Below are 330,290 nucleotides of genomic sequence, written 5' to 3' on the forward strand. Positions count from 1 at the left end.
CGCCCGCCCCGCTGCGCGAGATGAAAGCTCCGCGCGTCGGGCGATTGCTAACCCTGCGCCGAACGGCGTAAACAACAACCGGGCTCCGGTCGCGACTAGATGAAAGTCCCGTGGCAGGTCACACCGGCAGCGCCTCGCGGCGTTCGACGGCTGTCCGGATGTAGTCCAAATCATAACCTCGGGCGGCGAGCAAGACGCTCGGTGTTGGCAGGTTGTCGGCCATGACCAGATCGAAGCCGCGATAGTCCGAGGTCTGGCCCGGCGTGATTTCGGTTCTAATGGGCAGGCCGCTCGGCATCTTCCTCGGACCGATGGCGGACAATGCCTCGCCGTTGACGAGGAGATGGATTTTGCTGGTAAAACCACCCCGAGAGCGTCCGAAACCCTGTCGCGGAGTCCCCCTTTCGAGCCCGCTGCCTGATAGTGGCGCGGATCACGGTGCTGTCGATCATCGGGAACGTATCCGGTACGGCTCCGCTGCGGTTCAGCGTCTCCACGAGGTCCTCCCACAGCACGGCCAGTGTCCAGCGCAGGAACTGCCGTTAGACGCTCGAACATTTGCCGAGCTTCTAGGGGAGGTCTCGCCATGAGGCTCCGGTTCTGGAGATCCAGAAAACGCTACTCTGAACACGACGATGATTGACGGGTTTGCGCCTGTTCGAAGCGCTGACACCAGGATGAAAGGCGCGAAAAACGCCCACTCCTCGTCCGACATCAGATTTCGTGCCAAGCTGGTCTCCATCGAAGATACCAGCTTGAATCACGCTTTCCGTCGGCGAGGATACTTTTGTCAACAGGGCATAGCGGGAAGCCAATTTTTATTCGACTGGCCAAGGCAGTTCACAGAACCTGGGTATCCGCCGCCAAATCATCACAACGTTCCACCCCTTGCCGATTGGTCGTGCCGCGCTGTGCGAGGTCCCGCCCTGCGTCTGCCCACGCGGTACGGCGTTCGTCCATATCCAACCATGACGAGATTTACGATGGACCCGGCTGTCCCCGCAGGGAGTTTGTAAAGGCAGCTATGGGGGCCATTCCTAATCGTTCTCCGCGGGCGCCCGATCCTCACAGCGGCTTCAAAGAGGCACGGAGATTGGAAATCCGGCTCGGCGTGCGAAGGCATGGAATGCCCGCTCCTCAACTGGATGGGTTACCTGCGAAGAGCCCCCGGATTTCATTTGAGGCCCGGTATTGGTACTCCGAAGAAATCTGCCAGCAGCACGAAGTTCAGGCTCAGGACCGCGCAGGCCCCGATGGTCGCCAATGCGCGCAGTACAGGCCCGATCCGGAAATCTCCCATCACGTCCCGCCGGGACGAGAAATACAGCAGTGCCAGCATCGGCACCGGCAAGGCGATGGACAGGACCACCTGTGACATCACCAACGCGTCGGTTGCGTTCACGCCGGCGGCGATCACCGCGAATGCGGGCACCATGGTCACGAGACGGCGCAGCCAGATCGGCACGCGGAAGTGCAGGAATCCCTGCATGATCATCTGCCCGGCCATCGTCCCGACGACGGAGCTGGAGACCCCGGAGGCGATCAGCGAAGTCAGGAATATTCCCGCGGCTGCCGCGCCGAGCAGCGGTGTCAGGGTATGATAGGCGGTCTCGATCTCGGCGACATTGGCATGGCCCTGATGGAAGGCGCTCGCCGCCATCATCACCATCGCCATGTTGACCATTCCGGCCACGGCCAGCGCCACAACGACTTCGATGTTCGAATAGCGCAGCAGGGTGCGGCGGTCCGCGTCCCCCCGCACCACCGCGCGGGACTGCGTCAAGCCGGAATGGAGATAGATGGCGTGGGGCATCACGGTGGCGCCGATGATGCCGACGGCGATGGTCAGCGCCGCGTTATCAGGCAACGAAGGCGTCATCACGCCACTTCCTGCCGCAACCCAATCGACCGGGGCGATCAGTACCTCGGCGAGGTAGCAGAGCCCGATCACGCCGACCATCGCGCCGATAATCAGCTCCATGGGGCGGAATCCTCGGCCCTCGAAGATCAGGATGGCGTAGGTCGCGATCGCCGTGATCACCATGCCGGCCATCAGCGGCAGGCCAACCAGCAGCGAAAGGCCGATGGCACCACCAAGGAACTCGGCCAGATCGGTGGCCATGGCCGCGACCTCGGAGATTACCCACATCACCCATATCAGCGGGCAAGGTAGATGATCGCGCGAGACCTCGGCGAGGTTCCGTCCGGTCACGATGCCCAGCCGAGCCGAAAGTGCCTGGAAGAGCATGGCAATCAGGTTGGCCAGCAGCACCACCCAGAGCAGCCGGTAGCCATAACCCGCTCCCGCCTGGATGTTCGTCGCGTAATTGCCCGGGTCCATGTAAGCCACAGAGGCCACGATCGCGGGCCCGGCAAACAGCAGGCGGCTGCGCCAGCCGCGGGCCTCGCCGGACAGAACCGCGGAGAGGCGGGATTGGGTACGCTCGGTAAGGGTTTGCATTCCGGGGTCCTCGCGGGAACACGGCGCTATATAGCACTTGCTATACTTTCGACAACGCACCAGTAATCTTGGCTGAAGCTTGTCACGCGACAGACGCCCGTTTCCCATTGCACGTCACGACACAGCAGAACCGGAAAGAAGGACATGCGCGGATGCCCGATACGTTCCTCGACGAGAACAAGCCCGCCAACCGTTTCGCCCGGGCTCGCGAGGCACAGGCGGTGGCGCTGCTCGAGGATTACGTCGAGATGATCGGCGATTTGAGCGCCGAACTGGGTGAGGCGCGCGTGGCCGATATTGCGGAACGCATGCACGTCTCGCAGCCAACAGCGACCAAATCGATTGCACGGCTCAAACGCGAGGGCCTGGCCACGTCACGCCCCTATCGCGGTGTCTTCCTGACCGACGAGGGCGCGCGCCTTGCCGACCGTGTCCGCGACCGTCATCGCACCGTAGTCGCTTTCCTCATCAGAATGGGCGTACCCGAAGACATTGCGGAACTCGATGCGGAAGGCATCGAACACCACGTATCCCAAGTGACGCTTTCCGCTTTCGAAGCGGTTCTGAACTGCAAGACTTAAAGTCTCGATTGGCTGAAGCTGCTGTTTCTCATGGGCAATGCAGCAAGCCCATTAGGCCCGTGAGCGACAAGGCGCGAACGCGCTGCTGGGCGGCATGGCGTAGATGGTCTCGGCAGCGCCCTGAGAGGCGCGCCGCTTGAACCGCCGGGCCGCGAAATGGTGCAGGCTCTCCCCGCGCCATCCATGAATGACCGGTGCCGACCGTGGCGTACCTTGGTAGGCGCAAGACACATTTTCATAAAACCTCTTTCTGCGAAACGTTCGAGAGGATATTCGAGCGGCATGGACCGTATGCCGTTCCGCCGAGTCATTCTGCTCGCCGCCGCCCTGATGATGGCGATGGCCAGTGTCGTGTCGGCGTCCCGAATGGCGCCGGACCGGGACGAATCGGCCATGGCGGCGCACATGGCGATTGGCGGCACGCTCGACGATCTTTGCGGCGACGGCCCCTTCCATAACGACCATCACTGCCCGTTCTGCCGTCTTCTGAGCGATCCGCCGGAGATCCGCTTCGCCCCCTGCATCCGCCGCGCGACGCCGACGCTGGTCTGGCAGGACCTGGGGCATCTCGTTGCCCGGTCGTATGCCGGCAATCCCAACATCTCCGCACGGGCGCCGCCGGCGCCGGTCTGATGCCGTGCCGCCCCGGAGCGGCGTTCCCTTCAGATCGGACGACCGGTCCCGAATACCCGGATCGCGCCGTCTCGCGCCGGCAGCGGTACGTCCGCGCGCGCGACCCACAGGAGATGACCCATGTTCAGACCTTCGATCCCGGCCCTGGTGCTGGCCACACTTGCTTTCGCAGCGCAGGCGCAGACCGCAGAGACAAACACCGCGCCAATGCCCGCCGTCACGGAGATCGGCGCACTCGAGATCTCCGCACCCTTCGCGCGGGCGACCCTGCCGAACCAGCCCGTCGCGGGCGGCTTCATGACGATCACCAATACCGGCGATGCGGACGATACGCTCGTCGGCGTCAGCTCGGACGCGGCGGGCCGCAGCGAGGTCCACGAAATGGCCATGGAGGGCGATGTAATGCGGATGCGCGAACTTGCCGATGGGCTGCCGATCCCCGCTGGGCAGACCGTGACGCTCGCGCCCGGCGGCTACCACGTTATGTTCATGGATCTCGCCGGACCGCTTGAGGAAGGCGATGGCGTCGACCTCACGCTGAGCTTCGAGCACGCCGGGGAGGTGTCCATGACCATGCCGGTCCTCGGCCGGGCCGCCACGGCGGCGGCGAACGGAAGCTAGGAGGATGCGCCTTACGCCGAAAACCATCTCCGCAGCGATCGGGGGCGGGCTGACGATCGCGCTCGTCCTGGCGGCCGGTTGGGTCTGGGTGCTCGAGCCGCGCATGAACCGCTCCGTCGCTGATGCGCTCGGACGCGGCGATTACACCCTCGTAGCGACCGACGGCACGACCTTCACCGAGGACACGCTGAACGGCGCGCCCTCCGCCGTCTTCTTCGGTTTCACCCATTGCCCCGAAGTCTGCCCGACGACCCTCGGCGACGTGGCCGGCTGGCAGGACGCGCTCGCCGAGGACGGCGAGGAACTGCGGGTCTTCTTCGTCACCGTGGACCCGGAGCGCGACACGGAAAAGGTCCTCGGCGACTACGTCTCCTGGGTCCCCGGCGTGGTCGGGGTCACCGGGTCGCGTGACGAGATCGACAAGGCCATCCGGTCCTTCCGGGTCTACGCGCAGAAGGTGCCGATCGAAGGCGGGGGCTACACGATGGACCATTCGGCCTTCGTGTTGCTTTTCGACGCGGACGGCCGGCTCGACGAGCCGATCAGCTACGGCGAAGACCCTGCGCGCGCCATGGCCAAGATCCGCGATCTCTTTGGCTGAAACCCGGACGACCCGCGCGGCGTGACTATTGCCGGGCCGGACGCCCTGCGACCCGCGCGCCGCGGATCGACGCACGCACTCCTTCCGCGCCGTCCATCGGACGGCGAGGTCTACGCACCCTTCCTGATCGGAACACCGCAATGACCACTGCAACGATAAACCCACCGCGGACCTCCGCGCTCTACCGCGCGGTATGGCGCTGGCATTTCTTCGCCGGACTGATCGTCCTGCCCTTCGTGATCCTGATCGCCGTCACCGGCGCGATCTACCTCTTCAAGGACGAGATCAACAACGCCGCCTACGCCGAGCGCCGCTTCGTCGCGCCTGCCGAGACGCAGGCCCTCGCGCCCTCCGAGATCACGGGGGCGGCCCTCGATGCGCATCCGGGCTCCCTTGTCGCCTACTTCCCGGCCCCGGCGCCGGATCGCACCGCGGAGGTAAAGATCGCGGGCGAGGACGGGCTCACGGACACGATCTATGTGAACCCCTACGACGCCACGGTGGTCGCTTCCGACTGGGATGCCGGACCGTCCGGATCGACGCCGATGTGGCTCGTGCGCAAGCTGCATTCGCTCGAATATGTCGGCTGGTGGGGCAACAGGATCATCGAGGCAGTCGCGGGCTGGATGGTGCTTCTGGTCGCCACCGGCATCTACCTTTGGTGGCCGCGGGGGCGGAACGTCGGCGTCATGGCCCCGCGCCGGACGAGCGGCCGTCCCTGGTGGCGCGACATCCACGCGGTGACCGGCATCTATACCGCCGGGTTCATACTCTTTCTCGCGCTGACCGGGCTGCCGTGGTCGGGCGTCTGGGGCAAGTACTTCTACGATTTCTCCTATGCCGCCGGGCTTGGGATGACCGATGGCTACTGGTCGGACCTGCCGACCTCCGACGTTTCCTCGGGCGAGGCGATGCAGCAGACGCCCTGGATCATGGAGCATCACGGCATGCCGATGTCGGGCGGCACCGACGGCGTCCCCGCGGCGATCGACGACGTCGTGGCGACGGTCGAGGCGGCGGGCCTTCATCCGGGCTACGAGCTTTCCATGCCGTCGGGGCCAACGGGCGTTTTTACCGCTTCGGTCTATCCCCACGACATCTCTGAGGAGCGGGTGATCCATCTCGACCAGTATACCGGGGAGGTCTTGCTCGACCTAGGAGTCTCGGATCTCGGCACGCTCGGCTGGATGGCCGAATGGGGCGTCTCGATCCACATGGGCCAGCAATTCGGCCTGGCGAACCAGATCGTGCTGCTCTTGGCCTGCATCGCAATGCTGGTGATGGCGGTCTCGGCTATCGTCATGTGGTGGAAACGCCGCCCCGCGGGATCGCTCGGCGCCCCCGCCGTACCCTCGGACTGGCGCATCCCGCACGCGGTCCTGCTGATGGCGATCGCAGCCGGCCTCTTCTTCCCGCTCGTCGGCCTGTCGCTCCTCGCCGTGGCGGCAATCGAGATCGGGCTGCACCTCGTGGGGAACCGTCGGGCGGTGTGAAGGCCATCGCTCCGATCGGCGGAGGGAAGGCGTCGGTGATGGACCAACGACGCCTCCTTCTTTCATCGGCCCGGATTCACAAGGTCATGTTGCGGCTAATCGGCCTCGACTGGACGGTACCCGACTACAGCACGTTGTCCCGCCGTCAGAAGTCCCTGGCCGTCATATCCCCTACCGTGGGGCGAAGGGCCCGGTGCACCTGCTCATCGACAATGAGGTATTGACCGCCATCGGTCCGAGGACGATGCCGAATGGCATCGAGGGCAAAGGCGAATGGCACGCCTGCAAGCATGGCGGCCCCAAACGGCGTATTGGCGCAGGATCCATTTGGGGATCGGCGAGGAAACGCCTGAGATCCGAACTGTCGACAGTTCACTGGTTCTTACCACTGGTCTGAAAGAGCCAATGGACGGGAGCCATATAGGTGACGCACCGGTCTTGCCCGATCTGCTCGGCCAGATCCCGCAGAACCAGCAGATTGGCAGCTTCACATTCGACGGCGCCTACGACCCGCGCAAGTGCCACCATGCCATCATTCCACCCCGCAGGAACGCCAAGCCATGAAAGGCAATAACGGCCGGAGCCATGGCCCGAAACGAAGCCCCGCGCGCCGTGAAGTCTCTTGGTCGCGGAACCTGACGAATATGGAGCGGATACCTCCGCCGAAGCCGTGCCGAAACGAAGATGCACTGTATGTAAATGCTGGGGCAGCGCCTTATGGCGCGGGACTTTGACCGACAGGTCGCGCAGGTCCGGATCCGCATCACCGTCATGAACGGCCACACCGCGCTCGGCATCACTCTTAGAGAAACCGTGGGATGAGTCCGTCCGGGAAAGGGCAACCTCGGACATCAGAGGGTTTGAGCAAGGTAGTCTCTCTACCGTAGATCGTGCGCAGGATGACGCGGTGGCGTGACAAGCGCCGGTAGCAGGGCTGCGAGGGACGCCAGTCCCAGGAAGCCAGCAACTGCGAGAAGTTCCGCGCCCCCAAGTTCGGCAGACAGATCAAGTCCAGTCTGTCGCGAGACGATAGACGACAACAATCCAGCCGCGATCTGCCCGGACAGAAGCCCGAGAACGACGCCTGCGAACAGGTGCATCACCGAATGGAGCCACATTACCGACACGACGAACCGTGCCGGTGCGCCCAAGGCGGCGAGCAAGGCCAACTGACGCCGAAAGAGGCGCGCGACGATGGCGAGGCCGCACAGAACGCCGCCCACCACCAAGCCTTGGGAGACCAACGCCATGATGGACATCGCTCCCCGGACGTCGCCCATTACTCCATAAAGCTGAGCCAGCACCGTGCCGGGGAAGAATGCCATGGTCTCGCCGTCGCGGGTGAACGCGGCGCGCAGCGAGTAAGCGCCTCCGAGACTGTTGGCCGCAACGACGATCGCCGGCATTCCCGGAACCAGCTCCGGGACGAATGGCGGGCCCACTTGATCTGCCTCGCGGTGTCCATCAGCAAGTCCGTGGACCTGCCACACCGCTTCGATCGGTACGAGTATTGCCCGGTCCCAGGGTGTACCGCTCGGTTCCATACGTCCCACCACCGTGAACTCCGCCGCGTCATGTGCGTGGTCGTCGGCAGCTTCGCCGACACCATGGGCAGGCTCCAGATGAGCGCCCATCTCCACTGCAACATCCGAACCCACCACCGCCTCGAAGGCGGACGCCCATATGCGTCCCTCGAGAGCACCGCCGGTAAGGTGATACACCAGGTCTGCCGTTGTCCCCACGATAGGCGCGTCGCCCACACTGTCGCCGAAGCCGAGCGGCGCGGCCAGGGCGACGCGCTTATCCGATGACAGCTCTTCCAGCACGTCGCCTCCGATCAGGCCCATGTCGGATGCCCGCAGGAACACGGTCGCGAACAGCGCCGTCAATTCGCTACCCGGTGCCGTGACGACGAGGTCGAAGGGGTCGGCCGCCCGGGCCGTGGCGCTCCGGATCGCCCGCTCCTGCGCGAGGAGGCCAGTGCCGAGCGCGACGGACAGCGCAATAAGGATGACGAATATTGACGAGACCCCCCAGTGCCTGCGGATCAACGCATAAGCGAGGGGCCAGGGTCGGTGCCCCGGCAGCAAAACCAGCGCGATGAGGATGAGCGGCGCAAGCAACGCTAACCCGAGGAGCGTATCCTGCGCCCAGGCGGGCAATCCGTACCACAGGCTTGCCATCAGGCCGCGGCCCGCGCGCCGCCCGCGAGTTCGATAACCCGGTCCATGCGGTCGAGAAGCCGTTCATCGTGGCTCGCGACGATGAGCGTATGGTCGGCTTCGCGCGCATGGGCAACAAGATCGCCGATCACGAGATCCGCGGCTTCGCGGTGCAGGCTCGCCGTCGGCTCGTCGGCAAGAAGGATGTCCGGTTCATTTGCCAGGGCGCGCGCCACGGCCACCCTCTGCCGCTCTCCCCCCGACAGGGTCGCCGTACTGGACCGGTCGGACGAAAGTCCCATTCGAGCGAGAAGCCGTTCGGCTCGCGTGCGGACATGGTGCCGGGATCGTCGTGGCGAGAACAGTGCGAACACACCCGCGTTGGCGGCCGGTCCCAGCTCGTCGAACAGCAAGAAATCCTGAAAGACCATTCCGACGTGAGCGGCGCGGAATGCCCGGCGGCCCGCCTCGCCCAACGCCGTCAGGTCCGTCTCACCCCAGCTTATCCGTCCGCTCACATTCGGCAGAAGGCCCGCGAGAGCGAAGATCAGGGTCGTCTTCCCTGCCCCGGAGGGCCCACGAACGCCGAGAGTGGACCCACGCGGCAGCGATAGCCGGTCCAACGTCATGATCGGTCGCCGCTCGTCTCCCATGACGACCAGGTCCTCGACGACGAGCGACAGGGCGTCAGCCATAGGTCGCATCCGTCAATCTCAGCATGCTGACGAAGCCCGTCTCCTCATCTCGCTTCTCGCCGTATTCGAGCACACCGCGGACTTCGATACCGACATTGAATGGCACCACCCGAACCATGCGTTTCGTGAAAACGGCGACGATGTCGTCCGGCCATTCGGCGGATGTTTCGCAAAACGGACAGACCGCCATCGGCATCTTGGTCAGCACGAAGAAATCCGCCTCGGCCTTGAGTGGCGGGGCCATGAACCCGTCGACGAGGATGCGTTCGCCAAGGCTGGATTGCGCCAGTTCGGACAAGTCCCCGCTCTTCGCGTAGAGATCGCGAAGACGAATGGACCCGTCCTGTGCCCGCCCCATGCAAGGCAGCGCAGGTATCGACATCGCCGACAGGATAAAGTTGCGTCGATACATGTTCACCCCTTCGTAGATGGGCGGGGTTCAGCCATGGCAGAACCCCGCCCGATGGGAACCGGGACCGGCCCTAGAAGCCGATTCGCGGATACATGGCTCTAGTCACCGGCGTTCATGGCGTAGTTCATCACGTGGAAAATCACGTTCTGTTCGAGGGTGCCGTTGAAGAGATGCGCCCACGGGCCTTTCGCATACAGAGCAACGTCGGTGCCCGAATGGGTCTCGGACGGCATCGGGATCAGCGCCTGTTGCAGGTAGTCGATGTCGCTCGCCTCCTCCGGTGTCACATCCGGACGTGAACCCGAGTAGACCGGCTGCGTCTCTCCCTCGGCGGCGCCCACATCCGGCGTCGTTGTCTGTGACGTGTCAGCAGCGGCCGTTTCGTCCTCGATCTGCTCGATCAGGACGGAACCCGCTCCGTTCATGTATCCCGCCACCGTGTATGGCAGACCGTCCGACGCCACGTTCGGCGTCCCGGTATGCTCGATGCCTGCCGGATCGACCTCCATGCAGAGGCCCGTGATGTCGGAACCTCGGCCGCAATACCCGTTGAACTGCAATCCATGATCATGGTCCGCGGTTACCACGATCAGCGTGTCGGCATCATCGGTCATCTCGTCGGCCATGGCGATCGCCTCCGCGAAGGCGCGCCCGTCACGAACCGTCCTGGCAAGGTTGCCGGCGTGATTGGCGTGATCGACGCGTCCGGCCTCGATCATCAGGTAGAAGCCGTCCTCGTTCCGGGACAGCACCTCGATCGCCGCTGCCGCCATCTCGGCAAGACTTGGTTCGCCCGACCGGTCCGCCTCGTACTGCATGTGGCTCGACTCGAAGAGACCGATGACCGGGCCTTCGACGCTTGCGGTGTCGATCGCGTCGAACTCCTCCTGAGTCTGGACGTAGACCCCGGTCTCGCCGGTCATCTCCTCGGCGAGGTTGCGGCCGTCGCCGCGACTACCGCTCTCGCCCTCTGCGTCGGTCACGTCCGACGGGAGGAAGTGCTGACGGCCACCGCCCATCGCCAGGTCGATCACTCCCGCATCGACCTGCGCGGCCATCTGGGCCGCGAGGTCGGTCTGCCCGCAATCTTCCGGAACCAGCGTATCGTCCTCGAAATCGCGGTCGACCGTGCGTCCGTAGACCGCGGCCGGCGTGGCGTGGGTCAGGCGGGCGGTCGAGACGATACCGACCGACTTACCGGCCTCGGCGGCGATCTCGGAGAGCAGCGTCACCTCGTCTTCGGCTCCCGCCGCACAATCTCCCACGCTTATGGCGTCGGTCACGTTGATAACGTCGTTGCGGGCCTTGATCCCAGAATTGAATGTCGCCGCGGTCGGCGCGCTATCGGGCGTCTGGCCGTTGGTGGTGTAGGTCTTGATCAATGCGAGGTTCGGAAATGCCTCGTGCGGCTGTACGTAATCGTCGCCGAGGCCACCCTCCTGCTGGCCGCTGAAGATCCGGGTCGCGTAGTTCGACGCCACGCCGTTTCCATCGGCGACGAGCAGGATCACGTTCTTCGCGCGGTTGGTGTTCTCTTCCTGCGAAAGCAGAGCCTCCAGCGTGGTCTGCGCGTCGACGAACCATTGGTTCGACGCCTGGGGCAAATCCTGGGCCAGGGCCCCGCCCGCCGTGAGGGCCATGATGGAAAATGAAAGTCCGAGCTTCATCGCATTCCTCCTCTTGCCCCGTCGTGAACACGGTCCCTCACCGCTTCCGTGACGGTTGCACACCCACTCTATCCATCAATCGGCGCGTGGCAATTGATCCTGCGGAAGGCCCCCCGTTGCAAAAGTCGCTGGATGACCGAGGCCCCCATTCTCCCGACCGGGCGACTCAGACGGCGTCTTTGAAGGGTATGCGGAGTGCGGTACGTCCGTTCGGCACAGGGACAGGAACCTGAAACCGTGCGACCTGACGGTCGATATGACGAGTTGCGATGCGTCGACCCAAGACCAAGGCGCAGGGCGTCTTTGCTTCGGCACGCTTTCGGCGGCGATAACCCCTCCATCATAGCCAGACAGTCCGTACGAAGTTGCGTGCTGCGCGGAGGGTTTCGTTTCGTGCGATTGCACCGGCTTTATCGGGCACCCAAGGCTCGACGTTAACGAGAGGCGCAGTAGGCGATGTTTGGGTCGGGTGCCGGTAAGCTAAAAAGGCGGCTGCCAAGCGGCAATTGGAGGTACCTACGTCTTAAAGGCTGGCTAGTTCCTGATCGGTAGCGAGAGAGGTTGGTCTACTTACGGATCCCGACGACCATGCTCGATTTACGAAATGAATACCTTTCGGAATTCGTACGACAGGGCCATCCAACAATTAAAGTTCGTCGTTAAATTTAGGGAAACCATGATCCGGTACATCAACGCCTGTTCGAGGGTGAACTGATCAAGGATGGATCGATGAAGGTTGGAATTGGCAAGGGCCGCGGGAAAGCTGAAAAGGCACATGACGACGATGACCACGACCTGACGGACGGGCATGGATCGGGGCATGATCGTGATGGAAAGTCCGGGCTGGGTCTTGGACATGACCGGGAAGACAAGAACGGTCGGGCACTCGGTCACCGGGACCACGATGACGAGGCCGACCATTCCGACGACATCGATATCCAGGAGGACGTGACATCCAACATCGATGCCGGGGCCATGCTGGAGGAGCTTTGCAACGCCGATTCCATCCTGTTCGTCGGAGACTCCTCGGATGAGACGATCGCCGGTAAATGCAATAACGACGAGCTTTACGGCGGCCGCGGCAGCGACACGATCTCCGGTGGCAAAGGTAACGATTACCTTTCCGGAAACTGGGGCGACGACATCCTGATCGGAGGTGAAGGAGCCGATACGTTCTCGTTCGACGGAGATTTCGATCGCGATACGGTCACCGATTTTTCTCTCTCGGATGGTGATCGTCTCGACTTCATATTCTACGAGCAGCATCAATCGGATTGGACGGCGCAGATGCTGGTCGATCTTTTCGTTCAATCGGGCGATGACGCAATTCTTGAATTGCCTTCCTCGGACGATGTTGTGGTTCTCGCGAATACCGATGTCAGTTCGCTTTCAGTGGATATCGTTTCCGTAACCCACCTCTATGTCCAGGACGAATTCCTGACCTGAACGGTCATTGGATCGGTCGGGGATATTTCCCCGGCCGATCCACGATAAAATGCTACGAGAAACGTGCAAATAGCGACGATTGCTCCGGTGAAACCTCGGCAATTCGCCTTTGCAATTCCAGATGTCGGGAATGGATCGCGTCGAGATCGGTTTCCGACGGTGGGCGATCCGCGCAGGAACGCAGACGCTCCTCGATATCCCCACAAAGCTCGCTGATCCTGTGGAAACCGATGGATCCGCTGCTCCCCTTGAGCTTGTGCATCCTGCCGATGAGGTCGCGGTGCCCGTTGGCAAGATCGGGCCCTGCCCCGAGCATCGCTTCTTCGATCGCCGCCGCCTCGTTCTTCAGCGTCGTACAATGCCGGGTCACCAAGGCTAAAATCTTCTCGCGCATGAGAGCCTCGCGACGCATCTTTCGGGGAGATCATAAGTGAGAATGGCGAAGCGTGGGTTAACGGAAGTTTTCTGATTTTAGCGAATTTGGAAAGATGTTGTTAACCATGCTCAGCCATTCAGGAGCCGTAAGTCACGATGCCCGGACATTGTCATGGATACCACGAGCGGGGCAACTTTTGATCTGAAGCGGGTTCTCCTCGTCGAGGACAGTTCGGTGACCAAGGACCTGGTCGAGTTGGTCCTCTCCCATGCCGGACATACGGTTACGAGCGTGGAGACTGGACAGGCGGCGCTCGATGCACTGTTCGCCGAGCACTTCGACGTGGTCCTGACGGATTTCCACCTTCCCGACTTTACCGGGCTCGAGGTTGTGCGGCGGTTCCTCAGCGAGCGGGGAGAGCGCGAACGCCCCCTCTTCGTCGCCATAACGGGCGATACGCGAGGATTGCTGAGCGACGCCGAGAATTGCGAGCTTTTCGACCGGGTGGTGCCGAAACCACTGGACGTGGATCTGGTCTGCGATCTGGTCCTGGAGCCGGTTCTGCCCGTGTCCAAACGTGCGAGGCCGGGGACCAAACGGTCCGCCAGCACGACCGACGGGCTGGGTCTGGCGGTTCTCGAATGGCCCATAGGCATCGGGCCGGCACCGGTACCCGGCTTGCCGGGCATAGACGCGATCCTCATCCGGGAGGCGCGCGACCTGCAAATCCTGTGGGGGATCAACGGCGCCAACCTGCTCCCGGTCCTCGACGAGACCGGCACGCTCGGGGCATCCGCCGACGTCGACGTCTCGACTCTGTCCATCACGCGCACCGACGAGGTCCGCAAGGTCGTCGAACGGTTTCACGAGCGGCGCGCCGACCTGCATCCCGACCTCGCCCGGTCCGAGGATCCGGCAGATCGGCTGCTGGCGCGGATCGAGATCACGGGCGCTACGCTTTCGGCGCGGATGTCGCATCGCCACGACGGTCTCGTCGCCTGGAACACCATCTGCGATCCCGGCGGAATCCCCGCCCTGCTGACGAAGCTCGAGAAAGAAGGCCTCGTTCGGACGACGTTCTTCGAGCGGATTCACGTCTGCCCGTCATGCCGATCCGCCTGTCTCATCGTGCGGGAGGAATGTCCGACCTGCGCCTCCTCCCAATTGACCGACGAAAGCTATCTGCATCATTTCCGCTGCGCGACACAGGCGCCCGAAAGTGCGTTCGTGCAGGGCGACGATCTCGTCTGTCCCAAGTGCCGTCGGACTTTGCGACATTTCGGCAGGGACTACGATCGGCCCGGGATAATGACGCGCTGCGAGAGCTGCGAAGCGACCACGGTCGAACCGCAGGTGGCGTTCGTCTGCAGTCGCTGCACCACCCGGACGCCTGCGGAGGCGGTCCCGACCCACGATGTCATGTCGGCTTCCCTGACCGATACGGGACGTGCCTACCTACGCAGCGGGACGGCGTTCCTCGGGCCCGCGCGCCGGACGTTGCGTTTTGGAGATTTTCCGCTCGAACTCGTGATCGCGCTGAACCGGGCGGCTGCGGAATACAACGAGAGCCGCCAACCGTTCACGCTCGCGTCCATCCACTACGACGGTCTCGATGCGATACGTCAACAGCACGGAGCGCTCCGCGCGCGGGATTCGCGTCGGCTCTGGCTCGAGGCGTTGCAGCAGACGATGAGCGATCGGGTCGTCGTCGCGCGGGGAACGGCGTCGGATTTCGTCCTTCTGGCCGGCTCCCAACTGGAAGAAGCCCGCGGGCAGATCGATGCGGCGCGGTCGGAAGCCGACAGAACTGTCCGGGACGACCTTCAGGCGACCCTCCGCCTCTTCGGACCGGAAGACATCGCGCGATGATCGAAGCTTACGATTATATCCGGGCCCAGACCTTCGACAGCTTGCTCGCGCTCTTCTGGTTCGTCGCGGTGTTCGAGATCCCGCGTTACTTCCTGCTTTTCGCGCTGACCGCGTTCCTGCCCATGCGACGTCATATCTCGCAGCCCGATGGGCGTGAGAGGATGGTGAGCGCCGTCGTGGTCGGGCATTCCGAGGGCACGAAGGTGGAGAAATGCGTGCGTGCCCTCCACGAGCAGAGCCGGCGGCCCGACGAGATCGTCGTCCTGAGCGACGGCTCGACTGACGGGATGGCAAAGCGCGTGGGCGCGCTCTCGCGGCAAGGACTGATCGATGCAGCGCATGCAACCGAACTACGCTCGGGCAAGGCCGCGGGACTGAACCTCGGCGCTCGCATCGCCAAGGGCGAGATCATCATCTTCGTGGATTGCGATTGCACGTTCGACAGGCATGCCGTGCGCAATATCCTGTACCATTTTGCCGACCCCGATGTCGGCGCGGTTGCGGGCTCGGTGCTCGTGCGCAACGAGACTGCGAGCCTTCTGTCCGCGTTCCAGGCGATCGAGTACCTCATCACGATCTCGCTCGGAAAGCAGGCCATGGACCGGCTCGGTCTCGTATCCTGCATATCGGGTGCATTCGGGGCCTACAGGCGGACGGCTTACGAACAGATCGGCGGCTACGACGCGGAAGGCGGAGAGGATCTGGATCTGACGCTCAGCATGCGCTCCGCGGGCTGGTCGGTCAGGTTCGCGGATGACGCGGTCTGCTATACCGACGTTCCGGTAAAGCGCGCGGCGCTCGTTCGCCAGCGGGGCAGATGGGAACGTGATGCGATAAGGCTCAGATACCGCAAGCACGGGCATCTCATGAACCCGTTCTCGCCGCGCTTTTCGTGGCGGGAGTGGATCCACGAGATGGAGTTCCTTGTTTTTAACGTCCTCGCGGCGATCGCACTTCCGTTCTATGTGGCTTGGCTGCTGGCGATGTATGGCAGCTTCGGGATCTCGATCCTGGCCGGCGCGCAGCTGGTACTGATCTGCATGGACATGGCCGTCTTCCTGATGGCCGTCTCGGTCACACCGCTCGTCCGTCCACTTCCACTCGTCCCCTACGTCCCGGGTTTCAGCCTCTATTACGGGTTGTTCATGCGGTGGGTCCGTCTTGCCGCCTACGCGCAGGAATGGATCTTCCGCGCGTCCAGGAACGACGAGTTCGTCCCCAGGAAAGTTCAGCGCGCGAGGGCTGAGGTATCATGAAACGCCTGAAGAAACGGATCCGGTCCGATACGCATGTTTCGGAGGCGCGCCGGCCCCGTCCGAGAACCTGGGATCGCAACGTCTATCTCGCTCTCCTCGTCTTATTCTTCGCGGCTCTCGGAAACTACGTGGCCGGCGACCGGCTTTTCCTGCGTGCGGATGGGCTCGTGCTCCAGGATCGTACCGTGATCGGGGCGACGGCCCTGGTGCAGGTCACCAAGGTCGCCGTCCGGCCGGGGCAAGTGGTCGAGGAAGGCGACATGCTCTTGCGCGCGGAATCGCTGGAGACGCTCGGACGCCTTGCGGATCTGTCGATGCGGGAAGCCGAGCTGGCCGAGAGAGAAGCGCGATTGCAATCGGAGTTGACCGTCGCCCGCGAACTCGAACCGCGCGCCGAACAACGGCTCACGGAGCTTACGGAGCGCGAGGAGACCCTCGAACGTCTGGAAACGTCGCGGCTGGTCACCTCCGCCCGACGCGAGACGCTGTCGGACACGCGTTACGACGCCGACATTCGGTCGGCCACGCTGAGTGCGCAGATCGAGGGCCTGTCGGGCGAGATCACGGCGCTGACGGATCGCCGTCAACAGGCCCGGGAGGCGATACAGGAACTCAAGACCCGGTATCGCAACGGCCTCCATACCGCCGCGACGTCCGGAACAATCGGTGATACCGTTCCGGCCCCTGGCGAGGTCCTCAATCCCGGTGAACCCATCCTGACGCTCTACTGGGGGGAACCTTATGTCCTGGCCTACCTGCCGCAACACTACCTGTTCGACGTCGCGGCGGGCGAGGACGTGATCGTCACATCAGGAAATCTTACGCGAAACGGCCGGATCGATGCGATCCTGCCCATGTCGACTGCCATTCCGGACGAGTTCCGCAACGCGTTCCGGCTCCGCGAAACCCGCCAGCTGGCGCGTATCTCCCTCGCGCCGGGACCCAATCTGCCGACGATGGCAAGCGTGCGGATCACGCGGGAATGGAAGCTCCCGGAACGTCTCGCCAACGTGATGGAGAATGTCGGCGCAACGTTCCGGCTATCCCAGTCGCAATAGGGTTGGATCAGACGGCCCTCTGCGATTCGGGCCATGAGCATATGGTCGATTACACGTAGCATCGATCTCGGAACGCACAGCTAGTCGATGACGGTCGCATTGAGGGCGTTATCGGAGCGAAAAATCTTGGGGCGGCGGTTGAAGCTGGCCGCCATACGGCGCCACTTCTACAGCCCGTCGAACATGATCTCGATACGGTTCCGGCCTAAACAGCGACAGAGGTCATTGCTAATTTTATGCCGTGTCCATCTGTGGACCTGAGAATAGATTCCTCGATCCGCCGACGCCATCTGGAACCGGTTGGCGTCCTAATCGCGCCCCCCGAACAGCTAACCTACATCCTGCAGACTTCTGCGAAGTGCCCGACCGCCATTCCCCTCTTCTCGGCTCCCCGTTAGGCTTGGGAAAGAAGACCTGAGCTGCGACGTACATGCATACGTGCGCCGGGAGATCGAACATCTCGGCGCTCGACCTCGGTAGAGGTGAACCGTCATCCTCGGCCAAGTTCAAGAGAGCCTTGGCCAAGCAGCGATGGAGGGTCTGAGTGCTGGCTCCAGGGTGATCCGGGTCCGGCCAAGCATTCCCACCGATCTGACGACTTTTAAATCGCATCTTCCATGATAGCCAGAAGGGCGCCGGCATCGAGGGTCACGGGATTGCCCTTCATAGAAGAGGATTGCGGGGCCTCCCGCGATACCTGAGCCGCGATCTGGGACGTCACGCCCATCTCGGCGAGGCGAGGAAGCGACTGGCCGTCGATCCAGGCCTCGAAGGCGGCAAGCGGATCGCCGCGGCCGAACACGCCGCCGATCCATTCCTCGAGTTCGGCCCGGCGACCGGGATCGATCCGTTCGAAATTTGCGCGGAGGACCGGGACGAGCAGCCGGCCGCAGAGGGTGCCGTGCGGCGCGCCGGTGTGCCCGCCCAGCGGTCCGGCCAGCCCGTGGACCGCCCCGAGCCCGGCATTCGCGAGCGCGATGCCGCCCGTCAGGCTGACGAGCGCCATGTCGTCGAACGCGGCTTCGTCCGGCGTCTCGATCACCCGGCGCAGGGCGACCAGGCCGCGGGGGATTGCATCGCGGCAGAGCGCGTCCGTGAAAGGATTTGCGCGGGTGGACAGGAATGGCTCGATAACCTGAGTAACCGCGTCGAGACCGGACGCGAGGCGGATGCCCCGCGGTGCCGTTTCCGTCAGGGCGGGGTCCACGAGGGCGAGCCGCGCGAGCATCCGGTCGTCGCGGAGACTGACCTTCCGCTTGTGTTCGGGCACGCCGATGACCGCGTTCTTGGTGGCCTCCGATCCGGTTCCGGCAGTCGTGGGGATGGCGACGAATGGCAGTGGCGCGGTCTCCAGCGGTGCCCCGTCGCCGACGACCTCCAGATGTCGCATCGGGTCGCTCTTCGCCGGGATCAGTGCGGCCAGCGCCTTGCCCATGTCGATCACCGCTCCTCCGCCGAGGGCCACCACCATGTCCGGAGCTTCGTCTCGAGCGGTGGCGAGCGCGTCATTCAGCGATGCCAGATCGGGCTCGCCGGAAACCTCTAGCCTCGAGGGTCCGAGACCGACCGCCCGCTCGGCGGAGGACGCGCCGTGGACGATCAGCGGCTGGCGACCGATGGCGGAGATCCTCTCTGCGGCGCCTGCGAACAGGCCACGTCCGAAAGCGATATGGGCGGGCAGACGCAGATCGAATGTCATACTGGCCTCTCCAAAGACGACGGAAAGTAAAAGGCCGGGACGCGCGAACGCCCCGGCCCTGTCTACTCGATCACCGCGGCAGTATCACTGCCAGGACTGCACCAGCTCGTCGTAGGTGATCGTCTGCGGCTCCTCTTCCTCGTTCTCGAGTGCGGGCTTCGGCGCGCCCGGCTGCTCCAGCCAGTACTCCGCGCTTTCCTTCTCGTTAAGAGCCGGGCCCAGATCGCCCTGCACGCCGGCGCGTTCGAGGCGCTCCATCACGTTCTCCATGTCGGAGCAGAGCGTGTCGAGCGCGGCCTGCGCGGTCTTCGCGCCCGACATGGCGTCACCGATGTTCTGCCACCAAAGCTGTGCGAGCTTGGGGTAGTCCGGCACGTTCGTGCCCGTGGGCGACCAGCGAACACGGTCAGGCGAGCGGTAGAACTCGACAAGGCCGCCGAGCTTCGGGGCCCGCTCCGTGAAGTGTTCGGAGTTGATCGTGCTGTCGCGAATGAAGGTCAGGCCCACGTCGGACTTCTTCACGTCCACCGTCTTGGAGGTCACGAACTGGGCGTAGAGCCAGGCGGCCTTGGCGCGGTCCACGGGGGTGGAATCGAGGATGGTCCAAGATCCCACGTCCTGATAGCCGACCTTCATGCCCTCTTCCCAGTAGACACCGTGCGGCGAGGGAGCCAGGCGCCACTTCGGCGTGCCGTCCTCGTTCATCACCGCCGGGCTGTCGACGAGGGGAGCCACGAAGGTCGTGTACATGAACATCTGCTGCGCGATGTCGCCCTGCCCCGGAACCGGACCAGCCTCGGAGAAGGTCATGCCGGCGGCGGCGGGCGGCGAGTAGTTCTGCAGCCAGTCGATCGCCTTCTCGACCGCATAGACGGCCGCCGGGGAATTCGTGGCACCGCCCCGATCCATGCAGGCGCCGACGGGCTGGGATTGTTCGTTGACGCGGATGCCCCATTCGTCGACGGGCAGGCCGTTCGGCTCGCCCTTGTCGCCCATGCCGGCCATCGACATCCACGCATCGGTATAGCGCCAGCCGAGCGAGGGGTCCTTCTTGCCGTAATCCATGTTGCCCCAGACCGAGGTCGGCTCGCCCTCGATATAGCTCATGTCGCGGCCGGTGAAGAATTCGGCGATGTCCTCGTAGGCGGACCAGTTAACCGGAACGCCGAGTTCGTAGCCGTATTCATCCTGGAAATCGGACCGGGTCTGCTCGTCGTTGAACCAGTCGTAGCGGAACCAGTAGAGGTTCGCGAATTGCTGGTCGGGAAGCTGGTAGAGGTTGCCGTCGGGGCCGGTGGTGAACTGCGTGCCGATGAAATCCTCGAGGTCGAGCGTCGGCGAGGTCACGTCGGCGCCTTCACCCGCCATCCACTCGGTGAGGTTGCGCGCCTGGCCATAGCGCCAATGCGTGCCTATGAGATCGGAATCGTTGACATAGGCGTCGTAGACGTTGTTGCCCGATTGCATCTGCACCTGAAGCCGCTCGACCACGTCGCCCTCGCCGATCAGGTCGTGAGTGACGTTGATACCGGTGATCGCGGTGAAGGCCGGGGCGAGCACCTGGCTTTCGTATTCGTGCGTGGTGATCGTCTCAGAGACGACGTTGATCTCCATCCCCTGCATCTCGGCGGCGGCATCGACGAACCACTGCATCTCGGCTTCCTGCTCTTCTCGAGACAGGGTCGAGACGTCACCGATTTCGGCGTCGAGGAACTCCTGGGCCTCCTCCATGCCCGCGAATGCGGGGGCAGAGAAAAGCCCGAGCGCCACCGCCACTGCGGTAGTCGATCTAAGCGACAAGTTCATTGTTTCCTCCCTTGGATATTCGAACGGTCTTTATGCGTCACGCGAGGCGAAAGATCGCCGCGGCGACGATGACACTCACGATGAGTGCCAGGTATTGGGGGCCGAGCGCGAAGCCCAGCCAGGCGAGATTGATGAACCCGGCGGCCAGGAGCGAGATGAAGAGCCGATCGCCGCGTGTGGTCTCGATGCCGAGGACACCCTGTTTCGGCGTCTCGGGGTAGCGTATGGCGAGGATCGTGAAGACGACGAGCGTGCCCGCCACCAGCCAGAAGAAGAGCGCCGTCGGCAATACCCAGGCCATCCAGCCTCCGGGGTTCAGGCTCTCGGTCCAAGCGATGGCGCTCTCCTCCCCGCTCGCCCGCATTGCGGTCCAGAAAATGAAGAGCCCGATGGCGATCCAGACGGTCACCAGGGTCGCGAAGAGCGCGGTATGCCCGTGGCTGACGCCGCGGTCGTCGGTTTCGGTATGGGTCATCACACCCTCCCCAGGGCGAAGCCCTTGGCGATGTAGTTTCGGACGAAGTAGATCACGAGCGCGCCGGGGATGATCGTCAGCACCCCTGCTGCCGCGAGCACGCCCCAATCGATGCCGGCCGCCCCTTGGGTCCGGGTCATCGTGGCCGCGATGGGCTTGGCGTCGACGCTCGTCAGCGTGCGGGACAGCAACAGTTCCACCCACGAGAACATGAAGCAGAAGAACGCGGCGACGCCGATGCCCGACGAGATCAACGGCATGAAGATGCGCGTGAAGAAGCGCCCGAACGAGTATCCGTCGATATAGGCGGTCTCGTCGATCTCCTTCGGCACGCCACGCATGAAGCCCTCGAGGATCCACACGGCCAGCGGCACGTTGAAGAGGCAGTGCGCCAGCGCCACCGCGATATGGGTATCGAAGAGACCTACGGACGAATAGAGTTGGAAGAACGGCAGCGCGAAGACCGCGGGGGGCGCCATGCGGTTGGTCAGCAGCCAGAAGAACAGGTGCTTGTCGCCCATGAAATTGTAGCGGCTGAAGGCGTAGGCCGCGGGCAGCGCCACGGTAATCGAGATCACCGTGTTCATCATCACGTAGATCAGCGAATTGACGTAGCCCATGTACCAGGAGGCATCCGTCAGGATGATCTCGTAATTCCGGAAGGTCAGGTCCTGCGGGAAAAGCGAGAAGGAGCCCAGGATCTCGGAATTCGTCTTCAGGCTCATGTTGATGAGCCAGTAGATCGGGATGAACAGGAACAACAGGTACAGCGTCATCACCACGGCAGAGCCGTTGACACGGCTGCCGCGCTTCAGCCGCGTGTTGGCGTCTTCGGCGGTGACGTCGCCGGGCAGATGGCTGGCGCCGGGGGCGGCGGTTCTGTCGCTCACTGACCCTGCTCCTCTTTGTCGAGGTTCGTCATCACGATGTAGAAGACGTAGCTGATGACCATGATGACGAGGAAGTACATCAGGCTGAACGCCGCCGCGGGGCCGAGGTCGAATTGCCCCAGCGCCATCTGCACGAGGTCGATCGACAGGAACGTCGTGGCGTTGCCCGGCCCGCCGCCGGTGAGTACGAACGGCTCGGTATAGATTTTGAAGCTGTCCATGAAGCGCAGGAGGATCGCGATGGTCAGCACGCCGCGCATCTTCGGTAGCTCGATATAGCGGAACACGGCCCAGCGGCTCGCCTGGTCGATCTTGGCCGCCTGATAGTAGGCGTCGGGGATCGATCTGAGGCCCGCATAGGCGAGGAGCGCGACGAGCGAGGTCCAGTGCCATACGTCCATGATGATGACCGTGGTCCAGGCAGCGTAGAAGCCCTGGGTGTAGTTGTAATCGATCCCGAGGGCGTCGAGCGTATAGCCGAGAAGGCCGATATCGACCCGTCCGAAGATCTGCCAGATCGTGCCGACCACGTTCCAAGGAATGAGGAGCGGCAGCGACATCAGCACCAGACAGACCGACGCCCAGGCGCCCTTCTTGGGCATGTTGAGCGCGATGAAGATGCCCAGTGGCACCTCGATGGCGAGGATGATCGAGGAGAACACGATCTGCCGCCCGAGCGCGTTCCACATGCGCTCCGAATGGAGCATGTCGTCGAACCAGGCAAGCCCGGCCCAGAAGAACTGGTTGTTGCCGAACGTGTCCTGCACCGAGTAGTTGACGACCGTCATCAGCGGAACCACCGCCGAGAAGGCCACGAGCACCAACACCGGCAGGACGAGCAGCCACGCCTTCTGATTGTCCGTCTTCATCAGGCAGCCTCTCTCGCGGTGTGAAGCGGTCCGTCGCCGCCCTCGGGCGGAACGCGCCACTCGTTCTCGTAGACGTTCACGCCGCGCTCGGCGAACTGCACGTGGGTGCCGCCGTCGGGGACGCTTTCGCCCTCGCCGGCGATTGCCGCCACCTGATGCCCGTCCATGTCGAGCCGAATGATCTTGTGCCGTCCCACATCCTCGACCCGCGTGACGCGCGCGGGGATGCCGCTGGCGCCGAGGCAGATGTATTCCGGGCGCACGCCGATCTTCGTCGCGCCGCCCTTCGTGCGATACCCGGCCCCGAGATCGACCCGCGTGCCGGCGATCTCGGCCGTGGTACCCTCGATCCTGGCGTCGAAAAGGTTCATGCCCGGCGAGCCGATGAAATAGCCGACGAACGTATGCGCGGGCCGCTCGAACAGCTCGTCCGGCGTGCCGACCTGCACCACGCGGCCGTCATACATCACCACGACCTTGTCTGCGAAGGTTAGCGCCTCGGTCTGGTCATGGGTGACGTAGATCATCGTATGGCCGAAATCGTGATGGAGCTGCTTGAGCTGCGTGCGAAGCTCCCACTTCATATGCGGGTCGATCACCGTGAGCGGCTCGTCGAACAGCAGCGCGTTCACGTCGTCGCGCACCATGCCTCGCCCGAGACTGATCTTCTGCTTGGCATCCGCCGTCAGGCCCGCGGCGCGCCGGTCGAGCACGTCCTCCATGGCAATGGATTTGGCGACGCGCGCCACGCGATCGGAGATCTCCGATTGCGGCAACTTGCGGTTCTTCAGCGGGAAGGCGAGGTTCTCCCGCACCGTCATCGTGTCGTAGACCACGGGAAACTGGAACACCTGCGCGATGTTGCGATCCGCCGTCGGCAGGTGCGTCACGTCCTTGCCGTCGAAGAGCACCCGCCCGTGGCTGGGGATCAGGAGCCCGGAGATGATGTTCAGAAGCGTGGACTTCCCGCAGCCCGAGGGGCCGAGCAGGGCGTAGGCCTCACCGTCGGCCCAGTCGTGATTGAGCTCCTGCAGCGCGAAATCCTCGGGGGATTTCGGATCGGCAAGGTAGCTGTGCGCGAGCGTATCAAGGGTGATCTTGGCCATCACGCGGCCTCTGCATAGGCGGCGGGCTGCGCGAGGGCGCCGTCGGTTTTGAAAAGATAGACGTGTCGCGGGCGCAGATAGACCGTCACGGGCTGGCCGGGATCGAGATGGCGCACCCCGTGGACAAGTCCGACCCAGCGCATCCCGTCGTGATCGACATGCACGAAGGTTTCGGACCCGGTGATCTCCGTCACGCCGACACGCGCATCGAAGCTCAGCGCACCCTCGATCGGATCGAGCCGCAGATGGTTCGGCCGAAATCCGGCCGTGTAGGTTCCGTCGGCGACGTCCGCGCCGATCCGGGATGCGTCGATCTCCTCGCCGGATCCGAACCTGAAGTGGCCGCCGGACTTCCTGACCTCGATGAAGTTCATCGGCGGATCGGAGAAGACCCGGGCCGTCGTGGCATCGGCGGGCCTTCGATAGACCGTCGGCGTCGGTCCGAACTGCGTCACCCTGCCCTCCCAGAGCGTCGCGCAATTGCCCCCCAGGAGCAGCGCCTCCTCCGGCTCGGTCGTGGCGTAGACGAAGATCGAGCCGGACCGCTCGAAGATGCGCGGGATCTCGGCACGCAACTCCTCGCGCAGCTTGTAGTCGAGGTTCGCCAGCGGCTCGTCGAGCAGGACGAGGCCCGCGTTCTTGACGAGCGCCCGGGCCAGTGCGCAGCGCTGTTGCTGTCCGCCCGACAATTCGAGCGGCTTGCGATCGATCTGCGGCATGAGCTGCATCAACTCGGCCGCCTCCCGCACCCGGGCGTCGATCTCGTCCCTGCTCAAGCCCATCAGCCGCAGCGGCGAGGCGATGTTGTCGTAGACCGTCATCGAGGGGTAGTTGATGAACTGCTGGTAGACCATCGACACCTTGCGGTCCTGCACACGCTGGCCGGTCACGTCCGCTCCGTTCCAGATGACCCGGCCCGTGCTCGGTTTGTCGAGGCCCGCCATGAGGCGCATTAGGGTCGTCTTGCCCGCGAGCGTCGGCCCCAAAAGGACGTTCATCGTGCCCTTCTCGAGCGTCAGGTCCGTCGGATAGATATGGGATCGCCCGCCCACGACCATCGATACGTTGTCCAGCATCAGCGTCATGCGATGTCCCCTCCCGATACCTGCAATGGGCCGTGCAGCTCACGCTCGCGGTCAGGTTTTCGCCTTTCGCAAGGCACCACCTCTCCGCAGCACGTTCGAGCCTCCCGTCTCGATATCGCGCAAACGGTATGAGATTCGCATCACCTTGGGAAGCACAGTTTTCGTTTTCTTTCGCTTCGCTTCCAGACCGATTGAGGTTTCCCTTAGGAAAGGCGCGATATTTTTCTAGTAGGAGGTGAAGCTATCTCGCTCACTTGCCTCAACGCGGATATTCGAAAGAAACTTGACATAAACGAAAAACGATGCCGACCGTGCATCGGGGGGAGAACGGGATGTCGCAGACGATCAGGCACCCTGAGATCATCGACATCGTGCGACGTGACGGAAAGGTCACCGTGGAAGGGCTATCGGCCTATTTCGGGGTCACGTCGCAAACGATCCGACGCGATCTCGCGGACCTTGCGGAAGCGGGGCGGCTGGAACGAGTGCATGGCGGGGCGGTATTGCCGTCCGGAACGTCGAACATCGGCTACGAAGAGCGGCGCCACATCAATGCGGAAGCGAAGGCCGCCATCGCCGCAATCTGCGCGAAGGCGATCCCCGACGAGAGCTCGGTCTTTCTGAACATCGGCACGACGACGGAGGCGGTCGCGCGCCACATGTTGTCGCATCGCAACATGCTGGTCGTCACGAACAACATGAACGTGGCGCAGATCCTCGTCGACAATCCCGATTGCGAAGTCGTCGTGACCGGCGGCGCGCTGCGGAGGTCCGACGGCGGGCTTCTCGGCGATGTCACCACGACCTCGATCCGGCGCTTCAAGTTCGACATCGCGGTCATCGGATGTTCGGCACTCGACGAAGACGGCGATCTTCTGGATTTCGACATGCAGGAGGTCGGGGTAAGCCGGGCCCTGCTGCAGCACGGACGCCGCGTCTTCCTGGTGGCGGATGTCTCGAAATTCCGCCGCAAGGCCCCAGTCCGAATGGCGTCGATTTCCGATCTTCACGCGGTATTCACGGACCGCCGCCCGCCCGATCGCTTCGCCATGCGATGCAGGGACGAGAGCGTCGCGCTATTCTCTGCCAAGATGGACCCGGTTTCGGACTGATTGCAGCCGTCCCGGCGGGCCCACAAAAAAAGTTTCGTGCCGTTCAGATCGCCTCGAAGACATCGAGAATCCGCGGAACCAGATCGGTGAAATCGATCTGGCAGTGGAACGCGTGAAGGCGACGTAATCGCGCTGCGTGCCGGGGTTCATCGAGGCGGGCAGAGATATCCAATCCATTCGATCTCCGTGGGGCGGACCCGGGCAGCCGCGACAGGACCGGTTCGGCCGACGCGTGCTAGAGTTCGGTGTCCGTCGCATGTGAACGGCTCGCGACGCCGTCCGCGCGTCGGCGCGCCTCGCCCGCGGCGATCGCAGCGTCGATCTCGGTGCGCTCGGTCAGGCCCGAGAAGTTGTCGCTCGTCGCGAAGGCGGCCGCGACATGGACGTAGCGTTCGCGCGAAACGGCGAGCAGGCGTTCCAGTTCGGCAAGCGGATTGGTGTGGTCGTCCACGCGCAGATCGAGGATCGGATAGGCCTCGCCGCGGTGGATCTTCAGGCCTGCCGCCTGCCGCCCGCGGCGATCACCGCCCGCGGCCTCGCCTGCCTGCATCGCCCGGAGCAGGCGATCCGGCAGGGAGAGGTCGTGCGCCATCTCGTAGGCGCGGAACGTCGCCTCCACCACCTCGGGGCCGGTGAGCATGTTGCCGGCGACGGAGTGGACCTCCCCCGTGCGATGACCGCACCAGGCCACGCAATCCGACCCCGTATGCGCAGCGAAGGCGCCGCGAAGGCGCCGCTCGCGTCGAGCATGTGCGCCTGCCGTATCTGCTGGCCCCCGTCGCGGGAGACGACATCGGCCAATACCGCCTCGGCGCCCTCCCCGGCTTCGAGCCGCGCAAGGCCCTCGGTTCCCCAGAGCGGATTGACGAAGGCCTGGGTCGCGACGGCGGATCGGGCCCCGACATGGGGCACGAGCGCGCCGCAGGCGAAGAAGCGGGAGGCGACCGCGATCCCGATCTCGCCGGTCGCCGGATCGCGTGCGATGAGTGAATAGGTCATGCTCAGCGTCCCACGGCGTAGGCTTGCATCAGGCGGGGCGTGGCCGCCGCGCAGAGCCGCCCGTCCGGGGTGCGGAGCGCGGCCGTCAGCCGCCCGATGCTCCAGGGTTCGGCCACGGTCACGCGGTGGCCGCGTTCGCGCAGATCCGCGATGCAGGTCTCTCCGACATTCGGCTCGATCATCATCTCTCCGGGCGCCGCGGCGCGGGGGAAGAACGATCCCTGGAAATGCATCGTGTGAAAGAGCGGGGCATCGATCCCCGCCTGGAGGCCGTAGCCGTGATGGACAAAGCGGAGAAACCAGATCAGCTGCCACTGGTCCTGCTGGTCGCCCCCGGGCGTGCCGAAGACGAGGCGGGTGCCGTCCTCGTGCCGCGCGAGGCTCGGCGTCAGCGTCGTGCGCGGGCGGCGGCCGGGCGCGAGCGAGGTCGGCAACCCCTCTTCGAGCCAGAACATCTGGGCGCGGGCATTTAGCGGGAAACCGAGGCCCGGAACGACCGCGTTCGATTGCAGCCAGCCACCCGATGGCGTCGCGGCGATGCAATTGCCCCACCTGTCGATCACGTCGAGATGGACCGTATCGCCGCGTCGGTCGGTCAGGTGGGCCATGGTCGGCTCCTGGGCGGCGACGGGGCCGGCGCCGAAATCCCTCGCCGCGCGTTCGATATAGGCATCGGCGAGATGCTCGAACCCGGGCACGCGTCCGGGGCGCTGCTCGAGCGAGGCCTCGGGTCCAATGAGCGCCGCCCGCTCCGCGTTGTAGGTGTCCGACAGGAGGTGATCCATCGGCACGTCGCTGTACTTCGGATCGCCGTAATAGGCTTCCCGGTCGGCATAGGAGAGCTTCATTGCCTCGACGACGGTATGGACGAAGTCGGGCCCCGTCGGGTCCATCGCGGCGAGGTCGAGATGCTTCAGGATCGCGAGGGATTGCAGCAAGACAGGGCCCTGACCCCAGGGGCCAGTCTTGGACAGGGTCCAGCCATGATACGGGTAGGTCAGCGGCGGCTCGATCTCCGCCCGCCAGGCGGCCATGTCCCCGCGCGACAGCACGCCGCGATTGCGGCCTCCGGAGCCGTCGTGCAGTTCGGCTTCCGCGACGAAATCCGCGATCGCCTCGGCCACGAAGCCCTCCGCCCATTCGGTGCGGGCGGCGTCGATCTGGACGATGCGATCCGCGCCGGCGGCCTCACCGGCCTCGACGAGGCGTTCGTAGGTCCGCGCGAGGTCGGGATTGCAAAAGAGGGCATGTGCCTCTGGGGCTTGCCCGCCGGGGGTCCATGTGGCGGCCGAGGACGGCCATTCGCGGGCGAAGTACTCGGCCAGTCCGGCGATCGTATCGGCCACGCGCGGCATCATCGGGTGACCGTCGCGGGCGTAAAAGATCACAGGGGAGACCACGTCGCGCAGACTCATCGTGCCGTGATCGCGAAGAAGGAGCATCCAGCCGTCGAACGAGCCCGGAACGACCGTGGAAAGATGTCCCGATCCGGGGATCAGGGTGAGGCCCTGCGCGCGGTAATGCTCTATCGTGGCGGCTTTGGGCGCGGGGCCTTGGGCCGCGAGGACGCCGTCTCCCCTGGAGGCGTCGTGGAACACCGCCGGCAGCTCGCCCGCCGGGCCGTTCAGATGCGGCTCCACGACCTGCAGGACCAGTCCCGTCGCGACGGCGGCGTCGAAAGCGTTGCCGCCACGCTCGAGGATCGACATGCCCACGGCCGAGGCGATCCAGTGCGTCGAGGTGACGACGCCGAACGTTCCACGGATATCGGGTCGGGTCGTGAAATCGGTCATGCTTCCTCGGATCTACTGTTCACGGGGGTCCAGGGCATCGCGCAGGCCGTCGCCCAAGAGGTTGAAGCCGAGGACCACGAGGAAGATCGCGATGCCGGGCCAGAGCGCCATCCACGGTGCCTGGTTCAGGAAGTTCTTGGCGGTGTTCAGCATCGAGCCCCAGGAGGGCGCAGGCGGCTGCTGGCCGAGCCCGAGGAAGGAGAGCGAGGCTTCGGCGATGATCGCCGTCGCGATGGTGAGCGTGGCCTGTACCAGGATCGGCGGCAGCGTGTTGGGCAGGATGTAACGCAAGAGCACCTTGTGCGTGGGCAGGCCGATCGCACGGGCACTCTCGACGTAATCCTCCGCCGCGACGGACAAGACCTGCCCTCGGGTCAGGCGCACGAAGAGCGGGGTCGCGGAGATGCCGATGGCGATCATCGCGTTGGTGAGCGAGGGCCCGAGGAACGCCGCGAGCGCGATCGCGAGGATCAGGAACGGCGCGGCCAGGAGCGCCTCGGTGCAGCGCGAAATCACCGCGTCGATCCATCCGCGGAAATACCCCGCCGCGATGCCGAGAGGGACGCCGATCGCGACGGCGATCAGGACGGAGACGACCCCTGCGAGAAGCGAGGCGCGCGCACCCCAGACGAGGCGGGAAAGCACGTCGCGTCCGATCTCGTCCGTACCGAGCGGATGGACGGAAGAGGGTGCCTGTCGCACCGCGGCCCAGTCCGTCGCGGTCGGATCGGGGATCGGCAGGACCGGGGCGAGGATCGCCGCCGCGACGAAGAACGCGACGAGCGTTCCGCCGAACATGGCCGAGCGGTGCGCGCGGAACTTCTTCCACACCCGGTTCTCCGGCTTGCGGTCGAGAACCGGGTCGTTGAGGCTCTCGGCATCGACGGTCATGGGATCGGCGGCCTGGGGCATGGCGTCAGCTCCTCAGTCGCGGGTTCAGGAGGACATAGGCGATATCGGCGAGCAGGTTCATGACGATGAACCCGACCGCCGTGACGAGCACGATGCCCTGCACCACCGCGTAGTCGCGATTGAAGACCGCATCGACGACGAGCTTGCCGAAGCCCGGCACCGTGAAGATCTGCTCGGTCAGGACGGCACCGGCGATGAGTTCGCCGAAGAGGAGCGCTGAGAGCGTGACGATCGGCGTGAGCGCGTTGCGGAAGGCATGATGGAGGATCACCCGCCGCTCCGTCAGACCCTTGGCCCGTGCGGTACGGACGTAGTCGGAGGTGAGAACGGTCAGCATGGCCGAACGGGTATGGCGCATCAGCGTCGCGGCGAGCGCGGTGCCGAGCACAAAGGCGGGCATGATCATCACCTGGATCGACCGCAGGGGATCTTGGTCGAACGGCACGTAGCCCGAGGCCGGCAGCAGCTGCCATTTCACGCTCACCAGGAGGATCAGCATGATGCCGAGCCAGAAGTTCGGGATCGAAAGCCCTGACAGGGCGACGATATTCGCCACGTAATCGGTGATCGTTCCCTTGCGGATCGCCGAGAGGATCCCGGCCGGAATGCCGATCAGGAGCGCGAAGATCATCGACATCGTGGCGAGCTGGATCGTGACGGGGAGCTTCTGCCCGATGAGCTCCAGGACCGGCTGATTGGTCCGCAGCGAGATCCCGAGATCGCCGGTCAGCGCGTTGCCGACCCAGCTTAGGTACTGGACCGGGATCGGGTCGTTCAGATTGTACTTCTCGCGCAGAAACGCGATGGTTTCGGGATCACGCTCCTCCCCGGCCATGGCGAGAACGGGATCGCCCGGCAGGAACTTCTGCAGGGAAAAGACGAAGATCGAGATCAGGATGATCGTCGGGATCGCGATCAGCAGGCGGCGCAGGATGAACGACAGCATGGGGGCCCCCACGGGAATGCCGCGCGGGGTCGGGCCGCGGCCCCGGCCCCGCGCAACGGATCAGTTTTCGGCGAGGCTGACGCCTTCGAGGCGGATCATCCCGTCGGGATAGGGCACGAAGCCCTGCACGCGGTCGCTGAGCGCCCAGAGCCAAGTGTCGTGCCAAAGATAGACGATGGGAAGATCCTCGTTCAGGATCCCGCGCGCCTCCGCATAGAGCGCTTTCCTCTCCTCCGTTTCGTTGGTCTGCCGCGCCTCGTTGAGCAGTCGGTCGACCTCCTCGTTCGAATAGCCGGAATCGTTGATGCCGCCATTGGTGGTCATGAACTGGTGGATGTTTCCGTCGGGATCGACACGACCCGACCAGCCGACGAGCGAGGCCGTGTAATCGCCCGCGGTCTGATCCGCCAGCATCGTGGCGAATTCCTTCGATTGCAGCGAGATGCGGATGCCCGCCTCGCCCGCCATCGACTGGATGACCTGCATCACCTGCTGGTTGACCGGATCGTTCGGCACCTGCACTTCCAGGTCCACGCCGTCCTCGTATCCGGCCTCCGCCAGCAATTCGCGAGCGCGCTCCACATCGCGTCCGGGCACCGGGTAATCCGCAGCGTAGAACGGGCTCTCGGGGGAATATTGCTGGTTTCCGGGCGTGGTCACGCCATTGAAGACGACCTGGCTGATGGCGGCGCGATCGATCGCGGCGCTCAGCGCCTGACGAAGGAGCTTGCCGTCGGCGCCGAACGGATTGTCGGCCCGATCGCCGTTGCCGACATTGAAGGTCATGCCGTCGTAGCCGAGCGAGGTCGCGCGCTCCACCGTGATGCTGGAATCCCCCTCTGCCGCCGCGAGGTCGGTCGCGGCAAGCCGCTCGATCATGTCGAGATCGCCCGATTGCAGGTTGGCGAGCCGAACGGTCGTGTCGGGAATGGGCAGGTAGGTAACGCCCGCGAGCATGATCTCCTCGGCGTTCCAGTATTCCGGGAAGGCCTCCAGCACGATGCGATCCTGCGCGACGCGTTCGACGAAGCTGAACGGTCCCGAGCAGATCGGCTCCAGCCCGAAATCGGCCCCGGCTTCCTCGGCGGCCGTGGGCGAGATCATCATGCCCGCGCGGTCGGCGAGTTGCGCGAGGAGCGTCGCGTCCGGCGTGTCGAGGTCGAACCGGATCTCGTGATCGCCCAGCACCTCGACATTCGTGATCGACGTGAGTTCCGACTTCCGCCGGCTTTCCTCGAGATTCTGCGACCGGTCGATATTCGCGGCGACGGCCTCCGCATCGAACGGGGTGCCGTCATGGAAGGTCACGCCCTCCCGGAGTTGCATTGTCAACTGCGTGGCGTCGTCGTTCCAGGACCATTCGGTCGCGAGTTGCGGGATGAGTTCGAGTTCGGGCGTGATGTCCACGAGCTTGTCGCAGAGTGCGGTATAGACGATGCGGCCCACGAAGGTGCGGGACTGGTCGGGATCGAGGATGTCGGGATCCTCGTTGAGCCCGATACGCAGCTCCTGCGCGCCGGCGCCGAGCGCCGTGGCGCCCAGAAGCGCTGCTGCGAGGGAAAGTCGGATGGCTGTCATGTCTGGCTCCTGTCGATTGAAGATGGCCGCTTGGCGCGGCGCTTGGTCCTTGCGGTCTACCCGTCGCCCACCCGGACGATTTCCTGGTGGAGGAGTCCGTCGCGATAGGCGCGGACGCCGATGATTGCGGCGATTTCCTGAAAGGCGTCGTAGCTCTCCTCGCGAGTGGCCGGGCCCGCCGCCCCGCGTGGCGCTGTCAGCAGGCGATTGATCTCGTCCGCAACGTCGAGAAAGGCGGCCAACTGCATCACATAGGTCATGTCGCTTCCTTCGATCGTTCGGGCGTTCGCGGTTCGGGCCGTTTCGTCCGGATCGCCACGCCGGCGATCGCGTTGGCGTAAAGCCTGAAGCGCGCCTCGGCGCCGGGTGTTCGGCCGGGCCCGCTTTCCGGGATGGGGGAAGCTGCTTCGGCCGCGATCTCCTCGAAGAAATGGCAGGCCGCGCGGTGGCCGGGCTCGAGCCCGGTCTCCCGCAGGGCCGGTATCTCTTCGCGGCACGCGTCGCGGGCGAAGGGGCAGCGGGTGTTGAAACTGCATCCCGGCGGTGGATCGACCGGGCTCGGCATCTCTCCCGTCAGCGGGATTTGCTGTCGCGTCAGGCCGTGCTCGGCCACCGGGATCGCGGAGAGGAGCGCCATCGTGTAGGGATGGCGCGGTCGCGAGAAGATCTCGTCGGTCGTCCCCTCCTCCACGATTCGGCCGAGATACATGACGGCCACCCGATCGCTCATGTGCCGGATCACCGCGAGATCGTGCGCGATCACCACGAGCGTCAGGCCCAACCGGTCGCGCAGGTCGGCGAGAAGGTTGATCACCTGCGCCTGCACGGAGACGTCGAGCGCGGAGACCGGTTCGTCCCCGATGATCAGTTTCGGGCCGGAGGCGAGCGCCCGCGCGATACCGATCCGCTGTCTCTGGCCGCCGGAGAATTCGTGCGGATAGCGTTCCGCGTGTTCAGGACGCAGCCCCACCTGGCGTAGAAGCTCGGCCACGCGACCGCGCCGCTCGGCCGCGGAGAGTTCCGGCGCGTGGGTCTCGAGCGGCTCGCCGACGAGCCGGCCCACCGTGGCGCGCGGATTGAGCGAGGAGAACGGATCCTGGAAGATGAACTGCATGTCGCGCCGCAATTCCGTGAGCTCGCGCCCGGAGGCCCGGTCGATCTGGCGTCCCTCGAACTCCATCTCGCCGGATGTCGGCGCGATGAGGCGCATCAGCATCCGCGCCAGCGTCGACTTTCCGCAGCCCGATTCCCCCACGATGGCAAGCGTCTCCCCGCGCCGGACCGACAGCGACACGTCCTCGACCGCCCTGAGCGTGTCGGCCTTGCGGAAAAGCGATCCGCCGACCGCGAAGTGCCTCGTGAGATTGCGGGCGACGAGGATCGCGTCCTTCATCAGGCGAGTTCCAGATGCTCGTCGAGCGGCGCGAAGTGGCACAGCACGCGGTGCCCATCGCCGAAATCGCGCTCGGGCGGCGTCTCGGCGCAGATGTCTTGCGCGAAGGGGCAGCGCGTGGAGAAGCGGCAGCCGGGGGGCATCGTCTCCGCCGTCGGCACGGTGCCCGGAACCGTCGAGAGCCGCTCGCGCGGACCGGTGAGCTTCGGCACGGAGGACATGAGCCCGATCGTATAGGGATGCTGCGGATCGTCGAAGATCCGCGCCGCGGAGCCGCTCTCTACGATGGTGCCCGCATACATCACCGCCACCCGGTCGGCGATCTCGGCCACGACACCGAGGTCGTGCGTGATCATGATCGTGCCCATTCCCGTCTCCGACTGCAATTCGCGGATGAGATCGAGGATCTGGCTCTGAATTGTGACGTCGAGCGCAGTGGTGGGCTCGTCGGCGATGAGGAGGGCGGGGTCGTTGGCGAGCGCCATGGCGATCATCACGCGCTGCCGCATGCCGCCGGACAGCTGATGGGGATATTCGCGCATCCGGCTCTCGGGCGCCGGGATGCCCACGCGCCGCAGCATCTCGACCGCACGGGACCGCGCGTCGGCATCGGAGACGTCGCGATGGGCCTTCACCGCCTCGGCGATCTGGTCGCCGACGCGGAACGCCGGGTTCAGCGACGTCATCGGCTCCTGAAAGATCATCGCGATCTCGGAGCCCCGCCGACGCCGCAGTACCGCCTGGTCGCCCAGATCGTGCGGCTTGCCCTGAAACCGGATATCAGCCGCCTCGATCCGCGCCACACCGGCCGGGAGAAGGCCCATGATGGCGAGCGAGGAGACACTCTTGCCGCAGCCGGATTCGCCCACGATGCAGAGCGTTTCGCCAGCCGCAACTGAGTAGCGCACGCCCTGAAGCAGGTTCGTCCGGTCCTTCCCGAACGAGAGCGTGAGTTCGCGCACATCAAGAAGCGGCGCCGGTTCTGTGTCGGGGGCTTGATGCACCAATTTTCCAGCCATTCGCTGATTGGTCGATGCTACAGGTAAACGCCATGGGGTCAACGCGTGGTCTTGGGGCCATCGGCGTCATCCCACGACATCTGACTGGCAATCGACCTTGATGCCCGATCACCCGGCATTCGTCAGTCGAGGAGCGCCTTCTCGAGCATCATGTGGATGCCCTTGCACCCGTTGACGGTCTGCGTGACGCGCAGATGCCCCGCGAGGCTGCAAAGCATGTAGGCGTCCGCCCAGCTCAGCCCGCTTCGGCTCTCGATCAACGCGATCATGTCCCGCAGCGCCATCTCGGCACAGCGGTCGAGATCGGGGTCTATTCCCATCGTGATCCAGTGCGTCGGCGTCTCGGCCTGCGGGGACGCGAAGTCGAGGTCGTCGCGGACCGTCAGGCGGAACCGGCCCTGCAGGGCGGTCTCGATCGCCGTAACGCAGACCTCGCCGTCGCCCTGCGCCCCATGGCCGTCCCCGCAGGAAAAGAGCGCGCCCTCGACGAAGACCGGGAGATAGAGCGTCGATCCCGCGACGAGTTCGCGGTTGTCGATATTACCGCCGTGGTGGCGCGGCTGGATCGACGAGATCATCCCCCAGGACGCGGGCGGCGCGACGCCCATGACGCCGAAGAACGGCGCGAGCGGCAGATCGAGGCCCCACGGCATGCGTCCGGTCCCCGCCTCCCGGTCGAGCGGGATCGTCACCATCCGGGCCTCGGGCACGTCATAGGGCAGCGTCCCGGCAAGCGGGCGCATGGAATTGTAGCCCCAATCCTGCCGCAGGCGTACCTCCTCGATCGCGATCTCGAGGACCGAACCGGGCCGTGCCCCTTCGACGGCCACGGGGCCAGTCAGGATATGGCCCGGCAGCGGGCGTTCGGAGCGGGCATGGATATCGAGGAGTTCAGGGGGCACCTCGAACCCGTCGCCCGGGAGCGCCTCGGGCGGGCCGGACACGGTATCCACGATCACCGTATCGCCCGACGCGATCGTCACGACCGGCTCGCGCGCGGCATCGAAATAGCCCCAGGCACAGGTTTCCGGCGAGGCGGGAAGGTGGTGTTGCGGCATCTTGGTACTCTTCCATACGGGCGCGGATGCGCTTTCAGACCACGCCCGCCAGACGGGAACAAGTGGCGGCTCTCCGCGTCGTGCAGCGCTTCCGCGACCCAGTCGTGTCGCGGGCTTCGATAACGGAGGCCACGTGGGCGGGACTTCTCCGGCTCGGCGCGCAGATCAGAATGCCGTCCCATGACCTTTTTACCGCAGGCATCTCATCCTCCGGGCGTGGGGTTTCTCGTCCGCTAAGGGCGTCTGGGTGGCATCCCACGGATAACCAATCCCGAAAAAACGAAACGCCTCGCGACCCCGCGGAAAACTTTGCGTGGAAAGTCCCAGCGTCACGGTCTGCCCCAGCCCCGACTGTTTCATCAGCGCTCCGGTCGCGATCTGCCGATCGTTCGTCGCGAAGAACAGACTGGCAATGTGCCCCATGTGGTTCCAGAAGTCGCCGCGCAGACCCGCTACGGCCGACGACGACCGGTGTCGGGCGAGTCCTGCGCAACGATGGTGGTGGTACCGATTGTGACCGGGGAGATGGGATGAGCCGACCGACGATCCACGACGTGGCCCGCGTCGCAGGCGTGAGCTTGTCAACCGTGGACCGGGTCCTGAACGGCCGCCTGTCCGTGCGGCACGCGACCCGCACCAGGGTCGAGGAGGCGATCCGCGATCTTGGATACCTGCGCAACAGCGCGGCGGCGAACCTCTCCCGGCGGCGATCCTTTCGGTTCGAATTCATCCTGCCGAGCGGGGCGAACAGTTTCATGCGGATGCTCGAGGCCGAGGTGCGGAATTACGCCGCCGGATTGCGCGCGGACAATGTAACGGTGACCCTCACTCAGGTTCCCCCATTCGATGCACCGGCGCTGGTTGAATGCCTGAAAAGAGTCGGGGCCGAAGAACCCGATGGGGTGGCATTCGTGGCGGTCGACACGCCGGCGGTCCGCGACGTCGTCCGGGGCCTCGCGTCGAAAGGGTCGAAGATCGTCACCCTTGTCTCCGACCTGCCGTCGGACCTGCGCGATCATTTCGTCGGGATCGACAACATCTGGGCGGGACGGACCGCGGCCGGGCTCCTCGGGCGGTTCTGCGGCCGGAGCCGGGGCCGGGTCGCGGTCGTGGCGGGGTCGATGGTGGTACAGGACCATGCGGAGCGCTGGCTCGGATTTCAGCAGGTGATGGCCGCCGATTTTCCCCATCTCGAACTGCTGTCGATCCTCGAGGCATTCGACGATGCCACGATGGTCGAAACGCAGGTGTCGAAGCTGATCTCGGATTACGGGCGCGTCACGGGCATCTACAGCCTCGGGGCAGGCAATCGCGGGCTGATCGCCGCGATCGGGGATCCGCCCGCGCGGCCGCATGTGGTCGTCCACGAGCTGACCGAACATTCCCGCCGCTGGCTGCAGAATGACAGGATAGATGCCGTGATCCGTCAGGATCCGGCACGCGAGGCGCGGTCTGCGATCCGTACGTTGCTCGCGCTGGCAAACGGACGCTCCTTCGACATGGACGAGAACCGCGTCGGGATAGAGATCTTTCTCCGCGACAATCTGCCCTAAGCCTTGAAACGATCGCTCACCGGTTGCGGAGCCCCCTTTTCTTTGACGTGAAATGATGTACGATAGTCAGAGATGGCGGGGGGCTGTTCGGTGCGCCGCTCATGGGAGGGGAAACAATGAAATTGAGTGCGACGACTGCGGTCGCGATCGCCCTTGCGGCGACGGGCGCCTACGCGCAGCAGACCGAGGTGAATATCCTGCGGGTCCAGCCGGGCGACGAGGAGGAAGCGTTCTACGCGGAGGTCGAGGCGGCCTACGAGGCCGAGCATCCCGACGTGGACGTGGTCTTCGAATACATCGCCAACGAGGCCTACAAGTCGCGCCTCCCGACGCTCCTGCAATCGGACGCGCGGCCCGACATCTTCTATTCCTGGGGCGGCGAGACCCTGCGCGAGCAGGCCGAGGCAGGCTTCCTGCAGCCGATCGGCGACACGGTGCCGGAGGACGTGCTTTCGACGTTCCCCGAAGCGGCGCTGGAACTCTATACCGTCGACGACTCGCTCTACGGGTTGCCGCTCTACGCGACCGAGGTGATCTTCTGGGTCAACACCGACCTGACCGAAGAGGCCGGGGTGGACCACACCCAGATCAAGACCTGGGACGATTTCCTCTCAGCCGTGCAGACGCTGAAGGATGCCGGGGTGACGCCGATCATCGCCGGCGCGCAGGACAAGTGGCCGGTGCATTTCTACTGGAGCTACCTCGCCCTGCGTGAGGGAGGCCCCGATATCATCACCACCGCGATGAGCGGCGACGGCGATGGCTTCGAGAACGAGGCCTTCGTGGCCGCGGGCGAGGACATGGTGGAACTCGTCGACCTCGATCCGTTCCAGCCGGGCGTGATGGGCACCACCTACGAGACCGCATCCGGCATGTTCGCCGACGGGATGGGTGCGTTCCATCTCATGGGCGACTGGGACTACCTGCCGATGCGGGGTCGAGCCACCGACGGCGAGGGCCTGTCGGACGATCAACTCGCGATCATGCCGTTCCCGGTCATCGCCGACCCGGTTGCCGAAGGTGGCGCCGGCGCGACGCTCGGCGGGATCAACGGGTGGGCGGTCACCGCGGATGCCTCGCCCGAGGCCGTGGATTTCCTGACCTTTCTGCTGGACCGGGACAACCAGGAGACCATCGCCGAGCGCGGCATCTTCATCCCGATCGTGGAAGGGGCGGATCAGGCGCTGACCAACCCCTTCTTCAAGCAGGTGGCCCAGGACATCAACCAGTCGACCTATCATCAGGTGTTCCTCGACCAGTTCCTCGGCGCTTCGGTCGGCGCGACGGTGAACGACGTCTCCGCGGACCTCGTGGCACAGGCGACCACGCCGGAAGAGGCCGCGTCACGGGTCCAGGAAGCCTGGGACTTCCGCTGATCTCGAACGACGTGCGGCCTTCGGGCCGCACCGCCCTGTCCTGACGGGAAGCAGGTTCCATGTCCGAGTCCACCATGCCACCGCCGGATCGCCGGCCGGGGCCGGCCGAGCGCCTGCGCGAGGCGGTATCGAACGGCCGCCTGACCGCCGCGCTGATCCTGCTGCCGCCGGCGCTCGTCCTCTTCACCCTGTTCGTGATCCTGCCCCTGGGCGAGTCCGGCTGGTATGCCTTCTACGACTGGAACGGGTACGGCACGCCGGAAGACTTCGTCGGGCTGCAGAACTTCGAGCAGATGTTCGGGCATTCGGTCTTTTCCGTCGCGGTCGGCAACACCGTGAAGATCCTCGTGATCTCGCTTGTGGTGCAGATGCCGCTGGCGCTTCTCTTGGCGCTCCTCGTCTACAGGCAGACGCCGACGAACGCGGTCTTCCGGCTGATCTTCTTCGTGCCCTACATCATGGCCGAGGTCGCGGCGGGCCTCATCTGGAGCTTCGTCTTCGACGGCAATTACGGCGTCACCGCCTCCATCGCCACGACGCTCGGGATCGACAAGTTCTTTATCCTGGCCGACCGGGATCTCGCCTTCTACGCGATCATGGTGGTGATCGTTTGGAAGTATTTCGGCTTCCACATGATGATCTATATCGCCGCGCTCCAGGGCGTGCCCGACGACCAGATCGAGGCGGCACGGATCGAGGGCGCGAGCCGCACCCAGATCGTGCGCCATGTGCAGATCCCCTATATCCGCCCGGCCATCGCGGTCAGCGCCTTCTTCGCCATCATCGGTGCGCTGCAGGTCTTCGACATCATCATTCCGCTGACGAATGGCGGCCCGTCGAACCAGACCCATACGATCGTCACCTATCTCTACGAGTTCGGACTGACGCGGCTCAGGATCGGCTTCGGCAGCGCCGTGGGCGTCGTCCTCTTCATCGTCGCGGTGCTCGTCGCGGTCTTCTACCAGCGTCTCTTCATGCGGAAGGCGGCGTCATGATCGGGCCCGGTGTCTGGCGCAACGTGGCGCGGATCTCGTTTCTCCTGATCGTCTCGGCCTTCGTGCTGGCGCCGCTCTGGGCGACGGTGATGGGCGGCTTCAAGACCAACGCGGAGATCCGGACCGCCGCCTTTTCCGTCCCGGACGCGTGGAACCTCGAATTCTACCGCGCCATCGTCACCGACCCGTCCTTCTGGCGCTACATGGGGAACTCGCTCCTGATCTCGTCGGCGGCGGTCGCGCTGACGCTGATCGTGGGCTCCGCTGCGGCCTATGTCTTCGCCCAGATACGGTTCTTCGGGTCTGACTTCCTGTTCTCCTATCTGCTCCTCGGCCTCATGTTCCCCTTCGCCACGGCGATCCTGCCCCTTTTCATCAAGGTTCGGGACATCGGGCTTCTCGATACCTACTGGGCCGTCATCCTGCCGCAGACGGCGTTCGGGCTCAGCCTCGCGATCCTCTTGTTCCGCACGTTCTTCCAGCAGCTTCCGAAGGAGCTCTTCGAGGCCGCCTATATCGACGGGTGCGGCTATATCCGGTTCTTCGTGATGTTCACTCTGCCGCTGTCGACGCCGATCCTCGCCACCGTGGGCGTGTTCGTCTTCGTGCAGAGCTGGAACAACTTCCTCCTGCCTCTCGTGGTCCTGAACTCGCGGGAGGTGTTCACCTGGCCGCTCGGGATGATGCAGTACCGCGGCGAATACGTCACCCAGTGGAACCAGACACTCGCCTTCGTGACGCTGTCGCTCCTGCCCGCGATCGTCTTCTTCCTTGCCGCCCAGAAATACATCGTCGCCGGCCTGACGGGCGGTGCCGTGAAAGGCTGACCAAATGAAGATCGAGAACCCGATCCTGCCCGGCTTCAATCCCGACCCTTCCATCGTGCGGGTCGGAGGCGACTACTACATCGCGACCTCCACCTTCGAATGGTTCCCGGGGGTGCAGATCCATCACTCGCGCGATCTCAAGCATTGGCGGCTCGTCACCCGCCCCCTGGATCGTGCGGCGCAGCTCGACATGCGGGGAAACCCGGATTCGGGCGGCGTCTGGGCCCCGTGCCTCAGCCATGCCGACGGGCAATTCTGGCTGATCTACACCGACGTCAAGCGGCGCGACGGGGCGTGGAAGGACAGTCACAACTACCTGGTCACCGCGCCCGCCATCGAGGGGCCCTGGTCCGATCCCGTCTATCTCAACTCCTCGGGGTTCGATCCGTCGCTCTTCCACGACGCGGATGGGCGCAAGTGGCTCCTCAACATGATCTGGAACCACAATCGCACCGGCGGCGCGCGGTTCGGCGGGATCGTGATCCAGGAATATTCCGTGGCCGAGACGCGCCTCGTGGGCGAGATCCGCAACATCTATCGCGGCACCGACCACAAGCTGACGGAGGGGCCGCATCTCTACCGCCGCGACGGGTGGTACTACCTCCTGACGGCGGAGGGCGGCACGGGGTACGACCATGCCGCGACCATGGCCCGCTCCCGCGACCTCTTCGGGCCGTACGAGATCGATCCGGCGAAACACGTCCTGACCTCGAAGGACACCGATCCGGGGCATCTGCTGCAGCGCGCCGGCCATGCGGACATCGTCGAGACGGAAGCCGGAGAGCATTTCATGGTGCATCTCTGCTCCCGGCCCCTCGACGGCACGCGGAAAGCGGGGACCGGCGCGGGCATCCATTCCGACGACGTGCGCCGCTCCCCGCTCGGGCGGGAGACGTCGATCCAGCGCCTCGTCTGGGAGGAGGGGCAGTTCCCCCGCCTCGCCCATGACGGCCCCGCACCGGCAGCGGAGATCGAGGGGCCGCAGCTGCCCGAGCATCCCTTCGACCCAACCCCCTCGCGCCGGACCTTCGACGAAGCGCTGCCGCCCGAGTTCCAGTGGCTGAGGACGCCCGAACCCGCGCGCCTCTTCTCCCTGACCGACCGCCCTGGCGCGCTGCGCCTTTTCGGTCGAGAGAGTCCCGGCTCGGCCTTCGAACACGCGCTTGTGGCGCGGCGGCAGGAGCATCTGCGCTACATGGCGGAGACGGAGATCGACGTCGCGCCGGGCGATTACCAGCACTTCGCAGGTCTCGTCGCCTGGTACGGACGCAACAAGTTCCACTACCTCGCGGTCACCGCGGACGAGGACGGAAGGCGCGTCCTCACGGTCTATTCCTGTGCCGCCGATTGGCCGGACGCGCGGATCGATTATCCGGTCACGCCGCTCCCGCTGCCGGACGGGCCTCTGCGGCTCGGCCTCGATGTGGACGGCGCGGCGCTCACGTTCCGCTATACGACGGAGGGCGGCGAATGGGCCGATCTCGGCGTGACGCTCGACCAGTCCGCCATTTCCGACGAGGCGGGCAACGGCCCCGGCAACAATTTCACCGGAGCCTTCGTCGGCATGTGCGCGCACGATACATCGGGGCGGGGCCGGCCCGCCGATTTCCTGTCCTTCACCTACGAGGCGCACCATGGCTGAGGTCCGTCTCGAGAACGTCGCCAAGGCCTTCGGTTCGCTGACGGTCATTCCCGATCTCTCGCTCCACGTGCCCGACAAGTCCTTCACGGTTCTCGTGGGGCCCTCGGGGTGCGGCAAGTCCACCCTCCTGCGCCTGATCGCGGGGCTCGAGCGGCCGACGCGGGGCACCGTCCGCATCGGCGGCGAGGACGTCACCACGAAGGAGCCGTCGAAGCGCGGCATCTCGATGGTGTTCCAGTCCTATGCCCTCTACCCGCACATGTCGGTGGCGCGGAACATCGATTTCGGCCTGCGCATCACCGGCGTCTCGAAAGAGGAGCGCGAAGCCCGCGTCGCCGAGGCGGCGCGCATTTTGGCGCTCGAGGATCACCTCGATCGCAAGCCATCGGAGCTCTCCGGCGGACAGCGCCAGAGGGTGGCGATCGGGCGGTCCATCGTCCGGAACCCCAAGGTGTTCCTCTTCGACGAACCCCTGTCGAACCTCGACGCCGCGCTTCGCACGCAGATGCGGGTGGAACTGGCGGAGCTGCATCATTCCATCGATTCCACGATGATCTACGTGACCCATGACCAGGTGGAGGCGATGACGCTCGCCGATCAGATCGTCGTAATGAACAAGGGCCGCGTGGAACAGATCGGCAGCCCCATGGACCTCTACGACAGGCCGGCCTCGGTCTTCGTCGCTGGGTTCATCGGGTCGCCCAAGATGAACCTCATTTCCGGCAAACGCTTCGGCAATCCCGAGGCGGAGACGGTGGGCGTTCGCCCCGAGGACATGGAGCTGACGGAGGGCCAAGGGTACGAGGCGACCGCGCGGGTGGTCGAGACGCTCGGCTCCGACACGATCGCCCATGTCCGCGTGGACGAGCTCGGCGATCTGACCGTCCGTCTACCGGGGCATATGCGGCTCCGGGACGGCGAGAGGTTACGGGTGACGCCCAATCCCGACCGCCTGCATTACTTCGATGCCGACGACCGACGTATGGAGACCGCCCGGGCATGAGCGGCATGGGCATCGGCATGGGCATGGGCATCGGCATCGTCGGCTGCGGCACGATCAGCGGCATCTATCTGGAAAACATGCCGCGATTCAGGGGTCTTTCCCTCAAGGCCGTGGCCGATCTGCGGCCCGAGGCGGCAGAGGCCGCGGCGCGGGCGCATGGGGTCGCGGCGCTCTCGGTCACGGGCCTGCTCGCGCGGGACGACATCGACATCGTGGTGAACCTGACGATCCCCGCCGCCCATGCGGAAGTCGGGCGGCAGGTGCTCGAGGCGGGCAAGCATCTCTACCTGGAAAAGCCGCTGGCCGCGGATCTCGGGGCGGCCCGCGCAATGGTCGATCTCGCTGCCACGCGCGGATTGCGGATCGGCTGCGCCCCCGACACGTTCCTCGGCGGCGGTCACCAGGCGGCGCGAGCGGCCTTCGACGGAGGCGCTATCGGACGGCCCCTCGGCGGAACGGCGACGATGATGGTGGCCGGGCACGAACGCTGGCATCCCAATCCTGACTTCTACTATGCCGATCCCGGCGGCGGACCGCTGATGGATATGGGCCCCTACTATGTCACCGCCCTGGTGCAGCTTCTGGGACCGGTCGCGGAGGTCACGGCGCTGTCGTCCCGCCCCCGCGACATCCGCACGATTGGCCAGGGCGACCGCGCCGGTCAGAGCGTGCCCGTGGAAGTCGACACGCACCTCCTCGGCATCCTTAGGTTCGCCGACGGTGCGCTCGTTCAGATCGCCATGAGCTTCGACGTGGACGGTCACTGGCATTCTCCCCTCGAGATCTACGGCACCGAAGGCTCCATGCGCCTTCCCGACCCCAATCGCTTCGACGGCCAGGTGGAGCTTTCCGGGGGCTCCGTTCTTTCTGCCGGGGATCGCCCATACGGAGAGGGCAACTGGCGTGGCATCGGGCTTGCCGACATGGCCGCTGCCATCCACGAGGATCGGCCCCATCGCGCCAGCGCCACGCTCGCGTTCCATGTGCTCGACGTGATCGACGCGCTCCACCGTGCCGCGGAGGCCGGGCGGGCGGTACGGATCGACAGCACCTGCACCCGCCCTGCCCCGATGCCCGAGGAGGATATGAGATGAGCCCCACGAAGGCCCTGATCTTCTGGGGTGGATGGGAGGGTCACGAGCCCCGCGCCACCTCCACGATCGTCGCCGATATGCTGAGGTCCGAGGGCATGGCGGTCACGTCCACGGAAGGCACCGATGTTCTCGTATCGGATGACCTGAACGCCTACGACCTGATCGTCCCCATGGTCACGCAGGTGCCGAGCGATACCCACGGGATCGAACGGCTACGGCAGGCCATCGCGTCCGGCACCGGACTTGGCGGCTTTCACGGCGGCATGGGGGATGCTTTCCGCGATTCACCCGACTACCAGTTCATGGTCGGCGGCCAATGGGTCGCGCATCCGGGAAACATCATCGATTATCACGTGGACATCGTCCGGGCGGACCACCCGATCACCGAGGGGATGCACGGCTTCGACTACCGTTCGGAGCAGTATTTCATGCATGTCGATCCCGGCAATGAGGTGCTTGCCACGACCACCTTCACCGGCGAGCACGCGTCGGAGATCGCCGGAACACTCATGCCCGTCGTCTGGACGCGAACCTTCGGGGCGGGCCGCGTCTTCTATTCCAGTCTCGGCCATGTGGCCGAGGAGCTGGTACGGCCCGAGATGCGCGAGATCCTGCGGCGCGGCCTGATCTGGGCGGCCAAGTCGAAAACCTACAGAGGAACCAAATGAGCAGCTTTTTTTCCGGACTCGACCCCGTCCGCTACGATCCCGAGGCCACCGGCATCGCCTTTCGCCACTACGACGCCGACAAGGTGGTCATGGGCAAGCCCCTGAAGGACCACCTGCGCTTCGCGGTCGCCTACTGGCACAGCTTCGCCGCGGACGGCTCCGACCCCTTCGGCGCGGGTACGTTCGGCCGTCCCTGGTTCGGCGACAGCATGGAGGACGCCCGGCAAAAGGCCGATGCCGCCTTCGAGATGTTCCGCATCCTCGGCCAGCCCTTCTTCTGCTTCCACGATCATGACGTCCGCCCCGAGACGAATGACCTGCGCGAGAACCACAAACGCCTGAACGAGATCGCGGACATCTTCGAGACGAAGATGTCCGAGACGGGCACGGGGCTTCTCTGGGGCACGGCGAACCTCTTCACCCATCCGCGCTTCATGGCGGGCGGCGCCACCAACCCGGACCCGGAAGTCTTTGCCTGGTCGGCCTCCACCGTGCGGTCCTGCCTTGAAGTGACGCATCGCCTGAAAGGGGAGAATTACGTTCTCTGGGGAGGCCGCGAGGGCTACGAGTCGCTGCTCAACACCGACATGGCGCAGGATCTCGACCATTACGGCCGGTTCCTGTCGATGGTGGTGGAGCACAAGCACAAGATCGGCTTCACCGGCCAAATCCTCGTGGAGCCCAAGCCCCAGGAGCCGAGCAAGCACCAGTACGACCACGACGTCGCCACCGTCTATGGATTCCTGCGCCGCTACGGGCTCGAGGACGAGGTGAAGGTCAACGTCGAACAGGGCCACGCCATTCTCGCCGGGCATTCGTTCGAGCATGAGATCGCACTTGCCCGGGACCTCGGCATCCTCGGTTCCATCGACATGAACCGCAACGATTACCAGTCGGGATGGGACACGGACCAGTTCCCCAACAACGTGCCGGAAGTCGCCCTGGCCTATTACGAGATCCTCAAGGGCGGCGGCCTCGCGCCGGGCGGCACCAATTTCGACGCCAAGCTCCGGCGGCAATCCATCGATGCGGAGGATCTGATCGCCGCCCATGCCGGCGCCATGGACATCTGCGCCCGCGGCCTCATGGCGGCGGCGCGGATGTTCGAGGACGACGCCCTCGAAGCCCCCCGCCGCGACCGCTATGCCGGTTGGTCGGACGAACTCGGCCGTGCCATCATGGCGGAAGACGCCACTCTCTCGGGCATCGCCGACCGCGCGGAAGCCGACGGCCTCAGCCCGGCCCCGAAATCGGGCCGGCAGGAGATTCTCGAGAACATCGTCAGCCGCTACGTCTGACGGACAGGCGGCCCCGGTGAACGGGGCCGCCCATCTGCCGTAATGCCGGAAAGTTGGCCAGCCGACGCGAAGGCACGACACCCCGGCATCGGTCGGCGGCTAGACGTGAGAAAGCCGCTCTCGCCGCCGAAACGATGCAGCGCTATTGCTCTCGGCAAAGTGGCCGCAAAGGTGTCAGGCGGCCAGGTGCTGCGGTTTCTTGCCGGCGATGATCATGCCCAGAAGATCGTCGGTGGTCACGTCGTCGACCTTCACGAGGCCCACGAGTTCGCCGTTCTTCATCACCGCCGCGCGGTCGCAGAGACGCTTCACTTGGTGCACGTCGTGGTCGATGAGAAAGATGCCGAGACCGTCCTTCTTCAATTCCTGGATCAGCTCTGCGACCATCTGCGTCTCCTGCGGTCCGAGCGCGGCGGTCGGTTCGTCCATGATTAGGATCCGCGCCTGGAAATAAACCGCGCGAGCGATCGCCACCGATTGCCTCTGCCCGCCAGAAAGCGCCTTCACGGGAGCCGCGAACTTGCGGAAATTGGGATTGAGGCGGCCCATGATGCGGCGCGTCTCGGCCTCCATCGCGGAATCGTCCACGAAGCCGAGCGCGGTGACGAGCTCGCGCCCCAGAAAGAGGTTGGAGGCGGCGTCGAGATTGTCGGCGAGGGCGAGCGTCTGGTAGATCGTCTCGATGTTGTGGTCCCGCGCGTCGCGAGGATTGGCGATCTCGACCTTCTTGCCGTTGATGAGAATATCGCCCGAATCCTGCCGGTATGCGCCCGAGAGGCACTTGATGAGCGTCGACTTCCCGGCGCCGTTATGGCCCAGAAGCCCAACGACCTCGCCCGGGTAGAGATCTACGCTGACATGGTCGACGGCCTTGATGCCGCCGAAGGAGATCGAGATGTCGCGCATCTCGACCAAGGGGGTATCGCTGCGATCGGTCATCAGGTCGCTCCCGTCTTTCTGCGGTAGATTATGTCCACGAGAACGGCGAGGACGAGGACACCGCCGACGATGATGTTCTGGAACGGAGCGTCGACGCCGACCATGGCCATGCCCGATTGCAACGACTGCATGATGAGCGCCCCGAGGATCGCCCCGTAGATCGTGCCCACCCCGCCCGCGAGCGCCGTGCCGCCGATGACCGCCGCGGCGATGACGCGCAATTCGTCGAGCGTTCCGATATCGTTGGAGTGAAACGACAATCGCGCGGAGGCGACGAGGCCGGCGAGTGCGCAGAGCACGCCCATGATGGCGAAGACCTTCACCGTCAGGAGCCGGGTGTTGATGCCCGAAAGCTCGGCGGCGTCGGGATTGCCTCCCGTAGCGAAGATGTAGCGCCCAAGCCGCGTCTTGCGTGCCACGACCGTCATCACGACCGCGACGGCGATCAGGAGGAGGACGGAATAGGGCACCCCGTAGCCCTCGCTGTAGCCCTCCGGCATCGACTGCCCGGCAGCCTCGAACTGCCGATCGAGGACGCGCGACGGCACCTCGTAGGCGTTGAGCACGGCGACGAAGCCGAGGATCAGCACCGCGCCCACGGCCATCAGCGCGATCTCGGCCCAGACCGGTTTCACCGGAAATTCGTGCCGGATGCGGGCGCGTCGCGCCGACCAGACGGCGATGCAGGTAACGACCACGCCGATGACGGCGAGGATCCAGCTTCCCGTCGTACCGAGGGTGCCGCCGATGCCGCCGAAGAGCTGGTATGTCTCGTCGAGCGGTCCGATGGTCTGGCCGTTCGTCAGGTACCAGGCCACGTTGCGCCAGACGAGAAGGCCGCCGAGGGTTACGATGAAGGCCGGGATCGAGAGATAGCCCACGAGCCACCCCTGGAAGCCGCCGATGACGGCACCGGTCAGGAGGCCGACCAGGATCGCCACGGGGGCGATCAGGGGATTGCCGAAATCGAGGCCCATGGCCGGCAGGAAGGACGTCTGCGTCATCGCCATCATCGCCGAGCAGGTCGCAAGCAGCGAACCAACGCTGAGGTCGATGTGGCGGGTGACGATGACGAAGACCATGCCGGTCGCCATGATCGCGACGGAAACGGTCTGGATCGTCAGGTTGAAGATGTTGCGCGGGGTCAGGAAGCGCCCGTCCGTCATCACGTTGAACACGATGCAGACGACGACGAACGCGCCCACCATGCCCAGAAGCCGCGTGTCGATCTCGAGCGTCTTGATGAAGTTGCGGCTCCGCGAGGGTGCGGCGGCGGCGTTGGCATCGGTCATGGGATCACCTGCTCAACGGATGGGACGACCCGGCGCGGGGTCTGGTTCGCGCCGGGAGAAGCCGGAAAGAGGTCTCAGTTGCAGGGGGCCGGACCGTTGGACACACCCTGGCAGAGCTCGTCCTTGCTGATCCAGCCGGCATCGACGACGACGCCGAGATTGTCCTGCGTGATCGGGACGGGCTCGAGGAACTCCGCCCAGAGCGTGGTACCGGCGGGCGAGGTCCATTCGCCGGCGCCCTCGATCTCGGAGAGTTCCGTTCCATCGGCGAGCGAGATGGCGATCTCGCCGGCGCGCCGGCCTAGATCGCGGCTGTCCTTCCAGACGGAGACGGTCTGCGTGCCCTGCGCGATGCGGTTCAGCGCCGCGTAATCGGCATCTTGGCCGGAGACCGGGATACCGTCCATGCCCTGCGCCTGGAGCGCCGCCACCGCGCCGCCGGCGGTACCGTCGTTGGAGGCCACGACGGCGTCGACCGCGTTATCGTTGGCGGTGAGGATCTGCTCCATGTTGCGCTGCGCGTTGGCGGGCAACCAGCCATCGGTATAAGCTTCGCCGACGATCGTGATATCGCCCGCATCGATGGCGTCCTGCAGCACTTCCTGCTGTCCCTGGCGGAGGAAATCGGCGTTGGGATCTGTAGGCGACCCCTTGATCATCACGTAATTGCCCTCGGGCTGCACTTCGAAGACGGCGCGGGCCTGCATTCGGCCCACCTCGATATTGTCGAAGGTCAGGTAGAAGGCGCGCTCGTCCTCGATCAGGCGATCGTAGGCGATAACGGGAATGGCGTTGTCGTAGGCACGCTGCACGGCGGGAATGATCGCCTGGGTGTCCTGGGCTAGGATGATGAGCACGTCCGCGCCCTGGGAAATCAGCGACTCGATATCGGAAAGCTGCTTCGACGAGGAAGATTGGGCATCGGCGGAGACGTAGGTCGCGCCGGCCTCCTCGAGTGCGGAACGGATCGCGGCCTCGTCGGTCTTCCAGCGCTCCTCCTGGAAGTTCGACCAACTCACGCCGACGGTGGGCCCGTCCTGCGCGAGGGCGGCCAGTGGCGTGACGGCGGTAGCGGCAAGGGCCGCGGCGAACAGCGTGCGTCTAATCATGACTATCCTCCCTGAGACAGACCCGACCCTCCCGGTCAGGCCAGGACATCATGCTCGATTTTGTTTGCCAGTCAAACTTAACATTTGCCCACTGCCGAATTTTTGCCCATCATTTACGACGAACAGGCGGCGCAAGTGATGCCTGAGCGGCTGCATGGGGGCATCAGTCTCGAATAATGTTTTCCGAATGAACGAAATGAACGGCGGTCCGGTTTTCGCGAAGCGTAGGAGTTGCGGACCGTTGATCACGCGGGATCTCGGCGCCGGACGGCCGCTAAGAATGCGGGTCTTCGATTATATCCGCGCGTCGGGCCCGGTCTCGCGGGCTCGGGTGGCGCAATTGATGGGCATCTCGCCGGGCACCATCTCGACGATCACCGCCGAACTGATCGAGGCCGGGGTACTTGAGGAACTGCCGGATCGCCGCAAGGCTTCCGTCTCTCCCCGGGGGCGGCCGCCGGTTTCGCTCGCGGTCCGGGCCGACGCTTTCGTTGTCGCCGGTATCAAACTGTCGATCCGGGACCGCACCGCGGTGCTGCTGGATTGCGCGGGCAACAGGCTCGCCGCCGCGCAGGCGGATGCATTGTCCGGTAGCCTGACGCCAACCGAGCAGATCGACGCGATCGGAGAGATGGTAGAGGACCTGCTTTCGCAGAGCGGCCGCCTACGGAGCGATCTGGGCGCAATCGGGATCGGCCTTCCCGGCTTCGTCCAGCACGCCACCGGTCACGTCCATTGGTCGCCGGTTTTGAACGAGGAGCGGATCGATCTCGGCCGGCTCGCGACCGAGCGGCTCGGCGTACCGGTAACGGTGGACAACGACGCCAATCTCGTCGCCCTGGCCGAATTGTGGTTCGGCCTCGGGCGGGAAAAGGCGGATTTCGCGGTCGTCACGGTCGAGCAGGGCGTGGGGTTCGGCGTCGTGCTCAATCACGAACTGTTCCGGGGCTCGAACGGTTTCGGGGTGGAACTAGGCCATACCAAGGTCCAGATCGACGGGGCGCTCTGCCGCTGTGGGCAGCGCGGCTGCCTCGAGGCTTATCTCGCCGATTACGCGATCGCACGAGAGGCCGCGGTGACGCTCAAACTCACCGAGACGGCCCAACCGCCGATCCCCGAATTGATCGACCGGCTCCGAACCTCTGCCGATGCCGGCGATGCGAGGGCGGCCGAGGTGTTCCTCAGGGCACGGCGGCACCTTGCGGCGGGGCTCTCGACGGTGGTGAACCTTTTTAACCCGACGCTGCTGATCCTGTCGGGCGGACGCTTGCGCTACGACTGGCTCGATGCGGAGGACCTGCTGGCGGAGATGGCCGATTTCACCATCAAGGCGGGCGACCCGCCTGCCCTGCGTATCCACGAATGGGGCGACCAGCTCTGGGCGCAGGGCGCGGCGGCGCTCGCCCTTTCCCACGCCACGGATGTCGAGCTTGGTTTGGAGGCGGTGGCGTAACAGCGCTGGTTTCGCCAGGGGCGGGACCGCGCGGCGTCCCAGCGAATGAAAGCCATCACGGCGATGCCGCAGCATTGCGGTTCCGTTTGGCCCAGATGGTTATCAGGCAGGATCATGATCGCCGCCGAACACGGTTTCCGACACATAATCACCGTCGCGACTTCTGCGGATTGCGTATGATTGGAGATCCGGCCGAGCTCTGGCCGCCCGGTACAGGTTCGACCTGGTTCAACTGAGCCGGTCAATCTCCGCTCGTCGAACCACGGATGATCAATTCGCCCGGCAGCAGGACAAGCCGATCCTCGTCGATTTCCGCCGCCAAGGTCATCTCGATCGCCTTTTCGATCAGCTGGTCGACCGGTTGACGGTAGGTGGTGAGGTCATTGGTCGGCCAGCCGGCCATGACGATGTCGTCGAAGCCCGCCACCGCGATGTCCTCCGGGATCCGCACCCCCGCCGCGCGAAGGGCCCCGAGACCGCCGAGCGCGAGGATGTCGGAGGCGAAGAAGATCGCGTCCGGCCGCGCGGCCAACAAGTCGAGGGCGCCCTGCCAACCGGCCTCGAAGGTATAGGCCTCCGATCCCGCGCTGCCGACAAGACGCATGCCGAGCTCTGCAAGCCGCGTGGTGAAAGCGCCTTGCCGCGTCATTCCGACGGCGGTCTTTGCAAGTCCGGCGACATATCCGATGCGATGCCGATCGATGGCGTGGAAATGGTCGACCACAGCCCGCGCCCCGGCGACGTTGTCACAGCAGACGGTCGGCATGTCCTGGTGGCTCAACCGGTTAAGGAGGATCGCCCGCCGCCCCCCCGCCGCCCAGTTCAGCGTCCGGTCGTCGAGGATGGTCGCCGAGATAACGATCACGGTGTCCACGTTGTACGTTCGAATGGCGACGAGCTGCTCCTCGATGCGCGCGCCCGGAGAAATGTTGAAGAGCAGGCTCTGAAAGCCGACCCGCTGCAACGCTTGCGTCAGCCGCTCGATCAGCGCGGGATAGAATGGATTGCGCATGTCCGACACGACGATCCCGACGATCTTGGTGCGCTTGGTGGTCATCATCGAGGCGATCGCGTTGGGCTGATAACCGTATTCGTGCGCCGCACCGAGGATGCGCGCGCGCAGCTTCGAAGAAATGCTGCTTCCCGGCGTGAAGGCCCGTGACACCGCGGATTGGCTGACCCCGATCAACGCCGCGAGTTCGCGCGAGGTGAGAGGTCGGGCCGGACTTTCGTCAGACATCATGATGCCGCCATGAAGAGTTTGCCGTGAAGCCTTTAGACGTTCGGATGGCCGGGCGCCAAGTCTTTGACGAGGGAATCTTACCCTTCTCCACTTTTTGCAATCGGTTGCAAATCATCAAGACACCGTAGAGTTTGGGTTGCCTGAAGATTTCGCCGAATTGAATGCGCGATCCTTGATCGAAAAGTTTCCGTGGCTGACGTTCAAGCAGCAGCTCTGTGAAAGCCTCAAGAAAGTTTCGCTACGTCAGTGGTATACCAGTATCTTGACCATCCCTTTGCTCAACACGGATCAGACATATCGATGCCGTGCCGGACACTCCGTCAGGCCCTTGATCCGCCAAGAGACTAAGTCGATTATTCTTGAATACGGATGCGATACGTGTCTACAGTTCAAGCGTGGGACGGGGGGAGCCGGATATCCACGGGGGGATTACGACGTTGGAAGACACGATCGGAATGCAATCGTCTGCAGCAGCCGGGACGCATCGTATCGCGGGTGTGGAGGCATTCGCCGTGGCGTGGAGGCCCGGCGATCCGCCGGGACGCCGCACCGCGCTGGTCCGGGTCAGGACCGACAGCGGCCTCACGGGCTACGGCGAAGCTTCTCCGATGATGGGGGGCGATCACAGTCTGCTCGTGACGCGGGATTTCTCCGCATCGCTCACCGGCGCCGATCCGTTCGACCAGGCGGTGATCCAGGACCGTCTCCTGCACCGCTACATCAAGCTCGGGCCAGAGGGGGCGGTCACCGGAGCCCTGGCCGCGCTCGACATCGCGCTTTGGGACCTGAAGGGGAAGATCCTCGGGCTGCCAATCCACAAGCTCATGGGCGGGGCATGGCGAAACGAGCTGCCGTTCTACGCTTCCGTCGGCGGCAATGCGGAACGCGGGGTGGACGAGATGTTGCGCGTCGTCGAGGCGCGCTGGACGTCGGAGAAGCCGGCGGCGATCAAGATTCGCTGGGACGGTGACCGTACCCGGCAGGATTACGACATTCCCGGCGATATCGCCAAGGCACGCGCCGTGCGCGACCTCGTCGGACCAGACTACCCGCTCGCCTTCGACGCGAACAACCAGTACTCGGTCGGCGGCGCGATCCGGGTCGGGCGCGTGCTCGAGGAGCTGGGCTATCTCTGGTTTGAGGAGCCGGTCCAGCACTACGATGTCCGCGCCATGGGCGAAGTGGCACAACGGCTCGACATCACCGTCTCCGCCGCCGAGCAGACCTACACCACGCAGGCGCTGGTTGACATGATCTCGGCGGGCGTGCGGATGGTGCAGCCCGACATCGTGAAGATGGGCGGGATCACCGGCCTCATGCAGTGCGCGGCGATCTGCTTCGCGCACGGGGTCGAGCTGGTGCCGCATCAGACACAGCCGGGCATCGGCCACGTCGCGAACCTGCATCTGCTCTCGACGATCATGCACAACACCAAGCCGGCGGAGTTCGCCGATCCCGACGACCGGATGCTGCCGGGGATCCCGAACATGCCGCGCCCCTCGGGGGGCTGCTTCGCGCTGCCGCAGGGGCCGGGGCTCGGACTGGATTTCGACGACGCGGAGATCGACGCACGACGCATATGACGCGGCGGGAGGCCGCGGGAAGGCGATGCGGCGTCGCAAGGACGGCCCGATGCCGCGACCGGGAGGATGGCGCGGCCGACCAAGGGAGGAACAAGCAGATGATCACCAGACGCACTTTGCTGGGCACCGCCACGGCGGCGACGGGTACGATGCTCTTCGCACCGCGCCTCAGGGCCCAGGGCCAGGACGTGCTGCGCTTCGCCAGCTCGGCCGGCGGGCCCCGCGCCTTCGATCCGAACATGACGACGCAGGGCTCCGACAATTGGGCGATGATCCAGTGCTTCGAGTACCTCGTGGAGCCGCCGGATGGCGATTTCGGCAAGACGCCGGACGCGTTCGAGCCGGCACTGGCCACCGAATGGACCACCTCAGACGATTCAAGGACCTGGGTCTTCACCCTGCGCGACGGAGTGCAGTTCCACCACGGCTACGGCGAGATGACCGGCGAGGACGTGGCGCGGTCCTTCATGCGCGCCAAGCTCGACGGGGTCTCGACCTCGAGCTACGCCAACATCGCGCAGGCCGAGGCGACCGGGAAGTACGAGGTCACGGTGACGCTAACCGACCCCGATCCGCTGTTCCTGGCCTCCACGGTGTTCAGCCGCCGCGTACTGGTGATCTCGGCCAAGGCCGAAGCGGAGCGCGGCGAGGCCTTCGCGACCGAAGCGGTGGGAACCGGTCCCTACAAGCTCGACCGCTACGACCCGGAGGAGGGCATGTTCCTCAGCCGGCACGAGGATTACTGGGGCGAACCCGGCCACATCGCCAACATGGAGTTCCTCTACATCCAAGACACCACGGCGCGGACGCTGGCGCTGCTCTCGGGCGAGGTGGACATGATAGAGGGGGTGCGGGCGCCGGGATGGATCCCGCAGATGCAATCGCAGATGCCCGACCTGATCTTCGACCTGACCGTGCCGGGATCGTTCAACACGCTGTTCTTCAACCTCACCAAGGACCCGCTGCAGAACCTGCAGGTCCGCCAGGCGATCGCCCATGGTATCAACAAGCAGCAGATCGTCGACGCGCTGCAACCGCTCGCGAAGATGGTCTACACGCTGAACCCGCCGGATTATCCCACGGGCTTCACCGAGGAGGAACTGCCCGAGGATCTGCGCTACGAGCATGATCCCGACAAGGCCAAGGCGCTGCTCGCCGATGCCGGCTTCCCGAACGGGCTGACGATCCCGGTCAACACCTCGAAGCGCGAGGATTATTCCACGCAGCACCTGATCATCCAGGAGCAGCTCCGCGCGATCGACGTGAACATCGAACTCAACATCATGGACCATTCGGCCTACCACGCCTCGAACCGCGAGAACGCCAACACGCTCAACATCAACTCGTGGTCGCTGCCGCCGGTGCCGCTCTTTGTCTACTCCAATTATGCCGCCTCGTCGGCAAACATGACGCCGGACGGCACGGGCGGGGCAAATTACTCGCATTACGGCGTGGAGATGGAGGGCGTCGACGACCTGCTCGCCCAAATGCTGCAGGCCACAGACTTCGACGGCTACGTGGAAGTGGGCCGCGAGGTCGAGCTGAAGATCCAGCGCGACCTGCCGATGCTGGGCCTGCCGACCATGTCCTACGTGGTGGCGCGCAACCCGCGCCTCGATCTCGGCTACGAGGTGACGGGCGGCGACGCCTACTGGCGCTTCAACCACGCCACTTTCGTGAGCTGAGGCGGAACGCATGGCGCGATATCTCCTCTACCGGCTTCTCGACGCGATCCCGACGGTGTTTCTCGTCCTGAGCTTCGTGTTCGTCGCCATGCGCATTCTGCCGGGCGATCCCGCCCTGGCGGCGCTGGGTCCGCAGACCGACCCGGCGCAGCTCGCCCTCTTCCGCGAGCGGATGGGGCTCAACGATCCGCTCTGGCTGCAATACCTGAAATTCCTGTGGGACGCGGTGCGGTTCGATTTCGGCGTGTCGTTCCTGTCGAACCAACCGGTCTCCTCGCTGATCGCACGCAACCTGCCGCACACGATCTACCTCACGCTCACCTCCGTGGTGATCGGCCTGGCGCTCGGCATCCCATTCGGCGTCTACGCCGCGACCCGGCGCAACCGACCCGCGGACAGCGCCCTGCGGCTCTATTCGCTCCTGGGCTACGCCATCCCCGACTTCTATCTCGCGGCGATCCTGCTGATCGTCTTTGCGCTGAATCTCGGTTGGTTCCCGATCCTCGGCGCGGGTACAGGGTTCTGGGACGGGTTGCACCACATCATCCTACCGGCGCTGACGCTCGCGCTGCTGAAATCCGCCTTCCTCGGACGCTTGACGCGGACATCGGTGCTCGAGGTGCTCGGCCGCGACTACGTCCGGACCGCGCGGGCCAAGGGCGCGCGGGAGGGCCGGGTGATCTACCGCCACGCGCTGCGCAACGCGCTCCTGCCGCTCTCCACCGGGATCGGCATCTCGATCCTGGCGACGCTGTCGGGGTCGGTGGCGGTGGAGCTGGTGTTCAACCGCCCCGGTATCGGCCGGCTCCTGATCGACGCGATCAGCGAGCGCGACTACCCGGTGATCCAGGCCGGCGTGCTGATGTTCGCCTTCTTCGTGATCTTCGTGAACCTCGCGATGGAGGTCGTCTACGTCCTCATCGACCCGCGCATCAGGATGGCGTCATGACCGATACGAGCGGCCTCCTCGATCCCGAACTCGACGCGATGGCGGAGCGCGAGGCGATCGCGCCCGCCCCGACCATGTGGCAGACTGTTCGCCACGAGGTGTTCCACCGTCCCGCGACCCGGATCGCGCTGGCCGTGGTCGTGATCTTCGTGCTGGTGGCGGCCTTCGCGCCTTGGATCGCGCCTTACGATCCGCTGCAACAATCGTTCCTCGCGATCAACCAGACGCCCAATGCCGCGCACTGGCTCGGCACCGACCAGTTCGGCCGCGACGTGCTGAGCCGGCTGATCCACGGCTCGCGCAACTCGCTCATCTTCGGCCTGCTGTCGCCGGTCTTCGCGGCCGTCATCGGCACGACGCTCGGGGTGTCGGCGGGTTATTTCGGCGGCGTCGTGGACCGTGTCGTGAGCCGGGTGATCGACATGCTGATGGCCTTCCCGGAACTGCTCCTCGCGATCCTCGTGGCCGCGGCCCTGGGCGGCAGCTTCTGGAACATCGTCATCGTGCTGACCGTGGCGTTCACGCCGGGCTTCGCGCGGGTCGCCCGCGCCTCCACCCTCGCGGTCAAGCAGGAACCCTACGTGGAGGCGGCGATGGCGGCGGGGGTGCGTACTCCGGTGATCATCGCGCGACATGTGGTGCCCAACATCCTCGCACCGATCGTGGTGCTCATGACGCTGTGGTCGGCAAGCTCGATCCGGATCGAAGCGACGCTGTCCTTCCTCGGCATCGGCACGCAGCCGCCGAACCCGTCCTGGGGCAACATCATCCGCGACGGGCTCAACAACATGTTCGCGACCCAGTGGCCGATCCTGTCGGGCGGCCTCGCCATCACGGTCGTGGTGCTCTCGATCAGCCTGATCGGCGACGCCGTGCGCGACGTGCTCGACCCGGAGGCGGGGTGATGGGCGGGCCGCTTCTCGAGGTGCGCGACCTCACGGTCGCCTTCGGCCCGCGCGACATGCCGCTGCGCGTGGTCGACGGGGTCAGCTTCGCGCTCGACCGGGGCGAGACCGTGGGCCTCGTCGGCGAGAGTGGATCGGGCAAGTCGATGACGGCGCTGTCGGTGATGCGGCTGGTGCCCGAGCCGCCGGCGCGGATCGGCGGCGAGATCCGCCTCGACGGCCGCGACATCCTCGGCCTGCCACTACGCGAGATGCCAGCGATCCGCGGCCGCGATGTCGGCATGATCTTCCAGGAACCGATGTCGTCGTTGAACCCGGTGATGACCATCGGCGACCAGATCGGCGAGGCGATCTCGCTCCACGGACGGATGACTCCGGCGGCGCGGCGCGCCCGGGTGATCGAGCTTCTGACCCTTGTGGGCATGCCCGATCCGGAGGCGCGTATCCGCGCTTATCCCGACCAGTTCTCGGGCGGCATGCGGCAACGGGTGATGGCGGCCATCGCCATGGCCTGCAACCCGAGCCTCCTGATCGCCGACGAGCCGACCACGGCGCTCGACGTGACGATCCAGGCGCAGGTGCTTGAGTTGATGACCGACATCCGCGAACGCTTCAATTCGGCGATCCTGCTGATCACCCACGATCTCGGCGTGGTGGCCGAGATCTGCGACCGGGTGATCGTGATGTATTCGGGGCGCATCGTCGAGGAGGCCCCGGTCGAGGCGCTCTTCGACGCGCCGCGCCATCCCTATACCCGGGGCCTGCTGAAATCGGTGCCGAGCTTCTCGGAAACCCGCGAGCGGCTCTACCAGATCGCCGGCTCGGTCCCGCCGGCGGGGACGATCCGGGAGGGCTGCCCGTTCCGCGCGCGCTGTCCGCTGCGGATGCCGCGCTGCGCGGTGGAGATGCCGCCGATGGCGGCGCACGGACCCGGCCACCGCGCGGCGTGCTGGGCAACGGCAGAGGAGGCGGCGGCATGAGCGTGCTGATCGAGGTCGAGGGACTGGGCAAGACCTTTCACGACACCTCCGCCCGGCTCGGCCCGAGGCGGCCGCCGGTGCGCGCCGTGGATGGCGTGAGCTTCCAAGTGATGCGCGGGGAGGTGCTGGCGGTCGTGGGCGAATCCGGCTGCGGCAAGTCCACGCTGGGCCGGTTGCTCCTGCACCTGATCGAGCCGAGCGAGGGCCGCGTGGTGATCGACGGCCAGGACATGAGCACGATGGGGGCAGCCGCGCGGCGGCAGATGCGACGTCAGGTCCAGATGGTGTTCCAGGATCCGTTCGGCTCGCTCTCGCCCCGGCGCAGCATCGCCGACATCGTCGCCGAGCCGCTGGACGCCTTCGGCCTCTCCGGATCGCGCAGGGCCCGACGCGAGACGGTGGCCGATCTGCTGCGCATGGTCGGCCTTCCGGCGGCCTACATGGACCGCAAGCCGCGCCAGTTCTCCGGCGGGCAGCGCCAGCGGATCGGCATCGCCCGGGCGATCTCGGTCGATCCGAGCTTCATCGTCGCCGACGAGCCGGTCTCGGCGCTCGACGTGTCGATCCAGGCGCAGATCATCAACCTGATGCAGGATCTGCAGCGCGAGAAGGGTTTCGCCTATCTCTTCATCGCCCACGACCTCGCGGTGGTCAGACACATCGCCGACCGCGTGGCCGTGATGTATCTCGGCCGGATCGTCGAGATCGGCGGCAAGGACCAGGTCTACGGCGCGCCGCACCACCCCTATACCGAGGCGCTGCTCTCCGCGGCGCCGGAGGCTCGGCCGGGCCGGCGAAGCGGACGCATCGTCCTGCAGGGCGACGTGCCGAGCCCGTCGCGGGTACCGAGCGGATGCGCGTTCCGCACCCGCTGCCCGCTCGCCACCGAGCTCTGCGCGCGCGAGACGCCCCCCCTCGTCGAGGTTGAACCCGGCCGGCTCGCCGCCTGCCACTTCGCCTCGGCCTTTCCCATCACCAGACGGAGGAATGCGGCATGAGCGGCGCTCTCGACGGGCTGGTCGTGATCGACCGGTCCGGGACCATCGCCGGGCAGTACTGCGCCCGGCTGCTGTCGGATTTCGGCGCCGAGGTCTGGCTGGCGGAAGCGGCTCCTGGCAGGCCGGCGATCGCCGCCGCCCCGCCGCGGGGCAGCATCGGCGACATCCACCTGAACGCCGGCAAGCGCCGCGGCGCGCCCGAGGCCCGGCCCGACATCGTGCTCTGCGCGCCGGGCGAGGATCCGGACACCCTGCTCGGCGGCGCGGAGGCGCCGATCGCGGTGGTGATCGACGGTTTCGGGCCGGACGGGCCGCGTGCGGGATGGCGCGCGCCCGAAATCGTGCTGCAGGCGGCCTCGGGGATGATGATCTCCAACGGAGTGCGCGGTCGCGAGCCGCTCTACGGCACCGGGCAGCGCGCCTCCTACGCGGCGGGGCTCGCGGCCTATGTCCAGATTATGGCCTCACTCCGCGTGCGCGCGGAAGGCGACGCCGATACCTGGGCGGGCGACGCCATCCGCGTCGACGCGGCCGAGACCGCCTCGGCGATGTGCTTTCCCTACGCGCTGCAGGCGATCTACAACGGCACCGACCGGCGGCGCGGCGACCAGGACATCCCGGCCGGGCAGGTGCTCTGCCGCGGTTCCTGGGTCTGCCTCTGGGTCTATTCCAACCGCTTCGCCGCGCTCTGCGAGCGGCTCGGGCTGGAGGCTTGCCTCGACGATCCGCGGTTCCGGGAGGTGCCCGAGCGGCAAAAGCACTGGCCCGCCTTCTTCGCGCTGGTCGAGGAGAAGGTCGCAGACCGCGACCCCGAGGAATTCGTGGCCGAGTTGCAGGGGATGCGGATCATCGCCGCGCGCGCCTACCGCATCTCGGAATTGCGCGAGAGCCCGCATCTGGCCGCGCGCGGCTACTGGCGGAACGTCACGATCGACGGACGAGAGTATGTCCTGCCGGGGCCGGCCTTCAGGCTCGGCGCGACACCCGCGCGCGACATCGGGGGGGATGCCGATGCTGCCGCTTGAGGGCGTGCGGGTGGTCGAGCTGACCACCGCCTGGGCCGGTCCGATGGCGGGGCGCATCCTCGCATGGTACGGCGCGGAGGCGTTCCACATCGAGAGCCCGACGCGCACCAACACCTGGCGGTCGAACCGCGACAAGCCGAGCCCCCTCGCCTTTCCCGACCACGATCCGGGCGACAGGCCCTGGGACCGCGTCTTCACGTTCAACTCGCAGAACGTAAACAAGCGCAGCCTCGTCGTCGATCTCAAGCATCCCCACGGCGCCTCCGTGATGCGCCGTCTGGTCGATGCCTCGGACGTGCTGATCTGCAATTTCCGGCCCGGCTTGCTGGAGCGGCTGGGACTCGGTTACGCGCAACTCGCTAAGACGCATCCGGAACTGATCGTGGTGGAGATGCCGGCCTTCGGCCTCGACGGTCCGCATGCCGATTACGCCGCGCTCGGGCCGACGATGGAGATGGCGGCGGGGATGTCGGCGATGGTCGCCTATCCCGGCGGCCAGCCCACGGTGACGGGGCCGTCCTATCTCGACCCGATCGGCGGGTTCAACGCGGCCGCGGCGATCCTGACCGCGCTGCGCCACCGCGAGCGGACCGGGCGCGGCCAGCATATCGAGCTCGCCCAGGTCGAGGCGGCGATGCAGTTCATCGGTCCCGAGCTGATCGCCGGGACGGACGTGGCGCCAGAGGGCAACCACGTCGCGGACATGGCGCCGCACAACGCCTATCCCACCCGCGGCGAGGACGAATGGATCGCCATCGCCGCCGAGGACGACGCGGCCTGGTCGCGGCTGGCCGGGTTGATGGGGCAGGACGAACTGGCGCGCGATCCACGCTTTGCCACGCTTTCGGCACGTAAAGCCAACGAGGCCGCGCTCGACGCGCTGCTCGCGGAGTGGACCGCGGAGCAGGACAAGGCCGAGCTCGCCGCGCGGCTGCAGGAGGGCGGCGTCGCCGCCGCTGCGGTGGAGACCGCGCCCGAACAGGCGGCGTCGGAGTACCTCGCCGCGCGGGGCTTTTTCGACGAGCTGGTTCATGCCGAGGCCGGGCGACACCGCCATCCTGGCCTGCCCCTGCATTCCACGGTCGCGCAGGGATCGCAGCGAAGCGCCTCGCCCTGCTACGGCGAGGCCAACGGCTACGTGCTGCGCGAGGTTCTCGGCCTGCCGGAGGAAGAGGTCGAGGAGATCCTCGCGAGCGGCGCGATGGCCGACGTCCCGGCGCCGGGAACGTGAGCGCCGACCTGCCCGAGCGGCTCGAGGTCACCGCGATCCTCGATCCCAGGCCGCGCTACCGCGGCACCTCGCACGAGGACGCGACCGCGCGTGCCATGGGTTTTCCCGCCGCCCTGCTCCCCGGCGTCTTCGTCTACGGCCACGCGGTGCGGCTCGCGGTGATCGGCTGGGGCGCGGACTGGCTCGCGCGGGGTCGGGCGCAGGTCCGGTTCCGCCGCCCGGTCTATGCCGGCGACCGGCTCGTCGTGACGCGCGGTGCACTTGCGCGGGAGGCGGACGGCGTCGCCGCGCCGGTGACGGTCACGCGCGGTACGGAGGGCGAGGTCGTGCTCGACGGCCGCCTCGGCCTCGCCGATCGTCCGCCCGATCCACCCACGACGCTGCCGCTTCCGCCCACCTTCATGCCGAAGCGCGCCATCCGGCCAGGTGACTTCGCACCGCCGCTGCAACTCGGCAGCGGCGAGACGGTGCTGAGCCCCGATTTCGTGGCCGAATCCCGTGCCGACTTCCACGAAACCGAGGCGATCTTCGTCGAACGCGGCCTGGTACATCCGGGCTGCCTGCTGCGCCGGACGATGGAGGATGCGGTGGCCAACCTCGCTCTGCCGATGCCGTTGATCTTCGCCGGGGCGGAGGTGGAGAACCTCGCCCCAGCCCCGGTCGGCGCGCGCTACGCCACCTCGTCGCGGATCGTCTCGGTCTCGGAAGCGCGCGGCAAGCACTATTTCGAGACGGAAGAATGGCTCCTGGCCGATGGCCACCCCGTCGCGCGCCACGTCCGGCGCAACCTCTATGCCATGTCCCGGGCTTCCGTGTCGTGAGCCGGATCGCCCGCCTCGAGACGTTCTCGACCCCGGCGGTGGGCTTCGTCCGGGTGACGGCGGAGGACGGCACGGAGGGCTGGGGCCAGGTCTCCACCTACAACGCCGACATCACCTGCACCGTCTTCCACCGCCAGGTCGCGCCGCACGCACTCGGGGCCGAGACGACCGACATCGCGGGGCTGATCGAGCTCATCGGCGAGCGCGAGCACAAGTTTCCCGGCAGCTACCTGCGCCGCGCCCAAGCCGGGCTCGACACCGCGCTCTGGGATCTGCGGGGCAAGGTCGAGGGCAAGCCGGTCTGCACGCTCCTCGGTGGCAGCCCCGGCCCGCTGCGCATCTACGGCAGCTCGATGCGGCGCGACATCGCGCCCGACGAGGAGGCCGACCGGCTGGTCCGGCTGCGCGACACCTACGGCATCGACGCGTTCAAATGGCGTGTGGGCCGGGTCTGCGGCCGCGACGTCGACCAGTGGGATGGCCGCACCGAGGAGATCGTGCCCACGGTGGCGCGCGCGCTCGGCGACGAGGTGACAAAGCTCGTGGACGCCAATTCCGGCTTCACGCCGGCGCGCGCGATCGAGGTGGGGCGGATGCTCGAAGATCACGGCATCGTCCATTTCGAGGAGCCCTGCCCCTACTGGGAGTTCGACTGGACGAAAGAGGTGACGGACGCGCTGTCGCTCGACGTGACCGGCGGCGAGCAGGATTGCGAGATCTCCGCCTGGCGCACGATGATCGAGATGCGCGCGGTCGACTTGGTGCAGCCCGACGTGCTCTATCTCGGCGGCGTCGCCCGGACCTTAGAGGTCGCGGCGATGGCGGCCGGCGCCGGCCTGCCCTGCATCCCCCATTCCGCCAATCGCAGTCTCGTCACGGTGTGCGCGATGCATGTCCTTCGGGCGATCCCGAATGCCGGGCCTTACCTGGAATTCTCGATCGAGAATTACGGGTCGGAGGACTGGACCGATCCGCTCTTCGTCCATGCGCCGTTCGAGATACGCGATGGGTGCATCGAGATCGAGGATCGGCCCGGCTGGGGTGTCGAGATCAATCCGAACTTCCTCGCGAACGCCCGCCATGAGGAGACCCGCGCCTGATCCCTGGGTCGGCATCGCTTCGACCCGGCGTCTAGCGCAGAGCAGTCTGAGCACCAAGATATCTGGGGGAGCCGGTACGGCCTTTCATCGATGATCGACACAGGTCCGGACGATTGGGGAAAGGGATTGCGAAATCCACGAAAGTCGTTCGAATTTTACCGCGGGTGCCCGCAACCTGCGGCGGTCGGCGATGACATCTCGGGAGGCTCGCATAAGCCTTGGCGATACATAGAACGCTCCCCAAATCGGTCGCTATTCGAAATCTGAACCTGCAATGAGGGTCGCATCGTGGAGTCCTCTGCCAGTGACGCTGACGCTCAGTTTTCCATGATAGCTCCGAAGGGAGGTGGCATTCCCCTGATAGGATGACGTGAGTTTTGATCGCCTCGCCCACCGGGCATCGGGCCGGGCCAAATGCCCTGATCTTGCGTAATCACCCGCACCGGACGCCGAGGCTTCCTTCGCTGATACCCTATCGTTCTCGCGGCCACTGAAGGCCAGATCTCGCTCTTTGAGGTCCGATACGATGCGTCCCGCATGGCGTCATCCCGAACCGGAGCGCGTCCAGCGAACGTGGGCCGTTCGAGATCGTGAGACGCTCGATCGACGCCGGCGAAGGCGTCATGGCGGCGGCATAGCGTGTCGCGCGCGTTCCCGACCGCCGTTCCTTCACCGAATCTTCACCTTGATCCTGCAGTTTCGCCTGAGAATTCGGATGGAATGTCAGGGGTCTGCAGAATGCAGGGCATCGTATCGATGGTCGAGAGCGGATCGATCGTACTTCTTTCCGTCCTGATCGTGAGCGCGATCCATAGTCGGTTCGCAAACCGCTTCTGGGTCGGGAGTGCGCTGCTCGGATTGCTTTTCACGCTCGTCGGCGTCGTGGTGATGGAGAACGGGTTCGAGGTCGTCCCCGGGATCCTGACCGATCCCCGCGGTGCCGTCGTCGTGCTTTCCGCTGCGTTCGGCGGCCCGGTGAGCGTCGCCATCACCGCCTCGTCTCTCGCTTTCCTGAGATTGGCATACGGCGGGGTGGGAGCGGTCGCGGGCGCGACCTACATTCTCGGCACCGGTCTTGCCGCCGGGCTCCTGTGGTGCTGGTGGTTCCAGTACCTGAAGCAACGTCCGACCATCCTCTATGTGGTGAGCCAGGCCATCGTCGCGGGAACGGTCCCGTCCGTGATCCTCCTCACGATCAGCAATGCCCCGTGGGACGTGTTCCTCGTTTCGAACGCTCTCCTGATACCCACGAATTTCCTCGCGACCGTGCTCATGGGCTCGATGCTGGTCCGCGATTTCGAGCGGTCCCACGCCATCAGGGAACACGATGAAAAGCAGGCCCAGATCGACGCCATAGCGGAGCATGCCCCGGTCGCGTTGTTCCAGATCGTCCGCGACAGAGACGGCATGCCAAATTTCACCTACGTCTCCCGGGCCGTCGAACGTATCATCGAGGTTCGGCCCGACGACCTCCTCGCGGATTTCGAGAAGCTCGACACGATCTCGGATGGCGAGGTCACGGCGCTCATCAAGGACAAGCTCGAGGCATCCGTGGCCGAGTTCGGCGCATGGAGCCACGAGATGTCATGCAGAACCTCCGGCGGCCAGGAGAAGTGGATCTACATCCGCGCGGGCATCCGTAAGGACCGTGACGGCCGATGCGTCTGGGACGGTTCCATCGTCGATGTCACCGAGCGGAAGATCACGGAGAAGCTTCAGGACGAGTTCATCTCCACCGTCAGCCACGAGCTCAGGACCCCGCTCACGTCGATCCGGGGCTCGCTGGGCCTCGTTCTCGGCCTCGGCACCGAGCAGTTGCCCGACAAGCTCTTGGGGATGCTGAACATCGCCAATCGCAACGCGGAGCGCCTCGTCCTGCTCATCAACGATCTCCTCGACATGCAGAAGATCCGATCGGGCAAGATGCGGATGTCGATGAAGCGGCAGGAAATCCGGTTCCATGTCGACGATGCCATTACCTCGGCTGCGAACTACGCGCCGGATAAGAAAATCCGGCTCGTCGTCGAAGATCACGTGCCCGCGGGCGAAGCCATGATCGATCCCGCGCGGCTCGATCAGGTCCTCGCTAACCTCCTGTCGAACGCGATCAAGTTCTCGCCGAAAGAGGGGGTCGTCACGACCTCGATCCATCATGTCGACGACAAGATCCGCATCTCGGTGACCGACGAAGGTCCCGGCATTCCGGCGGCGTTCCGCGACCGCATCTTCAAGCCGTTCTGCCAGAACGAAATGTCGAACACGCGCAGCGTCGGCGGGACCGGCCTCGGATTGAATATCAGCAAGGCCCTCGTAGAGGCGATGGACGGAACGCTCTGGTTCGACTCGATCGAGGGGAGCGGGACGACCTTTCACGTCGATCTGCCCGCGGTCTCGGTGCAGGGGATGGGCGGTCTCATGCCGAACGTCCTGGCGACCGGCCGACGCGTGCTGATCTGCAGCAATGACGGGGACCTGACCCGGACGGCGACGGAAACCGCTGCACCCCTGTCGCTGGTTGCCGATATCGCCCAGGACGCCGATGCGGCCTATGGCCTCGCCTGCCGCAATCAGTACGCGGCACTGGTGCTCGATGCCGGCATCGGTTCCCCCGCCCCCCTGCTGAACCGCCTCGCGGCGGACGAGAGGACGCGGGACTTTCCGGTCATCGCCGTCGTGGAAAGCGGAGAGGATGATTGCGGGGCAGTGACGGAGACGTTGATCCGGCTCGCGAAGCCGCTCGAAAAGGTCGGTCTGAGACAGGCCCTGGATGCTGTACTCGCGATGCGCCCTGCCCGTTCGCATATTCTCTATGTCGAGGACGACACGTACCTGCACGAGATCTTCCGCCAGCATCTGGGAGAGGACGTGAACATGACATCGGCCAGGACGCTGACGGAGGCACGGTCGTGCCTCGCGACGGGCAAGTTCGATCTCATCCTCCTCGACCTCGAACTTCCGGACGGCGCCGGACAGCAGCTCGTGAAAGAAATTGCACCGAGCACGCCGATCATCGTGTTCTCGGCCTACGATGTCGATCCGGACGTCGCCCGGTACGTCAAGGGCGTCATGACGAAGTCGCGCGTGAAGGAAGCGGAGGTCGCACAGACCGTCCTGGCCACGCTTGCGGGAAAACCCCTCGACAGATCACATCTCTCGGCGTCGGCAGCATGAAAAAGACCGGAAGGACAGGCAGACCATGAAAATTCTTCATGTCGAGGACGAAGCCGATATCCGCGAGATTGCCGAACTGGCCCTGAAATTCGATCCGGACTTCGAAGTGACATCCGTCGCGAACGGAGCCGACGCACTGGAGAGGGCAGCGGAGATCGATCCGGAACTTCTCCTGCTCGACGTGATGATGCCGGACATGGACGGTCCCAGCCTCCTGAAGACCTTGCGCGGCCATGCGCGGACGGCCGGCACCCCGGTCATCTTCATGACCGCCGCGGCGCAGAAGCACATCGTCGATGACCTCATGCAACTCGGCGCGATCGGCGTGATCACGAAGCCGTTCGACCCGATGACGCTCGCCGAGGACGTCCGGGAAATAGTCGAAAGCCGCGGGATCGTCGCGGCCGGCTGATCTTTCTTCGAAAGTGCCGGAAAACGGTTTGCGTCCTCGATGGGTTTTGTGATCGATCGGCTCATCGATTTGCGGCTCCCTTCGCGTGGCCGCGATGACGAGAACCGGGCGCGTTCGCGAGGTCTCTCGACGCCCGACACGTACCGCGTGTACTTTCTGCCGTTCCGAAGCCGCCGCAGATCAGTCGCGATGAGCGGGATTGATCGGCTCGGAACCCGCGGGAGATTTCGGCGCGCCGGGCAGATCGTCGTCCTCCCGCGAAAGCCGGATCAGGGGAAGCGCGCGGCGGACGAGATCGCGCGCCGGCAGGTCGTCATCCGACGAGACCGCATCGACGAACTGGCGCCGCATTCTGGGATCCCAGAAATCGTTGATATGCGCGGCGAGGCCCTCCAGCGCCTCGTCCCGATCCGTCTTGCTCTCCATGAAGAGGCTGATCTGGTTGGCCATGCCAACGAGCTTCTCGGGTCGCACTGGACGTCGTCTCCCTGGGGCTATTCGGCCGCGTAGTCGATGCGCCGTGCGGCTTCGGCGTGGTCGGAATAGCGTTCCTGCCAGTCGGACGGTCCGTTGGAGGGCGCGACCTGCACCGCCGTCACCTTGTATTCCGGGCAGTTCGTGGCCCAATCCGAATTGTCGGTGGTCACGACGTTGGCCTGCGTGTCGGGGTGGTGGAACGTGGTGTAGACGACGCCCGCCGCCACTCTGTCGGTGATCTGCGCCCGGAGGGTCGTCTCCCCAGCGCGCGAGGCGATGCGGACCCAGTCGCCGTCCCTCACGCCACGGTTCTCCGCGTCATGAGGATTGATCTCTAGCCGGTCCTCGTCGTGCCAGATCGTGTTGGCCGTCCGCCGGGTCTGGGCGCCGACATTGTACTGCGACAGGATCCGCCCGGTCGTCAGGAGAAGCGGATAGCGCGGCCCGCTCCGCTCCTCAGTCGCGACGTAATCGGTCCGGATGAAGCGGCCCTTGCCGCGCACGAAACCCTCGACATGCATCATGGGCGTGCCCTCGGGATGTACCTCGTTGCAGGGCCACTGGACCGAGCCCTTCTCCTCCAGAAGCCCGTAGGTGACGCCCGCGAAGGACGGTGTCGTCGCCGCGATCTCGTCCATGATCTCCGACGGGTGGGTATATCCCCATTCCGTGCCCATCGCGGCGGCGAGCAGTTGCGTGACTTCCCAGTCGGCGTATCGCGCGCGCGGCGCCATGACCCGGCGCACCCGGTTGATCCGCCGCTCGGCATTGGTGAAGGTGCCGTCCTTTTCGAGGAAAGACGATCCGGGCAGGAAGACGTGGGCGTAGTTGGACGTCTCGTTTAGGAAGAGGTCGTGCACGATCACGCAATCCATCGCGGAGAGCGCCGCGACCACGTGGCTCGTATCGGGATCGGATTGAACGATGTCCTCGCCCTGGCAGTAGAGCCCGCCGAACGATCCGTCGAGCGCGGCGTCGAACATGTTGGGGATCCGCAGGCCCGGCTCGGGATCGATCTTCACCCCCCAGCGGCTCTCGAAGATCTCGCGCGCGTCGTCGTGCTTGACGTGGCGATAGCCCGGAAGCTCATGCGGGAAGGAGCCCATGTCGCAGGAGCCTTGGACGTTGTTCTGACCGCGGAGCGGGTTCACACCGGCCCCTTCGATCCCGACATTGCCGGTCAGCATGGCAAGATTGGCGATGCCGATGACCGTGGTGGAGCCCTGCGAATGCTCCGTCACACCGAGCCCGTAATAGATCGCCGCCCGTCCTCCGGTGGCGTAGAGGCGCGCGGCCTGCCTCAGCGTTTCCGCCGGGACGCCGGTGACCTCCTCCATCGCCTCGGGGGCATGGCGCGGATCGCTGACGAACTCGAGGTAATCGGCGAAGGCCTCGGCATCGCAGCGTTCGTCGATGAAGGCCTGGTCCTGCAGCCCCTCGGCGACGATGACGTGGGCCATGGCCGTCACCACGGCGACGTTCGTGCCGGGCCGGAGCGGCAGGTGGTGGGCCGCCTCGACATGGGGTGTCTTGACGAGGTCGATGCGGCGCGGATCCACGACGATCAGCTTCGCGCCCTGCCGCAGGCGTTTCTTGAGGCGGCTGGCGAAGACCGGATGGCCGTCGGTGGGATTGGCGCCGATCACCAGCACCACGTCGGCATGTTCCACGGAGTCGAAATCCTGCGTGCCCGCCGAGGTGCCGTAGGTCTGGCCGAGCCCGTAGCCGGTGGGCGAATGGCAGACCCTGGCGCAGGTGTCCGTGTTATTGTTGAGAAACACGCCGCGGGCAAGTTTCTGGACCAGATAGGTCTCCTCGTTGGTGCAGCGGCTCGACGTGATGACGCCGATCGAGCGGCGGCCCTTTTCGGCCTGGATGCCCTTGAGACGTTTCGCGGCGAAGCCGAGCGCCTCCTCCCAGGATACCTCGCGCCAGGGCTCGTCGATCCGGTCGCGGATCATCGGCGAGAGGATGCGGTCGGGATGCTCGGCATAGCCGTAGGCGAAGCGGCCCTTGACGCAGGAATGGCCGCGATTGGCCTTGCCGTCCTTGTAAGGCACCATGCGCACCAGCTCGTCGCCGCGCATCTGCGCCTCAAAGGAGCAGCCGACGCCGCAATAGGCGCAGGTCGTCACCACGCTGCGCTCGGGAGTGCCGATCTCAACGACGCTCTTTTCGACCAGCGTCGCGGTCGGGCAGGCCTGCACGCAGGCCCCGCAGGAGACGCAATCGGACGACAGCATGTCGTCGAGCGAGGTTCCCGCCGACACCCGACTGTCCCAGCCGCGCCCCGCGATGGTCAGCGCGAAGGTGCCCTGAACCTCCTCGCAGGCACGCACGCAGCGTGAGCAGACGATGCATTTCGACGGATCGTAGTCGAAATAAGGGTTCGACTGGTCCTTGGGCAGGTAGAACGGATTGTTCTCTCCGGCCGTGTTGCGGATCTGGAAATGCGTGCCCTTCTCGGCCACGCTGTCGTAGCGCACGTCGCGCAATCCCACGGCACCGGCCATGTCCTGCAACTCGCAATCGCCGTTCGCGGCGCAGGTCAGGCAGTCGAGCGGGTGGTCGGAAATGTAGAGCTCCATCACCCCCTTGCGGAGCTTCTTCAGCCGGTCGGTCTGCGTGTGGACCACCATGCCATCGGCCACCGGCGTGGTGCAGGAGGACGGCGTGCCGTTCCGCCCCTCGATCTCCACGAGACAGAGGCGGCAGGACCCGAACGCGTCGAGCATGTCGGTCGCGCAGAGCTTCGGCACCGCGATCTCTGCCTCCGACGCGGCGCGCATGATCGAGGTTCCGGCGGGCACCGTCACCTCGGTGCCGTCGACGGTCAGGGTGACCATGGTCTCGGAGGTGCCGCGCTTGGTGCCACGGTCGATCGTCCTGGACAGCGGTATGGTCATTCTGCGGCCTCCCTCTGGGATGCGGGCTGGAAATCCTCGGGGAAGTGACGCAGCGCGCTCATCACCGGATAGGGCGTGAAGCCGCCGAGGGCACAGAGCGAGCCGGCGGTCATCGTGTCGCAAAGATCGGTCAGAAGCTCTTTCGCGGCGGCGTCTCCGGCGCGGATGCGGTCGATCGTCTCGACGCCCCGGACGGCTCCGATGCGGCAGGGCGTGCACTTGCCGCAGCTTTCTATGGCGCAGAATTCCATCGCGAAGCGGGCCATCTCGCCCATGTCGACGCTGTCGTCGAAGACGACGATCCCGGCATGGCCGATGAGCCCGCTCTTCGACGAAAAATCCTCGTATCCGAAGGGCGTGTCGAACAGCGCGCGCGGGAAGTAGGCGCCGAGCGGTCCGCCCACCTGCACGGCCCGCACCGGCCGACCGGAGGCGGTGCCGCCGCCGATCTTGTCCACGATCTCGCCGAGCGTCATGCCGAAGGCGATCTCGAAGAGACCGCCGAACCGCACGTTGCCCGCGATCTGAAGCGGGATCGTGCCGAGCGACTTGCCGATCCCGTGGGCTGCGTAGGTCTTGCCGCCCTCGGCGAGGATGCAGGGCACGGTCGCGAGGCTGACGACGTTGTTGACCACGGTGGGCCGACCCATGAACCCTTCGAGCGCCGGAAGCGGCGGCTTGGCGCGGACCACCCCGCGCTTGCCTTCGAGGCTGTTGAGAAGCGACGTCTCCTCGCCGCAGACATAGGCCCCCGCGCCCACCCGGATCTCCATGTCGAAGGCCTCGCCAGAGCCGAGGATGTCAGGCCCGAGCACGCCGTTCTCGCGCGCGATGGCCACGGCCGCCTCCATCACCCGGATCGCGTCGGGATATTCACTTCGCAGGTAGACATAGCCCTGCGTGGCCCCGGTCGCGAGCCCGGCGATGGCCATCCCCTCGATGAGGGTGAAGGGATCGCCCTCCATGACGATGCGGTCGGCGAAGGTGCCGCTGTCGCCCTCGTCGGCATTTGCGACGATGTACTTCCACGGCGCCTCCGCCCTCGCAACCGTGGTCCACTTGATCCCCGTGGGAAATCCCGCGCCGCCCCGTCCGCGCAGGCCCGAAGCCGTGACCTCGTCGAGGATCGCCTGCCTGCCCGAGGCCAGGGCGTTCCGCAGCCCCTTCAGTCCCCCGTGCGCCTCGTATTCGGCGAAGTCGAGCGGATCGATGACACCGCACCGCGCGAAGGTCAGGCGAGTCTGCAGCCGCATCCAGTCGATCTCGTCCACCGGTCCGAGCGCCTTGGGATGACTTTCGGGATCGGCGAGGAGCGATGCGACCTCGTGCGGCTCGACGGGGCCGTAGGCGTGACGGATGCCGTCACGCTCCATCTCCACCAGGGGCTCGAGAAAGATCATCCCCCTCGTGCCGTTCCGCGTCAGCCGGATATCGGGTCCGATTTCGGCGGCGATGGCCTCGGCCACGGCATCGGCGCCGAGCGAGCGGGCGGCCATGTCGCCCGGCACGAAGATCCGGGTGACGCCATCGAGTCCCGCCATCAGCGCAACTCCGCCACGAGACCGGCGATCCGGTCGGCGTCGAGCCGTCCGGCCGGGCGGTCGTCTATCGTGGCGTTGGGACCGCTGGCGCAGAGGCCGAGGCAATAGACGGGCTCCAGCGTCACCCGGCCGTCCGCCGTGGTCTCGTTCCAATCGAGGCCCAGGGCCTCGCGCACCCCCTCCTCCACCGCGCGACCGCCGCGGGCCTGGCAGGCTTCCGACCGGCAGACCCTCACGACATGCCGCCCCCGGGGCTCGGTATGGAAGTCGTGATAGAAGCTGACAACGCCATGCACCTCGGCCCGACCGATGTTCAATGCCTCCGCGATGGGCTGCATGGAAGCCTCCGGAATGTGGCCGAACCGCGCCTGCACATCCTGCAGGATCGGCAGGAGCGGCCCTTCCCGGCCCGCGTGCATCGCGGCGATCTGAGCCACGGCCTCGGCGACCTCTGAGCCCGTCGGTGTCGTCATCTGACCTCCCTTACGCCACGCGGCCCGCCTCCTCGCGAACCAGTGCGTGCTTCCGCGCGTGCAGTAGCGATTTTCACTTGCCTACCTAATCTACCGTGGCCCTTCGATCACGTGAGAAGCGACTGTTCCGCGAACATTTCCGTCACGGTGTTCCACGCAAGCGGCATACCCTCGAAGGCCGGGTTGAGGGTGAAATTTACAGTTATTGGCGTCCCGAATTCACTGGTGGACTCCGTAACTTCCTCGAGTTGTTCGCGCGTCAATGGGCCGTGGTGCCTAGCTTGCGCAATCGACATTCCGGAGGCGCGCCGTCATCGTTTCATGCTGAATTGCACGGACAGGATCACTGCATCGCGCCGTTGCCATAATCCGCGACCCGCCAGATCGCGTAGGGCCGTCCCCGAAAATCGATCTCCTGGTGAAATGGCCAAGGGGGCATGTCGCGGTCTTTCCGACCGATGATCAGACCCTCCGGATGGTCCTCGATCCACTCCGACAGTACGGGCAACATCGAAACTTCGGTTATCGGTCGCGTGAGGCGTCCGGCAAAAGTGAACTCGGCCTGATATTCTTCGTCGTAGAGGGCAATGCCCTCCTCCTCCCGATCCGTCAGGATGTCCGCGATCCGATGGGCGTCGTATCTCGATCCGATCGCCGTCCCGCCTACGAGCACGTTCAGTCCGAGCACCAGCCCCAGCGTGGCGAACGCCGCGCCGATCGATCCGCCAAGGCGCGCCACGCCGAAAGCCACTCCGACGAGCGCTGTCGCGACTAGGACGACTGCCCATGATGGTTGAAGCATGGTGCCGATCCGCCCCATGGGGACCATTCCGACAAGCCCGGCGAAGAGGAGCAGGCCGACGGCACCGACAACGAGGGCCGGCAACATTGCAGACGGTCGGACCGCGCGGGACAGACGGCCCACGACAAGTGCGACGGCGGGAAGTTCCGGAACGAGATAGTGGAGTTGCTTCCCGCTGATGAGACTGAAACCGACGAATGCGGGCACGATCCATACGAGCGCGAGCCGGAGGCCGGGCTCCGACCAGCCGACGCTGCGGGCCTGATGCCAGAGCTTCGGCAGATAGGCCCAGGGGAAAAGGAGGATCGGCAGCAACGCGATGTAGAACCACCAGGGACGGGCATGGGCGAAGGATTCGGCCATGCGCCCCGCGCTTTGCCGCCAGAGGACGGCATCGAGCCAACCCGCGCCCGCCGCCAGCCCGGCCGGGACGACCCAGAGGGCGACGAGGGCTGCGCCCGTGGCAAGCGCGATCCCCGTACCTTCCAGTCCCGCGCGCCATCCGCGGGAATGCGCTGGCGCTGCCCACAGGGGCATGGCGAGCATCGCGGGCAGGACGTGGACGAGTATCACCGGCCCCTTCGTCAGCCCGCCCAATCCGAGTGCCAGTCCGGCCGCGACCCACCAGCGCCGTTGTCCGGTCCTCCCCGCGGTCAGGACGGCGAGCATGGTCAGCAACGTGCAGAGCGCGAGAAGCGCGTCGAACATCGTGAGCTGGCCCGAGATGACGAAGACCGCGCTGCCCGCAAGCGCCCATCCGGCCCGACCCGCCGCGCCGGGATCGTCGGGCCAGAGCCGCGCGGCAAGACGGCCCGTCACCAGGATCGCGGCCGTGGCGGCTAACGGGCCGGCCATGCGCGCAGCGATCTCCGACACCCCCGTCACCTGCCAGATCGCGTGTATAAGCCAGAAGAGGAGTGGTGGCTTGTGGGTGTAGAGGGCGAAGTTCTTCGTCGGGACCAGCAGATCACCTCGGAACCACATCTCCCAGGCGACGGAGAGATAGCGGGTCTCGTCGACCGGCAGGGCGGGACGCAGAAGGATGCCCGATACGGCGACGACGAGAAACGCCATCGCCGCGGGGAGCGCGCCCCATCGGGCGGTAGCGATCCCCCCGAACCCTTGTTGCATCGACAAATCCACACGCTCCCTTCCATCGGTCGCGGGCACGGATTGGGCATGAAGCTTGCGCTCGGCTGACGCCGAGGGCTCAGCTTGTCGGGGTGGCCGGGAAGCGGAGCGCCACCAGCACGCGGTCCTCCGCGACGGAGCGGTCCAGCACGAGGCCGAGCTGGGTCGCGATGGTCTCCACGATGGTCAGCCCGAGTCCAGTGCCTTGCGACGCATGGCCCTTGTCGAACCGCCCCGACCGGAGCGCCGCGCCCTCCGCCGCGCGGTTCTCCACGGCGAGATGCGCGGCCCCCACGCGCACACGGACATTGCCGGTGCCGTGTTCGAGCGCATTCGCAACAAGGTTGCGCAGCAGGATCGCCAGCAGGTCGGCATCGCTTCGGACGGTTCGCCGCGGGACATCGCCATCGTCCAAGGCGATGGAGGTCGGAAACTCGGCAAGGACGTGGCGCGCGAGGGCGACAAGGTCCACCGGCTCGGATCGCGCAACGTCGCCTGCCTCGGCACGCGCGAGTTGCAGCAGCCGGTCGACAATTCGCGTCAGACGCTCGAGCGCACGGTCCACCTGCGCAACGGTCCCGTGGCCGTCGCGCAGCGCCGTCGTCTCCGCCCGCGCCGTGGCGAGCGGGGTACGCAACTCGTGCGCGGCATTGGCCGCGAAGGCGCGCTCGGCCATGTGCAGCCGGGCGATCCGCGCGAGGTAATCGTTCATGGAAAGCGCGACAGGCCGGAGTTCGCCCGGCAGACCCTCGACGGAAAGCGGCGTGAGATCGACCGCGTCGCGCGTGGCAATGGACCTCGCGAGCCTGCGGGCAGGACCGAGTGCTGCGCGGACGGTCAGGATCACGGTCAGCGCGACGATTAGAACGAGAGGGACCATCAATACGAGAAAAGCCCCCGCGCTCTCCCAGAATTCCTCTCGCCGGAACGCGGAGGATTGGCCGATCTCCACGGCGAGGCCATCCCTTTCGGCGCGGTGGACATGCCAGGAAAGCGTCGAGTGTCGAGCCGCGGCGTCGGCGGGCCAGGGCGCCGGCGCGGACGCTTCGTCGACCCACAGAACATCGCCTTCGCCGAGGGGGATCTCTTCGGCCGGAACACCTGCCCCGAGCAGGTCGAGGGCGTAGCCGGCGCGGGCCTCGAGCCCCTGATCCAGCAACTCGTCGATCTCATGGGCGAGCGACCAGAGGCCGAGCGCCATGGCGAGCGACCAGCCGGTGACGACGATGGCGAGGATGCGCCGGACCAGTCGCCCCGCGAGTGTCCAGCTTCCGGTCATGAAAGCGCGTATCCGAGGCCCCGCCTCGTCTCGATCAACTCGCGGCCGATCTTCGATCTCAGACGGGAGATATAGACTTCGACCGCGTTGCCCGCGATGTCGTCGTCGAAGGCGAAGAGCCGTTCCTCCAACGCCGTGCGGCTGAGTATCCGGCCGCGGGCGGAGACGAGCGCATCGAGTACCGCCCATTCGCGCGATGTGAGACGGATCTCGACATCCCCGCGGCGCACCCGCGCCCGCGCCCTGTCGATCACCAGCGGCCCGATCGCGATTTCGGAAGCCGCGAGCCCATCGGCCCGCCGGGCCACGGCACGCAGCCGTGCCTCCACCTCGTCGGGGTCGTACGGCTTCACCACGTAGTCGTCGGCACCGGCGTCGAGCCCGGCGATGCGGTCGCTGATCTGGTCGTAGGCGGTTGCGATCACCACGGGCGTGCGGTCGCCCGACCGTCGGCGGGCACGCAGCAGATCCAGCCCGGATCCGTCGGGAAGGCCCAGGTCGAGCAGAACCGAGGCATAATCCGCGACGTCCCAGGCAGCCTCCGCCTCGTCGCGCGTCGTGACATGATCGACCGCATGGCCCGCGCGCCGGAGATGATCCGCAATCGCCGCGCCAAGATCGGCCGCATCCTCCACAAGAAGTATTCTCATGCCAGAGTTCTAGCGCAGCGCCGTCACCGGCCGCGAGAGAAATTGGTGCGGCGTAAGCGACGCGCAAGATTGGGGCGGGATACGGCCGTATCGCCATTGAGCTCGAGAGACCCCAGACCATGCGATCCGCCATCCTTGCCGTCCTTCTGACTGCCGCCGCCCTGCCCGCCCTGGCCGATGACATTTTCCATGTGGAAAAGGCGGATTGGCGTCCTGTCGAGGAACTTCAGACACAGCTTCAGGACCGCGGCTGGACCGTCTCCAACGTGAAGGAGGAGGACGGATGCTACGAGGTCTACGGACACGACGAGAGTGGAAAACGCGTCGAGATCTTCTTCGATCCCACCACTTTCGAGGAAATGGGCTCGGATGATTGAGCAGGCGGCCCAATCCACGGTCCGCGTCTGGGATCCGTTCGTACGGCTCTTCCACTGGGGCCAAGTCGCGCTGATCGGCGAGGCGTGGTTCACCGAGGACGGCCCGAAATGGCTGCACGAGGATGCGGGCTACGTGCTCGCCGCGCTGGTCGGTCTGCGGCTGGTCTGGGGATTCGTCGGCCCCCGGCGCGCCCGTTTCGCCAATTTCGTACGCGGGCCCGGGATGGTCCTGCGTCATGTCGCCGATCTCGCGCGGGGTCGGGAGCGGCGCTACCTCGGACACAATCCGGCTGGAGGCGCGATGATCGTCGCGCTCCTCGCAGCGATATCGGCCACGATCCTCACGGGCTGGCTGCAGACGACCGACATGTTCTGGGGCTCGAGCGCGATGGAGAGCATCCACGAGAGCGCGGCGATCTTCATCCTCGTTCTCGCCCTCTTCCACGTGGCCGGTGTCTTGCTCGGAAGCCTCCGCCACCGTGAGAACCTGGTCGGGGCGATGATCCACGGCTGCAAGCGCGTCGACGGAAGGAACGCATCGTGAGCCGCGCGGAAAACCTCGACCGGGTCGTCGTGACTGCCCTCGTCCCCGATCTGTCGATCGTGATCCCGGCCCGGAACGAGGCCGCGAATATCGGCCCGCTCATCGACGAGATTTCCGCGATCGACGGCTTGGGACTGATCGAGATCATTGTGGTCGACGATGGCGCGACCGACGGCACCGGGGATGTCGTCCGCGGCCGGATGTCCCTCGTGCCGGGACTGCGTCTCATCACCCACGAAGCCGTTCTGGGGCAATCCGCCGCGATCCGTACCGGCGTCGAAGCTGCCCGCGCGGCGATGGTCGCGACGCTCGACGGCGACGGGCAGAACCCTCCGGGAGACCTGCCACGCGTCGTCGGTCCGCTCACCGGCGGGAGCGTCGACCTCGTCGCCGGTCAGCGCACGGCGCGGCACGACACATGGAGCCGGCGACTGGCTTCACGTCTCGCCAACGGGCTTCGCGCCGCCTGTCTCGACGATGGCACGCGCGATACCGGTTGCGGGCTGAAGGCGTTCCGGCGCGACGCGTATCTGCGCCTTCCCTACTTCGATCACATGCATCGATTCCTGCCGGCATTGTTCGCCAGGGAGGGGCTCGTGATCGAGCATGTCGGGGTCGGCCATCGTCCGCGACGCGGTGGCCGCTCGCATTACTCCAATGCCGGACGCGCCATCGCGGGCGCCGCCGACCTCCTGGGCGTGATGTGGTTGATCCACCGCAGCAAGGGCAGTCGCCGCCCGCGCCGCGTCACCGAGATCTCCGTTTCGCACCACGAGGTTTGAGCATGGACGTCTCGTCGGTCGGCGCACAGGACTGGCCCGACCTCGCCTGGCTCGCCGTGGGCTTCCTCGGCCAGTTCCTGTTCGCCGGGCGATTCATCGTCCAGTGGATCGCATCTGAACGGGTGCAGCGTTCCGTACTGCCGACGCTGTTCTGGTATTTCTCGATCTCCGGCGGAATGGTCCTGCTCGTCTATGCCATTCACCGCCAGGATCCGGTCTTCATCGTCGGGCAATCCCTGGGTCTCGCCATCTACGCCCGGAACCTGTGGTTCGTGCACAAGAGCAAAGGCGATCGCTCCGCCGGGCTTTCCAGCGAGGGGTAGACTGACGATAATCCGTGGGGTCATTCCTCCGGCACGAACCGGACGTCGTGGAACACCTTACTACCCCATATACGCTTTCTGTATCGCGGGGTCGTCGACAAGCTCGGCCGCGGGCCAGGAACGCACGATGCGCCCGTGATCGAGGACATGAGCCTGATCGGAGGCGGCGAGGGCCTCGCCGACGTTCTGCTCGACGAGGATCACGGTGACATCTTTCGTGTCCCGCGGCGAGATTTCATCCGATCCTGAGAACGGTTGGGGCATCTCAGCAACCCTTCGGCGTTCAAACGCATCAGAGAGAGATCGCCCCGCCACGTTCCGCCGATTTCTGGGCCGCCAGCCCGATAGCGACCGCCTTTGCTCCGTCGGACATCGAAACCTCGACCTTGCCACGGCCGCGCACCACCTCGAGAAATTTCTGGTGCTGGTAGAACGTCGATCCATTGTGATCTCCGGCCTCTAGGAGATGCGGGTCGACCGGCACGTCGAGCACTTGCTCGCTTACCGGCGAGCGCGGGCTGACGACGATCCGCGGTACGGGTGCGGGGCCGCTGTTTACATTCCAGAACCGCGTCGGCCCGGGCACCAGCGCCTCGATCTTGCCCGAGGGGCCCATCGCGCTCAAATGCTCCTGATAACGAGACCCCTCGGCGAACATGCATAATTCGAGCATTGCCCGAGCACCGTTGTCGAAATCGACGATCGTGTAGGCGCTGTCCCAGACATCGGGGACGCGATCGTCGTAACGCTCGTCCAGAAAGTTTACCACCTGGCCGCCCGACGCCATGACCCGCACCGCCTCGGCCCCCGTGGCGACCCGCATCAGATCGAAGAAGTGGCAGCACTTCTCCACCAGGGTGCCGCCCGACGTGGCGTTGAACCGGTTCCAGCCGCCGACCTTGTCGAGAAACGGGAAACGGTGCTCACGCAGGGTCAACATCCGGATGCCACCGGTCTCGGCACCTGCGCGCTCGAGGAACAGGGCGATGGGCGGCATGTAGCGGTATTCCATCGCGACCCAGATCGGCGCCGGATAGGATCGCTCCAGCGCCGCCAGCCGCTCCGTATCCGCCTCGACCGTATAGAGCGGTTTCTCCACCAGAAGCGGAAGCGGACGCAGCCGTGCGATCTCTTCCAGCTGTGGGACATGGAGATGGTTGGGGCTGGCGATCAGGAGGCAATCCAGCTGACGTCTCGCGAGCATGTCCGGGATCGCGTCGACCACCGCCGCCTCGGGCGCGAGGTTCAGGGCACGGGCGCGCATATGCGCGTCCGGCTCCATGATCGCATCGATCCGTACGCCACCCAGAAGCCGAATGTTGCGGATATGCTCCTGGCCCATCATGCCGGCGCCGATGATGCCGTAATTGATCATGCCTCTCGCGATCCTTCCCTCTATCGCAGCCGCGCGACGTATCTCAGGCGCGCGCTGTCGAACCATGTGCGTGAATATTCCACCGTCTTGCCGGACGTTGATTGGCTCAGACGCTCGACGAAGCCCGCGGGCACGCCGGGCTCAAGGGTGACGGGTGGGGCGGCCCAGTCCGGTGCCGGGGCGACGCCCACACGATCCTCGATGGACCCGATCGAAAGGCCGAGCGCCTCGCGGTAGTAATAGTAGAGCGATTCCGAAAGCGCCCCGGGTTCGATCTGCGCCACGACATCCCCGTCCAGCCAGATCTCCTCGAGCGCCGCCGGCACGCCACCCACCCGGCGCAGCCGCCGGATGCAATGCGCATCCCTGGACTGCCCGAAATCGGGCATCCCCGGCGCCTTCGCCTGCCGCGCGACCGAGATCAGTTCGGCCGTCGGCAACCCCCCGCCCTCCAGTAGTTCGAGCCGGAAGAAGCGGTAGATCCCCAATTCACTGGGCGGTCGGCGAATATAATTGCCCGACCCCTGGACGCGTTCCAGCAGGCCCATCTCCTCCAGCCGCGTCAGCGCCTTTCTCAACGTGCCGACCGACGCATCGTGGGTAACAGCCAGTTCCCGCTCGGGCGGCAGCCGCGCGCCATCGGCCAACCGCCCCGCCGCGACGTCGCGGATCAGGGCTTCCGAGATCTGCAGGTATCGGGGGAGAGCTGTACCGGACACGGGCCTACGTAGCGCTACGAATTGATATACGATTGCTACACCTCCCTCGCAATGCTAGGCAAGGTCCAATCCGTCGCGGGAGATCCGATGCGCAAGGCCGCCTCATCCGCCAGCCTGACCCTGATGCTTCGGTACGCCGGCCCTGCGGCGCCTATCCGTTTTTTCGAGCCGAGCGGGACGAATGTAGCTTTGTCGGGTTCGAACGTGTTTTCTGACGGAAGGTCCGAACCGTCCTCACCATTCCGTCACGATGCAGGTCTCGGGATCGCCGCCAGTCTGCTGCCTCCACTCTCGATCCCGGTCGCACACGCAGCCTTCGACAGGTAGGACATGCCACGCCGCCATGCTCCGAACGTAACTGATGGGCATTCCGCAATTCACGGAGAGATACGCAAAGACTGGGGCAGTGCCGTCGGCAGTCACGCGGACCCGTCGCAGTTGGCCTTCGACACCGAGGCGTCGGCTTCCGTCGGATGGCCCTTCACCCGCTGGGCCAAGTAGATGCTAATGCCGAACGTCGAGACCCCTCGCCATACAGACCGGTACAACCTCGCGACCTTGCCGCGCGCGAGCACGATCCGCCCGGATATGGAGGTAAAGCCATGAATGCCACCCTCGCCGTCGACATCCGCTGCCAGTTGGGTGAATGCCCGGTATGGTCCGTGGCGGAACAGGCGCTTTGGTTCGTCGACATCACGGGCAAGCGACTACATCGCCATGACCCCGCCACCGGCGAGACACGCACGTACAGCGTGCCGGAGGAAATCGGTTGCTTCGCGCTCGCCCGAGGTGGCGGGTTCGTCGCGGGTCTGCGCTCCGGCGTCTGGCTTCTCGACGAGGAGGCCCGGGTGGACCGAATGCTGGCCCCGAACCCCGAACGGGCGGAGACCAACCGTTTTAATGACGGGCGCACCGATCCCGCGGGCCGGTTCCTCCTCGGCACGATCGACGAGCCAAAGGCGGGCGGCACGGCGGGTCTCTACCGCTATGACCGGCGCGGCCTCGAGGCACTCGATGGCGGGCTTATGACCTCGAACGGGCTCGCCTTCTCACCGGACGGGCGCATCCTCTACCACTCGGACACGCCGCGCTTCACGATCTTTGCGCAGGATTACGATCCCGCCACCGGTCGGACCGAGAACCGCCGTGTCTTTGCCCGGCTCGACGAGAATGCGCCCGACCGGGGCCGCCCCGATGGCGGCGCGGTGGATGTGGACGGCTGCTACTGGACCGCGCTCTTCGAAGGCGGACGGGTTCAGCGCTACGCGCCGGACGGACGACTTCTGTCCGAATACCCGGTGCCGGCTCGCTGCCCCACCATGATCGCCTTCGGGGGCGAGGATTTCCGCACCCTCTACATCACCTCCGCCCGCGCCGGGCGGAGCGACGACGAACTGGCTGCCCATCCGCTGGCGGGCGCCGTCTTCGCGCTTCGCACCGACGTGCCGGGCCTCCCCGAACCGCTCTTCGACCCGGAGGCCTGACGATGACGGCGCGCTATCCTTCGCTCGACGGACGATCCGTCCTCGTGACCGGCGGTGCCAGCGGCATCGGTGCGTCGATCGCGCGGGCCTTCGCGGGTCAAGGCGCCCGCCTCACCATCCTCGATATCGCGGCAGAGGAAGGCGCCGCCCTGGCCAACGAGACCGGTGCGCGGTTTATCGACTGCGACCTGACCGATATCGACGCGCTGCGCGCCGCCGTCGCGGAGGCGGAGGGCGGGGACGGCCTCGACGTGCTCGTCAACAATGCCGGCCGCGACGACCGGCAGCAAATGGAGAAGGTGGAGCCGGAGGATTGGCGCCGGATGCTGGCGCTGAATCTCGACCATCATTTCTTCGCCACGCAGGCCGCGGCCCCCGGCATGGCCAGGCGCGGCGGCGGGTCGGTGATCATGCTCGGCTCGATCTCGTGGATGCGGGGGCGGCCGGGCATGGTCGGCTACACCACCGCGAAAGCCGCGATCAACGGCCTGACCAAAACCATGGCGCGGGAACTGGGCGCGGACGGCATCCGGGTCAATTGCCTCGTGCCAGGGGCCATCCTGACCGAACGCCAGCAGACATTGTGGCTGTCGCCCGAGAAGGAACGGGAGTTCCTCGACCTCCAGGCACTGAAGCTTCGCCTGAAGCCCGACCACATCGCCCGGATGGCCTTGTTTCTCGGCTCCGACGAAAGCGCGGGGTGCACCGGGGCCAACTTCGTCTGCGACGCCGGCCTGACCCAGAACTGACGCCGCCGGTCCCACCGTAGGAGCAGCCCCCCGGCCGTCATTGACCGGGGGAGCCAGTTCACTCCATTTCGGCGGAAAGCTTGGCGTCGATCTGCTCCTCGGCCGTCGCGACGCTGTCGCGGAGGCTCTGGAGCACTTCCTCCCCGCCATCGACGTTCTGGGCGAACCAGTCGTAGACGGGATCGACCGCCGCGCGGAACGCCTCCATCTCGTCGGACGTGGGATTGTAGACCTCGCCGCCCGCATCCGCGAAGGCCGCATAGGCGTCGATCTGCTTGCGCTTCGGCGATGCGAAGGTCGCTTGCTGGAGGTTGTAGAACCCGTTCGCCACGACCCGCTTCAGATCCTCGGGCATGGACTGGAAGCGATCGTTGTTCATCACCCAGATCGCCGCCATGTATGCGTGCCCGTCCAGCGTCATATGGGTTAGCCCGGCATCGGTGAACTTCATCCCCATGATGTCGGTGATGCCGTTCTTGGTGCCGTCGACCACGCCGGTCTGCAGCGAGGTGAAAAGCTCAGGCCACGGGATCGGCGTGGGCGAGGCGCCCAGCGTCGACACGAGCTCCTGCGGCAGGTCGGCGACGACGGTGCGGATCTTCATGCCCTGCAGGTCCTCGGGCGTCGCGATCCGCTTCTGCGTGTTGGCGAAGTTGCGCCAGCCCCCGGTGTTGCCGATGGTCATGATCCGGATCATTCCCCCCGAATCCTCGAGCGCCTTGTCGCGCAGGAGCTTGGTGAAGCTGTCATCGGTCAGCACCGCCTCGGCCACGCGGTCGGACCGCATGAGATAGGGCAGGTCGAAAACCTGGATGTAGGGAAAGATCCCCGCCGCGCCCCCGCTCGTGGTGACGAAGATGTCGATGGAACCGTCCGCGACGCCCTGCAGGCACTCGGTCCCATTGGAGCAGAGCTGCGTGCCGATGAACAGCTCGACCTCGATCGCCCCGTTCGAGGCTTTCTCGACATAATCCTTGAAGACGACGAGGCCGTCGTAATCCTCGTCCGTCTCGTTCGAGTTGGCCGTGGCGCGAAGGGTGTAGTCCTGCGCCCCGGCCCATCCCGATCCGAGCGCCAACGCCAGCGCCGCGCCCGTCATCACATGTCTCAACATATCCGTCCTCCCTGTCGTTTCCTCGAAGCGGCTTCGAAGCTCAGTTCATCATGCCCGCCCATCGCGGGATCGTCAGCGAAAGCGCCGGCACGTAGGTGATCAGCAGGATCACCACCACCTCGATCGCGATGAAGGGCAGGATCGCCTTCGATATCGATTCCACCCTTTCGCCCGATACCGCCGAGGCCACGAAAAGCACCAGACCCATCGGCGGCGTCGCCAGTCCCACCGTCAGGTTCACGCTCATGATGATGGCGAAATGTATCGGGTCGACCCCCATCGAGACGAAGACCGGGCCGAGGATAGGGCCGAGGATGATGATCGCCGGTCCCGCATCCAGGAACATCCCCACGATGAACAGCAGGATGTTGATGAGAAGGAGCAGGATCAGCGGGTTCTCTGACAGCGACAGGATGAAGTCCGCCATCATCTCGGGTGCATGTGACAGGCTCACGACTGTCTTGAACGACACGGCCGCGCCAACGAGGAGCAGCACCGTGGCCGAGGCCACCGCCGAGCGCTTCAGCACCTCGCCCAGATCCGCCAGCGTCATCGTTCCCAGAACGCCGTAGGAGACGATCAGGGCATAAAGCACCGCGATCGCGGCAGCCTCCGTCGGGGTGAACACGCCGAGCAGGATGCCGCCCAGGATGATGATCGGCGTCTGCATCGGCGCGACGGCCTTCTTGCACACGATGCGGAAATCCCGACTGACCCGCTGCCGGTAGGCCACCAGCGCGAAATGCGCCGGCACCAGCATTCCGAGATAGACGGCAAACCCCCCCGTCATACCCGGCACGAGGCCCACGAGAAGGTAGAACACCCCGGCGACGTTCGCCCGCAGCAGGATCAGGCTAACCCAGTACTCGATCGTCCCGATGCTCGCGTTGCGCTCCACGATCCGCTCGGCGCGGGGCAGATCGTACCGGTCGGCCATGAGGCGCACCATGATCATCAGCCCGATGCCCACGAGCACCCCGGGCACGATGCCCGCCATGAACAGCGCCGCGACCGATTCACCCATGACATAGGCGTAGATGATCATGATCCCCGATGGCGGGATCACCGGCCCGATCACCGACGACGCGGCGGTGATGGCGGCGGCGAAGCGTCGGGTGTAGCCTTGTTTCTCCATCGCAGGGATCAAGGTCGAACCGAGCGCCGAGGTATCGGCCACGGCCGATCCGGAAAGCCCCGCGAAAAGGATCGAGGACAGGATGTTCACATGCGCCAACCCGCCGCGCAGATGTCCCATGAAGGCCTGCGCGAACTGCACCAGCCGCTCGGTGATGCCACCGCGGTTCATGATCTCGCCTGCGAGCAGGAAGAAAGGCAGCGCCATCAGCGGGAAGCTGTCCATGCCGTTGTAGAGGTTGCGATAGAGCAGCGAGAGATCCCGCTCCTGCCCGTTCAGCCACAAAAGCGCCCCCGGCGCGAAGAGCAGCGCAAAGAAGACCGGGAGGCCGACCATCAGCAGGAAAAGGAAGAGCGGCAGGAACCAGATCAGCATCATTCGGCCTCCGGCAGGTCGCTCGCATCGAGGGGCGTTAGCGATTGTTCCCCGCCGGCCAGCTTGACGATCTCGCGCAGGATGAGCTCCACCAGCACGAGCGTCATGAGCACCATGCCGATCCAGATCGACATGTACATCCAGGCGAGCTTCACCTTCACCGCCGAGCCCCCCACGAGGTCGAGGGGGAGGCGCAGGGACGACGATGCAAAGAGCCATCCGGAATTGACGTGCGCCCATCCCAGCGACAGACTCATCGACACCACCGTCAGGCCGAGGGCGAGGAACACGAGGTTCAGCGCACGCGCCCCCGCCGATGGCAGCGCCGCGGACAGCATCTCGATCGCGACGAAGCCGTGATGGCGCAGCCCCCAGGGGGCGGCGAGTCCGGTCATCCACAGCATCAGGAACCGCGCCGCCTCATCCGGCCATGGCAGCGCGTTGCCCAGCACGTAGCGGTACCAGACCTGCAGGATCACCACGGCCACCATCGCCGCCAGCGCCAGCAAGGCGAGCCATAGCCCGACCATTAGCAGGAACGTATTCAAGCCCTGCAACGGGATCAGAACGGCCTTCAGAATCCGCATCTCGTCGCTCCCCCCGGAGAGTGCCTGCGCCTCGCGAGACCTATCGCTGCGGATCGCGAGTTCCTCCACCCGCCGCCGCACCTAAGCATCTCTCCCCCGGCGCCTCGCGTTGACACGCCCTTTTCGTAGCGCTACGAATATCGCGGCGAAGGGGAGGATGCAAGATGCCGCAGACCGGCGCGCCGGGCAGGAAGGCCCTCGAGGACCTCAGGAGCCAGCGCTGGTTCGCCTCCGACGACATCCGCGGCTTCGCCCATCGCCAGAGGACCCAGCAGATGGGAATGCGGCGGGAAGAGTTCATGGGACGCCCGGTCATCGCGATCCTCAACACGTGGAGCGAGATCAGCCCCTGCCACGCCCATCTGCGCGACCGCGCCGAGGCAGTGAGGCGCGGGGTCTGGCAGGCCGGCGGCTACCCGATCGAGCTGCCGGCCCTTTCGGTGGGGGAGGTCATGGTCAAACCCACGACCATGCTCTACCGCAACTTCCTGGCGATGGAGACGGAAGAGCTGCTGCGCTCCCACCCGGTCGATGCCTGCGTGCTTCTGGGCGGATGCGACAAGTCCACGCCCGGATTGCTCATGGGCGCCTTCTCGATGAACCTGCCGACGATCTTCTGTCCCGCCGGTCCCATGCTGAACGGACGCTGGCGCGGACAGACGACGGGCGCGGGGACCCATACCAAGAGATACTGGGACAAGTTGCAGACCGGCGAGATCACGTCCGACGACTGGGTCGATCTCGAGAGCGCGATGACGAGGTCGAACGGCACCTGCAACACGATGGGCACGGCCTCCACCATGACCTCGATCGTCGACGCGATGGGGCTGACGAAGACCGGCGCCTCCTCGATCCCGGCGGCTGATTCGGGCCATCCGCGCCTTGCCTCCTGGTGCGGCGCCCGCGCGGTGGAGATGGCCTGGGAGGATCTCAAACCCTCCGACATACTCGATGCCGACAGCCTGTCGAACGGGCTCGCCGTCTACATGGCGCTCGGCGGCTCCACCAATGCCGCCGTGCACCTGCCGGCCATGGCCGGGCGGCTGGGGCTTTCGATCACCCTCGACGACATGGCCGACCGCGCGACCCGGATCCCCGTGCTGGCCAATCTCTTTCCCTCGGGCGACCGGCTGATGGAGGATTTCTACTTCGCGGGCGGCCTGCCCGCGCTGATGAAAAAACTCGGCGACCACATCTTGCCCCATGCCCGCACGGTGGAAGGCCGCAGCATCGGCGACGCGATCGCCGGGGCCGCGTGCTACGACGACGACGTGATCCGCGACATCGACAACCCCGTCGTACCGCTTTCGCGCGGACGCGCCCTGATTGTCTTGCGCGGCAACCTCGCGCCAGACGGGGCGGTGATGAAGACCTCCGCCGCCAATCCCGACAAGCTCTCCCATCGCGGTCCGGCGCTCGTCTTCGACGGGCCGGGCGACATGTTCGCGCGGATCAACGACCCCGACCTCGACGTGACGCCGGATACGGTCCTCGTCCTGCGCGGGGCGGGTCCGGTCGGCGGTCCGGGCATGCCCGAATGGGGCAACCTGCCGATCCCGCGCAAGCTCCTGAAGGCAGGGGTGCGCGACATGGTCCGGATCTGCGACGGCCGGATGAGCGGCACACATTACGGCACCTGCATCCTGCACGTCTCGCCCGAAGCGGCGGTGGGCGGGCCGCTCGCGCTCCTGCGCACCGGCGACGACGTCGTGCTCGACGCAGAGGCAGGTCGCATCGACATGGACGTGCCGGAGGAGGAGATCGCCGCCCGCCGTGCCGCCTGGACGCCAGCCCCCTCCCCTTACACCCGCAGCTTCACCGCCCTCTTCCAGCGCCACGTCGCCCAGGCGCATCTGGGTTGCGATTTCGATTTCCTGGGTGGCACCGATCCGGTTCCCGAGCCGCCGATCTACTGAAAGGACCGCCCATGGACATCACCAATCCGCTGAAGCACCGTATCCGCGCGCGGACCGACGTCCCGCTGGGCTCGTGGCTGATGTCGGGCGCGCCTTCGACGGCGGAGGCGATGGGGCATTGCGGCTTCGACTTCCTCGTCGTGGACATGGAGCACGTCCCCATCGACACGCCCCAGCTGGCCGAGATCCTGCGCGCGATCCAGACCACGCCGGCGCGCGCCGTCGTCCGATTGCCCTGGAACGACCGCGTCATGATCAAGCGCGCCCTGGATGCCGGGGCGATGACGATCATGATTCCCTTCGTCGAGACGGCGGAGGAGGCCGAGGCTGCGGTCGCGGCGGCGAAGTACCCGCCCCGGGGCGTGCGTGGCGTGGCCGCCGTTCACCGCGGATCGGCCTATGGCGCGGCCAGCGACTATCTCGCCCGCGCCAACGACGAGACCTGCGTCATCGTCCAGCTGGAGACGCCGGGCGCGCTCCACAGGATGGATGCGATCGCCGCGACCCCCGGCCTCGACGCGATCTTCGTCGGGCCCGGCGACATGGCCGCCTCCATGGGTCATATCGGCCAGATCGGCGCCGAAGAGGTGCAGGAAACGCTGGCCCGCGCCGCCGCCAAGGCGCGCGCGCTCGAGGTACCCGTCGGCATCGTCGGACCGACGCCGGACATGGTCCGTGCCTTCATCGACATGGGCTATTCCTTCGCCGCCATCGCCTCCGACATCGCGCTGATGACCGGCCGGGCCCATTCCTGCCTGTCGGAGCTTCGCGGAGAGGTCGCGCAGCCCCCCGCCCCGACGGCGGCCTATTGAGGGACGCGCGGGGTTTGCGCGCGGCCCCGCGGTCCGGCTAAGGGAGGGTCCGGGCGGCGCCTGCCGGCCCGCGACAAGAGGCGCTCGCCGATGACCGAACCCGACCGCTCCGATCACCCCGAACGCCGCCGTCGCAAGATGCAGAGCGTGACCATGAGCGACGTGGCGCGCGCGGCTCAAGTATCTCCCTCAACCGTTTCGCTTTACCTGCGGAAGCCCGAAGCCGTCTCCGAACGGGTGGGCGCCCGCGTCGCGGACGCGATCGAGACGCTCGGCTATGTGCCGAACTTCGTTGCCGGTGGGCTTGCCGCCGCTACCAGCCGGGTCGTCTCCGTCACCGTGCCGTCGCTTCGCAACGCCTTCTTCTCCGAAACGGTGACCGAGCTCGAACGCCTCCTGTCGGGCCGCAGCCTCCATACCCTTGTCGGCCATACCGAATACTCTCTCGAGCAGGAGGAAAGGCTGGTACGCGCGGCCCTGTCATGGTCGCCCGCGGCGGTCGTGCTGACCGGGCATACGCATACCGATACCACCCGCGACCTGCTGGCTCGTTCCGGGGCGAGCGTCGTGGAGATGTGGGATTTCGGCCCCGACCCGATCGGGCGAAGCGTGGGCTTCTCCCATCACGCCGTCGGACGGTGCATCGCGGATCATTTCGCATCCCAGGGGTATGGAAGCGGCGCGTTCGCCGGGGCGCGTTTGACGGAGGACGCCCGGGCCGCGCAGCGTGCGCAGGGCTTTCTCGACGGCATGCGCGACCGCGGTCTTTCCGCCCGGCTGGTGGAAGTGGCAGGCCCCGCCTCGACCGGCGCCGGCGCGGACCTGCTGTCGCGGGTCATGGAGGATCCGGTGCGCGCGGTGGCCTGCTCAAACGACACCGTCGCGCTCGGCGTGATGTTCGAAGCAGCGCGGCGCGGGCTGAGGGTGCCGCAGGACCTGGCCGTCGCGGGGTTCGGCGATCTCGAATTCGCCGCCCAGACGATCCCGCCGCTGACCACCGTACGCCCGCCCGCCAAACGGATCGCCGCCGCCGTGGCCGAGGCGGTACTCCTCGGTCCCGACGGCGACGCCCCGCGCCGGGTCGACGTGAAGTTCGCCTTCTGCCGCCGCGGCAGCGCCTGACCTCAGCCCAGGAGCGTCGCGCCCGTCAGTACGAAGGCCGCGATGAACAATGTCTCGCCGATGATGAGGGCGATGGCTTGCGGCGGGATCTCGACGATCCGCTTCAGTTCGGTTCGCACCCCCACTGCCGCGATGGCGGCCAGCATCGCCCATCGCGACACCGCCCAGGCGGCTTCCTGGACCGGCCCCGGCAGCAGCCCCAGCGAGTTGACCAGGGCGAGTGCGAGAAACACCAGAACGAATCCCGGTACCAGCGGCGGCGCCTTGCCCCCGCTTTTCGTCTCCTCCAGCCCCTGCCGGCGCAACGCCAGTGTCAGGCACAGTACGAACGGAGCAAGCAGCGACACCCGGATCAGCTTCACCGTGGTCGACGTCTCTCCGACCGGTTCGGAGACGGAGAAGCCCGCTCCCACGACCTGCGCCACGTCGTGAATCGTCCCGCCGAGGAAGATGCCCATCGAGCGCTCGTCGAGCCCCAGAAGCGTGGCCAGGATCGGGTAGATCACCATCGCAAGCGTCGACAGCAGCGTTACCCCGAACACCGTGAAGCTCAGGTTCCGCTCCGAAAACTCGTTGCGGGGCAGGACGGCGGCGATCGCCATCGCTGCCGACGCGCCGCAGATCGCCACCGATCCGCTGGTCAGGACCGCCAGACGCCAGCCACGCCCGAGTACGCGCGCGCCCAGAAACCCGAACCCCACTGTCGCAAGCAATGCCGCCACGACCAGCGCCAGGACCCCCCAGCCCAGATCGGCGAACACCGCGAAGCTGATCCGCGCACCCAGAAGCGCCACGCCCACCCGAAGGATCACCTTGGCAGAGAACTCGATTCCCGGCCGCGACCGCGTGCCGTCCTCCACGAGAAAATGCAGCGCCAGCCCGAGGAGCAGCGCCATCAGCATCGCCGGCGCACCGTAATGGTCCGACAGGAACTGGGCGGCCAGTGCGATCAGGCCACAGACGAGGAGGCCGGGCCAGAGGGTACTGGCCATCGAGGCGGCGGGGCGGATCGTGTCGGTGGGGCTCAAGTCGGATGGTCCTCCGGAACGGGGGGCTTTGGTTCGGCGGCACGCGCGATAACCGCTGGATTGCCGGTGTATCGAGCGGGGTCGCGGCGGAAACGCCTGGGTCGCAGATGGTCGAGCAAGCGCCGCCTCCGGCCTGATGATGCTCCACCGCCATCAAGGCAAGCGCCTTTCCCGTGTTGCCGACACGCGGCCGGCTCTCGAAAGCACGACCATGTCGCCAGGCGTAAGGTCTTGAGCCAGCAGTTTCCGAGGGGTTTCCCAGACATCGATTTCTTGGTTACTCGGAGCGACCTTTCACGGCGGGGCACGGCCAGGGGATCGAGAACCGGAACGACGCTCGCATCAGAGGTACAGGTCTGTCCGGTCGGGATCAGCCATTTCCTTCCTCCAACGCCTTGCGCACGTTCTCCACCGTCATCCGCGACACCCGGATATTCCCCTCTCCGGTGACGCCGGCGACATGCGGGGTCAGGATGACGTTTCTAAGGCCTTCGAAGACCGCTCCCGCCGCCGCATCCAAGGGTTCAGTCTCGAACACGTCGAGCGCGGCGCCGCCCAGCCGACCGTCACGCAGCGCCTCGGCCAGCGCCATCTCGTCCACGATACCGCCGCGCGCGGTATTGATGACGACCGCGCCCTTCGGCAGTCGTGCGATCGCGTCCCGATCCACGAGTCTTCGCGTCTCGGGCGTCAGCGGCACGTGCAGTGACAGAACGTCGGCCGTCTCGAAGAGAGCTTCGGCGTCCTCGCAGCGCTGCACGCCGCTCCAGCAAGGATCATCGGCGGGCAAATGCGGATCGAAGGCGGCGATCTCCATCCCGAGCGCGCGCGCGCGCTCCGCCACCATGCGCGCGATGCCGCCATAGCCCAGAAGCCCCATGTTCCGACCCGATACCTCACCGCCGACCAGATGCGTGCGCGGCCACTCGCCTGCCCGTACGGCTTCGGTGGAGAGATAGGCCCCCCGCACGAGGACGAGCGACGTCGCGATCACGTACTCGGCCACCGACAGTGCGTTGGCACCGGTGGCGGGGAACACCGCCACACCGCGTGCCGCGCAGGCCTCCATGTCGATATTGTCGAGCCCGACGCCCAGACGGCCCACGGCCCGGAGCTCGGGCGCCGCGTTGAGGAGGGAAGCGTCGACACGGGTGCGGTTGCGCACGATGATCGCGTCGGCCCCTGCCACGGTCGCCAGGCAGCGATCCCGATCCTCGACGAGGCTCGGGTCGTAAACCACCTCCCACGCAGGATCGAAGCCGCGAAGGGCCGCCTCGTCCATGAACTCGCTGACGACGATCCGCATCAGGCCGACCGGCCGAGCGTGCTCAACGCGAACTCGCGTTGCCACCTGCTCTCTGCTGCGGTGATGCAATCGTTCGCGATGCGGCAAAGGCATACGGTCCGCGCGTCGCCGGCTTCGTTCGTCGTCTGCGTGCGTATCATCATGTTGGAAACATCACTTCTCCATGGCTCCGCACTTGGTGCGGCGCAATCGATCAGGGGTAAAGCGCGTGGCACGTCCGTGGCATCGAGACTGCCAGCATCTTTCGATAGAAATCACGATCCGGGACGGCTTCATCTGGCTGCCTGGTCCCCGCTGGCATGCGCCACGATCACTTCGACCAGCAGGTCGAGCGTGTCGAGAAGGCGCGCCCCCGCGGCCCCCGGCGCGTCGAGGAGGGAGAATTCGGTGCAGGCGACGAGCTGTAGCGGGGCGCCGGCGGTTGCCAGCTCCGCCGAGGCGCCGCGGACCGCAGCGATGGCAGTCGGCGTCGGGCCGGCGGACTTGATCTCCCGGATCGCGGCCAGAAGCGCATCCTCGTCGGACGGGTAGACAGCGGAGAGACCGGCGGCGGCCAGCGCGGGCTCGAAAAGGGCGGTTCGCCGCACGGCCGGGGAAGCCAGGATGCCGATGCGGCCCGATGGAGGCGCGGCCTCGGCCGCGCGGCGCACCGAGAGGGCAACCATGTCGAGAAACGGGACGCTCGACGCCGACCGGATCGCCGGGGCGAAATGATGCGCCGTGTTGCAGGGCATCGCCAGCGCCGTCGCGCCCGCGGCCTCGAGCCGCCGGGCCATGTCGGCCAGCACCGGACCGGGATCCTCTCCTCTCCCCTCGATCAGCCGCGCGATCCGCGAAGGCACCTGCGGGTTCTGGTCGACGAGGAGCGGGACGTGATCGGCATCGTCGCGGGCGGGGACGGCATCGATCACGCGCCGCATCAGAAGCACCGTCGCCTCCGGCCCCATGCCACCGAGGATGCCCACGCACCTCATGGAGCCCCCGCGAGGTCGAGCCGCGCCTCGGCGGAGGCATTGCGCTTCGGGCTTGTGCCATGACGGGCGGGCCGCCCACCAACATCTGATCGAACCGAGAACCGGGCTAAGACGCCCGCGTCCTCGGTGATCGGCTTTTGTTGCGTGAAGCGCGGGCCGCGATGCCTCATTCGGCGGCCATGCGCTCGGACTGGCCGAACCAGCTCTGGTAACCGAAGAGCGCGGCCGAGCCGCCGGTATGAAGGAACACGATGCGCTCGTCCTTCGCGAATTTACCCTTCCGGACATAGTCGATGAGGCCCGCCGCGCCCTTGCCGGAATAGACCGGGTCGAGCAGCAACCCCTCGTATTCCGCGAACATGCGGATCGCCTCGAGCGTGTCCTCGCGGGGTATACCGTAACCTTCGCCGACATAGTCGCAATCGGCCACCACGTCCTCGCGGGCGACGATGCCGGGACATCCGAGCTTCTCCGCGGTGCGGCAGGCGAGGTCGTAGACGTTGGCCTCTTGCTTCTCGCGGGGCGCGCGGACGCCGAAGCCCATGAGCGGGATGCCGGCATTGATCGCCTTCAGCCCGACGATCAGCCCGGCCTGCGTACCGGCGCTGCCCGTCGCGGTGACGATCCGGTCGATGGCAAGCCCGCGATCGTTGGCCTGGCCCAGAAGCTCGAAGGCGCAATTGACGTAGCCGAGCGCGCCCGTCGGGTTCGAGCCGCCACCCGGGATGGAGTAGACGCGCCGCCCCTCGCCCCGCAGCTTTTCGGCCAGCCCTTCGAGTTCGGCCACCATGTCGGCGCCGCCCGGGCGGGTTTCCGTCGTGGCGCCGTGCAGATGGTCGATCAGCACGTTGCCGTTCCCGGTATAGTTCGGATCTGTCGAGCCGGTACGGTCCTCAAGAAGCAGGTGGCACGCCATCCCCATGCGGGCGGCGAACGCGGCGGTCTGGCGGCAATGGTTCGACTGCGTGGCGCCCTGGGTAATGAGCGTGTCGGCGCCCTGATCCAGCGCCTCGGCGATCAGGAATTCGAGCTTGCGGGTCTTGTTGCCGCCCGTCGACATGCCGGTGCAATCGTCGCGCTTGATCCAGATCTCCGGTCCCCCGAGCTCGGCGCTCAGCCGATCGAGCCGCTCCAGCGGGGTCGGCAGATGGGCGAGAAACTTTCGTGGAAAGCGCGCGAGATGCATGGGGCGTCCGTTCCTGATGTTTTCCTTTCGCGCATGAAATCGCCCTTCCCCTCCAAGCGCAAATGCGAAATCCTCCTGATGACATGCAGATCTTGCAAGTTCAGGGGGCGACATGCGGCTCGAGTGGCTCGAGGACATCCTGGCCGTGGCCGAGACCGGATCGTTCTCGGAGGCGGCCGAGCGGCGGCACCTGACGCAATCGGCCTTCTCCCGCCGCATCCGCCATATCGAGGAATATCTGGGCATCGAGCTCTTCGATCGCAGCCGCAAGCCGGTGCAGCTGCGCGACACGCTTCTCGAACAGCGCGAGCCCATCGCCGAGCTCGCCCGGCAGCTGCGCCAGCTCACCGAAGATCTGCGTCACGGGGACCGGGTGGCTGGCAACCGGATCGTGCTGGCGAGTCAGCATTCCCTGACGGCCTCGCTGACGCCGAAGCTGGTTCGCCGGCTCGAAGCGAGCCACGTCAACATCCATGTCCGCCTGCGTTCGGCCAATCTCGACGGGTGCTACGCCATGCTCCTCTCGCGTAGCGCCGATGTCGCCATCGTCTATTTCCTTGCCGACGAGGGGATCGAGGCGCAGCCCGACTACATCGAAACCGCCGAAATCGGTTACGACCGCCTGATCCCGGTCGCCGGTACGCAGATTGTCCGCCGACTGAACGATGCAACCGACGCGCCGCTGCCGCTCATCGCCTATCCCGGCGAGGTGTTCTTCGGTCGGGTGCTCGACCGGGCGATCCTGCCTGCGGTGCGTGCGTATCGCACGGTAGCCCCCAAGGTCGAGACGGCGCTGACCCATGCCGCGCTGGAGCTCGCCTCCGAAGGGATCGGGATCGCGTGGGTGCCGATGTCGTTGGCCGCGGCACGGCTCGACGAGGGCCGGATCGCCGACCTGTCGGACCGCCTGCCCGGCTGCCGGCTCGGCGTCGCCGCCCTGCGCATCCGCGGCACCCCTTCCCCCGCCGCCGCCTCGGTCTGGGCGCAGTTGATGGCGGAGCGATGCTCAATGCAGCCGTCGCACCCGGACGCGCCGGGGGAGGGCCGCGAGGCTCAGCGATAGGGCGCGACGATGCCTGCCAGATCGACCCGCGCGCGGAGCCGCGCGGCGAGGAGATACGTGCCCGCGACCTTGCGCTGGATCAGGAGCGTGTCGCTCGGGGGGACGTGGCGCACCTCCCGTTCGGTCCCGATTTCGAGCCCCATGTCGCGCAGGCGCTGCGCGAGATCGGTGGTCCCGAAATCGAAGGGGGCGTCGCTCCGCAGCGGGGCCATGCCGGTGTCGAACATCGCGAGGAGCCTGTCGGCGAGACGCGGCGGGGTCGCCTCCGTCATCAGGCCCACGGCGACGGCCGCGCGCCGTGCAGCCACGGCGTCGCGCGACAGGCCCGCGAGCATCAGATCGCGAAACCCGGCGACGAGATCGGGCGGGAAATGGCGGACCGCGCCGAAATCGAGAAGGACGATCCGTTCCGTCCCCGGCTCCACGAGGTAATTGGCGAAGTTCGGATCGGTCTGCATCGCGCCCCACTCGAAGAGTTCGCGCAGAACGAGGGCGATGAGCCGCCGCGCGATCCCGTCGCGCACGGCCTGCGGCGCCTCCGTCAACCGCTCGACGGGCTGGCCACCCACGTAATCCATCGCCAGAACATTCGGGGTACAGAAATCCGCATGGCGGCGCGGCACCACGAAATCCTCCTCGCCCGCGAGATGCGCGGCGAAGAGATCGAGGTTCTGCCCTTCGCGCTCGTAATCGGCCTCCTCGTGGAGCTGCCTGCGCGCATCCTCGAGAAGCGGGCGCAGATCGAGGCCGGACGGCGCGGCGCCGGACCAGCGGATCAGGCCGGAAATGTTGGCGATGTCGCTGTCGATGCTGTCGCGGATGCCGGGGTACTGAATCTTCAGCGCAAGCGCGCGGCCGTCCTTCGTCCGGGCCCGGTGGACCTGCCCGATGGAGGCGGCGGCGATGGGACGGACGTCGAAATGGTCGAACCGCTTCAGCCAGTCCCGCCCCCATTCCGCGCCGAGCACGTCGCGGAGCTGTCTGGGCGGCATCGGATCGGCATCGGAGCGCAGGCGGTCGAGGATCGCCGCGATCTCGGGCGGCATCACGTCGCCCGCATCCATCGACATGAGCTGGCCGACCTTCATCGCCGCGCCGCGCATCCGCGAAAGCTCCGTCGCGATGCGCTGCGCGTTGCCGGGGGTGAGGATCAGGTCCTCGAACCGGGGCCGACGCCCGCGCGCAGCCTCGCGCAGGCCACCGGCAAGCGTCGCACCAGCAACGCCGCCCGCGAGGTTTCCCATCCGGAAGAGCCGCGACAACCGGCGGGAGGGCACCGGAAATCCGGGTCGGTCGGTCTCGTCGGGCCCGCTCACCAATGCTCCGTTCCCCGCGCGCCCTTGATCCGTCCGGTCAGATTGCGCGTGACCCAGCCGCCGTAGAAATCGCCGTCCTGCGGGATGACCCGCTCCGATCCGACGAAGCACGCCTCCATGAGCCCCGCGTAGAAAGCCAGATATCCCGCGAGATCGGCAAAGCGGGCGGAGGGCGCGTCGTAGCTCCAGGCCGCGCGCGGCGCCCGCTGCCCGCCCGCGCTCACGTCGAAATAGCGCGCGCGGCCCTTCCACTCGCAAAAGCTCCCCCCCGCCACGGGATCGAGACGGGCCCGGACATCCTCGGGCGGAAGGTAGTAGCTCGGCGCATGATGCGTCTCGAGTACACGGAACGCGCCGGTCGTCTCCGCGATCGTCTCGCCGCCGAGGCGGACGACGACGAGATGCGGCACCGGTTCGATCCGGGGCGGGCGGGGGTATTGCTGGACGTTCTCTGGCGGCAGATCGGACATGCGCCAGAGCTAGCGCCAGGGGCCGGGCGGTGAAAGCGACGGATGCGCGCAGCCACTCGCGATCACTTGCCTCCCCAGGCGTCGAGGAGCGGGCCGGTTCCGCCATGGACGGGATCGGTCCGTGGCAGCGGGACGGCGGCGATCCGGTCGCGGACCGACGGATCCGGCGGCTCCTCCGCCTGGATCGTCCCGTAATCCTCCTGCCCCGGCGGATAGGCCCCGCAGACCCGGAAGTCCCCGCTCGCCTCGATCTGACAATGGCCTGTGCCCGCCGGGAGGACGAGGACGTCGCCCGCCGACACCTCGACCGTCCGACCCTCAGGACCGCCGAGCATCAGGAGCGCGTGACCCGAGGCCACGGCCAGCGCCTCGTGCGCGTTAGGGTGGTAGTGGTGATACTCGAAGACCCCCCAGACCCATGTCCCGCCCCATCCGCTTTTCTCGAGCCGTGCCGTTACCGCCTCGGGACCCGCGCCCGCATCGAGCGCGCCGCGCAGGACGAGAACCGGCAGGTCGGGATTGTTCGGGACGGCCTCGCCACCATCGAGGTGGCGCGTCTCCACCCTCACCTCCGTCTCCGGCATCACCCGCGCGACCAAGACGCCACCCTTTCGCGATCCGCTCATCTGCGTTCGACCTCCGCGCCCTCGCGCCCGAGGCGGCGCATCGCCCGCGCGGGACCGCGGCGCATCGGTGGCAGGCGGGCGGGATCGAAGGGGGAGAGGTCGACATGCCGCGACATGCCGCCCGAGATCACGTCCGCCACCGCTTCCCCGGTTGCGGGCGCGTTGAGGATACCCCAGACGCTGTGACCCGTCGCGACATGGACGCCCGGCCATCCTTCGACGAGACCGATGACCGGCAAACCGTCTGCCGCGATCGGACGGAAGCAGGCCTGCCGCGCGATCACGCGATCGGGCGTCAGACGCGCGGAGATCGCGAGGCACATCGCCTCGAGCCGCTCGATGGCGCCGGGGTCGGGTCCGGTGGCGGCGGGATCGTCCGGAAGCGCCGCTTCGCTCGAGATCGCGCAGGCGTAGACGGTGCCGTCGGCACGCGGGAAGATCTCGGGCGAGGCCGATCCGCCATCGCCCTCCCGATGCTCGAGAAAGAGGGCTTCCGCCGGCACGTCCTGCACGTCGTAGACGAGGCTGTGGCCCTTGACCGCGTGGATCGCGGGCAAATCGAGCCAGCCGCCCGCGCGGATCGACCACGGGCCCATCGCGAGGACGACGCGATCCGCCGCGATCTCCTCGCCATCGACGCGGACGCCGCTCACATGACCCGCCGCGTCTTGCGTCAGCCCCGTCACTTCGCCCTCGACGAGCCGGGCGCCGCCGTCGATCGCCGCGGCCATCAGCCCCTGCGTGAAGAGCGCGGGATGGACCTGTGCCGTCGTCGCCTCCGTGCCGAGCCGCCCCTGCAAGGCGACCGCCTCCGAGAGCCAGGGCAGATCCGCGCGGCCGCGCATCTTCATCCCGGAGACGCCCGCATAGGTGGTCATCCGGCGATAGCCCCAATCGCGTCCGGTCTCTCCGGGAAGGTCCGCATGCAGGGCGAAGCTGCGGCGGGCGAGCGGTTCGAGCGCGGATCCGTCGCACCAGTCGAGCGCGAGAAAGCCACCGGACTTGCCCGATGCGGCAGAGGCGACACCCGTCCGTTCGACGACCACGACCTCCGTCCCGCGGCGGGTGAGATAATAGGCACAGGCGGCGCCGATCGCACCGCCGCCGCAGATGACGACCCTCATGGAAATGACCTCGGCGTGTTTGAACCGCAAGACTGCGCGTCTCCGGCGCGAGGTGCAAGGGGACCGGCGACCGGAACCGTTCGGGCGGCGTCGCGCGCTTGTCGCAGAAACGACATCCAGGGGTTGCGCAGTTGTCACGTGGATCGGCTTTGCTCACTCGTCGTCGAACCACGAAAGCGATCCAATGACACGTCAACTCCTCGCCATTCTGCTCACCGCCGGGACCGCGGTCCCGGCCGCCGCGCAGCAGGAATTCCCCGCCACCCTGACCGCCTGGGCCGCCCTGCCCGCCGCGACCTTCACCGCACCGCCCGAAGACGCGCCCGCACACCATGCGCGCTCCGGACGGTTCACGGGTGAGGGCCGCACCGAGGAATTGGGGGCGATCCGGATCGAGGAGACGGGCGTCACCCTGCCCATGGAGGGCCAGCCGGTGCAGGGCTTCTCCGGCATCCGCTCGCTCGGCGAAGACCGCTTCCTGGTGCTGACCGACAACGGTTTCGGCACCAAGGCCAATTCCGCGGACGTGCTCCTGATGTTCCACGAGGTCGAGGTCGATTGGGAAAACGCGAAAGTGGGCCAGCCGGAGACGACCTTCCTCAGCGATCCCCTCCGCCGCGTACCGTTCCCGATCGTCAACGAGGCGACGGAGACGCGCTATCTGACCGGGGCGGATTTCGATCTCGAATCGATCCAGCCGATCGGGGATGGCTACTGGATCGGCGACGAGTTCGGCCCCTGGCTGATCGAGGTCGACGGGTCGGGCGTGGTGCAGCAGGTCGTGCCGACGGAGGTGGGCGGGCAGACGTATCTCTCGCCCGACAATCCTGCCGCTGCGACGCCCAATTCCGGAGAGCCGATGCCGGAGGAGCTCATGGCGATGCGCTCGGGCGGCTACGAGGGGATGGCCCTCGGGCCCGACGGCACGACGCTCTATCCCCTTCTCGAGAAGCCCGTCTGGGACGCGGCGGCCGGGGCGCCGATGCAGATCGGCGGAACACCGGTCCTGTCGCTCTTCGAGTTCGACACCACGGGCGGCGGCTTTGCGGAGGAGGTATGCTACTACCCGCTCGACGATGCGGGCCATGCGATCGGCGATTTTAACATGATCGACGAGACCCGCGCGCTCGTCATCGAACGCGACGGCGGACAGGGCACGGCGGACTTCTCCGACAACCCGGCGGAGTTCAAGCGCATCTATCTCGTCGATCTCGACCGGACGGACGAGGCGGGCGTGCTTGAGAAGATCGCCTATATCGACCTCATGGATATCCGCGATCCCGACGGGATCGGACGCGGCACGACCGACGGCGTCTTCACCTTCCCCTTCGTGACGATCGAGGACGTGGACCGCGTTGACGCGACCACGATCGTCGTCGCCAACGACAACAACTACCCCTTCTCCGTGGGGCGCGAGGCCGGCCGGGCCGACGACAACGAGTTCATCCTGCTCGACGTGGCCGATTTTCTCTCGGCTGAATGAGACCCCGGGGCGGTCGCCCCGGAACGGACGGTGCGGCGCAGGGCCCTTGCCCGGGGATCGGCGCCGCATTATTCCGGTGCGGAGCCTGCCGGCGATGGCGTCGCCGGGGAGCCTGCCGCTCCCGCTCTCCCATCCTGAACGCCGGGAGGTTCGATCGCGGGATCGAGGCCGGTCCCATTCCGCGATCAGATGGAGGTCATGTTGATGAAGTCCCCCACCGATCCCACAGGCATAACGCGCGCTGAATATTTCGCCTTCGAAAACGGCCCGAAGGCCCCCCTGCCCTTCAGCGAGGCCGAATATGCGCGGCGGATCGGCGGTCTGCGCACGATCCTCGCCGAGCACGACCTCGATGCCGCGATCCTCACCTCGATGCACGGCGTGGCCTATTATTCGGGGTTTCTCTACTGCGCCTTCGGGCGGCCCTATGCCTGCATCGTCACGGCGGAACGGCTCGTGACGATTTCGGCCAATATCGACGGTGGACAGCCCTGGCGGCGCTCCGTTGGCGAGAACATCGTTTATACCGACTGGAAACGCGACAATTTCTGGCGCGCCGTGCGTGAGGTGACCGGGCGCGGAAGGCGCTGCGGGATCGAGGCGGACCACCTCACGCTGCTGCAAATGGGCAAGCTGCGGGAATTCTTAGGCGGCGAGACGCTCGACATCGCCGGAGCCACGATGGCGCAGCGGATGGTCAAGTCTCCCGAGGAGATCGCTCTGATCCGCGACGGCGCGCGGATCGCCGATCTGGGCGGCGCGGCCATGCGCGAGGCGATCCGCCCCGGCATCCGCGAGATCGACGTGGCCATGGCCGGCCGCGACGCGATGGAGGCCGAGATCGCGCGCGCCCATCCCGACAGCGAGCTGCGCGACACCTGGGCATGGTTCCAGTCCGGCCCCAATACCGACGGCGCCCACAACCCCGTCACGACACGGCGGCTCGAGATGGGGGACATCCTCAGCCTCAACGCCTTCCCGATGATCTCGGGCTATTATACCGCGCTGGAGCGGACGCTTTTTCTGGGCGAGCCGGACGCGGCGTCCCTCGCCATCTGGGAGGCGAACGTAGCCGCGCACGAACTGGGCCTTTCAATCATCCGCGAGGGGGCGCGCTGTTGCGACATCTGCGCGGAGATCAACGCGTTCTTCGTCGGCCGCGACCTGCTGCGATACCGCAGCTTCGGCTACGGACATTCCTTCGGCCTCCTGTCGCATCATTACGGGCGCGAAGCGGGGCTCGAGTTGCGCGAAGACATCGACACGGTGCTCGTTCCGGGGATGGTGATCTCGATGGAGCCGATGCTGACGCTGCCCGAAGGCACACCCGGCGCGGGCGGCTACCGCGAGCACGACATCGTCGTCCTGGGCGCCGACGGGCCGGAGAACGTCACGGGCTTCCCCTTCGGCCCCGCGCACAACGTCATCGCCGCCTGACACCGTGCGCGCGACATGATGGCGGGCGGGCGGCCCGGTCCGGATGTTGCGATCACGTATGCGATCGCGGCGATTGCGACGGCGGTCCGGACGCCCTAAGGCCTCCCCATGACCCTGCGTTCCGCCCCGATCCTCCTCGCGATGCTTCCGCTCTGCGGGCCCGCCCTCGCGCATCCGCACGTGTTCATCGACACCGCCTTCGATCTGGTCTTCGACGCGGAGGGCCGGCTCGAGGGCGTGCGGATCGAATGGAGCTACGACGACTTCTACTCGCTGCTCCTCGTGGAGGAGAACGCGCTCGACGCCGATGGCGACGGGGTGCCGGAACCCCGTCGGCTCGACGCCTTCGCGGGCGGTGACGTCGATTGGGCGGCGGGCTTTCCGGGCGATTTCACAGTGACGCACGACGGCACACCGCTGCCGCTCCGCCCGCCGACGGAGCACGAGGCGAGCTGGCGCGACGACCGCTACGTGACGACGCATCTCATGACGCTGGCCGAGCCCGTTGCCGTGGACGGGCACACCATCGTCGCGCGTGCCTACGACCCGACGTACTTCGTGGCCTACGACGTCCCCACGGCCCCCGGCATCGTCGGACGGGACGATTGCACGCTTTCGCGCGAGGCCGCCGACCGGGATGCCGCGATGGCGGAATACGGCGAGGCACTGGCCGAGGTCGACATGCTCTCCGACCCGTTCGAGGCGGTCGACCTGCCCGATATCGGCATTCTCTTCTCCGACGCCTTCGAGCTCGCATGCGCCGCGCCGTCCTGATCCTGCCGATCCTCGTCGTCGGAGCGTTCCTCTGGGCGATGGTTTCGGGCCTCGACGGGTCGGTGGCGGCTTGGGCCGCGGGATGGCAGAGGGAGTTCCAGAACGCGCTCGCGGGCGCGTTGAGAGGTCTCCGCGCCGGCGAGCCCGGCGCGCTCTGGCTGATGACGGGGCTCTGCTTTGCCTACGGCGTCGCCCATGCGGCGGGTCCCGGACACGGCAAGATGCTCATCGGCGGCTACGGGCTCGGCCGCACCGTCCCGGTCCTGCGCCTCTCGGCCATCGCGATGGCGGCCGCCATCGGACAGGCGCTGACCGCCCTCGCCCTCGTTGGCGGTTGCATCTTCGTCCTAGGCTGGACGCGGGTGCAGACGACGGGTCTCGCCGAAGGCCTGATGGCCCGGGCGAGCGCGCTCGCTATCGGGTCGATCGGCGTCTGGCTCGTCCTGCGCGGGCTCTTGCGCCTTCACCGCGGCCGTGCCGCCAGACCGGTGCATCACGACCATGCGCATGACGACCATGCGGGCTGCGGACACCGCCACGGGCCCACGCCCGAAGAGGTTCGCGCGGCGACCGGGCCCGGAGAGATCCTGGCGCTCGTGGGGGCCATCGCAATCCGCCCCTGCTCCGGCGCGCTCATCCTCCTCGTGCTGAGCTGGCACATGGGGATCCTCGCGGCCGGGGTCGCGGGGACCTTCGCCATGTCGCTCGGCACGGGGGCGGTGACGGTCGGCGTCGCGGCGATGGCCGTCGTCGCGCGTGAAGGCACGGCGCTCTCTTTCGGCCAAGCGGGCCGCGCCACGGCGCTCATGCCGCTTTTAGAGATCGGCGCGGGAACGGGCATCGCGCTTCTCGCGCTGCGCGGTATCCAACTCGCCTGAGCGTCGGTGCGAGGCAAGGATGTGGGCTTGGGCACGTTATGTTCAGGATGTGATCTTGGACAAAGTTCATCGTTCGAACACGATCCTGACCGCCGCCGCTCCATCACTCCCGCGATAGCACTTACCGGGAAGTCGCCGCCGAATTGCCTCTTGCTGACAGTCGGCTAACCAAATGGTCGTTATGGGCAAAGACGAGCGGATCATGGCAATATTTTCTGCGGCGAGACGACCGGCGCGCCTGACGGACGCCGCGGGCCTCACGGCCGAAAGAAGCGCAGCGCGCTGATCGCGGCGTCGGTGAGGTCGGCGAAGCGGGCGAGGATATGTTCGGGCGCGATCCCCGCGGGGCGACCCTCCGTCGCCGAGATACGTGTCATCAAGGTCAGGAGGCGACGGCGATGGATGCCGAGCCTCGCCTGGACCGGATCCGCGATGATGCCTGCGAAGGTGGTCACGACCGAGGCGATCATCGCGAGCCCGAAACCCGTCGCGAGCACGAACCAGAGCGGCTGGCTGACCGGGAACGTGCCATACCAGACCCGTCCGAGCCGGACGCCGAGAGGGAAGTTCTCCACCGCCGAGGCATGAACGACGTATTCCGATACGGACGGCGCGAGCGACGCGATGCCCGGCGTCGCCGTGCCGAAGAGCGCGAGCCCCGCGGAGAGGACGATGAGCGATGTCGTGATCTCCGCCACCGCGGAACGCACGGCGGTGTAGTCGGCGATGATCCGGCGGCTTTCTTCGGAGAGGGGCGCGGCCTTCAAGAGCTCCGCCTCGATCCGCGACTGGACCGCCCGCGACACGGAAGTCGGCAGCAGGATGCGCCGCGCGGCGAGCCAATCGCCGAGCCGCCGGAGACGGACGAGCCGTGCGAGGAGCGCCGCGATCCCCGTCAGCAGATAGACGGGTGCGAGCGCCACGTTAAGCGGCGCGCGCAAGAGGTCCCAGCCGAGCGCCGCGCTGTGCAGACGCAAGGTCCCGGCAAGCCGAAAATGTCGCGCGACGAAGGCGTCGATATCCTCCCGAACGGCAATCGCGGCCGCCGCCTTCTTCTCGTCCACGGTCCTCACTCCGGCACGGGACGGATCAGGTCGGCTTCGTTCATCCGTCGGATCGTCGGCGCCACGAATCCCCTCCATGCGTCACCCACCGCGCGCAGGATGCGCGAGATTGCCCGGTCCGACCAGAGCCGCGCGGACGGAGAGGGTCATGCACGTGACCGACCCTGCGGGCAGAGATTGACAACGCCGACAGGGCATGAAACGCCTTCCGATGCGACAGGGGCATCCGGCGACCGCCGGGTTGAGACGCACCCTTTGAACCTGAACCGGATCATACCGGCGGAGGAAGGCGCGACACGGACCCGAGCCGCGGTCCATCGTCCCTCCCCGTCATTGGGAGGTGATAATGGACGATCCATCCCGCCATCTCGAGCGGGTGCGCCGCGATGCACCGCTCGTGCAATACATCACGAACTACGTGGCGATGAACGTCGCGGCCAACGTGCTTCTCGCCGCCGGGGCGTCTCCGGCGATGGTCCATGCGCGGGAGGAAGCGCCGGGCTTCGCCGCGATGGCCGATGCGCTCGCGATCAATATCGGGACGATCGATGGCCGGACGGCGGAGGCCATGCCGCTTGCCGCCGCCGCGGCGCGGGCGGCCGGCACGCCCTGGGTGTTCGACCCCGTGGCCGTCGGTGCGACGGCGTTCCGGCAGGAGACCGCCCGGGGACTGCTCGCGGAACGGCCCTGCGTGATCCGTGGCAACGCCTCCGAGATCCGCGCGCTCGCGGGATTGGAGAGCCAGGGCCGGGGCGCGGATGCGAGCGACGCGGTTGCCGCTGCCGAAGACGCGGCGCGCGCGCTTGCCGGGCGGACCGGCGCGGTCGTCGCCGTCACCGGTCCCGTCGATTTCGTGACCGATGGCGAACGGGCCGCGCGGGTCGCGAACGGTCATCCCCTGATGCCGCGGGTGACTGCGCTCGGCTGCGCACTCACCGGGCTCGTCGCGGCCTTCGTCGCGGGCGGCCCCCGCTTCGAGGCGACGCTCGCCGCCCTCGCCTGTTTCGGCGTCGCGGGCGAGATCGCGGCCGAAGGCGCGCGGGGTCCGGGCAGCCTGCAGGTCAACCTTCTCGACGCGCTCCACGCGATGGAGCCCGGCACGCTCGATGCCCGTGCCCGGATCGATCCGGCATGATCCCGGCGCTTTGCTATGTCACCGATGCCGACGCCCCCCTTTCCCTGCCCGATCAGGCGGAGGCCGCGGCGCGCGGGGGCGCAAGCTGGATCCAGCTGCGCCACAAGACGCTGCCCGACGATGCCTTTGCGGCCCTCGCCCGAGAGATCGCGGAGCGGATCGCTTCCCATGGCGCGAAGCTCGTCGTCAACGACCGCGTGGAGATTGCCCGCGCCCTTGGCGCCCCCGCGCTCCATGTCGGACAGGGGGATGGAAATATCGGCGCGATCCGCGACCGGATCGGCCGCGACATGATCCTCGGCCTTTCCGTGCAGGTGGTCGATCAGATCGGCGCGATCCCGCCCGGTACGGTCGATTACCTCGGCATCGGTCCCGTGCGCGCCACGGCCTCCAAACCCGACCACGCGGTCCCGATCGGGTTCGAAGGGCTGGCCCGGATCGTCTCCGCGACCCCCCTGCCCTGCCTCGCGATCGGCGGACTTGCCGCAAAGGATGCGGGGGCGGTGCGGCGAAGCGGTTGCGCGGGGATGGCCGTCGTCTCCGCCATCTCCCGCGCTCCGGACCCGGAACGCGCTGCACGGGCCATCTTCGCACAATGGAGGAAGACATGATCCCCAACATTCTCGCCATCGCCGGATCCGATCCCTCGGGCGGCGCCGGCATCCAGGCCGACATCAAGGCGATCTCGGCCAATGGCGGCTATGCCATGGCCGCGCTCACCGGACTCACGGCGCAGAACACGTGCGGCGTCATGCGAGTCCAGCCGGTCGACCCCGGAATGGTGACGGCGCAGATCGCGGCGATCCGGGACGACATCCGCATCGATGCCGTGAAGATCGGCATGCTCGGCGACGCGTCGGTGATCGTGGCCGTCGTCGCGGCGCTTGAGGGGCTCGACGCGCCCATCGTTCTCGACCCGGTCATGGTGGCCAAGGGGGGCGACCGGCTGCTCGAGGAAGAGGCCGTCGGGGCGCTGCGCGAGAAGCTTCTGCCCCGCGCGACGCTCCTGACGCCGAACCTGCCCGAAGCGGGCGATCTGCTGGGCGAGAGCCCCGCGCGCGATATCGAGGCGATGCGGTCGCAGGGCCACGCGCTCCGCGGCTTCGGGCCTGCCGCGATCCTGATGAAGGGCGGCCATCTCGACGGAGAGGACGCCATCGACCTCCTTCTGACGGAGACGGGAGAGATGGTCCTCTCTGCGCCCCGGACCGATACACGCAACACCCACGGGACAGGCTGCACGCTCTCTTCCGCGCTCGCGACCGAACTCGGGCACGGGCGCGAGTTGCCCGAGGCGGCGGAGCGCGCGAAAGCCTATGTCAGTGCCGCCATCGCCGCCGCGAGCGCGCTTTCGGTCGGGAGCGGGCATGGGCCCACCCATCATTTCCACGCGCTCTGGCGCGACGATCACGGAGGACCGAGATGACTTTCACCGATGAGGCCAAGGCCGCGACAGCCACGCTGCAGGAGACGATCCTGACGATGCCCTTCAACGCCGATCTCGCGAGCGGCGCGCTGCGGCCGGAGGTCTTTCGCGGCTACATCGTGCAGGACGCGCATTACCTCGAAGGGTTCGCGCGCGGCCTCGCCATGGCCGCCGCCCGCGCCTCCGATCCGCCCGCGATCGCGCAGCTCTCCGGGAGCGCCAACGGCGCGATCCTGGTCGAGCGGGGCCTGCACGGGCACTACATGGAACTCTACGGGGTGACGCCGGAGATGTACGAGGCGACGCCGCCCTCGCGTGCCTGCGACCATTACGTGAACTTCCTGCTGCGCACCGCCGCGATCGATCCGTTCCCGGTCGCGGTCGCGGCGCTCCTGCCGTGCTTCTCGATCTATTACGACGTGGGCCATGCGATCCAGGATACAGCCGTGAAGGATCATCCCTACCGCGCCTGGATCGACACCTATGCCGGAGAAGAGTTCGGCGAGGCGGTGCGGGCCATGCTCGCGCTCACCGATCGCCTCGCGGCCGCGGGCGACGCGCCTTTGCGCCGGGCGATGCAGGCGGCCTATGCCGCCTCCGTCTGGCACGAATGGATGTTCTGGCACAGCGCCTATCACGAGGAGGCATGGCCCGCGCCGTGAGGCCTGCCCGGCACGCGGATCGGGGCAAGGCTTTGACGGCAGGGTAAATTCGCTTACACCTCGGGGGCCGGCGGCCGTGTCGCGGGCCCGACCGAGGGGGAGCCGATGCCGAACGAGCCATTCTTCGAATTCGCGCCCTACCACCTCCTTCTCGTCCTGATCGGGGCGGTGGTCCTGATGGCCTACTGGCTGCCGCGCTTCGTGTCGAACCGGGAGCCTGCGGCGCCGCCGCTCCTGATCCTCTTCGGTATGCTCTGCCACTGGGCCGTTCCCGACATCGCCCTGCTGCCCGATCCGCGATCCCAGCCGCTGGTCTGGGAGCGTGCGAGCGAGATCACGGTGATCGTCGCCCTCTTCGCCACCGGCCTGCGGATCGATTCACCTCTGACCCGCTCCCTCTGGGGACCGACGGCCCGCATGCTCGTGCTCGCCATGCCGCTCTCCATCGCCGCCGTGGCGGTGATGGGCCATTCGCTCGTCGGCATGACGGTGGCCGGTTCGATCCTGCTCGGGGCGGTGCTGGCCCCGACCGACCCCGTCCTTGCCGCCGACGTGCAGGTCGGACCTCCGCATGAGGGGATCGAGCATCCGGTCCGCTTCACCCTGACGACGGAGGCAGCGCTGAACGACGGGCTGGCCTTTCCCTTCGTCTATCTGGGACTGCTCGTCGCCATCGAGGGCGTGGGAATCCGCGACTGGGGCGCGACCTGGATCGGGATCGACCTTCTCTACCGCACCGCGATGGGCACCGCGGCGGGCATCGTCGCGGGCTGGGCGCTCGGCAAGGTGCTCTTCGCGATCCCGCGGAGAGCGGTGCTCGCCGATACCGCTTCTGGCATCGTGGCGCTCGCGGGCGTGCTACTCTGCTACGGCGCGACGGAACTCGCAGAGGGTTACGGGTTCATCGCCGTCGCCGTGATGGGGCTGACGCTGCGCCGCGTGGAGAGCGAGCATGTCTTCCACCGCGCGCTGCACGATTTCTGCGAGACGGTGGAACACGCGCTGATGGCGCTGCTCCTCGTGGCCCTCGGGGGCGTCCTGCCGCTGCTCTTCGCCGACCTCAACTGGACCCACTTCCTCATCGCGCTGCTGCTCATTGTCGTGATCCGGCCCGGCGCCGCCTGGGTTTCGCTCATGGGCAGTCGGCTGCGCGGGCGCGACCGGCTCGTCGTCGCCGTCTACGGCGTCCGCGGCATCGGCTCGATCTACTACCTCTGCTACGCGGGTAGCCATATCGAGTTCGTGAACGAGGACCAGCTCTGGTCGCTGGTGGGGCTGACCATCCTGCTTTCGACCCTGCTCCACGGCTTCACCGTGGGACGCGCGATGGACAAGCTCGACGACTGAGCAGGCCCCCTCCCCTGCCCCGCCGCATCGCGGATCGGTTCAGCTCCAGGGTCCCTTCGGGTGGGACCGTTTGCCGGTGGACGGAACGCGGGAGGCGACCGTCTCGGCCCGTGCGCGGGCGCCCACGCCCGCCTCCGCCATCCGTCGCAATTCTGCCACCCGGTTCTCCGTCGCAGGGTGGGTGGAGAAGAGGTTGTCGTGCCCGTGCATGTGCAGCGGATTGATGATGAACATGTGTGCCGTCGCCGGATTGCGCTCCGCCGCGTGATTGTCGATCCGCGACGCGCCGACCTGTATCCGTTCGAGCGCGGAAGCGAGCCAGAGCGGATGGCCGCAGATCTCCGCGCCAGCCTTGTCGGCGGCGTATTCACGCGTCCGGCTGATCGCCATCTGGACGAGCGCCGCGGCGAGCGGGGCGAGGATCATCATCGCGAGCGTGCCCACGATCCCCATGCCGTTCTCGCGTCGCCCACCGAAGAGGAAGGCGAAGTTCGCAAGAAGCGAGATCGCACCGGCGAATGTCGCCGTCACGGTCATGATCGCCGTGTCGCGGTTGCGGATATGGGCGAGCTCGTGGGCGATGACGCCCGCGATCTCCTCCCGGCTCAACGAACGCATAAGGCCCGTCGTCACGGCGACGGCCGCATTCTCCGGGTTCCGCCCGGTGGCGAAGGCGTTGGGCTGCTCCGTTTCGAGGATGTAGACCGCAGGCGTGGGCAGCCCGGCGTTTTTCGCCAGATCGGCCACGAGATCGTAGATGCCGCTGCGATCGCCGCGCGCGACTGGCCGCGCGTTGTGCATCCGGAGCACCATCTTGTCCGACGACCACCACGAGAAGACGTTCATCCCGGCCGCAGCGATGAAGGCGATCACGATCCCCGTTGACCCGCCTAGGAGATAGCCGAGCCCCATGAAGAGCGCGGTCATCGCCGCCATCAATATGCCTGTCTTGACGTATCCCATCACCGATCCCTGTCCATCCGTCCGAACCGAACTCATATAGGGAGGGATCGGGGCCCCGCAAAGCGCTCTGCCCGGCGGTCAGCCGCTCAACAGATCGACGTCGTAGAGCGATATCTGCGCATCCGCCGAGGCCAGTCGAAGCCCTTCCAGCCGGGACTGCGCGATCAGCATTCGGTCGAACGGATCCGCGTGGTGCCGCGGCAACCTCCCGGCGGCTCTGGCATGCGCCCAGGTGATGGCAAGCGGAACGACCCCCTCCGCCCGGACGGTGTCGAAGAGGTCGTCCGGTACGGACAGCTTTCCGATCGAGCGCTTTATCGCCACCTCCCAGACGGAGGCCGCGCTGACATGGAGCTCCGTTCCGGGGGCCGTGAGCACCTCGCGGATCCCCGCGGGAAGCCGCGCGTCGTCAAGGGCCGCCCATAGCAGGATATGGGTATCAAGAAGGAGCCTCATCGCGGCGCGATCGGGCCATCCCCAATCAGCGCTGCGATTTCCGCATCGCCGTCATAGAGGTCGGGAGCGTCGAACCGTCCCGCGAGACACCCCACGAGCCCCCTGCCCCGACCAGTCATGGCGTTCGGCACTAGCCGGGCAACAGGACGGCCATACCGCGTAAGCTCGATCTCCTCGCCCGCCTCCGCCCGGCGGATCAGTTCGGCGAAACTTGCCTTGGCGTCGGCGATGGATACCTGCATCTCATACTCCATGTTGGTCATGATGTAGGTCATAATGCGACTTATTGCAAGAATGATCGCGGCGAACCAGTATGTAGGCCGTTACCGAGCGGTAACCGACAGGATCCCGCCGGTTACCGCTCGGTAACGCCCGACTATCTCAGGACTTCCCGCCGGATCCCGCTCGCAGCTCCCGCTCGAACGCTTTGACGGCGCGCTCTAAACGCTCGCGTGAAATCTCAGCAAAGTTATCCTGGCTGACGATCCGGCACTCCCCCTGTCGAGCAGTCACCTTCGTCGCGCCTAGATGAAATTCGAGCTTCGGGCGCGAGGCGGCGGGTCGATCAGGCGTGGTGCTGCGCTTCGATACGCTGACGAACTCCCCAAGGATCCTGTTCTGGGCCTCCGGATCGCTACAGCCAGAGAGCGCCGTGCGCAGCGCCGGAATATCGGACGACCCCTTCAGCGTGCGCGCAACCTCGACCCCGAGATCACGCTTGACCGCCTTGGGCCACCGGAGGTCGTCCCCCAAGGTTTCGAGAACGGATACGAAGCTGCGAATGTAGGAACGCTTGGTCTTGTGCAGTGCCGTGTAGAGCCGCCCGACCATCGCATCCGCATCGCCCTCACCCGTACCCGGATCGGCAGCGGCAGTAATGGCGACCTGAGCCATCTCCGCGAAGGTCAAATCCTCCCTGACGACGTTCTCCTCAACCATGTCGATATAACGCGCGATACGCTGTGACTCACCCGCTTCGATCCGTGCGACGACCTCGGAAAACGATCTGTCCCCAGTCTCGACATGCAGCTGCCGCAGCGCCGTCAGACGCCGCCAGCCCTTCTTGAGCTGGTAGCCACCCAGCTCGTCCTCGTAGACCTCGATCGGCTCCTTCTGGCCACGCGCCCGGATCGATGCCTTCAATTCCTCCATCTCGTCGGAGACCGCGACGGCTTCGAGTTCCAGACGGTCACGCGGAAGATCGTCCGTTCCAATCCGGTCGAGCGGCAGCGACACAAGGACCCGACCGGCTTCGCGCGCGGCACGGAAGGCTTTCGCATCCTCCGCGTTCCGCCGCCGCTGCTCCACTTTGGCCTCGGTGCTGGCGTGAAGGTCCTCGGCCGCCTCGCGTACCGCGGCGCCCATCGGCCCGACGCCACGATCCCGACGAGAGGCCGTCGAACCCGGATCGAGCGGGCCAAAACCGAACTTGTTTCTGGAACTCATAGTGCACGCTCCTCTTCCTTCACGTTCGCCTTCCAGGCCGTCAGCAACGTCGCCTTGAACTCCTGGTAGGACCGGTCGAAGCTCTGGCGTGCGCGCTTCCACGTCTCCCGCGTCATATGGCGATAATCTTGCTCGTAGACCGACATTTGGAACCGCCCCGATTGCTCCACAGCACGGGTCATCTCGACGGGATGTGCGCAGACATCCGCGCCGAACACATTGCGGAACGCATCGAGCATCGCGTCGTGAAGCGGATTGCTCGCCTCAAACCGCGTCATCAAAAGACGGATGTCACGGAAACGCTTCGGGAGATCGAGCCCGGCATCCTCCGCCAATCCCGAGAACCCCTCCGAGATGTCTGCCATCGCGTCCCCGAGCTGCCCGAGATAGCTCGTCGTGCTGTCGTATTCCCAATAGCCCGGGCCCGACGGGATATAGAGGATGTCGGAGGCGAAGGCGGCGTTGAGGGATTGATAGCCGATCGCCGGGGGGCAATCGAAGATGATCACGTCGTACTGGTCGTCGGGCAATTCATCGAGATAGCGGGCCACGCAGCCGAAGAAGCTCCAGGCCTTGTGCAGCGCGCGGTATTGCGCGGAGGCGAACTCCACGAAGGCCGCGTTGGCGCAGGACGGAATGATGTCGATCGTGGGCCAGCACGTGGGCTGGATGAAGTCCTGGAACCGCTGCGCGCCGATCGACTGAACATCCTCCGGCAGCTCGTCGGCGGAGGGGTAGGGGCAATCGTCGGGATCGTCGTAGGAGGCCGTGATCCGGTCGGCTTCCCGGCAGAGATCGCGGCACATGATGCCCCAGACCGTGTTCCACTCACGGACCTCGACAAGGCCCATAGAGTGCGTCAACGTCGCCTGCGGATCGAAGTCGATGCAAAGGACGCGGTAGCCGTCGAGGGCAGAGGCGTGGGCGAGGTGCTGAGCCACGACCGTCTTGCCGACGCCACCCTTGAAGTTCGACACAGCGACCCGCATCGCGCGCCCCTTCGGACGCTCGGGCAGGAGGGGCTTGCCGCGGAACCGCAGACGACGGCGCAGCTGGATGATCTCCTGCAGAGTGAACCAACGCTGACGCCCATCGGCCTCGGTCTCCCCCTGGGGAAGGGAGGGATCATCGGCGAGTTTCTTTCTCAGTGTATCGGCCGGGATATCGAACATGAACTGGCTGATCTCCCAGATCGAGAAGGCCCTGAGCTCCTTGACCTCTCCCGGACTGAAGGTCGCGCGGCGCACGGCAGCCTGTTGCGACAGGCTGCGCTCGTTCATCTGCTGCAGATCGGTATGGTCTCTCATGGCGATCTCTTGTTATTTCTGCTCCTGCCAAGGAATAACGCGATTTCTAAAACCATAAAACCGCGAAAACGGATTACCGCGTTTTCGAAGCCGACTAAGCAATAACGGGAAAATTCAGGTGTTCTTTAGAATGCGGGGGACAGAGAAGGGCTGATTGGGGGACATATAGGCGTCCCCCTTCACCAAATTCACCGATTTCTTCGAATAAGAGTGAGGATCAGTAATCCCGTCTTTCTCCGGGGATTGACAGAAAGCGGGAAACACGGCTTGCTGTATCCAGAAACGGGAATCGGCGCCGAAGACGTCGAACCAAAGATAACGCGGGACGAGCATGTTCATCAAACCGTTGACCGGTCCGCAGGCCGGCGCGAGAAAATACGACCTCCTGACCGCCCTGAGCCTCCTCGGACTACATGGCCCGCGACAGATGCGGATATCCCTGCTCCGGCTGCTTTCGGTGGTAACAGCGCGATACAATTGGAAAGCGAACGAACTCTCGATCGGTCAGGCGGAGATGGCGCGGATTTGGGGCGTGACCGAGCGGACAGCCAAACGCGAAGTCCGGACATGGATCGCGGAGCGGCTGGTGATCCGGTCCCGCGCACCGTCACGGGGCCGGGTCGGGGCCTACCGACTGGACCTCTCCGAAATTTGGCACCGAAGCGCGCAATTCTGGCCATTGATCGGCCCCGACTTCACGGAAAGGATGTTGGCCGAGCATCCGGTCACCGCTGCGGAGAACCTACAAACGCCGACCCCGATCCCGGAAGAAAAGACGACAAGTCCATGGGGCGCCGTCCGTGACCGGCTTAGGCGACACGATCCCGCAATCTACCAACACTGGATTGCGCCTCTAGATTACGTCTCGGATACCGGCTGCTGCGTCACGCTCCGCGCACCGTCGCGGTTCATGGCCCATTATGTGAAGACTCGTCTCGGACCGGTTCTGGATGCCGCGATCGAGGCGGAGATCGGCCCGATGCGGCGGGTCGAGATCGTCGGGGATAGCCGTGCCGTCGAGGCAGATTGACCTTACGTCAACGCACCCCTTCGATACGATTTCGCTTAGCCTTCGTTGCAGCGATGTCTATGGCTCCGAATTCGTCGATAACCACGCCGAAGAGTTCGCTCGCCGCAATCGTCGAGAAATACCCCAGCCGGACGTCCTCCGCGACGGCGACCGGGTCGCGTTTCCATGGTTCGCCATAGCCCCCTCCGCCGGGTGTGCCCACGCGGACCCTGTCGCCAGGCAGGAGGGGGATGTTCTGGGCCTTCGAGAGGTGCGGGGGCACGAAGGTCTCCCCGTTGCGGCTAATCCGGACTTCGTTAACCGTTCCGTCGGCGCCGCCGAAGATGCCTTGCGGCCCGGTCCGGCCATGATCCATCACGAAACTCGCCAGCGCCGTTCCCCGCAGGAGTTCCACCTCGTAGTCGAGACCGAACCCTCCGCGATGCGTGCCGGCCCCGCCAGACCCCTCGCGCAGCGCGTAGCGGCGGTAGAGGACAGGGAATTGCTGCTCCATGATCTCCACAGGTGGCGCCTTCGAGATGCCGATGGTGGAGCAGCCGTTGGAAATGCCGTCGCCGCCCGCAAAGCCGCCGTAGCCGCCGCCCGAGATCTGGTACATCACGTAGGAGCGGCCCTCCTGGGCGATCTCTCCGCCGAGGGCGAAGTTGCCGGACGTGCCGGCGGGCGCAGCGGTGATCCGGTCCGGCAGGGCAGGGGCGAGGGCCACGAAGACGGCCTCCGCGATGCGTTGGCTCACCTCCGCCGCGCAACCTGAGACGGGGCGGGGATAGCGCGCGTCGAGGAACGTCCCCTCGGGGCGCAGGATCTCGAGGGGCTCGAAGGCGCCCGCGCTGATCGGCACGTCGGGGAAGATGTGGCGCATGGCGAGATAGACCGAGCTTACGGTCGTCGCGATGACGGAGTTCATCGGCCCAGCACAGGGCAGCGAGGAGCCCGTGAAGTCGAATGTCAGCCTGTCGCCATGCGCGGTAACGGCAAGCCGGATCTCGAGCGGTTCGTCCACCACGCCGTCGCTGTCGATCCAGGCGGAGGCACGATACGTGCCGGGCGCGATCAGCGCCACGTTGGCGCGCATCTGCTCGGCGGCGCGTCGGCGCAGCTCGGCGATTGCCTCGGTCACTGTGGCGTCGCCGTAGCGGTCGAGTAGCCGCTCGAGCCGCGCCCGCCCGACATAGAGCGCGGCGGCCTGCGCCTTGACGTCACCGATCCGCTGGTCGGCCACGCGGATGTTGGAGCAGATAATCGCGTAGATCTCCGGATCGAGCGTCCCGCGCTTGAAGAGGCGGACGGGCGGCAGGCGGAGGCCTTCCTGTTCGACCGCGGTGGCCGAGGCGGAGAAGCCACCGGGCACCGCGCCCCCGGTATCGGGCCAGTGCCCGGTATTCGACAGCCAGCAGAAGATCGCGCCGTCGCGCCAGACCGGCATGGCGAAGCGCACGTCCATGAGATGCGTGCCGCCGAGATAGGGATCGTTGACGATGTAGACGTCGCCGGGCTCGGGCGCCGCGACCCGTCCGTCGGCGATCATCTCGATGAGCGTCGCCGTGGAGGCCTGCATCGTGCCGACGAAGACCGGCAGGCCCTGGGAGCCCTGCGCGATCAGGCTGCCGTCCACGGCGGAATAGATGCCGTCGGATCGGTCGTTCGCCTCCGCGATGACGGGAGAGAAGGCCGCGCGGGAGAAGGAGAGGTCCATCTCGTCGCAGACCTGCTGCAGACCCGACTGGATGACCGACAGGGTGACGGGATCGAGGCTCATGCGGCTCTCCGCGGGGCAGGGGGCGCGAGGCCCCGGCTCGGGGGCCGGGGCGCCTGGCGCCTGGTTTGACTGGCGGGGGAAGGGGAGGGGGTCACGCCGACCCCAGCGTGACGACGAGGTTGCCGTCCGTGTCCTGTTTCGCGCGTTCGCCGGGGCCAAGGACGAGGGTGGTGTCCATCTGCTCGACGATGGCGGGACCCTCGAGGACCGCGTCAGCGGGGAGGTGTTCGCGCCGGTAGACCGGCACCACCCGCCAGCCGTCGAACCAGACGCGGCGCGTCCCGGTCTTCGCCTCCGCGAGCGTCGCCCGACGTCCCGCAGAGTCGATCAGCGCGGCGAGGTCGATCTCCGGCCGTCGCCCGATCACGGAGGTGTTGACGTTGACCAGGGCGGGCCGGATCTCCGGCAGTTCCACCTGGAAGCGGCGGAAATAGGCGGCCGAGAAAAGGTCACGGAGCGTCTCCAGGCTGGGGCTCGGGGTTTCGAGCGGAACCCGCAGGAGGTGAGTCTGGCCGATGAACTGCATGTCGACGGAGGAGAGGATGCGGACGTCCGAAACCGCCACCCGTTCCGCCGCGATGGCCGCGCGGCCCGCCTCGATCTGCTGCGCGAAGAGCGCGTGCACCGCCTCGATGTCGACCGCGTCGAGGGGCCGGTTGACCGTGTTGACGAAGTCGTGGCGCAGATCGGCCACCACGCATCCCAGGGCGTTCGTGATCCCGGGCCGCGCCGGGACGAGGACGCGCGGCACGCCCAATTCCCGCGCGATGGCCGTGGCGTGGAGCGGGCCGGCGCCGCCGAAGGCGAAGAGGGCGAAATCGCGGGGATCCTCGCCCAGGGAGATCGAGACCATCCGCACGGCATCGGCCATCTTCGCGTTGGCGATCATAAGGACCGCCGCCGCGGCCTGCGTGGCGTCGAGCCCAAGCGAAGCCCCGAGCGCGGCGAAGGCGGAGGCGATGCCCTCCATCGTCACCCGCTCCGGCGTGGCATCGAGCCGCGCGGGATCCATCCGCCCGAGCAGCATGTTCGCGTCGGAGATGGTGGGCAATGTCCCACCGCGGCCGTAGCAGATCGGGCCGGGGACGGAGCCGGCGCTTTCGGGTCCGACCTCCAGCAGGCCCGCCGCGTTCACCCGCGCGATCGACCCGCCGCCCGCGCCCACCGTGCGGACATCCACCATGGGAAGGTGTATGGGCATCGCGTATTCGATCTCGATCTCGTGGCTCACGGCCGGATCGGCGCCGCGGATCATCGCGACGTCGGTGGAGGTGCCGCCCATGTCGTAGGTGAGGAGGTCGGGGATCCCGGCCCGCCGCCCGGTATACGCGGCGGCCATTACGCCGGACGCGGGCCCCGACATCACCGTCTTCGCGGCCTCGTGCGCGACGATCCTTGCCGACACCATGCCGCCGTTACCGTTCATGACGAGGAGGTCGTTGGCATAGCCCCGCTCGGCCAGCCGGTCCGCGAGGTTCTCCACGTAGCGGCGCAGGAGCGGCTGGACAGAGGCGTTGACGGCGGCCGTCACGCCACGCTCGAATTCCCGGCTTTCGCTGAGAAGCGCATGGCCCATCGTGACGTTGCTGCCGGGCCAAACCTCCGCCGCGATTTCGCCCGCCCGGATCTCGTGGGCGGGATTGGCATAGGCGTGGAGGAAATGGATGACCAGCGCCTCGCAGCCCGCCTCGAGCAGCTGCGCCATCGCGGCGCGGAGCGCGTCCTCGTCGAGCGGCGTCACGACCTCTCCGCGGGCGTCCATCCGCTCGGGGATCTCGATCCTGAGGTCGCGGGGGATGAGCGGGCGGAACGTGCCCGACATTCCGTAGGCGCGCGGCCGGGTCCGGCGGCCGAGCTCCAGCACGTCGCGGAACCCCTCGGTGGTGATGAGCCCGGTACGGCAGAGCCGCCGCTCGAGAACCGCGTTCGTCGTCGTCGTAGTGCCGTGCACGATGAGGTCGAGCGCCGCCGCATCCACCCCCGCCGCATCGAGGGCGGCGAGCACGCCCAGGGCCTGGTTCTCAAGCGTGGTCGGTACCTTGGCGAGGCGGACGCCCAAGGCGGGGTCGTAATGGACGAGGTCGGTGAAGGTGCCGCCGACATCGATCCCGGCCACGGCGCCGGTCGGCGCACTCATTCGCGGGCCGCGAGGATGGCCGCGCGCACCCGGTCGGGCGTTGCGGGCAGGTCGTGGATCCGCGCGCCCGTGGCATGCGCGATGGCGTTCAGGATCGCGGGTGCGGTCGGGATCAGGCAATGCTCGCCCAGGCCCTTGGCCCCGAAGGGGCCGTGCGGATCGCCGCTCTCGACGATGATGGTGTCGATGGGCGGGACGTCGCCCACCGTTGGGATGAGGTAGTCGTGCAGGTTCTCCGTCCGGCCGGGGATGAATTCCTCCATCAACGCCATGCCGATGCCCTGCGCGATGCCGCCCTCGACCTGACCTTCGACGAGCAGCGGATTGATCGCCCGCCCGACATCGTGGGCGGCGCGGAACTTGAGGAGTGTCACGGTCCCGAGCTCGGTATCCACGTCGAGTTCGGCCATCTGCGCGGCGGTGCCGAAGATCGCGTAGGGGGCGCCCTGTCCGTCGGCGTCGAGCGGTCCCGTGGGCGGGTCGTAGCTCCCCGTGGCCTCGATCGCATAGGAGCCGCCGGTGGCAGTGAGATCGATCCGCCGCCGCGTGCCGCCTTCTTCGAGCGCGATGGAACCGGGGCCGAGTACGATCGTGGCGACTTTGGATACATTGCCGAGACGCAGGATCTGCGTCCGGAGCGCCGCGCCGCAGGCCCGCGCGGCGTTGCCGGTGATGAAGGTCTGCCGGCTTGCCGAGGTCTTGCCGGCATCGGGGGTGAGGTCGGTGTCGGGGCCGACGAGCTCCACGGCGGCAAGCGGCACGCCGAGCGCCTGGGCGAAAATCTGCGCGATGACGGTGTTGGAGCCCTGACCGATATCGGTGGCCCCCTGGTGCAGGCGGACGATGCCGTCGGCCGTGATCCCGGCGCGGATGGTGGAGGGGTTCGACAGGCCGGTATTGCCGCAGCCGTACCAGCCCGCCGCGATCCCGACGCCCCGCCGCACGGGACCCGGAACGGCATTGGCCGCCTCGGCCGCCGCCAGCGCCGCGGTCCAGTGCGGCTCCAGCGCGTCGAAGCAGGCGGCGATGCCCATGCCGGTCTCGAAGACCTGGCCCGTGACGGTCGGATCGCCGTCCCTCAGGCAATTGAGCCGCCGGAAGGCGAGCCGGTCCATCCCTAGCCGTTCGGCGAGCAGATCGTAGAGGCTCTCCTGCGCCACGGCCGATTGCGGCACGCCGAAGCCGCGGAAGGCACCCGCGGGGGCGCAATTGGTATGAATCCCGGCGCTCGTGGCGAGAAAGGCGGGCGTGCGGTAGGGGCCCGAGGCGTGGATCGGCACCCTCGTCGCCACGGTCGGCCCCCAGCTCGCATAGGCGCCGGTGTTGAAGACGCCGTCGAATATCGCGCCGGTGATCCGTCCATCAGCATCCGCGCCGATCCGCATATGGGTCCGCGACGGATGCCGCTTGGTGGTCGACTGGATGGATTCGATACGGGTGAGGCACATGCGGACCGGGCGGCCGAGTTTCCACGCGGCGATGGCCACGAAGGGCTGCGTGGTGAGGTCGAGCTTGGAGCCGAAGCCGCCGCCTGTGGCCGTGGGCACGATACGCACCGCCTCTGGCGCGATCCCGAGGATCCGCGCGACCCCGTCGCGGTTCATGTAGGGGGCCTGTGTGCAGCAGCCGATCTCGATCCGGTCGCCCACGCGTCGGGCAAAACCGGCTTCGGGCTCGATATAGGCGTGCTCCACGAAGCCGGTGGAAAAGCGCCCCTCGACCACATACGCGGCCTCCGCGAGGGCGGTCTCGGGATCGCCGCGCCGCACGCGGCCCGTGGCCATCACGTTGCCCGCGCGGTCCGCGTGGAGCGACTCTCCTATGCCCGCGTCTTCCGGTTCGAGCGCATGGGGCAGGGGGGTCCACTCGACGGGTGGGGGAGGCGCCGCATCCAGTGCGGCGCGAGTGCCCACGAGGCAGGCCACCGCCTCGCCCCTGAACCGCACCTCCCTACTGGCCATTACCGGTTGATCCTCGAAGCCCGGAATGACGCCGAACCGGTTCTCTCCGGGCACGTCGGCGGCGGTCAGGACGAGATCGAGGCCCGCGGCGATGCGGTAGCCTTCGAGATCGCCGAAGGCGAAGCGCGCACGGTGATGCGGCGAACGAACGGCGCGAGCGAGAAGCGCATCCGCGGGCGCGACGTCGTCGCCGAAAAGCTCCTTCCCCGCGACCTTGGGCCAGCCATCGACACGTGGCACCGGGGCGCCCACGGAACCCTCGGACGGCACGTCGGGCGCCCGGTCTGCGGCGACGTCCGAGACCGCGGCGACGATCTTGCGATACCCGGTGCAACGGCAGAGCACGCCCGCGAGCGCCGCCTCCACCGCCGCGGGGTCCGCCGTGCCGCCCGCGCGCAGATAGGCCATCGCGGAGACCATCATGCCCGGCGTGCAGATCCCGCATTGCGCCGCCTGCCGCGCCTGGAACGCCACCGCGAGACGGTGGGCCAGGGGATCGCGGGCGACAAGCCCCGCCGCTGTCTCCACCTCCGCGCCCGCCGCGCGTCCCGCGGGCACCATGCAGGCGCAGAGCGCGACGCCGCCCACGAGGACGGAGCAGGTGCCGCAATCGCCTGCGCTGCACCCGACCTTCACGTCCCGCGCGCCCGCGACCTCCCGCAGGACGTCGGACAGGCGGCGGGCGGGATCGGCGTCGAGCGCGACCTCCGCGCCGTTCAGGCGGAAGGTGAGGCGGTTGGGCGGCGCGTCGAGCGACATCAGGCAAGTATCGCCGCTTGCAGGAGCGCGCGTGCGACGAGCGTCCGTGCCGCGTCCACCCGGTAGGCCGCGGTGGCGCGGATGTCGTCGATGGGGGCGAGGCCGTCGAGCGGAGCCGCTGCCACGATCCCCGCGATCTCGTCGGCCCGCCGGCCGACGAGCCGTCGCTCGAGTTCCGGCAATCGCCGCGCGACGGAAGAGCAGGCGCCGACTGCGACGGCGACCTCCGCGAGCTTCCCTTCGGCATCGAGCTCCACGCGGGCGGCGACCATGGCGATGGAAATGACGAGATAGCGCCGCGCGCCGAGCTTGAGAAACGCGCTTCGCCCGGGGCGGTCGGGCACGCGGATCGCAGTCACGATCTCCCCCGGGGCAAGGGCCGTCTGCCGCACGCCCGTCACGAAGTCCCGAAGCGCCATACGGCGCGTCCCGGCGGCCCCCGCGATCTCGACCTCCGCGTCGAGCGCGAGGAGCGGCGGCATGCCGTCGGCGGCGGGGGAGGCGTTGCAGAGATTGCCCGCGACCGTGCCCGCGTTCTGGATCTGGAGGGAGCCCACCTCGCGCGCCGCCGCCTTCAACCCGTCGAAGAGCGGCGGAAGCGCGGCGCGGACGATCCCCGTCCATGTCGTGGCCGCGCCGATCCGCCAGCCTCCGTCGTCCCGCGCGATACCGGCGAGATCCGCGATCCCGGTCAGATCGATCATCGCGGACGGCGGGGCGGCGTCGCGCAGGGCGGGATAGAGGTCCGTCCCGCCCGCGACGAGGGCCGCCGGCGCCTGGCCCAGCCGGTGGAGCGCATCGGAAAGGGTGGCGGGGCGATAGAGGCTCATCCAAGGCTCCCCAGCGAGAAAACCGTTCGTATGCATACGATCCTTTCCCGACGATGAGCGCGCGCGGAAATCCTGTCAACGCCCTTGAGCGGTGGGTGCGGCCGCTGCGCCCGGGACCGGCCCGGCGTCGGGATCGATTGCCTGAAAAACGGGCGATCCGTGCCGGGTGAAAAGTTGCCCGGTTGTGACGTGTTGACAGGCGGTCCCGGAAAGTGCGTTCGTATGCAAACGAGTTTCGCCATCAGGAGCGCTGGCCGGAGCATGCCGTCGAGCCCCGATCCCCGGACCGCGAGGACCAAGGCCAGGCCGGAGAAGATCCGCTGCGATGCCTGTCCCGTGATGTGCTACATCGCCGAGGGTCGCTCCGGGGCCTGCGACCGCTACGCCAACGAGGGTGGCGAGCTGGTCCGGCTCGATCCGCTCACCATCCTCGAGAGCGCGGAGGAGGGGGTGGAGCTCGTTCCCTTCCTCGAACGCGACTGGGACGGGGAGATCGTGGCGGGCGACAGGCATTTCGTGACCGCGCTCGGGGCCGGCACGACCTATCCCGACTACAAGCCTGCGCCCTTCATCGTCGCGGCCGAGATCGACGGCGTCGATACCGTGACCGTCGTGACGGAAGGCATCTTCTCCTATTGCGGGGCCAAGGTGAAGATCGACACCGACCGGCATCTCGGCCCTGAATGCGCGGCCGTGCGCGCCGAGGGAGAAGTCGTGGGCCACGTCACGACCTCCGAGTACGGCAGCCGGATGCTGTCGCTCGGCGGCGTGGAGCACCTGACCGGCGGCTCGAAGGCGGAAGGCCGCGTTACCTGCGCCACGCTCCTCGCGCTGTGCAACGGGGAGCGGGTCGCGCTCGAGATCGACGGCGGCGCGGAGATCGAGGTCGCGGCGGGGCAGGCGCCCATCGTCAACGGCCAGAGGGAGGAGCGGATGCGCGTCGGCTGCGGCTCGGCCACGGTGGGCATGTTCGCGGCGCAGTGGAAGGGTCTCGTCGACGAGGTGGTGGTGGTCGACGATCACATCACCGGCGTGATGAGCGAGCATCAGGCGGGCAAGGTCATCGGCTGGGCGCCCACGGGGATCCGCATCAACGGCCGCCGCTCCACGCCCGGTCGCTACTTCCAGGTCGCGGAGCCGGGAACGGGCTGGGGCGGTACCGACCTCACCGATCCGCTGGCGATCCTGGGCGATTTCAAGCCGGCCGTCGCATGGGAGGGATTGAGCCTTCTCATGGTCTCGACGACCGGAGAGCAGGCCGCCTATTACGAACTCGACGTGGAGCTCCGCCCCGTTCGGCACGAGATGCCCGACCGCCTCCTACCCTCGGTGGAGCGGATCGCGGAGAATTGCGAACCCGCGCTCGCCTCCGTCCTCTTCATGGCGGGCGCAGGGGGCTCGCTGCGCTCGGGCGTGACGGAGAACCCGGTGCGCCTCACCCGTTCCGTGCAATCGGCGCTGACCCGGGTGACGGTCGGCGGCGCGCCCGCGATGATCTGGCCGGGCGGCGGCATCACCTTCATGGCCGACGTGACGCGGATGCCGAAGAACGCCTTCGGCTCCGTGCCGACCCCCGCGCTCGTGGCGCCCATCGAGTTCACGCTCTCGGCTACCGATTACGCGGCGCTCGGCGGCCACATGGATTACGTGCAGCCGCTCGCCGACGTGCTCGGGGGTGCGGCGGCGCGCCAGAGCGACCACCGCCTCTCCGGCCGCCGGTCGGAGCGCCGGGGCACGGACGCCTACTGGCCTGCGCGAGGGCGGGGGGCATGAGCGCCGCCTTCCGCGAAGGGCCAAGGGCCATGGCGTCTGCCGACGGACGGCGGCTCCGGCTCGTTCACGGGCCCATCGATCTTCACGTGACGCTTGAAGGCCCCGAGGAGGCTTTGCGAGGGGCGGGCGCGCGCGCACGAAGCGTCTTCGTCGACATCCTGCCGCGCCTGGCCGAAGAGCTCCCGCGCCTGCGCCATCCCGGAGGGCCGCGTCCCGAAGGGCCGGTCGCGCGGCGGATGGTTCGGGCCGTCCGGCCCTTCGCGCCGCTTTTCGTCACGCCGATGGCGGCGGTCGCGGGCAGCGTCGCGGATCATGTCCTTGCGGCGATGCTCGTACCCGGCCACGGTCTCAGGCGGGCCATCGTCAACAATGGCGGCGACATCGCGATCTGGCTTGCCAGCGGCACGCTCCGCGTGGGCCTCTGCGACGATCCCGTTGCGCGGACGCTGCCGGGGCGGATCGCGATCGGCGCGGGCGACGGGATCGGCGGGATTGCCACCAGCGGCTGGCGCGGGCGGTCGCACTCGCTCGGGATCGCCGATGCGGTGACGGTGCTCGCGCGCGATGCCGCGGCGGCGGATGCGGCGGCGACGCTTATTGCCAATGCCGTTGATCTGCCTGGTCATCCCACCATCGAGCGCCGCCCCGCGGTCGCGCTTGCCCCCGACAGCGATCTGGGGGAGCGTCCCGTCACCACGGGCGTCGGCACGCTCTCCGCCGCGGAGATCGGCGCGGCGCTTGATGCGGGGGCGGCCTGCGCGGCGGTGTTCCGCGCGCGCGGATGGATCGCGGCAGCCTGCCTGTCGCTTTGCGGGGAGATCCGTATCCTCGGCACGAAACTGGAGTTGCCCGCCCATGCCTGACCCGCAGATCCGCAAGACCCAGGTGATCGTGGAGACGATCCACCACGAATTCGGCCCGCCTCCGGACGCACCCGTCAAGCGCGGCGCGAGCCTCGCGGTGATCGCCAACCCGTTCGCCGGGCGGTTCGAGGCCGAGCTCACCCCCTTCATGGACGATCTCAAGCCCCTCGGGCTCAGGATGGCGCAGGACCTCATCGATGCGCTCGGCGGCGATGCGGGTGCGATCACGAGCTATGGCAAGGGCGCGATCGTGGGCACGGACGGAGAACTCGAACACGGCGCGCTCTGGCACGTGCCGGGCGGCTATGCGATGCGGGAGCTCATCGCGAAGAGCCATGCCATCGTACCGTCCTCCAAGAAGGTCGGGGTCATGGGCGCCCGGCTCGACGTGCCGATCAGCCATGCCGATGCGTCCTATGTCCGCTCGCATTTCGACGCGATGGAGGTGGGCATCCCCGACGCGCCGCGGCCGGGCGAGATCCTGCTCGCGCTCGTGATGACGACGGGGGGACGGATCCACGCCCGGATGGGCGGGCTCGCGGCGGAGGACGTCAAGGGCGAGGACGGGCTGAGATAGGAGAGCGAACATGACGAGCTTCGTGAGGAATGCCTGGTACGTGGCCGCCTGGTCGCGGGAGATCGACGCGGAGCTCCGACGCTTCACGATCCTGGGCGAGCATGTGGTGATCTTCCGCCGCAGGGATGGCGGCATCTCCGCACTCGAGGATCGCTGTCCGCACCGCCATCTGCCGCTCTCGATGGGCAAGCGGATCGGCGACGACGTGCAATGCGGCTATCACGGGCTGACTTTCGACGGGATCACGGGGCAATGCACCCGCGTGCCCGGGCAGACGAACCTGCCCGCTGCCGCCTGCGTCACCGCCTACGAGGTCGAGGAGCGCCACGACATTGTCTGGATCTGGATGGGCGATCCGGGCCGCGCGGACCGGGGCGCGATCTTCGACATGCCGGAGCTTTCCGACCCCAACTGGGCGGTTCACCAGGGAGACGCCTTGCACCTCGACGCGAACTACCTGAACGTCGCGGAGAACCTCGTGGATCCCGCGCATGTCAGCTTCGTCCATCCCACCACGCTCGGCAATTCCGCGTCGGAGAACGTGCCCGTCCACGTCCGCACCGACGGAGAGGCGATCGTCGCGTGGCGCTGGATCCGCGATGCGGAGCCCGTGGGCTTCTTCAAGGCTTTCGGCGGGTTCGACGGCAACGTGGACCGCTGGCACTACTACTATCTCCACACGCCCTGCACCGCGGTCATCGATTTCGGTTCCGCGCCCACCGAGGACGCGATCGGGGAGGACGAGCGCGATCGCGGCGTGCGGATCTTCGCGCTGCATTTCATGACGCCGATCACCGAGGGGCAGACCGTCGATCGCTGGATGCATGTCCGCAATACCGCGCAGGACGACCCGGAGGCCGCGGAGCGGATGGACGTTCTCCTCCGGAAAGCTTTCGCGGAGGACAAGGCGATCCTCGAGGCGGTGGAGAAGGAGGAGGCGCGGCCGTCGAAGCGACGTCCGATCCGGCTCGCCATCGACAAGGGACCGCTCGTCTACCGCAAGCGCATCGCGCAGATGATCGAGATGGAGCGGCACGAGGATCTGGCCGCCGACCCTTCGCCCGCTTTCGTCTATCACGATTGAGACGCGCTTCGGCGCGAGACCCGGCCCCGCCCGTCAAGAGGCGGACCCGCAACAGGAGACTACGAGAATGAACCTTCACCGCCGCGCGATCCTCGCGTTCGCCGCGTTCACGGCCATCGCCCCCGCCGCCGTCGCGCAGGAGGGCGATCCGATCGTCATCGGAGAAATCAACCACTACACCCGCATGGCCGCCTTCGCCGAACCCTACCGCAAGGGGATCGAGCTTGCGCTGGACGAGATCAATTCGGACGGTGGCGTGCTCGGACGGCCGCTCGAGTTCGTCTTCCGCGACGACCAGGGCGACCCGGCGGAGGCGGTCCGGATCGCCGGGGAGCTGATGACGCGGGAGGGCGCGGTGATGCTGACGGGCTCGATCCTGTCGAACGTGGGCCTCGCGCTCAGTTCGTTCGCCGCGGAGCGGGGCTACGTCTACCTCGCCGCGGAGCCCTTGGCCGACAGCCTCGTCTGGACCTCCGGCAATCCCTACACGTTCCGCCTGCGGGCCTCCACTTGGGTGCAGGCCGCGATGCTCGCCGAGCGCGCGGCCGAGACGGATGCCACCCGGTTCGCCACGATCGCGCCCAACTACGCCTACGGGACCGATGCGGTGGAGGCGTTCAAGGAGAACCTCACGCGGCTGAAGCCCGACGTCGAGTTCGTGGGCGAGCAATGGCCCGCGCTCTTCAACATCGACGCGGGTTCCGAGGTGCAGGCTCTCGAACGCGCGAAGCCCGACGCGATCTTCAACGTGACCTTCGGGACCGACCTTGCTCGCTTCGTGCGGGAGGGGGGCGATCGCGGCCTCTTTGACGGGCGTGACGTCTATTCGCTCCTTTCGGGCGAGCCCGAATATCTCGAACCGCTGGGCGACGAGGCGCCCGAAGGCTGGACCGTGACGGGCTATCCCTGGTACGCGCTCGAGGACGGCGATCCGGGCAAGCCCTTCGTCGACGCCTACGAGGAGTTCACGGGCGAGACGCCGATGATCGGCTCGCTCGTCGGCTACCTTACCGCGGTCTCCATCGCCGGGGCGATCGAGAAGGCCGGCAGCACCGAGACGGAGGCGATCCGGGAGGCGTTCGAGGGCCTGACCGTTGCGGACACGCCCATCGGCGAGCTCAATTATCGCGAGATCGACAACCAGTCGAACATGGGCGCCTATATCGGCACGCTCGCGGTCGAGGACGGGCAGGGGGTCATGGTCGATTGGGAATACAAGGAGCCCGGACCCTACATGCCGTCGGACGAGGAAATCACCGCGATGCGCCCCGCGGAGTGAGCCTGACCGCGCCGTTCCACGCGGACGGCGTTCCTCCCTTTCGATCCACGGGCTGACGGGAGCCGGACATGGCCTTTTTCCTGGCGCAGATCCTGAACGGACTGGCCAATGCCTCGGCGCTGTTTCTCGTGGCGTCGGGCCTATCGCTGATCTTTGGGGTCACGCGGGTGGTGAACTTCGCCCACGGTTCGTTCTACATGCTGGGCGCCTTCATCGGCGTCACGCTGATGGAGATGCTGCCGGGCCATGTCGGGTTCTGGGGCGCGATCCTGCTCACCGGGCTCGCCGTGGGCCTAATCGGCGCGATCGTGGAGATGATCGTGCTGCGCCCCATCTACCGCGCGCCGGAACTCTTTCAACTCGTCGCGACCTTCGGAGTGATCCTCGTCATCCAGGATCTGGCGCTGATGATCTGGGGCGCGGCCGACCGGATGGGGCCGCGCGCGCCGGGGCTCAGGGGCGTCGTGCGCCTCTGGGGGGAGCCGATCCCGAAATACGACCTCGCGCTGATCGCGATCACGCCGCTCGTCCTTCTCGGACTCTGGTATCTCATCACCCGCACGCGCGTGGGCATCCTCATCCGCGCGGCGACGCAGGACCGGGAGATGGTGGGCGCGCTCGGCGTCAATCAGGCGTGGCTCTTCACCGGGGTCTTCGCACTGGGCTCCGCGCTTGCGGGGCTCGGGGGCGCGCTGCAACTCCCGAAGGGCGGCGCGGATCTCCTGATGGACTTCAACATCCTCGGGCCGGCCTTCGTCGTCGTGGTGATCGGCGGAATGGGCAGCCTGCCGGGCGCCTTCCTCGCCGCGATCCTGATCTCCGTCCTGGGCGTCTTCGGCGTGACCTACCTGCCGCAATCGACGCTCGTCCTGATGTTCGTGGTGATGGCGATCGTGCTCATCGTACGGCCCTACGGGCTTCTGGGCCGGGAGGAGGTCGCGGGAGAGCACGGGCAGGTCGGACGGCCGGAGCCGCCGATCCGCCCCTATGGTCAGACGGCGCGCCTGGTGGTCATGGCGCTCGTGGGCGCACTTCTCCTCCTCCCGCTCGTGGCGGAGACCTTCGTGCAGATCCTCGTCATCGACATCGTGATCTTCGCGCTCTTCGCCGCGTCGCTGCATTTCATCCTTGGCTCGGGCGGGCTCGTGAGTTTCGGCCACGCCGCGTTCTTCGGCGGCGGCGCCTATGCGGCCGCGCTGCTCGTGCGGCACGCAAGCGCGCCGATGGAGGTGGCGTTCCTGCTCGCGCCGCTCCTCGCGGGGGTGCTGGCGCTCGGCATCGGGTGGTTCTGCATCCGCCTCTCCGGCGTCTACTTCGCCATGCTGACGCTCGCGTTCAGCCAGCTCGTCTGGTCGGTCGCGTTCCAGTGGCGCTCCGTGACGGGGGGCGATGACGGGATGATCAGCATCTGGCCGGCGGCCTGGTTGTCGGACACGACGTCCTACTACTATTTCACGCTCCTCTTCGGGATCGGCGGCATCCTCCTGCTCCGCCACGCGATTCACGCGCCCTTCGGATATGCGTTGAGGGCAGGCCGCGACAGTCCGCGTCAGGCGGAGGCGATGGGGATCGACGTGAAGCGGATCCAGCTCGCGGCCTTCACCCTCGCGGGGGCCATGGCGGGTCTCGCGGGCGGGCTCTTCGTCTTCGCCAAGGGCTCCGTCTTTCCGACCGAACTCGAGATCGCTCGGAGCTTCGACGCGCTCATCGTCGTGTTCCTCGGGGGCGTCAAGACGCTCGCGGGCGGCGTCGTCGGCGCGACGTTCCTCACCGGCGTGGAGGATTGGCTGTCGCGACTGCAATACTGGCGTCTCCTTCTCGGGCTTCTCATCATCGGGGTCGTCATTGTCGCGCCCGAAGGGATCGTGGGCGCGGTCCGGGGCGCTTGGATGCGCTGGCGGGGCAGCGCGCCGGGGCTGAAATCGAAGGGCGGCGCCGCGACATGACGGAGATCCTGCGGGTCGAGAGACTGGTGAAATCCTACGACGGCTTTCTCGCCGTCAACGGCGTGAGCTTTTCGGTGGCCGAGGGCGAGCTGAAGGCGCTGATCGGGCCGAACGGGGCGGGCAAGACGACCTGCTTCAATATGCTCATGGGTCAGATCCGCCCGACCTCCGGCGACGTCTTCCTCGGGGCCGAGCGGATCACGGGGATGCGGCCACGGCGGGTCTGGCGCAAGGGGGTGGGGCGGACCTTCCAGATCACCGGCACCTACCAGACGATGACGGTGATCGAGAACGTCCAGATGGCGCTCCTGAGCCATCATCGCCGCCTCTTCGACCTGCGCAGCCGCGCCTGGAAACTCTTCCGCGGAGAGGCGTTCGAGTTCCTGCGCATCGTCGGCATGGCCGAGCAGGCCGACCGACCCTGCTCCGAGCTCGCCTATGGCGATCTGAAGCGGCTCGACCTCGCCATCGCGCTCACCCACCGGCCGAGGCTTCTCCTGATGGACGAGCCGACCGCGGGGATGGCGCCATCGGCGCGGGTGGAGCTCATGCGCCTCGTGGCCGAGATCGTGGCGGAGCAGGGGGTAAGCGTCCTCTTCACCGAGCACGACATGGACGTGGTCTTCGCCCATGCCCACCACATCATGGTGCTCAATCGCGGCGAGCTCATCGCCGACGGCGATGCGGCCGCCGTGCGGCGGAATCCGAAGGTGCAGGAGGTCTATTTGGGCGGCGGGACGCTCTTCGCGGCGGAGGACGCGAATGCTTGAGCTCGAGAACGTGCACGCCTTCTATGGCAAGGCGCATATCCTGGGCGGGCTCTCCTTCACCGTCGGCCGGGGCGAGGTCGTGGCGCTTCTCGGTCGCAACGGCGCGGGCAAGACCACGACGATGAAGTCGGTGATGCAGCTAGTCCGTCCGCGGGAGGGGCGCGTCGTCTTCCAGGGCGCGGATCTCGTCGGCCGCCCGGCCTTCCGGGTCGCCAAGGCGGGCCTCGGCTACGTGCCGGAGGAGCGGCGCATCTTCACGGACCTCACCGTGCTCGAGAACCTCGAGGTTGGACGCCAGCCCACGCGGGAGGGTGCGCCAAGCTGGTCCGTCGAGCGACTCTTCGAACTCTTTCCGAACCTCGCGGAGCGGCGCGGCAATCGCGGCAAGGCGATGTCGGGGGGCGAGCAGCAGATGCTAACCATCGCCCGCACGCTCATGGGCAATCCGCTGCTCCTCCTGCTCGACGAGCCGTCGGAGGGAATCGCGCCGATCATCGTGGAGCAGATGGCCGCGACTATCCTGGAGCTGAAGGCGGAGGGGCTCACCGTCGTCATCTCCGAGCAGAACCTTCATTTCGCCCGCGCCGTGGCCGATCGCGCCATCATCATCGAAGGCGGCGAGAAGAAGTTCGACGGCCCTTTCGCGGAACTCGACGCCCGTCCCGAGGTGAGCGATGCCTATCTCGCGGTCTGACCCCGAGACCGCGGTCGCGGCAGCGGAGGCGGACGATGCGGGGCGTGGCTACGTCCTCGACGAGCAGATCGGGTTCGTCCTCCGACGCGCCTACCAGCGCAATTCCATGATCTTCGCGGAGCGGGTCCCGGGCCCGCTCACGCCCACGCAGTTCTCGGTCATGTGCCGTCTCGACGAGGCCGGGCCGCTGTCGCAGAATCGGCTTGGCCGGTCGGTGGCGATGGATGCGGCGACAACGAAGGGCGTGGTCGACCGGCTGATCGGGCGCGGGCTTCTGGCCACGCGGCGCGATCCCGAAGACGGCCGCCGTCATCTCGTCTATCTCACTGCGGCCGGGGCGGAGCTGATCGATGCGGCGCGGCCCGCCGCCGCGGAGGTCACGGAAGAGACGCTGGCCCCCCTCACCGCGCCGGAACGCCGCAGGCTCCTGCACCTTCTTTCCAAGCTAGCCTGATCGCGCTCTGCATTCCGGCGTCAACCGGCTGGCACGCGAGGGCGGAACGCGGTACCCGGTAGACGCATCTGGAAAACGGGAGAGGAGGACGAGATGGCACATGATCCGGTACGCCGGGCCCTGATCGGAACTGGCCTCGGCCTTCTTGTTGCAGGCTCGGCCGCGGCGCAGGAATACAGCTTCACGCTGCACCATTTCCTCGGACCGCAAAGCGCTACCCATACGGAGACGATCATGCCTTGGGCGGAGCGGGTCGAGGCCGCGTCGGAAGGCCGGATCTCAATCGAGATCTACCCATCCATGACGCTCGGGGGCACGCCGCCCGAACTGATCCGTCAGGTCCGCGACGGGGTCGTCGACATGGTCTGGACGCTCAACGGCTACACGCCCGGCCTCTTCCCGCGCACGGAGGTGTTCGAGCTGCCCTCGGTCTACCGCAACGACCCGGCGGCGGCGAACCTCGCCATGGCCGAACTCTTCGACACGTATCTCGCCGAGGAGCATGTGGGGGTGGAGGTGCTCTTCCAGCACGTCCACGCAGGACAGGCGATCGTGATGCGTGACCGGGAGGTCCGCGCGCCGGCCGATCTGGAGGGTGCGACGCTGCGCATCCCGACCCGGACCGGAGCCTGGATGCTGGAGGCGCTCGATGCCAATCCCGTCTCCATGCCCGTCCCGGACCTTCCCCAGGCGCTTTCGCGTGGGGTGGTCGACGGCGCGCTCATCCCGTTCGAGATCATCCCGGCGCTGCAATTGCAGGATCTGACCGAGTACGACATCGAGCTTGCCGATGGGGTCCGGTTCGGCACCTCCGTCTTTCAGCTCTCGATGAACCTCGATCGCTGGAGCGCGCTGCCGGAGGATATCCAGCAGATCTTTCTCGACCAGTCCGACGACGACTGGCTCCGGGAACTCGGCGGCATTTGGGAAGAGACCGAGCGGGAGGGGCTTCGGGTCGCGACGGAGGCCGGCAGCACCCACGTGATGCTCGGGTCCGACGAGAGCGCGGCCTTCGACGCGCCGATGCAGACGGTCGTCGATCGCTGGATCGCGGAGGCGGAGGCCGACGGGCGCGCGGGCGCGGAGCTGGTGGAGGCGGCGCGGCGCGCCATCGCGGACAACGCGGAGTAGGGGGCGATGGCCACGGGGCGCCATCGGGCGATCGCCGTCATCCGCGCCTGTGTCACGATCTGGGCGCTTCTCGGGGGCGCGGTGCTCCTCGGCATCGTGGGCGTCAACGTGGCGAGCGTCGTGGGCGCGGCGTTTCTCGGCCGCCCACTGCCCGGTGTCTACGAGATCGTGCAGATGGGCGCGGCCATCGCCATGTTCATGGCGCTGCCCTATTGCCAGATCACTGGCTCGAACGTGACGGCCGACATCTTCACCTCCCGCCTGCCGAGACGGGGCATCGTGACGCTCGCGGCGCTCGGCGCGGCCTTGGCGCTCGCCTTCGCGTCGTTCCTGCTCTGGCGGATGTGGTACGGGCTCGATGATGCCCGCGCCTACGGGGAGGTGACGGCGATCTACCAGATCCCCGTCTGGTTCGCCTATGTCCCGATCCTCCTCTCGCTCGCCCTGATGGCGCTGGCCGCGCTTGCCAATCTCCTGCAGACGAGCGGCGGCATCCTTCCCGAAGAGGTCGATGCCTCGCGCGACCGGCATGTCTGATCGAGGGTCTGCCCCTCGATGAGCGATCCGTTCGTCCTGGGTGCGACGGGGCTCGCGGTCCTCGTCGGGTTGATCGCGCTGCGCATGCCCGTCGCCTATGCGATGGCCGCGGTCGGGCTCGGCGGGATCTGGGCGCTCTCCGGACCGCTGATCCTGATGTCGCAGATGAAGACGCTCGCCTACGGGGTGTTCTCGAACTACGACCTCTCCGTCGTGCCGCTTTTCCTGCTGATGGGGCATCTGGCGACGCGGGCGCGGCTGTCCCACGCGCTCTTCCGGGCGGCCAATGCCTGGCTCGGGCGGTTCCGGGGCGGCGTGGCGATGGCGGCGATCGCGGCCTGCGCGGGGTTCGGGGCGATCTGCGGCTCCTCTCTCGCGACCGCCTCGACCATGGGCCGCGTCGCCTTGCCGGAACTCAGGCGGTATCGCTATTCCCCCGCGCTGGCGACCGGCACGCTCGCGGCGGGCGGCACGCTCGGCATCCTGATCCCCCCCTCGATCGTGCTCGTCGTCTACTCGGTGATCGTGGAGGCCAGCATCGTGCAGATGTTCTCCGCCGCGATGCTGCCCTCCGCGCTGGCCGTCCTGTTCTTTTTCGGTGCGATCCTCGTCTATACTTGGATCGTCCCCGAGGCCGGCCCGGCGGGTGGCAGGGTCGATCGGCGCGAGTTCCTCGAGGCGACGACGGGCGCGATCCCGGTCGTGCTGGTCTTCGGGATCGTTCTCGGGGGGATGTATGCGGGGCTCTATACCGCGACTCCGGCGGCCTCGATCGGCGTGGCGCTCGTCTTGCTCTACGGCGTCCTGCGGCGGCGCCTGTCGATCCGGGATCTGGGCGACGCGCTTCTTGATACTGCGAAGAATGCCGGGATGATCTATCTGATCGTGCTGGGCGCGGAGCTTCTGAAGATCTTCATGTCGCGGGGCGGCGTGCCGCAGGCGGCGGCGGAAATGATGCTCGCGTCGGGCCTGCCGCCCTACCTGATGCTGGCCCTCGTCCTTCTCGCGCTCGTCGCGATGGGGATGTTCATGGATTCGCTCTCCATCATCCTCCTGACGCTGCCCTTCTTCTGGCCGGTGATCGCCGCGCTGGATTTCGGGCTGGGCCCGAACGAGACGAAGCTCTGGTTCGGGATCCTCGCGCTCATCGTGGTCGAGCTCGGCCTCATCACGCCGCCCGTGGGCATGAACGTCTTCGTCATCAACGCCCTGGCCCGGAACGTCCCGATGATCGAGACGTTCCGGGGCGCGATGCCGTTCGTCCTCGTCGAACTCCTCCGCGTCGGAGTGCTGCTGGCCTTCCCGGGCATCGTGCTCGCCTTCCCGCTCTGGATCGGGTGAGGTCCGCTCAGCCGGGCAGATGCGCGAAGTAGTAGGCCAGCGTCGCCATGTCGTCGTCCGAGAGCGGGGTGGCGATCTCCACCATCGCGGCGCGGGCGCCGATCCGGCGTTCCGCCTTGTAATCCTGCAGGGATTTCAGGATGTAATCCTCGTGCTGGTTGCGCAGGGGCGGCATCTGGCTGCCTCCGAGATACTCGGCGCCGTGGCACGAGCCGCATCGGTTGGCATCGGCCAGCTTCGCGCCCGCCTCCATCCGCGCGGCGTCGGGCTCTTCCTCGGGCGGAGTGGGCCGGTCGAGCCCCGCGATCCAGTCCGAGGCGGCGCGCAGGTCGTCGTCGGACATGTCCGCGACCATGGAGTTCATGATCTCGTTCTCGCGGTCGCCCTCCCGGAAGGCCACGAGTTGCAGGAGCGCGTAATAGGCGTCGATCCCGCCCAAAGCCGGTGCGCCCTCGAGCGCCACCATGTCGCCGACCCCGTGACAGCCGGCGCATTGCTCCTTCGTCTCCTCGAAGAGATCCTGCGCCGCGATGGGGCCCGCCGCGAGGGCGAGGCCCACCATCGCCGCCAGCCCGAACGGGTGCGGCCCGGAACGTGTCCCGGGCCGCGAAGGACGGTCAGTTCCCGCCATCATAGCTCACGCGGTAGATCGCCCCGTTCCAGTCGTCGGAGACGAGCATGGAGCCGTCGGGCATCACCGCGACGTCGACCGGGCGTCCGACATACTGATTGTCCTGGATGAAGCCCGTGAGGAACGGCTCCGTCCGCTCGATCCCCGTCTCCCCGTCGAGATAGGCGATCGCGACCTCCGCGCCTTCCTTCTCGGTGCGGTTCCAGGGGCCGTGCTTGGCGATGAAGATCTGGCCCTGGTACTCTTCGGGGAACATGTCGCCCTGGTAGAAGCGCATGCCCAAGGGCGCGGTATGCGGCCCGAGAAGCGCGACCGGGTCGGTGAACTCGCTGCACTCGTGGCCCCAGCCGAATTCGGGGTCGGTGAAGAGCCCGTTGTGGCAATAGGGGAAGCCGAAATCCTGGCCCTCCTCGGTCAGGACGTTCAGCTCGTCCTCCGGGATGTCCTCCGACAGCCAGTCGCGCTGGTTGTCAGTGAACCAGAGGTTGCCGGTTTCGGGGTGGAAGTCGAAGCCCACCGTGTTGCGCATTCCCGTCAGGATCGGTTCCGCGCCAGACCCGTCGAGGCCCATGCGCCGGATCTCCCCGAACCCCTCCTCGCGCGCGCAGATGTTGCAGGGCGAGGAATTGGAGACATAGAGCATGTCGTCGGGACCGATATCGACGAACCGCCAGCCATGCGGGCGCGGCTCGCCCAGCTCGGAATAGATCTCCTTCAGCTCCGGCGGGTTGTCGAGATTCTCCATGATGTTCTCGGCCACGGAGATCTTCGTGTGCTCGGCGATGTAGAGATCGCCGTCGTGCAGCACGATGCCGTTCGGCCAGTCGAGATCCTCGTAGATCGTCCGGGGCTCCCCGCCTTCCTCGATCACGTAGACGTCGTTGCCTTCCCAGTTGCCCACGAAGACCGTGCCGTCATCGGCCACCCGCAGCGTCCGGGCATTGTTCACGCCGGCCGCGAAGACCTCGACGGAAAAGCCCTCCGGCGCCTCGAGCATGTCGATGGGCAGCTGGTCTTCCGGCGTCGGCAGCGGCGGCGGCGTCTGGGGCGCCAGTTGCTGGGCCGCTTCCGTCTCGGGCCGACCTTCGAGCGGTCCGCCCGGTTCGTCGTCCTGCGCCCAACCGGCCTGACCGGCCATCGCGACGGGCGCGGCAAGCGCCAGGATCAGCGCGCCTCTGAAATCTCTCATGATGTCTACCTCCCAGGAATCGATCCGCCTTGGGCGTTCGATACGTCACTCTCGCGCCCTGCGGGACACAACACAACCACGATGCGGCAGGAACAACCATGATGCGGCAAGAGAGCGCCATTTGGTTCACGGATGACCGTATCGCTTATCCCGGGCTGGATTTCCGCGCCGTCTTGGGGCGTGATACCGGCGAGCCTCTGCCGCGAAGGACGGGCGGCGGAGGTCGGAATGCCTGGGAGGAACCAATGGCGCAAAGACCAACTACCGGCCGAACCCGTGCCACGCGCGACAGCGCGGGCTACTGGAAGGCCAATATCAGGACAATCATCGGATGCCTCGTCGTATGGGCGATCGTGAGCTTCGGCTTCGGCATCCTTCTGCGACCGATCCTGTCGGGGATCGGCGTGGGCGGCACCGATCTCGGATTCTGGTTCGCCCAGCAGGGATCGATCCTGGTCTTCCTGATCCTCATCTTCTTCTACGCCTGGCGGATGAACCGCCTCGACCGGCAGTACGGCGTCGAGGAGGATTGAGCCGATGGATCAGTATTACCTCAATCTGCTCGTCATCGGGGGATCCTTCGTCCTCTACATCGCCATCGCGCTCTGGGCGCGGGCGGGATCGACCTCCGAGTTCTACACCGCCGGTCGCGGCGTCCATCCGGTGATGAACGGCATGGCGACGGCCGCCGACTGGATGTCGGCCGCGTCCTTCATCTCTATGGCGGGCATCATCGCCTTCTCTGGCTATACCGCCTCGGCCTATCTCATGGGCTGGACCGGCGGCTATGTGCTCCTCGCGCTCTGCCTCGCGCCCTACCTGCGCAAGTTCGGCAGCTTCACGGTGCCCGAATTCATCGGCGACAGGTATTACAGCCGGTCCGCGCGACTCGTCGCGGTGCTCTGCCTCATCATCGCCTCGATCACCTACGTCATCGGGCAGATGACGGGCGTGGGCGTCGCCTTCTCCCGCTTCCTGCAGGTCTCGAACTCCACCGGCCTCTTCATCGGGGCGGCGGTCGTGTTCTTCTACGCTGTTCTGGGCGGCATGAAGGGGATCACCTACACGCAGGTGGCGCAGTACATCGTGCTGGTCTTCGCCTACACGGTGCCCGCGATCTTCATCTCGTTGCAGCTCACCGGCAATCCGATCCCGGGCCTCGGCCTCTTCTCGACCTACGAGGGATCGGGTGAGCCGCTTCTTGCCACGCTGAACCAGGTGCTCGCCGATCTGGGCTTTGCCTCCTACACGGACCAGAACACCGATCCGTCGGCGATCATCAACATGACGCTTTTCACGCTGACGCTGATGATCGGCACGGCGGGCCTGCCGCACGTGATCATCCGCTTCTTCACCGTGCCCAAGGTGTCGGACGCGCGGCTCTCGGCGGGATGGGCGCTCGTGTTCATCGCCATCGTCTATCTGACCGCCCCCGCGGTGGGCGCGATGGCGCGGCTCAACATCATGGACACGATCTGGCCCGGCGGCACCCAGAACGCGGAGGCCATCGAGATCGACGAACTGCCCGTCTGGTTCGACAATTGGGAGACCACGGGACTTCTCGGGATCGAGGACAAGAACGGCGACGGACGGCTGCAATACTACAACGACGCGGGCGAGCCACCCGCGGGCCTCGGTGTCTCGCCGCTCGAGGGCAACGAGCTCGTGCTCTTCGATCGCGACATCCTCGTCCTCGCCAATCCCGAGATCGCGCAGCTTCCGGGCTGGGTCATCGCGCTCGTGGCCGCGGGCGGCATGGCCGCGGCGCTCTCGACCGCGGCGGGCCTCCTGCTCGCGATCTCGTCCGCGGTGAGCCACGACCTCGTGAAGCGCTCGATCAACCCGAACATCTCGGAGAAGGCTGAGCTCTGGTGGGCGCGCGGCGCGATGGCCGCGGCGATCGCTGTGGCGACGTGGCTCGGCCTCAACCCGCCGGGCTTCGCGGCGCAGACCGTGGCGCTTGCCTTCGGGATCGCGGCGGCGACGATCTTCCCCGCGCTGATGATGGGAATCTTCTCCCGCAGCATCAACAACGTGGGCGCCGTCTCGGGGATGCTGGTCGGCCTGATCTTCACCGTCGTCTACATCTTCCTGCACAAGGGGTGGTTCTTCATCCCCGGCACGGAGAGCTTCCCCGACACGATCCAGGGCTCCCTCTTCGGTATCGAATCGACGGCCATCGGCTGCATCGGCGCGGCGCTGAACTTCGCGGTGGCCTTCCTCGTCTCGGGCGCGACCGCCGATACGCCCGACGAGGTGAAGGCGATGGTCGAACGGGTGCGCGTGCCGCATGACGGCGTCGGTACGCCCGCCGAATGACGCAGGGCCCGCCCCTAAGGGGGCGGGCCTTTCGCGGCCCCGGCCGCGCCTCAGCTCTCGTCGGCCAGCCGCATCGGGGTGAAGAACGGCGCGAGGATCAGGATCGCGGAGACGAGCCCCGCGTAGCCGATCGCGCCCAGCATCGCGAGACGGTAGGCCTCCCGGTCGCCGGTCTCCGCACCGCCGAGCAGGCCGAAGAATATCCCGCCCATGATCGCCACGCCGAAGGCGATGCCGACCTGCCGGATCGCCTGCACCGCGCCCGAGGCGGAGCCGGTGTCGTTGTCGTCCGCCGCCGAGAGCGCGACCTGGTAGAGCGGCGAAACGGTATTGCCGAGCCCGATGCCGCCCAGCAGGAACCACGGCGCCATGCGCAGCCAGACGATCTCCCCGTCCATCCCGGCGATGGCCCAGGCCTGGCCCGCGAAACCCAATCCCAGGAGCAGCGCGCCACCGACCACCCGCCGCGCGATCCAGCGCGAGCCGAACCAGCCCGTCATCGCGGAGGCGATGAGCACGCCGATCGGAAAGGGGGTCGTCGCAAGGCCCGACTGAAGCGCCGTGAGCCCGTAGCCCGATTGCAGGTAGAGCGCGATCGTGAGGAAATAGCTCGGCACCGCGGAGAAGAGCACCGCGTTGAGAAGCCCGCCGGTGAGGAACCCGCCCGACCGGGCGAGCCGGAGCGGCAGGAGCTCCGGCGCCCCGCGCGCGGCTTGCCGCCGCTGCCAGGCAACGAAGCTCCAAGCAAGCGGTCCCGCGGCGAGAACGAGCGGCCACATCCAGGTTCGCCAGCCGATCGAGGGCGCCTCGACGAGCGGAACCAGCACCGCGAGCATCGCGAGCGCCGCGAGGATCATGCCTACCACGTCGATCCCGAGGGCCCGGTCGCCATCGGCCCGCGGCACGAGAAAGCAGGCGGCGACGAAGGCCCCGACGCCCACGGGAATGTTGACGAGGAAGATCGGCCGCCAGGTCAGGCCGTAGATGTCCGCGCCGATGAGCAGACCGCCCAGGATCGGCCCGGTGACGGAGGCGAGCCCGGCGGTCAGCGCGAAGAGACCGAAGGCCGCACCGCGCTGCTCGCGCGGAAAGAGCGTGGGGACGAGCGCGAGGGTCTGCGGCGTCATGATGGCCGCGCCTACGCCCTGCGCCACCCGCGCCGCGACGAGCGTGTCGATCCCCGGCGCGAGGCCACAGGCGAGCGAGGCCAGGGTGAAGATCGCGATGCCGGTGAGGAACATCCTTCGCCGCCCGAAGAGGTCGCCCATCCGTCCCGCGGGCAGCAGAAGGAGCGCGAAGGAGAACGTGTAGCCCGCGACGATCCACTCGACGAGGTTCGGGGCCGCGTCGAGTTCGGACTGGAGAGAGGGCATCGCGACGTTGACGATCGTGATGTCGATGAGATTCATGAAATTGGCCAGCAACAACACGGCCACGGCCGCCCACTTGTTCACTGGCGCGGACGGGTCTTCTGACATGACGGGCTCCGGCTGCTCGTGCCGGACGTAGAGGGCACCGGCGGTGCCGTCCAGTCTCGCCCGCGCCTTTCCGCCCCCCTCAGTGCAAGGCGGGCCGGGCGCGGCCGGACCGTGCGCCCGACCGCTCGGCCCTTGACGCAAATGATCCACCGGGCTGCAGGACCTCGCGCGCCGCCGTGTCCCCCGACCGGATCGCGGCCTCGATGGAGGAGGGCAGGGGGCCTGCCACGTGGTCCCCGGCGAGAACGAGGTTCGCGATCCCCGTTCGCATGGAGGGACGCGCCGCGACCCCTGCGGGGGACTGATCCCAAGTCGCCGCGGGCGCGCGGACGAGGCGGCGCGCGTGGCAGGCGATCCGGCCGCCGCCGGCGCTCAGCTCGACATCTTCGAAGAGGCGGTCGAGCGCCGCGTCCCGCGACAGGGCCGAAAGGCCCACCGCCTCCGCGGCGGACACAGTGACGGAAAGCACGTCGCCGCGCCGGAAGATCCAGTGCGCGGCACCCGAGACGAGGCCCAGGAGTGGCGGGAATCGCTCGGCCTCGGCTTCCCCGACGCGGAAATGTGCGTTGAGAATGGTCTGTCCCGGCGCGGGCGGCGTGCTGCCGGTTGCCCGGGCGCCGGCGCTCGCACCGGCCGCGACGACGACATCGCCCTGGCCGAGGACCGCCGTCTCCCCGTTCGAGAAGCGCAGCCTGCGGAGGACGTCGCGGTCACGCTTCACCCCCTCAAGCGCCGCGCGCCAGACGATCCGCACGCCACGCGCCTTCAGTGCGGCGACCGCCGGATCCACGAGCGCCGGGCCGAGGCCGCCTTGTGCGAGGACTGGGCGGCTCGCCTTGGCGCCGCGCATCACCGTCCGCCGGATCACCGCGGCGAGGAGGCGTGCGGACCCCCGCTCCGCCGGCTCGTTCAGGACGGCGAGGCACATCGGCTCCCAGAAGCCATGCCAGAGCGTCCCGCGCCCGCCGATCGCCTCGGCGACCGTGGCACCGGGCCCCGCGCGCAGCAATCGGGAGAGATCGCGGGAGAGCGTCACGAGGGAGCCCGGGAGCCCGACCCGGCCCCGCAGCACGTCGCCGAGCCCGCCCGGGACGCGCACCGTCCAGTCGGCACCGGTGGCGAGATCGACGAAGGGCAGCGCTGCGTCCTCGATGCGCAGGTGGTGCTCCGATCCGATCCTGCGGACGTAGTCGAGCACGGCGTGGTTGCCCGAGAGCATGAGGTGATTACCGTTGTCGATCACCCGGTCGAGCGTGCGGTCGTGAAAGCTCCAGCACCGCCCCCCCGCGCGGCCCGTCGCCTCCCAAAGGGTGATCGCCAGCCCCGGTTCAGCGCTCAGACGAAGCGCGGCGGCGAGCCCGGCGAGCCCGGCGCCCACGACATGGACGTGCCGCGTCATGCCGTGCGGCCGCCGCGCGCCATGCAATAGAGCCCGTCCACCGCCTTGCGCCAGCCGGGCCTTGGGGAGGGCACGCGCCAATCCCGCTCCATCTGCCGCAGGAGACGCTCGTAAGGGCCCATCATCAGAAGCGCCGGGGCGAGGCGGACCCGACCGTGCGGCGCCACGTCGCGTGCCGCCTCGCGGAAGGCGGCCCTGGCACGGCGGCCGAGCTCGGCGCGGGCCAGGGGAAGGTTCGGCGCGGCGGCGATCCGCGCGGGATCGGCCGGAACGCCGGTCAGCACGAGGACCTCGCGCGGAATGTAGATGCGGCCCATCCCGGCATCCTCCTCCACGTCGCGCAGGATGTTGGTAAGCTGCATCGCTTCGGCGAGGGCGAGGGCGAACCGCTCGGAGGGTGCGCCGCGCCAGGCGCCGAAAATGCGCATGCTGAGAAGCCCGACCGCACCCGCGACCCGCCGGATATACCGGTCGAGCACCTCGCCCGTGGGTGCCACGATCGGCTCGATGTCCATCCGCATCCCGTCGAGGACCAGATGGAACTCCGCCTCCGGCAGGTCGAAGCGCTGCGCCGCGATCTCGAGCTTGGCGCCGAGAGGCGTCTCGGGGCGGCCGGCGAAGACGGCGGTGATCTCGTCCTCCCAGAAGGCCAAGCGCGCGGCCTTAAGGTCGGGCGTGCCCGCGCCGTCGACGATGTCGTCGACGATGCGGCAGAATGCGTAGGTGGCGTAGATCGCCTCCCGCCGTGCGGCGGGCAGCACGCGCATGCCGTAGCGGAAGGAGGAGCCGGACCCGGCGACGATCTCCTCGAGGCTCCGCTGCCGCCAGATTTCCGGGAGCGATCCGTCCTTCACGGCAAACCGCCGATCATCGCCCGCGGCTGCGGTCGGCGCAGGCAGGCGGCCGCTCCGCGGATCGCGGCCCCGGCGAAATCCGTTCGCCCCGGCGCGACCCGACCCGCCATCGGATCGGCGCGGCACAGCCGGTCGTGAAGCCGCGTGGCCAAAAAGTGGATCGCCCGTACCTCGCCCGAGAGGCGGCGCGAGGCGAGGAGTGCCGGGAGTTCGGCCGCGCGGTGCAGCAGCCCGGCGGCCCGGCACAGGGCGTCGTCGATCGCCGCTCGCAATGCGGGCGACGCGTGGTTCTCGCGCAACGCTGCTTCAGAGTGCGGGAGAAGGTCTTCGGGCATGTAGATGCGGTCGAGCTCCCGGAAGTCCCGGCCGAGGTCCTGCAGGTGGTTGAGGATCTGCAATGCCGTGCAGAGCGCGTCGGACGGGGCATGCGTACTCGGCGCCTCGCCATGGAGATCGAGCAGGAACCGTCCGACCGGATCGGCCGACATCCGGCAATAGGCCAGCAGCTCCTCCCAGGTGGCGTAGCGGGTCTTGATCGCATCTTGCCGAAAGGCCCCGAGAAGCGCGCGGGCATGCCGCACGCCCTCTGCATGGCCCGTCGTCTCGAGTGTTTCCCGAAGCGTACGGGCCACCGGTTCGCCGGCTGGAGTGCCGTCCAGACCCCGATCGAACTCCCCGAGCCGCGCGAGCTTCGCGTCCGCTGTGAGGTTCGGGTCGTCGGCGACATTGTCGGCGCGCCGTGCGAATCCGTAGAACGCGTGGACGATCGGCCGCAAGTCGCGGCGAAGGAGCAACGATCCCACCGGGAAATTTTCGGATTTCATCGCGGTCGTTTCGATCACGGCTGTACCATTTCGTCGCATGCTTTCATTGCCGGTCGTATTAAGTCTTCTTTTAACAGATCACGACGCCAAGGTTAGCAGACAATGGAGAAGCGACCATTCCCCGTGCTCAGAGAACGTGGCCAGTCCCTTCTTCTGGCACTTTTTGCGACCTTATGTCTCGGAAGTGCCGCGTCGGCGGCCGACGTCTCGGTCCTCGTAGACGGGCTGCGGGGCGAGGTGGGGCTGTTGCGCGTGGCGATCTGTACGCAGGGCGACTTCCTGACGGCCAAGTGCGCGATCACGGCTTCGGCACCCGCGCCGCAGGGAAAGGTGCGGCTTTCCGACGTCCCCGCGGGACAATACGCGATTCAGGCCTACCATGACGAGAATTCCAATGGGCGGCTGGACCGTAATATGCTGGGACGGCCGATGGAGGGGATGGCATTCAGCCGCGACGCGCCGATGCGCTTCGGCCCGCCGCGCTACGCGGATGCGGTTGTGACGATCCCCGAGACCGGCGGTACGACGACGATGACCATGAGGTACTTCCGATGAACATGTCCATGTCCACCCGATCGCGTGATGTCGTCGTCATCGGCGCGGGGCCGGGCGGGCTCGCGTCCGCCATGCTCCTGCGGGCCGCTGGCGCCAAGGTCACCGTGCTCGAGCGCGGGGACCAGGTCGGCGGGCGAACCGGCGTCATCCGCCAGGACGGTTACACGTTCGACGTGGGGCCGACCTTCTTCCTCTATCCCGAGGTCCTGCGCGAGATCTTCTCTGCCTGCGGTCGCTCCTTCGATGCGGAAGTCGAGATGACGCGGCTCGAGCCGATGTACCGCCTGCAATTCGACGACGGCACCATCGTGGAGGCGACCGCGGACGTGGAGCGCCTGACCGAGCAGGTGGCGCGGATCGATCCCGAGGACGCGAAGAACGTCGCGCCCTATCTTGCGGAGAACAAGGCGAAGTTCGACGTCTTCCGGCCGATCCTGCAACGGCCCTTCCACAATCTCGGCTCGCTGATGAAGCCAGACATGGCGCGCGCCATGCCGCTCTTCCGCCCGTGGCTCACCGTCGATCAGGATCTGCGCCGCTGGTTCAAGAACCCCGATGTGCGGCTCGCCTTCTCGTTCCAGTCGAAATACCTGGGGATGTCCCCCTTCAAGTGTCCCTCGCTCTTCACGATCGTGGCCCATGTGGAATACGGCTTCGGCGTCTTCCACCCCACGGGCGGCGTGAACGCGATCCCGCGCGCCATGGCACGGGTCGCGCGGGAGATGGGCGTGGACATCCGCCTGTCGGAGCCGGTCGAGCGGCTGACCTTCGAGGGGCGGCGCGCGACGGGCGCGATCACCAAGGGGGGCACCTATCCGGCCGACGCGGTGGTGGTGAACGGCGATTTCGCGAGCACGATCCAGCAGATCGTCCCCGACAAGCTGCGCCGACGCTGGACCGACAAGAAGATCGCGTCGAAGAAATATTCCTGTTCGACCTTCATGCTCTATCTCGGGCTCGAGGGGCAGTTCCCGGACATGCACCACCACACGATCTTCCTTTCGAATGACTACCTCACGAACATCCGGGAGATCGACGCGGGCGATGCCCCGAAGGAGCCCACGATCTACGTGCAGAACGCCTCCGTCACCGATCCGACGCTGGCCCCCGAAGGGCATTCGGCGCTCTACGTCCTCGTCCCCGTGGGCAATCTCAACGGCAACACGGACTGGAAGACGCTGGCGCCGCTCTATCGCGAGAAGATCCTGACCCGGCTCGAGCGGCTCTGCGGCCACGATATCCGACCGAAAATCAGAACGGAGCTGATGTTCACGCCCGAAGATTGGCAGGCGCAGCAAGGCGTCTATCGCGGCGCCACCTTCAACCTCGCGCATAATCTCGGGCAGATGCTGCACTGGCGGCCGCGCAACCGGTTCGAGGACGTGGACGGCGTCTATCTCACGGGCGGCGGCACCCATCCCGGATCGGGCCTGCCCACGATCTTCGAGAGTGCCAAGATCGCGAGCAAGCTTGCCGCGGATGATCTGGGCCTCGACCGCGCCGGCACGATCCCCGACATTCGCCCCGCACAGGAAGAGGAGATCGCGGAATGAGCACGACCGGCATCATCGGCGGTGGATTGGGCGGACTGGCCGCAGCCTGCACGCTGGCCGCCCGCGGCCATGACGTCACGCTTCTGGAGCGCAATTCCTGGCTCGGCGGCAAGGCGGCCGTGCTCGAACGCGACGGATTCCGCTTCGACATGGGGCCGACGATCCTGACCATGCCGCGGGTGCTCGAGCGCATCTTCGCCGAGGCAGGACGCGAGCTGTCGGATTATCTCGACCTGCGCCGGCTCGACCCGCAATGGCGCTGCTTCTACGATGACGGCTCGGTGCTCGACCTCGCCGACGACCGGGAGACGATGCGCAGGACGTTGCAGGATTTCGCGCCGGGCGACGTGCAGGGATACGAGGATTTCCTGAAAGTCGCGAACCGCCTGTCGGAGGTGTCCGACCGCTTCTTCTTCTGGAAGTCGGTCGAGGATCTGCGCGACACGATGAACATGAAGACGTCGATGTCGCTCGCGACTCTCTCGGACGTCCTGTCGCTCCGGATGCACCGGACGGTCGCCGACCAGGTCAAGCGCAACGTGAAGGACAAGCGTCTCGCGCAGATGCTGGAACACTTCATCCAGTACGTGGGGTCGTCGCCGCTCGCGTCCCCTGCCGTGCTCTGCGGGATCGCGCAGATGCAGGTGGGCGAAGGGGTCTGGTACCCAATGGGCGGCACCCGCGCGGTGCCCCGCGCGCTGACGCGTCTCGCCGAGGATCTGGGCGTCACGTTCCGCACCGGCATCGAGGTCGAACGGATCGAGACCGAAGGCGGGCGTGCCACGGCTGTAATGGCCGCGGGCGGGGAGCGGATGGCCTTCGACCGGATCGTGTCGAACATGGACAGCGTGCGCACCTACCGCGAGCTTGTGGGCGGCACGGCCTGGGAGAACTTCCAGAAGGGCCGCAAGCGCGAGCCCGCCTGCTCGGGCGTCGTCCTCTATCTCGGGCTTGACCGTGCCTACGAGCATCTCGCGCACCACAATTTCGTCTTCTCGAACAACCCCGAGGACGAGTTCCGCGAGATCTATGACGAGGGCCAGCCCGCCGCCGATCCTACCGCCTATATCGCGGCACCCGCCCGGACGGAGCCCGGCGTGGCGCCCGAGGGGGGCGAGGCGCTCTACATCCTCGTCCATACGCCCTACCTGCGCGAGGGCCATGACTGGTCGAAGATGCTGCCCGAGTACCGCCGCACGATCCTCGACAAGCTCAAGCGCACCGCGGGGATGGAAGATATCGAGGAGCGGATCGTCACCGAGGACGTACTGACGCCGCAGGATATCAACGACCGCTACAAGGTGCTCGACGGGGCGATCTACGGGCTCGTGAGCCACGGCAAGGTCAACGGCGCGTTCAAGCCCGGCAACCGCTCGCGGCAGGTGCCGGGCCTCTATCTCGCGGGCGGCTCCGCGCATCCGGGACCGGGCATGCCGATGGCGCTGATGTCGGGCTGGATCGCGGCCGACAGCCTGCACCAGGACGCGACTCGGAACACCGCGCCCCGCGATGTCGCGGCCGAGTGAGGCGCGGCGGGGCGACCCCATCGGCCTTCGATCGGAGGCGCTCGCGCAGTTCTTCGCGGGCGTGATGCGGCGGCAGATGCGCCGGTCCTTCCGGGCCGTGCGCCTCGCCCGTCCGGGTCTGCCGGATCTGCCGGAGGGACGTCCGCTCGTCGTCTACGCCAACCATCCGTCCTGGTGGGACCCGGCGTTCTTCATCGTCCTCGCCGCGGGTCCCCTCGCCGCCCGGCAGAGCTATGGCGTCATCGACGCGGAGATGCTGGAGAAGTACCGCTTCATGGGCCGCATCGGCCTTTTCGGGGTGGAACGCGATGCGCGACGGGGCGGCGTGGAGTTCCTGCGCGTGGCGGGTCGGGTCCTTTCCGATCCGGCACGGATGCTCTGGATCACTGCGCAGGGAGAGTTCAACGATCCGCGTCAGCGGCCCGTCACGCTCAGGACCGGGCTCGCGCGCCTGATGATCCGCCATCCCGACATCGTCGCATTGCCGCTGGCCGTCGAATACCCGTTCTGGACCGAAAAGCGGCCAGAGGCGCTCGCGCGGTTTGGCGAACCGGTTCTGCTGCGTGACGGGGAAAGCGCGGAGGCATTGAACGATCGCCTCGCCGCGGGTCTCGAAGCCAGCATGGACGCGCTTTCCGCGATGGCACGGAACCGGTCTCCCGCGGAGTTCGAGCGGATCCTGTCTGGAACCGCGGGCGTCGGTGGGGTCTATGGTGTATGGGGTCGCCTGAAGGCCGCCGCGACCGGCCGGCGCTACGTCGCCGAGCACATGGAGGAGAACTGAGCCCTGACCGTCCTCGCGATCGTCTGCTTCGCCCTCGCCGCGCTCTATGCGGGCGTGACCTTCTGCAATCTCGCGATCTTCCGGGCGCCGCCCGCGTTGCGGCACGGCGATGCGCCACCCGTCTCGATCCTGATCCCCGCCCGTAACGAGGCAGCGAACATCGGCCCCGCGATCGATCATGCGCTCGCGGGCGGCGGAGAGATCGAGGTCGTGGTGCTCGACGACGGGTCGGACGACGGGACCGGTCGGATCGTGGAAGAGCGTGCCGCCTCCGATCCCCGCGTGCGGCTTCTTTCCGGAAAGGGCCTGCCCAAGGGCTGGAACGGCAAGCAGCATGCCTGCTTCACGCTCGCGCGCGCGGCGCGTCACGACGTGCTGCTCTTCGTCGATGCGGACGTGCGCATCGCGCCCGGCGGCGCCGCGCGGATGGCGGCCCATCTCGCCGCGCGCGGGCTCGATCTCGTCAGCGGCTTTCCCCGACAGCGGACCGAAACCCTCGCGGAAAAGCTCGTGATCCCGCAGATCTTCGTCCTTCTCCTGGGCTATCTGCCCCTTCCGATGGCGCGCGCTTTCCCGAGCGAGGGGTTCGCGGCCGGGTGCGGGCAGCTCATGATGGTGCGCAAGGACGCCTATGTCCGGTCCGGCGGACATGCGGAGATCCGCACGACGATGCATGACGGGCTGATGTTGCCACGCCTGATGCGCCGGACGGGAGGACGGACCGACCTCGTCGACGCGACGCCGCTCGCCACCTGCCGGATGTACGAGACCTGGCCCGAGATATGGTCCGGTTTCTCGAAGAATGCGACCGAGGGAATGGCCAAGCCCGTGGCCTTGCCGGTCTGGACGATCCTGCTCCTCGGCGGTCACGTCCTGCCCTATCTGCTCGTCGTCTCGATCCTCCTGTCGGGAGGGACAGGACCGCTCGGCTGGTCGCTCGCGGCCCTCGTCCTCGTTCTGGCCGCGCGGCTCGCGACGGCGCTGGTGGTCCGTCAATCCATGCTCTCCGTCCTGCTCCATCCCGTGGCGATCTGCATCGTCCTCGCCATCCAATGGAACGCGCTCGTCGGCGCGGGCCGAGGCCGAGGGCGGAGCTGGCGCGGCCGGACCTATGACGCGAGCTGACCGTCCGTTTCCCTGGCACCGCGCCTTCCATCCGCTCTGCGGGGCCGATCCGGTCACGCTCCTCGAGCTCGCGGCACGGCGGGGCGGGCCGTCTTTCTCCGCGTGGCCGACCTTCGCGGTCGCGGTCGCCTGCTCGCTCGTTCGCGCGCCCTTCACCCTCATCGAGGCGGGGCTCGACCGGTTCGCCCGTGCGCCGTCCCATCCGCCGGTCTTCGTCGTGGGTCATCCCCGGAGCGGCACGACGCATCTGCACAACGTCCTCGCCGCGTCGGGCGCCTTCGCGGTCGTGCCGCCGGTCATCGCGACCCTGCCCTGGGAGCGGCGGACGATCGGGCCCATCATGCGGCCCTTCGTCAACGCGCGGCTGCCCCGGACCCGGCTCATCGACGGGGTCGCGATGCATCCCGACGATCCGACCGAGGACGAGATCGGCCTCGCCAATGCCGGGCCGCTTTCCTATTTCCACGCGCTCTACTTTCCTCGCCGTTTCGCCGAGGATTACCGTGCCGGGCTTCTCCATCGCGGCACGCCCCGGCAGCGGGCGCGCCGCGAACGGGCGATGGCTTGGTACGTGCGGACCATGGGCCGCCGCCGCGCCGCGCCGCTCCTTCTGAAGAACCCCGCCTATACCGCGCATGTCGATCTGCTCGTGCGGCTCTTCCCGGGCGCGAAGGTGATCCACATCCACCGCGACCCGGCGGAAGTCTTCGCCTCCGCGCGCCGGGCGCTCAGGATCGCGCTCGACGAGATGGCGTTGCAGGATCCGCGCGGTGTCGATCTCGACGCGGCGATCCTTGCGACCTATCCCGAACTCATGGCGGGCCTGCGCCGATCGAGCGCGGGGCTCGGCCCCGATACTTTTAGGGAGGTGGCGTTCGCGGACCTCGTCTCCGATCCCGCGCGGGTTATCGGTCGGCTCTGGGACGATCTGGGCCTGCCGGGCGGCGCGGAGGCGCGGACCCGCGCCGAGGCCTATTGCGACGCGCAGGCAGGCTACCGCTCGCGTGCGGGGGTGCTCGAGGCGCGCGAGCTTGCCGCGCTGCGCCGACGCTGGCCGGAGGAGTTCGCCGTCTACGGACGGCTCAGCGCAGCAGGAACCGGATGATCCGTTGGATCGCGGGGCCGTAGGGCGGACGGGCGAGCCCGATCGGGGCGAAACGCGAGCGGATGACGACGCTGCGCGGCCGGGTGAAGCTGCGGAACCCTTCCTCGCCGTGATAGGCGCCCATCCCGCTTGCGCCGGCGCCGCCGAAGGGCAGGGAATGCACCGCCACGTGCAGGACGCTCTCGTTGACCATCGCCCCACCCGACCGGATCCGGCCCACCATCCGGTCGCAGGCCGCTTCGTCCTCGCCGTAGACATAGAGCGCGAGCGGGGTCGGCCGAGCGTTCACGAAGCCCGCCGCCGCTTCCGGCGTGTCGTAGGGCAGGATCGGCAGGATCGGTCCGAAGATCTCCTCCTGCATGAGCGGGCTCTCCGGATCGGGATCGACGACGGCCCAGGCGCCGAGGCGCGGGGGGTCTGGCATCTGCGCCATCAACGGAACCGCCTCGACCGCGTCCAGAAGCGCCTCGAGCCGGTCGCGGTCGGCGGGACGCGCGATAGCGGCGTAATCGGGGGATTCGGGATCGGGATAGAGCGTCGTCGCGGCGTCCTTGAGCGCCAAGACGTAGCGCGGGATCTCGGCCCGCGGCACCATGAGGTAATCGGGCGCCACGCAGGTCTGCCCTGCATTGAGAAGCTTGCCCGCCATGATCGAGACTGCCACACGGTCGGGGTCGCTTTCGGGCAACGCGATGGCGGGCGACTTGCCGCCGAGTTCCAGGATCGTGGGCGTCAGGTTCTCCGCCGCTGCGGCGAGCACCTTGCGGCCGGTCTGGGTCGAGCCGGTGTAGAAGAGGCCGTCGAGCGGCATCCGCGCGAGCGCCGCCGCCACCTTCGTCCCGCCGGTCACGACGCGGACCCGCGCACCCACCGCGCGGTGGACGACCTCCGCGAGAAGCTCCGCCGTGCGCGGCACGTGCTCGGAGGGGTGCAGGATCACGCGGTTGCCCCCCGCGAGCGCCGCGACGAGCGGGACGAGGGCAAGCTGGACCGGGTAATTCCAAGGTGCGAGGATCCCCACCAGACCCAGCGGCACCCGTTCGACGCGCGCGCGCGACGGCAGGAACTCGAGGGGCAGGACGACCCGCTTGGCCCGTGTCCAGCGCTTGAGCCGCCGCCGCGTCCAGCGGATGTTCTCGAGGACCATGGCGATCTCGGCAAGCATCGTCTCGACCCGCGGGCGGCCGCCGAAATCCGCGTCGATCGCCGCGGCGAAATCCTCGGCCGACGCGCGCAACTCTCGCGCGAGGGCATCGAGATGCCGCCGCCGGGCTGCGAGATCGAGCGGCGTTTCGTCCGGCGGTAGCCGGGATGCGGCGTCACGAAGAATATCGGGCAGATCGTGTTCCAAGTGGGACAAGCCTTTGCGACGGGGTTCTCCACCACGGGATATAGTGGGAATGGCGGTTGCGGCGATGACGGTCTGCTGCGGCGTTCAGAAGCGATTGACCGGGATCTTAAGGTAGGCACGGCCATCGGCCTCCGCATCCGGCAGGCGGCCGCCGCGGAGGTTGACCTGCAGCGCATGGAGCATTTGCGTCGGCAGGCCGAGGGTGGCGTCGCGGGCCTCGCGGGTCCGTATGTACTCCTCCTCCGAGGTACCATCGCCCAGGTGTTTGTTCGACGCCCGCTGCTCTCCGACCGTGCTTTCCCATTCCGGATCGTCCCGGTCGTCGGTTCCGTAATCGTGGCCGATGAAGATGCGGGTGTCGTCGGGGTGAGACAGGATCGTCATCAGCGACCCGTAGAGATCCCGCGCCGATCCGCCCGGAAAATCGCAGCGCGCGGTGCCCGCGTCGGGTTGCATGAAGGTGTCATGGGCAAAGATCGCATCGCCGATGACGTAGGTGACGGAGCCGAGCGTATGGCCGGGGGAGAGGATGACCCGCGCGTCCAGTTCGCCGAGGGAGAACGTGTCGCCATCCGCCCAGAGGCGGTCGAAATCGGCACCGGGATCGAAGGCGTCCGGCAGATTGTAGAGATCGCGCCAGAGCGCCGCGATGTCGTGGACCTTCTCTCCGATGCCCATCGGCGCTCCGGTCTGCTCCTTCAGCCACGCCGCCGCCATCAGGTGATCGGCATGTGGATGCGTGTCGAGGATCCAGGTGAGCTCCAGACCCTCCCGGTCGAGGAAATCGAGCATCCATAGACCGTGTTCCGTGGAGGTTCGCGCCGCCGCCGCGTCGAAGTTCAGCACCACGTCGATCAGTGCCGCCTGCTTCGTCGCCTCGCAGATGCAGATGTATTGGATCGAGCCCGTGACCGGCTCGTAGACGCCCACGACCCGGGGGCTCGCGGGGCCACGCGACGGGCTTTCCCTCGACAGGATGCTCATGGACCGCCTCCGTTCTTTCCGGTTCGAACCTAAGGGGTTCGCGCGGATCGCGCCAGACGCCCGGCGCTACTTCACGCCGCTCGCGAAATCGGAGGAGACGAAGAGCCGCTGGAGCGCCAGGAAGACGACGATCACGGGCAGGATCGAGATGGCGAGTGCGGCCTGTTGCAGCGATTTCTGCTCGAGGTTCTCGAACGCGCCCTGCAACAGGTAGATGCCCACCGGCAGCGTCTGCAACTCGGGCGCGGAGCGGGTCACGGTCATCGTCCAGATGAACTCGTTCCAGTGATAGACGAAGGAGAAGAGCGTCAGCGTCGCGATGGCGGGCTTGACGAGGGGCAGCATGATCGAGCGAAAGATGCGGTATTCCGACGCCCCGTCGAGCCGCGCGGCCTCCATCAGGTCGTCGGGGATCCCTATGAAGAACTGCCGCATGAGGAACACCCCGTACCACGTCACGACGAAGGGCAGGCAGAGCGCCGCGTAGGTCCCGAGCAGCCCCGATCCGCCCTGTCCGGCGATGTCGTTGCCGCCCATGAGCGGCGCGAAGCGCAGGATGAAGAAGATCGGGATGATGAAGAGGAAGAAGGGAAACATCTGCGCGCCCACGACGAGACGGAAGATCGATGCCCGGCCCGCGAAGTCGTACTTGGCCAGCGCATAGCCCGCCGTGACGGAGGTCGCGACCTGCGCCGCGGTGATGAGCCCCGTGACGATCACCGAATTGGCGAACCATGTCCGCATCGGCAGTTCCGCGAAGACACGGGCATAGACGCCCCATTGCGGCTCCGCCGGGAAATAGCGCGGCGGGCTCGCGTAGACGTCCGCGGGGCCACGGAGTGCGCCGACGAACATGTCCGCGAAGGGCAGGATCATGACGAGCGCGCCCAGGGCGAGGGCCACGTATTTGAGTACGCCACCCGCTCGCCGGCCCATGCCGCGCGGGGCCACGACGCGCGCCTCCGCCGCGACCTCGGCGCGCTCGCCCGCGACGAGGGGATCGGAGGCGGTCATGTCGCCCGCTCCTTCAGTGCGCGGAATTGCAGCAGCGAGATCACCCCGATTATGACGAAAAGGATCAGGGCGCCCGCCGACGCGCGCCCCATCCTCAGATCCTCGAACGCCATGCGGTAGGTGTAGAGCGCCGTGACTTCGGTCGCACCGCGCGGCCCGCCGCCGGTCATGGCGAGGATGAGGGCGAAGAAGCCCATGCCGGTAATGAAACTCGTGATCGTGACGAAGATGAAGGCGGGCCGGATCATCGGCAGCGTGACGCTCCAGAGCGTCCTCGTCGCGCCCGCCCCGTCGAGCGTCGCGGCGTCGTAGATCTCCTGGTCCACCGCCTCGAGCGCGGCGGAGAAGACGAGCATGTTCTTGCCCGCGTCGTACCAGACCATGACCATCACGACGGAGATCATCGCCATCACCGGATCGGTGAGCCAGTCGGGCCCCCGCAGCCCCGCCATCCCGAGGAGGCGGTTGACGAGACCGTAGCGGTCGTCGAGCACGAACTGCCACAGATAGGCGATCGCTACGATGTTGGTGAGTTGCGGCAGGTAGTAGACCGAGCGCCAGACGGCCTTGCCCCGCGCCCGGCTGAACACGAAGGCGAGGCCGAGCGCGAGCGGCACGCCCGCGACGACGAACCCGAAGGCGAAGACGAAGGTGTTGAGGATCGTCGCCCAGAAGGTCGTGTCCCGCGTCAGCAGGTACTCGAACTGCCTCAGGCCGACCCAGTCGGGCGTGCCGAGCGGGTTCCAGCGCGTGAAGGACAGATAAACCGAGAACCCCAGCGGCAGGACGAAGAAGAGGGCCGCGAAGACGAGAAGCGGCGACAGGAACAGCCAGGGCGCCCAGCCGCCCCCGGCCGGATCGAATTCCTTCGGGCGGCGCTCCATCGGGTCAGTAGAACTCGAAGAGGATATCCTCGACCTCGACATCAAGCCCGGAAAGCGCCGGCTCCGGTTCCGCCTCGCCGGCCATCACGCGCTCGATCGTCTGCGCCATCATTCCCTCGATCTCCGCCGATTGCATGACGTTGGGCTGGCTGATCGCGCGTCCCTCGGCCAGGGCCGCGACGAAGGGCGCGGTAAAGGCGTCGGGCTCGGGCAGGGCGGCGTTGTCGGCCTCGTTCGCCGTCAGGGCGCCGAGGCCCGCGAGCATTTCCCCCATGCAGGACGGCCCGCCGTCACGCGGTTCGTTGAGATGGCGGACGAGCGCCCATGCCTCCTCCGGTCGGTCGCTGTTGCTGTCCACGCCCATGAAGAAGGCGTATTGGAGCGTGCGCCATTCCTCTCCCATCGGGATGGCGCTCGCCACCACGTCCTGTGCAAAGGCGTCGCCGAACCCCGCCGCGATCTCGCTCTTGAACCAGTTCGCCATGATCATCATGCCGATCCCGCCCGCAGGGAAATCGTAGGCGTCGACGGAAAGATCGGTGATGTCGTCCTGCGTCAGGCCGGCCATGAGCGAAAGCGCATCCACGGCTTCGGGACTTTCGAAGTTCGCCTCGGCGAAATCCTCGGAATAGGGCGTCCCGCCTTCGGAATAGAGCAGTGCGTAGAACGGATGGACGAAGCCCGCGCCCGAGGAGCTGTCGGCTATCGCGAATCCCGCATTCTCGATCCGGCCTTGCGCATTGCGCGTCGTGACGGCCTCGGCCACTTCCCTGAGCTCGTCCCAGGTCGCGGGCGGCGCGTCGTAGCCCGCCTCGCGCAGGAGAGCCATGTTGGAGACGAGGAGATACGCGCTCACCTCCGTCGGCACGCCCCAGAGCGTGCCGTCGATCGTCGCCGCATCGACCGTGCCCTCCGCGTAGCTGTCGGTGACGAAGGAGACGAGATCGTCGGGCGGCGTGTCGAGCACGCCGTTATCGACCATCTGCGCGGCCCATATCGAGTAGAGGTTGTAGATGTCGGGAGATTGCCCGCCGAGCCGTCCGGTCAGCACGGTCTGGAGATAGTCGCGATAGCTGATCTGCTGGTACTGCGCCGTCACCCCGTCGGCATCGTATTCTTCGAGGCAGGCCAGGAGCGGTGCGGCCTGTTCCTGCGTGTAGTGCATCGCGACGGTGAGCGGGGCGTCCTGCGCCACGGCGGCGAGCGATGTACCCGCCGTCACGAGCGTGGCGGCGATGATGGTCCGATGCGGCATGGTCTGTTCCCCCGAATGCAACCGGGCGGCCTGACGGGCCCGTGAAGCATTGTCAGGCTAGGAGGTGTTCACCGGCCGGTCGACATAAATCCTGCGCGCGGGATTGTCGCAGGCAGCGTGGGACACGCGCCGATGCGAAGGCGTCGATCGGCCCGGACCTTCGTTTGGCAACCGTCACATTCCGGATTGGCTCATGATCGAGATATCACGAAGGGATCAACCAGCTGCCGAAGATGCCGGTCGGCGATCCTATTGCTGGGCGGGCCGGCGCGGTGAGTGGGGGGTGCCATAGCTCGTCTCGTCGAGGAACCGCTCGATCCGGAAATCGTCGAGCTCGGCCTGCCTCTCGCCCAGAAGTTCCGCGGCGACCGCCTCCCCGAGGTAAGGGGCGAGCGTCACGCCCGAATGCGTTGCGACGATGTAGAGCCACGAGAGGTTCGGCGCGGGCCCCGCGATCGTCCGCCCGTCGCGGGGCATCACGCGCTGTCCCACGACAAGCTCGTCGATCCGCGCGGCTTCGGCGTTGCGCACCAGGCGCTGGAGCCGCGCGACGAAGGTGGCCGCGAGGTCGGATCGCGTGTCAGGGACCGCTCCCGGATCGGCGGTCGCGTCGAGGTCGAGCGCCTGCAGGAGGAGCCGCCCACCGCCCGCCGGACGGATATGGAGCGAGGGCGCGGTCACGAGCCGCGTCAGGCGCACGGGCAGCGGATTGGTCGTCGCGAGATAGCCCACGGTGATGTCGCCCGGCTCGGCAAAGGCATGGAGCGGCACGTCGATGCCTGCGAGCGCGGCCAGGGCGGGCGTCCACCGCCCGGCGGCCGAGACGACCTTGTCGGCCCGAATGGCGGTCCCGTCGGCGAGCGTCACCTCGCTACCCCCTTCGCTCGCGCGCAAACCGACGACGTTTTGCCCGGGCCCGGTCCGGATCTCGGCGCCCGCCTCGCGCGCCTGCCCGAGAAGAGCGGCGAGATAGGCGGCCGGATAGGCATGCGCCTCGCGCGGGTAGTGGACGATGAGACGCGCCTCGTCCGGAACGATCACGTCGGGCAGCAGGGTACGGGCCTTTTCCGCGTCGATCTCTTCCGCCGGATAGCCGCGTTCGCGATGCATCTCCATCCGCCGGGCGAGATCGGTGCGATGGGGCTCCTCCACGGCGATCTCGACATGGCCGCCGCGATGGAGCCACCCCGCGTCGCCCTCGGGCGAGAGCCGGTGATGCGCCTCGAGCCCGGCGCGGTTCAGATCGAAATAGGCGCGCGGCTCCTTCCCGTTGGCATTCACCCAGGCATAGGACGTCGCCGTCGTGCCGGTGCCGGGTGCCGATCGGTCGACGAGGACGACCTCCGCTCCCTTCCGCGCGAGCCCGGCCGCGATCGAGACCCCGATCATGCCCGCCCCGATAACGACGATCTTCATCCGACTGCTCCCGCTGCACCGATCCAGGGCCATCTGTACCGCCCACGACGGCATTGTCGAACCCTCTCCGTTCCCGGCGCGGTGACGGCTATCTCCACCTTACGTGCGAGGTCTGAGCCAGAGCAGGATCATGTCCGACGCTTCCTCGGCCTGGCGGTCGAGCCAGTCGTCGTCGATCGGCAGCTGGAACACCGCGCGAAGCGTGTGCACGTTCGAGACCGGAAACCAGCACAGCGACGCGATGAAGACATAGACCTCCCGCGGGTCGAGGCCGTCGCGGAACGAGCCCGCGGCCACGCCCCGGCGCAGCAGCACGTCGAGTTGCTTGACCAGCACCGATTGCACCCCGGCCGCATCGTGGATGCGACGGATGGTTTCGCCGCCGCGCAGGTTCTCGGTGTTCAGCATGGTGATGAACCACGGTTTCTCGCGGAAATGGTGCGTCGTGAACCGCACCAGCGCCCGGATCGCGTCGTCGGGCGCGAGGGCGTCGAGCGCCAGATGCTGCTCTCCCTCGCGGATCTGGACATAGGCCTCGGTCAACGCGGCGGCATAGACCGCGTCCTTGTCCCCGAAATAATCGTAGATCATCGGCTTGCTGATCCCGGCCGCCTGCGCGATGCGGTCGATCCGGGCGCCGGAATGCCCGTGCGTCGAGAATTCCTCGAGCGCGGCCTGCAGGATCAGCTTGCGCGAGCGCTCGGCATCGCGGCGCCGGGTCTTCGGTGAGCGCTTCGCGTTTCCGTCCTTCATGATCTGTCTCCGCACGAGGCAATGGCGGACAAGGTACCGGGAGTCTCGGCCAAGCGCAAAGACTAGCGGGCCCGGCGAAGCGGGGCGAAAGCCCCACCTGCCGCCCCTGATCGGGATCCAGGGCAGTCCGAGGGCGGCGCCCCGCCCCGGCTCTAGGCACGGCGTCTAGCAGGCGGTCGCGCCGCGCTCCACGATCGTCGCGAGAACCTCGTCCGCGTCCCGCCGCCACCAATCGTGCTCCGAGAAGATCTCGACCTCGTTCAGCCCGTCGAACCCCTGCGCCTCCACCAGACCGCGCAGGCGGGCGATGTCGATCACCCCGTCCCCCATCATGCCGCGATCGGTCAGAAGGTCGCGCGTGGGCACCAGCCAATCGCAGATATGGAAGGCCATCAGGCGTTCCTTCCCGGCGCGGGCGATCTGCGCCTCGACATCGGGATCCCACCATACGTGATAGACGTCGAGCGCGCAGCCGATCCCGGGCCCGAGGCGGTCGCAGATATCGAGCGCCTGGCCCATCGTGCTGATCGCCGCGCGGTCGGCGGCGTACATCGGATGCAGCGGCTCGATGGCCACGGGGACATTGGCCGCGCGCGCGTGGTCGAGCGTGGAGGCGAGACCCTCCTCGATCAGGGACCGGGCGGCGGGAAGGTCCCGCGATCCCGCGGGCAATCCGCCCACGACCATGACGAGGCAATCGGCGCCCAAGGCCGCCGCCTCGTCCACCGCGCGGCGATTGTCGTCGATCACCGCCTGATCGAGGCGGCCCGAAGCGGTGTACCATCCTCCCCGGCAAAGGCCGGAGACGCGCAGTCCGGCGTCGCGGATCGCCGTCGCCGCGGCCTCCACGCCCATCTCGTGCAGCTTGTCGCGCCAGGGCGAGATCCCGGCGATGCCGTGCCGCGCGCATCCCTCGATGCATTGCGCAAGCGACCATTGCGCGCGCACCGTCGCGGTGTTGAGCGACAGCCGCTCCGGCCCGATACCGCTCATGCGTCCACCCCGCGCGCGGCGAGGACGCGGCGGGCGCGCTCCGCGGCGCGCTCCGGGTCGGGAAAGAGACGGGCCGCCTCGGCGAGCCGGACGATCTCGGCTAGGTGGATCGTCGAGCGCGCGCTCTCCTGTCCGCCGACCATCGTGAAGTGATCCTGGTGGCCGTTGAGATAGGAGAGGAACACCACGCCCGTCTTGTAGAACCGCGTGGGCGCGCGGAAGATGTGCCGCGACAGCGGAACGGTCGGCGCGAAGGTGTCGTGATAGGTGTCCGTCTCGCCGCGAGCGAGCTCCGACAGGGCTTTCGCCGCGATGCCCGCGATCGGGTCGAAGATGCCGAGGAGCGCGTGGGAATGGCCCTGCTCGTCGCCGGCGATGAGGTGGGGATAGTTGAAATCGTCGCCCGTATACATGGCCACCCCATCGGGAAGGCGCCGCCGCATGGCGATTTCCTTCTCCGCCGACAGGAGGCTGATCTTGATGCCGTCGACCTTGCCGGCATTCGTCTCGATCACGCCGAGGCAGGTCTCCATCGCCGCCATGTGGTCGGCCGACCCCCAGTAGCCCGCGAGGGCGGGATCGAACATCTCTCCCAGCCAATGCAGGATCGCGGGGCGCTCCAGCCCCGACAGGATGCGGCCGTAGACGCGGGCGTAATCCTCGGGCCCGGTGGCCGCGACGGCCAGCGCGCGCGACGCCATGAGGATCACGCGCGATCCCGCGGCCTCCACCGCCTCGCATTGCTCCTCGTAGGCGCGGATCACGTCGTCGACGGTCACGTTTGGGCCGGGCGCCAGATGGTCGGTGCCCGCGCCGCTGGCGATCAGGTGCCCGCCCTCCTTCGCGAGCGCGGTGGAGCGGCGGATCAGCTCGAGGGAGGTTCCCCAGTCGAGGCCCATGCCGCGTTGCGCGGTGTCCATTGCCTCGGCCACGCCGAAGCCGAGGCTCCAGAGATGCTGGCGAAAGGCGAGCGTGCGGTCCCAGTCGAGGTCGACCTCGCTCGACGGATCGATCTCGGCCAGGGGATCGGCGACCACGTGGGCCGCGGCATAGGCGGTCCGCGACCAGTCCGCGCCGCCTTCGGGCGCGGGACCGGCGGTCAGCGTAACGTCGCCGCCGGGCAGGGCGAGGGTGGTGCTCATAGGCCAAGGTCCTCCAGATCGACCCAGCGTCGTTCCTTGGAGGAAAGATAGCCGGCCCGCGCGAGTTGCACGCCCTTGGCGCCTTCGGCGAGCGTATAGGACCAGGGCGCATCCTCGGCCACGTGGCGCAGGAAACCTTCCCACTGCACCTTGAAGCCGTTGTCGAAGACCTGATTGTCCGGCACCTCTTCCCAGGTGTCGAAGAAGTCGAGTGTCTGCGGCTCGTCGGGGTTCCAGACCGGCTTCGGCGTGTTGACCCGGTGTTGCGACCAGCACCGATGGAGCCCCGCGACGGCAGATCCGTGTGTGCCGTCGATCTGGAAGGTCACGAGATCGTCGCGGCGCACGCGGGTGCACCAGCTCGAATTGATATGCGCCACGATTTCCCCGTCCGGCCCGTCGAGGAGGAACGTGGCATAGGCCGCGTCGTCGGCTGTGGCGTCGTAGCGCGCACCGGCCTCGTCGAGCCGCGAGGGGATGTGGGTGAAGCCGAGGCAAGAGACCGACTTCACCGGGGCGATTACGTTGTCGAGGACGTAGCGCCAATGGCAGAGCATGTCGGAGATCATGCCGCCGCCATCCTCCGCGCGGTAATTCCAGGAGGGCCGCTGCGGCGTCAGGTCGTCACCGGTGAAGACCCAGTACCCGAATTCGCCCTTCACGCTGAGCATCCGGCCGAAGAAGCCCAGGTCGCGCAGGCGCTTCAGCTTGGCCAGGCCCGGCAGGTCGAGCTTGTCGTGGACGATGCCGTTCTTGACGCCCCTGGACTTCGCATGGCGTGCGAGATCGACCGCCTCCTCGAGGCTCTCGCTGACCGGCTTCTCGCAATAGACGTGCTTGCCCGCGTCGATCGCCCGCTTCAGCAGACCCGGCCGCATCTGCGTGGAGGCCGCGTCAAAGAAGATCGCGTCGTCGGGATTGGCGAGCGCGGCGTCGAGGTCGGTCGTGTGGCGCGTGACGCCATGCGCCTCGGCGAGGGCCGCGATCTTCTCGGCATTGCGCCCGACGATGATCGGATCGGGCACCAGACGCCGCCCGTCCGACAGCGCGAGCCCGCCCTGGTCCCGGATCGCGAGGACGGAACGTATGAGATGCTGGTTCATCCCCATCCGTCCCGTCACCCCGTGCATGATGATGCCGATGCGTTCGCGTCTCACTCACCGATCCTCCTGACTGTCCTACTTTCCGGTAACCTACTAAACAGTAGGTTCAAGCGCAATAGCCCGGTATCGCCTCAAATTCCCCCGAAACCAGGTTGGTCGAGGGAGCGGATCGTGACGCGACCCTCGGAAATTCCGAGCGCCGGACGGTCTTCGACCCATTTGTAGATGTCGTCGTGGACGGCGAGCCGAGCCGTCACCTCGTCGTCCGGAGCCCCCTGCATGCCGCCTGCGAAATGATGGCCGTTGCGCTCCATGTCCGGCACGCCGCAAGCCGACGCCATCGCCGTGTCCTGCTGCCAGGCGAGACCCGGCTGGCAGGTCAGATCCTCCGCCGACAGTATGGCCTCGGCCTCCCGTGCCCGCGCCGCGTTCAGGAGTGCGCGGAGGACGCCCTTGCAGCTCTTGATCGACGTCCCGGCCCAGCCCCGGTCGAGCGCCTCGGCGAAGGCGTCGTCGTGGTCGTCGCTCTCGTCGATCACGAGGGGAACGCCGATGCCGTCCGGGACCGGACCGGAGAGCGCCGTCGTACGGTCGAAGGGCTGTTCGACGAAGCGCAGGGCGTCGCGGATCGGGGCGAGGGCTCGGTCCTTCGCCAGAGCCGCGAGGAACTCGTCGAAGGCCTCGGGAGCGTATTGCTCGTTCGCGTCGAGCGTGACGGTCCGATCCGTGACCGGCGCGAGGAGGGTGGCGATCCGACGCAGGCGGTTCAGGTCTTCGGCCGGATCCCCTTTCAGCTTGATCTTGAACGCGGTTATCCCGTGCGCCGCGATGACCTCCGCGAGGCAGACCGGCAATCCGTCGCGTGGCGCGTCGGCCGCGACATCGTCCGGGACGAGGGGGGCGTCGAAGCCGATCGTGTGGCGCAGACGCGCGCTGCGGGGCGGCCCGATCCTCTGTAGCGAAGCGGCAAGCGCCTGTCTCGACAGATCGGCGGGAAGATGCGCCGCGAGATCGAAGAGATCGTCGCGGGCCGCGCGCCAGAACGGAACTTCGGCGGCGCGGCAAACCGCGTCGATCAGGGCCATCTCGACGAGCGCGGGACCGAACCCCGCCGCGAGAGGCGGCGTGCCGGCCGGCATCCGGTCCGACGCCACGACCCGAAGCTCGCGCGCGAGGGCAGGGAGCGGTCCCTCCTGTCCGGCGATCGCTTGGGTGGCGACGCGCACGCTCTCCCTCGACGTGCCGATCGTGTCCTCGGCGGAGAGCTCAAGGCGCTTGTCGAACCAGCGAGGCACCATCAGCTGCGCCGAACGGCCCGTGATCTCCCGGCCATCCACCAGTGCCGTCACGCGGCACCACGCCTCGCCGGTACGGTGCATGACCGCCGTGCCGAACTGGAAGGGCAGGCGCATGGTGACGGTCCGCTTTTCCCATTCCGCGGCCAGGATACGAAGCCGGGTCATCGCAGCGCACCCTCGCAGGCCCTGAGCGTCGCGATCCCGGTCGCGGCGGTCACGCGCGCGTCGACGAGCGTCCGGAACGGCTCGATCCCGATCGGACGGGACCATCCGGTCTCGATCAGGGCCGCGACGGTGTTGTGGAACGGATCCGTGCCCATGCCCGGCGCGCCGCGGTTCGTGTCGTTGGCGTGAATATGGCCGATCACCCCTTCGGGGACCCATCGCCGGATCAGGTCGGCCACCGGCGGTTCCACCTGACCGGCCGCAGAGCAATCGATCATTGTCCTGAAGGCAGGATGGCCGACCGCGCGGACGAGCGCCGCGCCTTCGCCCACGTCGCCGATCGTCTCGGCTTCCGCGAGCGGCTCGATACAGTAGCTCAGACCGAGTTCGCCTGCCCGCGCGGCCAGCGGGGCGAAGAATTCGGCGAGTGACGCGACAAGGTCGGCATCGGACATTCCGGGCGGCCGACGACGGTTCGCAGGCGAGCCATGCACGATCACCTCCCCGCCGAGCGCGGCGCAGAGGTCGAGGAGACGAAGCAGGCGCGACCGGGTTGCTGCCTGCCGCGCCGGATCGGTGATCGACGCGTCCGGGTAATGTGAGAGCAGCCAGTGCAGCCCCGTGATCCGCATCCCGGCATCCTCGACCGTCTTGCGGATCGCTCGCGCGTCTGCCTCTTCGGGGGCGGGGCCGAGGGTATAGGGCGCGAGTTCGAGCCCGACATAGCCGAGGTCGCGGGCGATCCGGGCCTGCGCGCCGAGATCGGTCCCCTCCTCGGCCAGGAGTTCATTGCAGAGCGTGTATTCAAGCATCGCGCTTTTCCGCCCGCGCGAGGATGCCGGTCACCCACCGTCTCACCGACGCGAAGTTCGCGAGGATCGACAACGCGATGATCACCACGAAAACGAGCGAGACGGGCCGCGTGAAGAACGGCACGAGATCGCCGTCGCTGAGCGTCAGGCCGCGCCGCAAGCTCTTGTCGAGCAGATCGCCGAGGATGATCCCGAGGACGAGCGGCGCCATGGGATACTTCATCTGCCGCAGGACGAAGCCCACGAGGCCGAAGGCCACCATGACCCAGATGTCGAAGATCCGCTGGCTGAGCGCGTAGGTGCCGATCACGCAGAGCACGAAGACGATCGGCATCAGGTTGGCGTAGGGCACCCGCAGGACCTGCACGAAGGCCCGCGTCAGGCTCAACCCGTAGAGCCCCATGAAGAGCGTCGCGAGGATCAGCATCGCGCCGACCTGGCTGACGAATTGCGGCTGCTCGATCATGATCAGCGGTCCGGGCCGGATACCGTGGATGAAGAGCGCCGCGATCAGAACGGCGGAGCTCGCCGAACCGGGCACCGCGAGCGTGATCGCCGGGATGAGGGAGCCCGGCACGACCGCGGAATTGCCCGTCTCCGCCGCCGTCAGCCCCTCGTGGCTGCCCTTGCCGTAGCGATCCGCTTCCTTGCTCGTGCGCCGGGCGGCGACGTAGCTCGCCCAGGCACCGATATCCTCGCCCACGCCGGGAATGATTCCTACCAGCGTGCCGATGATGCCGGACCGGATCGAGGTCACCTTGTAGCGCCAGACATCCGAGAGCGTGGGCAGGATCCGGTCGCTCTTATCTTTCGCGGTGGCGAGGATCCCGGCACGACCCCACATGGCGTTTAGGATCTCGGCGAAGCCGAAAGCACCCACCATGGCGGGGATCAGGCCGATGCCGCCTGCGAGGTCGCTGGAGCCGAAGGAGAAGCGCACATGGGCGTGGATCCCCTCCGATCCGACCATGGCGACCATCAGCCCCAGGATCCCCGCGATGTAGCCCTTGAGCGGTGTCGTGTCGGCCGTGAGCTGTCCGGAGATGACGATGCCGAAGACCGCGAGCCAGAAGAACTCGAAACTGCCGAAATTGAGCGCCGCCTCGGCCAGCGGTGGCGCGATCAGGACGAGGAGCAGGATGCCCACGAGCGTGCCGATCATGGAGCCCACCGTGGCGAGGCCCATCGCGTAGCCCGCGCGACCCGCCTTGGCGAGAGGATAGCCGTCGAGCGCCGTCGCGGCGCTCGCGGGCGTGCCGGGGATGTTGAGGAGGATCGCGCTGCGCGAGCCGCCGTAGATCGCGCCCACGTACATGCACAGGAGCACGAGGATCGCCGAGGTACTGTCGAGCGAATAGGTCAGCGTGGTCATCAGCGCGACGCCCATCGTCGCCGTCAGACCGGGCAGCGATCCGATGATGATGCCCAGAAGCGTCGACCATGCTGCATGGAACAGCATCATCGGCGTCAGGAGGAGCGCGAAGGCGGCGGCGAGGTCGGTCAGGGCGCTCATGGCAGACGGACCAGGAAAACCTCGGCGAAAAGCGCCGAGGTGCCGAGGGCGACGGCGCCGCCGAGGATCGCGGAGACGGCGAGGGACCGTGCCCGCACGAACGTCGATGCCTCCGCCTGCCACGAGAAGATCGCGGAGAAGGCGGCCGTGAAGATCGCGGTCGACCAGAAGAACGGCAGCCAGCCGACGAGGACGAGCGCGTAGACGAGGCAAAGACCGGCGGTCACGGCGAGACGGAGCCACGATCCGTCATGGAAGGTCTGCGCATCCTCTTCCCGGGCTCGCGCGGCCTCGCGCCAGAGAAGGCCCGCGCATAGTGCGAGCAGGGCCCCCAGGATCATCGGTACGAGACCGGGGATCGAGGCGGGATGGATCTGTCGGATCTCCAGACGGTCCATGGTGTAACCGCCCACGGCCATCGACAGGCCGAGCGCGCCGAGGACGATCGCGGTCAGGCGATCGGCGAGCGACATGGTCATGAACGTCCCTCCGGGAGGGTTGGGCGGGAAGGCCGGGGCCTTCCCGGCGAAGCTCAGGAGCCGGAGCAGTCGATGCCGATCTCGGACGGATCGACAACCGCCTCGCCCCGCTCGACCCGCGCGCAGGCCTCGGCGATGACGACGGGCATAGCGATCTCGCGCGCTTCCTCGCCATAGCTCGGTGCGAAGACCGCGCCGTGATCGTTGGCATAGCTGCGCAATTCCTCGCTCTCCATGACGTGGTCCTGCCATACCTGGTCCATGGTGTCGTAGACTTCCTGCGGGGCGCCCGTGGGAATGAAGACACCGAAATAATCGGCCGCCACGTGGAAATCGGGCACGAACTCGGTGATCGGCGGTACCGGATCGATGCCTTCTACCTCCAGCGGCTCGTCCGACAGGACGGTCAGCGGGCGAAGACGCCCGGCCCGCACCATCTCGGTCTGCTCGACGGCGAGTTGGGTCGTCGACTGCACCTCTCCCGACGCCGCCGCGATCACGGCCGGGTTGCCCCCGTCATACGTGATCATCCGTGCGCCGTTCAGGTCGTTCTTCGCGGCTTCGCGAATGGCGGCGAGCGCCATGCCGCCGGAACTGTTCACGCCGGCCGTGCCGACGGTCACCGAGCCGGTCTCCATCGCCTCGAGAAGAGCCGGGAAGTCCTGGAATTCCGTATCGATGTTGACGCTGACCATCGGCACGTTCGCCACGTGCAGGTAGATGTGGTAATCATCGATCGACGTATCCTCGACGAGGCCCGTCACCGCGTAGGTCGCGTTGTTGGCGATGGCGTTCGCGGTCCAGGTATAGCCGTCGCGCGGCGCGTCTAGGGCGGCGCGCGTCCCAGTGGAGCCCGACGCCCCGGGCTGGTTCACCACCACGACCTCGGTGCCGAGCGCCTCCTCGATGATCGGCGCCACGACGCGGGTCACCTGATCGGTCGATCCCCCTGCCGACCATGGCACGATGATGTTGATCGGTCGATCGGGCTGCCAGCTGTATTCCTGGGCGATCGACGCCGGCGCCACGAAGCTCGCCGTCGCCAGCACCCCTGCCATGATGGATCTCATTCCGGTAACCTCCCTAAACTACCAATTGGTAGGTTACCGTTTCGTCGGAACGAGTCAAGCGACGACTTTCGACGGGTTACCGCCAGCAGATAAGGCGCCGGGAGCGGGTCGACCCGCACCCGGCACCCACCCGAGGACAACCCATGGTCGTTAGCTTCAGCCCGTGTGATGGCTTGACGATTTCCGGGCCGCGAGAATATTGTGGGCCGAGTTCACGAGGCCGACATGCGAGAAGGCCTGCGGAAAATTGCCGAGTTGGCGTGCCGCGACGGGATCGTATTCCTCCGCGAGGAGGCCCAGATCGTTGCGTAGCGAGAGGAGATGCTCGAAGAGCGTCTCCGCCTCGTCGAGCCGTCCGATCATCACGAGGGCGTCGACCAGCCAGAAGCTGCACACGAGGAACGTTCCCTCGCGCCCTTCGAGCCCGTCCGATGCCCCCTCCGAGCGGTAGCGCAGCACCAGCCCGTCCTCGACGAGGTCGCGCTGGATCGCCTCCACGGTCGCGACGATCCGGTGATCGTCGGGCGGCAGGAATCCGACGGCGGGCAGAAGCAGGAGCGCGGCATCGAGGCCGGTGCCGCCGTAATACTGCACGAAGCTGCCGCGTTCTTCGTTCCAGCCATGTGCGAGAATATCATCGCGTATCTCTTCGCGCGTCGCGCGCCAGCGATCGACGGGCCCGTCGAGGCCGTAATCCTCCACGGCCCGGATCCCGCGATCGAAGGCGACCCAGGCCATGACGCGGGAATGCGTGAAATGCCGCGCCTCGCCGCGAACCTCCCAGATGCCCTCGTCAGGATCGCGCCAGCGCGTGTCGAGCTCCTCGAGGAGGAGCCGCTGGAAGCTCCAACTTGCTTCGGACGGCTCGAGCATGAAGCATCGCCCGACATGAAGCGCCTCCATGAGCTCACCGTAGACGTCGATCTGAAGCTGGTCCTGCGCTGCGTTGCCGAGCCGGACCGGGGCCGAGGCCTCGTAACCCGAAAGCCAGGGCAGCTCGATCTCGGTCAGCCGCTGTTCGCCGGAGAGGCCGTACATGATCTGCATCTGCCGTGGATGGCCCGATGTCGCGCGCAGGAGCCATTGCCGCCATTCCGCGGCTTCCGAGCGATAGCCCGAATTCAGGAGCGCCAGGAGCGTCAGCGACGCGTCGCGCACCCAGCAATAGCGGTAATCCCAGTTCCGCCCGCCGCCGATCCGCTCGGGCAGGGACGTCGTCGGGGCCGCGACGATCCCGCCCGTGGGCCGGAACGTGAGCGCTTTCAGCGTCAGGAGCGAGCGGGCGACGGCGTCCGGCCAGGGATGCGCGTCGTCCTCCCCGACGGTGCATTGGGCGGACCAGTCCCGCCACCAGGCTTCCGTCTCCGAGAGCCGCGCGCCCGGGTCCCAGATATGCCCGTCGGGACGGTGGGACGGGTGCCAGGAAAGGACGAAGGGCAGTTCCGCGCCTTCACCGATCTCGAAGGACGCGCCGGTGCGCATATCCTCGCCCTCAAGCGCCACGGGGGCCCGGAACTCGACCGCGTCCGGGCCGGCGACGGCCTGCAAGCCGGAATCGGTCTTCCTGACCCACGGGATCCTGCGGCCGTAACCGAAGCGCAGGGCCAGATCCATCTTCATCCGGACCCGTCCACGATCGCACCGGACAATGCGGATCAGGTCGACCAGCTGCGCATCTCCGCTCAGCGGCATGAAGTCGATGATCGTCACGGCGCCCTCGGCGGTCTCGAACGTGGTCTCGAGGATGGTCGTGCCGGGGCGGTAGCGGCGGTGCGTCTTGAGGATCTCGCCCTCGGGGGCGATCTGCCAGCGCCCGTTCTCTTCGGTTCCGAGGAGCGCCGCGAAGCAGGCATCGGAATCGAAGCGGGGCAGGCACAGCCAGTCGATCGAGCCGTCGCGCGAGACGAGCGCACAGGACAGCATGTTGCCGATGAATCCGTAATCCTCGATCTTCGCGCTCATCCGTCCGTCCTTACTCGTCATGCGTCTTGCCGAGCGGCGTCCAACCCCAGTCGGCCGCCGCCTCCGGCCCCTCCGATCCCGCGTCATATGGAAGCGGCGCGGCGTTCTTGGCGTGATCCAGTACCGGATCGACGATCCGCCACGCGGCCTCGATCGTGTCGGCGCGCTGAAAGAGCGTCGCGTCGCCGGTGAGGCAATCGTAGAGCAGCGCCTCGTAGCCGACGTTGGGATTGTGCGCGAAGGCCTCGTCGAAGGAAAACTCCGTCGCGGCCTTGGCAAGTTCCATGTCGGGTCCCGGGCGCTTCACGTCGAAGGCGATCTCGATGCCGTGGCCCGGATCGACCGAGAGGGTGATGCGGTCGCTGCTGCCGGCCGGCGCCTCCATGTCGGGGAAGAGGCGGAACGGGGCGGGCTTCAGATGCACCACGATCTCCGTGCGCCGCGCGGCGAGGCACTTGCCGGTCCGGATCAGGAAGGGCGTACCGGCCCATCGCCAGTTGTGGATGCGGAACCGTGCGGCGACGAAGGTCTCGGTCCGGCTGTCGGGCGCCACGTCCGCTTCCTCCCGGTAGCCCGGCACGGCATTCCCCTCGATCTCTCCCGCTTCGTACTGGCCGAAGACGACATCGTCCGGCCCGAGCGGCGCGACGGCGGCCAAGAGCCGGGTCTTCTCGCCCCGGATCGCGTCGGCGTCGAGCGAGGAGGGGGCATCCATCGCGGCCATGCAGAGAAGCTGCATCATGTGGTTGGGGACCATGTCGCGCAGCGCGCCCGTCGGCTCGTAGAAGCGCCCGCGACTGCCCACGCCGATCGTCTCCGCCGCCGTGATCTCGACCCGCTCGACATGCTCGGCCCGCCAGATGGGTTCGAAGAGGCGGTTGGCGAAGCGCATGGCTAGGAGACTCTGGACAGGCTCCTTGCCCATGAAGTGATCGATGCGAAAGACCTGCTCCTCGCGCGCGACTTTCAGGATGCGCGCGTTGAGCGCTTGCGCGGAGGCGAGGTCGTGGCCGAAGGGTTTTTCAATGACGAGGCGGCGGAACGCGCCTTCCGTCTCTTCCAGAAGCCCCGCCTTGCCCAATCCGTCGACGATCGGCGCGAAGAAGTGCGCGCCCACGGCGAGATAGAAGATCGCGGAACGATCGCCGAGCTGGTCCCGGAGCGCCTCGAAACAGGCGGGATCGGTCACGTCGCCCTTCATGTAGCTCAGGCATCCGGCCAGCCGGTCCCAAGCCTCCGCGTCGATCCGGTCGGGGTGAAACTCCGCATCGGCGTCGCCCGTGAAGGAGCGCAGCGTTTCCCCAAGGCCATCGCGCCAAGCCTCGGTGCTCGTATCCGCGATGTCGACCCCCAGGACGGCGAAGTCCTCACCCAGCAGGTGCGATTCCGAGAGGTTGTAGAGCGACGGGATCAGAAGTCGCTTCGTCAGATCCCCCGCGGCGCCGAAGATGACGATCGTGGCGGGCGGCGCGGCGGACCTGCCGGGCTGGGAGGAAGGTTTCGAGCCGGTCGGGATCATGCCGCATTCTCCAGGAAGTATGGATCGGGTCCAGGACCGGGAGATATGCGGTCACCGGGCCAAATCCAGATGTCGCCTCGCCGTTTCGCGCCAGGCCTAATGTCCGGCACCCGGCCGCGGTCCCGCGCCGGAGGGCTTCTGCATCAGCAACAGAAGCGGCAGCAGCACGAGCGCGAGGACGCCCAAGAGATTGAAGATATGCGAATAGGCCATCAGGGCGGCCTGGCGCGCGATCTCGGCCGATAGGATCGCCGCGCCCTCCGGCGTGTCCGGTGCGAGGCCCAGCGGGGCGAGATAGGCCTGCGCGGCGGGGTTGAAGGGCGTCACCTTCGCACTCAGGATCGCGGTGTCGGTGGCCGTCGCCCGCACGAGGAGGGCCCCCACCACCGCGATGCCGATGGAGGAGCCGAGCTGCCGCGTCACCCCGTATAGGCCGGAGGCGTCATCCTGTCGTGCCTGCTCGATCCGGTCGAAGGCGAGGGTCGAGAGCGGCACGAAGATCAGTCCCAGACCGAGCCCGGAGATGAAGCCGGGCACCGCAAGCTGGGAGAACGAGGCCTCGAGGGTCAGCGCGCCGTACATGAAGTTGCTCACCGCCGTGACGATGAGGCCGATCGCGGCAAGGATACGTGGATCGACCCGGCCGACGAGGAGCGATCCCACAACGACCATCGAGAGGCCCCCCGCGATGCCGCGCGGCACGAAAAGGTAGCCCGCCTCGAGCACCGGATAGCCGAGGAGCCCCTGCACGAAAAGCGGCAGGATCGCGATGCCCCCGAACATGGTGACGGCGAAGCCCGCGATGATGAGGCTTGCCATCGCGAAGTTGCGTTCCCCGAGAAGGCCGAGGTCGACCACGGGTTCGGGGTGGCGGAGACCGCGCCAGAGGAAGGCCGCGAGCCCCAGCGCGGCGGCGATAGCGGCGACCTGGATCACCGGGCTCAGGAACCAGTCCTTGCTCTCGCCTTGATCGAGGAGGAATTGCAGCGCTCCGATCCCGAGCGCCATGAGCGCGAGGCCGGTCCAGTCGATCCGGACCCGCTCCGGTTCGTCCTTCGGTAATTCGCCCGCGAGCATCAGGAGCGCGAAGAGCGCCATCGGCAGATTGACGAAGAAGACCATCCGCCAGGAGAAGTATTCGGTCAGCACCGCCCCCGCGGTGGGCCCGAGCACCGGCGCCACTACGACGCCGAGGCCGAACATCGCCATCGCCTGGCCGCGTTTCTCCCGCGGGAAGGCGTCGAAGAGGATGGATTGCGACAGCGGGATGAGGAACGCGCCGAACACCCCCTGGCCCAGCCGGAAGAGGATCATCTCGTCGAGGCTCGTCGATATCCCGCAGAGCGCGGAGAAGAGCGCGAAACCCGTGATCGCCCCGAGGATGAGCCGCCGCCGCCCGATCAGCCGGGCCATCAGCCCGGTGAGCGGCATGACGACCACCGCGGCCACGATATAGCTCGTGAGGATCCAGGTCGTCTGATCCGTGGTCGCACCGAAGGCAGACTTGATATGGGGCAGGGCGATGTTGACGATCGTGCTGTCGAGCACCTCGAGCACGGCGGCCAGGACCACGGCGACGACGATGGCGATGCGGACGCCGCCGCCCTTCGCCTCCGCCGCGGTCAGGTCGGTCATTGCCCGCTCTCCGCCCCCGTCGTGTCGACCGTCACGCTGGCGGACGCGCCGGCGCGCAGGTCGGCCCCGGTGTCGTCGAGCGTGATCCGCACCGGGAAGCGCTGCGTCACACGGACCCAGTTGCCGCTCGCGTTCTCCGCGGGAAGGAGGGAGAAGGTCGCGCCAGAGCCGCGGCCGATGGAGCCGACCGATCCGGTGAAACTCGTGCCCGGGATCATGTCGACCTCCACCCGCGCGGGCATGCCGGGGCGCACGCGATCGAGATCGGTCTCCCGGAAATTGGCCTCCACCCACCATTCGCCGGCATCGACGATGGAAAAGAGCGGGGTGTAGGCGCTGACGACCGCGCCCTCGCGCAGCGAGAGATTGGCGATCCAGCCGTCGACCGGCGCCGTGACCTCCGCGCGTGCGAGCGTCGTCTCGGCCGTGCGGAGCTGCGCCTGCGCCGTGGCGAGGTCGTCGGCGTTCGCGGTCACCGCGGCCTCCGCCCCGGCGAGCTGCGAGCGCGCGGAGCTGACCCCGGCGGCCGCCTGCGCCGCGGCGGAGCGGTCCTGCTCGAGAGCCGCCTGGGTGATTGTTCCGTCTTCGGCCAGGGCCTGGCTGCGGGAGAGCTGCGCATCCGCCGTCTCCTGCGCCGATCGGGCGCTGGCGAGCGCGGCCTTGGCCGTCTCGACCTGGCTGGCGTAGCTCTCGCCCGACGCGGTCGCGGCGTCGACCGCCGCGCGGGCCTCATCGACCGCATCCTGGAACGTGGCCGGATCGACGCGGAAAAGCAGATCGCCCGCCGCCACGCGCTGGTTCTCCTGAACGGCGACCTCGGTCACCCGTCCGCTGACCTCGGGGACGATGGTGACGACGTTGGCCTGGACGTAGGCGTCGTCGGTCGAGGGATAGAGCGCCTCGTGACGCCAGTACCACCAGAGCCCGCCCGCGATCGACACGAGCAGGAGGAAGATCAGAAGAAGCTTTGCCTTGGACATGCGCGTACCCGCTCGTTCCCCCGGCGATCTATCCCGCCAAGGGAAAGACGCAAGCCCCGTTCGTATCGAACGCTGGGGCAAAAGGATTTCGCGCGGAACGGCACGGGGCGATGACGGTGGGCCGAACGGTGAAATCCAAGGGGCGCGGGATCGCGTGATCACACGGGGGAAAAGAGCGTAACCGGCGCCCGCGGATGACGCCGCGATCCACGATCGCCGCGCGGACGATTGCCCCCTTTTCGCTCTGCTTGGGGATGTGATCCGAGGTCGGATTGGTTGCTCTCCGGCAGTGGCGGATCGTCGGGACCCAGACCCCTTCCGGACACCCCGCGAGGGCTCTGGCGGGGGATGCGGACGGGTGATAGGGCGAGCGGAATCGGACGCCCGGCGCATCGCCTGCGAGGGCTGTCCGGACCTTGGGAGATTGGAAGCGATGCTGAAACTCGTGTCCGCGATCTGGGCGCTGCTCATCGGCGTGTTCCTGATCCAGGTCGGCAACGGGATGCAATCCACCCTGATGGGCGTCCGTGGACAGATCGAGGGGTTCTCCACGCTCGCCCTCTCTCTCGTCACCTCGGGCTACTTCATGGGTTTTCTCGTGGGCTCGCGGATCTCGCCCTCGATCATCCGCCGCGTGGGCCACGTGCGCGCCTTCGCGGCGCTCGGATCGCTGATGTCGGCGGTCCTCATCGCCTATCCGCTCATCACCGAGCCCGTGAGTTGGACGATCCTGCGTGCCGTTCTCGGCTTCTGCATGTCGGGCATCTACGTGGTCGCAGAAAGCTGGCTGAACGACCGGGCGACGAACGAGACGCGGGGCACGCTCCTGTCGGCCTACATGGTCTCGCAGATGGCCGGGATGGTCGCGGCGCAGGGGCTGATGAACGTGGGCGATGCGGCCGGCGCGAAACTCTTCATCCTCGCCTCTATCCTGGTCTCGCTCGCCTTCACGCCGGTCCTGCTCTCCGCCGTGCCGCTTCCGGCGGCGGAGGCGATCAAGCCGATGACACTGCGTGCGCTCTTCCGCCGCTCACCGCTCGCGACCGTCGGTACCGCGCTCCTGGGCGGGATCTTCGCGGCGCAGATGGGCATGGCCGCGATCTATGCCGCGCAGATCGGGCTCGGCGTGCGGGAGGTCTCGACCTTCGTGGCCGCGCTCTTCGCCGGCTCGTTCCTCCTGCAGGTCCCGGTCGGGCGGCTCTCCGACCTTATGGACAGGCGGTTCGTCATTTTGACCCTTGCCGTGGTAGGCGCGGTTGCCTGCGGGACGACCTTCGTCTTCCGCGACAGCTACTTGGGCCTTATCGTGGGCGCGCTTCTCGCCGGCGGCACGGCGACCCCGCTCTACTCGCTCTTCATCGCCTACATGAACGACCACCTGGAGCGGGAGGACATGCCCGCCGCGGCGAGCGGGATCGTCTTCATCTACGGCCTCGGCGCGATCTCCGGTCCGCTCGTGATCGGACAGGCGATGGAAGTCGCGGGGCCGCATTTCTTCTGGGTTGTCCTGATGACGCTGTTCGGGGCGATCGCGGTCTATACGGCCTACCGAATGACCCGGCGCGAGGCTCCCGCCACGGAGGATTCGGCCTATCTCGGGGTGCTGCCCACCTCGTCGGAGGTCGCGGTCAGCGCCGCCTACGAGTGGTATGCGGACGAGGTGGAGGAGCGTTCGGAGTGATCCCGCGACATCGCGGTCGTGGCCACCGGGCGACGGCTCACTCGGTGTGGAACACCTCCTCCATCGGCGCCCACCATTCGTCCGCGCCCGCGCTATCGAGCTTCCGCTGACAGGGGGAGCAGAGCGCCCACCAGTCGCGGGTGACCGGATCGGCCGCCATGCGCGCGGCGTCGGCCTCCCAATCGCCGCCGTGATACTCGAAATGGGCGAAAAGCAGATTTTCCGGCTCGCGCAGATAGATCGTGTAGTTGCGGATGCCGCAGGTCGCGATCATCGACAGCACGTCCGGCCACACGGCGGCGTGGAGTTCGCGGTATTCCGCCACCCGGTCGGGCGCGATGCCCAGGATCCATCCCATTCGCCGCATCACGCGCCCTCCCTGATCTCGATGGTGAATTCCGGGATCGCGCGGGCCGAGATGGCGTCGCTGTCCCAGTCGATGCCGAGCCCCGGCGTCTCGGGCGCGTGGGCCCGTCCGCCCTCGATCCTGAGACCCGTCGCGGTGATCTCGTCGAGCTGCGGGATGTACTCGACGTAGCGTCCGTTCTGCACCGCGCAGACGAGGCTCGCATGAAGCTCCATCAGGAAATGCGGGCAGATCGCGATATCGAACGCCTCCGCCATGTGCGCGACCTTGAGCCAGGGGGTGATGCCGCCGATCCGCCCCACGTCGACCTGCAGGATACTAGCGCCGCCACGCGCGGCGTAATCGGCGAAGTGACGGATCGAATAGAGGCTCTCGCCCACCGCGATCGGGATCGGCGTCGCGCGGGCGAGCTCGACATGGCCCGCGAGGTCGTCGGCGGCGAGCGGCTCCTCGATCCAGGCGAGGTCGAAGGGCCGGAGCGCCTCCGCCCGTCGCCGCGCGGTATCGCGGGCGAAGCCCTGATTGGCATCCGTCATGATCTCGTAGCCCGGTCCCATCGCCTCGCGCATCGCCGCGATGCGCGCGACGTCCTCCGAGACGGTCGGCTTGCCGATCTTGACCTTCGAGCCGGTAAATCCCCTTTCGCGCGCCGCAAGCGCGTCCTCGACCAGCGCTTCGGGCTCGATATGGAGCCAGCCGCCCTCGGTCGTGTAGCAGGGCGCGGAGGCCCGCGCGCCGCCTGCGAGCCGCCAGAGCGGGGTGTCCGCCCTGCGGCAGCGCAGGTCCCAGAGGGCCGTGTCGATGGCCGCGAGCGCGATGGAGGTGATCGCACCGATCGTCGTCGCGTGCGTCGCGAATTCCAGATCGTGCCAGATCGCCTCGATCTCGTCGGCCTCCCGTCCGATCAGGCGCGGGCAAAGATGGTCCGCGAGCAGCCGCATGACCGAACTGCCCCCCGTGCCGATCGTGTAGGAATAGCCCGTCCCGACCGCGCCGTCGGCATCGGTGATCGTGACGAAGGGCGTCTCCTGGCGCTCGAAACTCTGGATCGCGTCCGTGCGCACCACCTTCGGCTCCAGTGCCACCATGCTGAGAGCGACGTGTTCGATCCGGGCCATGTACGTCTCCTCGTTCAGGCGGTCCGCGCCGCGGCGTCGGGGCCGTGGATAAGGTCCATGATCCTGCGGCTCATCTCGGGGTAGGAGCCGGTATTCCCGACTACTCCCGTGATCGTGTAACCATCCATGACGGCGATGCGGTCGGCCAGCGCGATCATCTCCGGCATGTCGCTCGTGATGATCAGGACGGCCGTCCCTCCATCCGCGAGATCGCGCAGGAGGTCATGGAGATACGCCTTCGTCTTGATGTCGATCCCGACGGAGGGTTCGTCCACGATGAGGATCCGGACGCCCGCGGCGAGCCACTTGGCGACGCTGATCTTCTGCTGGTTGCCGCCCGAGAGGTTGCCGGCACTCTGCGCGAGGCTCGGGGTCTTGACCTCGAGCTTTTCGAGATAGGGCAGGACCGCGTCGCGCACCTTTCCGTCCCCCAGCAATCCCATCGCGCCCGCGAGACGCCGCCAGACGGGGATGCCGGCATTCGAGAGGACCGAATGCTGCAGGATCAGCCCTTCGCTCTTCCGGTCCTCGCTGACATAGCCGATCCCGTGGCGGTGGATCGCCTCGGCGACGGACCCGATCCGCACGGCTTCGCCCGCGACGCGGGTCTCCCCGCCGGTGATCGCGAACTTGCCGAGGATCGCCTTCGCGAGCTCCGTCCGACCGGCACCCACGAGGCCGTAGAGCCCGACGATCTCGCCCGCGCGCACGCTCAGGTCGATGTCGCGATGCCCGAGCTCGGTCGCGACCTTTTGCAGGCCCAGCATCTCGGGCGCCCCGTCGGCCGCGCGCCTCCGCCCGCTGGCCGCGCTCTCCGCCCGGCCTATCATCATCTCGACGAGATCGCCGCGCGTGACGCCGGCCATGGCGCGGCTGTCGCAGGCATTCTCGCCATCGCGCAGGACGGTCACGCGGTCGCAGATCTCCTGCACCTCCTCGAGCTTGTGGCTGACGAAGAGGAGGCTCGTGCCCGCATCTCGGAGCCTGCGCAGGATCGCGAAGAGCCGATCGGTCTCGCTCGCGGTCAGCGACGCGGTGGGCTCGTCGAGGAGCAGGACCCGGCTCTGCAGCGACAGCGCCTTGGCGATCTCCACGAGCTGCATCTTGGCCACCGAGAGCTCGGAAACCGGCATGGCCGGGTCGACGTCGAGCTCCAGCGGCTCCAGCCATTGCCGCGCCTTGCGGTTCAACTCGGCATAGTCGATGGGCTTGAAATAGCTCGCCCCGATCTGCTCGAGATGGATGTTCTCCGCGACGGAGAAGCGGGGGAAGAGGTTGCGCTCCTGATGGACGACACCGATGCCCCGCGCGATCGCGTCGCGCGTGCCCGCGAAACGAACCGCCTCTCCATCGACGCGCAGCGTTCCGGCCGTCGGCTGGTGGACACCCGTTATGATCTTGATGAGCGTCGACTTGCCCGCCCCGTTCTCGCCCAGAAGCGCGTGGATCGAGCCGCCCGCGAGGGTGATGTCGACCCCCTTCAGGGCGCGGACGCCGGGAAAGGCCTTCTCGATCCCCTGCGCCTCGAAAAGGGGGTGATCCGTCATCATCCGGCCCCCGAGACGGGCTGGTGCGCGCGCAGCCGGTTCAGCCCGACCGCGGCTAGGATCATGGCGCCCAGCACGACCTGCACGAGGAACGGATCGATGGAGAAGAGGACGAGCGCCTGGGTGATGACGGCCACGATCACGACACCCAGAAGCGTGGCGGACACGCTCACATGCCCTCCCGCGAGGACGGCGCCGCCGATCACCGGCGCGGCGAACGAGAGGATCAGCCAGTCGTCCCCGATCGAGGGCTGCCCGATCTCGAGCCGTGCTACGAGCAGAATGCCCGCGATGGCCGCGATGACGCCCGAGAGGACATGGACGATCACCACGGTCGCGGTGACGGAGATGCCCGAGAGCTCCGCCGCGTGCTCGTTGCTGCCCACGGCAAGGATGAACCGCCCGACGGGAAGGCGGCGCAGCATGTACCAAAGTGCGATGCTGACGAGGAGGGTGGGTACGAAGATCAGCGGCACGATGCCCAGGATCGTCGCGTTACCGAAGGCCTTTACGCCCTCGGGGATGCCGTAGAAGGGCTGCGCCTCGGTCAGGCCGAGGTTGATCCCCTTGAAGATCGAGAGCGTCGCAAGCGTGATCACGAAGGCGGAGATGCCGGTGATGCGGATGAGCGCGCCGTTCATCGCCCCGCAGGCCGCGCCGACGCCGAGCGCGAGCATCACCGCAAGGGGGGCGGGGAGACCCCAGACCTCCATCGCGCCGGCGAAAGTGATGGCCGCAAGTCCGCCGATCGCGCCCACCGACAGGTTCATCTGCCCGATCGCGATGATCACCATCTGCGAAAAGGCGATGAGCGCGTTCACCGCGATGGCGAGGAGAAGGATCTGGATGTTGTAGGGCGACAGGAACGTCTCGCTGAAACCGCGCACGACGAGGATCGCGAGGAGGGTGGCCAGGAGCGGGCCGAACCAGTCGGTCCGGCTCAGTTGAGATATCCGCGACATCGACCCCTCCTCAGGCCAGGTTGCGGCGGGCGAGATACGCGCGCCGCGCCTTGTCGAGCAGGACCGCGATCAGGAGCATGAGGCCCAGGAACGTCTGCACCCAGAACGCGCCGATCTGCAGCATCAGAAGTCCGCTCTGCAGCATCGTCACGAGGAACGCGCCGAGCACGGTCCCGAGGACCGAGACCTTGCCTCCCTGGAGAAGCGTGCCGCCCAGTACCGGCCCGAGAAACGCGAGAAGAAGCCAGTCCTGCCCGAGCTGCCCCGCCATCGACGGGATCGCCGCGCCGTTCCTCGCGACGAGCATGAGCGCCGCCATCGCCGCGAGGACGCCCGAGAGCATGTGGCAGAGGATCACCATGCGGCCCACGCGGATGCCCGACAGCTCCGCCGCTCCGGGTTGCGCGCCCGCCGCCAGCATCTCCCGCCCCGTCACCGTCCGCCGGTAGAGCCAGGCAAGAACGAGCGCTGTGGCGAGGGTCACGAGAAGGAGGGGCGAGACGTAGCCCGCGAACTTCATCCTGCCGAAATCGGAAAAGACCGCGGGCAGGTCGCGGTAGGATTCCGCGCGGGTGAGAAAGATCATCACGCCGAAGAAGATGCTCATTGTGGCAAGCGTGATGATGAAGCTGTGCAGTCCGCTCCTGACCACCGTGGCGCCGTTGATGAAGCCAAGGCCCGCGCCGCAGGCGAGCCCGCCCGCGAGCGCGAGCGGCCAGGGCACGCCGACCCCCTCGATCAGCCAGCCCGCGAACATCGCGGCCGAGACACCCATAGCCCCGATCGCGAGGTTGAGCCCGCCGGTCACGATCACGCTCATCATCGACAGGCCGATCATGATGTTCACCGCGGCGTTGCGGCCGAGCGTGAAGAGGTTGAAGGGCGACAGGAAACCGGTCGCCGCCAGACCGAAGATCGCCGCGAACACGGCGATCAGAAGAACGAGGCCGAACTCGTTAGATAGAAAGAAGCGCGTCCGCGACATCGGGGCGCTCGACCACCCGGCCGACGATGCTGGCCGCGCGCCGCGGTTCGCGTCTTGGAGGGTCATGCCCGGAACGATCCTGTCGTGGATGGGGTCATGGCGCGGCGGCGGAACTTGGCGCTCCGCCGCCCGTGGCGTTCAGATCAGCTGCAATCGAGATAGGTCTCGTCGAAATCGGCAAGGATCCGGTCCGTCTCCGCCCGCATCGCGTCGAGATAGCCGTCGACGCTGTCGCGATCGACATAGGCGGTGCCGGAATCGATGAAGCGATCGGTCAGGGCGTTGGAGGCGAAGGGCGCATCGGCCTTCACCACGCAGCCCGAGCGAAGCTTGTCGATGGCATAGGCGCCGATATATCCCTGCCCATATGGGTTCTGGAGCATCGTGCCGTCGATGGAGCCGTCCCGGATCGCCTCAAGCACCACCTCGTCGTGGTCGATCCCCACCATGTGGATGCGATCCCCGCCCATCTTGGCGAGTGCCTTCGTCGCCACGACGGCCGGCACCCAGGCGGTGGTGATGATGCCGTCGACCTCCTCCGCATGGGCCGCGAGGTAGGCGTTGATCTTCTCCTCGGCGGGTTCGGGCGCGTCGATGTCGGCGATCGTCTGCACGACCGTCGCGCCCTCCTCCTCCGCGGCGCGGTTGACGGCGTCGATGCGCAGCTGCGTGTTCGGATCGACGAGGAAGCCCGTGAAATGGGCGATGCGCTTCTCGCCGTCGGGCATCGCCGCGAGCAGCTCCTTGGTGCCGAGATAGGCGGAATTGCCGGTATCGGTGCCGAGGCAGAACGCGGCCGGAGAGGGATCCTTGTAGCATCCGCCGCCCGCGATGACCTGCGCGTCGTAGCCCGTCAGCTCCTCGGCGGTGGACACCGCCCCGACCGGATCGCCGGGGAAGATCAGAAAGCCGTTATAGCCTTGGCTCAGGAGGCTTTCGGCAAGCTGGTTCTGAGTGGCCAGCTCCCATTTCTGCGGTACTTCGTATTCCGCGCCGGCAAGGCCGAAATCCCGCGCGGCGTCCGCGCCCGCATCGGCCCAGGCGGCGAAGTACGGATGCGGGCCGCCGGGGATCAGTGCGATCCGCGTGTCGTCCGCCGCGATGGCGGGGGCCATGCTGCCGAGGCCGACCACCCCGGCCAGGGTGATACCCAGTTTCAGGTTCGTCACGTAAGCTCCTCCCATGATTGCAGGAAACGGCCATGCCGCTTCCACGGAACGCGAACCCTCCACTGCCCGCTTTTCCCGCTGCTCGTTAACTGGTATACATGTATCCAAGTATTGAGATCAAGTGCGATGCGGGTCCGGGGTTCGATCTGGTGAGAGCGACAGATGTTTCGGAAGAGGCCCGGCCGTTCGGGCCCGATACCGGGGGACTCGAGGCTCTGCGCTTCGATCCGGGTCGAGGCGGCTCCGTCGCCGATCGCGTCCATGGCGTGCTGCGCGCGGCGATCGTTGAGGTGCGTCTCGCGCCCGGAACGCCGATCAGCGAGAATTCGATCTGCCGGCAATTCTCCGTCTCCCGCACCCCGGTACGCGCCGCGATCCAGCGCCTGTCCGAGGAAGGGCTGGTCGATGTCTCGCCGCAGCGGGGAAGTTTCGTCGCGCCATTGCGCATCGATGGCCTGCGCGACAGCCATTTCATCCGCCGGTCGCTGGAGCTCGCGATCCTGCGGGAGGTGGCGGGGATCTGGACGGAGGAGATGAGTGCGGAGATGCGCGCGATCATCGAGGATCAGGCCCGCGTCATCGAGGCCGGCAACCACGACGGTTTCTTTGAGGAGGACGAGCGCTTCCACCACCGGCTCGCGACTTTCTGCGGCCGCGACGGGGTCTGGGAAGCCATCCGCGGGGCAAAGGTCACGATGACGCGGTTCTACAGGTACTGGGCCCATCCCGAGAGATTGGCCGAGGTCCTGAGAGAGCATGGCGCGGTGATCGACGCGCTCGACACGGGCGATGCCCAAGAGGCGGAGCGGGCGCTGAGCCTCCATCTCGACGTGGTCTTCAACGTTTTCGACCGGATGTCGGAGGAGGAGCGACGGAACCTGCCGGCATGACGGACGCTGGACCGGGTGTGATGGAATTCCGCGCGCACAATCTGCGGATCGCAGTCGGGTGGACCGGAATATCGGAATGGCCGGTCGCGGGGCGATCCGGTTTATGAGATCGACGGTACTGAAGCGGTTCTGTCCCGCTCAAGAGGAGAAAGCGGCGTGAAGACAAGGGAACTCGGTAAGACCGGATTGCACCTGACGGAGCTTTCCTTCGGCGGGGCGGGTATCGGCAATCTGTACCACCCGGTGAGCCGACAGGACGCGATGGACGCGCTCGCGGCGGCGTGGGACGGGGGTATCCGCTACTTCGACACCGCGCCCCATTACGGTCAGGGACTGTCGGAGCGCCGCATGGGTGACTTCCTCCAGGGCCGGGAGCGTGGCGACTTCGTCCTCTCCACCAAGGTCGGGCGGATTCTCCGGCCGATCAGGGACGGATCGACCCCCTCGAACGGGTTCGTGGACGCGCTGCCGTTCTCGATCACCTACGATTACAGCTACGACGCGATCATGCGCTCGCACGAGGACAGCCTCGCCCGGCTTGGCCTGCCCTCCGTCGACATCCTCTACGTCCACGACCTCGAGCGCGCCTCCTTCCCCGAAGGCGGTTACGAGGATCATCTCGAGACCTTCGCGACGAGCGGGGTGAAGGCGCTCGAGGAGCTGAAGGCGTCCGGGGCAATCTCCGCCTACGGTCTCGGCGTGAACGAGGTCGGGGCCTGTCTCGACGTGCTCGACCGGGTGCCGCTCGACTGCCTGCTGATGGCCGGGCGCTATTCGCTGCTCGACCGGAGCGCGGAGGCGCGGCTCGTCGATCTCTGCGCGTCGAGCGGCACGGCGATGATCGTCGGCGGCGTCTTCAATTCGGGCATCCTCGCGACCGGGGCGAAGCCGGGCGCGACCTTCGACTACGGGGAGGCATCCCCCGAGATCCTGGACCGTGTCTCGCGGATGGAGGAGGTCGCCACGCGTCATGACGTGCCCCTCGCCCGCGCCGCCCTTCACTTCCCGCTTCGCAACCCGATCGTTCCGAGCGTGCTGATCGGCACCGCGAAGGCCTCGAGCATGAAGCGCAACCTCGCCACGTTCGAGGGCGACGTGCCGGATGCGCTTTTCTCCGAAATGGACGAACTGGCGATCCGGTCATGAGCGCGTCTTTCGATCTCATCGACACGCATCAGCATCTCTTCCTGCGCGAGCATCTGCGCTACGCCTGGACCGAGGGCGAGCCGCGGCTCGCGGGCAGCTTCACGCCCGAGGATTACGCGCGGATCGTCGAGGGAGGCGGGGTCGTCGGAACTATCTTCATGGAATCGGGCGTCGACGACGCCGATTACCGGAAGGAGGCCCGCGTCGTCTCCGCACTGATCGGCCAGGGTGAGGTCCCGCTCCTCGGTCAGATCGCGAGCTGCCGTCCGGAGATCGATGCGGGCTTCGGCGATTGGCTCGAGGAATGCCGCGATCTCGGCGTCGTGGGATTCCGGCGCATCCTCCACGTCATGCCCGACGAGACCAGCCGAACGGAGGGCTATCGCGCCAATGTCCGACGCATCGGCACGATGGGCTGGCCGGTGGATATCTGCATGGCTGCACGTCAGCTCGATATCGCGGCGGAGCTCGTCCGGGCCTGTCCTGAAACGGTTTTCGTGCTCGATCATTGCGGGACGAACGACATGGAGCCGGACGGGCTCGCGGCATGGTCGGCGCGGATCGCGGCGCTGGCGGAATTGCCGAACCTCTGGGTGAAGTTTTCCGGCATCACCGCCTATCTCCCGGCACCCGACGGCATGGACGCGGCCGCCCGCCCCGTCGTCGAGACCGTGCTCGAGGAATTCGGACCGAGCCGGATGATCTGGGGCGGGGACTGGCCGGTCGTCGATCTCGGTGTCGGCCTGCCGGACTGGATCGCGATAAGCCGGGCGTTCCTCGCGCCGCTCTCTGCGGACGAGCAGGAGCAGATAGGCACGCGGAACGCGCGGACCGTCTACGGCCTCGACCGCCGGCGCGAGACGTGACGCGATCCAGACGTTTGAGCTCCGATACGGGTCAGGTCGTCCTAACGCGTGTATCTGTGCCCGGAAGTCAAAAGACGCAGAGGTGCGGCATGTGAAAAGCCCCCGACATCAGCTACCGTCAACGTCTCGCGCGGTCAGGCGGTGCCCCTCGCTTTTGTCACATAGTCGAGTTCGTTAGCAGCCGCGAGCACCATGTCGGGATCGTTGAGAACCCGCGTTGCCGAGATGAAGCGGACACTAGCCCGTGCCGCGATCAGGATCACGTCGATCATCGAGCCGAATGATCCCTGACGCCGGGCAGGTTTCCGACCCATGTGCCGATGACCGAGGAGCGCAGGAGTTTTTCCCAGGACCGCACGAAAGCCCTTGGGCGCCTGCGATCAGTCCGCGCACCAACGGGTTCGACGCGACGCTCGACTGACCTCAGGTCTTTGCCGGATCCCGGCCTTCGTCCGGCGTGTCGACCTCCGCGAACAGATCTTCGGGTGCGATCCCGCGTTTCTCGGCGCTCGCGCGGACGGCACGTTGGACAGCGGAGCTTCGGTTCAGCAGGCGGCGGAACCGGGCCTCGTCCAGCACGAGCAGCGTCGACGGCGCGATGGCCCGTACCTCGGCGCGTCGGGCCTTGTTCATCAGGATCGCCATCTGTCCGAACATCTCGCCGCGGCCCAAGCGCCAGGTCTGGCCGGCGGTCTCGAGTTCCACCGCGCCCGAGGCGATGAAGAACACGCTCCGGGCGGCGCTGTCCTTGCGGAAGATTACCTCGCCCGCGTTGACGTAGCGCGTCTCCAGGGCGCGTCCGAGGCGCTTGAGGACGGCGTCGTCGAGGTCGGCGAAGAGCGGAAACTGCCTGACCAGTTCGGCCCGCTGCACCGCGATATCGAGGCGGGGACGCTCCTCGGCGACGGCCCGGCGCGCGTCCAGCGTTTGGATCAGCGCCGTGTAGACCTCGGCGCCGATGAGCCCGTCCTCGCGCATCGCGGCGTATTCCCGCTCTTCCAGGCGCAACGCGGTCCGCCGGATGAAGCGCCGCTCCAGTTCCTCGGAATAGCCCGGATACTGCAGTTGCAGTCCCTCGAGCGCGGTCTCGACCATCTCGATCCGCCGGATCAGGAGTTCGTGCAGCAATTCGGCCACCCGACGACCGTGGATGCGCCGGATGCGTCCGTCGATGAAGGTTCCGAGATCCCGAAGGACCAGGCGCTGCGACAGCAAGAGCTCGAAGCGGTCCGCGGTGATGCGCGCGAGCGGACCCGAGAGACCGATCCAGCCGTTCAGAAGCACCGCGACGCGAAATCCCTTGCCATAGGCGACGCTGCGGCGGGCCGCGCGGTTGTAGCCGTTGCGCCCCTGGCTCCGCGCACCCTCGATCAACCGGTCGGCGTCCGACAGCACCTGTTCGGCCATCCGCGCGGAGATGGTCCGCTCGCGCACGCGGACGAGGATCATGTCGCGTTCGTGGCCGGCGAGCGCGATCAGCCCAAGCGTGATGCGGTCGCGGTCGAGGATGTCGGCGCTGTCCTCGGCCGATTTGACCGCCGAATCGAGACGCTCGCCGAAGCGTTTGGCCTCGGAGCGTACGGTGTCACGGTTCAGGTCGTAATTCTCGGTGGTGCGCGCCACGTCCTCGCGCACCGTCTGGAGCGCCACGGCGACCACCTGCCGCGACAGCGCCTCGTCGATGGGAGAGAGCCGGTCGAGGCCCAGCCTGCCGATCACCCATCTGAGCGTGGTGCCCTGCACGATCAGCGTGAAGAGCGTGAAGCCGGTCGCGAGGATACCCACGACGCGCTGGATGCCGTCGGGGACCCGGAAACTCTCGGTCACCGCGAGGGCCAGGGCCAGCGTCACCGCGCCCCGCAGGCCGCCCCAGAGGATCGCGGCGCGATAGGGCCGTTCCACGACCGGGGAGAGCCTGAGCGCCGAGAGCAACGGCAGGAGGCCGAACAGGATCACGGCCCGCGCGGCGATCGCGGCGAGGATCACGACGCCCACCAGGAGGAAATCCTCGAGGCGCACCTCCTCCAAGAGCCGCGGGATCAGCAGCGCCGCGAGGATGAAGATCAGCGACCCGGCCCAATGCGCCAGCACGTCCCAGAGCTCGCGGAGGTTCGTCCAGGATTGGGGCGGCAGGCGTCCGGGCCCCGTCAGGTTCAGGGTGAGGCCTGCCGCGACCACCGCGATGACGCCCGACGCGCCGATGATCTGCTCCGCGCCGATATAAGCAAGGTAGGGCAGCGCGACAGAGATCGAGATTTGCGCGAGCTCGTGCCGGCTGAAGAGCGCCATCACCCAGACGGCCAGCCGCGCGATCAGCCACCCCGCGACGACGCCCCCGCCGATGAGCACCGGGAAGCGCGCGAGCGCCTCCCCAAGCTCGGGATCCGGCAGTCCCAGCATGACGAAGCCCATGAAGAGGCCGAAAAGCGCGATTGCGGCCGCATCGTTGAGAAGGCTCTCGCCCTCGATGATCCGCGCGAGCCGTCGCGGCGCGGAGATCGACCTGAAGATCGTGACGACTGCGGACGGGTCCGTGGTGGACACGATCGCGCCGATGAGAAGGCAGGCGGCCAGTGGCAGCGTGCTGGCCCAGGACAGCGCATAGCCCACGCTCAGCGTCGCCACGACCACCGCGACAACCGCGAGCACGATGATCGGCACCCAGTCATCGAGCATCCGTCGCAGGTTCATGCCCAGCGTTGCTTGGAAGAGGAGCGTCGGCAGGAAGACGTAGAGAAAGACGTTAGACCGGATGGGCAGTCCGAGGATCGCCTCGGCGACGGGGTTCAGGGCATCGGTAAGATCGGTGCGCAGGAAGAAAATCGCGCCCGCCCCGATCAGCATTCCAAGCACGGCGAGGATCACGCTGAAGGGCAGACGCAAGCGCGCGGCGAGAGGCTCCGCCGCTCCGATGACGAGAAAGAGGCACGCGATGACCGTGGTGACGAGAACGATATCCATGTCGCTCGATTAGCCGGAATCTCGGCACGGGGGAATCGGCAGCGCGCGGCGGTTGATCACAAAAGGCAGGATTCTCCTCCCTTGTCGTTCGAAACCGTTCCGGCGGTCTTGCATCGCATCCATCCGTCCCGCCGATGACAGCGGCATCAACCAATCGGAACCATTCCGGCCCCCGCCTTCTTTCCACCCGCGCAATGACCCATGATGCGGGCCGTGTGCCGCCCGATGCGGTTGCGCGACTTGCAGCAGAAGGAGACGTCATGAAGGCTTCGAAGTCCCGCCGTTCCGATCACCCGGTCGATCCGATGTTCCTCGAACGCTGGTCGCCGCGGGCCTTCGCTCCGGAAACCATGCCCAAGGCCGACCTGCTGACCATCCTCGAGGCCGCACGGTGGTCCGCGTCGGCCTTCAACATCCAGCCATGGCGGTTCGTCTGGGCGCGGCGGGAGACGCCCGACTGGGACCGGCTGCTCGGCCTCCTCGTCGAGAAGAACCGCGATTGGGCGAAGAACGCCTCCGCGATCGTGATCGTCCTGTCGGACAGTCTTCGCAGGCGCGAGGGGAAGGAGGACGCGCCCTCGGGCACCCATGCCTTCGATACCGGTCTTGCCGCGGCGAGCCTCGTGTTGCAGGCGCAGGCGCTCGGCTGGTGGGCGCACGGGATGGAGGGGATCGACAAGGCCCGGACGCTCGAGGAGGTGAACGCGCCCGAGGGTTACGAGGTGCAGGTAGCCTTCGCGCTCGGCCGTCGCGGTGAGCCGGACGACCTGCCGGAAAACCTCCGCGAGCGCGAGGCCCCGAGCGACCGCCTCCCCCTCGGGGCGATCGCCTTCGAGGGCCGGATGGCACCCCCGTTCTGATCTTTCCGACCCTCCGAGAGATCACGTCGAACGGTCGAACGCCGCGCGCGTCATCATCCGCGGGGGCAGGGATCGCCCCGCCCCCGCGGAGGGGCGATCAGGCGAGGGCCTCGGCCTCCTTGATGGTCGCATCGACCTTGGCGCGCTGCTCGACGAGGAACTGCCAGCGCGGCGCGCCGTCCGTCGCCTCGATCGCGTCGTCATAGGCCGATTTCAGATATCCGTCGCCGCGGGCGCATTCGGCATAGGTCCCGCCGGGGCCGGAGGAAATCGCGTCGCGGAGCTTGAAGACGCCGCGATGGAGCGCCGCGGCCGTCGATCCGTCCTCGTCCACCGTGACCCCCTCGGCGGAGAGCGCCTCGTGCAGCGTCTGGTGGAAGCCCTCGCGCTCCGCGATGCAGCGGTCGACGAAATGTCCCAGATCGTCGTCGCCGAGCTGCTCGCGGGCCTGCCGGTAGCCGTCGCGGCTGTCGATCAGCCGGGTATGGAGGGTCTGCAGGGCCTTGTCCTTGTCGCTCATCTCGATGCTCCCTTGATGATGATCGTGTCACGCGCCCAACGGTGAACGCGGCGGGGCGGTCCCGGATTTCGATGCGACCTTGCGCCACAAGCGGCATCGGTCAGGATGGCCGCGACCAGCCCTTGGGGGAACCGCCATGCCGCACGACCCGCTTCTCGAACCCTACCGCCTGAAACATCTGACGCTCCGAAATCGTCTGATGATCACCTCCCACGAGCCCGCCTATGCCGAGGACGGGATGCCGAAGGAGCGCTACCGTGCCTACCACGCGGAACGCGCCCGGGCGGGGATCGCGCTGACGATGACGGCGGGTTCCGCCGCCGTGTCGCGCGACAGCCCGCCCGCCTTCAACAACATCCTCGCCTGGAAGGACGAGGTGGTGGGCTGGATGCGGGCGCTGGCCGACGAATGCCACGGCCACGGCGCGGCGGTGATGATCCAGCTCACCCATCTGGGCCGTCGCACCCGCTGGGACCGTGGCGACTGGCTTCCCGTCGTCTCGGCGGGCCACGCGCGGGAGCCCGCCCACCGGGCGTTTCCGAAGGTGGTCGAGGACTGGGACATCGCCCGCATCGTGGCGGATTACGCGGATGCGGCGGAGCGGATGCGGGATGCGGGTCTCGACGGGATCGAGATCGAATCCTACGGCCATTTCATGGATCAGTTCTGGTCGCCGCTCACGAACGACCTCCAGACCGAGTATGGCGGATCCCTCGAGAACCGGATGCGCTTCACCTTCGACGTGCTCCGCGCGATCCGCGAGCGGGTGGGGCCGGACTTCATCGTCGGCATCCGCTATTCGGGTGACGAGGTGCTGGCGGGAGGCCTTACGGCTGAGGACGGGGCGGAGATCACGCGCCGACTCAAGGCCTCGGGGCTCGTCGATTTCTTCAACCTGATCCGCGGGCACATCACCACCGATGCGGGGCTGACGGACGTGATCCCGGTCCAGGGGATGCGCAGCGCGCCGCATCTCGACTTCGCGGGAGAGGTGCGTGCCGCGACGGGATTTCCCACCTTCCACGCGGCGAAGATCCAGGACGTGGCCACCGCGCGCCACGCCATCGCCACCGGCAAGCTCGACATGGTGGGCATGACCCGGGCCCATATCGCCGATCCGCATATCGTGGCGAAGATCCTGCGCGGGGAGGAGGACCGGATCCGGCCCTGCGTGGGGGCGAATTACTGCCTCGACCGGATCTATCAGGGCGGCGCGGCGCTTTGCCTGCACAACCCCTCCACGGGCCGGGAACTCGAGCAGCCGCACGAGATCGCGCCCGCCGCCCAAGCGCGCCGCGTCGTCATCGTGGGCGCGGGGCCCGCGGGGCTCGAGGCGGCGCGGGTCGCCGCGGCGCGGGGCCACGAGGTGATCGTCTTCGAGGCGGCGAACGAGCCGGGCGGCCAGGTTCGCCTGACCGCGCGGACGCCGCGCCGCCAGGAGGTGATGGGCATCGTCCGCTGGCGGATGGAGGAATGCGAGCGGATGGGCGTCACCTTCCGCTTCAACAGCCTTGCCGACGCGGAGGCGGTCCACGCCGAGGCCCCCGACATCGTGATCGTCGCCACCGGCGGCCTGCCGCATACGGAGGTTCTCGAGGAGGGGGACGATCTCGTCGTCTCCGCCTGGGACATCCTCTCGGGCGATGCGGTGCCGGGGGAGAACGTGCTCCTCTACGACGATGCGGGCGATTACGCCGCGCTTCAGGCCGCGGAGCGGATCATCGCGGCAGGCGGACGCGTGGAGATCGTGACCCGCGACCGGACGCTCTCCCCTGAAGTCATGGCGATGTCGCTCACCCCCGCGATGCGGATGCTGCAGGCGGGCGACGTGACCTTCACGCCCACGTGGCGGCTCGACGCCGTGAGGCGGGAGGGCAATGCGCTCACGGCCCGGCTCGGCAGCGATTACGGCGCGGCGACGAGGGAGCGCCGGGTCGATCAGGTCGTCGTCAATCACGGCACCCGACCGCTCGACGACGTCTATTTCGACCTGCGCCCCGGATCGGTCAATCTCGGGGCGGTCGATTACGAAGCGCTCGTTGCGGGTGCTCCGCAGACGCTCGGCACCAACGAGGCGGGGCGCTACCGGCTCTACCGGATCGGGGACGCCGTTGCAGCGCGCAACACCCATGCGGCGATCTACGACGCGCTCCGGATCGTACGGACGCTCTGACCCGCCAAGGGGGCTCTGGCCGTTCCGCGACAGTTGCCATAGCATCGGGCGGGATCGCGGCGGCGCGCCACCCGCCGGGATGCACGGCAAGAAAGCAGTCAGGAGACCCGCATGCACAATTTCTCGACGACGCAGGTGATCCGCAAGATCGTGCGTCAGGGTGCGGGCGGCGTGGTCGCGGCGCAGCACAAGATCGCGGCGCGGGCAGGCGCGCGGGTCCTGGCCGAGGGTGGCGACGCGATCGATGCCGCGGTCGCGACCTCCTTCGCCATCGGGATCGTCGAGCCGTGGATGAGCGGGCCGATGGGCGGCGGCATGATGAATGTCTGGCGCGCGGGCGCGGAGAAGGCCGAGACGATCCAGTTCGGCATGCGCTCCCCCGCGGGCCTCGACCCCGCGGAATATCCGATCGAGCGCGGACGGAAGGCCTCCGACCTCTTTCCCTGGCCGGCGGTGGAAGGCGACCGCAACATCCGCGGCGGCACGGCGGTGGCGGTGCCGGGCACCGTCGCGGGCATCGCGCTCGCCCACGAGATCTGGGGCACGCGGCCATGGGCGGAACTTCTCGCGCCCGCCATCGAACTCGCCCGCGAGGGGATGCAGGTCGATTGGTATGCCTCGCTCCTCATCGCGTCGGAAGCCCGCGATCTGGCGCGCGACCCGGACGCCGCGGCGATGTTCCTCGTCGACGGTCAATGGCCGATCGGGGAGAGCTGGACCGCGCTCTCGGATGCCCGGCTCGACCAGGGCAAGGCGGCGGAGACGCTTGCGCGACTGGCGGAGGCGGGGCCGCGGGACTTCTACGAGGGCGACATCGCGGCGGCGCTCGTCTCCGACGTGCAGGCCAAGGGCGGCAGCCTCGCCCTCTCCGATCTCGCGGAGTACCGCGCGCGCCGGGCGCCCTCGCTCGAGCAACCCTATCGCGACGGGCGCGTGATGGCGCCGTCGGGGTTCAGCGCGGGGACCGAGCTCGCACAGGCGCTCGCGCAGATGGAGGGTGCGTTCACACCGGGCGACGGCCCGGATGCGGAGAGCTATGGCGCCATGGCCGATGCGCTCGACACGGCCTATGCCAGACGACTCGCCGAGGTCGGCGATACCGGGGAGGACGACCGCACGCCCGCCTGTACGACGAGCTTCAGCATCGTGGACCGGGCGGGCAACATGGTCTCGGTGACGCAGACGCTCCTGTCGATGTTCGGCGCGCATGTGGTCTCGCCCAGCACCGGGTATCTCCTCAACAACGGCATCATGTGGTTCGACCCCGAGCCCGCCAAGCCGAACTCGCTCGCCCCCAGCAAGGCATGCCTCATGAACGTCTGCCCGACCCTGGGCGAAGGGCCTGCGGGGCGGTTCGCCATCGGCGCCTCGGGCGGGCGCAAGATCCTGCCCGCCGTGGCGAACCTCACCTCGTTCTTCCTTGATCACGGCATGGATCTCGAGACGGCCTTCCATCACCCGCGGATCGATGTCAGCGGCTCCGGCCCCATCGTCGCGGACGAGGCGCTGCCGAAGGAGGTGCTCGACGGGCTCAGGTCACGCAGGGACGTGGTCGAAGCGCCCCGCGGCGTCCACCCTTACGCCTTCGCGGTTCCAGCGGGTGTCATGCGCAAGGACGGGAGCAATTCCGGCTGCACGGAGATCATGACGCCCTGGGGGGACGCGGTCCACGAGGACGAGGTCTGAACCGACCCGCTGTAACGGTGGGCGATGCGGGTCGGGGTTCCGCGTCTCACATCGGGGAAGTGGGCCAGGGCCGCCGCCCGTCCCACATCGCTTCCCATGACGCGGCCATCCGCAGCACGCCCACGTCATCGAAGCGCCGCCCGGCGATCTGCAGCCCCATCGGAACGCCATTGGAATCGTAGCCGCAACAGACGCTTACGGCCGGTTGTTCGCTCATGTTGTAAGGTACGGTGAAGCCGATCTGGTCATGCGCGCGGGCGACGTCGTTCGAGGGATAGGCCCAGTCGGCGGGAAAGCTCGTATTGGCGGCCACGGGCGACAGGACGAAGTCGAAGGGATGGGTCGCGGCAACGGTTCTCGTCCGGATCGCCATCGTCGCGCTGTAGGCCTCGAACCCCTGGAGCGCCGTAAGCTCGCGCGCCGGCGCGACCCATTCGAGAAAGATCGGCAGAACCTTCTCCCGCCGTTCGGGCGTCAGCGCCTCGATGTCGCGGAGCGCGCGGATCCGCCAGAACCGGTCGAGGGCGTGGAGCATCTCGTCGTCCATCCAGGGATCGAGCGGCTCCACGATCGCGCCCGCCGCCTCGAAGGCCCGCGCCGCGGCGCGCACGGGCTCTATCACCTGCGGATCGACCGGCAACCCGCAACCGGGATCGAGCTGCAACCCGATGCGCAGACCTGCGAGCGACAGGTTCGGATCGTCCCAGGCGAGATCGGCCGGGGGTAAATTCATGCTGTCGCGGCCCTCGGGATCGGGGCGGGAGAGGACTGCCATCATCAGCGCGGCGTCGGCGACGCTGCGCGTCATCGGCCCGGCGGCACGGCCCATGTAGGGCGGGTCGATGGGGATCCGCCCGAGGCTCGGCTTCAGTCCCACGAGCCCGTTCCAGGCGGCGGGAAAGCGGACGGAGCCGCCGATATCGGTCCCGATATGGAGCGGCGCGTAGCAGGCCGCGCCCGCCGCGCCCGCCCCCGCGCTCGATCCGCCGGGGTTCATCGCGGTGTTCCAGGGGTTGCGGGTGAGGGAATGGAAGCTCGACAGGCCGGAGGACATCGCCCCGTATTCGGGCATCGTCGTCTTGCCGAGGATCACCGCGCCCGCCTCCCGCATCCTGGCCGCGGGCGGTGCGTCCGCCGGGGCGGGCACGAGCTCGGTCGCGGCGGTACCTAGCGGGACCGGCACGCCCTTCGTCGCCACGTTCTCCTTGATGGTGCAGGGTACGCCGTCGAGGGTCACGCCGCGGGTGGCGAGCGGCGTGCCCGCCCGCCAGCGCGCCTCCGACGCCTGCGCCATCCGCCGGGCTCCGTCCGGGTCTAGCATGTAAGTAGCCTTGAGAACCGGCTCGCAGCGCTCGACCTGCGCGAGCGCGGCCTCCGTCACCTCCACGGGCGAGAGGGTCCGCGCCGCATAGGCCGCGAGAAGCTCCTGCGCCGAAAGGCCGATCAGGTCCGTCGATTGGGGCATGGGATGTCTTTCAGGGGGATGGGGGAACGGCGCGCGGCTCAGTCTGCGACCGGCTCGAGCCCGCACCAGCCGGCGATGAAGAGCGCGATGGCCAGCGTCGTGCGCTCCAGCGAGGCGAGGTCCACGCTCTCGTCGAAACCATGGGAGGCGAGGCTCTTCGCGCCGTAGCAGAGCGCCGGGATCCCCTCGAAAAGCGCATGGACGCGCGCGTCGAGATAGGCAGGCATCGCGTGGCTGCCGAGCGGATAGCCCATCGCCGCCTCGTGCGCGGAGGCGAGCACCGCCTCGGCCTCCGTCCCCTCCGGCTGCTCGTAGCCCTGGGTGAAGAAGCCGTTCCAGGTAAGGCGCGGGGGGTTGTTCGCGAGGAAGGTGTCGGACGCGGCGAATTCGGAGAGTTGACGCTCGATCTCAGCGGCCCGTTCCTCCGCGCTCCAGCCCGGCAGGATCGAGACGCGGAAATCGACCGCCGCCCGCGCGGGAACGGAGGAGGCCCATTCGCCGCCCTCGATCTTGCCCACGTTGAGATTGAGCGGATGCTCCATGGCGCCGAAATGGGGATCTGAAGCCGCCTCCTCGTTCCAGCGCGTCTCGACCTCGCGGAGCGCGCCGATGACCCGGATCGCGGCGTCGATCGCATTGGCGCCGGTGCCCATGTGGCTCACGTGGACCGGCACGCCCTCGAGCTCGACGCGGAACCACAGGACGCCTGTATTCGCGCGTACGAGGCTCTCGCCCGTGGGCTCCGGAATGAGCGCAGCCTCTGCGCGGTAGCCCCTGAGATGGGCCATCATGGCGCCGTTGCCGGTGCTCTCCTCCTCGACGACCGAGGCGAGATAGACGGTCGCGGCGGGTTGCCAGCCGGCACGGCGCAGCGCGTCGAGCGCCGCGATTGCGCAGACGAGGCCGGATTTCATGTCGCCTGCACCCCGGCCGTACATGCGCCCGTCCCTGATCGTCGCGGAGTAGGGCGGATGGGTCCACATGTGCTCCGGCCCGGTGGGCACGACATCGACATGGCCCTGCAGGAAGAGCGAATGCCCGGTTTCCTCGCGCGGATGGTGGATGCCCACGACGATCGGCGCGTCGGAATGGGTCGCGCTGATCCGGCCCGCCCCGGGATGTGCCTCGAGAGCGGCGCGGTCCATCTCGAAGCGGTCCATCTTCAGGCCGCGGTCGCGGAGCGCGGCGAAGACGATATCCTGCATCGCGTGTTCGGCTCCCCGCTGCGAGGGGCATCCGACGAACTCCGCCGTGAGATCGAGCTGCGCGGCAAACCCGTCGGCGACGCTCTGGCGCAGCGTCTCGTGGAGGGCGGGATCGACGGAGGGGGTGGGCATGGGCAACCTTTCTGGCCGGGATCGCATTCTCGGCGAAAGTGTCGCGGCGATGGTGGTGGTCCGCAACCCCGGGGCAGTGGCTTCGATTATTCCCGCATCGTATCGGTTGCCGGGAGATGAAAAACTGTGCGATGCATTTGACGTGGGCACAAACTGTGCCTTCACTGTTCACGTCGGCGGCGATTTGATCGACGCTCCGACCAACGCCGGGCCGCTCGAAGGCGGCCTTTAAAGACGTCAGGAAACGAGGGACGCAGTGATGAACGCCAATCTGAACACCCTAGGTCGCGGGTCTCTCTATGCGGGGCTGATGGCCGGGGCGCTTGCCATGCCAGCGGGTGCCCAAACGATCACCGCCGTGATGCATTCGGGCCTCCGGGTCCTCGATCCCGTGATCACGACGGCGCACATCACCCGCGACAACGCCTCGATGATCTTCGACACACTGGTCTCGCTCAATTCCGACTTCGAGGTGGTTCCGCAGATGGCGGAGTACGAGGTCTCCGAGGACGGCCTGACCTACACCTTCACGCTGCGCGATGGTCTCACGTGGCACGATGGCGGCGAGGTCACGCCGGCCGATTGCATCGCGTCGATGAAGCGCTGGATGGAGCGCGACGGCGGCGGGCAGATGATCGCCGACAAGATGGAAAGCCTCGAGGCGACGGGCGACAACAGCTTCGAGCTCGTCCTGACGGAGCCGTTTCCCTACACGCTCACCGCGATGGCGAAGGTCTCGGGCCTCGCGCTCTTCATGATGCCCGAGCGCATCGCCAGCACGCCATCGGATCAGGCCATCGAGGAGCTGATCGGCTCCGGCCCCTTCAAGTTCGTGCAGGAGGAATTCCAGCCGGGCGTCCGCGTGGTCTTCGAGAAGTTCGAGGATTACGTCGTCACGCCGGAACCCGCGGACTGGTTCTCCGGCGCCAAGGAGGTGCTCGTCGATCGCGTTGAATGGGTCACGATGCCCGACGCGCAGACGGCGATCAACGCGCTCGTCAACGGCGAGATCGACTACATGGAATCCGTGCCCGTCGACCTTCTTCCGCTTCTCGAGACGGTCGAGGGCGTGGAAACGCAGGTCCTCAACGATCTCGGCTCGGTGACGATCGGGCGGATGAACTTCCTCCACCCGCCCTTCGACGATCCGCAAATCCGGCGCGCCGCGATGATGGCGCTCAACCAGGAGGACGTCCTGACCGCGCTGATCGGCAACCCGGAATACTACCAGGTCTGCGGCGCCATCTTCGGCTGCGGCACGCCCTACGAGTTCACCGACGGGTCGGAAACGCTGACCACCGGCGACGGGGTCGAGCAGGCGACGCAGCTTCTCGAGGAATCCGACTACGACGGCACGCCCATCGTCCTGATGCAGCCGACCGACGTCGTCACGCTCACCGCGCAGCCCATCGTCGCGGCGCAGGCGCTGCGCAATGTGGGCTTCAATGTCGACATGCAGCCGATGGACTGGCAGACGCTCGTCACCCGCCGTGCGAGCCAGGCGGCCCCGTCGGATGGCGGCTGGAACATCTTCTTCACGAACTGGGTCGTGCCGGAAGTCTCGAACCCGCTGGCCAACGTCATGCTGAACGGTCGCGGGGACGAGGCCTGGTTCGGCTGGCCCACCGACGAGGAGATGAACCAGATGCTGGCCGATTTCGGTGCGGCCGAGGACGAGGAGACCCGCAAGAGCCTAGCCGAGCAGATGCAGGCCCACGTGATGGAGAACGTGAACTACGTCCATCTCGGGCAGTATTTCAGCCCCGCGGCCTGGCGTTCCGACGTTCTGAGCGGCGTCGAGACGGCCCCGTTCCCGGTCTTCTGGGGCGTCTCGAAAGACGAGGGCTGATCGGCCCGATTTCCCCGTATCCGCGCCGCCCCGGTCTCGGGCGACGCGGATGAACGCGGTGGCGGTGCCCCGTGCGCCGCCGAACCTCCCCGAGGTATCAGATGCCGATCTTTCTCGTCCGCCGCTTCCTCGCCGCGATCCCGGTTCTCCTGACCGTGGCGGTCTTCGTCTTCCTTCTGCTGCGCCTGACGCCGGGCGATCCGGCGGCGATCATCGCCGGTGACATGGCGACCCCGGAACAACTCGAGCGGATCCGGGCGACCCTCGGGCTCGACCAGCCCATCATCGTGCAGTTCGGCACCTGGATCGTCGATATCCTGCGCGGCGATTTCGGCACGTCGCTGATCTCGCGCCAGCCCGTTCTCAACCTCGTCACCGACCGGATGTGGCCGACGATCTGGATCGGTCTCATCACCATCGCACTTTCCGTGATCATCGCGGTGCCCATGGGCGTGCTCGCGGCCTGGAAGCAGGGAAGCTGGATCGATCACCTGGTGATGACCTTCTCGGTCCTGGGCTTCTCCGTTCCGGTCTTCGTCACGGGCTATCTGCTCATCACGCTCTTCGCGCTCGACCTGCAGCTCTTCCCCGTGCAGGGCTACACCCCGCCGAGCCAGGATTTCGGGTCCTTCGCCGCGCGGGTCGTGCTGCCGTCCTTCACGCTCGCCTCGATCTACATCGCCCTCATCGCGCGGATGACGCGGGCGAGTCTCCTGAACGTGCTCGGGGAGGATTACGTGCGGACCGCGCGGGCGAAGGGTCTCACGGAGCGGCGGGTCCTCTTCCGCCACGCGCTTCGGAACGCCGCCGTTCCGGTGATGACGGTCATCGGCACGGGCTTCGCTTTGCTGATCTCGGGCGTGGTCGTGACGGAAAGCGTATTCAACATCCCCGGCCTCGGCCGGCTCACGGTCGATAGCATCTTCGCCCGCGACTATCCCGTCATCCAGGCACTCATCCTGCTGACGGCGGGGATCTACGTGCTCGTCAATCTTCTCATCGACATCTCCTATTCCTTCCTTGATCCGAGGATCCGCTACTGATGGCCGACAAGCTCATCCGCGGGGCCTTTCCCCTTTCGACGGGCAAGCTCGCCGCACGCGTCGGCTTCGCCCCGACCGTTTCGGCGATCGTCCTCCTCCTGATCGTGCTCGGCGCGATCTTCGCGCCCTACGTGGCCCCGCACGACCCGATCATGCAGGATCCGACCGCGCGGCTTGCGGCGCCATCTGCCGAATATCCCCTCGGCACGGACAATTACGGCCGCGATCTCCTCAGCCGGGTGATCTACGGCGCGCGCGTCTCGCTGATCATCGGCATCGGCGCCACCCTCTTCGCGGTGGTGCTGGGCCTCACGATCGGGCTGGTCTCGGGCTTCTTCCGTCTCGCCGACGCGATCGTCATGCGGATCATGGACGGGCTCATGGCGATCCCCTCCGTGCTTCTCGCGATCGCGATCGTCTCGCTCATGGGGGCGAGCATCTGGACCGTCATGGCGGCGATCACGATCCCGGAAATTCCCCGCGTCGTCCGGCTCGTCCGGTCCATCGTGCTGTCTGCGCGCGAGGAGCCCTACGTGGAGGCGGCGTTGTCCCTCGGCACATCGATGCCGCGGATCCTCTGGCGTCACCTGATGCCCAACACCTTCGCGCCGCTGACCGTGCAGGCCACCTATGTCTGTGCCTCCGCGATCCTGACAGAGGCGATCCTGAGCTTCCTCGGCGCGGGCGTGTCGACGGAGACGCCCACCTGGGGCAACATCATGGCGGAGGCGCGGCTCTACTTCCAGCTCAAGCCCTCGCTGATCCTTTGGCCCGGACTGGCGCTGTCGCTCTGCATCCTGTCGATCAACCTGCTCGGAGACGCGGCGCGCGATGTGCTCGATCCGCGCATGGGCAAGCGGGAGGCTTGAGATGACGGTCCTCAGCGTCGAAAACCTCACCGTCGCCATCGACGACGCCAAGGGCGCGGAAGTCGTCCGCGGCATCTCGCTCGAGATCGCGGCGGGCGAGACCGTCTGCCTCGTGGGCGAGAGCGGATCGGGCAAGTCCGTGACCTCTCTGGCCGCAATGGGCCTTCTTCCCAAGGGCTCGCTCAAGACCACGTCGGGGCGGATTCTCCTCGACGGCGAGGATCTGCTGACGCTGCGCCCGAATGAGTTGCGGGAGCGGCGGGCGACGCGGATGTCGATGATCTTCCAGGAGCCGATGACCGCCCTCAATCCGGTGATGAAGGTCGGCGACCAGATCCTCGAAGTGCTGACCGCCCATACGCGGATGCCGTCGAGCGAGGCGGAGGCGAAGGTTACCGACATCCTCGGCCAGGTGGGATTGCCCGACATCGAGCGCATGGCGTCGAGCTATCCGCACCAGCTTTCGGGCGGGCAGCGGCAGCGCATCATGATCGCCATGGCGCTCGTCCTCGAGCCGCGGCTCCTGATCGCCGACGAGCCCACCACCGCGCTCGACGTGACGACGCAGAAGCAGATCCTGAAGCTCATCAAGGACTTGCAGACCGGGCACGGGACGGCCGTGCTCTTCATCACCCACGACATGGGCGTCGTTGCGGAGATCGCGGACAGGGTCTACGTCATGAACCAGGGTGCGCTCGTGGAAGACGGGCCCGTGCGGGACGTCATGTCGAACCCGACGAAGGACTATACCCGCAAGCTTCTGAGTTCCGTCCCCTCGCTCGACCCGCGCGCGCCGCGTCCGCCGCGCTCGAAGAAGCCGACCCTCGTGGTGAGCGACCTGAACAAGGTCTATGGCGGCGGCGGATTCCTCAAGCGCGGGGCCGAAACCCATGCGGTGAAGGACGTGTCGCTGGAGCTCATGTCGGGCCGCACGCTTGGCGTCGTGGGCGAAAGCGGTTCCGGAAAGAGCACGCTCGCGCGCTGCGTGATGCGGATGATCGACATCACGTCGGGCGGCGTGAAGATCGGCGGGCAGGAGATCGGGCAGTTCGGGCGGCGGGCGATGCATCCCTATCGCAAGCGGTTGCAGATGGTGTTTCAGGATCCTTATCGTTCGCTCAATCCGCGGTTGACGGTGGAGCAGAGCATCGTCGAGGGGCCGGTGAATTACGGTATGCCCCGCAAGGAGGCCCGCGCGAAGGCGGCGGAGCTTCTGGACCTCGTCGGCCTGCCCACGAACGCGCTCGGACGTTATCCGCACATGTTCTCCGGAGGGCAGCGGCAGCGCATCGCGGTGGCGCGTGCGCTCGCGATGGAGCCAGAGCTTCTCGTGGCCGACGAGGCGGTCTCCGCCCTCGACGTGTCGGTTCAGGCGCAGGTCCTTGATCTTCTGGACGAAATCCAGGACCGGACGGGGATCGCGATCCTTTTCATCACCCACGATCTGCGCGTCGCGGCGCAGGTTTGCGACGAGGTCGCGGTCATGCATCGCGGACGGGTGGTGGAGATGGGCACGACGCGGGACGTGCTCGGCAATCCGCAGCACGAGTACACGCAGAGCCTTTTGGCCGCCGCGCCGGGGCGGGACTGGGACTTCGCCAATTTCCGCCCCGTGGCGGCGTGAGGCGCCGGACCCGTCCCTTGCTCGTACACCACGCGTACACCACAGGTACACGGCCCGTGCAGCGAACGTGCATCCCGCGTACACGGGACGTGCATCCCGCGTGCCGACATCGTGCACAGGGTGTCGCGACATCGTACACGGGGCGTACACAACCAGCGTCCGCACCGTTCAGATTTCGGGAGACCACATGACCGCGTCCCGCATCGCCATCGGCGGCTTCCTGCACGAGACGAACACGTTCGGTCCCTCCAAGGCCACCTACGAGGATTTCGCCCATGGCGGCGGGTCTGGCCGGATGCTTCGCGGTGGGGAGATCCTCGAGACCTGCGCGGACATGAACGCCGCGATCTCGGGCGCGATCCGGCACGGGACGCAGGCGGGCTGGGACCTGCGCCCGACGCTCTTCTGCTCGACCTCTCCCTCGGCCCATGTCACGCGCGACGCGTTCGAGCGGATCGCCGACGAGCTGATCGAGCGGATCGTGGCCGAAGGGCCGCTCGACGGGCTCTTCCTCGACCTGCACGGGGCGATGGTCTGCGAGCATCTCGACGACGGGGAGGGGGAACTGCTCACGCGGCTCCGCGACCGGCTTGGGGCGGACCTGCCGATCGTCGTCTGCCTCGACCTGCATGCCAACGTCACCGACGCGATGTTCGCCCATGCCGACACGCTCGAGAGCTATCGCACCTATCCGCATGTGGACATGGCGCAGACGGGGCTCAGGGGCGCGCGGGCGCTCGGGCGGATGCTTGAGGGCGGCAAGCCCGAAAAGGCGCTGCGCGTGGCGCCGTTCCTGACCGCCATCGCCTGGCAATGCACCGATGCCGCCCCCGCGAAGGATCTCTACGCGCATCTTAGGGAGCTTGCGGGCGAGGGACGCGACGTGAGCTTCAACATGGGCTTTCCGGCGGCGGATTTCCCGCAATGCCGGATGAGCGTCACCGCCTACGGCCCCGGCGCCGACGAGGCCGCCGACAGCCTGATGGCGGCCATCGAGGCGGCCGAGCCAGATTTCACGGGCGAGGTCTTCTCTCCGGCGGACGGCGTGGCGGAAGCGATCCGGCTCGCCGGTCTGCCCGAGACGGACGGCCCCGTCATCATCGCCGACACGCAGGACAATCCCGGCGCGGGCGCGGACAGCAACACGACCGGCATGATCCGCGCGATGGTCGACGCGGGCGCGCGGGGCGCGCTCGGCAATCTCTACGATCCGGAGGCCGCGCGCGCGGCCCATGCGGCGGGCGAGGGGGCCACGCTCCGCATCGCGCTCGGCGGCCGGTCGCGGGTCGCGGGCGACGCGCCCTTCGAGGCGGAGTTCCTCGTGGAGCGCGTCTCCGACGGGGCCTTCACGGCCACGGGGCCCTATTACCGGGGCCGCAAGATGCAGATGGGCCCGTCGGCCTGCCTCAGGATCGGGGATCTGCGCATCGTCGTCGTTTCCGCCAAGGCGCAGATGGCCGACCGCGCGATGTTCCGCCAGGTGGGCATCGTGCCGGAGGAGGAGCCGATCCTCGTCGTCAAGAGCTCCGTCCATTTCCGCGCCGATTTCGCGCCCGTCGCGGGCGCGCTTCTCGTCTGCGCCGCGCCGGGGCCGATGGCCGTCGATCCGGCGCTTCTGCCCTGGACGCGGCTCGAACCGGGGATCAGGCTCGGCGCGCTCGGCCCGGCCTTCGCGCCGCCGGAAAACGTACCCACGAAGGAGACAGAGAATGCCCGTCATTGAGGACATCGCCGCGTTCGCAGAGGATCTGACCGCGATCCGCCGCGATTTCCACGAACATCCCGAGCTGGGCTTCCAGGAGCACCGGACGTCGGGCAAGGTCGCCGAGATGCTGCGCGCCTGGGGGATCGAGGTGACGACGGGGCTTGGCGGGACGGGCGTCGTGGGCGTGCTCGAGGGCAGCCGTCCCGGACGCCGCATCGGGCTGCGCGCGGACATGGACGCGCTGCCGATCGACGAGCAGACGAACCTGCCCTGGGCGTCGAAGACCCCCGGCGTCATGCATGCCTGCGGCCATGACGGGCACACGACGATGCTTCTGGGCGCGGCGCGCTATCTCGCGGCGAACCGCGATTTCGCGGGCACGGCGATCTTCATCTTCCAGCCGGCGGAGGAGGGGCTCGGCGGCGCGCGCGCGATGATCGCCGACGGGCTTTTCGAGAAGTTTCCCTGCGACGAGATCTACGGGATGCACAATTCGACCGGGGACGCGCCCGACATGGTCGGCGTGAAGAAGGGCCCGGCGATGGCGGGCGCGAACTTCTTCGACATCCGCGTGATCGGTCGCGGCGCGCATGGCGCGCGGCCCGAGGAAAGCCGCGACCCGGTGGTGATCGCCGCCTCCCTCGTCGGAGAGATGCAGTCGATCGTCTCGCGCAACGTCGAGCCGACCTCGCCCGCGGTGCTGTCGATCACGCAAATCCATTCGGGCTCCGCCTACAACGTCATACCGGGCACCGCCGATCTTGCCGGGACCGTGCGGTTCTTCGACACCGCGACGGGAGAGCTCATCTCCGAGCGGATCCGGGCGCTCTGCGCGGGGATGGCGGCGGCGCACGGGGTGGAGATCGAGGTCGATATCCGCAACGTCTTCGACGTGCTGATGAACGACGACGCGCTCTCGGACGCGCTCATCGCCGCCGCCGCGCCGGTGGTGGGCGAGAAGGCGCGGGTGAAGACCGACCTCGTCATGGGCTCGGAGGATTTCGCCGACATGCTGCGCGTCGTGCCGGGGGCCTATTGCACCGTCGGCCATTCGGGCGACGTGGCGCTGCACAATCCGGGCTTCGTTCTCGACGACGCGATCCTGCCCGTGGGGGCCAGCATCTATGCCAACCTCGTGACGAGCCGGGGCGCGGCGGCATGAGCATCTGGAAAGAGCTGCCCTTCGACACCGACGAGATCGTCGAAGGGCTGCGCCCCTGGATCGAATGCGAGAGCCCGACCTTCGACGCGGCGGCGGTGGACCGGATGATGGACCTGGTCGCGATGCGCTGTGCCGAACTCGGCGCGACGGTCGAACGGATCCCGGGCACGATGGGCCTCGGCGGGTCGGTGCGCGCGCGCTTTCCGCATCCGCGCATGGGCGAGCCGGGGATCCTCATTTCGGGTCATTTCGATACGGTCCATCCCGTGGGCACGCTGGCCAAGAACCCGTTCCGCCGCGAGGGGGGCCGCGTCTACGGCCCCGGCATCCAGGACATGAAGGGCGGCAACTACATCGCGCTCGAGGCGATCCGGCGGCTGGCGGAGGCGGGGTTCGAGACGCCGCTGCCCGTCACCGCCCTCTTCACCCCCGACGAGGAGATCGGTACCCCCGCCGCGCGGACGCTGATCGAGACGGAGGCGCGGCGGGCAAAATACGTGCTCTGCCCCGAGCCCGCGCATCGCGACAACGGCGTGACGACGGGCCGCTACGCCATCGCGCGCTTCGACCTTCATGCGGAGGGCAAGCCGTCCCATGCGGGCGCGCGGCTCTCGGACGGCACCTCCGCCGTGCGCGAGCTCGCCCGTCGGATCATCGAGATCGAGGAGATGACGAGCGAGGATTGCACCTTCTCGTGCAACAACGTCTCCTCCGGCCGTTGGGTCAATTGCGTGCCGTGGACGGCGTCGGCCGAATGCCTCTCCATGGCCAAGGAACAGGACGATCTCGACTCCGGGATCGAGCGGATGCTGGCTCTGTCGGGCGAGCGCAACGGCGTGCGGTTCACCGTCACGCGCGGTGTGACGCGGCCCGTCTGGGAGGCGGAGCGGCCCGAGACGATGGCGCTCTACGAGAAGGCGCGCGCGATCTCCGTCGATCTCGGCCACGAGATGCCGCATCGCAGCCAGGGCGGCGGGTCGGACGCGAACTTCACCGGCGCGATGGGCATCCCCTCGCTCTGCTCGCTGGGCGTGAGGGGCGACGGGCTCCATACGTTCGGGGAGCATATCGACGAGGAGATGATCGTCCCGCGGACCCGGATCTTCGCGGGACTGCTCGCGACGCTGGACTGACCGGGTCCGGGCGGGGATCGAAGGAATTGTGCGGAACGAGGAGGAACGAGCCATGCAGATCGACCGGAGACCGGGCCGCCGGGCCCCGCTGGGAGCGCGGGCATGAGCGGGCGGGTCGCGCTCGTTTCGGGAGCGAGCCGGGGCATCGGGGCGGCGGTCGCCGACAGGCTCGCGGCCGCCGGGTGGCGCCTGTCGCTCGGGCTGCGCGATCCCGACGCCCTCGCGGAAAGGTTTCCGGGCGCGCAGCGCGTCCGCTACGACGCGCTCGCCGGTGGCGAAGAGGAATGGGCGGAGGCGGCGCGGCGCGAGTTCGGTCGGATCGACGCGGTGGTCGCCTGTGCGGGCATCATGGAATCGGCCACGGTCGTGGCGATCGAGGAGGATGCGCTCGACCGGATGTGGAATGTCAACGTCAAGGCGCCGCGCCGCCTCGTCCGCGCCGCCTGGGACGACCTCTGCGCCGCGGAGGCGGGGCGGGTCGTGCTGCTCGCTTCGCTTTCGGGCAAGCGGGTGAAATCCCCCGAGAGCGGGCCCTACGCGATGACGAAACATGCCGCGATCGCGCTCGGCCACGCCATCCGGCAGGCCGGCTGGAAACACGGGATCCGGGCGACCTCCGTCTGCCCCGGCTTCGTCGATACCGACATGGCGCGGGCCATCACCGATCGCGACCCCGCGCGGATGACGACGGTGGAGGACGTGGCGCGGCTCGTCGAGCTGGCGCTCGATCTGCCCGATACCGCCTCCGTGCCCGAGCTTTACGTCAATTGCACCATCGAGCCGGTGTTCTGAGGGCCGGACGACCCGGAGGCGCGCAGCCGTCAGGGGGCGTCATCCGCACCGATTGACGGCCTCGCCAATGTGGCAGAGAAGGCGGCGGACCCTCGACCGGAGCGATCGCTTGGCTGTCTCCCTCACCGATCTGACGAAGAGCTTCGCGGCGCACCGGGCCGTCGACGGCGTGAGCGTGGATATCGCGGACGGGGAGTTCTTCGTCGTCCTCGGCCCGTCGGGCTGCGGGAAATCCACGCTCCTCCGGCTCGTCGCGGGGCTCGAGATCCCCGACCGGGGCGAGGTCGCGGTGGACGGGGTTCCCGTCTCCGGCCCCGGCCTGCACGTCCCGCCCGAGAAGCGGGGGATGGGGGTCGTCTTTCAATCCTACGCGCTCTGGCCGCATATGGACGTGCGCGGCAACGTGGCCTTTCCGATCGAGAGCGCCGGACGCTCCCGGCGGGCGGCGCGGCAGGAGGCTGAGGGGCATCTGGCGACCGTCGCGCTCGGCGATTTCGCCGACCGGCGCCCGGCCGAACTCTCAGGTGGGCAGCGACAGCGGGTCGCGCTCGCGCGTTGCCTCGCCGGAGGCGCGCGGACCGTGCTGATGGACGAGCCGCTCGCCAATCTCGACCCGCATCTGCGCGGCGCGATGGAGGCGGAGATCGCCGCGTTCCATGCGCGGGCGGGGGCGACGACGATCTTCATCACACACGACCAGCGCGAGGCGATGGCCCTTGCCACCCGCGTCGCGGTCATGGCGCGCGGCGCGTTCCAGCAGGTCGCTGCCCCGCAGGAGCTCTACGAACGGCCCGAGACGGAAGAGGTCGCCCGCTTCATCGGCCGCGCCGCGATCCTCGATGCGCGGGTCGAGGGCGGAGCGGCGCGGATCGGCGGCGCCACGGTTCCCGTGACCGCGCGGGGCGCGTTGCCGGACGGCCCGGCCCGCCTCGTGATCCGGCCGGGCGATGTCCGGCTGGGCGACGGTCCGCTCTCGGGGCGGCTTTCCCACGTCTTCTATCGCGGCGGCGTGTGGGAAGCGTTCGCGGAGAGCGACGCTTTTGCGGAGCCGGTTCCGGTCGCGAGCGCCACGCGGCTCGTTCCGGGCGAGGAGATGCGGTTCTCCATCACCGCGGCCTGGGCGCTGCCCTCGGCCCGCGGTTCAGAACCGCCAGGGCACGACGCCCGCGGGCAGGTTCCGGCCGAGGCGGTCGAGTAGCGCCATCAGTACAACGGTCGCCGCCACCGTCACCGTGGACATCGCGGCCGCGAGCGTGGTGTAGCCGCCATCCTCGAAGTTGAAGATCGTCGTCCCGATCGTCTCCGCACCCCGCGACCAGAGGAGCGCGGAGACGGTCACCTCGTTATAGGCCGTGAGGAAGACGAGGATCGCGCCCGAGGCGGCGGCGGGCGCGACCAGCGGAAGATAGATGCGCCGTATCCGCCGCCCGAACCCCGCGCCCGCGACGCGTGCCGCATCGTCGAGCGCGTCGTCGAGCTGCCCCGCCGCCGCCGTGACCGGTTTCAGCCCGATCGCAAGGTAGGCCGTGAGGTAGGCGAGGAAGATCAGGGTGAGCGTGTTGTAGAGCGACAGGCCCAGGAGCGGGATCGGTCGCAGGTAGACGAGGATGAAGGCGATGGAGACGACGAGGCCGGGGATCGCGTAGCTCACCTCCGCGAGTACGGTCACGCCGCCGCCGACGAGACGGCCCCGGCGCTCCATCCCCGCGCCGAAGCGGGCGACCACGATGGCGAAGAGCGCGAGGACGAGGGCTGCCGCCCCGGCGGCGAGGGTGGAATTGGCGAAGGCCCGCGCGGGGGCGCTCTGCCGCACGAGCACGTCGGCGAAGTTCTCGAACGTGGCCGTCGCGAAGCTCAGCGGCACGCCGTAGACCGGGACGAGCGCGGTCGCGACGAGGGAGGCCAGCGGCAGGAGGAGCGTGCCGGCGACGAAGAGGACGAGCCCCGCCGTCCAGAGCGGCCGGGCGCGGCCGAGCGCGATCCTGAGGGGCGGCTGCGGCGGACCGACGAGGCCGACGCGGAAGCGCCGCTGCAACCAGCCCTGCAGGCCGACGACGAGGACGGCGAGCACCGCGAGGATCATCGAGAGCGTCGCGACGTCCGACAGCACGCTCGGCCCGAACCCGGCGAGGCGCCGCCAGATCAGGACGGGCATGGTCACGTAGCCGCCGGGCACGCCCAGCAGGGCCGGGATGCCGAAATTCCCCAGCGCGGAGACGAAGGCCAGGGCGAAGGCCGCCACGAGCGACGGCGCAAGGAGCGGCAGCACGACGCGGCGGGCGAGCCGCACGGGACCGGCGCCGGAGGTCCGCGCCGCCTCGATCATCTCGCGCGGCAGGCCCCGGAGCGCGGCGAGCACGACGAGGAACGCGAGCGGCGCGTGCTGGATCGTCAGGAGCCCGATCACGCCGGCGCGCGAATAGAGCGGATGGGCCGTCCCGATCGGAGGCGCGATCCCGAGCCAGCCCAGCACCGGGCTCGACGGTCCGAGCGCCTGGATCCAGGCAACGGCCGTGACATGGGGCGGGATCATCATCGGCAGGAGGAGAAGGAAGACGAACACCCCCTTGCCGCGGATATCGGTCAGCCCCACCAGCCCCGCGAGGCAGGCCCCGACAACGAGGGCGCAGAGGCCCGAGACGGCCGCGCTGTCGAGGCTGTTAAGAAAGGCGCGGCGCACGGCGTCGTTGCCGGCCAGCTCGACGAACGGCCCGGTGCCGCGGCCGAGCGCGGTCCAGAAGAGCCGGCCGAGCGGCAGGACGAAGACCGCGGCCGCGACGAGGCAGACGAGGCCGAGGGCGATGCCCTCGATGCCTGGGAAGCGGCGTGTCACCCGCCGAAGATCTCGATGAACCGTTCCTTGTAGGCCGCGTCGTTCGCGAGCGCGTCGGCTGGATCGAAGTCGATCACCTTGATTTCGGAGCGGTCGGGGAAGCCTTCGGGCGCCGCGACATCGGGATGCGCGGGGAGGTAGCCCTGCTCCGCCGCGAGTTCCTGACCCTCGGTGGAGAGGAGGAAGTCGATGAAGGCCTTCGCCGCTTCGGGGTTCTTGGCGGTCGAGAGGATCGCGGCGGGTTCGGTCACGGCGGAGACGCCTTCGTCGGGGAAGACGAAGCTGACCGGCGCGCCTTCCCCGGCGCTGCGGATGGCGAGGAAGTCGACGACGAACCCGTAGAGCGCCTGGCCGCCCGCCACCGCCTGGAAGGTGCCGCCATTGCCACCCTGTGCGATCGCGCCCTGATCCGCGAGCCCCTCGTAATACTCCCAGCCCAGCTCCGGCAGGCCCGTGAGCGAGATCATGTGGATGGTCGCGGCACCCGATTCGAGCGGGGAGGGCATGACGATGTTGTTCTGCGCCGCCGGGTCCAGGAGATCGGCATAGGACGAGGGCACCATCTCCGCGGCGTCGTTGTAGATGATGCCGGTGGTGATGAGCTTGGTGGAGAAGTAATGGCCCTCGGGATCCATGAGCCCGTCGGCATAGGCGGCGGTATCGGCCTCCGGATAGGCCATCAGGCGGTCGTCCTGCTTGAGGCTCTCCATCGTCACCGTGTCGGCGATCAGGAGCACGTCGGGCTGCGGCTGCCCGGCCTCGAATTCGGCGCGCAGGCGGGCGATCATCTGCGTCGTGCCGTCGCGCACCCAGTCGACCTCGACCTCCGGGTAGGCCTCCATGAATGCGTCCACCGTCTGCTGCGCGTCCTGATCGGGCTGCGAGGTGTAGAGCACGAGCGTACCGGAAACCTCTCCGGACCCGGTTTCCTGCGACAGGGCGGGACAGGCGGCCGCCAGGGCCGTGATCGTTGCGGCGCCGATGATGCGGATCATGCGGGAAGTCTCCTTTACCATTTGCCACGCGGCTAGAGGCCCTTTGTGACAGCTACGTGACATCGCGTCACCTGCGGCCGGTTTTCGCAGGGGAAATCGCGTCATGATCTCTGTCCGGCCGTTCCAACTCGCGTGAGACGACGATGCGGTCTGTCGCGGTGAACTGCCCGGCCGGTCGAGAGAACCTTGGTCGAGATCGGGCAGGCTATGCGGACCGATCGGGTGCTTGACTTCGGGCCGAATGGCTCCGGCAGCTTCAGAACCCGCATGATGCTGCCCAGGATCGGACGGACATCCTCGATCAGTTGCAAAGCGAAGGGGCTGGCCTGCATGCGCCCCCCGACCTTGACCATCAGAGGATCGCCGACGCGTTCCCGGAGCCGCGCCAATGCATGGCTGACCGCCGACGGCGTCTTGTTGAGCCTGACCGCCGCACCCGCCATACTTCCCGCGGGCATCTGGTCTTCGGCCCCTGTCACCACATGGTGGAGGTCATGGGCAATTCGGACCAGCCCGCCTTCTGGAGGGCGCATGCCGAGGGGAAGGAGGTGGACTGGGCGGAGGTGTTCGCCGACTATTTCAGCCAGGTCGATTTTCCCGGTGCACCGGTCTGGCATGAGCTTTCCGTGGCCTTTCCGGATGCCAAGGTCGTTCACACCGAGCGGCTGGAAGAGGAGTGGTGGGCCAGCTATTCGGCGACCATCGGCAAGTTCTTCGAATACCGTGAGAGCTTGGTCCTGCCACCGCCTAAGGCCGAGAATTTCGAGGCCATGGAAAGGCTCCTGATCCGGGATGTGATGGGCGGGCCGGGCAAGGCTGCCGTGCTTTCCGCCTATCGCCGCAACAACGAGAAGGTGCGCGCGACGATCCCGGCGGATCGGCTGCTCGTCTTCACGCCATCGGATGGCTGGGAACCGCTCTGCGCCTTTCTGGGTGTCGCCCGCCCCGAGGGTGATTTTCCGCGTAGCATCGCACGGGACGAATTCTGGGCGCTTTTCGGCGGCGAACCGGTGTCCGCCTAGACGCGTGGTCTCAGCGCCAAACCTACCGTTCCTTTCGGCGTGGAGAACGGCAAGTTTTTTCGCATGGTGTTGGTTCGACTTGGCGTCGATCTCGCAGCCGCGTGCAAGACCCTAGCTTATCGTGGCAATCCACAATTTCTGTAATTGGTCGGAGTGAGAGGATTCGAACCTCCGACCCCTGCCTCCCGAAGGCAGTGCTCTACCAAGCTGAGCTACACTCCGACCGTCCGCGCGGATTACGGGTTCGGCGCGCGATTGGCAAGGGCCTGATAGCTCGGGATCGACATCGCACGACGACGAAGCATCGCCGGGATGCGCGGGGTGGCCGCCATGCCCATGCGGTCCCCGTCCTCGGAGACCGGCGTGTTGGCCGAACGGCCGGGCGCGCTTTCGCGCACGACGATGTAGAGCCCGCTCGCGATGATGATCGCGGCGCCGATCCAGGTCGGCAGGTCGGCGCCCTCGTCGAAGAGGAGGATTCCGAAGAAGGCCGCCCAGAGGATCTGGGAATATTGCATCGGCGCGACGATCGCCGCCTCCGCGCGGCGGTAGGCCGCGATGATGAGAAGGCCCGCGCCGAAGCCCAGTGCCGCGACGAGGCCCGCGAGGCCTAGATGCGCGAGCGGCATGGGAACATAGACGAAGGGCAGGATTATGCCCGTCAGGGTGAAGTTCGCCACCATCGGGTAGAGCATGAGGACGACCCCGCGTTCCTCCTTGCCGATCTTGCGCACCACCACCGCGGCCGTGGCGCTGCCGCAGGCGGCGAGGACGGCGGTCAGATGCCCGGTCGAAAGCGCCGCGCCGTTCCACGGGCGCAGCACGATCAGCACGCCGCAGAGGCCCACGAGGACGGCCACCCATCGATGCGGACCCACGCGTTCTCCCAGGATCGGGATCGACAGGACGGTGATGAGGAGGGGGGCCGCGAAGATGAGCGCGTAGACCTGCGCGAGGGGCAGGGTGGAGAAGGCGTAGAAGGCGGAGATGAGCGTGATCACCGAAGCGCCCGTCCGCAGCGCCGTCCACCACGGATGGACCGGCCGCAACGTTCCGCTCATCGGGTCGCGCATCAGCATCAGCGTGGCGAGCGGAAAGCTGAAGAGCACGCTGAAGAAGATGATCTGGAACGGGGCGTAGGTCGCGCCCAGCACCTTCACCAGCACGTCGTGCGTCGCGAAGATACCGAACGCCACGAGCGCCAGGATCGGGCCGCCGAGGCCGGGAGGGAGTGGACGAGACATGCGCTCTCCAAACGCGGCGCATCGTTCCCGTCAAGGGGGAACAATCCGGGGGCAATGCGCGCTGTCAACGATAGCAGGGGAACGCAATGGACATTCTCGAGATTCTGCTCCGCGCGGCGATCGCGACGGGCGCCGTCATCGCGCTGACCCGGATCAACGGGCTTCGCAGCTTCTCGAAGATGTCGGGCTTCGACTTCGCCCTGACCGTCGCGAAGGGGTCGATCCTGGCGAGCGCGATGATGGCGGGAAGCTGGAACAGGTTCTGGGTGATCCTCGCCGCGCTCCTCGCGCTGTTCCTCGTTCAGGGGATCATCTCACGCCTGCGCGAGCGGTTCGGCCGGATGGAGGGGGCGGTCGACAACACGCCGCTCCTCCTGATGCGGAACGGCGAGTTTCTGGACGAGAATCTTAAGCGCGGCCAGGTCAGCCGGTCCGACGTGATCGGCAAGCTCAGGGAGGCGAATGCGCTCCGCCTCGATCAGGTGCGCGCCGTCGTGCTCGAGGCGACGGGGGATGTCAGCGTCCTGCACGGCCCCGAGGAATGCGACGATCTGCTTCTCGAGGGTGTCGCGCGCTGATCAGCCCGCGCCGAGTGCCGCGACGATCGCATCTCCCATCTCCGACGTCGTGACGGCGTCGCGCCCTTCCTCGCCCAAGAGATCGGGCGTTCGCAGACCCTGCGCCAGGACCGCCTCCACCGCGCCCTTGAGCAGCGTCGCCTCGTCGCCGAGATCGAAGCTGTAGCGCAGCGCCATCGCGAAGCTCAGGATGCAGGCGATCGGGTTGGCCTTGCCTTGGCCCGCGATGTCGGGGGCGGAGCCGTGGACGGGCTCGTAGAGCGCCTTCGGGCGCCCGTTCTCCATCGGTGCGCCGAGCGAGGCGGAGGGCAGCATCCCGAGGCTGCCCGTGAGCATCGCCGCGGCGTCGCTCAGGAGATCGCCGAAGAGGTTGTCGGTCACGATCACGTCGAACTGCTTCGGACGCCGGACAAGCTGCATGGCGCCGGAATCCGCGAGCATGTGGGTGAGCTCGACATCGGGATATTCCTCGTCGTGGACCCACTGGACTTCCTCACGCCAGAGGATGCCCGCCTCCATGACGTTCGATTTTTCCATCGAGCAGACGCGGTTGTCGCGCTTGCGTGCGAGTTCGAAGGCGGAGCGCGCGACGCGGCGGATCTCTTCGGTCGTGTAGCGATGGGTGTTCGTACCGACTCGGCCGCCCTCGTTGTCGTCGGCGATGCCGCGCGGCTCGCCGAAATAGACCCCGCTCGTCAATTCCCGCACGATCATGATGTCGAGGCCGGAGACGATGTCGCGCTTGAGCGAGGAGAAATCCGCAAGCGCCTCGAAACATTGCGCGGGGCGCAGGTTGGCGAAGAGGTCCATCTCTTTGCGCAATCGCAGGAGACCCCGCTCCGGCTTCACCGCGAAATCGAGCTTGTCGTATTTCGGGCCGCCCACGGCGCCCAGGAGCACGGCGTCGGCCTTCTGCGCGCGGGCCATCGTGGCGTCGGCGAGGGGCGTGCCGTGCTTGTCGTAGGCGGCGCCGCCCACGAGATCCTCGGCCACCTCGAAAGCGACATCGCGATGGTCGGAGAACCAGGCGATGACCTTGCGTACCTCCGCCATCACTTCCGGGCCGATGCCGTCTCCGGGCAGGATGAGGAGTGAGGGGTTCGGCATCGGGCGCTCCATCGGATTGACGTCGCCCGGCGGCGTATCCCGTGGGTCCGGACGCGTCAAGGCGAGCTACTCGAGGTCCAGGTCGGCCCAGACGATGCGGTGCCGCGGCCAGTCCTCCACGGGGCCGAGCGCCTCGGCTTCGGGCGTGCCTGGGGCGGGCCAGTAGACGCCCGCGCCTCGGACCGCGAGATCGGCCGAGGGGATCAGGTAATCGACCCGGAGATTGCCCGGAGGATCGTCGAAATCGGCGGTATCGAGGGCGGGATCGCCGGTATGGCCGGGATCCGCGGCAGCGGCGCCACCCGCGCTTCGCGGCGCGATGTCCCGGAGCCGCGGATCGGAGAGGAGCGTATCCATCGCCGCGCGCCGCCCGTCGCCGTCTTCGGGGTCGAGATTGGCATTGCCGAGGATCACGAAGGGCGTCGGAGGCGGCGGCGTGTAGAGGTCGCCGTCGACGAGGCGCAGCCAGAGCGCCGCCTCGTCGTGGTTGCGCCGCCCGTTCAGATCCTCCGGCCCGTCGAAGACCGGCGGCGTCGCGCGCCAGGTGAGAAGGGTGAGGGGAGTGCCGTCGATCTCGACCGGCACGATCCAGTGGGCGGTGCTCGAGAGGCGCTGGATCGCGGCGGCCTCCTCGGAGGGGAAGGCGCGCCCCTCGATCATCGGGGGAATGGCGCCCGGAAGATCGCGCCAGAGCAGGCCGGAGAGATCCACGGCATCCTCGGCAAGTATCTCGAAACGCGAGAGAATCGCCAGCCCGTCGGCCCCGGCGAAGCGGCCGTATCCCTGCGCGTCGCGCGGGTCGCCGAGATCGCCGTCGCCGTTCATGTCGAGCCCCGTCGCCATCCCGGTATTCGGGCGCAGCGCGAAGCGGTGGGGGTAGTCGGGTCCGTCCTCGGCGATCCGGTCGGCCAGCACCGACAGCGTGGCGCCGCCCGCGTCGTAGTCGATGCCCTGCAGGACCAGGATGTCGGGGGCGACGGCGGCGATCATCCCGAGCGCGACCTCCGCCTGCGGGGAGCGGCCGTCGGTGAGATCGCGCAGGAGGAGGCCGGGGCCGCGGGCGGTGAGGCCGGTGTCGAAGGTGGCGACGCGGATCGTGTCCGCACCCGCCGCGGTCGTGGCGAGCCAGGCGGCGAGAAGGGCCCCGGCGGGGCGCAGACGCGTCAGACCCAGGGCCGCGCCTGCGCGAACTCGGTCTCAAACCCGTCGATCGCGGCGCCCTTCTCGAGGGTCAGGCCGATATCGTCCAAACCATTGAGAAGGCAGTGCTTTCGGAACGGATCGATCTCGAAGGGGAGGGTGCGGCCGTCCGACATGGTGATCTCCTGCGCTTCGAGATCGACGCTGATGCGGGCATTCGCGCCCTTCTCCGCGTCCTCCATCACCAGATCGACCTGATCCTGCGGCAGGGCGATGGGCAGGATGCCGTTCTTGAAGCAATTGTTGTAGAAGATGTCGGCGTAGGAGGGCGCGATGATGCAGCGGATGCCGAAATCCGCGATCGCCCAGGGCGCGTGTTCGCGCGACGAGCCGCAGCCGAAATTGTCCCCGGTGACAAGCACTTGCGCGTCGCGGTAGGCCGGTTTGTTCAACACGAAATCGGGATTTTCGGAGCCGTCGTCGAGATAGCGCATCTCGTCGAAGAGGTTCACGCCCAGTCCCGAACGCTTGATCGTCTTCAGGAACTGCTTGGGGATGATCATGTCGGTATCGACGTTGATCTGGGGCAGGGGCGCGGCGATGCCCTGCAATTCGGTGAACTTCTCCATGCGGAGGCTCCTTCGACGTTCCGTTCGCGCGGGAACGTACACCAGCCGTACACGGGACGTACAGACCGCGTGCACCGCGCGTACGCCCCCCGTGCATATGCCGTGCAGCGGATGTGCAGCGGACGTACGGCGAGCGTGCACGGAATGTCGGACGCGGTTTCCGGGGTGTTACGGGAGGGTGCGGTGTTCACCGGATCCGTCCGCGCCGCTGCTTCCGCACGGCGCGGACGTTTCGATTTTCAGGGGCTCAGGCGCGGCGGCGCAGGAACCCGAGCAATCCGAGACCGGCCACGAGAAGCGGCAGCGATGCGGGGACCGGGACGGCGGCCACGGGCGGCAGCGGGTCCACCGGATCGGTCGGCTCCATCGGAATTTCGGGAACGCCGGGCGGCACGATGACGTCACCGGGCTCGCCGAAGCGCACGTTGTCGATGTTGTATCCCGCGGGCTCGGAGCCGACGAGATCGAGGAAGACGCCTGCGATCTCAGACATCCCGTCCGCCGAGACGAGGCCGAGGAACTCGATCCCCCTGGTCTCGTTCGTCACGGTTCCCAGAAGCTCGCCCTGCCGCCCGAACGCCGTGATGCCCGTCGATTGCGCGGCGTCGAAGAATCCGCCCTCGAACCCGACGGCGAGCTGATCCTCGTCGAAGAGAAGCGCGATCGGTCCGTTGAACCGCGGTGTGCCGCTCAGTGTGGGCGAGGTGGGAAAGGAGGAATCGTTCGTGATGAACGTATTCGGCGCGTCGGCGTCGAGGGTGAGTTCACCGGTCGGCGCCCCGGAGATGCATCCCGACGGCGATGCGGAGGGACAATCCACGGACGGGTTATCGCTCAGCGACTGTCCGACGAAGTATCCGCCCGTCGTGACCGTGGGCGCTGTCGTGTCCGCGCCGTAATCCGACGGGGTGTAGACCGGGTTGAGCGTTCCGAGGTTGAACTCCGAGAAGGTGATCAGGCCGGCGCCGGCGGCGAAATTATCCTCCGTCACCCTGACCACGGCGGCCGGGGCGATCGTCGCCGTGACCACCGTCGCCACGCCGATGGCGGGTGCGATAAGGCGTAGCGTCCTAACGGGACAGAATTTCATCATCATACTCCAATTGCTCGCACTAATGCAGCAGTTCGGAGCCCGACCGACGGGATTCCATGTGCAGGCGGACCGCGACTGCCAGTTCGACGCTAGGAGAGCAGGTACAACCTGTTAATCATTTTCGGTGGACATGGGCGAAATACCGTTTCACCCGCCGGACGATGCCGGGAAATCAGGCGGATATTTTCGCCATGGTAGAGCCCGCGAGATCGCGCACAGCCGGGAGCCGAGACGCGCCGAGGCCCGGCTCGGAGGCTCGAGAGGGTCAGCGCGACAGGCGCACCGCGTAGCCGTTCGGCCAGATTACCGCGTCGTTCGAGACGTCCGCCTGGCCGTCGACGAGGAAGAAGGTTCCGGCTCCTATCAGGAAGGCGGTGCGTTCGTCGCGATTGGCGAGGGCGATGAAGGCCACGTCGTTTTCCTCGAGCCGGCCGAGGAACTCGAAGGTCGCCCCGTCGTCGACGATCTCGCAGGAAGCGGCCTGCTCAACCGTGTCGCCGTCGAAGTCGAGGATGGTCAGGGTGCAATCCACGGTCTGCGCCGACGCGGAACCGGAGGCGAGCAGTGCGGCCACCGACAGCAGGAGCGGATGCCGGCTCATGCACGGTCGACCCCCACGAGACGTCCCTCGGCCGAGAAGGTGCAGTAGAAGAAGAGGTCGTCGATCTGGCCCGGCACCGTGTACATGCCTTGATCGGGCTCGGCGGGCAGGGTGATCACGTCCATCGGCCTGGCGGAAAACTCCTCCGCCGCGGCACCACGGCAGAATCTCGGCATCTCGCCCTGGCTGACCAGATCCGGAGCGGCGCTGGACATGTCGGTATCGTCGACGCAGCCGGCCAGTCCCAGGGCCGAAAGAACGAGCGCGAAGCGAATTGGGTTGGTCATGCGGTGGGCCTCCCATGGCGATGCGTGCGTAGCCAGAGGATTGAAACCCGAAAAATATCGCCTTGTCATCGAAAATGTCCCGACGCGCGGAGGTCAGGGTCGTCGCGCATTGCCGACATCCCGGCTTCATCGGATATCGGCAATGCGGCCCGGTCGGGGGCCGGGTGGTCCGATCGTCTCAGACGGTCGCGCTCTCGGCCGTCGCGCCGGTGATCTCCCGCACGTCGTTGAGCGATGGAAACCTGCTGCCGCCTGCGCTGACCTTTGAACGAGATGTGTTTCCCGGGCGGCCGGAAATGGATGGTTAACCGGCGTCAACTATAGGGCCGTCGTCGGCGGACTCGCACGCTTCGGATTTCTCGCTCGTTAGAATTCGGTTGCTACCTGTTCTGAGCGGATAGTCCCGGTGGTCGTTCTTGGCCTCGGCAATGTGGGAACAGCTTTCGAGACCATATTCATGAGCCTGAAATTTCGCATATCCTTGGCAATCGCCATCCCCCTGATCACGACGCTCGGCCTTCTCGGAATTTTCGCACGGGGATATCTGCAGGATCTGCAGAAACTCCGTGACCTGGGCAATGTGGTCGCATTGGCCGACCGGGCTGGCGCCTTGGTCCATGAGTTGCAGATCGAGCGCGGACTGAGCGTAGGGTACATAACGGGAGGGCGTCCCGAGAACGTCCTCACCAAGTTGCAGGGACAACGACAAACGGTCGATGCCGAGTACGCGCGGTTTCGCGAGTTCCTTGGGTCAAGCGATATAGGGAGGGAAGTTCCCGCGCTTGGCGCGGATCTCGACAATATCGGCACCAGCCTGGAAAAGATTTCAGAGTTCCGAAACGAGGTTTCCACATCCCTGAATACGGGCGGTGAAGCCGCGGCGTTTTATACGGCACGCGTCGACGCGTTGATCGACGTGATCCGTCAGACCGTCGGCTACAGTCCCAACCTCGGTGTCGCGCGTGAATTGCAGCCGTATGTCTCGCTGGTCGAAGCCAAGGAGCATGGGGGCCTGGAACGCGCCTTTGGAGCCGCTCTATTCAATCAGGCCGCGGCCGGCGATGTCTCTCCCGCGACGTTCAAGACTTACCTCTCTCGGCTCACAGGAGAGAGACTGGCTCTGGATCGCTTTCGCTCGGAGAGCTCGCCGGTTCAGCAGGGTTGGTTCGACGAGATCGTCCGCGGCCCGGCCGTCGAGCAGGTTGCGGAACGGCGCGAGGTCCTGGCCGTGATCGACGAAACCCAGGATGGCCAGGGCATCGACGGAGCGGTCTGGTTTGCCGAGGCGACGGAACGGCTCGATCTCATCAAAGACGTTCACGAACGGATCGTCGCGGCGACATCGGACCACCTGCAGGGAGCGATCTCCGACGCCCACATTGCCTTGATCCGCCTGTTCGCGATTGGCGGGGGCGTGATCGCGGTCGCGTTGGCGGTCGGGATCCTCGGTGGTCGGTCCTTCTCTCGCGGCATGAGCGAGATGACGGACGCGATGAACCAGCTCGAATGCGGGGCGACGGATTTCGACATCCCCGGGACGGCGCGACGGGACGAAATCGGGGATACCCTCCGGGCCGTGGAGCGATTGGCTGGCAGCCTTGGCGACAGAGCGGCTGCCGCGGACCGCATTGCCCGCGGAAACCTGAAAGCCGATGTGACGCCGCATTCCGAGAAGGACCGTCTGGGGATTGCCCTTCGGGACATGGTGGTGAAGCTGCGCGAGGTGATCGCGAACGCGTCGACGAGCGCGAGCAATGTGAAGGAGGGGGCGTCGGTCATGTCGGCGACGGCCGGGCAACTATCGTCGGGCTCCACGCAGCAGGCTTCGGCGGTGGAGGAAGCCTCTGCTTCGGTCGAGGAGATGACGGCCAACATCCGACAGAACGCCGACAACGCGTCCCAGACGGAGAAGATCGCCGGGCAGTCGGCCGACGACGCCAGGAAGTCCGGCGAAGCCGTGGCCGATGCCGTGCGCGCGATGAAGACCATCGCCGAGAAGATCAACATCATCCAGGAGATCGCGCGGCAGACCGATCTCCTGGCGCTGAACGCGGCCGTGGAGGCTGCGCGCGCGGGAACCCACGGCAAGGGTTTCGCGGTGGTGGCATCGGAGGTGCGCAAGCTCGCGGAGCGGTCCCAGCAGGCGGCGACCGAGATCAGCCAGCTGTCCGTCGAGACGGTAGATGTCTCGGGCGAGGCGGGCCGTATGCTGGAGGCGCTGGTGCCCAACATCCAGCGCACGGCGGACCTCGTCTCCGAGATCTCGGCCTCGACGCGGGAGCAGAACGTGGGCGCCGAGCAGATCAACCAGGCGATCCGGGAGCTGAATGCTGTGATCCAGCAGAACGCCAGCGCTGCGGAGAGATCGGCGGCGACAAGCCAGCAGCTTGCGGCGCAGTCCCAGCAGCTGGCCGGCGTGATCTCCTTCTTCGAGGTCGAGGCACCGAAGGCCTCCGTGGTGACGTCCGCAGAGCCGCGCACCTTCACAGCGCCGAAGGTCACCGTCGCGACAGCGACCGAACCCGGGGGAAGCAGCCGGGAGGCAATGGTCGAAGCTTTCGAGCTCGACCTCGCCGCCGACGAAGTTTCAGACACGGATTTCCAGCGCTACGCAGGGTGAGGTTCACCCTGCTTCAGCACTGCAATGGAGCATTGCGGCGAAAGTCTGGAAGGTCCCGCATTGCCGACATCCCGGCTTCGTCGGATGTCGGCAATGCGGCCCGGTCGGGGGCCGGGTGGTTCGGTCGCCTCAGACGGTCGCGCTCTCGGCCGTCGCGCCGGTGATCTCCCGCACGTCCGTGAGCCGGCCCGTGACCGCGGCGGCGGCGGCCATGGCGGGGGACATGAGGTGGGTGCGGCCGCCCTTGCCCTGACGGCCCTCGAAATTGCGGTTCGAGGTGGCCGCGCAGCGCTCTCCGGGGCTGAGCTGGTCGGGGTTCATGCCGAGGCACATGGAACAGCCCGCCATCCGCCATTCGAAGCCCGCTTCGGTGAAGATCTCCGCGAGCCCCTCCTCCTCGGCCTGCGCGCGGACGAGGCCGGAGCCGGGCACGACCATGGCGCGGATCCCGGGCTTGATCTTGTGGCCCTTCAGCACGGCGGCGGCGGCGCGCAGATCCTCGATCCGGCCGTTGGTGCAGGAGCCGAGGAACACGGTGTCGATCTCGATATCGGTGAGCTTCGTGCCGGGCGCGAGGCCCATGTAGCTGAGCGCGCGTTTCGCCGCGTCGCGCTTGCCGCCCTGGAAGCTGTCGGGATCGGGCACGACGGCCGAGATCGGCAGCGCGTCCTCGGGCGAGGTGCCCCAGGTCACGGTGGGCTCGATCTCCTCCGCCTTCAGCGTCACGACCTTGTCCCACTGCGCGTCGTCGTCCGATCGGAGCGTCTTCCACCAGGCGAGCGCCGCTTCCCATTGCGCGCCCTTGGGGGCATGGGGACGGCCGCGGACATAGTCGAAGGTGGTCTCGTCCGGGGCGACCAGTCCGGCGCGCGCGCCGCCCTCGATCGCCATGTTGCAGATCGTCATCCGGCCTTCCATCGACAGTGCGCGGATCGCCTCCCCGCAATATTCGATGACGTGGCCGGTGCCGCCCGCCGTGCCGGTCTTGGCGATGATCGAGAGCACGATGTCCTTGGCGGTGACGCCCAGGGGGAGCTTGCCCGTCACCTCCACCTTCATGTTCTTCGATTTCGACTGGATCAGGGTCTGGGTGGCGAGGACGTGCTCCACCTCCGACGTGCCGATGCCGTGGGCGAGCGCGCCGAAGGCGCCGTGGGTCGCGGTATGGCTGTCGCCGCAGACGACCGTCATGCCCGGCAGCGTCCAGCCCTGCTCCGGACCGATGATGTGCACGATGCCCTGGCGGATGTCGTCGACGGGGTAGTAGACGACGCCGAACTCGCGCGCGTTGCGATCGAGCGCTTCGAGCTGGATGCGGCTTTCCTCGTTGTCGATGCCCTTCGCGCGGTCCACGTCGGTGGGCACGTTGTGGTCGGGCACGGCGATCGTCCGGCCGGGCGCGCGGACCTGGCGGCCCGCCATCCGGAGCCCCTCGAACGCCTGGGGAGAGGTCACCTCGTGGACCAGGTGGCGGTCGATGTAGATCAGGCTGGTGCCGTCCTCGGCCGCGTGGACCAGGTGGGCGTCCCAGATCTTGTCGTAGAGCGTCTTGGGGGACATGGCGTCCTCTCCTTGGCGAAATTCGTGCGGATGGCGTCGGGTCGCGGTCACGCGCGGCTACGCCCGGGCCAGCACCGAGTGGGTGGCCCCGAAGAAGCGCTCCGCGAGACGGGCGCGATCGGCCAGATCGTGGATCCGTGACATGGCCGGGTTTCTAGACCATCGGGGCGGGCGGGGGAAGGGCCGTGCCGCTTGTCTCGCGCCGCGGCGGACGGCATGATTTCGGGCATGGACGCGGAATACACGGCGCTCTTGGCCGAGGCCCGGGATCTCTGGGCGCTCATCAGATTGCAGTTCCAGAACCTGCTGCTGCCGTCGCGGCTGTGGCAGGTGGCGATCCTCGTCGCGATCTTCGCGGCGGCCCATCTCGTCGCGGCCATCGCCCGGCCGAGGATGCGGGAATGGATGCGCGGGCTCGAGAACCGCCCGACCTGGCAGCTGCGGCTTCTCCTGACGATCAACCGGCGCCTCAGGCTCCTGGTCTTCACGGTGCTCGTCTGGATCGCGGTCTGGATCGCGCGGGAGGCCTCGCCCTTCCCGTCGCGGTCGTTCCTGCTTGCGCTCGCGGCGAGCCTGGCGCTGGCCTGGGTGGCGGTGATCTTCGCCGCGCGGCTGGTGCGCAATCCGGTGCTGCGCTCTGTCGTGCGCTGGGGGCTCTGGGTCTACGTCACGCTGGTGGTGCTCGGCGTCGCCGACGAGGTGGGCGGCGCGCTCGACGGGGTGGCGTTCTCCTTCGGCTCGTTCCGGCTCAGCGTGCTTACGATCATCAAGGCGGTGGTGATCCTCTCGGCGCTCTTCATCGTCGCGCGGTTCGTCGCGGCGGGCAGCGCGGAGCGGATCCGGCGCAACGAGGAGATCAGCCCGTCGATGCGGGTCCTCGCGGTGAAGGTGCTGCAGATCGTGCTCTACGGCGCGGCGTTCTTCATCGGGCTGAAGGTGGTTGGGGTGGACCTTACCGGACTCGCCGTGCTCTCGGGCGCGATCGGCGTGGGCCTCGGCTTCGGGTTGCAGAAGGTCGTCTCGAACCTCGTCTCGGGCGTCATCATCCTGCTCGACAAGTCGATCAAGCCCGGCGACGTGATCTCGCTCGGGGAGACGTTCGGCTGGGTCGGCACGCTCGGCGCGCGCTATGCCTCGGTCACCACGCGGGACGGCAAGGAATACCTGATCCCGAACGAGGACCTGATCACCGGACAGGTGGTCAACTGGTCCCATTCCAACACCTTCGTGCGGCTCGACATCACGTTCGGCACCGCCTACGGCGACGATCCGCACAAGGTGCGCCGCGTCGCGATCGAGGCGGCCTCGGCCGTGGAGCGGGTGCTGACCACGCGGCCGCCCGTCTGCCACATCACCGGCTTCGGCAATTCGTCGGTAGACTACATCCTGCGGTTCTGGATCACCGACCCGGCGGGCGGGCTCACCAATATCCGCGGCAACGTCTATCTCGCGCTCTGGGACGCGTTCCAGGAGCACGGCATCTCGATCCCGTTCCCGCAGCGCGAGGTGCGGGTTCTGAACGATGCGATCCGGGTCGAGGACGGGCTTGCGAAGGGCGAGGGGTGAGGCCATCTTCGCCGCATGTCATGGCTCTGGCGCATCGCGGAACGCAGGATCGAGGAGGCGCGGGAGGCCGGTGATCTCACCGGTCTCGCGGGCGAGGGCCGTCCGCTCGATCTCGGCGGCGCGGAGCGCGGGATCGACGCGATCGAGGCGGCGGGCCACCGGATGATGAAGGCCGAAGGCGTCGTGCCGCCGGAGGTGGCGCTCAGGCGGAAGGCGGCGGAGCAGCGCGCGGTTCTCGCGGCCACCGAGGATCCGGAGGCGCGCAAGGTCGCGATGGCGGCGCTGTCGGAGACGATGATGCGGATCGCGATGATGTCGGAGCGGCGCCGCGGTCTTCGGGGCTGATCGGCACTGGATTACGGCGCCGGAATCGCTAAGTTCGCCACATGGACTGGACCCTCTTTCTCATTTTTCTCTTCTCCTGCGGCGCGGCGGCGGCGACCGGCGCGGCCTTCAAGCCCGGACGCTGGTACGAGGCGCTGGAGAAGCCTTCGTGGACGCCGCCCAACTGGGTCTTCCCGGTGGCCTGGACGCTGCTCTATCTCTTCATGTCCTTCGCCGCGGCGCGGGTGGCCGTCGAGCCGCTCAACGCCTATGCGATGGCCTTTTTCGCCATGCAGATCGCGTTCAACACGCTCTGGACGCCGGTCTTCTTCGGGCTGCACAACACCCGCGGGGGCCTCGTGGTGATCGCGTTCCTGTGGTTCGCGGTGGCGGGCACGCTCTTCACGTTCCTCGAGCGCGATCTTCTCGCGGGGCTGCTCATCGTGCCCTATCTCGCCTGGGTGACGATCGCCGCGGCGCTGAACTTCGAGGTCTGGAGGCTGAACCGCCACGCGCCCATGGCGACCTGATCCCCGGTCGCGCGAAGCCTCGGGATCGGGAGGGACGCCGGTGCCGACAGCCCCATGCGGGGCCTCGGCAGGGAGGGCGCGAGCGCTGTCAAGATTCCGGCTCGCCCCGTGATCCGGACCTGTGGCGGGATGGCGCTCGATCCTCATTTACCGATGAAGGTTTGACGTGGAAGGCCCTGTTTGCCTTCGCGAATTTAGTCTGTCTCTTTCGGTATGACGCGGGAGGGCTGGGTGCTGAAACTGTCGGATGCCTCGCCGCGATGCGACCCTCATTGGCGAGCGTGATCCAGAGGGATGACGTTTCCGCGCGGCACGCCCCGCAGGTGGCCGAGACCCGCGCGGCGGACCGGATGCGCGGAGGCACGGCATGTCCGGCGCCGGGCATGGCGGGGCGATGAAGGCGGCGCCCGGAGATCGGGGCATCCCCCGGTATGCGGCGCTGCTCCTCGGTGCGGCGGAGGCGGGTCTCGGGGCCGCGAGCGCGCTGCTCCTCGGGATGCTCCTCGCGCTCGTCGCGACGGGCGCCGTGCTGCGCTACGTCTTCGGCACGGGGATACTCGGGGCCGAGGATGCGGCGCTCTGGCTCCACGTGGCGATCCTCTCCGTGGCCCTGCCGCTGACGCTCCGCTCCGCGCTGGCGATGCGCCTCACGGTCCTGCGCGAGCGGATGCCGGATCGCGCGGGACGGGCGGCGGATGTCCTCGCCGATGCGGTCGTCCTGCTCTCCGGTCTGGTGATCCTGCTCGGCGGGCGGAAGGTCGCGGACCTGGTGGGGGGGATCAGCCCCGGGCTCGGCCTGCCGGAATGGATCCCCTTCGCGCTCTTTTCCGCGGGGGGTGGTCTCGTCGTCGTCCTCGTCGCGCTCGCCCGCGTCGCGGAGCGGCGCATCGCGGGGCTTGCGCTGGCCGCTGGGATCGCCGCCGCGCTCTATCTCGCGGGGCAGGGATTGCGGGTCGAGACCGGAATGCCGCCCTCCGCGCTCCTCGCGGGGATCGCGGCGCTCGGCCTCGTCGCGGGGGCGCCCCTGCCGCACACCCTTTTCGCCGCCGCCTATCTCGTGCTGCCCTTCGGCGCGCCGCTGCCCGAACCCGCGATCGTCAATACCGCCGTGGCCGGCATGTCGAAGTTCCTCCTCCTCGCGGTGCCGTTCTTCCTCCTCGCGGGGCTGTTCCTGTCGGCCTCCGGCATCGCCACGGCCCTCGTGCGGTTCGCCGATACGCTGGTCGGCCATCGCCGCGGCGGCGTGGGTCAGACCACGCTCGTCACCAACCTCCTCTTCGCGGGGGCGTCGGGCTCCTCGATCGCCTCGGCGGCCTTCGGGGCGAGCACGTTCCAGCCCGAGCTCGTGCGGCGCGGCTACACCCCCGCGCGGGCGGCCGCGATCGTGGCGGCGACCTCCGTGCTCGACAACGTCATCCCGCCCTCGATCGCGATCCTGATCCTCGCCGGGGCGACGAACCTTTCGGTAGGCGCCCTTCTCCTGGGCGGCCTCTGGGCGGGCCTCCTGATGGCCGCGGCGCTCTTCGTGGCGATCGGCCTGACGAGCGCGGAGCCCGCGCGCGGATCGGCGGCCTCGGCCGGAGATCGCTGGCAAGGCGCGCTCGGCGCGGTGCCGGCCTTCGGGCTCGGCCTGATCGTCGTGGCGGGCATCCGTTTCGGGGTCGTCACCGTCACGGAGGCCGCGTCCATGGCCGCGCTCTACACGCTCGGCCTCGCGCTGCGGGGCGGCGTTGGGATCGCCGGGCTCTTCCGCCTCTTCCGGCAGGGCGCGATCGAGACGGCGGCGATCGCGCTCCTGATCGCGACGGCCGCGCCCGCGGCGTTCCTGCTCGCGGTCGACGACGTGTCGGGGGCGATCTCGGTCCTCGTCGCGGGGGCCGGGCCCCTGGGCGTGCTGGCCTTGTCGTGCGCGATCCTGCTTCTCGCGGGCCTCGTCCTCGATATCGGCGCGGCGCTCCTCCTCTTCGGACCGCTCCTGCTGCCGCCCGCCACGCAGGCGGGCCTCGATCCGATCACGTTCGGCGTCATCGTCGTGGTGGCGCTGATGATCGGCGGGCTGACGCCGCCCCTGGGCGTACTGGTCTTCGTGACCGCGGGCATCACGAAGGTGCCGACGGACGCGCTCTTCCGGGCGGTGATACCCTATATCCTCGCGCTTGCCGCGGCGCTCGCAATCATCTGCGTCTTCGCCTATGCCACGGCGCAAGCCTGAAATCCCGCCAGGCAGGGAGATGCCCATGTCCGCGCCAGCCCGACCCGATCGCCGCACGTTCCTCGGGACCGGCGCAGCGGGCCTGCTCGCCGCGCCGATGCTCGCGCGCCCCGCCCGCGCGCAGCAGAGCGTCACCGTGGCCTCGCTCCTCGCCGCCGACAAGCCCGAGACGCTGATCTGGACCCGGATCGCGGACCGGATGGAGGAACGGATGCCCGGGGCCTTCGCGTTCAACATCGTGCCCAACGCGGCGCTCGGGGGCGAGCGCGAGGTGGCGCAGAACGCGCGTCTCGGGGCGGTGCAGGGGTCGCTCTCGACGGTCTCGGTGATGTCGGCCTGGGTGCCGGAGACGCAGATCCTCGATCTGCCCTTCCTTTTCCGCGATGCCGCGCACCTGAAGGCCGTGACCGGCGGAGAGATCGGCGAGGCCCTGCGCGCGCGCCTCCGCGACGCGGGGTTCGTCGCGCCGTCCTTCATCGATTACGGCGCGCGGCAGCTCCTGTCGAAGAGCCCGATCCGGCGGCCGTCGGAGCTTCGGGGGCTCAACATGCGGGTGATCCAGAGCCCGCTCCACACGACGCTCTGGTCCGGCTACGGCGCGATCCCCACAGGCATCCCGATCGTGGAGGTCTACAACGCGCTCGAGACGGGCGTGGTCGATGCGATGGACCTGACGAAGAGCGCCTATGCCGGGTTCAACCTCTACGAGGTCGTCCCCGACCTGACCGAGACGTCGCATATCCGTGCCGCGGGCATCGTCTATTTCTCCCGCGCCTTCTGGGACGGCCTCGACGCGGAACACCGGGAGGTGCTGGGCGAGGAGGTGCGCGCCGCGGCGGGCTATTTCGATGCGCTCATCGTCCGGGACGAGGTCCGCGCGATGGAGGAGGCGCGCGCGGGTGGCGGCGTCGTGGTCGAGCCCGAGGAGATGGAGGCCTGGATCGCGGGCGCCCGGCCCGTGTGGGAGGAGATGGCCGAAAGCGTCGGCGGCATGGACCGGATCGAGGCGATCCGCGAAACGGGCTAGGTCTCGCGGCCGGGACCGGCGGAGGGCCGAAACGTCAGCCGGGGCGGTCGCTTCAGGATTGCGTGTCCCCGCGCGAGGCGGCATCACGAATTCATGGTCGACGCGCCCCGCCACAGCCTTCTCGACGATGCCCAGGGATTGGGGTTCGGCGTCTTCTGCGCGGCGCTCGGCCTGCAGGTCCTGACCTTCGCGGGGCTCGTCACGGGCCAGACGGCGGGGATCGCGGTGATCGTCTCGTATCTCACGGGCTGGTCCTTCGGCCCGGTCTTCTTCGTCATCAACCTACCCTTCTACTGGCTCGGATGGCGCCGGATGGGCGCGACCTTCACGGTCAAGTCGCTTCTCTCGGTCACGCTCCTGTCGATCCTGACGGAGCTCCTGCCGATGGGATTCGAGATCGAGCGGCTGAACCCCGCGCTCGGGGCGGTGATCTTCGGGGTGCTGACGGGCCTCGGCCTCCTGGCCCTTTTCCGACATGGCGGGTCGCTCGGCGGCGTCGGGATCGTCGCGCTCTACGCGCAGGACCGGTTCGGCATCCAGGCGGGATATCTGCAGCTCGCCTTCGATGCCGTGCTCTTCGCGGTGGCGTTCCTGATCTTCCCGGTGCCGATCGTGATCTGGTCGCTGCTGGGTGCGGTGGTCCTCAATCTCGTCATCGCCATCAACCACCGCCGTGACCGCTACGTGGCGACCTGAGCGCCACGCAGCCGTCGCGGGAGCCCTGTCACGCCTGTTCGGCGAGGACCCCGCGGAAATAGTCGATCGTGCGTCCGAGCCCCTCGGAGAGGGTGATCTCCGGGCGCCAGTCGAGCAATTCGCCCGCGCGGGTGATGTCGGGGCGGCGCTGCTGCGGGTCGTCCTCCATCGCGGGGCGGTCGACCAGTTCCGAGCGCGAGCCGGTGGCGGCGATCACGGTCTCGGCGAGCTCGCGGATCGTCATTTCGTTGGGGTTGCCGATATTGACGGGGCCGCTGACATTCTCGGGTGTCGCCATCATCCGCATCATGCCCTCGATCAGGTCGTCGACGAAGCAGAAGGACCGGGTCTGGCTCCCGCCGCCATAGACGGTGATCGGCTCGCCCCGCAGGGCCTGCACGACGAAGTTCGAGATCACCCGCCCGTCGCCCAGGTTCATCCGCGGCCCGTAGGTGTTGAAGATGCGGATCACCTTCACGTCCATCCCGTGCTGGCGGCGATAGTCGAAGACCAGCGTTTCGGCGCAGCGCTTGCCCTCGTCGTAGCAGGAGCGGGGGCCGATCGGATTGACGTTGCCCCAGTAGGATTCGACCTGCGGATGGACGACGGGATCGCCGTAGATCTCCGAGGTCGATGCCTGCAGCAGCTTGGCCTTACAGCGCTTGGCGAGCCCCAGCATGTTGATCGCGCCGATCACGGAGGTCTTCGTGGTCTGGACGGGATCGTGCTGGTAATGGATCGGCGAGGCCGGGCAGGCGAGGTTGTAGATCTCGTCCACCTCCACGTAGAGCGGGAAGGTCACGTCGTGGCGCATCGCCTCGAAGCCGGGCTTGCCGAGCAGATGCGAGATGTTCGAACGCCGCCCGGTGAAGTAATTGTCGACGCAGAGGACCTCGTGCCCGTCCGCGACGAGCCGTTCGCAAAGATGACTGCCCAGAAATCCGGCGCCGCCTGTGACCAATATACGCTTACTATCCAAAATACTTGCCCTCGATCTGATTGTTTCCCCCGGCCGGACCGGAGGATGTCCTTCAAGCCGCCCGGAGGCCCGAGCCCCGTGAAACGCGACAGCCACCACGCCGTGCAATGTCGCCCGTGACCGCGAGATATGGAAGCCGCATCGTCCTATGATCGTGGCTGCCAGTCGAACCCTTTCGTCCACACGCCCATACTATCGCCATCTCCGGCGGAAAAGCCGCTACGCGTCTCTCGAAGCGCAGCATGAGGGCCGACGATAATGAGAGTGACAGAGCCGCCCGTTTTCAGGGCAGCGGGATTTCCGCGAAACCGCCCTCGGCGCGCCGAGTGAGCGGCCAGGCGACGAGGTCGCGTTCGGGGCCCACGCGGCAGGCCCCGTCGAGCGGCATCCGCACCGCCGTGAGCCAGACCGGGCCGTCGAGGACATCGAAGTTCCGCGACGGGCTCTCTGGGGCCAACAGCGCGGGATAGGCGTAGACGGCGGGCGCCGCGCAGTCGCGCCGCCAGAGGAGCGGCAGCGCGGCCAGAAGCTCTGGCTCCGTCCAGTGGATCAGGTCGTCCGAACGCTGTAGCCAGAGGCCCGGGCGGCCCGACACCGTCCGGGGCGTCACCGCGAGCCAGCCCCCGGACGCGTCCGCCACGACGGAGGAGAGGGTGGAGACGACACCGTCCACCGGCGCGCAGGTATCGCCGTCCGGCCCCCCGTCGAGACGGGCGGCGAACCCCTCTCCGTCCCAGGCGCGCCATTCTCCGCCAGGTAGCGGGCGGCGCAGCAGGCAAGCCCCGCGGGCCTGCGCGCCGGAGGCCTCCGCGAAGACGAAGACATGCAGGAAATCGCCGTCGCGGAAGATGTTCGACGGGTTGAAATAGCCCGTGCGCCGGGTCTGCGCCGGGTCGTAGGGAAAAGGAAGCGCCGCGACGGGCGGTCCGGGGCGCCTGTCGAAGCGCCCCGCATCCGTTCGCTCGAGCGCGATGACCGAATTGCGCCAGCAGGCCGCGTAGTCCTCGGCCAGGCAGGTTCCGTGCCGATGGCCGTGATATTCGACATGGGCCAGCGCCTCGAACCGGCCGTCGGGACGCAGCCATGTGGAATGGATCCAGGCGCGGTCGTCGTTTTGCGTCGGATCGGGGTCATGGCCGCCCGCATAGACGACCCCGCAATCGCGCGAGAGGGTGAACGGATCGGGCCCGCGGGCGATGCGCGAGGATTCCGAGCCCGCCACGAGCGCCACGCCGCCCTCCTCCCGCCAGAACCGCGCCGGGGTGTCGGGGATGTCCCAGCGTGCGCAGGCGTCCTCCGACCAGTCGTAGAGGACGGTCTGCGCGGTCGCGGGTGCCGCCAGGAGGCACAGGATAGCCCAAATCCACCGCATTTCGCACCTCGCCGTTAAATCCGCATTCAGGGATATCCGGCTTAAGAATTGGCGAACGCAGACCGGAGCCTCGCCATGCCAGAGATGTCCAGCAACGCCGCCGATCCCGAAGCGGGCACGGACGGTCGCCTCAACGGCGTCGTCGACGTGCCGCGCGCGAACCGCGTCGCGGGATGGGCGATCGACCGCGCCGATCCCGAGGCGGCCGTGACGGTGCGCGTCACGCGCGAAGGCCGCGTCGTGGCCGAACTGCGCGCCGATACCCCCCGGCCGGATCTCGAACGCAACGGGATCGGCACCGGGCGCTACGGCTTTTCCGTCGATCTCGATCCGCCGCTCGAGCCGGGCTTCGAGTTCACGATCGAAGCGACGGCCCATGTGGACGGCGTGGCGCCCATGCCGCTGCGCCGGATCGGCCGGGCCGCGGACAGGGACGAGCCGGGCCGGCGCCTGCCGGAGCGGACGTTCGAGGAGGTGGTGGCGCTTCGCGCGCGGCTGGAGACCGGCCTCGAGCGCGATACCGCGCCGCTCCGTGAGACGCTCGACCGGATCGAGATCGTCCAGGCGCGGATCGAGACGGCGCTCGGAGGTCTCGAGGCGCCGCCGCGTACGGGCGGACGGGGCCTCGGTCTCGCGGTCGCGGCGGCCCTGGCGATCGGGGCGGGCTCGCTGGCCCTCGGGCTCTGGTCGCTCTTCGGTGCCTGACGGAGCCGCGGGGCCGGGCGCGATCGCGACCCCGGCGCTGCGGCGGGGTGTGCGGCCCCATATTCTTTTCGTCCACGATGACGGTCCGGGCCAGTTCGGGGCGCTCGGGCGGTATCTCGCCACGCTCGGATGGCCCGTCACCTTCGCCGCGCGCGCGGCGACGGCCATCCCCGAATGCGGCTCGCTTCGCTATGCGCCCGCGCGCGCGCCGTCGTCGCGGACCCATCCCTATGCGCAGCCGTTCGACCGGGCGGCGCTGAACGGCCAGGGCTTCGCCCGCGCGGCGCTCGCGGCCGGGCGATCGGGCTTGCGGCCGGATATCGTCGTCTCCCATGCCGGGCCCGGGGCGGGCCTTTTCGCGCGCGACGTCTTTCGCGGGGTCCGCACAGTCGCCTATGCGGAATGGTGGTACAACCATCCCGCGCCCGACCTCGCCTATCTCGGCGCGACGCATGGTGATCTGTCGGATCCCGACCAGGCGATGGTCGAGCGGGGCAGGAACGCCGCGATGGCGCTCGAGATCGCGGCGGCGGACCGGGTTCTCTGCCCGACCGCGTTCCAGGCCGCGCAATTTCCCGACGCGCTCCGCGGGGGGATGACGATCTGCCACGACGGGATCGACACCGAATTCTTCCGTCCCCGCTCGGGCGGCGCCGATCCGATGGACCGGCCGGACGCGCTCGAAGGTCTCGCGCCCTCCACACCGCTCGTCACCTACGCCACGCGGGGGATGGAGCCGCACCGGGGCTTTCCGCAATTCATGGCGGCATTGCCCGCCATCCAGGCCGCCCGGCCCGACGCGGTGATCGCGATCGCGGGCACGCCTTCGGTGGCCTACGGGACCGATGCGATGCGGCGGGTGGACTGGCTCGGCGAGGGGCTCGCGACGCCGGGCCTCGATCGCGGCCGGGTCGTGCTTCTGGGAAAGCTTCCGCTACGCTCCTATCGCTGGCTTTTGCGCCGGAGCGACGCGCATGTCTACCTGACCGTGCCCTTCGTGCTGTCGTGGTCGATGCTCGAGGCGATGGCCACGGGCGCGCGGCTCGTCCTGTCCGATACCGCGCCGGTGACGGAGTTCGCGGATGACGCCACCGCGCGGCTCGTCGACATGCGCGCGCCGGATGCGCTTTCGGACGCGGTACTCGATGTCCTCGCGGACCCGTGGGCCGCGGCGCGGCGGGCCACGGCCGCCCGCGACCGCGTCCTCGCCCGCGCCGCGGCGCGGGAGATGCTGGCCCGTCGGGCGGCACTCTTGGGCGAGATCGCCTGAAGCGCCGCCTCTCCCGTCACTCCGCGGCGATCCGCGTTCCGAGGTAGTGGTCCAACCCGTAGGAGCCGTGCCAGGCGATGGCCGCCGACAGGAGGCTCTGCGCATCGGAATGGCGCGGCGTCCAGCCGAGCTCGGTCCGGGCCCGCGTCGTATCGGCGATGAGCCGCGCCGGGTCGCCGGGGCGGGCGGGCTTGACCTGCGACGGGACCGGGCGGCCCGTCACGGCCTCGGCGGCCGCGAGGATCTCGCGCACGCTCGTCCCGGTGCCCGACCCGAGATTGTAGCGCGCCATGACGCCGGGACGCGCCCGCTTCAGCGCCCGCAGATGCGCATCGGCGAGATCGATCACGGAGACGAAATCGCGGATGCAGGACCCGTCGGGCGTGTCCCACTCTCCGCCATAGACGTCGAACCCCGCGCGGTTGCCAAGCGCGGCCTCGACGACGAGCGGGATCGCGTGGCTCTCCCGGCGATGCGCCTCGCCGTGCCGTCCGTCGAGATCGGCGCCCGCCGCGTTGAAGTAGCGCAGCGCCGTCGCCGCCATCCCGTAACCCGTCGCGTAGCCCTCCAGGAGATGTTCCACGGCGAGCTTCGAGGCGCCGTAGGGCGTCGCGGGCGCGATCGGATCGTCCTCCCGGATGGGGCGATCGAAGCCGTGTGCATAGACTGCGGCGGTGGAGGAGAAGACGATCCGCCCCACGCCCTCGGCCCGCATCGCCTCCAGAAGGCTCATCGAGCCGGCGGTGTTGACCGACCAGTAGCCCGCCGGATCGGTGATCGAGTCGGGTACCGAGATCAGCGCCGCGAGATGGACGACATGGTCGATCCCGCGCCGCCGGAGGATGGCCGCGACCGCATCGGTATCGCGGATGTCGGCCACGTCGAGCCGGTCGGCCTCGACGGCGCCGGCATGGCCCTCGCTGAGATCGTCGAGGACGAAGGCCTCGATTCCCTGCCGCCTGAAATGGCGGAAACAGGCGCTGCCGACATAGCCGGCGCCACCGGTGAGCAATATGCGCATGTCTTCATCCTCACAGATAAAAGAGATTGGTGTCGAGAAGGCCCGACAGGGTGTCGGGATCTAGCCCCGCGAAGAGGATCGTGTTGTCCTCTCCCAGGTCGAGCAGCGTGTCGTCGCCGAAGCCGATCATCCGGGTCGCGAGGCTCGCGGCGTCGAGCCCGGTCAGGCCGTTCATTTCCCGCTCGATATGGAGCGCGTCGTCGGCGGAGAAGTCGGTGACGACGTCGTTGCCCGACTGGCCGCGGAACTCGAAGATGTCGGACCCGGCCCCGCCGGTGAGCACGTCGGTGCCCGCGCCGCCGTTCAGCCGGTCGTTGCCCGCGCCGCCATCGATCCGGTCGTCGTGCCGGCCGCCGTGGATCCAGTCGTCGCCGTCCTCGCCGTAGATGAGGTCGTCGCCCCGGCCGAGATCGTCGATCGCGGCGACGAAATCGTCTCCCGCCCCGAGCCAGATCGTATCGTCGCCATGACCGCCATCCGCGTAATCGTCGCCGTCGCCGGCCCGGATCACGTCCGCCGACGCGCCGCCGTGGAGGACGTCGCGATCGGCGCCGCCGTCGATCTCGTCGCGTCCGCCACCGCCGTGAATCGTGTCGCGTCCGTCGCCGCCGTCGAGGGTGTCGGCGCCCGCGCCGCCTAGCAGCCGGTCGTCGCCCGCCTCGCCGAAGAGGCGGTCGGCCCCGTTGTCGCCCCGCAGCAGGTCGTCGCCCGCGCCGCCATGCAGGACGTCGTCGCCGTCCTGTCCGCGCAGCGTGTCGTTGCCCGCGTCTCCGTGCAGCAGATCGGTGCCGTAGGAGCCCTCGAGGCGGTCGTTGCCGTCGCCGCCATACATGACGTCGACCGAGAGCCGCTTCTCGGCCCGCCAGACCTGGAAGGATTCGTAGGGCCCCGAATAGGTGGCCCAGCGGACATCGAGCACGTCGTCGCCCGCCCCCCCGACGAGGAGGTTCGACCCCCCGCCGCCATGCAGGGTGTCGTTGCCGTCCTGGCCGAGGAGGATGTCGATCCCGGCACCGCCCTCGATGAGGTCGGCGTCGCTGCCGCCCAGAAGCGCGTCATTGCCGTCGCCGCCCCGGAGCGTGTCGCCGCCACCCGAGGCGAAGACGAGATCGTTGCCCGCCCCGCCATCGACGAGGTCCGCATCCTGCGTCCCGATGATGATGTCGCCCGCGTCGCTGCCGGCGGAAGACCCGGTCGGCAGGGGCAAGAAGGTCAGGTTCGAATGGAGGAGTGTCGAGAGGCGCCCGGCATCGGAAAGGAGCGCGGACGCGAAGGTATTCAAAGCGTTTGAAAGCGAGATCGCCATAAAACATACCGCCTGATGTCAGGTGAACCCGCTGGCGATACCGAGAAGACCAGCGGAAATGGTGGATCGGAGCCGGGCCCCATGCCCGGTGCGACCCGAGTCATCCCGTCGGGCGGCTTACCGTCTTCTTAACGGGCCCGCGCCGGTTCCGGAGCATTCGACTAACGATCAACTAAAAGGCGAGAAACTTGGTCGGAGCTTTCTCGCCCTATGCGGTCGCGCATTAGGATTTCGTTAGGGTGGCCCGCGCCACCTCTTGGCTCACGGGGGCTGCTAATCAAGGGGTCATATCAGTGGCTACAATTCCAGGCGGTGCATTCAACGATTTTGTCTTCGGAACGTCCGAGAGCGACTTCATCAGCGCAGGCGGCGGCGCCGATACCGTGATCGCGGGATCGGGTGACGATATCATCGACGGCGGCGCGGGAGACGACATGCTCAATGGCGGATCCGGCGAAGATCAGGTCTATGGCGGGGAGGGCGACGACCTCCTCCTCGGCGGATCGGGCAGCGACACGCTCTCGGGCGACGAGGGCGACGACACGGTTCTGGGAGGGGCGGGCGACGACGTCATGGAGGGCGGAGCGGGTGACGACCTGATGGTCGGCGGCTCCGGCGACGACACGCTCGAAGGGGGAACGGGAGACGATCGGCTCGAAGGGGGATCGGGCGACGATCTGCTGCAGGGCGGGGCGGGCGACGACCTTCTCTACGGCGGCAAGGGCGACGATACGATCGACGGCGGCGCGGGCGACGACGTGATGTTCGGCGGCGACGGCGACGACCTCTTCGTCTTCTCGGGTGGCGGCGACGTCATCATGGATTTCTCCGACGGCGATATCCTGCAGATCGCCGGGACGCTCGACGGCCTGTCGCTCGAGGGGGCGGCCGACGTCGCCGGCTATGCCATCGATCTCGGCGCGGAAGGCACGCTCATCGATTTCGAACAGGGCGACAGCATTCTTCTCAAGGGGGTGTCCTACGAGGAAATCACCGCCGATCCGGAGAAGTTCTTCACGATCGTCTAACCGCTGTCGTGATCTAATCGCGGCCGGCGCGACCCGGGAGGGGGTCTGCCGGCCGCACCCTCTTCCGCTTTCACACGGGATTTCATGATGCTCGATATGGCATTCGGCCAGGACCGTGACCGCACTCTCACGCCGGCACTCGCAGTATTCGTCGTTCCCCTGTCCTCCGAGCGCACCGCGATCTTCTTCGACACGGGGCCCGCGACCCTGGGCCTGGGCGACAGGCTCACCGCGACGCTCGACGGCGAACCGCTCGGCGGGCCGGTGGCGCTGACGCGGCTCGGTCTCGAGACCGGCGGCCAGCGCCACCTCCTCATCGTCGCCTATCCGTCGGCGCGTCTTTGCGCGGGCGCCCTCAGCATCTCGGCGGGCCATGTCGTCATCGCGCGGATCGATCCGCTCGCGCTGCAATCCCCGCTCGTCGATGCGATGGCGCTCGTCGCGGGGCTCGACGAGACCGGGGGGCTGCGGCTCCTGCGTCTGCTGCTGACCACCGGCGCGTCGCTCTTCGGGAAGGGCGAGGTCGGCGAGTTCGGCGCGCTGGCCGAACAGCTCGTCGAACGCCTGGGCGTCCATGTTCCGCTCGCCGAACGCAGCCCGGTCGGCCGCGACGGCGCGGTCCTGACCTGGGAGCTGCCGGCGGAGATGGCACTGCCCCGGCTCGAGGCGGTGACGCTCTGGACGGGCGCCCGGACCCGGCGCCTGCGCGACATCGCCACTTGCGAGGAGGTCTCGGGGGGACGCCGGTTCCTGCACATCTTCCTCGACCGGCCGCTTCCGCAATCGGGCGAGCTCGTGGCGATCGGGACGACCCTTCTGCGTCTCGGTGTCTCGAGCAGCCCGGCCGCGCAACCGCTCTCGAGCTGGCTCGCGCGCCGCAATGCCGCGACGCGCATGGCGGCGCGCGCCTTCGTCGACCGGCTCGCAGCGGAGCGTACCGAGGTCGCGATCCTGCGCGCGGAGATCGATTGCCCGGCCGAGGCCGCGCCGACTGCGCGCGCCGTGCATCTGTCGCGGCAGGGCGACGGACTTCTCTATCTCGTGAGCATCGACGATCCGCGCGGCCTTCTCGCGGGGTTCCGGATCGAGGCGGAGGACACGCAGGCCGATCTGCGCTGCGATGCGCTCGTCTGGCACGATCGCCTCGGCCCCGTCGCCGCGGGCTACGTGCCCTGGTCCGGTCCTGCCTCCGGGCCGGCGACGGTGGCGCCCGTCTATCGCTCCGGCCGGATCGGGCCGCGCCAGCCCGCCTCGTTCGACGCAACGAACGAGATCTGCCCCGAGGCGTTCCGCTCCCTGCCCGAAAGCGCCGCCGCGGACGTGCTCGCCGCGGCCCTGCCCGGCGTGATGCGCGGGCGGCCGGATTGGCGCTGCCGGGTGGCGGAGTTCGGATCGGCGAAGGCCAGGCCGTCCGTTTCGGTGGTGATCGCGGCCTCAGAGCCGCGCGAGCATCTCCACGCCCTCCTCGCGGCCATCGTGACGGAGCCGGGCGCGACGCAGGCGGAGATCGTGCTTTACCATCCCGACGGCGCGCAGACGTCCTCTGTCCTCGCGACGGCCGATGCGCTGAGCGCGATCCACCGCGTAGGGCTCCGTGTCGTGTCGGTCGCGTCCGGGGCAATGCCGAGCGAATGCCTGCGTGCGGCGCTGCGCGTGGCGCGCGCCGACCGGGCCGTGATCCTCGGACAGGGGATCCTGCCGACCCGCCGCGGCTGGCTTTCCGCGTGGCGCCGTCGGGCGGGCGCGTCCCGGGCAAGCTTCTCGGAGATCGGCGAGGGCGGCCATGTCGCCGCGCTCGGCGGGGCGTCCCTCGCCGCGATGCGGTCTTCGAAAGCATCCCTTCCCAGCGTCCTTGCCGATCTTCACGCGGTTCCGGCCGCCCGGGCGGGCCGGGCAGGGAGCGACGGCTTCGCCGTCTTCTCAGACGACCTGCCCGATCCGCTGCAACGCGCCGTCGAGGGCCGCGCGCTCGCCACCCTTCGGGAGACGTCCCATGACTGAACCGCGTATTCTCCAGATCGTCCACGATCATCCCGACGTCACCAATGGCGGTACCGAGTGGATCGCCGCCGATCTGACGCGTGCCCTGCGCCGGTCCGGCGCACCGACGACGCTCCTGGCCGCGAGCACGTCGCTCTCGCGTCCCGAGATGGCGCCGGGCTCGCTCGCGGAGGCCGGGGAGGACCTGCTCCTGCGCACGGGCCGCTACGATGCCTTCGCTATGCTGCGGCTCGACGGATCCGGATGGATCGCCGCGCTCGAGCGGATCCTCGGCCGGACGCGCCCCGACATCGTGCATCTGCACGGTCTCGACCGCATCGGGTCGGATGTCGTCGCGGCGATCCGGTCGCGCTCGCGGGCGCGGATCGTCGTGACGCTGCACGATTTCCAGCCGATTTGCGCGAAGGACGGTCTCATGGTGACCTCCGAGGGCGCGCTTTGCAGCCGGGCGGAGCCCGCGCGGTGCCGTCAATGCCTGCCAGAGCTTTCGGTCGCGCGCCACGCGCTGCGCGAGGCGCATCTGAAGGCCGTGCTCTCGGGGGTCGATCTTGTCGTGCTGCCGAGCCGCTTCGCGATGGAGCGCTACGCCGCCTGGGGCCTGCCGCGGGAGAAGATGGTTCTCCTTCCGAACGGCGTGCCGGGCCGGGCGCCCGCCTTGCCCGTCCAGGGGCATCGTTTCGCCTTCTTCGGCAACGTCGCCGATCACAAGGGCGTCCACGTCCTGCTCGATGCCGCGGCCCGGCTCGCGGCGCGCGAGGCCGATCTGCGGATCACGATCCATGGCGGCTTCACCTGGAGCGCTGAGGCCGAGCGCGCAGGGTTCGAGGCGGCACTCGCCCGCGCGGCGCCGCTGGCGCATAATCATGGCCCCTACGACCGGTCGGACCTGCCCGGTCTGATGGACCGGACCGATTGGGTGGTCGTCCCGTCGACCTGGTGGGAAAACGCGCCCCTCGTGATCCTCGAGGCGCAGCGCTCCGGCCGCCCGGTCATCTGCACCGGCATCGGCGGCATGGCCGAGGCGGTCGAGGATGGCCGGACGGGACTTCACGTGCCCCGCAACGATCCCGCGGCGCTCGCCGAGACGATCGCCCGCGCGGATGCCGATCTCTGCCGGCGGCTCGCGGCGAACATCCGGCCGCCCACCGACACCGACGCGATGGCGCAGGCCCATCTCGCCCAGTACCGCCGACTTTGCCAGGAGGCCCTCGCATGACCCCGCCCGTCACGCATCCCGCCGCGACGGAGGCGGCCACCCTCTCGCCGACCTCCGCGATCATCCTGCCCGGAGGGCATGTCGCGCTGGTCTTCGCCGCGTCGCCGACGCCCCTTCCCGCGGACGGCACGCTCGACGGGATCGGACCCTGGGCCTGCCTTTCCTGGACGACGCCGCGCGGTCATGCGGGGCTCGCCCTTCTGGGCGCGATGCCCCCGCACGGGGCCATGCTTCGGCTCGCGCAGGGCCGGGCATCGCTGCGGCTCTCCGCGCCCGGCGATCTCGACGTGACCGCGACGCCGCTTCTCAAGCTCGTGCGCGAAGGGGGCGATGCCGGGGCGATCCTCGCGTTCCTGCGCCAGCACGCGCCGACGTCGTCGGGCGATCTCGCCGCCGATTTCAGGACGCGGTCGGCCGAGCGCGCGGGCTTCGTCGAAGTCGCGGCGCGCACCGAATGCGGGGGGCTGTTCCTACAGGGCTGGGCCCATGCCTTCGACGCGGAGGTGACGGAGATCGCGGGACTGCCGGGCCACGACGCCCGCGCGATCGCGGTGGCGCGGTTCGAACGGGAGGACATCCTGCCGCCCGCTTCCGGCTTCTGCCTCTACATCAAGCAGGTCGATCCCGAGGTTCCGCTTCCTGAGGCGCTCTTCTTCGAACGCGGCGGGCGCCTCGGCCGGCTCGATGTCGTGCCGACGATGGCGCCCGCGTTCCGCGGCCCGACGGCCACGGCGCATGTCAGGGGCATGCTCGACCGGCTGCAGGCGCCGAAGGCCGTCCTCGGCGCCTTCCGCCGGATCTGCCGACCCCGCTACGAGGGGCACGACACGCTGTCGTCTCATGACGGTCCGGTAGCGGCGGCGCTCGACCGGGTCCTGAAGGCCGCTGACGGGGGGCTCCTGGTCTCGGGCTGGCTCCTCGATCCGCTGTCGCAGGTCGAACGCGTGATCCTGAAGGGGTCGGGCAATCTCTACGCGCCGCTGCACGAGACGTGGTCGATGTTGCCCCGGCCGGACCTCAATGCGGGCTTCGCGCTCGATCCGCGCTTCGCCGGGCTCCTCGACGATCGCGACGTGATGCACGGTTTCGTCTGCCACGTCCCGGCGCAGCCCGGGAGGGACGGGGGCGACCTCTATCTCGAGCTGGTGTTCGAGAACGGATCGTGCCTCTTCCGGCCCGTGGACGTGATGCTCGCGCAGGGCGACGGGGTCCTGCCCGCGGTCCTCTCGGGGCTCTCGCCGCACGAACCCGAGCTTCCGGTCATCGTCGAGCGCCATCTCGCCCCGTTTCTCGCGGGCCTCGGTCGCCGGACCGAGCCTTTGCGCCGGATCGGCGCGGCGATGCCGCTCGGACCGGGCCCCGCGGGGCGCGACGTCTCCGCGGTGATGCCGGTCGCGGGCCTGGCGGAGCTGCAGCCGATCCTCGCCACGCTCGCGGGCACCTCCGACGCGGAGGGGATGGATCTCACGCTCGTCGTCTCGCGGAGCGTGGCCGCGGAGATCCGCCGGCCGCTCGACGATGCGTTCCACTTCTACGGCTTGACCGGAAGCCTGATCGTGGTGCCCGACCATGCCACGATGGCCGCGCGGCTCGATGCCGGGACGGCCGCAGGGAATGCCGAGCGTCTCCTCGTCTGGCAAAGCGCCGCGCTGCCGCGGGGGCCGGGATGGCTCGCGCGGCTCCGGGTCGAGGCGGAGCGCGTCGGCGCCGGGCTCGTCTCGCCGGTCCTGTTCTACGAGGACGGCTCGATCTATTTCGGCGGCGAGCGGCCGCGTCCCGGCGCGCGCGGGCCAGATTGCCTGCGCGCGGGCCTCGGCGCACATGCGATAGGCTCGGACACGACCCGCGCCGTCGCGGCGGGCGCGGCCGAGATCGCCCTCGTCGACCGGTCGCTCCTTGCCCGGTCGGGCGGGTTCTCCGGCCACCTTTTCGGCGACACCTATACCCATCTCGACCTCGCCCGCCGGCTGCGGCTCGCGGGGGGCGAGACCTGGTGCGCCAGCGCGGTCGCGTTCTGGATGGTCGAGGACCCGCGGCCCGAGGAGCTCACCCCCTTCGCGCAGATGACGCGCGCCGTCGATACCGCGCTCATCGCGCGCCGCACCGAGAAAGGAGCCCGTCCGTGAAGGCCCTCGTTGTTTCCCATGCTCATCCCGCCTTCTCCATCGGCGGCGCGCAGGTCGCGTCGTGGAATCTCTACGAAGGGCTCGGCGCGCAGCCCGGATGGGAGGCGCATTACCTCGCGGGCGTGGCCCCGCCGGTCGTGCGCCACAAGGCGACGCCGCTGATGTCGCTAGGGCGCGGCCCGAACGAGATGCTCTACCATTCGTCGGATTTCGACTGGTTCCACCTCGGCAGCAAGGATCTCGACGATCTGATGGCGCATTTCGAGCGCTATCTGCGCGAGCTGCGCCCCGACGTGGTGAACTTCCACCACGTGATGGGTTTCGGCATGCAGGCGATCCGGGCGGTGCGCCGGGCGCTCGGCGACGTGCCGATCGTCTACACCCTCCACGAATACCTGCCGATCTGCGCCCATCACGGGCAGATGATCAAGCCCGCGACCCATGCGCTCTGCACCAAGGCGTCGCCGTCCGAATGCGGGATGTGCTTTCCGGAGATCGGGGCGGGCAACATGCTGCGCCGGGAGATGTTCGTGAAGTCGTTCTTTAACGAAGTCGACGCCTTCGTCTCGCCGTCCCATTTCCTGCTCTCGCGCTTCGAGCAGTGGGGATTGCCCGCCGAGAAGCTCGTGATGATCGAGAACGGGCTCGACGGCGGCCCGATCGCGCCGCTGCGGCCCGCGCTGCCGGGCGCGAAACGCAACCGCTTCGCCTATTTCGGCCAGCTCAATCCGTTCAAGGGCATCAAGGTGCTCGTCGAGGCGGTGACGCGGGTGCCGAAGGAGGTCTGGGGCGACAGCATCCTCTACGTCTACGGCGGCAATCTCGAACACCAGCCGGAGACGTTTCAGGCGCAGGTCAAGGAGCTCTTCCGCATCGCGGGCGGCCGCATCCGTTTTCGCGGCAGCTACAAGAGCCACGAATTGCCGAACCTCATGCGCGAGGTCGACTGGATGATCGTGCCCTCGACCTGGTGGGAGAATTCCCCCGTCGTCATTCAGGAGGCGTTCCACCACGGCCGCCCGCTCATTGTTTCCGATATCGGCGGCATGGCGGAGAAGGTCCGCCACGGGATCGACGGGCTCCATTTCCATGTCTCCTCCGCCGAGAGCCTGGCCGAGCGGATGGGCGAGGCGATCTCAGACCCGGCGCTCTGGACGCGGCTCCGGGCCGGGATCCGGCCGCCGATGACGTCGCTTGAGGCCGGGCGGCGACATGCGGAGCTCTTCTCCAAGCTCGCGGCCCGGCGCGCACCCATGCGCGAGGCCGTCTGAAATGGTGCCGGAAGCGGCCTGGAGCGCGGCGATGCGCGACCTCGTGCGCGGCGGGCTCGCCGCGGGCGCGGTCGGGTTCTTCGTGGGGCTCCTGCATCTCGGGATGCCGCTCTACATGATCCAGGTCTACGACCGGGTGCTGTCGTCGCGAAACCTCGACACGCTTCTGGCGCTCGTGCTTCTCGTGGCCGTCATCCTCGTGTTCCAGCTCGTCCTCGACGTGATCCGCCAGCGCATCTTCGCGGTGCTGGGCGGCCGCTTCACCGCGCGGCTCGGCACCCCCGTCTTCGAGGCCGCGGTCGAGACGACGCTGAGGAACGGCCCGACCTCCGCCATGTCGGCGGTGCGCGACCTGTCGGACCTGCGCGCCTTCATCGTCGGGGGCATGATCGCACTGCCCATCGACCTGCTGATCACGCCGCTCTTTCTCTTCGTCCTGTTTCTCCTCCACCCGGCCTACGGCACCGTCGCGCTGGCGGGCGCACTCCTCCTTCTCGGCGCGGCGATCGGCATCGAGCTTGCGGTGCGGCGTCCGAGCGCCGCGGCCTCCGCCGCTTCCGGTCACGTCCAGGCGGAGACCGCCGAGGCGCTGCGCAACGCCGAGGTCATCACCGCGATGGGCATGCTGCCCGCTCTCGCGCGGCGCTGGCGGCGCAAGCAGGGTGAGGCGATCGAGGCGGTCGAGAGCGGCCTCAGGCTCGCCAAGGGGCTTTCCTCGCTCGTCCGGACGACGCGGATGGCGTTCCAGATCGGCATGATCACCACCGGCGCAATCCTTGTGATCAACGATGCCGCCACCGCGGGCACGATCATCGCCGCCTCCACGCTGACCGGACGCCTGCTCCTGCCGTTCGAGCAGCTCGTCGATGGCTGGCGGCAATGGGTGGACGCGCACGGCGCGGCGCGGCGGCTGCGATCCGTAACCGAGGAGGGGGCGACGGATCGCGCCCGCGAGGGGTTCGAGATCGCGAGCGGCCGCCTGAACGTCGATCGCCTGACCTACGTGCCCGACGCGCAGGGCCGTCCGCTCCTGAGGAACGTGACCTTCGAGGTCGGCGCGGGCGAACTTATCGGGATCGTCGGACCCTCTGGCGCCGGCAAGTCGACGCTCGCGCGCATGATTGTCGGCATCCACCGTCCCACGGCGGGCGGCGTCTATCTCGACGGGCAGGCGGCCTGGGCGCATGAACGGGCCTCCTTCGGGCGGGCGACCGGATACCTGCCGCAGGATGCCGCTCTCTTCTCGGCCACCGTGGCCGAGAACATCGCCCGGTTCGGCGAGGGCGACATGGAGGGGATCGTGGCCGCCGCCCGCGCCGCGGGGGTCCACGACCTCATCGGGTCGCTCCCGAACGGCTATGCCACGCGGCTCGGCGGCTCGGGCCTGCAGCTCTCCGGCGGGCAGAAGCAGCGTGTGGCGCTCGCCCGCGCGCTCTACGGCGCACCAAAACTTCTTGTCCTCGACGAGCCCAATTCCAACCTCGACGCGGAAGGCGAGGCGGCGCTCGTGGCCGCGATCGAGGCCGCGCGAAGAGGCGGCGCCACGATCGTCGTGGTGGCACAGCGGATGTCGATCCTGAACCGCGCCGATCGCCTTCTGGTGCTGAAGGACGGGGCCGTCGCGCAGTTCGGCCCGCGCGCCGAGGTGATGGAGACCATGACACCCCGCCGCGTGGCCGCCGCAGCCGCGGCCCTGACGAGGGACGCATCGTGACGCTCGCCATCGACGAACCCCGCCTCCAGTCCTATGCGCCGCTCCTGCTCGCCGCGCTGCTCGTCGCCTCGGCCTTCGTCGCGACCATCGGGGGCTGGGCGCTCTTCGCGCGCCTCGACGCCGCGGTGGTCGCGCAGGGAACGCTGCATGCCGACAGCGAACGCAAGAGCGTCGAGCATCTCGAGGGCGGCATCCTGTCCGAGCTTCTGGTGCGTGCGGGCGACCGCGTCGCGGGCGGGCAGGTCGTGGCCCGGCTCGATGCGACGCAGATCCGGGAGACGCTCTCGCAGATCGCGGCTGAGCTCGACCAGGCGCGTTTCGCGGCCTGGCGCCTCGAGGCCGAGCGCGCGGGACGGCGTCCGGACGCCGCGTCCCGCCCCGAAGGTGCGCAGGCCGAGATGCGGGGGGCGGTCGAGCTCGCGCTCTACGACGCGCGCCTCGGGACGCATCGCTCGCGGATCGCGGCGCTAGAGCGGCAGATCGACCAGTCCCGGTCCCAGATCGCGGCCTCCGAGGCCCGTGCCGCCGCCGCCGCAAGCCAGTCCCGGCTCTGGACCGAGGAGCGGGCGCAGACCGAGACCCTGGTCGAGCGTGGCGCCGTGCCGCGCCAGAAGCTCTACGAGCTCGACCGGGCCCTCGCGCAATTCGGCGGCGAACGCGGCGAGCACGAGGCCCTGGCCGCCGCGGCGCGCCAGGACATCGCCCGCGCCCGCGCCGAGATCGCGGCGCTGGAGGAGGAGCGCCGGGTGGAGATCGTCACGAACCTCGTGGAGACCCGCAAGCGGATCGAGACGCTGTCCTCGCAGGAGCGGACCGCGCGGGACGTGCTGCGCCGTCAGGATCTGCGCGCCCCCCAAGCCGGGCGCGTGGTCGAGATCACGACCGTCACCCCCGGCGCCGTGATCGCGCCCGGCGAGCCGCTGATGACCATATTGCCCGAGAACGACGAACTCGTGGCGCTGGCGCAGCTGCACCCGTCGGCCATCGACAGCGTCCAGATCGGCGTACCGGCGCAGGTGCGCTTCGTCGCCGCCAAGAAGGCCGGCAGCCCGATCGTTCCGGGCACCGTTTCCTACGTCTCGGCCGACGCCCTGACCGACGATGCGGGCGAGACGTATTTCGAGGCGCGCGTCGCGCTCGACCCCGAGGCCGTCGCCGCGCTCGACGACGTGGTGCCGCTCGCCGGCATGCCGGTCGAGGTGTCGCTGACGATCGGGGAGCGGCGGGCCGGGACGTATCTCGTGGAACCTCTCCTGCGCCGGATCGGCCGCGCGATGCGAGAGGAATGACATTCATGCCCTGTCAAGAACCGCCGCTTAGGACCACGCCCATGACCAGACGCTGCATCCTCCAGATCGGAACCGAGAAGACCGGCACCACGTCGCTGCAGATGTTCCTCTCCCGCAACCGCGACCGTCTCGGCGCGCGCGGCATCCGCTACCCGCGCTTTCCGGGGCAGTTCAATCACACCGGTCTGCCCGCCTACGCGATGGACGACGACAGGCGCGATCCGATCCGCGATGCGTTCGGCGTCCATTCCGCGGAAGCCGTCGCGGGGTTCCGCCGGCGCATCGAGCGGCAGGCCGAGGCCGAGCTCGACGGACAGGGTATCACGATCTTCTGCAGCGAGCATTGCCACAGCCGCCTGAAGACCCGCGAGGAGGTGCAGCGGCTCGCCGATCTCCTGATGCCGCATTTCGACCGCATCGACGTCAGTATCTATCTGCGTCGTCAGGACGAGGTTGCCGTCTCGCTCCATTCCACGCGGCTGAAGGGAGGGGAGACCGACAAGAATATCCTGCCCGAAACCGATGCCGGCAATCCATATTTTAACTACGACCGGTCGCTATCGCTCTGGGAGGACGTCTTCGGGCGGCCCCATGTCCGTGTGCGCCTCTTCGAGCGGTCCGAGCTCGTGGATGGCGACGTCGTTTCCGATTTCCTCTCCGCCTGGGGTCTCGGCCCACTCGACGCGTACCGCGCGGTGAAAAAGCTCAACGAATCCGTCGATGCGCGGGCGCAGGATTTCCTCCGCCGCGTCAACGCGACCCTCGAGCCGCTCTCCGGTCTGCCGCGCGAGGCCGTGCAGGGCCCCTTGGCCGACAGCCTGGCGCGGCTCTTCCCCGGAAAGGGTCCCCGTCCGTCGCGCGCCGCCGCCGAGGCGTTCTATGCCACCTGGCGAAGCTCGAACGAGGCCGTGCGCAAGCGCCATTTCCCGAACCGCGAGACGCTTTTCCGGGAGGATTTCGGCGGCTATCCCGAGGAGGCCGACCGGATCGAGTACGAAGCCGAGGACATAGCGCGCGTCGCCGCGCGGCTCCAGCACGTCCAGGCCCGGGAGATCCGCAGGCTCGAGGCGGAGATTCGGATCCGCGAGGGCCGGCTGGCCTGGGAACGGGGCGAACGCGAAGTCGCGCTCGGCTTCTTCCGCCGCGCCGCCGCCCATCTGCCTGATTACGCGGAGGCGGCGCGGACGCTCGCGGAGTACCTTCACCGCAGCGAGCTTCACGGCGATGCCGCGGTGCAGGCGCGCCGTGCCGCGGAGCTCAGACCCGATCATCACGAATACTGGCACTTCCTCGGCATCGCGCTTCACGCCGCCGGGGACGTGCAGGAGGCGATCGTCGCGCAGGAACGCGCCCTCGCGATCGCGCCCGACCACGAGCCCTCGCAACGGACGCTCGACGCGCTCCGCGTCCGGCTCGCAGAGATCCAGGCCGCAGGCTGAGACCACGGGAGAGGACGACTTATGCCACAGATCACGATTGACCTCGCCCGCGCGGATTACCGGGCGCTCGCTGCCCACGGGCTGAAGCTCGCGGGCCTCGGCCAGACGGGCCGCCTCGATGCGGCGTCGCGTTTCGAGGGGCCGACATCGGTCCTCGCGGGGGTCACGCCCGGCGCGTTCCTCGATATCGGGGCCTTCTGCAACCTCTCGGGCGGCACGCTCAACAACCTGCGCGTCGGCCCCTATTGCTCGATCGCGGCGGGCGTCGTGACTGGGACGCACGAGCATCCCTCCGACTGGCTGACGACCTCGCGCACCGGGTACTATCCCGAGGTCAATGGCTGGGACCGGCTGATGGCGCCGGAGAGGCTCGCCGAGATCGCCGCCAAGCGGCGCCCTTTCCCGGCATCCTGTCCCGTCACCACGCTCGGCCCCGATGTCTGGATCGGGCAGGGGGCGTTCCTCAAGTCTGGCATCACCGTGGGGACCGGCGCGATCATCGGCGCGCGGGCCACGGTGGTGAAGGACGTGCCGCCCTATGCGATCGTGGTGGGCACGCCCGGCCGGGTCCTGCGCCTACGCTTTCCCGAGCCCGTGATCGAGCGGCTGCTCGCCTCGCAATGGTGGCGGTATTCGATCTACGATCTCTTCGACGCGCCGATGGACGACATCGAACGGGCGCTCGACGTGATCGAGGATCTCATCGCCAAGGTCCGCGTCGCGCCGCATGAGGGGCCGGTCGTGACTGCCGCCGATCTCGCCGATCCGGCGACGCTCCTCGCGCGTCTTGCGCCGGTGCCATTGGCCGAAAGCGCCTGAGGACCAGGGCCCGAGACCGTTCCTTATCGGGCGTCACTGCCCAGACGACGCACCTTGCCGGCGTTCGCCCCCGGTCAGGCGGGCACCGGCCCGAGCGGACGGCGGCGCTCCATCGCGGCGAAGCCCGCGCCGAAGAGGACCAGCGGCAAGGCGAGGAAGAAGGCGGGGGCGAGCGGCAGGCCGAAGATCACGAGATCGGTCAGGACGGCCCAGATCAGCGTGACATATTCGAACGGTGCCATCCGCGACGCCTCGGCATACTTGAAGGCGAGCGTCATCGCGATATGGGCGAAGCCGCCGAAGATGCCCGCGAGCACGAGGAACGTGACAGCCTGCGCCGAGGGCAGAATCCAGCCGCCCGGCAGCGTGGCGAGGCCCGCCAGTGCCGAGGTCACGGCGAAGTAGAAGGCGATGGCGCCGGGGCTTTCGCCGGTACGCGCGAGAGAGCGGGTCATGGCGAGCGCGAGCGAGGTCAGGATCGCGGTAAGGACGCCGAAGGCGAGACCGGCAAGCCGCGTCTCGTCCATCGGCCCCGCGCCGATCTCGGGCCCGACGAGCACCGCCACCCCGGCGAGCCCGAGGGCGATGCCGCCGACGCGGAACACCGTCGCCCGCTCGCCCAGGAGGATCACACCCGCCACGGCCGTCAGGACCGGCGACAGGTAGCTGATCAGCATCGCCTCGGCCACGGGCAGGCGGGCGATGGATGCGAAGGACGTGAACATCGCCGCGCAACCGAAGCCCGACCGCAGGACATGTCCCCAGGGCCGTCCGCTCCGCAGGCCGGAGGGGAACTCCCCCCGCATCCGGAGGAACACCACGAGCGGGATCAGCGCGAAGGCGGAGCGGAAGAAGACGATCTCCCCGAGCGGCACCTCCTCGCTCAGGGCCTTCACCATGACGATCATTCCCGCGAAGAGGAGGCCCGACAGGATGCGCAGGCCGATCCCCCGCCAGGGCAGGTCGTTCGCCGTATCGAACGCGCTCATCCGGGGCGCCTCCCTGTTGTCCAGCGCATCTCGCGGCACGTCCCCGACACTGGCGATCGAATGGAAGAAGAGGCGCGCGGCATGGCCGGGCCAGATCGTCTGCCACGGGATAGAGCCGATATGGCGCCCGGCGTCCAGCCGCCTCCTGCAACATCCGGGCACGAGCGAGGACGCCTCGAATGACGCGGTTCGCTGGCCCTGCCTATCCCCGCGGTCCGCGTCGCGGCGGCGCAGGTCTTGCACGACGACATCGGGCAGGGGTCTCGAAGACCCGCCCGAGACCTGGCGCGTCTCTCAGTCCGTCCGGACCTTGAGACGGCGCAGGCCGGAAACGGTCGCGGAACAGCAGAACAGGATGGCGACGACGCAGACGATGGTGGGGCCCGTGGGCGTGTCGAAGGCATAGGAGGCGCGCAGCCCGCCCCAGGCGGAGGCGATCGCGACGCCTGTGGCGATCAGGGCCATCGTCTCCGGCGTGCGGGCGAAGGGGCGTGCCGTCGCCGCCGGGATGATCAGGAGCGCGGTGATCAGGAGCACGCCCACGACCTTGATCGCAACGGCCACGACGATGGCGAGCGCCAGCGTCAGGACGAGCTCCTCGTGCTTCGGATCGATCCCGGCCGCACGCGCGAGATCGGGGTTCAGCGTCGCCGTCAGGAGCGCCGACCAGCGCCAGGCGACGAGGGCCAGGACGAGCGCGGCCCCGCCCCAGATGACGGCCAGGTCCGACCGGCTCACGGCGAGGATGTCGCCGAAGAGATAGGCCATGATGTCGATCCGGACCGAGGTGAGGAACGAGGCCGCGAGGAGGCCGAAGGCCAGCGCCGAATGGGCAAGGACGCCCAAAAGCGTGTCCATCGCGTAGCCGCGGCCCGAGAGCAGCGCGACCGTCGTCGCCATGAGGAGCGCGATCACCACCGCGCCGGCGAAGATCGGCAATGACAGGGCGAGCGATAGCGCCACGCCGAGGATCGCCGCATGGGCGGTCGCATCCCCGAAATAGGCCATCCGCCGCCAGACGACGAAACAGCCCATGGGCGCCGCGGCAAGAGCGGTGCCGATGCCGGCGAGCGTCGCGCGGGTCATGAAATCGTCGAGCATCAGCCGGCCTCCCGAACCCGTGTCGCGTCCGGATCCGCGGCCCCGCCATGGTCGTGGCGGTGGTCGTGGCGGTGACGGTAGAGCGCCAGCGCCCCTTGCGTGCCCTCGCCGAAGAGTGCCCGATAGACCGGCGCCTCCGCCACGACCTGCGGCGTGCCCTCGCAGCAGACATGGCCGTTGAGGCAGATCACGCGATCGGACGCGCTCATCACCACGTGCAGGTCGTGACTGACCATGAGCACCGCGCACCCCGTCTCCGACCGGACCTCCTCGAGGCGGCGGTAGAATGCGGCCGCGCCCGGCTGGTCGAGCCCCGCAGTCGCCTCGTCGAGGATCAGGAGGTCGGGGTTCTCGAGGATCGCGCGGGCGAGGAGCACGCGCTGGAACTGCCCGCCCGACAGATCGGCCATCTGCTGCCCGCCGAGATCGGGGATGCCGGCCCGGGTCAACGCCGCGTCGCGCTCGCGAGGCGGGATCCGTCGCGTCAGGCCCAGAAATCGTGTGACCGTCATCGGCAGGGTCGGATCGAGCGCGAGGCGCTGCGGCACGTAGCCGAGCCGCAATCCCGGCGCGCGGTCGATGCGGCCCCGGCTCGGACGAACGCCGCCGAGGATCGTGCGCAGGAGCGTCGACTTGCCCGACCCGTTGGGTCCGACGATCGTGACGATTTCGCCCCGGCGAATCGTAAAATCCACGTCGTCGAGCACCATGCTGCCCCCGAGACGGACGGAAAGCCCCCGCGTCTCGACGAGAAAGGTCACGCGGCCTCCGTCGCGCAGGAGGGACAAAGCCCGATCGCCTCGCGGACGGTCCGCTCGATCACGAAGCCCGCCGCCTCGGCCGCGCGGCCGAGCTCGCCTGCCCGCGGATCGGCCTCGGCCTCGACCACGCGGTCGCAGGAGCGGCAGATGAGGAAGGCCGGGCTGTGCCGGTTCTCCGCATGAATGCAGGCGATGAAGGCATTGAGCCGTTCGATCCGGTGCGCGAAGCCGTGGCTCACCAGGAAGTCGAGCGCCCGGTAGGCCACCGGAGGCTGCGAGCCGAACCCCTCCGCACGGAGCCGGTCGAGGATCTCGTAGGCGCCCATCGACCGGTGCTCCTCGAGCAGGATCTCGAGGACGCGACGGCGGGCCCGGGTGAATTGGAGCTTGTTGGCGGCGCAATGGCGCTCCGCAGAGGCGACGCCCTGCGCGATGCAGCTTGCGTGATCGTGCGATTCGAATGCGGTGCTCGACATGGACGTCTCCTGTCATGCGGGGCTTGCGGCCGTAAAGAGCTTCGATTACTGCCGCCGATGAAATGTTATCTAATTACATGAGGCGCCCATGTCCAACCGTCTGTCGACCCTTTCCGGCCTTGCCGGGCTACTCGCCACCAGCGCCGCGGTCGCCGACGTGCCGCAGGTCGCGACCGATATCGCCCCCGTTCATGGGCTCGTGGCGCGGGTGATGGGCGATCTCGGCGAGCCGACGCTGATCGTCCAGCCCGGCGCCTCCCCCCACGGTCATTCGATGCGCCCCTCCGAGGCGCGGGGCCTACAGGAGGCGGATGCCGTCTTCTGGATCGGGCCCGAACTCGAGCCCTGGCTGGAGAATGCGATCGCCAACCTCGCGCCCGGGGCGGAGGCCGTGGAGCTCCTGGAGGTTCCCGGCACGCAGACGCACGAATTCCGCACCGGCGCGACCTTCGCGCCGCACGATCATGGCGATCACGAGGGCCATGATCACGAGGATGACCATGCCCATGAGGAGGGGCACGATCACGAGGGCGAACATGCCCACGATGAGGACCACGAACACGAGGATGACCATGCGCATGGGGAGACGCACGATCACTTGGGCGAACACGCTCATGGGGAGGCGCACGATCATGCAGAGAGCGAACATGGTCATTCCCATGAGGGCGTCGATCCCCATGCCTGGCTCGACCCGGAGAACGCAAAGACCTGGCTCGACGCGATCGCCGTGACATTGGGCGAACTCGACGTCGAGAACGCCGAAACCTACGCGTCGAACGCCGCAGCCGGAAAGGCCGAGATCGACACGGCGGTGGAGGACGCGAGGAATACGCTCCGGGACGTCAAGGACCTGCGCTTCGTGGTCTTCCACGACGCATATCGCTATTTCGAGGAGCGGTTTGGCCTCTCGACCGTCGGCGCCATCGAACTCAGCGATGCGTCCGATCCCTCGCCGGCGCGGGTCGAGGAGGTGCGCGACACCGTCCGGAACCTCGACGTCGCCTGCGTCTTCTCCGAGCCGCAGTTCAACCAGTCGCTCGTCGAGACCGTGGCCGAGGGTACCGATGCCCACACCGCGACGATCGATCCGCTCGGCACGGAGATCGCGCTCGGCCCGGACTTCTATCCGCAGCTGATCGCCTCCATCGCGGAAGACATCGCGTCCTGCGCCGGGTGAACGCGATGCGCCCAAGCCATCGCTGGATGGCTTGGGCGGGGTCCGGGACGGTCACTTGCCCGATTTCGCCGCCTGCAGTTTTCGTCCGTATTCGAGGGCGGCGAGCATGTTGACGTGGTTCGCCTTGCCCGTTCCGGCGATGTCGAAGGCGGTGCCGTGGTCGACCGAGCAGCGGTCGATGGGCAGGCCCAGCGTGACGTTCACCGCCGTGTCGAACGCGATGAGCTTGATCGGGATATGCCCCTGATCGTGGTATTGGGCCAGGACGAGATCGAAGGCGCCCGTGTTGGCCCGGTGAAAGACCGTATCGGCCGAGATCGGACCCACGACGTCGATGCCCTCGGCACGGGCGCGTTCGACACCCGGCGCGATCTGGGTTTCGTCCTCGCGTCCGAACAGGCCGTTCTCACCGCAATGGGGATTGATGCCGGCGACGGCGATCCGCGGCGCGTCGAGGCCCATGCGGCGCAGGTGATCGTGGCCCATGCGGATGGTGTCGTGGATCCGGTCCGGCGTCGCCCGGCCGATCGCGTCCTTCAGCGAGACATGGGTCGAGACGTGCAGCACGTTCAGCGTCGGGGCCGCGAGAAGCATCCACGATGAGGGCGTCTGCGTCAGCGAGGCCAGCATGCCGGTATGGCCGTCGTAATGGTGGCCGGCCGCGTTCAGCGCTTCCTTGTTGATTGGTGCCGTGACGATGCAGCTCGCCTCCCCGTCGAGGCTCAAGCGCACGGCGCGCTCGATATAGCGGAAGGAGGCCTCGCCGCAGGCCTCAGACAGGACGCCGAACCTGCCGGGCAACCCGTCGACGGGGACGTGGATGAAGCGCAGCGCGCCATCCTTGGCCGTCCCGGCCTCCGCCAGCGGAAGGTCCAGTCCGGACGATCTGATCGCCCGGTCGAGCGTGTCGGCGTCGCCCACCACGGCGTAGCGGGCGCGGTCCTCGGGCGGCAGGCTCGCCATCGCCTTGGCGGTGACCTCGGCGCCCACGCCGGACGGATCGCCCATTGTGATGACGATGGGTGTGTCGGACATGCGGGTATCTCCGGATCGATCAGGCCAGGTCGCTGGCGTTCAGACAGTGCGGCGGCGCGCGCCCTCAAAGGACAGCGTCAAGGGCTTCTATCACCATCGGGACGGCATTCTCCACGGCCTCGCGCCTATCGGCGCCGCAATCCTTGATTTCCGTTACTGTGTCGTTCGGAAAATCGAGAGCGGGATGAGGGTGAGGTGCGCCTTCCGTCCAGGCGGCCTTTGAAGGACGCGGCCGGCGCGGCTAGGATAGGCGAGCAAGGCGGGGTGAGGTCATGAGCCGGGTTCTTCTCATAGCGGACGATCTGACCGGGGCGCTCGATTCCGGCGTCGCCTTCGCCGCGCCCGAAACCCGCGTCCTTGTTGCCCGATCCTTGGGTGAGGTGCGCGCCGTCTTGGCGGAAGCGCCCGACGTTCTTGTCGTCAGTTCCGGCACGCGCGACGGCACGGCGTCCGCAGCGACTGCCGCGATGACAGAGCTTTGCGAGCGGATCGACTTCGGGGCCTACGACGTCATCGTGAAGAAGGTCGATTCCCGCCTGAAGGGCCATGTCGGCGCCGAGGTCTCGGTGCTCGCCGATGCGCTCGCTGACCTGCCCATCGTGGTGGCCCCAGCCATTCCGTCGATGGGGCGCATTCAGCGTGATGGCGCAATCCGCGGGCACGGGATCGAACGCCCGATCGCAGTCGCGCCGCTCTTCGACCGCGCCGTTCAATGCCCGGAGCTTGCAACAGAGGCCGATCTCGACCGTCTCGTGGCCGAATGTCGGCCGTCCCTGTGGGTGGGTGCGCGATCGCTCGCATTCGCCTTGGCGCGCGACCTCCGCACCATCCCGCCTTCGCGGCCTTCGTTGCCGCGACCGATCCTCGTGGCGATAGGCTCGCGTGATCCCGTTACGCAGGCGCAGGTCGATGTTCTGCGCCGGTCGTGGAACGTCCTGGCGGCGCCCGACGGCGATCTGGCGGAAATCGCCGGCGATGGCGCGGTCGTCATCGTCCAGATGACGGAAGGCGGCACGGGGCGGTCCCCCGCCGAAGCCGCGTCGGCTTTCTCGACGGCCATCGCCGCCCTCATGCGCGATCATGCCCCCGCCACGCTCATCGCCTCGGGCGGGGAGACCGCGAACGCGATCCTCGACGCCTCGGGGCTGCACCGCCTCTCGCTGATCGCCGAGATCGCTCCGGGTCTTCCGGTCAGCGATGTCCGGACGGATTGGGGGGAGCTTCGTCTGGTCACGAAATCGGGTGGTTTCGGAGGGCCGGACGCCCTCGCCGATCTGGTCCACAGCGATGTGCAAACGTCGAAAGGGCCGGTGAGATGATGGACGGCACGGACGCTTGGGCCTGATCCACATAGGCCAGGTGATACTCGGATGCCCGAGAGGCGTCTTGCCGATGCACGGTTCGCCTTCGAATTACGGCGTCTGAAACCTTCCCGGTCGCCGAGGTTTGCCCGGTGGTACAAAGGTAAAAGCGAGCACGACGAACGCTACACCGGATGCCAGCACGCCGTCTTGTGGCCCGGTGCGATCTCCGCGAGAGGTGGCTCCTCCGCACGGCACCGCTCGGTCGCGCGGGGGCATCGCGCGGCATAGGCGCAGCCCTGCATCGCGGCGCCCATGTCCGGCGGGGCGGCGAGGGGGGCCGTCCTCTGGCGGAGCCGTTGCGCGGGCGGATCGGGAACGGGCACCGCATCGAGAAGGGCGACCGTGTAGGGATGTCGCGGACGCCCGTAGATCGCCTCGCGCCCCGCGATCTCGACCAGCCGGCCGGCATAGAGGATCGCGACGCGGTGGGAGATCTGGCGCACGATGGCGAGGTCGTGGGCGATGAAGAGATAGCTCAACCCTTCCTCGCGCTGGATGTCCTGCATGAGGTTGACCACCTGCGCCCGGACAGAGACGTCGAGGGCGGAAACCGGTTCGTCCGCGACGATCAGGCGGGGGTTCAGCGCAAGCGCGCGGGCGATCCCCACGCGCTGAAGCTGGCCGCCGGAAAAGGCATGGGGAAACCGCTCGGCGCTGTCCGCAGGCAGGCCCACCCGCTCGAGAAGCGACGCGACGCGCCCCCGCAATTCCGCGCGGGTTCCGGCCCGGCCATGGACCGTGAGGGGTTCGCCCACGAGGTCGGCGATGCGCATCCGCGGGTTCAGGGAGGTGAACGGGTCCTGCAGGATAAGCTGCATTTCCGCGCGGAGGCGGCGGAGCCGCGATCCGCTTGCCCGGGTGATGTCGGCACCCTGAAAGAGGATGCACCCGCCCGCGACATCCACGCGTCGCAGGATCGCGCGTCCGGCGGTTGTCTTGCCCGACCCCGATTCCCCGACGAGGCCCAGCGTCTCTCCCGGCGCGATCTCGAAGCTGAGCGGATGGAGCGCCGTGACGCGCCGCTGCGACGGCCAGACGCCACCGCGATCCGTCACCTCGTAGGCGACGCTCAGGTTTTCGACGGTGAGGGTCGGCGTCATCGGGGGATATCCGCCCAGGCGGCCTCGCCCGCGCGCCAGCAGACGACCATGCCGGTCTCCGTCCGCGCGGGGTCGGGCAGCGTCTCGCACGGTCGGGCGGCGATCGGGCAGCGCGTCCGGAACGGACAGCCCGCGGGCGGAACGAGGAGCGCGGGCGGGGCGCCGGGGATCGAGACGAGCCGCTCGGATTGCGCTTCGAGCGTCGGCGTCGCGCGCAGGAGGCCTTGCGTATAGGGATGGGCGGGCCGGGCGAAGAGCGCGTCGACCTCCCCGGTCTCCACGATCCGTCCCGCATACATCACCGCGACGCGGTGGCAGAGGCCCGCGACGATGCCGAGATCGTGGGTGATGAGCAGGATGGCCAGGCCGCGCTCCCTCTGGAGACGCGAGAGGAGGGCGAGGATCTCCGCCTGGATCGTGACGTCGAGCGCGGTCGTGGGCTCGTCGGCGATGATGAGGCGGGGCTCGCAGGCCAGCGCCATGGCGAGCATGACGCGCTGCAGGATGCCGCCGGAAAGTTCGTGCGGATACTGGTCGAGCCGCCGCGCGGGCGCGCTCAGCGCGACCTCGGCCAGAAGCTCCGCGGCCCGGTCGCGCGCGGCGCGACGGCCGAGCCGGGCGTGATGGCGAAGCGTCTCGACGAGTTGGGCACCGATCGTCATGAGGGGGTTCAGCGATTGCATCGGGTCCTGGAAGATGCAGGCGATCTCCTTGCCGCGAACCCCGGCGCCATGTGCCTGGAACGGCTTGCCCCGCCAGAGGATCTCGCCCCCGACGACGCGACCCGGCAGCGGCAGGAGCCCGAGGACCGCCTGCGCCGTGACGCTCTTGCCGGAGCCCGACTCACCGACGATGCCCAAAGTCTCGCCGGGCGAGACGGCGAGCGAGACGTCGTTCACCGCGCGCACGATTCCGGCCCGAGTCGGGAACACGACGCGCAGGTCGGCGACGGAGAGGAGCGGTTCTCCCGTCACGACCGGCCGGCGAGCCTGCGGGCCGTCTTGGACCAGCCGAACCGCTTTTCCCGCTCGCGCGGATCCGTCGTCACCCGGACCCAGTTCGCGAAGAGGTTTATCGAAAGGACCGTGATCGCGATGGCGAGACCGGGAAAGGTCACGAGCCACCACGCGACATAGACGTAGTCGCGCCCGCTCGCCACATCGAGCCCCCAGCTCGTGGCCGGAGGCTGCACGCCCAGCCCGAGGAAGGAGATCGCCGCCTCCGCGAGGACGACGTTGGTGAATTCGAGGATCGCGACGGTGAGGAGGGGGGAGACGAGGTTCGGAAGGATGTGGCGCAGGATGATACGCGCGGGACCGCATCCGACGATCTCCGCCGCCTCGACGTAAGGCGCCGCGCGGACGGACATCACCGTGCCGCGCACGATACGCGCGTAGATCATCCAGTTCGTGAGCGCGAGCACGACGACGATCGTCGTGAGGCTCGGGCCCACGATGGAGACGATGAGCAGGATGAGGAGGATGCCGGGGAAGGACACCTGGATGTCGACGAGCCGCATCAGGATCGAGTCGGTCCGGCCGCCCACGTATCCCGCGACGAGGCCCACGATCACGCCAAACGTCCCAGAGAGGAGCACGACCGCGACACCCACGAGAAGCGTTGCGCGCGCCCCCCAGATGATCCGGCTGAGCACGTCGCGGCCGAGCGCGTCGGTCCCGAGGAGATGCGCCGGGTTCCCGCGGGGAAGCCAGGCGGGGGGCGCGAGCCGCGCGAGCACGGATTGCGCGGCCGGATCGTGCGGCGCGAGCAAGGGCGCGAAAATTGCCATGGCGACGATGCCGACCAGGACGAGGAACCCGATCAGGCCGGGTACGTCCTCGCCGAGCTCGGCTGCGAAGGCGCGGAGGCGCGTCCCGTTACGGGAGCGACGGGACGGGGCCTGACGGGCGGCGGAATCAGCCAAGGCCGATCCGCGGGTCGACGAGCTTGAAGACCAGGTCGAGGAGAATGTTGACGAGCACGATGAGCACCGCGACGACATAGACGATCGCCTGAACGAGGAACAGGTCGCCGCGCTGCAGCGCCTGGATCGCCACGAGGCCCATCCCGGGCCAGGCGAAGACCGTCTCGACCACCACGGTATAGCCCGCGAGCGCAAGGACCAGCTCCCATCCCGCGAGGGTCAGGAACGGAATGAGCGCATTGCGCAGCGCATGGCCTACGAGGACCCGCCGGTGCGGCAATCCCCGGGCGAGGGCGGTGCGGATATAGGGCTTGTTCAGTTCCTCCATCATCTGCGAGCGGACGAGCAGGGTCAGCCGCGCGAAGGGCACGAGTGCGAGCGTGACCGCCGGCAGGACGAGATGGGCCGGCGAGCCCATCCCGGATGTCGGCAGAAGCGGGATAGTGACCGCAAAGAGCACGATGAGCAGCAACCCCACCCAGAATTGCGGCATGGAGAGCCCCACGAGGCTGAGCCCCGTGACGATCCGGTCGAGGATCCCGCCCGGCCGCTGCGCCGCCAGGATGCCCGCGGGCAGCGAGAGCACGATGGCGAGGCCGAGACCCGCCCCGATCAGGAGCAGGCTGTTCGGCAGGCGTTCGAGCACGACCTCCATCGCCGGCCGGCGCTGCCACGTGCTTTCGCCGAAATCGAACCGCAGGAGCTCGCCCGCGAACTGGACGAATTGCACGGGGAGCGGCCGGTCGAGCCCGAGCTCCGATGCGAAGGCCGCGCGCTGCTCCGGAGAGGCCGACAGCGGCAGCATCAGATCGACCGGGTTGCCGAAGATCCGCGTGACCACGAAGACGGTGAAGGTGACGCCCAGAACGACGAGACCCCCCTGGATCAGGCGCCGGAGGAGGAAGGCCGCCATGCCGGCGCTATTCCGTCACGCCCATCTCCTTGATGAGGAGCTTGGCATCGGTCCGCGGCTGCCACTCCATCCGCTCCGACATGCCGTAGATGTCCTGCAGGTTGAAGAGCGGCACGGTGTAGTTCAGGTCGTGACCCTTGGCGAAGACCTGGTCGTAGAGATCTTGGCGCGCCTCCGGATCCGTGGTCACGCGCGCCTCGTCGATCATCGTGGCCATCTCCGCGTCCGAGTTGGAGGCCGCGGCGCCGTCCATGTGGTAGATGAAGGAGGCTTCGCGATCGGCGTCGAGCAATTCGTTGGAATTCGCGATGAAGATCGAGTCGGGACGCGGTCCGTCGCCCATCAGGCTGTCGAGATATTGCGAGAATTCCTGGATCTGTACGTTCGGGACGAGCCCGGTCTCCGCCCAGTAGCCCGCGACGGCCTCGATCTGCTCGCGATCCTTCAGCCAGCGGCCGGATTCCCCCACGACGTCGATCGTGGCGCCGGTCGCGCCTGCCTCCTCGATCAGCGCGCGGGCCCGCTCCGGATCGTAGGGATAGCTCTCGAGATCCGCGTTGAAGCCGAAGGCCGCGGGATTGACGTGGTGGCCCTGCGCGATGCTGGCATAGCCCTGGAACAGGGCCTGCACCATCGCCTCGCGGTCGATCGCGAGGTTCAGCGCCTCCCGGACCTTCGGGTTGGAGACGACTTCGTTGTCGGTGCCGAGCACGAAGACCGACGTCTCGAGCCCGTCGACGGCCGCGAATTTCGGCGCCGTCTGCGTGAATTCCGGAAGGAGGTTGGTGATGATGTCGAACTCGCCCGCCATCAGGCCCGAGAGCCGCGTTCCCGCCTCGCCCACGAACCGGTAGGTCGCCGTCTCCACCTCGGGCTCCTCGCCCCAGTAATCGGGATTGCGCTCGAGCGTGATGCTCTCGCCGCGCGACCAGTCGCCGAAGCGGTAGGGCCCGGTGCCCACCGGCTCCGCACCGATATCGCCATCCGTGGCATGACCGGGCGGGACCATCTTCATCCAGTACATGCGGGAGGGCAGGATCGGATCGGGTCCGGTCGTCGTGATCCGGACCGTGAGGTCGTCCACCTTCTCCGCGCCGTCGATCGTCCCGAAATAGGCCATCTGTTCGGAATTGTTGGCCGGGTCGATGATGCGTTCGACGCTGGCCACGACGGCATCGGCGTCGAAGGGCTCGCCGTTGTGGAACGTGACGCCCTCCCGGAGGTCGAACTCCCAGGTCGTCTCGTCTATCTGGCGGGCCTCGGTGGCGAGGCCGGGCTCCAGTTCGCCCTCGGGCGTCCTCGCCATCAGCGTCTCGTAGATGTTGTCGTTGACCTGCCGCTCGCCGCCGTCGTCGCGTAGCTGCGGATCGAGCGTCGAAGGTTCGGATCCTATGGCGATGGTGATCGATTGCGCGCCTGCCGCCCCCGCGAGCAGGGTCAATGCGGCCGCACCGGCGAGGAGGTGCCTGATCGTCGTGGTCATGTCCGTTTCCCGTCGGTTCCCGGCGGCACTTCGGCGGCCGCGGCGTTTTTCTGCGTCGAGATTGGCCCCGACCCCGTTTCCTTGTCAACGCGACGTGGCACTATCGTGTCCGCGGACGCAGGAGTGCCGCGGGATCGGGCAGGAATCGCATGGACGGATCGCGGAAGGTCATCCTCATCACCGGGGCCAGCAGCGGGATCGGCGCCGCGACGGCGCGCCGGATCGCGGCACCGGATGTCGCGCTCATGCTGCATGCGCGGCGCAATCGCGACGGATTGGAGGAAGTGGCCGAGACCGCGCGCCGCGCCGGGGCGAAGGTCGGGCTGCATCTGGGCGATCTGGGCGCGGCGGAAACGGCAGGTGCGCTCGTCGCCGCGGCCCGCGCCGAATTCGACCGCGTGGATGGCATCGTGAGCAATGCGGGACAGGCGCGGCGCGGCACCGTCGCGGAGCTCTCGCCCGAGGAGCTCGCCGCCGATTTCGCCTCGATGCCGCTCGCCTTCCTGCGCCTCGTCCGCGCGGCCTTGCCCGATCTGCGCGCCGCGGGATCCGGCCGCGTGGTGGTCGTGAGTTCCTTCGTCGCGCATCGTTACGGGGTCCGCGACATGACCTTTCCCGCGACGGCCGCGGCCAAGGCCGCGCTCGAGGCGCTCGCGAAATCCCTCGCCGCAGAGCTCGCGCCGTCTGGCGTGACCGTGAACTGCGTCGTTCCGGGCTTCACGCGGAAGGATCCCGGCGGCCACGGAGCGACCTCGCGGGGTGCGATGGAGGATGCTGCGGACGCGATCCCGGCGGGCCGCATCGCCAGGCCCGAGGATATCGCGGGGGCCATCGCCTATCTCATGTCGGATGATGCCGCTCACGTGACGGGCGAACTCCTGCATGTCGATGGTGGCCTGATGCTGTGTTGAGATGCGGAGGCGCGCGGGTCAGCTCTGGCGGACGTGTTCGAGCAATCCCCGCCCGCCCATCTCGATGTCGTACCGGATCCCGTCCCGCGCGGCCTCCTCGTCGCCCCGGCGCAGACCCTCGATGACGCGCATGTGCGGGTGCGGATCCCAGCCGGGCGGTTCACCGGCATCGTAGAGATGCGACAGGATCGGGCCGCAGCGGACCCAGAGCCCCTCGACGATCTCGTAGGTGATCGGCAGCCGTCCCGCGGCACAGAGAGCGAGGTGGAATTCGGTATTGAGCGGGATGGCGTCGTCGAAGCGCCGCTCGGCATGACATACGGCGATGCGCGCTTGAATCCGCTCCAGATTGTCGATCTCGTCCGGCATCGCCATGCGCGCGGCGCTGGCCGCGAGCCGCCCCTCCAGATCCATCCGTATCGCGCGGATCTCGAGCAACTGGTCTAGGGACAAGGTTGGAACGATCACCGTGCCGCGCCCGTCGAGGTCCATCGCCTTCTCCACCACGAGCCGCAACAGCGCCTCTCGCATCGGCGTCAGGGATATGCCGAACTTCTCCGACATCGGGCGGAGCCTCATGCGTTCCCCGGGTGCAAGCTGCCCGCGCATCAGCGCCTCACGGATCGATGCATAGGCCTGTTCCGCGAGACTTTCGCGCCCCACGGGTCGGACCCAGTCGCCTGCGTTCGAGGATCGATCCCCTACCTTGTTCACACGGCTTGACATGCTTGTGGATTCCTCGGACATTCTGTTATAACAAATATCAAATAACGACAGCGGGTGGTAGCTCGTTCGTCGGACCCGCAGGGGGGCGGGATTGGAGGGGGACCATCGGTATCGATCCCATGCCGCGCAAGCCTTCGGGTCCTGAGGGGCCGCAGGCATGAGGATGCCGGCGCATCGGGGGTATCGGATCTCAACGGGAACGATGCCTTCTCTAGGGTGAGCCGCCGCAAATGGGATCGGCGACGCGGAGGTTGCCGCCCCCGATTTCCGGGCATGGATGGCGGCGATCGCGGGATCGTCGCGACGGGAGGACGTAGGACGTGGACGACAGGGTGGAGATAGACGATCGGTCCCGTGCGGGGAACCGCACCGGGGCGCAGGTAATGGCCGCGGCGCTCGCGCGTCACGGGGTGACGGAGATCTTCGGACAGTCGCTCCCCTCGGCCCTCATCCTCGCGGCCCCCGATCACGGCATCCGGCAGATCGGCTACCGCACGGAAAACGGCGGCGCCGCGATGGCCGACGCCTATGCGCGGATCAGCAGCCGGGTGCCGGTCGTCACGGCGCAGAACGGTCCCGCCGCCACGCTCCTCGTTCCCGGCCTCGCGGAGGCGCTGAAAGCCTCGATCCCTGTCGTGGCCATCGTGCAGGACGTGCACCGCAAGTTCACCGACAAGAACGCCTTCCAGGAGCTTGATCACTTTGCCCTTTTCGCGGGGGTGTCGAAATGGATCCGGCGGGTGGCCGATGTCGGCCGGATCGACGATTACGTCGACATGGCCTTCACCGCCGCCGCTTCGGGACGGGGCGGCCCGGCCGTTCTGATGGTGCCCGTCGATCTGCTTGATGAGCGGCCGGACGTGGCCCAGGGGCCGCGCCGTGCCAGATCGCTCGGCACCTTTCCCGCCGACCGGAGCGTCGCCGATCCCGCCTGTGTAGAAGAGGCCGCCCGGCGTCTCGCGACGGCGGAGCGGCCGGTGATCATCGCAGGTGGCGGTGTCCATTCCTCGGGCGCTTCCGCCGCTCTGGGCGCGGTGCAGGAGCTTGGGTTTCCGGTCGCCACGACCGTGATGGGCAAGGGGGCCGTCGCGGAGACGCATCCGCTTTCCCTCGGCGTGGCAGGCTACTTCATGGCGCCGGGCGGGCGAGCGTCGCATCAGCGCGAGCTGATTACCGGGGCAGATGTCGTTCTCCTCGTGGGCAACCGCACGAACCAAAACGGCACAGATAGCTGGCAGCTCTACCCCGAGGGCGCGGACTATATCCATATCGACATCGACGGGGCGGAGATCGGACGCAATTACGAGGCGTTACGGCTCTTGGGCGATGCGCGATTGACGCTCGAGGCGCTGGCGGAGGCACTCGGAAAAGTCGATCTCTCGGGGATCGAGGCGCGCCGGTCCGATCTGGAGGCGCGGATCGCCAAGGGGCGAGAAGCGCATCTCGCCGATCTCGACCGGCTCGTCGACTGGGAGGCGTCGCCCTGCCGTCCGGAGCGCTTGATGCGCGATCTCGACGCGGTCCTGCCCGAGGACGCGATCGCCGTGGCGGATGCGAGCTATTCCTCGATCTGGATCGCCAACGGCCTGACCGCCCGAAAGGCCGGGCAGCGCTTCCTGACGCCGCGGGGACTTGCCGGGCTCGGATGGGGGCTGCCCTTCGCGCTCGGCGCTAAGGCCGCGCGGCCCGACGCTACGGTCGTCTGCGTCACCGGCGACGGGGGGTTCGGCCATGTCTGGGGAGAGCTCGAGACGTCGCGGCGGATGGGTCTGCCGGTGGTGCTTGTCGTACTCAACAACCAGATCCTCGGCTATCAGAAGCACGCGGAGCTGAGCCTCTTCGGCGCGCATACCGATGTCGTGCATTTTGCGCCCGTCGATCACGCGGCGATCGCCCGGGCGGTCGGATGCGAGGGTATACGGATCGAGCGGCCGGAAGAGTTTCGCCCCGCGCTCGAGAAGGCGATCGCCTCGGGGAAGACGGTGGTGATCGACGTGCTGACCGACGAGCGGGCGCATCCGCCGATCACGAGTTTCGAGGGCAAGGAGGCGCTCGAGTACTGAAAAAACCCCCGATGCGGGGGAATCCGAGTTCTGGGAGGAGCTTCATGAGACTGTCATCCATACTTGCCACGACCGCGACCGCGGCCCTGATCGCAGGCCCCCTCGCGGCGGAGGTCAAATTCGGCGCGCTCTATCCGTTCAGCGGCCAGCTTGCCCTTCTCGGGGAAGAGAGCGCGCGGGGCGTCGAACTCGCCGTGGAGGAGGTCAACGCGAATGGCGGGGTGCAGGGCGAGGAGGTCGTGCTGGTGCGCGGCGACGCCGTCGACAACAACCAGGCCATCGGCGAGGCACGCCGCCTGATCTCGCGCGAGAACGTGGTGGCGATCCTCGGCACCTATTCCTCATCGCGATCGATCGCGGCGAGCCAGGTCGCCGAGCTTTCCGGCATCCCCTATTTCGAGCTCGGTGCCGTCGCCGACGAGGTGACGGGCCGCGACCTGCAATATCTCTTCCGCACCAATCCGACGGCGGAAGATATGGGGCGGATGTCGATCCAGATGATCGTCGACCGGATCGCGCCCGTGATCGGCAAGGACCCCTCGGAGGTCCGGGTCGGGGTGATCCACGAGGATTCGAGCTACGGCACCTCCGTCGCCGGCCACCAGGAACGGTTCGGCGAAGAGGCCGGGCTCGAGATCGTCACGGTGCAGGGCTACCCCGCCTCGACGGTCGACATGTCTTCGCTCGTCCTCGACCTGCAGGGCCGCGAAGTCGACGTGGTGATGCAGACCTCCTACCAGAACGATTCCGTCCTGTTTCTCCAGCAGGCCAACGAGGCGGGCTTCAAGCCCTCCGCGATCATCGGCGGCGGCGGCGGCTATTCGATGGTGCCGACCGCGGAGGCCGTCGGGACCGACGTGATCGAAGGCGTGTTCGACGTGGACTTCACGCAATACACGGTCGATCCGTCCTATGCGCCCGGAATGGAGGATTTCGTCGCGACCTACCGCGAGAAGTACGGGGAGGAGCCGCGTTCGGGCCATTCGCTCAACAACTACGTCGGCGCGATGGCGATCTTCGGGGCGCTTGACGAAGCCGACGGCTTCGAGCCCGACACGATCCTCGCCGCGGTGGAAGCGGTCGACATCCCCGAGGGGGAAACCGCGGCGGGCTACGGCGTCAAGTTCGGCGACCAGAACCAGAACGAGCGGGCAAAGATGATGGGAATGCAGTGGCAGGACGGCCGCCTCGTCACGGTCTATCCCGAGGAGGCCGCGACCTCCGAGATGAAGATCGGCGAGTAAGGCCCCACAAGCACGTTTTAATCCGGAGCGGGGGCGCCCTTCGCTCCGGATCGTCATTCCCCACGGAGGCGTCATGCAGACCTTTCTCCAGATCATCGCCAACGGATTGATGCTGGGCGGCCTCTTCGCGATCGTCGCGGTGGGGCTCACGCTTATCTTCGGCATCGTCAAGGTCGTCAATTTCGCCCACGGGGAGTTCCTCATGGTGGGCATGTACGCGACGTACCTGCTGACCACGGGGCTCGGGGTCCATCCCTACGCCACCGCCATCGCCGTGGTGCCGATCCTCTTCGTGCTGGGCGCGCTGACGCAGCGATTCCTGATCCAGCCGCTGATGAACGCGCGCGACGAGCATATCCAGATATTCGCGACCGTCGGGCTCTCGACCGCGCTCATCAATCTCGCGTTGCTCCTCTTCGGGGCCGATATCGCCAACACGCCGAATTACCAGTTGCGGTCCCAGGTCGAGATCGGGCCGGTGCGCCTGCTTCAGGGGCAGCTCTGGGTGTTTCTCGCCGCCATCCTGCTCGTGACGGGCCTTCAACTCTTTCTCAAGCGGACGAATATCGGACGCGCGATCCGCGCGACCGCGCAGAACCGGGCGGCGGCGCGGTTGATGGGGATCAACGATCGCTTCGTATACATCCTCACCTTCGGCATCGGCGCGGCCTGTGTCGGGCTCGGCTCCGCACTGATCGCGCCGCTCTATCCGAGCTCGCCCACGATCGGTACGTATTTCGTGCTGATCGCCTTCGTCGTCGTGGTTCTGGGCGGGCTCGGCTCGATCCCCGGCGCCTTCTTCGGCGCGCTCCTCATCGGTCTCGTCGATGCGCTGTCGGGGTTCTACATCGGTTCCGACCTGCGCGAGGCCGTCGTCTTCGGCATCTTCCTCGTGATCCTGATCCTGAAACCCTCCGGTCTCTTCGGAACCCGGATGAGCCTGTCGCACGTGTCACCATGACGGAGACCGCCACAAGACCCGCCACCGCCCTCGAACGGACGAACCGCCAGACCCTCGGATGGGCCGCGCTCGGGCTGCTTCTCGCCGCGCTCCTCGTCGTGCCCATCGTGGTGGGCGACGAATTCGTCTACCACATCTTCATCACAATCTGCCTCTTCGCGGCACTCTCGACCGCGTGGAACATCGTCGGCGGTTATGCCGGGCAGCTTTCTCTCGGGCATGCGATCTTCTACGGGATCGGCGCCTATGCAGGCGTGATCCTCGTCAACATGGGCGTCTCGCCGTGGTTCGGAATGTTCGTGGGCGCAGGCGTCGCGGTCGTGGCGGCCGTGGTGGTCAGCTATCCCTGCTTCCGCCTCCACGGGCCCTTCTTCGCGCTCGCTACCATCGCCTTCCTCGAGGTGTTCCGCGTCCTCGCGCTGCATTTCCGCGACCTGACCGGCGGGGCGACGGGCCTCATGATTCCGCTCAAGATCGGCTGGGAATGGATGGTGTTCCGCGAACGCCTGCCTGCGCTCCTCATCGCGTTCGGCATGCTGCTCGTCTGCCTCGCCGTCGCCTGGGCGATCCGCTCGCGCCGGCTCGGCTTCCAGCTCGTGGCCACGCGCGAACGGGAATCGGCGGCGCGCGCGGCGGGGGTCGCGACCGTGCGGGTCCGGCTCATCGCGGTCTCCGTCTCCGCCGCGCTCTCGGCCATGGTGGGCACGTTCCACGCCATGTACCTCACCTATATCGAGCCCGCCTCGATGTTTTCGCTGCAACTCTCGATCCAGATCGCGATGTTCGCGCTTATCGGCGGGATCGGCACGATCTGGGGTCCGCTCCTGGGCGCGGTGCTTCTTGTGCCGATCACCGAATTCGCGCGCGGTGCGCTCGGGGCGGAGGCGATCGGGCTTCACGGTTTCGTCTACGGGCTCGTGCTGATGCTCGTCGTCCTCTTCATGCCCGACGGGATCATGGGCGTCCTTTCCCGCTTCTCCGGCGCGCGCAAGGCGCAGGACGGGGGCGACGAGGGCCATATCGCCGCCGCATCGCCGTCGCGCACGCCGCCCGAGATCGGCAAGCCGGTGTTGAAGGTCGAGAACCTCGAAAAGCATTTCGGCGGGCTGCACGTGACGAACGACGTGAGCTTCACTCTCCGCGAGGGCGAGATCCTCGGCCTGATCGGCCCGAACGGGGCGGGCAAGACGACACTCTTCAACATGATCTCGGGTTTTCTCGCGCCCGATGGCGGCAGCGTCAGCGTTCTCGGTCGCGACGGGACCTGGCATTCGCCGAGCGATCCCGGGGAATACGCGGCGCTCGGTGTCGGGCGAACCTTCCAGATCGTCCAGCCCTTCGCCGCGATGAGCGTGGAGGAGAACATCATGGTCGGCGCCTTCCATCGCTTCCACGCGGTCGCGGATGCGCGGGAGGCCGCGCGGCAGACGGCGCACCGCATGGGCCTCGGCCGCTATCTCGAGGACGAGGCGAGCAGTCTCACGATCGGCGGGCTGAAACGGCTCGAGGTCGCGCGCGTGATGGCGATGGAGCCGCGAGTCCTCCTCCTCGACGAGGTGATGGCCGGCATCAACCGCGCCGACGTGCGCCGGGCGGTCGACCTGATGCTCTCGATCCGGGAAACAGGTGTCAGCATCATCGCCATCGAGCACGTGATGCAGGCGGTCATGGCGCTGTCGGACCGGGTGATCGTCCTCAACTCCGGCGAGATCATCGCGGAGGGCGATCCGAAGGAGGTGGTCCGCGACCCGCAGGTGATCGAGGCCTATCTGGGCAAGGAATTCGCCGATGCTTGAGGTCAGGGACGTCCATTCCGGCTACGGCTCGACGGTGATCCTGCAGGATGTCTCCCTCCGGGTCGACGAGGGCGAGGTCGTCACCATCGTCGGCGCCAACGGGGCGGGCAAGACGACGACGCTCAGGACGATTTCCGGGCTCGTCACGCCGGTCGCGGGCAGCGTCCATTTCGACGGCGAGGAGATCTCGAAGCTGCAGCCCCACGAGGTGGTGGATCGCGGCATCACCCTGATCCCGGAGGGACGACAGCTCTTTCCCGACATGAGCGTGCGGGAGAACCTCATGATGGGGGCCTATCGCCGAGCGGCGCGATCTGCGCAGGCGCAGACGCTCGAGGAGGTGCTCGACCTCTTTCCCCGCCTCGGCGAACGGCTGGAGCAGCACGCCTCCTCCCTCTCTGGCGGGGAGCAGCAGATGGTCGCGATTGCCCGCGGGATGATGGCTCGGCCGCGGCTTCTCATGTTCGACGAGCCGTCGCTCGGTCTCGCCCCGATCATCGTCGAACAGGTCTTCGACGTCATCTCCAAGGTGGCGCGGACCGGCACGACGGTGCTCATCGTGGAGCAGAACGTCTTTCACACGCTCAAGGCCGCCGATCGCGGCTACGTACTCGAAAACGGCGAGATGGTGCTTGACGACGCGGCCGACGCGCTGCTGCGCAACGACCATGTCCGGCAGGCCTATCTGGGGATTTGACCATGCAGTTCAGCGACGACAGCGACGCGCGCCACGCGGGGCGAGACAGCCACCGGGGCCGGCACGTCCTCGTCACCGGCGCGGCGCGCGGGATCGGCCGCGCCATCGCCGAGGGGTTCGTGCGGCGCGGCGCGACCGTCGGCCTTCTCGATCTTCGCGGAGAGGACGTCGCGGCGGCGCAAGCAGAATTGGAGGGGATCGGGTCCGGCCATGTCCGGGGCCTCGTCTGCGACGTCTCCGACTATGCCGCCCTTGCGGACGCGTTGGTGCGCGCGGAAGCGGACGCCGGCGCGCCCTTCGATACGATCGTCAACAACGCGGGCATCTCCCCCAAGCACGACGGCGCCGCCCACCGCGTCTGGGAAATGGATCCGGAGGAATGGCGCCATGTGGTGGACGTGAACCTCACGGGCCATTTCAACACGATCCGCGTGCTCACCCCCGCGATGCGGGAGGCGGGGCGCGGCTGGATCGTCAACACGGCCTCGGTGGCGGGCAAGACCTATTCGCCGATCGTCGCGTGCCATTACGCGGCGACGAAGTCTGCGATCATCGGCTTCACCAAGCATCTCGCGGCGGAGCTCGGACCCTGGAACATCCGCGTGAATGCGCTGGCGCCCGGCAGGATCGCCACGCCGATGGTCGCAGGCGTCGCCGCGGAGATCAACGACGCGCAGGTCGCATTGACGCCGATGGGCCGTCTGGGCGAGCCTCCGGAAGTCGCGGATACCGCCCTCTGGCTGACTTCGTCCGAGGCGAGCTTCGTGACCGGACAGACGATCGACGTCGCCGGCGGGTACATGATGACGTGAAGGGACAGGACAGGATGGAGGAACGGAGCGGCGCGGCCGGAGGCCCCCCCGAGGTGACCGGGCGCACCCGCCTCTACGCGATCCTCGCCGACCCGATCGCGCATGTGAAGACGCCGCAGACCATGCACGCCCTCTTCGCCCGCCATGGAATAGACGGCGTCCTCGTCCCCATGCATGTCGCGCCAGACGATCTGGCCGTGACGCTCGACGGATTGCGGGGCCTGCGGAACTTCGGCGGCTTCATCGCGACGGTGCCCCACAAGGGCGCGATGCGCGATCTCTGCGACGAGGTGAGCGCGGAGGCGGAGGCGATCGGCGCGGTCAATTGCGTGCGCCGCGATCCGGACGGCCGGATGATCGGCGCGATGCTCGACGGGACGGGCTTCGTCGAGGGGCTGGCGTCCGAGGGGATCGATCTCGACGGACGCCGCGTTCTTCTCGCGGGTGCGGGAGGTGCCGCGAGCGCGATCGCCTTTTCGGTCGCGTCGCGCGGCGCGGCGCGGCTCACGATCGCCAACCGCACCGTGGAGAAGGCCGAGCGACTGGCCGAGCGTGTGCGGGCGCATTATCCCGGTCTCGAGGTCTCCGCTCTCGGTTCCGACGCGGATCCGGGCGCGCAGGAGATCGTCGTCAATGCGACATCCCTCGGGATGCGGCCGGACGATCCTCTGCCCGTACCCCGCTCCGTGCTGGAGCGTGCGGAGGTCGTGGCGGAAGTCATCATGGACCCGGTCGAGACGCCGCTTCTTGCCGCCGCGCGCGCGGCGGGATGCCGGGCGCATCCGGGATTGCCGATGCTCGAACGGCAGATCGAACTGATGGCGCGCCACATGGGGGCGCTGACGTGATGGGCCGGAACGCGGCACATGTCTAAGACCTTCGATTACGTGATCGTCGGGGGCGGGACCGCGGGATGCGTTCTGGCGAACCGGCTGAGCGCGGATCCGCGCAACCGCGTCGTCCTGATCGAGGCGGGATCGTGGGCGCGTACGCCCTGGACCGTGATCCCGGCGGGGTTCTACAAGCTTTTGACCAATCCGCGCTTCAACTGGATGTTCACCTCGGAGCCGGAGCCGGGCACGATGGATCGCCAGATCGCCATCCCGCGCGGCAAGGGTCTCGGCGGATCGACCCTCATCAACGGAATGATCTATGTCCGCGGCCAGAAGCTCGATTACGACGGCTGGGCGCAGCGCGGCTGCACCGGGTGGAGCTTCGACGACGTGGCCCCGCTCTTCCGCCGGATCGAGAGCTACGCGGGCGGCGATCCGGACGGCGAGCGCGGTCAGGACGGACCGCTTCCCGTCACCGAGGTGTCGGAGCGTCCGGCGATCGCGCGGGCCTTCCTCGATGCGGCCCATGAAGCCGGCCACGCGTTCAACCCCGATTACAACGGCGCCGCGCAAGAAGGTGTGGGCTGGTATCAGGTCAACCAGCGCGCCGGGCGTCGGATCAGCGCCGCTGCCGCCTATCTCGATCCCATCCGCCACCGGACGAACCTGAAGATCGAGACCGAGACGCGCGCGCGCCGTATCCGCCTCGAACACGGCCGCGCGACGGGGGTGGAGGTGACGCGGGACGGGGGCGGGGACGCCTTCATCGCCGCCACGCGGGAGGTGATCGTCGCGGCGGGTGCGGTACAGACGCCGCACCTTCTGGAGCTTTCGGGCATCGGGTGTGCCGAGCGGCTCTCGGGGCTCGGGATCGCGCCGGTCCGCGACCTCCCCGAGGTCGGGGAGAATTATTCCGATCATTTCTGCACGCGGATGAACTGGCGCGTCACCCGTCCGGAGACGCTGAACGAGCAATCCCGCGGCCTGCGCCTCCTGCGGGAGGTCTTTCGCTACGCTGTCGGGCGGCAGGGCGTGCTGACGCTCGGAACCGGGCTCGCGCATGCCTTCATCCGCACGCGGGAGGCGCTCGCAACGCCCGACGTGCAGTTCTTCTTCATGCATGCGAGTTACGCCAATGCGGCCAAGCGAAAGCTCGAGCGGAAGCCCGGCATGACACTCGGCGTGACGCAGCTCCGCCCCGAATCGCGCGGCACGATCCACGCCCGGACGCCGCGGATGGAGGATCAGCCGGCCATCCGTCCGAACTTCCTCGACGCCGCCGAGGATCGCGAGACGATGATCGCGGGCATGAAGGAGGCCCGCCGCATCGTCGAACAGCCCGCGCTCGACGCATGGCGCGGCAGCGAAATGTCGCCCGGCCCCGATTGCAGCACCGACGCGGAATGGCTAGATTTCGCGCGATCGAACGGTCAGACGATCTACCATGCGGCCGGGACCTGCCGGATGGGTGCGGATCCCGGATCGGTGGTGGACCCGCAGCTCCGGGTTCGCGGTGTGCAGGGTCTGCGGGTCGTCGATGCCTCGATCATGCCGTCGCAGGTCTCCGGAAATATCCAGGCGGCCGTTTTCATGATTGCCGAGAAGGGGTCGGAACTGGTGCTGGATCGCCGTGGCTAGAGACGAGTACGACACGCGGCGGATCGACGGCGCGGACGAGGGTGCGCCCGCGCCGGACGCGTTGGCCGCCTTTCGCGAGGAGCTCGGACAATCCGCCTTCGAGGGTGGCCAGCGATGGGGGCGGGCGCCGCGGCGCGTCAACGCCACCGATAATTCCATCTATCAGATCGAGCCCGCCGCCGTGCTCGAACCTCGCCATGCGGCCGATGTGGCACTGGCCATGGGCATCGCGGCGCGGCACGGGATCGCGATGGCGCCCCGGGGCGGCGGGACCGGGACGAACGGGCAATCCCTGACCCGTGGCGTGGTCCTCGACACGTCGCGCCACATGCGCCGGATCGTTGATTTCGATCCCGAGGCGGGACGGATCCGGGTCGGACCGGGCATGATCCTCGACGAGCTCAACGCCTGGCTGAAGTCGCATGGCTGGATGTTCGCGCCCTCCGTCTCCACCGGATCCCGGGCCACGATCGGGGGGATGGTCGCGACCGACGCCTCCGGCAAGGGATCGTGCCGCTACGGGCGCACGTCCGATCATCTGCTCTCGGTGGACGTGGTTTTCGCCGATGGCAGTACCGGGGCGCTCCGCGACATGGGCGCCGAGGAGATCGCGGCGGAGACGGAGTGGGATGGCCCGCTCGGGCGCGTCCTTGCGTGCCTCGTGGAAGGCCTGCCGGGCCAGCGAGACGAGATCGCGGCCGTCTTCCCGGAGATGAACCGCTCGCTCACGGGCTACAACCTGCGAGACGCGGCGGGGCCCGATGGCGGGCTGAGGCTCCCGAAGCTTTTTGCCGGGTCCGAAGGGACGCTCGCCGTCGCGACCGAGATCGAGCTTTCGCTCACGCGGATGCCGGCGCATCGCGGCCTCGCGCTCTTGGGCTACGACGATTGCGATGCGGCGCTCGGGTCGGTGACCGATCTGCTCGCCGCCGGCCCCGAGGCGGTGGAGTTTCTCGACGATACCGTCGTCCGCCTCGGACGCGCGACGCCGGTCTGGACCGATCTGCAGCCCTTCATGGGCGCGCTCGCGGAACGGGGCGGCTTTCTCTTCGCCGAAGCCGCGGGTGATACGCCGGAAGCGGTCGCCGCGCAGCTTGCCGAGATCGACCGGATCGCACAGGCACAGGCGGCCTGCCGGGGCTGCGTCTCTTCCACCGATCCGGCCGTGATGAAGGCGATGTCGGAGTTTCGCCGCGACAGCGTCGGGCTCCTGTCGCGCGGAGGCGACGGGCGTCAGGGTACCGCCTTCGTGGAAGATGCCGCGGTGCCGCCTGCAAACCTCGCCGAATTCGTGCGCGACTTCCGCGCGATCCTCGACGAGGCCGATCTTCGGTATGGTATGTTCGGCCATGCGGATGCGGGCTGCGTCCATGTCCGCCCGATGCTGAACATGCGCATCGCGGAGGATCGCGCGCTCATCCGACCCATATCGGACGCGGTCGCGGCCCTCGCGAAGCGTCATGGCGGGCTGATCTGGGGCGAGCACGGCAAGGGCGTGCGCGGCGAGTATCTGGAGACCTATTTCGGTCCGGCACTCTATCGCTACCTGCGGGAGATCAAGACGGCCTTCGATCCGGAGAACAGGCTCAATCCCGGCAAGCTCGTCGTGCCGATCGGGGCGCCCGGCGCGGTCGGCCGGATCGACAACCTGCCCTTCCGCGGCGCGCACGATGCCGAGATCGGGGCAGTCGAGGGTTTCGCGACGGCGCTCTCCTGCAACGGCAACGGCGCCTGTTTTCATTGGGACGCGGCCCAGGAGATGTGCCCCTCCTACCGCGCGACGGGCGATCGGGTGCAATCGCCGAAAGGGCGTGCCACGCTGATCCGTGCCTGGCTGCGCGAACGGGAGGCGGGAGGCGATCCCGCGGCCCTGCGCGAAGCGGAGCGCGATCTACGGCAGAGCCTTTCCACCTGTCTTTCATGCAAGGCCTGCACCAGCCAGTGCCCCGTCCGGGTCGACATCCCCGCGATGAAATCGCGTTTCCTGTCCGAACAGGAGGGCAGCCGGCCGAGGCGGGACATGATCGTGTGCCTTCTCGAGCCCGCGACGATCCTGGCGGCGAAGATCCCGGCCCTATCGCTATCGCGTGCGATCTGGCAATCGGCTACCGTGCGCCGCGGCGTCGAGCGGCTTTTCGGGATGGCCGACCTGCCGTCCTTGCCCGGACGCTCCGTTGGCGCGGCGATGCGGGGCACCGGTGCGCGGCCCTGGACGGCGGGATCGGGCGATCTCGTCCTGCTCACGGACAGCTTCCTCGGCGTCTTCGACCCCGACATCCTCGCAGCCGCGGCGCGCTGCCTCGCCGTCGTTTCCGACGATGTCCGCTTCACGCCCATCCTCGCCAACGGCAAGGCCAGAGAAGTCCGCGGGTTGCTCGCCGGTTTGCCTGAACTCCGCACGCGGCTTGCCGAACGGCTCCGCGCCATCGCGGAGGACGGCGCCACGCTCGTGAGCGTCGAGCCGGCCTTCACCATGCTCCTGCGCCAGGAGATGGGCGATCTGCTGGCCGATGTTCCCGTCGCCTCGATCGAGGATGTCCTCCATGAAAGGCGGAGCCGGCTCCCGCACGCGGCGAACCCCGGGCGGTTCCGCCTCATCGGGCATTGTACGCAGACGGCCGCCGATCCCGACCATCTTGCCCGGTGGCGTGCGACCTTTGCGGCAGCCGGTCACACGCTCGAGACGGTTCGGTCAGGGTGTTGCGGCATGGCCGGCCTCTGGGGCCACGAGGCCGAGAATGCCGGATTGTCACGCGAAATCTATGACTTGTCGTGGAAATTTCATGTCGAGGATGGCGACGGCGAACTTCTCGCTACGGGGTTTTCCTGCAGGTCGCAGGTTCACCGTTTCGGGCGAAGGGCGCTCCGGCATCCCGCGCAGGTGCTGGCCGTTCAGGATGGCTGACTGGCGCCATGCCGTCCGGTCGCTGAACTAACTCACCTTCGATCGCGACGAGGTTGCCGCGGTTCCGGCGGAAGACAGGTAGAGCGCTTCCAGCACCACCGCTTCTAGATCGCCAAGGCGATCATTTCGCGGCAATCTAGAACTTATGCTAGGCAGGCCTGGGCGGAGCGGAGATTATCCGCTCGCGCCCCGGACTTTCGCCCGTTCGCCCGCCAGGGCGGTGGGCTGGCCAATCGTCAGCCGTTGTCCCGTGCGCCTTGCTCAATATCCCCGCGAGGCATCGGCGAGATCGGCGCAAGTCCCGGTCGTCTCGAAGGACTTCAGGTTCTCCGCGATGATCCGTGCGCCGGTGCCCGCGTCGATGCGGGAGGCCACGTGCGGCGTCACGGTGATGCCCGGATGGGACCAGAACGCATGATCCCCGGGCAGCGGCTCCTGATGGAACACGTCGAGCGTCGCCTGCTTGATCTGGCCGCTCTCGAGCGCCGCGAGGAGGTCGTCGTCGACCAGATGAGGTCCCCGCGCACAATTAATGACGCAGGCCCCCTCCGCGAGTTGCCCCAGCAGGTCCGCGTCGAGGATTCCGCGCGTCTCCTCCGTTAGTGGCAAGAGGTTCACGAGGATCTCGCAACCCGACAGGAACGCCGGCAGGCCGTCCGCACCGGCAAACGTCGTGACCCCATCGATCTCCTTCTCCGTCCGGGCCCAGCCGCGGGTGTCGAAACCGAGACCCGCCAGCGTGCGGGCCGCCGCCGCGCCGAGATTGCCGAGGCCGAGCACGCCCACGACCCGGTTCGGTGCGACCGGCACGACGATGGAATGCCAGTCGCGCTCCGCCTGCGCCTGAAGTTGCCGCGGCATGTCGCGATGGTGGCGCAAGACGTGGAGGGCGACGTATTCCCGCATCCGCTGCGTCAGGTCGCGTCCGACGGTTCGGATGATCGGCACGTCTCGCGGGAGATCCGGATCGTCCAGCACGTGGTCGATCCCCGCGCCGATCGAGACGATGGCCCTGAGGTTCGGGAACCGCGCGAGATCGCCCGGGCGCGGCCGCCAGACGACACCATAGGTGATCTCCGCGGGATCGCTCACCGCGTCGATCGGCTCGATGGTCCAGCCGGGCAGCAGCTCCTCGAGCATCTCCACCCACCAGGCCTGCGTCTTCTCGTCGGGCAGATAGATCGCGACCTTCATTACGCCTGGCCCTCGGTCTTCGCCCGGACCATGCGCGTCGCGCCCGACATCTCGCCGAGATAGGTTCCCGCCGTGATCTTCGCCTCGTTCTTCCGTCCGGCCTCGGTCTTGGCTTCTCCCTGCTCGATCACCGCATCGAGATCCTCGGGCGCGATGAAGAGGACGCCCGACGGATCGGCGAGCACGGCATATCCCGGCAGCACCGCCGCGCCGCCGATCGAGACCGGGACGTTGAAGCCGCCGCCCGTGTCGTAGAGTCGCGTCGTGACCGGGGACGCGCCGCGCGACCACATGGCGAAACCCTGTTCCTCGATCTCGGCGGTATCGGTATGGGGGCCGTCGACGCAGGCGCCCGCGAGGCCCTTCAGCGCGGCCATCCGCGTCACGCCGCCACCCCAGCAGGCGTACTTGCTGTCGCCCAGGCGATCGACCGCCATGAAATAGCCCTCACCCACTTCCGCGAGGCAATGGTGGAGGAGGGTGGAATCGAGCCCTGGGATCGCGAGCGTCGTCACGGTCGCGGCTACAATTTTCCCAGGAAGAACCGACTGGATCGCCGGGTCGGCGAAACCGAAATGGTAGAAGTGACCGATCGTTGCCGTCTCGAGTTTCGCGAGCCGGTCGAGCTTCGCCTGGTCGATCCGCTCGGGCACGGCATTCATTTTGTAGGTCAGGTTGGTCATTGAGAAGTAGATCCTTCGGGTCCGAGTACGAGGTCAGGCAGGAACGTGGCAATCTGCGGCACGTATGTGAGGAGGATGAGCACGGCGAAGAGGGGCACGAGCATCGGCAGCACCGCCATCGTCACCTTCTCGAACCGCACGCGGCCGACTTCGGAGACGATGTAGAGGCCGATGCCCATGGGGGGCGTCGCGATGCCGATGAGGAGGCCGAGCTGGATGATGATGCCGAAATGGACGCGGTCGATCCCATAGGCGTCGGTTACGGGCAGGAGCGTGGGCACGAGGATCAGCTTCGCCGGAACCCCCTCGACCACGCAGCCCACGAGGATCACGAAGACGATGAGGAGCCCGAGAAAGACGTTCTTGTTCTCCGTGAAGGAGAAGGTCCAGTCGGCGAGCTGCTGCGGCACCTGCTCGATGGCGAGAAGCCAGCCCATCGCGATGGAGAAAGCGATGATGATCATGATGACGGCGGTCATCATCGCGGTATCGCTCACGGCCTGGAAGAAGCTCTTCCACGTGAGCTCCCGGTACCATAGCCCGAGCATGATGCAGTAGAGCGAGGCGAGAACGCCTGCCTCCGTTGCCGTGACGAAGCCCAGCATGATCGAGCCGAGGATGATGCCGGGCGCGACGAGCGCGAGGAAGCCGTGCCGGGCGGTGCCGGCGACTTCCCGCGCGGTCGCGCGCTCCTGCGTCGGGAAATCCTCCCATCCCGCGCGGAGGCGGACATAGATCATCAGCGACAGCCCGACGAGGAGGCCCGGGATCAGGCCGGCGAGAAACATCCGCTCGATCGATTGCTGCGCGAGGAAAGCGTAGATCACGAGCCCGATCGACGGCGGGATGAGCGGTCCGATCACGGAGGAGGCGACGGTAATCGCTGCGGCGAAATCGGGCTTGTAGCCGCGCTCGCGCATCGCCTTGATCTCGATCGCCCCGAGCCCCGCGCAATCGGCAACCGCGGCGCCGGAAATGCCCGCGAAGATCATCGAAGAGAGCACGTTCACCTGCGCGAGACCCGCTTTCATGTGGCCGACGAGGGAGTTGGCGAAGGCGAAGATCCGCTCCGTCACGCCGGTGGCGTTCATCAGGTTTCCGGCCATGATGAAGAACGGCACGGCGGTCAGGGACGCCTTGTTCACCCCCTCGAGCATCTGCTGCGGCACGATCTGCAGCGCGTTTGAGAAGTCCGAGGCGAGGAAGGTGAGGATCGTGGCCGTCCCGATGGCGATTGAGATCGGGACGCGCAGCAGGATCAGTGCAATGAAGGTTCCGAAGAGTATCCAGGCCATGTCGTCAGATCTCCGGGTGGCTCTCGGCCAGGTTCTCGGGCAGACCCGCGGCCATCTTGGCGAGGTCGAGGAGCGCGTTGAGCGCGATGAGGGCGGTCGAGACGAAGAGCGGTATGGAAAGGGCGAGCCGCGGCAATTCGAACCCGTCGGGCAGGATTGCGCCGTTGTAGACGCCGCGCGAGGTGTCGATGACCATCGGCAATTGCGACAGGAGGATACCGGTGACGAAGAGCGTCGCGGCGTCGGAGACGATCCGCGTGATCGCCATGCCCCTGGGGCCGAAGAGGCCGGCCACGAAATCGACCCGCACATCCTTCAGCCGCGCATAGAGAGCGAAGAATCCGAAGAAGCTCAACCAGATGAAGAACACCATCGTCCAGGGCCACATCCAGTACTGCGCAAGCGACAGCGGGCGCAGGACGATCGTGGCCGCCGTCAGGGCGAGCATCGCGAGAAGGCAGAGGTTCGACAGCCAGAGAAAGGCGCCTCCGAGGCTCCAGTTGAGGCGATCGGCGAGGTTGAGGGCCCTCTGCAGAGGGCCCTCCGGAACGATTTCGTAGGGGGTCAATTCGTGGCCGCCCGCGTCTCTTCCACCGTCTCGAGGAAGCCCTCGGGCAGGTCCCCCTGCGCGGCGCGCTCCTCGTAATAGGCGCGCATGTTCTCCACGAAGGGTTCGGTGTCGAGGACGGTATAGGTGACGCCCTGCGCCTCCATATCCGCGATGCTGCTCTCGGCGACCTCGTTCATCACTTCCTGCGAATAGTCGCCCGCCTCCTCGTAGGCCTGCATCAGCCCCGCGCGCGTTTCGTCGGAAAGATCGTTCAGCGCCTGTTCGTTCACCATGAAGCCGATCGACTGCCAGTATTCGTCGTGGCGCGCGATATAGGGGGCGACCTCGTTGAACCGCATCGCCTGGACGAGCGCGATGGGCGAGTTCACCGCCTGCACCAATCCCTTCGAGATGCCCTGATAGACATCGGTCCAGGGCAGGGTGAGCACTTCCGCGCCGAGCTGGTCCCAGGTCTCGATCGCGGTCTTGTCTTCGTGCATCCGGAGCTTGATGCCCTGCACGTCCTCGGCCGAGGTCACCGGGACGTTCGAGACCATCACCCGGAACGGTCCGCGCAGGATTCGCGTCGGATCGCCGAGGGGCCGGACCCCGGACTGTTCGGCCGCGCTGTCGAACCAGCCCGTGACCAGGTCGGTTTGCATGAACCGCCGCCAATGGTCGTAATCGTCGAAGGCGAAGGCCGCGGAAATCCAGCCGAGCGCCGGTTCCCACTTCTGCATGTAGCTGAAGCCCTCGGCGTAAATCTGGATGATGTTGGCCTGAAGCTGTTCGAGGACGGCGTCCTCCTGTCCGAGCTGCTCGTTGGGGTAGACGTCGATGACGAGCTCGCCGTCGGTATATTCCTCCGTCAGCTCGGCGAAGCGCTGGAAGACCTGCCCTTCGGAGCTGTCGACGGGCTGCTTGGTGGCCATCCGCCACGTGGTCTCGGCACTGGCAGTGCCCGCAAGGACGAGGCCTAGGGCGGTGGCGAGGGTAAAGGGCAGTGTCGGTTTCATCTCTCTCTCCTTGTCATGAAAACGCCGGCTTCTGCCGATCTTGTCGTCTCTTGGTCAGTCATGGAGTCCGCGCGCGACGTGGTCGGCGACGAAGCCCGCCCCGATCTCCACGAGCCGCGCCGCGAGCTTCTCGCCCGTCTCGGCCGAGCAGAGCGTGGGGTCGCATCCGAAGGCGCCGGTCTCCGTCGCCTCCCGCGCCTCGATCGGAGCCTGTATCTTCGCCCCGTCATAGGCGATGGCCGAGAAGCCGGCGATCTCCACCCCGTTGATCGTCGCGCCCTCGGGCGCCGGGCGGACGAGGTCGGGACGAAGCAGGTCGGGATAAAAATGAAGGCCGAGCGAGGTCAGCGGATCGCCGCCGTGACCCGACGCCTTCGCCGCATGCTCGGCCCCGACGAGACCCGGCAATTCGCCGTAGGCAATCTGCCAGAGATACATCGACGGCACGAAAAGCCCGGCCTTGTGGCGCCAGCGCAGCGCGACCTCGGTGATCGCGGGCACGTTGCCGCCATGGCCGTTGACGATCATGATCTTGCGGATGCCGTGGCGCGTCAGGCTGGCGAACATGTCGTCGATTATGCCCGCGAGCGTGGCGTGACTGATCGAGATGCCGCCGTGGCTCGAATCGAAATAATCGCGTCCGCCGAAGGGGATGACGGGCGCGACGAAGGTGGGAACGCCGCGTTCCCGAGCGGCCTTCGCGATCTCGAGCGCCATGCGGTCGGCGGCCATGTAATCGCCCATCGGCGCATGAATGCCCTGATCCTCAAGCGATCCCATCGGCAGGAGCACCACCGCGTCGTCCGTGAGGTTCTCGCGCGCCTCCTGGGAGGTCAGCTCCGCCATCCTAATCTTGTCGATCATGGTCGTCCTTTCTCTTTGGTCTCGTCCGGCGCGGGCCGCGGCCCCGCCTTGATGCAGGCCGCGCGCCATCCGCCCTCCACGGCCTCGAGCGGCGGCACCGCCTTTGCGCAGGCGGGTTCCGCGATCGGGCAGCGCTTGCGGAAGGCGCAGCCCGACGGAGGGTTGGAGGGGCTCGGCAATTCGCCCGACAGGATCCGGTCGCCGGTCGCATCGGGGCGGGGGTGAAGCGACGGCGTCGCGGCGAGAAGCGCGCGGGTATAAGGGTGGGCGGGCGTGCCGAAAACTTGCTCCGCAGGCCCCTCTTCCACGATCCGGCCGAGATACATCACCACGATCCGGTCGCAGAAATGTCGAACGATATGGAGGTCGTGGCTGATGAAGAGGATCGCGAGGTCCAGATCCCGGCGCAGGTCGATGAGCAGGTTCACGACCTGTGCCTGGATCGACACGTCGAGCGCCGAGATGGGCTCGTCAGCGACGATGAAGTCGGGCCGCGTGGCGAGGGCGCGCGCGACCGCGATCCGCTGCCGCTGCCCGCCGGAGAATTCGTGCGGCCTGCGGGTCATGGCGGCGGACGACAGGCCCACCTGCTCGATAAGCCGCGTGGTCTCGTCCGCGATCTCCCTTGCGGGCACGATCTTGTGGATGCGGAGACCGTCCGCGATCTGCGCGCCGACGGACCGGCGGGGATCGAGCGAGCCGAAGGGATCCTGGAACACCATCTGCATCCGGCGGGCGAGGCGTCGCCGTTCCGCTCCGCGCAGCCCGGCAATGTCGCGTCCGTCGAACCGGACCGAGCCGATGCTCGGATCCTCGAGGCCCATCATCATCCGGCCGAGCGTGGACTTGCCGCAGCCGGATTCGCCCACGACCCCGACGCTTTCCCCGCGAACCATGTTGAGGCTCACGTCCCGGACGGCCCAGACGTCCTTCTGGCGGCCGAGAAGCCCCTGCCGCATGGGGTAGTTGCGGCCCAGTCCATGGGCCTCGATGAGCGAGGTCTCCGGCATCAGGCGATCTCCTTCCAGCGGACGCACCGGGTGCGTCGTTCCGGCGTCGGATGGGAGGTGGGTGGCGACCCGGTCCGGCAGACATCCCGCGCGTGGCTGCAGCGCGGGGCGAACCGGCATCCCTCGGGCATCGCGTCGGGCAGGGGGACGGTACCGGGGATCGCGACCAGCCGGTCCGTTCCGCCCTCGGGGACGGATGCGAGAAGCGCGGCGGTATAGGGATGGTGCGGATGCGCGAAGACCTCGTCCGCCGGCCCGTCCTCGACGACCTCGCCCGCATACATGACCGTCACCCGGTCCGCGATCTCCGCCACCACGGCGAGGTCGTGGGTGATGAAGATGAGGCCCATGTCCGGCGTCGCCTTCTTCAGCGAGCGGAAAAGTTCGAGGATCTGCGCCTGGATCGTCGGATCGAGTGCGGTCGTCGGCTCGTCCGCGATGAGCAGGCGCGGATTGTTCGCCACCGCGACGGCGATCATCGCGCGTTGCCGCTGGCCGCCCGAGAGTTCGTGCGGGTAGGCCCTGGCGCGGCGCTCGGGATCGGGCAGGCCCACCTGGCGCAGCAGTTCGACGACGCGCGCGTCGACGTCGCGTCCGCGTGCCCCGCCATGCGCCCGGAGCGCCTCCGCTACCTGCTCGCCGATCCGGAGCACCGGATTGAGCGAGGCGGCGGCATCCTGGAACACCATGGAGATCTCGCCGCTTCGGATGCGCCGGAACCCCGCTTCGTCGAGCGCGCCGAGGTCGATCTCCTCGCCGTCCCGCGCGACGAACCGCACGTCGCCCCCCGTGATCGAGAGCGCGTCGGGCAGGAGGCCCGTGAGCGCGAGGCCGGTGATGCTCTTGCCCGAGCCGGATTCGCCCACGAGCGCGACCGTCTCGCCCCGCCTGACGGTCACCGAGACGCGCCGGACGAGCTCCAGCGACGTGCCCGCGTTTTGCGCTGCGATCGACATTCCCTCCACCTCGAGCAGGGTGTCCTGCTTCGGGGCGGCAGCTCGCCGGGCGGAGCGCGGCACGGCGCCCCGTGATCCACCCCCGCGCAGCCAGAGCGCACCGCCCGCGGTGATGCCCCGCGGATCGAGCGCCGTCTGCAGCCGGTCGCAGAGGAAATTGAAGGTCAGGATCGTGCCCGCGAGCGCCAGGGAGGGCCAGAGAAGCAGCATCGGCGCCACCTCCATCGATCCACGCGCCGCCTGGATCATCAGGCCCCACGACGGCGTCGGCGGCACGACCCCGAGCCCGAGAAAGCTCAGGCCGCTCTCGATCAGCATCGCGGAGGCCACGACGAGCGAGATCTGCACGAGGAGCGGCGGCATTACGTTCGGCAGGACCGTGGTCGCGAGGATCCGCAGGGGATAGGCGCCCATCGCCTTCTGCGCCGTGACGTAGTCGAGCGAGCGGACCTGCAGCGTGGCGGAATAGACGACGCGCGCATAGATCGGCGTGTAGAGGATCGTGAGCGCGAGGATCAGCGGCCAGGTCCCCGCGCCGAGGATCGTCACGACGAGAAGTGCGAGGAGAAGCGGCGGCAGGCAAAGGATCACCTCGGCCGCGCGGACCGTCACGAATTCGACGAGCCCGCGGAAGTAGCCGCCGAGAAGCCCGAGAACCGTCCCGATCACGGCCGCGGCGAGCGCCGATCCCACGGCGATGAAGAGCGAGGCGCGGCCGCCCCAGATCAGGCGGGCGAGAACGTCGCGTCCGAACTCGTCCTGGCCGAGCCAATGCGTCGCGGACGGACCGGCAAACCGGTTCGGGACATCCATCGACCGGACATCCGGAAGCGGCAGGACCGGCGCGAGGACGATCACGGCCACGACCAGGGCCGCGAGCGTGGCGGGTAGGATCAGCTTGCGTTGCGCGCGGGTCATCGGCGCACCAGCGAGATGCGCGGGTCGAGGAGCGCGTTGACGAGATCGACGGCGAGGTTGAGGAACACGAAGATGACAGAGATCGTCATGACGATGCCGACCACTTCGGGGTAATCCCGCGCATCGACCGCCGCGACGAGATAGCCCGAGAGACCCGGCCAGTTGAAGACGTATTCCACGAGCACCGTGCCGCCGATCAGCGTTCCCATCTCGAGGCCCAGCACGGTCAGGACGGGGATGAGGGCGGTGCGCACGACGTGGCGGCGCAGGATCGGGCCGCGCCCGAGCCCCTTGGCGCGGGCGGTCCGGACGTAATCCCTCTGCAGGACCTCGAGCACGGCGCCCCGGCTCATCCGCACGATCACGGCCCAGAGGGCAAGCGCGACGGTGCCCGCGGGCATCAGGAGGAGCTTCAGATGCTGGACGGGATCGACCGAGAACGGCACGTAGCCGCCCGCGGGAAGAATGCGGAGTTGCTGCGCGAAGAGCAGGATGACGACGGAGCCCACCACGAAGACCGGCGTCGACATCGCCGCGGAGGCGAGAAAATTGACGAAGCCGTCCACGCGCCCGCCCGCCCGGATGGCCGCGTAGGTGCCGACGGGGATTCCGGCCGCCGCGGCGATCACGGCAGCCGCGATGATGATCTCGAGCGTGCGCGGCAACCGCGTCGCGATCTGCTCCGCTACCGGCGCGCCGTCGCGGAAGGAGGCGCCGAAATCCCCGGTGACGACGCCGCCGAGATGGTCGAGATATTGCTGCCAGATCGGATCGTTGAGCCCCATCCGTTCCCGCAGTGCCGCGACCGCGGCGGGGTCGGCCGCGATCGAGCCCTGGCTCAGCAGCAATTCAGCCGGATCGCCCGGCACGAGGTGCAGGAGCATGAAGACGAGCGTGACGACGACCCAGACGAGGAAGATCGCCGTCAAGCTCCGTATCGCGACATAGCGGATCATCGGTCGCGATCAGCCGGCCATGACGTCTTCGAGGGTGATCGGGGAGTAGAAGGTGAGCTGCCCCGGAAGGTTGGTGAAGCCCTCGATACCCGACTTCATCGCGTAGCCCTGCGAGCGCCAGGCGAGGCCCGTCATCGGCGTCGTCTCAAGCGCGATCTCTTCCAGTTGCCGGTAGAGCGCGATGCGCTCCTCCAGGTCGAACGTCGCCCGGGCACGCGCGAAGAGATCGGAGATCTCCGGCGTCTCCATCCCGTAGCTGCGTACAAAGGAGGGGGGCAGCGATCCGTCGAGGACGGTGGCCAGGCCGTCGGGATCGTTGTTGTCGGCCGTCGTGCCCATCACCGCGAGGTCGTATTGCCCGTCATTTCCCTTCTGGACCCGGGTCGCCCATTCCGGCAGGTCGAGCTGGACGTTGATCCCCACCATCGACAGGTAGGCCTGGCAGACCTCGGCCGTGGATTGGTGCATCCCGTATTGCGCGGTTGACAGCATCACGCAGTCGAACCCGTCCGGGTAGCCCGCCTCCGCCAGGAGCGCCTGCGCCTGCTCCGGATCGTAAGCCCAGCCCTGGGAGAGATCCTCCTGGTAGAACTCTGAGGCATCGGCGATCGGAAGATGCGCGAGCGACCCGCCCCGTCCGTAGAAGGCGGCCGCGGCGATGTCGTCGCGGTTGATGGCGTGGGCTACGGCACGGCGCACAAGCGGATTGTCGAAGGGCGGGCGCGAGCCGTTGAAGGTGAGGTACATGAACGGCCCGTCGACCGCGTCGAGCTTCAGGGACGAATTGTCCTCGATCTGCTGCATCGCCTGCCACGGGACGTACTCGATGAGATCGACGTCGCCCGCCTCGAGTGCCGTGACGCGGAGGTTCTCGTCGGCATAGACGATGGCCTCGATCCCGCCGAGCTTCGGAAGCCCCTCCTTGTAGTAGTCGCCGAAGGCGCCGAGGCGGATGGAGACGCCGCGCTCCGTGCTGTCGAAGGTGAACGGGCCGGCCCCGATAAGGCTGTCCTGCGCCTCGCCGTCCTTGAGGATCGGCATGTGGTAATGCGCGAACCAGCCGGGCAGGGTGGCGAGCGGGCGATCTGTGACCATCCGCACGGTGCGCTCGTCCGGCGTCTCGACGGAGGTGATGAGGGCAAGCTGCGCCTGGAAGAGCGCGGCGGAATCGGGCTTCTGGGCTTCAGTAACGGTCCAGGCCACGTCGGCCGACGTCACCGGAGAGCCGTCGTGCCAAAACGCCCCCTCGCGGAGCGTGAAGACCCAGGCGCCCTCGTCGTCGACCTCCCAGTTCTCGGCGAGTTCGCCGCGCAGGGCGCCGTCGGGTCCGTAGCTCAGAAGCCCGCGATGGATCATCAGCTTGATCGCCCCCGCCGCGGAGCCCGTCGAGGCCCAGGCATCGAAGCTCGGCGGATAGGTCGAGAGGGCATAGCGGAGCGTCTGGCCCTCCTGGGCCTTCAGGCCCTTAGGCCCGAGGAAGGTCAGGGCGCCGGCCGCCGCGCCGGTGCTTGCCAGGAATCCACGGCGGTTCAAGGTTCCAGTCATCGATCGATCTCCTTTGTTGGTCGGGCGGGCTCTTGGCGGCCGCGTCCCGTCGATTGTCGCGAACGGGCCTATTCGGCCGCGAGGGTCTCCATATCGATATCGTCTTCGCGTTCCTCGGCCCGGCCATAGCCGCCGCCACCGGGCGTCACGACCTCCAGCCATTCGCCCGCCCGCAGGACACCGCGGCCCCGCTCGAACGGCGCGGCCTCAGGTGAGACGCGGAAGCTCCCGTGGCCGCCTTCGCCACCGCCCTGCAGGCCCCAGGACCGCGAACGGTTGCGCGAGATATCGACGCCGACCATGCAATCCTCCGTGGCGCGGTAGACGCGCCTGAGGCCCATCCCGCCGCGCTGCCGACCCGGTCCGGCCGATCCGTCGACGAGTTCGTAGCGCTCGAGGATCAGGGGATACTCGACCTCGAGCGCCTCCACGGGCAGGTTGGAGGTGTTGGTGGTATGGACGTGGATGCCGTCGAGCCCGTCCGCATCCGGGCGCGCACCGCCGCCGCCGCCGATCGTCTCGAGATAGATCCAGTACTCGCCCGCCGAAGGCCCGCTCGTTCGCGTGCCGGAAAAGAGTGCCACGGTGCAGGCCGAGTTGGTGCAGGCGGAGACGCGTTCCGGCACGGCTTGCGCGAAGGCCCCGAGGATCAGGTCGGCGACCCTCTGGCAGGTCTGGACCCGCCCGTTGACGGCCGCGGGATGCGCGCAGCTTAGGAGGCTTCCGTCGGGGGCGGTGACCGTGATCGGCCGCGAGAGGCCCGCATTCGGCAGGACCGTCGGATCGACGACGGATTTCACGATATAGTAGACCGTGGCGAGAAGCGCGGTGCGGGTCATGTTGATGCCCGTGCGCGTCTGCGGCGGTGCCTCGAAGTCGAGCGCGATGTCGCCACCCGCGATCGTGATCGTCACGGCAAGGGGCAGCGGCTCGGGCACTTCGAGATTGTCGAAGACGTCCTCGAACCTCCAGCGCCCGTCGGGCAGGGCCGCGAGCCCCGCGCGCATCTTCCGCTCCGCATAGTCGAGAAGTGCCTCGCCCGCGGCGAGGACCGTCTCCGCCCCGTGGCGCGCGCAGAGTTCCTGGAAGCGCTGCACGCCCACGCGGTTCGCGGCCCGCTGCGCCCGCAGGTCGGAAAGCCGTTCCCGCGGCACCTGGCAATTGTGCAGGATGAGGTTCAGCACGTCTTGCTGCATCTCGCCCGCGCGGCAGAGGCGGATCGGCGGGATCCGCAGCCCTTCCTGGTAGATATGTGCATGGCCGCGATCGACGAAATCGGAATGATGCGCGAGATTCACCGTCCAGGCGACCATCCGGCCGTCGACGAAGATCGGCTCCGCGAGCACGATGTCGGGCAGGTGGGTGCCGCCCCCGAGATAGGCGTCATTGCCGACGAAAGCGTCGCCGGGCCGCATCTCTGCCGGATCGTGTTCGGCCATCACCATCGGGATGAAGTCGAGGAAGCTGCCCAGATGCACCGGAACGTGCTCCGCCTGGCAGAGCGTGCGCCCCTCCAGATCGAAGAGCGCCGTGGAGCAGTCGCGCCGCTCCTTGATGTTGGTCGAGTAGGACGCCCGGACGAGCGCCTCGCCGGTTTCGTCGACGATCGAGGAGAGCGCGGCGCCGATCACTTCCACGGTGATCGGATCGAGCGACGTGGCACGGGTCATCGCGGCACCTCCAGGATGAGCGTATCGGTCGCGTCGACCGCGCCGGTGACGCCCGGAGGAACGAGCGTGGTCGTATCCATCTGCTCCACGATGGCCGGCCCCTCGATCTTCATGCCGGGCGCCAGTCGGTCGCGGTCGTAGAGAACGGTTTCCGCGAAATCGCGCGTCTCGGGATACCAGACCGACCGCGTGCCGATCACGGCCGTCATTGGGTCGGCATCGCCCAGCGGACGATGCGGGAGGGTGGCCTTGTCGACCGAGCCCGAGGCCTCGGCGCGGAAGGTCACGCAGAAGATCCGCTCCCCCTCGACCGAAAAGCCGTAGAGACGGTCATGGGCCTCGGCGAAGCGCGCGGCCAGCGTCTCGAGTGTGCGCGACGTGATCTCGCCCTCGGGCACCGCGATGGACAACTCGTAATTCTGCCCTTCGTAGCGCATGTCGATCCGGCGCGAGAAGTTCTGGCGGTCGGGGGCGATCCCCTCCGCGTCGAACCAATCCCTGGCCTCCGCCTCGGCCTGTCCGACGGCAGCGGCGATCTCGTCGATGGCGGCCTCTTCGAGGGGGATCAGGCGGGTCTGGGAGAAATCCGCCCGCAGATCGGTGAGCAGCAGGCCCAAAGCGCAGAGTGTGCCGGGCGTGGGCGGCACGATCACCCGTGTCATCCCGAGCTCCTGCGCGAGCCGCACGGCATGGAGCGGGCCCGCGCCGCCGAAGGCCATCAGCGCGTAGGCGCGGGGATCGTGCCCTTTCTGGACGGAGATCACCCGGATCGCCTTGGCCATGTTCGCGGTGACGACGGAGATGATGCCCTGCGCCGTCTCCATAGGCCCCATGCCGAGGGTTTCGGCCATGACGCCGATCGCGTCTATCGCAAGATCGCGCCGTACCTCCATCCGACCGCCGAGAAGATGGGTGGGGTTGAGCACCTGCAGCACGATGTTCGCATCGGTCACGGTCGGCTCCGTCGCGCCCCGCCCGTAGCAGACCGGGCCCGGATCGGCGCCCGCGCTTTCGGGGCCGACCTTCAGAAGTCCGCCCGCATCGATCCGCGCGATGGATCCGCCGCCCGCGCCCACCGTATGGATGTCGAGCATCGGCGCCTTTATCGGATAGCCGTGGACCACGCTCTCGCTCGTCAGAACGACCTCGCCCCCGGCGAGGAGCGCCACGTCGCTCGACGTGCCGCCCATGTCGAAGGTGATGACGTCTGCAAAGCCCGAGGCCGCGCCGATCGCCTGTGCCGCGACCACGCCGGTAGAGGGGCCCGAGAGCACGGCGCGTACGGGCGTCTCCGCCGCCGCCTCGAACCGCACGACGCCGCCGTTCGATTGTGTCAGATGCGGCGCTACGCCGAGGCCCAGCTCCTCGAGCCGGGGCGCGAGACGGCTGATGTAGCGATGCATGATCGGCCCGAGATAGGCGTTGACCGTACTGGTCGAGAGGCGCTCGAACTCGCGGAATTCAGGCGCGATCTCGTGGCTTGCCGTGATGAATGCATCCGGAAGCTCTTCGGCCACGATGCGGCGCGCGGCCTTTTCGTGGGCGGGGTTGACGAAGGCATAGAGAAAGCAGATCGCCACGGCCTCCACGCCCGCCCGCCGCATCGCGCGCGCCCGGTCTCGCACCGCCGCCTCGTCGAGCGGGGCGAGGATCTCCCCGGTATGCAGGACACGTTCGGGCACCTCGAAGCGCAGCGCGCGCGGGACGAGGGTGATCGGCTTGTCGGCGAAGATGTCGTAGAGATCGGGGCGCTTCTGCCGGCCGACCTCGAGCAGGTCCCGGAACCCGTCCGTCGTCAGGAGGCCTACCTTCGCGCCGCGATGGGTGATGAGCGCGTTCGTCGCGACCGTCGTGCCATGTCCGAGATAGGCGATCGCGCGCGCCGGATCGCTCCGGGCATCCGTCCGGTTGCGCATACCCTGGGCGACGGCGTCGCTGATACCCCGTGACGGATCGTCCGGTGTCGAGGGGACCTTCCAGACCGCGAAACGTCCGGTCTCCTCGTCGAACATGCAGATGTCGGTGAAGGTCCCTCCGGAATCGACGCCGACCCTCCAGGTCTTCCGATTGATCTCCTGCGATCCATCCATCGAGTCGATTCCATTGCCGTCCTGTCTACGTCGTGTATACAAGAGGAAGAATTCGGGTCTGTCCAGCCCAGTGTGACCTTTGGTAAGGAGAATGGGCCGGGCCGCGAGGAGATACCGCTTGGACAAATCGCTTGGCATGCATCCTGCGCAAAAGATCGGCGAACCGCGAATTCCATCGGAATCGGCTCGTGAACGGGCCTACCGGGGCATTCGCGCCGGCATCATCGCGGGGGACTTCGCACCCGGCGAGTTCATCGAGGAGGCCACCGCCTGCGAGGCGACCGGCGTATCGAGATCGCCGGTGCGAGAGGCCCTTAATCGCCTTGCGGCGGAAGGGTTCGTTGAATTGCATCCCCGGCGCGGCGCGCTGGTCAAGCCGCTCTCGGCGGAAGAATTGCGCGACCTCTTCGAGGTGCGCAGCATCATCGAGCGGCATGCGGTCAGCCGTATCTGCCGCGAGTCCCGGCCCGTCCCCGACGATCTCCTAGAGATCTGTCGCAGGCACGAGGCGCTCGACCCCACCGATCTGCCCGCCTGCGTCGAGATCAACCGCCTCTTTCACCGACAGGTGATTGCCGCGAGTGGCAACCAGGTCCTCCTACAGGTCTTCGACAGCCTTCGAGCGAGCCTCACGCGGGTGGCGATGCTTTCCCTCCAGCTGGGTGTGGGCAAGAACGATATCATCGAGAGCGAGCATCGCGAATTGGTCGAGGCGCTGCAGGCGCAGGACGAGGCGGCGGCGCTCGACGTGCTCGACCGTCATCTGCAACCCATGCCTAAACTCATGGCCGCGTTGCGCTGACACATGTGCGCCGCCCGGGCCTCTAGGGCCCGAACTCGGTTCCGGCCGGCCGACAGGAAGAAAGGATCGTCTGATGACACCAGAGAAGACACCGGCAAGGGGATACGGCGGCGTGGTCGTGACCAACCATCCGCGGGGGACGGCTGCCGGATACGAGATGCTCGCCGCTGGCGGCAACGCCGTCGATGCGGCGGTGGCCTCGCTCCTCGCGCTCTGCGTGGTCGAGCCGATGATGGTGGGCATCGCGGGCGGCGGCATGGCGCATATTCGCCTTGCCGATGGGTCTCACCGGGTGATCGACGGGCTCGCCTACGCCCCGGCCGCGATGAAGGCGGACAGCTACGAGCCCGTCTCCGACGAGCCGCCCGATCATATGGAAACGGTGGGGCAGCGCTCGAAACTTGGGCCCACCGCCGTCGCGGTGCCCGGCAACCTGGCCGCCTGGTGCGGAATGCAGGAGCGGTTTGGCAAGCTTCCCTTCGCCGACGTGATCGCGCCCGCCATCGGGCTCGCGCGCCGCGGCTTCGCGGTGACGCATTACCTCGCCGGCGCAATCGGGGAGGCGGCGTCGGACTTCGCCCGCGATCCGGCGATCTCGAACCTGATGATGCCGAACGGCACGCCGCTCCGGGCGGGCGACCGTCTCGTCCAGGGAGATTTCGCCGAGGCGCTCGCGCACATCGAGAAGGACGGCGCGGCGGCGCTTCATGGCGGCGCGCTCGGCGCGGCCCTCGCGGACCGGATCGCCACCGGCGGCGAGGATGCCGGATGGCTCGACCGTGACGATCTCGCGGCCTACGAGGTGCGCGAGCGGGAGGTGATCCGGGGGAGCTATCGCGGGCACGAGGTGATCGGCCCGCCGCCGCCCGCCTCCTCCGGCGTGCACGTCGTGGAGATGCTGAACCTGCTCGAGCATTTCGACGTCGCGGGGCTCGGGTTCGGGACGAAGGAGGGGCTGCACCTCATGGCGAGGGTGATACGGCTGGCCTTCGAGGATCGGCGCGCGACGAGCGGGGACCCGGATTTCGTCGATGTTCCGGTGGAGAAGCTGACTTCGAAGGCCTATGCCGAAGCCTCGCTGGCCCGTCTGGACGGCGTCGCGCGAGACGGAGGGTCCAGCGCATACGAGAGCGCCGACACCACCCATGTGACCGTGGCCGATCGCGACGGCAACGTCGTCTCCGCGACGCATACGATCAACGGGATCTTCGGTGCGCGTTTCATGGTGCCCGGGACCGGGATCATCCCGAACAACTACATGATGAACTTCGATCCCCATCCGGGACGGGCGCTTTCGGTCGCGCCGGGCAAGCGGGTGCCCACCTCGATGGCGCCGATGATGGTCCTGAAGGACGGGCGGATCCGTTTCGCCCTGGGGCTTCCCGGCGGCCTGCGGATCTTTCCCTCCGCGCTGCAGGCCATCGTCAATCTCGTGGATCACGCCATGCCGCTTCAGGAGGCGATCGAATCGCCGCGGATCTGGACCGAGGGGCATCATCTCGAGGTCGAGAGGGCGCTGGAACCGATGGCCCCGGCGCTTCGCGCGCGCGGCCACGAGGTGCGCGTGATGCCGCATGTCGGCGGCGGGATGAACGCCATCTCCTTCGGAGCGGACGGCGTGATGGAGGGCGCGGCCTGCTGGCGCGCGGACGGGACCGTGGCCGCCCTCGGCGGTGGCGAGGCCCGCCCCGGCATCCGCTTCTGGCCCGATCGCGCCCCCGAGCGGACCGAGGGCGAGGGCGATCCCGACGCCTGATCGGGCGCATCTGCGAAATATCCCCTCATGCATCCGCATGGGGGAGATTGGCTGGAACGTGATCCAAGCGCACGCGCTTCCCGAACGCGCCTGCTAGTCACGTGCCGCTGAGACGGACGCGAGTGCAAGGAAGCTGCTATGCTCTCGTGAAAGATCAAACATCCCGCATTGCCCCACGCGAGCGTCGGATACTGGCGCGACTGGGCACCGGAGTTTCGCCGATACCGTCAACCCAATCTGGGTGTATCCCTCGCACGATCGGAGTTCGCAGGTTGGGCCTTATCCGCTCTCGGCAAAAAGGGCACCGGTCAGGCGACCTCTTCCAGGGCGTCCGACAAGGCATCGAGAAGCAGATCCCCATGCGCCGGCGTGAACGTCAATGGCGGGCGGATCTTCAGGACGTCGCCCTTGGGGCCGGATGCATTGAGGAGGACCCCGCGGCGTCGCATCGCCTCGACGATCCGGCCCGCGGGGACAGCCATCTCCACTCCGGCGAAAAGGCCCGCGCCGCGCACCTCGACGATAGCCTCCGACCTGTCGGCAAGCGCACGGAGGCCCGTGCGGAGATGTGTGCCGCTCTCACCCACGCGGTCGAGGAAGCCGGGCTCCGTCAGGATCGAAAGCACCTCCGCGGCGGCCGCGATCGTCACATGACCACCGGCGAAGGTGTTGAAGTAGCGTACCGTCTCTCCGAACGCCGCACCGATCTCGGGGCGGAGCGCGACCGCGGCGATCGGCAGGCCGCCCCCCATCGGCTTGCCCATCACGGCGAGGTCGGGCGTGATCCCATGCCGTGCGAACCCCCACATATCCGGTCCGAGACGGCCGAAACCCGGCTGGACCTCGTCGGCGATATAAAGCGCCCCGGCCGCATGGACCGCGTCAAGGGCGGGAGCGAGAAGTCCCGGCGGATCGGCGACGACCCCGTCGGAGGAAAAGATGCCGTCGGCGATGAACGCCAGCGGCGTGATGCCGTGACGCGCGAGATCGGCGAAAGCGGCGGCGATCCGCCCCGCGAAAGCGTCGCCGTCGCCATCGAGCGGCGGGGCGACGGTGCGCACATGCGGCCCGATCGGCACACCGGGTCCGAGGGACGGGGAGATCGCGGCGACCGCCGCGCTCGTGCCGTGATAGGCGTTGTCGGTCACGACGATGCCTGCGCCGCCGTTGTGCCGGGCGGCGATCCGAAGCGCGAGATCGACCGCTTCGGATCCCGTACAGGTATACATTACCTGCGAGATCGCGTCCGGGAAGGTGTCGAGCAGCGCTTCGGAATAGTCGAGGATCGCCGTGTCGAGATAACGCGTATGGGTGTTGAGCCGCCCCATCTGCTCGGCAACGCGGGCGGCCACCCGCGGGTTGGCGTGACCGACACAGGGCACGTTGTTGTAGGCGTCGAGATACCGCCGTCCCGCGCTGTCGTGGAGCCAGACGTCGTCGCCCCGGACGATCTCGAGCGGTTCGTCGTAGAAGAGGCGGTAGGAGCCGCCCAGAAGCCGGCGCCGCCGTTCGATCGTGGTCTCGCTCATCGGGCGCACGCCTCCGCGATGCGTCCGGCGATCCTGTCGCGCGGCATTGCGTCGAGACGGTCGAACTGCCGCCAGACATCGGAGCTGTTGCGCAGGATGTAGGCCCTCCGCTCCGGGAGGCGGTCGGCACGGGCCTGCGGGATCAGGACGCGCATCGCCATGCGTGCTTCGATCGCGGCGGGCAGGAGGGTGATCTCCGCCTCGTCGAGCGGCCGTTCGGCGGAGAATCCCGAGAGGAAGGCGCAGGCGGGGTCGAGCGGATCCTCGGACCGGCCCATCTGGTGGGCGGCGCCGATGGCCGCGTCGAAGACCCGCGCCGTGCGGACCATGTCGCCGAAATCGATGATGCCGCTGACGCGGGCGGGGTCCCGGGGGTCCATCAGGACGTTGTCGGTGTTCATGTCGTTATGAACCACCTGCCTCGGCAGATCCGCGGTGACGCGCTCGTCGAACGCCGCGAGGGCACGGGCTACGCGGCGCGATTGCGCCGCCTCGGGGAAACGAACCGGAAGGTCGCGCAGCTCGCCGGCTCTGGCGAGATCCCAGGTGGTGCGATGGCCGTCGGCCGGGTGGCGGAAATCGGCAAGCGCCGTCTGCAGGCGCGCGGCGACGGCGCCGATCGCACGGCTTTGTGCGGCGTTGCGGTGGCAGTCGGTCTGCGCGCGGCCGTGGGCGAAACTCGTCGCCCGGACGGTCCGCCTGTCGCCTGCCCCGAAATCGAGCCGCAGCGACGGCGCCTCGGTCAGGGTGCGGCGCAGACGCAGGATTGGAAGCTCGGCGGCTCGGGCCTCGAGATGGACAAGCGCTTCGGTATGGAAGTCGGAAATCTCCGGCGGCTCGCCGGGGCTGACGATCTTGAGGAAGAGACGCGTGCCGCACTCCGACGTGATCGCAAAATTGCTGTCCTTCTCTCCGGGCAGGGATGTCGCCGCGCCCACGACGCCATAATGCACGCGTGCGATCTCCGCCGCGACCTCGGGCGTGATCTGCGGCGCGATGTCGGCGAGGCTCGGATCGAGACCCGGCGCCGCAAGGGGTTCAGGCCGCATCGTCGCGAGGCATGTCGGGGAAGGGTTCGGGATGGGCGCCCTGGTAAGCGGCGGCGAGCCGCAGGACCACCTCGTCGCGGAACCGCGCTGCGGCGAACTGCGCCCCGATCGGCAGACCGCCCGCATCGAAACCACACGGCACGGTCACCGCCGGCTGGCCCGTCAGGTTGAAGGGGTAGGTGAACGGACTCCATTCGGTCCAGTCCGACATCCCCTCGTTGTGCGGCAGATCGATGCCCGCGGGCAGGGCGGTGCGCGGCATCGTGGGCGTCAGGAGCGCGTCGTAGGTCGTGTGAAACTTCGCCATGGCGACCTTCAGCTCGGCCCGCGTGGCCAGCGCCTCGATATAGCGCCGGGCGGAGATCTCGCGCCCCTTGTCGGCGATGGCGCGCAGGCCCGGATCGAGCGCGGCACGGTCCGCCTCGGTCTTCGCGATGGCGTCGACGCTCGCGGACTCCGCGGCGAACCAGATCGTCTGCAGCGCCTCGAGCGGCGAGGCGAAGGGCGAGGAAACCTCGTCGACCCGCACCCCGAGATCGGCCAGCCTCTCGGCCGTCCGCAGGATCGCCGCGCGGACGTCGGGCTCCACACCGCCCTGTCCGAGATCGAGGCAGAGCCCCACGCGCAGTCCGTTTACGCCGCCCGCGATTATCTCGGTCCAGTCCGGCACGGAGGGTGGGCAATCGCCGTAGAGCGCACGCGGGGAGGCGCCCGTGACGGCGTTCAGAAACAGCGCACTGTCGGCGACGCTGCGCGTCAGGGGGCCGCGATGGGCCAGTTCGCGCAGGGGCGAGGGGGCGTCGGCGGGGATCCAGCCGAAGGTGGGCTTGATGCCGAAGACACCGCAAAAGCTGCCCGGAATGCGGATCGAGCCCGCGCCGTCCGACCCTTCGTGCAGCGTGCCCATGTTGAGCGCGGCCGCGACCGCGGCGCCGCCCGAAGAACCGCCCGAGGCACGGGACGTGTTCCAGGGATTGACGGTATTGCCGTTGAAGGGGCCGTGGGTGAGGCCCTTCCAGCCCAGTTCGGGCGAGGCCGTGGCGCCGATCAGGACGGCGCCGGCCGCACGCAGCCGCTCCACGATGAGGATCTCGTGACCAGCCACCACCTCGGACAGCAGGGCCGAGCCGCGGCGCCAGGGCCAGCCCTCGACCGGCGTCAATTCCTTGATCGTTACCGCCGCGCCGTCGAGGGGGCCACGCGGCTCGCCCGCCTTCCAGCGTGCCTCCGAGGCGTGCGCCGCCTCCATCGCGCCCGTCTCGTCGAGATGGACGAAGGCATTCACCGCCCCGTCGAACCGCGCGATGCGCTCGAAGCTCGTCCGGACGGCCTCGACCGGGGACGCCTCCCCGGAGGCGTAGAGGCGCGAGAGCTCTCCCGCGCCCATCTCGCCCAGATCGGTCTTCGTCGTCGCGTCCACGCTCATGATGCGTCCTTTCCTGCCGGAGATCCGGCGCGCGGGCCGGGTGTCCCGCCTGATTGCCCTTTTCGGGGATTTGGGTTCCTCGATGCCGTCACGATGCGACCGCGGTCTCGCGGGCCCAATCGGCGCCCGGAACGGCGGCGAGTAGCGTCCGCGTGTACTCTTCCTGCGGCGAGAGGAACACGTCGTGGACCGGCCCGACCTCCACGATCCGTCCGTTCTGCATCACCGCGATCCGGTCGCAGAGCTGCGCCGCGACGCGCAGGTCGTGGGTGATGAAGAGGATCGAGAGCTTCATGCGCGCCCTGAGGTCGCGCAGCAGATCGAGGACCTGCGCCTGGATCGAGACGTCGAGGGCCGAGACCGCCTCGTCGGCGATGATGAGTTCGGGATCCATCGCGAGCGCGCGCGCGATGCCGATCCGCTGCCTCTGGCCGCCGGAGAACTCGTGCGGGAATCGGTCCGCGCTGTCCGCCCCGAGCCCCACAATGTCGAGCAGTTCGCGCGCCCGGGCACGAGCCTTGTCCTTCGGTACGCCGCGCGCGACGGGGCCGTCGATGAGCGCGCGGATGATACGCTGACGCGGATTGAGCGAGGCGTAGGGATCCTGGAAAACCATCTGCACCTTGTTGCGCTGGCGCCGCATCTCCTCCTCGGAAAGCGTGGCGAGGTCGGTGCCGCCCACCACGACCTGTCCGCTGTCCGGGGTGACGAGTCGTACGATGGCACGGCCGAGCGTGGATTTGCCGGATCCGCTTTCGCCGACGAGGCCCAGAACCTCGCCGCGCGCGACGGTGAGGCTCACGTCGTTCACCGCCGTCACGGTGCGGGCCTTGCGCCTGAAACCCCCACCGGTGCGGTAGGTCTTGCAGAGGTTCCTCACCTCGAGCGCGGGCGCGTCCTCGACCGCCGCGTTCTGCGGCACGTGTCCCGTGGGGATCGCGTCGAGAAGGGCGCGGGTATAGCCGTCCTCGGGGGACTTCAGGACCTTCTCCGCGGGCCCGGCCTCGACCACCTTGCCGTAGCGCATCACGATGACGCGGTCGGCGATCTCGGCCACGACGCCGAAATCGTGGGTGATGAACATGACCGCCATGCCGCGCCGGTCGCGCAGATCGAGGATCAGGCGCAGGATCTGCGCCTGCGTCGTCACGTCGAGCGCCGTGGTGGGCTCGTCGGCGATCAGGATGTCCGGCTCGAGCGCGAGCGCCATGGCGATGAGGGCCCGCTGGCGCTGCCCGCCCGAAAGCTGGAATGGATAGGCGCGGATGATCTGCTCGGGATCGGGAAGCTGTACCTCGCGGATGAGGTCGAGCGCGCGGGCCTGCCGTTCGGAGGCGGAATGGCGGTCATGGGCCGCGAAGACCTCCGCGATCTGGTCGCCGATGCGCATCAGCGGATTGAGCGCGGTCATCGGCTCCTGGAAGATCATCGCGATCTGCGCCCCGCGTATCTTGCGGGCCTCGCGCTCGGTCAACCGCAGGACGTCGCCGCCGTGAAAGAGCGCGCGGCCCGCACCGACCCGCACGCCGCCCGGCAGGAGCCCCATCAGCGCGTTCGCGGTCATCGACTTGCCGGAGCCGGATTCGCCGACCATGCAGAGGATTTCACCACGCCGAAGCTCGAGGCTCAGGTTCTCCACCGCATGCGGCCGGTCGGCGCCCCGCGGCAGGTCGATGGTCAGCCGCTCGATGGTCAGGATCGGCTCGGTCATGGCTTGCCCGCGCGTTCGAGATTGGGATTTAGCGCATCGTTCAGCCCCTCGCCGATCAGGTTCAGCGCGAGCACCGTGATGATGATCGCGATGCCCGGAAAGAAGCTCAGCCACCAGGCGGAGCGGATCACGGTGCGTGCAGCTCCGATCATGTAGCCCCAAGACATGGCATTTGGATCGCCGAGACCGAGGAAGGCGAGAGAGCTTTCGAGAAGGATGGCCGTGGCGACCATGAGCGAGGCCATGACGATGATGGGCGAGACCGCGTTCGGAAGGACCTGGGAGATCAGGATGCGGGGCCGCGAGAGACCGGCGAGATGCGCCGCGTCGACGAATTCGCGTTTCCTGAGCGACATGACCTCGGCCCGGACGAGCCGCGCCACGGGCGGCCAGGAGACGATGGCGATGGCGAGCGTGATCGAGCCCAGCGTCGGTTGCAGGATCGCCACGAGGACGATGGCCAGCGCGAAGTTCGGGATCGTCTGGAAGAATTCCGTGAACCGCATGGCGCCCTCGTCGGTCCAGCCGCCGTAGAACCCCGCTACCGCGCCGAGAGGCACCCCGATGCAGAGCGCGACGAGGGTGGAGACGAGGCCCACGAGGAGCGAGACCCGGGCGCCGTAGACGATCCCCGCGGCCACGTCGCGTCCGAGCGTATCGGTCCCGAGATAGAGTCCGTCGACGCCCATCGGCGGCAGGAACGGGCGTTGCACCATCCGCCACGGCCCGCCTGGATAGAGCAGAGGCGCGGCGAGCGCCAAGACGATCACTGCGATGAGTACGGCGAGGCCGACCAATGCGGCGCGATTACGGGCGAAACGTTTCCACAGCTTCATGCCTTTGCTCCGATCCTGGGGTCGATGAGGCGGTAGATGAGGTCGGTGGCGATGTTGAAGAGGATCACCATCGCGGCGGAGACGATGAAGACGCCGAGGATGGTGTTATAGTCCCGCGCCTCGAGGCTTTCGAACATCAGCCGCCCGATGCCCGGCCAGGCGAAGACCGTCTCCGTCAGGACCGCACCGCCGACGAGCTGTCCCGCCTGCAGGCCCGCGAGGGTGACGACCGGCAGGAGGGCGTTTCGCAGGATGTGCCGGCGCTGGATCACCGATCCGCGCAGGCCCTTGGCGCGGGCGGTCTTCACGAAATCCATCTGCGCGACCTCGAGCATGGAGGAGCGGGTGAGGCGCATGTAGACGGCCATGAAGAAGAGCCCCAGCGTGAGTGCCGGCAGGACCAGATGGCGCGCCACGTCGAGGACCCGTTCGAGCCCGCCGTAACCGCCCCCCACCGTCTCGAAGCCGAAGCCCGGCAGCCAGCCCAGCTGAACTGAGAAGACGAGGATCGCCATCAGGGCCGCCCAGTAGAGCGGGGTGGCGTAGAAGAGGAGCGCGAAGGTGGTGATCAAGCTGTCGGCGGGGCGCCCGCGCTGCGACGCGGCCAGGACGCCGAAGGCGGTGCCCAGCGTGAGCGAGATGACGAAGGCCGTGGCCGTGAGCAGGAGCGTCGCGGGGAGGCGGTCGGCGATGAGCTGGCTCACCGGCGCGTCCTGTCGGAACGAATAGCCCAGATCGAGCGTCAGGACGTTGCTCACATAGGTCCAGAGCTGAACGTGGAAGGGCTGATCTAGGCCGAACCGTTCACGCAATTGCGCAATGAACTGCGGATCGGCGGCACCGGCCTCGCCTGCCAGGACCGCCGCCGGATCGCCCGGCGCGGCATGGATCAGGAAGAAGTTCAGGACCGCGATCGCGAGGAGCGTGAGGATCGCCTTGGCCAGCCGGCTCAGGATCGCTGTGAGGATCACCATGAGGGACCTTTCCTCGGGGCAGGACGCGCGGACCCGGGTCCGCGCGGGGAGAGGATCACTCCTCGATCCAGGCGTCGCGCAGGCCGTCGTTCAGCCCGATGCCGGTGGTGACGAGGTTCTGCACGTTGCAATTGTAGATCGTGGGGAAATCGAGTTCCTGCAGCCAGGCCACCGGAACGTCGTCGACGAGCTCCTGCTGGATCTCGGTATAGAGGCGCTGGCGCTCTTCCGTATCGGCGGTGCCCGCCGCGGCCGCCCATTTCTCGTCGAGTTCGGGGTTCTCGTACCCCTCGACATTGTTCCAGGGGCTGCCGCGCTCGATCTGGTCCATCGTGTAGGTGCGCGAGACGCCAAGCGCCGGGTCGCCGTACTGGTAGAGGTAGGTGAAGGCGATATCGTAATCCCACTGGGCCGTGGCCTCGTTCCAGCCGGCCACGTCGGTCGCCTCGATCTCCGTGTTGATGCCGACCTCCTGGAGGTTCTGGCGCACCGCCTCCGCCCAACGCTGCCATGTCTCGCCGTAGGGCAGGGGCAGGAGACGTACCGGCGCGCCGTCGTAGCCCATCTCCTCGAGCAGTTCGCGGGCGCGATCGGGGTCGTATTCGTACTGCGTCACGTCGTCGGTATAGAAATTGGTGCTGGATGAGACGGGACCGGTCGCGACCTTGCCGAACCCGTTCCAGACCACGTCGACCATGAACTGGCGATCCATCGCATACATCACAGCCTGGCGGAAACGCACGTCGGAGGTCGGACCCTCGCGGTTGTTGAGCCACATCCAGGCATGGGGGGCGAAGAATTCCCAGCCCTCGGAGGTCACGCAGGCATTGTCGCCCTCCGACAGGCGCGCCACGTCCCAGTTCTCCACCGATCCGCCGGGCAGGACATCGACCTCGCCGGTTTCGAACGCCACGGCACGGGACGCGGCGTCGGGGATGACGCGGTAGTAGATCTCGTCGAGATGGGGCAGATCGTCGATGTAGTAGTCCTCGTTCGCGACGAGGTGGATGAAACTGCCCCGCTCCCAGCTTTCGAACTTGAACGCACCGGTGCCGATCGGCGTGTTGTTGGCGTCGTTGTTGGCGAAGTCCGTGCCCTCGTAGATATGCGCTGGGATCATCGGCATCGTGCCGACCTCGAAGACGCTGATGAAGGGTCCGAATGGCTCCGAGAGGTTGAAGATCACGGTGCGGTCGTCGGGCGTCTCGATGCTTTCGACGTATTCGAGGCTGGCGCGGAGCCGCGGATGGGTCTCGCGCAGGAAGACGTCGGCGGAGAACTTCACGTCGGCGGAGGTAAAGGGCTCGCCGTCATGCCAGAGCACACCCTCGTGCAGGGTGAAGGTATAGCTCATCCCGTCTTCGGAGATTTCCCAGCTCTCGGCAAGGCCCGGCATCGGATTGAGGTCGGTGTCGTATCGCAGGAGACCTTCGTAGATCTCTCCCGCGATCATCTGGGTCGGACCGTTCTGCACGAGGCCCAGCATCAGGCTCGGCGGCTCGGGCTGGACGACGACATCGAGCCGCCCGCCCTGTTCCTGGGCGAAGGCGCCTTGCGCAAGAAGGGCCGTGGCGAGTGCGGTGGTGATCTTCAGCTTCATGATGTCGATCCCTCTCTGTTGGGGGGCAATGGCGCAGAGCCGGCGTAATTGGGGGCGAGACGATCGAGGCGGCGGAGCATCGCCTCCCATTCGGGATCGCGGCCCGTGGCCTCGTTCTTGTCGTTGCCCTTCTGGTATTGCGCGGCCGCATGGGCGGCGACCGCCTCGGGCAGGATGTCGGGCGTCAGACCCATACCCAGGGCCGCGACCTGCGCGCGGCAGGAGCGCTCGAGGTTGAGCGCCAGCTTCACCGCCTCGGCGACGGAGCGGCCCAGGACGAGCATCCCGTGATTGCGCAGGATCATGACCCAGAGCGCGCCGAGATCCTCCACGATGCGCTCCCGCTCGCTCAGATCGAGCGCGATCCCCTCGTAATCGTGGTAGGCCACCTTCCCGTGGAACTGCGCCGACCACTGGTTGAGGCTAAGGAGCCCTTCCTTGACCGAAGAGACGGCCACGCCCGCCACGGTATGGGTATGGAGCACGCAAAGCGCGTCGTGCCGGGCCATGTGAACCGCGGAATGGATGGTGAAGCCCGCCGCGTTCACGCCGAGGCCCAGGGGATCGTCGAGCACGGAGCCGGCCTCGTCGATGGTCACGAGGCTCTCGGCCGTCACCTCCTCGAAGCGCAATCCGTAGGGATTGAGCAGAAACCTCTTCTCCCCGCCGGCCCCATCCGGAAGTCTGGCGGAGATATGGGTGTAGATCGAATCGTCCATCCCCTCGAGCGCGATCAGGCGATAGGCCGCTGCCAGATCCCGGCGGATGTGCTCGGTGGTTTCTCGGATTGCGCCATCAGGCATGTGAGCCTCCGTCATCTATGACCCTCAGCATTGATTAACCAAGCCACTTGTCAAGTGAATTGTCGACATTCGACAAAAGACGGTGTAGAAGAGGTCCCATGAAGCCGAGGACGGACATGAACGGACCGATCGAAACCGCAAAGTTCGCACCGCTTGATCGCGAGGGGCTGGTCGACCGGATCGCCGAAACCCTCATGGAGGCGATCATCGCCGGTCGGATTGCTCCGGGCGATCGGCTGTCGGAATCGACGATCGCGCGCGACATGGGCGTGAGCAGGGCACCGGTGCGCGAGGCGGCACGACTGCTCGAGAATTCAGGACTCGTGAGATACCGGGCCAATCGCGGCTTCTTCGTTCACGAGATCGCCGCGGAGGGGTTTCGCGACCTCTACGAGCTCAGGATCGCGATCGAGACGGCGGCCGCCTTGCGCCTGATCGCGGGCGATGCGGCGGCGGCACTGCCGGCGCTCACCGCCGCGCTCGACCGCCTCAAGGCGGCCGCGGAGGGTGAGTGCGACGTAACTGCGATGATCTCCGCCGATCTCGCCTTTCACCGGGCGATCTGTCTCGCTTCCGGAAATGCCCGCTTCGTTCAGGTCTTTGACCAGATCGCCAACGAAACGCGACTGGGCGTGATGCTGATCGGCCGTCTCTATGACGACCCCGCCGAGATCGCGCGAAGCCATGAACCGGTTCTTGCGGCGATCGCGGCGAGCGATCGGGAGGCGGTAGTCGCGGCGATCGAGTATCATTTGGGAACGGCACGCGACCTCGTCCCCCCGATGCTGGTGGCCGATACAGAGAAAAGGCGCTAGCGCTTTACCGCCCGCGGCGGCGCACCCTGCGGTTGCGCTGTATTTTGTTTGGCCTCGATGGTGTGACCGCCCCCAACCTGCATCCGATGCGCCAATGGAGGCGGGGAGGGTCGACGGCCCCTCTATCGTTTCAGGACAGGCCATCCTTCGCCGCGCGGGTCGACTGGACGGGCAGAGCCTTCGTCACGAGATGGTCGATCCGCAGGTAGATGCGCCATACGAGGACGCCCCCGATCACCGATCCGATGACCGAGACGGTCGGGTGTGTCAGGCCAACCTTTGCCAGAGCCGACGCGAACTGGAAATGCGTCAGGTAGATCGCCAGCGAACCTGCCGCGACCGAACGAATTGGTATGGCGAGAGGGCGCGGCATTCGAAGCTTCGGGCTCCAGATCATGGCGAATGTCACGACGGCGAAGAACGGCGAGACGGCGATGCCGTAGAACCCCATGATCCCCGACGCGGCGATCAGCGCGACCCACATCTTCTGGCCGCTACTCCTCGCCGCCTGCGCCACCATTCCGAGCAGGAACACCCATCCCAGGAGAAACGGTAGACGCCGATAGAGATGATCGGTGTCGAGTACGGAATCGAGGGCGATCGCTGCAAGGGCAGCGCACGCGGCCGTCACGGCCAGCGCGGTGAACCCCTTCATCGCGAAGAACGAACGGACGGACGGGCTCAGGAGGGGAAGCGAAATCAACAGGAGGCATTGCAGGTAGACTTCGACGAACCAGGCGCCTCCGGGAACGTCCGGGCCGACCCAGTTCGAGACGAAGAACGTCGCAGGCCACGATCCATAGCCCGTAAGCGCCCAATTCGCGGCACCCATCAGCGCAGTGAAGATCCCGACACGCAGGCCCAAAGTGACTATCGGGGCGATGCTGCCCGATCGCAACACGGACGGAAGCGTGAACGCGCCAAACGCCCAGCCCGCGACGAGGAAGAGTGACAATGCCCCGCCGCCTCCGTAGGCGAAAAGCTGAAAATGGTCCGCGACGATCGCAACGATCGCCAGGGCGCGCACGAGCGTGGGCATGTCCACGGCCACGGTGGAGCGCCGTGACGCCGACAGCGCATCCAGGTCCCGCGCCGGCAAGTTCTCCCATCCGTCAGGCAAATCGCCGACCGATGCCTCGAGATCAAGCGCCACGGAGAGGTAATTCAGGCTGTCGCCCCCGAGATCGATGAAGCTCGTGTCGTCGTCGATGTCGGACGCGGGAAAATGCACGCGAAAGATTTCCGCCGCTGTCATATCGCGACCGACGGGTCGCACGGGTGGGGTGGCGGAGGCCGAACCCGCTTCCGCGACGGCCCGCATCCCGAGCCCGTCGATCTTGCCATTCGCGTTTCTCGGCAGGTCGGTGACGGCATGGACGCGCACCGTTCCGCGCGGGAACTTGAGCCATCGATCGATCTCGTCCGCCAACCGGGCGGCATCCTCGGATGGGATCCCGGCCACGACATGGATCTCTTCACCGATGGCGATAGATGCCGCGGAAATACCGTCGCGCTTCACCTTCGCGTCCAGCTCGTCGAGAGAGATCCGGTAGCCGAAAAGTTTGACGAACCGGCTTTGCCGCCCGGTGATCGCGAAGAGTCCGTTGGGCTGCCGTCGCGCGAGGTCCCCGGTATGCAAGACACCCGGCCCTTGCCCCAATGCGAGATCGGCGGCCGAACTCGCGTAACCCATCATGACGTTGGGCCCCTCGTAGACGAGCTCCCCTTCCTCTCCATCGGGCAGGATATCGCCCGCGTCGTTGCGGACGGAAAGCGTTCCCCCGGGAATGGCGCGGCCGATGCATCCGGGATTGGCCTGGGCTTCTTCCGGCGGCAGATAGGCCATCCGGGGCGCCGCCTCCGTTTGACCGTACATCACGACGAAGGACCAGCCTTCGGCCCGGGACCGCGCGCTCCACGCTTCGATCGCGGCGGGCGGCATTTTCCCTCCCGCCTGGGTCATCATCCTGAGTGTCTTGAGCCCGGACGTATCCACCCGGCTCTGCTCGATCAGGTCGAACGTGTGCGGGACCCCTGCGAGACTCGTGCAGCCGCGGGACTTGAACGTCTCCCAGAACTCCGGGGACGATACGGAGCCGGGCATCAGCACGATCTCCGCGCCCGCCAGGAGGTGCGAGTTCACCACCGACATGCCGTAGGAGTACTGGAACGGCAGTGACATGGCGGCTTTGTCATCGCCCGTGATCCCGAGATACGCGATGATCGACTCGGCGTTCGCGCGGATATTGGCATGTGACAGCCGGACGCTCTTCGCCGCGCCCGTAGAGCCGGAGGTCGAAAGGAGAACCGCCAGGTCCGCATGGATCTCCGGCGGGACGCCTTCGTCGATCTCAAGCAGATCCTCGCCGGGACTGTAATCATACGTGACCGGAAAAGCCTGCCCGGAACCGGCGGCAGACCCATCGACGAGCGCGACCGGGCACCGTATCGAGAGAGCGGCGAGGTAGGCGACGTACTGCCGGTAGGTCCCATCGCATCGCAATAGAAAAACACCACGTCCGCACGTGATCCTCTCCGCGAATGACGTGACATCCGCGGAGAGGTCGGCATATGTGACTGTCCAGCCGCCGGGACCGGAAAACGCAACTCGATCCGACGAACGGTTTAACCAACAAATATCCGACATTCACCGTGACCCCGGGCCATATTTCGAAGCGACTCCTACGACGACGGACTCGTAGTCCGCAAAGCATTCCCGTTAAGGTAGTTAATTCGAAGGTTACGTACCGCGATGGGTTTGCCGGAGGCCGATCATGGGCAGGCTCGGGGCCGAATGGTCTACGGCATTAGCTGTAATCAAGGCTTCGCTGGAAACGCGTTTCCGATCCCCTTTGGCTCTGGTGGTGTGACCGCCCCCTGATGGGCAGGGGGCGAAGGTCGATGCGGAAGCGGCTGCAGCAACGCTTAAATTTCGATCAAACCCCCCGCAAACCGCTTCACTTGGCGGCGATGTCGGGAATGGCAATCGATGGGCCTCACTGGGCTCTGCCACGTCGTGTCTCAATTTGGAATACGCTCTGCAGCGAGCCACCAGACATCTGGCGTCTGCAGGCAGGCGGAGTGTCCCTCGGGGCAAATCCGGAAAGTCGTGTCCAAATAGAGGAAATGTTAGATGCTGATCCGATCGCTTTTCGTCACGGGCGCCCTTTGCGTCGCCGCACAGCCCGGTGTCGCCCAGGAAACCGACTGCCCGGTGAAGGTGGGCGTGCTGCACTCGCTGTCCGGGACGATGGCGATCTCCGAGACGACGCTGAAGGACGTCATGGAGATGCTCATCGAGCAGCAGAACGAGGCGGGAGGCGTCCTCGGATGCGATATCGAGGCCGTCGTCGTCGATCCGGCCTCGGACTGGCCGCGCTTCGCGGAACTCGGTCGTCAGCTCCTGACCGAGGACGAGGTCGACGTGATCTTCGGCTCCTGGACCTCGGTCAGCCGTAAATCCGTCCTGCCGGTGCTCGAGGAACTGAACGGGCTGATGTTCTACCCCGTCCAGTACGAGGGCGAGGAGAGCTCGAAGAACGTCTTCTACACCGGCGCGGCGCCGAACCAGCAGGCGATCCCGGCGGTCGACTATTTCCTGGAGGAGCTCGGTATCGAGAAATTCGCGCTGCTCGGGACCGACTACGTCTACCCGCGCACGACGAACAACATCCTCGAGAGCTACCTCCAGGACAAGGGGATCGCGTCGGAGGACATCTTCGTCAATTACACGCCCTTCGGACATTCCGACTGGTCGACGATCGTGTCTGACGTGGTCGAGCTCGGCTCCGACGGCTCCCTCGTTGGCGTGATCTCGACGATCAACGGCGACGCCAATATCGGTTTCTACAAGGAACTTGCCGCACAAGGGATCGATGCAGCCGACATTCCGGTCGTGGCCTTCTCGGTCGGCGAGGAAGAGCTTTCGGGCCTCGACACGTCGAACCTCGTCGGTCACCTCGCCGCGTGGAACTACTTCATGAGTGCCGACACGCCCGAGAACGAAGAATTCATCGCCGCGTGGCATGACTTCACCGGCGACGAGAACCGCGTGACGAACGACCCGATGGAAGCCCATTACATCGGCTTCAACATGTGGGTGAACGCGGTCGAGGAAGCCGGGACCACGGATGTCGATGCAGTGCGCGAAGCGATGTGGGGCCAGGAATTCCCGAACCTCACGGGCGGCACCGCCGTCATGGGCACCAATCACCACCTGTCGAAGCCGGTATTGATCGGCGAGATCCGCGAGGACGGTCAGTTCGACATCATCTCGGAAACCGACCCCGTGCCGGGCGATGCCTGGACCGATTACCTGCCCGACAGCGCCGTCCTGACCTCCGACTGGAAGGAGCTCGATTGCGGGATGTACAACACCCGGACCGAGACCTGCGTCCAGCAGACGTCGAACTACTGACAGGCGATGCCAAGCGGCGCGCGCCCCGGTGCGCGTCGCACGTTCGGAATCTTGCTTATGCTGCGTCTGCTCCTCGCCCTTGCCATCACCCTGATCGTGGCCCCCGCCGCCGCGCAGGACGATCTGCAAGCCATTCTCCAGACCCATGCCGAAGAGGTCGCGAACCCCGGGCGCCGCAGCGTCGGCGCGCTGATCGACGATTTGCTCGCCTCCGACCTGCCGTCCGTTCCGGTGTTCCTCGACGCGTGGCAGGATCGGGAGGTTGTACGCGACAGCCGCGACGGACGCTTCTTCATCGCGGGCGATGAAGAAGATGGGGTTGTGACGCTTCTGGATATCGCGAACGGGGACGAGATCGGGACGGCGCCGGAGGCCGCGCTAGAGGAGGTGCGGCCGAACGGCGGCGTGCGCCGCGTGATCGGCGGAGCACTGGTGCAATTCCGCCTGAGCGATCCCGATCCGAGGGCGCGGCAACGCGCGCTCGCCTCGATCGCGCGACGTCCCGACGCGGACCAGATCGACCCTTTGCGCGCTTCGATCGAAGAGGAAGACGATGCCGGTATCCTGGCCGAGAAGGAACGGCTCCTGAACATCCTCGTCGCGCGGTTCGGCGCGACAACGGAGGATCGGATTGCCGCCATCGAGGCCTTGGCGGGCGAGATCAATCCCGACGCGCGCGCCGCGCTGAGTGAAATCCTCAGGACCGAGGACCGCGTCGTTCCCGCCGGGGAGGCGACGGACGGCAACGTGGCGGGTACGCTAAGCCTGCCGCGGGCTGAAGCCTATGGCCGGCTGGTCGATGCGGAGCTGGCGCCGCCTGGCGTGTCGCCCGCAGAGATCCGCGACACGCTCCTGGCCAATGTCGAGGCAGGCGCGGTGGCGGGCACGCGGCTTGCGGATCTCGACACCGATACCGCCCGCCATGCCGCCTACGAGCGATTGTCGGAGACCGGGCGCGCGGCGCCGTTCGTCTCCGATGAGGAGATCGACGCGGCCATCGCGGCGCACAGCTTCGAGGCGGTCTTTCTGGAGGAGGACGAAGCCGTCATCGATGCCGCGCGCGCGACGCTTGGCTCGGTCGAGCGACAGGTGGCGCTGAACCGCGCGGCCGATCTCGGGCTCGATGCGCTGTCGCTCGCCTCGATCTACTTTCTCGCCGCCATCGGTCTCGCGATCACCTTCGGGGTTATGGGGGTCATCAACATGGCCCATGGCGAGTTCATCATGATGGGCGCCTATACCGGCTACGTCGTCCAGCAATTCGTCCCGGACTACACCCTGTCGCTGGTCATCGCCCTGCCGCTCGCCTTCATCGTCGCCGCCGCCGCGGGCGTGGCGATGGAGCGCCTGGTGATCCGGCATCTCTATCACCGTCCGCTGGAGACGTTGCTTGCGACGTTCGGCATATCCATCGCGCTGCAGCAGCTTGCCAAGAACATCTTCGGCACGCAGGCCCGGCCGCTGACCTCGCCCGACTGGCTGGGCGGTCAGCTGGTCGTCAACGAACTGGTCTCGATCAGCTATATCCGCATCGCGATCTTCGTTCTTGCGCTGGCCTTCCTCGGGCTCCTGCTCTTCATTCTCAACCGCACCCGGCTGGGGCTCGAAGTGCGCGCTGTGACGCAGAACCCCGGCATGGCGGCGTCGATGGGGATCGACCCCGACCGTATCAACATGATGACATTCGCCCTCGGCTCCGGCATCGCCGGGATCGCCGGCGTGGCCATCGGCCTCTATGCGCAGGTCACGTCCGAGATGGGCGCCAACTACATCGTGCAGAGCTTCATGACCGTGGTCGTCGGCGGTGTCGGGAATGTCTGGGGGACCCTGGCCGGCGCGGGCCTGATCGGCGTGCTGCAGAAGCTGATCGAGGGGATGAACCCGTCGAACACGCTCGCCGCTCAGACCTACATGATCCTCTTCATCATTCTCTTCATCCAGTTCCGGCCCCGCGGCATCGTCGCGCTTCGCGGCCGCGCCGCGGAGGGCTGAGCCATGGCCGACGCTACGCTGACCGGACCGGCGACGGTGCCCCCGATCAGGCGAACATCGACGATGATCTTCCTCGCCGCGCTCGCCGTCTTCGTCTTGCTGGTGACGTTGCTCGCCGATGCCGGCATGATTTCGACCTCCACCGTCAAGCTGCTCGGCAAAACCCTCTGTCTGGCGCTTGCAGCAGTGGCAATGGACGTCGTCTGGGGCTATACCGGCATCCTCTCGCTCGGCCACATGGCCTTCTTCGGGCTCGGTGGCTACGCGATCGGGATGTGGCTGATGTGGGCCCGGACCGAGGCGATCGTCCTCGCCGATATGGCGGCACGGACCCTTCCCCCGACGCCTTCCGAGCTACAGGACGCCATCGGCAGCCAGATATTTGGCGTCGTGGGCACGTCGGACATCCCCATGATCTGGACCTTCGCGCATTCCCTGCCGCTGCAACTGGCCATGGTCGTACTGGTGCCGGGTCTCCTGGCGCTCGTCTTCGGCTGGCTCGCCTTCCGCAGCCGGGTCGCCGGGGTGTACCTGTCGATCCTGACCCAGGCCATGACGCTCGCCCTGTCGCTCTATCTCTTCCAGAACGATAGCGGGCTACGGGGCAATAACGGCCTTTCTGGGCTGCAGAATATTCCCGGTTTCGAGACCACCTCCCAGGCGACGATCTCCATCGCCTTCTTCTGGGGTTCGGCCCTCGCGCTCGGGCTCGGCTATCTCCTGTTCGCCTGGGTGGTGTCGGGCCGCATGGGCAGCGTCCTCAGGGCCGTGCGCGACGACGAGGCGCGCGTTCGCTTCCTCGGCTACCACGTCGAGTCGTTCAAGCTCTTCGCCTTCACCCTGACCGCCATCGTTACCGGGATCGCGGGTGCGCTCTATTACCCGCAGGCCGGCATCATCAATCCAAATGAGATCGCCCCCGTCGCGTCGATCTATCTCGCGGTGTGGGTCGCCATCGGCGGACGCGGCCGCCTTTACGGCGCGGCCATCGGCGCGATCGTGGTTTCGCTTTTGTCGAACTGGTTCACCTCCGGCGGCGCGCCGGACATCGATCTCGGGATCTACGAGATCCGCTGGACGGAATGGTGGCTCGTCCTGCTCGGTGTGAGCTTCATCTGCGTTACGCTCTTCGCACCGCAGGGCCTTGGCGGTCTATTCGACCTCTTGTCCGCGCGCCGCCGCTCGGGGCGCAGGGCAAGCTACGGCCCCGACACGGGCGCGAAACGTCCAGAGGAGGGAGCGGAGTGAGCCTGCTGGAAGTCGATGGGATCTCCGTCTCCTTCGACGGATTCAGGGCGATCAACAATCTGTCCTTCACGATCGAAGAGCCGGAATTGCGGGCGGTGATTGGGCCGAACGGGGCGGGAAAGACGACCTTCATGGACATCGTGACCGGCAAGACCCGCCCCGATACCGGCAAGGTGTTGTGGGGCGAGGATAACCTCAACCTGATCGGACGGTCTGAAAGCGCCATCGCCCGTGCGGGCGTGGGACGGAAATTCCAGAAGCCCACGGTCTTCGAGGACCAGTCGGTTCGCGAGAACCTGGCGATGGCGATCAAGGGCGACCGCAATCCTTTCGCCGTGCTTTTCGGACGGCGGGACGACGCGGCGCGCCTGACCGAGATCGCCACGGAGATCGGCCTGTTCGGCCGGCTCGGGCGCAAGGCGGGCGAGCTCAGCCACGGGCAGAAGCAATGGCTCGAGATCGGGATGCTGCTCGCTCAGGAGCCGCGCCTCCTGTTGGTGGACGAGCCGGCCGCCGGGATGACGCCCGAAGAGCGCACGCAGACCACCGATCTGTTGAAGCGGTTGGCGACACGCCACGCCGTCGTCGTCGTCGAGCACGACATGGATTTCGTCCGCCGCCTGGATTGCCGCGTGACCGTCCTGCACGAAGGGCGCGTCCTGGCCGAGGGAAGCGTCGACCATGTCACGCAGAACCCGGAGGTCATCGATGTGTACCTGGGACGTTGAGAATGCTTGAGGTTCGCGATCTGACCCTGCGCTACGGACAGAGCCAGGTCCTGCACGGAATAAACCTGACCGCGAAGGCGGGGGAGGTCACGGCCGTGATGGGCATGAACGGCGTCGGGAAGACCTCGTTGATGAAAGCGATCGCGGGCCGGCATCCCTTCCACGGCGGCTCGATCCGCCTTGGCGAGCGGGACCTTGGCCATCCGACCGCCGCCGAGGCGGCACGCGCCGGGATCGCCTACGTGCCGCAGGGCCGCGAGATATTCCCGCGCCTGACCGTGACCGAGAACATCGAGTCCGGCTTCGCCTGCTTGCCTCGCGCCGAACGACGCGTGCCGCCGCGCATCTACGACCTGTTTCCGGTCCTGCGCGAGATGCATGGCCGCCGGGGCGGCGATCTGTCCGGCGGCCAGCAGCAGCAACTCGCGATCGCGCGAGCGCTAGTGACAAAACCGCGCGTTCTCCTCCTCGACGAGCCGACGGAAGGGATCCAGCCCTCCATCATCAAGGAGATCGGACGTGTCATCGCGACCTTGCGCGACGAGGGAGAGATGGCGCTGATCCTGGTCGAGCAATATTTCGACTTCGCCGTCGAGGCCGCCGACCGGGTATACGCGATCCGCGGCGGCCATGTCGCTTTCGAGAGCGCCGCACGTGATCTCGACCGCAATCGCCTCCTCCGCGAGATCGCCTTGTGATCGTTTGGAGTGATTTTCGGAGGTGAGCGTCATGAAGCGCGGTGAAGAGGCCTGGGAGACGAGTTCTGTGCCGTGAACGCAGTAGCCGCTTCGCAGGATTCGCCGCGGCTGTCGACGTGCCGGAGCCGCCCTCGAGTTCCATGGTCCCAATGGCGTGCATGCCGTCATCGTCACGCAGACCTCGCGGGTGATTGCCGGCACGACGTGCGGTCCTCAAGTGGACTCAGATCACTCGGATATGATGGGCCGAGAAACGGCGGCGATTGCCGCAGGGGAGGCTCGGCGAGGGGCTGCGGCTTCGCTTAAAATTAGGGTTCACATCGCCCGTGCTACGCCCCGGGACGCTATTTCGCGCCGTACGAGTTTCGAGATCACCTTCCTTCCAGTGAGCGTCGGAAGCAACGCTTCGACCTTTACTGCTGCCTCGGCCAGTACTGCCCCGGGTTCGCCGGCCAAGAACGCAACTATTGAAGAGGCATCAAGAGCGCAGATGGCCAATCCCGTTCCGCCTCAGCTCTGCATCGACGTACTTCTCCGCGAAGAACGTCTGGGCCGCGCCGTCCTGCAGCTTCAAATGCCGTGTGACGAGGGTCACCGTCCTGCAGCTTCAAATGCCGTGTGACGAGGGTCAGTGCGCAGCGGCGGCGGATTTGGGCCGTGGTTTCCGTCGGCCAAATCTAAAACGGTATGAATACGACGATACCGACCCGGTCGATCCCGGTGAGCCGGAAGCCTCGAACTCAGACCGGCCGCGGCGCTCTCTTGAAACCCGCTGTGCAGAAGTTCCCGCCGTGAAACTGTTCCGCCTCCGCCAAGTCCGGCGGCTTGTCGGGCACGTCGTCGTCTCAATCCGTCCCGTTATGCACCGGTGCATACACGAGCCGGTGATCAAGTTCTCCGTTATAACAGTGGGCGTCAGCGTTAGCCGAAAAGCCGCCGGCCACGAAGTGGTCGAATGGAAGCGCATCGACGCAGTATTTCAGAAGCCGCCCCATGTCCCGGTGACTTATCCAAGTCCGCAGGTCGCGCCGGGAGAGGGGCCGTTCACGGAACTATCCAATCTTAGGCGCGCCGGTTTCGAGCCCGTGGCGGTCGGCGCAGAGGCATTCCACGGCCTCGCCTCCGACCTTCGACGCGCCATAGCGCGTATCCGGGCGGGGCAGGGCAGTGCGGTCATGCCGCTCTAGGCAGGACGATATTCCGCCGCGTGGTTGGAACTTGCGAAGATCACGTGTCCGACACCCGCGATCCGCATCGCCTCGAAGGCCGTGTAGGCCCCGATCACGTTGGCAGGCAGGATCGCGTCCGCCTCTACTTCCGTCGGGATGCCGGCAAGAAACACGAGGCAATCCATGCCCCGGTACGCCTCGATCATCGTGACCAGTTCGGTCCCACCGGCGATCCGCATTTCCTTATTCTCGTGCAGGTCGGGCACGAGATTGAAATCTGGGAGGCGCAGAAGATCGCGCTACGGCGCGAGGGCGCGGCGCGCCGCTCCTCCGATCCGTCTCGCAACTCACGTGACAACGATCCGCTCCATTCGGCCCATCTGGTACCTCCCCTTTTGTCTTGGCCATGCGATTAGAGTAGGCTCATCGGGCAAGAGCCAAACGAGGACTTGTGGTGTCGAGACAAAGCACCGGTAATGCGGTCCCCAAAAACACAGCGCCAGCCCGCCGCCGCCGCCGTGACCTGACGGAGGAGATCGCGGGCCGCATCGTGGAGCACGCGCGGTTCGCCGCCGTGCCCCTCGGAAGTCATGTCTCGACCCAGGAGATGGCGGACCGGCTTGGTGTCTCGCGCTCGCCGGTACTCCGCGCGCTTGCGTTCCTGTCGGAAAAGGGCGTGGTCCGCCACGAGCCCAATCGCGGCTACTTTCTCGCCGGCATCGAGACGCCCGAGGAACTTGGTCGGGCGCCGCACGACGATCTCGGGGTCATCTATCTCAGGATCGCCGAAGACCGGCTTGCGGGCCGGCTTGGCGAAGTGACGACCGAGGCGCAATTGCGCGACCGGTACGGTCTGACCCGAGGAGATGTCGGTCTCGTCATGGGCCGGATCGTGGGAGAAGGCTGGGCGGCGCGGCGGCGCGGCTATGGCTGGCGCTTCTCGCCCGCGCTGAACACGCCGGAGGCGCTCGACCAGAGCTATGCCCTGCGGCTCGCCGTCGAACCCGCGGCACTTCTCGAGCCGGGCTTTCATCTTCCCGATGCAGAGGCCGCGCGGTGGCAGGACCTCGAGGAACGGCTCCTCGCGGGCGAGATCGAGACGCTTCCCGCCGATGCCCTACACGAGCGCGGGGTCCGGTTCCACGAGACGCTCGCCGAGGCCTCCGGCAATCCGTTTCTGCTCGACGCGCTGAAGCGGGTGAACCAGGTCAGGCGCCTTCTGGCCTATCGTGCGATGCTCGACCGGTCGCGCTACTACGAGCAAGCCAGGGATCATCTCGAGATACTCGAGTTCGCAAGGCTGGGGCGGCAGGAAGAAGCCGCGGACGCGATGCGCCGCCACCTTAGCCGGGTTCGCACGAACCTTGCCCGGATCCGCGGCATCCTCGCGCCGGACTGATCGTTAACCGCTGACCGCGCACCTGTTCAGCACATCCCCTCCGTTCACACAGAAGCCGTCGTTTCATGCGGCTCGGAAGCGATCAAGGCATTGTTCGCGCTTAACCCATTCGATGCCCCAAAAATCCGGATTGCATTTGTAGACCATAATATGCAGATTGAAGAGGGATTGGGAGGCCGTCCGGTACGGGCGGGGAGGAACCATGCCAAGCGAGATGGCCGCGACCATGCCCGGACCGGGGATGGTCGACGAGACACCGATCGACCTCGAGGCCGTTCTCGGGCAATGGGCCGAAGCACTGCCGCTCGTGCTACGGCTCTTTGCGGAGGACGCGGCAGCACATCGGGACACCGAGGAGGGCGCGGCGTCACTCGAACGTATCCGGGCGCGCATCCGGAACGGCGCGCGGTCAGGACAGGGTGAACTGGCCCTCCATCCGCGGCGCGTCTTGACGCACGACACCACGGCCTCGCCGGCCCTCGTCGATATCGCGGCGCTGCGCGATGCCGCTATCGCGTCAGGGTTCGACGCGGCCCTCTTCAGCCCGAAGATCCCCGTCGACGTCATCATCGATCATTCCGTCTCTGTGGATCACCACGCGCAACCCGACGCGGTCATTCTCAACCGGCGTCTCGAATTCCGGCGGCATGAGGAGCGTTACGGGTTCCTGAAATGGGCGGGCCGGGCCCTCGATAGGGTGACTGTCGTGCCGCCGGGTCGGGGCATCCTGCATACCCTCAATCTCGAGGATCTGGCACAGGTGGCGTCGGTCGACCCGGCCAATGGCCGGCTGCGGCCCGACACGATGATCGGGACCGACAGCCATACGCCGATGGCCGGCGCGCTCGGGATGCTGGCCTGGGGTGTCGGCGGGCTCGAGGCGGAGATGGCAATGTTCGGCCTGCCGCTCCTCTTCGCCTTTCCCCGGAGTGTCGGCGTCCGGCTCGAAGGGGTGCCAGCGCAGGGTGTGACCGCGACCGATATCGCGCTCACCGTGACGGAGCGGCTCCGCGCCCGCGGGGTCACGGGGGCCTTCGTGGAGTTCGGCGGGCCGGGCGTCGCGGCGCTGTCGCTCGGCGCGCGGGCGGCGATCGCGAACATGGCGCCCGAATACGGGGCCCGCACTGGCCTCTTTCCGGTCGATGACGAGACGCTCGCGTACCTAAGGCGAAGCGGCCGGACCACGGAGCACGTCGCCCGGGTGGAGCGATGGGCGCGGGCGCAGGGTTTCTGGCATCGACCGGACGCGCGGCTCGATCACGACGAGGAAATCGAGATCGATCTCGGCCACATCGCAACGAGCTTCGCCGGTCCCTCTCGCCCCGATGAGCGAAAGGACGCCGCGGGTCTCAAGCGATGGGGGCGGGCGGCCAGAGCCGGGCAGGGGGGACTGCCCCGTGCGGCCGTGGTGATCGCCGCGATCACGTCCTGCACGAACAGCGCCGATCCGGCCCTGATCCTGTCCGCCGGCCTCGTGGCGCGCCGCGCGCGGCGATTGGGCGTGACGCCGCCCGGCTGGGTAAAGACGTCCTTCGCACCGGGTTCCGCGGCGGCGCAGGGCTGGCTCGAGGCGGCGGGATTGTCGGCGCCGATGGCGGAACTGGGCTTCGGGCTCTCCGCCATCGGCTGCACGACCTGCATCGGCAATTCCGGTCCCCTGATCCCGTCCGCGCAGGCGGCACTCGAGACCGGCGCGGAGGCGGTGGCCGTGCTCTCGGGCAACCGCAACTTCCCCCACCGCATCCATGCCGCGCTCGAACACGCGTTCCTCTGCTCACCGCCGATGGTGGTCATCCTGGCGCTGGCCGGTCGCCTCGATCTCGACCCCACGAAGGATGTCCTGGCCATCGCGCCCGACGGGGCGGAGGTGCGGCTCGACGATCTCTGGCCCGACCCGGCGGAGATCGCGACGGCGCTCGCAGCCATAGGTCATGACCGCAAGGCCGCCGGGAACGATCGTGACTGGAACGCCCTGCAGGCGCCGGACACGCCGCTATTTCCCTGGGATCCCGGTTCGACCACGCTCTGCGCACCGCCCTTCCTCGATCGCGCGGGGATCGGCGCGCGGCTGGACCTCGCCTCGCTCGCGGTCTTCGGCGATGGGATGACGACCGACCACATCTCGCCCGATGGGTCGATCCCGCCCGAAAGTCCCGCGGCGCGATGGCTAGCGGAAGGGGGCGTCGCGCGGCCAAATGCTTTCGCCTCTTACCGGGGAAACTGGAACGTCATGCTGCGTGGGGCATTCTCGCGAAGGCCCTCATCGAGCCGGAACAAAAGTGCGGATCCTGCGCGACGGCGGGGTCCTTCCACATCTCTTCGCACGCGCCACGGGCACGACGCGTGAGCTTTCGGTACAAAGGAAGACGATATGAACGCAAGGAAGGCCACCCTCCTCACGCTTCCCGGCGACGGGATCGGCGCGGAGATTACCGAGGCGACCGTGGAAGTGCTGCGTGCGGCGGGAGAGCGGTTCGGCCTCGGCCTGTCTTTCGAGACCCGCGATATCGGGTTCGCCGCATTGAAGTCGGAGGGCACGACGTTCCCCGACGCGGTGTTCGAGGCCGCGCGCGCGGCGGACGGAACCGTTCTCGGACCGGTGTCGCACAACGATTACCCCCCCGCTGCCGAGGGTGGGTTGAACCCCTCGGGACAGCTCCGCAAGAGGCTCGATCTCTACGCCAACATCCGGCCGGCACGGACGCTTGCCGGCCTCGAGCCCGCCTGGGGCAAGCCCGTCGACCTCGTCGTCGTGCGGGAGAACACCGAAGGCTTCTATGCGGACCGCAACATGCATGCCGGCAGCGGTGAGTTCATGCCGACCCCCGACGTCGCGCTTGCCGTTCGCAACGTCACGCGCGCAGCCTGCATGCGGATCGCGGAAACGGCCTTCGATCTGGCCCGGAAGCGGCGCGGAAAGGTCACCTCCGTGCATAAGGCCAACGTCCTGCGGCTATCGGACGGGCTCTACCTCGAATGCACCCGTGCGGTGGCGAAGCGCCATCCGGAGGTGGAGTACGAGGAGAAGATCATCGATGCGATGGCGGCCCTGCTCGTGCGCGATCCGACCGTCTTCGACGTGATCGTCACGACCAACATGTACGGTGACATCCTGTCGGACGAGGCGAGCGAACTCGCGGGCTCCCTGGGGCTCGCGGCCTCTCTCAATGCAGGCGTGGACGCCGCTGTCGCGCAGGCGCAGCACGGCTCCGCCCCCGACATCGCGGGGCAGGGGATCGCCAATCCGGCCTCGCTGATCGGATCGGCGGCGATGCTTCTCGACTGGCTGTCGCGTCACGGCAAGAACGAGGCCTTCGCGACGGCAGGCCGCGCCATTCAATCCGCGCTCGAGGCCGCGATCGCCGATCCCGCGACACGGACCCGCGATCTCGGCGGAACGACCGGGACTCGCGGCTTCACGGACGCCGTCATCAGCGCGCTGAGGTCATCATAAAACGGCTAGTCACTTCCGTCGGCCGCGGCATGAGATCCGTCGAGTTCGTAGTGATCGCGACCTTTTCCCTGACGGCGCGGGCATCGGCATCGCGCAGGTGGTGCTGCGATACCTATTCAACACGGCCTTTCACTGGACAAAAGCGATCTTCGTCCTCCTCCCGGTCCCCGCGATGTTCTACGGCGGCAGCCGGGCGGTGAGCAACGACGCGCATGGCGGGTGGACCTGATCCCGCAACTCCTGCCCCGGCGCACCCGCAAACCGTTGCGAATCCTGCGCTATGTCGTTTCCCTGGTGCTCGTCGCGATCTATTTCCGCGCGGGGCTCGCCTATGTCGGCTTCACTTGGGGCATGGGGATCGCCGACCCGTCCTCGGGGCTTCCGCTCTGGTTCATCAATCTGATCGTGCCCGTCACGATGGGCGCCTTCACGCTCCGCTACGTGATCCTACTCCTGCGTGAATCCTGGGGCGAGGAAACCGGCCGGTCCGAAGCGATCCTGACGCGCCGCGGACATGAGCGGCGGGAAGATCCGCGTGCAATCCATTCCGGTCGACATGGCCGCGATGGAGGCTCTAGGCGCCAAAGTCGTCTCCATGTCCTGGTCGGAAGTGCTCACCGCGACGCAGCAGGGCGTTATCGACGCCGTGGAGCCCACGCCCAATGCCATCGTAGGCGTCGGGTTCTACAAGATGGTCGATCAGGTCACCGAGATCGGCTACTACTATTCGTTCTACATCGTCGGCGTGGACAAGGTGTGGTGGAACGGTTTGCAGCAGGAGACCCGCACCGGTCTCGAGAAGGCGCTTGCCGCGGCGATTGCGTGGAACTGGGAAAATTCGCAGGCCGAGAACGCGGCTAACTATAAAACCGTTCGTTTGGGCGACCGATGCGGACGGGGTGCCGACCACCGACCCGGCGGCGGCGCTCAAGGGCTTCCTGCAGCCTGTCGGCGGCTACAAGGGATACGGGCTATCGCTTGCGGTCGACGCGTTGGCAGGCATCCTTTCGGGTGCGGCCTATCTCACGCACGTGAGTTCCTGGGTCGACGCGCCGGAGAGCCTGCAGGATCTGGGCCACGTCTTCGTCCTGATCGATACGTCGAAACTCGGCCAGCCGGACTGGCTCGCGGAAAGGATGCAGGACGCCGCCCGCATCTTGCGCGGCACCCCGGCGCGGGAGGCGGATCGTCCGGTCCTGCTGCCCGGGGAAAGGGAACTTGCCGCGCTTTTCGCGGCAAAGCGGAACGGTGTTGCGCTCGATCAGGACGTGGCCCGGTTGATCGTGAAAATTCTTGACGGGTTGTGACGAGCTCGGCGGCGCCGGAACGACGTCCCATGAACGGGCGGAACCGCGCGGCGTGCCCGCATGAGCGAGGAGGCTTCGTCAGACCTTCGTCTTGCTTCCCCGCAACCCCCGCAGGAGTTTCTTCAGGCGCGGGCTGCGGACGGCGCGTGCCGCCTCGCGCAGGGTGAACCAGCGCCGGTCGCGGGCGCCCTTCTCGTCCCAACGGGCGTGCACGCGCGTCACACGCAGCGGAAAGACGGTCACACGGTGGATCGTCGATCCGCGGGACTTCTTCTTGTAGTCGAACCGGCCGAGCGGATCGGAGCCCACGGGACCGCTGACCCCCGCTTCCTCGTAGGCTTCGATCTGGGCGGTCTTCCAGGGGGTCTTGTGCCGCATCGGCCACCCCTTCGGCGGCGTCCACCGGCCCGTGCCGCGCGTCGTCACCAGCATCACCTCGATCTTGCCTCGTCGCTTGCGGATCGGCAGGGCTGCCACCTGCCGCTTGTATGCCGCCATCGCGCGTCCCGCCCGGTTCCTCGCCTCATCCACAGCAAAGCAAGTTCGACGCCCACGATGTCAACCACGCGATACCGGTCACGATCCGTCATATGGAGTCGGCAGGTCACCCCTGGATCCTCGTACGCGCCGAGCTTGACGGGTCCTCACCGCAATCCGTATAGGCACGTTCACATTCGTTAACCTCTGAAGGGATCGCGCGGTGGCTCACAAACCCAGTTTTATCGCCGAGATCGATGACGCCGGCGGGGTCCTCTGGGTCTGGGTCGCCGAGACGCCGAAATCCCAACCGCGCCCGGTACGCGACGCGGCGGCGGAGCGTCTTCGCCTCTCCGGGGCAAGCTGTCACGGAGCGTCGCCCGAGGCGATCGATGCCTGGTTTGCACAGCGATCAGCGGTTTCGGCACCGGCTTCGCAGGCATGATATCCGGCGACCGATCCTCCGGTGCGAGATCGGCGATCGCATGAGCGACCGGGATGGCGGGCCGCGCTGGTTCGGGGGCGACCTCCTTTCGACCGTCGACGCTTCCGGCTCCGGGCAGGAGCGTCTCGAACCCGACGGCGATGTGAGAGAGATTGATGTCCGCCTCGTCGACACGTTCGACGGAGCGCTCGCGGGGGCAGGGCGGCTGCTCCTCGTCGCGGGCCGCGACCTCCTGCTCTTCGGAGATTCGCAGGGCCCGATCGTCCAGGTGACCGCCGCGCCCGGTTTCGTGGCGGAGATGGAAGAGGGACCGGTTCGCGACGCGCTTCTGCCGATCGTCTCGCCTCTCCGTCGCCTGGTCGAGATCGGCACGGCGCGGATGATCCTGCAACGGATCTTCCTCCTCGACGAGATCGAAAAGACGATGGCGCGCGGCGAGGCGGCGGTGCTCGCGACTTCGCCGGATCGTACGATAAGCCTTCTGCGTATGGAGGCCCTGCGCGGCTATGCAAGGCCCCTCGAGCGCGCGCTCGCAGGCCTCGACGCGGCCGAGGGGGTGGAGCGGCTCTCCGCCGGTGCCGCCATCGCAACGCTCGCGCCGCAAGGCGCCGCCTACGACGCGAAGCCCGCACTGGACCTGCCGGACGATGCCCGCGCCTTTCGCGCCGCCAACGCGATCATCCGAGCCCATCTCGACGTGGCCCGGCAGAACGAGACGGGGATCGCCGAGAATACGGACAGCGAGTTCCTCCACGATTACCGTGTGGCGCTGCGCAAGGTCCGCTCCGTGGTCTCGCTCTTCCGGGGGGTCTATGCCCCCGAGACCGCGGTGGAGCTGAAGGCGCGGTTCGGCGCGCTCATGGCGCGGACCGGGCGGCTGCGCGATCTCGACGTCTACATCATCGAGCGCGACGCCTATCTCGGCCTCGTTCCGCCGCAGCTGCGCCCGGGCCTCGCCCTGCTCTTCGAGGATTTTGAGGCGGAGCGGGCGGACGAACATCGTGCGCTCGCGGGGCACCTGCGAAGCAAGGCCTACCGGCGCGAGATAAAGGCCCTAACCAGGCTCTTCGAGAAGCCCGGGAAACGGCTCGGCAAGGGCGACGCGGCCGGTCAGCGCGCCCGCGATCTCGCGCAGCGCCTGATCTGGGCACGCTATCGCAAGATCTGCGCCATCGCCGGGGCGATCGACGCCGCGACGCCCGACGCGGAGGTCCACCGCCTCCGCATCCATTGCAAGAAGCTTCGGTATCTCATGGAATTCTTCGCGCCGTTCTTCCCCGCCGACAAGATCGATCCGCTCGTCAGGTCGCTGAAGAAGCTGCAGGACACGCTCGGTACGTTCAACGATTGCGCCGTGCAGCAGGCCGCGCTCTCGGGCAAACTCCGCGAGCTTGAGGGCGCGCACGACGCCCACCGGCTCGACATCGCCACGAGCCTCGGCGCGCTCCTGTCGGTCCTCGATCAGCGCCAGCGCAAGGCTCGCAACCGCGTCGTCGCAAGCTTCTCCGCCTTCGACGCGAAGACGACGCGTTCCGGGTTTCGCGATCTCTTCAAGGCCGCGAGGGCCGCGGCATGAAGATCGTCGCCTGCTATTCGAACAAGGGAGGCGTCGGTAAGACGGCGACCTCGGCGAACCTCGCCCATGCGCTCGCCGGGGCGGGGCACCGCACGCTCCTCTGCGATCTCGACCCGCAGGGCGCCTCGGGCTTCTATTTCCGCGTCAAGCCGTCGCGAAGGCTCGACGACGAGAGCTTCTTTCGCGACCAGAAGCGGTTCACCGACGCGATCCGGGGGTCGGATTACGAGGGTCTCGACATCCTGCCCGCGAACATGAGTTTCCGCGACTTCGACGTGTTCCTGTCGCGGATGAAGAACGCCCGCTCGCGGCTGAAGAAGGCGCTGAAGGCGGCGGGCGGCGCGTACGACATGGTGGTGCTCGATTGCCCGCCTAATATCTCGATGCTGTCCGAGAACGTCTTCCGCGCCTCCGACGCCGTGATCGTCCCGGTGATCCCGACGACGCTGTCGGAGCGGACCTTCGAGCAGCTTCTGGAGTTCTTCCGCGACAAGAAGCTCGACCCGAAGAAGGTGATGGCGTTCTTCTCGATGGCCCAGTCGTCGAAGAGTCTGCACAATGAGACGATGGCCCGCATGCGCGAGACCCATCGCAGGAGGTTCCTCGACGTGACCGTGCCCTTCGCCGCGGATGTCGAGAAGATGGGCACCCATCGCGCGCCCGTCGCGACGTTCGCCCAAGCGCGCCCCGCGGCGAAGGCGTACGACAAGCTCTGGCGCGAAATCCTGGCTCGCCTGTGACGACCGCGCCTCTCGAGATCGAAAGACGGTTCCTCGTAGCGCGCCTGCCCGACCTCGAGGGGGCCGTGCCGGCCGCCATCCGGCAGGGATATCTGAGCTGGCCCGGCGATCGCGTCGAGCTGCGGCTTAGGCGGTCGGGCGACGCCTGTTTCCTCACGCTTAAATCCGGGTCCGGTCTCGCGCGGGAAGAGCGCGAGGCCGCGATCGACCAAGCCGCGTTCGAGACGTTCTGGCCCGCGACCGAAGGACGGCGGATCGAGAAGACCCGCTGGACCGGCTGGCTCGCGGAGGGCCGGGTCTTCGAGCTCGACCTCTTCGAGGGTGCCCACGCGCCGCTCCGCATCGTCGAGGTGGAGTTCGAGAGCGTAGCCGCGGCCGAGGCCTTCGCGCCGCCCGACTGGTTCGGGGCGGAGGTCACCGGGAATCCCGCCTATTCCAACAGGGTCATGTCCGTCGAGGGCGTGCCATCGGACGCCGGCCCGACGCGGACCTGACCGCGCTCGTCTCTGGCCCGAATTCGCACCGAACATAGCTCCCGCCGATGCGGCAGGGCCATGCCGTCGAACCTTTCCCCGGCGCGGGTGTGATCGCTCCGCAACCGCGTGCTAGAACGGGTGGATGACGTGGCCTGGGACGAGGACCGGATGACCGAGGGAAGGACGGCCTGGCGGGACGGGACCGGAGCGGGGTCCCCCGAGACCGCCGAACTGCCCGAAGTGCAGCTCGCCCGTGCGCTCGAGGCGGAGGTGATCGCCGGCCGTTTCGCGCCGGGCTCGCGGCTTCGCGAGGAGGACATCGCGGGTCGCCACGGCGCGTCGCGCCATCATGTCCGCGCCGCGCTGATGGCGCTCGAGCGGACCGGGCTCGTGGAACGCGAGCGCAACAAGGGCGCCCGCATCCGCACCTTCACGGCGAAGGCGGTCCGGCAACTCTATGACGTGCGGGAGATGCTGACCCGGCAGGCCGCGCTGCGCGTGTCCCTGCCCATTGATGCCGCGAAGATGGCCGATCTCCGCGAGCTTCAGGCCGGTCACGACGCAGCCATCACGACAGGCGATCCCGTAGCGATCCACTTCGCCAACGACCGGTTCCACCACGCGCTCTTCGATCTGTGCGGCAATCCCTACCTGATCGAGCTTCTGCGTGCGGCGATGAATCAGACCTACCTCATCCGTGCCGCGACCACAGCCGACGCAGCGCGGCTCGAGACGGCGCGGCGCGAGCATCACATGATGATCGACCTGCTGGGCGGGACGGATGGATGGGCCTTCGCTGAGCTCGGCGTCGCGCATCTGAGGCCGAGCCAGGAGGCCTATCTCGCGCGGCTCACGCCGGGCCCGGAGGACCGGCGGCGGCGTAGGCCTGCTCGATGATCCGCAGCGTGGCGAGATTGTCCCGCGGATCGGTCTCGAACGGGTCGCCGGAGCGGAGCGCGGCGAGGAAGTGCGCGATCGCGTCACGGTAGGACGCCTTGTAATCGGCGGCGAAATCGACCGGCACGTGTTCCACGACCTCCTCGCCGACCCGGTACCACAATCCTTCGTCGTCGAGCGTGATCGCGCCGTCGAGCCCCAGTAGGTCAAGCCGGTCGATCGCCGCAGCCGGTCGACCATGGGCCATGAAATCGCCCACGAGCGTCACCGTCGTGGCGCCGTCCGCACCCGCCGCGATCATCAGCGTGGCGCGATCCTCGCCCCGTATCTCGCTGCAATCCCGACCCATCCGCGCGGCAAGAAGCTGCATCGGCCCCAGGAGGAAGCGTAAGGCATCGACGTGATGGATCATCACCTCCATCAGGAGCATCCGGTCGAGGCCCCGCATCATCGGCTGCCGGACCAGCGCGGGCCGCGATCCGTCTTCTCGCGCGACGAGCCCGCTTGTCAGGATCCGCATGATCGCCTGGCGCGGCGGCCCGATCCGGCCTGCCTCGATCCAGCGGGCGAGCGTGCGGTAATGCGGGCGGAAGCGCCAGTTCTCGTGCACCATGACCCGCGCCTCGGCCGGCAACTCCGCGACGAGCCGCTTGGCCGCGGCGAGATCGGGCGCGAGCGGCTTCTGGCAGAGGACGGGCAGCCCGCGCGCGACGGCCAGCGCCACATGCCGGGCGTGATGCTCCCGGGGGGAGGCGATGTCGACGGCGTCGATCTCTCCGGCAAGGGCGTCGAGCATCGCCTCCGCATCGTCGAAGCCTCGCGCGATGCCGAACCCTTCCATCCGCGCCTCGCGAGCCGCGGTGTCGGGATCGGCCACGGCGACGACCACCGCGTCGGAAGGCATCGCGGCGTAGGCGTCAAGGTGGTGCGCCGTGACCCAGCCCGCGCCGATCAGGGCGATCCTCAGTGGCGGCATGATGTCTCCTTCCGGTCTAAGGCGCGTATTGCGGCATCACGGCCTGCGGAATCCACAGGACAAGATCCGGGAACAGGACCGCGATCGCGACGACGCCGAGCGAGACGAGGTAGAACGGGATCAGGGCCCGCATCGCCGGGACGATCGGCATCTTGGCGAGCTCCGCCGCGATCAGGAGGCAAAGCCCGTAGGGCGGCGTGATGAGCCCGATGGCGAGGGTCAGCACGATGACGACGCCGAGGTGATAGGGATCGATCCCCACCGACGCGGCGAGCTCGCCCACGATCGGCTGCAGGATGATGATGGCCGGGATCGCGTCCATGAACGTGCCGATCACGAGAAAGACGAGCACCACGAAGATCAGCACGAAGTAGTGCGAGGAAAGAAGCCCGGCTTCCGCGAAGGCCGCGACGACGCTCTGGGGCACGTTATAGAAGGCCAGGAGCCACCCCCAGAGCGACGCGGCGGCCACGCAGAGAAGCGAGAGCGAGAAGAGGCCCACGCTGTCCTCCATCACGGCATAGAGACGCCGGGGGCTGAACTCGCGGTAGGCAACGGCGAGAAGCACGGCATAGAGCGCGGCGACGACGGAAGCCTCCGTCGCGGTGAAGATGCCGCCGATGATGCCGCCGATGACGATCACGGGCACGAGGAGCGCGAGCGCGGAGGCGCGTCCCGTCCGAACGACGCGCCGGGCCGAGAAGGTCTGGTCGGCACCGATGCCGAGCTTTCCCGCGGCGCGCCAGGACCAGATCATCTGCCCTAGACCCACGAGGATGCCGGGCACGATCCCCGCGAGGAACATCGCGCCGACGGAGACGCCTGCGGTGGCCGCGTAGATGATCATCATGAGCGAGGGCGGGATGATGTTACCAAGCGTGGAGGAGGCAGCGGTGACGCCCACCGCGAAACCCTTCGGGTAACCCTCCTTCTCCATCGCCGGGATCATGACCGAGCCCACGCCCATCGTGTCGGCCGAGGACACGCCGGAGATGCCGGCGAAGATCATGCTCACGACCACGTTCACATGGGCGAGCCCGCCACGCAGATGGCCCACGATGGAGCGCGAGAAATCGACCAGCCGGTCCGATATCTTGGCCTCGTTCATCATCTGACCGACGAAGAGGAAGAACGGCACGGCGAGGAGGGGGAAATTGTTGAGCCCGACCCAGATGCGCTGCGTCACGATGCTGAGCGGCACGTCGCCCTGGAGCCAGATCGTGACCGTGGAGGAGATCAGCATTGCGAAGGCGATGGGCACGCGCAGCACGCAGAGCGCCGCGAAGGAGAGGAAGAGGAAGGTGAGCATCATGGCCTAGTCCGCCGGCGGCGGATTGCGCGCGATGTCGCGGTCGCGCCTGAAATCGTCGAGGAGATTGCCCGCCGCATAGAGCGTGGTGAGCGCGGCGAAGGTCGGGATGGCGGCATAGACGAGGGCCATGTTCACCCGGCTGTTCGTCCCGGTGCGGAAGGCGCCGATCTGCGCATAGGAGATGCCCTCGACGACGAGAAACACCGCGAAGGCGATGATCGCGAGATCGGGCAGCAGCGCGAGGACGCGGCCGACCGGGCCCATCGGACCTTGTGCGGCGCCCATCCGCACGTCGATGACGAAGTGGCGCCGCTGCCGCACCGAAAGCGCCGCGCCAAGAAGCGCGGTCCAGAAGAACAGGAACCGCGCCACCTCCTCCGACCAGAGGACGGGGGAATGAAGCACGAAACGGGTGAAAACCTGCATGGCCACGACTGCGGTGAGGGCCAGGAAACAGGCGGTCGCCACGGCTCCATTGACGCGACCGATCCAGGTCAGCAGCCGCTCGAAGAAGGGCGCGGGAGGGTCCCCACGCCCGGCACCGCTCGCTTGCGTCATTCCGCCGCCGCGCGGATGTCCGCCAGCATCTCCTCCTGACCAAGCTCGGCCGCGACCTCGTCCTGCAGCTCCGCGCCCTGCGCGCGCATGGCGTCCGTATCGATCTCGCTCACCGTGGCGCCGTATTCGGTCTCCATCGTCTCGAGCGCGGATGCGTTGCGCTCTACCATCAGCTCGCGCTGCCAGGCCGCGGCCTCGTCCGCCGCCTCGCGCATCGCCGTCTTCTCCTCGTCGCTCAGATTCTGGAAGACACGGTCGGAAATGAAGAGGCCCATGGGCAGGACCAGGTGCCGCGTGTTCGTGAAATAGGGCGCGGCCTCGTAGAAGCGGTTGGCGAGCGCGCCCGACGGATCGTTCTCCGCCCCGTCTATGACGCCCGCCTGAAGCGCCGAATAGACTTCGGAATAAGGCATCGGGGAGGGGAGCGAGCCGAAGAGCTCCCACGTCATCGCGTCTGCCCGGCCACCCATCACGCGGATCTTCAATCCCGACAGGTCCTCGAGCGATTCAACGGGGTGTTCGCCGTTGAAGAGCACGCGGTAGCCCGAAGAGAACGTGTTGAGCAGGCGGACCCCGTAGCGGTCCACGCATGTCTCTTCCAACTCGTCGCCGATCTCGCCGTCGAAGACGGCTGCGAAATGCGCCTCGTCCTCGAACAGGAAGGGCGCGCCGAAAAGGTTCAGCTCCGGGCAGAATTGCGAGGCATGGCTGAACGCGGCGAGCGACATGTCGAGCGTGCCGAGCTGCAAGCCCTCGATCTGCTCCGCCGTGTCGCCGAGCTGTGCCGCGGGATAAAGATTGATCGTCAGCTCCCCATCGGTCTTCTCCGACAGAAGCTCCCCGAACTTTTCGACGCCGAGGTTGAAGGGGTGGTCGCCCGGCTGATCGGTGCCGATACGGAGCGTTTCCTGCGCCGCGGCCCCGGTCGCCGCCGTGCCGATCATCATGACCGCGACCGCACTTCTCAGGATGTTTGTCGACATTCCACGCTCCTCCCAAGCGAATTTGCCGTGAGCATCCCGAGAACGGCCCTTCTTGTCAACATTCCTTTCGGAATACTGCATCATGACCACCTTGATGCCCCCATTGTTGACAATGATGGCGCACCGAGACATTGAAAGTCATCTTTCATCCCGCAGGGAGCTCCACATGACCAGCTGCGCCGGCCTCTGGCCACCTCTCGCCACGCCGTTCCGGGCGGATCTCGCCATCGACCACGATGCGATGCGCCGTCACGCCGCGGCGCTTCTCGACGAGGGCGCGGAGGGACTCGCCATCCTCGGAACCACGTCGGAGGCCAACAGCCTGACACTCGACGAACGGCGGGGCGTGATCGACGACCTGATCGCGGGCGGCATTCCGGCGGCAAAGCTGTTGCCGGGCACCGGCGCCTGCGCCATCGGCGACGCGGTCGACCTCAGCAGGCATGCGACGGCGGCGGGTGCGGCCGGTGTCCTTCTGCTGCCGCCCTTCTTCTACAAGGGCGTTCCGGACGACGGCATCGCGGAATACGTCTCCCGCGTGATCGAGGGCGTCGGCGACGACCGGTTGCGTATCTATCTCTACCATATCCCCCAGATGGCCGGGGCAGGGTGGTCGCTGGACCTCATCGGGAAGCTCCGCGAACGCTTTCCCGGTATCATCGCGGGACTGAAGGACAGTTCCGGCGACTGGCCGGGCACCCGTGCCTTCATCGAGACCTTCCCCGATCTCGCGATCTTCCCGGCTTCAGAAGCGGTTCTGTCGGACGCGATCCCGCTCGGCGCGGCAGGTTGCATCTCCGCAACCGCCAACGTCAACGCGCGGGAGATCGCGCAGCTTCTGGCCACGCTCATGGCGGGCGGGACCGATGCGGAGGCGCAGGCGCGGGTCACGGCGCTGCGGGAGGCGGTGACACGGCATCCGCTCGTCCCCTCGATCAAGGCGATCCTCGCGCGCCGCTACGATGATCCGGTCTGGTCGAACCTGCGGCCACCGCTCTGCGCCCTCGACGACGCGGGCGAGACCAGGCTCCGCGCGGAAGAGGCGGTCACGGCGATCGAGGGCCAGCCGGCATGAGCGATGACGGGGCACGCGGCGATCGTGCCCGGGGCCTGTCTTCGCGTCTCACCCGCTACGGCGACAACGAATTCGCGCTGTTCCTGCGCGAAGCGTTCCTGAAGGCGCAGGGTCTTGGTGCAGATGCGCTCTCGCGCCCCGTCATCGCGATCTGCGGGGCGGGATCGGATTTCAATCCTTGTCACGCCACGGCGCCGAAACTCGTGGAGGCGATCTCTCGCGGCGTGATGATGGCGGGGGGCCTGCCCCTCGAATTCCCGACGATCTCGCTCCACGAATCCTTCTCGCACCCGACCAGCATGTACCTCCGCAATCTCATGTCGATGGACGTGGAGGAGATGTTGCACGCGCTGCCGCTCGACGCGGCGGTGCTCGTCGGCGGCTGCGACAAGACGGTGCCCGCGCAACTCATGGGCGCGATCAGCGCCGACATGCCGACGGTCTCCGTCGTCGTGGGCCCGATGCTCACCGGCGCGCATGAGGGCGAGCGTCTCGGCGCCTGCACGGATTGTCGCCGCCTCTGGGGGGAGCATCGCGCGGGCCGTCTCGACCGCTCGGGGCTCGACCGGGCTCATGGACGCCTCATGCCGAGCCACGGCACCTGCATGGTGATGGGCACCGCCTCCACCATGGCCTGCATCTCCGAGGTGATGGGTTTCCTCGCGCCGGGCGGCGCCACGATCCCCGCCGTCCACTCCGAACGGCTCCGCCAGGCGGAGGAGGCAGGGATGCGCGCCGTCGCGATGGCGCGCGCCGGCGGTCCGACCGCGCGCAGCCTCGTGACGGAGGCGAGCATCCGCAACGCGGCGGTGGTCCTGCAATCGCTCGGGGGCTCCACCAACGCGGTGATCCACCTGGCCGCCATCGCCCGCCGCGCGGGGATCGAGCTCACACTCGAGGAGATCGACGCGATCGGAAAACGCACGCCGATCCTGTGCGATTTGAAGCCCGTAGGGCGGAACTACATGCAGGACCTGCACGCCGCGGGCGGACTGCCCGCCCTGTTGCGCAACCTCGCGCACGCGAGCGACGATCTCGACCTTTCCGCGCAGGCGGGCGATGGACGGCCCTGGTCGGAGGTGCTCGCCGACTGGCCCGAATGGTGCGACACCGATATCATCCGGACGCCCGATCGGCCTGTCGTGCCGGGTGCCGCGCTGACCGTCCTCCACGGCAGCCTCGCGCCCGATGGCGCGGTCGTGAAGCGCGCCGCGCTGAGCGGGCACCTGATGGCGCATGAGGGACCCGCGCTTGTCTTCACCTCGCTCGACGATCTCGACGCGCGCCTCGACGATCCCGACCTGCCGGTCACCGCAGACCACGTCCTGGTGTTGCAGAATGCCGGTCCAGTGGGTGCGCCGGGGATGCCGGAGGCGGGCTCGATCCCGATCCCGAAGAAGCTCGCCGCCGAGGGGGTCAAGGACATGGTGCGGATCTCCGACGGGCGGATGTCGGGCACGGCCTACGGCGCCGTCATCCTTCACGTCTCGCCGGAATCCGCGATCGGCGGGCCGCTGGCGCTCGTGCGCGACGGGGATCGCATCCGCCTCGACGTGGAGGAGGGACGCATCGACCTTCTCGTGGGAGAGAAGGAGCTGGACGCGCGCCGGGCGGCATGGCGCGCACCCGACCGCCCGGTACGTGGCTACGCGCGGCTCTTCCACGACCACGTGACGGGCGCCGAGCGCGGCTGCGACTTCGACTTCCTCGAAGGCCATCCGGACGATGCCTGAGGCGCGCCCCGCGATCTGGGACGCCCATGCCCATGTGATCGGGGACCCCCAGGCATATCCGTTGGCGCCGAACGCGAGCTACACCCCGTCAGAGGCCCCGCTCGCAGAGTATCTCGCGCTACTCGACACGCTCGGGGCAGAGGGCGGCACGCTCGTGCAGCCGAGCATCTACGGCCACGATCACAGGTGCCTTCTCGACGCGATCGCCGATGCCGGAGGGCGTCTCAGCGGGGTGGCCGTTCCGGCGCCCGGGACCGCGCGGGCCGATCTGTCGATGCTGCACGCGGCGGGGGTCCGCGGTGTGCGCTGCAACCTCATGCATCCGGGCGGCCTTTCGATCGCCGACACGCGGCCCTGGTGGGATTGGATGGCGGAACAGGGCTGGCACCTGCAGGTCCAGTTCGACGCCTCCGCGACCGATCCCTCGACGCTGATCCCCGACCTGCCGGTGCCCGTCGTCGTGGACCACATGGGCTATCCCCGGCGAGGACCAGACCCCACGGCGTTACGCCCCTTCCTAGACTGGTTCGCGGGCGGGTCGGCCTGCGTCAAGCTTTCCGCGCCCTATCGCTACAGCGCCGATCCCGCGCCGCACACCGATGCCCAGAGCCTTGCCGCCGCGCTTCTCGACATCGCGGCGGATCGGTGCCTCTTCGCCACGGACTGGCCGCACACGGAAATGAAGCATCCGGTTCTCGACGACCGCGCCTGGCGCGAGACGGTCGAAGTGCTGGCCGGGAAGCGCTGGCCGGAGATGCACGCTGCCGCGCGGAAACTCTACCGTCCATGACGCACCGCGCCGAACCAGGGTCCTGTCTCCGATGCGTGGCGAGGATGAAGACGGGGTAACGGGGCGGACCAAGACGGCGACGATGAATAGGGTCACCTTCCTTTATCGTGTGGACCGGTTTGAAGCTTGGTACATGGCGGGAGCCAATGACGTTTGCCGGGGCAGTCCGCCGTAGCAAAACTGCTGAAGACGCCCACCCGTGCGGACAGTCGAAAGCATGAACCTGCGATGACCATCCACCTCGCCGTCGATCATTAGTGCTTCGGTACGCAGGCAGATAGTGGAACACGCTCGATAGTACCGCGCACTGAAATGCCGATCCGGGCGAATTCCCCCATCCCTATCATACGGTCCGCGCGGTCGGGAACCGATTTGGGGGATACGCCGATGCGATCCCTGCGATCGACCTATGACAGGCCGCCGATATGGCGAACCGAGACTGCACGACGCCCGAGCGTCACCTGCAGGTGCGCCTAGGTGTTTGATCCCACGGTTTGATGGTGTGATCCTTTCGAGGGAATGGAAGGAAGCCCTATGGGACAGGTTCGTCACGGGAGCGCCACGACCACGCACGCCGTCAGAGTTTCAATACAGCGATCGCAAGCTTCGCTCTCGCAGCTGAGCGGGGAACTGGGGATCAATCCGAAGACGGTCGCGAAGTGGCGGAAGCGGGCAACGGTCGAGGATCTGAAGACCGGTCCGAGGGAGCCGCGCTCGACAGTTCTGACTGAGGCGGAGGAGGCGATGATCGTCGCGTTCCGACGTCACACGCTACTGCCGCTGGACGATTGCCTCTATGCGCTGCAGCCTACGATCCCGCACCTGACGCGGTCAGCCCTGCACCGGTGCTTTCAGCGGCATGGCATCTCGCGTCTGCCGGACGTCGAGGGGGACAAGCAGAAGCGGCAGAAGTTCAAGCACTACCCAATCGGGTTCGGCGGGACATCGCGGGTCCATCCACGATGTCTTCTCCGCCTCACTCCACATCGACATTGCAGAGGTGCAGACCGCTGAAGGAAAGCTCTTTCTCTTCGTGGGCATCGACCGGACCAGCAAGTTCGCGGTCACCCAGCTCGTCGAGAAAGCCGACAGGAAGACGGCGTGGGAGTTCCTGCAGCACATGCTCGAGGCATTCGGCGGGTCGCCTCATCCTATCAGGTCCACACGATCCTGACCGACAATGGCATCCAG

288 protein-coding genes, 1 tRNA gene, 6 pseudogenes and 1 riboswitch are annotated in these 330,290 nt (G+C 67.5%); of the genes and pseudogenes, 145 read left to right on the forward strand and 150 right to left on the reverse strand.

The genetic code is table 11. The annotated features are described in order from the left end of the window. Positions 1 to 121: 121 nt before the first annotated feature. Both LX81_RS22740 and LX81_RS07620 read right to left on the reverse strand, forming a co-directional pair. Positions 122 to 742 (reverse strand): annotated as a pseudogene (locus LX81_RS22740) (IS5 family transposase); the annotation flags it as partial. A 432-nt stretch (positions 743 to 1,174) separates the two neighbouring features. Then, positions 1,175 to 2,461: an Nramp family divalent metal transporter gene (locus LX81_RS07620; RefSeq protein WP_111536724.1), complete on the reverse strand. Its 1,287-nt coding sequence runs from the start codon at positions 2,459 to 2,461 to the stop codon at positions 1,175 to 1,177. A gap of 107 nt (positions 2,462 to 2,568) precedes the next feature. On the opposite strand from LX81_RS07620, the gene mntR reads away from it, so the two are divergent. The 6 genes and pseudogenes from mntR to LX81_RS07650 all read left to right on the forward strand — a co-directional run. Continuing rightward, a complete protein-coding gene (gene mntR, locus LX81_RS07625; RefSeq protein ID WP_272939476.1) occupies positions 2,569 to 3,042 on the forward strand; it encodes a manganese-binding transcriptional regulator MntR in 474 nt (157 codons plus the stop codon). 282 nt (positions 3,043 to 3,324) lie between these two features. Beyond that, positions 3,325 to 3,675 (forward strand): hypothetical protein, encoded by a 351-nt coding sequence (locus tag LX81_RS07630; protein ID WP_111536726.1) that lies wholly within the window; start codon positions 3,325 to 3,327, stop codon positions 3,673 to 3,675. A gap of 120 nt (positions 3,676 to 3,795) precedes the next feature. Further along, positions 3,796 to 4,296, forward strand: a complete 501-nt coding sequence (locus LX81_RS07635; protein ID WP_111536727.1) for a copper chaperone PCu(A)C — start codon at positions 3,796 to 3,798, stop codon at positions 4,294 to 4,296. Between the two features lie 4 nt (positions 4,297 to 4,300). Then, on the forward strand, positions 4,301 to 4,897 hold the full coding sequence (locus tag LX81_RS07640; RefSeq protein ID WP_111536728.1) for an SCO family protein: 597 nt from the start codon (positions 4,301 to 4,303) through the stop codon (positions 4,895 to 4,897). 140 nt (positions 4,898 to 5,037) lie between these two features. After that, on the forward strand, positions 5,038 to 6,390 hold the full coding sequence (locus LX81_RS07645; RefSeq protein WP_111536729.1) for a PepSY-associated TM helix domain-containing protein: 1,353 nt from the start codon (positions 5,038 to 5,040) through the stop codon (positions 6,388 to 6,390). An 86-nt stretch (positions 6,391 to 6,476) separates the two neighbouring features. Then, a pseudogene (locus LX81_RS07650) lies at positions 6,477 to 7,212 on the forward strand (IS5 family transposase); the annotation flags it as partial. Positions 7,213 to 7,268: 56 nt separating this feature from the next. On the opposite strand, the gene LX81_RS07655 reads toward LX81_RS07650, so the two are convergent. The 4 genes from LX81_RS07655 to LX81_RS07670 all read right to left on the reverse strand — a co-directional run bounded on the left by LX81_RS07655 (position 7,269) and on the right by LX81_RS07670 (position 11,326). Then, positions 7,269 to 8,573 carry an ABC transporter permease gene (locus LX81_RS07655; RefSeq protein ID WP_111536730.1) on the reverse strand — a complete coding sequence of 435 codons (1,305 nt, stop codon included), beginning with the start codon at positions 8,571 to 8,573 and terminating at the stop codon, positions 7,269 to 7,271. Then, entirely contained in the window at positions 8,573 to 9,247 is a 675-nt protein-coding gene (locus tag LX81_RS07660; protein ID WP_111536731.1) for an ABC transporter ATP-binding protein, read from the reverse strand. Before LX81_RS07660 ends, LX81_RS07655 begins: the two co-directional genes overlap by 1 nt. Then, complete coding sequence (locus LX81_RS07665) at positions 9,240 to 9,659, reverse strand: hypothetical protein (RefSeq protein WP_111536732.1); 420 nt, start codon at positions 9,657 to 9,659, stop codon at positions 9,240 to 9,242. The genes LX81_RS07660 and LX81_RS07665 overlap by 8 nt, the downstream gene beginning before the upstream one ends. A gap of 98 nt (positions 9,660 to 9,757) precedes the next feature. Beyond that, positions 9,758 to 11,326 (reverse strand): alkaline phosphatase, encoded by a 1,569-nt coding sequence (locus LX81_RS07670; RefSeq protein ID WP_111536733.1) that lies wholly within the window; start codon positions 11,324 to 11,326, stop codon positions 9,758 to 9,760. Positions 11,327 to 12,055: 729 nt separating this feature from the next. Here LX81_RS07670 and LX81_RS07675 point away from each other — a divergent pair. Further along, positions 12,056 to 12,772, forward strand: coding sequence for a calcium-binding protein (locus tag LX81_RS07675; protein ID WP_111536734.1), 717 nt, complete (start codon positions 12,056 to 12,058; stop codon positions 12,770 to 12,772). 52 nt (positions 12,773 to 12,824) lie between these two features. On the opposite strand, the gene LX81_RS07680 is transcribed toward LX81_RS07675, so the two are convergent. Further along, the gene (locus LX81_RS07680) at positions 12,825 to 13,166 is read right to left on the reverse strand and encodes an Hpt domain-containing protein (RefSeq protein ID WP_170133871.1); all 342 of its coding nucleotides are present in this window, start codon (positions 13,164 to 13,166) and stop codon (positions 12,825 to 12,827) included. Between the two features lie 153 nt (positions 13,167 to 13,319). On the opposite strand from LX81_RS07680, the gene LX81_RS07685 reads away from it, so the two are divergent. The 3 genes from LX81_RS07685 to LX81_RS07695 are packed head-to-tail and all read left to right on the forward strand — an operon-like array spanning position 13,320 to position 17,331. Continuing rightward, positions 13,320 to 15,017 (forward strand): TackOD1 domain-containing metal-binding protein, encoded by a 1,698-nt coding sequence (locus LX81_RS07685; protein WP_111536736.1) that lies wholly within the window; start codon positions 13,320 to 13,322, stop codon positions 15,015 to 15,017. After that, positions 15,014 to 16,273 (forward strand): glycosyltransferase family 2 protein, encoded by a 1,260-nt coding sequence (locus LX81_RS22135; RefSeq protein ID WP_170133872.1) that lies wholly within the window; start codon positions 15,014 to 15,016, stop codon positions 16,271 to 16,273. The genes LX81_RS07685 and LX81_RS22135 overlap by 4 nt, the downstream gene beginning before the upstream one ends. Further along, a complete protein-coding gene (locus LX81_RS07695; protein ID WP_111536737.1) occupies positions 16,270 to 17,331 on the forward strand; it encodes an HlyD family secretion protein in 1,062 nt (353 codons plus the stop codon). Before LX81_RS22135 ends, LX81_RS07695 begins: the two co-directional genes overlap by 4 nt. A 601-nt stretch (positions 17,332 to 17,932) precedes the next feature. On the opposite strand, the gene LX81_RS07700 is transcribed toward LX81_RS07695, so the two are convergent. From LX81_RS07700 to LX81_RS07730, 7 genes are all read right to left on the reverse strand, one after another. Then, on the reverse strand, positions 17,933 to 19,030 hold the full coding sequence (locus LX81_RS07700; RefSeq protein ID WP_111536738.1) for an iron-containing alcohol dehydrogenase: 1,098 nt from the start codon (positions 19,028 to 19,030) through the stop codon (positions 17,933 to 17,935). A gap of 84 nt (positions 19,031 to 19,114) precedes the next feature. Then, positions 19,115 to 20,836: an ABC transporter substrate-binding protein gene (locus LX81_RS07705; protein WP_111536739.1), complete on the reverse strand. Its 1,722-nt coding sequence runs from the start codon at positions 20,834 to 20,836 to the stop codon at positions 19,115 to 19,117. A gap of 37 nt (positions 20,837 to 20,873) precedes the next feature. Then, a complete protein-coding gene (locus LX81_RS07710) occupies positions 20,874 to 21,311 on the reverse strand; it encodes a DUF2160 domain-containing protein (protein ID WP_234822525.1) in 438 nt (145 codons plus the stop codon). Beyond that, a complete protein-coding gene (locus LX81_RS07715; RefSeq protein ID WP_211322733.1) occupies positions 21,311 to 22,165 on the reverse strand; it encodes a carbohydrate ABC transporter permease in 855 nt (284 codons plus the stop codon). The genes LX81_RS07710 and LX81_RS07715 overlap by 1 nt, the downstream gene beginning before the upstream one ends. A 32-nt stretch (positions 22,166 to 22,197) precedes the next feature. Further along, positions 22,198 to 23,070 carry a carbohydrate ABC transporter permease gene (locus LX81_RS07720; RefSeq protein WP_373280275.1) on the reverse strand — a complete coding sequence of 291 codons (873 nt, stop codon included), beginning with the start codon at positions 23,068 to 23,070 and terminating at the stop codon, positions 22,198 to 22,200. Then, positions 23,070 to 24,176 carry an ABC transporter ATP-binding protein gene (locus tag LX81_RS07725; protein ID WP_111536740.1) on the reverse strand — a complete coding sequence of 369 codons (1,107 nt, stop codon included), beginning with the start codon at positions 24,174 to 24,176 and terminating at the stop codon, positions 23,070 to 23,072. The genes LX81_RS07720 and LX81_RS07725 overlap by 1 nt, the downstream gene beginning before the upstream one ends. Further along, positions 24,176 to 25,261 carry an ABC transporter ATP-binding protein gene (locus LX81_RS07730; RefSeq protein WP_111536741.1) on the reverse strand — a complete coding sequence of 362 codons (1,086 nt, stop codon included), beginning with the start codon at positions 25,259 to 25,261 and terminating at the stop codon, positions 24,176 to 24,178. The genes LX81_RS07725 and LX81_RS07730 overlap by 1 nt, the downstream gene beginning before the upstream one ends. Before the next feature lie 332 nt (positions 25,262 to 25,593). On the opposite strand from LX81_RS07730, the gene LX81_RS07735 reads away from it, so the two are divergent. Continuing rightward, positions 25,594 to 26,373 (forward strand): DeoR/GlpR family DNA-binding transcription regulator, encoded by a 780-nt coding sequence (locus LX81_RS07735; RefSeq protein WP_111536975.1) that lies wholly within the window; start codon positions 25,594 to 25,596, stop codon positions 26,371 to 26,373. A 235-nt stretch (positions 26,374 to 26,608) separates the two neighbouring features. Here the strand turns inward: LX81_RS07735 and LX81_RS22745 are convergent, their stop codons facing one another. The 10 genes and pseudogenes from LX81_RS22745 to LX81_RS07780 form a co-directional block, all read right to left on the reverse strand. Beyond that, positions 26,609 to 27,064 (reverse strand): DUF1028 domain-containing protein, encoded by a 456-nt coding sequence (locus LX81_RS22745; protein ID WP_234822526.1) that lies wholly within the window; start codon positions 27,062 to 27,064, stop codon positions 26,609 to 26,611. 89 nt (positions 27,065 to 27,153) lie between these two features. Next, positions 27,154 to 27,372, reverse strand: a pseudogene (locus LX81_RS22750) (DUF1028 domain-containing protein); the annotation flags it as partial. Positions 27,373 to 27,374: 2 nt separating this feature from the next. Further along, positions 27,375 to 29,165, reverse strand: a complete 1,791-nt coding sequence (locus LX81_RS07745) for a gamma-glutamyltransferase family protein (protein ID WP_111536742.1) — start codon at positions 29,163 to 29,165, stop codon at positions 27,375 to 27,377. 12 nt (positions 29,166 to 29,177) lie between these two features. After that, the gene (locus LX81_RS07750; RefSeq protein ID WP_211322721.1) at positions 29,178 to 30,077 is read right to left on the reverse strand and encodes an ABC transporter permease; all 900 of its coding nucleotides are present in this window, start codon (positions 30,075 to 30,077) and stop codon (positions 29,178 to 29,180) included. Between the two features lie 4 nt (positions 30,078 to 30,081). After that, positions 30,082 to 31,023, reverse strand: coding sequence for an ABC transporter permease (locus LX81_RS07755; protein WP_111536743.1), 942 nt, complete (start codon positions 31,021 to 31,023; stop codon positions 30,082 to 30,084). Between the two features lie 60 nt (positions 31,024 to 31,083). Next, positions 31,084 to 32,601 (reverse strand): ABC transporter substrate-binding protein, encoded by a 1,518-nt coding sequence (locus LX81_RS07760; protein WP_111536744.1) that lies wholly within the window; start codon positions 32,599 to 32,601, stop codon positions 31,084 to 31,086. A gap of 56 nt (positions 32,602 to 32,657) precedes the next feature. Further along, on the reverse strand, positions 32,658 to 32,861 hold the full coding sequence (locus LX81_RS07765) for a hypothetical protein (protein WP_111536745.1): 204 nt from the start codon (positions 32,859 to 32,861) through the stop codon (positions 32,658 to 32,660). Then, the gene (locus tag LX81_RS07770; protein ID WP_111536746.1) at positions 32,858 to 33,994 is read right to left on the reverse strand and encodes an ABC transporter ATP-binding protein; all 1,137 of its coding nucleotides are present in this window, start codon (positions 33,992 to 33,994) and stop codon (positions 32,858 to 32,860) included. The genes LX81_RS07765 and LX81_RS07770 overlap by 4 nt, the downstream gene beginning before the upstream one ends. Next, positions 33,994 to 34,998, reverse strand: a complete 1,005-nt coding sequence (locus tag LX81_RS07775; protein ID WP_234822527.1) for an ABC transporter ATP-binding protein — start codon at positions 34,996 to 34,998, stop codon at positions 33,994 to 33,996. Before LX81_RS07775 ends, LX81_RS07770 begins: the two co-directional genes overlap by 1 nt. A 137-nt stretch (positions 34,999 to 35,135) precedes the next feature. After that, positions 35,136 to 36,071: an acetamidase/formamidase family protein gene (locus LX81_RS07780; RefSeq protein WP_111536748.1), complete on the reverse strand. Its 936-nt coding sequence runs from the start codon at positions 36,069 to 36,071 to the stop codon at positions 35,136 to 35,138. Between the two features lie 530 nt (positions 36,072 to 36,601). Between LX81_RS07780 and LX81_RS07790 the strand changes: the two genes are divergently transcribed. The 9 genes from LX81_RS07790 to xylA all read left to right on the forward strand — a co-directional run bounded on the left by LX81_RS07790 (position 36,602) and on the right by xylA (position 46,527). Then, the gene (locus LX81_RS07790; RefSeq protein WP_111536750.1) at positions 36,602 to 37,624 is read left to right on the forward strand and encodes a LacI family DNA-binding transcriptional regulator; all 1,023 of its coding nucleotides are present in this window, start codon (positions 36,602 to 36,604) and stop codon (positions 37,622 to 37,624) included. Between the two features lie 116 nt (positions 37,625 to 37,740). After that, positions 37,741 to 39,000 (forward strand): ABC transporter substrate-binding protein, encoded by a 1,260-nt coding sequence (locus LX81_RS07795; protein ID WP_211322722.1) that lies wholly within the window; start codon positions 37,741 to 37,743, stop codon positions 38,998 to 39,000. 59 nt (positions 39,001 to 39,059) lie between these two features. Next, positions 39,060 to 39,995 carry a carbohydrate ABC transporter permease gene (locus tag LX81_RS07800; RefSeq protein ID WP_211322723.1) on the forward strand — a complete coding sequence of 312 codons (936 nt, stop codon included), beginning with the start codon at positions 39,060 to 39,062 and terminating at the stop codon, positions 39,993 to 39,995. Further along, a complete protein-coding gene (locus LX81_RS07805; RefSeq protein WP_111536752.1) occupies positions 39,992 to 40,822 on the forward strand; it encodes a carbohydrate ABC transporter permease in 831 nt (276 codons plus the stop codon). The genes LX81_RS07800 and LX81_RS07805 overlap by 4 nt, the downstream gene beginning before the upstream one ends. Before the next feature lie 4 nt (positions 40,823 to 40,826). Next, entirely contained in the window at positions 40,827 to 42,464 is a 1,638-nt protein-coding gene (locus tag LX81_RS07810; RefSeq protein ID WP_111536753.1) for a glycoside hydrolase family 43 protein, read from the forward strand. Further along, positions 42,457 to 43,467, forward strand: a complete 1,011-nt coding sequence (locus LX81_RS07815) for an ABC transporter ATP-binding protein (protein ID WP_111536754.1) — start codon at positions 42,457 to 42,459, stop codon at positions 43,465 to 43,467. The genes LX81_RS07810 and LX81_RS07815 overlap by 8 nt, the downstream gene beginning before the upstream one ends. Continuing rightward, the gene (locus LX81_RS07820; protein ID WP_234822528.1) at positions 43,464 to 44,561 is read left to right on the forward strand and encodes a Gfo/Idh/MocA family protein; all 1,098 of its coding nucleotides are present in this window, start codon (positions 43,464 to 43,466) and stop codon (positions 44,559 to 44,561) included. The genes LX81_RS07815 and LX81_RS07820 overlap by 4 nt, the downstream gene beginning before the upstream one ends. Next, positions 44,558 to 45,229, forward strand: a complete 672-nt coding sequence (locus LX81_RS07825) for a ThuA domain-containing protein (protein ID WP_111536755.1) — start codon at positions 44,558 to 44,560, stop codon at positions 45,227 to 45,229. Before LX81_RS07820 ends, LX81_RS07825 begins: the two co-directional genes overlap by 4 nt. Further along, positions 45,226 to 46,527: a xylose isomerase gene (xylA, locus tag LX81_RS07830; protein WP_111536756.1), complete on the forward strand. Its 1,302-nt coding sequence runs from the start codon at positions 45,226 to 45,228 to the stop codon at positions 46,525 to 46,527. The genes LX81_RS07825 and xylA overlap by 4 nt, the downstream gene beginning before the upstream one ends. A 174-nt stretch (positions 46,528 to 46,701) precedes the next feature. Here the strand turns inward: xylA and LX81_RS07835 are convergent, their stop codons facing one another. The 3 genes from LX81_RS07835 to xylF form a co-directional block, all read right to left on the reverse strand. Further along, a complete protein-coding gene (locus LX81_RS07835) occupies positions 46,702 to 47,466 on the reverse strand; it encodes an ATP-binding cassette domain-containing protein (RefSeq protein ID WP_111536757.1) in 765 nt (254 codons plus the stop codon). Then, positions 47,466 to 48,758: a sugar ABC transporter permease gene (locus LX81_RS07840; protein WP_111536758.1), complete on the reverse strand. Its 1,293-nt coding sequence runs from the start codon at positions 48,756 to 48,758 to the stop codon at positions 47,466 to 47,468. Before LX81_RS07840 ends, LX81_RS07835 begins: the two co-directional genes overlap by 1 nt. Positions 48,759 to 48,832: 74 nt before the next feature. After that, positions 48,833 to 49,867 (reverse strand): D-xylose ABC transporter substrate-binding protein, encoded by a 1,035-nt coding sequence (xylF, locus tag LX81_RS07845; protein ID WP_111536759.1) that lies wholly within the window; start codon positions 49,865 to 49,867, stop codon positions 48,833 to 48,835. A 280-nt stretch (positions 49,868 to 50,147) separates the two neighbouring features. On the opposite strand from xylF, the gene LX81_RS07850 reads away from it, so the two are divergent. Beyond that, the gene (locus LX81_RS07850; RefSeq protein WP_234822529.1) at positions 50,148 to 51,320 is read left to right on the forward strand and encodes an ROK family transcriptional regulator; all 1,173 of its coding nucleotides are present in this window, start codon (positions 50,148 to 50,150) and stop codon (positions 51,318 to 51,320) included. Between the two features lie 241 nt (positions 51,321 to 51,561). Here LX81_RS07850 and LX81_RS07855 read toward each other — a convergent pair whose 3' ends face one another. Continuing rightward, positions 51,562 to 52,563 carry a LacI family DNA-binding transcriptional regulator gene (locus LX81_RS07855; protein WP_111536760.1) on the reverse strand — a complete coding sequence of 334 codons (1,002 nt, stop codon included), beginning with the start codon at positions 52,561 to 52,563 and terminating at the stop codon, positions 51,562 to 51,564. A gap of 437 nt (positions 52,564 to 53,000) precedes the next feature. Here LX81_RS07855 and LX81_RS07860 point away from each other — a divergent pair, with 437 nt between their 5' ends. The 12 genes from LX81_RS07860 (at position 53,001) to LX81_RS07915 (ending at position 67,423) form a co-directional block, all read left to right on the forward strand. Next, a complete protein-coding gene (locus LX81_RS07860) occupies positions 53,001 to 54,146 on the forward strand; it encodes a mandelate racemase/muconate lactonizing enzyme family protein (RefSeq protein WP_111536761.1) in 1,146 nt (381 codons plus the stop codon). Between the two features lie 98 nt (positions 54,147 to 54,244). After that, entirely contained in the window at positions 54,245 to 55,831 is a 1,587-nt protein-coding gene (locus LX81_RS07865; RefSeq protein ID WP_170133875.1) for an ABC transporter substrate-binding protein, read from the forward strand. A gap of 10 nt (positions 55,832 to 55,841) precedes the next feature. Further along, a complete protein-coding gene (locus tag LX81_RS07870; RefSeq protein WP_111536763.1) occupies positions 55,842 to 56,780 on the forward strand; it encodes an ABC transporter permease in 939 nt (312 codons plus the stop codon). Beyond that, entirely contained in the window at positions 56,777 to 57,685 is a 909-nt protein-coding gene (locus LX81_RS07875; protein WP_234822530.1) for an ABC transporter permease, read from the forward strand. The genes LX81_RS07870 and LX81_RS07875 overlap by 4 nt, the downstream gene beginning before the upstream one ends. After that, on the forward strand, positions 57,685 to 58,665 hold the full coding sequence (locus LX81_RS07880; protein WP_111536764.1) for an ABC transporter ATP-binding protein: 981 nt from the start codon (positions 57,685 to 57,687) through the stop codon (positions 58,663 to 58,665). The genes LX81_RS07875 and LX81_RS07880 overlap by 1 nt, the downstream gene beginning before the upstream one ends. Then, complete coding sequence (locus LX81_RS07885) at positions 58,662 to 59,663, forward strand: ABC transporter ATP-binding protein (RefSeq protein WP_111536765.1); 1,002 nt, start codon at positions 58,662 to 58,664, stop codon at positions 59,661 to 59,663. Before LX81_RS07880 ends, LX81_RS07885 begins: the two co-directional genes overlap by 4 nt. Next, on the forward strand, positions 59,660 to 60,688 hold the full coding sequence (locus LX81_RS07890) for a CoA transferase (RefSeq protein ID WP_111536981.1): 1,029 nt from the start codon (positions 59,660 to 59,662) through the stop codon (positions 60,686 to 60,688). Before LX81_RS07885 ends, LX81_RS07890 begins: the two co-directional genes overlap by 4 nt. Next, entirely contained in the window at positions 60,675 to 61,919 is a 1,245-nt protein-coding gene (locus LX81_RS07895) for a CaiB/BaiF CoA transferase family protein (protein WP_170133876.1), read from the forward strand. The genes LX81_RS07890 and LX81_RS07895 overlap by 14 nt, the downstream gene beginning before the upstream one ends. Continuing rightward, positions 61,916 to 62,740, forward strand: a complete 825-nt coding sequence (locus LX81_RS07900) for a MaoC family dehydratase (RefSeq protein ID WP_111536767.1) — start codon at positions 61,916 to 61,918, stop codon at positions 62,738 to 62,740. The genes LX81_RS07895 and LX81_RS07900 overlap by 4 nt, the downstream gene beginning before the upstream one ends. Then, the gene (locus tag LX81_RS07905; protein WP_234822531.1) at positions 62,737 to 63,840 is read left to right on the forward strand and encodes a mandelate racemase/muconate lactonizing enzyme family protein; all 1,104 of its coding nucleotides are present in this window, start codon (positions 62,737 to 62,739) and stop codon (positions 63,838 to 63,840) included. Before LX81_RS07900 ends, LX81_RS07905 begins: the two co-directional genes overlap by 4 nt. 738 nt (positions 63,841 to 64,578) lie before the next feature. Beyond that, positions 64,579 to 67,011 (forward strand): ATP-binding protein, encoded by a 2,433-nt coding sequence (locus tag LX81_RS07910; RefSeq protein WP_170133877.1) that lies wholly within the window; start codon positions 64,579 to 64,581, stop codon positions 67,009 to 67,011. A 25-nt stretch (positions 67,012 to 67,036) separates the two neighbouring features. Continuing rightward, the gene (locus LX81_RS07915) at positions 67,037 to 67,423 is read left to right on the forward strand and encodes a response regulator (protein WP_111536770.1); all 387 of its coding nucleotides are present in this window, start codon (positions 67,037 to 67,039) and stop codon (positions 67,421 to 67,423) included. 180 nt (positions 67,424 to 67,603) lie between these two features. On the opposite strand, the gene LX81_RS07920 is transcribed toward LX81_RS07915, so the two are convergent. The 7 genes from LX81_RS07920 to LX81_RS07955 all read right to left on the reverse strand — a co-directional run bounded on the left by LX81_RS07920 (position 67,604) and on the right by LX81_RS07955 (position 76,682). Continuing rightward, positions 67,604 to 67,897: a formate dehydrogenase subunit delta gene (locus LX81_RS07920; RefSeq protein ID WP_211322724.1), complete on the reverse strand. Its 294-nt coding sequence runs from the start codon at positions 67,895 to 67,897 to the stop codon at positions 67,604 to 67,606. A gap of 20 nt (positions 67,898 to 67,917) precedes the next feature. Then, positions 67,918 to 70,746 (reverse strand): formate dehydrogenase subunit alpha, encoded by a 2,829-nt coding sequence (fdhF, locus tag LX81_RS07925; protein ID WP_234822547.1) that lies wholly within the window; start codon positions 70,744 to 70,746, stop codon positions 67,918 to 67,920. A gap of 56 nt (positions 70,747 to 70,802) precedes the next feature. Next, positions 70,803 to 72,347 (reverse strand): NADH-ubiquinone oxidoreductase-F iron-sulfur binding region domain-containing protein, encoded by a 1,545-nt coding sequence (locus LX81_RS07930; protein ID WP_111536773.1) that lies wholly within the window; start codon positions 72,345 to 72,347, stop codon positions 70,803 to 70,805. Continuing rightward, positions 72,347 to 72,820, reverse strand: coding sequence for a formate dehydrogenase subunit gamma (locus tag LX81_RS07935; RefSeq protein ID WP_111536774.1), 474 nt, complete (start codon positions 72,818 to 72,820; stop codon positions 72,347 to 72,349). Before LX81_RS07935 ends, LX81_RS07930 begins: the two co-directional genes overlap by 1 nt. Before the next feature lie 343 nt (positions 72,821 to 73,163). Continuing rightward, the gene (locus LX81_RS07945) at positions 73,164 to 74,753 is read right to left on the reverse strand and encodes an ArnT family glycosyltransferase (RefSeq protein WP_146259405.1); all 1,590 of its coding nucleotides are present in this window, start codon (positions 74,751 to 74,753) and stop codon (positions 73,164 to 73,166) included. 79 nt (positions 74,754 to 74,832) lie between these two features. Continuing rightward, positions 74,833 to 76,032 (reverse strand): sensor histidine kinase, encoded by a 1,200-nt coding sequence (locus LX81_RS07950; RefSeq protein WP_111536777.1) that lies wholly within the window; start codon positions 76,030 to 76,032, stop codon positions 74,833 to 74,835. Further along, positions 76,029 to 76,682 carry a response regulator transcription factor gene (locus tag LX81_RS07955; RefSeq protein WP_111536778.1) on the reverse strand — a complete coding sequence of 218 codons (654 nt, stop codon included), beginning with the start codon at positions 76,680 to 76,682 and terminating at the stop codon, positions 76,029 to 76,031. The genes LX81_RS07950 and LX81_RS07955 overlap by 4 nt, the downstream gene beginning before the upstream one ends. A 119-nt stretch (positions 76,683 to 76,801) precedes the next feature. Here LX81_RS07955 and LX81_RS07960 point away from each other — a divergent pair, with 119 nt between their 5' ends. The 4 genes from LX81_RS07960 to LX81_RS07975 are packed head-to-tail and all read left to right on the forward strand — an operon-like array spanning position 76,802 to position 78,708. Next, the gene (locus LX81_RS07960; protein ID WP_111536779.1) at positions 76,802 to 77,059 is read left to right on the forward strand and encodes a PepSY domain-containing protein; all 258 of its coding nucleotides are present in this window, start codon (positions 76,802 to 76,804) and stop codon (positions 77,057 to 77,059) included. Further along, positions 77,052 to 77,603, forward strand: coding sequence for a cytochrome b/b6 domain-containing protein (locus LX81_RS07965; protein WP_111536780.1), 552 nt, complete (start codon positions 77,052 to 77,054; stop codon positions 77,601 to 77,603). Before LX81_RS07960 ends, LX81_RS07965 begins: the two co-directional genes overlap by 8 nt. Beyond that, positions 77,600 to 78,385 carry a glycosyltransferase family 2 protein gene (locus LX81_RS07970; RefSeq protein WP_234822532.1) on the forward strand — a complete coding sequence of 262 codons (786 nt, stop codon included), beginning with the start codon at positions 77,600 to 77,602 and terminating at the stop codon, positions 78,383 to 78,385. The genes LX81_RS07965 and LX81_RS07970 overlap by 4 nt, the downstream gene beginning before the upstream one ends. 2 nt (positions 78,386 to 78,387) lie before the next feature. Further along, complete coding sequence (locus LX81_RS07975) at positions 78,388 to 78,708, forward strand: lipid-A-disaccharide synthase N-terminal domain-containing protein (RefSeq protein ID WP_111536781.1); 321 nt, start codon at positions 78,388 to 78,390, stop codon at positions 78,706 to 78,708. 60 nt (positions 78,709 to 78,768) lie between these two features. Here LX81_RS07975 and LX81_RS07980 read toward each other — a convergent pair whose 3' ends face one another. Genes LX81_RS07980 through LX81_RS07990 form a run of 3 tightly spaced genes read right to left on the reverse strand, consistent with a single transcriptional unit; the run spans position 78,769 to position 80,802 of the window. Beyond that, entirely contained in the window at positions 78,769 to 78,972 is a 204-nt protein-coding gene (locus tag LX81_RS07980) for a hypothetical protein (protein ID WP_111536782.1), read from the reverse strand. A 28-nt stretch (positions 78,973 to 79,000) separates the two neighbouring features. Beyond that, positions 79,001 to 80,083, reverse strand: a complete 1,083-nt coding sequence (locus LX81_RS07985) for a Gfo/Idh/MocA family protein (RefSeq protein ID WP_111536783.1) — start codon at positions 80,081 to 80,083, stop codon at positions 79,001 to 79,003. A 20-nt stretch (positions 80,084 to 80,103) separates the two neighbouring features. Beyond that, a complete protein-coding gene (locus tag LX81_RS07990) occupies positions 80,104 to 80,802 on the reverse strand; it encodes a GntR family transcriptional regulator (RefSeq protein WP_111536784.1) in 699 nt (232 codons plus the stop codon). Between the two features lie 602 nt (positions 80,803 to 81,404). Here LX81_RS07990 and LX81_RS07995 point away from each other — a divergent pair. Together LX81_RS07995 and LX81_RS08000 are read left to right on the forward strand one after the other, a co-directional pair. Next, entirely contained in the window at positions 81,405 to 82,286 is an 882-nt protein-coding gene (locus tag LX81_RS07995; RefSeq protein WP_111536785.1) for an SMP-30/gluconolactonase/LRE family protein, read from the forward strand. A gap of 2 nt (positions 82,287 to 82,288) precedes the next feature. Beyond that, positions 82,289 to 83,035 (forward strand): SDR family NAD(P)-dependent oxidoreductase, encoded by a 747-nt coding sequence (locus LX81_RS08000; RefSeq protein WP_111536786.1) that lies wholly within the window; start codon positions 82,289 to 82,291, stop codon positions 83,033 to 83,035. A 58-nt stretch (positions 83,036 to 83,093) separates the two neighbouring features. Here the strand turns inward: LX81_RS08000 and LX81_RS08005 are convergent, their stop codons facing one another. From LX81_RS08005 to LX81_RS08015, 3 genes are read right to left on the reverse strand one after another with little or no spacing between them, the layout of a single operon-like run. Beyond that, positions 83,094 to 84,149 (reverse strand): TRAP transporter substrate-binding protein, encoded by a 1,056-nt coding sequence (locus tag LX81_RS08005; RefSeq protein ID WP_111536787.1) that lies wholly within the window; start codon positions 84,147 to 84,149, stop codon positions 83,094 to 83,096. Positions 84,150 to 84,189: 40 nt separating this feature from the next. After that, on the reverse strand, positions 84,190 to 85,659 hold the full coding sequence (locus tag LX81_RS08010) for a TRAP transporter large permease (protein ID WP_111536983.1): 1,470 nt from the start codon (positions 85,657 to 85,659) through the stop codon (positions 84,190 to 84,192). Then, a complete protein-coding gene (locus LX81_RS08015; protein WP_111536984.1) occupies positions 85,659 to 86,246 on the reverse strand; it encodes a TRAP transporter small permease in 588 nt (195 codons plus the stop codon). Before LX81_RS08015 ends, LX81_RS08010 begins: the two co-directional genes overlap by 1 nt. 164 nt (positions 86,247 to 86,410) lie before the next feature. Here LX81_RS08015 and LX81_RS08020 point away from each other — a divergent pair, with 164 nt between their 5' ends. From LX81_RS08020 to LX81_RS08030, 3 genes are all read left to right on the forward strand, one after another. Continuing rightward, on the forward strand, positions 86,411 to 88,162 hold the full coding sequence (locus tag LX81_RS08020; RefSeq protein ID WP_111536788.1) for an IlvD/Edd family dehydratase: 1,752 nt from the start codon (positions 86,411 to 86,413) through the stop codon (positions 88,160 to 88,162). 11 nt (positions 88,163 to 88,173) lie between these two features. Further along, entirely contained in the window at positions 88,174 to 88,974 is an 801-nt protein-coding gene (locus LX81_RS08025; protein WP_111536789.1) for an HpcH/HpaI aldolase family protein, read from the forward strand. Positions 88,975 to 89,064: 90 nt separating this feature from the next. After that, complete coding sequence (locus LX81_RS08030; protein WP_111536790.1) at positions 89,065 to 90,096, forward strand: LacI family DNA-binding transcriptional regulator; 1,032 nt, start codon at positions 89,065 to 89,067, stop codon at positions 90,094 to 90,096. Between the two features lie 2 nt (positions 90,097 to 90,098). Here LX81_RS08030 and LX81_RS08035 read toward each other — a convergent pair whose 3' ends face one another. The 4 genes from LX81_RS08035 to cuyA all read right to left on the reverse strand — a co-directional run bounded on the left by LX81_RS08035 (position 90,099) and on the right by cuyA (position 94,590). Further along, positions 90,099 to 91,088 (reverse strand): YeiH family protein, encoded by a 990-nt coding sequence (locus tag LX81_RS08035; RefSeq protein ID WP_111536985.1) that lies wholly within the window; start codon positions 91,086 to 91,088, stop codon positions 90,099 to 90,101. 406 nt (positions 91,089 to 91,494) lie between these two features. Further along, positions 91,495 to 92,430 (reverse strand): hydroxyacid dehydrogenase, encoded by a 936-nt coding sequence (locus tag LX81_RS08040; RefSeq protein WP_111536791.1) that lies wholly within the window; start codon positions 92,428 to 92,430, stop codon positions 91,495 to 91,497. A 272-nt stretch (positions 92,431 to 92,702) separates the two neighbouring features. Then, a complete protein-coding gene (gene cuyB, locus LX81_RS08045; protein ID WP_111536792.1) occupies positions 92,703 to 93,404 on the reverse strand; it encodes a cysteate racemase in 702 nt (233 codons plus the stop codon). A gap of 166 nt (positions 93,405 to 93,570) precedes the next feature. Further along, a complete protein-coding gene (cuyA, locus tag LX81_RS08050) occupies positions 93,571 to 94,590 on the reverse strand; it encodes a D-cysteate sulfo-lyase (RefSeq protein ID WP_111536793.1) in 1,020 nt (339 codons plus the stop codon). A gap of 112 nt (positions 94,591 to 94,702) precedes the next feature. Between cuyA and LX81_RS08055 the strand changes: the two genes are divergently transcribed. Further along, positions 94,703 to 95,653 (forward strand): LysR family transcriptional regulator, encoded by a 951-nt coding sequence (locus LX81_RS08055; RefSeq protein ID WP_111536794.1) that lies wholly within the window; start codon positions 94,703 to 94,705, stop codon positions 95,651 to 95,653. On the opposite strand, the gene LX81_RS08060 is transcribed toward LX81_RS08055, so the two are convergent. The 4 genes from LX81_RS08060 to LX81_RS08075 form a co-directional block, all read right to left on the reverse strand. Continuing rightward, positions 95,644 to 96,969: an ABC1 kinase family protein gene (locus LX81_RS08060; protein ID WP_444543920.1), complete on the reverse strand. Its 1,326-nt coding sequence runs from the start codon at positions 96,967 to 96,969 to the stop codon at positions 95,644 to 95,646. The two genes, LX81_RS08055 and LX81_RS08060, sit on opposite strands and share 10 nt — an antisense overlap. Next, positions 96,966 to 97,439 carry a DUF427 domain-containing protein gene (locus LX81_RS08065; RefSeq protein ID WP_111536795.1) on the reverse strand — a complete coding sequence of 158 codons (474 nt, stop codon included), beginning with the start codon at positions 97,437 to 97,439 and terminating at the stop codon, positions 96,966 to 96,968. The genes LX81_RS08060 and LX81_RS08065 overlap by 4 nt, the downstream gene beginning before the upstream one ends. Before the next feature lie 62 nt (positions 97,440 to 97,501). Beyond that, on the reverse strand, positions 97,502 to 98,065 hold the full coding sequence (locus tag LX81_RS08070; protein WP_234822533.1) for a cupin domain-containing protein: 564 nt from the start codon (positions 98,063 to 98,065) through the stop codon (positions 97,502 to 97,504). Then, positions 98,062 to 99,189: an NAD(P)/FAD-dependent oxidoreductase gene (locus LX81_RS08075; protein ID WP_111536988.1), complete on the reverse strand. Its 1,128-nt coding sequence runs from the start codon at positions 99,187 to 99,189 to the stop codon at positions 98,062 to 98,064. The genes LX81_RS08070 and LX81_RS08075 overlap by 4 nt, the downstream gene beginning before the upstream one ends. A gap of 184 nt (positions 99,190 to 99,373) precedes the next feature. Here LX81_RS08075 and LX81_RS08080 point away from each other — a divergent pair, with 184 nt between their 5' ends. The 4 genes from LX81_RS08080 to LX81_RS08095 all read left to right on the forward strand — a co-directional run bounded on the left by LX81_RS08080 (position 99,374) and on the right by LX81_RS08095 (position 103,761). Beyond that, complete coding sequence (locus tag LX81_RS08080; protein WP_111536796.1) at positions 99,374 to 100,672, forward strand: esterase-like activity of phytase family protein; 1,299 nt, start codon at positions 99,374 to 99,376, stop codon at positions 100,670 to 100,672. A gap of 231 nt (positions 100,673 to 100,903) precedes the next feature. Next, on the forward strand, positions 100,904 to 102,109 hold the full coding sequence (locus tag LX81_RS08085; protein WP_170133895.1) for an aminopeptidase P family protein: 1,206 nt from the start codon (positions 100,904 to 100,906) through the stop codon (positions 102,107 to 102,109). A 108-nt stretch (positions 102,110 to 102,217) separates the two neighbouring features. Next, positions 102,218 to 102,883 carry a DUF1007 family protein gene (locus LX81_RS08090; protein WP_111536797.1) on the forward strand — a complete coding sequence of 222 codons (666 nt, stop codon included), beginning with the start codon at positions 102,218 to 102,220 and terminating at the stop codon, positions 102,881 to 102,883. Next, the gene (locus tag LX81_RS08095; protein ID WP_111536798.1) at positions 102,865 to 103,761 is read left to right on the forward strand and encodes a nickel/cobalt transporter; all 897 of its coding nucleotides are present in this window, start codon (positions 102,865 to 102,867) and stop codon (positions 103,759 to 103,761) included. Before LX81_RS08090 ends, LX81_RS08095 begins: the two co-directional genes overlap by 19 nt. A gap of 257 nt (positions 103,762 to 104,018) precedes the next feature. On the opposite strand, the gene LX81_RS08100 is transcribed toward LX81_RS08095, so the two are convergent. Next, a complete protein-coding gene (locus LX81_RS08100; RefSeq protein WP_111536799.1) occupies positions 104,019 to 104,825 on the reverse strand; it encodes a DUF6635 family protein in 807 nt (268 codons plus the stop codon). Positions 104,826 to 105,033: 208 nt separating this feature from the next. Continuing rightward, positions 105,034 to 105,130, forward strand: a riboswitch (TPP riboswitch). A gap of 41 nt (positions 105,131 to 105,171) precedes the next feature. On the opposite strand from LX81_RS08100, the gene thiM reads away from it, so the two are divergent. The 5 genes from thiM to LX81_RS08125 all read left to right on the forward strand — a co-directional run bounded on the left by thiM (position 105,172) and on the right by LX81_RS08125 (position 109,395). After that, complete coding sequence (gene thiM / locus LX81_RS08105; RefSeq protein ID WP_111536800.1) at positions 105,172 to 105,960, forward strand: hydroxyethylthiazole kinase; 789 nt, start codon at positions 105,172 to 105,174, stop codon at positions 105,958 to 105,960. Further along, positions 105,957 to 106,571, forward strand: a complete 615-nt coding sequence (gene thiE, locus LX81_RS08110; protein WP_111536801.1) for a thiamine phosphate synthase — start codon at positions 105,957 to 105,959, stop codon at positions 106,569 to 106,571. Before thiM ends, thiE begins: the two co-directional genes overlap by 4 nt. Continuing rightward, a complete protein-coding gene (thiD, locus tag LX81_RS08115; protein WP_111536802.1) occupies positions 106,568 to 107,386 on the forward strand; it encodes a bifunctional hydroxymethylpyrimidine kinase/phosphomethylpyrimidine kinase in 819 nt (272 codons plus the stop codon). The genes thiE and thiD overlap by 4 nt, the downstream gene beginning before the upstream one ends. Then, positions 107,383 to 108,048 carry a TenA family protein gene (locus LX81_RS08120; RefSeq protein WP_111536803.1) on the forward strand — a complete coding sequence of 222 codons (666 nt, stop codon included), beginning with the start codon at positions 107,383 to 107,385 and terminating at the stop codon, positions 108,046 to 108,048. The genes thiD and LX81_RS08120 overlap by 4 nt, the downstream gene beginning before the upstream one ends. Positions 108,049 to 108,153: 105 nt before the next feature. Continuing rightward, positions 108,154 to 109,395 carry a cation:proton antiporter gene (locus LX81_RS08125; protein ID WP_111536804.1) on the forward strand — a complete coding sequence of 414 codons (1,242 nt, stop codon included), beginning with the start codon at positions 108,154 to 108,156 and terminating at the stop codon, positions 109,393 to 109,395. A gap of 39 nt (positions 109,396 to 109,434) precedes the next feature. Here LX81_RS08125 and htpX read toward each other — a convergent pair whose 3' ends face one another. The 5 genes from htpX to LX81_RS08150 all read right to left on the reverse strand — a co-directional run bounded on the left by htpX (position 109,435) and on the right by LX81_RS08150 (position 113,567). Then, entirely contained in the window at positions 109,435 to 110,358 is a 924-nt protein-coding gene (gene htpX / locus LX81_RS08130; RefSeq protein ID WP_111536805.1) for a zinc metalloprotease HtpX, read from the reverse strand. 78 nt (positions 110,359 to 110,436) lie between these two features. Further along, on the reverse strand, positions 110,437 to 110,814 hold the full coding sequence (locus LX81_RS08135; protein ID WP_111536806.1) for a type II toxin-antitoxin system VapC family toxin: 378 nt from the start codon (positions 110,812 to 110,814) through the stop codon (positions 110,437 to 110,439). Then, complete coding sequence (locus LX81_RS08140; protein WP_111536990.1) at positions 110,811 to 111,056, reverse strand: type II toxin-antitoxin system Phd/YefM family antitoxin; 246 nt, start codon at positions 111,054 to 111,056, stop codon at positions 110,811 to 110,813. The genes LX81_RS08135 and LX81_RS08140 overlap by 4 nt, the downstream gene beginning before the upstream one ends. Before the next feature lie 139 nt (positions 111,057 to 111,195). After that, positions 111,196 to 112,179 (reverse strand): ParB/RepB/Spo0J family partition protein, encoded by a 984-nt coding sequence (locus tag LX81_RS08145; RefSeq protein ID WP_308418332.1) that lies wholly within the window; start codon positions 112,177 to 112,179, stop codon positions 111,196 to 111,198. A 77-nt stretch (positions 112,180 to 112,256) separates the two neighbouring features. Beyond that, a complete protein-coding gene (locus tag LX81_RS08150) occupies positions 112,257 to 113,567 on the reverse strand; it encodes an AAA family ATPase (protein WP_111536808.1) in 1,311 nt (436 codons plus the stop codon). 331 nt (positions 113,568 to 113,898) lie between these two features. Between LX81_RS08150 and LX81_RS08155 the strand changes: the two genes are divergently transcribed. Continuing rightward, positions 113,899 to 114,597, forward strand: a complete 699-nt coding sequence (locus LX81_RS08155) for a DnaA N-terminal domain-containing protein (protein ID WP_111536809.1) — start codon at positions 113,899 to 113,901, stop codon at positions 114,595 to 114,597. A gap of 7 nt (positions 114,598 to 114,604) precedes the next feature. Here LX81_RS08155 and LX81_RS08160 read toward each other — a convergent pair whose 3' ends face one another. From LX81_RS08160 to LX81_RS08175, 4 genes are all read right to left on the reverse strand, one after another. After that, positions 114,605 to 116,356, reverse strand: a complete 1,752-nt coding sequence (locus LX81_RS08160; protein ID WP_111536810.1) for a hydantoinase B/oxoprolinase family protein — start codon at positions 116,354 to 116,356, stop codon at positions 114,605 to 114,607. Between the two features lie 91 nt (positions 116,357 to 116,447). Next, complete coding sequence (locus tag LX81_RS08165; protein WP_111536811.1) at positions 116,448 to 118,493, reverse strand: hydantoinase/oxoprolinase family protein; 2,046 nt, start codon at positions 118,491 to 118,493, stop codon at positions 116,448 to 116,450. Further along, on the reverse strand, positions 118,490 to 121,213 hold the full coding sequence (locus tag LX81_RS08170; RefSeq protein ID WP_111536812.1) for a molybdopterin-dependent oxidoreductase: 2,724 nt from the start codon (positions 121,211 to 121,213) through the stop codon (positions 118,490 to 118,492). Before LX81_RS08170 ends, LX81_RS08165 begins: the two co-directional genes overlap by 4 nt. Next, positions 121,213 to 122,043 (reverse strand): FAD binding domain-containing protein, encoded by an 831-nt coding sequence (locus tag LX81_RS08175; RefSeq protein ID WP_111536991.1) that lies wholly within the window; start codon positions 122,041 to 122,043, stop codon positions 121,213 to 121,215. The genes LX81_RS08170 and LX81_RS08175 overlap by 1 nt, the downstream gene beginning before the upstream one ends. A gap of 261 nt (positions 122,044 to 122,304) precedes the next feature. Here LX81_RS08175 and LX81_RS08180 point away from each other — a divergent pair, with 261 nt between their 5' ends. The 12 genes from LX81_RS08180 to LX81_RS08235 all read left to right on the forward strand — a co-directional run bounded on the left by LX81_RS08180 (position 122,305) and on the right by LX81_RS08235 (position 134,492). Further along, positions 122,305 to 123,816 (forward strand): 6-hydroxynicotinate reductase, encoded by a 1,512-nt coding sequence (locus LX81_RS08180; RefSeq protein ID WP_111536813.1) that lies wholly within the window; start codon positions 122,305 to 122,307, stop codon positions 123,814 to 123,816. Between the two features lie 29 nt (positions 123,817 to 123,845). Beyond that, positions 123,846 to 124,679 carry a UPF0280 family protein gene (locus LX81_RS08185; RefSeq protein WP_234822534.1) on the forward strand — a complete coding sequence of 278 codons (834 nt, stop codon included), beginning with the start codon at positions 123,846 to 123,848 and terminating at the stop codon, positions 124,677 to 124,679. After that, positions 124,672 to 125,256 (forward strand): amino acid synthesis family protein, encoded by a 585-nt coding sequence (locus LX81_RS08190; protein WP_111536815.1) that lies wholly within the window; start codon positions 124,672 to 124,674, stop codon positions 125,254 to 125,256. The genes LX81_RS08185 and LX81_RS08190 overlap by 8 nt, the downstream gene beginning before the upstream one ends. Before the next feature lie 10 nt (positions 125,257 to 125,266). Continuing rightward, positions 125,267 to 126,340, forward strand: a complete 1,074-nt coding sequence (locus LX81_RS08195) for an aromatic ring-hydroxylating dioxygenase subunit alpha (RefSeq protein ID WP_111536816.1) — start codon at positions 125,267 to 125,269, stop codon at positions 126,338 to 126,340. A gap of 67 nt (positions 126,341 to 126,407) precedes the next feature. Continuing rightward, positions 126,408 to 127,619: an ABC transporter substrate-binding protein gene (locus LX81_RS08200; protein WP_111536817.1), complete on the forward strand. Its 1,212-nt coding sequence runs from the start codon at positions 126,408 to 126,410 to the stop codon at positions 127,617 to 127,619. 68 nt (positions 127,620 to 127,687) lie between these two features. Continuing rightward, entirely contained in the window at positions 127,688 to 129,565 is a 1,878-nt protein-coding gene (locus LX81_RS08205; RefSeq protein ID WP_111536818.1) for an ABC transporter permease, read from the forward strand. Then, a complete protein-coding gene (locus LX81_RS08210; protein WP_111536992.1) occupies positions 129,562 to 130,335 on the forward strand; it encodes an ABC transporter ATP-binding protein in 774 nt (257 codons plus the stop codon). Before LX81_RS08205 ends, LX81_RS08210 begins: the two co-directional genes overlap by 4 nt. Further along, a complete protein-coding gene (locus LX81_RS08215; protein WP_111536819.1) occupies positions 130,328 to 131,029 on the forward strand; it encodes an ABC transporter ATP-binding protein in 702 nt (233 codons plus the stop codon). The genes LX81_RS08210 and LX81_RS08215 overlap by 8 nt, the downstream gene beginning before the upstream one ends. Continuing rightward, positions 131,010 to 131,483: a MarR family winged helix-turn-helix transcriptional regulator gene (locus tag LX81_RS08220; RefSeq protein ID WP_111536820.1), complete on the forward strand. Its 474-nt coding sequence runs from the start codon at positions 131,010 to 131,012 to the stop codon at positions 131,481 to 131,483. The genes LX81_RS08215 and LX81_RS08220 overlap by 20 nt, the downstream gene beginning before the upstream one ends. Positions 131,484 to 131,576: 93 nt before the next feature. After that, positions 131,577 to 132,614: a TRAP transporter substrate-binding protein gene (locus LX81_RS08225; RefSeq protein ID WP_111536821.1), complete on the forward strand. Its 1,038-nt coding sequence runs from the start codon at positions 131,577 to 131,579 to the stop codon at positions 132,612 to 132,614. 6 nt (positions 132,615 to 132,620) lie between these two features. Then, a complete protein-coding gene (locus LX81_RS08230) occupies positions 132,621 to 133,151 on the forward strand; it encodes a TRAP transporter small permease (protein ID WP_111536822.1) in 531 nt (176 codons plus the stop codon). A gap of 18 nt (positions 133,152 to 133,169) precedes the next feature. After that, on the forward strand, positions 133,170 to 134,492 hold the full coding sequence (locus LX81_RS08235) for a TRAP transporter large permease (protein WP_111536823.1): 1,323 nt from the start codon (positions 133,170 to 133,172) through the stop codon (positions 134,490 to 134,492). 7 nt (positions 134,493 to 134,499) lie between these two features. Here the strand turns inward: LX81_RS08235 and LX81_RS08240 are convergent, their stop codons facing one another. Together LX81_RS08240 and LX81_RS08245 are read right to left on the reverse strand one after the other, a co-directional pair. After that, the gene (locus LX81_RS08240; protein WP_170133878.1) at positions 134,500 to 135,123 is read right to left on the reverse strand and encodes a c-type cytochrome; all 624 of its coding nucleotides are present in this window, start codon (positions 135,121 to 135,123) and stop codon (positions 134,500 to 134,502) included. Continuing rightward, on the reverse strand, positions 135,110 to 136,312 hold the full coding sequence (locus tag LX81_RS08245; protein WP_211322725.1) for a PQQ-dependent sugar dehydrogenase: 1,203 nt from the start codon (positions 136,310 to 136,312) through the stop codon (positions 135,110 to 135,112). The genes LX81_RS08240 and LX81_RS08245 overlap by 14 nt, the downstream gene beginning before the upstream one ends. Positions 136,313 to 136,557: 245 nt before the next feature. Between LX81_RS08245 and LX81_RS08250 the strand changes: the two genes are divergently transcribed. Together LX81_RS08250 and LX81_RS08255 are read left to right on the forward strand one after the other, a co-directional pair. Continuing rightward, positions 136,558 to 136,845 carry a DUF4212 domain-containing protein gene (locus LX81_RS08250; protein ID WP_111536994.1) on the forward strand — a complete coding sequence of 96 codons (288 nt, stop codon included), beginning with the start codon at positions 136,558 to 136,560 and terminating at the stop codon, positions 136,843 to 136,845. A gap of 4 nt (positions 136,846 to 136,849) precedes the next feature. Beyond that, a complete protein-coding gene (locus tag LX81_RS08255; protein ID WP_111536825.1) occupies positions 136,850 to 138,631 on the forward strand; it encodes a sodium:solute symporter family protein in 1,782 nt (593 codons plus the stop codon). Positions 138,632 to 138,681: 50 nt separating this feature from the next. Here LX81_RS08255 and LX81_RS08260 read toward each other — a convergent pair whose 3' ends face one another. From LX81_RS08260 to LX81_RS08275, 4 genes are all read right to left on the reverse strand, one after another. Further along, positions 138,682 to 140,109 carry an MFS transporter gene (locus LX81_RS08260; RefSeq protein WP_111536826.1) on the reverse strand — a complete coding sequence of 476 codons (1,428 nt, stop codon included), beginning with the start codon at positions 140,107 to 140,109 and terminating at the stop codon, positions 138,682 to 138,684. A 79-nt stretch (positions 140,110 to 140,188) separates the two neighbouring features. Beyond that, entirely contained in the window at positions 140,189 to 141,508 is a 1,320-nt protein-coding gene (locus tag LX81_RS08265) for a hydroxysqualene dehydroxylase (protein WP_111536995.1), read from the reverse strand. After that, positions 141,505 to 142,362, reverse strand: a complete 858-nt coding sequence (locus LX81_RS08270; protein ID WP_234822536.1) for a squalene/phytoene synthase family protein — start codon at positions 142,360 to 142,362, stop codon at positions 141,505 to 141,507. Before LX81_RS08270 ends, LX81_RS08265 begins: the two co-directional genes overlap by 4 nt. After that, positions 142,359 to 143,204 carry a squalene/phytoene synthase family protein gene (locus LX81_RS08275; RefSeq protein ID WP_211322726.1) on the reverse strand — a complete coding sequence of 282 codons (846 nt, stop codon included), beginning with the start codon at positions 143,202 to 143,204 and terminating at the stop codon, positions 142,359 to 142,361. Before LX81_RS08275 ends, LX81_RS08270 begins: the two co-directional genes overlap by 4 nt. Before the next feature lie 84 nt (positions 143,205 to 143,288). On the opposite strand from LX81_RS08275, the gene LX81_RS08280 reads away from it, so the two are divergent. Genes LX81_RS08280 through LX81_RS08305 form a run of 6 tightly spaced genes read left to right on the forward strand, consistent with a single transcriptional unit; the run spans position 143,289 to position 149,834 of the window. Then, complete coding sequence (locus LX81_RS08280; RefSeq protein ID WP_111536828.1) at positions 143,289 to 143,741, forward strand: DUF2141 domain-containing protein; 453 nt, start codon at positions 143,289 to 143,291, stop codon at positions 143,739 to 143,741. 8 nt (positions 143,742 to 143,749) lie between these two features. After that, a complete protein-coding gene (gene crtI, locus LX81_RS08285) occupies positions 143,750 to 145,294 on the forward strand; it encodes a phytoene desaturase family protein (RefSeq protein WP_111536997.1) in 1,545 nt (514 codons plus the stop codon). Then, entirely contained in the window at positions 145,291 to 146,820 is a 1,530-nt protein-coding gene (locus LX81_RS08290) for a phytoene desaturase family protein (protein WP_111536829.1), read from the forward strand. The genes crtI and LX81_RS08290 overlap by 4 nt, the downstream gene beginning before the upstream one ends. Next, positions 146,804 to 147,604: a lysophospholipid acyltransferase family protein gene (locus LX81_RS08295; protein WP_111536830.1), complete on the forward strand. Its 801-nt coding sequence runs from the start codon at positions 146,804 to 146,806 to the stop codon at positions 147,602 to 147,604. Before LX81_RS08290 ends, LX81_RS08295 begins: the two co-directional genes overlap by 17 nt. 54 nt (positions 147,605 to 147,658) lie before the next feature. Continuing rightward, positions 147,659 to 148,729, forward strand: a complete 1,071-nt coding sequence (locus LX81_RS08300) for a glycosyltransferase family 2 protein (RefSeq protein WP_234822537.1) — start codon at positions 147,659 to 147,661, stop codon at positions 148,727 to 148,729. Next, a complete protein-coding gene (locus LX81_RS08305) occupies positions 148,716 to 149,834 on the forward strand; it encodes a sulfotransferase family protein (protein WP_111536832.1) in 1,119 nt (372 codons plus the stop codon). The genes LX81_RS08300 and LX81_RS08305 overlap by 14 nt, the downstream gene beginning before the upstream one ends. On the opposite strand, the gene LX81_RS08310 is transcribed toward LX81_RS08305, so the two are convergent. The 19 genes from LX81_RS08310 to LX81_RS08400 form a co-directional block, all read right to left on the reverse strand. Then, on the reverse strand, positions 149,812 to 151,185 hold the full coding sequence (locus tag LX81_RS08310) for an aldehyde dehydrogenase family protein (RefSeq protein WP_234822538.1): 1,374 nt from the start codon (positions 151,183 to 151,185) through the stop codon (positions 149,812 to 149,814). The genes LX81_RS08305 and LX81_RS08310 overlap by 23 nt on opposite strands. Positions 151,186 to 151,269: 84 nt before the next feature. Next, complete coding sequence (locus LX81_RS08315; RefSeq protein WP_111536833.1) at positions 151,270 to 152,169, reverse strand: MBL fold metallo-hydrolase; 900 nt, start codon at positions 152,167 to 152,169, stop codon at positions 151,270 to 151,272. Positions 152,170 to 152,235: 66 nt separating this feature from the next. Then, on the reverse strand, positions 152,236 to 153,183 hold the full coding sequence (locus LX81_RS08320; RefSeq protein ID WP_111536834.1) for a carbohydrate ABC transporter permease: 948 nt from the start codon (positions 153,181 to 153,183) through the stop codon (positions 152,236 to 152,238). After that, positions 153,180 to 154,067 carry a carbohydrate ABC transporter permease gene (locus tag LX81_RS08325; protein WP_111536835.1) on the reverse strand — a complete coding sequence of 296 codons (888 nt, stop codon included), beginning with the start codon at positions 154,065 to 154,067 and terminating at the stop codon, positions 153,180 to 153,182. Before LX81_RS08325 ends, LX81_RS08320 begins: the two co-directional genes overlap by 4 nt. 4 nt (positions 154,068 to 154,071) lie before the next feature. Then, positions 154,072 to 155,322 carry an extracellular solute-binding protein gene (locus LX81_RS08330; protein ID WP_111536836.1) on the reverse strand — a complete coding sequence of 417 codons (1,251 nt, stop codon included), beginning with the start codon at positions 155,320 to 155,322 and terminating at the stop codon, positions 154,072 to 154,074. A gap of 249 nt (positions 155,323 to 155,571) precedes the next feature. Further along, the gene (locus LX81_RS08335; protein WP_111536837.1) at positions 155,572 to 156,738 is read right to left on the reverse strand and encodes an NAD(P)/FAD-dependent oxidoreductase; all 1,167 of its coding nucleotides are present in this window, start codon (positions 156,736 to 156,738) and stop codon (positions 155,572 to 155,574) included. 99 nt (positions 156,739 to 156,837) lie between these two features. Further along, complete coding sequence (locus tag LX81_RS08340) at positions 156,838 to 157,491, reverse strand: TetR/AcrR family transcriptional regulator (protein ID WP_111536838.1); 654 nt, start codon at positions 157,489 to 157,491, stop codon at positions 156,838 to 156,840. Positions 157,492 to 157,656: 165 nt separating this feature from the next. Then, the gene (locus tag LX81_RS08345) at positions 157,657 to 158,484 is read right to left on the reverse strand and encodes a sugar phosphate isomerase/epimerase family protein (RefSeq protein WP_111536839.1); all 828 of its coding nucleotides are present in this window, start codon (positions 158,482 to 158,484) and stop codon (positions 157,657 to 157,659) included. Further along, positions 158,481 to 159,626: a dihydrodipicolinate synthase family protein gene (locus LX81_RS08350; RefSeq protein WP_111536840.1), complete on the reverse strand. Its 1,146-nt coding sequence runs from the start codon at positions 159,624 to 159,626 to the stop codon at positions 158,481 to 158,483. Before LX81_RS08350 ends, LX81_RS08345 begins: the two co-directional genes overlap by 4 nt. Beyond that, entirely contained in the window at positions 159,623 to 160,783 is a 1,161-nt protein-coding gene (locus tag LX81_RS08355) for a Gfo/Idh/MocA family protein (protein WP_211322727.1), read from the reverse strand. Before LX81_RS08355 ends, LX81_RS08350 begins: the two co-directional genes overlap by 4 nt. A 77-nt stretch (positions 160,784 to 160,860) precedes the next feature. Next, a complete protein-coding gene (locus tag LX81_RS08360; protein ID WP_170133879.1) occupies positions 160,861 to 162,192 on the reverse strand; it encodes an enolase C-terminal domain-like protein in 1,332 nt (443 codons plus the stop codon). Continuing rightward, on the reverse strand, positions 162,189 to 163,004 hold the full coding sequence (locus tag LX81_RS08365) for a sugar phosphate isomerase/epimerase family protein (RefSeq protein WP_111536842.1): 816 nt from the start codon (positions 163,002 to 163,004) through the stop codon (positions 162,189 to 162,191). Before LX81_RS08365 ends, LX81_RS08360 begins: the two co-directional genes overlap by 4 nt. Then, a complete protein-coding gene (locus tag LX81_RS08370; protein ID WP_111536843.1) occupies positions 162,997 to 164,517 on the reverse strand; it encodes a tripartite tricarboxylate transporter permease in 1,521 nt (506 codons plus the stop codon). Before LX81_RS08370 ends, LX81_RS08365 begins: the two co-directional genes overlap by 8 nt. Beyond that, positions 164,514 to 164,996, reverse strand: a complete 483-nt coding sequence (locus LX81_RS08375) for a tripartite tricarboxylate transporter TctB family protein (RefSeq protein ID WP_111536844.1) — start codon at positions 164,994 to 164,996, stop codon at positions 164,514 to 164,516. Before LX81_RS08375 ends, LX81_RS08370 begins: the two co-directional genes overlap by 4 nt. Before the next feature lie 53 nt (positions 164,997 to 165,049). Continuing rightward, positions 165,050 to 166,066 (reverse strand): Bug family tripartite tricarboxylate transporter substrate binding protein, encoded by a 1,017-nt coding sequence (locus tag LX81_RS08380; protein WP_111536845.1) that lies wholly within the window; start codon positions 166,064 to 166,066, stop codon positions 165,050 to 165,052. Between the two features lie 156 nt (positions 166,067 to 166,222). Then, positions 166,223 to 168,028, reverse strand: coding sequence for a glycoside hydrolase family 15 protein (locus LX81_RS08385; protein WP_111536846.1), 1,806 nt, complete (start codon positions 168,026 to 168,028; stop codon positions 166,223 to 166,225). 10 nt (positions 168,029 to 168,038) lie between these two features. Next, on the reverse strand, positions 168,039 to 169,547 hold the full coding sequence (zwf, locus tag LX81_RS08390; RefSeq protein WP_111536847.1) for a glucose-6-phosphate dehydrogenase: 1,509 nt from the start codon (positions 169,545 to 169,547) through the stop codon (positions 168,039 to 168,041). Positions 169,548 to 169,643: 96 nt separating this feature from the next. Then, complete coding sequence (locus LX81_RS08395; RefSeq protein WP_111536848.1) at positions 169,644 to 171,182, reverse strand: DHA2 family efflux MFS transporter permease subunit; 1,539 nt, start codon at positions 171,180 to 171,182, stop codon at positions 169,644 to 169,646. Then, positions 171,179 to 172,162, reverse strand: coding sequence for an HlyD family secretion protein (locus LX81_RS08400; RefSeq protein ID WP_111536849.1), 984 nt, complete (start codon positions 172,160 to 172,162; stop codon positions 171,179 to 171,181). The genes LX81_RS08395 and LX81_RS08400 overlap by 4 nt, the downstream gene beginning before the upstream one ends. Positions 172,163 to 172,595: 433 nt before the next feature. On the opposite strand from LX81_RS08400, the gene LX81_RS08405 reads away from it, so the two are divergent. Further along, complete coding sequence (locus LX81_RS08405; RefSeq protein ID WP_111536850.1) at positions 172,596 to 173,843, forward strand: MFS transporter; 1,248 nt, start codon at positions 172,596 to 172,598, stop codon at positions 173,841 to 173,843. Positions 173,844 to 173,880: 37 nt separating this feature from the next. Here the strand turns inward: LX81_RS08405 and LX81_RS08410 are convergent, their stop codons facing one another. The 6 genes from LX81_RS08410 to LX81_RS08435 form a co-directional block, all read right to left on the reverse strand. Further along, complete coding sequence (locus tag LX81_RS08410) at positions 173,881 to 174,210, reverse strand: L-rhamnose mutarotase (RefSeq protein WP_111536851.1); 330 nt, start codon at positions 174,208 to 174,210, stop codon at positions 173,881 to 173,883. Further along, positions 174,210 to 175,328, reverse strand: coding sequence for a mandelate racemase/muconate lactonizing enzyme family protein (locus tag LX81_RS08415; RefSeq protein ID WP_111536852.1), 1,119 nt, complete (start codon positions 175,326 to 175,328; stop codon positions 174,210 to 174,212). The genes LX81_RS08410 and LX81_RS08415 overlap by 1 nt, the downstream gene beginning before the upstream one ends. Before the next feature lie 14 nt (positions 175,329 to 175,342). Beyond that, complete coding sequence (locus tag LX81_RS08420) at positions 175,343 to 176,875, reverse strand: sugar ABC transporter ATP-binding protein (RefSeq protein WP_111536853.1); 1,533 nt, start codon at positions 176,873 to 176,875, stop codon at positions 175,343 to 175,345. Next, positions 176,875 to 177,837: an ABC transporter permease gene (locus LX81_RS08425; protein WP_111536854.1), complete on the reverse strand. Its 963-nt coding sequence runs from the start codon at positions 177,835 to 177,837 to the stop codon at positions 176,875 to 176,877. Before LX81_RS08425 ends, LX81_RS08420 begins: the two co-directional genes overlap by 1 nt. A gap of 10 nt (positions 177,838 to 177,847) precedes the next feature. Further along, on the reverse strand, positions 177,848 to 178,888 hold the full coding sequence (locus tag LX81_RS08430) for an ABC transporter permease (protein ID WP_111536855.1): 1,041 nt from the start codon (positions 178,886 to 178,888) through the stop codon (positions 177,848 to 177,850). Positions 178,889 to 178,965: 77 nt separating this feature from the next. Next, positions 178,966 to 179,991 (reverse strand): sugar ABC transporter substrate-binding protein, encoded by a 1,026-nt coding sequence (locus tag LX81_RS08435; protein ID WP_211322728.1) that lies wholly within the window; start codon positions 179,989 to 179,991, stop codon positions 178,966 to 178,968. A 149-nt stretch (positions 179,992 to 180,140) separates the two neighbouring features. Between LX81_RS08435 and LX81_RS08440 the strand changes: the two genes are divergently transcribed. The 3 genes from LX81_RS08440 (at position 180,141) to LX81_RS08450 (ending at position 182,893) form a co-directional block, all read left to right on the forward strand. Then, positions 180,141 to 180,881, forward strand: coding sequence for a GntR family transcriptional regulator (locus tag LX81_RS08440; protein ID WP_211322729.1), 741 nt, complete (start codon positions 180,141 to 180,143; stop codon positions 180,879 to 180,881). A 156-nt stretch (positions 180,882 to 181,037) separates the two neighbouring features. After that, positions 181,038 to 182,027, forward strand: coding sequence for an aldo/keto reductase (locus LX81_RS08445; protein WP_111536858.1), 990 nt, complete (start codon positions 181,038 to 181,040; stop codon positions 182,025 to 182,027). Next, the gene (locus tag LX81_RS08450; RefSeq protein WP_111536859.1) at positions 182,024 to 182,893 is read left to right on the forward strand and encodes an amidohydrolase family protein; all 870 of its coding nucleotides are present in this window, start codon (positions 182,024 to 182,026) and stop codon (positions 182,891 to 182,893) included. Before LX81_RS08445 ends, LX81_RS08450 begins: the two co-directional genes overlap by 4 nt. Before the next feature lie 134 nt (positions 182,894 to 183,027). Here LX81_RS08450 and LX81_RS22140 read toward each other — a convergent pair whose 3' ends face one another. Continuing rightward, positions 183,028 to 183,165 (reverse strand): hypothetical protein, encoded by a 138-nt coding sequence (locus tag LX81_RS22140; RefSeq protein WP_170133880.1) that lies wholly within the window; start codon positions 183,163 to 183,165, stop codon positions 183,028 to 183,030. A 151-nt stretch (positions 183,166 to 183,316) separates the two neighbouring features. Beyond that, entirely contained in the window at positions 183,317 to 185,854 is a 2,538-nt protein-coding gene (locus tag LX81_RS08455) for a cation:proton antiporter (RefSeq protein ID WP_111536860.1), read from the reverse strand. 260 nt (positions 185,855 to 186,114) lie between these two features. Between LX81_RS08455 and LX81_RS08460 the strand changes: the two genes are divergently transcribed. Then, positions 186,115 to 186,714 (forward strand): nitroreductase family protein, encoded by a 600-nt coding sequence (locus LX81_RS08460; RefSeq protein WP_111536861.1) that lies wholly within the window; start codon positions 186,115 to 186,117, stop codon positions 186,712 to 186,714. 97 nt (positions 186,715 to 186,811) lie between these two features. Here the strand turns inward: LX81_RS08460 and LX81_RS08465 are convergent, their stop codons facing one another. Then, complete coding sequence (locus LX81_RS08465; RefSeq protein ID WP_111536862.1) at positions 186,812 to 187,234, reverse strand: PA2169 family four-helix-bundle protein; 423 nt, start codon at positions 187,232 to 187,234, stop codon at positions 186,812 to 186,814. Between the two features lie 136 nt (positions 187,235 to 187,370). On the opposite strand from LX81_RS08465, the gene LX81_RS08470 reads away from it, so the two are divergent. Together LX81_RS08470 and LX81_RS08475 are read left to right on the forward strand one after the other, a co-directional pair. Then, on the forward strand, positions 187,371 to 189,407 hold the full coding sequence (locus LX81_RS08470; protein ID WP_111536863.1) for an NADH:flavin oxidoreductase: 2,037 nt from the start codon (positions 187,371 to 187,373) through the stop codon (positions 189,405 to 189,407). Between the two features lie 111 nt (positions 189,408 to 189,518). Continuing rightward, positions 189,519 to 191,093: a gamma-glutamyltransferase gene (locus LX81_RS08475; RefSeq protein ID WP_111536864.1), complete on the forward strand. Its 1,575-nt coding sequence runs from the start codon at positions 189,519 to 189,521 to the stop codon at positions 191,091 to 191,093. A 46-nt stretch (positions 191,094 to 191,139) separates the two neighbouring features. Here LX81_RS08475 and LX81_RS08480 read toward each other — a convergent pair whose 3' ends face one another. Further along, on the reverse strand, positions 191,140 to 192,558 hold the full coding sequence (locus LX81_RS08480) for an amidase (protein ID WP_111536865.1): 1,419 nt from the start codon (positions 192,556 to 192,558) through the stop codon (positions 191,140 to 191,142). 38 nt (positions 192,559 to 192,596) lie between these two features. Then, positions 192,597 to 193,895, reverse strand: coding sequence for an ArgE/DapE family deacylase (locus tag LX81_RS08485; protein ID WP_111536866.1), 1,299 nt, complete (start codon positions 193,893 to 193,895; stop codon positions 192,597 to 192,599). Here LX81_RS08485 and LX81_RS08490 point away from each other — a divergent pair. The 10 genes from LX81_RS08490 to LX81_RS08535 all read left to right on the forward strand — a co-directional run bounded on the left by LX81_RS08490 (position 193,894) and on the right by LX81_RS08535 (position 205,270). Continuing rightward, entirely contained in the window at positions 193,894 to 194,127 is a 234-nt protein-coding gene (locus tag LX81_RS08490) for a hypothetical protein (protein WP_111536867.1), read from the forward strand. The genes LX81_RS08485 and LX81_RS08490 overlap by 2 nt on opposite strands. A 27-nt stretch (positions 194,128 to 194,154) precedes the next feature. Further along, on the forward strand, positions 194,155 to 195,744 hold the full coding sequence (locus tag LX81_RS08495) for an ABC transporter substrate-binding protein (protein WP_111536868.1): 1,590 nt from the start codon (positions 194,155 to 194,157) through the stop codon (positions 195,742 to 195,744). A gap of 101 nt (positions 195,745 to 195,845) precedes the next feature. After that, positions 195,846 to 196,787 (forward strand): ABC transporter permease, encoded by a 942-nt coding sequence (locus LX81_RS08500; protein WP_111536869.1) that lies wholly within the window; start codon positions 195,846 to 195,848, stop codon positions 196,785 to 196,787. Beyond that, complete coding sequence (locus LX81_RS08505) at positions 196,787 to 197,656, forward strand: ABC transporter permease (protein ID WP_111536870.1); 870 nt, start codon at positions 196,787 to 196,789, stop codon at positions 197,654 to 197,656. Before LX81_RS08500 ends, LX81_RS08505 begins: the two co-directional genes overlap by 1 nt. Position 197,657: 1 nt before the next feature. Continuing rightward, complete coding sequence (locus LX81_RS08510; protein WP_211322730.1) at positions 197,658 to 199,280, forward strand: ABC transporter ATP-binding protein; 1,623 nt, start codon at positions 197,658 to 197,660, stop codon at positions 199,278 to 199,280. Positions 199,281 to 199,467: 187 nt separating this feature from the next. Beyond that, positions 199,468 to 201,003 carry a M81 family metallopeptidase gene (locus LX81_RS08515; RefSeq protein WP_111536872.1) on the forward strand — a complete coding sequence of 512 codons (1,536 nt, stop codon included), beginning with the start codon at positions 199,468 to 199,470 and terminating at the stop codon, positions 201,001 to 201,003. Then, positions 200,990 to 202,147 (forward strand): M20 aminoacylase family protein, encoded by a 1,158-nt coding sequence (locus LX81_RS08520; RefSeq protein WP_111536873.1) that lies wholly within the window; start codon positions 200,990 to 200,992, stop codon positions 202,145 to 202,147. Before LX81_RS08515 ends, LX81_RS08520 begins: the two co-directional genes overlap by 14 nt. Beyond that, positions 202,144 to 203,280: a M20/M25/M40 family metallo-hydrolase gene (locus tag LX81_RS08525; protein ID WP_111536874.1), complete on the forward strand. Its 1,137-nt coding sequence runs from the start codon at positions 202,144 to 202,146 to the stop codon at positions 203,278 to 203,280. Before LX81_RS08520 ends, LX81_RS08525 begins: the two co-directional genes overlap by 4 nt. A gap of 102 nt (positions 203,281 to 203,382) precedes the next feature. Then, the gene (locus LX81_RS08530; RefSeq protein ID WP_111536875.1) at positions 203,383 to 204,072 is read left to right on the forward strand and encodes an SDR family NAD(P)-dependent oxidoreductase; all 690 of its coding nucleotides are present in this window, start codon (positions 203,383 to 203,385) and stop codon (positions 204,070 to 204,072) included. A gap of 109 nt (positions 204,073 to 204,181) precedes the next feature. Next, positions 204,182 to 205,270 carry an ABC transporter ATP-binding protein gene (locus LX81_RS08535; protein WP_111536876.1) on the forward strand — a complete coding sequence of 363 codons (1,089 nt, stop codon included), beginning with the start codon at positions 204,182 to 204,184 and terminating at the stop codon, positions 205,268 to 205,270. Here the strand turns inward: LX81_RS08535 and LX81_RS08540 are convergent. From LX81_RS08540 to LX81_RS08550, 3 genes are all read right to left on the reverse strand, one after another. After that, positions 205,214 to 206,905: an ABC transporter permease gene (locus LX81_RS08540; RefSeq protein WP_111536877.1), complete on the reverse strand. Its 1,692-nt coding sequence runs from the start codon at positions 206,903 to 206,905 to the stop codon at positions 205,214 to 205,216. The two genes, LX81_RS08535 and LX81_RS08540, sit on opposite strands and share 57 nt — an antisense overlap. Continuing rightward, entirely contained in the window at positions 206,902 to 207,900 is a 999-nt protein-coding gene (locus LX81_RS08545) for an ABC transporter substrate-binding protein (RefSeq protein WP_111536878.1), read from the reverse strand. Before LX81_RS08545 ends, LX81_RS08540 begins: the two co-directional genes overlap by 4 nt. A 101-nt stretch (positions 207,901 to 208,001) precedes the next feature. After that, positions 208,002 to 208,358, reverse strand: coding sequence for a LysR family transcriptional regulator (locus tag LX81_RS08550; RefSeq protein WP_111536879.1), 357 nt, complete (start codon positions 208,356 to 208,358; stop codon positions 208,002 to 208,004). On the opposite strand from LX81_RS08550, the gene LX81_RS08555 reads away from it, so the two are divergent. Beyond that, on the forward strand, positions 208,293 to 208,922 hold the full coding sequence (locus LX81_RS08555) for a sulfotransferase family protein (RefSeq protein WP_170133881.1): 630 nt from the start codon (positions 208,293 to 208,295) through the stop codon (positions 208,920 to 208,922). The two genes, LX81_RS08550 and LX81_RS08555, sit on opposite strands and share 66 nt — an antisense overlap. 145 nt (positions 208,923 to 209,067) lie before the next feature. Here LX81_RS08555 and LX81_RS08560 read toward each other — a convergent pair. Continuing rightward, positions 209,068 to 209,144: transfer RNA gene (locus LX81_RS08560), tRNA-Pro, on the reverse strand. A 14-nt stretch (positions 209,145 to 209,158) separates the two neighbouring features. Further along, positions 209,159 to 210,166: a DMT family transporter gene (locus LX81_RS08565; protein WP_111536881.1), complete on the reverse strand. Its 1,008-nt coding sequence runs from the start codon at positions 210,164 to 210,166 to the stop codon at positions 209,159 to 209,161. An 86-nt stretch (positions 210,167 to 210,252) separates the two neighbouring features. On the opposite strand from LX81_RS08565, the gene LX81_RS08570 reads away from it, so the two are divergent. Then, the gene (locus tag LX81_RS08570; RefSeq protein ID WP_111536882.1) at positions 210,253 to 210,744 is read left to right on the forward strand and encodes a DUF421 domain-containing protein; all 492 of its coding nucleotides are present in this window, start codon (positions 210,253 to 210,255) and stop codon (positions 210,742 to 210,744) included. On the opposite strand, the gene leuB is transcribed toward LX81_RS08570, so the two are convergent. The 6 genes from leuB to LX81_RS08600 form a co-directional block, all read right to left on the reverse strand. Beyond that, on the reverse strand, positions 210,745 to 211,851 hold the full coding sequence (gene leuB, locus LX81_RS08575) for a 3-isopropylmalate dehydrogenase (RefSeq protein WP_111537000.1): 1,107 nt from the start codon (positions 211,849 to 211,851) through the stop codon (positions 210,745 to 210,747). 66 nt (positions 211,852 to 211,917) lie between these two features. Continuing rightward, positions 211,918 to 212,841 carry an endonuclease/exonuclease/phosphatase family protein gene (locus tag LX81_RS08580; RefSeq protein ID WP_234822540.1) on the reverse strand — a complete coding sequence of 308 codons (924 nt, stop codon included), beginning with the start codon at positions 212,839 to 212,841 and terminating at the stop codon, positions 211,918 to 211,920. A gap of 173 nt (positions 212,842 to 213,014) precedes the next feature. Then, positions 213,015 to 213,620 carry a 3-isopropylmalate dehydratase small subunit gene (gene leuD / locus LX81_RS08585; protein ID WP_111536884.1) on the reverse strand — a complete coding sequence of 202 codons (606 nt, stop codon included), beginning with the start codon at positions 213,618 to 213,620 and terminating at the stop codon, positions 213,015 to 213,017. Positions 213,621 to 213,867: 247 nt separating this feature from the next. Further along, the gene (locus LX81_RS08590; protein ID WP_111537001.1) at positions 213,868 to 214,710 is read right to left on the reverse strand and encodes a PEP-CTERM sorting domain-containing protein; all 843 of its coding nucleotides are present in this window, start codon (positions 214,708 to 214,710) and stop codon (positions 213,868 to 213,870) included. Positions 214,711 to 214,978: 268 nt separating this feature from the next. Further along, a complete protein-coding gene (locus LX81_RS08595) occupies positions 214,979 to 215,314 on the reverse strand; it encodes a hypothetical protein (protein WP_111536885.1) in 336 nt (111 codons plus the stop codon). Next, positions 215,311 to 215,601, reverse strand: coding sequence for a hypothetical protein (locus LX81_RS08600; protein WP_111536886.1), 291 nt, complete (start codon positions 215,599 to 215,601; stop codon positions 215,311 to 215,313). Before LX81_RS08600 ends, LX81_RS08595 begins: the two co-directional genes overlap by 4 nt. Positions 215,602 to 216,007: 406 nt before the next feature. Between LX81_RS08600 and LX81_RS08610 the strand changes: the two genes are divergently transcribed. Continuing rightward, the gene (locus LX81_RS08610; protein ID WP_111536888.1) at positions 216,008 to 218,221 is read left to right on the forward strand and encodes a methyl-accepting chemotaxis protein; all 2,214 of its coding nucleotides are present in this window, start codon (positions 216,008 to 216,010) and stop codon (positions 218,219 to 218,221) included. Between the two features lie 129 nt (positions 218,222 to 218,350). On the opposite strand, the gene leuC is transcribed toward LX81_RS08610, so the two are convergent. Continuing rightward, entirely contained in the window at positions 218,351 to 219,781 is a 1,431-nt protein-coding gene (leuC, locus tag LX81_RS08615) for a 3-isopropylmalate dehydratase large subunit (RefSeq protein ID WP_111536889.1), read from the reverse strand. A 228-nt stretch (positions 219,782 to 220,009) separates the two neighbouring features. Here leuC and LX81_RS08620 point away from each other — a divergent pair, with 228 nt between their 5' ends. From LX81_RS08620 to LX81_RS08645, 6 genes are all read left to right on the forward strand, one after another. Further along, positions 220,010 to 221,347, forward strand: coding sequence for a mechanosensitive ion channel family protein (locus LX81_RS08620; RefSeq protein WP_111537002.1), 1,338 nt, complete (start codon positions 220,010 to 220,012; stop codon positions 221,345 to 221,347). A 15-nt stretch (positions 221,348 to 221,362) separates the two neighbouring features. Further along, positions 221,363 to 221,692 (forward strand): DnaJ family domain-containing protein, encoded by a 330-nt coding sequence (locus LX81_RS08625; RefSeq protein WP_111536890.1) that lies wholly within the window; start codon positions 221,363 to 221,365, stop codon positions 221,690 to 221,692. Positions 221,693 to 221,733: 41 nt separating this feature from the next. Beyond that, the gene (gene tspO, locus LX81_RS08630; RefSeq protein ID WP_111536891.1) at positions 221,734 to 222,201 is read left to right on the forward strand and encodes a tryptophan-rich sensory protein TspO; all 468 of its coding nucleotides are present in this window, start codon (positions 221,734 to 221,736) and stop codon (positions 222,199 to 222,201) included. Positions 222,202 to 222,568: 367 nt separating this feature from the next. Further along, entirely contained in the window at positions 222,569 to 224,413 is a 1,845-nt protein-coding gene (locus tag LX81_RS08635; protein WP_234822541.1) for a TRAP transporter large permease subunit, read from the forward strand. A 25-nt stretch (positions 224,414 to 224,438) separates the two neighbouring features. After that, on the forward strand, positions 224,439 to 225,440 hold the full coding sequence (locus LX81_RS08640; RefSeq protein ID WP_111536892.1) for a TRAP transporter substrate-binding protein: 1,002 nt from the start codon (positions 224,439 to 224,441) through the stop codon (positions 225,438 to 225,440). 93 nt (positions 225,441 to 225,533) lie between these two features. Continuing rightward, positions 225,534 to 226,136, forward strand: a complete 603-nt coding sequence (locus LX81_RS08645; RefSeq protein WP_111536893.1) for a YitT family protein — start codon at positions 225,534 to 225,536, stop codon at positions 226,134 to 226,136. A gap of 28 nt (positions 226,137 to 226,164) precedes the next feature. Here the strand turns inward: LX81_RS08645 and LX81_RS08650 are convergent, their stop codons facing one another. Both LX81_RS08650 and LX81_RS08655 read right to left on the reverse strand, forming a co-directional pair. Further along, complete coding sequence (locus LX81_RS08650; protein ID WP_111537004.1) at positions 226,165 to 227,118, reverse strand: UDP-glucuronic acid decarboxylase family protein; 954 nt, start codon at positions 227,116 to 227,118, stop codon at positions 226,165 to 226,167. Between the two features lie 280 nt (positions 227,119 to 227,398). Beyond that, positions 227,399 to 228,487 (reverse strand): hypothetical protein, encoded by a 1,089-nt coding sequence (locus LX81_RS08655; RefSeq protein WP_146259407.1) that lies wholly within the window; start codon positions 228,485 to 228,487, stop codon positions 227,399 to 227,401. Positions 228,488 to 228,562: 75 nt separating this feature from the next. Here LX81_RS08655 and LX81_RS22145 point away from each other — a divergent pair, with 75 nt between their 5' ends. Both LX81_RS22145 and LX81_RS08660 read left to right on the forward strand, forming a co-directional pair. Beyond that, positions 228,563 to 229,192, forward strand: a complete 630-nt coding sequence (locus LX81_RS22145) for a hypothetical protein (RefSeq protein WP_170133882.1) — start codon at positions 228,563 to 228,565, stop codon at positions 229,190 to 229,192. After that, positions 229,185 to 230,462, forward strand: a complete 1,278-nt coding sequence (locus LX81_RS08660; RefSeq protein WP_170133883.1) for a glycosyltransferase — start codon at positions 229,185 to 229,187, stop codon at positions 230,460 to 230,462. The genes LX81_RS22145 and LX81_RS08660 overlap by 8 nt, the downstream gene beginning before the upstream one ends. A 16-nt stretch (positions 230,463 to 230,478) precedes the next feature. Here the strand turns inward: LX81_RS08660 and galE are convergent, their stop codons facing one another. Continuing rightward, positions 230,479 to 231,483: a UDP-glucose 4-epimerase GalE gene (gene galE / locus LX81_RS08665; RefSeq protein WP_111536896.1), complete on the reverse strand. Its 1,005-nt coding sequence runs from the start codon at positions 231,481 to 231,483 to the stop codon at positions 230,479 to 230,481. A gap of 10 nt (positions 231,484 to 231,493) precedes the next feature. Further along, on the reverse strand, positions 231,494 to 232,789 hold the full coding sequence (locus LX81_RS08670; RefSeq protein ID WP_111536897.1) for a calcium-binding protein: 1,296 nt from the start codon (positions 232,787 to 232,789) through the stop codon (positions 231,494 to 231,496). Between the two features lie 293 nt (positions 232,790 to 233,082). Between LX81_RS08670 and LX81_RS08675 the strand changes: the two genes are divergently transcribed. From LX81_RS08675 to LX81_RS23110, 9 genes are all read left to right on the forward strand, one after another. After that, entirely contained in the window at positions 233,083 to 233,817 is a 735-nt protein-coding gene (locus tag LX81_RS08675) for a calcium-binding protein (RefSeq protein ID WP_111536898.1), read from the forward strand. 87 nt (positions 233,818 to 233,904) lie between these two features. Further along, entirely contained in the window at positions 233,905 to 235,818 is a 1,914-nt protein-coding gene (locus LX81_RS22150; RefSeq protein ID WP_170133884.1) for a glycosyltransferase family 2 protein, read from the forward strand. Continuing rightward, the gene (locus LX81_RS08690; RefSeq protein ID WP_170133885.1) at positions 235,811 to 237,034 is read left to right on the forward strand and encodes a glycosyltransferase; all 1,224 of its coding nucleotides are present in this window, start codon (positions 235,811 to 235,813) and stop codon (positions 237,032 to 237,034) included. The genes LX81_RS22150 and LX81_RS08690 overlap by 8 nt, the downstream gene beginning before the upstream one ends. After that, positions 237,031 to 239,160: a hypothetical protein gene (locus LX81_RS22155; protein ID WP_111536902.1), complete on the forward strand. Its 2,130-nt coding sequence runs from the start codon at positions 237,031 to 237,033 to the stop codon at positions 239,158 to 239,160. Before LX81_RS08690 ends, LX81_RS22155 begins: the two co-directional genes overlap by 4 nt. Beyond that, complete coding sequence (locus LX81_RS08700) at positions 239,157 to 240,431, forward strand: glycosyltransferase family 4 protein (protein WP_111536903.1); 1,275 nt, start codon at positions 239,157 to 239,159, stop codon at positions 240,429 to 240,431. The genes LX81_RS22155 and LX81_RS08700 overlap by 4 nt, the downstream gene beginning before the upstream one ends. Positions 240,432 to 240,462: 31 nt before the next feature. Continuing rightward, a complete protein-coding gene (locus LX81_RS08705) occupies positions 240,463 to 242,145 on the forward strand; it encodes a type I secretion system permease/ATPase (protein WP_111537005.1) in 1,683 nt (560 codons plus the stop codon). Next, positions 242,142 to 243,434, forward strand: coding sequence for an HlyD family type I secretion periplasmic adaptor subunit (locus LX81_RS08710; protein ID WP_170133887.1), 1,293 nt, complete (start codon positions 242,142 to 242,144; stop codon positions 243,432 to 243,434). Before LX81_RS08705 ends, LX81_RS08710 begins: the two co-directional genes overlap by 4 nt. Before the next feature lie 41 nt (positions 243,435 to 243,475). Next, a complete protein-coding gene (locus LX81_RS08715) occupies positions 243,476 to 244,873 on the forward strand; it encodes a tetratricopeptide repeat protein (protein ID WP_111536905.1) in 1,398 nt (465 codons plus the stop codon). 21 nt (positions 244,874 to 244,894) lie between these two features. Continuing rightward, positions 244,895 to 245,692: a CatB-related O-acetyltransferase gene (locus LX81_RS23110; RefSeq protein ID WP_111536906.1), complete on the forward strand. Its 798-nt coding sequence runs from the start codon at positions 244,895 to 244,897 to the stop codon at positions 245,690 to 245,692. A 74-nt stretch (positions 245,693 to 245,766) separates the two neighbouring features. On the opposite strand, the gene LX81_RS08725 is transcribed toward LX81_RS23110, so the two are convergent. The 4 genes from LX81_RS08725 to LX81_RS08740 all read right to left on the reverse strand — a co-directional run bounded on the left by LX81_RS08725 (position 245,767) and on the right by LX81_RS08740 (position 249,019). Beyond that, positions 245,767 to 246,681, reverse strand: coding sequence for a DMT family transporter (locus LX81_RS08725; protein WP_111537006.1), 915 nt, complete (start codon positions 246,679 to 246,681; stop codon positions 245,767 to 245,769). 294 nt (positions 246,682 to 246,975) lie between these two features. Continuing rightward, on the reverse strand, positions 246,976 to 247,782 hold the full coding sequence (locus tag LX81_RS08730; protein ID WP_111536907.1) for a metal ABC transporter permease: 807 nt from the start codon (positions 247,780 to 247,782) through the stop codon (positions 246,976 to 246,978). Continuing rightward, positions 247,782 to 248,492, reverse strand: a complete 711-nt coding sequence (locus LX81_RS08735) for a metal ABC transporter ATP-binding protein (protein WP_111537007.1) — start codon at positions 248,490 to 248,492, stop codon at positions 247,782 to 247,784. Before LX81_RS08735 ends, LX81_RS08730 begins: the two co-directional genes overlap by 1 nt. Before the next feature lie 47 nt (positions 248,493 to 248,539). Then, positions 248,540 to 249,019: a Fur family transcriptional regulator gene (locus LX81_RS08740; RefSeq protein ID WP_111536908.1), complete on the reverse strand. Its 480-nt coding sequence runs from the start codon at positions 249,017 to 249,019 to the stop codon at positions 248,540 to 248,542. 88 nt (positions 249,020 to 249,107) lie between these two features. Between LX81_RS08740 and LX81_RS08745 the strand changes: the two genes are divergently transcribed. Beyond that, positions 249,108 to 250,196 (forward strand): zinc ABC transporter substrate-binding protein, encoded by a 1,089-nt coding sequence (locus LX81_RS08745; protein ID WP_111536909.1) that lies wholly within the window; start codon positions 249,108 to 249,110, stop codon positions 250,194 to 250,196. A gap of 51 nt (positions 250,197 to 250,247) precedes the next feature. Here LX81_RS08745 and pdxA read toward each other — a convergent pair whose 3' ends face one another. Beyond that, positions 250,248 to 251,231 carry a 4-hydroxythreonine-4-phosphate dehydrogenase PdxA gene (pdxA, locus tag LX81_RS08750; protein WP_111536910.1) on the reverse strand — a complete coding sequence of 328 codons (984 nt, stop codon included), beginning with the start codon at positions 251,229 to 251,231 and terminating at the stop codon, positions 250,248 to 250,250. A 272-nt stretch (positions 251,232 to 251,503) separates the two neighbouring features. Here pdxA and LX81_RS08755 point away from each other — a divergent pair, with 272 nt between their 5' ends. Continuing rightward, a complete protein-coding gene (locus LX81_RS08755; protein ID WP_111536911.1) occupies positions 251,504 to 252,550 on the forward strand; it encodes a four-carbon acid sugar kinase family protein in 1,047 nt (348 codons plus the stop codon). A 167-nt stretch (positions 252,551 to 252,717) separates the two neighbouring features. Here LX81_RS08755 and LX81_RS08760 read toward each other — a convergent pair whose 3' ends face one another. Genes LX81_RS08760 through LX81_RS08780 form a run of 5 tightly spaced genes read right to left on the reverse strand, consistent with a single transcriptional unit; the run spans position 252,718 to position 258,015 of the window. Next, positions 252,718 to 253,695 carry an ABC transporter ATP-binding protein gene (locus LX81_RS08760; protein ID WP_111536912.1) on the reverse strand — a complete coding sequence of 326 codons (978 nt, stop codon included), beginning with the start codon at positions 253,693 to 253,695 and terminating at the stop codon, positions 252,718 to 252,720. Beyond that, positions 253,692 to 254,669, reverse strand: a complete 978-nt coding sequence (locus tag LX81_RS08765; RefSeq protein ID WP_111536913.1) for an ABC transporter ATP-binding protein — start codon at positions 254,667 to 254,669, stop codon at positions 253,692 to 253,694. The genes LX81_RS08760 and LX81_RS08765 overlap by 4 nt, the downstream gene beginning before the upstream one ends. Beyond that, positions 254,666 to 255,619 carry an ABC transporter permease gene (locus LX81_RS08770; RefSeq protein ID WP_170133888.1) on the reverse strand — a complete coding sequence of 318 codons (954 nt, stop codon included), beginning with the start codon at positions 255,617 to 255,619 and terminating at the stop codon, positions 254,666 to 254,668. Before LX81_RS08770 ends, LX81_RS08765 begins: the two co-directional genes overlap by 4 nt. Next, entirely contained in the window at positions 255,612 to 256,532 is a 921-nt protein-coding gene (locus LX81_RS08775; protein WP_111536915.1) for an ABC transporter permease, read from the reverse strand. The genes LX81_RS08770 and LX81_RS08775 overlap by 8 nt, the downstream gene beginning before the upstream one ends. A gap of 7 nt (positions 256,533 to 256,539) precedes the next feature. Continuing rightward, positions 256,540 to 258,015, reverse strand: coding sequence for an ABC transporter substrate-binding protein (locus LX81_RS08780; RefSeq protein ID WP_111536916.1), 1,476 nt, complete (start codon positions 258,013 to 258,015; stop codon positions 256,540 to 256,542). A 149-nt stretch (positions 258,016 to 258,164) separates the two neighbouring features. Here LX81_RS08780 and LX81_RS08785 point away from each other — a divergent pair, with 149 nt between their 5' ends. Further along, entirely contained in the window at positions 258,165 to 258,926 is a 762-nt protein-coding gene (locus LX81_RS08785) for an SDR family NAD(P)-dependent oxidoreductase (RefSeq protein WP_111536917.1), read from the forward strand. Positions 258,927 to 258,944: 18 nt separating this feature from the next. Here the strand turns inward: LX81_RS08785 and LX81_RS08790 are convergent, their stop codons facing one another. Next, on the reverse strand, positions 258,945 to 259,652 hold the full coding sequence (locus LX81_RS08790) for a GntR family transcriptional regulator (RefSeq protein WP_111536918.1): 708 nt from the start codon (positions 259,650 to 259,652) through the stop codon (positions 258,945 to 258,947). Positions 259,653 to 259,972: 320 nt separating this feature from the next. Between LX81_RS08790 and LX81_RS08795 the strand changes: the two genes are divergently transcribed. The 9 genes from LX81_RS08795 to LX81_RS08835 all read left to right on the forward strand — a co-directional run bounded on the left by LX81_RS08795 (position 259,973) and on the right by LX81_RS08835 (position 272,601). Next, positions 259,973 to 261,715 carry an acetolactate synthase catalytic subunit gene (locus LX81_RS08795; RefSeq protein WP_111536919.1) on the forward strand — a complete coding sequence of 581 codons (1,743 nt, stop codon included), beginning with the start codon at positions 259,973 to 259,975 and terminating at the stop codon, positions 261,713 to 261,715. 44 nt (positions 261,716 to 261,759) lie between these two features. Then, positions 261,760 to 262,959, forward strand: a complete 1,200-nt coding sequence (locus tag LX81_RS08800) for an ABC transporter substrate-binding protein (RefSeq protein ID WP_111536920.1) — start codon at positions 261,760 to 261,762, stop codon at positions 262,957 to 262,959. A gap of 73 nt (positions 262,960 to 263,032) precedes the next feature. Continuing rightward, positions 263,033 to 263,920: a branched-chain amino acid ABC transporter permease gene (locus LX81_RS08805; protein ID WP_111536921.1), complete on the forward strand. Its 888-nt coding sequence runs from the start codon at positions 263,033 to 263,035 to the stop codon at positions 263,918 to 263,920. Beyond that, the gene (locus LX81_RS08810; RefSeq protein WP_111536922.1) at positions 263,917 to 265,716 is read left to right on the forward strand and encodes a branched-chain amino acid ABC transporter ATP-binding protein/permease; all 1,800 of its coding nucleotides are present in this window, start codon (positions 263,917 to 263,919) and stop codon (positions 265,714 to 265,716) included. Before LX81_RS08805 ends, LX81_RS08810 begins: the two co-directional genes overlap by 4 nt. Continuing rightward, entirely contained in the window at positions 265,709 to 266,413 is a 705-nt protein-coding gene (locus LX81_RS08815) for an ABC transporter ATP-binding protein (RefSeq protein WP_111536923.1), read from the forward strand. The genes LX81_RS08810 and LX81_RS08815 overlap by 8 nt, the downstream gene beginning before the upstream one ends. 2 nt (positions 266,414 to 266,415) lie before the next feature. Continuing rightward, positions 266,416 to 267,225 carry a 3-oxoacyl-ACP reductase FabG gene (fabG, locus tag LX81_RS08820; RefSeq protein WP_111536924.1) on the forward strand — a complete coding sequence of 270 codons (810 nt, stop codon included), beginning with the start codon at positions 266,416 to 266,418 and terminating at the stop codon, positions 267,223 to 267,225. A 14-nt stretch (positions 267,226 to 267,239) separates the two neighbouring features. Then, the gene (locus LX81_RS08825) at positions 267,240 to 268,073 is read left to right on the forward strand and encodes a shikimate dehydrogenase family protein (RefSeq protein WP_111536925.1); all 834 of its coding nucleotides are present in this window, start codon (positions 267,240 to 267,242) and stop codon (positions 268,071 to 268,073) included. An 18-nt stretch (positions 268,074 to 268,091) separates the two neighbouring features. After that, the gene (locus LX81_RS08830) at positions 268,092 to 269,696 is read left to right on the forward strand and encodes a GMC family oxidoreductase (RefSeq protein WP_111536926.1); all 1,605 of its coding nucleotides are present in this window, start codon (positions 268,092 to 268,094) and stop codon (positions 269,694 to 269,696) included. Continuing rightward, complete coding sequence (locus LX81_RS08835) at positions 269,689 to 272,601, forward strand: FAD-binding and (Fe-S)-binding domain-containing protein (RefSeq protein ID WP_170133889.1); 2,913 nt, start codon at positions 269,689 to 269,691, stop codon at positions 272,599 to 272,601. Before LX81_RS08830 ends, LX81_RS08835 begins: the two co-directional genes overlap by 8 nt. 261 nt (positions 272,602 to 272,862) lie before the next feature. Here LX81_RS08835 and LX81_RS08840 read toward each other — a convergent pair whose 3' ends face one another. From LX81_RS08840 to LX81_RS08895, 12 genes are all read right to left on the reverse strand, one after another. Next, complete coding sequence (locus tag LX81_RS08840) at positions 272,863 to 273,795, reverse strand: 2-hydroxyacid dehydrogenase (RefSeq protein WP_111536928.1); 933 nt, start codon at positions 273,793 to 273,795, stop codon at positions 272,863 to 272,865. Then, positions 273,795 to 274,478, reverse strand: coding sequence for an RraA family protein (locus LX81_RS08845; RefSeq protein ID WP_111536929.1), 684 nt, complete (start codon positions 274,476 to 274,478; stop codon positions 273,795 to 273,797). The genes LX81_RS08840 and LX81_RS08845 overlap by 1 nt, the downstream gene beginning before the upstream one ends. Beyond that, positions 274,475 to 275,773: a TRAP transporter large permease gene (locus tag LX81_RS08850; protein ID WP_111536930.1), complete on the reverse strand. Its 1,299-nt coding sequence runs from the start codon at positions 275,771 to 275,773 to the stop codon at positions 274,475 to 274,477. Before LX81_RS08850 ends, LX81_RS08845 begins: the two co-directional genes overlap by 4 nt. A 4-nt stretch (positions 275,774 to 275,777) precedes the next feature. Continuing rightward, positions 275,778 to 276,341 carry a TRAP transporter small permease subunit gene (locus LX81_RS08855; protein ID WP_111536931.1) on the reverse strand — a complete coding sequence of 188 codons (564 nt, stop codon included), beginning with the start codon at positions 276,339 to 276,341 and terminating at the stop codon, positions 275,778 to 275,780. Then, positions 276,338 to 277,339, reverse strand: a complete 1,002-nt coding sequence (locus LX81_RS08860; RefSeq protein ID WP_111536932.1) for a TRAP transporter substrate-binding protein — start codon at positions 277,337 to 277,339, stop codon at positions 276,338 to 276,340. Before LX81_RS08860 ends, LX81_RS08855 begins: the two co-directional genes overlap by 4 nt. Before the next feature lie 54 nt (positions 277,340 to 277,393). Next, positions 277,394 to 278,203, reverse strand: a complete 810-nt coding sequence (locus tag LX81_RS08865; RefSeq protein ID WP_111536933.1) for a creatininase family protein — start codon at positions 278,201 to 278,203, stop codon at positions 277,394 to 277,396. Next, positions 278,200 to 279,213, reverse strand: a complete 1,014-nt coding sequence (locus LX81_RS08870; protein WP_111536934.1) for an ABC transporter ATP-binding protein — start codon at positions 279,211 to 279,213, stop codon at positions 278,200 to 278,202. The genes LX81_RS08865 and LX81_RS08870 overlap by 4 nt, the downstream gene beginning before the upstream one ends. Further along, entirely contained in the window at positions 279,213 to 281,087 is a 1,875-nt protein-coding gene (locus LX81_RS08875) for a dipeptide/oligopeptide/nickel ABC transporter permease/ATP-binding protein (RefSeq protein WP_111536935.1), read from the reverse strand. Before LX81_RS08875 ends, LX81_RS08870 begins: the two co-directional genes overlap by 1 nt. Then, positions 281,084 to 282,043, reverse strand: a complete 960-nt coding sequence (locus LX81_RS08880) for an ABC transporter permease (protein WP_111536936.1) — start codon at positions 282,041 to 282,043, stop codon at positions 281,084 to 281,086. Before LX81_RS08880 ends, LX81_RS08875 begins: the two co-directional genes overlap by 4 nt. Positions 282,044 to 282,052: 9 nt before the next feature. Further along, a complete protein-coding gene (locus LX81_RS08885) occupies positions 282,053 to 283,588 on the reverse strand; it encodes an ABC transporter substrate-binding protein (RefSeq protein WP_111536937.1) in 1,536 nt (511 codons plus the stop codon). A gap of 68 nt (positions 283,589 to 283,656) precedes the next feature. Then, positions 283,657 to 285,258: a hydantoinase B/oxoprolinase family protein gene (locus LX81_RS08890; RefSeq protein ID WP_111536938.1), complete on the reverse strand. Its 1,602-nt coding sequence runs from the start codon at positions 285,256 to 285,258 to the stop codon at positions 283,657 to 283,659. Beyond that, complete coding sequence (locus LX81_RS08895; protein WP_111536939.1) at positions 285,255 to 287,348, reverse strand: hydantoinase/oxoprolinase family protein; 2,094 nt, start codon at positions 287,346 to 287,348, stop codon at positions 285,255 to 285,257. The genes LX81_RS08890 and LX81_RS08895 overlap by 4 nt, the downstream gene beginning before the upstream one ends. A 118-nt stretch (positions 287,349 to 287,466) precedes the next feature. Here LX81_RS08895 and LX81_RS08900 point away from each other — a divergent pair, with 118 nt between their 5' ends. Both LX81_RS08900 and ggt read left to right on the forward strand, forming a co-directional pair. After that, complete coding sequence (locus tag LX81_RS08900) at positions 287,467 to 288,150, forward strand: GntR family transcriptional regulator (protein ID WP_234822542.1); 684 nt, start codon at positions 287,467 to 287,469, stop codon at positions 288,148 to 288,150. 73 nt (positions 288,151 to 288,223) lie between these two features. Further along, positions 288,224 to 289,906 (forward strand): gamma-glutamyltransferase, encoded by a 1,683-nt coding sequence (gene ggt / locus LX81_RS08905; RefSeq protein ID WP_111536940.1) that lies wholly within the window; start codon positions 288,224 to 288,226, stop codon positions 289,904 to 289,906. Between the two features lie 308 nt (positions 289,907 to 290,214). Here the strand turns inward: ggt and LX81_RS08910 are convergent, their stop codons facing one another. The 8 genes from LX81_RS08910 to LX81_RS08945 all read right to left on the reverse strand — a co-directional run bounded on the left by LX81_RS08910 (position 290,215) and on the right by LX81_RS08945 (position 299,834). Beyond that, entirely contained in the window at positions 290,215 to 291,435 is a 1,221-nt protein-coding gene (locus tag LX81_RS08910; protein WP_111536941.1) for an aspartate aminotransferase family protein, read from the reverse strand. Beyond that, positions 291,432 to 292,484: a phosphotransferase gene (locus LX81_RS08915; protein ID WP_111536942.1), complete on the reverse strand. Its 1,053-nt coding sequence runs from the start codon at positions 292,482 to 292,484 to the stop codon at positions 291,432 to 291,434. Before LX81_RS08915 ends, LX81_RS08910 begins: the two co-directional genes overlap by 4 nt. Continuing rightward, on the reverse strand, positions 292,474 to 293,910 hold the full coding sequence (locus LX81_RS08920; RefSeq protein WP_211322731.1) for an amidase: 1,437 nt from the start codon (positions 293,908 to 293,910) through the stop codon (positions 292,474 to 292,476). The genes LX81_RS08915 and LX81_RS08920 overlap by 11 nt, the downstream gene beginning before the upstream one ends. Positions 293,911 to 293,998: 88 nt before the next feature. Continuing rightward, entirely contained in the window at positions 293,999 to 295,621 is a 1,623-nt protein-coding gene (locus LX81_RS08925) for an ABC transporter ATP-binding protein (RefSeq protein WP_111536943.1), read from the reverse strand. Beyond that, entirely contained in the window at positions 295,618 to 296,457 is an 840-nt protein-coding gene (locus tag LX81_RS08930; RefSeq protein ID WP_111536944.1) for an ABC transporter permease, read from the reverse strand. The genes LX81_RS08925 and LX81_RS08930 overlap by 4 nt, the downstream gene beginning before the upstream one ends. Then, a complete protein-coding gene (locus tag LX81_RS08935) occupies positions 296,454 to 297,431 on the reverse strand; it encodes an ABC transporter permease (protein WP_111536945.1) in 978 nt (325 codons plus the stop codon). Before LX81_RS08935 ends, LX81_RS08930 begins: the two co-directional genes overlap by 4 nt. 55 nt (positions 297,432 to 297,486) lie before the next feature. Next, a complete protein-coding gene (locus LX81_RS08940) occupies positions 297,487 to 299,031 on the reverse strand; it encodes an ABC transporter substrate-binding protein (protein ID WP_111536946.1) in 1,545 nt (514 codons plus the stop codon). Further along, positions 299,028 to 299,834, reverse strand: coding sequence for a class II aldolase/adducin family protein (locus tag LX81_RS08945; protein ID WP_111536947.1), 807 nt, complete (start codon positions 299,832 to 299,834; stop codon positions 299,028 to 299,030). Before LX81_RS08945 ends, LX81_RS08940 begins: the two co-directional genes overlap by 4 nt. Positions 299,835 to 299,932: 98 nt before the next feature. On the opposite strand from LX81_RS08945, the gene LX81_RS08950 reads away from it, so the two are divergent. Next, on the forward strand, positions 299,933 to 300,649 hold the full coding sequence (locus tag LX81_RS08950) for a GntR family transcriptional regulator (RefSeq protein WP_234822543.1): 717 nt from the start codon (positions 299,933 to 299,935) through the stop codon (positions 300,647 to 300,649). Positions 300,650 to 300,779: 130 nt separating this feature from the next. On the opposite strand, the gene LX81_RS08955 is transcribed toward LX81_RS08950, so the two are convergent. Next, the gene (locus LX81_RS08955; protein ID WP_170133890.1) at positions 300,780 to 303,152 is read right to left on the reverse strand and encodes a non-ribosomal peptide synthetase; all 2,373 of its coding nucleotides are present in this window, start codon (positions 303,150 to 303,152) and stop codon (positions 300,780 to 300,782) included. A gap of 630 nt (positions 303,153 to 303,782) precedes the next feature. Here LX81_RS08955 and urtA point away from each other — a divergent pair. The 5 genes from urtA (at position 303,783) to urtE (ending at position 309,732) form a co-directional block, all read left to right on the forward strand. Then, complete coding sequence (gene urtA, locus LX81_RS08960; RefSeq protein WP_111536950.1) at positions 303,783 to 305,066, forward strand: urea ABC transporter substrate-binding protein; 1,284 nt, start codon at positions 303,783 to 303,785, stop codon at positions 305,064 to 305,066. Positions 305,067 to 305,123: 57 nt separating this feature from the next. Next, positions 305,124 to 307,058: an urea ABC transporter permease subunit UrtB gene (gene urtB / locus LX81_RS08965; protein WP_111536951.1), complete on the forward strand. Its 1,935-nt coding sequence runs from the start codon at positions 305,124 to 305,126 to the stop codon at positions 307,056 to 307,058. 63 nt (positions 307,059 to 307,121) lie between these two features. Beyond that, positions 307,122 to 308,306 carry an urea ABC transporter permease subunit UrtC gene (gene urtC, locus LX81_RS08970; protein ID WP_373280276.1) on the forward strand — a complete coding sequence of 395 codons (1,185 nt, stop codon included), beginning with the start codon at positions 307,122 to 307,124 and terminating at the stop codon, positions 308,304 to 308,306. After that, positions 308,303 to 309,034 carry an urea ABC transporter ATP-binding protein UrtD gene (gene urtD, locus LX81_RS08975; protein WP_234822545.1) on the forward strand — a complete coding sequence of 244 codons (732 nt, stop codon included), beginning with the start codon at positions 308,303 to 308,305 and terminating at the stop codon, positions 309,032 to 309,034. The genes urtC and urtD overlap by 4 nt, the downstream gene beginning before the upstream one ends. Before the next feature lie 2 nt (positions 309,035 to 309,036). After that, on the forward strand, positions 309,037 to 309,732 hold the full coding sequence (urtE, locus tag LX81_RS08980; RefSeq protein WP_111536952.1) for an urea ABC transporter ATP-binding subunit UrtE: 696 nt from the start codon (positions 309,037 to 309,039) through the stop codon (positions 309,730 to 309,732). A gap of 1,183 nt (positions 309,733 to 310,915) precedes the next feature. On the opposite strand, the gene LX81_RS08990 is transcribed toward urtE, so the two are convergent. Continuing rightward, positions 310,916 to 311,140 (reverse strand): hypothetical protein, encoded by a 225-nt coding sequence (locus LX81_RS08990; RefSeq protein WP_111536954.1) that lies wholly within the window; start codon positions 311,138 to 311,140, stop codon positions 310,916 to 310,918. Between the two features lie 215 nt (positions 311,141 to 311,355). Between LX81_RS08990 and LX81_RS08995 the strand changes: the two genes are divergently transcribed. The 5 genes and pseudogenes from LX81_RS08995 to LX81_RS23315 form a co-directional block, all read left to right on the forward strand. After that, positions 311,356 to 312,300, forward strand: coding sequence for a GntR family transcriptional regulator (locus LX81_RS08995; RefSeq protein ID WP_211322732.1), 945 nt, complete (start codon positions 311,356 to 311,358; stop codon positions 312,298 to 312,300). A 202-nt stretch (positions 312,301 to 312,502) separates the two neighbouring features. Continuing rightward, entirely contained in the window at positions 312,503 to 314,647 is a 2,145-nt protein-coding gene (locus tag LX81_RS09000; RefSeq protein WP_111536955.1) for an aconitate hydratase, read from the forward strand. A gap of 24 nt (positions 314,648 to 314,671) precedes the next feature. Continuing rightward, positions 314,672 to 315,754, forward strand: a complete 1,083-nt coding sequence (locus tag LX81_RS09005) for an isocitrate/isopropylmalate dehydrogenase family protein (RefSeq protein WP_111536956.1) — start codon at positions 314,672 to 314,674, stop codon at positions 315,752 to 315,754. A gap of 100 nt (positions 315,755 to 315,854) precedes the next feature. After that, positions 315,855 to 315,983, forward strand: a complete 129-nt coding sequence (locus tag LX81_RS23115) for a hypothetical protein (protein WP_272939475.1) — start codon at positions 315,855 to 315,857, stop codon at positions 315,981 to 315,983. Next, a pseudogene (locus LX81_RS23315) lies at positions 315,974 to 316,153 on the forward strand (TRAP transporter small permease subunit); the annotation flags it as partial. The gene LX81_RS23115 and the pseudogene LX81_RS23315, both read left to right, overlap by 10 nt. A 48-nt stretch (positions 316,154 to 316,201) precedes the next feature. Here the strand turns inward: LX81_RS23315 and LX81_RS22765 are convergent. Then, the gene (locus LX81_RS22765) at positions 316,202 to 316,423 is read right to left on the reverse strand and encodes a hypothetical protein (protein WP_234822546.1); all 222 of its coding nucleotides are present in this window, start codon (positions 316,421 to 316,423) and stop codon (positions 316,202 to 316,204) included. Here LX81_RS22765 and dctP point away from each other — a divergent pair. Together dctP and LX81_RS22165 are read left to right on the forward strand one after the other, a co-directional pair. Continuing rightward, positions 316,320 to 316,565 (forward strand): annotated as a pseudogene (dctP, locus tag LX81_RS23320) (TRAP transporter substrate-binding protein DctP); the annotation flags it as partial. The gene LX81_RS22765 and the pseudogene dctP sit on opposite strands and share 104 nt — an antisense overlap. Before the next feature lie 7 nt (positions 316,566 to 316,572). Then, a complete protein-coding gene (locus LX81_RS22165; protein WP_234822548.1) occupies positions 316,573 to 317,061 on the forward strand; it encodes an Ldh family oxidoreductase in 489 nt (162 codons plus the stop codon). A gap of 78 nt (positions 317,062 to 317,139) precedes the next feature. Here the strand turns inward: LX81_RS22165 and LX81_RS09020 are convergent, their stop codons facing one another. Beyond that, positions 317,140 to 317,559: an NUDIX hydrolase gene (locus LX81_RS09020; protein ID WP_111536959.1), complete on the reverse strand. Its 420-nt coding sequence runs from the start codon at positions 317,557 to 317,559 to the stop codon at positions 317,140 to 317,142. Between the two features lie 464 nt (positions 317,560 to 318,023). On the opposite strand from LX81_RS09020, the gene LX81_RS09025 reads away from it, so the two are divergent. The 4 genes from LX81_RS09025 to LX81_RS09040 all read left to right on the forward strand — a co-directional run bounded on the left by LX81_RS09025 (position 318,024) and on the right by LX81_RS09040 (position 321,672). Next, on the forward strand, positions 318,024 to 319,559 hold the full coding sequence (locus tag LX81_RS09025) for a CHAD domain-containing protein (RefSeq protein WP_170133891.1): 1,536 nt from the start codon (positions 318,024 to 318,026) through the stop codon (positions 319,557 to 319,559). Beyond that, the gene (locus LX81_RS09030; protein WP_111536961.1) at positions 319,556 to 320,299 is read left to right on the forward strand and encodes a ParA family protein; all 744 of its coding nucleotides are present in this window, start codon (positions 319,556 to 319,558) and stop codon (positions 320,297 to 320,299) included. Before LX81_RS09025 ends, LX81_RS09030 begins: the two co-directional genes overlap by 4 nt. Further along, on the forward strand, positions 320,296 to 320,793 hold the full coding sequence (locus LX81_RS09035; RefSeq protein WP_111536962.1) for a CYTH domain-containing protein: 498 nt from the start codon (positions 320,296 to 320,298) through the stop codon (positions 320,791 to 320,793). The genes LX81_RS09030 and LX81_RS09035 overlap by 4 nt, the downstream gene beginning before the upstream one ends. 150 nt (positions 320,794 to 320,943) lie before the next feature. Beyond that, entirely contained in the window at positions 320,944 to 321,672 is a 729-nt protein-coding gene (locus LX81_RS09040; RefSeq protein WP_111536963.1) for a GntR family transcriptional regulator, read from the forward strand. Here LX81_RS09040 and LX81_RS09045 read toward each other — a convergent pair. Genes LX81_RS09045 through LX81_RS09060 form a run of 4 tightly spaced genes read right to left on the reverse strand, consistent with a single transcriptional unit; the run spans position 321,626 to position 325,501 of the window. Next, entirely contained in the window at positions 321,626 to 322,648 is a 1,023-nt protein-coding gene (locus tag LX81_RS09045) for a Gfo/Idh/MocA family protein (RefSeq protein ID WP_111536964.1), read from the reverse strand. The two genes, LX81_RS09040 and LX81_RS09045, sit on opposite strands and share 47 nt — an antisense overlap. Before the next feature lie 16 nt (positions 322,649 to 322,664). After that, on the reverse strand, positions 322,665 to 323,960 hold the full coding sequence (locus tag LX81_RS09050) for a TRAP transporter large permease (protein WP_111536965.1): 1,296 nt from the start codon (positions 323,958 to 323,960) through the stop codon (positions 322,665 to 322,667). Between the two features lie 3 nt (positions 323,961 to 323,963). Next, positions 323,964 to 324,518: a TRAP transporter small permease gene (locus LX81_RS09055; RefSeq protein ID WP_111536966.1), complete on the reverse strand. Its 555-nt coding sequence runs from the start codon at positions 324,516 to 324,518 to the stop codon at positions 323,964 to 323,966. Then, a complete protein-coding gene (locus LX81_RS09060; RefSeq protein ID WP_170133892.1) occupies positions 324,515 to 325,501 on the reverse strand; it encodes a TRAP transporter substrate-binding protein in 987 nt (328 codons plus the stop codon). Before LX81_RS09060 ends, LX81_RS09055 begins: the two co-directional genes overlap by 4 nt. A 166-nt stretch (positions 325,502 to 325,667) precedes the next feature. Here LX81_RS09060 and LX81_RS09065 point away from each other — a divergent pair, with 166 nt between their 5' ends. The 4 genes and pseudogenes from LX81_RS09065 to LX81_RS22770 all read left to right on the forward strand — a co-directional run. Further along, positions 325,668 to 326,576 carry a dihydrodipicolinate synthase family protein gene (locus tag LX81_RS09065; protein ID WP_111536968.1) on the forward strand — a complete coding sequence of 303 codons (909 nt, stop codon included), beginning with the start codon at positions 325,668 to 325,670 and terminating at the stop codon, positions 326,574 to 326,576. Beyond that, positions 326,573 to 328,309, forward strand: coding sequence for a dihydroxy-acid dehydratase (locus LX81_RS09070; RefSeq protein ID WP_111536969.1), 1,737 nt, complete (start codon positions 326,573 to 326,575; stop codon positions 328,307 to 328,309). The genes LX81_RS09065 and LX81_RS09070 overlap by 4 nt, the downstream gene beginning before the upstream one ends. Then, positions 328,302 to 329,099 (forward strand): amidohydrolase family protein, encoded by a 798-nt coding sequence (locus tag LX81_RS09075; RefSeq protein ID WP_111536970.1) that lies wholly within the window; start codon positions 328,302 to 328,304, stop codon positions 329,097 to 329,099. The genes LX81_RS09070 and LX81_RS09075 overlap by 8 nt, the downstream gene beginning before the upstream one ends. Before the next feature lie 534 nt (positions 329,100 to 329,633). Then, positions 329,634 to 330,290 (forward strand): annotated as a pseudogene (locus LX81_RS22770) (transposase family protein); the annotation flags it as partial.

Source organism: Palleronia aestuarii, assembly GCF_003253995.1.
Classification (GTDB): domain Bacteria; phylum Pseudomonadota; class Alphaproteobacteria; order Rhodobacterales; family Rhodobacteraceae; genus Palleronia; species Palleronia aestuarii.

Bases quoted from the DNA above. Each gene is read 5' to 3' on its own strand.
- LX81_RS07620 (WP_111536724.1), bottom strand. From the start codon at position 2,461: ATGCAAACCCTTACCGAGCGTACCCAATCCCGCCTCTCCGCGGTTCTG.
- LX81_RS07630 (WP_111536726.1), top strand. From the start codon at position 3,325: ATGGACCGTATGCCGTTCCGCCGAGTCATTCTGCTCGCCGCCGCCCTG.
- LX81_RS07635 (WP_111536727.1), top strand. From the start codon at position 3,796: ATGTTCAGACCTTCGATCCCGGCCCTGGTGCTGGCCACACTTGCTTTC.
- LX81_RS07640 (WP_111536728.1), top strand. From the start codon at position 4,301: ATGCGCCTTACGCCGAAAACCATCTCCGCAGCGATCGGGGGCGGGCTG.
- LX81_RS07645 (WP_111536729.1), top strand. From the start codon at position 5,038: ATGACCACTGCAACGATAAACCCACCGCGGACCTCCGCGCTCTACCGC.
- LX81_RS07655 (WP_111536730.1), bottom strand. From the start codon at position 8,573: ATGGCAAGCCTGTGGTACGGATTGCCCGCCTGGGCGCAGGATACGCTC.
- LX81_RS07660 (WP_111536731.1), bottom strand. From the start codon at position 9,247: ATGGCTGACGCCCTGTCGCTCGTCGTCGAGGACCTGGTCGTCATGGGA.
- LX81_RS07665 (WP_111536732.1), bottom strand. From the start codon at position 9,659: ATGTATCGACGCAACTTTATCCTGTCGGCGATGTCGATACCTGCGCTG.
- LX81_RS07670 (WP_111536733.1), bottom strand. From the start codon at position 11,326: ATGAAGCTCGGACTTTCATTTTCCATCATGGCCCTCACGGCGGGCGGG.
- LX81_RS07675 (WP_111536734.1), top strand. From the start codon at position 12,056: ATGAAGGTTGGAATTGGCAAGGGCCGCGGGAAAGCTGAAAAGGCACAT.
- LX81_RS07680 (WP_170133871.1), bottom strand. From the start codon at position 13,166: ATGCGCGAGAAGATTTTAGCCTTGGTGACCCGGCATTGTACGACGCTG.
- LX81_RS07685 (WP_111536736.1), top strand. From the start codon at position 13,320: ATGGATACCACGAGCGGGGCAACTTTTGATCTGAAGCGGGTTCTCCTC.
- LX81_RS22135 (WP_170133872.1), top strand. From the start codon at position 15,014: ATGATCGAAGCTTACGATTATATCCGGGCCCAGACCTTCGACAGCTTG.
- LX81_RS07695 (WP_111536737.1), top strand. From the start codon at position 16,270: ATGAAACGCCTGAAGAAACGGATCCGGTCCGATACGCATGTTTCGGAG.
- LX81_RS07700 (WP_111536738.1), bottom strand. From the start codon at position 19,030: ATGACATTCGATCTGCGTCTGCCCGCCCATATCGCTTTCGGACGTGGC.
- LX81_RS07705 (WP_111536739.1), bottom strand. From the start codon at position 20,836: ATGAACTTGTCGCTTAGATCGACTACCGCAGTGGCGGTGGCGCTCGGG.
- LX81_RS07710 (WP_234822525.1), bottom strand. From the start codon at position 21,311: ATGACCCATACCGAAACCGACGACCGCGGCGTCAGCCACGGGCATACC.
- LX81_RS07720 (WP_373280275.1), bottom strand. From the start codon at position 23,070: ATGAAGACGGACAATCAGAAGGCGTGGCTGCTCGTCCTGCCGGTGTTG.
- LX81_RS07725 (WP_111536740.1), bottom strand. From the start codon at position 24,176: ATGGCCAAGATCACCCTTGATACGCTCGCGCACAGCTACCTTGCCGAT.
- LX81_RS07730 (WP_111536741.1), bottom strand. From the start codon at position 25,261: ATGACGCTGATGCTGGACAACGTATCGATGGTCGTGGGCGGGCGATCC.
- LX81_RS07735 (WP_111536975.1), top strand. From the start codon at position 25,594: ATGTCGCAGACGATCAGGCACCCTGAGATCATCGACATCGTGCGACGT.
- LX81_RS07745 (WP_111536742.1), bottom strand. From the start codon at position 29,165: ATGACCGATTTCACGACCCGACCCGATATCCGTGGAACGTTCGGCGTC.
- LX81_RS07750 (WP_211322721.1), bottom strand. From the start codon at position 30,077: ATGCCCCAGGCCGCCGATCCCATGACCGTCGATGCCGAGAGCCTCAAC.
- LX81_RS07755 (WP_111536743.1), bottom strand. From the start codon at position 31,023: ATGCTGTCGTTCATCCTGCGCCGCCTGCTGATCGCGATCCCGACGATC.
- LX81_RS07760 (WP_111536744.1), bottom strand. From the start codon at position 32,601: ATGACAGCCATCCGACTTTCCCTCGCAGCAGCGCTTCTGGGCGCCACG.
- LX81_RS07765 (WP_111536745.1), bottom strand. From the start codon at position 32,861: ATGACCTATGTGATGCAGTTGGCCGCCTTTCTCGACGTTGCGGACGAG.
- LX81_RS07770 (WP_111536746.1), bottom strand. From the start codon at position 33,994: ATGAAGGACGCGATCCTCGTCGCCCGCAATCTCACGAGGCACTTCGCG.
- LX81_RS07780 (WP_111536748.1), bottom strand. From the start codon at position 36,071: ATGCCGCAACACCACCTTCCCGCCTCGCCGGAAACCTGTGCCTGGGGC.
- LX81_RS07790 (WP_111536750.1), top strand. From the start codon at position 36,602: ATGAGCCGACCGACGATCCACGACGTGGCCCGCGTCGCAGGCGTGAGC.
- LX81_RS07795 (WP_211322722.1), top strand. From the start codon at position 37,741: ATGAAATTGAGTGCGACGACTGCGGTCGCGATCGCCCTTGCGGCGACG.
- LX81_RS07800 (WP_211322723.1), top strand. From the start codon at position 39,060: ATGTCCGAGTCCACCATGCCACCGCCGGATCGCCGGCCGGGGCCGGCC.
- LX81_RS07805 (WP_111536752.1), top strand. From the start codon at position 39,992: ATGATCGGGCCCGGTGTCTGGCGCAACGTGGCGCGGATCTCGTTTCTC.
- LX81_RS07810 (WP_111536753.1), top strand. From the start codon at position 40,827: ATGAAGATCGAGAACCCGATCCTGCCCGGCTTCAATCCCGACCCTTCC.
- LX81_RS07815 (WP_111536754.1), top strand. From the start codon at position 42,457: ATGGCTGAGGTCCGTCTCGAGAACGTCGCCAAGGCCTTCGGTTCGCTG.
- LX81_RS07820 (WP_234822528.1), top strand. From the start codon at position 43,464: ATGAGCGGCATGGGCATCGGCATGGGCATGGGCATCGGCATCGTCGGC.
- LX81_RS07825 (WP_111536755.1), top strand. From the start codon at position 44,558: ATGAGCCCCACGAAGGCCCTGATCTTCTGGGGTGGATGGGAGGGTCAC.
- xylA (WP_111536756.1), top strand. From the start codon at position 45,226: ATGAGCAGCTTTTTTTCCGGACTCGACCCCGTCCGCTACGATCCCGAG.
- LX81_RS07835 (WP_111536757.1), bottom strand. From the start codon at position 47,466: ATGACCGATCGCAGCGATACCCCCTTGGTCGAGATGCGCGACATCTCG.
- LX81_RS07840 (WP_111536758.1), bottom strand. From the start codon at position 48,758: ATGACCGATGCCAACGCCGCCGCCGCACCCTCGCGGAGCCGCAACTTC.
- xylF (WP_111536759.1), bottom strand. From the start codon at position 49,867: ATGATTAGACGCACGCTGTTCGCCGCGGCCCTTGCCGCTACCGCCGTC.
- LX81_RS07850 (WP_234822529.1), top strand. From the start codon at position 50,148: ATGCGGGTCTTCGATTATATCCGCGCGTCGGGCCCGGTCTCGCGGGCT.
- LX81_RS07855 (WP_111536760.1), bottom strand. From the start codon at position 52,563: ATGATGTCTGACGAAAGTCCGGCCCGACCTCTCACCTCGCGCGAACTC.
- LX81_RS07865 (WP_170133875.1), top strand. From the start codon at position 54,245: ATGATCACCAGACGCACTTTGCTGGGCACCGCCACGGCGGCGACGGGT.
- LX81_RS07870 (WP_111536763.1), top strand. From the start codon at position 55,842: ATGGCGCGATATCTCCTCTACCGGCTTCTCGACGCGATCCCGACGGTG.
- LX81_RS07875 (WP_234822530.1), top strand. From the start codon at position 56,777: ATGACCGATACGAGCGGCCTCCTCGATCCCGAACTCGACGCGATGGCG.
- LX81_RS07880 (WP_111536764.1), top strand. From the start codon at position 57,685: ATGGGCGGGCCGCTTCTCGAGGTGCGCGACCTCACGGTCGCCTTCGGC.
- LX81_RS07885 (WP_111536765.1), top strand. From the start codon at position 58,662: ATGAGCGTGCTGATCGAGGTCGAGGGACTGGGCAAGACCTTTCACGAC.
- LX81_RS07890 (WP_111536981.1), top strand. From the start codon at position 59,660: ATGAGCGGCGCTCTCGACGGGCTGGTCGTGATCGACCGGTCCGGGACC.
- LX81_RS07895 (WP_170133876.1), top strand. From the start codon at position 60,675: ATGCTGCCGCTTGAGGGCGTGCGGGTGGTCGAGCTGACCACCGCCTGG.
- LX81_RS07910 (WP_170133877.1), top strand. From the start codon at position 64,579: ATGCAGGGCATCGTATCGATGGTCGAGAGCGGATCGATCGTACTTCTT.
- LX81_RS07915 (WP_111536770.1), top strand. From the start codon at position 67,037: ATGAAAATTCTTCATGTCGAGGACGAAGCCGATATCCGCGAGATTGCC.
- fdhF (WP_234822547.1), bottom strand. From the start codon at position 70,746: ATGGTCACCCTGACCGTCGACGGCACCGAGGTGACGGTGCCCGCCGGA.
- LX81_RS07930 (WP_111536773.1), bottom strand. From the start codon at position 72,347: ATGGCGGGACTCGATGGCGTCACCCGGATCTTCGTGCCGGGCGACATG.
- LX81_RS07935 (WP_111536774.1), bottom strand. From the start codon at position 72,820: ATGACGACACCGACGGGCTCAGAGGTCGCCGAGGCCGTGGCTCAGATC.
- LX81_RS07945 (WP_146259405.1), bottom strand. From the start codon at position 74,753: ATGCAACAAGGGTTCGGGGGGATCGCTACCGCCCGATGGGGCGCGCTC.
- LX81_RS07950 (WP_111536777.1), bottom strand. From the start codon at position 76,032: ATGACCGGAAGCTGGACACTCGCGGGGCGACTGGTCCGGCGCATCCTC.
- LX81_RS07955 (WP_111536778.1), bottom strand. From the start codon at position 76,682: ATGAGAATACTTCTTGTGGAGGATGCGGCCGATCTTGGCGCGGCGATT.
- LX81_RS07960 (WP_111536779.1), top strand. From the start codon at position 76,802: ATGCGATCCGCCATCCTTGCCGTCCTTCTGACTGCCGCCGCCCTGCCC.
- LX81_RS07965 (WP_111536780.1), top strand. From the start codon at position 77,052: ATGATTGAGCAGGCGGCCCAATCCACGGTCCGCGTCTGGGATCCGTTC.
- LX81_RS07975 (WP_111536781.1), top strand. From the start codon at position 78,388: ATGGACGTCTCGTCGGTCGGCGCACAGGACTGGCCCGACCTCGCCTGG.
- LX81_RS07980 (WP_111536782.1), bottom strand. From the start codon at position 78,972: ATGCCCCAACCGTTCTCAGGATCGGATGAAATCTCGCCGCGGGACACG.
- LX81_RS07985 (WP_111536783.1), bottom strand. From the start codon at position 80,083: ATGATCAATTACGGCATCATCGGCGCCGGCATGATGGGCCAGGAGCAT.
- LX81_RS07995 (WP_111536785.1), top strand. From the start codon at position 81,405: ATGAATGCCACCCTCGCCGTCGACATCCGCTGCCAGTTGGGTGAATGC.
- LX81_RS08000 (WP_111536786.1), top strand. From the start codon at position 82,289: ATGACGGCGCGCTATCCTTCGCTCGACGGACGATCCGTCCTCGTGACC.
- LX81_RS08005 (WP_111536787.1), bottom strand. From the start codon at position 84,149: ATGTTGAGACATGTGATGACGGGCGCGGCGCTGGCGTTGGCGCTCGGA.
- LX81_RS08010 (WP_111536983.1), bottom strand. From the start codon at position 85,659: ATGCTGATCTGGTTCCTGCCGCTCTTCCTTTTCCTGCTGATGGTCGGC.
- LX81_RS08015 (WP_111536984.1), bottom strand. From the start codon at position 86,246: ATGCGGATTCTGAAGGCCGTTCTGATCCCGTTGCAGGGCTTGAATACG.
- LX81_RS08020 (WP_111536788.1), top strand. From the start codon at position 86,411: ATGCCGCAGACCGGCGCGCCGGGCAGGAAGGCCCTCGAGGACCTCAGG.
- LX81_RS08025 (WP_111536789.1), top strand. From the start codon at position 88,174: ATGGACATCACCAATCCGCTGAAGCACCGTATCCGCGCGCGGACCGAC.
- LX81_RS08030 (WP_111536790.1), top strand. From the start codon at position 89,065: ATGACCGAACCCGACCGCTCCGATCACCCCGAACGCCGCCGTCGCAAG.
- LX81_RS08035 (WP_111536985.1), bottom strand. From the start codon at position 91,088: ATGGCCAGTACCCTCTGGCCCGGCCTCCTCGTCTGTGGCCTGATCGCA.
- LX81_RS08040 (WP_111536791.1), bottom strand. From the start codon at position 92,430: ATGCGGATCGTCGTCAGCGAGTTCATGGACGAGGCGGCCCTTCGCGGC.
- cuyB (WP_111536792.1), bottom strand. From the start codon at position 93,404: ATGAGGTGCGTGGGCATCCTCGGTGGCATGGGGCCGGAGGCGACGGTG.
- cuyA (WP_111536793.1), bottom strand. From the start codon at position 94,590: ATGCATCTCGCGCGCTTTCCACGAAAGTTTCTCGCCCATCTGCCGACC.
- LX81_RS08055 (WP_111536794.1), top strand. From the start codon at position 94,703: ATGCGGCTCGAGTGGCTCGAGGACATCCTGGCCGTGGCCGAGACCGGA.
- LX81_RS08065 (WP_111536795.1), bottom strand. From the start codon at position 97,439: ATGTCCGATCTGCCGCCAGAGAACGTCCAGCAATACCCCCGCCCGCCC.
- LX81_RS08070 (WP_234822533.1), bottom strand. From the start codon at position 98,065: ATGAGCGGATCGCGAAAGGGTGGCGTCTTGGTCGCGCGGGTGATGCCG.
- LX81_RS08075 (WP_111536988.1), bottom strand. From the start codon at position 99,189: ATGAGGGTCGTCATCTGCGGCGGCGGTGCGATCGGCGCCGCCTGTGCC.
- LX81_RS08080 (WP_111536796.1), top strand. From the start codon at position 99,374: ATGACACGTCAACTCCTCGCCATTCTGCTCACCGCCGGGACCGCGGTC.
- LX81_RS08090 (WP_111536797.1), top strand. From the start codon at position 102,218: ATGACCCTGCGTTCCGCCCCGATCCTCCTCGCGATGCTTCCGCTCTGC.
- LX81_RS08095 (WP_111536798.1), top strand. From the start codon at position 102,865: ATGCGCCGCGCCGTCCTGATCCTGCCGATCCTCGTCGTCGGAGCGTTC.
- thiM (WP_111536800.1), top strand. From the start codon at position 105,172: ATGGACGATCCATCCCGCCATCTCGAGCGGGTGCGCCGCGATGCACCG.
- thiE (WP_111536801.1), top strand. From the start codon at position 105,957: ATGATCCCGGCGCTTTGCTATGTCACCGATGCCGACGCCCCCCTTTCC.
- thiD (WP_111536802.1), top strand. From the start codon at position 106,568: ATGATCCCCAACATTCTCGCCATCGCCGGATCCGATCCCTCGGGCGGC.
- LX81_RS08120 (WP_111536803.1), top strand. From the start codon at position 107,383: ATGACTTTCACCGATGAGGCCAAGGCCGCGACAGCCACGCTGCAGGAG.
- LX81_RS08125 (WP_111536804.1), top strand. From the start codon at position 108,154: ATGCCGAACGAGCCATTCTTCGAATTCGCGCCCTACCACCTCCTTCTC.
- htpX (WP_111536805.1), bottom strand. From the start codon at position 110,358: ATGGGATACGTCAAGACAGGCATATTGATGGCGGCGATGACCGCGCTC.
- LX81_RS08135 (WP_111536806.1), bottom strand. From the start codon at position 110,814: ATGAGGCTCCTTCTTGATACCCATATCCTGCTATGGGCGGCCCTTGAC.
- LX81_RS08140 (WP_111536990.1), bottom strand. From the start codon at position 111,056: ATGCAGGTATCCATCGCCGACGCCAAGGCAAGTTTCGCCGAACTGATC.
- LX81_RS08145 (WP_308418332.1), bottom strand. From the start codon at position 112,179: ATGGGCGCCGCGGTACGCGAGGCGGCCGAGGACCTTCACGCCAGCACC.
- LX81_RS08150 (WP_111536808.1), bottom strand. From the start codon at position 113,567: ATGAGAGACCATACCGATCTGCAGCAGATGAACGAGCGCAGCCTGTCG.
- LX81_RS08155 (WP_111536809.1), top strand. From the start codon at position 113,899: ATGTTCATCAAACCGTTGACCGGTCCGCAGGCCGGCGCGAGAAAATAC.
- LX81_RS08160 (WP_111536810.1), bottom strand. From the start codon at position 116,356: ATGAGCCTCGATCCCGTCACCCTGTCGGTCATCCAGTCGGGTCTGCAG.
- LX81_RS08165 (WP_111536811.1), bottom strand. From the start codon at position 118,493: ATGAGTGCGCCGACCGGCGCCGTGGCCGGGATCGATGTCGGCGGCACC.
- LX81_RS08170 (WP_111536812.1), bottom strand. From the start codon at position 121,213: ATGTCGCTCGACGCGCCGCCCAACCGCCTCACCTTCCGCCTGAACGGC.
- LX81_RS08175 (WP_111536991.1), bottom strand. From the start codon at position 122,043: ATGAGCCTCTATCGCCCCGCCACCCTTTCCGATGCGCTCCACCGGCTG.
- LX81_RS08180 (WP_111536813.1), top strand. From the start codon at position 122,305: ATGCCGTCGAGCCCCGATCCCCGGACCGCGAGGACCAAGGCCAGGCCG.
- LX81_RS08185 (WP_234822534.1), top strand. From the start codon at position 123,846: ATGGCGTCTGCCGACGGACGGCGGCTCCGGCTCGTTCACGGGCCCATC.
- LX81_RS08190 (WP_111536815.1), top strand. From the start codon at position 124,672: ATGCCTGACCCGCAGATCCGCAAGACCCAGGTGATCGTGGAGACGATC.
- LX81_RS08195 (WP_111536816.1), top strand. From the start codon at position 125,267: ATGACGAGCTTCGTGAGGAATGCCTGGTACGTGGCCGCCTGGTCGCGG.
- LX81_RS08200 (WP_111536817.1), top strand. From the start codon at position 126,408: ATGAACCTTCACCGCCGCGCGATCCTCGCGTTCGCCGCGTTCACGGCC.
- LX81_RS08205 (WP_111536818.1), top strand. From the start codon at position 127,688: ATGGCCTTTTTCCTGGCGCAGATCCTGAACGGACTGGCCAATGCCTCG.
- LX81_RS08210 (WP_111536992.1), top strand. From the start codon at position 129,562: ATGACGGAGATCCTGCGGGTCGAGAGACTGGTGAAATCCTACGACGGC.
- LX81_RS08215 (WP_111536819.1), top strand. From the start codon at position 130,328: ATGCTTGAGCTCGAGAACGTGCACGCCTTCTATGGCAAGGCGCATATC.
- LX81_RS08220 (WP_111536820.1), top strand. From the start codon at position 131,010: ATGCCTATCTCGCGGTCTGACCCCGAGACCGCGGTCGCGGCAGCGGAG.
- LX81_RS08225 (WP_111536821.1), top strand. From the start codon at position 131,577: ATGGCACATGATCCGGTACGCCGGGCCCTGATCGGAACTGGCCTCGGC.
- LX81_RS08230 (WP_111536822.1), top strand. From the start codon at position 132,621: ATGGCCACGGGGCGCCATCGGGCGATCGCCGTCATCCGCGCCTGTGTC.
- LX81_RS08235 (WP_111536823.1), top strand. From the start codon at position 133,170: ATGAGCGATCCGTTCGTCCTGGGTGCGACGGGGCTCGCGGTCCTCGTC.
- LX81_RS08240 (WP_170133878.1), bottom strand. From the start codon at position 135,123: ATGGCGGGAACTGACCGTCCTTCGCGGCCCGGGACACGTTCCGGGCCG.
- LX81_RS08245 (WP_211322725.1), bottom strand. From the start codon at position 136,312: ATGAGAGATTTCAGAGGCGCGCTGATCCTGGCGCTTGCCGCGCCCGTC.
- LX81_RS08250 (WP_111536994.1), top strand. From the start codon at position 136,558: ATGGCGCAAAGACCAACTACCGGCCGAACCCGTGCCACGCGCGACAGC.
- LX81_RS08255 (WP_111536825.1), top strand. From the start codon at position 136,850: ATGGATCAGTATTACCTCAATCTGCTCGTCATCGGGGGATCCTTCGTC.
- LX81_RS08260 (WP_111536826.1), bottom strand. From the start codon at position 140,109: ATGTCAGAAGACCCGTCCGCGCCAGTGAACAAGTGGGCGGCCGTGGCC.
- LX81_RS08265 (WP_111536995.1), bottom strand. From the start codon at position 141,508: ATGACGCGGCACGTCCATGTCGTGGGCGCCGGGCTCGCCGGGCTCGCC.
- LX81_RS08280 (WP_111536828.1), top strand. From the start codon at position 143,289: ATGGAGAAGCGACCATTCCCCGTGCTCAGAGAACGTGGCCAGTCCCTT.
- crtI (WP_111536997.1), top strand. From the start codon at position 143,750: ATGTCCACCCGATCGCGTGATGTCGTCGTCATCGGCGCGGGGCCGGGC.
- LX81_RS08290 (WP_111536829.1), top strand. From the start codon at position 145,291: ATGAGCACGACCGGCATCATCGGCGGTGGATTGGGCGGACTGGCCGCA.
- LX81_RS08295 (WP_111536830.1), top strand. From the start codon at position 146,804: ATGTCGCGGCCGAGTGAGGCGCGGCGGGGCGACCCCATCGGCCTTCGA.
- LX81_RS08305 (WP_111536832.1), top strand. From the start codon at position 148,716: ATGACGCGAGCTGACCGTCCGTTTCCCTGGCACCGCGCCTTCCATCCG.
- LX81_RS08315 (WP_111536833.1), bottom strand. From the start codon at position 152,169: ATGAGCATCCTGTCGAGGGAAAGCCCGTCGCGTGGCCCCGCGAGCCCC.
- LX81_RS08320 (WP_111536834.1), bottom strand. From the start codon at position 153,183: ATGACCGCCTCCGATCCCCTCGTCGCGGGCGAGCGCGCCGAGGTCGCG.
- LX81_RS08325 (WP_111536835.1), bottom strand. From the start codon at position 154,067: ATGGAGCGCCGCCCGAAGGAATTCGATCCGGCCGGGGGCGGCTGGGCG.
- LX81_RS08330 (WP_111536836.1), bottom strand. From the start codon at position 155,322: ATGCCGCATCGGACCATCATCGCCGCCACGCTCGTGACGGCGGGTACA.
- LX81_RS08335 (WP_111536837.1), bottom strand. From the start codon at position 156,738: ATGAAGATCGTCGTTATCGGGGCGGGCATGATCGGGGTCTCGATCGCG.
- LX81_RS08340 (WP_111536838.1), bottom strand. From the start codon at position 157,491: ATGAAGGACGGAAACGCGAAGCGCTCACCGAAGACCCGGCGCCGCGAT.
- LX81_RS08345 (WP_111536839.1), bottom strand. From the start codon at position 158,484: ATGAGCGGTATCGGGCCGGAGCGGCTGTCGCTCAACACCGCGACGGTG.
- LX81_RS08350 (WP_111536840.1), bottom strand. From the start codon at position 159,626: ATGAGCACCACCCTCGCCCTGCCCGGCGGCGACGTTACGCTGACCGCC.
- LX81_RS08360 (WP_170133879.1), bottom strand. From the start codon at position 162,192: ATGACCCGGCTTCGTATCCTGGCCGCGGAATGGGAAAAGCGGACCGTC.
- LX81_RS08365 (WP_111536842.1), bottom strand. From the start codon at position 163,004: ATGCTTGAATACACGCTCTGCAATGAACTCCTGGCCGAGGAGGGGACC.
- LX81_RS08370 (WP_111536843.1), bottom strand. From the start codon at position 164,517: ATGAGCGCCCTGACCGACCTCGCCGCCGCCTTCGCGCTCCTCCTGACG.
- LX81_RS08375 (WP_111536844.1), bottom strand. From the start codon at position 164,996: ATGACCATGTCGCTCGCCGATCGCCTGACCGCGATCGTCCTCGGCGCG.
- LX81_RS08380 (WP_111536845.1), bottom strand. From the start codon at position 166,066: ATGAGATCCATCATGGCAGGGGTGCTGGCGACGGCGAGCTTCGTGGCG.
- LX81_RS08385 (WP_111536846.1), bottom strand. From the start codon at position 168,028: ATGAGCGCGAAGATCGAGGATTACGGATTCATCGGCAACATGCTGTCC.
- zwf (WP_111536847.1), bottom strand. From the start codon at position 169,547: ATGATCCCGACCGGCTCGAAACCTTCCTCCCAGCCCGGCAGGTCCGCC.
- LX81_RS08395 (WP_111536848.1), bottom strand. From the start codon at position 171,182: ATGACCGACCTGACCGCGGCGGAGGCGAAGGGCGGCGGCGTCCGCATC.
- LX81_RS08400 (WP_111536849.1), bottom strand. From the start codon at position 172,162: ATGTCCAAGGCAAAGCTTCTTCTGATCTTCCTCCTGCTCGTGTCGATC.
- LX81_RS08405 (WP_111536850.1), top strand. From the start codon at position 172,596: ATGCTGAAACTCGTGTCCGCGATCTGGGCGCTGCTCATCGGCGTGTTC.
- LX81_RS08410 (WP_111536851.1), bottom strand. From the start codon at position 174,210: ATGCGGCGAATGGGATGGATCCTGGGCATCGCGCCCGACCGGGTGGCG.
- LX81_RS08415 (WP_111536852.1), bottom strand. From the start codon at position 175,328: ATGGCCCGGATCGAACACGTCGCTCTCAGCATGGTGGCACTGGAGCCG.
- LX81_RS08420 (WP_111536853.1), bottom strand. From the start codon at position 176,875: ATGACGGATCACCCCCTTTTCGAGGCGCAGGGGATCGAGAAGGCCTTT.
- LX81_RS08425 (WP_111536854.1), bottom strand. From the start codon at position 177,837: ATGTCGCGGATATCTCAACTGAGCCGGACCGACTGGTTCGGCCCGCTC.
- LX81_RS08430 (WP_111536855.1), bottom strand. From the start codon at position 178,888: ATGACCCTCCAAGACGCGAACCGCGGCGCGCGGCCAGCATCGTCGGCC.
- LX81_RS08450 (WP_111536859.1), top strand. From the start codon at position 182,024: ATGAGCGCGTCTTTCGATCTCATCGACACGCATCAGCATCTCTTCCTG.
- LX81_RS22140 (WP_170133880.1), bottom strand. From the start codon at position 183,165: ATGATCGACGTGATCCTGATCGCGGCACGGGCTAGTGTCCGCTTCATC.
- LX81_RS08455 (WP_111536860.1), bottom strand. From the start codon at position 185,854: ATGGATATCGTTCTCGTCACCACGGTCATCGCGTGCCTCTTTCTCGTC.
- LX81_RS08460 (WP_111536861.1), top strand. From the start codon at position 186,115: ATGAAGGCTTCGAAGTCCCGCCGTTCCGATCACCCGGTCGATCCGATG.
- LX81_RS08465 (WP_111536862.1), bottom strand. From the start codon at position 187,234: ATGAGCGACAAGGACAAGGCCCTGCAGACCCTCCATACCCGGCTGATC.
- LX81_RS08470 (WP_111536863.1), top strand. From the start codon at position 187,371: ATGCCGCACGACCCGCTTCTCGAACCCTACCGCCTGAAACATCTGACG.
- LX81_RS08475 (WP_111536864.1), top strand. From the start codon at position 189,519: ATGCACAATTTCTCGACGACGCAGGTGATCCGCAAGATCGTGCGTCAG.
- LX81_RS08480 (WP_111536865.1), bottom strand. From the start codon at position 192,558: ATGCCCCAATCGACGGACCTGATCGGCCTTTCGGCGCAGGAGCTTCTC.
- LX81_RS08490 (WP_111536867.1), top strand. From the start codon at position 193,894: ATGGGCAACCTTTCTGGCCGGGATCGCATTCTCGGCGAAAGTGTCGCG.
- LX81_RS08485 (WP_111536866.1), bottom strand. From the start codon at position 193,895: ATGCCCACCCCCTCCGTCGATCCCGCCCTCCACGAGACGCTGCGCCAG.
- LX81_RS08495 (WP_111536868.1), top strand. From the start codon at position 194,155: ATGAACGCCAATCTGAACACCCTAGGTCGCGGGTCTCTCTATGCGGGG.
- LX81_RS08500 (WP_111536869.1), top strand. From the start codon at position 195,846: ATGCCGATCTTTCTCGTCCGCCGCTTCCTCGCCGCGATCCCGGTTCTC.
- LX81_RS08505 (WP_111536870.1), top strand. From the start codon at position 196,787: ATGGCCGACAAGCTCATCCGCGGGGCCTTTCCCCTTTCGACGGGCAAG.
- LX81_RS08510 (WP_211322730.1), top strand. From the start codon at position 197,658: ATGACGGTCCTCAGCGTCGAAAACCTCACCGTCGCCATCGACGACGCC.
- LX81_RS08515 (WP_111536872.1), top strand. From the start codon at position 199,468: ATGACCGCGTCCCGCATCGCCATCGGCGGCTTCCTGCACGAGACGAAC.
- LX81_RS08520 (WP_111536873.1), top strand. From the start codon at position 200,990: ATGCCCGTCATTGAGGACATCGCCGCGTTCGCAGAGGATCTGACCGCG.
- LX81_RS08525 (WP_111536874.1), top strand. From the start codon at position 202,144: ATGAGCATCTGGAAAGAGCTGCCCTTCGACACCGACGAGATCGTCGAA.
- LX81_RS08530 (WP_111536875.1), top strand. From the start codon at position 203,383: ATGAGCGGGCGGGTCGCGCTCGTTTCGGGAGCGAGCCGGGGCATCGGG.
- LX81_RS08545 (WP_111536878.1), bottom strand. From the start codon at position 207,900: ATGATCCGCATCATCGGCGCCGCAACGATCACGGCCCTGGCGGCCGCC.
- LX81_RS08555 (WP_170133881.1), top strand. From the start codon at position 208,293: ATGGCTGACCGCCGACGGCGTCTTGTTGAGCCTGACCGCCGCACCCGC.
- LX81_RS08550 (WP_111536879.1), bottom strand. From the start codon at position 208,358: ATGCCCGCGGGAAGTATGGCGGGTGCGGCGGTCAGGCTCAACAAGACG.
- LX81_RS08565 (WP_111536881.1), bottom strand. From the start codon at position 210,166: ATGTCTCGTCCACTCCCTCCCGGCCTCGGCGGCCCGATCCTGGCGCTC.
- LX81_RS08570 (WP_111536882.1), top strand. From the start codon at position 210,253: ATGGACATTCTCGAGATTCTGCTCCGCGCGGCGATCGCGACGGGCGCC.
- leuB (WP_111537000.1), bottom strand. From the start codon at position 211,851: ATGCCGAACCCCTCACTCCTCATCCTGCCCGGAGACGGCATCGGCCCG.
- LX81_RS08580 (WP_234822540.1), bottom strand. From the start codon at position 212,841: ATGATCGCCGCCGTCGCCCCCGACATCCTGGTCCTGCAGGGCATCGAC.
- leuD (WP_111536884.1), bottom strand. From the start codon at position 213,620: ATGGAGAAGTTCACCGAATTGCAGGGCATCGCCGCGCCCCTGCCCCAG.
- LX81_RS08590 (WP_111537001.1), bottom strand. From the start codon at position 214,710: ATGAAATTCTGTCCCGTTAGGACGCTACGCCTTATCGCACCCGCCATC.
- LX81_RS08595 (WP_111536885.1), bottom strand. From the start codon at position 215,314: ATGAGCCGGCATCCGCTCCTGCTGTCGGTGGCCGCACTGCTCGCCTCC.
- LX81_RS08600 (WP_111536886.1), bottom strand. From the start codon at position 215,601: ATGACCAACCCAATTCGCTTCGCGCTCGTTCTTTCGGCCCTGGGACTG.
- leuC (WP_111536889.1), bottom strand. From the start codon at position 219,781: ATGTCCCCCAAGACGCTCTACGACAAGATCTGGGACGCCCACCTGGTC.
- LX81_RS08620 (WP_111537002.1), top strand. From the start codon at position 220,010: ATGGACGCGGAATACACGGCGCTCTTGGCCGAGGCCCGGGATCTCTGG.
- LX81_RS08625 (WP_111536890.1), top strand. From the start codon at position 221,363: ATGTCATGGCTCTGGCGCATCGCGGAACGCAGGATCGAGGAGGCGCGG.
- tspO (WP_111536891.1), top strand. From the start codon at position 221,734: ATGGACTGGACCCTCTTTCTCATTTTTCTCTTCTCCTGCGGCGCGGCG.
- LX81_RS08635 (WP_234822541.1), top strand. From the start codon at position 222,569: ATGTCCGGCGCCGGGCATGGCGGGGCGATGAAGGCGGCGCCCGGAGAT.
- LX81_RS08640 (WP_111536892.1), top strand. From the start codon at position 224,439: ATGTCCGCGCCAGCCCGACCCGATCGCCGCACGTTCCTCGGGACCGGC.
- LX81_RS08645 (WP_111536893.1), top strand. From the start codon at position 225,534: ATGGTCGACGCGCCCCGCCACAGCCTTCTCGACGATGCCCAGGGATTG.
- LX81_RS08655 (WP_146259407.1), bottom strand. From the start codon at position 228,487: ATGCGGTGGATTTGGGCTATCCTGTGCCTCCTGGCGGCACCCGCGACC.
- LX81_RS22145 (WP_170133882.1), top strand. From the start codon at position 228,563: ATGCCAGAGATGTCCAGCAACGCCGCCGATCCCGAAGCGGGCACGGAC.
- galE (WP_111536896.1), bottom strand. From the start codon at position 231,483: ATGCGCATATTGCTCACCGGTGGCGCCGGCTATGTCGGCAGCGCCTGT.
- LX81_RS08670 (WP_111536897.1), bottom strand. From the start codon at position 232,789: ATGGCGATCTCGCTTTCAAACGCTTTGAATACCTTCGCGTCCGCGCTC.
- LX81_RS22150 (WP_170133884.1), top strand. From the start codon at position 233,905: ATGCTCGATATGGCATTCGGCCAGGACCGTGACCGCACTCTCACGCCG.
- LX81_RS08690 (WP_170133885.1), top strand. From the start codon at position 235,811: ATGACTGAACCGCGTATTCTCCAGATCGTCCACGATCATCCCGACGTC.
- LX81_RS22155 (WP_111536902.1), top strand. From the start codon at position 237,031: ATGACCCCGCCCGTCACGCATCCCGCCGCGACGGAGGCGGCCACCCTC.
- LX81_RS08705 (WP_111537005.1), top strand. From the start codon at position 240,463: ATGCGCGACCTCGTGCGCGGCGGGCTCGCCGCGGGCGCGGTCGGGTTC.
- LX81_RS08715 (WP_111536905.1), top strand. From the start codon at position 243,476: ATGACCAGACGCTGCATCCTCCAGATCGGAACCGAGAAGACCGGCACC.
- LX81_RS23110 (WP_111536906.1), top strand. From the start codon at position 244,895: ATGCCACAGATCACGATTGACCTCGCCCGCGCGGATTACCGGGCGCTC.
- LX81_RS08725 (WP_111537006.1), bottom strand. From the start codon at position 246,681: ATGAGCGCGTTCGATACGGCGAACGACCTGCCCTGGCGGGGGATCGGC.
- LX81_RS08730 (WP_111536907.1), bottom strand. From the start codon at position 247,782: ATGCTCGACGATTTCATGACCCGCGCGACGCTCGCCGGCATCGGCACC.
- LX81_RS08735 (WP_111537007.1), bottom strand. From the start codon at position 248,492: ATGGTGCTCGACGACGTGGATTTTACGATTCGCCGGGGCGAAATCGTC.
- LX81_RS08740 (WP_111536908.1), bottom strand. From the start codon at position 249,019: ATGTCGAGCACCGCATTCGAATCGCACGATCACGCAAGCTGCATCGCG.
- LX81_RS08745 (WP_111536909.1), top strand. From the start codon at position 249,108: ATGTCCAACCGTCTGTCGACCCTTTCCGGCCTTGCCGGGCTACTCGCC.
- pdxA (WP_111536910.1), bottom strand. From the start codon at position 251,231: ATGTCCGACACACCCATCGTCATCACAATGGGCGATCCGTCCGGCGTG.
- LX81_RS08755 (WP_111536911.1), top strand. From the start codon at position 251,504: ATGAGCCGGGTTCTTCTCATAGCGGACGATCTGACCGGGGCGCTCGAT.
- LX81_RS08760 (WP_111536912.1), bottom strand. From the start codon at position 253,695: ATGACGCCGACCCTCACCGTCGAAAACCTGAGCGTCGCCTACGAGGTG.
- LX81_RS08775 (WP_111536915.1), bottom strand. From the start codon at position 256,532: ATGGCGGCCTTCCTCCTCCGGCGCCTGATCCAGGGGGGTCTCGTCGTT.
- LX81_RS08780 (WP_111536916.1), bottom strand. From the start codon at position 258,015: ATGACCACGACGATCAGGCACCTCCTCGCCGGTGCGGCCGCATTGACC.
- LX81_RS08785 (WP_111536917.1), top strand. From the start codon at position 258,165: ATGGACGGATCGCGGAAGGTCATCCTCATCACCGGGGCCAGCAGCGGG.
- LX81_RS08790 (WP_111536918.1), bottom strand. From the start codon at position 259,652: ATGTCAAGCCGTGTGAACAAGGTAGGGGATCGATCCTCGAACGCAGGC.
- LX81_RS08800 (WP_111536920.1), top strand. From the start codon at position 261,760: ATGAGACTGTCATCCATACTTGCCACGACCGCGACCGCGGCCCTGATC.
- LX81_RS08805 (WP_111536921.1), top strand. From the start codon at position 263,033: ATGCAGACCTTTCTCCAGATCATCGCCAACGGATTGATGCTGGGCGGC.
- LX81_RS08810 (WP_111536922.1), top strand. From the start codon at position 263,917: ATGACGGAGACCGCCACAAGACCCGCCACCGCCCTCGAACGGACGAAC.
- LX81_RS08815 (WP_111536923.1), top strand. From the start codon at position 265,709: ATGCTTGAGGTCAGGGACGTCCATTCCGGCTACGGCTCGACGGTGATC.
- fabG (WP_111536924.1), top strand. From the start codon at position 266,416: ATGCAGTTCAGCGACGACAGCGACGCGCGCCACGCGGGGCGAGACAGC.
- LX81_RS08825 (WP_111536925.1), top strand. From the start codon at position 267,240: ATGGAGGAACGGAGCGGCGCGGCCGGAGGCCCCCCCGAGGTGACCGGG.
- LX81_RS08830 (WP_111536926.1), top strand. From the start codon at position 268,092: ATGTCTAAGACCTTCGATTACGTGATCGTCGGGGGCGGGACCGCGGGA.
- LX81_RS08840 (WP_111536928.1), bottom strand. From the start codon at position 273,795: ATGAAGGTCGCGATCTATCTGCCCGACGAGAAGACGCAGGCCTGGTGG.
- LX81_RS08845 (WP_111536929.1), bottom strand. From the start codon at position 274,478: ATGACCAACCTGACCTACAAAATGAATGCCGTGCCCGAGCGGATCGAC.
- LX81_RS08850 (WP_111536930.1), bottom strand. From the start codon at position 275,773: ATGGCCTGGATACTCTTCGGAACCTTCATTGCACTGATCCTGCTGCGC.
- LX81_RS08860 (WP_111536932.1), bottom strand. From the start codon at position 277,339: ATGAAACCGACACTGCCCTTTACCCTCGCCACCGCCCTAGGCCTCGTC.
- LX81_RS08865 (WP_111536933.1), bottom strand. From the start codon at position 278,203: ATGATCGACAAGATTAGGATGGCGGAGCTGACCTCCCAGGAGGCGCGC.
- LX81_RS08870 (WP_111536934.1), bottom strand. From the start codon at position 279,213: ATGCCGGAGACCTCGCTCATCGAGGCCCATGGACTGGGCCGCAACTAC.
- LX81_RS08875 (WP_111536935.1), bottom strand. From the start codon at position 281,087: ATGACCCGCGCGCAACGCAAGCTGATCCTACCCGCCACGCTCGCGGCC.
- LX81_RS08880 (WP_111536936.1), bottom strand. From the start codon at position 282,043: ATGATCCGCTATGTCGCGATACGGAGCTTGACGGCGATCTTCCTCGTC.
- LX81_RS08885 (WP_111536937.1), bottom strand. From the start codon at position 283,588: ATGACTGGAACCTTGAACCGCCGTGGATTCCTGGCAAGCACCGGCGCG.
- LX81_RS08890 (WP_111536938.1), bottom strand. From the start codon at position 285,258: ATGACCCGTGCCACGTCGCTCGATCCGATCACCGTGGAAGTGATCGGC.
- LX81_RS08895 (WP_111536939.1), bottom strand. From the start codon at position 287,348: ATGGATGGATCGCAGGAGATCAATCGGAAGACCTGGAGGGTCGGCGTC.
- ggt (WP_111536940.1), top strand. From the start codon at position 288,224: ATGACACCAGAGAAGACACCGGCAAGGGGATACGGCGGCGTGGTCGTG.
- LX81_RS08910 (WP_111536941.1), bottom strand. From the start codon at position 291,435: ATGAGCGAGACCACGATCGAACGGCGGCGCCGGCTTCTGGGCGGCTCC.
- LX81_RS08915 (WP_111536942.1), bottom strand. From the start codon at position 292,484: ATGCGGCCTGAACCCCTTGCGGCGCCGGGTCTCGATCCGAGCCTCGCC.
- LX81_RS08920 (WP_211322731.1), bottom strand. From the start codon at position 293,910: ATGAGCGTGGACGCGACGACGAAGACCGATCTGGGCGAGATGGGCGCG.
- LX81_RS08925 (WP_111536943.1), bottom strand. From the start codon at position 295,621: ATGACCGAGCCGATCCTGACCATCGAGCGGCTGACCATCGACCTGCCG.
- LX81_RS08930 (WP_111536944.1), bottom strand. From the start codon at position 296,457: ATGAAGCTGTGGAAACGTTTCGCCCGTAATCGCGCCGCATTGGTCGGC.
- LX81_RS08935 (WP_111536945.1), bottom strand. From the start codon at position 297,431: ATGGTGATCCTCACAGCGATCCTGAGCCGGCTGGCCAAGGCGATCCTC.
- LX81_RS08940 (WP_111536946.1), bottom strand. From the start codon at position 299,031: ATGAAGCTGAAGATCACCACCGCACTCGCCACGGCCCTTCTTGCGCAA.
- LX81_RS08945 (WP_111536947.1), bottom strand. From the start codon at position 299,834: ATGCCTGATGGCGCAATCCGAGAAACCACCGAGCACATCCGCCGGGAT.
- LX81_RS08950 (WP_234822543.1), top strand. From the start codon at position 299,933: ATGAAGCCGAGGACGGACATGAACGGACCGATCGAAACCGCAAAGTTC.
- urtA (WP_111536950.1), top strand. From the start codon at position 303,783: ATGCTGATCCGATCGCTTTTCGTCACGGGCGCCCTTTGCGTCGCCGCA.
- urtB (WP_111536951.1), top strand. From the start codon at position 305,124: ATGCTGCGTCTGCTCCTCGCCCTTGCCATCACCCTGATCGTGGCCCCC.
- urtC (WP_373280276.1), top strand. From the start codon at position 307,122: ATGATCTTCCTCGCCGCGCTCGCCGTCTTCGTCTTGCTGGTGACGTTG.
- urtE (WP_111536952.1), top strand. From the start codon at position 309,037: ATGCTTGAGGTTCGCGATCTGACCCTGCGCTACGGACAGAGCCAGGTC.
- LX81_RS08990 (WP_111536954.1), bottom strand. From the start codon at position 311,140: ATGCGGATCGCCGGTGGGACCGAACTGGTCACGATGATCGAGGCGTAC.
- LX81_RS09000 (WP_111536955.1), top strand. From the start codon at position 312,503: ATGCCAAGCGAGATGGCCGCGACCATGCCCGGACCGGGGATGGTCGAC.
- LX81_RS09005 (WP_111536956.1), top strand. From the start codon at position 314,672: ATGAACGCAAGGAAGGCCACCCTCCTCACGCTTCCCGGCGACGGGATC.
- LX81_RS22765 (WP_234822546.1), bottom strand. From the start codon at position 316,423: ATGGCATTGGGCGTGGGCTCCACGGCGTCGATAACGCCCTGCTGCGTC.
- LX81_RS09020 (WP_111536959.1), bottom strand. From the start codon at position 317,559: ATGGCGGCATACAAGCGGCAGGTGGCAGCCCTGCCGATCCGCAAGCGA.
- LX81_RS09025 (WP_170133891.1), top strand. From the start codon at position 318,024: ATGAGCGACCGGGATGGCGGGCCGCGCTGGTTCGGGGGCGACCTCCTT.
- LX81_RS09030 (WP_111536961.1), top strand. From the start codon at position 319,556: ATGAAGATCGTCGCCTGCTATTCGAACAAGGGAGGCGTCGGTAAGACG.
- LX81_RS09040 (WP_111536963.1), top strand. From the start codon at position 320,944: ATGACCGAGGGAAGGACGGCCTGGCGGGACGGGACCGGAGCGGGGTCC.
- LX81_RS09045 (WP_111536964.1), bottom strand. From the start codon at position 322,648: ATGCCGCCACTGAGGATCGCCCTGATCGGCGCGGGCTGGGTCACGGCG.
- LX81_RS09050 (WP_111536965.1), bottom strand. From the start codon at position 323,960: ATGATGCTCACCTTCCTCTTCCTCTCCTTCGCGGCGCTCTGCGTGCTG.
- LX81_RS09055 (WP_111536966.1), bottom strand. From the start codon at position 324,518: ATGACGCAAGCGAGCGGTGCCGGGCGTGGGGACCCTCCCGCGCCCTTC.
- LX81_RS09060 (WP_170133892.1), bottom strand. From the start codon at position 325,501: ATGTCGACAAACATCCTGAGAAGTGCGGTCGCGGTCATGATGATCGGC.
- LX81_RS09065 (WP_111536968.1), top strand. From the start codon at position 325,668: ATGACCAGCTGCGCCGGCCTCTGGCCACCTCTCGCCACGCCGTTCCGG.
- LX81_RS09070 (WP_111536969.1), top strand. From the start codon at position 326,573: ATGAGCGATGACGGGGCACGCGGCGATCGTGCCCGGGGCCTGTCTTCG.
- LX81_RS09075 (WP_111536970.1), top strand. From the start codon at position 328,302: ATGCCTGAGGCGCGCCCCGCGATCTGGGACGCCCATGCCCATGTGATC.